Source organism: Peribacillus sp. NPDC101481, assembly GCF_044767165.1.
In the GTDB taxonomy this organism is placed as follows: Bacteria; Bacillota; Bacilli; order Bacillales; family DSM-1321; genus Peribacillus.
Window position 1 is genome coordinate 805,537 of the sequence record NZ_JBIWNJ010000002.1, and the last position, 461,373, is coordinate 1,266,909.

Below are 461,373 nucleotides of genomic sequence, written 5' to 3' on the forward strand. Positions count from 1 at the left end.
ATCCTTTCCAGGTTCTTCGGCACTTAATCTGAATTGTTGCAAAACATAAAGGCTGAACGGTTGATTATCACTTTTTTTTAAGAACGCTGTTTTTTCCTTTGCTTCCCCGTTAATTGAATATTGCAGGTTTTGCTCCATCAGTCTTATTTTGTTATTACGATTATCTCCTTGAGAGGTATTGCCTTCGTTCCCCTCTTTTACTGAACCTTCTTGTGGCTCATCTGCATTTTCGTCTGTGGTCGTACCGCAGCCAGTCAGCAGAATAGCGGCGAATGTGATACAGCCAATATAACGTGTCCAACGAGTCATTTGTTTCCCTCATCTTTCTGATAGAAATTCCAATCTGAATTTGGATATGTTGCACCACATACAAGTGTTTTGCCCTTTAATGAATTAGACGGAGTAAAATGGAAATGGTTACAAAAAACTGAAGAATCAATTCATACGCTTGCTAAAAAGTAAAAACGGAATGGTATAGAGAAACCATCCCGTTTTGTATTAACCTATGATTTTATAATTTTTATGGTTGACGACGGTTTTCTGTTCAAGTTCCAAATCACGATAATTTTCCATATACGTGACGTCCACGATTACTGAGTTCTCGTTCACTTTCTCGACGATTCCTTTTAAGCCTTCTCTAAATTCAATGATATTTCCAACTTCCGCTTTCTTCATGGTAATCATCCTTTCCCATTTTGTTTCCAATGATCAAAAAGTAACTATGGAGTAATTGGATTATTCGAACATCTTGCCGTTTAGATTTTGACGTGGGAAGTGCCAGTAAGAGAATTAGTTATCTCTCATGTCGGTACAGTAAGCTAAACTTTTAAAGGGAGGTGCGATTCTTGAAATGGACCAGCTGTAATGATGTGGCATAATTTGGTATATATTGCAAACGCAGTTATACGTACCAGTATGTAATTCTATGTACAAAATATGCCAATCATTTTACATTATGATATTTTACTATACAGTTTGCACTATTTTAAAGCATACGTAAAGAATAATGTAGCAAGAGGGCCTCAAAAAATTCTGATTTATATTTAGTGGCATGCTTATGTTAAAATGAAAACGGAATTTCTCCTGTCTGAATATGATGGAACATTTGATAATTAAGGAGGATAATATGATGAATGCAGATGAAGCAAAAGAAGTACTCGATAAACTGGCGAACCGGGAAATGGATGAATTCAGGATAACAAAAGAAGAATTTTTAGCTTTTCGTGAGATTCTTGTTAAAAGGGAAGACTTTAAACATTTTCGGGGGAATGCCCAACATAACGGTGTGATAATTTATACGTATTTAGAAGAAGCGAGAAGTTAATCGATGTAAATAATTTGGGGTGGCTCATGATTGAGCCACCCCAAATTATTTACAATAGAAAAATCACTTGTTCCTTAATTTATTTAAAGCGGACCTTCTCCATGATTTGACGGCTGCTGCAGTGACTTGATAGACCTCAGCGATTTCAGACACTGTTTTATTTTCGAGGTATGTCTGTAGAAGCCAGCGTTGCTGATTGAGTGTCAATCCTTCCGTGTAGGTTAAGATATTATCGATGGCAAAGGCCTCTTCATGCATCGTACAAGGATCCTTAATCTCTAATATGAAGGAATCAAAGGGCTCAGTGCGGATCTCATATTTATGATGATGCTTTAATTCGTTCAGAATTTTGCCTTTGATTACCGTATAGGCATAGTTGGAGAATTTTCCGTATTCCTCATTGAAATTCCCCAATGACTCCCATAAAGCAATCAAGCCTACTTGAAAATATTCTTCCTTATTTTTATAGATGGAAAGTGAGCGGATAATATGATGGATCATCGGGGTGAATTCCTTCGTTAGTGCTGAGAAATCTTCCATTAAGCAAGTCACCTTTAGAAAGTGCACTTTTCTGTATTCCCGGCTGCTTCTACCATAAATAAAACGATCATATATAGCCAAAATGCGTAACGGAAAAATGGAGGGGGAAAAAGTGGGTTTTAAGGGAGCTGAAAAGAACCTTATTGAAGGGAAAAACTAGATTCAGATAATCTTGAAAAAGGTGACCAAATGAAAAAAACACATCCTGATATTGGATGTGCCGAAACAATTCACTACTATTTCTTTTAGTTTTTCCTCTTCATTCAATGTAAAGCCATACACATGAATGCTCCGTTTGTCGAGAAAAGGGTGTTTGGAAAGGTCTCATTCCGAATTGTGAATATAAAACTTTTTTTGGGGGGGTGTAAAATTTGGTAGGGCACTCGCTTTTCCCGCAGGAGTCTCACGCCTTCCGGTCCAATCAAATATGTTTTAAAAGATAGAACACCTTTTGTCTACAAACTAGATAATAACGAAGGTTCGAAAGGCTCTCACCCCGACCATTATTTTAAAGGAAAATAGGTTCCTACTTGTTTTTTTGCTTATTATACATATGATGGAAACTATCTGGATGGAGGCAGGCAGACGGCGGAAAGGGAGCGGATTTCTGAAATCCGCTGGATCTTTTTAAAATAAAAAACTGCAGGCAAACGGATCTTCTTTTAATTTGCCTGCAGTCTGTACATTTAAAGATGTGTAATTTTCCAAATCATCATTTAGTTTTTAAAAATAATAAGGAAGCGGGGGAGAAAAGCAGTAACGAAATATTTTTGGTTGTATTTCATTTTGCATTACCCCTAAAAATTTCCAAATACGAGTTCGGAAGCGGGCATATTGATAAACCGTTGAATTTGTTAACTTTGCGATTTTCGGAAACCGGCATCCTGTGCGTCCTGTTCGGTACAAAACATTTCTTCTGGTTTAGTTATTTCGTAATATTGGCCCGAAGGAATGTGATATATTTTATTGCCTTTAGAGTTTATATTCCCTTTAATTTGCGGGTTACTGCAAGATCCAGTCGGATTTTCCACTGTTACTTCTTTTGACTGGGAATCATCAAACCCCTTTGAAGTTGCATAGTTTTCAATAGACCAAATACCGATTTCGTCTCTTTGGGCTTGTTTCTGAGTATCTTCCAATTCTTCAAGATATTTCGTGTTCGGTGCATAAACATAAGCTACCCTTGCCAGTCCTTTTTCCAGCAGGAGTTTATTCACCATTTTGCCATCAACATAAAAATAGGCCAGCAGCCGGCCGTATTTATCCCTTTCACCTATGCCGGTTTCTACTTCCACTTCAGAGCCCGCAGGCATGAGTTCCTTGGCGAACTTGCTTGCTTCAGGTCCAAAAGGCTGAACGGGCTTGGATGGGTGCACGGTTTCTGGAGTATCTACCAAAAGGAGCCTGACCGTTTCTTCATTTCCATTATCCATTTTGATTCTTACTGTATCTCCGTCAACAACTTTGATGATCTCGGCTGTGAATGTCTTGCCTTTTTCTTCATTTGAAATTGAATCTTCCTGTTTGGATTGATTAATCTGGTCATCTGATGCTGCCTGGCAGCCAGACAACGTAATCAGGCAAAGTGCAGTCATGAGAAAAACATTCAGATAAGAATGTAACAAGGAATTTCCGTTCATGATAAGTCCCCCCATTTATTAAGGTGTTTTCCACGTCCGTCATGGATATATTCGGCAGGACTAATACTAACCCATAAAAAAGCGAAAGAAAATGAAAAATTTTACATGCATCGCTACCCCGTATCATGATAGTTTCTTATAATGATATGGTGGAGTAAGGGAGGCAGGCGTGCAAAATGATATTTAGGCTTGAAAATATTAGGTATAAAGGGATTTTGAAAATTGATGATTTGAAAATACCCGCTTGTATGGTTACTTGCTTGACTGGGGAAAGCGGTGCAGGAAAAACCTCACTGCTCCGATTATTGAACAGGATGGATGACCCGGATAGCGGTTCGATCTATTATCAGGATCAGCTGCTGGATAAATTCAACCCGATAGAGCTCCGGCGTAAAGTCACAATGCTTTCCCAGGCACCGTTCACTTTACCTGGTACGATTGAAGAAAATCTTCAGATTGGCCTGGAATTGACAGAAAAGGAAAAAAAGGATAAAGCCGAATTGGTTAAAGCACTTGAAACCGTCCAGTTGCAGAAGTCTTTAGACGAGGGGGCGGAGAATCTTTCTGGCGGGGAGAAACAGAGGCTGGCACTGGCGAGGCTACTTTTATTGAAACCCGAGGTGTATTTACTGGATGAGCCGACCTCGGCTCTCGATGAGGAAGCCGAGCTGACGGTCATGAGCCGTTTTTTAGAAGAAGTAAAGCGGGAAAAAGGAACGGTCATCATGATAACCCATTCAAAACAGCTTGCGAGCATCTGTGCTGAAAAGAGGATCGTTCTGAAAAAGGCGAAGGAGGGTGACTATTAATGGAGGCGAATGGGATAATAGATATTGAGTTCTGGCGTCTTTGTGCGGCCTACGTGTTTGTAGTAATCCTGCTCATAATCGTGAAATGGCGCGGGATTTCACGGGAAAAGCAAATCGTGCTCGCTACGGTACGGATGACGGTCCAACTCGTTCTCGCCGGTTATGTTTTGACATATATCTTTGAAAATCCCCACCCTTTACTTTCTTTGGGATTTCTATGTGCGATGTCCCTGTTTTCCATCCATAATATTTTTAAGCAAGTGTCCCATACACTTAATAAGAAAATCAAAAGGATGGTTATCCTAAGTATGTTATCAGGTCCCATGGCTGCCTTGTTTTATTTTAATGTGGTCGTGATCCATTTCACCCCATGGTATGAGCCGAGGTATTTCATTCCAATTGCTGGAATGATCGTGGGAAATGCGATGACAGGAGTGACATTGGCGCTTAAAAACCTCCATGATGGGATTAGCAGTAATCGTGAAAAGGTAGAAGCGATGCTGATGCTTGGAGCGACTCCAGCGAGGGCTGTTAAGAAATATGTGGATGCTGCATTCGACTCGGCAGTGCTCCCGACTTTGAACAATATGCTCGGGATGGGGATTATCTTCCTCCCAGGAATGATGACAGGGCAAATCCTGTCGGGGATAAGCCCGCTAATCGCTATTGAGTACCAGATTGCGATACTAATCGGGATTCTCGGAAGTGTTTCATTAACGGTGGTCCTTTTCATTATGCTGAGTTTCAGGGCTTTTTTTACCAAAAATGCACAGCTGTCCATTTAAACATTGAAGAATCTGAAAAGTAATAGTTGCAGTTCCTTCTATATTTTTGTACTATTTTGTAGGTACCAATAGTTTTGGTTTGTTTGTTGGGAATGATAATGCTATCCTGATAAGGAAAAGGGCATTTCTTTTTTTCGTTTCTTTCCTGATGGATAGAGAAAACCCCTTACATAACCTATTTTTGTTAATTTATCTTAAAGGAGATTGATCTATATGGTAGAAAAAACGTTTACAGTAACTGCAGAAACAGGAATTCACGCTCGTCCGGCAACATTGCTTGTACAAGCTGCAGGAAAATTTGATTCAGAAATAAACCTTGCATATAAAGAGAAAAAAGTGAACCTTAAGTCCATTATGGGTGTAATGTCCCTAGGTATCGGCAAAGGGGCGGAAATTACGATTTCTGCTGAAGGAAGCGATGAAAACGATGCACTAAACACACTTGCTGAAACGTTGAACAGAGAAGGATTAGCAGAATAATGTCCACTTTGATTAGTGGAATAGCAGCTTCAAACGGAATAGCCATCGCTAAAGCCTATCGACTGACTGAGCCAGATTTATCGATTGTAAAAAGAAGCATAGAAGATGTCGGGGCTGAAATATCCCGTTTTAAGGAAGCTATTCAAAAGTCAACAAATGAATTGGAAATAATCAGGGATAAAGCCGAAAAGGATCTAGGGGCCGATAAAGCCGCAATCTTTGACGCGCACCTGCTTGTTTTGGCTGATCCGGAACTTATCACTCCAATTCAAGATAAAATACAATCAGAAAACGTCAACGCAGAGTTTTCTTTAAATGAAACCGCAAGCATGTTCATTACGATGTTTGAACAAATGGATAATGAATACATGAAGGAACGAGCAGCGGATATCCGTGACGTCACGAAACGGGTGCTGTCACATCTTTTAGGTGTTCATATTCCTAATCCGAGCATGATTGCTGAAGAAGTGATCATCATTGCGGAGGATTTGACTCCATCCGATACAGCACAGTTGAACCCGGCATATGTTAAAGGATTTACGACCGATATCGGTGGACGTACATCCCATTCAGCCATAATGGCCCGTTCATTGGAAATTCCAGCAGTCGTTGGAGCGAAGTCAGTGACATCTTCCATTGAAAATGGTGACTTGGTCATAATTGACGGGTTAAAGGGTGAAGTCCACATCAATCCCACTCCTGAACTCGTGAAACGCTACGAAGAGGAGCAGGAAGCCTATGCTAGGCAAAAAGCTGAGTGGGCGAAACTTGTTCATGAAAAAACCGTTACGAATGATGGCCATCATGTGGAATTGGCAGCCAATATTGGCACGCCGAAAGATCTGGAGGGCGTACATCAAAATGGCGGTGAAGGCATCGGGTTATATCGTACGGAATTTCTTTATATGGGCAGAAATGACTTTCCAAGTGAAGAAGAACAGTTCGAGGCATACAAAGCGGTGCTGGAAGGAATGTCAGGTAAGCCTGTAGTCGTCAGAACGCTTGATATTGGCGGGGACAAGGAGCTGCCATATTTAGAGCTTCCTAAGGAAATGAATCCTTTCCTTGGATACCGTGCTATACGCCTATGCTTAAATGAGCAGGAGATTTTCCGGACTCAGCTCCGTGCCCTGCTTCGGGCAAGCATTTACGGAGATTTGAAAATCATGTTCCCGATGATTGCCACGCTTGCTGAATTCCGCGAAGCTAAAGCCGTTTTGGCTGAAGTTAGGCAGGAATTGCTTGATAATGGTGTTCAAGTTGCCGAAAAAATTGAAGTCGGAATCATGGTTGAAATCCCTTCAACTGCAGTGATGGCGGATATTTTTGCTAAGGAAGTTGATTTCTTCAGCATTGGCACTAATGACTTGATTCAATATACGATGGCCGCTGACCGAATGAATGAGAGAGTATCCTATTTATATCAACCATACAATCCAGCGATTTTACGCCTGGTTAAAATGGTAATAGATGCAGCTCATAAAGAAGGGAAATGGGCCGGAATGTGCGGGGAAATGGCTGGAGATGAAATTGCCATACCGATATTGATCGGATTGGGCCTTGATGAATTCTCAATGAGTGCCACTTCGATTTTAAAAGCACGTTCTCTAATTAGCCAACTTTCACTTGAAGAGATGAAAAAACTATCTCAGGAAGTTTTAGGGCTAGATACGAATGATAATGTGAAAGAAGCGGTAGTTAACGCTTTGAAGAAATAAATATATCAGGAAAAACGCACCCCATCCACAGAACCTTCGGATGGGGTGCTGTCCTGTAATTCTTGCTTGATTATTTGAGAATAAATGTTTATTGCTTCAAAATGGGGGTAAATAAAAAGCAAGCACAGTTGTTTAGCTCTATTAGGGCAGCTGACATTCTCATTTCCCCCTTTGACGCCGGTTGGGTTATCCAACCGGCTATTTTTTGTAAATAAAAATCACAATAATGATTATTCAGATTTTTCACTTTACGGTTATGACGATATAATGGAATTATGATTTTAAGAAAATGGAGGTTAAATATTATATGGAATTACATTTGGAAAAGAAAAATGCATTGATTTTAGCTTCAAGTCAAGGTTTGGGGAAGGCTATGGCAGCTGAATTGGTTAAGGAAGGGGCAAATGTCATGCTGGCAAGCCGTGATGGAGAAAAGCTTGCCGCCGTACAAAGGGAATTATCGCAGCTTGGGACGGGTAAAGTTTCTTATAAGGTAACGGATATAACAAAAGCTGAAGATATTAAGAGCCTGGTTGGGCAAACTGCTGAGGAATTCGGCGGTATCGATATTCTTATTAATAACGCCGGAGGTCCTCCAGGGGGTTCATTTACGGATTTCAATGATGAAGAATGGCAACAATCCTTCGAACTTAATTTACTAAGTTTCATCAGGACGATCCGTGAAAGCTTGCCACATTTAAAAAAACAGGGCGGGAAAATCGTTAATATTGCTTCTTCATCCATTAAGGAACCGATTCCAGGATTGATATTATCGAATACATTCCGGACGGCAATCGTTGGATTGTCAAAGACGTTAGCTTCAGAATTAGCACCGGACCGGATTTTGATCAATACAGTCGGTCCAGGAAGAATCGCAACAGACCGCGTTCAGCACCTTGATGAAATGAATGCGGAGAAACAAGGCGTCACTCCTGAGGAGGTGACTGAACAATCGATTAACAAAATCCCTCTTGGCCGTTATGGGGAACCCGAGGAATTTGCAAGGTTCGTTACTTTCCTTGTTTCAGGCGCAAATACATATTTAACGGGCCAGTCATATTTAGTTGACGGAGGAATGATAAAGTCCATTTAAGACTTTTTGAAACAAAATGATTGGGAGGAATCTGCAATATGCAATCGAACAAAGTGATCGGCTTCATAGGTTTAGGAGTTATGGGAAAAAGCATGGCCGCAAATCTTCTTAAGGCGGGATTTGAGGTGTTTGTTTATACAAGGACGAAAGATAAGGCAAGTGAGCTGCTCTCACAGGGAGCGAAGTGGGCATCTGCACCAAAGGAAATTGCGCAGAGAGCCAATGTGATCATTTCCATGGTGGGATACCCTAGTGATGTGGAAGAAATCTATCTGGGGGAAAATGGGCTTATCGAGAACGGGAAACAAGGAACCCATTTAATCGATATGACGACATCCACTCCATCTTTGGCAGTGAAAATTGCAGAAGAAGCCAAGAAAAGGGGCATGGAATCATTGGATGCACCGGTTTCCGGAGGAGATATCGGTGCTCGTGATGCGAAGCTTACGATCATGGTCGGCGGGTCTAGTGAGGCATTTGAAGCTGTCCTGCCCATTTTTGATATCATTGGCAGCAATGTTGTCCATCAAGGCCCGGCTGGCTCAGGACAGCATACGAAAATGTGCAATCAAATCGCCATTGCATCCAATATGATCGGAGTGACTGAAGCGATTTCCTATGCCAAAAAGGCCGGGTTGGATCCGGACCGGGTTTTAAGGAGCATATCATCGGGTTCCGCCGGAAGCTGGTCACTGTCCAATCTGGTGCCGCGAATGGTTGAAGGGGATTTTGAACCTGGTTTTTATATCAAGCACTTTATCAAGGATATGAAGATTGCACTTGATGAAGCGGAAAGAATGGGAATGGACGCTCCTGGATTAAGCCTAAGCAAATCCCTATATGAGGGGCTGGCAGAAGCTGGCGAGGAAAATAGCGGTACACAAGCATTATATAAACATTATAATTAGTGCTAGCATTTCTATATCATGAATAAGCTGATAGCGACAGCCTTTACAAAAAGGAGTGAAAGCTATGGGCGAATTCGATGATATCAATATGAAATTCCAGGAATTAGAAGATGGTCGATATATTGTAAGGATTGAAGGTTTTAAGCGAGAAAAAACCATTCACCAAACAAAGCCCATTCGTTGGGATCTGAAATTAATGAATGAAAGTCCGCTGATACTGCCGGTGAAATTCAGTCATATCGAAACGAATGCCGGTTTTCAGATCCTGATGCGCGAATTGAAGAGTTTAGGTTTTTCAAAGCCGCGCTCCGCAAAGGAATTTGAAGAAGTGATGGCTGATTTACTTGGGTCAATCGTTGAAGTGAGCCTTACCACGACAAATAAGGAAGAGGGATATCGGGAAATTCGTTTCTTACGGAGGTTGTATTAATTGACTGACTTGGTGAAAAACCTTCGGTAGCATACAACTTTGAAAATAGGAAAACGGCCTTCAATTGTTCATTCAATTGAAGGCCGCTTTATTTTCGGTTACTTTATGGCTAAAAAAGCCTCAATACGATCCAAAGCCTTTTCAAGGGTTTCCATGGAATATGCATAAGATATCCTGAAGTACCCTTCACCAAGGGGAGAGAATGCATCTCCAGGGACCACTGCCACTTTTTCCTGTTGAACAAGCTTAAGGCAAAAATCAAGCGAAGAGGCATAGCCTTCAGGCAGCTTTATAAAAAAGTAAAAGGCACCATTTGGTTTGACTACTTCCAGATTCATCGCTTGTAAGCGGCTGAATACGTATTCCCGTCTCCGTGCATACTCAGTCTTCATGGGGATTGCATCATCTCTGCCTGCCGTCAATGCTGCCAAGGCAGCTCTCTGCGATATGGAGGTGGCACAGGTCACATTGTATTGGTGAACCTTCAGGAGATGCTGAGAGATGGCTGCAGGCGCAAACAGAAGGCCGATTCTCCACCCGGTCATGGAATGGGACTTGGACAGTCCGTTCAGGACGATGGTTTGTTCTTTTAAGAAAGTGCCAATCGAAACATGCTCCTGATCGAATACCAGTTCACTGTATATCTCGTCAGCCAATATGAAGATGTCCTTGCCCCTGACAAGTTCGGCAATGTCCAATAATTCTTCGGCAGATAATGTAACCCCGGTCGGATTAGATGGATAGGGCAGAACGATGCACCGGGTATGCTCAGTTATGTATTTTTCAAGTATATCAGCAGTCAAACGAAATCCATTTTTTGTTGTATCGGCATAAACAGGTGTTGCCCCGCACATCTTTATGATGGGTTCGTATCCCGGATATACCGGACCCGGTAATATTACTTCGTTCCCTGGGGTGAGGATCGTCCGGAACGTAATGTCTATGCCTTCGCTGGCACCAGAGGTCACTATCACTTCATTCTCCGGATCATAGTTAAGCTTGTATTTATCCTTTACATAATTTGAAGCGGCTTCCCGTAATTCCAAATAGCCCGCATTGTGTGTATAAACGGTATAGTCATTATCGATGGCATGTTTTGCAGCTTGTTTAATATGCATCGGAGTTGGAAAGTCAGGCTGTCCTATCGTTAAGGAAATGGTGCCTTCGATATCAGCTACCATATTGTAGAATTTACGGATTCCTGATATTTTAACGTCTTTTACTAGAGGGTTTATTAAATGTTCCATCTATGAATATCCTCCCTTTTCTTACTACATGAATTATGTACAATGTTTGACTCATTCATTCTATTTTATCATTTAGTTTGGAGGGGGAGAAAACTTTTTGAGATTAATGAATTAAAGGTATAATGTATGATAAGAAAATTTTGAGGGTTGATACATATGATAAGGACTTGCGCAATAACTTCTAATCATGAAGTCAGTTTTGGTTTACCGCTAACCGAAATGAATAATTCGGATATCGAGTGGTACTGGGTGGATTTTTCCAACCCCACAAACAAGGAAATCGAACTTTTAACCAAGCATTTTCACTTTCATCCGCTGGCAATCGAAGACTGCCTGGATGATTTTAACCAACGTCCCAAAATGGATTTTTATGAGGGCTACCAATTTCTTGTGATACATGCTCTAAGGGAGAAGGTATTTAAAGCAGTGGAATTGGATATGTTTGTTGGTGAAAAATGGATAGTCAGTTTTCATAAGGAAGACATGCTTGAACTGGAAAAAGTATGGGAAGAAATTGCTGGTAATAAAATGTTGAAGCAAAGTCCCTTTTTCTTGATGCATAGGATAATTGACAGGATCGTCGATGAATTTTTCCCGCCTGTTTATAAAATAGAAAGCGAATTGGGCAGCATTGAGGAAAATACTGAAAATGACACGATTAACGAATTGATGGATCAGCTTTTCGATTTACGTACAGATATGTCCAAGCTCCGTCGGACCATATTGCCGATGCGTGATTTATTGTACAGAATGATCTCATCAGAGCGTCTGAATTACTTGAAGGATCAGCACCTTTATTTTAATGATGTGTACGATCATCTTCTTAAATTGACTGAAATGCTTGAATCGTATCGAGATTTTTCGTCAGATATCCGAGATAGCTATTTGTCTGTGAACTCTAATAATATGAATTCAACGATGATGACATTGACTGTCATCACTACCATTTTCATGCCGCTGACCTTCATAGTGGGCGTATACGGGATGAATTTTGAATATATGCCGGAATTAAATTGGCATTATGGCTATTTCCTCATTCTTGGAATGATGGGCGGAATTGCCTTGATGATGTTTTTATTCTTTGTTAAAAAAGGATGGCTCAATCCAAAGAAAAGGTCGCGAAGGAGATGAAAAGACCCAACTGACCTGCTATTTTAAGTGGGTTTAGAAGGGCTGCAAGGAGTTATTGCTGATCCACCCAATATGGAGGTTTTTATCGAAGAGACAGCCTTACGATCGATATGATGGCCGGTATGGCAGTGGTGAATAATGAGAATGGAAAAAGGGACTCTGATGGGTCCCTTTTTAGTTTGGTATTAATAAATAATCACTTCTTGATTCTTTTTTTAGCTGTGCCCTAAACAAAAGAAATATTTAACCGAATTATTAGGTATGAGTTCATTGATGAAACCAAGGTATTTTTCCTAGCGGTTAAATGATTTATGGATTATGAAATGAATAAGTAGAAGGGCGGGATGAAACAATGGAAGCAAATAAAGGAATATTACTTGAAAGTGGAACGAATGAACTTGAGATAGTGGAATTCGGTCTCGGAAATAATAAATTCGGCATTAACGTAATTAAGGTGAAGGAAATCATCAATCCTGTCCCCATTACGCTAGTCCCGCATTCGCATCCAAATGTGGAGGGGATCATTGAGCTTCGCGGAGAAGTCCTTCCAGTTGTGAATGTGGCGGATGCTTTAGGATTTCCGCCATCTGAAACTCCTGAGCAGGATAAATTCATAGTGGCTGAATTCAATCAGCAAAAAGTGGTTTTCCATGTCCATACCGTAACACAGATCCACCGTATTTCCTGGTCACAAATCGAAAAGCCTTCAGATATGTATCAAGGCCTTGAAAGTCAGATTATCGGAGTAATAAAATTAAATAGTGACATGTTACTGTTACTCGATTTTGAAAAAATAATGGTCGAAATCAATCCCGAATCAGGAATAAACATCCAACAGGTTAAAAAGCTTGGTATCCGGCAAAATTCAGACAAGAGGATCCTGATTGCAGAAGATTCTCCATTACTGAGGAAGCTGCTGTTTGATACATTGTCAGAAGCTGGGTTCAAGTACTTGGAGTTTTATGAAAATGGACTTGATGCATTTAATTATCTGGAGAATTTAATTGATTCAGGAAAAGTGGTTGAAGAAGAAGTGCAACTGGTGATTACCGATATTGAGATGCCTCAAATGGATGGGCATCATTTGACTAGAAGAATAAAGGAAAACGGGGAACTCGCTGGATTGCCGGTGATTATTTTCTCTTCTTTGATTACGGACAGCCTGCGTCATAAAGGTCAGGTCGTAGGGGCTGACGCACAGATCAGCAAGCCAGAAATTGCAGAGCTAATAAAGTTGATAGACAGATTGGTATTATGAATGTGAAACGGGCCTGTGAGGCATTTCCTCACGGCCCGTTTGGTTTATCAATGATTAATACTTGGAACCTTTTCCTAAAAAGGAGGATGGAAATGGATTGTGGAAAGGTTGCTTGACCGACCCACGCCCGTGAGCCCTTTTCTCGGTGTTGGTAGGGTTAGGTTGTTTTTCACCTGCTTGTCCAACGTAAGATTGCAGGATCTGTTTTGCCTTGGATAATGACAATGCGGCTTTAGGGTTCCGTATGGAGGCTGCCCGGCTGCCGAGGTGGGGTAGTTTTTTCAAATCTTCCTTAGTTGGAGGTAAATGAAAAACATATGATCCGCATTCGACGATGACGTCGGATTGTTGTGCTGCAAAGCGAGGGTTATCAGAGAAATGAAGTCCAATCTTCTTCGCTTTTCCTTCTTGCATAAGCTTGCTTAATGCGAGCCGTTTTAAATTATATAAATTTTTGGGCTCCAATGCAGTCTTTGCATGTTTATTGACAATAAACACGGCTTGGGCAATGGAGTTAATCGAAAACTCATCCCTTTCAGAATGTCCTTTCGTTTGGTTCATCATGGAAACTCCTTTTCTTAATAAGGTTAGAAGGACGTTACAAACAGACGTCCTTCAATCAAAACCTGTTCTTATATATTGGTTGAAATAGAGACGTGTGCGCAACCAGGCAGAAATAGTGAAAAAACAATGCATGTACATCTCTAAGGTATGACCATCATTTCCTAACACTTTACCTTCTATTCATTTTCATATTATACCACTTCAAAATATATAGTGAAGTAAAATTCAATCTGACGGCTTTTGGTCCAAGAAAAAGAAGGCGTTCAATGTCGCCTTCTGTGCAATCCTTATTGAGTGTATATATTGATATTTTCGGATACCCCAGCCTGTGCGCCGAATTGTTGTTGCTGGTAACCCTGAAAGCCTTGATAAGCAGGATAAGCTGGATAAGCAGGGTAAGGAGGGTAAGCGGGCGGGTATGGAGGAGGATATGGAGGATAGACAGGTGGACGGTTATTGAATAGCAACGGTCCAATTGCCAATCCTGCAACAAAAGCTACAGGCGCCAATAGAGGAAAGAAAGGAAAGAAGCGCTCGTCATTCCAATATTCAGGTCCATATTCATTCCCATATGAATTTCTGTATTCGTTCTGTAGCATCATGGTCTGTGGATAGTGGTAGTAAGGAAAATACTGTGTTTGCATAATTAGCCTCCTTTTCTCAAATTCTTTACATAGTATGGTTTATTTTAAGAAAAGAGCCTGTTTCATCTTAATCTGTTATAATGAGTCTACTTATGAGAAAAAAATTCGGGGGGACCTAAATGGATCGATTAAAAAGCATCTTTGCAGTCGGTTTTGGAGGAGCGGCAGGAGCAATATTGCGTTATTGCGTAATCTTGAATGCTGGCCATTCCTTCTTCCCGTTTGGAACCCTATTGATAAATATAGTAGGCAGCTTTTTGCTTGGAATGATCAATGGCTATTTCGCCGCGAAAAAGAAGTCGCTTGTTTTTTTAGTGCTGGGCAGCGGGTTTTGCGGCGGCTTCACCACGATGTCCACATTTTCCCAAGAAGTGGTTAATCTACTGCAGACTTCTCTGCCATTGGCGGGACTGTATCTTGGAGCAACGCTTTTATTTGGTTTGGTCGCTGGTTTCCTCGGACTGGGCCTTTTTAATAGACAAAGAGGTGACTCGCTTTGATTGAGTTTCTTTCTGTTTTTATAGGAGGTTTTTTTGGGGCGGCCACTCGATATGCCTTGCAGATTATTTTTAATAGGCTTTTGCCAGCGGTCTCTATACCCATTAGCATTTTACTGATTAACCTTTTAGGTTCCTTTGGGCTGGGATTGGTGTTTCCGCAAAAAGAGAGCTGGGCTTTATCTTTGCAGGTTTTTCTGACGATAGGTTTTCTGGGTGCTTTTACGACCTTTTCGACATTCAGTATGGAAACGCTTGAACTTATTAGAAAACACCGTTATATAGATAGCCTTATCTATATAACGGTGTCTGTTTTAGGGTGTATCGGCACTTTCCTGTGTGGCTATTTAAGTATGGTATAACCTTTATGGCATTACCGTTGATTCTGGTAAAAAAGACCTGGTTTTCTCGATATACTTCTAATGCTATAATTCATAGGAGTCCATTATAAATGAAACATGGCAACAAGTTGTTTTATCCGCACAGGTTTTGTTAATAAGTCTGGCGGTTTTCCCCTGTTTTCGTTTTCTATCATTTTTCGGCTTGTAATTCGTAAACAGTCAACTCCGGACGTGAAAGAAAACGATAGGGGAGACGGGTAGTGCCAAGCCCTCTATTAACATGTAACGTTAATGAATCGATTTCATATGTGCCTTCCCGGTACTTTTCAGCGTATGGAGGAGTTACAAGGGCACCGGCAAACGGAATTTGTACTTGGCCTCCGTGACTGTGACCGCTTATTTGATATTGGATGTCGTAAGTCCTTGATATGTCGGCAAGATCAGGGGCATGTGAAAGCATAATGGTGAACACTTCTTCCGGGATGCCGGAAAGGGCTTTTTCAAAATCCGGCTTTCCTAGCATGGCATCATCAACCCCGGCAATGATTATTTCTTCAGCCGTTAATAAGGTTATCTTAGCTGAGGTATTCTGCAACATGGTAAAATGGGATTTTTCCATGATATCACTGTAAATTTCTGAGCCATATCCCCCATGATCATGGTTGCCATAGATGCTGAACTTTCCAAGCGGCGCTTTGAGCTGATTCAAAACGAGAGGGATTTTCTGGTGAGCCTTGTATTTATTAGGCTGGTCCATTAAATCTCCGGTAAAAAAAATAACATCAGGGTCCAGTTGATTTATCTTATTGACAATTGCTTGTAAATCTTTAAGCTGAAATTGAAAGCCTAAATGCGTATCACTGAATTGGACCATTTTCATGCCATGAAAACTTTTTGGGATAAGCGGGTGTCTGATGATTTTGTGCTTGATTTCTAACCATTTCGGCTCCAAATTATGGGCATAATAGTTTCCGCCAATACCTAAACCGGTTATGGTAGCCAATGTACCAAGACTTTTCTTTAAGAATGTTCTTCTTGATATGGGTTTATTCAAATTAATCAACCTATCTAATATAAAAATGTTACTTCCTCATACTAACAAACAATATACATAAATTGAAGAAAATATCTTCTATAAGCCTATGAAAAACATGTAAACTGGGGTTTGATGAAACCGTATCCGGTTTGAAATTGAACATCTATACGGAGGTAACATGATGACCGAACCAATGTTTATTACACTGATTATACTTCTATGCGCGATTGCGCTTTTTATACAAGGAAAATTTCGAGCTGATTTAATTGCACTTAGTGCACTTTCCATACTGGGTTTATTGGGGATTCTTACATTGGATGAACTGGTGGCCGGGTTTGCGAATCAAGTGGTCATCATGCTGGCTGGGCTATTTATCGTCGGTGCCGGCCTGTTAAATTCAGGAATCGTGGAAAAGGCAGGAAATAAGTTGTTGGGTTTATGTGGGGGCAGTGAATGGAAATCGCTGCTTATCGTCATGCTGACTGCAGGAATATTAAGTGCATTCCTAAGCGGAACAGGAATTGTTTCCATACTGCTTCCGCTCGTTATGAGCATGGCCTTACAACAAAAAACAAGTCCGACAAGGTATTTATTGCCCCTTGCCTATGCAAGCAGTATTGGGGGGCTATTAACACTTACCGGTACTCCCTCCAATATGATCGTCGCTGATGTATTACGGCAAAACGGAATAGGGACTTTAGAATTTTTCGACTTTACACCTGTTGGCTTAATCGCCTTTACAGCAGGGTTATTCTTCATGTTGACACTCGGGCGCCTGTTGCTTCCCGAGAAAACGATTGCCGCGAATAACAGTGTCAAGGGACTGTCTGCAGGGGAGCTTGCCGGCATGTACAAAGTGTATGACCGATTGCATTATCTGCACATACCCGCTACTTCCGATATTGTTGGAGAAAGGCTGTCAGACCTCCAGCTTCCTATTCAGTATGAATTGACTTTGATTGAAATCCAGCGGAAGCCAAAGGACAAACAATTGCCGCTGCTGCAAAGACAGCTGACGATTTCAGCCAGGGCGGATGAAGTTCTTCATCCTGAAGATGTCATTTTGGTGTTTGGAGAAGAAGAAGCAGTCGAGAGGTTGGCACTTAACTATGAACTGGAGTTTAAACATTTCAATACAGAACAAATAAAGAAACATTTTCTTAGCAGTAGATTTGGATTGACAGAAATATTGATCGTCCCGAATTCGGATTATGAAAATCAAACCTTGATAGATGTGCATTTTCGCGAGAAATACCAATGTAATGTGCTGGCAATCAATCGGAATGGCGAATATATTCAAGCGGATGTCGGAACGGAACGCTTGAAACCGGGAGATGCAATCCTGATACATGGAGAATGGGAGAACATTGAGAGGATTTCCTCGGATTTACAGGATGTCATCGTTATTGGAAGTACTTCAGAAGATGGCTCTCCGGTCAACTCCAGGGGGAAAGCATGGATCGCTTTGGGAATCACTGCATTGATGGTCATTCTTTTATCGATGGAGTCCGTCCCTGCTGTATTATCGGTACTGACTGCAGCATTGTTGATGGTGATCACTGGCTGTGTCCGTTCGATGGAGGATGCTTACCAAAAGATTAACTGGGAACCTGTTCTCTTGATTGCTGCCATGTTCGGAATAACGGCTGCTTTGGATAATACGGGTGGAGTGAGAATGATAAGTGATTGGCTGGCCGTTTTATTCAGTAATATCGGGGCACACGGCATATTGGCGGTCTTTTACCTCCTGACACTGATACTGAGCCAATTCATCCCATATGGAGCCGCGACGGTAATCATGACGCCCATTGCCCTGACATCTGCGGTGAATCAAGGAATCGATCCGCTTCCTGTGTTTCTATGCCTTGCCGTTGCTGGAAGTTTGGCGTTATCCACTCCAAGGGTTGCCACTACCAACGCGCTTGTCATGACTGCGGGTGATTACAAGCATAAAGATTTTATCATGATCGGGATATCCATACAGATCTTCATTGGTGTTATCATGGTGATCACAATTCCGTGGTTCTTCCCTTTTTGATCAGACTGAAGGCATTGTTCCATATATGGACAATGCCTTCGGTTTCTTTGAATTAATCGCAGCGAAAGTAAGCATCGCAGCAATCGACAATTTTTCAAGTCCCCTTAAAGTATTCAATGCATACCATGCTTTTCTTTTGCATCTGCGGATACAAGTTCAATTGTTTCTTTACGTTAGCATATATAGGTTTTATATCTTGATGATGACACAGATATGCATCCTCATCACATCAAGTTTTATTAATTCTATTTAAAACCATGAAGACTTTAGGCAAAGGGTTCTATCTAAAAGTTAAACAAAGTTGATTGGAACGGAAGGTACGAGACTCCTGCGGGAAAAGCGAGGCCAGGGGAGACCCCGCAGGCGCAAAGACGCCGAGGTGGCTCCCGGACCGCCCGCGGAAAGCGAGTGCCTGGAGAGGAAATCGGCTTTCATTGTACAAACCATAGAAACGGTAGGCATTGTTCCATTTATGGACAATGCCTTTTCAATGATTTCTTTTCAAAACGATAGGATGAACGGGTATTTTAATGTTCTGAAAAAAGAGTTGTTCAGTAGGAATTAAAATTATTTATTATCAATGCCGGAAACTAATGGTATAATTTTGGCATATTGGTGTTTTCGTAATTAGGGGGAAGATGCATCATGGATACAGAAAAGATATTAAAGAATTTAGACAAGGTGACACCATTCTTTCAACCGATTTTCAGTGCAGATCAACATCAGGTAATCGGGTATGAAATTCTAGGGCGCTATGAGGAACAGGCGGAATATAAAAGTCTTGGCCCTTTTTTTCACGATTCTGCAGTGCCGGAAGAGTATAGGGTGGAAGTGGATAATTACGTACTTGAAATTGCCTTGGAGAGAATAAAAGACTATGGTGAAGATTTTCTTATCTTTATCAACAGAGATCCTAATTTGCTTATGCTGGATCATGGCGAAGAATTCATGGAGATATTACATCGTCATTTTCAACCGGAGGAAATGCACCGGATCGTGCTGGAATTATCAGACACGATCAGTCCGGAAAACTTAGATCCTTTGCAGCATGTGCTTGCTTACTTTAAAACATATGGGATTAAGATAGCTTTAGATCATTTAGGGGAAGATACGCAATTGGACCGAATCGCACAGATTTCTCCGAATATTTTAAAAGTTAACCTGGACCAGCTTCGCATTTCAGGTGGAGATGCCTATCAGGTCATCCTGTTTTCTCTAAGCATGCTTGCACGAAAAATCGGCGCCAATTTACTATTTGAAAACATTGAGTCCGAATACCAGCTTCGCTTTGCATGGAAGAATGGGGGACGATATTATCAAGGGTATTTTTTGGCGAAACCGGAAGGCGAGTTCATTAATAAAGATTTACTTCGTGAAAAATTCCATCAAGAATGTCAGTCTTTCATTTCTTTAGAGACCAAGAAGCTTGAAGCCGTTTATCAAAAGACTTTGCAATTCAACGAGAATATGCAAAACTTCTTAAAGCAGCATAAACGGGCCGGCTCCCATGAAGAGTTTCTCGGAGTTTTGGCGAAAAAGTTGGATTCCGTATGTTTCCGGCTTTATATTTGTGATGAAGAAGGGTATCAAAAATCTCCCAATATCCTCCATAAGGACGGGCAATGGTTAGTCCAACCGAGCTATATGAATAAAAATTGGAGCTGGAGACCTTACTTTCTCGAAAATATCGTAAAGATGCGTAATCGGAAAACAGGAATACTATCCGATTTATACAGTGATATCGAAACGGGAGAAACCATTCGGACCTTTTCATATCCCCTGAATAATAAGGAATACATTTTCTGTGATCTTTCTTATAGTTATTTATATGAAAATGAAGCATTGTTATAAAAAACGATTCATGAATATAATCGCTTTAAATGTGTAACGATAAGCAGAAATGATGCGCTTGGAGGAGACATATTTTGAGCACGTACATCTGGATTCTAATCATAATCGTTACAGTCATGGCGTTATATCTGCTCTTTTATACTTATTCTGTGGCAAGGGCACAGAAAGTGAAAGCCAGATATGATTCGACTATCGATGATACAGTTAAAGAACATCCTTATTTAAAGAACCCGATATTAGTTTCTCTTTTAGTTGGGACGATTTTGGTTGCCGGTTTTATTTTTTACTATGCTTTTCGATAGGTGTAAGAAGAAGATTTCAATATCATGAAATCTTCTTTTTTATTGTGAAGAATGGGCAATGGTTTCAAGGTCTAACGGAGAAATTAATTTTTGTAGTTTGGCTTTGATCTTGACGGGTATTGAAAGACATGGGCAAAAATCCGAATCATTAGGAGAAATTCTATAATTAGGAGATGATTGTAATGAGTAAATATTTAGTTGCATGTCTTGCCAGCGTCCTTTTATTTTTAAGTGGAGGGTTCACTGCTTCAGCGGAGGGCTTACATAGAGAGGAAGTATTATCCTTAGTACAGGATGCCATGGAGAATCAAGGCTCGATCAGTGAGGAAGTACGTACTAAGGAAGCGATTGAAGGGAAGTTGGATAAACATTTCACAGATGACTTCATCGAGAAGTTCGTCCAAGCGAATGTAGTGAAAGTCGATGGCGGTTATACCGCATTTGGATCAGATTTCGCACCATATTATATCCCATTTTTCAGCTACGACAAAAATACGGAAATTATATATGGGAAAAACGGTGACTTCATTTATGTTCAAGAGGAATTCCAGGACACAGGGGACGGACCTGTATCGATGGAAAAACATGTTGAATCAGTTACTTTGAAAAAGGAAAATGGGGTTTGGAAGATAATGGACGTAAAGTATGGAAGTGAAAAAATGGAATAAGGGATTTAGAAGAAAGTCCTTCAAAGTGAAAGGTATAGAGGCTGAAATGAAAAAGTCCAGGGAAGGTTACAGCCTTCCCTGGACTTTTTGTTATATATTCAGTTCTTTCTTTATTTCGTCCAATTCAAAACCAATAATGGCTTTCCCATCGATGACGACCGTCGGTGTGGAATAGGCGCCATATTTATTCGTTAGTTCTTTTCGTGCATGCCCATCCGCTTTAATATCTTTTTCTTTGTATACGACATTATTATCATCAAAGAACATTTTCATGATTTTGCAGGGAGGGCAATCAGGTTGGGTATAGAGCGTAACGTCTTTCATTTCATTCCTCCATGTATGCTTTAGGTAAGGTTTACTTTTTCATTATAGAGAATACCAAGACATTTGAATAGGAAAAAACCTTAAGGACCATTCTACCGATCTTTATCCTGTTTTATCAGGTAGTCTATCAATCCCATGGAACAAACGTTAAGGTCCATGGCAATGATATCAAAAACAGGATGATCAGCGGTGATTCCCTTTTCGCTTAAATGAACAGCGACCTCCGTGAAAATATTTTTACTGGTAGCTGCCACTTGTTCCTCGAAGCCAGCATATTCCCTATATGCCGATTTGGCAGTCTCCACGAATTTAGGCAGCCAGTAATGAAGTTGTTTATAGACTTCCTTAGGATTTTCCGATACCCCGTAATGACCAAAATATATACGTTCGACGCCGATGCTTTCATACAATTCCGCTGCAGCAAGCATCGCATCGGGATTAAATTGGTTTGGCGATGTGGACGGTAAGTAAAATTCCAAACCTTCTTCATCGAGTTCACGATAATAGATGCCTACGGTGTCACCTGAAAACATCCCTTTTGAAACTGAATCGAAAATGCTTAAATGATGGTTAGCGTGTCCTGGCGTGTCATAAAAGGTCAACTTGGAATTTTCACTTGTTTTTAGCGATTCCCTATCATGTTTAGTCAGGATTCTATCTATTGGAATAGGTAATATCGGATTGAATAGCTTGTTGAATTCTTCACCATAGACCGCTTTAGCCCCAGCGATCAAACGTGTTGGATCTTCTAGATGCCGTGCGCCTTTTGGGTGGACGATCACTTTCGCATTCGGACAATGTTGTAAAAAAAGTCCAGCTCCGCCTGCATGGTCCAAATGAATATGGGTAAGAATGATATATGTAATATCTTCGAGGGCGATACCCAAATGTTCGAGCCCCTTCATTAAGTGGGGGATGGAAGGGCTGGCAGAAGTTTCGACTAAGGTGATGTCTTCATCGGCAATTACATATGTTCCTGTACGATTTCTTCTATCCAAATCAAAACCATCAATCAATGAAATGCGATATCCAAGCTCACTAATGTTTTGCAACAGAATCTACCCCCAGAAAATTTTTCATGTACAAAATCCATTCCTTATTTTATTCTGTTAATAGTGCCATGTAAAGAATGAAGTTTTAAATTATTCTGAATTTATTTCAGCGTGGCTACTGGATAGAAAAGTATGGTATAGTGAAACCTATCGAAAAGGTTTTATTCAGAAAGGAGAGGGAGTATGTCTCAATTACAGGGCATCCTTACCAGATTGAAAAGTCTTCAAGAGCAAGCGAAGGAATCTGAATCTGCTCAACGTTTTTTTGAAATAGATGGTGTGAAAAAGTGCCAGGTTACATATTTCAGCAAAACAGAAATGTTCGAGCTTGAAGTATACAGTGATAAAGGGAAATCATCTAAATATCAATTCGATAATATTGATATGATTACCATTGAAATCTTTGATCTTCTTCAATCTTAAAAAAATCACAAAAAGCCGCCTTCCATTGGAAGCGGCTTTTTTATTTTTAACCGGTCAATTTTTACTTGAATGAAGTAGTGATTTTTACGACATCTTATTAATTGGAGGGATGTAAATGAAAAATCCAATGGTAATATGCCCGGCATGCGGTGAGGAAAGGGAAATGGAAAATGTATTAACCGCACAATCCAACCAAAATGTGATTTACCAATGCCCGGAATGCGGTTTTAAACAGGTTAACATCAAAACTAGTAAGGGCTAAGGGTCTATTGCGGAAATCCCGCCGATTGGGATTTTATTGGTCTAGGAATGAGCCTTTTCCGCTTACATATGTTAAACTATAGAAAGAGCTGTATATAAAAACATATGGTAAGGGGTTTTAACATGATCGGTACTCATGATGGGGATTTATTGGAAACCAGCGTTAAAGACTTAATGATTTCTTCTGAACGCGTGGCCCACGTGCAGGTAACCAATAATTTAGAACATGCACTATTGGTATTAACAAAGAGCGGTTATACGGCCATTCCTGTGTTAGATCCGATGTATAAACTGCATGGTTTAATTAGCACACCAGTCATTCTTGATTCAATCTTGGGACTGGAGCGAATTGAATTTGATAATCTTGAGAATAAAAAAGTTTCCGAAATAATGAATATAGAAATACCTCGCCTGCATATTGAAGATACATTGACCAAGGGTGTGGAATTGTTGATTGATCATCCGTTTGTCTGTGTAGAGAATGACGAACATGTATTTGAAGGTATCTTAACGAGAAGGGCAATCATGAAAAAGGTATTTAAACAAAATACACCTGATAAATAAGCAAGGCATAAAATGATGGTTAACCTCAAGACTCGCCAGTTGGCGAGTTTTCTTGTTTTTTTACATATTCTAACCAGCTAGTGGTAAAGTCTATAAAAACAATTAAGGTCTAAGGGGAGGATGCGGGAATTGGGCCAAGCAGTGGATAGTGCAAAAGTGCAGAATAAAAAATTGAAACGTCCCTTCATACTAGCTGCCATCATGTTGGCTATGTTTATGAATGCTATTGAAGGAACGATCGTTTCGACGGCAATGCCAGCCATTGTAAGTGATTTAGGTGGTTTTTCACTTTACAGCTGGGTGTTTTCAAGTTATTTGCTAATGAACGCCGTAACAGTCTTGATTTATGGTAAGCTATCGGATATTCTCGGAAGAAAACCTGTCTTATTGTTTGGAATCGTTGTCTTTTTAATTGGCTCCATTCTTTGCGGCTTTGCCGATTCCATGACGGAACTCATCATTTATCGCTTTGTACAAGGATTCGGGGCGGGAGCTGTAGCTCCTGTAGCTTCGACGATTGTTGGTGATATTTATAAAAATGAAGAGAGGGCCCGCGTTCAAGGGTATCTATCGAGCGTTTGGGGCATTTCAGCGGTCATGGGACCCGCTTTGGGCGGCGTGCTCGTTGAATCCCTGACATGGAAGCTTGTCTTTTGGGTTAATGTTCCTTTGGGCTTATTATCTTTTATTGGGATTTGGATTTTCCTTCATGAAAAAATCGAAAAGAAAAAACGTGATATCGATTACCTGGGTGCAGCGCTATTGACGTTATCCATATCCACTCTCATGGTGATACTCGTAGAAGGAGGAGTGAAATGGTCATGGGCTTCAGCTCCGGTCATTTCCTTGGCATTAGTGGCCATCATCACCTTCATCTTATTCATCCTTCAGGAAAAGAAAGCGGCCGAACCGATGATGCCATTTGAAATTTGGCAGGAGCGTTCGATTCTGATTGCGAACCTTGTATCCCTGACGACAGGGGTGATGATGATTGGATTATCAAGTTTCCTCCCGACATTCGTTCAGGGCGTGATGGAGCGCTCACCCACGGTAGCTGGTTTTACATTGACAGCCATGTCGATTGGCTGGCCGATCGCATCAATGATCTCAGGCAGGTTATTGATGAAAATAGGATTCAAATCAACCTCCCTCCTTGGAGGGTGCTCATTGGTCCTTGGGAGTTTGATCCTAGTATGGATGAAGCCGGAGGCCGGGCCACTGATTGCTGCCATGGGATCATTCTTTGTCGGTGTAGGCATGGGGTTGACTTCTACCTCATTCATTGTCGTCATTCAAAAAACAGTTAGCTGGGAACGCAGGGGCATTGCGACAGCTTCCAATATGTTTATGCGTAATTTAGGTAATACGGTAGGTGCCGCATTGCTTGGAGGAATCATGAATATGAGACTTCAAGCCTATTTGAACGAGCATGCGCCTTCCGGCTCGGGAGTGACGATAAATACGGCTAACAAACTGTTGAACAGTGAAGAACGCATGTCGCTTCCTGAAAATGTGGTGAAGGTTTTACAGGAAGGACTTACATTGTCACTGCAGACGATTTATCTCATTGTTCTAGTCTTCTCTATAATCAGCTTCCTGTTACTTACGAGATTAAGAAAAAATAAGAAGGCATAGGAAAAAAAAGGCAGACTCTTTAAATGGAGTTTGCCTTTTTTTAAGGAAACGCGACTCTGATGATCAATTGAATCAATAATGCGATCGTGACCGAATGTAAAATGAATTTCAATTGTCGAGTGGAGATTTTTTGAGCCACCCGCAGGGCCAGCTGTGATCCGATCAGGGAACCTATCGTGTAATAAATGGCGATCTCCCAGGCAATGTTACCGGCAAGGAAATAGGTGATGAATGCAGCTGTACAGCTAATGAAAGTTTGGAATCTAGTAAAAGCCAGGGATTGAAGGTAGGTGGCCCCATTTCTTAAAAAGGTATACATGAGCATGGTTGCCTGTCCCGGTCCGAACATACCGTCATAAACACTGATTCCGAATAGGGATGGGTAAACCTTTTTTGGGAGATGCCAATCCGCTTCACCGGAAGGTTTCGGTTTTTTTATGAAATTCATGATCAAAGCGACAGTCAAAAGACAGATGGCCAATAGATTCATCGCCTTTTCAGAGAATGAATTAGCAAGCAGCCCGCCAAAGAAGCCACCGAAAAGGGCAAATGGGATTAACTGGAGGGCATCCTTCAGTTTTAACTGTTTCTGCTTGAATAAAATATAAAAACTGGAAAAAGAAGAAAACATATTGGAAAACTTGACTGAACCAATAACCTGGTGGATGGGTAAACCTATCAACAAAAGGGATGGCATGCCGATAAGACCGCCACTCCCGGCCAATGTGCCGACAAAGGATGCTGCAAAACTGATGACAAGCAATAAAATGATCGTCAAAGGATATCCACTCCGTTTCTTTTCACTTGTATTATAAGCCGACTTTGTTGATAATAAAATTTAAATAAATTAATTCATCATGATAAGATTTGATTATCAAGAGGTTGGTGTGTATGTCATTTTCAGAATTTCATTTATTATCCGTGCTTGCTCAGGAAATGAATATGAGAAAAGCGGCTGAGCGGCTGTTCGTTTCCCAGCCTGCTTTATCTCAGCGTTTACAATCAATAGAAAAGGATTGGGGCTCGAAACTGTTTTTGCGTTCACAAAAAGGGCTGTCACTGACGCCAGCAGGCGAAGCGGTAATTCGTTTGGCCAATGAAGTCATAGAAAAAGAAGAAAAGGTCAAGGAAAGTATCCAAGCTATGGACCATGAAGTATATGGGACCTTGAAGATAGCCTGCGCCTCGATTGTCGGTCAAAATTGGCTGCCGCAAGTATTGAAAAAGTTCGTCCAAAAATACCCGTATGCCAAAATTTCCTTGATCACTGGCTGGAGCAGTGAGATTTTAAAGTCTTTGTATGAAGGGCAAGTGCATATTGGCATCATAAGGGGAGCCCCGGATTGGAAAGGGGTAAAACAGCATTTATTCACGGATATGCTTTATTTGGTGGATACTGAAATGAAGGAACTGAATCAAGTGTTCGAAACGGACCGGCCATTCATTCAGTTTAAAAGCGATTCTAATTATTACCAGGAAATCCAGGACTGGTGGCATCGGCAATTTAAAACGACACCAAAAAACACCATAGTCGTGGATCAAATCGAAACATGCAAACAAATGGTGTTTAATGGTATAGGATATGCGATCCTGCCAGCCATCACTTTACATGATAAAGATACGAATGTTTTTAAAATCCCTCTACTGGATGGGCATAACCACTCAATCGAACGTGATACATGGCTTTGCGGCTATGAATCTGCCTTTCAGTTAAAGCAAGTCCAGGCATTCACGGAAGTGGTGAAAGAGCATATTCGTGACCAAGGAATGTTATAGGTCCGCCTACGAAAATGTCAATAGGGCAGAATAATATATAAGAGTGACATTCAACTTGTCTTGCCGGCTGTTGTCTGGTAAATTTAAAACGAGTAATGATACATATTTAGGAGGTTTACCCGGAATGAATAAAATGGATGCACACGAAATTATTTCTTTTATCTCAAATAGTAAAAAATCTACACCTGTAAAGGTATATGTGAAAGGCGATTTAGAAGGCATGGATTTTGGTCCAGCTTCTAAAACTTTCATTACAGGAAATACAGGGGTTGTATTCGGTGAGTGGTCTGAAGTCGAAGAAGCAATCAAGGCAGCAGGAACAAAAATCGAGGATTATGTAGTTGAAAATGATCGTCGTAACTCTGCCATTCCTTTATTGGACCTAAAAGGCATCAAAGCCCGTATCGAGCCTGGTGCAATAATCCGTGACCAAGTATCCATTGGAGACAACGCAGTCATCATGATGGGTGCATCAATCAATATTGGTTCTGTTATCGGTGAAGGTACAATGATCGACATGAACGCAATACTGGGCGGACGTGCAACAGTGGGCAAAAACTGTCACGTAGGTGCAGGTGCCGTTTTAGCAGGTGTGATCGAGCCGCCTTCCGCACAACCGGTCATTTTGGAAGATGATGTGTTAATCGGAGCCAATGCGGTCGTACTGGAAGGTGTCAAAATCGGTGAAGGTTCCGTTGTGGCTGCTGGTGCAGTTGTAACGAAAGACGTTCCTCCATATTCCGTGGCTGCTGGTATCCCGGCGAGGGTCATTAAACAAATTGACGAAAAAACAAAATCAAAAACAGAAATCATGCAAGAACTTCGTCAACTTTAATTTCTTTAGTGAATATTGCCTGAAGCGTGGATAACTATATCCACGCTTTCTGTATAGGGAGGGAATAACGTGAAAATAAATCCTTTTGCCGAGATCCGGCGTGATTTGCATCAAATACCGGAGATAGGATTCAAGGAATTCAAGACGCAGCAATACCTACTGAATTACATAACGAACCTTGCCCAGGAGCGAATGGAAATCGAAACTTGGCGGACTGGGATATTCGTGAAAGTGAAGGGAAGGAATCCGCGAAAAACTATTGGCTACCGGGCTGATATTGACGGTCTGCCGATAAAAGAGGAAACCGGGTTGCCGTTCACATCCAACCACGAGGAATATATGCATGCCTGCGGTCATGATTTTCATATGAGCATAGGTTTGGGGTTATTGACATATTTCACTGAAAATCCGATTGATGATGACTTGCTATTCATTTTCCAGCCTGCAGAAGAGGGGCCTGGAGGAGCTGAACCAATGCTTAAATCGGAAACGATGAAAAAATGGAAGCCGGACATGATCCTTGCTTTACATATTGCTCCAGAGTATCCAGTTGGTACGATTGCCGTAAAAGAAGGGCTTCTATTTGCCAATACATCTGAATTATTCATCGATTTGAGGGGGAAAGGGGGGCATGCAGCCTATCCGCATGAAACAAATGACATGGTCATTGCGGCCTGCTCGCTTGTAGGGCAGCTGCAAACAATCGTTTCAAGGAATGTCAATCCACTTGATTCAGCTGTCATTACAGTTGGGAAGATTACTGGAGGCACCGTTCAAAACATTATTGCGGAGACAGCACGGTTAGAAGGCACAATACGCACCCTTAACCCCGAATCAATGGTAAAGGTCAAGTCAAGAATAAAAGCGCTTGTGGATGGTATACAAGTGGGATATGAGTGCTTGGCTGATATCGACTATGGAGCGATGTATCACCAGGTATATAATGAAGAACGGTTGACCAGGGAATTCATGGAATTTACAGAGAAGTCAAACGCTGTCCATTTGCATTGTTGTACTGAAGCGATGACCGGTGAAGATTTTGGATATATGTTAAAGGAGATTCCAGGATTCATGTTCTGGCTGGGGGTTTCATCGGAATACGGATTGCACCACGCCAAGTTAAGTCCTGATGAAAAAGCGATTGAACTCGCGATCAATCACTTGACGGAATATATAACGTTTAAAGGAAGCGAAGCGTAAAAATGCTTTTCAGTACAGAACATGCTCTAAAGAGAGAACGAATCACGTTGGAGGGCTTATTGTGAAAAAAGAATTTGCGGTGATTGGACTTGGCCGTTTTGGAGGCAGCATAGTCAGGACATTAGCTGAAGAAGGATTAGGGGTTCTGGCCATCGATGCTGACGAAGATCGAGTGAATGAATTTGCCAGGATAGCTTCACATGCCGTTGTAGGGGATACTACGGATGAAAATGTGCTGAGAAACATAGGTATTCGTAATTTTGATCACGTCATTGTAGCGATTGGCGAGAATATTCAAGCTAGTATATTGACGACCCTCATGCTTAAGGAATTGGGTGTCGGAAATGTAACGGTTAAAGCGCAAAATGATTATCATGAGAAGGTTCTCCGGAAAATCGGGGCCGATTTTGTCGTGCATCCCGAACGAGATATGGGAAGAAGGATTGCCCATAATATCGTCTCCAATAATATTCTCGATTATTTGGAGCTTTCTGATGAACACTCCATCGTCGAAATTGTTGCCAGCCAAAAGATGAATGGAAACTCGATATTTGACCTTGATATCCGTGCTCACTATGGGCTGAATATCGTCGCGATCAAAAGAGGGAACGAAATAAATGTCTCCCCGCAGGCGAGCGATTTAATTCATAAGGGTGATATATTGATCGTCATCGGCGCGGATTCGGACATCAATCGCTTTGAAAAAAAAATTGTGGAATAAGCAAGCGTCCTGCTAAAATCGAGCAGCGCTTTTATCAAAGGAAAACAAAAAGGTTTCGGAATGGTCTCATTCCGAAACTTTTTTGTTTTTTAAATTGGATTTGAAGTAGTTATAGAGAAATAGCCTGCATGACAATTTTTTAATTCCCTTAAGTAGTCCTACGAAAACCATTCTTTTCTTTTACATCTGCAATTACACGCAATATTGTTTCTTTGCGTTTCGCATATATAGATTTTACATCGACATAATGATCTTTACTTTCTGTACACTGTGATAAAAGTGAACAAGTCGTACAAATGGGTTTGGATGATTTATACTCTCTATTTTGGTTTATTTCTTCTTGAAGGCGTACTGATAGGCTCGTGTTTCCGGCACTGGCTTTCCACAGTGTGGAATCAACAAATACATGCTTCTTATCAGTTTACTTTCGGAAGCTTTCCATTAAGATGGGATAGAAAATCTATTCAAGCATCCTTATCACCACAAGTTTTAATACTCCTTTTATAAAATAAAAAAGACTGTAGGCAAAAAGAGTTCTATCTACTGTTAAAACAAAGTTGATTGGTGCGAGTGTTCTCTAGACTCCTGCGGAGTACCGCGGCCAAGGTGAGACCCCACAGGCGCCGAGGAGGCTCCCGGAAGCCCGTGGAAAGCGAGTGCCTGGAGTGAATTCAACGTTCGAGATTTACAAACCCAAACAAAAAAAGCCCAGCCAAATGATGGCTGGGCTTCTTCTATTATTTATTGCACTTCCATGATGATTGGTAGGATCATCGGACGGCGTTTAGTTTTTTCATATAGGAATGGAGATAGAGTGTCTGTAATTTCATTTTTGATTTCAGACCATTGTGTAGTTTTGCGATCCATCACCTTATTTAGATGCTTGGTGATCAAGGATTGAGCATCGCTGATCAGGTCTCCAGATTCTCTCATATAAACAAATCCGCGTGAAATGATGTCAGGACCCGATGCGATTTTGAATTCCTTCATATTGATGCTGACAACGACGACGACAAGACCTTCCTCGGAAAGAATCCGACGATCTCGGAGAACGATATTACCGATATCCCCGATGCCGCTTCCATCGATATAAACCGAACCTGAAGGGATTTTACCAGCGATTTGTGCTGTGTTTTCACTTAAGGAAAGAACTTCACCATTATCCATGATAAAGCAATTTTCTTCCGGAACTCCGCAATCGACTGCATGGCGGGCATGAAGTTTTTGCATACGGTATTCACCATGGATTGGCATGAAGAATTTTGGTTTTATCAAGCGAAGCATTAGCTTTTGTTCCTGCTGTCCTCCATGCCCCGATGTATGAATGTCATTCAAAGGACCTGAAATGACGTCTGCTCCTGCACGATATAATTGATTGATCGTTCTGGAAACACTGATTGTGTTACCTGGGATAGGTGAAGAAGAAAATACGACAGTATCACCAGGGATGATTTGAATTTGGCGGTGAGTGCCATTCGCTATGCGCGACAGCGCTGCCATTGGTTCGCCTTGGCTGCCTGTACAAAGGATGGTTACTTTATTCGCAGGCATGCGATTCAATTGCTGTACATCAATAAATGTATCTTTAGGCGCTACGATATAACCAAGATCTTGTCCAATTGATATGGCTGAATCCATGCTCCGGCCAAAAACGGCTATTTTACGTCCGTTAGCCACGGCTGCTTCCACAACTTGCTGAAGGCGATGGATGTTCGATGCAAACGTTGCAAAAATGATCCGGCCGTCAACCTTACGGAAAATGTCTTGAATGGTATCGCCGACACGGCTTTCGGACATAGTAAAGTTCTGCACTTCACTATTTGTGCTATCCGAGAGTAAGCACAATACGCCTTCTTTACCGATTTCCGCCATCTTGGTCAGGTTAGCAGGCTCGCCCACTGGTGTGAAGTCGAATTTAAAATCACCAGTATGGACAATTTGTCCAGGTGGCGTTTTAACGACGATCCCATAAGAATCAGGGATACTGTGAGTTGTGCGGAAGAAAGAAACGGACGTCTTCCGGAACTTGATCACTTCATCTTCACTGATTTCAATCATGGTTGTCTGACGTAAAAGGCCGTGTTCTTCCAATTTATTACGAAGCAGTCCAAGTGCCAGCTTCCCGCCGTATACAGGGACATTCACTTTTCTAAGTAAATAAGGAATCCCGCCAATATGGTCTTCATGACCATGGGTAATGAAAACACCTTTAATTTTATCTACATTTTTCTCTAAATAGCTGTAATCTGGAATCACATAGTCAATACCGAGAAGTTCATCTTCAGGAAATTTAATTCCAGCATCAATGATGATGATTTCATCTTGAAACTGAACAGCATATGTGTTCTTACCGATTTCGCCTAAACCGCCCAGGGCGAATACAGCTGTTTGATCGTTTTTTACAAATTTCATAAATTATAGCTCCAATACTTTGTAATCTTCATTTTGTTTTTCATATTCTAAATATGCTCCGGTTACGGGTAGTACGATTTCTACGTTATAAGGTTCTTTTTTTAGTTTTAAACGGACGTCACGAACGGATTCACCTTCGACAAACATTGTTTTAGTATTCTCCCTGATGGGAACCTCTGATATGGTTACTTGATAGTATACCTTAAAAACCATTTTAATCTCTCCTCACTTGTTTGCATTGCTTTTTTCATTATATATAAAAACAACAATTTTTTCATGTTTTTCAACATCATGTAAAAATAAACCCAGCTCCGCCATAAAAACGGAAGGGGTTTGATGAATTAAATATACCAATGTCTAAAAGTATATAAAAAAATAGATGGCAGATTTGGTATCAACCCGATTGTAGCTTCCTCTATCTTATATCCTATCCGTTTTTGCCATGTGTAAAACTTAAATCATCTGATCTTTTTTTCGCAAACGATTTCTTTCTAAATTAATATAGTATCACTGTGTACAGCGTTTCATGAAAAGACAACGACTCATATTTTGATTGAAATATGTATTCACCTGACCATATAAAAGCCAAGAAAGAATGCTTAACAAGAACTTTACAACAAGGAAGAAGCCCTCCGCAAGTTTTTGAAGGGCTGTCCGAAAAAAATTCGCATATGGATGACGGCCAAGGCAGGAATGAGTGGCAAATCATGCGATAGATTTTTTTCTTAAAAGATCATTCCACTGTTTAACAAGCTTTTTACGAAGCTTTTTTAACATGGCGATCACGCTCCCTTAGTTATTATTGTATAGGATTATTCAATAATGTAAATACGTCTTTACAGGTACTTGGCCCATTTTTGAAAAAAAAGGCTCATTCAAACAAGCAACTGGGATTTTAGAGGCAAGAAGGGTGGGAGAAGTGTAATCTGGACAGCCTTAGCTGGTTTCTAATTAAGAATAGTATATGCCCATTCCTGAATAAAAAACGTAACTTTGAGTTGGATACGGTAGAGTTACTTGACTTATCTTGATGACAATTATTAAATGGGTACATATTAAAAAAGGAAAAAATGAATGAATTGGAAGTGAATCGTTAGTGAAAATCGTATTCTTTGATATTGACGGAACATTGCTTGATCATGAAAAAAAGTTACCTGCTTCAACAAAAAAAGCCATAAAGCAACTGCAGGATAGCGGGGTTTTTGTAGCGATTGCCACAGGAAGGGCTCCCTTCATGTTCGAGTCCTTAAGGGAAGAGCTTGGCATCGATACATTCGTAAGTTTCAATGGACAATATGTTGTTTTTGAAGGGAAAGTCGTTTATAAAAACCCTTTGAGCATACCTGAAATAAAACGGCTCCACGAACATGCTGAAAAAAATGAAATCCCGATCGTTTTCATGAATGAGGAGACAATGAAATCGAGTGTTCCTCATCATAGCCGAATTGAAGAGGCATTAAGCAGCCTGAAGTTTCCCCATCCTGAACATGTGGCAGATTTTTATGAGGACCATGATATATACCAAGCGTTATTATTCTGCTCGGAAGATGAAGAAGGGAACTTTGTTGGGAATTATGATGACTTTCACTTCATTAGATGGCATGAGTATTCGACGGATGTACTTCCATTCGGGGGTTCGAAAGCTGAAGGCATTAAAATATTAATGGAAAAAGTCGGGTTTGCTCTGGAGGATGTTTACGCTTTTGGAGATGGCTTAAATGATATAGAGATGTTAAAAGTAGCGGGATATGGCGTGGCAATGGGGAATGCCGGTCAACTTGTGAAGCAAGAGGCCGACTTTGTAACGAAGGATGTCGATGATGATGGCATACTTTTTGGTTTGAAGGAGCTTGAATTGATATAAAAAAACAAAACCCCCGTCCACCAACAGGCGGGGGTTTTGCTTATTACGTTACCTTTCCACCGCAATGGAATTTTCCGGAATGGCATAAGGGTCTTCCGGGTTGATATGATCATAGAACATGATTCCATTAAGGTGGTCGATTTCATGTTGAAAACAAATTGCTGCGATGCCTTTCAGGCGGAGTTGAACCGATTTTCCTTCCAGGTCCGTACCCACAACCGTTATTCGAGCATAACGTGGCACGTAGCCAGAAACGGGACGATTTACGGAAAGGCAGCCTTCTCCGGATGTCAAGTATGCTTTTTCCACTGAATGGCTAATGAGTTTAGGGTTGAAAAGTGCATAGCTATACAGTTGATCATCTTTTTCTTTCAAATGTACTGCAATCATCCTTTTTGAAACATTCACTTGAGGTGCAGCCAGGCCAATTCCTGCCCTTAACCCATATATAGCAGCAATATCGGGCTTCTGGCTGTTTTGGACATATTCCATCAGGCTGGCTAAAAGTTGTTTATCTTCAAATGATGCCGGAAGCGGAACCTCTACCGCTACTTGCCTTAAGATTGGGTCGTCTTCATTAACAAAATCATCCATGGTTAGCATAATCTCTCACCCCATAAAAATTCTAATAATATGTATAGGGTTATTTTAACAAAAAAAATGCTGAAAGTTAATGGATGGCCTAATTAAAGAAAAATGGAAGGAATGGAATCAAATCGATTAATTCCTATTCCAACCATTATTTTATTGCCTGTTGAGGTCTATTTAAAAAAATAAATCATTTTTTGTGAATCAGGGTAAATAGTTAACATTTTCGGGTAAAGGTAATAGTAATTACCTGCTTAGCATAAACACGCGCCGACAATGATTAGCAGAATGAACAGGACAATGATTATGGCGAAGCCGCTTCCAAAGCCGCAGCCTCCACCATCACCATAACCATAGCTGGGTGCAACGGAAACCGGATAACAACATTCCTGGTTGGAACCTCCATACATAATTTCATACCTCCGTTTTTGTATTATTAAAATGCTGACCACTCTGATTTGAAACGGTCCCTACAGCCTATGCAGTATGGTTTAAAGGGTGTAGGCTAGCGCCCAGTAATGAAAAAAACCTGTTCGGAATATTATTGTAACAAGTGTCAGCGGCTTATAAGGGAATTTAGGGAAATATGAATCTTCGAAGAATTATCAGAAGGAGCTGTCTATTTTGAATCGTTTTGGCCCATATGTTATTTTACTTCTTGCTTTAGTGGTCTTGACTGGTTGTTTCAATGGTTCGCCGGAAGAAAGAATCCACAAAATCCTTGAGAAAACTGCAGAAAAGGAAAGTGATTTCACCGAGAATCAAGAGCCTCTTAATGATTTGGAGAAAAAAGAAAAAGAAAAATATGAGAAAATCATTAAACTTGGATTGGATGATTATGAACAGATCGTCGAGCTATCAGATGAAGCAACCAAGAATATCGACCAAAGGGAAGAAATAATTGAAAAAGAACAAAGCAGTATGCAATCCTCAAAAGAACAATTCAATCAGATTGACGAACAAATCGGGAAAATAGATGATGAAAAGATAAAAAAAGAAGCGACTGAAATGAAAAAGGTCATGAGTGAGCGCTATAGCACCTACGATGATTTATATGATGCCTATCAACAAAGTCTGGCTTATGATCGTGAATTATATGAACTGTTTAAAAAAGAGGATTTGAAAATGGATGAATTACAAGTGCAAATCGAGAAAATCAATACTTCTTATACAAAAGTTTTGAAAGCGAATGAGGAATTTAATACATTAACGGAAAAATCAAATCAAAAAAAAGAAAGTTTTTATGATAGTTCCGGCATAGAAATGGCTGATTCAACAAAATAATATAAATAATGATGGGCTGTGATCCTCAATCACAGCCCATTTTTTATTCCATCCACTCCGATTATGGACTGAAAATTTCTAGAATGATCTTTTTTTGTGTAACCGGATTGATGTGAGCTTTTATACCTGTACTAAAAAAAATCGATATTTAAAAATCTAACAGCAGCGTTATATGAAAGCGTTTGAATATTTTTTTGGAATATTATTCCGATGCCTCAAATGCCTTTAGTTAAAGCGGTTTTGGAATCGATGGGATATGCGGGGGAATTGAAATGTTATCCTTCGCCAACCTTAAATCGATAAAGACGTGAATTTTAATAGTACAGTTGTAAAGTGAAAACTAATACAGAGAAGAAGTGTGAGTGCTGGAAATTGTATTAAATCAAAATTATAAGGAACTCCAAGTGATTGACTTGATGTTAATTCATCTTGTAAACTTAATCTATAAAAATTCTTGTATCATTTTCCTTGATTTTTTTTATGGTACAGAATAAGATTGAGACATATTAAGCATATCCACGTTTGAGGGATTGGTCTTAAGGGGAAAATAAAAGAATGCATTGTGGAAGAAACTAAAAAGCAAACTTTTTTTGCTTTATAGAATAATAATAGCAAACCTTTTTAATGAAAGGATGAGGTGCCAAATGGCTCAAAAAACTAAGCAAGCTAAAATTAATGTTCAAGATCAGCTTAAAAAAGTAGAAGAACAATTTGAAACTTTTCAAATTTTAAATGAAGAGGGAGAAGTCGTTAATGAAGCGGCTATGCCTGAATTAAGTGATGAACAATTGCAAGAATTAATGCGTCGTATGGTTTATACACGTATCTTGGATCAACGTTCCATATCACTGAACCGCCAAGGCAGATTAGGTTTCTATGCACCGACTGCCGGTCAAGAAGCTTCTCAAATCGCTTCCCAGTATGCTTTGGAAAAAGAAGATTTCATTCTGCCTGGTTACCGTGATGTTCCGCAAATCGTTTGGCATGGTCTGCCGCTTTGGCAAGCATTCTTATTCTCCCGGGGACACTTTAAAGGAAATCAAATTCCTGAAGACGTCAATGTCATTTCCCCTCAAATCATTATCGGCGCTCAATATATCCAAGCTGCCGGAGTGGCTCTTGGGTTGAAGAAACGCGGGAAAAAAGCTGTTGCCGTTACATATACGGGTGACGGTGGAACCTCACAAGGTGACTTCTATGAGGGAATTAACTTTGCAGGTGCATTTAAAGCGCCAGCTATCTTCATCGTGCAAAATAACCGTTTCGCAATCTCGACACCGGTTGATTTGCAATCAGCAGCTAAAACATTGGCTCAAAAGGGTGTGGCTGCAGGTATTCCTGGAATCCAGGTTGATGGTATGGATGCGTTGGCCGTTTATACAGCCGTTAAAGAAGCACGTGAACGTGCAATCAATGGTGAAGGCCCTACATTGATTGAAACATTAACTTACCGTTATGGTCCGCATACGATGGCTGGGGATGACCCGACACGTTACCGTACTTCCGAAATGGATAACGAGTGGGAACTGAAAGATCCATTGGTTCGTTTCCGCAAGTTCTTGGAAAACAAAAAGCTTTGGAATGAAGAATTAGAAAACGAAACGATAGAAAAAGCAAAAGACGATATTAAAGAAGCAATCAAATTGGCTGATGCAGAACCTAAACAAAAGGTTACAGACCTAATTGAAATCATGTATGAAGAAATGCCTTATAACTTAAAAGAACAATATGAAATTTATAAAGAGAAGGAGTCGAAGTAAGCCATGGCTCAATTGACGATGATTCAAGCAATTACAGAAGCATTACGTACAGAACTTAAAAATGACGAGAATGTACTCGTTTTTGGGGAAGATGTTGGTCTTAATGGAGGGGTTTTCCGTGCAACGGAAAATCTTCAAAAAGAATTCGGTGAAGATCGTGTATTCGATACACCTCTTGCTGAATCTGGAATCGGTGGATTAGCGGTCGGTCTTTCTTTACAAGGTTTCCGTCCTGTTCCTGAAATTCAATTCTTCGGATTTGTATATGAAGTAATGGATTCCGTAAGCGGTCAGCTTGCTCGTATGCGCTACCGTTCAGGCGGACGTTACAGTGCACCTGTTACAATTCGCTCACCTTTTGGAGGAGGAGTGCATACACCGGAAATGCATGCTGATAGCTTAGAAGGTTTAATGGCTCAGCAACCAGGGTTAAAAGTAGTTATCCCTTCCACTCCTTACGATGCAAAAGGCTTATTGATTTCTGCGATTCGTGATAATGACCCTGTCATTTTCCTTGAGCACATGAAATTGTACCGCTCTTTCCGTCAGGAAGTTCCTGAAGAAGAATATACAATTCCATTAGGAAAAGCGGATGTGAAAAGAGAAGGAACGGATTTATCCATTATTACGTATGGTGCGATGGTGCAGGAATCCATCAAGGCAGCTGAGGAATTGGCTAAGGATGGTCATTCCGTCGAAGTGGTCGACTTACGTACTGTATCTCCATTGGATATCGATACAATCATTGCTTCTGTAGAAAAAACAGGACGCGCTATCGTTGTTCAAGAAGCACAAAAGCAAGCTGGTATAGCAGCGAATGTTGTAGCGGAAATTAACGAACGTGCCATTTTGAGCTTGGATGCTCCAGTACTGCGAGTGGCGGCAGCTGATACGGTATTCCCGTTTTCACAAGCTGAAACAGTATGGCTCCCTAATTATAAAGACATTATTGAAACGGCGACTAAAGTCTTGAAGTTTTAACAATCTTAAGTAATGGAATGAATGTCCTGCTTGGGAAAGTAGTTTTGCATTAACGGTAATGCAAGATAAAGGACTTTATTCAAAGCACTAAGTATGATTTAATATAGGAGGTTGAACTCAGTGGCATTCCAATTTAGACTCCCTGATATCGGAGAAGGTATACACGAAGGTGAAATAGTGAAATGGTTTGTAAAACCAGGAGATAAGATTCAAGAGGATGACGTGCTTTGCGAGGTTCAAAACGATAAGGCCGTCGTTGAAATCCCATCACCGGTGGAAGGTACCGTTGAAGAAATCCTTGTACAAGAAGGAACGGTTGCCGTTGTTGGCGATGTACTTGTAACATTCGATGCTCCAGGTTATGAAAATCTTCAGTTTAAAGGGGATCATGGAGAAGAAGCGAAGGCAGAAGGCGAGAAGAATACGGAGGCCCAGGTGCAAGCAACTGCTGAAGCTGGACAGGAAGTCAAGAAAGAGGCTGCTCCGGTTCAAGAAAATAGCGGAGTAACGGGCGCAGGAGCACAACCACAGGTTGAGGCAGATCCTTCACGACGTATTATCGCCATGCCTTCTGTCAGGAAATATGCACGCGAACAAGGGGTAAACATTCGCGAGATCTCTGGTTCTGGGGATAACGGCCGCATCATGAAAGAAGACATAGATGCTTTCAAAAACGGCAAAACAGCTCCACAGCAACCAGCAGCTCAAAGTGAAGCTTCACAACAAAATGATACGGAAACAACCGAAAAACAAAAAGTTTCAATTCCAGAAGGGCAATATCCTGAAACTCGCGAGAAAATGAGCGGTATGAGAAAAGCGATCGCAAAAGCAATGGTTAAATCCAAGCAGACAGCTCCGCATGTAACATTAATGGATGAAGTCGATGTGACGCTATTGGTTGCTCACCGTAAGAAATTCAAGGAAATTGCTGCAGAAAAAGGAATCAAGCTTACATTCCTACCTTATGTTGTTAAAGCGTTAACAAGTGCATTACGTGAATTCCCTATGCTTAACACATCATTTGATGATGAAGCTAGTGAGATTATCCATAAACACTATTACAATATCGGAATTGCGGCAGACACAGATAAAGGACTGCTCGTTCCAGTTGTAAAAGATGCAGATCGTAAATCAACTTTTGCTATTTCACAAGAAATTAACGAATTAGCGACAAAAGCCCGTGACGGCAAATTGGCTCCTAACGAAATGAAAGGTGCTTCTTGCTCCATTACGAATATCGGTTCCGCAGGCGGTCAATGGTTCACACCTGTAATCAATCATCCAGAAGTTGCCATTCTAGGGATTGGACGCATTGCCGAAAAAGCAATTGTACGCGACGGGGAAATTATCGCCGCTCCAGTTCTGGCATTATCACTGAGCTTTGATCACCGCATGATTGATGGAGCAACAGCTCAACATGCATTGAATCATATCAAAAAGTTATTGAACGACCCAGAATTATTGTTAATGGAGGCGTAAACAATGGTAGTAGGAGATTTTCCAATCGAAACAGATACTTTAGTAATCGGTTCAGGCCCAGGGGGATATGTTGCCGCAATTCGCGCAGCGCAGCTTGGACAGAAAGTAACGGTCGTTGAAAAAGGAACAATCGGCGGAGTTTGTTTGAATGTAGGCTGTATCCCATCGAAAGCTTTGATTTCGGCTGGACACCGTTTCCATGAAGCTCAGCATTCAGAAGATATGGGTATCTTTGCAGAAAAGGTTACTGTTGATTTTTCTAAAGTACAAGCTTGGAAAGGTTCTGTTGTAAAAAAATTAACAGGCGGTGTAAGCAGCCTGTTAAAAGGTAATAATGTTGATGTTGTAACTGGCGAAGCTTATTTCGTTGATGAAAACAGCATCCGTGTTATGAATGAAGACTCAGCCCAAACATATACATTTAAAAACGCAATCATCGCCACTGGTTCATCGCCAATCGAGATTCCGTCATTTAAATATACGAAACGTGTACTTAATTCAACTGGCGCTCTTGCTTTGGAAGAAGTTCCAAGTTCGATCGTTGTAATCGGCGGAGGTTACATTGGAACTGAGCTAGGCGGAGCATTCGCTAGCTTTGGCACTAAAGTGACCATCCTTGAAGGTACGGAAGAAATCCTTTCTGCAGGTTTTGAAAAACAAATGGCAGCACTTGTTAAGCGTAACCTTAAAAACAAAGGTGCTGAAATTGTAACTAAAGCTAATGCTAAAGGCGTGGAAGAAACTGAAACAGGCGTAACAGTTACTTATGAAGTAAAAGGCGAAGAGAAAAAAGTTGAAGCCGATTACGTTTTAGTAACAGTTGGACGTCGTCCAAATACTGCAGAAATCGGCCTGGAACAAGTCGGAATCAAAATGACTGACCGCGGTTTGATCGAAACGGATAAACAATGCCGTACAAGCGTGAAAAACATTTACGCAATCGGTGATATCGTTTCTGGACCTCAGTTGGCTCATAAAGCTTCTTATGAAGGTAAAATTGCAGCTGAAGCCATTGCAGGACATTCATCTGAAATCGACTATCTTGCTATTCCGGCTGTTGTATTCTCTGAACCGGAACTTGCTTCTGTCGGTTACAATGAAAAAGAAGCGAAGGAAGCTGGAATCGAAGCGCTTGCTTCCAAATTCCCATTCGCTGCAAATGGACGTGCTCTTTCCTTAAATAATACGGACGGATTTGTGAAGCTTATCACTCGCAAAGAAGACGGATTGGTTATTGGAGCACAAATTGCAGGACCAAACGCTTCTGATATGATTGCAGAACTTGGTTTGGCTATCGAAGCAGGAATGACTGCCGAAGATATTGCAATGACAATCCATGCACATCCAACTTTAGGGGAAATCACAATGGAAGCTGCTGAAGTTGCCCTTGGAACTCCTATTCACATCATTAAATAATTGCTTTATAAAAGCGTACTGCTAATGCAGTACGCTTTTTTTTGTATTGATTTGATATACAAAAATGAAGGTTTACTGGCCATTCATGATTTTCTTCACACTTGTTAAATGAAAAGGACAAAAAGGGCATAAGCTATAAAAAGGACTTCTTACTTTTTTCCTTGAAAGGGTTTGAAAAAGTTAATAGAGGATAAAAAATAAGATGAGCGATTTGCTATACGAATATTTTTTGCCAATAAAAAGATCATGGCTGATATATTCATATTAAAATGAGGTGGATCACTTGAAAAACTATCTGGTAATCCTCTTTCAACTAATCGTTTGGAGCGGGTATACATTAGTTGAATGGCTGTCTGTTAACGATCGATTCGTTTTTAAAGTATTCATGTTTCTGGTCTTTTCCTATTTAGCCATCTATATTGGAAAGATGATTTTAAAATCCAATAGACGAACCATGCTTGTTACCGTGATAAGTCTATTATGTTACGGGATTTTACAAATCCTTTTAGAAACGCTGGTACCCGTTTATTGAATTTTTAAGTAAGCCGCAATGACACAAGCAACCACGGAGGAGTCATGATTAACAAAGTAGTAGCAATATTTACATTTGTATCATTTTTGTTGATGGCTTGTAATGATCCGAGTTCCGGTCAAACTGAAAATGAGAATCAAAAAAGTGTTGAAACGGCAACAACGATCCAAGATGAAAGCCATCAAGAGAAAGATTTGAAAAAAGAAACGTCAAAAACAATTGGCGAAAGGAATGTAAAGGCAAAATATCGGGTGGATAAAGAGAATTGGTCATTTAAACCCATTGGGGATCCAAATCCGAAAGTTGTGTTGTTAACATTTGATGATGCACCTGATAAATATTCCCTGGCAATCGCCCAAACCCTGAAGCGACTTAAAGTACCTGCAATATTTTTCGTGAACGGTCACTTTCTTGAAAATGATAAAAATAAAGCGATGTTAAAAGAAATTCATGAAATGGGTTTTTCTATCGGCAATCATACTTATTCCCATGTGAATTTAAAAGAGTTGACCGAAAAGGAACAGGAGCGGGAAATCATAAAATTGAACAATTTGGTTGAGGGCATTACAGGGGTACGCCCTAAGTACTTCAGGGCGCCATTTGGATCGAATACCGAGCATTCAAAAAAAGTCGCTGAGAAAGAAAAAATGTTGGTCATGAACTGGACATACGGATATGACTGGGAAAAAGAGTATCAGGATAAAAAAGCTTTAACGGAAATCATGTTGAACAGCCCTTATTTAGGAAATGGCACGAACTTACTGATGCATGACCGGAACTGGACGAGTGAAGCGATAGAGGATATCGTGAAAGGTTTTCAAAAGAAAGGTTATGAGATCCTTGATCCAAAATTAATTGAAACGCCTGCATGAGCCAATTTCGGCATCTGCAGGTTTTTTTTATTTCCTTGGATAATAATACATCACCCGTTTATTGAAGAGGTGAAGCTGTGCCCGTAATTTCTTTGCAAGGAACTTGCACAATTCATTTGCTTTTCCCTTATCACCGAAAGTGGCTGTTTCAGGGAGGGTGAATTGGATATAGGATTGAATCCGCTCAGATCCATCTTCATCCTTAACGACCTCTTGGTCGACGCCTATCAATATCATGTGATATCGATCTTCTTTGGATTGGAGGTATATTGCCTTATCTTTCATTCTTTCCGGTTCTTTCATTTCATAAGGAAATGCCTTCTTATCGTAGTCCCAATCCAACTGCTTTCCGGTTTTCGCTGTGATCATTCGATAATAGTTCAGTAATTCTTTCACGTCTTCGATGGTTACAGTCCCTTTCGCGGACTCAGGAACAAGTTTGATATAGGCATTTTCAGTCATGTGGATCCCCCTTAAATAGATAGAATGTAAGAATATATTAACATTTTATGGATGTATTATATACTTATCTATATGTAAATGAAAAGGCGAAATTCCTTTTTCACCTTGCTATGCTGAAGCAAGGCGTGTGATGAAATATGTAAAAGCAGCTACAGGGGGCCCTTCGTTTATAAAAAAATCTCGTGTATTAATAAAAAGAATATGTCTAACGAACGATTGAAATCGATTTAATCCAACATGAGGTTTCATTAAATGGGAAAAAGTATATATGTTATACTTTTTAGCTTGAAATAATAAATGTGTTATATTATAATTCATGTAAAGCGGTTACATTACGTCATTGATGCATACAATATAGGGGAAGGGGTTGTAAAAATGGGAACTATCGTATGTCAAACTTGCAATAGCACGATTGAACATTTTGAAGATGAAAAAGTAAGTGTACTATATACACATAATCACAACTGCCAAAGCTGTGATACAGCTGCCTCTGAAAAATAAATCGAAAAAAGGTTTTCAAGATTAATAGAATTTAAGGGTGTTTCAGGATTGTAACCTGGAGCACCCTTTTTATAGAAGCCAGTGCTTAATAATAAAAGGTTCAAAAAAACCAGAGCAGTACTCTGCCCTGGTTTGATGGAATCGATCAATTCTTAATAATGCGTAAATATTTTATTTCTGGGTCTTCTGGGCCTTGAACAGGAAGGCCGGCCTCGATGTTTTTCCGGATGTAATTGATATTATCTTCAGTAATCAATTCACCTGGAATGAAGATCGGGATTCCAGGCGGGTAAACCATGATGAATTCAGCGCTGATTTTGCCGACCGATTCCTCAATGGGCACCACTTCGGTTTCTGCATAAAATGCCTCCCTGGGTGATAAAGCCAGTGGTGGTGTATCAGGAAGCAGGACTTCAATTTTTTCATGTTCAGCAGCCATTTCCTTAAACTCATCCGATAAGTCTCTAAGTGCAGCGATCAGCAGATCCGCTTCTGTTTTTGAGTCTCCAGGTGTTATCAGGCAAAGGATATTGTACAAGTCAGAAAGTTCCACTTCGATATTATGCTTTTCACGAAGCCATTTCTCAACGTCGTATCCGGTGATATTCAATTCCTTAATGGATATGATCAATTTAGTCGGATCATAACTATATGCTGCCTTACTCTCAAGAATTTCGCTGCCAACACAGTATAGATAAGGAATCTCATTAACGGCCTCACGGATATACCCTGCGAGATTGATCGCTTCATCGACCATTTTCCTTCCTACCGTCGCAAGTTGTCTTCTAGCCGTATCCAGTGAAGCCAGAAGGATATAGGAGGTTGAGGTGGTTGTGAGCATGCTCAATATGGCTTGAACACGATTCGCGGAAACCAATCCAGTCTTAACATTTAATATGGAACTTCCCGTCAGTGAACCTCCCAGTTTATGAACACTGGTTGCAGCCATATCTGCTCCAGCTTGCATGGCTGACATCGGCAAGTCTTCGTGGAAGTGAATATGGACACCATGCGCTTCATCTACGAGTACTGGGATTTGGTGGGAATGAGCCACTTCCACTATTTTCTGCAAATCAGCCGAAATGCCGAAATAAGTGGGGTTGATGACAAGCAATCCTTTTGCATCGCTATGTTCGCTTAAAGTTTTTTCAACGGCCTCGACGGTGATACCGTGTGATATGCCCAAATCTTTGTCTATTTCAGGAGTGATGAAAATGGGAACGGCCCCAGAAAATACAATGGCAGACATTACGGATTTATGTACATTCCTTGGAACGATGATTTTGTCCCCAGGTCCGCATACTGTCATGACCATCGTCATGATTGCTCCACTTGTTCCTTGAACGGAAAAGAAGGTGTGATCTGCCCCAAAAGCTTCAGCGGCAAGATCCTGAGCTTGTTTAATGATCCCTTTTGGCTGATGGAGATCATCGAGTGGAGCGATATTGATTAAATCTATGGACAATGCATTTTCTCCAATGAAATTACGGAAATCAGCGTCCATTCCTTTTCCTTTTTTATGACCTGGAATATGAAATTGAACGGGATTTCTTTTTGCATGCTGCAATAAGGCAGTGTATAAGGGTGTTTCATTCTGTGACAATTCTTTGTGGCCCCTTTTCAATAAAATAGGTACGAAATATTTGGGAGCATATACTCCCTTTCTATTAACGATCGTATGTTTCTCCGATTCCATTTAAATGGTTTGTAGGCTTGTGGATAGACATAAAACATATGAATTATAGCACGTCTTATAATAAATGCCTAGAGTGACTTTAATGTCCTGACTTAATCAATTTATATATGACTTTGTTGTTAAGGGCTCAATAAAATTATCTGCAGTTTATAAATGTCCATTTTCCTAGTATTTACTGGATTTACTCAAGAATTCTTCTTTTATTAATTTGTATGTGTGAGTTTAAAAATTGAACGGGTAAACAATATTTGCCATAATGAAGCTAATGATCATTCAGCTAAATAAAAAAACGACCAGAATGAAAAGGGAGATGAGGAGTTTGAAGTGGAAAACGCGTGTGACCGATTTATTAGGCATTCAATACCCAATCGTACAAGGGGGATTGGCTCATTTGGCATATGCAGACCTGGCTGCGGCAGTATCGAATGCAGGGGGGCTAGGGCAGGTAACGGCCATGTCCTTGGACAACCCGGAGCAATTGGTAGATGAAATTAGAAAAACGAAATCATTGACGGATAAACCATTTGGTGTGAACTTTGCAATCGGTCAGCATGGAAGGCCTTATGAACACATGCTGGAAGCAGCCTTGAAAGAGGATATAGCAGCTGTTTCCGTAACCGGCGGCAATCCTGGCCCATTTCTTGATTACGTCAATGGCACCCAGGTTAAAAAACTCGTGCTTGTTGCTGCAAGAAGGCAGGCAATGAAGGCTGAACAGCTTGGGGCAGATGCAGTGATGGTGGTTGGTCAGGAGGGAGGAGGACATTTAGGTCGTGATGATATTGGAACTTCTGTGTTAATTCCTCAAGTTGTGGACTCCGTTAAAATTCCAGTCATCGCCTCGGGTGGTTTTGGAGATGGACGAGGTTTGATGGCAGCAATGGCACTTGGTGCAGAAGGAATCGAGATGGGGACAAGATTCATAGCAGTCAAGGAATGTGTTCATGCACATGAATTATATAAAAATGCCTTGGTTTCCGGCACGGAAAATGATACCGTTATCATCAAGCGGTCCATTGGTGCACCAGCAAGGGTAATTGCTAACAGCTGGACCGATAAGATCCTTGATATAGAAAAAGAAAACGGCGGATATGAACAATTGAAGGATTACATAAGTGGAAAAGCGAACCAGCGTTATATCCATGACGGTATTGAGGCTGAAGGCTTTGCCTGGGCTGGACAAGTAATGGGGCTGATACATGATGTACCATCGACTGCTGAACTATTCAGTCGGATTATCGACCAGGCGGAAGCAATTCGTTCAAAATGGGCAGACTGATATTAATGGTCTGCCGGACAACATGAAAAACTATCCAGAAGGAGCGTGTTTAGGGTATGGATTATCAATATCCAATGGATCTTGATTGGTCTACCGACGAAATCGTAGATGTGATTAAATTCTTTGAAGCGGTAGAAAAGGCTTATGAAAATAAAATACAAAAGGAAGAATTCATGAAGGCTTACCGCAGGTTCAAGGAAATAGTCCCCGGTAAGGCGGATGAAAAAAAGTATACGGATGAGTTCGAGTCAGTCAGCACCTATTCAGCCTATCTTGTTATAAAGAAGGCAAAAGGAATCGATGACGGAGAATGGATAAAAATGAAAAATTAAAAATATAATTTTTAGAAAACTCCATTGACTTACTGAAAAGATTGTTTTAACATAATAAACAAGAAAATGATAAAGGCAGTGACGAAGAAGAGTACCTTAATGATGTTCTGCAGAGAGCCAGTGGTTGCTGAAAACTGGTGAACGAATTTAAGCGAATGGACTTCCGAGCCCCAAACCGAAACGGATGAACGGAGTAGGCTTTGGCGATTATCTCATCGTTAATGGAGATAGGCATGTTAATGCCGTAAAGTGAGCTAATTTAGCTAATTAAGGTGGTACCACGGGTTCCTCGTCCTTTGGATGAGGGCCCTTTTTGCGTTTTTTTGGAAATGATAATTAAATCTATGAATGAGAGTAGTAATCTTTTTAGATGCGTCACAGAGAGCCGGAAAAGGTGGAAACCGGTACGATATAAGAAGATGAATGGACTTATGAGTGGTTTCTTGAAATAAGTAGGGAAACTCGGCTGCCACCGTTAAAGGGTAATCGCAAGAATTTTTCATTCTTGCTTGAGAGGGAAAAATGATGCATTTTTCCAACTTGAGGTGGCACCGCGGTATACCGTCCTCTGCAGACACATATTTGTGTTTGCGGGGGATTTTTTTATTGGAATTTCAATATATATACCTTTTAGAGAAGCATCAAAAAATATCCAGAGGAACTGAAAACTCCGGCACTTGGCCAAAAGGGTTTTCCCTTCGGAGGTTTACAAAAAACGTATAAGAATCGGGAGGGAATTGAGATGAATAATTTGGATGAAAAAAAAATACTCCGTTTTAAAATGGACACAATTGAAGGGGATATCCACACACCCATTGCCATATTTCAGAAATTGGATGGTGACCAGAAGTTTTTATTGGAAAGTTCAAATTCGCATCATGACAACGGCCGCTACTCTTATCTAGGTTCAAAACCGTACTTGGAGGTGACATCACTTGCTGACCAAGTATATGTGAAAGACACCGAAACAGGTGACCAAATCGTAAAGAACATCAATATCATCGAGTTTCTAAAAAACGAATTATTAGTCGAAATAGGAGAGGCTCCCATAAATCTTCCTCCTTTTAACGGCGGCGCAATCGGATATATGGGCTATGATATCATTCGTCTATATGAAAATATAGGTCCGGTACCTCCTGATTCTCTGCAAATGCCTGATGCTCATTTTCTTTTTTATAAAGAATTGTATATATTCGATCATGTTCTGCAGAAAATCCATCTATTGACTGCGGAAGAAGATAGTGAAAAAAGTTTATTGGAGATGAAGGGAAAAATCAATCAGGCAAGCAAGTCGTCAAAGGAAATATCGTCGGAATATTTGGAATTCGATTCGAATTTCAGTCAGGATGAATTCGAGAAAATGGTCCTTGAAGTCAAAGCGGCGATTGTAGCTGGTGAAGTGTTCCAAGTCGTTTTATCACAAAGGTTTAAAGCGGACTTCGATGGGGAGCCCTTCGATGCTTACCGACGTTTGCGATTAGCCAACCCGTCTCCGTATATGTTTTATATAGAATTTGGCGATTATACAATCATTGGGTCGTCTCCAGAAAGTTTAATCAGTGTTTCATCAGGAATGGTTCATGTTAATCCCATCGCCGGCACACGGCCGAGAGGGAAAACGGATGAAGAAGATAAGGGCTTCGAAAAAAGCCTGCTGATGGATGAAAAGGAACTTGCCGAGCATAAGATGCTTGTTGATTTAGGTAGAAATGATCTTGGCAGGGTTTGCGAAATCGGTTCAATCCACCTTACTGAGGAAATGGAAATTCAAAGATATCAGCACGTCATGCATATTGCTTCTAAGGTTAGCGGAAAGCTTAGGGAAGGGTACACGAGTTTAGATGCCCTTACGGTCTGCCTCCCTGCCGGAACAGTTTCAGGTGCTCCTAAAATCAGGGCAATGGAGCTGATCAATGAACTTGAAAATTGTAAACGGGGGATGTATTCGGGCTCGATAGGCTACATAGGTTTTGGAGGGGATCTTGATATGGCTTTAGCCATTCGGACGATGATCATTAAAGATGGCAAGGCCTATGTACAGGCAGGGGCTGGAATTGTATATGATTCAGATCCCAAAACGGAATATGAAGAAACACAAAATAAAGCACGCGCTTTAATGGAGGTTCACACTAAATGATTTTATTAATTGATAATTATGACTCGTTCACTTACAACCTTTATCAATATTTAGGGGAAGTGGAAAAAGAAATCGTAGTGAAAAGGAATGACGAAATCACCCTTGCGGAAATTGAGGAACTGAATCCAATGGCAATCGTCATTTCCCCGGGACCCGGCAGGCCGGAAGATGCTGGTATCAGTATGGAGATCATCCGCAATTTCTATGAGAAGGTTCCGCTTTTAGGCATTTGTCTGGGGCATCAGGCCATTGGTGCAGTTTTTGGTGCGAATGTGGTTGGAGCGAAACAAATCATGCATGGGAAAACATCGGTAATCGAACATGATGGAACAGGTGTATTTGCTAAACAGGACTTACAATTCCCGGTAATGCGTTACCATTCCCTTGTTGTTGAAAGGGCGAGTTTACCAGACGAACTGACTGTGACGGCAGTAGCACTGGATGATGGGGAAATCATGGCCCTGAAACATCAGGAATTCCCGCTCTACGGTTTACAGTTCCACCCTGAATCTATAGGGACGAAAATCGGCAAGGAATTATTACATCAATTTTATGAGATTGCCGGAACCTTTCAATCAGAGAAGCAACAATCCATTTTATAAAACAAAAAACGACTGGGGGAGTTAGCGGTGAAGGAATATTTAGCGAAGTTAGCAGAGCGTCAAACATTGACGGAAGAAGAGATGAGCAGAGCAGCCCAATCGTTATTTTCTAAAGATATCACCGAAAGCGAAATGGCAGCATTCATCATTGCCCTAAAATCCAAAGGGGAAACGGCAGGTGAAATAGCCAGCCTTGTCAGGGTCATGAGAAAAGAAGCAAGAAGTGTACAAACAAGCTCCCTTAATGTAATGGATAATTGCGGAACGGGAGGAGATGGATCACAAAGCTTCAATATAAGTACAGCATCGGCCTTCGTGCTGGCAGGTGCCGGTGTCAAGGTTGCAAAACATGGGAACCGTAGCATTTCAAGCAAAACGGGCAGTGCGGATGTATTGGAAGAGCTAGGTGTTAATTTGTACTTGGAGCCAGACATGTTAAAAGAACTGTTGGAGGTAAATGGGATCGCATTCTTATTTGCCCCATCGGTCCACCCTAATATTGCACGGATAATGAAAGTGAGAAAAGAACTGAAAATCCCGACGATATTTAATCTCATCGGACCTTTAACGAATCCAGTCCAACTCGATACGCAATTAATGGGAATCAATCGACGCGATATGCTCGAGCTTTTTGCGGAAGTCCTGCATAAATTAGGCAGGAAACGCGCGGTAGTGATAAATGGTGCCGGATTCATGGATGAAGCGAGCCTGCAGGGTGAAAATTCACTCGTGCTATTGGAGCAGGGGGATATTATCCCATTTACGCTGCATCCTGAAGAAGTGGATCTGCCGGTTTATGGAAATGATGCCATTCGCGGCGGTGACGCCAAACAAAATGCCGATATCATGCTCAGGCTTCTCAAGGGGGAAAAAGGGGCCTATCGTGATACCGTTTTATTGAATGCTGGATTGGGATTATTCGCACATGGAACGGCAGCAACGATCAAAAAAGGAATCTCCATGGCCGAGGAAAGCCTTGATAGCGGATCGGCTCTTGCAAAGTTAGAAAATCTGATTGCTTATGGCAATAGAAATAAGGTGGTCATGTAATGGAAAATATTTTAACGAAAATCATCGAACAGAAAAAGGTGGAAGTCGCAAATTTAAAAGAAAGGGGCTTAGGTGATTCGGTCATGGTCAACATAGTCAGACCATCTTTGGTGGATCATTTGAAAACGGCGAAATCGATGGCTGTTATCGCGGAAATAAAACGGGCTTCCCCTTCAAAAGGGGACATTAAAATCAATGTTAATCCGATCGAGCAGGCCCTTTCATATGAAAGCGGCGGAGCGGCAGCGATATCCGTATTGACGGATGAGGTTTTCTTTAAAGGATCAATTGCAGATTTGAGGAACGTAAGCGAGGCCATACGGATTCCCAGGCTGTGCAAAGATTTCATCATCGATGAAATCCAAATCGATCGTGCCCATCAAGCTGGTGCAACTATCATTCTATTGATTGTGGCAGCACTTTCTAAAGAACGACTTCATGAATTATATCAATATGCAAAAAAGAGTGGGCTTGAAGTATTGACGGAAGTCCATGATGAAGCCGAACTAAAACAGGCTCTCGAGCTGAATGCAGAGCTCATAGGAATCAATAATCGGAATTTAAAGACTTTCAAAGTGGACTTGGCTGTAACTGAACGACTGGCAAAGTTACTTGATCCAACACGCCATATCATTATCAGTGAAAGTGGGATCAAGACAAAAGAAGACGTGATGCGTGTGAAGGAAGCTGGTGCAAAAGCGATTTTAGTCGGGGAGACGCTGATGACTGCATCAAATCTTCCGCACACGATGGCTGAACTGCAAATGAGTATATAAGGAGATTAATATGTTAGTGAAAATCTGTGGGATAAAGACATTGGCTGCCGCTCAGACTGCTGTTGAATCAGGGGCAGACTTCATTGGTTTCATTTTTGCCGAGAGCAGCAGGAAGGTTGAGCCAGAGATAGTGGGAGAATTCGGAGCCAAACTAGCTGGACATGTAAAAAAAGTCGGAGTGTTTGCCAATCAAACTGAACAAGAAGTGATAAAAAATGCCGAAATTGCAGGATTGGATTATATTCAGCTTCATGGTAACGAGTCTGCCAGCTTCGCCCGCAGAATGCCCTTACCGGTGATCAAGGCCTTTGCCGTCAATTCAGAGAAAGACCTTGAAAACCTTCATGAATACCCAGCAGATTATCTATTAGTTGATCTTCCTAAGAGTTCATCTGGAAAGGGATTGACTTTGGATTGGGAAATGATACGAAAAGCGGAACTGCCACTGGGGAAGGTGATTCTAGCGGGTGGGCTGACTCCGGAAAATGTCGGAAAAGCGATTGATGCCGTATCACCGTTCGCAGTTGACGTAGCCAGTGGTGTTGAAACAAACGGATTAAAAGATGCTGCAAAAATAAAAGCATTTATTAATGAGGCAAAATATACAGCCGGAAAAGAGGAATGAATAGATGAACACTTATACACAGCCTGATAAAACTGGACATTTTGGAGCATATGGAGGCCGTTTCGTTCCGGAAACTTTAATGGCGGCGATTACGGAGCTTGAAGAAGTATATGAACAATCTAAAAATGATCCTGAATTCCAAAGTCAGCTAAGCTATTACCTGAAACAATATATCGGTCGGGAAACACCACTTTATTTTGCGGAGAACTTAACGAGACTGGCTGGTGGTGCAAATATTTACCTGAAGCGCGAAGACCTGAATCATACTGGGGCCCACAAAATAAATAATACGATCGGTCAAGCTTTGCTGACTCAGAAAATGGGCAAGAAAAAGGTGATTGCCGAAACGGGTGCAGGACAGCATGGGGTAGCAACGGCGACTGTGTGTGCATTGCTGAAGTTGGAATGCATCATCTTTATGGGAGAAGAAGATATCAGGAGACAGAAATTAAATGTATTCAGGATGGAGCTTTTGGGAGCCAAGGTCATATCTGTATCACAAGGAAGCGGGACACTGAAGGATGCTGTGAATGAGGCGTTACGATATTGGGTGGCGCATGTGGATGACACCCATTATATAATGGGATCGGTTCTTGGACCGCATCCATTCCCCGTTATAGTTCGTGATTTTCAAAGCGTGATAGGAAATGAAACAAAGCGTCAATATTCGGAGGCGGTACATTCCCTGCCGGATGCAGTAGTCGCTTGCATAGGCGGAGGAAGTAATGCAATGGGAATGTTTTATCCCTTCATTGAGGATGAAACGGTAAAATTATACGGAGTGGAAGCGGCAGGGCATGGACTTGAAACGCCATTGCATGCTTCAAGTTTGACGAAGGGGAAACCTGGGGTGCTCCACGGGGCATTCATGTATGTGTTGCAGAACGAGGACGGTCAGATCCAAGAGGCGCATTCAATTTCGGCAGGGCTGGATTATCCAGGGGTAGGGCCTGAACATAGTTACTTAAAAGATACAAATCGGGTGGAATATACTTCGGTAACCGATGCGGAAGCCTTAGAAGCTCTAACGTTGCTTTCAAGGGAGGAAGGGATCATCCCTGCTTTAGAAAGTTCACATGCGATTTCCTACGGTTTAAAGCTTGCTAAAGAAATGGAGAAAGGAACAGGACTGGTGATTTGCCTGTCCGGCCGTGGTGATAAGGATGTTGAAACGGTCCAATCGTTGATGGGAGGTAGTAAACATGAATAAATTAACAAACGCGCTTCAAGAATGTCAAACAAAACAGGAAAAAGCATTCATCCCATATATTATGGCAGGAGATGGAGGTCTTGAACGGTTAAAGAGCCAGCTTCTTTTCCTTGAAAACAGCGGGGCGACTGCTGTTGAACTAGGTATCCCATTCTCTGACCCTGTCGCAGATGGACCTGTTATCCAACAAGCTGGCATCCGTTCTTTGGAAAATGGAACAACTTTAAAAGATGTCCTGAAAAAAGTAATGGAAATCAAAAATGATGTGACCATCCCAATTATTTTAATGGGATATACGAATTCAATCCTTGCATATGGACTTAAAGAGTTTACCAATGATTGTCTACAAGCAGGGATTTCCGGGTGCATCATCCCCGATTTACCGATTGAAGAAGAAGCTATCTTTTCATCAATCAAAACTGCAGGAATCGTTCTTATCCGCCTTGTGACACTCACGTCATCGAAAGAGCGTATCACTGAGATTACCGCAGGGGCGGAGGGTTTTATCTACGCAGTTACAGTCAAAGGGATTACAGGTGCCCGTGACGCCTTTGGGGAAGAACTTGGAGGCTATTTAAAGAAGGTAAAAGAGATAAGTCCGGTTCCCGTTCTTGCTGGGTTCGGCATATCAACGCCAAATCATGTACGTGATGCTATACAATACTGCGATGGTGTCATAGTCGGCAGCAAGATCATCGATTGCTTCGAAACAGGTAAGGAAGATCAAATTAGTGACTTGATACAAGCAAGTAAAGGGGTAGTGCAAAAATAGGAATGGAGAGACTCCCAGGCTGCCCGCTGCTGAAAGAGAGTGTCTGGAGGCAACGGTCATATTTTAAAAACCTAAAAAAACTGTAGGCAAACTCTATAATGATCGAGTTTGCCTACAGTCTGAGGAGAGCCTTAAGGCTCTCCTTTTATCTTAACCGGTTTTTTGTTGGATCCGAATACAAATCAAATGTGTTTATTTTAATTTATATAAGGGTAAAAGATGTTCAAACGCATCTTGAATGGTTTTAATGAAATCATCATCTTTTAACTTTATGGCGTCATCACGGGAAATTTTTATACCGCATAGAATTTCGGCTTTCTTTACCGTTTGCAAACGAGTGAACATTGAATTCAAATCATCTACTCCAAGACCTTCATGATGGATGACATCAGGTTTTGTATGGTCCATTGACCAAACATAATGGGAGGGAATGCTATTCACCAATCGGTCTGCCTGCTGCTCCAGATGCTTTCCGATTTCCGTTTTATTAGGGGCTTCATAAATGACGGCATACCAGATGAACATATGCGTTTCCCATAACCCGATTTGGAAATGCGGCATCATTTTATATCCTCTGCTGTTGGCAGCGAAGGCAACCCATGTATCATTAGGTGGATTCACTGTCCGTCTAGCATGCTTTGCAACGTGAGGGTACATTTCATCGCCGGTCATAACTGACAGTTTTTGAGAAAAGTGCTCTCCTAGGGCTTGTAATTTGGGCTGGATCCGTTCTTTTAAAGCATCCATGCGGGATTCCAATCCATCAATTTTAAAAACATCAAAATCACTTGCTGTAAAACTTGCTATATTCATTTTCATCTCTCCTACCGTAATATCTGCACATATTGTAGCATAAGTAAAAGTAAAATTTAAAAAATACGATTTGGGTTGGCGATGTAAAATTACTTATAGGTTAAAGCACAAATTAGTTGCTATTTGTTGTAGGAAATCATATGATAATATAAATTCAGAAAATTACGTTAATTGATGAAGGGAGAATGTTAATTATGAAACAAGTCATGAACCAAGCATTAAAAGCTAAAGAAGTTGAAAGACATAGAGCTGCAGTGTTAAGAATGGAAATGGACTATGAATTAGCAACCCTTTTTGAAGCAATTGGTGAAGAGAATGACCAAAAGAGGTCACAATGCAAGCAAAGGCTTGAACGCATCCGCTTGGAATTGTTAAAACTGAAAGCCTTGTAAATGATTGGCTGCAGAGATCTTGAAGGAGAATGAATAAAGGAAATGAATCAATTTCAATACAAGGAATTTTATTATAGATGAACGGACACTTTATTTTATAAAAAATATTGTGTCCGTTTTTCATTAAATGTCCAAAATATATAAGGTGGGTATTTTATTTTGGTTCGGTCCCATTTAATAAGGAAGGGAGACGTTTAGGTAAAGTGGTTTGAAAAGTATTTCCGCGGGCTAACTCTTGATTGCAAAACCGATTAATGGATGGATGGTCAAGGAACCTTCTTTCCACAAATGTTTTTAAAAAATGGAAAATTTAAGATGTTAAAAACTTGAAGGCAAGCTATATTTGCTTTAATCTTTAGAAGTGGATCATTTTAATGTAGTTTCTGATCATAAAGGACGGGGATATTATAATGGCATCGGTCAAGGAAATGGATACATATGCGAAGTTATGGATGAAAGAAGCGGGTACTAGGCTTAGGGCGTCCTTTAAAACCAAGTTGAATATTGAAATGAAAACGAATCCGAATGATTTGGTCACTAATATGGATAAGGGGATAGAAAAGTTTTTTTGCGAAAAAATCGGCGAAGTCTTTCCTGAACACCGCATTTTTGGCGAAGAGGGAATGGGCCATGATATTAAAGACCTAAAAGGTACGGTGTGGATCATCGATCCAATTGATGGAACTTTGAATTTCATTCATCAACAGCGGAATTTTGCAATTTCTCTAGGGGTTTATGTGGATGGCATTGGAAAGATTGGCATGGTTTATGATGTCTTCAGTGATGAATTATATCATGCGGTCAAGGGGCAGGGAGCATTTCTGAATGATCAAAGGCTCCCATCACTTGAAGAGGCATCAGTAAGCAAAGCGATCATTTCCATTAATGCTAGCTGGGTAACGGAAAACCGGAGGATTGACCCGAGTCTTTTGGCACCGCTGGTTCGGGATGCAAGAGGGACACGTTCTTATGGCTCGGCAGCATTGGAGCTGGCATTCGTGGCAGCTGGAAGGATTGATGCATACATTACCATGAGACTCATGCCTTGGGACTTTGCCGGGGGAGTTTTGCTGGTTGAGGAAGTGGGCGGGGAAGTTAGTAATATTAAAGGTGACAAATTGAATTATTTAGAAGGCGACTCACTTTTCGTATCTAAACCCGGGCTTCACAAAGAAGTATTCGATAAATACTTGTCAGGAAACTCCAGCCGTTAGCATCAAGGGCCTTATTGCATACAGGATAAATATCTTGCACGGATGGAATCAAATACTCATTTTGAAATAATTAACAAAAAAACTCGCTGTATGTCAGCGAGTTTTTTTTATATTATAATTTCCCGGCTTCGCGTAATTTCTTCTTCTGAGTGAAACCGAACCCCATTATTCCGCAAAGAATAACGATTGCAGCCAATATTCCAATCAAGCTTTTTTCAGCAATGAAGATGCCAATGGAGCCAATACTGGATGTTGCCAATACCGCTAATATTAAGAAATTCCATTTAATGTTCATTAATATCACCCCTAATATATCTATTGTACATAATTTCTGTATTTGTTTCTAGTATGTTTGTGATATAATATGTAAGTTAATACTAGTGATACGTTATACACAAACTTTTTTAGGAGTGAATTTTTTGAAATTAAGAGAAAATATTCGTAATATAGCCATCATTGCCCACGTTGACCATGGTAAAACAACGTTAGTGGATCAGTTGCTTAAGCAATCTGGTACTTTCCGTGAAAATGAACATGTGGAAGAACGTGCGATGGATTCTAATGCGATTGAAAAAGAACGCGGAATTACGATTCTTGCGAAAAATACAGCAGTTCAATACCAAGATACAAGGATCAATATTTTGGATACACCTGGTCATGCCGACTTTGGTGGTGAAGTGGAACGGATCATGAAAATGGTTGATGGCGTTCTTCTTGTTGTTGATGCATATGAAGGCTGTATGCCGCAAACTCGCTTCGTGTTGAAAAAAGCATTGGAACAAAAGATCACGCCAATCGTTGTCGTGAACAAAATCGATAAAGATTCTGCTCGTCCAAATGAAGTGGTTGATGAAGTAATTGACTTATTCATCGAGCTAGGAGCTGAAGAAGAACAATTAGACTTCCCAGTTGTCTTCACTTCAGGTATTGCTGGTACTGCAAGCTTGGATTCAGATCCTGCTAAACAAGAAGAAGACATGACCCCACTTTTCGAAACAATCGTTGAAACGATCCCTGCACCAATCGATAACTCAGATGAACCGCTTCAATTCCAAGTGGCTTTACTTGACTATAATGATTATGTAGGACGTATTGGCGTTGGCCGTGTATTCCGCGGTAAAATGCATGTAGGTCAACAAGTTTCATTAATGAAACTTGATGGGAAGGTTAAACAATTCCGTGTAACGAAAATCTTTGGTTATATCGGCTTGAAGAAAGTTGAAATCCAAGAAGCCGTTGCCGGTGATTTGATTGCCGTTTCTGGTATGGAGGATATTAACGTAGGGGAAACAGTTTGTCCGACTGAACACCCTGAAGCTCTACCTATCCTGCGTATTGACGAGCCAACATTACAAATGACTTTCCTTGTAAATAACAGCCCATTCGCAGGCCGTGAAGGTAAATTCGTTACAGCTCGTAAAATTGAAGAGCGTTTGAGAAACCAATTGCAGACTGATGTCAGCTTAAGAGTCGAAAATACTGATTCTCCGGATGTCTGGATTGTTTCAGGTCGTGGGGAGCTTCACCTTTCCATCCTGATCGAAAACATGAGACGTGAAGGTTATGAACTGCAAGTTTCTAAACCGGAAGTTATCGTTCGTTTGATTGATGGTGTCCGTTGTGAGCCGGTTGAACGTGTACAAATCGACGTACCTGAGGAGCACACTGGTTCGATCATGGAATCAATGGGAGCCCGTAAAGGTGAATTATTGGATATGATCAACAGCGGAAGCGGTCAAGTTCGTTTACTGTTCACGATCCCAGCTCGCGGACTTATTGGCTATTCAACTGAGTTCTTAACGATTACACGCGGATATGGTATCATGAACCATTCATTTGACAGCTACCAACCAATGGCCCAAGGTCAAGTCGGCGGAAGACGTCAAGGTGTACTTGTATCCATGGAATCAGGAAAAACTACACAATATGGTATTATGCAAGTAGAAGACCGCGGTGTTATTTTCGTTGAGCCAGGTACGGATATTTACGAAGGCATGATCGTCGGGGAACATAACCGTGATAGCGATTTGACAGTTAATATCGTTAAAGCGAAACAAATGACAAATATGCGTTCAGCAAATAAAGACCAAACTTCTTCCATGAAAAAACCAAGAATCATGTCCCTTGAAGAAGCTCTGGAATATTTGAACGATGACGAGTACTGTGAAGTAACTCCGGATTCAATCCGTCTTCGTAAAAAAATTCTAGATAAAAACGAGCGTGAAAGAGCAGCTAAAAGAAAAAAAGTTGCTGTTGAAGAAAAATAAATAGCAAGAGGAGGAGAAAAGATTGGATATCCAAGAGCGATTATCATTTTTTGCAGCATTGTACAGAGTGGATGAAAATCCTGAAGCAGGAATGTGGTATTTATATTTGACGGTCTTTGGATTATGCATCCTTGTCTATCAGTTAGGTTTTGCCAAAAAGTTACCATTGCTAAAAAATGTGGTCATTTATGTGGTAATGGCACTTGGATGTACCCTTCTTTCTTTCTTTGCGGTGTTTCTTCCTATGGGGGAAGCATTAGTCATCGCTTCGCTTGTTCTGGGGATTTATAGGATCCGTCTTCATAATTCGAGAAAAGAAGAACAGGCTTAAGATGATGAAATCATTACAGGATGCTTTATACAATTGGTTGACGATCAAAGTTGTCTGTGATGCAAGGCCTGATGATACAGCTGCACGCGATACAGAAATGTTTTTCATGCAGATGCTGAAAGACGATCATCAGGTGATAATCGATTCGGTTATAAAGACAGAACCTTTTTATTTCGTCGAGTACCTTTTGGGAGACGAAATGAAAAAGCAACGTTATCCGATTGAATTGATTGATATCATGTTAGACCAAATTCAGTTAGAGCCAGAAAAGTATAAAAATATCGAGTAATGATAAAAAGAACCGTGCGATTTACGCACGGTTCTTTTTTTTATATGGCTTTAGGGAGGAAAAGTCCGTAAAAAAGATGTAAGATTGTCCACAAAAAGAAAGCTGTCAAATCAGATGGAAGGACAACTTCTGTTTTCGACAGCGCCGATAGTGGGAAGTAAAGCATGATGGCGGGAATGATCGTGATAAAAGCAAGTGCGTATTCGTTCCATCTCCTGAAAATTTTCAAAGGATGAAGAATATAAGCGTAAATAAACGTAATGGCAAGTGAAAAAAGGAGATGGAAAAAGAACAATGATGTCTCACTCCAGGAAACAGCTCCAATTAGAGGAAGGAAATCCACATTCAATAAAAGCTTATACACTTGCTTGCCGGAAAACATTTCTACCCACTTCATTATCAATCCAAGCAGAACTCCATTGATGAGACCAATCAGGCAAACTTTATAAAATATTCTACCATTCATCTTCATTTTTGATCGTCCGGTACAGACGGAAATTTCCGGTTGCAATCCGTTCGTTCGTACGCTCTTCTATGCGTTGGTTGCATGTATTGCACATATAGGTATGTATAGGACGGTTTCGAAGTTTCTTTGCTTCTGGGCTATCGTCAGGTATAGATTCAATTTGATCGCATATTACACATTTAACCTTCATATTAGTTGAACCTCACTTCAATTCGAATATGCTTTTAAGTATACCAATATTTTTATGGTAAAACGAGGATAAAGTGAAACTGACATTTGAAAGTTAATGTTACTTGGTGCATGGCGGGTATAGACAAAAAACCCGAAGATTCACTTCGGGTCAGGAAAATTCATTCTTTAAAGTGATTGGATTGATCATTTTGCTCTTTATCGAGTTCTTTTCTTTCCGTTTCATCATCAAGTTTATTTTTTTCATTTTCAATGTTCTTGGACGGCGTTGGGGTTAAAATATCACCAGGAACCTCAGGAATGACTCGACTTGTGATGTCAGCCAGTTCATTTAGTATCCCGGTTACCGGTTTACCGTCTTTAATGTCTCTGGCCACCTCCCTTATCCGCTCATTTATATCCGGGTCAGCGACGATGAGGGCATTTGCACCTTCAGGATCATGTTTTAAAGTTTCTCCAACAGAGTACTTTATCGTTCCGACCTGTGAACGCTCAATATCTTGGTCAATATCTATTCCGACGATGGCATATTTGCCAAGTACGACTGCGGTGGCATCGTTCACCTCCGGAATGGATTTAGCCAAACCGGTGAGTCTTTCCGCTGTTTGCTGGCCGGTATTTCTGTCTGCCTCCTTAATGGTCGTATTATTGACTTTCGTTATATTGTTTTTCGAGTTATTTTCAGACACTTCGTTATTATTATCCATTGTGCAACCTGACATCAACAGAACCGCAGCGAGCGGCAATATGATTTTTCGCAATGTAAAGCCTCCTTAATGCTCTTTTTTTGTTCCAGCCTGTCCATCACTACCAAGTCTGATGCATATAAGTATAAAATGCAGTGAAACATGGTGTTATCAATGTTGGGGATTGCATTCTTTGCTGGAAGTTTTCTTTATAGTCTGTAAATGTTCTTCTATCTTTATGCAAAGGAACATATATTTTATCAACAGTCTCGTCCGCTACATAAATGCTGAGTGTAGTAAATGGTAAGGCATATCCTATAGAGCAGGCAGGAGGCGTCATATTGGGGAAAAAAATCTATGTTTTAGATACGAATGTCCTGTTGCAGGATCCGTATTCGATTTATTCATTCGAAGATAATGAAGTTGTCATTCCAGCAGTCGTATTAGAAGAATTGGATTCGAAAAAAAGGTACATGGATGAAATCGGAAGGAATGCCAGGCAAGTATCGAAATTGATCGATGGCTTTCGGGAAAAAGGGAAGCTTCATCAGAGCATTCCGCTTCATAATGGAGGCAGCATAAGGATTGAACTCAACCACCGTTCATTTCATAAGCTTCAGGAAATTTTTGTGGAGAAAACGAATGATAACAGGATATTGGCAGTCGCGAAAAATTTATCATTGGAAGAAGAGACGAAGGAAGCTGGAAAAACGGTCATTTTGGTTAGTAAAGATACACTCGTCAGGGTCAAGGCTGATGCGATCGGTCTTGAGGCAGAAGACTTTTTAAATGACCGTGTCGTAGAACTGGACCATATTTACGCTGGGCACAAAGAAGTGTTTGTACCGATTGATAATCTGAATAAGTTTTATGAAAAAAGTTTTCTGGCACTGGAAGAACTGACAAAAGATTCATATTATCCAAATCAATTCCTGTTGATGAAGGACACGCTGGGCAGTTCAGCTTCTGCGATAGGGATTGTGGATGAGAATTGCAGGTTCGTTAAGAAATTGATGTATGAAGGGGAACATATTTGGGGAATTAAACCGAGAAATGTCCAGCAGACGATGGCCCTAGATTTGTTGCTCCGTTCGGACATCAAGCTTGTGACGCTCATTGGTAAGGCTGGGACAGGTAAGACTTTATTGGCATTGGCAACAGGATTGATGCAAACTGAAGATTTGTCACAATATAAGAAACTTTTGGTTGCCAGGCCCATTGTTCCGGTTGGTAAAGATATTGGTTATCTGCCAGGGGAAAAAGAAGAAAAATTAAGACCATGGATGCAGCCTATTTTTGATAATCTCGAATTTTTGTTCAATACGAAAAAACCTGGGGAATTGGATGCCATTTTAGCAGGCATGAGTTCGATCGAAGTGGAAGCCCTCACCTATATCAGGGGAAGGAGCATCCCGGATCAGTTCATCATCATCGATGAAGCGCAGAACTTAACGAAACATGAGGTCAAGACCATTTTGACGAGGGTCGGGGAGCGAAGCAAAATTGTGTTAATGGGAGATCCGGAACAAATAGATCATCCGTATTTAGATGAATATAATAATGGTTTGACATATGTGGTGGAAAAATTCAAGACCGAGCGTATTGCAGGCCATGTTAAATTGATAAAAGGGGAAAGATCTGGATTGGCCCAGCTGGCAGCTACGCTTTTATAATGCAATCGGCAAGGGATATCCCTTGCCGATTGCTCTAAAGTTTTTGGCGAGAATGGACTAATTCTTATTTAACAGTGAAAGACCGTACATTTTTTATCGGATCATTGATGTTGGAAGCGTCTCCGAAATAAATTTCCAAAGGACCGCCCTCGGATATTTTAAGCGGCTTTCCTTTCTTGGAAAAGCCCAGGAAAAATTCAAGTGCCGTTTCCAATGGGAATGTAAGCTCCTCATCATCGGTTGTAACGATGACTTCAGTTACCCCATTTTCAGGTTCGGCATTTTTTAAAAAAGGTTCAAAAGGGATGCCGAAAGTCCCTTCCAGCAATCTTTGCTTCTCGAACTTTCGTTCCGTTTTTAATGTGGGTGGCATTATTGCGCCTTCCTGTATTTCTTTTTGCCAATGTTTGGAGGCAGCAATCGTATATTCTTCTAATTCATTGACTTGGACTCTTTCTGCGTGGAAATATGTATTTATTTCAACTTTACGGTCATCAAAAATCCATACTCCGGGATCTAGTGTAATTTGATATTTCACTTTTCCATTTATAAATACGATGGGTTCCAAATATCTCATTCCTTTCTGTTGCTCTTTAATGATTATAATCAATTATAATTGAATTGTCACATCTTCACGATGGTGAACAATTTTCATGGCTGGGTATATTCATTTGAGAGGTGATTGTGTTATCTCAATGGCAAATTGTTTGTCAATGTCCTTGCTTTTTCACAAAACTAAAGGTAGAATTTAAAGATAAGATTTAATCGCTCTGAGCGGGGGGATTTCACATGGCATCTGATATGCTTGTCAATCATCGAGAAAAAGCTTATGCTTTATTAAAAGCAGATGCTGACAAGATTCTAAAACTGATAAAAGTTCAAATGGAAAATCTCACTATGCCTCAATGTCCTTTATATGAAGAGGTCCTTGATACACAAATGTTCGGTCTATCAAGAGAAATTGATTTTGCCGTACGCTTAGGTTTGGTAGAGGAAACCGAGGGTAAATCCCTTTTGGAAACCCTTGAACAGGAATTGTCAGTTTTGCATGAAGCATCATTAAAAAAATAATAGATAAAACATACTAACTCAAACAAATCTCGATGATTGTTTGAGTTTTTTATTTATGTACATAATTAATCAATAGTGTTATACTATATCCAATAGTGACATACTAATTGGTTCTCGGAATCTCAATTTGAGTTTTTTAATTATTTTGAATTTTTATTTTGATATTGGCAATTTATGGTCCTGTTCCTTTGCGGCGGCATTGGAGTCTTGGTGGGAAATCAGATTTAATTCCTTGTTTTTATATACGAATATATGCAATTTTTTATTTTTTTATTGTATTCAGTTAATTTTAGTATTATTGTTATATTAATTGAATGTTAAATTAAATTGATAATATATTATTATAGCTAAATTTTCATTTGTTAATGGTATAGGGCTCTTTTTAAACTTTATCGAATGTAAAAATTGAAAATATAAAATATATCGAAATAATTACATCAGCGATAAAATGAGCTTAATCAGATTGGACTCCTTATTTGGGAAATCAATTCATGAATAAAAAGTGGTGGAAATCTTTCACGCTTTTTTTCTATATATTCAATAAAAATACATATTGATTAGGGTGGTAGCAATGGCGAAACGTATAGAAAAAGTACTTGCGGCAAATCGTGGGGAAATAGCGATAAGGATTTTTCGTGCATGTACGGAATTAGACATTCACACAGTTGCAATCTATTCAAAGGAAGATTATGGTTCTTACCACAGATATAAAGCGGATGAGGCATATTTGGTCGGGGAAGGCAAAAAGCCGATTGATGCATATCTGGATATTGAAGGCATAATTGCGATTGCCAAAATGAGCGGAGTCGATGCGATTCATCCAGGTTATGGTTTTCTTTCAGAAAATATTGAATTTGCGAAACGTTGTGAGGAAGAGGGCATAATCTTCATCGGACCAGAATCAAGACACCTAGATATGTTTGGTGACAAAGTGAAAGCCAGAACACAAGCTGAACTGGCGGATATTCCGGTTATCCCTGGTAGCGATGGACCGGTGACCAGTGTTGAAGAAGTCAAGGAATTTGGTGAACAATATGGTTTTCCAATTATTATAAAAGCCTCTTTAGGCGGCGGCGGACGCGGAATGCGGATTGTCGAAAAAATCGAAGAAGTTGAAGAGGCTTATGATCGCGCAAAATCAGAAGCTAAAGCAGCTTTTGGTAATGATGAAGTCTATGTAGAGAGATTCATACAAAATCCGAAGCATATCGAAGTTCAGATTTTGGCTGATACTCATGGGAATATCGTCCATTTATATGAACGTGACTGTTCCGTTCAGAGACGGCATCAAAAAGTTGTGGAAGTGGCACCTTCCGTTTCCCTTTCCGAAGATTTAAGGGAAAGGATTTGTGAGGCAGCCGTCAAGTTGGCGAAAAATATTGATTATGTGAACGCTGGTACGGTCGAGTTCCTTGTCGCAAATGGCGAATTTTACTTTATTGAAGTCAATCCACGGGTACAGGTTGAGCATACCATTACTGAAATGATTACGGGTATTGACATCGTTCAATCTCAAATCATGGTAGCTGAAGGGCATGAACTCCATGGCAAAAAGATCGGGATTCCCGAACAAGCGGGAATTAAAACTCATGGATATGCGATTCAATCAAGGGTGACGACTGAGGACCCATTGAATAATTTCATGCCCGATACCGGGAAAATGATGGTTTACCGTTCCGGTGGGGGATTCGGTGTTCGTCTGGACGCAGGGAATGGGTTCCAAGGTGCGGTCATCACACCATATTATGATTCCCTTCTCGTTAAACTTTCGACTCATGCGCTTTCATTTGAGCAGGCAGCTTCCAAAATGGTTCGTAACCTTAAGGAATTCAGGATTCGTGGAATTAAAACTAATATCCCCTTCCTTGAAAATGTTGTTAAACATGAAAAATTCATAAATGGGGAATATGATACATCATTCATTGATACAACACCGGAATTATTTAGCTTCCCAATCAGGAAAGACCGTGGGACAAAAATGCTTTCATATATCGGAAATGTGACCGTGAATGGATTCCCGGGAGTCGAGAAAAAGAAAAAGCCGGTTTTTGATCCAGCTCCGATTCCGAATGTTGGTGGTCTGCCGCTTATCTCTGGTACAAAAAATATACTTGAAGAGCAAGGTGCAGAGGGACTGGTCAAATGGATTAAAGAACAGAAAGAGGTATTGATCACCGATACGACTTTCCGTGATGCACATCAATCTTTACTGGCGACGAGAATCAGGTCGAAAGATATCCTTGATATCGCTGAGCCTACAGCAAAACTCCTTCCTGATTTATTTTCAATGGAAATGTGGGGCGGGGCAACTTTTGATGTCGCATATCGCTTCTTGAAAGAAGATCCATGGGACAGGCTGTTAAGTTTCAGGAAAAAAGCTCCGAATGTCCTTTTGCAAATGCTATTAAGGGCTTCAAATGCGGTTGGTTACAAAAATTACCCTGATAATGTCATTCGTGAATTCGTAGAGAAATCAGCGGATGCAGGCATTGACGTTTTCCGTATCTTCGATAGTTTAAACTGGGTTAAAGGAATGGAATTGGCTATTGATGCAGTTCGTCAATCAGGCAAAATTGCGGAAGCTGCCATTTGTTATACAGGGGATTTGAATGACCCATCACGGAGCAAGTATAATATCCAATACTATAAAAATATGGCGGTGGAATTAGAACAAGCCGGTGCCCATATTTTAGCGATCAAGGATATGGCCGGCCTCTTGAAACCTGAAGCTGCTTACCGCCTTGTATCGGAATTGAAAGAATCGACATCCCTTCCGATCCATCTGCATACTCATGATACAAGCGGAAATGGAATTTACATGTATTCTAAAGCGATCGAAGCTGGTGTGGATATCGTTGATACGGCGATAGGTTCTTTGGCTGGACTGACTTCGCAGCCAAGTGTACAAACGCTTCATTATGCATTGGAGGGGTCAAGCAGACAGCCTAAATTGGAAGTCGATTCTCTAGAGCGTTTAGGAGAATACTGGGGAGAGGTCAGGAAATTCTATCATGACTTCGAAAGCGGCATGAATGCACCTCATACCGAGGTTTACAAACACGAGATGCCAGGCGGTCAATATAGTAATCTGCAGCAGCAAGCCAAAGCAGTGGGGCTGGGAGACCGCTGGCATGAAGTGAAAGAGATGTACCAGCGCGTCAATGTAATGTTCGGCGATATCGTTAAAGTAACTCCTTCATCCAAAGTTGTTGGGGATATGGCTTTATTCATGGTACAAAATAACCTGTCTGAAGAAGATGTTCTGACAAAAGGAAATTCCATCGATTTCCCTGATTCAGTCATAGAGTTATTCGAAGGCTATCTAGGTCAGCCAGTTGGGGGATTCCCTAAAGAGCTTCAGGAAGTTATCCTGAAAGGGAAGAAACCTATAACAGTAAGACCGGGTGAATTATTGGAAGAAGTGGACTTTGCAGCACTTAAAGAAGAATTATTCAAGGAATTGGGACGGGCAGTCACTGATTTCGATGTGCTTGCATATGCCCTATATCCAAAAGTATTCCTGGATTACAATAAAACGATTGAGCTGTTTGGAGATGTTTCCAACCTCGATACCGCTACTTTCTTATATGGCTTGAGGCTAGGGGAAGAAATCGAAGTTGAAATTGAAAAGGGTAAAACGCTCATCGTAAAATTGGTTTCAATCGGTCAGCCATTGGCTGATGGAACAAGGGTCGTTTATTTTGAGTTGAATGGTCAATCACGTGAAGTGATCATCAAGGATGAAAACATTAAATCTTCCGTTGTATCAAAAATGAAAGCAGACCCAAAAAATAAAGAACAACTCGGTGCGACAATGCCAGGTACGGTTATTCGCGTAGTGGTCGAGAAAGGCGATCAAGTCAAGCAGGGTGATCACCTAATCATTACGGAAGCGATGAAAATGGAAACTACCGTGCAAGCACCATTCTCCGGGACCATTAAAGATATTTATGTTAAAGATGGAGAAGCGATCAGTACTGGAGACTTATTGATTGAAATAACTAAGTAATCTAGCTGACTGTGACCTTGTAATGATTTGGGGTATATGGGGTATGCTTGAGAATTCAAGCTGCTCTGTACCCTCTTTTTAGGCAATGTACGGGCATCTTGAGACAAAACAAAAACCACCATTCCCGGGAATGGTGGTTTTTGTTTTGTCTTTTTGAATTATTGATTGAACAATCAGACATTAACGGGCGGGTACCGTTGGTGTTATATCCTGTTCATCCTGTCCTTTGACTGCGTGCGTGGAGTTCCCTTTTTGCTGAGCTAGGGCATTTTTTTTACTTCTTGATGTCAATAGCATCAAATAGCTCATTACACCAAAAAAGCAGGCAATGAACAATGCGTGTGTCAATGCGATATATAAGTTTTGCCTTGAGAAAATGATAAAGGCTCCAGCGGTGACCTGTAAAAATACGAGAATGAATGCAGCAATCCAACCGCCATATAAAACTTTTTGATTTTTGTAATGTTTTTTGGCGATATAAGCCACATATGATACCCAAATGAAAATAGCGCCTGCCATTGCACGGTGCCCCATTTGAATCCATTCATAAAGGTTGGAGGGGAATGCAGCGCTGTCATTTACACATAAAGGCCAATCCTTACAGATAAGACTGGATTCTGTATGCCTTACAAGAGCACCCGTATAGACGACTGCCAGACAAAAAATCAATACGCCAATAATATGGAATTTCATACGTTTGTCAACTATAAGTTTTTCGGCTTCGAACTTCTTGTCTACTTCAAAAATCAACAATGTCAGTAAAAAGACGGATGCAAAGGAAATGAGCGATATGCCAAAATGAAGGGCAAGGACGAAATCGGATTGTGACCAAATGACGGCAGCGGCTCCAATCAACCCTTGCAGTAACAGAAAACCAAAAGAAAGGACGGATAAGAAACGCGCTTCACGGATATGGCCGATTTTTTTCCAAGACATATAAGATAAAATTAAAACCAAGAATCCTCCAGCACCTGAAACGAGCCGATGGGAAAGCTCAATGACCAATTCAATCGTGATTTTGTCCGGGATCAATTGGCCATTGCACAATGGCCAGGACCTGCCGCAACCCATGCCGGAATCCGTCTTCGTGACTAAAGCTCCACCAAGTAAGATGAAAAGCATTACAATCGTTGTTAAAACAGCAAACCATTTAAGAGACGATTTCACTAGTAGTCCCACCTTTTTCTCTGTAGCAAATAGGATTGTTCTTAAAATTAATAATAGCATAAGGTTTTTCATAATATTTGTCGAACTTCCTCGATATTACACAAAATAGAATGATTTTACAAGTTCAGTTTATATTATAGCTATTAATTAAAATGCCTGTAATAGTTGAAAGTTGCAAAAGACTTTGATAGAAATAAAGGGAGTGTAAACCTTCAAGTAGGAGCAAAATAGGGATAGAGCCTAGGGGATGATGATAACAGCATACTATTCATGTTCTTGATGAACATCTAATTAACAGCAGTAAATTATTGAGACACAAATTGGTCAAAAATTATCCGAAAAATTTTCACAAAAGCTTCCAAAAATGTGTTTTAATATATTGAAGAAATGATTTTACTAAATTTTACTGTTATTAAGCATGATATTAAGAATGATAGCTCTCGATGGATTCCATTGACAACGGTCATTGGTAAATAATTTACTTTTTGTTTACGCTTCCTTGGTTACAAATATCGAAAAGTATGAAATAATGTTCTATAGCATATGTAAGTATTTTTTTGCATTTGCGTCTGTGCTGAATGATTTAAAGGAGGAAAACAAATGTCAGAAACAAGGGGTTTGTCAGAAGCTGTCATGGAGGACAGTAAAGCCGCCCTTCAATCGGATATACCTGAAACAACAGCTTGGAAGGATTTTCTCGCACTTATAAAAGTGGGGATTGTCAATTCAAATATAATTACAGCTTTTACCGGCGTGTGGTTAGCTCTTCATTTTTCGGGGCTTAGCTTCTTAAACAATCTAGATGTAGTGTTTTATACACTTGCAGGTTCGGCGCTCATTATGGCTGGATCTTGCAGTTTCAATAATTATTATGACCGAGATATCGATCATTTAATGGAAAGAACGAAAAACCGTCCAACGGTAACTGGAAAAGTACAGCCTTCAAAGGTATTGGCGTTAAGTTTCGGCTTAATTGCTGCAGGGCTGATTTTACTTGCATTGACTAATATGACAACTGCCATACTAGGTGCATTCGGCGTCTTCGCCTATGTTGTTTTATATACCATGGTTTTCAAGCGTAGATTTGTATCGAATACGATTATAGGCAGTATATCCGGAGCCGTGCCTCCACTTATCGGGTGGGCTGCAGTCGACCCGGGCCTTGATAAGGTCGCCTGGGTCCTGTTCGCGATCATGTTCTTGTGGCAGCCGCCTCATTTTTATGCACTAGCAATGAGGCGTGTCGAAGAATATCGTGCAGCCGGGGTACCTATGCTTCCGGTCGTAAAAGGCTTCAAGGCCGCAAAAAGGTCGATCATGCTATGGATCGTCTGTTTAATGTTCGTTCCTTTCTTTTTAACTCCATTAGGAACTCCGCTAGTTATTCTTGCTGCATTATTGAGCACGGGGTGGCTTATTTTGGGAATTAAGGGGTATAAAAAGAAAGATGATGTTAAATGGGCAACATCCATGTTTGTATATTCTTTAAATTATATGACCATTTTATTTGTAGCGATGGTTATTGTCACTCTCATCTAGTTTTGGTTAAAATAAGCTGGCGGCCTGTTCTTATACAGGCTCCAGCTTACTGATATATATTGCACTGACCGCCACTCATACATATTAACGGAACCAACGGGGTCATACATAAGAGCGGTTACATGGATCATCTTAATAATTCCTTAGTCTAGGGATTCTTTCTTTTTTAGAAATTGACATAGAGAGAATATTCGCAATTGCGCCCATTTTTATTTTTGTGAGAAAATTTTGACGAAAGAGGGGTTTCTGAAGCTATGAAAAAAAGGCTGCACAAATGGCGCCTAATTGCTCTGCTGGGTATTGTAGGACTTGTCCTTTCGGGCTGCGGCGAACCATTTCTATCCGCACTGAAGCCAGCTGGCGATGTTGCGCAATCTCAGTATGACTTACTGATATTGAGTACACTAATCATGGTACTGGTTATTATTGTTGTGATTATTTTGTTCGTTGTAGTTTTACTACGCTTCCGTCGGAAGGAAGGCGACGAAACAATACCGAAACAAATTGAAGGAAGTCATAAACTCGAAATTATCTGGACTGTTATTCCTATCCTTCTTTTAATTGTTCTGGCTGTTCCAACCGTCGTCACGACTTTCGACTTAGCCGACACAAAGGCAATGGATAAGAAAGATAAGGATGGAAAAACGAAGGATGCACTTGTCGTGAATGTCAGGGCGAATCTTTATTGGTGGGAGTTTGAATATCCGGACCTTGGCGTTGTAACTAGTCAGGATTTGGTTGTGCCAACCGATCAAAAAGTGTACTTCAATCTAACTGCTTCAGATGTTAAGCATTCATTCTGGGTACCGTCTGTCGGAGGAAAGATGGATACCAATACAGAAGGGGTCAACCAGTTTTTCTTAGAATTCGATAGTAAAAAGGCGGAAGATTCGAACAACTTGTTTTACGGAAAATGTGCTGAACTTTGCGGTCCTTCACATGCTTTGATGGATTTTAAGGTCGTACCGAAGTCCAAAAGCGATTTTGAAGCTTGGACTAAAGATATGAAAGCCGCGAAGGAACCTGTCGTTGAAGGTGATCTAGCCAAACAGGGTGAAGATGTCTTTAATCAAAGTTGTATAGGCTGCCATGCGGTGACACCAAATGACAGCAGGCCTGAAGCTGCTCGTCAGGCTCCGAACCTTGCTACATTCGGTGAACGTCAAAAAGTGGCTGGCGTATTGGATCATACGGAAGAGAATGTGAAAAAATGGATCAAGGATCCTGAGAAGTATAAACCGGGCAACACGATGACCGGTACTTACGGCGAACTTTCGGATTCAGATATTAATGCACTGGCAGCTTATTTATTAGAGCTTAAGGTGGAAGACAAATAGAGCATTGATTAAGGAGGTTAAATCGTGAGTACGTACGCTAATAAAAAAGGATTTGGCGCTACGCTTTGGGATTATCTTACGACGGTAGACCATAAGAAAATCGCCATTTTATATCTTATCTCTGGCGGGTTATTCTTTGTAATCGGCGGTTTGGAAGCGATGTTTATCCGTATCCAGCTTGCAATCCCAAATAATGACTTCGTAAGTGCCGGATTTTATAATGAAATATTGACCATGCACGGTACGACAATGATATTTCTGGCGGCCATGCCATTGGTATTTGCTGTTATGAATGCGGTTGTACCCTTACAGATAGGGGCTCGTGATGTTGCGTTCCCATTTTTGAACTCATTAGGTTTTTGGTTGTTTTTCTTTGGAGGAGTCTTTCTGAATCTTTCATGGTTTTTAGGGGGGGCTCCAGATGCAGGCTGGACATCGTATGCATCACTTTCCCTGCACTCCGAAGGCCATGGCATTGATTTTTACGTCCTCGGACTACAAATTTCAGGTTTTGGAACACTAATTGCAGGGATCAATTTCCTTGTAACCATTATTAATATGCGTACGCCTGGTATGACATATATGCGTATGCCGCTGTTTACCTGGTCAACTTTCGTTGTTTCTGCATTGATATTATTCGCTTTTCCTCCGCTTACCGTGGGATTGGTGTTAATGATGTTCGATCGGATGTTTGGAGCGAATTTCTTTGATGTAGCAGCAGGCGGGAATACGATCATTTGGGAGCATTTATTCTGGATATTCGGTCACCCGGAAGTTTATATCCTGATTCTTCCGGCGTTCGGTATTTTTTCCGAAATTTTCGCTACATTCTCCAGAAAAAGATTGTTTGGTTATTCATCGATGGTATTTGCAACCGTTTTAATCGGTTTCTTAGGTTTCATGGTTTGGGCGCATCATATGTTTACCACTGGTCTAGGTCCGATCGCAAATGCAATCTTTGCCGTGGCGACCATGGCTATCGCCGTACCGACGGGTATTAAGATATTCAACTGGATTTTTACGATGTGGGGAGGAAGCGTCAAGTTCACGGTTCCGATGCTTTATGCAGTTGCCTTTATTCCTACATTTACAATGGGTGGCGTGACAGGTATCATGCTCGCATCTGCACCTGCTGATTATCAATACCATGACAGTTATTTCGTTGTTGCTCATTTCCACTATGTAATCGTCGGTGGGGTTGTATTAGGTTTACTGGCTGGAATCAATTTCTATTGGCCGAAGATGTTTGGAACGATGTTAAGCGAAAAATTGGGGCAAATCACATTTTGGACGTTCTTGATTGGTTTCCATTTAACATTCTTCATTCAACATTTCTTAGGTTTGATGGGGATGCCTCGCCGCGTATTTACATTCTTGGACGATCAAGGGTTCAATACAGGTAATATGATTAGTACTGTTGGAGCCTTTTTGATGGCATTTGGAGTCTTGGTTATGGTCATCAATATCATCATTACATCTGTGAAGAATGAAAAAGTCGGCAATGATCCTTGGGGAGATGGCCGTACACTGGAATGGGCCATTCCATCACCACCGCCGTTTTATAATTTTAAACAACTGCCGCTTGTCCGCGGATTAGATCCTTACTGGGTTGAAAAAATGGAAGGGAAAAAGGAAATGACTCCTGCAGAACCACTTGGGGATATCCATATGCCCAATTCATCCATTCTTCCTTTAACGATTGCATCCGGTTTATTTATCGCCGCATTCGGTGCTTTATACCATATGGATGATAAGACATGGACCCTGCCTATAATGATTGTTGGACTTTTGGTAACATTTGGTTCAATGTTTATCCGTTCCGTTAAGGACGATCATGGATACCATATTCATAAAGAAGACCTTATGGACGATAAAGACAAGGGAGGTAAGGCATAATGCAAGCAGATGAAAGATTCACGGATGCTACTTGGCCTGCTTCTCCCGAGAAAGCGACTTTAGAAGGTAAAAATAAGTATTTGGGATTCTGGTTGTTTCTTGGTGGAGAGACGGTATTATTCGCCTCACTATTTGCAACTTACCTAGCATTGAAGGATAAAGTTCCAAATGGTGATGCAGCCCTAGCTAAAGATTTATTCGAATTACCGCTTACTTTTGTTGCAACCATGCTGTTATTGACCAGTTCATTGACTAGTGTGTATGCGATGTACCATATGAAAAATAACCATTTCAAACAAATGCAGGCTTGGCTTGTGATTACGGTTGCACTTGGATTTGGTTTTCTTGGACTCGAGATTTATGAATTTAATCACTATGTTCATGAATTCCATCATACATTTACGAGCAGTGCCTTCGGCTCCGCGTTTTATACGTTAGTTGGTTTTCACGGAGGACACGTTGCTTTCGGTTTGGTTTGGATCATATGTCTTATGGTGCGTAATGCAGGAAGGGGCTTGAATTTGTATAACGCTCCTAAATTTTTTGTTGCAAGTCTTTATTGGCATTTCATTGACGTAGTCTGGGTGTTTATCTTTACTGTCGTATACTTAATGGGAATGGTGGGATAACTGATGGCGAATGAACAATCAAATTCAGCGAACCCGAATGTCGATTTAAAATATCGCCGTAAGAAAAATGCTGAAGAGATGAAACACCAAGTGATATCATTTACACTTATGATTTTCTTTACATTACTTGCTTTTGCTGCTGTAGGAATCGAGGGTTTTTCACATTGGTTCATTAAACCAGTCATTTTGCTGCTGGCAGTTGTACAAGTGATTTTCCAATTGTATTATTTCATGCACATGAAACATAAAGGGCATGGCACCATTGCATTGTTCTTATTTTCGGGCCTTGCAGTCGGTTTGATAACTGTCCTTGTGTTCACAACGATTGTTTGGCTATAAACCATAAAGGAAATCGGCTATTGAATGATAGCCGGTTTTCTTTATGTGTTGATTAGCTAGAAAAAGAATCCAAGTTTATCTATATTTGTTACCATGTTTCATTTTAGGTATAATGAAAGTAAGAAAAAGTTTATGAACGAGGTGATTTTTTTGTCTATTGATATTTTCGGATTTCGCGCTTTGTGGAGTCCTTATTATTTTGCCGTCCTCGTACTTATAACCGTTGGCTATTTTTGGCTGGTAACAAAAAAAGGGGAGAAGTTTTCGGGCAGTTCAGTGCTATCCGTTAAACAGGCAACTTATTTTTTGATAGCCATGTTCCTTCTATATGCAGTAAAAGGATCACCACTGGATTTATTGAGCCATATCATGTTCAGTGCCCACATGTTTCAAATGGCACTGCTCTATCTCGTGATTCCGCCTTTATTTATCATAGCGATTCCAGATTGGCTTATGAGAACTTTCATAAACTCAAGGGGAGTGAAGCCGTTATTTCAATTTTTCACTAGACCTCTTGTCGCCCTTTTACTGTTTAATGTTCTTTTCTCGTTGTACCATATCCCGTTAGTGTTCGACTTTATCAAAACGGGGATGTGGTTTCATGCCGGATACACGGTCCTTTTATTTACCACTGCCGTTTTGATGTGGTTCCCGCTTGTCAATCAACTTCCGGAACGTGAAAGTCTGTCAGGTGTGAAAAAAGTAGCTTATATTTTCGGCAGTGGCATTCTAATGACCCCTGCTTGCGCTTTGATCATTTTTGCTAATGATCCGATGTATGATACATTTACCAATGCGGAATCTTGGGCGAGTGCCATGGAACTTTGCGTTCCGGCTTCAGCACTGTCAGGCTTAACGCTCAGTGGCCCGGAAATGTTCAATGGACTGCCATTGCTTGAGGATCAACAGCTTGGCGGGGTTCTGATGAAGGTGATCCAAGAAATCGTTTTAGGCTATGTATTAGGTGTCATTTTCTTTGCTTGGTTCAAAAAGGAGAATGGCGGCCAAAATGATATCGATCCGATACCTTCGGATTTTCAGACTGTAGAATAATTGTACGATAAAAGACTTGTCTTGGGACGGACAAGTCTTTTATCTGCCTTGCCTGTTTTTTGATTTAAAGAAAATAGCCAGTGATTCGACTTGGCTATTCTATAAAAGTGAGCATTCTGTTAATAATCCTTGATTTTATTGAATTTTATGATTGCCTCTTATAAAATGGTAGTTGATTAATAAATATAGAGAGGACTACAATACATATGTCTTTACCAATCCTTCCAACGATAAGTACAGCTTTCATTGTATTAAGTGCAATCACTGTTGCAATAGGCTGGTATCAAATTAAACAACGCAAAATCGAGACCCATAAAAAAACCATGATGGCGGCTGCGGTTTTTGCGGTAATCTTTTTCACTATATATCTTTCCCGGACGGTCTTCATTGGCAGTACGTCATTTGGCGGACCTGATGACATTAAAATTTATTATACAATTTTTTTGATCTTCCATATAACGCTTGCGACAACTGGAGCAGTTTTGGGAATCATCATGCTTACCACTGGTTTTAAAGGTAAATTCGCCATTCATAAAAAAATCGGACCTGCTACAAGCATCATTTGGTTTTTCACTGGGATTACTGGTGTAGCTGTTTACATCCTGCTTTATGTCATTTATCATGGCGGCGAAACAACATCTTTAATAAAGGCGATCCTGGGATTTTAAAATAACGAAAAAGCCTGGTGCAAAAAAGCATCAGGCTTTTGTAATGGATACGAAAAAAAGAGAGCATCACACATGATCCTCTCTCTTTTTACCTCACTTTTAACTTACGGCTTTTACAGGCCGTTGAATTGTGTAAGTTCTTCTTTGATTTGAGAGAGGATTTTTTCACTTTGTTTAACTAGTGATGCAGGGAAATCCTCTCCTTCACCATATTCAACTCCGTGTGGATAATAGTGTTTTCCTAATAGAGGGACCATAAGTTTAATGACGGCCCTGTGAGAGCCTACATCGCCCTCTGTAGCATAGCCAAGTATTCTCAGGTAAAACGTGCCTTCTTTTAATTCGAACTTACGATCGTAACTGACTCTTTCGTAATCCCATTGTTCTGCACGTATTAAACCATATTGCGGCATTAGGTCATCTAATCGGTTTAAGTCGGCTGTGATGTTTTCGATTCCAAAGCTTTCAAATTTCACGAGTAGTACCTCCTATGTTTACTATTGGGAATTAAAATGACATACCGGGAAAATATTATGTACATGAATATATTAAAAATCTCCAAGTATGTTTATAATATACCATTTTATCCTATATTTTATAATAGTACGAAATGGTGGAAGTTGCAATGAACTCAACCATGGTATTTCAATCATTCACAAAAGTTCCATTTTAAAAATAAATTTAATGAAGGGGCAGTCTATCGTAAATTAGAAAATTATGATTGAACAGTGATATAATCAGGAAAGAAAGGTTTTTTGCATTGGATACATAAATTAGATAGAGAGAGGGAGTGTTCCTCTGCGCAATTTAGGTAAGGTGTTGGTGTTGATCGTTATTTTTTTCGTAATCGGTATTTATCTTAATATCGGCGATGAAGATGAAGGGAACCCTCTTATTGATGGAAACAAAGGTGTTAACCCCAATGGACATATAAATGAAAAAAGCCCTACCTCTGAAAAGGATGGGGTTACTAAAGTGACAGAAGGTCTGGCAGTAACAATCGGGAAAAATGCAAAAGAGATAGAAAAGGAATACGGTAAGCCAGATCGAATTGATATGTCCGCATATGGATATGAATGGTGGGTATATAAAAAGAATTATAATAATTATTTTCAATTAGCCGTTGAAAATGAAAAAGTGGTATCTGCTTATGGGATCGGTGATGAGGTCAATGTCGCTCCTTTTAAAATTGGACAATCGATTGATGCCATCTATTCCAGCTTATATGTGGAACCTACTGTTGATATTGAAGTGGGTGACAGTTCCTATCGTTTCGAATTGTCGGAGGAAGACATGAACATGAGACCGTTGATTGATTTAGGGAATATCAATGTTCAGCTTTATTTGGATAAATTCACAGGGACTGTTTCAAGCATCCGATTTTTGAATGATTCGGCCCTATTGAAACAACAGCCGTATGAGTTGACCTATCATGGTGAACTTGTGACAATTAAGGATCTTTCTGAGGAAGACATGGCGAAAGTGGAAGATGGCAATGAGCAGCAAATATTCGATATTACGAATATAATGCGCAGCCGGTTTGATTTGGAGCCTTTAGAATGGGATGCTCCAACAGCAAGGGTTGCCTACCTTCATAGCCGTGAAATGACGGACACACCTGAAGGAACCCATGTTTCTGAAACAAATGGGGATTTGGAAAAGCGTCTCGATGCAGGTCATGTAAAATACAGGGCAGCAGGTGAAAATATAGCGGCTAATTATGTGGACGCAGCTGCAGTCATGGAAGGCTGGCTAAATAGCAAAGGTCATCGGGATGCGATGCTGAACGAGGAATTTACAGGTCTGGGCGTCGGGGTATATAAAAAGTATTACACTCAGAATTTCATAAAGAGATAAAAAAAACGGATCCGATTTGGGTCCGTTTTCTTGTTCTGGATATAGCGCAAAGTTCCCCATCCATCCTCGAGCTGGGCCTTCCCCTCTATGATAATATGTTTGCCTACGTCAATTTGTATTTGCACGCAAACGGCAATGGCAGGTATTACGTAACGAACTTGGATATCCGCAGTAACGGAAGGTGGCCATCATGCCTTCATGAGTCATGTTCAATCAAGAGGTGTGTCAGGCATGGACACATCGTGAGTGTCGTCCCCTGTTCGCTTACATCCTTATTTAATTGCAGCGGGATTGAAAAATAAGAGCGGTTCCCTTGCTCTACTTTGGCTTTTAACCCTGAAACAATTCCCGATGGATCAGATAACTCTATTTCATCTGCAGTTTCAGCTAGGTTCTGGATGTCATTGATTAAGTCACATTCAGGCGCATGAAAATACATCCTTTTTTGCTTTGGAACACATCCAATTGGATTTAAAATGGAATGTGATGCACTTTTTATTTACCTTTAGCATATGGTGCAATAGGCGATGTCTAAGTGTGAGGTGAGAGTAATGGCAAAAAGAAAACGGCCCTCCGTGGATCGATTTCGGGAGTTTGTAAAGGAGCATCCTCATTTAGTGAATGAAGTGAGAAGCAAACAAGCAACATGGCAGGAACTTTTTGAAGAGTGGTATTTACTCGGGGATGATCATCCACGCTGGCAGGCTGAAGGCAGTGTGGGTGAGACCAAAGTGAATACAGAATCCCCATCACCGCCGGACGAAAAGGGGGACCAAAGCACTGAGTTGATCGGTTCGTTAATGAGTGCAGTTAAAAATATGGATATGGGGCAGATTCAACAATATATTACGAATGCCAATCAGGCCATCGGTGCAATCCAAGGAGTGCTATCTGCTTTCCAAGGGAATAAATCAGGTGATACAAGTCCTCCCCCAAAAGAAAAAGAGCAGAGAGCTAACCCTTTTTTATTCACAAAAGATTAAGGAGGGTTTTTCATGCGTCAGAATATATATGAATTCATCCAAACAAACGAAGATATGCGAAATTACTTGAGGGTTCAGCCTGGATGGTACAGAAGGTTAATGCGTAATCCCCATGAAGTGGATGTGTTTGAAACCGAGGCGAAATATTATTTTGAAAAGTCGATTCCGCATCGGGTCTCTAAATTTTCGGAAAGCGTTCAGGTCGCCTCCATGATGCTTCATATGTTTCAAGCGATGAATGTTTCAGGTGAATGAAGAAAAAAAGAGTAAATTACTCCTTTTGGCGAACAATAAAGGCAAAAGGGGGACGATGGAATGAGAAAGTTGATATTGGCTCTAACAGTGTTGATGGCAGCGTCGGGTTGTGGGAAGAAAATACCGGAACCTGAGAATTCAGGAGTAGCCATACAGAGTGTTTCTACACTTAAAGCTGCCACCACTGTATCGGGCATCCGAAATTCAGATGAGGACTTTCGGGTAAAAACTTTTGTAAAAGGCAACTCTGTCTATGTAGAGTGCTACTTGAAAAACTATGGTTTTTCTGAATCAAATCCAGAACAGTTGGCAACTGTGTCCGTATTTATTGATAATCAAAAGAAAGTCGATATGAAAACGGCAGCATTTATCTTAAAGGAAGTCCCGAATGGCAAGCATAAAATCAAGCTGGAGATTTTGAATGGTTCAGGTGAAAAAACAGGGCTGCAAAAAGAGATTGAGGTACATATCACTTCCTCGATTTAATCAAACCATTAGCATCTAACAGGGAGAAATGGTAAAATGGTTGTGGAGGTGAGCTTGTTAATGCTTGCTACTATGGAAATCATCGACATTTTACAACAGGCTGATGGATTAGCTGAAATGATCCTTCATTCTGAAATAGGGGAAGAATACCTCCTTAGTTTATATAAATTACAAAGCGACAAAGAGGCCCAGCGGAAAATTTCCAAGTTTACTTCGCTAAAGGATCTATTTGAAGATGTTCAAAGGTTCGGTAAATATCATCCGGATTATAAACGCATCAATTTAGAAACCAGGCAAGCTAAACGAGACATGGATATGCATCCTGCCGTTGCTGAGTTTAAGCGGGCTGAGACCGAATTGCAATCCGTTCTTGATGAAATAAGCGGAAGGATTGGCCGAGCTGTTTCTGAACAGGTCAAAACTCCAGCGGGGAATCCATTTTTTGTTTCATCCGGTGGATGTTCAACGGGAAGCTGCGGAACCGGCGGAAGCTGCGGATGCTCTGCTTAAGGTAATGGCCATATTGTGAACAATAGGCCGGTATATTGAATGCAGCCATCGAAATTCGAAATTACTACGGAGTTCGGTGGCTGTGTCATGTAAGGAACCTTCGTCGAGACATTGTTCAATGAACCGATGAATGTATAAAGATTTTCTTGTTATTTATATTCCGGATACGTGACAAAGGGATTAACTGCGATATAAAATACAATCCGGACATAGGTTGCCGCAGCAAAACATCTTTTGCTGCGGCACATAAAAACGGTGCCGGAATACATATAAATGTTCTTCCTGCCGTACGAAAATGGTTTCACAATGAAGCTGCTTGCCACGCATTGAAAGGCTTGCGGCTTTTTTTATTAACAAAGAAAGCTTACTATTATTATTTTGAGCCGGATGATAATGGATATATAAAAATGGTATACCTGTGAACTTTTTTATCGAAGCTTGTGTAATTTCTTCATTATCTAATAGATGATCAATAAATTTATGCCAAATTTGGTTTAAATCCATCGTTTGTTAGGCTCCCTTCACAGTGTTTATATTCATAATAGTGAGAGAATTTCGTTTATAATCTTTTTTCTTGGTTGAAAGTAAAGATTCTGCTATGCTACACTTAGTTAAAACCTTTATAAAAGGGAGTTATTGATATGCTTGGAGCGAGACAGGGAATCATCGTCTATTTACATACATTAAAACAAGCCAAAATGCTTAGGAAATTTGGAAATATCCATTATGTTTCAAAAAAGTTGAAATATGTGGTGCTTTATACGAATATGGATGAAGTGGAGCCACTAGTGGAAAAGCTGAATAATTATTCGTTCGTTAAAAAAGTGGACCTTTCTTACAAGCCTTTTTTGAAGGTGGAGTTCGAAAACTCCAAACCGGATAAAGCGAAAGAATATGATTATAAAATGGGAATTTAAAAAAAGCTGACTCATGCGGAGTCAGCCTTTTTCATTTCAGGGCATCAACATTTCTCAACCTAATGGGGGCAGATATCTATTCATTCGCAAAATGCCGATTAAGTGTTGGTAGTACAACTCGATTTCTGCATAGAGCACCGAAGGTTTCACGTCGATTTCAATAATCGGTCTATCCAGTTCCTCCGCCAAGCTCTCAAAAAGCCCATAGCGTTTGTTTTTGGTGGCATGAGGGTTCGGTATACCTTCGCGGCAAATGTAAAGCGGCTGGAATTTCCCGGGATCCGTTGGGTGCATGACGATTACCAATGACGTTACCTTTTTATCATTTATAGTAGTATGCATGGCCAAAAGCCTTGCAACTCGATGTTTCTGATTGCGTCCTACTTCCAGCAACTCATATATATCGGAATATCCTTGTCCAATTTCAATAAAACGTTGAATCAATTAAACCTCTCCTAACTAACTTATTATTCATTACTTTATCATTATCCCTCATAAAAGAGAAGGACAACTTCATTGATGAAGCATGACAAAGACACTTAGATATCAGAGATTTAACAAAAAAAAGCCCTGCAAAAATATGCAGGGTCCTTCTATGTCTAACTAAGGACCAGAAGGCAAAGGGAGAGGAGAAACCGGAGGAAGAGCTTATGGGGAAACGTAAGCCTTCTCCGCGGTTGGCAACAACACCTAAAAAGGAATGTTGTTATTCACATTATTGCCAAAAACCACATTATTATTCAAAATGTCAAAGATTTATAAAAAGAATCCATGGTCCGAAATGATACTTTGATTTTCATCTTGGAAATGAAGCCAAATGGGTTTAAATATTGGCTAGCTTTTTCTAATATGTTAGGATAGGAAAGTAACAGAAATTTGTCATAAAATGTGGTGAGGATTATGAGGGTCGTTTCCGGAATTTGCAAAGGAAGACCACTTAAGGCTGTACCGGGTACAGGAACCCGGCCGACTACTGATAAAGTCAAGGAATCCATTTTCAATATGATTGGTCCTTATTTCGAAGGAGGGCTGGTCCTCGACTTGTTTGCCGGGAGCGGTGGACTGGGAATTGAAGCGTTAAGCAGAGGCATGGATAAAGCCATATTTGTCGACCGGGATTTTAAAGCAAATCAAACGGTTAAGGCCAATTTGGAACTATGCAAGTTTTCAGACCGTGCAGAAGTTTATAAAAATGATTCAGAGCGTGCACTGAAGGCTTTGGTGAAAAGGGAAATGACTTTTGAATTGATTTTTCTTGATCCACCTTATAAGAAACAAAAGCTAGTCGAGATTCTTGAAGAAATACATAAATACCGATTGCTGAACGATATGGGATACATTGTTTGTGAGCATGGCCATGATGTTACATTGCCAGAAAAAGTTGGTGACTTTACCGTTAAGAGAAAAGAAGTTTATGGCGTCATTGCCGTTACGATTTATCAATGGGGAAATGTACACGAACAGGGGGAACTATGAATGTCCAAAATAGCGATTTGTCCGGGGAGTTTTGATCCAATAACATTTGGTCATCTTGATATCATTCAAAGGGGAGCGAATGTTTTTGATGAGGTATATGTGGTCATCGTGAACAATTCAGCGAAAAATTCACTTTTTACAGTGGAGGAGAGACTGGAATTGATTACTGAGGCGACTGCCCATATGCCGAATGTTAAAGTGGATTTCTATCAGGGATTGACGGTCGACTATGCTGAAAGCGTTTCCGCGAATGCCATTATCAGGGGATTGAGGGCGACTTCCGACTTTGAATATGAAATGCAGGGAACTTCGATGAACCGATTCCTAAACAATAAAATAGAGTCATTCTTTATCATGACGAAAAATCAATATTCTTTCTTGAGTTCAAGTATCGTGAAAGAGGTAGCGAAGTATGGCGGAGATATCTCCGAACTAGTGCCAAACGTCGTCCAGAAAGCCCTGGCCAAAAAGTACGAGGAACTGAAAGGATAGAAAAAAGAGCATTGCCTACGCGCAATGCTCTTTTTTTCGGTTTAAGAAAGGCCTTTGAATAGCCTTTTGGTAAATATGATGATGTATAGGATCAAGAACAAGAGTGTTAAAATGGGGCCGAAATCAAGCATGTTCTGATATAGGGAATTCACGTGTTCACCGGATCCGCTGACTGGGAATGCGTTTAACGGGCTGCCGCTGTACATATTGCCTTTATAGAATGGCTCCCAAAGCAAGATGGTAATAATGGATGCCAAAAGGCCATGTGCTATCCTAGCAAGAAAAAAGGGAGTGAAACGAATGTCTGTTGCGGCTATAATGCTGGCAACCTGCGCTTGAATGCTGAAACCGTTGAAAGCTAAGATGAAACTAGTCATCACAGTTTGCTGAAAGAGTGTCGCATCTTCGACCGTACTGGTTAATTTTGAACCAAGAGTCATTTCAAACATGCCTGATATGAAGGGGAGGCTTAAGGAATCCGGGAAATTAAAAATATGTAAAATTCCTCCGACCCACGATGCTAGCAATCCGGTAATGTTCATGTGAAATAAAAGCTTGTTCACCACCGAAAAGAGAATGATGAATCCCCCGATCATTAATAGGGTTTGGATGGATGAGAGTACCGCATCTCCAAGTAAACTGCCAAATGGTCTTGTTTCTTTTATTCTGGTTCGATGCATTTGGCTAAAAGCTTGTCTTATGGAGGGGAGCTTGGTCATTACTTTAGTATGCGATTTTTCTTCTTTCCAACGGTAAAAACGCATGATGATGCCTACACAAAAATTTCCTAGGTAGTGGGAAAGTGCAAGGATGATCCCTAAATGAGGATTGTGGAAAAACCCTACGGCAACGGCAACGAACAAGAATAATGGATTAGATGAATTAGTAAAACAAACGAGTCTTTCGGCTTCAATGCGGGTCAATTGTTCTTCCTGACGAAGCCTCACGGTGTATTTCGCTCCAGCTGGAAATCCTGATGCAAGTCCCATCGCCCAAACGAAACCGCCCACTCCTGGTACACGGAATAAGGGACGCATAAATGGTTCTAGCATGACACCAATGAACCTGACAACCCCAAAACTGATTAATAACTCCGAGAAAATCAAGAAAGGTAGAAGCGAAGGAAACACAATTGTCCACCAAATATTGAGTCCGCCTTTGGAAGCTTCAAAGGATTCTTGGGGGAAGATGATCAAGCCAACTGCCATCATCGTGACGGAGGTAGCTAACAGTACTGTTTTAGATTTTGATTTTAGCAAAATTCAGCCTCCTCTTGAAGGTTACTAAATAAGGGCAGTTCGTTTCGTATATAATAAAATATGAACTTCCTTTTCTCGAAAAGTAAGCGCATGATGAAATGTGGATTGTTTCGACATGTATAAATGAGGATGTTCCTCACAATGGAATTTCAATGAAACCCTGCACTTTATTGGCTGGCATAGTTTATATCTGCCATGCTTGTTTCACTGTCAATATAAATAATATGCTTCTATAAATCCGTTTAAGACCATAACTTTGAATGAGTGTTATTTCAATATTTTGAACTAGTTATAGCGGGAGGGATATCTTTGTCGAAACCAAAAGTCGGGCTTGCACTTGGGTCAGGAGGAGCTAGGGGGTTTGCACATATTGGCGTGATAAAGGTATTACAGCAAGAAGGCATTCCGATAGATATGATTGCTGGAAGCAGCATGGGAGCTATGGTTGCAGCCTTTTATGGAGCGGGTTCGGATATCGAGAGGCTGTATAAGTTGTCCCGTGCATTTAAGCGAAAGTATTATTTAGACTTCACCATACCTAAAATGGGCTTCATTTCGGGTAAACGGACAAAGGATTTAATCAGGGTATTTACATATGGCAAGAAATTTGAAGAACTTGATATTCCTGTGGCGGTCGTCGCCACTGATATAAAAACTGGGGAAAAAGTCATTTTTCAGGAAGGCCCAATCGCACCGGCTGTAAGGGCAAGCATTTCCATTCCCGGCATTTTCATTCCCGAAAAAATCGGGAACAGACTGCTTGTTGATGGCGGCGTTGTTGACAGGGTTCCTGTTTCAGTCGTGAAGGATATGGGAGCAGACATCATAATTGGTGTGGATGTAGCCCACGTGAAACAGGATATGGAAATAAACTCCATCTATGATGTCATCATGCAAAGCCTCGATATCCTGCAAATGGAACTTGTTAAAAGCAGGGAGTTTGCTTCAGACGTCATGATACGCCCCAGGGTTGAGAAATACAGCTCTAAATCATTTACAAACGTTCAGGAAATAATTAGTATTGGAGAAGAAGCTGCAAGAGGTAAGATAGATCAAATTAAGCAGTGTATTGTTACTTGGAAGGAGTCCTTTGAAGATGAGCCGTAAAATATATGTACGCACTTTCCTGGTGGTGGCTATACTTCTCATAGCATCAGCCCTTTATTCCCTACCTTTTTATGTATCAAAACCAGGCATGGCTAAAGAATTGGAGCCAATCATTGAGGTGTCCGGAGGAGATGAAGCAAAAGGAAGCTTTATGTTAACCACTGTAAGGATGGGCCGGGCGAATATATATTCCTACATGCTGGCGAAATGGAGCAAATATCAGGAGCTTTATCCGGAAACCTCCATTCGAAGCGAAGATGAAACAGATGAAGAATATAATATCAGGCAGCTGCACTTAATGGATGGTTCTAAAAATAATGCCATTCAGATCGCATATGAAAAAGCAGGGAAAGAAGTCGATTACGAGTACCTGGGTGTATATGTTTTGGACGTGCTAAAAGGAATGCCGGCAGCTAAAGAACTGAAAGCGGGCGATCAAATCATACAGGTCGATGACGTTAAATTCAAGTCTGCACAGGAATTCATGGACTACATTAACGGAAAAAAGGCTGGAGATGAAGTGAAAATAGTGTATAAGCGGAAAGATACGGAGAAAACGGCCGTTCTTTCATTGCAGCCTTTTAAAAATGACCCAAATAGGGTCGGAATAGGCATTTCGCTGGATGACAATCGAAAAGTGATCACAAAACCGGCGATTGCCATAGATTCAGAACAAATAGGCGGTCCTTCGGCTGGTTTAATGTTTTCATTGGAGATTTATAATCAATTAACAAAAGGCGATCTTACAAGTGGCTATGACATAGCGGGTACGGGAACGATGTCTGATGATGGGACAGTTGGTCCAATTGGCGGAATTCAACAGAAAATAGTTGCAGCCGATAAATCTGGAGCGGAAATATTCTTTGCCCCAAATGAAAACGGAGCAGCAGGTTCGAATTATGAAGATGCACTCATTGCAGCAAAGGATATCGACACGGATATGAAGATCGTACCGGTTGACAACTTTGATGATGCAATAGCCTATTTAACGAAGCTGAAAGGAAAGGAAAAATGAAAAAAAGCGCAGGCAGTCAACTACTGTTTGCGCTTTTTTTTACTATTAAGGATGGAAGGGCCAAGCTTAAACCTTTCTTCATTTGAAAATGATGGGGGATTCATATTCCCGTTTCATCAAGGCAGCCTGATACGGTTCGGACAAGCCAAGTGCATACACCTGTGCCGCTCGCAAGTCCGTATCGATGTCCTGCTTCTGATAGGACGAAAGTTTAGAGATGAGCGGGAGGGGTAAGCCTTTTTTTACATTGCGAAGGTATTCTTGTCCCCGGCCATTCATGCCAAGAAGTCTGATATAGGCTGGTTGTTCATTGTGAATCATCTGTTCTTTTAATGTATGGGTCAGTATGTGGACGCACATCCGCTGTAGTCGTGTCCATGTGTAGCGTTTTGTCTTCAGATCTGCCATGAATCCAGAAAAGCTCGAAGATTGTTTGGCCATCTCCTTTATTCGGTGTTCTATGCCTTCCTCGATTTCGTATATCCCTGCCAATTCGATTAAAGAGGAAGAAAGGATTCGGTATTTCAAAAGGGGCCAATACATTTCCCAGTCATGCAAGGCTTGGTAGCGCGTTAAATATTGCTCAAGACCATTCATTGTCGGCTGAGGAATATAACTGGAAACAGGATTTAATTCCCTGTGTTCATGAATGGCTTTACGTATCCCCGTTGCGCTGGCAATAGGGTCTTTGGACAACTTTGTTTCATGGTATCCGGCAGCGACCCTTTGAATCGTATAAGGGCGGATGGAGTAGCCATTTGATAGGGCAGCACTTACATATTCCTTTCCAAGAATATTATTTGGCTTCGTCAAATCCAATGCCGCCTCATCATTGATGATCGAACGATAAGCCTGGGCAGCACTGGCCGGATAACTATTACCGGCATCCATAGCCGATTTAATTGCAGCATCGAATGCATCGGAATTATCCGAAAGAATTCTGTGTGCGGTGATGAATGGTTCAATTCGGCCATCCTCGCTTCCGAAGCAAAAGGATTCACAGCCAAGGGATTCCAAAAGGGAAATAGATCCTTTTGCAAATATCTCCGCCTTCTGTGTCGCGAAAGCATAGGGAAGTTCAATGACAAGATCTATGCCGCCATTCAAGGCCATTTCGGCACGGGTCCACTTGCTGACGATAGCGGGCTCGCCGCGCTGTAAAAAGGGCCCGCTCATGACAGCCACCACTACATCTGCCCCTGTTTTTTCTCTACTTTCTCTTGCATGTAAAACATGTCCATTATGAAAAGGGTTATATTCGACTACTAAACCGCAAGCTTTCATTTGATCACCTCAGAGAAAAACTTTGTATTTTATCAACTTAGTGCTAAAATAGTATTTCAAGTAAAATAACTATAAGTATTCGTCCGGATTTTTTTGTTTGTAATGATTCTTAAACCTAGACAATCAGTTAGGATGACTACATTATAGTGTAAAGAAAAAATATTGACAAACTTATAATTGAAAGCTATAATTATTTTTGTTGCCTTGAGGTGATTTCAATTGAAATGGACGATTAGTCAACTTCAAAAAATTCGGGACAAAGATTTACGGTTTGATGAACTGGTGGATGTCTTGGACATTAGAGAAAGAGACCCGCAAATTCGCGATGTTTCTCCGATCAGAGTAGCAGGAAGAGCTGATATCAGCTCGACCGAGATTACTTTTCACTTGCATCTTTCAGGTGAATTAACATTACCTTGCTCCCGTACACTGGTAGACGTTAAATATCCGATTGATATTGATACAAAGGAAACCTTTCTTTTAAAGGCAGATGGCGCCGATTTCTACGGAGACGATGTCACTGTTGTGGAAGGTGACGTTGTAGACTTAATACCGGTAATTAAAGAAAATTTATTGCTAGAAATTCCGATGCAGGTTTTTTGTGAGGATGTCGATTCGAATGAAGCTGCTCCTCAATCCGGAAAAGACTGGGCTGTTATTTCTGAAGAGGAAAATGAGCATAAGGTTGATCCGAGATTTGCAAAGCTTGCCGACTTTTTTGACAACAATAAAGAATCTTGATTGGAACGAAAAATCGTTAATCCGATTTTTCCAGCTTTTTTATATTTTTTAAGGAGGTGGGAATAATGGCTGTACCTTTTAGAAGAACGTCGAAAACTGTAAAAAGAAAACGTCGTACACACTTCAAGCTTCAAGTACCTGGTATGGTAGAATGCCCGAGCTGTGGTGGAATGACTCTTTCACATCACGTTTGTAAAGAATGTGGAACATATAAAGGAAAAGAAGTTGTCGCAAAATAATTTCTTGACCTACTTGAGAGCTTTGCTTTCTTGATGCAACACGCTAATCAAAGCGCAGGGATTTTTCTCTGTGCTTTTTTTACAAATATATTTGGCAGAATATTTTGAATCATCTATGTTTGCCGATGGTTTCGGAGATGGTGTTTACGTGGATCAAGTAATTAATGTTGAAAAGGATGAACGCGGTTTCATGAAGCTCCTGTTTAATAGACCGGAGAAAAGGAACGCCGTGAATTATCAATTGATGGACGAACTCGAGTCGATATTGTCAGAAGCTGCATGCGATGATGAAGTTAAGTTGCTGGTCCTGACAGGGGCGGGCTCCGAGGCATTCTGTTCAGGCGGGGATCTAAGGGAATTTCAGGATTTGCGTACAGAAGAAGAGGCCTTTGCTATGTTATCGAAAATGGGTGAAATTCTGTATAAACTAGCAGTTTTCCCAAAACCAACAATAGCGCTCATCAATGGAAGTGCTTTAGGCGGTGGATGCGAAATTGCGACAGCTTGTGATTTCAGATTAGCAAAGAGGGAAGTTAAGCTGGGGTTTGTACAAGGTACTCTGGGAATAACGACAGGCTGGGGCGGAGCTTCACTTTTACTTGAAAAAATATCAGGGCAAAAAGCGCTAAAGCTATTATTGGATGCGAAAATACATAAAGCCGAGGAAGCAAAGGAATTGGGTTTCGTAGATGAGATAGTCGGAGAAGGTGCGGATGGATGGGAAAGGTTCGCAGAAGATTTTCTTCGCCATGAGACAGGGGTATTGATGGCCTATAAGCGATTGCTGGTCCATAAATGGCAGGGTAGCGGGCTTAGAGGAAGAATGGATGCGGAAATCCGGGAATGTTCTAAACTGTGGGCGAGTGATGAGCATCACGCTGCAGTCGATCGTTTTTTAAATAAGAAAAAATAAATATTACACGCTCTATATATCTTCTATCTTCCCTAGCATGTGCATATTATGAATTAAAACTTGCTAAGGAGGTAGAGAGATGACGATTGCGAGACAAGATGCATGGACTCATGATGAGGATCTGTTGTTGGCTGAAGTGGTGCTAAGGCATATACGAGAAGGCAGTACACAATTAAAGGCGTTTGAAGAAGTGGGGAAACAGCTATCGAGAACATCTGCTGCTTGTGGGTTCCGTTGGAACTCATTTGTAAGGAAGCAATATAAATCAGGGATAGAGCTGGCGAAAAAACAAAGGAAAGAACAGGTGGTCAATAATCCTGAAATGGAAAGGGATTCGGTTGCGGCGGTGGAAAATGTCACGATTGAAGAAAAGCCCCCCCGGCATGAAGATAAAGAATCTATCACCCTTCAGGAAGTTATATTATATTTAACCAAAATGGATGAATTCTTTCAGGTTGATAATAAGGAAAAAGAACGGATTTCTGAGCGGTCCCTATTTCTTGAACAGGAAAATGTCCGATTGCTGGAAGAGAATGCTTTGCTTCAAGAAAACCTGAAAGCTGTTGAGGAAGATTATCGTGCGTTAATGCAGATCATGGAGCGTGCAAGAAAGCTTAGTGTACAAGAGGACGAAAAGACGAATCCGAAGGTAAGTTTCCAAATGGATAAGAATGGTAATTTGGAAAGGGTCAATAAATGAAAAATGCGGGTGGGAAAATCCGCCCGCATTTTTCTTGGTATTCCTATTCCTGCGTATCTATTTCTTTTTTATCTTGTATGTCAAATGGGCTCCAAATCAGCGGGTTTTCTCCAAGGTCCCTGTCCAAATCATAGGAAACAGCAGAAAAGCCCATCTTTTTCCAAAAGTCTTGTGAATGAACTCTTGGGTTGGTTTTGATAGGCATGTTCAGGCTTTTGGCGAATTCAACCAAAGCTCTTCCATAACCTTTTTTCTGATAGTTAGGCAGGACTTCAAGTTTCCAGAGAACAAGGAAGTCCCTAGAATTGTCAAAGTACCGGTCAAATTTAGCGCTTCTTTTATACAGGCTCATGCGGGCTACAAGTTTGTCGCCATAAAAGATTCCGTAAAAAGGTGATTGGCTGTCATTTTCAATGATGTTAGCCTCTAAATCATCGAGCATGGACAGTTCCTGTATCCCGTATTCTTTGAATTTTTTGAATTCCTCAAGCGTTTTAAAATTTACAAGTAATCGTTCAACCTTGTATTCCATAAAAAAGCTCCCCCTTAATTCTGATAAACCTCTTCCGATAGTACCCTTTGAAAGTCATCCCACTGACCTTTACCATGTGGAATTCCAGCTTAGGTTATATCTAGTATGACATCATCGATTTATCCTAGCTGATTAAATGCTTATAGCCTTTTATCCCCCGCCCTTTTCCCTTCAAAATTCGTGGGTAGAGATTGGAGTTATCTTTTGTTCCTATAAAGTCTTCAAAATGGCTAAGCTTTTCGTATCTAATATACCATTAAATTAACGCTTAAAGAAGAGAATATATCTTCAATGGCTTATTAATAATTCTTTCCATTGATATTTTATGGCGAGCCTTGTTGATGGCAGGTAAACTCCATGCAATCAGGTTGACGGCGTTTCCAAAGTTGTTGATGTGAAATTGATGCAGGATAAAAAAGATAATGTGATAAAATAGTTAATATATTTCAAAAAGTAAGGAAGGGTATTATGAGAATTGGAATCATTGGGGGAGGGGCCATCGGGCTGCTGTTTGCGTCTCATTTAAGTGAGAAACATAGTGTGACTCTCTATACTCATACTGCGGATCAGGCGTCCATCATCCAACGTGATGGAATCCGCCTTATTGCGGGTGGTGAAAGCCGGCTGCTGACAAGCATCATTTCTATGGGGCTGGATGAAGGGATATCGGATGTGGATTTTCTTATATTGGCCGTCAAGCAATATCACCTGCCGCAAATATTGCCTAGAATCAAAGGTATTCAGGTTCCATTGCTATTCTTGCAGAATGGTTATGGCCATATTTCTTATTTAAAGCAGCTTCAATCCCCGAGCATATATGTGGGGGTAGTGGAGCATGGGGCATTGAAACATGACGGGAATACCGTCGAGCATACAGGGCTCGGCATAACAAGGGTCGCTTCCTTTAAAGGGGAACTTGAGCAACTATCGTTAGTGGATGAAAGGATCGATCATTTTCCTTTTACGAAGAGTGAGGATTTTCACTCGATGCTGATGGATAAGCTTGTCGTCAATGCAGTGATAAATCCATTAACAGCGATACTTGGCGTGGAAAATGGAGGTTTGATCACCAATCCTTTTTATTACCAATTGTTTCAAGACCTTTTTGAAGAAGTCTCCGGTATTTTGGAAGTTCAAAATAAGGATGAGTCATTCGGAAATGTGAGGTCCGTTTGTATGGCAACAGCTGGAAATCGATCATCGATGCTAAAAGATTTGGAAAATGGCCGTCAAACGGAAATTGATGCCATTTTGGGTCATATCCTCTCGGAGGCAAAGAGCAAAGGGAAAAGTTATTGCCTGACGTCTTCTCTATATAAGATGGTCAAAGGAAAAGAGTCTCAGGGGGGATGAGGATGTGCCGTACGTAGTTTCAAATCTTGCCGCGATATTTATTACCTTGCCTTTCGCAGGGTATATACTTTTTTTTATTAGTGCCAAACAATTCACTGGGAACCATAGGCGCTCCGTTCAATTTGCAATGGACATGAGTACGCTGCTGTTCGTATTATCCGTCCATTATTTGATCATTACGATTTGGGATAAGCAAATTCTTTGGGTGATCATGCTCATCATGATCGTTAACGCATTCTTGGTGGTCCTTGTCCATTACAAGGTAAAAGAAGAAATCGTTTTCCATAAGGTATTAAAGGGTTTTTGGAGAGTGAACTTCGCCTTCTTTTTTGTGGCTTACCTTCTATTATTTTCCATTGGTATAATAACAAGTATTACGAAGATATTGACTACATAACATAGAACATCGCATCAATTTTCTGCTGCTGGGCAACTTCTTTTGTTTTCTTAAACCGGAATGTTATACTCTAAAAAGAATTGTAGTTGCAGAGAAAGGGAGAACAGAAATGGAGATGAAAGATCTCGCGTTACCATCTTTAAACCGTTTTGCATCGGACTATTTACAAAACCGTCTTGAAACGGAGGATTATTTTCACTATGACTTAGCAAAGCCTGACATTTATCACAATAGATATAGTGAATTGATGAACCGCTCTTTTTCACGTGATGAATTGTCGGATTACATACAACAATACATGTCTCGTCTTTCATTCAGTGAGGCAGTTAATGGGAATATTGAAAGGTTGCGCAGGGATGATTCCGTGGTTGTGATTGGAGGACAGCAGGCTGGGTTATTATCAGGGCCGCTGTATACCATTCATAAAGTGATTTCGATCATTAAGCTTGCTGAAGAACAGGAAAAAGAATTGGGGCAGCCAGTCATTCCAGTTTTTTGGATAGCTGGAGAAGATCATGATTTAGCTGAAGTCAATCATGTTTATGTCATGAAAAATGGTAAACCCGATAAAAAATCCTATCCTTCCTATCAACCGTATAAAACAATGGTTTCTGACGTGGAGCTGGAAACGGAAAAGGCAGAGAAATGGCTTGAGGAAATCATTGAAACATATGGAGAAACGGCCTTTACGAATAAACTCCTGATTGATATGAAGGAAACCATTAAGCAATCGAATACCTTCGTCGAATTCTTCGCCAGGCTGATTCATGAATGGTTCAAAGAATATGGACTTTTACTAGTCGATGCCGGAGATCCGGAATTAAGGCGAATTGAGAAGGCATATTTTGAATCGATGGTCAATGAAAGTGGACGGATTGCTGAAATGGTCGGGGAACAGCAATCATTCATGCATGCGAAAGGATATGCAAAAATGATTGAAATGGATAAACAGGCTGCTAATTTATTTTATTATGATCCAGAAAAAAAAGATCGATGTTTACTCGAGCGTGTAGAAGGCGGTTTCAGCGGAAAAAACGGTGAGGTATCATTTACCGAGCTGGAACTCTTGCAGATAGCCAAAAACCATCCGGAACGATTAAGCAACAATGTCATTACACGCCCGCTTATGCAGGAAATGCTTTTCCCTGTATTGGCTTTCGTTTCGGGGCCAGGGGAAATAGCTTATTGGGCCGAATTGAAAAAGGTATTTGAGTTGTTTTCCATGAAGATGCCGCCAATCATTCCTAGGTTAAACATCACGCTGGTGGAGCGCAGTATCCATAGCGATCTTGAAGAAATGGAACTCAGTTTGGAAACTGTTCTGACTGAAGGAACCGCTAATGCGGTGAAAAGTTACCTTGATTCCGTAAAGGATGAGACGATTGACAATCTGTTTGGGACGCTGAAATCGCAGCTTGAAGAGAACCATGAAAAGCTATTTGTCCATGCTGTCTCTTTAGATAGAGGACTTGAGCCGATGTTGAACAAAAACATCGAATTCATCCAAAAGCAATTGAATTTCATGTATGGCAAAATCGGTGACCGTACAAAGGAACGGCATTCGGTCATATTGAAGAAATATGAACGGATAGCAAATTCACTTTACCCTCTTGAATCACCCCAGGAGCGGATTTGGAATGTGTTTTATTACTTGAATCAATATGGACCAGAGTTCGTTCGGGATATGATGAAACTGGAATACCGGTTCAATAATCAGCATAAATTGATTTTCATTTAGAAAATCATCCGTTTTGGGGAAAAGTGGCGGACTAATCATTTTTTTAATGGGTTGCGACTTACCAATCCTGACGGAGGGATTAAAAAGTAAAAAAAAAAGACAGGTGCTAAAGCCTGTCTTTTTTTTGTTTCCTGGGCACTTGTCCGGTAGTCCTTCGACAGTAATAGAGGGTCTGCGTCTTAGTCTGAGTCCATTCGAGGGAAACGCGCGGTTCTTTGAATAATTTGCCTAAATAAACTTAAGAAGAAAAGAAGGGAATTTTTACTTGGAAGGAGAAAGTAAAAACAAGTGGAGAAAGGTGGGGGAATGTGGTACATTGAGATTAGAATGTGGGGGTAGTGGGTATGTTCATGGGAGAGTACCATCATAACATCGATATTAAGGGCCGTTTGATAGTCCCGGTGAAATTCAGGGAAAATCTCGGGGAGCAATTTGTTCTTACCCGCGGACTCGATCAATGTTTATTTGGTTATCCTATGGAAGAGTGGAAGCTGCTTGAAGAAAAGCTGAAAGCCCTGCCCTTAACAAAAAAAGATGCCCGAGCCTTTACCCGTTTTTTCTTTTCTGCAGCTACAGAATGCGAAATTGATAAACAAGGGCGAATTAATATCCCCACGCCGCTTACTTCATATGGCCAATTGGAAAAAGAATGTGTAATTCTTGGTGTTACCAATCGTATTGAGATTTGGAGCAAATCCCTTTGGGAAAACTATTTTTCAGCTTCGGAGGATTCTTTCGCTGAGATAGCAGAAAATATGATTGGCTTTGATATTTAAGGCTGCCCTCAGAAATAGAGTCACTCAATAACCGATTGGAAGGATGTCTAGCATGTTTCAACATACAACAGTGTTATTAAAAGAGACGGTTGATGGATTGAACATCAAACCTGATGGAATTTATGTGGATTGTACTTTAGGAGGAGCCGGTCACAGCGAATACTTGCTTTCACAGCTCTCTGATAAAGGCAGGCTTTATGCTTTTGATCAGGACGAAACGGCAATTCGGAATGCTAAGGAAAAATTGGAAAGCTATGGCGAACGTATTGTTCTTGTTCCTAATAATTTTAAATACTTAAAAGAAGAGTTGAATGCCCGGGGAATCGAGAAAGTGGACGGGATCCTTTATGATTTAGGCGTGTCATCCCCACAATTGGATACACCAGAGCGTGGTTTCAGCTATAACCATGATGCACCCTTGGATATGAGGATGGACCAAAGTGCTGCCATTTCTGCCTATGATGTCGTGAATACTTGGTCATTCCATGATTTGCTGAGAATTTTCTTCCAATATGGAGAAGAAAAGTTTTCGAAACAAATTGCCAGGAAAATTGAAGCGGCACGTGAAATAAAGCCGATTGAAACGACGTTCGAGCTTGTGGAGTTAATAAAGGATGGGATACCGGCACCGGCCAGACGTAAAGGCGGACACCCTGCGAAACGAGTGTTCCAAGCAATAAGGATCGCTGTGAATGACGAACTTGGTGTCTTTGAAGATTCCTTGGAGCAGGCCATATCGCTTTTGGATAAAGAGGGAAGAATATCTGTCATTACATTTCATTCTCTTGAAGATAGAATTTGTAAAACGGTATTTAAAAAGGCCAGTAGCATTCCTGACCTTCCGCCTGGACTTCCAGTTATCCCGGATGAATTCAAGCCAACCATGAAAATAATTACGAGAAAACCGATTTTACCTTCGGAAGAAGAATTGGAAGGGAATAATCGTTCCCGGTCGGCCAAGCTAAGAATCGCCGAAAAGCAATAATTACAGAAAAAAACAGTAAGGGGGAACATGAATGAGTTCCATAGCCAAAAAAATACAAGAACAGCAATATGAAGACCAACAGCAGCAACAGACACATCAAACGGTGGTCATCCGTAAAGCGAAGATATCCATTGGTGAAGTTTTCTTACTATGTGCCCTTGCTATAATGGTTACCTTCATGGGAGTGAAAATTGTCTCAAATCAAGCGGCCATCTATGAAACGAATAAAGAGATCCAGCTAGTGGAAACGTCGATTGAAGAACAGGGTAAAGTGAATGATGATTTGAAAGTGCAGGTTGCTGAACTTAGTACATACGAAAGAATTTGGAAAAAAGCTGCAGCGCTAGGGTTCAAGTTAAATGAGAATAATGTGAAGGGTGTGCAGTGATAATGCAGAAACAAAAAAATATGAAGCATGGGGCAGCCGGATTATTCTTCTTATTCGGCCTGCTCTTTTTTGTATTAGTCTGCCGCTTTTTGTATATTCAGGTGACGGGAACAGCAGGCGGGGAGGTACTGGCTTCGAAAATCGACAAGAAATATGAAAAAAAACAGGTCATAGAAGCCAAAAGGGGAAGCATACTCGATACAAAGGGGGAAGTCATCGCCGAGGATACTTCCTCCTATATCTTAAGGGCTGTACTCAGTGAAAAGGAGCCCGAGCATGTCAAGGATCCGGAGATGACCGCTAGTAAGCTTGCAAAATATATCGACATGGATGAACAGGACATTTATGAAAGACTTACGAAAAAAGGGGCATACCAAGTGGAATTTGGCAGTGCCGGCAAGGACTTGACTCAGGTCGTCAAGCAGAAAATAGAAAAATTGGAACTGCCGGGAATTACATTCGGAAGAACCAATAAACGTTTCTATCCTAATGGGATTTTCGCCTCCCATCTGATTGGCTATGTAGAAAAGGATGAAGAAACGGAAGAAATGGCTGGTAAGTTCGGCATTGAAAGATACCTCAATAAAGAATTGCAGGAAACGGATGGGAAGCTGACATATGACAGTGACTCATGGGGCTTCCTTTTACCAGATAAGGAGGAAAAGGTGGTTGCCCCGGATAATGGAAATGATGTCATGCTGACCATCGATAAGAAAATACAAACGTTCTTGGAAGATTCGATGAGCAAAGTGCAGGAAAAATACGATCCCGAACAAATCATAGCGATTGTCTCCAATCCAAAAACGGGGGAGATAGTGGCGATGGGGCAAAGGCCTACCTTCCATCCGACAACGAAAGTCGGGCTTACGGATACATGGCGTAACCTGGCTATTGAAGAAACATTCGAACCGGGTTCAACCATGAAAACATTCACCCTTGCCGCTGCTGTTGAGGAAGGGGTCTTTAATCCGAATGAAAGTTTTGTGGCAGGTACCTACAAAGCCGGATCGGGAAAAATCGGAGATCATAGCGGAATCGAAAGAGGGAAGAGCATGACCTTTCTTGAAGGGGTTCAGCGTTCCTCCAACGTAGCTTTCGCAACACTTGCAATGGATAAGATAGGAGCGGATACTTTTCGTGAGTATTTGACTAAGTTCGGATTTGATAAAAAAACGGGAATTGACCTGCCGAACGAGATAACCGGTAAAATTCAATACAAGTATAAGCTTGAAAAAGTGACTACTGCCTTTGGACAGGGTTCGACCGTTACACCGATTCAACAAATCCAAGCTGCATCCGCAATTGCCAATGACGGAAAAATGATGCGGCCATACGTAATAAAAAGCATCTCCGATCAAGATACCGGAAAAACTTTGAAAACGACAAAGCCGAAAGTGACAGGGCAACCGATTTCGGAAGAAACTGCAAAACAGGTACGTGATTATTTGGAAACGGTAATTTCCGCGAAAAAAGGAACTGGGAAAAAATATGCCATTGATGGTTATGAAGTAGCGGGAAAAACCGGTACCGCACAAATTCCAGGTCCGACAGGTAGATATTTAGAAGGGAAAAATAACTATGTATTCTCCTTTTTAGGCATGGCTCCAAAAGATGATCCACAGTTGGTCATGTATGTGGCGGTCAAGCAGCCGAAGTTAGGTGCATCTTATGTTGGGGCTGATCCATTGTCAGAGATATTTAATCCTGTCATGCAAAATAGCCTGCAATATCTAAACATCAAACCTTCTGATGTTAAAAAACAAAAAGCAAATAAAATCAAAGACTATACGAATCAAACCGAGAGTTCAGCTGTCAAAGAACTGAAGGAACTTGGCTATGATGCAAGTACGATCGGAAGTGGGCGTAAAGTACTCGATCAATCCCCAAAAGCCGGGAGTATACTCTTACAGGGTGAAAAGATAATACTTCGGACTGAAGGAGAAATGAATGTTCCTGACATGAAGGGATGGTCCCTGCGCGATGTTATGAAATTGGCTAAGGTTGCAAAACTGGATCTGAAAACTGAAGGTGCTGGATATGTGAGTAAACAAAGTCTTGAGGCCGGGAAAAAAGTAAAGGAAGGAGAAACCATCAATATTGAATTATCCCAGCCTGAAGGGGCTGGTGTAGATATACCGACTAAAGAGAAAACAGAGTGAAGATAAAGAGGGGATCCCAAATGGATTCCCTCTTTATTTCTTTCAAGGTTTCTAGTCTAGCATCGATTAGACAAGCATATATTGAAGCATGTATGAAATGGAGGTGCCTGTTTTTGCGTGTTTCGAATGTTACTGTCCGAAAACGGCTGGCAATCGCATTGGCGATCGGTATCGTTGTTTTTTTTATCATTGATATCCGATTGGGAATTGTACAGTTTTATCTTGGGGATAAGTTGACGGGGCTGGCTAAAGATTCCTGGAGCAGGAATATTCCTTTTGAAGCCAAACGAGGAGAAATCCTCGATCGGAATGGTGTCGAGCTGGCAACGAATATATCTGCGCCAACGGTCTATGTCATCCCAAGGCAGATTGAGAATCCAGGGGAGACGGCGGAACAGCTTGCTTCAATATTGGATATGACAAAGGAAAAGGCTTATCAATGGTTAACGAAACAGGCGATGAGCGTCAGGATTCCGGAAGGCAGAAAGATATCTCATGAAAAGGCGAAGGAAATTAAAGCATTAGGGATAAAGGGTGTTTATATCGCTGAAGATTCAAAGCGGCATTACCCATTTGGTGAATACCTTTCGCATGTTCTTGGCTTTACGGGCTCCGATAATCAAGGGTTGATGGGTATTGAATTGTCTTATGATAAGGAACTAAGCGGGGAAAAAGGATTCGTTAAATTTTACTCGGATGCGAAAGGGAAAAGGCTTGAGAATATGGCCGATGACTATAAGCCTCCTGTTGATGGCGATAACCTGAAGCTAACAATCGATAGCAAAATCCAGACAATCGTGGAGAGGGAGCTCGATAATGCGGAGGCGACATATGATCCCGATGGGATAATTGCCATTGCAATGAACCCGAATACCGGGGAAATATTGGCAATGTCCAGCAGGCCGACCTTCGACCCAGCCAATTTCCAAAATGTACCTTCAGAAGTGTATAATCGTAATTTACCTGTTTGGAGTATATATGAACCAGGTTCGACTTTTAAGATCATCACGCTTGCTGCGGCGCTTGAGGAAGGGAAGGTCGACTTAGAAAAGGAACATTTTTATGATTCCGGTCATGTGGAAGTGTCAGGGTCTACACTGCACTGCTGGAAAAGCGGAGGACATGGTGACCAAACTTTTCTTGAAGTCGTCGAGAATTCATGTAACCCGGGGTTTGTTGAATTAGGGAACCGGCTTGGTAAAGACAAGCTGTTTAAATATATAAATGATTTCGGGTTTGGGCAAAAGACGGGGATAGATTTAACCGGAGAAGGAAAAGGAATCATGTTCAACATGGATCAAGTGGGTCCGGTTGAGCAGGCAACGACTGCGTTTGGACAAGGTGTTGCCGTAACGCCCATTCAGCAGGTGACAGCGGTATCGGCTGCTGTGAATGGCGGAACTTTGTATACACCTTATATCGCGAAGGAACTAGTGAACCCCAAAAATGGGGAAGTGCTGATGCGAAAGACCCCACAGGCGAAGAAAAAGGTGATTTCAGAAGCAACCTCTAAGAAAGTCCGTCAAGCACTTGAATCCGTTGTCGCCCAAGGTAGCGGTAAAGGAGCTTTCGTGGAGTCGTACCGGGTCGGCGGGAAAACGGGTACTGCCCAAAAAGCTGAAAATGGCCGATACCTTGAAAATAATTATATTCTCTCATTCATAGGTGTCGCTCCAGCGGATGATCCGCAAATCGTCGTTTATATAGCTGTGGATAATCCGAAAGGGACGGTACAATTCGGCGGGGTAGTAGCCGCACCGATCGTTGGGAACATCATGGAGGATTCACTTAGGGCCATGGGCGTCAAGCCAAGGAAAAACCAGATTGAGAAGGAAACGGTCTGGACGGATCCCGTAATGGTCGAGGTACCTGACGTTGTGGGTCTCAGCAAAAAAGAGTTGCAAACCCAGCTCATCGACCTTAAGCTGGATATTGCCGGAAATGGGGATAAAGTCATAAATCAAGCCCCGGATCCAGGCGTTAAAGTAAAACAAGGCTCTACAATAAGAATTTATCTTGGCGAAAATACAGAATAAGTATAATATATATATGAATAGTTAAAGCGGCTGAAGAATCATCAGCCGCTTTGTTTACGGAGTCGGGATAACCCCGTATAATTGAAATTGGTTTTCTCGACAAGCCGAGGCTAATCACATATAATGAATCCTCAAATTAAGTTGAGAGGGATGGAAAAATGAAGCTTCACAAATTACTATCTTATTTACACTCCTTATTTCCGTATGAAGGAGAGAATCCTGAAATCACCTCCATTGAAAATGATAACCGTAAAGTCATAGACGGAAGTTTATTTGTTTGTATAAAAGGTTATACAGTCGATGGTCATGATTTTGCCCAACTTGCTGTAGAACATGGAGCTGCAGCAGTCATTGCCGAAAGGCCGCTTGACCTCGATGTTCCCGTGATCGTAGTCAGGGATTCGAGCAGGGCGATGGCGGTGCTTGCCGATGCATTTTATGGCCATCCGACTCAAAAGATGCGCTTGATCGGAATTACAGGTACGAATGGAAAGACGACGACCAGTCACTTATTGGAAAAGATTTTCGAGGATCGACAAGAAAAAACAGGCTTGATTGGCACGATGTATACAAAAATTGCCGATACGGTATATGAAACCAAGAATACGACGCCAGATAGCGTTACGCTGCAGAAGGCTTTTCATGAAATGACCGAAGCATCAGTTACAACGGCCATCATGGAAGTTTCATCTCATGCACTTGAGCTTGGACGTGTCCATGGCTGTGATTATGATATTGCCGTCTTTACGAATCTTACACAGGATCATTTGGATTTTCATAAGACCATGGACAGATACAGGCAAGCAAAATCCTTGTTTTTCTCACAGCTCGGCAATGCTTACATAGAAAATCGTCCTAAATATGCTGTGCTTAATGCTGATGATGAGGCAACAGCCGATTTCATTAAAGCGACTGCTGCGACAGTGGTAACATACGGCATAGACAAAGAAGCGGATATCAGGGCCACGGATATAAAAATTGATGCAAATGGCACATCTTTCACCTTGACAGCAGGTAAAGAAGAGCGTTACATTCAGCTGAAGCTAATTGGTAAATTCAGTGTTTATAATGTACTATCTGCCATCTCTGCCGCTCTGTGCGCCGGTAACGATCTGGATGAGACAATTAAATCCATCGAGGAAATAAAAGGTGTTGCAGGCCGTTTTGAGCTCATTACAGCGAATCAGGACTTCCCGGTCATTGTTGATTATGCTCATACTCCGGACAGCTTAGAAAATGTACTCAAGACTGTTGGTGAGTTTGCTAGAAAGAAAATCTTTGTGATAGTGGGCTGCGGCGGGGACCGAGACAAGACAAAGCGTCCCATCATGGCCGAAATTGCTTGCAGCTTGGCGACTGACCCGATCTTCACTTCGGATAATCCGCGAAGTGAAGATGCTGCCCAGATCCTCCGGGATATGGAAGCTGGTGTAGCAGGCAAAGAATATACGGTTATCGAAGACCGCAGGCAGGCGATAGCTTACGCTGTTTCCAAGGCGGAAGAGGGCGACGTTATATTAATAGCTGGAAAGGGTCATGAAACATATCAATTGGTCGGTGACGAAGTGCTTCACTTCGATGACCGTGAAGAAGCGGAAAAGGCGATTCAAAGTCGTTTAGGTTCAGTTTGAACCGGCGCTAAATTGCTCTGGAGCAAATAAGAAAAGACATCAAGCAGAATTTTATATTTGAATTGTGTTAGGAATGAGGGAGTAAGGAATGTTGGAACAAGTGATTTTTTATACGATTTTGGTGGCGTTTTTAGTAACCGTTCTTCTTTCGCCGATTTTCATCCCGTTTTTAAGAAGATTGAAATTCGGGCAAAGTATCAGGGAAGAAGGCCCACAATCGCATCTGAAGAAAACGGGAACACCCACCATGGGCGGTTTGGTCATATTATTATCTGTTACCATCGCTACACTGATCATGACTTTGAAATTCTCGGCACCTTCAACCGAAACGTATTTATTACTATTCGTTACTTTAGGTTTTGGTTTATTAGGTTTCTTGGATGATTTCATCAAAGTGGTCATGAAGCGAAACCTGGGACTGACCTCCAAGCAAAAACTGCTTGGACAAATTGTGATTTCGGTCATCTTTTACTTCGTCTTTAAGCAGACAGACCGTTTTAATCCTGAATTGACGATTCCAGGCACTGACTTTGCTTTTGATTTTGGCTGGTTTTATCTGTTTATCGTTATTTTCTGGCTTGTAGGTTTTTCGAATGCCGTCAATTTGACGGATGGGCTTGATGGACTTGTCTCAGGAACATCAGCCATTGCCTTTGGTGCTTTTGCCATTTTGGCCTGGAGTCAGTCACAATATGATGTCGCTATTTTTTCGGTGGCGGTTGTCGGTGCAGTACTTGGATTCTTGGTATTCAATGCACACCCAGCAAAGGTTTTCATGGGGGATACAGGTTCCTTGGCCCTTGGAGGAGCGATCGCAACCATCGCTTTGTTAACGAAGCTTGAAATCCTCCTGGTAATCATTGGCGGAGTCTTCGTCATAGAGACGCTCTCGGTCATCCTGCAGGTAGGATCTTTTAAAACGACTGGTAAACGTATTTTTAAAATGAGTCCGCTTCACCACCATTATGAGCTTTCCGGCTGGTCGGAATGGCGCGTCGTCGTGACTTTCTGGACAGTGGGGCTGCTGTGTGCGGTACTCGGAATCTATTTAGAGGTGTGGATATAATTGAAAGAGACTGCAAAGTATTCAGAGAAAAAGATATTAGTATTGGGTTTGGCAAAAAGCGGAGTGATGGCAGCTTCGCTTCTACATAAATTAGGTGCATTCGTGACAGTCAATGACATGAAGCCATTATCGGAAAATCCTGAGGCTCAAGGACTTCTTGAACAGGGAATCAAAGTCATCTGCGGCAGTCATCCGATCGAGCTCCTTGATGAAGGTTTCGAGCTGATCGTGAAAAACCCGGGAATCCCTTATCGGAACCCTATTATAAAAGGGGCATTGGAAAAAGGGATTCCAGTTATAACGGAAGTTGAACTGGCCTATCAGATAAGTGAGGCACCTTTCATAGGAATCACTGGTACAAATGGGAAAACGACCACGACAACATTGATATACGAAATGTTGAAAACCGGTGAAAAATCCCCGCTGATTGCCGGTAATATCGGGACAGTGGCTTCTGGTGTTGCCCAAAAAGCAAAACCCGATGACTCGATCGTCATTGAATTGTCGTCGTTTCAGCTAATGGGAATAGACGAATTTCGTCCTGAAATCTCAATCGTGACAAATTTGTATGATGCACATTTGGATTATCACAGTTCCAAACAGGAATATGTCGAAGCAAAAGCTGCCATTACAAAAAATCAAATAGCCTCAGATTTCATGATTTATAATGCAGATCAAGATCTTGTTTTATCCATGGCGAAAAAGACCAAGGCTGAACTTGTTCCTTTTTCAGCTGAAGTGAAACATGAAAATGGAGCCTATGTGGAAAATGGCGCCGCCTGTTTCCGAGGAGAAAAAATCATTGAAGTTTCAGAGATAGCCCTTCCCGGAAAGCATAATTTGGAAAATGTGCTCGCGGCCATCTCGGCGGCAAAACTGAAGGGTGTAGCTAACGAAGCCATTCAGACTGTACTGAAAACATTTTATGGTGTGGAGCACCGTCTGCAGTTTGTCGCAACGATAGATAACCGTAAATTTTATAATGATTCGAAAGCGACGAACATTCTTGCAGCTTCCAAAGCATTAACATCCTTTACGGAACCTGTCATCTTATTGGCAGGCGGTTTGGATCGCGGAAATGAATTCGATGAGTTGAAACCGGCGATGAAAAATGTCAAAGCCGTGATAACTTTTGGTGAAACTGCAGAAAAAATTGAACGGATAGCAAAAGAAATAGGAATAGCGAATATAAAACGTGTCGATAATGTAGAAAAGGCCGTGCCGGCTGCATTTGAATTATCAAATGAAGGCGACTGCATTCTTCTCTCCCCGGCTTGTGCAAGCTGGGATCAATATAAAACTTTTGAGCAAAGAGGAGACATGTTTATGGAGGCCGTGCATAAACTTAAGTAAGAGCTTACGCAAAAGAGAAGTGAACCTACTTCTACGTTGACACCTTGGAAAAAAGCGATAATGAGCCGTTATCGCTTTTTTTTTGACTAAAGTGCTGACAAGCAATCAGCATAGATGTTTATATTCGCAGGCTCGAAAAACTTCCTAGAGGTGGATGTCCGTGCCATTAAAAAAATCGAATCCTGATCTCATTCTCATTATCGTCACCTTAAGTCTTTTGACTGTTGGATTAATCATGGTTTACAGCGCGAGTGCCATATGGGCAACATATAAATTTGATGATTCGTTTTATTTTGCTAAAAGACAGTTGCTATTTGCGTGCGTTGGTGTCATAGCCATGTTTTTCATCATGAATGTGGATTACTGGACGTGGCGGACATGGGCCAAGATCCTTATCATCATTTGTTTCATTATGTTACTGGCTGTACTTGTACCGGGTATAGGGATGGCGAGAAATGGTTCGAGGAGCTGGATTGGTGTAGGTGCCTTTTCGGTCCAGCCTTCTGAGTTCATGAAGCTGGCAATGATCGCTTTTTTAGCTAAGTTTTTATCAGAACGGCAAAAGCTGATCACCTCCTTTAAAAAAGGGATGCTTCCATCCTTGGGTTTAGTGTTTTTGGCATTTGGTTTGATCATGTTACAGCCGGACCTTGGAACGGGAACGGTAATGGTTGGAACGTGCATCGTCATGATTTTTATTTCCGGGGCAAAGATCAGTCACTTTGTCGGGTTGGGGCTAATCGGGGTAGCAGGTTTTATCGGTTTGATTTTGTCGGCGCCCTACCGGATAAAGAGGATCACGTCTTTCCTGGATCCTTGGGAAGACCCTTTAGGCAGCGGGTTTCAAATGATTCAATCGTTTTATGCAATCGGGCCCGGTGGATTGTTCGGCCTGGGACTCGGGCAAAGTCGCCAAAAGTTTTTCTATTTACCAGAACCGCAGACTGATTTCATTTTTGCCATCCTTTCAGAGGAACTTGGCTTCATCGGGGGCTCTCTTGTCATTTTATTATTTGCGCTCATGCTTTGGCGGGGAATTCGGATCGCACTTGGTGCCCCTGATTTATATGGGAGCCTTGTAGCGGTGGGAATCATTGCGATGGTCGCCATACAAGTGATGATCAATATAGGGGTGGTAACGGGACTGATGCCAGTTACGGGGATCACCTTGCCCCTCTTAAGCTATGGCGGTTCATCACTGACGCTCATGTTGATGGCGATTGGGGTGCTCCTGAATATTAGCCGTTATTCAAGGTTCTGAAATAAGAAAAATATATGGTTGAGCAAAAGGGAAGTCCTGTTAAACGCAGGGCTTCCCTTTTTTTACATTGAAAACCCTTGCCGGAAAACGATTTTGGAGGGAGCCTTGCCGAAATTTAGAAATAAATGAAATGTCGCTTAAATATTACCATGTATGAATGTTGAGGAATCCACAATAAATATTGGCAATACGGCTTTGTTTAGACTATAGTATAAGAGGGTTAGGCCGTACTGGGGCTTGCTTCTGTTCATTTTTCTGCTAAAAGGCGTTATTAATCTTGTAATATAAGGGACCTCATGGAAGAGGAAATGAAAATTTATAACTTGGAATTTTTGGAACAACAAGGAGGTTTATCATGGATAATGTGATAAAGCAATTAACTGAAATGAAAATCGGCAAAGTTCTTGAACAGGAACCGCTTGCGAATCATACAACTATGAAAATTGGGGGGCCGGCTGATTTATTCATCGTGCCGTCATCCATTGAAAATATAGAAAAAACGATGCAGGTCATTAAAGATCATGGGATGCCATGGAGGGTAATCGGCAGGGGCTCGAACCTACTTGTCAGTGATGGCGGAATTGAAGGTGCCGTTCTTAAATTGGGTAAAGGACTTGATCATCTCGAGATAAATGGGACGGAGATAAAAGCAGGAGCTGGGGTATCACTTGTCAGCCTGTCCGTGCAAATCAGTAAAAAAGGGTATGCAGGATTGGAATTTGCCAGTGGAATTCCTGGTTCCGTCGGCGGAGCAGTCTATATGAACGCTGGTGCACACGGTTCCGATATGAGTGAAATTCTCAAGGAGGCACATGTTCTTTTCGAAGATGGAACTTTAGCATGGCTTTCGAAGGAAGAAATGGAGTTTTCTTATCGAACTTCTCTGCTTCAGAAGAAAAGACCGGGTATCGTACTGGAAGCAATATTTCAATTGACAGAGGGCGATAAAACCGAAATCGTCGAAAGAATGCAGAATAACAAGAATTACCGTAAAGATACCCAGCCGTATAATCTTCCATGTGCCGGGAGCATATTTAGGAATCCACTTCCACATCATGCGGGTAAATTGGTCGAGAATGCAGGCCTGAAGGGACATTCTATTGGAGGAGCCCAGATTTCACCGATGCACGGGAACTTTATCGTTAACACAGGTAATGGAAGTGCAGCGGATGTTCAAGCCTTGATACAGCATGTGAAGGATACTGTGTATGATAAATTTGAAATTGAAATGGAAACAGAAGTGGAAATTATCGGCAGAAAATAATGGATTCATTATATCCAGATATTGTGATATAATGTGTTACCTTTTAAAGTTTGTAAATAGCCAAATATTGAGTTTGTCTTTGATTTCACACTTTCAAGAACCATCCATTTTTTCAGGAAGAGGTGAAGGGGATGGAAAAGGGGAAAATCGTTTCCATTGAGGACCGCATCCCGAAATTAAAACAATTAAGAAAAAGCAAAGCAAACAGGCGGCTTGTTCTTTTGCTTTCCCTTTTCTTCATTCTGGTTGCTTGTGTGCTATATTTCTTATCCCCGTTGAGCTATGTGAAATCCGTGCAGGTAGAGGGGAATCGTTATATTACTTCCAAACAGATCATTAAATTGAGTAAGGTGAAGAAGGATCGAAGCATCTGGAAGGTTGATACAGGGGCAGCAGCAGCCAATATCAAAAAAAATCAAGAAATAAAAAGCGTTAAGGTGACTCCGGTATTTCCCAATTCCATTAAAATCACGGTTTCGGAACATAACAGGATGGCATATCTGTCCAATAATGGGAAGTTTGCACCCATTTTGGAAAACGGGTCCGTTTTAGAGGAGCTAGCAACAGGCGAAATTCCAGTATTTGCCCCTGTTTTAATTGGTTTCAAAGAGGGTAAAGCATTAAAGTTGCTTTTAGAAGAGCTGGACAAGCTTCCTGTCGAGATTCAGAATGCCATTTCAGAAATTCATTATTCTCCAACCAAAACCGATGACTATCATATCGTCATGTATATGAACGATGGGTTTGAAGTAAGTGCGACAAGCCGTACTTTATACGAGAAAATGATTCACTATCCATCGATAGTCAGCCAGTTGGATCCAGAGGTAAAGGGAGTCATCGATCTGGAAGTGGGTTCTTATTTTAAAGCATATGAAGACGCTGAACAAAAGGAAGACACCAATGAGGAAAATTAATGGCAAACGGGTGGTTTTGCCCCTGGTTTGCGTGGTTCTCGGATTCATGATTGCCTTCTCTTACAATTTGACCAAAGATGGTGAAGGTGCAGGGAAGGGCAAAGACTGGGACCAGGAATATGAGCTCAGGCAGCAGCTGATCGAACAAGAGAAACAGAATCGGGAACTTCAGAAGGAACTCCTTCAGAAGCAGGAAAATGTGTCCCAAATAGAAAAGGACCTAGCGCAGGAAAAACAGCTTTTTTTCAATTTGGCAAAGGATACGGAAAAATACCGAATGTTTCTCGGAAAAGTGAAGGTGAAAGGCTCAGGCCTTCAGGTGACGCTTGAAGATGGTACAGATATGGAGTCGGAAGCCAATGTTAATAACTACCTCGTTCATGAACAGCATGTCTTCAAGGTCGTCAATGAACTATACATATCAGGTGCAGAGGCTGTTGCGATTAACGGTCAAAGGTTAAATCATGATTCATACATAATCTGTAATGGGCCTGTGATTACAATCGATGGCCATCAGCATCCTGCTCCCTTCATCATATCTGCGATAGGGGACCCGGAAGTCCTGGGTGCTTCACTGGATTTACCGGGTGGCATCAAGGAACAGCTGGTTAATGAGAATATTATCTTTACAGTGGAAAAGCAAAAGAATATCATTTTTGATCCAATTATTGGAGGGTGATCGTGACCGCCGGATTCGATGAAAGATTGGTGAGAAACTGGAAATGAAAAAAAAGCTTTCTTTTAGTTTGGTTACGTTGATTGCTGGCTTCATGCTCGCTATTCAATTCAATTTGGTGAATCAGCCTGTCGTATCCGATACAAGGGATATGTGGGAACTGAAAAATGATTTATTGAAAGAACAGCAGACCCAGGCGGAATTAATAGAGGGTATCAGTAAGCTTGAGGGAAAAATAGCATCTTATGAAACAAAGAAAAATGAGAGTAAGGAAGAAGTCTTGCGTGACACCCTGATCGAATTGAAGACTGACGCAGGTTTGACGGAAATAAAAGGTAAAGGGGTCATCATTTCCATACAGCCTATCAAAGCCGATATCCTTCTTGGTGAGAAGGTCGAGTATATTTCACCAGTATTGATCATTCGGCTCATTAATGAAATGTATAGGTATGGCGCTGACGAAATTTCCATTTCAGGACAAAGGTATATATCAACATCGGTTATTCGTGATATTAATGGGCAGCCGAAAATGGACGGATATCCTCTTGTTCATTACCCGGTCGAACTGCAGGCAATAACCGTGAATCCAAAGAGACTGAAGCAGCGCATTGAAGGTTCCGAACTTATGGATGATTTCTTTATAGACAATTTTGAAGTGCAGATTAAGGTGCCTTCCGGCGAGTTGACATTGCCGGCTTACCAAAATGCTATTAACGTGGAACATATGGAACCCATTATGGATGGGGGGGAATCGTGATGTGGCTTTCAGTTTTTGGTCTGTTGATTGGAATCACCCTTGGTTTTTTGGTGGATTTTGATATTCCCCATGAATATTCAAATTATCTCTCCATAGCCGTGCTTGCTGCTTTTGATACCTTATTTGGGGGAATACGGGCTCATTTGCAAAATCTTTATGATGAAGTTGTATTTGTAACAGGATTCTTCTTTAATATTATTTTAGCCGCAGGTTTGGCTTTTCTAGGTGTACATCTTGGTGTAGACTTATATTTAGCCGCAATCTTTGTATTCGGTGTCAGGCTCTTTCAAAATATTGCCCTGATTAGAAGGATCCTGATTGAAAAATGGTCCATTTCCCGGAAAAAGCAGAAAAAAAATCTATAATTTTAAAGGGAATTAAGTTATAAATGACGAATAGTTTATGGCAGTATCTAGTTTTTTTAGTAAATCAGTCTCGTAGAGAAGCGAACAATATGCACCATAAAGTACGAGTTTTGTTCGGGAAATACAAAATGAAACGCTTATCTATGTAATTCGTCAGTTGTTGTAAACAGTTCTGTTATTCTATAATGTATAAGTCTTCGATATAAAAATGTTATTCTACTAATACATGTATAAAACTGAAGGAGGTGCCATGGAATGAACAGCAACGAAATATACGTAAGTCTTGACATCGGTACATCCAGTGTAAAAGTTATCATTGGGGAAATGGTCAATGACACATTAAATATAATCGGTGTAGGAAATGTTAAATCAGAAGGGCTCAAAAAGGGTTCGATCGTCGGTATAGATGAAACCGTCCAATCCATTCAAAAGGCTATAGAGCAAGCAGAACGGATGATAGGGATGGAGATAACAAAGGTAATCGTCGGCATAAGCGGAAATCATGTGACGCTTCAGCCGTGTCATGGGGTAGTAGCGGTATCCAGTGACAATAAAGAGATTACCGAGCATGACGTTTTCCGTGTCAGGGAAGCAGCGGAGTTAATAACGATACCATCCGACAGGGAAATCATCGACGTGGTGCCGATTCACTACAAAGTTGATGAACTTGATGAAATCAGTGATCCACGGGGCATGATAGGTGTCCGGTTGGAAATGAGAGGGATTTTAATCACAGGTCTTCGGACAATTTTACATAATACGCTGCGCTGTGTGGAAAGGGCAGGATTGGAAATAACCGATATCGCCCTTCAGCCTTTAGCCGCAGGTTCCCTTGTTTTATCCAAGGATGAAAAAGAACTTGGTGTGGCACTTGTCGATATTGGCGGAGGTTCCACGACTCTGGCAATTTTCGAACAAGGCTATTTACAATATACGTCTGTGATACCTATAGGCGGGGAAACACTTACGAAAGACCTTTCCATCGTTCTAAGGACGACGATGGAAGAAGCTGAGAAAATAAAAGTAAAGCATGGACATGCCTTTTATGATGACGCGTCTGAAGATGAAGTATTCCAAATACCGATCATCGGCAGCGATCAGCAACAGACCTGCAACCAGTTAATGCTTTCGGATATCATTGAAGCGCGGGTGACCGAAATATTCGAGTTGATTCAAGATGATTTGAAGAGACTTGGCTTCCAGGATATACCGGGTGGTTTCGTGTTGACCGGGGGCGTCGTCAAGATGCCGGGTGTCCTGGAGCTAGCTCAATATGTATTCCAAAACCGAGTAAGGACAGCTGAACCCAATTACATCGGTGTTAGGGAACCCCAATACACCACGGCTGTTGGTTTGATTAAACACGCATGCAAGAAAGAGAGAATGCAAAAAAACACCGCTAATAAAACTCCTGTAGCAGCTGGACAAGCACAAGAAGATAACGACCAGCGCAGCCAGAAGGTTTCTCAGAAAAACAAAGAGAACACGGCTAAAAAACAAGGTGAAAAAGGTGAATCTAAATTCAAAAAAATCCTAGGTTACTTTTTTGAATAACAATCATTAAGAATCGGGAATTTCGTCAAAATAGGAGGATTGTCATGTTGGAGTTTGATTCTAATCTAGAACAATTAGCAACGATAAAAGTAATAGGTGTTGGCGGCGGCGGAAACAATGCGGTAAACAGAATGATCGAGCATGGAGTACAGGGTGTTGAGTTTATTTCTGTCAATACTGATGCACAGGCTCTTAATCTATCAAAAGCAGAAATCAAAATGCAAATCGGTGGAAAGCTTACACGCGGTTTGGGTGCAGGTGCCAATCCCGAGGTAGGAAAAAAAGCTGCAGAAGAAAGCAAAGAGCAGATCGAAGAAGCGCTTAAAGGTGCCGATATGGTATTCGTAACGGCTGGAATGGGCGGCGGTACGGGAACGGGGGCTGCTCCTGTCATAGCGGGCATTGCTAAAGATCTAGGAGCACTTACAGTGGGCGTAGTTACGCGTCCATTTACCTTCGAAGGCCGAAAACGTGCAACACAGGCACAAGGCGGCATTTCATCCATGAAGGAATCGGTTGACACACTGATCGTCATTCCAAACGACCGCCTCCTTGAAATCGTCGATAAAAGCACGCCAATGCTTGAAGCATTCCGTGAAGCAGATAATGTGCTTCGTCAAGGTGTACAAGGGATTTCAGATCTAATTGCTGTTCCAGGTCTAATTAACTTGGACTTTGCCGATGTGAAGACCATCATGTCCAACAAAGGTTCCGCACTTATGGGAATCGGGATCTCATCAGGGGAAAACCGTGCGGCGGAAGCGGCGAAAAAAGCCATTTCCAGTCCGTTGCTTGAAACATCGATTGATGGTGCCCAAGGCGTACTGATGAATATTACCGGTGGTACGAACCTAAGTCTATTTGAAGTCCAGGAAGCGGCCGATATCGTGGCTACTGCATCCGATCAAGACGTAAACATGATCTTTGGTTCGGTTATCAATGAAAACTTAAAAGATGAAATCGTCGTTACGGTAATTGCAACAGGCTTTAACGAGGTTGAAGCTTCAATACGGCCTACTGGACGTCCAACACTCGGACAACAGCAGCAATCAAGACCTCAGACACAACAACAAACGCCACAGCAAAACGTGAAGCGGGAAGTGAAAAGGGAAGAAGTCAATGAACAGCCTGCACGTAATGCAAATCAAGGTGATGAGGCCTTGGATATTCCAACATTCCTCCGTAACCGTAATAGACGCCGTTAATATCGACGTCACATGCCGTCCCCATTTGGGGACGGTTTTTTGTCGTTTAAATGAATTCCTTAAAAGCAGTAGTGTCCAATCATAATGGGGGCATTCTTCAGCTTTATCACTCTGACCGAAGTGCAGGGCGCAATCTGCATAATAGTATCTTTGTTCCTGCCTGCATGTCACTCAGCGGTATCTGACGGATTGCCTTGGCAGAAGGAATCCAAAAAGATGAGAGCAATAAATTATTAAACTTTTATAACATAAATCGACAGAAGTAAAAGGGAGCAGGATAGTCTCCATGACTGTAATGAAAATATCAATAGCTGTTTTTCTACAAAAAGGGTAAAAATGACTGAAAAACTCTTAAGTTTTCAGTACAAAAAGTGACACACTTTCTAAGGGCAGGTACGCTATACTTTTTGCTAGTGGAAGGTTAGTTCATAAAAGGAGGGGAGGGTTTTTGACTTTATATTTAGATGTGATCTGGTTGTTGAATTGGTTATTTGACTGCCTCCTTTTATATTGGACCGCAATTATTCTCAAACGAAGGGTAGCTCTTTGGCGGGTATGCATCGGCGGGCTGATTGGTTCCTTCATTATCGTATTGGCATTCACTCCTTTTTATGCAATTGCCGACCGAGTGTATATGAAGATTTTAGTATCCCTGGTCATGGTGCTGGCAACCTTTGGGTTTAATAGGTTAAAACTTTTCATGAAATCGGTGGCCACTTTATATTTCGTGACGTTTTTATCGGGAGGAATCCTTCTGGGACTACATTACCTATTTGAATTCCAAATCGTGTCAAAGGACCCTGGTCAATATGCAGGAATCAACCGTTTTGGGGATCCTGTCAGCTGGATATTCGTAATGATCGGGTTCCCGCTCGCATGGCAATTTTCCAAGCGGACACTTGAAGGAATGGAGATGACAAAACTTACACATGAACAAATGGTTTCGGTCTCGGTTAAAATTTCTGACTTCGAAGGAAAATTTCATGGATTGGTGGATAGCGGCAATCAACTATATGACCCGATTACACGTTCCCCAGTAATGATCATCTCTCTTTCTGGCGGGGAAGCAGGAATTCCGGACGATATGCTGGAGCTTTTTAAAAACCCTGATAACCTGATTAGTCAGGAAGAGCAGCCCGAATATTCATGGACAGGAAGAATGCGTGTCATCCCTTATAAAGTCGTGGGTCATGAACATCAGCTGTTAACCGCAATCAAACCGGATTACATCAAAATCGTTCAAGGAGAAAAGGAATTTCACGTCAAGCAGGGTCTCGTTTCGTTTACCTTTCAGCAACTCTCTCCAGACAATAGCTATCAATCTATCGTTCACCCGAAAATGTTAACCGGGATACCGGTGCAAAATGCCTCCTGAACCATCGATTCACTCTTAAATTTGACCCATAATCCGTTTATTAGAAGGGAGAATTATTTTGAAGAAATTCATTCTTCGGCTCACTTATTTTTGGTACAAACTATTGTTCAAGCTCGGATTGAAAACGGACGAAATATTTTATATAGGAGGGAGTGAGGCACTGCCGCCTCCCCTTTCAAAGGAAGAAGAGGCAATACTGATCAATAAATTACCCAATGGCGATGAAGCTGCACGCTCGATCTTGATTGAACGTAATTTAAGGCTGGTGGTTTATATTGCCAGGAAATTCGAAAACACCGGCATCAATATTGAAGATTTAATCAGCATTGGTACCATAGGTTTAATCAAAGCTGTGAATACATTCAATCCTGAGAAGAAAATAAAACTGGCTACATATGCTTCGAGATGCATCGAGAATGAAATATTAATGTATTTACGCAGAAATAACAAAATCCGTTCTGAAGTTTCTTTTGATGAACCTTTGAATATTGATTGGGATGGGAATGAACTTCTGTTATCCGATGTACTTGGAACGGACGATGACATTATCACGAAAGATCTTGAGGCAAACGTTGACCGTAAGCTGCTGACAAAAGCACTTACACAGTTATCCGAACGTGAAAAACAGATAATGGAACTCCGTTTTGGACTTGCGGGCGGAGAAGAAAAAACCCAAAAGGACGTTGCCGACATGCTGGGGATTTCCCAATCTTACATTTCGCGTTTGGAAAAAAGGATTATTAAGAGGCTTCGTAAAGAATTTAATAAAATGGTGTAAAAAAATAATTTTGCTTAAATGTCAATCAAATCAATACTTTGGTAGCTATATTGAAAAATAATGGCGGATTTCTGTTCTAGCCATGTGCATATTTTTTCCTCCCGCGGAGATACTGTTTTTTGTACAGCGCTCCTGTGAGGAGGGAATAATTTTGTCTCGTAATAAGGTTGAAATCTGCGGTGTGGATACATCAAAATTACCGGTTTTAAAGAATGAAGAAATGAGAAAACTCTTTAAAGAACTGCAAGATGGCGATATTTCAGCAAGAGAGAAACTGGTAAACGGGAATCTTCGACTCGTTCTAAGCGTCATTCAACGCTTCAACAATCGGGGAGAGTATGTAGATGATCTATTTCAGGTAGGCTGTATAGGGTTGATGAAGTCGATAGATAACTTTGACCTAGGTCAAAATGTTAAGTTTTCAACGTATGCTGTACCGATGATTATTGGAGAAATCAGAAGATATCTTCGTGACAATAATCCAATTCGGGTATCCCGTTCTTTAAGAGACATCGCTTACAAAGCTTTGCAGGTAAAAGAGAAGCTCATAAGCCAGACCCTTCGTGAGCCGACAGCTGAAGAAATCGCCAAGGTGTTGGAAGTACCTCATGAAGAAATTGTTTTTGCACTAGATGCTATACAAGATCCAGTTTCACTTTTTGAACCGATTTATAATGATGGCGGGGATCCGATTTATGTACTCGACCAACTGAGTGATGAAAAAAATAAAGATAGTACCTGGATTGATGAAATAGCTATAAATGAAGGCATGAGACGGTTGAATGACCGGGAAAAAATGATCCTTCGTAAACGGTTTTTCCAAGGGAAGACGCAAATGGAGGTAGCCGAGGAAATCGGCATTTCACAAGCACAGGTCTCCCGATTGGAAAAAGCGGCAATCAAGCAAATGAATAAAAATATCCAACAGTAGAAGCTGAGCATGAGAAGTAGTTAGCTGAAGCGGGTAGGGCAAAAATGTCGATACCCGCTTATCAGCTACTTATCCATAGCGGCTTTTTTATTTTGTAGAAAAGCCCTTCCGTGAATCGAATGGACGTTTATTTATCGTATTCTTCATCCTTGAGCGCATCATGTCATATACATAGGAATAGGACCTTCATCTATGATGAAATTTTGAGGAGCTGAGTGATGTGACCAGGATTTCCGAATTTCAAATTAAGGATATCGTCAATATAGCGGATGGTAAGAAATTAGGTAATATGTCAGATCTTGAAATCAATACGGCCACGGGGAAAATAGAGGCCATCGTCGTTTCGAATGGAACCAGGTTGATGGGTTTTTTTGGCAGGGATCAGGATATTGTGATTCCGTGGCGCAAAATAAAAAAAATCGGTGCAGATGTCATACTTGTTGAACATCAGACGGTATTTCAAGCAGAACTGAAAGATGAACGGTTTTAAGGTGCATGGCGCAAATATATGATACACTAGACTAAAAATAAAGAGGTTTATAGCATGAAAGAGCCATTTGTTTTAATAAAAGATCAATATATGCTCATTGACAGCTGGAGACAAAAAAATCTCCAGCTCGTAGCGGGCTTCACCACAAAAAATGGGGGAGTCAGTACAGGTGATTTTCAAACATTGAATACCGGTTTTCATGTCGGTGATAAACTTGAAGATGTCCAGGGAAACCGCAGGATCATAGCTGATAAGCTGATGTTTCCGCTTAATGAATGGATAGGTGCCGAGCAGACACATGAAACGAAAATCCGTCAAGTTACCAGCCGTGATGGCGGGAGAGGTGCTATGGATTATGATTCTGCCTTTAAAGCGACTGACGGCTTCTATACGAAGGACCAAAACGCTCTCTTGACCCTATGCTATGCAGACTGCGTGCCCTTATACTTTCTTGCTCCGGCGCATGGTATGATTGGGGTGGCACATGCTGGCTGGAAGGGTACCGTTAATGGAATTGCACGAAAAATGGTTGAGGCTTGGCGTAGTGAGGGTATAAAAGCAAGTGAGATATTTGCTGTTATTGGACCGTCTATTTGTTCGAAATGCTATGTAGTTGATGATTATGTCATGGATTTAGTGCAGAATTTGCTGGTAGATATTGACGAAAAGCCCTATAATTTAATCAGTGAAGGACAATATCAGTTAGACCTTAAGCAACTTAATGCATTGATTCTTCAAAAATCAGGAATTCCAAAAAGTCAGATCGACGTTACATCATACTGTACAAGCTGTGATCATGAATTGTTTTTTTCACATCGCCGTGATAACGGGAAGACAGGCAGATTGATGAGCTTTATCGGTTGGAAGGAGGATTTAGAGTAATAGTGAAAGTAGTGGACAATTTAAAAAACATCGAAGAAAAAATAAATAGAGCATGTGAAAATAGTGGAAGGGACCGCGAAGCGATAAAGTTGATCGCAGTAACGAAATATGTTTCGGTCGAGAGAGCGAATGAAGCTTTGGAAGCGGGAATACTCGATTTGGGTGAAAACCGTGACGAAGGGCTTTTGACTAAATATGAAGTGCTCAAGGACAAGCCCACCTGGCATTATATTGGTTCCATGCAAACACGCAAAGTAAAGAATGTCATCGATAAAATTTCGTATATCCATTCATTGGATCGCATTTCTTTGGCAGAAGAAATTCAAAAGCGCGCAAAAGAGCCGATAAACTGTTTAGTGCAGGTGAATGTTTCTGGTGAGGAATCAAAACATGGTCTGGATCCTGACGCGACAATGGATTTCATAAAAGGGTTATCCGACTTAGATAAGGTGAATGTTGCAGGATTGATGACGATGGCTCCATTGACCGATGATGAACAGGTTTTGCGGGAATGCTTCCGGAAACTGAAGGGCATCCAGGTTGAAATACAAAATTTAGCGTTGAAGCATGCCCCCTGCACTGAATTGTCCATGGGAATGTCCAATGATTTCATGATTGCCATTGAAGAAGGCGCTACAATGATCAGGATTGGTACAGCACTTGTAGGCGAATAATTTTAAGGAGGTACGCAATAGATGTCGTTCGTATCAAAATTTAAATCTTATTTCGCGCTGGATGATGAGTATGAGTACAGGGAAGAAGTAGTGGAAGAAGAGGAGGCTGAACCAAAAGTCGTGAAGTCAGCTAAACAGCAGCAGTCAGCTTCTGCAGGGAATAATACAAATCAGAATATCGTAAGTTTGCAAAGCGTACAGAAATCTTCTAAAGTAGTATTATTGGAGCCTCGTGCTTATGCAGAAGCCCAGGAGGTAGCTGACCATTTAAAAAACAGGCGTGCTGTAGTCGTGAACCTTCAACGAATCCAGCATGACCAAGGAAAGCGAATCATCGATTTTCTAAGTGGGACTGTCTATGCAATCAGCGGGGATATCCAAAAAATCGGAACAGATATATTCTTATGTACCCCGGACAACGTCGATGTTTCCGGTAATATTACCGGCTTCGCCGCCGAAGAGGAGTACGAAGAAGCGAGGTGGTAATGGTTAATGGGTTTAGTGCTTCAGGGTTTATATTATTTAATTGAAATTTATTCAATGGCATTAATCGTTTACATATTGATGTCATGGTTCCCCAATGCAAGGGAGACGTCGATTGGTCAATTTCTGGAAAAGATTTGCGAACCATATTTAGAACCGTTCAGAAAGTTCATTCCGACGCTTGGCATGATCGATCTTTCACCACTTGTGGCCTTGCTGGTTCTTAATTTTGCCAGCGGTTATGGGATCTATTACTTACAGACTTTGATAGGATGATCGACAATTAACCTGACATGCATCTTACTACACAGTCGGAAAATCCTCCGCTGTGTAGTAGCAACGCAGAATGAATTTAATTCATTCCTTATGGTCGACCATTAATTTGATAACTAAGGAGCATTTATTCAATCATGAGTATTTATCAGCATTTCAGGCCGGAGGAAAAAGATTTTATTGACCAGGCTATGAATTGGATTGATCAGGTTAAAAATTCCTACGCTCCGAAACTATCTGATTTTCTTGATCCGCGTCAGCAGGAAATCCTTACTTCCTTAATTGGGAATGATCCGGATGTGAAACTGCAATTCAATGGCGGAAGCGATTTCGTAGAGCGAAAACGTGTGCTTATTTATCCTGATTATTACTCTCCTGATCCATCGGATTTCAATATCTCCTTATACGATATCTCCTATCCAAAAAAATTTGTAACGCTTGAACATAGGCAAATACTTGGAACCTTGATGTCACTTGGGGTAAAGCGTGAAAAATTTGGTGATATAATAGTGACGGAGGAGCATATTCAATTTATAGCTGCCGAAGAGATGGATTCATATCTCACTGGAAATCTTGAGAAAATAGGTAACGCTTCCGTTTCCATCAAACGGCTTCCAATCGAGAATATCGTTCAAGTTAAGGAAAAGTGGGAAGAGCAAGTAACCACCGTCAGTTCCCTTAGACTTGACAGTGTGCTATCGTCCGTCCTGAATATGTCCCGTCAAAAGACGCAGGCCTTGATAACGTCAGGAAAAGTAAAGGTGAATTTCAAGCAGACGGAAAACGTTTCGGAAGAATGCCGTGAAGGTGACACACTTTCCATCAGAGGTTTTGGCAGGTGTAAAATAGCTTCAATCGATGGGAAAACCAAGAAGGATAAGTGGAGAATCTCGTTAGGCAGACAAAAATAATTCAATAAAAAGCAGGATTTATAAATTTATTGTCGAATATAGAGTTTTAACATACTAGAGTAGAAACCGTTCTGGAGGTGCCGTAATGCCCTTAACCCCGATAGATATACATAACAAGGAATTTAACAAAGTATTTCGTGGGTATGATGAAGATGAAGTAAATGAATTTCTCGACCAGGTCATTAAAGATTATGAACTGATTTTGAGGGAGAAGAAAGAACTTGAAGATAAACTGAACGAGACTTTTGATCGTTTGGGACATTTTACGACAATTGAGGGTACACTTAACAAGTCGATTATTGTCGCTCAGGAAGCAGCCGAAGAATTAAGGCGCAATGCCCAAAAAGAAGCGAAACTGATCATAAAGGAAGCAGAGAAAAATGCTGACAGGATCGTCAATGAGTCACTAGTGAAAGCAAGGAAAATAGCGATGGATATTGAGGATTTGAAGAAGCAATCCAAAGTATTCCGGACACGTTTCAAAATGCTTGTCGGTGCACAGCTGGATTTGCTGGATAATGACGATTGGGATCATCTTCTGGATTATGAAGTGGATGCGACTGAAATAGAATTAAATGAGAGAGTGGAAGAGGAAATTTAAACGATTCCTTGACTTTGAACACTTTTTTCGCATATAATTTTTTAACAATACTATTCATTATGAAATTAGACGATGACAGGGAAAGTAAATTCTTCACACACTTATTTTTAGCGAACCGGGGATGGTGAAAGCCCGGAATAAGCGAAGATATTGAAGATCACCCTTGAGTTCTGAGTTGAAACTGCCTAGGCAGCAAGTAAATGAAGCGTTTCATTCACGTTACGAATGCTCGAGAGGTTGGATTCACTATGTGGATCTTTCTAGCCAGGGTGGTACCGCGGGAAGCAAAGCTTTCTCGTCCCTTTTTCAGGGATGAGAGGGCTTTTTATTTTGGCCGGATATCAAGTCATCGGTTCGAATGAATTTTTTTAAAAGACGGATGGAGGATTTTATGATGGAATACAAAGATACCTTATTGATGCCTAAAACTGAATTTCCAATGCGGGGGAATTTACCGAAACGTGAACCGGAAATCCAAGAAAAATGGAAAGAAATGAACATCTATAAAAAAGTGCAAGAACAAACGGAAGGACGTCCTTTATTCATTTTGCATGATGGACCTCCATATGCCAATGGCGATATCCATATGGGCCATGCAATGAATAAGGTTTTAAAGGATTTCATTGTCCGATTTAAATCGATGAGCGGTTTTCAAGCACCATATGTACCTGGCTGGGATACGCATGGTCTTCCAATCGAAACGGCATTGACAAAAAAAGGCGTGAAACGGAAAGAGATGAGCGTTGCCGAATTCAGAAAGCTTTGTGAAGAGTATGCTTATGGTCAGATTGACAATCAACGTGAGCAGTTTAAGAGAATAGGGGTCCGTGGTGATTGGGATAATCCTTATATCACATTAAAGCCTGAATATGAAGCGCAGCAAATCAAGGTATTCGGTGAAATGGCGAAAAAGGGCTACATTTATAAAGGGAAAAAACCTGTTTACTGGTCCCCTTCAAGTGAATCAGCGCTAGCCGAAGCTGAAATTGAATATCAAGACAAACGCTCTGCGTCGATCTATGTTGCTTTTGAAGTCACAGATGGCAAAGGTGTAATCGATGAAGGCGTCAAAATCATCATCTGGACGACAACTCCATGGACGATTCCTGCCAATCTTGGTATCTCATTGCATCCGCAATTAAATTACGTAGTAGTGGCTGTCGAAAATGAAAAATTCTTACTTGCTGAGGCACTGCTTGAATCGGTAACGGAAACATTAGGCTGGGAAAACCCGTCTATCGAAAAAACGGTAAAAGGTAGCGAGTTGGACCGCGCTGTTGCCAAACATCCTCTTTATGACCGCGAATCTTTAGTGATGTTAGGTGAGCACGTAACGACTGAAGCTGGAACGGGCTGTGTTCATACGGCGCCTGGCCATGGTGAAGATGACTTTATCATTGGGCAAAAATATGGCTTGGACGTACTTTGTCCTGTAGATGAAAAAGGAGTCATGACGGAAGAGGCAGGGGAATTTGCCGGATTATTTTATGATCAAGCGAATAAACCAATTACCGAAAAATTAACTGAAGCAGGCGCGTTATTGAACTTGACGTTCATTACGCACTCTTACCCACATGACTGGCGGACGAAGAAGCCGACGATCTTCCGTGCAACAGCACAATGGTTCGCTTCAATCAAAGACTTCCGCAGTGAGCTTCTGGAAGCGATTGAAGAAACCAAATGGGTACCGGCTTGGGGCGAAACGCGCCTATTCAATATGGTTCGTGACCGCGGGGATTGGTGTATTTCCCGCCAACGCGCTTGGGGCGTGCCAATTCCAGTGTTTTATGCAGAAAATGGCGAGCCGATCATTACGGATGAAACCATCGACCATATTTCAAACCTATTCCGCGAACACGGTTCAAACATCTGGTTTGAGCGTGAAGCGAAAGAACTTCTGCCTGAAGGCTATACACATGAAGGCAGCCCGAATGGTATTTTCACGAAAGAAACGGATATCATGGACGTATGGTTCGATTCCGGTTCTTCCCATCAAGCGGTACTTGAAGAAAGAGATGACTTGCAGCGTCCTGCTGACCTTTATTTAGAAGGTTCCGATCAATATCGCGGCTGGTTTAACTCATCACTTTCAACAAGTGTTGCGGTTACAGGCAAAGCGCCATATAAAGGTGTACTTAGCCACGGGTTCGCATTGGATGGAGAAGGCCGTAAAATGAGTAAGTCAATTGGGAACGTTGTGCTGCCATCAAAGGTCATGAACCAACTTGGAGCAGATATCTTACGCCTTTGGGTAGCTTCGGTGGATTACCAATCGGATGTCAGGGTTTCCGATCCTATTTTAAAACAAGTTTCGGAAGTTTATCGTAAAATCCGTAATACATTCCGCTTCCTGTTAGGGAACTTGGATGGATTCAATCCAAAAACCGATAAAGTGGCAGTTCAAGAATTGCCTGAAGTCGATCGATACATGCTGGTTAAATTGAATAAACTGATCAAACAGTCGAAGTTAAGTTATGAAAATTATGAGTTTGCTACAATTTATAATATGGTCAATAATTTCTGTACACAGGATTTAAGTTCATTCTACCTTGATTATGCAAAAGACATTCTTTATTGTGAAGCACCAAATGGTAAAGAGCGTTTGGCTATTCAAACGGTCCTTTACGAATCATTGGTCAGCTTAACGAAATTGGTGTCACCGATCCTTTCGCATACAGCTGATGAAGTATGGGCGTTCATTCCGGGTGTAACGGAAGAAAGTGTACAGCTGACATTGATGCCTGAAGAAATTTCAATTGATGATGCTGAAGTCATTGAAGAAAAATGGACGGCGTTCATGGATGTCCGTGATAATGTACTTAAAGCATTAGAAGAAGCCCGTAACCAGAAGGTCATCGGAAAATCACTGAACGCTAAAGTGATGGTCTATGTTAATGAAGAAACGAAGAATCTGCTTGATGGCATCAAGGAAAGCTTTGAACAGCTATTCATCGTATCCGAATTCGAAATCGCTGGTGATGTGGCAAGTGCCCCGGCAGAAGCGGTTAAACTTGAGGATATAGCGATCCTTGTTACAAAAGCAAAAGGTGAAACGTGTGAACGTTGCTGGAATGTTTCGAAGGAAGTAGGTCAAGTGGAAGAACATCCGACACTTTGCCCGCGTTGTGCTACAGTCGTGAAAGAGCATTTCGTGAATCAATAATTCAAAAAAGGAAAGCCGGTCCCTTCATGAAGGGACCGGCTTTTTTGTGTTTAACCTCAATAGGGAATTGCCTTTATTCAATCTGCCCTATATTCTTCAGGTACCGACAGCAGATTCTGCTTTTCGGATTAGTCATTATTTCTAGTTTATGCTACAATTCAAAAGTGAAGATTTGATTAGTTTGGGGGAAAAAATGTGTTTTATTATTTGATTGCCCTTTTGGTCATAGCTCTCGATCAGCTGACAAAATGGATGATTGTGAAAAAAATGGAGTACGGAGAAAGCATTGAAATTATTGAAAACCTTCTATATATCACCTCGCATCGTAATCGTGGGGCAGCATGGGGAATTCTACAAGGTCAAATGTGGTTTTTCTACATCATCACCATCGCTGTCATTATTGGACTTGTCTATTATATTCAGAAAATGGCGAAGGAAAGCGTTTTGCTTGGAGCTGCACTTGCTCTCATGCTAGGCGGTGCGATTGGTAATTTCATCGATCGTGTTGTTCGTCAGGAAGTGGTGGATTTCGTTCATACCTATATTTTCAGCTACAGTTTCCCGGTATTTAATGTTGCTGATGCTGCGCTTTCAATTGGTGTCGGACTGCTCGTGATTCATATGTTTTTAGAAGAAAAAAACGCTAAGGAGAAAGATAATGGATAAAAGGTTATACAGCATCGATGAAACACTAAAAGGAGTCAGGATTGATAAGGCTCTTTCCACTTTGAATGAGGAATGGTCACGTACTCAGGTCCAGCAATGGATTAAGGATGATCATGTTTTGGTAAATGGCACGGCGATAAAGACGAATTACAAAGCTGTTCCTGGCGATACAATCGAAGTGACGATTCCTGAACTTGAGGAATTGGATGCGGTAGCAGAGGAAATGGATTTGGATATCTATTATGAAGATGCAGATGTACTTGTGGTAAATAAACCGAGCGGTATGGTCGTCCATCCTGCACCTGGTCATGTATCCGGTACGCTTGTAAATGGATTGATGGCACACTGCAAGGACCTTTCTGGAATCAACGGTGTCATGCGGCCTGGAATCGTCCATCGAATCGATAAAGATACTTCAGGTCTATTGATGGTTGCCAAAAATGATATGGCACATGAAAAACTGGTACAGCAGCTTGTGGACAAAACGGTTACCCGTAAGTATCAAGCTGTAGTTCATGGTGTGATCCCACATGACTTCGGAACGATCGATGCTCCGATCGGCCGCGATAAAAAAGATCGCCAAAGCATGACTGTCACAGATTCGAATGCCAAAAATGCTGTCACGCATTTCCGGGTCATCGAACGCTTCAAGGATTTCACTTTAGTGGAATGCCAGCTTGAAACAGGAAGGACACATCAAATTCGTGTTCACATGAAATACATTGGCTTCCCGCTAGCGGGTGATCCTAAATATGGTCCGAAAAAGACCCTGAAATTAGATGGACAAGCATTGCACGCCGGACTTCTAGGTTTCATTCACCCTCGTACAAATGAGTATATGGAATTCGAAGCTCCGATTCCGGAAGAGTTAGAAAATCTAATTAATCAATTGCGTAGAAGTAAGGATTGACAAATTCGTTTTTCTGATATATTATAATAACAACTTAATAAGAACCTTTAACACAGTTCAGAGAGACTGAGAAGGAAACGGATACGCAAAATGGGATAATTATGCCCATGGCGATAAAATCCTCATGCCTTCTTGGCATGAGGATTTTTTGTTGAAATTGACCTATCAGAAAAATGGAATCGGGGTGGCCGACGTGTTGAATGAGAAAGCCATAGTACTTGATGAGAAGGCCATTAGCAGAGCCTTGACGAGAATTGCCCATGAAATTATTGAGAAAAATAAGGGTATAGAAGATTGCGTCTTAATCGGGATACGTACACGCGGGATTTTCCTCGCTGACCGACTTGCAAAGCGCATCAATCAAATAGAAGGCAAGGAAATAGAACTGGGTGAACTGGATATTACGCTTTATCGCGATGACCTTTCGAAAAAGACCAATGATGGGGAACCCATCGTAAAAGGTTCAGACATTCCGGTCAATATCACTGACAAGAAAGTGATTTTAGTGGATGATGTTCTTTTCACAGGCAGAACCGTTAGAGCGGCAATGGATGCTCTGGTGGATTTGGGAAGACCTTCGCAGATCCAGCTTGCCGTATTAGTGGATAGGGGACATAGGGAATTGCCGATTCGAGCGGATTTCGTCGGCAAAAACGTTCCGACTTCCCAATCTGAAAAAATTACCGTTACATTAACAGAAGTAGATGAAATAGATCAAGTTACTATATTAGAAAACTAAACAACATGAAAATTTCATATTACCCTTTTAAAGACAGTCCAGAGAGGCTGGCAAAGGGGAGTCAATCGGGAGAGCTATGCCTAAGCATAGGCATTCGCCTTCTGAGAAACCCTCTTTGTATACCTGCAAAGAGGGTTTTTGCAGTTTTGATGGGATTTTCATGAGGGGGATACGGAAATGGAAGAAACGAAAAGAGACATCGTACTGGATGTTGAGGACGTTCCAAAGGCTGGCCAATGGATTACGTTAAGCATCCAGCATTTGTTCGCCATGTTCGGTGCAACGGTGCTGGTGCCATTCTTGGTAGGGTTAAGCCCAGCGGTAGCGCTGGTTTCAAGCGGGTTGGGCACACTTTCATACTTATTGATAACCAAAGGTCAGATACCAGCTTATCTCGGGTCATCTTTCGCTTTCATTACGCCGATTATCGCGGCAAAGGCATTAGGTGGTCCGGAGGCGGCCATGATCGGCTGTTTTGCAGCAGGGTTCATATATGGGATAGTAGCATTGATTATCCAAAAAGTCGGATTGCGCTGGTTAATGAATATACTTCCTCCGGTTGTGGTGGGCCCGGTCATCATCGTAATCGGATTAAGCCTTGCCGGAACGGCCGTGGACATGGCAATGTATGATCCGCAAGATAAATACAGCGTCACATATATAGTTATAGCGCTGATCACTTTAGCGGTAACCATCATCTGTAACGTGTTCTTTAAAGGATTCATTAACTTGATCCCGATTTTAATGGGAATCATAGTGGGCTACGCCTGTTCGGCTGTTGCAGGAATAATAGATTATGAACCGATCAAGTCAGCACAATGGTGGGAAATGCCTGACTTCATGTTGCCATATGTAACCTATACACCAACCTTCTCATGGGAGGTCATTGCCATCATGGTACCCGTCGCCATCGTAACTTTATCAGAACATATTGGTCACCAAATGGTTCTGAGCAAAGTAGTCGGCAGAAACTTTTTGGAAAAGCCCGGCTTGCATCGCTCGATTTTAGGAGATGGAGCAGGAATCATGATTGGTTCCTTCATCGGTGGTCCTCCGCTGACATCATATGGTGAAAATATTGGGGTCCTGACGATGACAAAGGCGTACAGTGTGTATATCATCGGCGGGGCAGCATTAACAGCAATCATCTTTGGCTTTAACGGTAAGATTTCAGCAGTGATCAGCTCGATACCCAGCGCGGTGATGGGCGGCATTTCCATATTGCTCTTCGGTATCATCGCATCAAGCGGATTAAGGATGCTGATTGATAATAAGGTCGATTTTGACAAGAAAAGAAACCTGATGATAGCTTCAGTCATCCTGGTGTTAGGAATCGGAGGAGCGTTCGTACAACTATCGGAAACGGTATCGCTTTCCGGAATGGCACTTTCAGCCATCGTCGGAATCCTTCTTAACTTGATTCTTCCGGACCGTGAAAAAATATCCGGAGATATATTTGAAAAATAAGATACTGCACCAAAACAATAAATCACCTTTTAAAAGAAGTCCAGAGAGGCTTAAAAGGGTGTTGCTGTAAAGAATGAGAACGGGATAAAGTGTAAACCATTCCGTGACCTCACACTCTTTATGACCTACACCCTGTCCTTAATGGCGGGGTGTTTTTTATGCCCCGCATCACAAATGTGAAAGGAGCAGGATCGATGAAAAAATTATTGACCATGAATGAATTGACTTTAACCGATATTGAAAGAATTTTACATGAGGCAGAGTGTTTTGCCAACGGATCTAGCTGGAATCCAAAGCAGCAGACCACAGTTGCCAATCTCTTCTTTGAACCAAGTACACGTACGAAATCAAGCTTTGAAATGGCTGAAAGAAAATTGGGACTTGAGGTCATTCCTTTTGATGCGGGTACATCCTCCGTGTTAAAAGGTGAAACCTTATATGACACTGTTAAAACACTAGAAGCAATAGGTGTAAATGCCTTGATCATCCGTCATGAACAGGATAATTATTTTGACGAATTGAATGAGAAGATCGGGATTCCAATAATCAATGCAGGGGATGGCTGCGGAAATCATCCAACCCAATCATTACTGGACCTATTGACGATAAAACAAGAGTTTAAAAGTTTCAAAGGTCTGAAGATTGCCATAATTGGTGATGTGAGGCATAGTCGGGTTGCGAAATCGAATGCAGAAGCATTGACCCGCTTAGGAGCGAATGTCGTATTTTCGGGCCCGCCTGAATGGTTTGACAGAACAAACAGTTTAGGAAGGTATGAGGACATCGACCATGCGGTAGCTACCTCGGATGTGGTCATGCTGCTCAGAATACAGCATGAAAGGCATATTGAAAAATACGATCAGGCAAATGGAGATTATCTGGAAAGTTTCGGCCTGACCAAACAACGTGAAAAAAATATGAAACCGGGTGCGATCATCATGCATCCTGCACCAATAAACCGCGGTGTTGAAATAGACAGTGATTTAGTCGAATGCAGCCGCTCAAGAATTTTTAAACAAATGGAGAATGGCGTGTTCATTAGAATGGCCGTATTAAAAAATGTGCTTGAACAATCCGAAGGGGGAAACACTCATGAAAACAGTAATCAAAAATGGAGTATTGCTAGATAATCAAAACTCATTCAAAAAAGCGGACATTGAAATGGAAGGCAAGGTCATCACAAAAATCGGCGAAAACCTGGCAACGGAAAATTGTAAGGTAGTTGACGCTGAAGGGTTACTTATTACATCAGGATTCGTTGACCTGCATGTCCATTTACGCGAACCTGGCGGTGAACATAAAGAAACGATCGCAAGCGGGACGCTTGCAGCGGCAAGAGGCGGTTTCACTACGGTAGCGGCGATGCCGAATACAAGGCCAGTTCCTGATACAGTGGAGAACCTTGAGGCGCTTAACAGGAAGATTGAAGAAACGGCTCATGTCAGGGTACTCCCATATGCATCCATTACGATAAGGGAAGCAGGCAAGGAGCTGACCGACTTTGCTTCATTAAAACAAACGGGTGCTTTCGCCTTTACGGACGACGGCGTAGGAATTCAAGAAGCCGGGATGATGCTGGAAGCGATGAAACGGGCAGCCGCTCAAGATATGGCCATAGTAGCTCATTGTGAAGACAATAGCTTAATCAATAAAGGCTCCGTCCATGAAGGAAGATTCTCAAAAGAACAGGGAATCAATGGAATTCCGTCGGCATGTGAAGCGGTACATATCGCCCGGGATATCCTTCTTGCCGAAGCGGCTAACTGCCATTATCACGTGTGCCATATATCCACTAAGGAATCGGTAAGGACGGTAAGGGATGCAAAACGTGCAGGTATTCGAGTTACAGCCGAAGTTACACCGCATCACTTATTATTGTGTGAAGATGATATACCGGGACTTGATACGAATTATAAAATGAACCCGCCATTAAGGGGCCGTGAAGATCGGGACGCGTTGATTGAAGGACTGCTTGACGGAACCATCGATTTCATAGCAACAGACCATGCCCCGCATACGGCAGAGGAAAAGGCGCAGGGAATGCAGCTGGCTCCTTTCGGAATAGTAGGATTGGAAACCGCCTTCCCGCTGCTTTACACCGAATTGGTTAAAAAGGGCATCATAACATTAAAGCAATTGATCGATTTCATGACAATCAAACCATCTGAAAGTTTCTCCCTTCCTTATGGAGAGCTAAAAGAAGGTGCTACTGCGGATATCGTACTCATCGATTTGGAAACGGAAAAAGAAATCAATGCTGAAGAGTTTGCTTCAAAAGGGAAAAATACACCTTTTAATGAAAAGAAATGTTATGGCTGGCCAGTCATGACGATTGCACAAGGAAAAATAGCTTGGGAAAAAGGACGTGTTCAAGGATGAAAAGACAGCTAATTTTAGAAGATGGGACAGTATTCCTTGGGGAAGCATTCGGAGGGGACGTAGAAAAAATAGGTGAAGTCGTTTTTAACACAGGAATGACGGGATACCAAGAGATTCTATCCGATCCATCGTATTGCGGTCAAATCGTTACACTTACGTATCCATTAATCGGGAACTACGGGATAAACCGGGATGACTTTGAATCCATAAATCCAGCCATAGCAGGATTCGTCGTTAAGGAAACAGCAGAACATCCTTCCAACTGGCGAAACCAATTATCACTAGATGAATATTTGAAAATGAAGAACATACCTGGAATTAGCGGAATCGATACGAGAAAGCTGACAAGAATCATCAGGAAATCAGGTGCACTTAAAGGGGCACTTTGCAATATCAATAAAGATGCAAATGAAGTGGTTTCCCAATTGAAAGCAACGGTGATTCCTTCTAATCAGGTAAAACAGGTTTCAACAAAAGCACCTTATTCCAGCCCGGGCAGAGGCCCGCGGGTAGTTCTTGTAGATTACGGCATGAAGCATGGGATTTTACGTGAATTGACGAAGCGCGGCTGTGATGTCGTGGTTGTGCCTTATAACGTCACGGCCGAAGAAGTGATGCAATATCATCCGGATGGCGTGATGCTTTCAAACGGTCCTGGAGATCCGAAAAGTGTTCATGAGACGCTCGAAATGATCCGGACAATCCAAACGCAAGTGCCGTTATTCGGAATCTGTTTAGGACATCAATTATTCGCACTTGCAAACGGGGCGGATACAGCAAAATTAAAATTCGGCCATCGAGGTTCGAATCATCCGGTCAGGGACCTTCGTACCGGAAAAGTATCCATCACATCTCAAAATCATGGATATACAGTTGAAGAGCTTTCCATAGAAAGTACAGATCTTATTGTGACACATACAGCATTGAATGACGATACGATTGAAGGACTGCGCCATAAAAAGTATCCGGCTTTCACCGTGCAATATCACCCGGAAGCATCACCAGGTCCGGAAGATGCCAACTACTTATTCAATGAATTCTTACAAATGATTGAAGCTGCAACCAACAAGGGGGAAAAAACATGCCAAAACGCACTGATATAAAAAGCATCCTAGTAATTGGTTCCGGTCCGATCGTCATCGGACAGGCCGCCGAGTTCGATTATGCAGGAACCCAAGCGTGTATAGCCTTAAAAGAAGAAGGTTATCGAGTGATCCTGATTAACTCTAACCCTGCTACAATCATGACAGACACTGAAATGGCTGACGCGGTTTATATTGAACCGATCACATTGGAATTTGTCAGCAAAATCATTCGTAAAGAGCGCCCGGATGCACTGTTACCTACCTTGGGCGGACAGACTGGCTTGAACATGGCCGTTGAGCTTGCCGAATCAGGAATCCTGGAAGAATGCAATGTACAGATTCTTGGTACCAAACTTTCGGCTATCCAACAAGCGGAAGACCGTGACCTTTTCCGTACGCTAATGAACGATCTTGGGGAACCAGTGCCTGACAGCGACATTATTCATAACTTGGAAGAAGCCTATACATTCGTTGAACGAGTCGGCTATCCGGTCATTGTTCGTCCAGCCTTCACGCTTGGCGGAACAGGCGGTGGGATTTGTGATAACGAAGAGCAGCTTATCGAGATCGTTGAGGGTGGCCTGAAAAGCAGCCCGGTTCACCAATGTTTGCTTGAGAAGAGCATTGCCGGTTTCAAAGAAGTGGAATATGAAGTGATGCGTGATTCCAATGATAATGCAATAGTCGTTTGTAATATGGAAAACTTCGATCCTGTCGGTGTCCATACAGGAGATTCAATAGTTGCGGCACCAAGCCAAACATTAAGTGACAGAGAGTATCAAATGCTTCGGAATACTTCTTTGAAGATTATCCGCGCTTTGAAAATTGAAGGTGGATGTAATGTTCAGCTTGCGCTAGATCCAAACAGCTATCAATATTATGTCATTGAAGTGAACCCAAGGGTCAGCCGTTCTTCGGCACTTGCTTCAAAAGCGACTGGGTATCCAATTGCAAAGCTGGCAGCAAAGATAGCCGTTGGTTTGACACTTGATGAAATGATGAACCCTGTCACTGGCAAAACCTATGCCAGCTTTGAACCGGCACTGGACTATGTCGTTACGAAAATTCCGCGCTGGCCTTTCGATAAGTTCGAAAGCGCCAACCGTAGACTCGGGACCCAAATGAAAGCGACCGGAGAAGTCATGGCAATCGGCCGTACATTCGAGGAATCCATCTTAAAAGCTGTCCGTTCCCTTGAAGCGGGTATATACCATCTTAACTTGAATGACGAGTTTGAGGATGGAAAAATAGAGAAACGGATCCGAAAAGCCGGAGATGAACGGTTATTCTATATCGGTGAAGCTTTAAGAAGGGGCAAAACGATCGAAACCATCCACGAATGGAGCCAGATCGATTTATTCTTCTTGCATAAGTTGAAAAAGATAATCGACTTTGAAAAGCAGCTTAAAGAACATTCATTTGATTGTGAAGTATTGCAAAAGGCTAAAAAACTAGGATTTTCTGACAAAACGATCGCGGAAATATGGGAAGTTCCCGAAATTGACGTTTATGAGTACCGGAAACAGCAAGGAATCATCCCTGTTTACAAAATGGTTGATACATGTGCTGCCGAATTCGAATCGGAAACACCGTATTTTTATGGGACATATGAAGATGAGAATGAATCCATCGTGACCGACAAGAAAAGTGTCATTGTCCTGGGATCAGGTCCAATTCGGATCGGGCAAGGAGTAGAGTTTGATTATGCGACCGTACATTCGGTATGGGCCATTAAAGAAGCTGGATATGAAGCAATCATCATCAACAACAATCCAGAAACAGTTTCGACGGATTTCAGTATCTCCGACAAACTTTATTTCGAACCATTGACTATTGAAGATGTCATGCATGTCATCGATTTGGAAAAACCGGAAGGCGTCATCGTCCAGTTTGGCGGACAGACAGCAATCAACCTTGCAGATGGTCTTGTTGAAAGAGGAGTGAAAATCCTTGGTACTTCACTTGAAGACCTGGATAGGGCGGAAAATCGCAATAAATTTGAAAAAGCACTGAAGGATTTAGGCATTCCTCAGCCAAAGGGTAAAACCGCAACATCGGTTGATGAAGCGATCGTCATCGCTGAAGATATTGGTTACCCTGTTTTAGTAAGACCATCGTATGTTCTCGGAGGAAGAGCGATGGAAATCGTCTATAAACAAGAAGAATTGCTGCATTACATGAAAAATGCCGTGAAAATAAATCCGGATCATCCTGTCCTGATAGACCGCTACTTAACGGGTAAGGAAATAGAAGTCGATGGTATTTCCGATGGTGAAACGGTGGTTATCCCTGGGATCATGGAGCATATCGAACGTGCCGGCGTCCATTCAGGTGATTCGATTGCAGTTTATCCGCCGCAAAATTTAACGGAAAAACAAAAAGAAGTAATCATCGACTATACGACCCGATTGGCAAAAGGCTTGAATATAATTGGTCTCTTGAACATTCAATATGTCATCAGCAATGAAGAAGTGTATGTAATTGAAGTAAATCCACGTTCGAGCAGGACCGTTCCATTCTTAAGTAAAATTACGAATGTGCCGATGGCTAACTTAGCCACGAAGGTCATCTTGGGCCACACACTAGAAAGCCAAGGTTACAGATCTGGGTTAGTGCCAGAACAAACTGGGGTCTTTGTGAAAGTGCCGGTCTTCTCTTTTGCAAAATTAAGAGGCGTGGACATTTCTCTCGGACCTGAAATGAAATCGACTGGTGAAGTAATGGGGAAAGATAGCACCCTCGAAAAGGCTTTATATAAAGGGTTGGTCGCTTCCGGCTTCAAAATTAAGGGGCATGGTTCGGTGTTATTGACGATATCGGACAAAGATAAGCAAGAAGCGTTACTTTTAGCAAGACGTTTCCATAATATCGGATTCAAGCTGATAGCCACCAGCGGAACTGCGGCCCTATTGCAGCAATCGGGCATCCCGACTGCGATTGTCGGTAAAATTGGCGAAGAAGGTACAAACCTGCTGGATGTTATCCGGAACGGGGAAGCGCAATTTGTCATAAATACTTTGACAAAAGGCAAGCAGCCGGCCCGGGATGGTTTCAGAATCCGACGTGAATCGGTTGAAAATGGAGTGACATGCTTAACATCACTTGATACGGCAGAAGCTATTTTAAGAGTGATAGAATCCATGACCTTCTCGGCAGAAGCAATGGGAAAAACGGAAAAAAGTCGTGAGGTGAGCTATATATGATCAAGAAGGAAAGAATGAAGGTGTTAAATCATAAGGAGCTGGCCCCATCCATCTTTGAACTTACCTTGCAAGGTGAATTGGTTTCAGAGATGAAGCAACCAGGCCAGTTTGTCCAAGTCAAGACAACAGAAGGCACTGAGCCATTGTTAAGACGCCCGATTTCAATTTCTTCTTACAACAGCAGTGAAAAACAGTTCACGATGATATACCGGGCTGAAGGGAAAGGGACGACGCTGTTATCACAGCGTAAAGAGGCGGAAGCGGTCGATATTCTTGGACCGCTTGGCAACGGATTTCCCGTTCATGAGGCCAAAAAGGGAGAAACGGCATTATTGGTTGGCGGCGGGATTGGTGTCCCGCCCCTGTATCAACTATCACAGATGTTGGTTGCGAAAGGTGTAAATGTAATCCATGTATTGGGCTTCCAGACCAAGTCCGCCATCTTTTACGAAAAAGAATTCAGTGAATTAGGTGATACCCATATAGCCACGGTGGATGGTTCATATGGGACAAAAGGATTTGTTACGACTGTAATAGACAACCTTGAGCAAGAGTTTGCAACAATCTTTTCCTGCGGGCCTACACCAATGTTAAGAGCTTTGGAAGCGGGCTATCGTGAGAAAAAGCTTTACCTGTCCCTTGAGGAAAGGATGGGCTGCGGCATCGGTGCATGCTTTGCCTGCGTGTGTCATACAGGGGATGATCCAACTGGTTTCAGTTATAAAAAGGTATGCAGCGATGGACCCGTGTTCCGGGCAGGAGAGGTGGTACTATGAGCAGGCTTTCAGTTGAATTACCAGGATTACATTTGAAAAACCCAGTCATGCCAGCATCTGGATGCTTTGGATTTGGCCGTGAATACAGTCAATTTTTCGACTTGGATATTCTTGGGGCGATCATGATCAAAGCGACCACTCCTGAGCCGAGGTTCGGTAACCCTACTCCGCGTGTTGCGGAAACCTCTTCGGGAATGCTGAACGCCATCGGTCTGCAGAATCCAGGTTTAGAAAAGGTCATTAGTGAAGAACTGGCCTGGCTAGGTGGGTATGATGTTCCCATCATCGCCAACGTTGCAGGTTCTCAAATAGCTGACTATGTAAAGGTTGCCAGGGAAATAAGCAAGGTAGGGAATGTAAAAGCACTTGAATTGAATATCTCTTGTCCGAATGTAAAAGAAGGAGGCATAGCTTTCGGTACGGTACCGGAAGTTGCCAAAGAGGTAACAAAGGCGGTCAAGGAAGTATCTTCCGTTCCTGTATATGTGAAGCTTTCACCGAATGTCAGTGATATTGTGGAAATGGCCAAAGCTGTAGAAGAAGGCGGGGCCGACGGGCTGACAATGATAAATACATTAGTCGGCATGCGGTTGGATTTAAAGACTGGTAAACCGATTCTATCGAACAGAACGGGAGGTTTATCTGGTCCTGCAATAAAACCAGTTGCGCTCCGGATGATTTATGAGGTAAGCCAGCAAGTGTCGATTCCAATAATCGGAATGGGCGGCATCGCCACAGCGGAAGACGTCATTGAATTTTTCTATGCGGGTGCCAGTGCTGTTGCGGTAGGAACCGCGAACTTCGTGGATCCCTTTGTTTGCCCGACCATCATTGAAGAATTGCCGAAATTGTTGGATGAGCTGGGATTTGACCATATTTCAGAATGTACCGGAAGGAGCTGGAAGCAGAATGAAACAGTCACTAATTATCGCTCTTGATTTCCCTGACTTCATTCAAACGGAGAAATTCCTAAAACAGTTCCACTCGGAAAAACTGGCTGTAAAAGTGGGGATGGAATTATTTTATCAGAATGGACCATCAATAATCTCTTTCGTAAAAGAGCAAGGTCACGATGTGTTTTTGGACTTGAAGCTTCATGATATTCCAAATACGGTCAAAATGGCCATGACAGGATTGGCAACTTTAGGTGCCGACATGGTCAATGTACATGCGGCGGGTGGCCAAAAAATGATGGAAGCAGCCATCGAAGGCCTGGATAAGGGAACGTCCGCTGGTAAAAAGCGTCCATTATGCATAGGGGTTACCCAACTGACGAGCACGTCACAAGAACAAATGAATATTGAGCAAAACATTGCCGGATCTCTGGAGGATTCGGTCCTCCATTATGCAAAACTTACTAAACAGGCAGGGTTGGATGGAGTCGTCTGTTCCACCCATGAAGTAAAGACCATACATGAACGCATCGGTCATGAATTTTTAACGGTCACACCTGGAATCCGAAATGCAGGAGGACAGACGCATGATCAAAAGAGAATTGCCACGCCTGAACAGGCTAGGGAATTTGGAGCGGATGCCATCGTTGTAGGAAGAGCCATAACGGGAGCGGAAGATCCATTAAGGGCGTATTTGGATATGAAAGCAGCTTGGGAGGGAATATCATGTTAAATAATAAGATAGCTGAACATCTTTTGGAAATAAAAGCAGTGTACCTACAGCCGAATGACCCATTTACTTGGGCATCTGGAATTCAATCACCCATTTATTGTGACAACCGTTTAACCCTTTCGTACCCAGAGGTTCGTAATGAAATAGCGGAAGGATTGAAGGGATTGATTGAACAGCACTTCCCTGAGGCTGAACTAATTGCAGGAACAGCAACTGCCGGCATTCCGCATGCAGCTTGGGTAAGTGAAAAATTAAATGCACCGATGTGCTATGTTCGATCCAAAGCCAAGGAGCACGGAAAGGGCAATCAAATCGAAGGCCGTGCTGTTCCAGGACAAAAAGTGGTGGTTGTGGAAGACTTGATTTCAACCGGCGGAAGTGTAATAACTGCTGTTAACGCGCTGAAGGAAGCAGGCTGTGATGTTCTAGGAGTCGTTTCGATCTTTACTTATGAATTGGAAAAGGGAAAAGAAAAATTCGATGCTGAGGGCATTATTAACCATTCGTTGAGTGACTACTCGACTTTGATAAAAGTCGCTAATGAAAAAGGGTACATCACGGCAGATGAATTGGAAAAGCTAAAAAAATGGCGCGAGAATCCGGCTGATACAGCTTGGATTTCAGCATGAAAATAGAGTTGACCCAATCACGGAGGATTGGGCCAACTCTATTTTTTTACTCCTTTACCGCTTCCTTTAAGCGTATGACGGTATCGGCATCAGGTGTAATATATACGGTCTGCTGCTGCTCATAGATCACGAACCCGGGCTTGGAACCATTCGGTTTCTTAACATGGCGAACTTGTGTGAAGTCAACGGGCACTGAACTCGATTGCTTGGCTTTACTGAAGAAAGCTGCTAATACGGCTGCCTCTTTTATCGTTTCTTCACTTGGCGATTCATTTCGAATGACAACATGTGAGCCAGGTATATCTTTGGTATGAAGCCATATTTCATCACGGCGTGCAAACTTATTGGTTAGGTAATCATTTTGTTTATTATTCTTCCCGACAAAAATCAGATCTCCATCTGTAGCATAATATGTTTCAAGCTGCGGTTTTGCATTTGCAGGCTTTTTCATGCCTTTTTTCTTTTTTTGCCGAATGTATCCTTCTTCTTGAAGTTCTTCTCGAATTTCCTCTATATCTCTGGGTGACGCTGATTGAAGCTGCTGGTGCAAGGCTTCAAAATAGGCCAATTCCAATTTTGTTTTTTCGATTTGTTCTTGCACTACTCCGACTGCATTTTTGGACTTTTGGTATCTGGAGAAGTACTTTTGTGCATTATCTGATGGATTTTTTAAAGGGTCAAGCGGGATGGTGACCATATTTTGATCTTCATCATAATAATTGACGACTTCTATTTCCTTCATGCCTTTTTTCATTTGATATAAATTAGCTGTAAGCAGCTCACCGAACAACTGATACTGTTCCCCGCGTTCCGTATCTTTTAATGTACGTTCGAGCTTCCCGATTTTTTTTGTGTTCTTTTCGATTTCATTCGTAATGAAACGTTCTACATCCTGGCTCTTTTGCTTAACCCGATCTCTTTCTGCCTTTCCGAAATAATAGCGGTCGAGCATCTCGCTCAATGAAGGAAACGTACGTTGATTGCCATTCAGATGCTCTAGTGAAAGCATATAAAAAACTTCTTTATTTCCATCTTGTTTGATCGTGGCGGCATATTTTCCCTCCGAGATTTCCTGGATAATACTTAAAAATGCTGAAGGAAGGCTCGTGCTGTTGGCAAGCCCAGCCCGGTAGACGGCTTCCTTTGCAACTAATGGTGAAACTCCGGAAAAATGGGCAACAAGCTGTCGATCCAGCTTTCCTGCATTGAAGTCGATATTCTTCCTGATATCGTCCTCCGTAGCATCGAAGGGATTATTCTTTTCTTGTGCTGGTGGAGCCTTATATTCTTGGCCAGGCAGTATCGCCCGATAACTGTTAACTGCATGTGAAACATGCTTAATGCTGTCCAAAATCATATTCCGTTCTTTATCAACTAAAACAATGTTGCTGTGACGTCCCATGATTTCGATGATTAACTGCTTTTGGGAGACATCACCAAGCTCATTGCGGCCCTTCACTTCAAAAATGATCATTCTATCAAGTTCATATTGATAAATATTTTCTATCGTGTAGCCTTCGAGGTGCTTCCTAAGAAGCATGCAGAACATGGGTGCTTCCTTGGGGTTTTCATAGCTTTCTTCAGTCATTTGCACCCTCGAATAACTTGGGTGGGCTGACAATAAGAGCTTATGGTTCTTACCTCCAGCACGAACAACCAGTATTACTTCATTTTTATAAGGCTGATGTACCTTATTGATTCGTCCACCTTTTAATATAGAAGCGATTTCTTCCGTCATCGCTTTCGTAAATAATCCATCAAATGACATTCTATTTTTACTTCCTTTACATAAGATTTTCTAAGATACTCATTTTGCTAAGCGTTATCAGTGCATTGGACTGCCCATTTTAGCTAATCACAAATTTAAGCGAACTGGGTGGAAAGCTGTAGCTGCCGTTCGGGAATATTGAATGGATGCTATTTTTATAGGTTCCTGAGATAAATCCTAAATTAGACCATCCATCATGATTAGCTTTCGTTCATTCTTTAAATTATCCGCATCGTTCTTCTTTCCGCAATTCTGTTTAATTATAGCATTATTTTGGACGAGTCTGAATAATCATGGAAGAAGAGCAGGTTGTTTTATGTATCGGTAAGCAGGCAGGTGTTGGATGGGTAAAGCAAAAAGCGCCTGTTGAGATGTATACAGGAGCCTATTTCATTCTATTCAAAGGGATGTGTGATACTTGATGGAGTTCAAGGAAATGAATAATCAAGAAATGGAGAAAGCGCTTCAAACAAACGTTACACACGGTTTGGACGATGATGAAGTAAAGGACAGGCTGCGAAAGCATGGCTTTAACGAATTGAAGGAAGGGGAAAAACAGTCTGCCATTCTTTTATTCTTCGCCCAATTCAAAGATTTCATGGTCATCGTTTTACTTGCCGCGACATTGGTCTCCGGGATATTGGGTGAATATATCGATGCGATTGCCATCATGGCGATTGTTTTTTTGAATGGATTACTTGGTTTTTTTCAAGAACGGAAGGCAGAAAAATCCTTGGATGCCCTAAAGGAAATGGCAGCGCCGCAAGTTAACGTGCTTCGAGGTGGACAGTGGCTGAAGATCCCATCGAAGGAAGTCGTTGTGGGGGATATCCTGAAGTTTTCGAGCGGTGACCGAATTGGTGCCGATTTACGGATCGTCGACCATTCAAGCCTTGAAATAGAAGAGTCTGCACTTACCGGAGAGTCACTCCCGGCTGTTAAATGTTCCGATCCATTGATGAATGAAGTCGAAGGTATCGGTGATCAGGAAAATATGGCTTTTATGGGAACGATGGTGACAAGAGGAAATGGAGTCGGAATCGTAACCGCTACAGGTATGAATACGGCGATGGGCAAGATTGCGGATCTCCTGCAGACTGCAGAAACAAAAGAAACACCGCTTCAGCGGAGGTTGGAGCAGTTAGGCAAAATTTTGATCGTCACGGCTTTAATATTAACTGTAATTGTAGTCCTGACTGGTGTCATTCAAGGGCATGACCTCTATACGATGTTTTTGGCCGGGGTATCATTGGCTGTTGCAGCGATTCCCGAAGGCTTGCCAGCCATTGTGACCGTAGCCTTGTCTTTAGGCGTTCAGCGTATGATCAAACAAAAAGCAATTGTCCGCAAGCTTCCTGCTGTAGAAACGCTAGGCTGCGCAACGGTGATTTGCTCAGATAAGACAGGAACACTTACCCAAAACAAAATGACGGTGACGAAGGTTTGGAGTGGAGGGAAAACTTGGGATGTCAGCGGTACTGGTTATAAACCTGTCGGAGAGTTTTCTTTAGAGGGAGTTTCAGTTGCCCCGAGAAACCATAATGCATTGCTGCAAATAATTACATTCGGCATGCTCTGTAACAAAGCTGAGTTAAAGGAGAATGGTAAACAATATATTTTAGACGGTGATCCGACAGAAGGGGCGATGTTGGTCGCGGCAATGAAAGCAGGGTTGACAAGGGAACACCTGTCTAAGGGGTTTACGATAGTGAAGGAGTTTCCATTTGACTCGAGCCGCAAAATGATGAGTGTCATAGTGAAGGATGATAAGGATAATCATTTTGTAATTGCAAAAGGGGCCCCTGACGTATTGATCGCACAGTCCGATACGATTCTTTGGGAAGGCAGGTCGGAAATATTAAATCGGGAGAGTAAGGAAAGGGTACAGCAGGATATGAATGAGCTTGCCTCACAGGCACTTCGAATGATTGCCGTTGGATATAAACCCCTTCCGAAAGGAACGATTTTGCTTCATGAAACCGAAGCTGAGCGCAATTTGACCTTCATGGGGCTGCAGGGCATGATCGATCCCCCGCGTCCGGAGGTGAAGCAGGCTGTTAAGGAATGCAGGGATGCCGGGATCAAAACTGTCATGATTACTGGCGACCATGTAATAACCGCAAAGGCAATAGCTAAAGAACTTGGTATTTTAAAAGGAAAAGACCGTGTACTTGAAGGACGGCAATTGGCGGACATGGATGTCGGGGAACTTGAGGAAGTTGTTGAAAGTGTTTCGGTATTTGCCCGCGTTTCCCCGGAACATAAGTTGAAAATCGTAAAAGCCTTGCAAAATAAAGGACATGTCGTTGCAATGACAGGGGATGGAGTCAATGATGCCCCTGCAATAAAATCAGCGGATATTGGTATATCCATGGGCATCACGGGTACTGATGTCGCGAAGGAAGCTTCTTCCTTGATATTGGTTGATGATAATTTTGCCACAATTAAATCGGCCATCAAAGAAGGCAGGAATATTTATGAAAACATCAGGAAGTTCATCCGTTATCTGCTTGCTTCCAATGTGGGGGAGATCTTGGTCATGTTTTTTGCGATGCTATGTGCATTGCCTTTACCTTTGATACCAATCCAGATCTTATTCGTGAACCTTGTGACTGACGGACTGCCCGCAATGGCGTTGGGTCTGGATGCCGCCGAAGAAGATGTAATGAAAAGAAATCCAAGAAATGCCAATGAAGGTGTTTTTGGAAGAGGGCTTGGCTGGAAGATCATTTCACGCGGTTTTCTGATCGGGGTTTCTACATTGATCGCATTTTATGTTGTATATCGTGCAAATCCCGAAAACCTTGCATATGCACAAACGATTGCGTTCGCTACCTTGGTATTGGCTCAGCTTATACATGTATTCGATTGCCGAAGTGAACGTTCGATCTTCTCGAGAAATCCATTCGGTAACCTTTATCTAGTGGGGGCGGTATTATCCTCCCTATTATTGATGGTAGCCGTCATGTATGTGCAGCCTTTACAAACAATCTTTCATACGGTACCGATTTCGGGAAGGGATTGGCTATTAGTAATAGGAATGGCATCCATTCCAACTTTTTTACTGGCTGGAACCTTTTTAGCAAGAAAAGCACAATGATATATGATATAATCTTTAAGGTGGTAGAGTTTTGCTCTATTGCCTTTTTATTTTTGTAGTATTTTATTTGTGAGCTAAAGTTTTCGTGCTGTAGCTAATATATAATGAATATTAAAGGCTAAATTACTACATTATGTTTGATAGGATGTGGAACCATGGTTACCAGTATGACGGGCTATGGAAGAGAAGAAGCGGAAAACGAACAGGTCAAGGTTTTTGCTGAAATTAAGACCGTGAACCATCGTTTTTGTGAATATACGATTCGAATGCCGCGCCAGCTTTTGGTTTTGGAAGAAAAGGTGAAGAAGAAGGCGAACCAATACATAAGAAGGGGACGGGTGGAAATCTTCATTACAGTTGAAGGTGAGAGCCTGGTTTCCAAAAAGGTGAAGATCGATTGGGATCTTGCTGATCAGTATGTGGGGTTGATGGAAGAAGTCAAGGGAAAATATAATCTGGAAAGTTCCATTACATTACAGGATATGCTGCAACTTGAATCGATTTTCATAACGGAGGAAGTACCTGCGGTTCCTGCCGATTTGGAATCCCTGTTATTGAAGGCTGTCACGGGGGCATTGGAAAATCTGAAAACAATGCGGAATCTGGAAGGTCAGGAACTGGCTTTGGACATGAAACGCCAGCTTGAAAAGTTTGGTGAGATTGTAGCAGGGGTCAAAATGCATGCACCTTCAGTCGTCGAAAAATATAAAGCCCGCTTGGAAATCAAACTGGCAGAGTTGACTGAAGGATTGATCGAAGATAGCCGCATTGTGACAGAAGCGGCCATTTTTGCAGATAAATGTGATATAAATGAAGAACTGACCAGACTCGATAGCCATGTACAGCAATTTTCAAGGACGCTTACCCATAGTGAACCAATTGGAAGGAAACTAGACTTCCTTGTCCAGGAAATGAATAGGGAAGTCAATACGATTGGATCAAAGGCAAATGATTCGGCCATTACCAAAGAAGTGGTGGAAATGAAAAGTCTGCTTGAAAAATTAAAAGAACAGGTTCAAAATATCGAGTAGTCGGTTTATGATGAACCTAACAAGGTGACAATAGGTATGAATGGGGGACAAAAATGTCAATTAAGCTCATTAATATTGGTTTTGGGAATATCGTTTCCGCAAACCGGATCGTATCCATCGTGAGCCCTGAATCGGCTCCGATCAAAAGGATCATCCAAGATGCCCGAGACCGCGGATCCTTAATAGATGCTACATATGGTAGAAGGACTAGGGCCGTTATAATTACAGACAGCGACCATGTTATCTTATCTGCCGTTCAACCGGAAACGGTTGCCGCACGGCTTCAAGATAGAGATGACAGCGTAGAAGAGGGGTAACTGAAACAATATGAGAGAAAAAGGTTTATTAATCGTTTTGTCCGGTCCATCCGGTGTTGGTAAAGGAACTGTAAGAAAGGCGATTTTTTCTCAGCCAGGAACGGCATTCGAATATTCGATTTCGATGACCACACGGCTGCCTCGCCATGGTGAAGTGGACGGAGTGGATTATTTCTTCAAAAAACGCGAGGAATTCGAAGCACTGATCGAGGAAGGCAAATTGCTGGAATATGCTGAGTTCGTCGGTAATTATTATGGAACACCCGTGGATTATGTCCGTGAAACAATCGATTCCGGAAAAGATGTATTTCTGGAAATTGAAGTTCAAGGAGCTAAACAGGTCCGGGAGAAATTCCCTGAAGGACTTTTCATTTTCCTTGCTCCTCCGAGTTTGACCGAACTCGAAAGCCGCATCGTTACTCGCGGAACCGAGACGGAGGAAGCGATAAAAGGACGGATGAAAGTGGCCAAGGAAGAAATAGAACTTATGGATCTGTATGATTATGTTGTTGAAAATGATCATGTGGATGCCGCATGTGCTAGAATTAATGCAATTGTAATAGCCGAGCATTGCCGTCGGGAAAGAGTTGCTGTTTTATATAAAAAAATGCTGGAGGCGGAATAAATTATGTTATATCCATCAATTGATTCTCTATTACTTAAAATCGATTCAAAATACTCACTTGTATCAGTGGCAGCTAAGCGTGCCAGGGAAATGCAAATTAAAGATAATTGCCTCATAACGAAACCGGTTTCCCATAAATCAGTAGGTCGTGCCCTTGAAGAGATTCATTCCGGTAAATTGACTTACGATAATTCTTACGAGGAAAACTAAAAGAACACATAGCTTGACCTATCGGGCCTGACACCCTAAAGCAAACAGGAGCGTTACATTTGGAAAGTGCTTCCTTCCTGCGGCCAAGGTGTCAGGCCTGTTTGTTTTGGTTTTAATAAAGTCCGGAAGTCATTGATGAAGCAGGCAGAGGTATGGAATGTTTAGGAAGATCCATATGTTATTGCGCATTTCAAATGAAATTTCTTCGGTTTTCCGTCATAATTAGAAGAAAATAGAATGTATAGTTAGGGGAAATTTGCATGCTTATCGATAAAAAAGTACTTCTTTGTGTCACCGGCGGGATTGCTGTATATAAGGCTGCTGCCCTGACAAGTAAATTAACTCAGGAAGGTGCACATGTTAAAGTGATCATGAGTGAATCGGCACGTGAATTCGTGACGCCGCTCACCTTTCAAGCACTTTCAAGAAATGATGTGTATACAGATACTTTTGATGAGAAGGATTCATCAGTCATTGCCCACATCGACTTGGCTGATTGGGCTGATATCATCCTGTTGGCTCCAGCTACAGCCAATGTCATCGGAAAGGTAGCCAATGGAATCGCGGATGATATGATTACGACCACACTTCTGGCAACGGAAGCGCCTGTCTGGGTTGCGCCGGCAATGAACGTGCACATGTACGCCCACCCAGCGGTTCAGAAAAATATGGAGACACTTCGTTCGTTTGGATATCAATTCATTGAACCGGGTGAAGGGTATTTGGCCTGCGGCTATGTAGGGAAAGGGCGATTGGAGGAACCGGAAACAATCGTGGAACATCTTAATCGATATTTCGATGAACGTAAATCACACCAACAGCCTCTTAAAGGAAAGAAATATTTGATAACGGCAGGACCGACTCGCGAAGCAATCGATCCCGTGCGTTACGTAACGAATCATTCCAGCGGCAAAATGGGCTATGCCCTAGCCGAAAAGGCAATTGAAATGGGCGCTGAGGTGACATTGATCACTGGCCCAGTGAACTTGACACCGCCCTCCAAGGCCAAAGTGATACCAGTGGTATCAGCAGCAGATATGTATGATGCGGTATTCGATCAGTTCGATTCCAGTAACGTCGTAATCATGACCGCTGCAGTGGCTGACTATAAACCGAAGATTTATCATGATCAAAAGATGAAAAAGCAGCCAGGGGAAAATGTGATGGAATTTGAACGGACAAAGGATATCCTCATGGAACTCGGTGAAAATAAAACTCATCAGTTCTTGGTAGGCTTTGCGGCTGAAACGAACAATGTTGAAGAATACGCAAGAGGGAAATTAGCCAAAAAGAATGCAGATATGATCGTTGCCAATAATGTTACCGCCCCAGGGGCAGGATTTGGAACGGATACGAACATCGTGACTATTTACAATAAGGATGGAAATTCGACCGAACTTCCAAAAATGAGTAAAGCGGATATAGCTAAAAGCATCCTGGCAGAAGTATCTCGCATGCAAAAGGAATGATGTCATATGGATATAGCATCCGTCATCGTGGATGTACCTGCTAAACAAACGGATCGAGAATTCGACTATCGCATACCTGAAAAGTGGAGCCAAGTCATCAAACCCGGAATGCGGGTCATCGTCCCGTTCGGTCCAAGAATGGTTCAGGGATTCGTCACAGGTTTAAAAGCTAAAAGCGACTTTGCGAAATTACGCAATATAAAAGAACCAATGGATTTGGAGCCCATCCTTAATGATGAATTGCTTCAGCTGGGTGACTGGTTGACCAAAGAGGCGATGTGTTTTAAAATTTCAGCGCTACAGGCCATGCTTCCGGCAGCGATGAAAGCAAAGTATGAAAAAGTGATCAAAGTCGTTGAAGATAAAAAGGATCAGCTGCCCCCATTCATTCAAAACCTTTTCGGGAAAAATGATTCAATATCTTGGAAAGACGTGATTGAAGGGGAGAACGCTTCACTTTTCCAAAAGGAAATGCAAAATGGCAATCTTGAGCTCGTATATAATGTGAAAAACCGACTTAATAAGAAGACAGTCCGTGTCATAAAATCTTTACTTTCCCCTGAGGAACTGAAAGAAATGGCATCAGCCATGTCAAGCAATGCAAAAAAACAAATGGAACTCCTTCAATACTTTATTGAACATCAAGAACCCATTCCGTTAAAAGAATTGCTTGAATTGATGAACACATCAAGCGGTACCGTCAAATCCCTAGTGTCAAAAGGGGCCTTGGCGGAAATGGATCAAGAAATATACCGTGATCCTTATGAAAACCGTGTTTTCGAAAAATCCACTCCCTTTACACTTACAGCTGAACAAACAACTGCGTTGAAGCCTATCCAAGAGAAAATACATCATGATGAACATGATGTTTTCCTTTTATATGGTGTAACCGGAAGCGGGAAGACGGAAGTGTATCTACAGGCAATTGCATCTGTCATTGAAAAAGGGAAGGAAGCCATCATGCTTGTACCTGAAATCTCCTTAACTCCTCAGACGGTGAAGAGGTTTAAGGAAAGGTTTGGGGAGCAGGTAGCTGTCATGCATAGCGGTTTATCCGTAGGTGAAAAATATGATGAATGGCGGAAAATTCACCGTAAAGAAGTAAAAGTGGTGGTGGGCGCGCGCTCCGCCGTGTTTGCTCCTTTTGAAAACCTGGGGCTGGTCATCATTGATGAAGAGCATGAATCCAGCTATAAGCAAGAAGAAACGCCAAGGTACCACGCCAGGGACGTAGCCATTGAAAGAGCAAAATCATATAGGTGTCCGGTTATTCTTGGCAGCGCGACACCTACACTTGAATCTTTTGCGCGAGCCAAGAAAAATGTCTATAAATTATTGACACTTAGCCAGAGGATGAATAAAAGTGCGTTGCCAGCAGTGGATATTGTAGATATGCGAGAAGAACTAAGAACCGGAAATCGTTCCATGTTTTCGGAGCTGCTCTTTACCAAGCTGAAAGACCGGCTTGAGAAGGGGGAGCAAACAGTTCTGATGTTAAATAAAAGGGGACATTCTTCCTTTGTGATGTGCCGAAGCTGCGGATTGGTCATCAACTGCCCTAATTGTGACATTTCACTCACATATCATCGCTTTAATGATATAATGAAATGCCATTATTGCGGTTTTGAAGAGGGAATGCCTTCCGCATGCCCTGAATGTGAAAGTGAACATATAAGGTTCTTCGGTACAGGCACTCAAAAGGTTGAAGAAGAGCTTGCGAAAATTCTCCCTGAAGCACGGGTCATACGGATGGATGTTGACACGACGAGTAAGAAGGGTTCACATGAGCGGTTACTGAATGCCTTTGGTGAAGGGAAGGCCGATATATTGTTAGGCACCCAAATGATTGCCAAGGGCCTTGATTTTCCTAATATCACCCTTGTTGGAGTCCTTTCAGCTGATACGATGCTGCATCTGCCTGATTTCCGTTCTTCGGAAAAGACATTCCAGCTGCTGACACAGGTCAGCGGAAGGGCAGGACGTCATCAGCTTCCGGGAGAAGTGGTCATCCAAACCTATACACCTGAGCACTACAGCATCGAGCTTTCTGCCTTTCAGGATTATGATGCTTTTTATGAACGGGAGATGCATCTAAGGAGGCAAAGTCATTACCCTCCGTATTATTATGTTGTCCTTATTACCGTTTCACATGAAGATTTAATGAAGACAGTGAGTGTCACTGAGAAGATCACGAATTATTTAGGCTCACGATTGAATCGGGATTCTATCGTACTAGGTCCGGTTGCTTCCCCCATTAGTCGAATCAACAATAGATATCGCTACCAATGTCTGATAAAATACAAACGAGAGCCGGACCTGAATCAGCATTTACGCACACTTTTGGAGCATTACCAAAAAGAAACCGCTCAGAATCATTTGCAGATTTCAATAGATTTAAATCCACAGATCATGATGTAATTGTTTAAGAGATGGATGATTACCGCGAGCTGTCACAGCTTGCGTTTTTATATAATGAAGTGCTGTTTTTCATATCTAGGAGGTTACCATTAATTTTGGCTATTTTACCGATTGTCTTGTTTCCTGAAAAAATTTTACAACAAAAATGCGATAAAGTAACAAGTTTTGATAAAAAGTTGGCAAAGCTGTTAAATAACATGTATGAAACGATGGTGGAGGCGGATGGAGTTGGACTTGCAGCACCTCAGGTTGGCGTGAAAAAGCAAGTGGCCGTCGTTGAAATAGAGGAAGGATCAGGTGCAATCGAACTGATTAATCCGGAAGTGCTGGAAATGGAAGGCGAACAGACAGGTGTTGAAGGATGCTTGAGCTTCCCAAGTTTATATGGCGAAGTAACGCGTCCATACCGTGTCAAAGTCCGGGCACAAGACCGAAAAGGATCTTTTTTCGAGATAGAAGCGGAAGATTTCCTTGCAAGGGCCCTTCAGCACGAAATCGACCATCTGCAAGGAGTTTTATTTACAAGTAAGGTTTCCCGGTATATTTCGGAAGAAGAGTTAGAAAGGTATGGAGAAGAATGACGAAAATAATATTTATGGGTACACCGGACTTTTCAGTGCCGGTATTGAAAAGAATCATTGATGAAGGGTATGATGTGATCGCTGTTGTCACACAGCCCGATCGTCCAGTAGGCCGCAAAAAAGTGCTGACGCCGCCTCCAGTTAAGGTCGAAGCTGAAAAGCATGGGATTCCCGTTTATCAGCCCGAAAAAATCCGTGAAAAAGAAGAACTGGAAAAGATTATCTCCTTGAATGCTGACTTGGTGGTGACGGCGGCTTTCGGACAAATCCTTCCGAATGAATTGCTGGATGCCCCTAAGTACGGATGTATTAATGTACATGCCTCCCTGCTTCCAGAACTGCGTGGTGGGGCGCCCATTCATTATTCCATTTTACAGGGGAAAGAAAAGACTGGGATAACCATCATGTATATGGCGGAAAAATTGGATGCCGGTGATATATTGACTCAGGCGGAAGTTGCTATCGAAGAACAAGATAATGTCGGAACGCTGCATGATAAATTAAGCAAGATAGGGTCGGATTTACTTGCAGAGACACTTCCGAAACTTATTAATGAGGAGTTACAGCCGATCAAGCAGGATGAGGCTAGAGCGTCTTTTGCACCTAACATCAAGCGGTCAGAGGAAAGAATCGACTGGTCGAAATCAGGAGAAGACATCTTTAACCATGTACGCGGCCTGAATCCTTGGCCTGTTGCTTATACAACCTTAGAAGGGTCCATTTTGAAGATTTGGCAGGTAAAGAAACTGGAAGATGGCAATCAGGCTGCGCCGGGCACGGTCATTGATGTACAAAATGATGGTTTCATCGTTTCGACAGGCAATGAGACGGCAATACTGGTTACAGAACTGCAGCCTTCAGGAAAGAAAAAAATGCCGGCGAAAGATTACTTGCGCGGAGCCGGATCGTTCATTAAAGCAGGCATGAAGTTAGGAGAACAGAATGAAGCAAACTAAAAAGGGAGTACGTGAAATCGCTCTCGATATTTTGGAATCTGTAGAGAAAAACCAATCCTACAGTAACCTATTATTGAACAACTTGATTAAAAAGCACCAGTTATCCGTCGTGGACAGCGGTTTGCTTACAGAAATAAGCTACGGTACCATACAGCGTAAGATGACTTTGGATTATTATTTGAGCCCATATATTAAACAGCCTAAAAAAACGCAAAGCTGGGTCATTAATTTACTTAGGCTTTCCGTTTATCAAATGGTCTATTTAGATAAAGTGCCTGATCATGCAATCATTTTCGAGGCTGTCGAAATTTCTAAAAAACGCGGACACAAGGGTACATCTTCAATGGTCAATGGCGTCCTCCGTAACATCCAAAGGAATGGTGTTCCTTCTTTAGATGAAATTAAAGATGATCTGGAACGGCTTTCCATAGAAGTAAGTCATCCAATTTGGCTTGTAAAGCGTTGGGTAGAGCAATTTGGCTATGAAAAAACCAAGGAAATGTGTGAAATCAATTTAACTGCGCCATTACAGACGGGTCGGGTTAATTTAAAAAAGATTTCACGCCGTGAACTGATCAGCATATTAACGGAAGAAGGATATGATGTTGAAGCAAGTGAAGTCATTCCCGAAGCAATTGTCAGCTATAAAGGGAATCTTGCTCATTCGGAAAGCTATAAATTGGGTTATTTATCGATTCAGGACGAGAGTTCAATGCTTGTTGCCCATGCATTGGGTGCGAATGAAAATGATGCTGTACTCGATTGCTGTGCCGCACCTGGAGGGAAAACGACCCATATCGCAGAAGGCTTGACCACTGGACAAGTATATGCTCTCGACCTTCATGAGCATAAGGTCAAGCTCATTAAAGAGCAGGCGGAGCGCCTAAAGCTCAGAAACAATATTAAGACAATGGCCCTTGATAGCAGAAAAGTGCAAGAACACTTCAATAAGGAAGGTTTTGACAGGGTCCTGATCGATGCACCATGTTCCGGGTTGGGAGTCATGCGCCGGAAGCCTGATGTAAAGTACACTAAAACAAAAGATGATATAATGAAACTCTCAAGTATACAAAAACAATTATTGGAATCGGCTGCCCCGCTTGTAAAGCAAGGCGGACGGTTAGTATATAGTACCTGTACGGTGGATAAAGAAGAAAATGACAAAGTCGCTGCAGCATTTTTGGAAAGCCACCCGGATTTTGAAAGCGATGCAACCTTGTCCGCAAGAATGCCTGAAAGCGTTCAGCCATTCATCGAGGGTCATACGCTGCAAGTTTTTCCGCAATATTTTAGCAGTGACGGATTCTTTATTGCGAGTTTTAGAAAGAAGGTGCTGTAATGGCAGAAATCACTAAATCATCTAGAGTAAGAAAAGATACGACACCAGAAAAACCATCGATTTACTCATTGGAGCTACACCAAATTAAAGATTGGCTTGTTCAAAATGGAGAAAAGGCATTCCGGGCCGATCAAGTATATGACTGGCTTTATAAAAAACGTGTCTCCAGTTTTGAAGATATGTCCAACCTTTCGAAATCATTACGGGATAAGCTGGAAGCGCAATTCACCTTCACAACTTTGAAAACCTTGATTCAGCAAACGTCCAATGACGGAACGATGAAGTTTTTATTTGAACTCCAAGATGGTTATTCGATAGAAACGGTGCTGATGCGCCATGAATACGGAAACTCCATTTGCGTGACAACGCAGGTAGGATGTAGAATTGGCTGTACATTCTGTGCGTCGACATTAGGCGGTTTAAAGCGGAATCTTGAATCAGGGGAAATAGTTGCCCAAGTCGTAAAAGTTCAGCAAGCACTTGACGAATCGGAAGAACGTGTTAGTTCTGTCGTAATCATGGGTATAGGTGAACCGTTTGATAACTACGATAATATGATGTCATTCTTGAAGAATATAAACCATGAAAAGGGCTTAAACATCGGGGCACGTCATATTACCGTTTCCACAAGTGGGATCATTCCTAAGATCTATAAGTTTGCCGAAGAAAGCATGCAAATAAACTTTGCTGTTTCCCTTCATGCGCCGAATACGGAATTGAGAAGTAAATTGATGCCGATCAATAAGGCCTACAAACTTCCAGACTTGATCGAAGCAATCAAGTACTATACAGAAAAAACAGGTCGCCGTGTAAGTTTTGAATATGGTCTATTCGGTGGCGAGAATGATACAGTGGAGCACGCTGAAGAATTAGCAGCTTTAATAAAAGGGATAAAATGCCATGTCAACTTAATACCGGTTAACTATGTGCCTGAACGCAACTATGTACGAACACCTCGGGACCAAATTTTTGAGTTTGAAAAAACATTGAAGAAGCGCGGCATTAATGTAACGATCCGAAGGGAACAAGGCAGTGATATTGACGCAGCCTGCGGCCAGCTTCGGGCCAAGGAGCGCAAAGAAGAGACGAGGTGACCCTATGAGGGCAATATTTAAGACAGACCGTGGAAAAGTCCGCCAGCATAATGAAGATAATGGCGGAATCTTTAAGAACTCGGAAGGCGTACGCCTTGCCATCGTTGCAGATGGCATGGGCGGCCACCGCGCCGGGGATGTAGCCAGTGCAATGACGATAGACCTTCTGAAAAAGGGCTGGGAAGCATCAACCGGAATCGAAACGGCAAATGAGGCCGAGGATTGGCTGAAGCAGCAAATCTTCTCGGTCAATCAGTTGCTTTTTGAACATGCAGAAGCGAATACGGAATGTAAGGGCATGGGTACCACCATTGTTGCAGCCATTTGCACCGACAAGTTTGCTACGATTGCCAACATCGGGGACAGCCGGTGTTATTTGTATAATGAGAGCGGTTTTAAGCAGGTCACGGAAGATCATTCACTCGTTAACGAATTGGTCCGTTCCGGTCAGATTTCGAAGGAAGATGCCGAAAACCATCCACGGAAAAATGTTTTATTACGAGCCTTGGGGACAGAAATGCAAGTGGAAATGGACATTATGACGGTCATCTTCGAAGAAAATGATTTACTGTTGCTTTGCTCGGATGGATTGACGAATAAAGTGAGTGAACAGGAACTGGAAGAAACGGTAACCAATGGACAGTCACTTGAAGAAAAGGCGAATTCATTAATAGATAAGGCCAATCACTATGGTGGGGAAGATAATATCACACTTGTGCTTGTTCAATTTACTGAAGAAAGTGAAAGCAGGTGAATTGAATGTTGATTGGTAGAAGAATCAACGGCCGTTATAAGCTGCTCGAGATGGTTGGCGGCGGCGGTATGGCGAATGTTTACCTTGCAAGGGATATGATCTTAGATAGGGATGTCGCATTGAAAATCCTTCGCATGGATTTTAATAATGACGAAGAGTTCATCAAGCGCTTCAATCGGGAAGCCCAATCGGCAACCAGTTTGGCCCATCCCAATATCGTAAGCATTTATGATGTTGGTGAAGAAGATTCCATCTATTATATTGTAATGGAATACGTTGACGGATTTACACTTAAGCAATACATACAAAAATATTATCCAATTCCAGTTTATGAGGCCTTGGATATCATGAGGCAAATTACGGCAGCGATTTCCCATGCCCATCATAATGGGATCATTCATCGTGATATCAAGCCACAGAACATTTTGATTGATAAAGAAGGAACCGTCAAGATTACGGACTTCGGCATAGCATTGGCACTAAGTGCAACAAACATAACGCAGACCAACGCAGTCTTGGGGTCGGTTCATTATTTATCTCCTGAACAGGCCAGAGGCGGTATGGCAAATAAGAAGTCGGACATTTATTCACTTGGCATCGTCATGTTTGAATTGTTGACGGGAAGATTGCCATTTTCGGGTGAATCAGCCGTGTCGATTGCTCTTAAACATTTACAATCGGAAACTCCGTCGCCAAAACGCTGGAACTCTGAAATACCCCAGAGTGTGGAAAATATTATCTTGAAAGCGACAGCCAAAGATTCATATTACCGCTATGAAAGCGTAGACTCGATGGAAGATGATATACGGACGTCGCTTAATCCTGAGCGTTCAAATGAACTGCCTTTTGCCATTCCCGAAGATCATGATGCAACAAAAGCCATCCCCGTCATAACGGACGATCAGCTTTCCAGCGTCGATGAGACAATTATAAGGGGTCCTGAAAAAAACACTTTAGTTTATGTGGATGATGAGGAAACTGATTCTGAAGCAGAGAGTAAATCGAAAAAGAAACAGAAGAAACAAAAGAAACAGAAAAAACAAAAAAACAAGTCGGATCATAAAGGTAAAAAACGAAGAAACATGCCTGCAATCCTGGTGACCACCTTTTTAGTTCTCGCCCTGCTTGCTGTTTTATCTGTCTTTGTTGTACCCCCCCTCCTTGTCTCGAAGGAAGTGACGATCCCAGACCTTAAAGGGGAAGAATTGGATGATGCCATTACTGAATTGCTTGAATTGGATTTGAAAGTTGGAGATACGATCGAGATTGAAGATGAAGAGGTTGAAGCTGGTCTTGTGATCAAAACCAACCCTAAGGAAGGTAAGACGGTCAAGGAAGGTGCAGTCATCGATATTTATCAAAGCATTGGTAAAGAGACGATTTCATTGTCAAGCTATGAAGGTCGAGACTACTCTGATGTTAAATCCCTGCTTGAGAAAATGGGATTCAAAAACATAAGCGTGACCGAAAAATATGATGACAGTGCAGCCGGCACGATCATTGAACAAACGCCCTCGGGTGCCACTGAGGTCGTACCATCCGAAACGGAGCTTGAGCTAACGGTCAGTAAAGGGGCAGATCTCCTGAGCTTGAAGAACTTAACTGGGTTCAATAAAGCTGGTCTGGATGATTATTCCAGTGAAAGTGGTATAAAGATCGATGTCGAAGAAGAAATCTATGATGATTCCGTAGCGGAGGGGCTTGTCATTTCCCAGTCACCGGAACCTGCTACGAAGGTGGAAAAGGGCAGTACTGTGAAAGTGGTCATTTCAAAAGGGAAAGAGGAGATTCCTCCCAAGAGTGTAACGGAGGAAATCAAAATCGAGTATGATCCTGTTGAGCCAGGCAAATCACAAAAAATACAAATTTTCATCGAGGATATCGACAATAGCATGACGGAGCCACAAGAAACATTCTATATATTGCAAGATGCGAAGAGAACGATCGAATTAATGGTTACCCCAGATAAGAAAGCAGGATATAAAGTCATGCGGGACAATCAGGTCATCATTGACGAATCCGTCTCATATCCAGAATAATTTTATTAATTAGGAGTGTGGTTATGCCCGAAGGAAAAATTATCAAAGCATTAAGTGGATTTTATTATGTCCTTGATGGTGAAGAGGTCTATCAATGCCGTGGAAGAGGCCTGTTCAGGAAGAATAAGGTAACCCCGCTCGTGGGTGATTATGTTGTTTTTGAAGCGGAAAATAAAACGGACGGGACCGTGACCGAAATAAAACCGCGAAAGAATGAATTGATACGTCCGCAAATCTCGAATGTAGACCAGGCAATCCTTGTCTTTTCGGCAGTAGAACCTGATTTCAGTCCGGCATTGCTTGATCGATTCCTCGTACTGATTGAAGATAACGAAATTGAACCGATTATCGTGGTGACGAAACTGGACTTGGTTACAGCTGAAAACCAAAAGAAATTGTCTCAGTATATCAAAGACTATCAGAAACTTGGCTATACTGTCCTGGAAACATCTTCTGTTACCGCTGGAGGAATTGAAGAACTAGTGCCGTATTTAGAAGGAAAAACCAGTGTATTTGCCGGGCAGTCAGGTGTTGGGAAATCGTCTTTGCTGAATGCAATCAATCCTGAATTGGCTTTAAAGACGGATGATATTTCTTCACACCTGGGACGTGGGAAGCATACCACCCGCCACGTTGAATTGATTCATATCGGCTCTGGACTTGTCGCGGATACTCCAGGGTTCAGTTCACTTGAATTCATGGAAATGGAAGCTGAAAGGTTATCCTATTGCTTCCCGGAAATGCATAAGCATGGGGAAGACTGTAAATTCAGGGCCTGCCTGCACGATAAAGAACCAAAGTGTGCAGTGAAGGAAGCGGTTGATGCCGGGGAAATTCCACGTTATCGATATGAACATTATATGCAATTCCTAGAAGAAATCAGAGATAGAAAGCCGAGGTATTAAAATGGTTAAAATCGCACCATCCATTTTATCAGCTGACTTTGCAAAATTGGGAGAAGAAATTCTTGATGTGGAAAGGGGCGGAGCGGATTTAATCCATGTAGATGTCATGGATGGGCATTTCGTGCCGAATATAACGATAGGCTCACTAATTGTCGATGCTATCCGTCCCATAACAAAGCTTCCGCTTGATGTTCATTTAATGATCGAACAACCAGATCGTTATATCGAGGCCTTTGCGAAAGCAGGAGCCGATTATATAACTGTTCATGTAGAGGCATGCACACACTTGCATCGGACGATCCAATTGATTAAATCTTTTGGTGTAAAGGCAGGCGTGGTGCTTAATCCAGCCACTCCAGCTTCATTGATCCAACCTATAATCGGAGATATTGACATGGTATTGTTGATGACGGTCAATCCTGGTTTTGGCGGACAAAAGTTCATTAAATCCGTTCTTCCCAAAATTGCCGAAGTGAAGGCGATGGCGGAAATGTATAATCAAAATCTGGAAATAGAGATTGATGGTGGAGTAAATGAAGAAACGGCTAAACTATGTATTGAACAAGGGGCGACAATCCTTGTGGCTGGCTCGGCAATATATAATCAAGAAGATCGAAACGCAGCGATTCAAAAGATTCGGGGAAAGTGATATAAGCCGACACTATCATATTCGTATGATGGTGATCGGCTTTTTTTATCAATCAAACATAGGGATCTTTGATATGAATATGTAAAGAAAAGGATGATTTCGATGATTATTAGTATTATGGCTGGAGGTCCGGAATGTTTTTGGCCGGATCTGACATGGTATAAGGAGAAGACTGACCTTTGGGTCGGGGTTGACAGGGGAGTATGGTCTTTGCTTGAAAAAGGTATCGAACCTAGATTCGGTTTTGGGGATTTTGATTCAGTTTCGGAAGGTGAATACAGGAAAATTGAGCAAAGGCTGGAACAAATCAATATATATTCTTCGGAAAAGGATGAAACGGATTTAGAGATCGCATTTAAATGGGCAATAGGGCAAAAGCCAAGTGAAATTCACATTCTGGGCGCAACAGGGGGAAGAATGGACCATTTTCTTGGGAATATTCAGCTGCTCCAAAAAGAAAGTGTCCTCCCTCATCATGGCGATATGGATATATACATAGTCGATCGGCAAAATATATTCACGGTAAAAACAGCAGGTTCATATGGGGTCACTGCTTTAAAAGATAAGAAATACTTGTCATTGCTCCCCGTAACGGCTGAAGTCACCGGCATTACACTTTCGGGTTTCAAATACCCGCTGGATGATGCAAGCTTGGAAATAGGTTCGACGCTTTGCATCAGCAATGAACTAATTTCCGAATCTGGGAATGTTTCATTTGAGAAAGGCATATTAATGGTGATAAGAAGCAGTGATTAAAATTCATGCTTAGAGCAGATTCGGATATAATTACGATCATCCTATATCCGCTTAAAAGCTTATGTTGTAATAGAAAAATTCCACTTCATCTTTAATTGTGGGATGCAAAGAGGAGGGGCATGATGAAATTTTATACGATTAAATTGCCAAAAGTTCTGGGCAGTTTGGTAAGGGCTATGCTCGGAGCGTTTAAAAAAGGCTGATACTTATCTCCATGACACCTCTCAAATTAAGGGAGGTGTTATTTTTTCGGTAAAAAGGGGCGGCCATCCATTAATGGGTGAAGGCCCCCTCCTTGATGCAGGAAAGACCTGATCAACGAATTGAAACCATCCCCATTAAATACTGGCCATTACAAGTAAAAAGGCATCCTAAGAGGATGCCGTAACATTATACGCGTTCTACTTTGCCCGATTTAAGAGCTCTTGCAGAAACGTATACACGTTTAGGTTTACCGTCAACTAAAATACGTACTTTTTGAAGGTTAGCGCCCCATGTACGCTTGCTAGCGTTCATTGCGTGAGAGCGGCTGTTACCAGAACGAGTTCTTCTTCCAGTGATTACACATTTACGTGCCATGTCAAATTCCCTCCTAACTACAACAAGCTTAAGTTTTTCGCAGTCGTCTTAAGTCTTTGTAAAATACTTTAATAATTTATCATACCTACCGTTAGAATGCAATACTTCAGTTAATTACTTTCAAGAAAAAAACCTTGACATACATACTTCAAAATTGAATTATATATAGTACCGTAAGACATTTACTTTTAAAACCATAGACATTATAGTAAAATGTCTTTAGTTGATTTGATTTTTGGGAGGGAAAAGAAAATGTCTATCGAATTACAAACGAAGTATGGACAAATTGATATCTCTAATGAGGTTATCGCTACTGTAGCAGGCGGCGCAGCCGTGGATTGCTACGGAATTATAGGAATGTCTTCCAAAAAACAATTTAAAGACGGCATTGCCGAAATTTTAAGAAAAGAAAACTTTACTAAAGGTGTAATTGTCCGACAAGAAGAGGAAGAAGTTCATATCGATATGTATATTATCGTAAGTTATGGAACGAAAATCTCGGAAGTTGCACATAATGTGCAATCAAAGGTAAAGTACACCCTGGACAAAACTGTAGGATTAGCTGTTGATTCCGTCAACATTTTTGTACAGGGAGTTCGTGTGACGAACCCTTAAGTATAGGAGGAAAGTTTTGTGTCAATTACAAGTTTGAACGGAAAGCGCTTTGCAGAAATGATCATTCAAGGTGCCAACCATTTAGCGGCTAATGCCCAAATGGTTGATGCGTTGAATGTTTTCCCTGTTCCAGATGGGGATACAGGAACGAATATGAATTTATCGATGACTTCGGGTGCGAAGGAAGTGCAAAATAACGTCCAGGAACACATCGGGAAAGTGGGTGCCTCACTTTCAAGAGGACTGCTAATGGGAGCACGCGGAAATTCGGGAGTTATCCTTTCGCAACTGTTCCGCGGTTTTGCTAAAGCGATTGAACATAAATCGGAAATAAATAGTGAAGAATTTGCCCAAGCTTTTGAAGCGGGGGTTCAGACAGCTTATAAAGCCGTTATGAAACCTGTTGAAGGAACCATTTTAACGGTTGCAAAAGATGCAGCCAAGCAAGCGGTTTCATCAGCAGCAAAGCATATAGACCTTATTCAGGTGATGGAAGAAATCGTTACGGAGGCCAATGCTTCATTAAAACGCACACCGGATCTTCTTCCAGTCTTAAAAGAAGTGGGAGTCGTTGATAGCGGCGGGCAAGGGTTGGTATTCGTTTATGAAGGTTTTCTTGCTGAGCTGAAAGGTGAGGCACTTCCAGTCCGACCTGCAAATGGCCCAAGCATGGATGACATGATCAATGCCGAACATCACATGAATGTACAAGGGCATATGAACACGGAAGATATCGTGTATGGCTACTGCACGGAATTCATGGTCCGATTGGAAAATGAAAAACTTGTCAATAAATCATTTGATGAAGAAAAATTCAGAAATGATTTAAGTGAATACGGAGATTCTTTATTAGTCATCTCAGATGATGAAGTCGTCAAGGTACATATTCACTCTGAACAGCCTGGCACGTGCCTGAATTATGGACAGCAATATGGTAGCTTAATAAAAATGAAAATCGATAATATGCGTGAACAGCATACTGCGATTGTAGGTGAGACGAAAACACCGCTTCAAACTAAACCGTCGACCAAAGAGAAGTACGCTGTAGTGTCAGTGGCGATGGGTGCTGGCATCAGCGAATTATTCAAAAGCATCGGCGCTAAGTCCGTCATCGAAGGCGGCCAAACGATGAATCCTAGCACGGAGGATATCGTTAAAGCTGTCGAAGAGGCATATGCAGATCATGTGATCATCTTGCCTAACAATAAAAATATCATCATGGCGGCCAATCAGGCTGCAGATGTACTTGGGGATCATGTGACTGTCATCCCAACGAAAACAGTACCACAGGGAATGGCTGCATTGCTGGCTTTCAACCCTTCAATTGATGCTGAAGAGAATAAAAAAGCGATGATCGAAGCCCTTTCGCATGTGAAAACGGGCCAGATTACTTATGCTGTCCGGGATACCAACATTGACGGTCTTGCAATCGAGACCGGGGACTTCATGGGAATTGCTGAAGGCACCATCAAAGTGAAGGATAAAGACATGACCCAAGCGGCAAAAGATCTTCTTTCCGATATGATTGACGAAGATTCAGAAATCCTTACCATTTTATATGGAGAAGATGCCACTGCTGAAAATGTCGAAAGTCTTGTAGCGTTTTGTAATGAGAATTTCGAAGACGTTGAAGTTGAAGTGCATAATGGGAAACAACCTTTATATTCTTTCATTTTTTCAATTGAATAAGTAGAGATCAATGAAGATGAGGGAGACTTAATCGTCACAATGTTTGAGGGTCCTGAAATAAATAAAAGGCAATAAACTGCATATGTCATTAGGCTATGCAGTTTTATTTTTTATGAAAAGAAGGATTACGGACAGCTTAATTGTAATTACAATGTATCACGCTTTATTATTAAACTGACTCCCAGTGTATAGAAGGAGGAGCAAGTCATGAAATTTAGAAGTGTATTCGATATAATTGGTCCTGTTATGATCGGCCCCTCTAGTTCCCATACAGCAGGAGCTGCAAGGATTGGCAGGGTTGCCAGGAATTTATTCGACCGGGAACCAAAATGGGCCCACATTTCTTTTTACGGATCATTTGCCAAAACCTATAAAGGCCATGGAACGGATGTAGCCATTGTAGGAGGCTTACTTGATTTTGATACATTTGATGAGAGAATTAAAGAATCGCTGGAAATAGCCCGTAAAAAAAAGATGAAAATTACTTTTCGGGAAGAAGAAGCCGTACCGGAGCATCCCAATACAGCAAAAATAACGGTTGGTGATGATGATGGTGAACTGGAACTTGTCGGAATATCGATAGGCGGGGGAAAAATCGAAATCGTCGAACTGAACGGGTTTAAATTGAGGCTCTCCGGGCACAACCCTGCCATACTCGTCGTTCATGATGATCGGTTCGGTGCCATCGCAAATGTTTCAAACATATTAGCCAAGCATCAAATCAATATTGGCCAGATGGAAGTCTCCCGAAAAGAAAAAGGGAAGATGGCCTTGATGACGATTGAAGTGGACCAAAACTTGGAGGATCACGTCATCGCTGAAATTACAGCACTCCCCGACATCACTCAAGTAGCGAGGATTGTGGATTAATAGGGCAATCGTTTCCACTTAGGAAGGAGAAGAAATCATGTTTCGTAATGTAGCGGAATTAGTAGAATTAGCTGAATCAAAGCAAAAAAAAATTTCAACGCTGATGATAGAACAGGAAATGGAAGTAACGGGAAAAAGCCGTGAAGAAATCATCCGCCAGATGGGAGTCAACCTGGATGTAATGGAACAGGCAGTTGAAAAAGGACTTCAAGGTGTCCGGTCCGTTTCCGGCCTGACGGGAGGGGATGCAGTCCTTCTTCAGACATACATTAAATCAGGAAATTCATTATCCGGTGAACTGCTGCTGGATGCGGTAAGCAAAGCGGTGGCAACAAACGAAGTGAACGCAGCCATGGGAACGATTTGTGCGACACCTACTGCCGGATCTGCCGGTGTTGTGCCTGGGACCCTTTTTGCTTTGCAAAATAAGTTAAAGCCGAATCGGGAACAGAAAATTGAGTTTCTATTTACAGCAGGGGCGTTTGGTTTTGTTGTAGCGAATAATGCTTCTATCTCAGGAGCCGCAGGAGGCTGTCAGGCTGAAGTCGGTTCTGCTTCGGGCATGGCGGCGGCAGCCATCGTTGAAATGGCAGGAGGGACACCTGCACAAAGTGCAGAAGCGATGGCAATCACATTAAAGAACATGCTTGGCCTTGTGTGTGACCCTGTTGCTGGGCTTGTGGAGGTGCCTTGTGTGAAGCGTAATGCCATGGGGGCAGCCAATGCTATGGTTGCCGCAGATATGGCGCTAGCGGGGATCACAAGCCGCATACCGTGTGATGAAGTGATTGATGCGATGTACAAAATCGGGCAAACGATGCCATCGGCTCTTAGGGAAACTGCACAAGGAGGTTTAGCGGCTACACCGACTGGACGGGAGTTGGAAGCCAAAATCTTTGGCTTGCCGCTGAATAAGAAGTGAGTCCCGCTTTACAGGAACCCATAACAGCAGTAAAGGGCATTGGGGCCGAAACGGCGGCAACTTTGGGGGAAATGGAGATCCATACCGTCGCGGATCTCCTTGAACACCTCCCATATCGCTATGAAGATTACCGATTGAGGGATTTAGAAACGGTCGAGCATGATGAGCGGGTTACCATAGAAGGCAAAGTTCATACGGTGCCTACATTAGGGTACTTCGGAAAGAAAAAATCCAGGCTTACGATTAAAGTGTTAACTGGGAGATATTTAATAAATGTGATTTTTTTTAACCAGCCATATCTGAAGCCGAAGCTTGCGATAGGCGAAACCGTAACGGTAACAGGAAAGTGGGATCGTCATCGCCAAACCATTACAGGCTCGGAATGCCACGTTGGCGATCGTAGCCGGGAGAAAGAGTTCGAACCGGTATACTCTGTGAAGGGCAGCATTACTGTCAAAGGGCTCCGCCGTTTTATCTCCAATGCATTTTCTGAATATGGGGCAATGATAGAAGAAAATCTGCCTCCGCAATTATTGTCCGCATACAAGCTGATGCCGCGTAACGACGCTCTTCGTACCATGCATTTCCCTCAATCGGCCAATGAGGTGAAAAAGGCTCGCCGCCGTTTTGTATATGAAGAATTTTTATTGTTTCAACTTAAAATGCAGGCACTTCGTAAAGTGCAGCGGGAGCAGTCAAAAGGAATTGGCCAGGAGTTTGACATGGAGCAGCTGGAAGCCTTTGTTGGAACTCTCCCTTTTCCTTTGACGAACGCTCAGAATAGGGTCGTCGAGGAAATAATGAATGACATGAAATCTCCCTACAGGATGAATCGCCTGCTTCAAGGGGATGTCGGGTCTGGAAAAACGGTGGTTGCCGCGATATGCCTGAAGGCGACGATTACAGCAGGTTTCCAAGGTGCATTAATGGTCCCGACGGAAATCTTGGCTGAGCAGCATACTCAATCGCTAAAGGCGATGTTGGAACCAAGTGGAGTGAAGGTCGCATTGTTGACAAGTTCGGTAAAAGGCAAAAAGCGCAAGGAACTATTGCAAATGCTGGAATCCGGGGAGCTAGATCTTTTGATAGGAACACATGCATTGATACAGGATGAAGTGAATTTTCGGAATCTCGGACTTGTCATAACGGATGAACAACATCGTTTCGGTGTGGAGCAGCGCCGGATCCTTCGTGAAAAGGGTACAAATCCAGATGTACTTTTCATGACGGCTACCCCGATTCCGCGAACGCTTGCAATTACAGTGTTTGGGGAAATGGACGTCTCGACGATCGATGAAATGCCTGCCGGGCGTAAAGCAATAGAAACCTATTGGGCAAAACACCAAATGCTTGATCGGATCTTAACATTCGTCGAAAAGGAACTAAAGAAAGGGAGACAGGCTTACGTTATCTGTCCATTGATTGAGGAGTCGGAGAAACTCGATTCTTTACAGAATGTTCTCGATGTTCATGCAATGCTGACTCAATACTTTGCGAACAGGTACAAAGTTGGACTTATGCATGGCCGGCTGCCCGCGGATGAAAAAGACGAAGTGATGCAGCAGTTTAGTGCCAATGAAGCACAAATCCTTGTTTCCACGACGGTTGTCGAGGTTGGGGTGAATGTTCCAAATGCAACGGTAATGGTCATTTATGATGCGGAGCGCTTTGGGCTTTCACAGTTGCATCAGTTGCGCGGAAGGGTTGGACGGGGAAGCGATCAGTCCTTTTGCATCCTGCTGGCTGATCCGAAAACGGAAGTCGGCAAAGAACGGATGAAAATCATGACCGAGACAAACGATGGATTCGCCCTTTCCGAAAAAGATTTGGAACTACGCGGCCCCGGGGACTTCTTCGGTAAAAAACAAAGCGGCCTTCCCGAGTTCAAGGTAGCCGACATGGTCCATGATTACAGGACTTTGGAAGTGGCAAGGGAAGATGCTGCAAAATTGATTGCCTCCCAAAGCTTTTGGCATTCCCCTGAGTATGCACCGCTGCGGAACTATTTAGCGGGAACGGGAGTATTCACGGGAGAAAAGCTGGACTGAACTGAATCAAAAAACCAATAGCAGATTGTGAGATTTTACTCAATATCTTGCAATCTGTTTTTAAAATATATATACTACTATTAGTACCTAGTCATAATACTACGGATGGTGACCTTCAAATGCGAAGAAATAAGAAGGAACGCCAGCAATTATTAATCGAAACGATTAAACAGAATCCTTTTGTAACGGATGAGGAGCTGGCTGAAAAATATTCGGTGAGCGTCCAGACCATTAGGCTTGACCGTCTTGAATTATCGATACCGGAACTGCGTGAACGTATTAAAAGCGTGGCCGAGAAAAAATTCAGTGACGAAATCAGGGCATTGCCTTTGGATGAAATCATCGGGGAAGTAATTGATCTTAATTTAGATGACAATGCAATTTCGATTTTGGATATAAATAAGGAGCATGTCTTTAAGCGGAATGGAATTGCGAGGGGACATCACCTTTTTGCCCAAGCAAATTCATTGGCTGTAGCAGTCATAAATGATGAATTGGCATTAACTGCGAAAGCATCCATTTTATTTACTCGTTCTGTAAAGGAAAATGAAAGAGTGGTAGCTAAAGCTAGGGTTAGAAACGTGGACCACACCAACGATCGTTCCGTGGTGGAGGTTAGAAGCTACGTGGGTAATGAACTGGTTTTTAAAGGCGAGTTCGAAATGTATCGCTCTTAACTTGCTAGTAAAGGATGAAAGAAAATGAAGATAACGATAGATGCAATGGGTGGCGATAATGCTCCCAAGGCACAGGTTTTGGGAGCGATGAAAGCTGTCGAGGCTTTTTCCGATGTGGAAATCACCTTGATAGGCAATGAATCGGAGATTAACCAATACTTAGCGAAACATGGCCGTATAAAGGTTATACATACTGATGAAAAAATATTAAGCACCGATGAACCTGTTCGTGCGGTTCGCCGCAAGAAAAGCGCCTCGATGGTCTTGGCTGCACAGCAAGTGGCTGACGGAGAATCGGATGCATGCATTTCTTCAGGCAATACAGGGGCGCTAATGGCTGCAGGCTTGTTTGTGGTCGGAAGGATAGAAGGCATTGAACGTCCGGCGTTGGCTCCAACCCTTCCGACAATCGATGGCAAAGGTTTTGTACTACTGGATGTAGGCGCGAACTCCGATGCGAAACCGGAGCATCTCCTTCAATTCGCCATAATGGGGTCTGTTTATGCTCAAAAAGTTCGGGGAATCGAAAAGCCCCGTGTCGGATTACTTAATATCGGAACAGAAGAAAAAAAAGGGAATGAACTGACTAAGCATGCCTTTACATTACTGCAGCAATCATCGGAGATATCCTTTATAGGCAATGTAGAGGCAAGGGACCTCCTAAGCGGGCCGGCAGATGTTGTCGTGACCGACGGCTTCACGGGAAATATGGTGTTGAAGACGCTTGAAGGTACTGCTATGGGTGTATTTAAAATGGTGAAAGCGGCCTTGATGAGCAACCTAAAGAGTAAGCTGGCCGCAGCAATGGTAAAGCCTGAACTAAAAGGCATAAAAAATAAAATGGATTACTCGGAGTATGGCGGTGCCGGCCTCTTCGGTTTGAAGGCCCCTGTCATTAAGGCTCATGGTTCTTCAGATGCGAATGCAGTCTATAATGCAATACGCCAGACTCGCGATATGGTTGGAAATGACGTCATATCGACAATTGCGGAGACGATAGAAAAACAATAATAAATCATAGAGGCAGGGGAGTAACATATGGGTAAAATTGCTTTTGTCTTTCCAGGACAAGGATCACAATCAATAGGAATGGGGCATGGCTTATTTCAGGAAAACGAGCGTGCTCAGCAAATATTTCGATCAGCAGATGAAAAACTTGATTTCCCACTTTCTGAATTGATCTTTAATGGCACACAACAAGAATTAACGGTGACTTATAATGCACAGCCTGCTTTATTGACCACGAGTTATGCTTTTGTCAAGGAGCTGGAAGAAGCGGGGATCAAACCCGATTATACAGCCGGGCACAGCTTAGGTGAATATACGGCATTAGTGGCATCTGGCGCAATTTCTTTTGAAGATGCCGTATATACAGTGCGTAAACGTGGTGAATTCATGGAAGCTGCGGTACCGAATGGCCAAGGCTCAATGGCTGCGATATTGGGAATGGAACGTGAAGCTCTATCTGAAGTCACTTCTGAAATTACGGCCACTGGTGAATCCGTTCAATTGGCCAATATCAATTGTCCAGGGCAAATCGTCATTTCAGGCACCTCCGAAGGTGTTAAACTTGCAAGTGCAAAAGCCAAGGAAAATGGGGCTAAACGTGCTCTTCCTCTTGAAGTGAGTGGACCGTTCCATTCGGAATTAATGAAACCGGCAGCAGAAAAGTTACAGGGTGTCCTCGATGAAGTAAGCTTCAAACAGGCTGAAATTCCTGTCATTTCAAACGTAACGGCTAAGCCCATTACAGCACCTGCTGAAATTAAAGAAAAATTAATCGAACAGCTGTATTCACCGGTCCTTTGGGAAGACAGCGTGAAAAATCTGCTTGAATTGGGCGTGGATACGTTCATCGAGGTGGGCCCGGGGAAAGTATTGGGCGGATTGATAAAGAAAATCGATCGTTCCGTTCAAATTCATTCGGTTTCCGATATAGATACTCTAACTAAAACAATTGAAACATTGAAGGGGGTACAAGCATGATCCTCGAAGGTAAAAAAGCACTTGTAACTGGAGCTTCACGAGGTATTGGGAGGGAAGTTGCATTGGAACTTGCCCGTCAGGGAGCAGACGTTGCCATCAACTATTCCGGCAGTGAAGCTAAAGCGAATGAAGTGGTTGATGAAATCAAGGCATTGGGCCGTAAAGCATTTGCCATCCAATGCGATGTTGCAAATAGTGAATCGGTGACAAGCATGATCAAAGAGGTCATCGAACAGTTTGACAGAGTGGATATCCTGGTTAATAATGCAGGTATCACACGTGATAACCTATTGATGCGTATGAAAGAAGATGAATGGGATTCTGTGATCAATACGAATCTTAAAGGCGTGTTCCTATGCACAAAGGCGGTTACAAGGCAAATGATGAAGCAGCGCAGCGGCAGGATCATCAATATGGCATCGATCGTCGGCGTCAGTGGAAATGCAGGGCAGGCTAATTATGTAGCGGCTAAAGCTGGTGTGATCGGTTTGACTAAAACCACGGCAAAGGAACTTGCTTCAAGAGGCATTACGGTCAATGCGATTGCCCCAGGTTTCATCTCAACGGATATGACCGGGGAATTGCCTGAAGACGTCCAAAAAGCCATGCTGGACCAAATTCCGCTTGCACGGTTCGGTGACCCTAAAGATATTGCTGCAGTGGCGTCTTTCCTCGCTTCCGATGCCAGCAAATATATGACTGGGCAAACACTTCATGTAGATGGCGGAATGGTAATGTAAGTTTTCTTGATTTTTTTCGAAATTAATTTATAATGTCTTGAGGGGAGGTGAACACATTGGCAGATGTATTAGAAAGAGTAACCAAAATCGTTGTAGATCGTTTGAACGTAGAAGAATCAGAGGTAAAACTTGAAGCTTCTTTCAAAGAGGATCTTGGTGCCGATTCCCTGGATGTAGTTGAACTAGTCATGGAATTCGAAGACGAGTTTGATATGGAAATTTCGGACGATGACGCTGAAAAAATCGCCACAGTAGGTGATGCTGTGAATTACATACAAAGCACTATGTAATGAATTGTCATTTGACTAAAAGCTCCGTTTTTTAACGGGGCTTTCTCTTATTGCTAAAGAAGTTTGATGCCGCGTCAGATAAGGGAATGAGCATGTACGCGGGTAAGCACCGCCTGCATGGCAGTGGTCTTTTGCCATTGGTTTTCTTTAAGCGGATAATAATGTATGATGGTACATAGGAAAGCTTGACAGGAATTCCTGCCAGGTTTCTTTTTATATATTGGAAAAATATGCTTTTTGAACCGTTGTGGAGGGTTTTGTGTGATGCGTAGGAACGGAAATAATCGTAAACCATCAATCAAGGATAATAAATTTAAACAGTTGCAAGAAAATCTGGGTTTTTATTTTAAAGATGAAAATTTATTGAAACAAGCTTTTACACATTCATCTTATGTGAATGAGCATCGCCGTAAGCCTTATGAAGATAATGAAAGGCTTGAATTTTTGGGAGACGCTGTACTTGAACTGACCATCTCTAAATACTTATATCAAAAATATCCGATGATGAGCGAAGGTGAACTTACCAAACTGAGGGCAGCCATTGTATGTGAGCCTTCACTTGTTGCTTTTGCCAATAGTCTTTCTTACGGGGAATATGTATTGCTCGGAAAAGGGGAAGAAATGACAGGCGGAAGAGAACGCCCTGCCATGCTTGCGGATGTATTCGAAGCCTATATTGGTGCTTTGTACCTTGATCAAGGATTAGAGCCAGTTGTTCAGTTTTTGACGAATGTCGTGTTTCCGAAGATAGACGAGGGTGCTTTTTCTCATGTGATGGATTATAAGAGCCAGCTTCAGGAGCTGATCCAGCGTGATGCCATCGGTGTCCTGCAATATAAGATCTTGCAGGAAAAAGGACCGGCTCATAATCGGGAGTTTGTTTCGACCGTCTCCTTGAATGGGGAAGAGCTGGGCTCTGGAATAGGAAAGTCCAAAAAAGAAGCGGAGCAGCATGCTGCCGAGCATGCATTGATCGTTTTAAAAGAAAAAAAATCAACAAGATAGTTGAACAGTAGAGGGGGAAAGGTCATGTTCCTCAAACGTTTGGACGTTGTAGGATTTAAATCTTTCGCAGAGAAAATTTCGATTGATTTTGTACCTGGTGTCACGGCAGTGGTTGGACCAAACGGAAGCGGTAAAAGTAATGTGACCGATGCAGTCCGATGGGTACTTGGAGAGCAGTCTGCGAAATCACTGCGTGGAGCAAAAATGGAAGATATCATCTTTTCGGGAAGTGACACGAGGAAAGCGTTGAATTTTGCGGAAGTATCATTGACCCTTGATAACGAGACCAATTCCCTGCCGATTGACTTTCATGAAGTCAGTGTGACAAGACGTGTATATCGATCGGGAGAAAGTGAATTTTTCATTAATAATCAAGGTTGCCGTCTGAAAGACATCATAGACCTTTTCATGGATTCTGGTCTTGGGAGAGAAGCGTTTTCCATCATCAGCCAAGGGAAAGTGGAAGAAATCCTTAGCAGTAAGGCTGAAGAAAGACGAGTGATTTTTGAAGAAGCAGCCGGTGTCCTGAAGTATAAAACGAGAAAACGAAAAGCGGAATCGAAGCTGACGGAAACACAGGATAACTTAAACCGTGTCCATGATATCCTCCATGAATTGGAGGGGCAGGTGGAGCCATTAAAAATTCAGTCTTCCCTCGCCAAGGAATTTTTGGCGAAGAAAGACGAGCTTGAGCAAATAGAAGTGGCTTTAACCGTTTTTGAAATAGAAGAACTTTATGAAAAATGGGAAAAACTATCACAGGAACTTGAAAAACATAATGAAATGGAACAGCAAATGGCAGGACAGCTTCATGATAGGGAAGCGCATCTCAAAAAGCTAAGGGATAGTCTTGCGACGCTTGAGACATCGATCAATGGTCTTCAGGAAATTCTCCTGAATGCCAGTGAAGAACTTGAAAAGCTTGAAGGCCGTAAAGAAGTTTTGAAAGAACGGAAAAAGAATGCCGCCCAAAACAAGTCACAGCTGGAAAAAGCGATTGTGGAAGGTGAGGCTGCTGTCGAGCGTCTGTCTTTGCAAAAGGAAAGAGAAACGGAAATCCTGAATGCACTGAACTTGGAAGTGAAGGGGATTTCTGAAACCTTACATGAAAAACAAAAAAGCCTGGGCCTATTCAATAGTGATATCGAAGCGATGATCGAAGCGAAAAAGAGTGACTATATCGAGTGGTTGAACAAGCAGGCATCGGCTAAAAACGAAAAACAATACCTGCTCCAGCAGCTAACACAGCAGGAACATAAAAATGCTAAACTTGACATGGAAAATGAAAAGTTCTTAACCGAAAGAATGGATATCACTGCTAAAAAAGTGGAATATTCAAAGCTGATGGACAATATGACCAAGCAACTTGAAGAGCATGTCACTTATTTCCGAAATCAGCAGAATAAATTGAATGCGGCAAAAGATACGTATCAAAAACAAGAAACCACCCTTTATAAGGCCTATCAATTCCTTCAACAGGCAAAATCACGTAAGGAACTGCTTGAAGAAATGGAAGATGATTATGCAGGCTTCTTTCAGGGTGTAAAAGAGGTTTTGAAAGCGAAAGAAACCCTTCCAGGCATTGAAGGGGCAGTTGCGGAATTGATAAAGGTTCCAAAGGAATATGAAACGGCCATCGAAACGGCTCTGGGCGGAGCCATGCAGCATGTTGTCGTGGAACGCGAGGAGCATGCACGGGAAGCCATTTCCTTCTTGAAGAAAAATAGGTATGGGCGTGCGACGTTCTTGCCTTTATCAGTCATAAAGGCAAGAGAGATATCAGCTAACCAATTATCGATGCTGAAGAGCCATTCCGCTTTTGTAGGGACTGGTTCCTCATTGATCCAATATGATGATAGGCATGCAGCGATTGCTGAAAACCTATTGGGAACCGTGATCATCACCACTGATTTAAAAGGCGCAAATGACCTGGCGAAAATGATGCAGCACCGTTTCCGCTTCGTAACGCTTGAGGGGGATATCGTCAATCCAGGCGGTTCAATGACAGGCGGAGCCTTAAAGCAAAAAACGACCTCCCTGCTTTCAAGGAAAACGGAATTGGAAGAGCTCCAACAAAAACTTGCTGCCATGGAAGCTAAAACGAATCAGCTAGAAAAGCAAGTCAAACAGCTCAAAGTGGATGTGGGTCTTCAAGAGCAAACGCTTGAACAAACCAGAAAAACAGGAGAGAGACTTCGTTTACAAGAACAAACCCTTAAGGGTGAACTCCGTGAAGTGGAGCTGCAGGAAAGAAATGTGAATGAACGGCTGCATCTTTATGATTTGGATAAAAATTCATATTTAGAAGAACAGCAGCAAAAAACAGCAAGACTTGAAGAGCTGGAAGAACTTTTGGACTCATGTAAATCGGAAATTGAGGGGCTTGACAAGTTGATTTCCGAAATGACCGAACAAAAGCAATCCCAACAATCCTCAAAGGAGAACCTTGCTGAAGAAACGAATGAACTGAGGGTAATGCTTGCCTCCAAGCGTGGCCAGCTGCAAAACCAAAAAGAGAAGATGGAACGCATTGAATCGGATCTTTCAAAGGAAACAAGCAGGCTTGCCGAAAACAAAGATGATTTAGGCCTCCTTACCAATGAAATGACAGACAGCTCAAGCGGGGAAGAGTCACTGGAAGATATGGCTCAGCAGAAATTGCTTGACAAAAATGGGGCAATTGAAGGAATCACCATAAAAAAACAGGAAAAAAACGAGCTTCTAAAGGAAGTTGAATCGCTTGAACTGTCCTTAAAAGAAGAAAATCGACTTTATAGAGGCATTGTCGAAGTGATAAAGGATGAAGAAGTGAAATTAACTCGTCTGGATGTCGAACTGGAAAATCGTCTCGAGCACTTGAGAGAAGAATATACCCTTTCCTTTGAAGGTGCTAAAGAACAGTATCCATTGATGATGCCTGCAGAAGAAGCTCAAAAAAGGGTGAAGCTCATCAAGCTTGCAATCGAGGAACTGGGAACGGTGAATCTAGGTGCAATTGATGAATACGCACGTGTAGCTGAACGCTATGAATTCCTTCTAAGTCAAAAGGAAGACCTTCAACAGGCGAAGGATACATTATTCCAGGTCATAGATGAAATGGATGATGAAATGAAGCGGCGCTTTGCGGATACCTTCTATTCGATCCGTGAAGAATTCGAACAAGTCTTCAAAGCTTTATTTGGCGGAGGCAGAGCTGAGCTGAAACTGACAAATCCGGATGATTTACTAAATACAGGTGTGGATATCATTGCACAGCCTCCCGGGAAAAAACTGCAAAATTTGAGTCTCTTATCCGGGGGAGAAAGAGCATTGACAGCCATAGCCCTTTTATTCTCCATTCTAAAAGTGCGTCCGGTGCCTTTCTGTATCCTTGATGAAGTCGAGGCAGCGCTTGATGAGGCGAATGTTGTCCGGTTCAGTCAATTTTTAAGGAAGTTCAGCAGGGAAACGCAGTTCATCGTGATTACTCACCGCAAAGGCACGATGGAAGAAGCAGATGTCCTATATGGCATTACGATGCAAGAGTCAGGCGTCTCCAAACTTGTTTCCGTCCGGATGGAAGAATCAGAAAACTTTATTGAAGTTTAAAATTCATGAATTAGAGGAAGTGGGACAATGAGTTTTTTCAAAAAGCTAAAAGAGAAATTTACGACCCAGGAAGAAAAAGAAAAAGAAAAATCAGTCGAAGCAGAAGTATCCATAGGGGAAAAATTCAAGCAAGGTTTGACAAAGACGAGGAATTCCTTTACTGGAAGGGTTAATGAACTTGTTGCCCGTTATCGGAAAGTGGATGAGGACTTTTTTGAAGAACTTGAAGAAATCCTGATACAGGCAGATGTAGGCTTTGATACTGTGATGGAACTGATTGATCAATTGAAAAGGGAAGTAAAGCTTCGTAATATCTCTGATACGAGGGAAGTGCAGTCCGTTATTTCCGAAAAGCTAGTGGAAATCTACCAAGGTGATGATGAAGCGACTTCAAGCCTGAATATACAAGAAGAGGGTTTGACGGTCATTTTGTTTGTAGGGGTTAATGGGGTAGGTAAAACGACGACCATTGGTAAACTTGCCCATAAATTCAAAATGGAAGGTAAATCAGTCGTATTGGCTGCAGGGGATACCTTCCGTGCCGGTGCGATTGAACAGCTTGAGGTTTGGGGAGAGCGTGTCGGCGTCAGTGTAATCAAACAGGGTGAAGGCTCTGACCCTGCAGCGGTCATGTTCGACGCCATTCAGGCCGCCAAGGCACGAAAAGCGGATATCCTGATCTGTGATACTGCCGGTCGCTTACAGAATAAAGTGAACTTAATGAAGGAATTGGAAAAGGTGAAACGTGTAATTGAACGTGAAGTACCTGGTGCACCACATGAGGTGTTGCTTGCCCTTGACGCAACAACTGGACAAAATGCCCTCATTCAGGCAAAAACATTCAAGGAAGCGACCAATGTTTCCGGTATTGTTTTAACAAAGCTTGATGGCACCGCAAAAGGCGGAATTGTTTTGGCAATTCGCAATGAATTGGCCATACCCGTTAAATTTGTCGGGCTAGGTGAAAAAATGGACGATCTACAGGAATTCGATGCTGAGAAATACGTTTATGGCCTTTTTGCTGATATCATCGATAAAGAAGAGGTTTAAGAAAAATTGTAAGCCGGAAGAGATAATTCTCTTCTGGTTTTTCGTTCACTGTGCAAATTAGGGAAACAATTGCATAAAGGTCTAAAAAAGCGGAATAAAGAAAAAAATAATGCTTTGCAAACAAGTGGTAAGGAGTTTAACTTGACATCAAATAAACAAGGCTTTACAATATAAACTTGTAAAGGGTTTTCACTTAACAGCAGGGAGGCTTGCTAAGATGCTTGAAAAGACAACGCGGATTAATTATTTGTATGACTTTTACCAATCGTTGTTAACAGAGAAGCAGCAGAGCTATATGTCCCTCTACTATCTGGATGATTACTCTCTTGGCGAGATTGCCGATGAATACGAAGTCAGTAGGCAGGCAGTCTATGATAATATAAAAAGAACAGAAGCGATGCTTGAGGAATATGAAGCAAAGCTGTTGTTATTTCAAAAATTTCAAGAGCGTAACCAGTGGATTGCGAATATGAAGGGACTCATAGAAAAGGATTCCTTTTCAAAAGAGAAGCTGCTAGAAGCAATCACAACGCTTGAGAAGTTGGATTAGGAGGCGGCAATATGGCATTTGAAGGATTGGCCGACCGACTGCAGAGCACGATGCAAAAGATCCGTGGAAAAGGGAAAGTCAACGAAGCGGACGTTAAAGAAATGATGCGTGAAGTTCGATTGGCCCTGCTTGAAGCGGATGTTAACTTTAAAGTCGTGAAGGATTTTGTAAAACGTGTCAGTGAACGTTCGGTAGGTCAGGAAGTGCTGAAAAGCTTAACCCCCGGTCAACAGGTAATAAAGGTAGTCAAGGAAGAATTGACGGAGCTGATGGGCGGCGAACAAAGCAAGATTGCCGTTGCCTCGAAACCACCGACTGTCATCATGATGGTAGGTCTTCAAGGTGCAGGTAAAACGACGACCACCGGAAAGCTTGCCAATCTTCTAAGGAAAAAATACAACCGCAAGCCATTGCTCGTTGCGGCTGATATTTACCGTCCGGCGGCGATTAAGCAGCTTGAAACACTTGGCAAACAATTAAGCATGCCTGTTTTCTCCCTTGGGGACCAGGTCAGTCCTGTTGAAATTGCTAAACAGGCAATTGAAAAAGCTAAGGAAGAACATCATGATTATGTGTTGATTGATACCGCAGGTCGCCTTCATGTTGATGAAAACTTGATGGGCGAACTGAAGGATATCAAAGAGTTGACAAAACCAGATGAAATCTTCCTGGTTGTCGATGCGATGACCGGTCAGGATGCGGTCAATGTAGCCCAAAGTTTCAATGAACAGCTGGGCCTGACAGGAGCCGTATTAACGAAACTTGATGGGGATACACGTGGTGGTGCGGCACTTTCAATTCGTTCAGTCACCAACACGCCTATTAAATTCGTCGGTATGGGTGAAAAATTGGATGCACTTGAAGCGTTCCATCCAGAACGGATGGCGTCAAGGATCCTCGGCATGGGTGATGTGTTGACCCTTATCGAAAAAGCACAGGCCAATGTTGATGAAGAAAAAGCGAAAGAATTAGAGAAAAAGATGCGTACAGCCACTTTTACCTTTGATGATTTCCTTGATCAGCTCGGTCAGGTGCGGAATATGGGACCGCTTGATGATATTCTGAAAATGATTCCAGGTGCGAATAAAATGAAAGGGATGGACAACCTTCAGATCGATGAAAAACAAATCGGTCATGTTGAAGCTATCATCCGATCAATGACAACGCATGAAAAGGAACATCCGGAAACCATGAATGCATCCCGCAAGAAACGGATTGCCAAAGGAAGCGGCAGATCGATTCAAGAAGTGAACCGTCTACTGAAGCAATTCGAAGAAATGAAAAAGATGATGAAACAGGTTACGAACATGCAAAAAGGAAAGAAAAAGGGATTTAAATTCCCGTTCATGTAAGGTTTATTTCAGCTCGGAACTAAGGTGAAATACGGGTCGAAGCCATGTATTTCAACACTTTTTTTACCTGTTAAGAAAAAAACCTTTACAAACATGCAAGACATTTGATATTATACTATCTTGTGTGAAACTATTCGGAGGTGCTTATTTAAAATGGCAGTAAAAATTCGCTTAAAACGTATGGGAGCTAAAAAATCTCCTTTCTATCGTATTGTAGTTGCAGATTCTCGTTCACCACGTGACGGACGTTACATTGAAGTGGTAGGAACTTATAACCCGGTGGCTCAACCAGCAAAAGTTGATATCAACGAAGAGCTTGCTCTTAAATGGTTACAAGATGGAGCTAAACCATCTGATACAGTTCGTAACTTATTCTCAACACAAGGCATCATGGAAAAATTCCATGTTGCAAAAAACAGCAAGTAATCGACGGTAGTTGATGAAAGCACTGATTGAAACGATTGTTTCAGCACTTGTGGATTATCCGGAAGAGGTCATTGTGACCTCCAAGGAAGAATCCGACCGGATTGTTTATATCCTCTCCGTTCATAAAGAGGATATGGGCAAGGTGATCGGTAAACAAGGGCGTGTTGCTAAGGCGATTCGGACTGTGGTATATGCAGCAGGATCTTCACAGCAGAAGAAAATCTATTTGGAGATTTCCGAATAAGGAGGGTTAATTCCCCTCCTTTTTTTGTACTTCAAGAAAGCTTAGATCCCAATTGATCAAATTCGGGCTTTAAACTTTACGCCTTTTAAGACGCATCTTTTACCGATTTACGTTATACTTAAGAGAATGACCCCCATTTCAAAAAGATTACCCCATCATACATATTTTTAGAAGGAAATACGAAATCATAGATAATAGGAGGTGCTGGAATGAAAATTCTCCAAAATGTAATCGTTAACCAAGTATTAACGGAATCCAGCAAGAATCAGCTCCTCGAGAAATACAAGTCAAAACGCCTTCAGCTTCAAAAAGAGAGTGAACAGCTTCGCTTTGAACTGAAAAAACTTGAAAAAACAAGAACTCTCCAACCTGCTAGTCTCCGTGCTCATTTCGAAAAAGAAATAAACCAGAGGCAAGAAAAAATTAAACTGCTTGAATTTCAAATGGAGCAGTTGGAGATCCTTCCTGCCGGAAGTGAATTGAAGGAACGGGAAGTTCAAAGTATCATTGATGTGGAAATTGGGGCAGATTGGGACGAAATCATGGCAACGAAGACCATTGTCATTAAAGATGGAATCGTCTCGGAAATTCGTTAGAGGTGAAAGAATGGAAAAATGGTTTAATGTAGGTAAAATTGTCAACACACATGGTCTTTTAGGAGAAGTCCGTGTTATTTCTTCAACAGACTTTCCGGAAAAACGATACAAAATGGGAAATACTCTGTATTTGTTCAGGGACACTGAGAAAAAACCTTTGCCGCTTGTCATCAGGTCGCATCGCACCCATAAAAACTTTAACCTATTGACGTTCGAGAACTATTATAACGTCGGACAAGTCGAGGCTTTTAAGAACGGGGTCCTGAAAGTCAAGGAAGCACAGCTTGGTAAATTGGACGAAGGTGAGTTCTACTTCCATGAAATCATCGGCTGTTCGGTATTTACGGATGAAGGCATTGAAGTTGGGGAAATCATTGAGGTTCTTACGCCTGGTGCAAATGATGTTTGGGTCATTAAGAAAGCTGGCAGTAAGGACATTTTGATTCCGTATATTGAACAAATTGTTAAAGAAGTGGATATTTCCGCTAAAAAGGTCATCATTACACCGATGGAAGGACTTTTAGACTGATGAAAATCGATGTGCTTTCGCTTTTTCCAGAAATGTTCGAAGGGGTATTTGGTTCGTCAATCTTAAAAAAGGCTGCGGAAAAGCAGGCTGTCAGCTATAAGGTGACCAATTTCCGAGATTATGCAGATAATAAGCATTCGACGGTTGATGATTATCCGTATGGCGGCGGTGCCGGAATGGTATTGAAGGCACAACCGATCTTTGATGCCGTGGAAGCTCTTAAAGGGCAAGGTGAGCTAACCCCAAGGGTAGTCCTGCTTTGCCCCCAGGGAGAGCGTTACACGCAGAAAAAAGCCGAAGAGTTAGCTGAAGAGGAACATCTCATTTTCATTTGCGGGCATTATGAAGGGTATGATGAGCGGATCCGGGAGCATGTCGTCACTGATGAAATATCGATAGGCGACTTTGTGCTTACAGGCGGGGAATTGGGCGCAATGGTCATTATTGACAGCGTTGTGCGCTTGCTGCCTGGCGTTCTTGGAAATGTTGACTCCCCGATTCTTGATTCCTATTCTTCTGGTTTGTTAGAGCATCCACATTATACTAGACCTGCAGATTTCCGGGGGATGAAAGTTCCCGATCCGCTAATATCCGGGAATCATAAAAAAATCGATGAATGGCGGATGAAGGAATCCCTGCGCAGAACTTGGATTCGGCGTCCGGATTTGCTCGATAGTTATGAACTATCGGAAGTTGAAGAAAAATTATTGTCCGAGATTAAAAAAGAAGACTGATCTCTATTGCATCGACGTTTATAGTATGATAGGATATACCTTGTGACTTGGGCGAAATGCTCAGTCTTATAACGATGTTCCGCTGCAAACAATAAGTATTTGCAAGAGCGTCCAGGAGGAGTTGAAATCGATGCAAAATCTTATTAACGAAATCACAAAAGAACAACTTCGCTCAGATCTTCCATCATTCAGACCTGGTGACACAGTACGTGTACACGTAAAGGTTATTGAAGGAACTCGTGAACGTATCCAGTTGTTTGAAGGCGTTGTAATCAAACGTCGTGGCGGCGGAGTTAGTGAAACTTTCACAGTACGTAAGATCTCTTACGGCGTTGGAGTAGAACGTGCTTTCCCTGTTCACACACCAAAAATTGCGAAACTAGAAGTTATCCGTCACGGTAAAGTACGTCGTGCGAAACTTTATTACCTACGCGAACTTCGTGGTAAAAAAGCACGTATTAAAGAAATTCGTCGTTAATTCTTCGAATATCTTCATGCGGGTTTACCATGATCCACATAAGGTGAATAACCAAACAGTATCATGCAAAAAGGGAGCTTGTTTATCAGGCTCCCTTTTTGCACTTTAAGAAACGATGAATACACTTACGGTGAAAACTATATAGAATCCTGCTCGCTATAGCGTCCGCAACATGTTAAAATAATTGTTGATATGCTTCAAAAAGGGTGTGTAAGGATGGCGAAAAAGAAAAATGAATTGTGGGAATGGACAAAGGCGGTCATAATCGCGGTTATAGCGGCGACGCTGATTCGTTATTTCCTTCTGGCTCCTATTGTTGTGGACGGTAATTCCATGATGCCGACATTAAAGGATACGGACCGCATGATCGTTAATAAAATTTCCTATTCGATCGGTGAACCGAAAAGATTCGACATTATCGTTTTCGAAGCTCCAGAAGGCAAGGATTACATAAAGCGGGTCATTGGATTGCCTGGGGAAAAAGTCGAATATAAAAATGATACTCTTTACGTGAATGGAAAAGCTTATGATGAGCCATACTTGGATGAATATAAAGAACAATTGATTGATGGCGGGGACTTGACGGAACCTTTTACATTAAGTGATGTCATAGAACAAGAAACGGTGCCTGAAGGCCACCTATTTGTCCTGGGGGATAATCGCCGTTTTAGTAAGGATAGCCGCCATTTTGGCGTAGGTGTCGTTCCTTACGATAAAGTGTTAGGAAAAACTAAATTAGTTTATTGGCCGATCGAAGACTTTCGATTGGCGGAATAGTAGGAAGGTGCATTCCATTGACAATACAGTGGTTCCCTGGCCATATGGCCAAAGCAAGACGGGAAGTAACAGAGAAATTAAAACTGATCGACATCATCTTTGAACTTGTGGATGCCCGGATACCGGCATCTTCACGAAATCCGATGATCGATGAAATCATTCAGCATAAACCGAGGGTCATCCTTTTGAATAAAGCTGATATGGCCGATCCGGTAAAAACGAATATGTGGCTTGAACATTATAAATCGCAGGGGAAAACGGCGATTGCCATTAACTCACAGGCCGGAAACGGTTTAAACCAGATTACAGCTGCTTCCAAAAAACTTTTAAAAGAGAAGTATGAGCGGATGGAGTCAAGAGGAATAAAGCCGAGAGCGATCCGTGCCATGATAGTCGGCATTCCGAACGTGGGGAAATCGACTTTAATCAATCGGCTTGCCAAAAAGAACATTGCCAAAACAGGGAATACGCCTGGCGTCACGAAAGCGCAACAATGGATAAAAGTTGGCAAGGAATTGGAATTGCTCGACACGCCGGGGATTCTCTGGCCGAAATTCGAGGATCAAGAAGTAGGCTTGAAGCTTGCGTTGACAGGTGCGATCAAAGATACGATTTTAAACTTGCATGAAGTCTCATTATACGGCCTTCGCTTTTTGGAAAAAGAATATCCGGATAGATTGAAATCCCGTTATAATCTGGATGTAATTCCGCAGGAAACACTCGAATTGTTCGATGCGGTCGGAAAGTTCAGGGGCTGTTTAGCATCTGGAGGGTTCATCGATTATGACAAGACCGCAGAGTTGGTCGTACGTGAAATCCGTTCAGAAAAGATGGGTCCGCTTACGTTTGAGGTCCCTTTGGATTATGAAGAGAATGATATCCCGAATAACATTAACGATGACCTGATTGTTGAAGACAATCAGTGAAAAGGATTGATACGGAGCTGGAGCATTGGATGTCGAAAAGGCTTACTCTTTTTGATGTCTCTTTTCCGCTCCGTATTTTTGTTTGAACTGTAGAAAGGGAGCAAGGCTGCCGATAATTAATATGATGGGTGATAAAGATGATAACCGAAATGAGCATTAAGGAAATCTCCTCAAAGTTAAAGACAATAAGAGAGCCTGAAGATTTATTTTTACAGAAATGCCGGGAGGACGGACGAAAGGGAGTAACCGACTTAGTAAGCAAATGGCAAAGAGCTTATGAAAAAGAACAACAGGTAAGGGATGCTTTCACGGAAATGACGGAGTTTGAGCGTCAATTGAGAAAACAGGGGTTTTCCATTCTGGCTGGTATCGATGAAGTGGGAAGAGGACCTCTGGCAGGACCAGTTGTGACCAGTGCAGTCATCTTGCCTGAATCTTTTTATTTGCCTGGGCTTAATGATTCCAAAAAGATTCCAGAGGCAAAAAGGGAACTGTTTTATGAAATGATTTTTAAGGAAGCACTATCCATAGGTGTAGGTGTTGTACATAGCGAAGTAATTGATGAAATCAATATATATCAAGCCACGAAAAAGGCAATGGTGGCCGCATTGAACGATCTGTCGGAACTTCCTGATCATTTGTTGATCGATGCAATGGAATTGGATGTGCCGATTCCGCAGCTTTCGCTCATAAAGGGGGACGCAAGAAGCATTAGCATCTCTGCGGCCTCCATAATAGCGAAAGTGACCCGTGATAGAATGATGAAGGAATATGGTGAGAAATATCCGGAATATGGTTTTGAAAAGCACATGGGTTACGGGACAAGCCAACATTTAGAAGCGCTCGACACGCACGGGCTTACACCTTGGCATAGAAGAAGTTTTGCACCAGTTAAGGAAATAGCTGCAAGAACGAAGGATTAAGGGGGGGATGAGTGGTGCAATCCATAACAATCGGTCAACCGTTATCTTCACCTATTGAAATAAAAGGAATTGTTAGTTGGAAAAACGGGCAAATCCTTTTCGGGAAGGTGAATAAAGTTTTTCCTAACCAAACGGCCGAGGTACAGATTGGCCACCAAAAAATGATTGCCACTCTCGATATCCCGCTTCGGACAGGAGAAAGGCATTGGTTTCATGTGCAGCACCCAATTGAGGGGCGGCTCGTGTTAAAAGCTTTAAATTCCCCCGATTTGAACGATTCCGGCATAAAGGGAACGGCTGCAAAATTAATCGCTCATCTCGGCATAACGCCCGAACCGTCCGCATTGAAGCTTGCCGAATATCTCCTGACAAATCGCCTCCCGATAACCAAGGATACTTTTCAGCCCGCCATGCAATGGTTAAAAGCTGCTGATGCTGCAGAAGCCGGTCTGCCTGTAATAAAAACGATGTTCATTCAGCAACTGCCTTTTGTAAAAGATGTATTTGATGCTTTATTTACACAGTCCAAAAGTGAACCTTTCCATAAACTTCTCAGTTGCTTCAAGCAAAAGCTGGAGGATGGTGAAGCAGAAACGAGGACTGCCGGCAAGCTGAGGGAAGTATTGGACTCCTTACACGTTGCTAAACAGAACCAGTTTCAACAAATCGGTTTGCAAAAACTAGTTACCACTTGGCTGGATTCCGATTCAACACCAGAAATGAAATCCGGTGCATTTTCCCTGCTCCAAAAGACGGGTTTCATTCCAAAGGGAATGACGGAATCTGTCTTTCTGGAGAATTTAATTGATGGATCTGAGGCTAGGTCAGGTATTGCTAAGAATTCAGCGGTTGATAAATTACATCAAGGATTGCAGCTGCTTTCCGAGGCAAAAAGCGGAGCATTTGCAAAAGTTGAAGAGATCGATACTGCTATTAATCGCATATTGAACGGTCATGAACATGAGGGGGCAAAACTGCCACATGATATCCACTCGATGCCGAGAAAAAACATTACTGCAGAAAAACTTTCCTCTCATGCCTTTCATTTACTCCAGAGTTCTTTTACCGAAGCAACAGCTAAAAAGGCACTAGGAGGAAATATGGAAGTGAATGACCTTATAGGCTACTTGAATAAGGACACAGATCAAATAGCTGAGTCGAAGGGTAAGGCGGCTGAATTATTGTTCCAGTCGCTTAATAGGCTTCCTGAGGCCCAATACGCTAGGAATAATGAGAAGCTAGTCCTTTCACTTATATTGGAAGCTGAGTTTCAAACAATCGATTTCACCGATGGACCTTCTGTTGCACATCAGCTGAAAGAAATGACCAAGATCCTTGGTCTTCAGCTGGAACATGCACTCATTAACCTTTCTGGAGAAGATATGGCGGATTTCCCGAAGGATTTGGAGACACTTAAACCGCTGCTGCTTAAATTGCTGAATGAACAAATTCCGGCATCTATGAAGGAGATGGCCGAGCAAATCCTAAATCGGATTACTGCGCAACAGATCCTTTCACAGGAAAATGGACCGATTCAGAATTTACTTCTTACAGTTCCACTCAATCTGGGATCTGCTCAAACGGATCTGACTTTACAATGGAGCGGAAGAAAAACAAAAGATGGCAAAATTGACCCGGATTACTGCCGTGTCCTATTTTATTTAGAATTGGAACGCCTTAAAGAGACGGTCATCGACATGCAGGTTCAAAACCGAATCATCAAAGTGACGGTCATAAATGGGAATGGTGCGGTCCTTGAAGAGGCAGCCGGTCAATATCTTGACATCCTGAGAGAGAATCTCGAAAAAATGGATTACAGATTGTCAGGGGTTTCCTTTGTAAATCCCGTGAATGAAAAAGAGCGGGACCAAGGGGGGAAACCGATTCCTTTTTCAGAAACCGGTTCGTATAGTGGAGTGGATATTCGAATATGATGAATGATAAACGAAAAGAAGCGATTGCCTTAAAGTATGATCAAAAGACATCTAAAGCGCCCGTCATATTGGCGAAGGGAAAAGGTAAAACCGCTGATATTATTCTGGAAAAGGCGATGAAACTGGATATACCAATCCAAAGGGACGAATCGCTTGCTGCACTTTTAGGTCAATTGGATATAAATCAAACGATTCCAGAAGAATTGTATGGAGCTGTTGCAGAGGTATTCGCATTCATTTATAAAGTTGACAAGGACCTGAATCGGTAGTTTCCTAAATTATCCAGATGATATCGCTAAATGGATTACTGTTGGTTTATGTAGAATATTAGGGAAATCACTGATGAATTTTCATTATATTAAAAAAATACTAATGTATTTGTAAAAGGACAAGGCCATGGCTTTGTCCTTTTGCTTTTCCTTTGAATCAACACAAGGGTAATAGTAATTTATCAATGAATCGACCTTTGGGTTAATATAGTGAAAAGGCTTTCATGAAGGTGTTTTTAAAAGATTTATAACGGTAATGACTTTTTTGAAAATAGATTTTCAGATCCAAAATATATGAATTTAATAAGGAAAAAACACAACGGAGAAGAAGGTTTTCTCCATTTTAAACCTGGATATAGAAGTATATTATAATAATATTTTAAAAATTATGTGAAAGAAAATTATGCACGAAGGAGAATTTTGTTGTAATATGGTAGAGAAAACACGCATTAAATTTAAAAGTTGTTTTTTAGTAGATAAGGAGGATGGGAAATGAATATCCATGAGTATCAGGGGAAAGAGATATTGCGACAATACGGGGTATCCGTTCCAAATGGCCGGGTTGCCTTTACTGTTGAAGAAGCAGTGGAAGCAGCGAAGGAGTTAGGTACGGAAGTTGTTGTCGTCAAAGCTCAAATTCATGCGGGTGGCCGCGGGAAAGCCGGCGGAGTCAAGGTAGCGAAGAATCTTGATGAAGCGCGTACATATGCAGAAGAGATTCTTGGCAAGACATTGGTGACCCATCAAACAGGTCCTGCAGGCAAGGAAGTTAAGCGTTTACTTATCGAAGAAGGCTGCGACATTACAAAAGAATATTATATCGGGCTGGTCCTTGACCGTGCTACGGACAGTGTCGTATTGATGGCTTCTGAAGAAGGCGGAACGGAAATTGAGGAAGTGGCTGAAAAGACACCAGAGAAAATTTTCAAAGAAGTAATCGATCCGGTTGTCGGCCTGACTGGTTTCCAGGCACGGAGGATTGCATTCAATATCAATATTCCGGCTTCACTTATAAATAAAGCTTCCAAACTGATGGTTAACTTATATACAGCTTTCGTTGATAAAGATTGCTCAATCGCAGAAATCAACCCATTAGTGGTAACTGGCGACGGCGATGTAATGGCGCTTGATGCTAAATTGAACTTTGATGATAATGCGATTTACCGCCATAAAGACATCGCGGAGTACCGTGATTTGGATGAAGAGGATGCGAAAGAGATTGAAGCATCAAAACATGGCCTTAGTTACATATCGCTTGACGGAAATATCGGATGCATGGTTAATGGTGCCGGTCTTGCTATGGCGACGATGGACATCATTAAACATTATATGGGAGATCCGGCTAACTTCCTTGACGTTGGTGGCGGCGCCACTGAGGAAAAAGTGAAAGAGGCTTTCAAAATCATCCTTTCCGATCAAAATGTTAAAGGCATCTTCGTTAATATCTTCGGAGGAATCATGAAATGTGACATCATCGCTACAGGCGTCGTGGCTGCTGCTAAAGAGCTTGGCCTGGATGTCCCTCTTGTTGTTCGTCTTGAAGGAACGAATGTGGACCTTGGCAAAAAGATTCTAAAAGAGTCAGGTTTAAATATTACGTCTGCTGAATCAATGGCAGATGGAGCACAAAAAATAGTATCACTTGTAGGATAATAGGCAGGGGGGAACATAATGAGCGTTTATATTAATAAAGATACGAAAGTGATCGTTCAGGGAATCACTGGTGCAACAGCATTATTTCATACAAAACAAATGTTGGAATACGGCACGAAAATCGTTGGAGGAGTCACTCCGGGTAAAGGTGGAACAGAAGTGGAAGGGGTACCTGTATACAATACAGTTTCCGAAGCTGTCACTGAAACCGGAGCGAATGCATCTGTTATCTATGTACCGGCTCCATTTGCTGCCGATGCAATTCTAGAAGCAGTGGACGCAGAACTTGATCTTGTCATTTGTATCACGGAACATATTCCTGTCTTGGATATGGTCAAGGTTAAGCGCTACATGGAAGGCAAAAAAACTCGCTTGATCGGACCGAACTGCCCAGGTGTCATTACTCCTGAAGAGTGTAAGATTGGTATCATGCCAGGGTATATCCACAAAAAAGGCCATGTAGGTGTAGTTTCACGTTCTGGAACTTTGACGTACGAGGCCGTTCACCAATTATCGCAAGCAGGCATTGGGCAATCTTCGGCTGTCGGTATCGGTGGAGATCCGGTTAACGGAACAGATTTCATTGATGTTTTGAAAGCGTTCAACGAAGATCCGGAAACACATGCTGTAATCATGATCGGGGAAATCGGTGGAACGGCAGAGGAAGAAGCAGCAATCTGGGTGAAGGAAAATATGACTAAGCCAGTTGTTGGTTTCATTGGTGGCCGTACGGCTCCAGCCGGTAAACGCATGGGTCATGCTGGTGCCATTATCTCAGGAGGAAAAGGGACTGCTGACGAGAAAATCCGCGTTATGAACGAATGTGGAATTAAAGTTGCCGAAACTCCATCCGTAATGGGTGAAACATTGATCTCCGTCTTGAAAGAAAAGGATATTTACGAACCTTGTAAAACACATTGATTCAAGCTGGGCCGACCTTTTTTGGGTCGGCCTTTTTTCCCCTCCAATTTCCTCGGGAGACACCAAGTAGATAACTATTAACCTACTTAAAAAAATATCCGATTAGGGGCGTTTCCAATTGAATAAAAAAGAAAAGTTAATCCATCTCCATCATTGCCGCGGAGCAGGATGGAAAACAATCCAAATAATCATGTCCAATGACCCGTCATTATCTTCCCTGTTCACGACGAATCACGCTGAATGGGCAAAAATGCTCCCTATCCCTTCAAATAAGCTCAACCTCTTTCTCAAAGATTTACATTCACTCAATACCATCGATAAACTTAAAATATACAAAGATAGTCAAATTCATTGTTTGACGATCTTCGATGATGAATACCCTTTTTTGCTGAAGCAAATATTCGATCCTCCGTGGGTTCTTTATTTTAAAGGCGATAAGAGGCTTTTAACAAGGAAGAATACGCTAGGTGTAGTTGGAACACGTAAGCCAACCTCGTATGGTCTGGAGGCCTTAAAAACGATTCTATTACCGCTTGTAAAGAAAAAGTTCGTGATCATAAGTGGAGTGGCGGCTGGAATCGATGCAGAGTCACATAAGATCACATTAAGCGAATGCGGAGATACGATTGGGATTTTAGGAGGGGGGCTTATGCAAATATATCCAAAATCCAATGTACCCCTTGCTGAAGAAATCATCAAAAAAGGCTTGCTTATATCTGAGACTCCACCGGAAATGAGGGCGGAACCTTGGATGTTTCCGCTTCGGAATCGAATCATCAGTGGATTATCACAAGGAGTATTCGTGGTCGAAGCAAAAGAAAGAAGCGGATCCCTTATTACGGCACAAGCTGCTTTGGAACACGGCAGGGATGTGTTTGCGCTTCCTGGTAATGTTACGAGCCCTGAATCGCTGGGGACCAATCAATTGATTTCTGATGGTGCCAAACTTGTTTTGAGTGCCAGGCAGATCGAGGAAGAGTTTTGAACAATATAATATAGAAGATAGACGGAGAATCAAAAGGGAAAATAAAGAAAAAAAGGTGGTTTTTTTAAAGGATGGGTTGAATTATTAGACAAAAAGGTTGAAAATATTGTAAAACTGTTATAAGTTTTGCAAATGGCACCTCTTGTCAAAATACCTATAAATAAATGAATCAGCCTGCTTTGAAAAGTAAAGAGGTGTTGACAAATGAATTTTGAATGATTAATAATAGTGAAGATTTATATTACCTCTTTGAGGAGGATTTATTGGATGTCAGAATACTTAGTGATTGTGGAATCGCCGGCAAAGGCGAAAACAATAGAACGTTACTTGGGAAAAAAATATAAAGTAAAGGCTTCCATGGGGCATGTACGCGATTTGCCTAAAAGTCAAATGGGTGTCGATGTTGAACATGAATATGAACCTAAATATATAACTATCCGCGGCAAAGGCCCGGTTTTAAAAGAATTGAAAACCGCTGCAAAAAAAGCGAAAAAAATATATCTCGCGGCTGACCCCGACAGGGAAGGGGAAGCCATTGCCTGGCACTTGGCTCACAGTCTTGATGTTGACGTTAACTCAGATTGCCGCGTGGTTTTCAATGAGATCACGAAAGAGGCTATCAAAGAATCATTTAAATCACCGAGGCCAATAAATATGAAATTGGTTGATGCCCAGCAGGCAAGAAGGGTATTGGATCGTTTGGTCGGATACAATATAAGTCCGCTTTTGTGGAAAAAGGTGAAAAAAGGCTTAAGCGCGGGACGGGTCCAATCGGTTGCTGTACGGATGATCATTGACCGGGAGAAGGAGATCAAAGATTTTATCCCTGAAGAGTATTGGACAATCAAGGCTGATTTTGTAAAAGGAAAAGAACAATTTGAAGGTTCCTTCTTCAGCATTGGCGGTGAGAAGAAGGAGTTGAATAACGAAGAGGACGTCAAAAAAGTGCTGGCTTCTTTAAATGGCGGCGAATTTACGATAGGAGCTGTAGCTAAAAAAGAAAGAAGGCGCAATCCAGCCGCTCCTTTTACGACTTCTTCCCTGCAACAGGAAGCGGCACGTAAATTGAATTTCCGTGCAAAGAAAACCATGATGCTCGCTCAGCAGCTTTATGAAGGAATCGAGCTTGGCAAGGAAGGCACAGTCGGGTTAATCACTTATATGAGAACCGATTCGACCCGGATTTCCGATGTTGCGAAAGAGGAAGTCCATACCTTCATCCAAAATAATTATGGTAAAGAGTATGTTCAGGTTGAACAGCGCAAAGAGAAAAAACAGACCAATGCCCAGGACGCCCATGAAGCGGTCAGGCCAACAAGCACATTACGTGAACCGGGTGTAGTCAAGGAGTTCTTATCCAGAGATCAATTCCGTCTTTATAAATTGATTTGGGAACGATTCGTTTCTAGTCAAATGTCTTCGGCGGTCATGGATACGATGAGCATCGACCTGCATAACGGGGATGTCATCTTCAGGGCAAATGGTTCAAAAATTAAATTCCCGGGTTTCATGAAGGTATATGTTGAAGGGTCCGATGACTCGGTGGAAGAAAAGGAAAATGCACTTCCGGATGTGAAAACAGGGGATCAATTCTTTTCAAAAGATATCGAGCCAAAGCAGCATTTCACACAGCCTCCGCCCCGATATACTGAAGCCCGTCTTGTCAAAACCCTAGAGGAACTGGGAATAGGCCGTCCTTCTACATATGCTCCTACCTTGGATACGATTCAAAAACGGGGCTATGTTACCTTGGATAATAAACGGTTCATCCCGACAGAGCTAGGTGAGATCGTTCTTGAATTGATACGCGAATTCTTCCCGGATATTCTTGATGCAGAGTTCACTGCCAAGATGGAACAGGAATTCGACAGCGTCGAGGAAGGCAGTATCGAATGGATAAAGGTCATCGATGAATTTTATAAGGAATTTGCAGTTCATTTGGCTAAAGCCGAAGTCGAGATGGAGAAAATTGAAATCAAAGATGAACCTGCAGGTGAAGATTGCGTGGAATGCGGACATGGGATGGTCTTTAAGATGGGGCGTTATGGAAAGTTCATGGCATGCAGTAATTTCCCGGATTGCCGTAACACAAAGCCAATCGTTAAAGAAATCGGTGTTAAATGTCCAAAATGTAAAGAAGGAAACATCATTGAAAGGAAAAGTAAAAAACGCCGCATATTTTACGGGTGTGATACCTATCCTGGATGTGACTTCATATCTTGGGATAAACCGCTGCCGCGGAGTTGTCCAAAATGTGAAGGTACACTTGTTGAGAAAAAACTCAAAAAAGGCGTCCAGGTACAGTGCATGGATTGTGATTTCAAAGAATTGCCCCAAGCATAGAAAAGACGGTGAAATCGTTTACTGTTCTAAATATAAATTTACTCGGCATCTGCCGAGTTTCTTTATGTTCAGGAAAGTATGATATCATGATAGTATGTGGACTTACTTCCAAGAAGAAAATGGATAAAGCTTGAAACTTTTTTATTTAAGCCATGTGATGTAAAATTCAGTGGACAAGTACATTCTTTTAAAGATATAATTCCTATTTGTGTCCGCTATCCTTTTTAGAAGAAATGAATTGCAGGAAGAATGCCGCTATCTGGCATATTCTTTAAATTATCTTTAGCAGGAATGAGTATTTCGGGTATAAATACATAGATATCGTTAAAAATGAAACTTTTATGAAAGCAGTTTTAATGATAAATGATCCTGTCTTATCATATCTATACATGGAGGTTCGAAAAATGAAAGAAACAAAAGTAAGTGTAATCGGTGCTGGGCTTGCTGGAAGTGAAGCGGCGTGGCAGTTAGCAAAAAGAGGAATTAAAGTCGATCTATATGAAATGCGCCCTGTAAAACAAACGCCAGCCCATCATACCGATAAATTCGCTGAACTTGTTTGTTCCAATTCACTTCGGGCAAATACGTTAACAAATGCAGTTGGTGTATTAAAAGAAGAAATGCGTATTCTGGATTCGGTCATCATGTCCGCAGCAGATGCTTGTGCTGTACCGGCTGGCGGCGCTTTAGCTGTTGATCGTCATGAATTTGCCGGTCTTGTTACGGAAAGGGTCAAAAATCATCCAAATGTAACGGTCATCAATGAAGAAGTGACGGAAATTCCGGAAGGTCCTACCGTCATTGCAACCGGTCCGCTTACAAGTCAGTCACTATCTGACAGCTTAAAGCAAATCATGGATGAAGAATACTTGTACTTCTATGATGCTGCCGCACCAATTCTGGAAAAAGACAGCATCAACATGGATAAAGTATATTTGAAATCCCGCTATGATAAAGGTGAAGCAGCTTATCTGAACTGTCCGATGACGGAAGAAGAGTTTGACCGCTTTTATGAAGCCTTGATTGCTGCTGAAACAGTTCCACTTAAAGAATTCGAAAAAGAAATCTTTTTCGAAGGCTGCATGCCCATTGAAGTAATGGCATCACGCGGGAAGAAAACGATGTTATTTGGTCCATTGAAGCCAGTTGGCTTAGAAGATCCAAAAACGGGAAAACGTCCTTTTGCTGTAGTTCAATTGCGTCAAGATGATGCGGCAGGAACACTTTACAATATTGTTGGTTTTCAGACACATTTGAAATGGGGTCCGCAAAAAGAAGTATTGCAGCTCATACCTGGATTGGAAAATGCGGAAATTGTCCGTTATGGAGTTATGCATCGAAACACTTTCATAAACTCACCTAATGTTTTGAAGTCTACGTACCAATTCAAGAATCGGGATGATTTATTCTTTGCCGGTCAGATGACTGGCGTCGAAGGATATGTAGAATCGGCTGCATCGGGCTTGGTTGCAGGTATCAATGCTGCAAGGATCGTCCAAGGATTGGATCCTATCATTTTCCCTGCAGAGACGACGATGGGCAGCATGGCAAGGTACATAACTTCGACGAATGGTAAGAGCTTCCAGCCGATGAATGCCAACTTTGGATTGCTTCCAGACCTTGAAGTGAGAATCAAATCCAAAAAAGAGCGGAATGAAACGCATGCTAAACGCGCTTTAGACACAATTCAGAACTTTGTGAAAAATTTGTAAAATATTTGCCTGCTGTTTTAAAGTATGATACTATTTATTAGCCTTTGCGAGGTGTTTCCATGATTAATCAAAAAAAGGCATTATCATCCTTCATCGAATATTTACAAATTGAAAAGAACAGTTCACATTACACCATTGAAAATTATAAACGTGATATTCACGAATTTTTTCTGTTCCTTAATGAACAGGGCATTGAGGACATCACGTCCGTTGAATATCTTGATGTCCGGTTATATTTAACGAATTTATATGAGAAAAAACTTTCTAAGCGCACTGTAGCAAGAAAAACTTCTTGTTTGCGGAGCCTTTATAAATTTTTACTACGTGAAGGTGATGTGAAGGATAATCCTTTTTCCCTTGCTTCTTTACCTAAAAAGGATCAAAGACTGCCACGTTTTCTCTATGAGAAGGAAATGGATCAGTTGTTTTCTTCTTTAAAGAAAGATTCACCGATAGGAATAAGGAACAATGCCTTACTGGAATTATTGTATGCTACAGGCATTCGCGTAAGTGAATGTTGTGATATTAAACTGCAGGATATCGATCTTTCCTTAGGGACGGTACTGATCCATGGAAAAGGAAAAAAGGATCGCTACGTTCCGGTTGGTAGATATGCACAGGAAGCGATAGATTTATACATACGTACAGCCAGGATGGAATTGACTTCGTCTGACGCCAAGGCGCATGTTTATTTATTTGTTAATTTTCGTGGAGACCCTCTGACACCTAGGGGAGTTCGCTATATATTGAATGAATTGATTAAAAAGTCAGCCGCAGATGGAAGTCTTCATCCCCATATGCTAAGGCATTCGTTTGCTACACACCTATTGAATAATGGGGCGGACATTCGCACGGTTCAGGAATTGCTTGGTCATTCAAAAATTTCATCAACGCAAGTGTATACGCATGTTACAAAAGACCAATTGAAAAAAGTCTACAATGCATCACATCCGCGGCCTTAAATGTTGAAAGGGGACACTTTATGACAACGATATTTGCAGTGCATCATAAAGGTGAATGTGCCATGTCCGGTGATGGGCAGGTTACTTTAGGAAATTCAGTAGTGATGAAGCATACAGCGAGGAAAGTAAGAAAAATCTTTAATGGTAATGTCCTAGCAGGTTTTGCAGGTTCCGTTGCAGATGCTTTCACTTTATTTGAGATGTTCGAAGCTAAACTTGAAGAGTATAATGGCAATCTTCAGCGCGCTGCCGTTGAAATGGCAAAGCAATGGAGAAGTGACAATGTATTGAGAAAGCTTGAAGCCATGCTAGTCGTGATGGATAAGAACCATTTACTGCTCGTTTCTGGCACCGGGGAAGTAATTGAACCGGATGACGGGATTCTCGCCATAGGATCGGGAGGGAATTATGCATTGGCTGCCGGCAGGGCATTAATGCGGTTTTCCAGCGACCACTTATCGGCAAAGGAAATCGCTCAATCATCTTTACAAATTGCAGCGGAAATTTGTGTATTTACAAATACGAATATAATCGTGGAAGAGTTGTAAGGAGGAGCGCAAATGTCAAAAAAAGCTAATTTAACACCGAGGCAAATCGTTGAAAAACTGGATCAGTATATCGTAGGGCAGCGTGAGGCAAAACGGGCAGTGGCAGTGGCTCTTCGGAATCGCTACCGACGTTCCCTTCTCTCGGATCAACTTCGTGACGAAGTCGTTCCGAAGAATATATTAATGATTGGACCGACAGGTGTTGGGAAAACAGAAATAGCTCGGAGAATGGCTAAATTGGTAGGTGCTCCTTTTGTAAAAGTTGAAGCAACGAAATTTACGGAAGTCGGGTATGTCGGCCGGGATGTAGAGTCCATGGTCCGTGACTTGGTGGAGACTTCCGTCCGCCTCGTGAAGGAAGAAAAGATGGCCAGTGTAAAGGAACGGGCAGAAGAAAATGCAAATCGCCGTTTAATAGAGCTATTAGTGCCATCCACTAAAAAACAGAGTAATTTCAAGAATCCTCTTGAAGTCTTTTTTGGAGGCAATAACAATCAAGACGAACAGGACCCGGAAGAAAATTCCGAAGATTTAAGTTTGCAGGAAAAAAGAAAAATCGTCGCTGAAAAGCTGGCTAATGGTGAGTTGGAAAGTGAAATGATAACGGTCGAAGTGGAAGAACAGGCTGCTTCGATGTTTGATATGCTCCAAGGTTCGGGAATGGAACAAATGGGGATGAACATGCAGGACGCTTTAGGAAGCTTGATGCCGAAAAAAAGCAAGAAGCGCAAATTGAAAGTAAGTGAAGCGAGAACCGTTTTAACAAATGAAGAAGCGGCAAAATTGATTGATATGGATGAGGTCACTTCCGATGCAGTATACGGGGCTGAGCAAAATGGGATTATCTTTATTGATGAAATAGACAAAATTGCAAGTAAGCAATCTGGAAGTTCATCAGCGGATGTATCAAGAGAGGGTGTCCAAAGGGATATCCTGCCAATTGTTGAAGGTTCGACAGTAGTGACTAAATATGGGTCAGTTAAAACGGATCATGTCCTATTTATTGCTGCAGGGGCCTTTCATATGGCTAAGCCATCCGACCTTATCCCTGAATTACAAGGGAGATTCCCGATTCGTGTTGAATTGAACAAACTGACTGTAGACGACTTTGTACGGATTCTTCATGAACCGGATAACGCCTTGTTAAAACAATATGTCGCTTTATTAGAAACTGAAGGTATAGAAATTGAATTTTCTGACGATGCTGTTCGTAAGATAGCTGAAGTGGCCTTCGAAGTAAATCAAAACACTGACAATATTGGTGCAAGAAGACTTCATACCATTTTGGAACGGTTGCTTGAAGACTTATCGTTTGAAGCTCCGGAAATAACGATGGAGAAGATTACAATTACCCCCCAATATGTCGAAGGTAAGCTTGGTTCTATCGCCCGGAACAAAGATTTAAGCCAGTTTATCCTTTAATTAAGAAACAATTTGGCAATGATTTGCCTACGCAATGAACATAAAATTACGGAAATACAACTTCATAGTTATTGTGAACCATGGTATTTTTAGGAGGAACAAATCAAATGAACTTATTAGCAAAAACAAGAAAAATCAATGCAATGCTCCAAAAAGCAGCTGGTAAAGCAGTTAACTTCAAGGAAATGGCTGAAAGTTTAAGTGAAGTTATCGAAGCGAATGTATTCGTCGTCAGCCGCCGCGGGAAATTACTTGGCATAGCGGTGAGCCAGCAAATTGAAAACGAACGCATGTACAAAATGTTGGAAGATAAACAATTCCCTGAAGAGTACACAAAAAACCTTTTCAATATTCCTGAAACCTCTTCGAACCTTGATATCGAAAGCGAATATACTGCTTTCCCAGTCGAAAATAAAGAGCTTTTCGCAACTGGATTAACAACGATCGTACCGATTATGGGTGGTGGAGAGCGTTTAGGAACATTAGTACTTGCCCGATTACAAGAAAAATTTCACGATGATGATTTAATTTTGGCTGAATATGGTGCGACTGTAGTCGGCATGGAAATCCTGCGTGAAAAATCAGAAGAGATAGAAGAAGAAGCTCGTAGTAAAGCTGTCGTTCAAATGGCGATATCCTCGTTATCTTACAGCGAATTGGAAGCAATTGAGCACATCTTTGAGGAGCTTAAAGGTAATGAAGGTCTGCTTGTAGCATCCAAAATTGCAGACCGTGTCGGCATCACGCGTTCCGTTATCGTAAATGCACTAAGGAAACTGGAAAGTGCAGGAGTCATTGAATCACGCTCTCTTGGAATGAAAGGTACTTATATCAAAGTATTGAACGATAAATTCCTACTTGAATTAGAGAAGCTTAAAAATAATTAACATACTAAAAAGGCAGTCCTTAAAAAGGGCTGCCTTTTTTTGTGATATTTGGATCTGTTGCTGTTCTGGGACTAACAGGCAAACGCAGGTGAATGGCAGGTGTAGAAAGGAAAAAAGGTAATAAGGATTAAATGGAAATGTGAATATAGGCATGTTTTCTATTAAAAGTAGTAAAGATAGTTGAATATTTCTTGAAAGGGTAATTATATTATTATAACTGTCGATATGATGGAAATGAATGATGATGTACTTTTAGATTTTAAAAATACTATGGATAACGGGGTACAGTCAGTTGGGAATTTTGTCGAATGGATCGGTACGTTAAAAAAACCGCTTTTTTTCAAAAAAAGAAAAAATGAAGTAATCATTTATTTTTCTTAAGAACCCTTTATTTAAAAGGGTTAAATCAACTAAAATGAAAAAAATAATTTAAAGTAAAATCGAAAATTAGTTCTAAAGTATCAGGTATATAGATTTGTTTTTCGATATGATATATAAGCTAATAGAAGTAAAATTTGGTTAATATGTAGAATATCATAATAAAATGTAATATAACGTCATATTAACCCTGTAATTTTACTAATAAAAACGACAAATTTGAGCAATTTGTGACAATTTTCGACGATAATAGGTCTAAAGTCTATATATTGTTTATGGACATAGTTATAATGTTTCTTTAAAATTAAAACGTAAATGCGCTGGGTTAATTTATTGATAAAGTAATTATTTGTTAATTATAGAAAGAGGTGATCGATGTGGAATTATTTTCGAATACTTTTCAATCGCTTGAAAATGCCCTTGATTATTCTAATGCCAAACAAAAAGTCATTTCACAGAACATAGCCAATTCGGATACGCCTAATTATAAAGCTAAAGAAGTCGACAAAACACAATCCTTTAAGGGAGAACTGGAATCTTCCCTGGAGTCATATCGTACCGATGAACGACATTTCACCTTCAAATCAGAGGGGAGTAATGCTTCTAACATCGTGACGCAGAAAAATGTCCGATATAACAATAATGGCAATAGCGTGGACGTTGATAAGGAAATGACTGATCTTGCTGCCAACCAGATTTATTATAATGCAGTAACCGACAGGCTTTCAGGTAAGTTTCAATCATTGCAGAATGTAATTAGAGGAGGTAAGTGATGGGAATCTTCCAAAGTATAAACATGACCGGATCTAGCCTGACGAGTCAAAGGGTAAGGATGGACGTAATCTCAGCTAATATGGCTAATGCCGATACTACCAGGGCGGTATATGACGCCGAATCAAAAACATGGAAGCCATATACAAGAAAATCGGTTGTGCTGCAAAGTAAGGAAAACGGTTTTTCAAGTTTCTTAAACGCAGCATCAGGAAAAACGAGCGAGGTAGGGAATGGAGTGAAGGTGACTGGAATAGTAAAAGATAAAACACCTTTTGAACTGGATTACAATCCTGAACATCCTGATTCCAATGAAGATGGTTATGTTGAAATGCCAAATGTCGACCCACTTCGGGAAATGGTTGATTTAATGAGTGTCACACGCTCATACGAAGCAAATGTGACAGTATTAAATGCATCAAAGGGAATGATGATGAAAGCTTTGGAAATCGGGAAATGAAAGTTTGAAAGGGGATTGTTGATATGGAGGGGATTTCTCTTTCAGCAGTGAACAATGCAAGTAATGTTCTGAAAAAAGAGCAAAACAATACTAATACACCATACGAATCGCAGCAAGATTTTGCGTCGGTATTAAAAGAATCAATGAATAAAGTTAACGAAGCACAAGTGGCATCTGATGATCTTACAACCAAATTGGTTAATGGGGAGAATGTTGAGCTTCATTCGGTGATGATAGCTTCACAAAAAGCCAGTGTTACCATGCAGGCTACATTAGAGGTTCGGAATAAGGTTGTGGAAGCCTACCAGGAAATGATGAGAATGAGTATATAGCATTCATTTTTTAACCTCATTATATAGAGAAAAATGACCAGGGGGAAAAGAAGTCCCCCAATCATAAATTCATAGACTGACCGGGGGATTTAAATGAATGAAGTACTAGTGAACTATAAAAACAAAATAACTGCTTACTGGACGAGCCGCAGTAAAAAACAAAAATTCATGATGATTGGTTCAGCGGCATTAATTATCATCATCATTACGGCAGTTTCAATTTTAACCACGCGTACGACGCTGGTGCCCTTATATTCCAACTTAACTCCTTCGGAAACGGGGAGCATTAAAGAAAATTTAGACAGTCAAGGGATTATGAATGAAGTTTCTGAAAATGGGACGACCATAAAAGTTCCAGAAGAAAAACTGGATTCACTTAAAGTGGAACTGGCAGCTGAAGGAATTCCGGAATCAGGCAGTATCGACTATTCCTTTTTTAGTCAAAGTGCCGGTATCGGAATGACTGAAAATGAATTCAATGTCATTAAACTGGACTCGATGCAAACGGAATTGGCAAGTTTAATAAAAAAGATTGATGGGGTAGAAGATGCCAGTGTTATGATCACCCTTCCTGATAAAGGAGTTTTTGTCAGTGATTCAGCTGGGGAAGCGTCAGCATCCATTGTATTGAATACGAAACCCGGTTATAAATTTGAAGAAAGTCAAATCAATTCCCTTTATCATCTGGTCTCAAAAAGTGTTCCGAATCTCCCTACAGATAATATCGTCATTATGAACCAAGAGTTTGAGTACTTCGATTATGAAAATGAAAATTCTTCTTTCGCATCCTCATTTGCTACCCAAAACGAAATAAAAAAAGAAATAGAACGCGATATTCAAAGACAGGTACAAAATATGCTTGGAACGATAATGGGGAGAGACAAGGTGGTTGTTTCAGTCACGACAGACATTGATTTCACTCAAGAAAATCGGGAAGAGAATTTAGTGGAACCGGTCGATGAAGAAAATATGGCTGGAATTGAGATTTCTGCGCAAAGGATCAACGAATCGTATAGCGGGGACGCAGCAGGTGCAGGAGGCGTTCCGCAAAGTGAGGATTCCTCGGATTCATTGGGATCGAGTTACGTTGAAGGCACAAACGGATCCGGTGATTATGAAAAAGTGGATGAAACGATAAATAGTGAAGTGAATCGAATCAAGAAAGAAATAGTCGAAAGCCCATATAAAGTCAAAGATTTAGGTATTCAGGTCATGGTCGAACCGCCCACAGCTGACGATCCAAATTCTTTATCTCAACAGAGTATGGATGATATTACACAAATCCTAGGTACGATAATCCGCACGACAATCGAGAAAAAAGCTGAAGGGGAAGAGCTGACGGACGAGGAGCTTAATAATAAAATTGCGATTTCCGTTCAGCAGTTTAATGGAAAAATGAAGTTGCAAAAAGATGAAACGAAACCTTCGTTACCAATATGGGCATACATAGTCGGCGGAGTGCTAATACTTGCCATTATCATTCTCTTAATCTTATTCCTCCGTTCCCGAAAGCAAGCTGAAATGGAAGAGGAGTACGTGGTTGAAGAGGAAGAAGTCGTATTCGATGTTCCGGATCTGAACAAAGAGAAGGAAACAGAAGCATCTTTAAAAAGAAAACAACTGGAGAAGCTGGCAAAAGAAAAGCCGGATGAATTTGCAAAATTATTAAGAAGCTGGATAGCAGAAGACTAGGAGGCTTAAGAAAATGACAGATAGAAAAAAAAAAGCCGGATTGACTGGCAAACAGAAAGCTGCCATCCTCCTTATTTCCTTAGGCCCGGATGTTTCTGCGTCCGTTTATAAGCATCTTTCCGAAGAGGAAATTGAGAGATTGACACTTGAAATTTCGGGAGTGAGGAAAGTGGACTCCCAAGATAAAGAGGAAATTCTGGAAGAATTCCATAATATTGCTTTAGCACAGGATTACATCTCCCAGGGAGGGATAGGATATGCCAAACAGGTACTTGAAAAGGCATTAGGGACTGATCAGGCAACCGCCATCATTAACCGTTTAACATCTTCCTTGCAGGTTCGTCCATTCGACTTTGCTCGAAAGGCAGATCCTGGACAGATCTTGAATTTCATTCAGAACGAGCATCCGCAGACCATTGCATTGATCTTGTCCTATCTTGATCCCACACAGGCTGGACAAATATTGTCTGAGCTTCCGCAAGAGGTGCAGGCCGATATTGCAAGAAGGATTGCTTTAATGGATAGCACTTCTCCGGAAATCATCAATGAAGTGGAGCAAATACTCGAAAGAAAACTTTCAGCGACTGTAACCCAAGATTATACACAGACTGGTGGAGTGGAAGCCGTTGTAGATGTGTTGAATGGTGTTGATCGCTCAACGGAAAGAACGATCTTGGATGCACTTGAAATCCAAGATCCGGAGCTTGCTGAGGAAATAAAGAAACGAATGTTTGTTTTTGAGGATATCGTGACCCTTGATGGCAGAGCGATTCAGCGTGTTGTCAGGGAATCCGATAACGAAGATCTTAAGCTATCGCTTAAAGTGGCTAGTGATGAAGTGAAGGAAATCGTTTTCCGAAACATGTCAAAACGTATGGTTGAAACGTTCCAGGAAGAAATGGAATATATGGGGCCGGTACGTTTGCGTGATGTAGAAGAAGCGCAATCAAGAATTGTTGCCGTCATTCGCCGACTGGAGGAAACTGGAGACATCGTGATTGCCCGCGGCGGAGGGGATGATATCATTGTCTAGGATTATCAAATCCCAGCAGGCTAACCAGGAGAAAAGCAAAAAGATAGCGATAAAAGTTCGCCCTTTTGACTTTCTTCAAAATGATGATGCAGATGAGCGAAAAAAACTTCATTATATTCAATCTGATGAATTTCTCAAAGATGCCAAACAGGAAGCGGAAACGTTATTGCTCGATGCTAAGCAAAAAGCCCAAGCGATTGCTGCTGAAATCCAGCAAGACCGAGAACAATGGGAGAATCAAGAAAAAGCAATGTTTATCGAACAAGCTCAAAAAGAAGGGTATCAGCAGGGAGTCGAAGATGGGATCCAAAAGGGTTATAGCGAGATTGCCGCGGAAATAGCTTTCGCAAAAGAAGTGGTGGAGTCCTCTAAAAAAGATTATCGGCACCATATCGAATCATCTGAAACCGTTATTTTAAATCTTGCCCTGAAGGTGGCAGAGAAAATTATCGGGCAACAGCTTGAAAGAGATGAAGAGTCTTTTTTATCCATAGTCAAAAGAGCCATCAAAGAAGTGAGGGATTGCCGTGAAGTGCAATTGCATATCCATCCGATCCGATATCAATCGATTCTTTCTCATAAAGATGAGTTGATGGCAATCTTTCCGAAAGATACTGAGCTGTATATCTTTCCGGATGATGAGCTTGAAGAAAGCAGCTGTATCATCGAATCCGATAACGGAAGGATGGATGCGAGTGTCGACAGTCAGCTGCAGGAAATAAAAGTGAAACTAACTGAATTGCTGGAAGGGGAATAAAGATGAAAACTAGAGACCTATTGCCCTTGGTTGATGAAGTTGATCCATTCAAACATTATGGACGGGTCAAACGTGTCGTGGGGTTAATGATAGAATCTCAAGGCCCTGAAAGCTCTGTAGGTGATGTTTGTTATATCCATACAGGCATACAAAAAAAGAAAAATCCAATCTTAGCCGAAGTGGTCGGTTTCCGTGATGAAATGGTTATTTTAATGCCATTTACAGCAGTTAGTGATATTGCTCCGGGCTGTATCGTGGAAGGGAGCGGACGGAGCCTTGAGATAAAGGCGGGAAGCGGGCTCATTGGCAAAGTAGTCGATCCATTGGGACATCCCATTGATGACTCACTCCTTCCAAAAGGTCTGGCGACAATTTCTGTGGATCAAGATCCGCCGAATCCGATGAAACGACCTCCCATTAATGAACCGATAGATGTAGGAGTCCGGGTGATTGATAGTTTATTAACAGTTGGTAAAGGACAGCGTGTGGGTATCTTTGCAGGAAGCGGCGTCGGGAAAAGCACGTTGCTTGGTATGGTAGCAAGGAATACGACGGCTGACTTAAACGTAATCGGTCTTATTGGAGAACGTGGCCGTGAAGTTCGTGAATTCATTGAGAAAGATCTTGGACCGGAAGGACTGGCACGATCAATCGTTGTAGTGGCGACATCTGATCAGCCAGCGTTGATGAGGATAAAGGGTGCTTTGACGGCAACTGCCATCGCGGAATATTTTCGTGATAAGGGATTGAATGTGATGCTGATGATGGATTCGGTCACGAGGGTTGCGATGGCCCAGAGGGAAATTGGACTTGCCATCGGGGAACCGCCGACGACAAAAGGGTATACCCCCTCCGTTTTCGCCATCCTGCCAAGGTTACTCGAAAGAACGGGTACAAATCAGCTCGGTACCATTACAGCTTTTTATACGGTACTCGTCGACGGTGATGATATGAATGAACCGATTGCTGATGCTGTCAGGGGAATTTTGGATGGTCACTTCATACTGGACCGGAACTTAGCCAATAAAGGACAGTTTCCAGCGCTCAATGTATTAAAGAGCATTAGTCGTGTAATGAATAATATAGTTGGTGACAAGCATAAAAACGCCGCGGAAAAATTACGGGCAAGTTTATCAACCTATATGGAGTCGGAAGATTTGATTAATATAGGAGCTTATAAGAAGGGTTCTTCCAAACAAATTGATAACTCGATTACACGCTATCCGGAAATCATTTCATTTTTGAAGCAAGGAACCCATGAAAAAGCTACCAAAGATAATAGTATCAATGCCCTTGTCGAATTGATGGAGAAAGGTGATTAATAATGATTTATCAATATAAATTCGAGAAGATCCTGACCATCAAAGAAAAAGAAAAAAACGATGCACTAGCTAAATATAATGCTGCTTTAAAAAAATTTGAAGAAGTGGCAGAAAAGTTATATAAGCTTTTAAAGAAAAAAGAAGAGTTGCTTGAGTTTCAACAGGAAAAGCTGCGAAATGGATTATCCATACAGGAAATTCGTCATCATCAGTTATTTATGGACAACTTGGAAAAACTCTTAAACCACTGTCAACAGGAAGTCATTGAAGCGCGATACAAGATGAATATTCAACGGGATATATTAATGGAAAGAAATATCGAGGTTAAAAAGTACGAGAAAATGAAAGAAAATGATTTTCTTAAATTCCTCGATGTCATTAAGGAAGCTGAGAACAAACAAATGGATGAAATATCAATCCGGCAATTCTTAAGCAAAGGCGTAAGGTGATGGAATGCGTAAAAAAAGTGAGTCTAATGGATTGGAAGAATTGGAAGAAAGCAAGATAAGTAAGTTTCAATGGTTTCTTGTCATCTTCATTCCATTAATCTTTGCGGTAACTGTAGCGTTGATCGTTTTTACAGTTGCAGGGGTGAATGTAATGGAAAAGGCAAAGGATATGTCTGCGAAAATACCCTTCATTGAATCGGATCAAAAGGATGAAGAGAAAGATAAACCAGCCAAGAGTGATGAGAAAGTTTCCATGAAGCTCGAAAAATTAGAAACCGAGATTGAAAACAAGGAAAAAGAGATGGACAAGCTTGAGAGCATCATCGATACACGCGACAAGGCCATTGAAAAGGCAGAAGCAGAAAAACAGCAGCTTCAAACAGAAATGAATCAACTTAAAGATAGTCAGAATAATAGTAAACAAGCGTTCAAGGATATAATTCGTACTTATGAAACCATGGCTCCGAAGAAGGCTGCACCTATCATTACCGAAATGAATGATGAAGATGCATTGGAGATTCTCTCAAGTATGAAAGCAGCCACTTTAGCTAAGGTTTTGGAGCAAATGACAACGGCTGATGCTGCAAGGTTAACGAAGAAACTAACGGAACAAAGTCCTTAAGTGGAAGGAGTTAGGAGGTGAATATATGAATTCTCCCATTAATTCTTTACTTCCCTTGGCATCATTAAGTCTAAAGGTACCAATTAAGCCAAATCAGCAAACTAATTCAGGGTTTGGATCAGTCCTTCAATCAGCGATAGGGGCAGAACCTCCCATTCCATCGGATATAGGCGGCAACCCTGAAGGACGAATGTCTGAAATAAACGATTTGCTTGGTTTTTTGAAGCTTGAAAGGTTAAGTGATACAGGGGAAGAGAGTCCAGCCGTTGACCCTTCAGTGAACAAACAAGACAGCAACCTTATTTTACAGGCCCTAAAAAATATAGTTGGAAATGATGAGGGTGCGCTGGATGATTTCTTTGCGAGCATCGAGGAACTGGATTTAGAACAAGAAGGTGATGACTTCAGCCTGAATCCACAAAGTTTGTTATCAGCCAATGTGATGGAACTGTATACCACCCTGAAAAAAATTACTTTATTGAGCGAAGAAGAATGGCATGACCTACCATTATCTGGTGTGGTGAATCTCTTGAAATTGGTGAAAGTTCAAGATCTTCTCTCGGAGAATAAGCACATGACACAAGATGAAGCGGCCATGCAGAAACAAATGAAACACCTGCTTGAAGGGATAACGGGGAAGCTGGAGAAATGGCTGTCCATTCAACCAAAATCAAAAACAGAACCTGACCAATCCAACACTTTGGAGACAGGGCAAACTAAAGCAATAGAAACATTTAAAAGCGCATTCCCTCATTCATCTGGGAGTGACAAGGTAAATAAAGACGGAGCAGTCGCTAGCAGTGTGACTTTGCAGAGCCTGGATAGCGGTAAACATCAAGGGTCTGGTATGCCTTTTTTCATGACAAAGCTGGAGCAATTCGTCTTGGCAGCTCCCAAAGTTGAGCAAACTGCCAGTCAAGGAGAGTTCGTTAAGCAATTTGAAAATATTCTAAGTAAGGCGAACTTTAGCGTAATTAACGGTGTAAATAAACTGTTGATCAGATTGAATCCTGAACATTTAGGGTCCCTAAGAATCGAGCTGATTCAAAAGGATGGTATGCTTTCAGCCAAGATTCTAGCTACTACTGCACAGGCCAAAGATATGCTGGAGAATCAGATTCATGGTTTAAAACAAGCGTTTAGCGGACAAAACATTCAAATTGAAAGAATTGAAATATCACAGACCTTCAATGCTTTTTCTGAGAAATTCAGCCAGAAAGATGCGGATGAACATAATGAACAACAGGAGAGTAAGGAAGAAAGTAATGATGAGACGGAAAGCGAATTTACGGGATCCCTTGCCGATGCTTTGTTAAATCTGGAAGTGTAGGTGAAAAAATGACGACCATCGATACGTCACTATTATTATCAAAATCTCAAACTGAAAACAGAAAAAACGGGGATGCATTGGGAAAAGATGATTTCTTGAAATTGCTGCTTACCCAGCTTCAAAACCAAGATCCGTCAAGCCCGATGGACAATACGGAATTCATCGCCCAAATGGCCACTTTTTCTTCTCTGGAACAGATGATGAATATGGGAGCCCAAATGGAAGAAATAATCGGGATCAATCAACAAAATAGTTTAATGAACTATAACTCTTTTGTCGGAAAGGAAGTCACTTGGCATAAACTGGATGAAGGCGATGATGACCTTGCGATAGAAGAAGGAACAGGCATGGTTAAATCGATCCAATATAAGGGTGATGGCGTTTATTTTCTTTTAGAAGATGGCACAAAGCTTGAACCCGCAAATATCTCGGCAATGAAACAAACAAGTTCCACGTCGAATAGCTTGACGGCGGCAAGTGAATTAATAGGCAAGCGCGTTTCCTGGATGGATGAAAAAAATGGAGAGACATCAGCTGTAGTAATCTCGGTATCCATGAGTAATGGCAAACTGCAAATTGAAGTGGATGATGAAAACAAAACCAAGTTATCATCAGAGCAATTGATAAAAATCGCTGAAGCTTAAGGGGCGGGAATATGAATAAACTTGGTTTTTCAAGCAAATTCCTCTCAGCTGATGCCACAAGAAAATTGCCGTTAAGGCAAAGGCGGATGATCCAGCAAGGCTTCCAACAGCATTTTCAAGCTGCTGTCTGCACAAAATCAAAAATTTGCCATCAGTAAACATGCTCAATTTCGGATGAGTCAAAGGAGAAATAGCGTCATAAACCTGGGACAAATTGCTCTTAAAGCCAATGAGGCCAAAAAAATGGGTGTAAACGAATTTCTTATCATTACAAAGAATTCGGCACTGATAGTAAGCCCGAAAAACAATATGGTCATCACAAGTCTAACAGGGAAGAAGCGACGTTCAAATTTTCACGAACATCAACGGAACCATAATTTTAGATAAATAGGCTGGACCTGAAAGAGGAGCCTGGACTGTGGAATGACGGAAGCAGTCTATATATGAAAGGGGAGCTTTATCATGCTTCGTTCAATGTATTCGGGAATAAGCGGATTAAAAAACTTACAAACAAAATTGGATGTTATTGGTAATAACGTCGCCAATGTCAATACATATGGTTTCAAAAAAAGCCGTGTGACATTCAGCGATGCAATGAACCAAACGGTATCTGGTGCAAGTGCAGCAACAGCCAATAAAGGAGGAACCAATTCTAAACAAATTGGATTGGGGTCCACGATTGCTACAATCGATACCATCCATACACAGTCAAGCCTGCAAACCACCGGCCGCGATCTTGATTTAGGAATATCCGGTGATGGCTATTTCGTCGTCAAGCAAGGCGATTCTCTTTCATATACACGCGCAGGAAACTTTTACCTGGATGATAATGGTACCCTTGTCAACGCGAATGGTTTGAAAGTGCAGGCTTACAAGGTTGATGAAAACGGGAAACGATCAAAAACGATTGGCGATGTTGCTGTTAACGTCAATGCGATTTTACCTGCCATTACCACCACTAAAATATCAGTAAGTGGAAATCTAGCTGCTGACGCAATTGATGGTACCGTATTTAGCCAGCAAATGAAAGTTGTGGATGACAAGGGTAAAGAACAAACGGCAACTATCTTTTTCCAAAAAAACGGTGATGATAAATGGGAGGTTTTTGATGAAGAACCTGGTCCTTTGGGGGATACATCAGCTACTAAACCAAAACCGTTCACTACGATAAATTTCGACGCTAATGGTCAGATAGTGGCAGCTGATAAAACCCAGGCTGGTCAAACCATAAACATTTCAAGCGGCAAAGAGGATGACTCGGATACTGCAGTCGATGAAAGCGTACAAAAAGTTAATTTGGATTTTGATTTCTCGAATCTTACTCAAGTTAAAGGTTCCACCACTGCTCTTGTAAATCCGAATGGTAATAAAGAAGGTAAACTGGAAAGTTTTAATATTGGTTCATCAGGGGAAATAAATGGCGTTTATTCCAACGGTCTGATCACTACCTTAGGCCAACTTGCCGTCGCCAAGTTTTCCAATGCATCTGGCTTGACGAAAACCGGTGGCAATACTTTTCAGGAATCAATAAATTCAGGTACTGCAAATATCAATATCGCAGGTGAGGGGCGCGGTGTGATTGCATCAGGTTCTTTGGAAATGTCCAATGTGGATTTATCCGAAGAGTTTACTGAAATGATCGTTGCTCAACGTGGTTTCCAGTCAAATTCGAGGATCATCACGACGTCGGATGAAATTCTACAGGAATTGGTTAACTTAAAACGATAGGTTAAGGGAGGGAGGAGCCAGGTGCTTTTTGCCCTAGCTCCTAAATATCATTATCAAAGTCACAAGGCTAAATGGAAAATGCTTTTATATCAATGCATTGTACATAGACACAGTCGAGTCATTGCCAGATACGACCATTACCTTTACAAATGGTAAGAAAATCGTTGTGCTAGAGAAGGAAGAGGAACTGGTTGAAGGTATTATACAATTTTATCGTACTGTTAATATTCTCGGTTTTCGTAAGGATGTGGAGGAAAGTTCATGAAAAAAAATCTATTGACCATTATGTTGATTATACTCGTGGCTATAACGCTTGTTGGTGTCATAGCGGTCGTAGTTGTGACAAAGTTATCTGAGCCCACATCTGCCGAAGATAAACCTAGCATTGACGAAATTATCAAATCATCAGTTGAGATTCCTGAAATTACTACGAATCTTGCCGGCAATGATTATATCAAAATCTCATTTACGGTCCAAACAGAAAATAAAAAAGCAAAAGAAGAGTTGGAAAAAAGAAATTTTCAAGTGAAAAATATCATCATTACCGAACTATCAGAAATGAAAGCGGAAGAGTTAACCGGTAAAAAAGGCAAGGAAAAGCTTCAAGAAGCGTTAAAGACTAGAATGAATGAATTAATGGAAGAAGGAAAAGTTGAAAAGGTTTATATAACCTCCTCGATTCTGCAATAAGAACATCCTTGCTTCATTAAATTAAGAAGGAGAAGCTTTGGAGGTGAGTGTTAATGTCCGGGGAAATATTATCGCAAAATGAAATCGATGCTTTGTTATCGGCCATTTCCACAGGTGAAATGGATGCAGATGATTTAAAAAAAGAAGAAGTAGAAAAAAGAGTGAAAGTATACGACTTTAAAAGGGCGCTTCGGTTTTCTAAGGATCAAATCCGGAGTTTGACCAGGATACACGAGAACTTTGCAAGGCTGCTGACCACATACTTTTCTGCTCAGCTTAGAACATATGTCCAAATATCCGTTGCTTCGGCAGATCAAATACCTTACGAAGAGTTTATCCGATCGATTCCTAAAATGACCATCATGAATGTTTTTGAGGTGCCGCCCTTGGATGGCCGGATCATTCTTGAGGTCAACCCGAATATCGCTTATTCCATGATGGATCGCGTTTTGGGCGGGCGGGGCATAAGCGAGAATAAGGTGGATAGTTTAACGGAAATAGAAACGAAGATCATGTCGAATTTATTCGAGAAAGCTTTTGAAAATTTACAGGAGGCTTGGGGAACGATTGTTGAAATCGAGCCGGTGATGACAGAGTTCGAGGTGAATCCACAATTTTTACAACTGGTTTCACCCAACGATACTGTTGTGGTCATTTCCTTGAATACACAAATCGGCGAAACGAGTGGAATGATTAATGTTTGCATTCCTCACGTCGTATTGGAACCGATCATACCAAAGTTATCCGCTCATTATTGGATGGAAAATTCCCAAAAGGAAAAAATCCCGGAGGAAATCATGATTTTGGAAAAGCGTATCCGAAACGCAGATCTTCCCATTATTTCCGAACTTGGTTCCAAGGACATCACCATCGAGGATTTTTTGCTGCTTGATGTTGGCGATGTCATCGATTTAAATAAGGCAATCGATGAACCTTTGACGATTACCATTGGAGGGATTCCAAAATACAGCGGGCAGCCAGGAAAAGTAGGAAAAAAACATGCTATCCAGATTCTTGATATTTTGAAAGGGGGAGACGAGGATGGTAAGTGATGGAATGCTTTCGCAAGACGAGATAGATGCCCTTTTAAAAGGTACAAGTGATATAGAAGATGAGGTGTTCCCTCTCTCGATTGACGATTATTTATCCATGATGGAACTCGACGCCCTCGGTGAAATCGGTAATATCTCCTTCGGAAGTTCGGCCACTGCCCTATCCACTTTGTTGAACCAGAAAGTGGATATCACCACTCCGACGGTTACATTGATTGAAAGGGGACAGATCGCGGAAGAATTCCCGCATCCGTATGTAGCGATACAAGTGCAATATACAGAAGGTTTTTCAGGTATAAATATGCTGGTCATCAAGCAGAGCGATGCTGCTATCATTGCGGATTTGATGCTTGGGGGAGATGGAGAGAATCCTTCTGACCTGCTTGGGGAAATTCAATTGAGTGCTGTTCAGGAAGCCATGAACCAAATGATGGGTTCTGCTGCGACTTCCATGTCGACCATTTTCAGTAAAAAAGTGGATATTTCTCCACCTAGCATAGATTTACTTAACTTTTTAAATGGTGAAGGTGAAAATGCGATACCGGACGAGGATTTATTTGCAAAAATCTCATTCCGTCTCCGTGTCGGCAGCTTAATTGATTCCAGTATCATGCAATTGCTGCCGTTAGAGTTTGCTAAAGGGTTAGTTTCCGAATTATTAAATGGAACGGGCGAAAGCGATCCTGCCGAGATGAAAACGCAAAAAGTACTAAGTGAACCAGTAACAAACATTCCAACTCAGGAGCGGGCACCATTACAGGACAGCCGGTCTGATCGATCGGCAAATGAAACTTATGGACAAGTCGATCACCAAACCCAACCTATGAACCAAATACCGAATGTACCACAACATTTTGGTGTTTCATCCGTACCAACAGGACAGCCGGTAAATGTTCAGCCTGCCAGTTTCACCAGTTTTCAGCCTTATCAGCTTCAGGAGTCTGAAACGAAAAATCTCAGCATGCTGATGGATATCCCTTTGCAGGTAACTGTGGAGCTTGGAAGAACGAAACGCTCCGTCAAGGATATTTTGGAGCTGTCCTCCGGATCGATCATCGAATTGGATAAATTAGCGGGAGAGCCAGTGGATATCCTGGTAAACAGCCGCTTGATAGCAAAAGGCGAGGTAGTGGTTATTGATGAAAACTTTGGAGTGCGTGTTACGGATATCATGAGTCAGAGTGACCGATTAAATAAAATAAGATAATTTGGGGGACGAAAATTATGGCTAATAGAATTTTAATTGTGGACGATGCAGCATTTATGAGAATGATGATTAAGGATATCCTTTCAAAAAATGGCTTTGAAATAGTCGGGGAAGCAGCAGATGGCGCCCAAGCGGTGGAAAAATATAAAGAAACTCACCCGGATCTTGTAACGATGGATATTACCATGCCTGAAATGGATGGAATTACAGCATTAAAGGAAATTAAAAAGGTAAATCCTCAAGCTAAGGTCATCATGTGTTCAGCGATGGGACAGCAAGCAATGGTCATTGATGCAATCCAGGCGGGTGCAAAGGACTTTATCGTGAAGCCATTCCAGGCAGACCGTGTTTTGGAAGCCATAAATAAAGCATTAAGTTAAGAGGGTGTCTTCATATTGTTTTTAATTAAAAAATGGCTTCAGGTCTCACTGATGATAGCAGTATTCTTCTCTGGGGCGATACAGGCCCATGCGGAAGATCTTGAAAAAACAGTGAAGGATGTTTATGAACAGCCAGATGATTTAAAGGTGGATAAAGGTGAATCAAAAGGCTCGAAATCTACCAAACAGACAACGAATCCTGACAAAGTGGGGATAACCGTTTGGGAGTTTCTGAGGATGATATTTGCTACTATTTTTGTAGTGGCCCTTCTATATATCCTATTAAAGTTCATCAATAAAAAAAGTAAATCATATCAAAAGGCAAATTCAGTGGAGAATTTAGGCGGTACGAGCCTTGGCGCAAATCGTTCTGTCCAGCTTGTTAAAGTCGGCGGGAGAATATTGGTGATCGGGGTCGGTGAAAATATTCAGCTCTTGAAAGAAATAGATGATCCAGAGGAATATGAACAGCTTTTGAAAGATCACAACGATAAGATCGATCAAATGATCCAGCCAGGGGAACTTGCAATGAAGTTAAAAAATAATTGGTTGAAGAAAAGCGGATCCGAAGCCTCCAGTTTCTCTGCAGAGTTCAAAAATCAACTTGATCAATTGTCTGCTAGCAGGAAAAAGCTGTTAAAGGAGCTTGATAGGAAAGGAAGAGACAATGAATGAATGAGTTCATGGAGTTTTTTAATAACAGTGATCCCACTAATGTCTCTACTTCCGTCAAACTTGTTCTACTGATGACTGTCTTATCGCTGGCTCCAAGCATATTGATCCTGATGACCTGTTTTACTAGAATCATCATTGTCCTGAGCTTTGTGAGAACATCGCTAGCTACACAGCAGATGCCGCCGAATCAGGTGTTGATCGGCCTGGCACTTTTCATGACATTTTTCATAATGGCTCCGACTTTTCAGGAAGTGAATGAAAAGGCATTAACCCCGTTATTTAATGAAGAGATAGATTTAGAAGAAGCATATGTACAGGCCTCGATACCATTTAAGGAATTCATGAGTGCCCATACAAGACAGAAGGACCTTGAGCTATTCTTGGAATATGCCAAGGTGGATAAGCCTGAAACGATACAGGACATTCCCTTGACGGCCTTTGTACCTGCTTTTGCAATCAGTGAAATCAAAACAGCTTTTCAAATAGGTTTCATGATTTTCATTCCCTTTTTGGTTATTGATATGGTGATTGCAAGTGTCCTGATGTCGATGGGGATGATGATGTTGCCGCCAGTCATGATTTCCCTGCCATTTAAAATCCTCCTTTTCATTCTTGTAGACGGATGGTATTTAGTGGTGAAGTCTTTATTACAGAGTTTTTAAGCAGGTGAGAAAAAATGAGTGCAGATTTTGTTATTGATATAGCAGAAAAAGGAATTTATATGGTATTGATTATCGCTGGCCCATTGATGGTAATCGCTCTTATTGTAGGACTATTAGTAAGCATCTTTCAGGCAACTACACAGATTCAGGAACAAACCTTGGCATTTGTTCCGAAAATCGTCGCAGTCTTATTGGGACTCATTTTATTGGCTCCATGGATGTTGAGCCACCTATTATCATATGCAAATGAAATATTCGGTAATCTGAATCGATTTGTAGGGTAGGGCATGGAGGAATTATTTCCGCACTTTCCCGCCTTTTTATTAATTGTGGTAAGGGTCACTACGTTTTTCGTGGCCATGCCGATTTTTTCGTACCGTTCTATACCGGTACAACATCGGGTCGGGCTTGGAATCTTCCTTGCCTGGATCATGTACTACACCATTGATGCTCCGGTTCTGGAATTGGATGTCACATTTTATTTATTGATCATGAAGGAAGCGCTTGTTGGCCTTTTCATTGGGTTTGCAGCGTATATGATTTTATCGGCCGTTCAAATGGCTGGCGGATTGATTGATTTTCAAATGGGTTTTTCAATAGCGAATGTCATCGATCCCCAAACGGGGGCACAAAGCCCGTTGATGGGACAATATCTTTATACAATCGCTCTATTATTCCTATTGAGTACTAATGGCCATCATTTGCTTTTGGATGGAATTTTTTATAGTTATCAGTTCATCCCGATTGACCAATTATTTGTACCATTCGGAGATCATGCGCTGATAGAATACTTGGCCAAAGCTTTCAGCAAAGCTTTCATGATTGCTTTTCAAATGTCCATACCTGTGGTGGGAAGTATTTTCTTAGTGGATGTCACGTTAGGGATACTTGCCAGGACAGTTCCTCAATTAAATGTATTCGTTGTTGGGATTCCAGTGAAAATCATTGCCGGCTTAGCGGTTATCATACTGGTAATGGGGATGATGATGACGGTTGTCACCCAACTCTTCAATTTCTTGCTTTTGACGATGCGTAACCTAATGCAGTTGATTGGAGGCGCATGATATGGTGAGGTTTCAGCTGGATTTGCAGTTTTTCGCTGGTGAAAAGACCGAAAAGGCGACTCCCAAAAAACGTCAGGATTCGAAGAAAAAAGGTCAGGTGGCAAAGAGTCAGGATGTAAATACCTCTGTGAATTTAATTGCCGTGTTTTCTGTGTTATTGCTTATGGGACCGTACATGTATAATCATTTGCTCGGTCTTACGAAAGAATATCTGCAACATTTTACCTTGGCTGGATTCAGTGAGGAGAATATGCAAATTATCATGATAGAGGTTTTAAAGGAGATGGGCCTTATCCTAGGACCCGTTTTTGCAGCAGCGATAGTCGCTGGGATATTGGCTAATGTCATGCAAGTCGGGTTTCTGTTTTCGACTGAATCCATACAGTTCAAACTTGATAAATTGGATCCCATTAAAGGATTCAAACGTATTTTTTCAATGAGGGCCATTGTTGAGTTATTGAAATCCATTCTTAAAATATCATTTGTTGGTTTTGTTGCCTTTTATGTACTATGGCAGCGCATGGACGAGATTATGATTTTATCACAGATTTCTGTGGAAGAAGCGATGGCAACATTGGCGGATATTACGATTAAAGTAGGATTTTATGCTGCCGTGGCTTTATTGTTCATTGCTCTATTAGACTATTTGTATCAAAAATATGACTTTGAAAAAAACATCCGGATGTCCAAACAGGATATTAAGGATGAATATAAAAATTCCGAAGGGGACCCGCTCATCAAATCCAAGATAAAGCAAAAGCAGAGGCAGATGGCCGCTCAAAGAATGATGCAGGAAATTCCCAATGCGGATGTCGTCATCACTAACCCGACGCATTTTGCTATTGCTTTAAAATATGATGAAGAAAAAGCTGAGGCTCCGTATGTAGTGGCAAAGGGCGTTGATTTTGTTGCCCAGAAAATTAAATTCATTGCCAAAGAAAATGATGTGATCATGGTGGAAAATCGGCCTTTGGCGAGGTCTATATATGATCAAGCTGAATTAGGCCAAGCGATACCTGAAGAGTTCTTTAAGGCGGTCGCTGAAATACTGGCCTTTGTATATAAAACCAAAGGTAAACTGTAAAGAAGTAATAGGGTAACCCGCTAGTTAGGAGAGAAAAAACATGCGAGCAAGAGATTTAGTTGTTATTTCGAGCGTCATCATGATCGTTGCCATGTTGGTCATTCCATTGCCAACATGGTTGTTAAGTATTTTACTCCTTTTAAATATCTCTCTTGCGCTGCTGGTTCTATTGACTACGATGAATATGAAAGAACCTCTCGAATTTTCAATCTTTCCTTCCTTGCTCCTTTTACTGACATTGTTCAGGCTGGGGTTGAATGTTTCGACGACTCGTGCCATTTTGACCTATGGTGATGCTGGGGGAGTTGTAGAAACCTTTGGGTCGTTTGTAGTCGGCGGTAACGTGCTTGTAGGATTAGTTGTATTCATCATTTTGGTCATCATCAATTTCATCGTCATCACGAAAGGTTCCGAACGGGTCTCGGAGGTAGCGGCAAGGTTTACGCTGGATGCGATGCCAGGGAAACAGATGGCCATCGATGCAGATTTAAATGCTGGGATGATCTCCGAAAACGAAGCACGTGCCAGAAGGGAAAAAATTAGTAACGAAGCAGACTTTTATGGATCCATGGATGGGGCTAGTAAGTTTGTTAAAGGGGACGCCATTGCGGGCATCATCATTGTCATCATTAACTTGATTTTCGGTATGATCATTGGCGTCATGCAATTGGACATGAGCTTTGGAGAAGCAGCCGTCCATTTTTCCATGTTATCGGTTGGTGACGGAATCGTGAGTCAGGTACCAGCTTTATTGATTTCTACAGCTACGGGAATTGTCGTAACCCGGGCAGCCTCGAATGGAAACCTCGGAGCGGATATTGTTGAACAGTTATTTCAATTTCCCAAAATGCTTTACCTAACAGCAGCAACCATTTTCCTTTTAGGGTTATTCACTCCCATTTCCGACTTGTTCACCATTCCGATCGCTGCTTTATTAGTCGTTGGAGGGTATACAATTTCAAGGATACCGAAGCAGGACGAAAGTGAAATACAAGAAATGGAGGAAGTGCTGGAAACCGATGAAATGAAAAGTCCAGAAAGCGTCGTTAACCTTTTAAGTGTCGACCCGATCGAATTTGAGTTTGGATATGGATTGATTCCGCTTGCGGATGCCAATCAAGGGGGAGACCTACTGGACCGGGTCGTCATGATCCGCCGGCAGCTTGCAATTGAGTTGGGGCTCGTGATCCCTGTCGTCAGAATACGTGATAATATTCAGTTGAATCCTAATGAGTATCGGCTGAAGATTAAGGGAAGTGTCATGGCAAAGGGGGAATTGCTCCTAAATCATTTCTTGGCCATGAGTCCAGGGATGGAAGATGATTCAATAGAAGGAATCGATACGATAGAACCGTCTTTCGGTTTACCGGCCAAGTGGATTATGGATGATATGAAAGAACATGCCGAGATGCTGGGTTATACAGTTGTGGACCCGCCAAGTGTTGTATCCACCCACTTGACGGAAGTCATAAAGTCCAATGCGCAGGAATTATTGGGCAGGCAGGAAACGAAACAATTGATCGATCATCTTCACGAATCGGCACCTATACTAGTAGAGGAGGTCACTCCGAATCCCTTGTCTATAGGAGATGTACAAAAGGTATTGGCAAAATTATTGAAGGAAAAGGTTTCGATAAGGAATTTACCGATCATTTTCGAAACGCTTGCTGATTATGGCAAGTTATCGACTGACACAGATTTGCTTACCGAATATGTAAGGCAGAACTTAGCGAGACAAATAACAAATTCTTTTATTGCGGATGAAAATAGAATTAAAGTCATAACATTATCGGGGAAAGTTGAAAAGACCATCGCTGATGGTGTACAGCAAACTGAACATGGTAATTTTTTATCATTGGATCCAACTCTATCGCAATCCATATTGGAGGCAGTTGCAGCCAAATTGGAAGAGCTGACCCTAATGGATCACCAACCGATCCTACTCTGCTCTCCAGCAGTAAGGATGTATGCCCGGCAATTAACTGAACGTTATTTTCCTAATGTACCGATTCTTTCATACAATGAACTAGAATCGAATGTGGAAGTACAAAGTGTAGGGGTGGTGAATATCGATTGAAGGTAAAGAAATATTTGGCGCCATCAATGAACGAGGCAATGAAGCGAATAAGGACGGAACTAGGCAGTGATGCAGTAATCTTAAGTTCGAAGGCTGTATATAATGGTGGTTTTTTAGGATTATTCAAAAAGAGGAATATTGAAGTCATTGCAGCCATAGACCCTGTGTCCCAGCCTATCCAAGCCGTAACCAAGCAAAAATCGAAGAAGTTGCCATCAAAGCTGGAAATGGCAAGTCATGCCCCTGAACCCAATGAAGGGAATGGGGAAAGTGCTGACTTATTAAAAGAAATCGAAGGTTTGAAAGATATGATAAAGAGTTTGCAAATCTATTCAACTGATAAAAAATATCCGGGGAAGCTGGAGAAAATCCACAAATACCTAACCGAGCAGGAAGTGGATATATCACTTCGATCCCAAATCATGGATGAATTGCTTGAAAAATGGTTCGTTTTTAAACAGCAATCCACTGATGAAGAGGTTCAAGTTTGGTTGGAAGAAGCCATGCTCGGGATTTTAGAAGAAGTTGGAAACGGAAAACCCGGGCTGCAAAAAAAATATATTAATATTGTTGGCCCAACAGGTGTGGGAAAGACAACGACCTTAGCAAAAGTAGCTGCGGAAACCATGTTAAAGCATGATAAAAAGGTGGCCTTCATTACGACGGATACGTACAGGATTGCTGCAATAGATCAACTTAAGACATATGCCAAGATTTTAAACGTTCCAATTGAAGTCGCTTATAATTTGGAAGACTTCAAAAGGGCTGCTGAACGCTTCTCCCATTATGATTTTGTTTTTATTGATACGGCCGGAAGGAATTTCCGTAACCCGCAATATGTCAAGGATCTTAATGAAATCATCCATTTTACAGATGAGATGGAAACCTATTTAGTATTGTCATTGACCTCTAAACAAAAGGATATGGAAGATATTTATCGACAGTTTGCTGCCATACCTATTAAACAGGTCATTTTTACAAAAGCGGACGAAACCTCCACTTTCGGGCAAATATTCAATTTTATACATACTCATAAATTAGGAGCCGCCTATATAACAGATGGACAAAATGTGCCAGACGATATTGAAATAGCTACATCTTCACAGCTATTGAAAATGGCTATTGGGGCTAATAAATATGAAAGATCAAGCTGAGAATTTACGAAGAAGATTGGAAGCCCGCCAAAATCGATCAATGGCCAAAACGATTGCCGTTTTAAGCGGGAAAGGTGGAGTGGGAAAATCAAACTTTTCCTTGAATTTTTCGATTGCCTTATCCCAAAGAGGCAAAAAAGTACTGTTGTTCGACATGGATATCGGTATGGGGAATATTGATATTTTGATCGGGGAACAATCTCCCTGCAGCATAATTGATTTTTTTGAAAACGATTGTAGTTTGAAGGATATCATCATGGCAGGACCGGGAAACATTTCAATCATTACAGGTGGAACGGGGTTGACGGCTCTCTTTTCACTTGATGAGGAAAAATATACCCGGTTTAATGAGGAGTTCGGTTTATTGTTGGCGAATTACGATTATATCTTATTTGATATGGGTGCTGGCATCACTCAGGATTCCATGAAATTCCTGTTATGTGTGGATGAATTAGTCGTTATAACGACACCTGAACCCACTTCTATCATGGATGCATATTCCGCAATGAAATATATCCATTCAGTAAATAAAGAGATATCATTGTTCCTGGTTTGCAATCGGGTTTTCACGAGTAAGGACGGCAGAGATACGATTAAGCGGCTCCAAAATGCATTAGTGGAATTTTTGGGATTGGAAACTGTAGCTCTTGGGTACTTGCCAGATGATAGAACCGTACCCAATTCTGTTAACAAACAAATGCCCTTTCTTCTTTTCGATTCTGAAGCCGATGTATCCAAAGCCATTATGGACATTGCTTCGAGATATGCAAATCATTCATTTGGGGAAGAATTGACTTTGCAAAAAAGCCATTTCCTCCAAAATATGAAGAGATATTTTTTTGGAAAGTAGGTCTCCTTATATGAGTAAAGTAAAAGTGCTGATAGTGGACGATTCTGCGTTTATGAGAAAGTTAATTTCAGAGTTTTTTGCAGAAGATAGCAGGATGGAAGTCATCGGGACTGCGAGGAATGGTAGAGATGCCATAGACAAAATAAAGGCTTTAAAACCCGATGTCGTGACTTTGGATGTGGAAATGCCGATTATGGACGGATTGGAAGCATTAAGCCGGATCATGAATGAATGTCCAACTGCTGTTGTCATGTTATCAAGCACAACGAAAAAGGGAACGGAAAATACATTTTCCGCCATGAACAGTGGAGCCTTTGACTTTGTGGCTAAACCCTCTGGTGCCATTTCATTGGATTTACATAAAATCAAGAAAGAACTCCATGAAAAAGTTATGGCTGCCAGCAGGGCAAATGTTCACAAACTAGAAAAAAATGCGATGAATATTGAAAGAAGCCCATCCGTTTGGGAAAAATATAGTAAAATAGATTCAAAAGAATCGTCAAAAATTAAAAAAAATCAAAAAAAGTGGTCCTATGGGTACAAAAAAATAATAGTCATTGGTACATCAACAGGAGGCCCGAGAGCTCTGCAGACCGTCTTGGCAGGACTCCCGGAAGAAGTTGATGCTCCCATACTCATTGTCCAGCATATGCCCCCCGGTTTCACAAAATCCTTGGCAACACGCCTGGATTCATTGTGCAAGATTAAAGTGAAGGAAGCTGAAGAGGGGGAACTGATTCAAAAAGGTGTCGCCTATATCGCACCGGGAGGTTTTCACTTGAAAGTGAGGAAAGTCGGAATGAGCTGGGCAATCCTTTTGGATCAATCCGAATTGCGTAATGGACATCGCCCGTCGGTTGATGTGCTATTTGAATCGGTAAGTGAAATGAATGATTCTGCGAAAATAGCCGTTATCATGACCGGGATGGGAATGGACGGGGCGATGGGACTCATGAAGCTTAAACAGGAGGGTCCTTTAAAAGCGATAGCCGAATCACAGGAGACATCAATCGTTTTTGGTATGCCTAAGGCGGCAATCAATACCAAGTTAATAGATAGCATAGAGGATGTAGAAAAAATAGCTAAAACGATAATGAGCTATTGTTAACACGTGGAGGTGTGAGATTGTATGGATATGAATCAGTATTTAGAGGTTTTTATAGAAGAAAGTAAAGAACATCTTCAAACGTGCAGCGAACAGTTGCTGGTACTCGAAAAGAACCCGGAAGACCTCTCGATCGTAAACGAAATCTTTCGTTCCGCCCATACCTTAAAAGGGATGTCGGCGACTATGGGGTATGAGGATTTAACCAATTTAACCCATAAAATGGAGAATGTGTTGGATGCAATCCGAAATAGTCAAATCGCCCTCTCTCCAGAATTATTTGATGTGATATTTTTAGCGGTTGATGATTTAGAAGCGATGGTCATGTCCATTGCAGAAGGTGGAGATGGAAAAAGAAATGTGGAAGAGGTTGTCCATCAGCTGGAAGTGATTGAAAAAGGGGAGTCGCCCGTTTCTTCCACCATTGCAGAGATTGCAGCAGCTTCTGCCGTCTTTGGTAAAGAGGAAATGACTGTGGGAGAGTACGATGAATTTGAATGGACAGTGCTTAAGCAGTCCAAAGATCAAGGCTTCAACAGCTTCGAAATCTCGATAGGGTTGCGAGAGAACTGTCTTTTAAAAGCTGCCCGGGTGTTTATGGTTTTCGAGGTGCTTGAAAAGTCAGGTGAAGTAATCAAGTCACACCCACCGGTCGAACTTTTGGAAGAAGAACAATTCGATCAGCAATTTACGGTCACGATGGTAACAACAGAATCGAGTGATGAGATAAAGGAAAAAATCATGAAGGTTTCCGAAGTGGATCAAGTTGTGGTAAATGCCCTTGATCTTGAGGGCTTGAGGCATGCAGCCAATTCTATAGAGGATCAAGTTGCTGAAGTACCGGAACAAGCGACAATTAAAGCCGTGCTTCCAACTGATAATGATGATAAGAAAAAACAGGCACTCGTTAAGCCTGCATCAAGCAAGACCATTCGGGTGAACATTGAGCGGCTTGATATATTAATGAACCTATTCGAGGAACTAGTAATCGATAGAGGCAGACTTGACCAAATTTCCAGTGATTTGAATAATCAAGAATTGCATGAAACAGTAGAAAGAATGTCCCGTATAACAAGTGATTTACAAACAATCGTTTTGAATATGCGGATGGTGCCCGTTGAAACTGTATTCAATCGTTTTCCTAAAATGGTTCGTCAATTAGCAAGGGATTTAAACAAGAAAGTCAATTTGGAAATCAACGGTGCAGAAACGGAACTTGACCGTACAGTCATTGATGAAATCGGTGATCCTCTCGTCCATTTATTAAGAAACGCCATGGATCATGGAATTGAAACACCTGAAGAACGTTTGGCGAAAGGAAAGAAAGAAGAAGGTAAAATCCTGTTAAAAGCCTACCACGGCGGCAATCATGTTTTCATTGAAATTGAGGATGACGGTGCAGGAATCAATAAAGATCGAGTCTTGAACAAGGCGCTCTCCAATGGGATATTAACCAAGGAAGCTGCCGACACCCTAACGGATAAGCAAATCTATGAATTGATATTCGCTTCTGGTTTCTCAACAGCGGAAACCATTTCAGATGTATCGGGGCGCGGTGTTGGACTGGATGTGGTTAAAAATACTATTGAGTCTCTCGGTGGATCTGTCACGATCGATTCCAAAGAGAATGATGGATCCATCTTCCTTATTCAGCTTCCGCTTACATTGTCCATTATCTCTGTCATGCTGGTTGCAATCCAAAACGAAAAATATGCCATACCTCTTTCTTCGATAATAGAAACAGCGATCATAAAAAAAGCAGATATCTTGAATGCCCATAATCAACAGGTTATTGACTTCAGGGGAAAGATCCTGCCGCTTCTGTTCTTGAAAGATATATTTGAAGTGCCAATCAGTCTGGAAGAAGAAGAGTCCCTCTCTGTGGTCATTGTAAGAAAAGGTGATAAATTAGCCGGATTAGTCGTTGATTCATTCATCGGGCAGCTGGAAATCGTTCTGAAATCACTAGGTAATTATTTAAATAGCGCTTTTGCAATATCGGGGGCAACGATCCTTGGTGATGGTCAAGTTGCTTTAATTATAGATTGCAACACATTGATTCATTGAATGATAGATAAGCGGGACAGGGGAATGGGACGTTGGTTCAACCGTTTCGATTCAAGTTTTCGTTAAGACTGCACAACAATCAGGAGTTTATTAAAAGGAGGGGAATAGATGTCGGAGGATATGAAAGTAATCGTATTTCAAATTAAAGATAAAGAATATGCAATACCAGTGGATAAAGTCAGCGGTATCGAAAAGATTCTGCATATTACCAGAGTTCCAAAGGCTGTAAAGTTTGTTAAGGGAGTCATAAATCTAAGGGGTGTAATCACTCCAATTATTGATTTGCGGGTGCGTTTTGGTTTCGAAGAGATGGAATACAATGAATCAACAAGGATTATCATCGTCATTCTGGATGATATGGAAGTTGGGTTAATAGTGGACTCTGCCAATGATGTTTTGGATATTCCAGTGGAGAGTATCGAACCTCAGCCTGAAGTTGTGGGACATTTGGCTTCAGAATACATTAGCGGAGTGGCTAAAATTGACAAGCGACTGCTCGTCCTAATCAATTTGGAGAAGGCTCTAAGTCTGGAAATGACTGAAAATATGTTAAGAGAAGGATAATCATATGTCGTTCATTGAGAAAATCAACCCTTTTCAACTCGATATTTTGAAGGAAATCGGCAATATAGGTGCAGGGAACGCAGCAACTGCGTTTTCTGCCATCCTTAATAGGAAAATTGATATGAATGTTCCTAATGTCAGAATCGTTTCCTTTGATGAAATGATGGAAATGGCTGGCGGGGCCGATCAAGTCGTTGCCAGCGTTTTCCTTAGAATAGAAGGTGATGCTTCAGGGAGTATGTTTTTTATCCTTTCGCTTCCTGTAGCCCAATACTTGATTCGTAAGATGACTGGTGATGAGACCTTTTTGATGGAATCCGCACCCCATACTGAATTGGCGCTTTCTTGCCTTCAGGAATTAGGGAATATCTTATCGGGATCCTACCTCTCTTCTCTTTCTGATTTCACCCGATTGAATATCTATCCATCCGTTCCATCCTTGAGCATCGATATGGTAGGGGCAACGATCAGTTACGGATTATTGGAATTATCAAAAGTAAGTGACGCGGCCATCGTCATTGATACTGTGCTTGAAAAAGACCAGCTTTTCGCTGAATCCATTAATGGTCATTTCTTTTTATTACCTGATCCCGAATTTTTTGATATCATTTTTTCCGCTTTAGGAGTGTCCACCTAATGACTGAATTGTTAAAGGTCCAGGTTGTTAAGGTTGGAATAGCGGATATGAATATTATAAAACCTCCCTATACGATTCGCACTTCCGGGCTGGGGTCGTGTGTTGGTGTTGTGATTTATGATGAGAAAAAAGAGATTGCGGGTTTGGCACATATTATGCTGCCTGACTCTTCATTAGCTAAATCGGGGCCGATCAACGTTGCCAAATTTGCAGATACGGCGATAAAGGAATTGGTGCAGCTCTTAGTCAAAGAAGGCGCAAGAATGCCATTCCTAAAAGCGAAGTTGGCTGGCGGAGCACAAATGTTCCAATTTGCCTCCGGAGGGGATTTAATGAGAATAGGACCACGGAATGTGGAAGCTGTCCGAAAGGTGTTATCTGACTTGCGCATTAGAGTCGTCGCTGAAGATGTTGGCGGGAATAGCGGAAGAACGATTGATTTCAATTTAAGTGATTGTTTGCTAAATATACGGACCGTTACAAAAGGGACTAAAAACATATAGGATCGGATTTGGCTTTTGAAAAGCCAAAAATATGACAGGTACACTTGCAATCGAATTATTATTGCATTTATGGCTTTAGGGGCCGTATCGATCACAAATCGTATAACAATGTTAGGAGGATGTCCAATGTCTCATCTGACCATCGAAGAAGAGCAGTTATGTTGGAAGAATTGGGTGGATCGCAGAGATCCGCTAGCCGGGGACATTTTGGTGAAGAAATACATACCTCTCGTATCGTATCATGTTCAACGTATTTCAGTAAGTCTTCCTAAAAATGTGAGCCGGGATGATATAAGGAGTTTAGGAATGATGGGGTTATTCGATGCCCTGGAACGTTTTGACACGAAGCGTGACCTGAAGTTTGACACATATGCATCATTTAGAATACGTGGTGCTATTTTAGATGGATTAAGAAAAGAGGATTGGCTTCCGCGGAGCGCAAGAGATAAAGCCAAGAAAATTGAAGCTGCAATAGAAAAGCTGGAGCAGCAATACATGAGGAACCTTTCGCCAAACGAGATTGCCGCTGAATTGAATATTCCGGAAGATGAAGTATATGCTGCATTAAATGAGAACTTCTTTGCCAATGTACTATCAATGGATGAAAATCCCCAAGAAGACGATAAAGAAAGCGCGAATTTTCATATTAAAGATGAAAAGGCGGATTTACCCGAGGAACATGTGTTAAGGGATGAATTGTATGTTGAATTAGCCAAAGTCATAGAAACCCTTAATGAAAAAGAACAGTTGGTTTTACAGCTTTTTTATAAAGAAGAACTAACATTGACCGAAATCGGGCAAGTGATGAGCCTATCTACGTCCCGGATATCCCAAATTCATTCAAAAGCGATATATAAATTAAGAAACACGATGCAAGATCAAAAAAATTAATCATGATAGTTTAATGAAGAGGGCTACGGAGTTTGGGAAGCATAAAATCCCAATTGAACGAAGAAGCCCCCTGCAAGCTTGAAAGAATTGATAAGGTACCCGCATCAATAAATGCTTCGAAATCACAGAATGTACGAACTGTACTTAGTCAATAAGAGCAAAGCAACAGATAGACTATTTCGGTTAATTAGGAGGCAACATGACAGCATTTTTTATATTTCTGTTGTTTGTATTAAACATATTCACCATTTTCGCCATCATCGTTTTATATCTTCGGCAAAATCGTTTAAGTAAGTTGGAAAAAGACCAAAAAGCCATCATTGGAGAAATGGAACAACTTTTGTCTGGTTATTTAATGGAGATGAAAGAGGATAATGAGGCATTGGTAAAGGCATTCACCAATTCGGTGGCAATGAATCACGAGCATGGTCAAAAAGGTCAAGTACATGGCTCGATCAAAGAAACAAAGGAAGATAAAGAAGAAAAACAGGAACAAAACATGCTGCTAGAGTATAAAGAGGGAAGCCGTGCCGGTGCTAGAAAGCAGGCAATCAACGCCTATAAAATTATGCCTGGAAAAAATGAAACCAATGCTTTACCAGTAAAAGTCGAGGACAAATTGGAGCTTTCATCGGCAGTCGCTTCTCCAAAAAACGAAGGGAAGCCGGCTGGCATGGAATTTTCGGACATGCTGCAGGCTTCGTTAAATGAACGATCATTAAATGCAAAAGTGGATATGTTAGCGGATCAAGGACATTCAGTAGAGGAAATCGCAAAAAAGTTAGGTTGCGGTCAAACCGAGATAGAGCTTTTACTAAAGTTTCGCATGAATAGATAAAGTTATCTCTTGATTGTGCAGTGCCATTATGATATATTATGAAATGGTGTTAATACACACGCCCCGTGATTCTTGCAGATGGTGCTGTTATGACAGTTTCTGTATGAAAATGATCGGTGCGGAGGAAAAACAAAACCATTTAGGAGGAACTAAAATGTCAGTCATTTCTATGAAACAATTGCTTGAAGCTGGTGTACATTTCGGACACCAAACACGTCGCTGGAACCCAAAAATGAAGAAATATATCTTCACTGAGCGTAACGGCATCTACATCATCGACCTTCAAAAAACAGTTAAAAAGGTTGAAGAAGCTTATAACTTCGTGAAAGAACTAGCTGCTAACGGTGGTACTGTTCTTTTCGTTGGAACTAAAAAACAAGCTCAAGAATCTGTTAAAGAAGAAGCTATCCGTTCTGGTATGTACTATGTAAACCAACGTTGGTTAGGTGGAACTTTAACAAACTTTGAAACAATCCAAAAACGTATCACTCGTCTTAAAGATATCGAAAAAATGGAAGAAAACGGAACTTTCGAAGTACTTCCTAAAAAAGAAGTTATCCAACTTAAAAAAGAATGGGATCGCTTAGAGAAATTCTTAGGCGGTATTAAAGATATGAAGACTCTTCCAGATGCGATCTTCGTTATCGACCCTCGCAAAGAGCGTATCGCTGTTGCGGAAGCACACAAATTACACATTCCACTTGTTGGTATCGTTGATACAAACTGTGATCCGGATGAAATCGATGTAGTTATTCCTGCGAATGACGATGCAATCCGTGCTGTTAAATTATTAACAGGTAAAATGGCAGATGCTATCTTAGAAGCTAAACAAGGCGAAGAAACAGCAACTGAAACAACTACTGCTTAATAAGTAAAAAAGGTTGCTTATTCAGTAAGAAAAAAGGTGATAAGAGGATAATGCCTTTTATCCCTTTTTTTTGCACTAAATAAGCATACATAAAATCACTGTACGTAATGACTTTTTAAAAAGGTATGGGCGATTTTTCAGGGATGAAAATGTTCCGTCATATTGACTGAGTAAGTGGATGTTTTTTCAGAAGTATTGTCAAGACTCGTTATTTTGTTTGATGATAACAAGTATTTTTTGGCAATAATGGGTAAAGATTGAATAAACTGCATTTAATTTGAGGAGGATATATATTATGGCAATCACTGCACAATTAGTTAAAGAATTGCGTGAAAAAACTGGTGCCGGTATGATGGACTGTAAAAAGGCACTTGTACAAACAGAAGGCGATATGGAAAAGGCAATCGATTTCCTACGTGAAAAAGGAATTGCAAAAGCTGCTAATAAAGGCGACCGTATTGCTGCTGAAGGTCTAACTTCAATCGTTGTGGAAGGAAACCAAGCGGTAATCCTTGAAGTGAATTCAGAAACTGATTTCGTTGCTAAAAACGAAGGATTCCAAACTCTTGTTAAAGAATTGGCTGGATTCCTTCTTGCTAACAAACCTGAAAGCGTTGAAGCTGCTCTTGAGCAAACAATGGAAAATGGAGTAAAAGTAGCAGATCATATCAATGCTGCAGTTGCTAAAATTGGGGAGAAATTAACTCTACGCCGTTTCCAAGTTGTTTCTAAAACAGATAACGACGCATTTGGTGCATACCTTCACATGGGTGGACGTATCAGCGTGCTATCAGTTCTTGAAGGTACAACTGACGAAGAGGCAGCTAAAGGCGTTTCAATGCATATCGCTGCAATCAACCCTAAATATATCTCTCGCGACCAAGTAGATGCTAGCGAATTAGAACGCGAACGCGAAGTTCTTACTCAACAAGCGCTTAATGAAGGCAAACCTGAAAAAATCGTTGCAAAAATGGTTGAAGGACGTATCAATAAATTCTACGAAGAAATCTGCGTAAACGAACAAGCTTTCGTTAAGAACCCAGATCAAAAAGTGGGACAATTCGTTGAATCAAAAGGCGGAAAAATCCTATCATTCGTTCGTTATGAAGTAGGGGAAGGTCTTGAAAAACGTCAAGAAAACTTTGCTGAAGAAGTAATGAACCAAGTTAAAAAAGACTAATTGTCAGATAATTAATAATGGGGAACACTCTGGTGTTCCCTATTTTTTGAAATGTCATGAATTTTTGGTAGTATTGCAAGAAAGCATGATGAACGAATGAAAAGATTACATAGTTGGAGGTTCTCATGAGTAACGCTAAATATAAACGTGTCGTTTTAAAACTAAGTGGCGAAGCATTAGCCGGTGAAGAAGGATTTGGAATTAACCCTGCAGTAATTAAATCTATTGCTGAACAAGTCAAGGAAGTGGCTGAGCTTGATGTAGAAGTGGCTGTTGTTGTCGGCGGCGGAAACATTTGGCGCGGGAAAATAGGCAGTGAAATGGGCATGGATCGTGCTAATGCCGATTATATGGGGATGCTGGCTACAGTCATGAACTCATTGGCATTACAAGACAGCCTTGATCAGCTTGGAATTGAAACGCGCGTGCAAACTTCCATTGAGATGAGGCAAGTCGCTGAGCCATACATTAGACGCCGTGCTATCAGGCATCTAGAGAAAAAGAGAGTGGTGATTTTTGCAGCTGGTACAGGTAATCCATACTTCTCAACGGATACCACTGCCGCCCTGCGTGCTGCTGAAATTGAAGCTGATGTCATCTTGATGGCGAAGAATAATGTGGATGGCGTATACAATGCAGATCCGGTTAAGGACAAAAATGCGGTGAAGTATGATAAACTTTCCTACCTTGATGTGATTAAAGAAGGGTTAGAAGTAATGGATTCAACTGCGTCCTCACTATGCATGGACAATGATATTCCATTGATCGTCTTCTCGATCATGGAAAAAGGTAATATTAAACGGGCCGTATTAGGCGAAACGCTTGGTACTATTGTAAGGGGGAAATAAAAGATGCCGAAACAAGTTATTTCGAATGCGAAAACGAAAATGGAAAAAGCCATTGGAGCATACACACGTGAATTAGCAAGCATCCGTGCCGGAAGGGCAAATGCCTCATTGCTTGATAGAATCTCGATCGATTATTATGGATCGCCGACACCAGTCAATCAGGTGGCAGGAATTTCTGTCCCGGAAGCTAGACTATTAGTCATTCAACCATATGATAAAACGGTTTTGGGTGAAATCGAAAAGGCGATTTTGAAATCAGACTTGGGATTAAATCCTTCAAATGATGGTTCGGTCATCAGGATTGCCATCCCAGCTCTAACGGAAGAGCGCAGAAAAGAGCTTGTGAAAGTCGTTAAAAAAGAAGCGGAAGAAGCGAAAATAGCTGTCCGTAATGTTCGTCGCGATGCTAATGATGATTTGAAAAAGCTTGAAAAAAGTGGTGAAATCACTGAAGATGATTTACGTGGCTATGCAGATGACATCCAAAAGATGACAGATGGCAACATCACGAAAATTGATGAAATTACAAAAGATAAAGAAAAAGAAATTATGGAAGTATAATTCCCACTGAAGAATTGATTAAATAAAGAGGGCCGAATCCATACTGGGTCATGTCTTGGTTCTAACATATAGGTGTGCTTAAAGGAGAAAACTGTTATAATAAGGTTTCTCCGATAATGATTACTCCTTGAGTTAGTATGTTGCATGCAAACGTTGGAGGTGGTCCTTTTTTTGCATTTTTCATGGTAATCATAACCGGTTTTAGAAAAAAAGAAGTAATGATTTCTCCCTTTCTAGCTTCTAATGAAGAAATAATTTTCATATAAATAATATGAGAACCAGTTTTTTTTTGATATTATAATATAGATTCTTTTTAAGCGGCAGAAAGCTTGATATACATAGTGCACGAAAACTTTGCCTTTGTAGAGAGATAAGTACAACCTGATGGGGGACTAACATATGTATTCACTTTGGAAGCGTTTCGTTAAAAAAGATGCTTCTTCCGATGTAACAAATAGGATTCAGCATATTAAACAGTTTGATGTTCCTCAGCATATCGCCATCATTATGGATGGAAACGGCCGTTGGGCCAAAAAGCGTGCATTGCCACGTGTGGCGGGGCATCATGAAGGAATGAAAACCGTTCGTAGAATTACGAAAGTTGCCAATAAATTAGGGGTCAAAACTTTGACAGTCTATGCGTTTTCCACTGAAAATTGGAAACGTCCGAAAAGTGAAGTCGACTTTTTGATGAAGCTTCCCCAGGAATTTCTGGGGACATTTTTACCAGAGCTCATTTCAGAAAATGTAAGAGTTGAAACGATAGGGGACTTGTCACTCATTCCGTCACATACTCAAGGTGCCGTTAAACGGGCCATGGAGGACACGAAAGACAATGATGGGATGATTCTGAATTTTGCCCTGAACTATGGAAGCCGTGGGGAGATTGTATCTGCAGTGAATAGCATCATTGAAGATGCTAAGAATGGTATAATAAAGGAAAATGTAACTGAGGAAATGCTATCCAGTTACCTGATGACCAAACATTTGTCGGATCCTGATTTACTGATCCGTACAAGCGGTGAAATCCGTTTAAGTAATTTCATGCTTTGGCAGTCGGCTTATACTGAGCTGTGGTTTACTGAGGTGCTATGGCCGGATTTTAGTGAAGAGCATTTATTACAGGCAGTTGAGGAGTATCAAAAGCGTTCACGAAGATTCGGTGGCGTTTAATGTAGAAGGCGAGGAAAATGGAATAATGAAACAACGAATTATTACGGCGGTCGTAGTTGCCGCTATCTTCATTCCACTAGTCATTTTAGGGGGCACTCCCTTTTTACTGACGGTATATCTGTTAGGGTCAATTGGTTTGTATGAACTGATGAAAATGAAAAAGTTACGTGTACTGTCTTTTGAAGCATTTCTTTCCTACATATTATTGTGGGTGCTTTTATTGCCTAATGAGCATACTGCTTTTTTAGCAGAAATAAATTACGATAAAGTTCAAGTCTTTTTAATCGGGGTTTTGCTGCTATTGCTTTATACAGTCGTTTCAAAAAACCGTTTTACTTTTGATGACGCAGGCTTTCTAGTGATTTCAATCCTATACTTGGGGATAGGCTTCTATTACCTATTTGAAACACGTGACTCATTGGGGTTGGGGCTGATCTATATCCTGCTTACCCTATTTACGATCTGGGCAACCGATTCCGGGGCATACTTCATAGGTAAATCACTTGGTAAAAGAAAGCTATGGCCAGAAATAAGTCCAAACAAGACGGTGGAAGGGTTTATCGGCGGGTTATTTTCCGCGATGGTAGTGGGGGTTCTATTTTACGCCTTCTCCAGCCTGGATTACACGTTATTACAATTATTATTGATTTCATTAATCATTGGGGTATTCGGCCAATTGGGCGATCTCGTCCAATCGGCGTATAAACGTCATTATGGCGTCAAGGATTCAGGAACGCTTCTCCCGGGACATGGTGGGATTTTGGACAGGCTTGATAGCGTGATATTCATTTTACCGATTCTGCATTTATTGCACGTTTTATAATATAAATATAGGCAAGTGTTATCTGAATTAGGAGATGAACAATTTGAAAAATATCAGCCTTTTGGGCGCGACAGGATCGATTGGTCAACAAACAGCGGATGTAGTAAGGTCCCATCCAGATCAATTCAAGATCGTGGCGCTTTCTGCTGGAAAGAATATAGAATTGGTCAGGACTTATATAAAAGAGTTTGAACCGAAACTGGTTTCAGTCCAGACGGAAGAAGATTATCATGTTTTGAAAAGTGAATTCTCCAGCCGCAAAGATATCGAGTTCATGTATGGTGATGAGGGTTTGACTGCTGTTGCCGTTTATGGTCAAGCGACGATATTGGTCAATGCTGTAATCGGAAGCGTGGGTCTATATCCTACACTTCAAGCAATAAAGGCTAAAAAGGATATTGCGATCGCCAACAAGGAGACTTTGGTGACGGCAGGTCATTTGGTCATAAGTGAAGCAAAAAAAGCGGGGGTTAGACTGCTGCCGGTTGACAGTGAGCATTCCGCTATTTTTCAGGCATTGCAAGGTGAAAAGGAAAAAAATATAGAACGACTTGTCATTACTGCTTCAGGAGGCAGTTTTCGAGATCGAACCAGGGAAGAATTGAAGGATGTAACGGTGGAAGAGGCATTGAACCATCCGAACTGGTCAATGGGAGCCAAAATCACGATCGATTCGGCATCAATGATGAATAAAGGATTGGAAGTAATTGAGGCCCACTGGCTATTCGATCTCCCCTACGATAAAATTGATGTATTGCTACATAAGGAGAGCATCATCCATTCCATGGTTGAGTTTCATGACTCCAGCGTGATAGCACAACTGGGGACACCGGATATGAGGGTGCCTATACAATATGCGCTTACTTATCCAGACCGTATTCCGCTGGCAGGGCGCAAACGGCTTAACCTTGCTGAAGCAGGCAAACTGCATTTTAGCGATATGGATTTCACCAGATATCCTTGTTTGCAATTCGCTTATAAAGCGGGTAAAATGGGCGGAACGATGACTACTGTGCTGAATGCCGCCAATGAAGCCGCAGTATCTGCATTCTTATCTGGAAAGGTAACCTTCCTTGATATTGAAACATTGATTGAAAAAGCGCTGAATCAGCATTCCGTCATAGCCCTTCCAGATTTAGAAACGATTCAGGAAGTCGATTATATGACAAGGCAGTATATAGAATCTTTAGTGAAAGATAGGTGACCGGAACATGCAGACTTTAGAAACGATTATAGCGTTCATCATCATTTTTGGAGCTCTAGTATTTTTCCATGAGCTTGGGCACTTAGTGTTTGCTAAGCGAGCAGGAATTTTATGCCGTGAGTTCGCAATCGGTTTCGGGCCAAAAGTATTCACATATAAAAAGAAGGAAACCGTTTATACCATTCGATTGCTTCCTCTTGGCGGGTACGTCCGTATGGCTGGTGAAGATGCAGAGAATATAGAATTGAAGCCCGGCTATCGAGTGGGATTAATGTTTGATAATGAAGAGAATGTTACAAAAATCATTTTGAACAATAAAGATAAATATCCTGATATTCGTCTTGTGGAAGTTGAAGTGATCGACCTTGATCATAAACTGATCCTTACTGGTTATGAAGAGGGCGAGGAAGAAACATTAAAAACGTTTGCCATTCATAAAGAAGCGGTGATTGTTGAAAATGGTGTAGAGAACCAGATAGCTCCTTTTGACCGGCAATTTGCCTCAAAGTCGCTTGGGCACCGTTTTCTAACGATTGTGGCTGGACCGGCAATGAATTTCGTTTTGGCTTTTGTCATTTTTGTATTGATCGGCCTGTTTCAAGGAGTCGTGGTGGATGAAGCGAAACTTGGTGAATTGACACCGGACGGCTCGGCAGTAAATGCCGGTTTAAAATCGGGGGATGTCATTCAATCCATAGAAGGGACGGAAGTCTCCACTTGGGGAGATGTTCAGGAAAGCATTCAAAAGAACCCTGGGCAAGAGATCGAGTTCGTCGTTGATAGGGACGGGAAAACATTAGAAGTTCCGGTTGTTCCGCAAGAAGTGGAGAGGGAAGGGAAGAAAATCGGGATTATCGGTGTCTACCCTCCAGTTGAAAAAGCACCGATTAAAGCTATACAATATGGTTTTACAGAAACGTATTTTTGGACAAAACAAATCTTCATCATCCTTGGTGACCTCGTAACGGGTGGGTTTACGATCGACAGTTTATCTGGTCCTGTAGGAATATATAAATCAACTGAGGAAGTGGCGAAACAAGGTTTATTCACGTTAATGAAATGGGCAGGGCTGCTCAGCATTAACCTGGGAATCATGAACCTGCTTCCGCTACCGGCATTGGATGGAGGAAGACTGTTATTCTTTGTGGTCGAATTCTTGAGAGGGAAACCGATCGATCGTCAAAAAGAAGGAATGGTCCACTTCATCGGCTTTGCTTTGTTGATGTTATTGATGATTGTCGTTACCTGGAATGACATCCAGCGCTTCTTCCTGTAAGACATGTTTGGATAACGCAAAACAGGCCAGCAGAATTATCTGTTGGCCGTTTTCTTATCTGAAGGATTTCCTAGTTTTTTAACCGTTTTGGGGAAATTGTTTGTTTTCTAGGGAAATCGTAAGTATAATCGAGAATGAGTATATTAAATTAGCTTTTCTGAATAACGCGGAAAGTCTTTTTTGTATGAAATGACCGTATTAATGTTGCGGTATTAAAATTACCGTAGCTGCAAGTAATTTATAGGAAATATTGAAGAGGTGCAGATATGAAACAAAGTATGACGTTGATCCCTACATTGAGGGAAGTGCCTGCAGATGCTGAAATCAAAAGCCATCAGCTGCTATTACGTGCAGGATTTATGAGACAAAACTCCAGCGGTGTTTATAGTTTTATGCCGCTTGGAAAAAAGGTGCTTCAAAAGGTTGAGGCGATCGTTCGGGAAGAGCTGGAGAATGCTGGTGCAGTAGAATTGTTGATGCCGGCTTTACAACAAGCCGAATTCTGGCAGGAATCTGGACGCTGGTATACCTATGGTCCAGAGTTGATGCGTCTTAAGGATCGTAACAACCGTGAATTTGCGCTTGGTGCCACACATGAAGAAGTGATAACCAGCTTAGTTCGTGATGAGGTGAAGTCCTACAAGCGTCTTCCATTAACGGTTTACCAAATCCAAACCAAATTCCGTGATGAAAAAAGACCGCGTTTCGGATTGCTGCGTGGACGTGAGTTCATCATGAAGGATGCTTATTCTTTCCATGCTAATCAAGAAAGCCTGGATGCTGTTTATAAAAATTTATATGCGGCATATTCCAATATATTTAGCCGTTGTGGGTTGAACTTCCGTGCCGTCATTGCCGATTCTGGGGCGATGGGTGGTAAAGATACACATGAATTCATGGTCCTGTCTGACATAGGGGAGGATACCATCGCATATTCGGATACTTCCGATTATGCAGCTAATATTGAAATGGCACCTGTGAGTGTAAACTATGAAAAAAGCTCCGAAGAACAAATTGCACTTGAAAAAATTCATACACCTGGCCAAAAATCGATTGAAGAAGTTGCATCATTCTTGAATACCGATGCAGAGAAACTAATAAAATCGTTATTGTTTAAAGTGGATGAAAAGTATGTGCTTGTTTTGGTACGAGGAGATCATGAGGTCAATGATATTAAGCTGAAGAATTTCTATAACGCTTCAATCGTTGATTTGGTCGATCCAAATGAGACGAAGGAAGTCTTAGGATGTACAATTGGATCTCTCGGACCAATCAATGTCACTTCCGAGGTTGAAGTGATTGCGGATTTTGCCGTCGAAGCCATGGTTAATGGAGTTTGTGGTGCAAATGAGGAAGACCACCATTATGTGAACGTAAATCCCGCTCGTGATTTTAACGTGGCTAATTATATAGATCTACGTTTCATCCAAGAGGGTGACCCATCACCGGACGGAAACGGAAAAATTAAATTTGCCAAAGGGATTGAGGTAGGCCACGTATTCAAACTAGGAACTAAATATTCCGAAGCTATGAATGCGACATTCCTAGATGAAAATGGACGGTCGCAGCCAATGATCATGGGATGTTATGGTATTGGGGTTTCCCGTACACTTGCAGCTGTTGCTGAACAATTCAACGATGAAAAAGGATTGGTCTGGCCAGCGAATTTAGCGCCATACCAAGTCCATTTGATACCAATCAATATGAAGGATGAGTCTCAGGCTGCCCTGGGAGAAGATTTATATAATGAGTTAAAGGCACAAGGCATGGAAGTTCTAATGGATGATCGTCAAGAACGTGCGGGCGTGAAATTCGCAGACTCCGACTTGATCGGTCTTCCTGTCAGGGTGACTGTAGGTAAAAAGGCATCCGACGGAATCGTCGAAGTGAAAATCCGTAAAACGGGTGAGGTTCTTGAAATTGAAAGAGCTGAATTAACTCAAAAGCTTCACGAAATACTGGGGTAATTTAAAAATAGGGGTATTAGGCATCATTCAATTGGATGATGCCTTTCCTTTTCATGGATTTGGATACTAGTGAAACATTCATGATATGTTATAATAGCCTCTGATATCAAAACGAAAATGATAGTGAATAATATCTAAAGAGATAGAAGATAGGGGAGAGAGGGAATGGATCAAAATCCAAATAGCGGTAGAGAGAGATTTCAACTCTTGCTCCAGCAAATGGACTTGACTGAGGATGCCTTTGTGAATTATTTCATAGGTGCCGAAATTGATAAACTCTCGATCGAGAGGGAGTCCAAAACATGGCATTTTGCCTTTAATATACCTGCATTAATTCCTTGCAGTGTTCATACAAGACTTGCTACTCATCTAGCAAGTACGTTTTCCCATATTGCAAAGGTCACATTCAACTTGAATGTGGCCAATCCGCAGGTGACGGAACAATTGGTGATAGAGTATTGGAAAAACTGCATTGGCGAGCTTGAAGGCATGTCTCCAGCACTTTTATCACTTCTGAATGAACAAGTGCCAACGGTGAATGGATATAAGCTTATCGTAAGCGCCCGAAATGATACGGAGGCTGGTCAGTTAAAACGCAAATACTCCGGCATCATTTCGAATATCTACCAAACATTCGGTTTTCCTCCGTTGACACTTGAAGCGGAAGTGAAGGAAACGGTTTCGAATCCTGATTACCAGAAGTTTTTAGAAGAGAAACAAAAGGAAGACGCGGAAAAGGGACTTGCCGCCCTAGTGGAAATGCAGAAGAAAGAATCGGAAAAAGGCGGCGACGATGGCGTCTACGAAGGACCGGTTAAAATTGGCTATACGATTAAAGAAGATGCGGATTTCCGCAGAATCGAACAGATTATCGATGAAGAGCGCAGGATTGCCATCGAAGGCTTCGTATTTGATGCAGAAGTGCGTGAGTTACGCAGCGGACGAAGCCTGCTGACCTTTAAAGTCACCGATTATACGAGCTCGATATTGGTCAAAATGTTTTCGCGTGATAAAGAAGATGCCGCCATACTTGCCCGAGTGAAAAAAGGGATGTGGGTACGTGCCCAAGGCAGCATTCAAAATGATACATTCGTACGTGACCTTGTAATGATCGCAAATGATATAAATGAAATTTCTAAACAAGGACGGCAGGATAAGGCTCCAGAAGAGGAAAAGCGTGTCGAACTGCATATGCATACCCCAATGAGCTCGATGGATGCAGTGACACCTACTTCTGCGCTTGTTGCCCAGGCTGCAAAGTGGGGACATAAGGCTGTGGCCATTACAGATCATGCGGGAGCACAATCATTTCCTGAAGCTTATAGTGCCGGGAAAAAGAATGGTATCAAAATCCTTTATGGCGTAGAAGTGAATCTTGTAAATGATGGTGTACCAATTGTTTATAATGAGGCGCATATCGCTTTGGCAGATGCCACCTATGTTGTGTTTGACGTAGAGACGACAGGCCTGTCAGCTGTTTATGATACGATCATTGAATTTGCTGCAGTGAAAATTCGTGGCGGTGACATCATTGATCGATTCGAGTCATTTGCGAATCCGCATCACCCACTATCAAATACGACGATAGAATTGACTGGAATAACTGATGATCTTGTACAAAATGCTCCAGAAGTCTCGGAAGTACTGGAAAAGTTCAAGGACTGGGCAGGCGATGCAATCCTGGTTGCCCACAACGCAGCCTTCGATATGGGCTTTTTGAATATAGGTTATAAAAACTTGGGTTATCCTAAAGCTTCCAATCCAGTTCTTGATACATTGGAACTTGCCCGTTTCCTATATCCAGAGTTTAAAAATCACCGGTTAAATACATTATGTAAAAAGTTCGATATTGATTTGACCCAGCATCATAGGGCCATTTATGACGCCGAAGCTACTGGTTACCTTATGCTGAAGATGCTGAAGGATGCAATGGAAAAGGAGATTACCCATCATGATCAACTTAATGACAATATGGGTAAAGGAAATGCTTATCAGCGTTCCCGGCCGTCACATTGTACACTGATCGCGCAAACACAGGCTGGGTTAAAAAACCTATTCAAATTAATTTCAATATCACACATCGATTATTTCTATCGTGTGCCCCGGTTACCGCGCTCACAACTTAAAAAGTATCGTGAAGGAATCTTGGTGGGATCGGGTTGCGATAAAGGGGAAGTTTTTGAAGGGATGATGCAGAAGGGTTTTGAGGAAGTCGTCGATATCGCCGAATTCTACGATTATCTTGAAATTCATCCGAAGGAAGTGTATCAGCATTTGATTGAGCTTGAATATGTACGGGATGATAAATCATTAGAAACGATCATCTCCAATATCGTCAAGCTTGGTGAAAAATTGGATAAGCCAGTCGTAGCCACGGGAAATGTGCATTATTTGGAGCCGAATGATAAAATTTACCGCAAAATCCTTGTGAATTCACAAGGCGGCGCCAATCCGCTGAATCGTCATAAGCTGCCTGACGTACATTTTCGGACAACAGATGAAATGCTGCGGGAATTCTCCTTCCTCGGTTCCGAGAAAGCCAAAGAGGTCGTGGTGACCAACACGAATAAAATCGCTGATATGATTGAAGAAATCAAGCCAATCAAGGATGAGCTATACACACCTAAAATTGAAGGTGCAGATGAAGAAATGCGTGAAATGAGTTATGGCATGGCAAGGAAGATTTATGGAGAGAACCTGCCTGAAATCGTGGAAGCCCGTCTTGAAAAAGAATTGAAAAGCATCATTGGCCACGGTTTTGCCGTTATTTATTTAATTTCTCACAAACTTGTTAAAAAATCATTGAATGATGGTTATCTAGTTGGTTCAAGGGGATCGGTTGGATCATCTTTCGTTGCCACCATGACTGAAATTACAGAGGTAAATCCGCTTCCGCCGCATTATGTATGTCCGGAGTGCAAGAAATCCGAATTCTTCAATGACGGTTCTGTAGGTTCCGGGTTTGACCTGCCCGATAAAGACTGTCCCGATTGTGGCATTGCTTATACAAAAGACGGGCATGATATCCCGTTTGAAACTTTCCTTGGGTTTAAAGGGGATAAGGTTCCCGATATCGACTTGAACTTCTCCGGTGAATATCAGCCGAAGGCCCATAACTATACGAAGGTCTTATTCGGTGAAGAATATGTATATCGTGCAGGGACGATTGGTACGGTCGCCGAAAAAACGGCTTATGGATATGTAAAGGGGTATTCCTCCGATAATAACATCCATATGCGTGGAGCCGAGACTGATCGCCTTGTTGCCGGCTGTACTGGTGTGAAACGGACGACAGGACAGCATCCGGGCGGAATCATCGTTGTTCCGGATTATATGGATATCTATGATTTCACACCTATTCAGTTCCCTGCGGATGACAGGAATTCCGAGTGGAAAACTACTCACTTTGATTTCCATTCCATTCACGATAATATTTTGAAACTTGATATACTTGGACACGATGATCCGACTGTAATCCGGATGCTTCAAGATTTAAGCGGCATCGATCCAAAGACCGTTCCTACCGATGATCCGGAAGTAATGAAAATATTCAGCAGCACTGAATCTTTAGGAGTTACCGAGGAACAGATCATGTGTAAAACGGGTACGCTTGGCATCCCGGAATTTGGTACGCGTTTTGTCCGGCAAATGCTTGAAGATACGAAACCTACGACATTTTCCGAACTTGTTCAGATTTCGGGGCTTTCCCACGGTACGGATGTATGGCTGAGCAATGCACAGGAACTGATTCACAACCGGATATGTACACTAAGTGAGGTTATAGGCTGCCGGGATGATATTATGGTCTATTTGATTTATCAAGGTCTTGATCCTTCCCTGGCGTTTAAAATCATGGAATCTGTTCGTAAAGGGAAAGGGCTCTCTGAGGAATTCGAAGAGGAAATGAGGAAAAATGAGGTACCGGAATGGTATATCGATTCATGTAAGAAGATTAAATACATGTTCCCGAAAGCCCATGCTGCAGCTTACGTCTTGATGGCTGTCCGGATTGCCTATTTTAAAGTCCATCTGCCTTTATTGTATTATGCAGCCTATTTCACAGTGCGTGCCGATGATTTTGAAATCGACGCCATGACACGGGGATCGCAGGCCATCAAAGCAAAAATGGAAGAAATCATGGTAAAGGGATTGGATGCATCCACCAAGGAAAAGAATACATTGACGGTTCTCGAACTTGCTTTGGAAATGTGTGAACGCGGATATTCCTTCGCTAAAGTTGACTTGTACAAATCCAGTGCAGATCAATTCTTAATTGAAGGAAATACTTTGATACCGCCTTTCAATTCGATACCGGGTCTTGGGACGAATGCGGCGATCAATATTGTCAATGCACGGAAAAATGGTGAATTCCTCTCCAAAGAAGATCTTCAGCAACGTGGGAAGGTTTCGAAGACCATCCTTGAATACCTTGATAAACAAGGCTGTCTGGAATCATTGCCTGAACAAAATCAGTTATCATTATTTTAAAGGGGAAACTGATTTCAAAAAGGAAGAAACAGACATGATATTTGCATAAATATCTTGATTATGGTATATTTTTATTGGAAATACTAAGAGGAACCAATGGAAAGAGTGGGGAAACCCACTCTTTCGTGTTGTATTGACCATTTAATTTTGAATCCGAAACCAAGCGCATACAACGCACGTATGGAGGAAACAAATGAGTAAAAAGGTAACGGAAGTCGTAGAGGAATTAGCATTACCAGTTCTTGAAGAATTGCAGCTTGAATTAGTCGAAGTGGAGTATGTGAAGGAAGGTAAAAGCTGGTTCCTTCGAGTGTACATTGATAAAGAAACAGGCGTAGATATTGATGATTGCGGAAATGTGAGTGAAAAACTCAGTGAAAAGCTTGATGAGGTTGATCCGATTCCACAAAATTATTTTCTCGAAGTTTCATCACCCGGAGCTGAAAGGCCTCTGAAAAAAGAGAAGGATTTCCTTAATGCTATCGGTAAAAATGTTTACATAAAAACATACGAGCCCATTTTAGATGAAAAAGAATTCGAAGGAATCTTAACCAGTTTCGATGGTGAAGAAGTGACACTCGAAGTCAGAATCAAGACAAGAAAGAAAACGATCGTCATACCATTCGAAAAGGTAGCGAAAGCAAGATTGGCGATTACCTTCGCTTAAGTCAAGCAAATCATTAATTTAAATATCCGTAAGGGGGATCACCATGGGCAATGAGTTATTGGATGCTCTCTATATTTTAGAAAACGAAAAAGGAATTTCCAGGGAGGTTTTGATCGACGCGATTGAATCTGCCCTTATATCGGCATATCGCCGTAACTTTAACCAAGCACAAAATGTTCGTATCGACTTGAATCTTGGTAAAGGGACTATGCGTGTATTTGCCAGAAAAGACGTTGTTGACGAAGTGTTCGATTCACGTCTGGAAATTTCTGTTGAAGAAGCAAGAGCAATTGATCCCAACTATCAGTTAGAGGATATTGTCGAAATGGAAGTAACACCTAAGGATTTCGGCCGTATTGCTGCACAAACAGCAAAACAAGTCGTCACTCAAAGGGTGCGTGAAGCGGAACGGGGCATCATTTATGCCGAATTCATCGATCGTGAAGAGGATATCATGACTGGTATCGTTCAACGCCAGGATTCCCGATTCATTTATGTGAGCCTAGGTAAAATCGAAGCTTTGCTCCCGGTGAATGAGCAAATGCCGAATGAACAGTATAAGCCACATGATCGCATTAAAGTTTTCATCACTAAAGTTGAAAAGACTTCCAAGGGCCCGCAAATTTTTGTATCCCGTTCACATCCTGGCCTTTTAAAACGTTTATTCGAAATCGAAGTGCCTGAAATTTTTGATGGAACAGTAGAAATTAAGTCAGTTGCCCGCGAAGCAGGCGACCGTTCAAAAATCTCCGTGCACTCCGATAACGAAGAAGTAGATCCAGTCGGTTCTTGTGTAGGCCAAAAAGGACAGCGTGTCCAGGCCATCGTCAATGAATTGAAAGGTGAAAAAATCGATATCGTTAAATGGTCGGAGAATCCGGTCATTTTCGTTGCGAATGCTTTAAGCCCTTCAAAAGTACTTGAAGTTATTGTTAAAGAAGAGGAAAAGGCGACGACTGTAATCGTTCCGGATTATCAACTTTCCCTGGCAATTGGTAAGCGTGGACAGAATGCCCGTTTAGCTGCCAAGCTTACAGGCTGGAAAATTGATATCAAGAGTGAAACGGAAGCCCGCGAAGCAGGTATTTATCCTGTGGAAGAACAGGAATTCCTTTTGAGCAGAGATAGTTATGTTACTGAAGAGGAAACAGATTTCGAAGAGGATAACGAGTAATTCGAGGTGAAAAAAGATGAATAGCCGAAAAAAAATCCCGATGCGTAAATGTGTGGCTACAGGCGAAATGAAGCCGAAGAAAGAACTCATTCGCATCGTTCGATCTAAAGAAGGGGAAGTCAGCCTTGATCCTACCGGAAAGAAATCTGGAAGGGGAGCTTATTTGACTCTTGATCGGGATGTTATCGAGCTGGCCAAAAAGAAAAATGTGCTGGCTAATCACCTTAGTACCCAAATCGATTCTTCCCTTTATGAACAATTGCTTGAATTAGTGAATAAGGAGAAAAACTAACACCATGACCCAACAACAACAATGGATGTCTCTATTAGGTTTGGCCAATCGAGCACGCAAGCTAATTTCGGGTGAAGAATTAGTGGTTAAAGAGATTAGAAGCGGTAATGCCAAAGTTGTTATTTTATCCGCGGACGCTTCAAAAAACACTGAAAAAAAAATATCTGATAAGTGCGCATTTTATCAGGTTCCTTTAAAAAGAGTCGAAAGCAGGTCATTGCTCGGCCATGCGATAGGCAAGGATGCTAGAGTTGCCGTCGCAGTTCTGGATGAAGGTTTTGCACAAAAACTCCGAACGCTGCTCGATTAAATTTTACGGGGGTGAACGTATGACAAAATTGCGTGTATATGAATATGCAAAACAAAAGAACGTTTCAAGCAAGGATGTAATAAATAAACTTAAAGAAATGAATATAGAGGTAACAAACCATATGACAGCATTAGACGATTCAACTGTAAATAAATTAAACGATTCAATCAAACCTAAAAACGAAGATAAAAGCCAAGAACCAAAAGCTAACGCTACGGTTGCGAAGTACGAAGCTGAGGCGGATGAAAAGAGCACAGTCAATAAAGAAAAACTGAAGAAGAAACCACCAGTTAAACCTGTAGGGACGAAAAAACCAACAGGTCAGTTCAACAAAGGTCGCAATAACAAGAATAAAAATAATAAACAAAGACAACAAGCGCCTCAGGCACCTGTAACAAAACGTAAAGAAAGGGAACTTCCGGAGAAAATTACGTTTTATGAGTCTTTGACGGTTATGGAACTTGGAAAAAAACTTCACCGTGAACCTTCTGAAATCATTAAAAAACTCTTTATGCTTGGTGTTATGGCAACAATCAACCAGACTTTGGATAAAGATGCAATTGAATTGATTTGTGCGGAATACGGTGTAGTGGCCGAAGAAGAGATTCGTATCGACCTAACAGACCTGGAATCACTTGTAACTGAGGACGCTTCTGAAGATTTGATTGAACGTCCGGCTGTCGTGACGATCATGGGTCACGTCGACCATGGTAAAACGACATTGCTTGATTCTATACGCCATACAAAAGTGACTGAAGGCGAAGCAGGCGGAATCACTCAGCATATCGGTGCTTATCAAGTTAAAGTTAACGATAAGAAAATAACATTCCTGGATACACCAGGCCATGCTGCGTTTACAACAATGCGTGCCCGCGGTGCACAAGTTACCGATATCACCATCCTTGTCGTCGCTGCGGATGATGGCGTTATGCCTCAAACGATTGAAGCGATCAATCATGCTAAAGCGGCAGAAGTTCCAATCATCGTCGCTGTCAATAAGATGGATAAAGAAGCTGCCAATCCGGACCGTGTCATGCAAGAATTGACAGAGCACGGTTTAGTTTCTGAAGCATGGGGAGGAGATACGATCTTCGTACCAATTTCAGCTAAAAACGGTGAAGGCATCGACAGCTTGCTTGAAATGATTCTTCTTGTCAGTGAAGTGGAAGAGTATAAAGCTAATCCATCTCGTAAAGCAAATGGAACTGTCATCGAAGCACGTCTGGATAAAGGGCGCGGATCGGTTGCCACTTTGCTAGTTCAAAACGGAACGTTGAAAATCGGCGATCCGATTGTTATCGGTAATACATTCGGACGTGTCCGTGCTATGGTTAACGATCTTGGACGCCGTGTTAAGGATGCAGGTCCATCAACACCGGTTGAAATCACAGGATTGAACGAAGTGCCACAGGCCGGCGATCGTTTCATCGTCTTTGAAGATGAGAAAACAGCCCGTCAAGTTGGGGAAGTGCGTGCACAAAGGCAACTTGCTTCACAACGTAATGAAAAATCCCGTGTAACCCTGGATACATTGTTCGAACAAATGAAAGAAGGGGAAATTAAAGAATTGAACATCATTTTAAAGGCTGATGTTCAAGGTTCTGCGGAAGCAGTAGCCGCTTCCCTGAATAAAATAGAAGTGGAAGGCGCTAAAGTAAAAATCATACACACTGGCGTCGGTGCTATCACAGAGTCTGACATCATCCTTGCTACAGCTTCGAATGCAATCGTCATCGGATTCAACGTCCGTCCTGACGTGAATGCGAAGCGTGCAGCTGAATCAGAAAATGTTGATGTCCGCCTTCACCGCATCATCTATAAAGCGATCGAAGAGATCGAGTCAGCTATGAAAGGGATGCTTGACCCTGAATTCGAAGAAAAAATTATCGGTCAGGCTGAAGTACGTACGACTTTCAAAGTATCCAAGGTTGGTACGATTGCCGGTTCTTACGTTACAGAAGGAAAAATCACTCGTGACAGCGGAATTCGCTTAATTCGTCAAGGTGTCGTCATTTTCGAAGGTGAAATTGATGCATTGAAACGCTTTAAAGATGATGTAAAAGAAGTGGCAACGAACTATGAGTGCGGTATTACGATTAAAAATTACAACGACCTTAAAGAAGGCGATGTAATTGAAGCGTATGTTATGGAAGAGATTGAACGTAAATGATCGTTGGCTCTGTCCAATGTGAATGCATCATCCATGACACCCATTCTTTGAAAGAAAAACGGGCCGTGCTTCAGCGTGTCATGACACGGCTTAAGCAGAAGTTCAATATTTCTGTAGCAGAAACCGATTTTCAGGATTTATGGCAGCGGACAACGATTACTATCGTTACCGTAACATCCTCACGGAAGGCTACTGAACGGGAACTTCAAAATGCCCTTAAATTTCTAGATTCTTTTCCGGAACTAGAGCGAACAATAACAGATATAGACTGGCTTTAGGCTATCGAGGTGATATTATGAGCCTTCGTTCAAATCGTGTTGGCGAACAAATGAAAAAAGAGCTGAGTGAAATTATCGGCCGAAAAATTAAAGATCCAAGAATCGGATTTGTTACTGTGACGGATGTCGCGGTTACAGGCGATTTACAACAGGCAACAGTTTATATTTCCGTTTTGGGTGACCAGGAACAAAGGGAGAAAACCCTGCAAGGTCTAGCTAAGGCGAAAGGATTCATGCGTTCAGAAATTGGGCAGCGGATCCGCCTTCGCAAAACCCCTGAGCTGTTTTTTGAATTTGATGAATCGGTCGATTATGGTAATCGTATCGAGTCGTTGATTTCCCAAATCAATAAACCGGCTGAAAAAGACGAGGAATAAGCAAGCAGTAAAAGGAGGCCGACTCAATAAGTGCTTTGCACTTCTTGAAGTCGGTCTCTTTTTTTTGAAAAATGGATATGTAAAAAAGCGAAAAACACCTATCGAAATTGGAATTCATTTTGCTTTATGATAGTAATTTAGGGTGTTTTATAAATGATGAGGTGAAAGCGTGAACGGTATTCTTCCATTATGGAAACCCAAGGGATTGACATCCCATGATTGTGTTTTTAAATTAAGAAAGATCCTAAAGACTAAAAAAGTTGGGCACACAGGTACTTTAGATCCTGATGTAACAGGGGTTTTACCTATTTGTATTGGCAGGGCAACCAAAATAGCCGAATATTTGACAGAAGCCGGTAAAGCGTATGAAGGGGAAGTGACCCTTGGTTTTTCCACGACAACTGAAGACGCAAGCGGTGAAAAAGTGGAAGAGAAAAAGGTTGATCAAGTGATTCAGCGTAAACGGATTCTGGAAGTGCTGGAATCACTGACTGGAAAGATTGAACAGACGCCGCCCATGTATTCAGCAGTAAAGGTAAACGGGAAGAAGTTATATGAATATGCCCGTGCAGGGGTGGAAGTGGAGAGGCCGACAAGGGAGGTCACCATTTATGATATTAGTCTTCTCGATGATCGTTCTGAATTTAAAGGGGAAACCATCTCTTTTCGGTTTCGCGTCAAATGCAGCAAAGGAACGTATATTCGGACGCTTGCAGTCATGATGGGGGAAGAATTGGGTTTTCCTGCCCATATGTCAGACTTGACACGTATTGAATCAGCAGGTTTTAAGCAGGAGGATTGTTTCACATTTGCTGAAGTGGAAGACTTCATGGAAAGTGGACAAACGGATAAATTTCTGCTGCCTTTGGAACGGGGATTATTTCATTTGCCCAAATTTCAGATTAGTGATAAAGTAGCAAAGAAAGTACTTAACGGTGCGGTATTGGAACAAACAAAGGATGTTGTTGTTGATAAAGGGATGCCTTTTGTTATGGTCGACCCAGCAGATAAGGCCATTGCCATTTATCAAATACATCCGACAAAAGAGGGATTAATTAAACCTGTAAAAGTATTGGCACAAGAATTATAGACCGTTTTACCGTCGGAAAGAGGAGATTGAAAGGTGAAAGTGATCGCAATAGAGCATCCTCATCAATTTAATTCGGATGATTTTCCCGAGCTTGTAATGGCGCTTGGATTTTTTGATGGTATACATAAAGGTCATCAGATTGTTATTCAGACCGCCAAGCAAAAAGCCGATGAAATGAATCTTAAGTCAGCAGTAATGACATTTGACCCGCATCCTTCTGCAGTACTGGGTAGGAAAACGGAAAATATCCGCTATATCACTCCACTTGAAGATAAGGTGGATATCATAGAGTCGATGGAGATAGATTATTTATTCATTGTCCATTTCAGCAAGGAATTTGCTTCGGTTCTGCCGCAGCGGTTCGTGGACGAATACATTGCCGGGCTGAATGTCCGTCACGTAGTTGCAGGCTTTGATTATTCCTACGGTCGCTATGGTCAAGGATCGATGGAAGATTTGCCTGTTTATGCACAGGGCAGATTTTCACAGACAGTCGTCGCAAAACAGACAATTGAAGATGAAAAGGTTAGCTCGACGAGAATCAGGGAAACTCTCGGTAACGGCAGCTTTACCGACTTTTATCATTTGGCTGGCCGCCGCTATTTAACGAAAGGTCATGTCGTTCACGGTGAAAAGCGGGGCAGGAAATTGGGTTTCCCCACCGCTAATATTGATGTGGGTGATGATTATATTTTTCCTGCTGCCGGCGTATATGCTGTCAGGATCAAAATAAGCGGTAAATGGTATAAAGGGGTTTGCAATGTCGGTTACAAACCTACATTCCACGAAGAAAAACCTAAATATCCGACTGTAGAGGTTCATGCCTTGGAGTTCTCGGGAGATATTTATGGCAATCAAGTCTCGGTTGAGTGGCATATAAGACTTCGGAGTGAGCAGAAATTTTCCGGGCTTGAAGCATTGGTCGCTCAGATCGAAACGGATAAGCAAAATGCCATAGCCTATTTTGCAAAGCTTGAAGGATAAAAGACAAGACTTGCAATTTTAATGAAAAACATGTATTCTATTGTATGTATGAAAATAACCATTGCTTGGCTAGTCGAGACTCCGACGCTGGCTCGGTAATAGGTGATTTTACAGAATTTTAGGAGGAATAATAACATGGCAATTACACAAGTACGCAAAAACGAACTTATCGCTGAGTTCAGAACTCACGATACTGACACTGGGTCTCCAGAAGTTCAAATCGCAGTATTAACAGAAGAAATCAACAACTTGAACGGTCACTTACGCACACACAAAAAAGACCACCATTCACGTCGCGGTCTTCTAAAAATGGTAGGTAAACGTCGTAATCTTTTAACTTACCTACGTAACAAAGACGTTACTCGTTACCGTACACTAATTAACAAATTAGGTCTACGTAGATAATTTTTTCAGGAAGGCGGGAAATTTCCCGCTTTTTTGATGTTAATCAAATGATTTGGACGTATTCTACTTAAGGCTGGGCCTTCGTCCTTGGGACTCGGCAGGAGCCGGGTCCTTTTCCATTTATAAATGATCGGGATATACATAATCAAATGAATGAAATTTTTATTCATTTTACTGTTAATGCTTGTTTTTTTCGTGCATAATAGGAATAGTTTGGTTTTAACTCGAGTTCAGTTACTTTTCACATATAAATGATTTATCCAATACAGGTTTAGGTAAACTAAGCCTCTAAGTGAAGATTCAGAGAGGGGTTTAATAAATGGGACAGGAAAAACATACGTATTCATTTGACTGGGCCGGCCGTAATGTAACGGTAGAGATAGGGCAATTGGCCAAACAAGCGAACGGGGCAGTTTTAGTCCGTTATGGAGAAACTGCTGTATTAAGTACAGCGACGGCTTCAAAGGAACCTAGAAATGTCGACTTTTTCCCTTTAACAGTCAACTACGAAGAAAGACTATATGCAGTCGGTAAAATTCCGGGAGGCTTCATTAAACGTGAAGGACGACCGAGTGAAAGGGCAATTCTTGCAAGCCGCTTGATTGACCGTCCAATCCGTCCGCTTTTCGCCGATGGCTTCAGGAATGATGTTCAGATCATCAGCATGGTCATGAGTGTCGATCAGGATTGTTCTACGGAAATGGCAGCTATGCTAGGTTCTTCACTTGCACTTTCAGTTTCCGATATTCCGTTTGAAGGTCCAATTGCCGGAGTTGTAGTGGGGAGGATCAATAATGAATTCATTATTAACCCTACTGTCGACCAACTAGCTAAAAGTGACATCAATCTGACGGTTGCCGGCACTAAAGATGCTATCAACATGGTTGAAGCCGGAGCAAATGAAGTACCAGAGGAAACGATGCTTGAAGCAATCATGTTTGGACATGATGAAATCAAGAAGATCATTGCATTCCAAGAGAAAATCGTTGCTGAAATCGGCAAGGTAAAAATGCAGGTCACTTTATATCAAGTGGATGCAGAACTGGAAGCAGAAGTGAAAGGCCTATGTGAAGCAGACTTGAACAAAGCTGTACAAGTTCAGGAAAAGCATGCTCGTGAAGACGCGATCAAAGATGTAAAAGATCGTGTATTGGGTCATTATGAGGAAGAAACTGATGAAGAAAAATTAAAGCAAATCAAAGAAATCCTGAATAAATTGGTCAAATCCGAAGTCCGCCGTTTAATCACGGAAGAAAAAGTGCGTCCGGATGGCCGTAATCCTGACGAAATCAGACCATTATCATCAGAAGTTACGATTCTGCCTCGTACACATGGTTCCGGATTGTTCACACGCGGACAAACCCAAGCTCTATCCATCTGTACATTAGGTGCGCTTGGTGATGTGCAGATTCTGGACGGACTTGGAACCGAAGAGTCAAAACGTTTTATGCACCACTATAACTTCCCGCATTTCAGTGTCGGTGAAACTGGCCCTATCCGTGGGGCAGGACGCCGTGAAATCGGTCATGGTGCACTTGGTGAAAGGGCATTGGAGCCTGTTATTCCAAACGATAAAGACTTCCCTTATACAATCAGACTTGTTTCTGAAGTGCTTGAATCAAACGGTTCAACATCACAAGCAAGTATTTGTGCAAGCACGTTGGCAATGATGGATGCAGGCGTTCCATTGAAGGCTCCAGTTGCCGGTATTGCCATGGGTCTTGTCAAATCAGGTGAGCACTATACAATCTTAACGGATATTCAAGGCATGGAAGACCATCTGGGAGACATGGACTTTAAAGTCGCAGGTACTTCAAAAGGTGTTACTGCCCTGCAAATGGATATTAAGATTGAGGGTCTTTCAAGAGAGATCCTTGAAGAAGCTTTACTTCAAGCCAAACATGGCCGGATGCATATTTTGGAATCAATGATGTCAACAATCAATCAACCGCGTGAGCAGTTATCCAAATATGCTCCAAAAATCGTTACGATGTCCATAAATCCGGATAAGATCCGTGATGTGATTGGACCGAGCGGAAAACATATCAACAAAATCATTGAAGAAACTGGCGTGAAAATCGACATCGAACAAGATGGAACGGTATTCATATCTTCTACTGATGAACCAATGATTCAAAAAGCTAAGAAAATCATTGAGGATATCGTACGTGAAGTCGTAGTGGGCGAACTATACTTAGGTAAAGTTAAACGTATCGAAAAGTTCGGTGCCTTCGTTGAAATCTTCAACGGTAAAGACGGTTTGGTACATATTTCTGAACTGGCTGAAGAAAGAGTCGGAAAAGTGGAAGATGTCGTTTCACTTGGTGATGAATTATTGGTCAAAGTTACTGAGATCGATAAGCAAGGAAGGGTAAACCTTTCCCGTAAAGCGGTCTTGAAAGAGCAAAAAGAGGCAGCCAACCCGTCTCAATCGTAATGAAAAATGAAATCCGGCATGCGGTTCCTTGTGAATCTGCATGCTTTTTTTGTTTAATGTATGGGAATATCCATAGTGTGAATGGCGTTAAAAGGATGTCAAGTTCTACCTTGTCCGTTTTCTTCATACATTTTGGTATGAAGGGGGCGTAAAAAATGAATAATAAATGGAAGCAGATAGTTGCGATAAGTGCCATTGCAGGTATATCATGGTTATTAGTGCAAAATCCATATACACAAATTTATTTGACCCAATTAACCGATGATTCAGTTGCTTCAATGAAGCAAGAAGACGAGCTTCTTTTACAAATAAAAGAATCAACAAAAAAATATGAGATTGCACCACAGGATGCACGAATAGATTCTGTCTGGAAAACCGTTCCTGCATATAACGGCCTGAAGGTAAATATTGATGATTCGTATAAAGCCATGAAGAAGGAGGGCGTGTTCGATAAGGATAAGCTGGTGTTTCAGCAGGTTCCTGCGAAGATACATATGGAGGATCTGGATCCGGCTCCGATCTACCGGGCCCATCCCGAAAAGCTAGTCGTTTCATTTTTGATCAATGTAGCCTGGGGGAATGAATACTTACAAGATATGTTGGCCGTGTTAAAAAAGCATAATGTCAAGGCCACTTTTTTCCTGGAAGGCAATTGGACCAAGAAAAACCCAGATTTAGCCAAAATGATCAAGGGTGGCGGACATGAAATTGGAAATCATTCTTATTCACATCCCGATATGAAAAACATCTCCGCACAAGCTACACGTGAGGAAATTCGAAAAACGAACGAAGTCATTGAAGCGGTGACGGGTTTGAAAATGAAATGGTTCGCACCACCAAGTGGAAGCTACCGGGACGAAACGGTGAAAATCGCGGATTCTTTCGGTATGGAGACCGTCATGTGGAGTGTGGATACGATCGACTGGCAAAAGCCAAGCCCTGAAGTCCTTCAACAAAGAGTGCTTTCTAAGGTACACCCCGGAGCATTTATATTGATGCATCCGACGGAATCTACTGCAAAATCATTGGAAACGTTAATAATTGAAATGAAAAAGAAAAACTTAGATGTTGTTACCGTTTCGGAAGCAGTAGATGAAGAGCGATCGAATCCATAAAGTATTGGTTACGATAGCAGCATAGAATGATTGGGAGGAATGTTAGTTGATTAAGAAATACACGTGTCAAAATGGAGTTAGAATTGTATTGGAAAATATTCCAACTGTACGCTCTGCAGCAATTGGAGTATGGATCAAAACAGGTTCAAGAAATGAAACACCGGAATTGAATGGGGTATCACATTTCTTGGAGCATATGTTCTTCAAAGGGACAGCTACGAGAAATGCGCGTGAAATTGCCGAGTCATTCGATAGTATTGGCGGACAGGTGAATGCATTCACTTCAAAAGAGTATACATGCTATTATGCTAAAGTAATGGATAACCATGCAAGCTATGCGCTTGAAATCCTTGCTGATATGTTCTTCAACTCAACATTTGATGGTGAAGAATTGAAAAAAGAAAAAAATGTCGTCTACGAAGAAATCAAAATGTACGAAGACACACCAGATGACATTGTCCATGACCTCTTAAGCAAGGCGGTATATGAAAATCATCCCCTTGGCTATCCGATACTTGGCACGGAAAATACGCTTGAAACGTTCAATAGTGATACATTAAAAAAATACGTCCATGACATGTATACACCAGATAAAGTAGTTGTATCCATTGCTGGGAATGTAGATGAAAAAATGATTAAGGAAGTCGAAAGCTACTTTGGCTCGTATCAAGGAGGGGAAGATCGTCTTGAATTGGTCAAGCCTACCTTCCATGAAAATAGGATCACCCGTAAAAAAGATACGGAACAAGCCCATTTATGCCTTGGCTACAAAGGGTTGGAAATTGGCAATGATAAAACATACAGCCTGATTACTTTGAATAATATTCTTGGAGGAAGCATGAGCAGCCGCTTATTCCAGGACGTCAGGGAGCAACGAGGCCTTGCCTATTCCGTATATTCCTATCATTCCAGCTATCAAGATAGCGGTATGGTGACGGTATATGGGGGGACAGGCACAAATCAGCTTGACAGCCTGTATGAAACCATTCAGGAAACACTGGATACTCTAAAAAGGGATGGCATTACGGAAAAGGAATTACGGAATAGTAAAGAGCAACTTAAAGGCAGCTTGATGCTTAGCCTTGAAAGCACGAATAGCCGCATGAGCCGGAACGGAAAAAATGAGCTGATGTTAGGTGAGCACCGTTCCCTTGATGATATCATCATCAAGATTGACGAGGTGACGGAGGATACCGTCAATGAATTGGCAAACCAGATCTTTACGGAACATTCATTGTCATTAGTGAGCCCGTTGGAAAACTGGGATAAATAATGACGGACAAGTCTGCACCTTCCTTTAATTAATGGGGGGGGCAGGCTTTTTTTCTTTGAATGCGGGAGGGTCCAATGTTATGGACAATATTTGGATAAATGCCTTCTAAGTTTACCTTTTTCGGATATAGATTGAATAGAAGGCCAAAAAGGGGGAACCAAATTTGAGGTTGAGCGAATTGAGCGGTAAGGAAATAGTCGATGTGAATAGGGCGGAAAGATTAGGGATCCTTGGTCAGACCGATTTGGAAATAGATGAAACTGGACAAATTACCTCATTGATCATCCCATCTGTCAAATGGTTCGGCTTTTTAAGGAATGGCAGTGAAATAAGAGTTCCTTGGGAACATATAAAAAAAATCGGTGCGGATATGGTCATCATTGACTTTCAGGAAGGACTTTCACTTAAAGACGGAGAGCATATGGACGGATGATCACACTCGCGCCAGGCTCCTTGAACTTCACGGAATACAAGCTCGAAAACGCCTTAGCTGGCAATAGCTATGGCGTTTTTTCTTTTCTTATCACCGTTTTTTAAGTGAAAACATAAGATGGCAGGGTAACTAGAGAATGTAGCAAAAACCGAATTGCTTCCTGAAGGAATTGTATATCATGAGGCAAGGAATGTTTAGGATCTTTTATATAAAGAAGGTGACGGTTTTAATGCTCACAGGCATGCAAATCGCTGTAATTGGTGGAGATGCGCGTCAGCTTGAAGTTGTCCGTAAACTGACGGAGCTGGATGCAAAGCTATTATTGGTAGGTTTTGAACAGCTCGACCATGCTTTTACCGGAGCGGTTAAGGAAAAAATGGAAGATATAAACTTCAAGGAATTAGATTCAGTTATTTTACCTGTCCGGGGCACGGATTCAGATGGGAAAGTAGAAACGATCTTTTCCAGTGAAGAGGTTGTTTTGACTGAAGAAATGATAAAAAATACCCCGGCTCATTGCATTTTTTATGCAGGAATCAGTAACGACTACCTTAATGAGATATTCAAGAAAGTGGATCGCAAACTCGTTCTATTGTTCGAACGTGATGATGTGGCTATTTATAATTCGATTCCCACTGTTGAGGGTACAATCATGATGGCCATTCAACATACGGATTTTACTATCCATGGATCGAATGTAGCCGTTCTCGGTCTGGGAAGGGTCGGAATGAGTGTAGCCCGGTCATTCCATGCACTTGGAGCAAAAGTGAAGGTGGGGGCAAGAAAAAGCGAAGATATTGCGAGGATCAGTGAAATGGCATTAGCCCCTTTTCATTTAAATGAACTCGCTGCAGAAATGAAAGATGTTGATATATGTATCAATACGATTCCTTTTCCGATAATTACCGCAAAAGTTATAGCCAATATGCCCGTTCATACATTAATCATCGACCTTGCTTCAAAACCGGGGGGAACGGATTTTCGTTACGCTGAAAAAAGGGGAATTAAGGCGCTGTTGGCACCGAGCCTACCGGGTATAGTTGCCCCGAAAACAGCTGGTCAGATATTAGCGAATGCACTGGGACTATTGATTCAAGGCGAGTTCTTGAAAAGGAAGGGGAAAATGATATGAGTCTCAAAGGGAAACGTATTGGTTTCGGATTAACAGGATCACATTGCACATATGATGAAGTGTTTCCGGAAATAGAAAAACTTGTAAACGAAGGTGCGGAAGTCATTCCAATCGTAACATCGACTGTCCAAAACACGGAAACCCGTTTTGGAAAGGGAGAGGACTGGGTCGAAAGAATAGAAAAATTGACGGGAAACCATGTCGTTGATACAATCGTCAAAGCAGAGCCTTTAGGACCTAAATTGCCACTTGATTGCATGGTGATCGCTCCTTTAACGGGTAACTCAATGAGTAAAATGGCAAATGCACTTACTGATTCGCCAGTACTTATGGCTGCAAAAGCGACGATGAGAAATCACCGTCCAGTCGTGGTCGCGATATCAACTAATGATGCACTTGGGTTAAATGGTGTCAATCTAATGAGGCTGATGGCAGCTAAAGACATTTATTTCGTTCCATATGGCCAGGATAATCCCAAAGGAAAACCAAGTTCCATGGTTGCGAGGATGAGCATGATAAGGGATACGATCATAGCGGCATTGGAAAGGGAACAGATTCAACCTGTCATCGTCGAAAGGTTCAAGGATGATTTAGTCTGAACAAGTATTACTGGCTCAAACCAGCTTTCTAACGACTGACATATATGCATAAATTTGTAGGTTGAAGTTATGAAAAACCACTCCACTACCAGAATATTTTGTTGAAGTGCGACCCTTTGGAATGTTAATGTGTTAAAATAAATGATATTCTGAAAAAGAAGCAGTAAATCCAATAAATAACTAATTTAAGAGATAGAAAAGGAGTATGTATAAATGACTGAGACACAGGGATTGCGTATTGCAGTTGTGGGAGCAACTGGGGCAGTAGGACAACAAATGATTTCAACACTCGAACAAAGGGACTTACCGATTAAGAAAATCATCTTTTTATCATCGGCTCGTTCCGCAGGAATCAAACTTACGTTTAAGGGCGAAGAAATCGAAGTGCAGGAAGCAAAACCTGAAAGCTTTGAAGGCATCGATATCGCTTTATTCAGTGCTGGTGGAAGCGTGTCTAAGGAATTGGCTCCAGAAGCAGTTAAACGCGGTGCGATAGTAGTGGATAATACAAGCGCATTCCGCATGGATGAAAATGTGCCGTTAGTCGTTCCTGAAGTAAATGAAGAAGACTTGAAACAGCATAATGGGATCATTGCAAATCCGAATTGTTCAACTATCCAAATGGTTGTGGCATTGGAACCTATTCGCAAGACATACGGCTTATCAAAAATTGTTGTTTCTACCTATCAGGCTGTTTCGGGTGCAGGTGCAGCTGCGATAAATGAATTAAAGGAACAAGCTCGCGACTTGCTTGATGAAAAAGAAATAGATCCGAAAATTTTACCGGTAAAAGGGGACGAAAAGCATTATCAAATCGCTTTTAACGTCATTCCCCAAATCGATAAATTCCAAGATAACGGGTACACATTCGAAGAGATGAAAATGATTAATGAAACAAAGAAAATCATGCATATGCAAAACCTTCCAGTGGCTGCAACTTGCGTGAGGCTTCCTGTTGTAACAGGTCATTCGGAATCTGTATACATTGAAGTTGAAAAAGAAGGCATAGCGGCTTCTCAGATCAAAGAGCTAATGAAAACGGCACCTGGAATAGTGTTAGAAGATGAACCGGAACAACAAGTTTACCCTACGCCTGCTTCATCCGTCGGCAAGAATGATGTATTCGTCGGTCGGATTCGCAAAGATTTGGATGAAGATAAAGGCTTCCATTTATGGGTGGTTTCCGATAATCTATTAAAAGGAGCAGCTTGGAATTCCGTTCAAATTGCTGAGAGCCTTTTGAAATTAGGTTTGGTTACCGTTAAGTAAAAATTTTATTCTTAATGAACTCGACAGAAAATTAAATTCCAATAGGATAGAGAGTTTTTGTCAGCTTCCCGGATTGGGAAGCTGGCTTATATTTGGGGTGCATATTATGAAAATTATCGTCCAGAAATACGGTGGGACATCCGTTCGTGATGAGGAAAGCCGTTCATTCGCCAAGGGGCATATTGAAAATGCGATTAAAGAAGGCTATAAAGTGGTGGTTGTGGTTTCAGCAATGGGAAGAAAAGGCGATCCTTATGCAACGGATACCTTACTTTCCCTGGTAAATGGAGCGAAAGCCTGCCTTTCAAAACGAGAACAGGATTTACTTATGTCAGTAGGGGAAACGATATCATCTGTCGTATTTACGAACATGCTCTTGGAGCATGGTATTGATGCGGTCGCATATACTGGAGCTCAAGCGGGATTCTTGACGAATACCGACTATTCAAGTGCGAAAATTATCGAAATGAAATGCGACCGTCTCATGAAAGAACTTGAGGTGAAGGATGTCGTCGTTGTAGCGGGTTTCCAGGGAGCGGCTAAAAACGGGGACATCACGACCATAGGCCGTGGTGGAAGTGATACTTCAGCCGCAGCATTAGGTGCGGCATTGCAAGCTGAACGTGTCGATATATTTACGGATGTGGAAGGAATCATGACGGCAGATCCACGTATTGCCGATCAAGCTCGTCCATTATCAATCGTTTCATATACGGAAGTTTGCAATATGGCATATCAAGGGGCGAAGGTCATTCATCCGAGAGCTGTTGAAATTGCGATGCAGGCGAAAGTCCCGATTCGGATAAGGTCAACGTACAGCGAAGGTTTGGGAACACTTGTTACTAGCATGAACAAGGGAAGTCAGGGCAGTGACATACGTGAAAGGCTCGTGACCGGGATTGCCCATGTACCAAAGATCACTCAAATCAAGGTCCGTGCGAAAAAAGATCAATATAATCTGCAGGCAGAAGTTTTCAAAGCAATGGCCAATGCCTCCATTTCAGTGGACTTTATAAATATATATCCAAGTGGCGTTGTTTATACCGTTTCCGAGGAGATGACTGAACTTGCCCTCACGATTTTGGCCGAGCTTGGTCATGAACCGGTCATTGAACGGAATTGTGCCAAGGTTTCAGTAGTCGGTGCAGGCATCAATGGAGTGCCAGGCGTTGCAGCGAAGATTGTCACAGCACTATCCGAAAAGGAAATTGCCATTCTCCAGTCAGCGGACAGCCATACGACAATTTGGGTACTCGTAAAAGAGGAAGATTTAATAGAAGCTGTTAATTCCCTGCACTATGCGTTTCAATTGCATGAAAGGGAAGTCCAATAATCAGGTTTTTTAATAAATAAAGGTTTTAAAAATTAAAGAGGTGTTAGAAATGATATTTGGTAGAGTATCAACCGCAATGGTCACCCCTTTCGATAGCAAGGGAAATGTTGATTTTCAAAAGACGACTTCATTGGTTAATTACTTATTAGCGAATGGAACCGATTCGCTTGTGCTTTCGGGAACGACAGGCGAATCCCCAACTTTATCTTCGGAGGAGAAAATTGCATTATTGCGTCATGTTTCAAAGGTTGTTGAAAAACGTGTTCCCATCATCATGGGTACAGGAAGCAACAATACGTATGCGTCTATCGAGTTGACAAAAAAAGCGGAACAAAATGGCGCCGATGCGATAATGCTGGTTGCCCCGTATTATAGTAAATCTAATCAAGAAGGTCTGTACCAGCATTTTAAGGCTATTGCAGCTAGTACGACTCTCCCTGTCATGGTATATAATATCCCTGGGCGCGCTTCGGTTAACATTGAACCGGAAACGATCATTCGCCTTTCAAAAATTCCTAATATCGTTGCCGTTAAGGAAGCGAGCGGGGATTTAAACGCTATGACCCAAATCATAGCCGGCACGGATGAAGATTTTGCATTATATAGTGGGGACGACGCTTTAACACTCCCAGTATTGGCTATTGGTGGTGTGGGTGTAGTTTCGGTTGCTTCACATATTGCAGGTAATGAGTTGCAGAAAATAGTTGAGGCCTTCATCAGCGGGGACTTGAAAGAGGCAGCCAGGCTGCATCAGGAACTGTTACCGCTTATAAAAGGTTTGTTTGCAGCGCCAAGCCCTGCACCTGTCAAAACAGCGCTTCAGTTATATGGAATTGACGTTGGATCGGTGAGACTTCCAATCGTGCCATTGACTGAGCAGGAGCGCCTTGCATTAACCAAGGTATTAAAAAAATAAAAAGACACGGAACAAGCTGATCGTTGAAGATTGGCTTGTTTTTACATAAAGATGTATATGAATGGGATATACTTTCCGATTTCGGATAAAAAATATTTGAATTTTTTTATAATCAATCGAAACTGGATAAAAGTACTAAGGAATCTCTTACATAATAGGTTGTTTTATGTTTTATTTGATTAAATGAAAAGTCCCTCTGAAAATGGTAAGTGTTGTCATGTTTTTTGAACATCGGTTATAATGAATTCATTGGGAAATTATGAACGGGATTTTTTAAGGAGGATATTCGATTGGGTAAAGATAAAAATAATGGAATAAAAGTGATTTCTCTTGGAGGACAAGGGGAACTTGGTAAAAATATGTACGTCATTGAGGTGAACGAGGATATCTATCTTCTTGATGCAGGGTTAATGCTGCCAGAAGACGAAATGCTCGGAATCGATGCGGTTATCCCAGATATTTCGTATTTGATGGATAATAAGGAACGGGTGCAGGGAATATTCATTTCCCATGGTCATGAAGACCATATGGGAGCGCTTGCTTATGTCTTGAAATATTTGCCGGTCCCTGTTTATGGAACAAAGCTTACTCTTGCTTTAATCAAAACGAAATTAAAGGAAGATGGCTTTAACGGCCGGGCGACATTCACTGAAATCGATTCGGATTCTCTTTTAAGTTTCCCTCAAGCAGCTGTGTCTTTTTTCCGGACAAATCATAGTATTCCTGATTCCGTCGGAGTCGTGATCCACACTCGTGAAGGTGCAATCGTTTATACAGGGGATTTCAAATTCGATCAAGCAGCAACAGATCTATATAAACCGGAAATCGGTAAAATGGCCGGTATCGGTGAAGAAGGTGTCTTATGCTTGCTTTCGGATAGTACCGGAGCCGAGAGGCCAGGTTATACGACATCAGAAGCAGTTGTGGCCAAAGATATTACAGAGGTATTTCATGCTGCCTCCGGAAGGATCATCGTTGCGTGCTTCGCTTCGAATATCAACCGGATTCAACATGTTTTCAATGCAGCGGCAGCAAGTCGCAGAAAAGTGGCAGTCGTAGGGAAAAGCCTGCAGCGCGTTTATGAAACAGCCTTGAACCTTGGCTACTTAAAGGTCGAAGAAGAGCTGATAATCCCAATTAATGAAATTAGCCAGTATGACGACCGTGAAATCGTCGTGTTATCGACTGGTCATCAGGGGGAACCTATCGCGGCACTTCAAAAAATGGCAAAACAGACCCATAAGCAGGTGACCATCAAAAAGGGAGACACAGTTTTGATCAGTGCATCACCCTTACAGGGCGGGGAACTTATTTTATCCAAAACCGTCGATTTGCTATACAGGGTAGGTGCGGAAGTGGTATCTGCTAATAAATATAAAGTGCACGTAACGGGTCATGGCAGCCAGGAAGAACTGAAAATGATGATCAATTTGATGAATCCTAAATTCCTCATCCCTGTACATGGGGAATACCGCCATTTATATGCCCATCAAAAAGTTGGGATTGCAGCGGGGATTAAGCGTGAAAACATCATCATTGCCGAAAAAGGTGATGTCATCGAACTTAAGGGCAATAAAATGGGCCTTTCCGGCAAAGTCTCTGCAGGAAATATCTTGATAGATGGCAGCGGTGTTGGAGATGTGGGTAATATCGTTCTTCGTGATCGGCGCTTGTTATCCCAGGATGGTATTTTGATTGTAGTGGTCACGTTGAACCGTCAGGATAAAAGCATTGCAGCTGGCCCTGAAATCATTTCAAGGGGCTTCGTATATGTTCGTGAATCAGAGAAAATGATCGGCGAAGCAACTGAAATAGTAAGTGAAATCGTAAAGAAAAATGGGTCGCGCCAACCATTTGATTGGTCCACGCTGAAGCAGGAAATGCGTGATGCGTTAAACCAATTCTTCTATGAAAAAACGAAACGCCGTCCAATGATTTTACCGATCATCATGGAATATTAAGTAAGGAACCCCTGATTTAACAGTCAGGGGTTCTTTTTCTGTTTCAAACCTCTAATATCTTGAAGAATGAAGTCCGAGTCTCGAGACATAATAAAGCTATAGGCTATAAGAGAAAGGGGTTGGCATAGTGGATAATGCACCATTACCAAATGAAAATGAAGGCAAGCAGGAAGGTAAGAATTCAACTTTAATCGAGAAAATTCAGCAGCTGGGAGCTACCAATGTTCCACAACTATCTCAGGACTCAAAAATCCATTGTTTGACGATCATTGGACAAATTGAAGGACATATGCAGCTGCCGCCTCAAAATAAAACGACCAAATATGAACATGTTATTCCGCAAATTGTGGCAATTGAACAAAATCCCAATATAGAGGGGCTACTAGTCATTTTAAATACAGTCGGAGGAGATGTCGAAGCGGGACTAGCCATCGCAGAAATGCTGGCTTCGCTTTCAAAGCCATCCGTTTCGATTGTGCTTGGGGGAGGTCACTCGATCGGTGTGCCGATTGCGGTTTCGTGTGACCATAGCTATATTGCTGAAACAGCAACGATGACGATTCATCCCATTCGTTTGACAGGTCTGGTCATTGGCGTGCCTCAAACCTTTGAATACTTGGATAAAATGCAGGAAAGAGTCATCAAGTTTGTTACGCGGCACTCCAATGTTACGGAAGAAAGTTTTAAGGATTTAATGTTTGCTAAAGGAAATTTAACTCGAGATATCGGTACGAATGTCATTGGGGCCGAGGCAGTTGAAATCGGAATGATCGATGATGTTGGAGGAGTAGGCCAGGCCATGAGAAAACTGAATAGCTTCATGGAAGAAAGAAGGCCCAAAATTGCCGGGGAAGAGGAGGGGCTTCTGCAATGACGCTTTATACGATCGTTCCTGAAGAAATAATTTTTCCTCATCATCATGAGAAGACGGCAAATTTAATAGAAATGATCTATAATGGTGTACATGTTATGGTTGAGCATGACGGGGGCCGCACATTTCGCATTGATCGAATTGTGAGCACGGATCCTGAAGATTATATGAATGTACACATTCAGCCAGGAGCTGTCATAAATGTGTTCGAACAGATGAATCCTTAGTAAAAAAGACTAACTGAGGTAAATTATGATATACTGGAATGAAAATCAGCAGCCGCTTGGCTGCTTTATTCATTATGTGGCAAATTGTCCGCTAAGAATAAATGGTACATATATCAAGGACAGGCTCAAATTTATTTGGTATAATCAGTGAGCGAACGTTTGTTTCCTGAAGGGAAATCATGTAGTGATGTTGAATAGGAAAGTTAGAATAGTTTCATGAAGAATCAGGTGATATTATGGCAAAGAAGAAACGCAGAAAAAAGAATAGTACAGAGAAGTTAAAACTAACGCTTAAATATGAATTGATCGGCCTCACTTTAATAGGCTTGGCCATCATTGCCATTGCCAAGCTTGGAGCAGTTGGAAATGGGACGGTCTTTTTAATCCGCTTCTTCATGGGGGAATGGTATATCCTCTTTTTGTTGGGAGCAATCGCATCTGGGTTCTATTTGATGATAAAGAGGGAGGTCCCTTACCTGTTAAAACGGCAATTCGTCGGGATGTATTTCCTTGTTGCGAGCATGCTCCTACTAAGTCATGTGACGCTGTTCAACATGCTTGCAGATGGAGGACCGTTCACAAAGCCCAGCGTCATTTCGAATACATGGGAGCTATTCTGGATGGAAGTGACCGGCAAGGCCAGCACAAAGGACCTTGGGGGCGGTATGATTGGAGCGATATTATTTTCGGCCTCATACTTTTTATTCGACGAAGCTGGATCGAAAATCGTTTCATTCCTTTTTATCATTGTAGGTGCCGTCCTATTGACTGGGAAAACGTTAGGCGAAACCCTCGGGAAGTTTTTCATGGGTCTTGGCGGCTTTTTCAAAAAGCAATGGTCTGCATTCATTGATGATATGAGAACGTGGAATGAAGACAAAAAAGAAAAGAAAAAGAATCCGGTTAAAAAGAAGAAACGGGAAAAAGAACCGGTTGAAGAAACGGATCAGCCCCTTCTGCAAGAAGAGGATACACAGCAAATGGCGACGGAGCGGATCATTTCCAGCTTTGCTGATAAAGCCTATACCGACGAAGACGAAATAATTCCGGTCGTTACGGAACCTGCCGCTGATAATAAAGAGGACCAGGATGATGCCGTTCCGCCTATGAATTTTACGGAAGTGGAGAATAAAGAATATCTTTTACCGCCTCTTTCTTTATTATTGCAGCCCAAAAAAACGGACCAAAGCGGAGAATACCAATTGATCCATGAAAATGCGGCTAAGCTTGAGCGCACCTTTCATAGCTTTGGAGTGAAAGCTAGGGTCACTCAAGTTCATTTAGGCCCAGCCGTAACCAAATACGAAGTTCATCCGGACGTAGGGGTGAAGGTAAGTAAAATTGTCAGCCTATCCGATGACTTGGCCCTTGCACTGGCCGCAAAGGATATTAGAATCGAAGCTCCGATTCCCGGAAAATCGGCTATCGGAATAGAAGTGCCCAACTCCGAAGTGGCGATGGTGTCATTAAGGGAAGTTTTAGAGGCCAAGGAAGTTGACAAGCCTGACGCAAAACTGCAAATAGGCCTAGGTCGGAACATTTCCGGTGAAGCGGTTAAGGCGGAGCTCAATAAAATGCCGCATTTACTAGTGGCTGGTGCTACTGGCAGCGGGAAATCCGTTTGTATCAACGGGATTATCACGAGCATCCTGATGCGGGCAAAACCGCATGAAGTGAAAATGATGATGATCGATCCAAAAATGGTGGAGCTGAATGTCTATAATGGAATTCCCCACTTACTCGCACCTGTAGTGACAAATCCAAAGAAAGCTGCACAGGCTTTGCAAAAAGTGGTCAGTGAAATGGAAAGGCGCTATGAGCTATTTTCTCATTCCGGTACGCGTAATATTGAAGGCTACAATGATTATATTAACCGATATAACATCGAAGAAGATGCCAAACAACCGCTCTTGCCTTATATCGTAGTCATTGTCGATGAGCTGGCGGATTTAATGATGGTCGCCTCAAATGATGTAGAGGATGCCATCACACGGCTTGCGCAAATGGCACGTGCCGCGGGCATCCACTTGATAATTGCCACTCAGCGGCCATCCGTAGATGTAATTACAGGGGTCATTAAAGCGAACATCCCATCTCGGATTGCTTTTAGTGTCTCATCAATGACTGATTCGAGAACGATCCTCGACATGGGCGGAGCTGAAAAACTGTTAGGCCGGGGTGACATGCTCTTCCTGCCTGCAGGAGCTTCAAAACCGGTTCGCGTCCAAGGTGCCTTTTTATCCGACAATGAAGTCGAGGAAGTTGTCACATATGTCATTTCACAGCAAAAAGCACAATACAACGAAGAGATGATACCCGATGAAATTGCAGAAACTTCAAATGGTGAAGTTGAAGATGATTTATATGGGGATGCCGTGTCCTTGATCGTAGAAATGCAGACTGCATCGGTTTCCATGCTGCAGCGCCGTTTCCGGATTGGCTATACGCGGGCAGCGAGATTGATTGATGAAATGGAAGCGAGGGGAATTGTCGGTCCATATGAAGGCAGTAAACCACGAAATGTATTGGTCACTAAAGATGAACAGGATGAAGCGCATTCATCATAATTAAAAAACCGGGCAGCAGCCCGGTTTTTTAATTATTCATCGCCTCGTCTAAATGTTTAAGGCAGAAGTCGGTAATCATCGCTTCTTCATCTTCTTCTAAATCGAATTCGAGCGCGCCCTCATTACCTTTTTCAAAAATATCATATTTAATCAATTTTCCTACTTGCTCTTCCGCTGCAAAAAGCACCCGGATATATAAACCATTTTCTGAAAAGAGCTCATCCTCTTCAGGCACTTCAATATCCAAGAACAACTCGTAACGTTCCCCGGACAAAATACCAAATGGATCATTCAATTTTTCGATCGTGTATTCTGTAATCTTTAACATCTTGTGTACATCCCTTCAAAGAAGATAAATCCTATTATACAGGAAAACAGCATCTTGAACAGAGCTGCATTCATTTTGCATTTTCAAAAAAAATTTATCTGATTTAGGAGAATAATCGTACAAATTCCGGGGCCTTTTCTAGATTAAAAGACACAGGGAAGGGTAATTTCTCCTAAATTCTTTTAAAGTAAATAGTAAAACACTATTTATTTATGTCAAAAAAAATGTTATATTATTTTCGATTAGTAGGAATGATTCAACATCAGAGGTCTGATGTCTTAAGAAATTAGCTGGGGGAAACTGTATGTCAATAAAATCAGATAGTCGACATTTATATTTGCAGGTCATTGATTACCTGAAGCAGGATATTGAAGCTGGAGTCTATCAGGAAAATGAAAAATTCCCTTCTGAATTCGATCTTGCAAAAAAATTGGGAGTTAGTAGGGCGACACTTCGAGAAGCGCTGCGAATTTTAGAAGAAGAAAACATCATCATTCGCCGCCATGGAGTTGGGACTTTCGTCAATCCGAAACCTCGGTTCACTTCAGGTATCGAGCAATTAAAAAGTGTCACGAACATGATTGAAGAGGCAGGAATGAAACCGGGTACGATTTTCTTAAGCTCGACGGCCCAAGAACCTACAGAAGAGGATATACGCAGGTTTTCGTGTTCGACAGATGAACGCATCGTCATCATCGAACGAGTAAGGACTGCGAATGGGGAGCCAGTTGTCTACTGTATTGACAAAATTCCTGAATCTATACTATCAGAAAATTTTGACCGTAATGATGAGTCTCTTTTAGATATTTTGGAAAGAGATGCGCATCGAAAAATTACGCATGCCGTAGCAGAGATTGAGCCTATTGGATATCATGAGAAAGTTTCTCCTATCCTTAAATGCTCGCCAGAAGCCGCACTACTCGTTCTAAAGCAGATGCATCTGGATGATTGGGACCAGCCTATCCTGTATTCTGTAAACTACTTTAAAGCCAATATGTTCAGCTTTCATGTTCTTCGTAAACGTGTGTAGGTCTTGACTCTGCATACGGGTGAATGCAAGCGTTTGTTTCGATTCCGAAAAAGTCGATCAAGCGGATGCAAAAAAAATTAACGAGAAGTGAAAACGCAAACATGAATGACTTTTCAGAACATTCCTGCTCAAAAAACTATGTAAAACTAGGGGGATAAAAATTGAAAAAGCGCAAATTAGGACTAGCTCTTTCACTTGTTCTTGCAGCCGGTACGCTACTGGGAGCATGTGGTAATTCAGAGAATGATGATAAAGAATCTTCAAATGGGAAAAACAAAGATAACTTCACTGTTGCAATGGTAACTGATACTGGCGGCGTGGATGACGAGTCGTTCAACCAATCCGCTTGGAAGGGCATTCAGGAATTCGGTAAGGATAATGGTCTGGAAAAAGGTAAGGATGGCTACAACTACCTGCAATCTAAATCTGATGCAGATTACGCTAAAAACCTGAATACGCTTGTACGTGAAGATTACCAACTAATCTATGGTATCGGTTTTCTTTTAGCCGAAGCTGTTGGTGAAGTGGCCGACCAACGTCCGGATTCAAACTTTGCTATCGTGGATACAGTTGTAGATAAAAAGAATGTAGCCAGCATCAATTTTAAAGAGCAGCAAGGTTCATTCCTTGTAGGTGTAATTGCCGGTCTGCAAACGAAAACAAACAAGGTCGGTTTTATCGGCGGTGTTGAATCTGAATTAATCAAGAAATTCGAAGTTGGCTTTAAGGCTGGGGTTTTATCTGTAAATCCGGATGCGAAAGTTGAAGTTAAATATGCCGGAGATTTCAATAAAGCTGATATCGGTAAATCCACAGCAGGCTCCATGTATTCTTCAGGCATCGATATCATTTATCATGCTGCTGGCGGAACTGGAAAAGGTGTATTCACTGAAGCAGTCGAGCAAAAGCAAAAAGATCCTAAGAGGGAAATCTATGTTATCGGTGTAGATAGCGACCAAGCTAAATTAGGGGCAGTTCCTGGAACTGACGAAAACATCACACTTACTTCCATGCTAAAACGTGTTGACGTGGCAGTTAAAGACCTTTCCGAGAAAGCGAAAGAAGGAAACTTCCCAGGCGGAAAAGTAATTGAATACGGTATCGAAGAAAATGGTGTAGGCATTTCCGATACAAAAGATAACGTAACAGAAGAATCTTTAAAAGCGGTCGAAGAGTGGACAGAAAAAATTAAATCAGGTGAATTCGTAGTTCCGGGAACGGATGAAGAATTCAAAAAACTTGATTTATAATCTCTAATGCCAGAAAGAATAGGGAGGCGAATTGCCCTCTATTCTTTCTTTTCCCAATTGGTCTTTGCAACTGAAAAATATCGAATGAAAAACTATGATAGAATCGTAGTTTTTCATTTGGTTTTTTTAAAAAAATCAATAAGCTAGTAGATGCAATTAAATGATTTTAAGAATATTTACACTCATTTTAGGAGTTGATAATACGTGGAATATGTAATTGAGATGCTTAATATCCGTAAGGAATTCCCCGGCATCGTCGCAAATGATAACGTTACCCTTCAGGTTAAAAAAGGGGAGATTCACGCATTATTAGGTGAAAATGGCGCGGGCAAATCCACATTGATGAATGTTTTATTCGGCTTATACCAGCCTGAACAGGGAGAAATCCGTGTGAACGGCAAGCCAGTCAAGATTACCAGTCCTAACATTGCCAATGATTTAGGGATTGGGATGGTCCATCAGCATTTTATGCTCGTAGACCCCTTTACAGTAACAGAAAATATCATTTTAGGAAAAGAACCATCAAAAGCGGGTAAAATCGATTTAAAAGAAGCTAGCGAGGAAGTTAGGAAACTATCGGAACAATATCAGCTTCGTGTTGACCCCTATGCGAAAATTGCCGATATTTCAATAGGGATGCAGCAGCGTGTCGAGATTCTTAAAACGCTATACCGTGGTGCAGAGATATTGATTTTTGATGAGCCGACAGCTGTATTGACTCCTCAAGAAATCAAGGAATTGATTTATATTATGAAAGCCCTTATCAAAGAGGGGAAATCCATCATTTTAATTACACACAAACTTAAGGAAATCATGGAGGTTTGTGACCGGGTAACGGTAATACGCAAAGGCCAAGGAATTGGTACAGTGAATGTCAACGAAACGAATCCTAACGAATTGGCCAGCTTAATGGTCGGTAGGGAAGTTCTGTTCAAGACGGAAAAAACGGCAGCTATTCCTTCGGATGTAGTTCTCGAGGTCCGGGAACTGGAAGTCAAGGATTCCCGGGGCGTTTCAGCTGTTCGGAACTTGGATTTAACTGTCCGTGCAGGAGAAATTGTCGGTATCGCCGGTGTTGATGGAAATGGACAATCCGAACTAATTGAAGCATTGGCTGGCCTAAGGAAGACAACCGCAGGTTCGATAAAGCTAAATGGAAAAGAAATCAGGAATTTGAAGCCGCGTAAAATCACTGAAGCAGGTGTCGGACATATTCCAGAAGACAGACATAAGCATGGTTTGGTTCTCGATTACAGCATTGGGGAAAATATTGTCTTGCAAACCTATTATCAAAAGCCTTTTTCAAAAGCTGGTATCTTGAACTCAAAGAAAATATTTGAAAAGGCCCGTTCACTGATCAAAAGTTACGATGTTCGCACTCCGAGTGAATATACCCCGGCAAGGGCGCTTTCTGGAGGGAATCAGCAAAAAGCGATCATCGGCCGGGAAGTTGATAGGAACCCGGATTTATTGATTGCCGCACAGCCGACACGCGGCCTTGATGTAGGGGCGATCGAGTTTATCCATAAACGTCTGATAGAACAGCGAGATGCAGGAAAAGCGGTACTCCTCATATCATTTGAATTGGAAGAAATCATGAATGTGAGCGATAGAATTGCCGTTATATACGAAGGGGAAATCGTCGCAATAGTCGATCCGAAAGAAACGACTGAACAGGAGCTTGGCCTTCTTATGGCTGGCAGTAAACGGACGGAAGCAGGGGGAAAACAAAATGTCTAAGTATTTATCTAAATTAACGAGTCCGTTAATAGCAGTTATCCTCGGCTTAGTCGTTGGGGCCATAATCATGTTAGTAAGCGGCTATGACCCTGTTGCCGGCTATGGCTCCATGATAAATGGAATTATTGGGGATTCTTATTATGTAGGGGAATCCGTCAGGACAATCATTCCTTATATCCTTGCTGGTTTGGCAGTGGCTTTTGCTTTCCGTACGGGCCTATTCAATATCGGTGTAGAGGGGCAATTAATTGTAGGCTGGCTGGCGGCAGTTTGGGTCGGAATAGCTTTTGACCTACCAAGGATCATCCATTTGCCGTTTGCCATATTAGCTGGTGCAGCTGCTGGTGCCCTGTGGGCATTTATCCCTGGTTATCTAAAAGCTAAGTTCCGTGTACATGAAGTAATCGTTTCGATCATGTTGAATTATACAGCATTATATGTGACGAATTATTTAATTCGGAATGTAATGACTGACAAGCTGGATAAAACAGAAAGAGTTGCTGATACAGCATCATTGCGGTCTCCTTTTTTTGAAAGCATTACGGATTTTTCCCGGATGCATTGGGGAATAGTGGTAGCGATTATTTGCGTGATCATCATGTGGTTCCTTCTTGAAAGGACAAAAACCGGCTTTGAACTGAAAGCGGTAGGTTTCAATCAGCACGCGTCCGAATATGCAGGAATGAGTGTAAATAAGAACATCATACTTTCGATGGTTATTTCAGGTGCGTTTGCAGGGCTTGCGGGTGCGATGGAAGGCCTTGGAACTTTCGGTTATGCCGCAGTCAAAGGCGGGTTCACAGGTATGGGCTTTGATGGGATTGCAGTAGCCTTACTAGGAGCGAATACGGCTATTGGTGTAGTGCTGGCAGCCTTATTATTTGGGGGACTGAAAGCAGGGGCGTTAAATATGCCGCTAGAAACCGGCATACCTAGTGAAATTGTAGATATTGTCATAGCATTGATCATTTTCTTCGTCGCATCCAGTTATTTTATTCGTTGGATTGCCGCTCGATTTAAGAAAGGGGTGAAATAAGTGGATTTTTACCAAGTATTACAAATTATTATTCCATCTATGATTGCTCTAGCTGCACCACTTATTTTTACTTCACTCGGAGGAGTGTTTTCTGAACGGGCAGGTGTCATAAACATCGGTTTAGAAGGATTGATGGTCATCGGTGCCTTTACAGGGATCGTTTTTAACTTAATGTTTGCTGATGTTTTTGGGGAATGGACTCCTTGGCTTGCTGTGCTAGCGGCAATGATTGCCGGCTTGCTGTTTTCCATTCTGCACGCTGTGGCATGCATTACCTTCAGGGCGGACCAAACGGTTAGTGGGGTAGCCATCAACTTGTTGGCAGTTGGTCTGACCATGTTTTTGGTGAAGCTGATTTTTGACAAAGGTCAAACTGATAGAATCACGGAAACATTCCCAAGGATTGATGTTCCTTTACTAAGTGATATCCCATTTATAGGACCCATCTTTTTCGCAAATGGATATTATATCGTATATATAGCGATTCTTATTTCCTTTGTCGTCTGGTATGTACTGTATAAAACACCATTCGGGTTAAGGATCCGTGCAGTGGGTGAGCATCCGATGGCAGCTGATACGATGGGTGTCAATGTTACGAAAATCCGATATGCCGCCGTTTTATTATCAGGTGCTTTTGGAGGTATCGGCGGAGCGATATATGCTACCATCTTTTCGAATGAATTCAATCATGCGACAATTAATGGTCAAGGTTTCATGGCCATTGCCGCAATGATTTTTGGTAAATGGCACCCGATCGGGGCAATGGGTGCAGCGTTATTCTTTGGTTTGGCTCAAAGTTTAAGTATCGTTGGCTCGAGCCTTCCCTTCTTCAAGGATATTCCTTCGGTTTACCTATTGATCGCTCCTTATGTTCTGACTATCATTGCATTAACTGGTTTCATTGGTCGTGCAGATGCTCCTAAAGCATCCGGACAGCCATACATCAAAGGAAAAAGATAAGGTTATAACCGGTCAGCAAACTATGCTGGCCGGTTTTTTTCCTTCGAGATTTAGCCGTAAGTGATGGTGAGCTGGTGAAAAACCAAAAAAAGTAGCTGTAACTTGCATGATTTTTCCTTTCACATGTATATTTTAAGTAGATGTTTAAAAGGATTCCAATCTACAAACAATAAGCTAATAAAGGTGATTTATATAATGAGGAGGATTATTCATGTCTATTGCTTCCGATACAATTACGGAAAAAAGCGGCTACAAGCTTCATGTGGTCCGGACGGATAAATATAAAACGAATACTCTCGTGCTGAAGATGAAAGCCCCGTTGACAAAAGAGGACGTTACATATCGTGCATTGCTGCCATATGTGTTACAAAGCAATACAAGTAAATATCCTACAACACCCGAGCTTCGATCTTATCTTGATGATTTATATGGAGCAGGGTTTTATGTCGATGTAGCTAAAAAAGGCGAATATCAAATCATAAGTTTTACTATCGATATCGTCAATGAAAAATTCCTTAGTGATTCAACCCCGCTTCTCGAAAAGGCTTTTGGGTTATTATCAGAGGTGATCTTTAATCCGAAGAAGAATGGCGAGGCCTTTGACTCTAAAACGGTTTCCAATGAAATCCGTTCTTTAAAACAGCGGATTCAATCCATTTCCGATGACAAAATGCGATATTCAGCTATACGCCTTGTAGAGGAAATGTGCAAAAACGAACCATATGCTTTAGAAGCGAGCGGTAATCTACAAGACTTGGAAACGATAACTCCTGAGTCCCTTTTCTCTTATTACAAAAAAGTGCTGGCGGAGGATGAAATCGATTTATATGTAATCGGTGACATCGATGAATCGGAAGTGCAGGCTCTGGCTGACAAGTATGTTTCATTGCAAGAACGAGTGCCTGTGAGACTGCCCGGGAAGACGGGCAAGGTAGTGGAGAAGGAAAAAGAAATCATTGAGAATTCGGATGTGAAGCAAGGGAAATTGAATATCGGTTATCGAACCCAAGTTGCCTACGGTGATCCGGATTATTATGCACTTCAGCTTTTCAATGGGATTTTTGGTGGCTTTTCACATTCAAAACTTTTCATCAATGTCCGGGAGAAAGCCAGCCTTGCTTATTATGCAGCTTCGAGGCTCGAAAGTCATAAAGGTCTATTAATGGTCATGGCCGGCATTGAAAATGCCAACTACAAGCAGGCATTGGATATCATTCATGCACAAATGAAGGAAATGAAGCAAGGGAATTTTTCCGAAGAAGAGCTCGCACAGACAAAGGCGGTCGTTAAGAATCAACTACTTGAAACCATTGACGTTTCGAGAGGGCTTGTGGAAATTTTATATCATAATGTGGTTTCCGGGCAGGATATATCACTCGACGAGTGGTTTGCAAACACAGAGCGGACGACAAAGGAAGAAATCATTGCAGTTGGTCAAAAGATTCAGCTTGATACGATTTATTTCCTAACGGAAGAGGAGGTGCAAGGGTAATGGAAAAAATAGCATTCACTCAATTGAAAGAAGAACTTTTCCATGAAAAAATGGATAATGGCCTAGAAGTGTATATTCTTCCGAAAAGTGGCTTCAATAAATCATTTGCCACTTTCACGACGAATTATGGTTCGATCGACAACCATTTCAAACCTTTGAATGAAACGGAATTCACTAAAGTACCTGATGGAATTGCCCATTTTCTTGAACATAAGCTTTTTGAAAAGGAAGATGGAGATGTTTTTCAGCAATTTTCAAAGCAGGGAGCATCTGCAAATGCCTTTACTTCTTTCACTCGTACAGCTTATTTATTTTCCAGTACGTCCGACTTCGATAGGAATCTTACTACCTTAATCGACTTTGTCCAGGATCCTTATTTTTCGGAAAAGACGGTAGAGAAGGAAAAAGGAATCATTGGGCAGGAAATCAATATGTATGATGATAATTCGGACTGGCGATTATATTTCGGAACGATAGCCAATATGTATCATCAGCATCCCGTGAAAATCGATATTGCCGGTACTGTGGAATCCATTGCAGATATTACGAAGGATATGCTTTATGAATGTTATAATACGTTTTATCATCCTAGCAACATGCTCCTATTCGTTGTAGGACCGGTTGATGTCGAAAGCACCATGAAGCTGATCCGGGATAATCAAAATAATAAAGGGTACAACGAACAACCTGAGGTGGAACGTAAGTTTGACCAAGAGCCTGAAATTGTTGCCAAGGACAAGGAAGTCTTAAGAATGAATGTCCAGACACCAAAAGTTATGCTGGGAATCAAGGCGACCAATGTCCATCAATCCGGTTCACAGCTTTTGAAAAGGGAATTGGCAACCAATATTTATCTGGAAATGCTGTTCGGCAAAAGTTCACCTTTGCATGAGGAGCTATATGAGGAAGGGTTGATCGATCAAAGCTTCTCATATGATTATACACAGGAACAAGGTTTTGGATTTGCGTTAATTGGCGGGGATAGTGCCAAACCTGATGAGTTGACGGAGTCTTTATTTGGTATCCTGCAAAAATCAAAAGCCGGAACCGGCCTGAATGAAGAAAGCCTGCAAAGGACAATCAAGAAAAAAATCGGTTCTTTCCTTCGTTCTCTGAATTCGCCGGAATATATAGCGAATCAATTCACCAGATATGCATTCAATGATATGAACTTGTTCGATGTTGTATCAGTATTGGAAAAACTAACGATCGAAGATATCAGGGAGGTCGCCAAGGACTTAATATCCGATGAACGGATGACAGTCTGTCAGGTACTTCCTAAATAATATAAAGGGGGCTCGAATGTGGGGAAACGTTTTGCCCTTATTACTGGAGCCAGTGGAGGAATCGGCCGGGAAATAGCTATAAAGCTCGCCGAGGAAAATTATTCACTTTATTTACATTATAACAGCAATGAAGAAGCGATACTTGAATTGATTGAAGAACTGAAGCCCCATCAAGTCGAACTTATTCCGATTCAAGCGGATTTGGCTGCACCGGATGGATACAGGAAATTGGCGGAAAATATCTTTGCCCTCCATGCAATCGTCCTCAATAGTGGCAATAGCTATTATGGGCTAATATCTGACATGGATGAGAAAATCGTTAATGAAATGGTGCAGCTGCATGTAACGAGCCCTTTCCAATTAACAAAGGAACTGCTTCCAAAGCTTATGTACCAAGAACAGGCTGCCATCGTTGCGGTCACATCGATTTGGGGGCAGACAGGTGCATCCTGTGAAGTATTATATTCAATGGTCAAGGGCAGTCAAAATGCTTTTATCAAGGCGCTTAGCAAAGAAGTCTCACTTAATGGAATCCGGGTGAATGCCGTTGCCCCCGGAGCGATTTCCACTTCCATGCTCGAATCTTTCAGTGCAGAAGATCTGGAGATCATCAAAGGAGATATCCCGATGGGCAGGATGGGGCATTCCAAAGAAGTCGCGGAGGCCGTATACTATTTGCTTTCCGACAAGTCATCCTATATAACCGGGCAAATTTTAGGCGTAAATGGCGGATGGTACACATGATTTTTTTAAAGACATGTATAATTTCCTCGGTTCCTTCACAAAATATCTATGTACTATTTTGAAGGAAAGGGTGACCATTCATGTCTGTACTGGACAATTGGGATCAATGGAAAAACTTTTTAGGCGACAGATTACATCAAGGTGAACAACAAGGCTTGTCAGAAGGCGCTGTTAACAACTTGGCTTTCGAAATCGGTGATTACCTGGCTAATCAGGTTGAGCCCCAGAATGATCAAGAGAAAGTGCTTGCTGATCTTTGGTCAGTTGCAAGCGATCAAGAAAAACACGCTATGGCAAGTGTCATGGTCAAGTTAGTCGAGAACAATGGAACGAAGTAAAATATCCCTCCAAAGGCCCTGTTATTAAATAACAGGGCCTTTTGGATTTAAGTGGATGATTATTTATCCTCTTATATAAAAATGAATATTTTTCTAGGGTTTTTCCTTTTAACTTATCAAGAAATGCTATATTATAGAAGCTAGACAATTAATATAAAGTGTTCAGACCTTGAAATTTACGATGGATAAGTTTTTTGCCCCTGAGTAGGGTAAAAGCTTTTAGGCTTAAGGAGTGTTATCGTGGATAATAAAGAATGGTATTTTGAATATGAAATCCAAGTCAACCGTCCTGGTTTATTAGGGGATATTTCATCCCTTCTGGGGATGCTTTCCATTAATATCATCACCATTAACGGGGTCGATGAAGGCAGGCGTGGTTTACTTTTGTTGGCGAAAGACAGCCGTAATATAGAAAGATTCGAGTCAATTCTCCGTACGATGGATACGATAAAGGTCATTAAGCTGAGGGAACCTAAATTGCGTGATCGCCTCGCAGTCAGGCATGGACGTTATATTCAGCGCGATGCCGATGAGAAAAACACCTTTAGGTTTGTCCGTGATGAACTGGGCTTGCTTGTCGATTTCCTGGCCGAGCTGTTTAAACAGGAAGGACATAAATTGATCGGGATACGAGGGATGCCTCGTGTCGGGAAAACTGAATCCATCGTAGCCTCGAGTGTATGTGCTAATAAGAGATGGTTGTTTGTGTCATCGACCCTTTTAAAGCAGACTATCCGCAGTCAGCTTATTGAGGATGAATATAATAATGATAATTTGTTCATTTTAGATGGAATTGTTTCCACTCGCCGTGCAAATGAGCGTCATTGGCAGTTGATTCGCGAAATAATGAGGCTTGATGCTGTCAAAGTAATCGAACATCCGGATGTTTTTGTCCAAAATACAGAGTATACCCTCGAAGACTTTGATTATATTATTGAATTGCGAAACAATCCTGAAGAAGAAATAACATATGAAGTTGTCGACCAAAAAGACCAGTTTTCAGGGTCCGATTTTGGTTCCTTTGACTTTTAAAATGGCAGGTGTTTTATTTGACTGAGTTAGGTAATCGATTAAAGGAAGCTAGGGAAGCCAAAGGCCTTAGCTTAGAAGATTTGCAGGAATTAACGAAGATCCAAAAGCGTTACCTTATAGGCATTGAAGAGGGAAATTACAGTATGATGCCTGGAAAGTTCTATGTACGGGCATTCATAAAGCAATATTGTGAAGCGGTCGGACTGGATTCAGAAGAGATTTTCGAACAATATAAAAGTGAAGTGCCATCAGTCTATAGCGAGGAATTGCCAGAACAGCTTTCAAGGGTCCAATCCCGGAAAACTATACCGGCAGGAGATTCAAAGGTTGTTGAAATGTTACCGAAGATCCTGGCTGTCGTTTTAGTAATTGGTGCGGCCGTTTTGATATGGGTACTGGTATCGAATTATATGAGTAACCCTGATAATGATGATAAAAAGAACGCTAAAGAGAATGAAGCTGTGGGCTACAATAAAAGTGATGGGTTTAACGAAGAAAAAGAGAATGCAGACAAAAAACAGGAAGAAAAATCTGAGTCATCTGATGAGAAGAATGAAGATGATGCAGTTGTCAAAGATGAAAAGAAAGAGCAAAAACTTGCCGTCACAAGTTCCAGCGGTAAAAATAGTACGTATGAGTTAAAAAATACCGATACCTTTAAATTAAAGGTGACCTCAAAAGGCTCGCCATGGGTCGGCATAAAAAATGGTGAAGGTAAATTACTATTCCAGGGCACTATCGACAAGGACAAAAGCCAGGAAATTGATTTCACCAATGAAAAAGAAGCTGTCATCAATATAGGCAGAGCATATGAAACTGAGATTTATGTGAATGATGAGAAGCTGGAGTATTCCATTTCACCGACTGAAGTGAATACGCAATTGGTTACGATACAATTTACGAAAGCCGAATAGTCATCTTATAGATGACTATTTTTGCTCTATTTAATGGTAAGGCGACGGGGAAATGGAATACCCGGCATATAAGATTGGATTTTGAGTTAAATTATACATAAAAGCGTATTTTAGATCTAAGACGCAGGCCCGAATGGCAGGCGTAAATTTTGGAGGTAAAAGTTTTGAATCTGCCTAATAAGATTACAGTAGCAAGAATCTGTTTAATACCAGTATTTTTAATCATCATGCTCGTTCCTTTTTCATGGGGGACGCTGACTTGGGGAGAATACAGTTTGCCAGTGGCACACTTAGCTGGAGCCATCCTCTTTATTATCGCTTCCACTACGGATTGGATCGATGGCCATTTTGCCAGAAAATATAATATGATTACTGATTTAGGGAAATTTTTAGATCCACTGGCTGATAAGCTTCTGGTTTCGGCTGCCTTAATCGTTTTGGTTGATCTAGATTTAATGTACGGTCAATCATGGATCGCCATCGTGATTATAAGTCGCGAGTTTGCAGTCACCGGATTGCGTTTGGTGCTAGCGGGTACAGGGGAAGTGGTTGCAGCGAACCAGCTTGGTAAAATAAAAACATGGGCACAAATTGTTTCTATTTCGGCTTTATTGCTGCATAACCTCCCATTTGCCCTAATTTCACTTCCATTTGCCAATATCGCATTGTGGATTGCATTAATCTTTACAATCTGGTCAGGCTTGGATTATTTTATAAAAAACAAAGAAGTATTTGTTAATTCAAAGTAAAAACGAATGGTGGTTTTGAAAAGATGGATGCAGAAATCATTGCAGTGGGCTCAGAGCTTCTTTTAGGACAAATCAATAACACTAATGGAAGGTTCTTATCGCAGCAGTTTGCGGAAATGGGGATCAACGTTTTTTACCATACTGTGGTCGGGGATAACGATCGCCGTTTACAACAGGCTATAGAAATCGCTGAATCTAGGGCGAACTTGATTGTCTTTACCGGTGGACTCGGTCCTACCAAAGATGATTTAACGAAAGAAACGATTGCTCGCCATATAGGGAAAAAGCTCGTTTTTAATGATGAAGCTTTGCATTCCATTGAAGCTTACTTCCAAAAACGGGAACGGCCGATGACGGAAAACAACAAAAAACAGGCCCTTGTCTTAGAAGGCAGTGAAGTGTTGGCAAACGATCATGGCATGGCACCGGGAATGGTCTTGTCCAAATCTGGGATTACATATATGCTTCTCCCTGGTCCGCCAAGTGAAATGGAGCCGATGTTTTTAAGTTATGGTTATGAAAAGATCATGAATAAACTGGAAAAGCATGAACGGATCGATTCCAAGGTTCTTCGGTTCTACGGTATAGGTGAAGCCGAACTGGAAACGGTGATTGAAGATCTTCTTGTCAATCAAACGAATCCGACAATTGCTCCGCTGGCAGCCGAAGGGGAAGTGACGTTAAGGATCACCGCTAAAGACTCTTCTAAAGAAAAATGCGAAGAGCTTATTTTAGAAGCGGAAAAAGAAATTCTTAGCAGGGTCGGTAAGTTCCACTATGGAAGTGATAATACTTCACTAATAAAGGAACTTGTAAAAGAATTAACGGTCCGCAAGCTTTCAATTGCGGCAGCTGAAAGCTTGACCGGTGGGATGTTCCAAGAACAGCTGACAACCATACCTGGCGCCGGTAAAGTCTTCAAAGGCGGAATTGTCTGCTATACGAATGATGCGAAGTCGAACGTCCTTGGCGTCAGCGATGATACCATATCTAAGCATGGGGTGGTCAGCGGTGAGTGTGCAATGGAAATGGCCTCTAATGTCCGGAGCAAGCTCGATGCGGATGTAGGCATAAGCTTTACGGGTGTTGCAGGTCCGGATGAACAAGAAGGCAAGCCTGTAGGCACAGTATTCATTGGCATTTCCTATCGGGATGGAAACACTCATTTCAAGGAGTTGAATCTTTCCGGAAGCAGGGCGCAAAACCGGATTCGGAGTGTGAAGTACGGCTGTCATTACCTATTAAGGGATTTATAAGCGCTAAAAGCAGAGCTATTTACAGCTCTGCTTTTTATTTGGTTTTAGCAAGTTTGTTTCTTGAAAAATAGGGAAAAAAAGAAAAAAGTTAATTCAATGAAAATGGTTTTTTTACGGAGAAAGTGAAAGGAAATGGAGATTTCCTTAAGATAAAACGCTTTTTTACAGAGAATACCCCGAAAGAAAAAAACGAATGAATGTTCGACTTTTTGCTTGGCAAAATTGTAAAAAGAGTATATAGTAAAGATAGGTTTTGAGACAGGATGCAAACCTTAATCTCGAATAATTGCTAACGTAAGTACACCTTTAATCGGACAGCCGATTATTTGAATATAGAGGAGGAAATTGAGTGAGTGATCGTCAAGCGGCTTTAGATATGGCATTAAAACAAATTGAAAAACAATTTGGTAAAGGTTCTATTATGAAACTTGGGGAACAGTCTGATCGTAGGATTTCAACGATTTCAAGCGGTTCTTTAGCATTGGACGTAGCATTGGGAGTGGGCGGATATCCAAGAGGCCGGGTCATTGAGATATATGGACCTGAAAGCTCCGGTAAAACGACTGTTGCATTACATGCTATTGCAGAAGTACAAAAGACTGGCGGCACGGCTGCATTCATTGATGCAGAGCATGCTTTAGATCCAGCATATTCAGAAAAACTTGGTGTGAATATAGATGATTTACTGCTTTCACAGCCTGATACGGGTGAACAGGCCTTGGAGATCGCTGAAGCATTAGTTCGAAGTGGAGCTGTAGATATCATTGTCATTGATTCGGTGGCAGCACTTGTTCCTAAAGCTGAAATCGAAGGCGAAATGGGAGATTCCCATATGGGTCTTCAAGCGCGGATGATGTCCCAGGCGCTTAGAAAACTGTCTGGTGCCATTAATAAATCAAATACCATTGCCATTTTCATTAACCAAGTCCGTGAAAAAATCGGTGTTATGTTTGGGAATCCAGAAACGACTCCAGGAGGCCGGGCATTGAAGTTCTATTCAACTGTTCGTCTGGAAGTGCGCCGTGCGGAACAATTAAAACAGGGTAATGAAATCGTCGGTAATAAAACGAAAATCAAAGTTGTAAAAAACAAGGTTGCTCCACCATTCCGTCAAGCAGAAGTTGACATCATGTATGGTCAAGGGATTTCCCAGGAAGGTGAAATCATCGATATGGGTGCAGATCTTGATATCGTCCTTAAAAGCGGCTCGTGGTATTCATACAATGAAGAGCGTGTCGGACAAGGCCGCGAAAATGCGAAGCTGTTCTTGAAAGAAAATCAGGATATCGCTCAGGAAATTTCTCAGAAAATCAGAGATCACTATAATCTCGATGGAGAGCATGAATTACCGCCAGAAGAAAATGAACCAGAAGAGCATTTTGAATTGCTTGATTAATGGTATTTGGAAAAGGCCTAAGCTTGTTCGCTTAGGCTTTTTCTATATATTTTGAGAAAAGTGTGAAATTTTCAGCTGAATAAATGGCATTGAAATAACTTTTCCATAAAGAATGCTGTACATTATGATGGTTGATATTGAGAAAACTTGAATAATCATTGATACATAAGGGACAAACGCTTGACAATAAAAATTCTCAACTATACAATTAATATGTATATTTTACAATTTTTCAAACTAAAATTTTGAAAATTAAGTGCTGTATATTGAATTTATGTGCAATGTACTTGCCGACAGTTCAACATTTTATGTAAAAAGTTCATAGCAAGGGGAGGTGAAACGATGGAACCCATGACAATCATCTTCACTTTGCTTGGCCTAATCGTCGGTGCAGTTGTTGGTTATTTTATTCACAAATCAAAATTTGAGAGTAAAATAGCAGGGGCAAAGGGCTCTGCTGAACACATCCTTGAGGATGCAAAACGTGAAGCGGAAGCACTTAAGAAAGAAGCCTTGTTGGAAGCAAAAGATGAAATTCATAAAGTTCGTGCCGATTCGGATCGGGAAGCCCGTGAAAGAAGGAACGAATTACAAAAACAAGAAAATCGGTTATTGCAAAGAGAAGAGAATCTGGACCGCAAGGATGAAACGTTAGACAAACGTGAAAGCCTTTTGGAGAAAAAAGAAGATTCTCTAAACCAAAGACAACAGCATATTGAAGAGATGGAAAGCAAAGTGGACGAGACGGTTCGTAAGCAGCAAACAGAGCTTGAACGTGTTTCCGGTTTAACTCGTGAAGAAGCTAAAGCAATCATTATAGACCGAATGGAAAACGAGCTTGCTCACGATGTAGCGCTTATGATTAAAGAAAGTGATACCCGTGCCAAAGAAGAAGCTGATAAAAAAGCAAAAGAAGTTCTTTCTCTTGCCATTCAGCGTTGTGCGGCTGATCATGTTGCAGAAACCACCGTTTCTGTAGTAAATCTTCCAAACGATGAAATGAAAGGACGGATAATCGGACGTGAAGGACGAAATATCCGGACGTTAGAAACGCTAACAGGTATTGACCTTATTATCGATGATACTCCTGAAGCTGTCATTTTATCTGGATTCGATCCAATTAGACGGGAAACGGCACGCTTGGCTCTTGAGAAACTTGTTCAGGACGGAAGGATCCATCCGGCCCGCATTGAAGAAATGGTTGACAAAGCAAGACGTGAGGTAGATGAACATATTCGTGAAATTGGTGAACAAACGACTTTTGAAGTTGGAGTTCACGGTCTCCATCCAGATCTCATCAAAATTTTAGGACGTTTGAAGTTCCGTACTAGTTATGGGCAAAACGTACTTAAACATTCAATTGAAGTGGCCCAGCTTTCAGGTTTACTGGCCGCTGAGCTTGGAGAGGATGAAGTTCTTGCCCGCCGTGCAGGTTTACTGCATGATATTGGGAAAGCGATTGATCATGAAGTGGAAGGCAGTCACGTTGAAATTGGCGTTGAATTAGCAACCAAATATAAAGAGCATCCAACTGTCATTAACAGCATCGCTTCACATCATGGCGATACTGAACCAACTTCCATCATTTCAGTGCTTGTGGCTGCCGCTGATGCATTATCAGCTGCAAGACCGGGAGCTAGAAGTGAAACGCTTGAAAATTACATTAGAAGACTTGAAAAACTTGAGGAAATTTCCGAATCCTATGATGGAGTGGAAAAATCATTTGCGATTCAAGCCGGACGAGAAGTGCGGATTCTAGTGAAACCAGAACAAATTGATGATCTTTCGGCCCATCGACTCGCACGTGATATCCGGAAAAGGATTGAAGAAGAGCTCGATTACCCTGGTCATATAAAAGTCACGGTCATCCGTGAAACAAGAGCAGTCGAATACGCTAAATAATCGTTAATGAAAAACGAAGTGGTGCAAACCACTTCGTTTTTTCTTTTTCGGATATTAATCGTTAAGCGTAATTCCTATAATTACCCCAAATTATGTTACAATACATACTTGAATAATTCATATAATTAGGTGAATCTAGAAAGGGTTTTACAATGAAATTGCTATTTATTGGAGATGTGGTGGGGTCTCCTGGTCGTGACATGATCCAAGAATACCTTCCTAAGTTAAAAGAAAAGTATCGTCCGCACATCACGGTCATCAATGGCGAGAATGCAGCAAGTGGTCGGGGGATTACAGAAAAGATTTACCGCAGTTTTTTAGAGTGGGGAGCACAGGCGGTGACCATGGGAAACCATACATGGGATAATCGTGAAATCTTCAATTTTATTGATGAAGCGAAATATCTCGTCCGTCCAGCGAACTTTCCAGACGGGGCACCTGGAGAAGGAATGAAATTTATAAAATTGAACCAGTATGAAATAGCGGTCATCAATTTGCAAGCGAGAACATTCATGCCGGATTTGGATTGTCCGTTCAAAAAAGCTGAAGAACTCGTGGCGGAGGCTCAAAAAAGGACACCAATCATCTTTGTCGATTTTCATGGAGAAGCTACAAGTGAGAAGCAGGCTATGGGGTGGTTCCTGGATGGGAAGGTTACAGCCGTTGTCGGTACACACACACACGTCCAGACAGCAGATAACCGTATATTGCCTGGAGGCACCGCTTACATATCAGATGTAGGCATGACAGGACCCTATGATGGCATCCTTGGTATGGGAAGAGATGCAGTCATTCATCGGTTCCTAACTAGCCTTCCTGCTCGTTTTGAAGTGCCAAAAGAGGGGCGGACCCTATTAAGTGGGATACTCCTTGAAATTGATGATAAAACTGGCAAGGCTAAAAAAATAGAAAGGATACTGATTAACGAAGATCACCCCTTTTATCATTGATTGGAAAGGATGGACAGTCAAACTGGCCATCCTTTTTTCCATTCATTAATAAATGGTGGACAATCCCGGTTTTCTTTGTCATACAAGTTTTACTTGATGAATATAGTAGCAGTGGAAAGTGTTATAACTATTGAGCCAAGTTAGAATCGGCAGGGAAAACAAGGAGGACTAGGAATGGAAATATTAAAAGTTTCAGCAAAATCTAATCCTAATTCTGTAGCAGGCGCACTAGCGGGAGTGCTCAGGGAAAGAGGAGCAGCCGAAATTCAAGCAATCGGTGCAGGTGCGTTAAATCAAGCCGTCAAGGCAGTAGCAATCGCAAGAGGGTTTGTCGCACCTAGTGGAGTTGACTTGATTTGTATTCCTGCCTTTACAGATATACTTATTGATGGCGAAGAACGAACGGCAATAAAACTAATCATTGAACCAAGATAACTCCATGTTTGGATGCCCTGTTTGTCGGAAGGCGAGCAGGCTCTTTTTTGTCGTGAAATCCAAATGACGAAAAATCCATATCCCTTTATAATGGAATATAGAATCATTAAAAGACACAGGAAGGGGGATTACATTGACAATTTTTGATGCCCATTGTGATGTACTGATGAAGATGTTCATCGATCCGGATATTTCATTTGCAAATAGTGATAAATTACATATAACAAAGCGGGGATTATTGGATGAAGGGGGAAAGGTCCAATGTTTTGCAATATATATTCCTGAAAAAGTCCACCCTGATATGAGATTTCAAGCGGCTTTGGCGATGGTGGATATTTTTCATGAAAAGATTTTATCAGAGCCGGAAATGAAATTTATAAAGACCAAGGCAGACATCGAATCTTTAAAAGAAAAGGAAATAGGTGCAATGCTTACTTTGGAGGGGTGTGATTGCATCGGGAATGATTTGTTGAAACTGAAAATCCTCATTCATCTTGGCGTGTCCTCCGTAGGCCTAACTTGGAATTACGCCAACTTGGTAGCGGATGGGGCATTAGAAACAAGAGGGGGCGGCTTGACGGGGTTTGGAACCGAGGTGGTCGCGCAATTGAATGAGAAGTCGATTTGGTGCGATTTATCCCATTTATCCGAAGCGGGATTTTGGGACACCTTAAATTTGGCTAAATTCCCAATTGCCTCCCATTCGAATGCTTATCATCTTTGTCCGCATCCGCGAAATTTAAAAGACGGGCAGATAAAAGCCCTTTTACAGAAAAATGGGGTGATCGGCGTAACCTTTGTCCCGCAATTTCTGGCAAATGGTGAATCGGCTACGATAAAGGATATCCTGAAACATATTGAGCATATATGCAGTTTGGGAGGGGAAAGACAAATTGGATTAGGGTCTGACTTCGATGGAATCGATCATATGGTAGAAAATTTATTGTCATATAATGATTATCATAACTTAATAAATGAACTGAACAGGCTTTATTCCAGTGAGATTGTAAAAGGTCTCCTTTTTGATAATTTCACTCGTAATTTTCCGCTTGGAAAGGAAATATCTTAAGTGATTTTCAATTCTTACTATAAAGATATGAATAAATATTCTGAAAATATAAAAAATAAAAGCAAAAAGGTTGCAATTTGATGATTTAACCGATAGAATTGAAAGCGTTTAGTACACCTTTCCTAAATTAGAACGATAATTTTACATAGTTGAATGTTCTGAAGAGAGGTGCGGTTAAATGCATTTATATACGAACGTCCTAAAGGAGTGTAAGACATGATCAATCAACTTTCATGGAAAGTTGGCGGACAACAAGGTGAAGGTATTGAAAGTACAGGAGAAATATTCTGTATTGCCCTCAATCGCTTAGGTTATTACTTGTATGGCTACCGTCATTTCTCATCCCGAATCAAGGGTGGACACACGAATAACAAAATTCGTGTAAGTACTACGGAAACTCGTGCTATCTCTGATGATTTAGACATCTTAGTTGCTTTTGACCAAGAAACAATTGACGTCAATTATAAAGAATTACATGAGGGTGGCATCATAATTGCAGATGCAAAATTCAAACCTGTCTGCCCAGAAGATACAAAGGCAGAATTATATATTGTTCCCTTTACGGAAATAGCAGCCGAATTAGGAACATCATTAATGAAAAATATGGTCGCCATCGGTGCGACATGTGCTGTTCTAGGCATGGAAATTTCCGTATTCAACGATGTGGTTGATGAAATATTCGGCCGTAAGGGTGAAGAAATCGTCAAGAAGAATATGGATGCCATTACTGCTGGCTATAAGGCAATGGAAGTGTTGCTTGGAGAAAAACTGGGCGCAATGGAGCTGGAAAAGGCAGACGGCCAAAAACGCATGTTCATGATTGGAAACGATGCTATCGCTTTAGGAGCAGTTGCAGGCGGTTGCCGCTTTATGGCAGCTTATCCGATTACTCCTGCCTCGGAAATTATGGAATACTTAATTAAAAAACTTCCTCAATTTGGAGGAACGGTCATCCAGACTGAAGATGAAATCGCGGCGGCTACAATGGCAATCGGTGCAAACTATGGCGGTGTACGTGCCATCACAGCTTCAGCTGGACCTGGACTTTCCTTGAAAATGGAAGCGATTGGTTTAGCGGGCATTACCGAAACGCCAATTGTCATCGTCGATACTCAACGTGGCGGTCCATCTACGGGTCTTCCTACAAAACAGGAGCAATCCGATTTAATGGCCATGATTTATGGTACACATGGTGAAATACCTAAAATCGTCATGGCTCCGAGTACTGTTGAGGAAGCTTTTTATGATACGGCGGAAGCATTCAACCTTGCAGAGGAATATCAATGTCCAGTTATCGTTCTATCCGACTTACAGCTATCATTAGGTAAACAAACGGTTCAGCCGCTTGATTACGGCAAAGTGGAGATAAGACGCGGGAAATTGGTGGACTTTGAAATTGAAGAGGCTGAAGACAAATCTTACTTCAAGCGTTATGAAGTAACGGAAGACGGAGTCTCACCACGTGTAGTGCCTGGTATGAAAAATGGGATTCACCATGTTACAGGTGTTGAACATGATGAAACGGGCAGACCTTCCGAGACGGCTTTGAATCGTAAATTGCAAATGGATAAACGGATGCGTAAGCTGAATAATTTAACTAACACATTCCAAACACCAGTATACAAAAACACACCGCATGAAGAAGCGGATTTATTAATTCTTGGCTTTAACTCAACACGCGGGACGATTGATGAAGCGATCGGCCGGTTAGAAACGGATGGAATGAAAGTGAATCATGCGCAGATCCGTTTGATTCATCCTTTCCCAGCTGATGAAGTCCTATCATTGGTGCAAAGTGCTAAGAAAGTAGTAGTTATTGAAAATAATGCGACTGGACAATTGGCTAATATCATCAAGATGAATGTCGGACATGTTAATAAAATTAAAAGCATCCTAAAATATGATGGCAACCCATTCCTCCCGCATGAAATTCACACACAATGCAAGGAGATGTTCGAATATGGCAACGTTTAAAGAGTTTCGGAATGATGTAAAACCTAACTGGTGTCCTGGCTGTGGAGATTTCTCCGTTCAGGCTGCCATGCAGCGTGCGGCAGCCAATGTAGGATTGGAGCCGGAAAATTTGGCCGTTGTTTCCGGTATCGGCTGTTCAGGTCGTATATCAGGTTACATCAAGTCCTATGGTTTCCATGGTATCCATGGCCGCTCACTGCCAATTGCCCAAGGAGTAAAAATGGCCAACCGTGAATTGACCGTTATAGCTTCAGGCGGTGACGGAGATGGTTTTGCAATCGGGATGGGTCACACCATCCATGCGATCCGCCGTAATATCGACATTACGTATATTGTCATGGATAACCAAATTTATGGATTGACAAAAGGCCAGACTTCTCCTAGGTCCGCTGCTGGATTTAAAACAAAATCCACTCCAGAAGGATCAATAGAACAGGCTGTTTCACCTATGGAATTAGCATTATCAGCTGGCGCTACGTTTGTTGCCCAAAGCTTTTCCACAGACTTGAAAGACCTGACGGCGATCATTGAAGCAGGGATAAATCATAAAGGGTTCTCCTTTATCAATGTTTTCTCTCCTTGCGTAACATACAATAAAATCAATACGTATGATTGGTTTAAACAAAACTTGACTAAATTGAACACGATTGAAGGCTATGATTCATCAAATAAAGAACAGGCCATGCAGACTTTGATGCAGCATGACAGCCTTGTAACAGGGATTATTTATCAAGACTCTTCACGCCCTTCGTACCAGGAATTAGTGCCAGGGTATGCTGAAAAAGCGTTAAATAAATCAGATCTGACACTGGATCAAGCGCACTTTGATAAGCTTGTTGCTGAATTTATGTAAAAAGTTAAAAGGTTCACCCCTAAAGATGGGGTGAACCTTTTTGTGTGACTAATTGGAAAGCTTCAAGTATAGAGAATCACTATACTCTCTAAATTAGCTTACCACCAACCGTTATTGCATCCACCGCCGAAGATATTGCAACGGTTCCTTCTGTGACAATGGCGGTCCCGATCACGGTCCCGATCACGGTCGCGGTCGTGGTCGCGCCTATTACAGCCTCTCACAGCACGACAAAAATCGTCTGCGATTCTATCGTTGTCCCGATCCCGATCCCGATCCCGATCCCGATCCCGATCCCGATCCCGATCGTGGTGGTGATCGCAATCGTGATGGTGATCGCGGTCACGCCTATTACAGCCCCTCACAGCACGACAAAAATTGTTTGCGATTCTATCGTTATCTCTGTCCCGATCTCTGTCCCGATCGCGGTCCCGATCATGATGATCGTGATTATTGCATCCACATGACATATAAGTCACTCCTTCATAATTTTGTCTTACAAGATATCTTATTCGAGAGCGGACAAGATGCTATAGAAACATGACCCATTTAACAAAAATGTACGAATGCCCTAAAAATCATCATTATTAATGTGAAAAGGTCGGTACAAAAGCGATTATGGTATTTTTTTATTTAGTTTTTCATATCTTTACATATTAAGGAAGATAAAAGTAGCAGCCCTAGTTCAGGGGGAGTGTACATGTTGAGAGGGAAAATGAAAGCCGTTGTCAAACACCACCGAGGTTATGGGGCTCAATTACAAAATGTCGATATTCCGGATATCCGTGATGACGAAGTATTGATTCGAGTGAAGATGACCTCGATATGTGGAACGGATATTCATATTTTCACCTGGGATGAATGGTCGCAGGGAAGAGTGAATCCACCATACGTATTTGGGCACGAATTTGCTGGGGAAGTAATGGAGATAGGAGCAAGTGTAAGCAATGTTTCGGTTGGTGATTGCGTATCTGCAGAAACACATATAGTTTGCGGCACTTGCAGGCAGTGCTTAACCGGGCAATTCCATATTTGTAAAAAAACAAACATTATCGGTGTCGATAAACAAGGATGCTTTGCAGAGTATATAGCTCTGCCCGCCAAAAATTTATGGAAAAATCCAAGTGATATGCCACTTGATATGGCTACCATACAAGAACCGATGGGCAATGCAGTCCATTCCGTGCTAGCTGGCGAGGTGCTGGGTAAAACGGTGGCAATAATCGGCTGTGGTCCAATCGGGCTGATGGCGATTGCTGTAGCAAAGGCCGCAGGTGCTGATAAAGTAATCGCTCTTGATATTAATGATTATCGACTTCAGCTGGCCAAAAAGATGGGTGCGACAGACCTCATTCATTCAATTAAACAGGATCCATTGAAAATCACGAAAAGCCTCACAAATGCCGATGGGGTGGATGTCGTTTGCGAAATGAGCGGTAATCCCGCTGCTATCCAACAAGGGTTTAAGATGGCGACAAATGGTGGTAGAATTTCAATTCTAAGTCTGCCTTCTAAGCCCGTCACCCTTAATATAACGGAGGATATAGTATTCAAGGGCCTTACTGTCCAAGGAATAACAGGAAGGAAGATGTTTTCAACCTGGCAACAGGTTTCAAGCCTGCTTGAAAGTGGCAAGGTTGATGTAAAACCAATGATTACCCACCGTTTTCCACTAAGCGATTTTGAAAAGGGATTTGAACTGATGATCAAAGGTCAATGCGGTAAGGTACTCCTGATACCTTAAACATCATCTTAAAAAGTGAAATTACAATGTCAGCAATTGAAAAATTTTGAAGGGGAAGGCGTCATCCACAAAATGATAAGAAGAGGCTAAGACGAAATTAGCCTCTTCTTTCCTGTTCTTATTTTCCGAATTTGTGAAAAATTTCTTACAATTCAAGAAGCCATGACAGAATGATTGTTTCTTGCTGTTAAAAGCTTTATACTATAATAATGTGGATATATCACACTTAAAAGCAAATATTTACTGGTAATTCCTAAAAAGGAATCCGTATAAAACCATTAGAAGATAGGTCTTGAAATAGTTGGTGAAAGAAATAAACTAACTATTTTGAAAGGAGATTAACTATGAACGAGAAACAACGATTAGAATCACAACAAGTACAGGCTGAGAATCCAGCGGACAAAAAATCCGAAAAGGACTTCAGTAAATACTTTCAAGCCGTTTATATTCCGCCTTCCTTAAAAGATGCGAAAAAGCGAGGAAAAGAAGAAGTAGAATATCATGATGACTTTGCCATTCCTGAAGGTTTCCGTGGAATGGGAGAAGGTAAAAAGTTTTACATTCGTACTTATGGCTGTCAAATGAACGAACATGATACAGAAGTCATGGCGGGCATCTTTATGGCACTTGGTTATCGGCCGACAGACACCGTGGATGATGCTAACGTCATTTTACTTAACACTTGTGCGATTCGGGAAGGCGCAGAGAATAAAGTGTTCGGTGAATTGGGGCATTTAAAATCATTGAAATTGGAAAAGCCGGATCTATTGCTTGGGGTTTGCGGTTGTATGTCACAAGAGGAGTCAGTTGTAAAGCGGATCCTAGAGAAGCACCATTTTGTAGATATGATTTTCGGAACGCATAATATCCACCGCCTGCCGCAAATTCTTAATGAAGCTTATCTTTCAAAGGAAATGGTCATTGAGGTTTGGTCTAAAGAAGGTGATGTAATCGAGAACCTTCCGAAAGTGCGTAAAGGAAAAACGAAGGCATGGGTCAATATCATGTATGGCTGCGATAAGTTTTGTACATACTGCATCGTACCGTACACAAGAGGAAAAGAAAGAAGCCGCAGGCCTGGAGATATTATACAGGAGGTCCGTCATTTAGCTGCACAGGGTTACAAGGAAATAACTCTGCTTGGACAGAATGTGAATGCTTATGGTAAAGATTTTACGGATATCGAATACCGTTTCGGTGATTTGATGGATGAAATCCGCAAAATCGATATTCCGCGTATTCGTTTTACGACAAGTCATCCCCGTGATTTTGATGATCACTTGATTGAAGTATTGGCTAAGGGGGGTAATCTCGTTGACCATATTCATCTTCCAGTTCAATCGGGTAGTACGGACACACTTAAAATCATGGCCCGTAAATATACACGTGAACAATATCTAGAGCTAGTAAAAAAAATCAAGGAAGCTATCCCAAGTGTATCGCTAACCACTGACATCATTGTAGGTTATCCGAATGAAACGGAAGAGCACTTTGAAGAAACGATGTCCTTATACCGTGAAGTTGGTTTCGATGCAGCATATACTTACATCTATTCACCACGTGAGGGAACACCGGCTGCGAAAATGCAGGATAATGTACCGATGGAAGTGAAAAAGGAACGTCTGCAACGCTTGAACGCCCTTGTCAATGAAACGTGTGCATTGAAAATGAAGGAGTATGATGGACAGATTGTTGAAGTGCTCGTTGAAGGCGAAAGCAAGAAGAATGCGGAAGTATTAGCAGGTTATACAACGAAAAATAAGCTCGTGAACTTCAAAGGACCAAAATCCGCTATTGGCCAAATCGTAAAAGTGAAAATCACCGGAACGAAAACATGGTCACTGAATGGGGATATGGTTGAAGAAGCAACGGCGATTGAGGTGGAGTAATATGACGAAATATACTAAAGATGACATTCTGAACAAAGCTGCCGAGCTTGCTGAAATGATCGCAAGCACGGAAGAAGTCGATTTCTTTAAACGGGCTGAAGCACACATCAATGAAAACCAAAAAATCCGTGAAATGATCGCCAGTATCAAGAGCTTACAAAAACAGGCAGTAAACTTCCAGCATTACGGCAAAGAAAAAGCATACAGTCAAGTTCAGGCCAAGATTGATGCACTGGAAAAACAATTGGATGAACTTCCGATCGTGCAAGAATTCAAACAATCCCAGGTGGATGTAAATGACCTTTTACAAATGGTTTCATCACAGGTATCGAATAAGGTGACGGACCTGATTATTGAATCGACTGAGGGAGACGTCCTTCGCGGTGAGACAGGTTCAAAGGTACAAGCAGGCGGCGGAAGCTGTTCATAAATATTAAAAAAGCCCTTCTGATTTCAGAAGGGCTTTTTTAGATGCGGAAATCCTTATACAGTGCCCATTCGTGACACATATCCCAAAACATGCGCATAAAATAACCTAGGTTTAAAACATTACAGCAGTTTTCAAACAATTAAAATTCTACGCACACTAGACTTTTACCACGCATAGGATGAATGGAAACTGTATGAGGAGGGTTCGCTAGCATGTCACAATATAGAGAGATAATTACTAAAGCGGTGGTGGCAAAAGGACGCAAATTCACAAAGTCCTCTCACACCATTTGCCCGGCTCATCATCCTTCTAGCATTCTAGGTTGTTGGATCATCAACCATAAATACGATGCAAAGAAAGTCGGCAAAAAGGTAGAAATTCACGGCAGCTACGAAATCAACGTCTGGTATTCCTATAACCAAAATTCAAAAACGGAAGTTGTAACTGAAAAAGTGCAATATACCGACGTTATTTCGCTGAAATACCGTGATCCCGATTGTCTTGATGACCATGAAATCGTTGCAAAAGCTGTCCAACAGCCGAATTGTTTAGAAGCTTGCATCTCCCCATGTGGACAAAAAATCATTGTCCATGTGGAAAGGGAATTCTTTGTGGAAGTCGTCGGCGAAACGAAAATTTGTGTCGCTGTAAGTCCAGATGGCCGCTGTGAGGATGACTGGGGCTCTGATTTCGATGATGAGGATTTCGAAGATTTAGATCCGGATTTCCTTGATGAATTCGAAGATGAATAGAATATAGAAATTAATACCGGATGACATTCCCTTCATCCGGTCTTATTTAATTTGAAGCGGGACAAGTCCTTGCAGGGCTGGGAATGAGAAAAAAATAGGAATGCAATGTTACTATATCCGTGCGTAAGGCTTTGCAGATACAGCTAGCTCACAATTTAAAGGATAATTGATTTACCATGCAATTTCGAATACAGGCAATGTTGCTTTCCCGTATGTTATAATGAAGGACATAAATGTGTAATAGATTATAGTTTGGAAAGGTTTTGAAGGAATGGCTGGATATACTCCAATGATACAGCAATATTTAAAAATTAAGGCAGAGTATCAGGATGCCTTTTTATTTTTTCGTTTAGGCGATTTTTATGAAATGTTTTTTGACGATGCTCTGAATGCATCTCAAGAGCTCGAAATCACATTAACAAGCCGAGAAGGCGGTAGTGAAGAGCGAATTCCGATGTGCGGCATTCCGTATCACTCGGCTGCTAATTATATTGATATATTGATAGAAAAAGGTTTTAAAGTAGCTATTTGTGAACAAACCGAAGATCCGAAGCAAGCCAAAGGCGTGGTACGCAGGGAAGTTGTCCAGCTGATTACTCCGGGAACGAAAATGGATAGTAAGGGTCTTCGTGAAAAGGAAAATAATTATATTGCCACGATCACTTATTTCACGGATGGTCAGTTTGGCTTTGGATACAATGATTTATCGACAGGGGAAAATAAGGTCACATTGATTGAGAGTTTCGAGGAAGTTCTGAATGAATTTGCCATCCTCGGTGCGAGTGAAGTGGTCATTGCCGAGGATTTCAATGAAGAATGGAAAAAAAAGCTGCAAGAACGGGGCGCTGCCGCTCTATCCCTAGAGAATAATTCGGATCAAAGCGAGTCATTCGTTGCACTGCTTCATTTGTTAAAAGACCAGAAACTGGCGACAACGACTTCACGCTTATTGAATTATCTATACCGTACCCAAAAACGCAGCCTGGATCATTTACAGCCAGTGCTTGCATATGAAACATCTCAATATATGAAAATTGATTATTATAGCAAACGTAATTTGGAATTAACTGAAACCATTCGTTCCAAAGGTAAAAAAGGCTCATTATTATGGCTGCTTGATGAAACGAAAACAGCCATGGGCGGAAGAATGTTGAAACAATGGATTGATAGACCGCTCATTAATAAAAAACAGATCGAGCGGAGACAAAGCCTTGTTGAAACCCTAAAAAATCAATACTTCGAACGGCAGGACTTACGTGAACGCCTGAAGGAAGTGTACGATTTGGAGCGGCTTGCCGGAAGGGTGGCCTTCGGTAATGTAAATGCTCGGGACTTGATTCAACTGAAACGTTCATTGCAACAGGTGCCGATCATTCGTGAAATAGTGAAGTCAATGGCTTCAAATCAGGATATTTCAATTCTGGCCGATAAATTGGATCCTTGCGAAGAAGTGACAGATTTGCTTGAAACGGCGCTTGTAGAAAACCCGCCATTGTCCGTGAAGGAAGGAAATATCATTCAGGACGGTTTCCATAAGGAGCTGGATACATACAGGGATGCCAGCAGAAACGGGAAAACATGGATTGCACAGCTTGAACGGGAAGAGCGGGAACGCACAGGGATCAAATCTTTGAAAATCGGATATAATCGTGTTTTTGGCTATTATATTGAAGTCACACGAGCCAATTTGCATCTGCTTGAAGAAGGCCGTTATGAACGGAAGCAAACTTTAACGAATGCCGAACGTTATATCACACCTGAGTTGAAAGAGAAGGAAGCTTTGATTTTACAAGCAGAGGAAAAAAGCATCAGTTTGGAATATGACCTATTCCTCAATCTTCGTGAAGAAGTCAAAAGCTATATCCCGCGCTTACAGGATTTAGCGAAAGGTGTCAGTGAACTGGATGTCTTGCAGTGCTTTGCGACGATTAGCGAAGAACGCCATTATGTGAAGCCTGTCTTTTCTGATGATCGAAGAATCGTACTGAAGGAAGGCCGACATCCAGTGGTCGAGAAAGTCCTTCAATCACAGGAGTATGTCCCCAATGACTGCTTCATGGATGGAGACCGGGAGTTACTCTTGATCACAGGGCCCAATATGTCGGGTAAAAGTACGTATATGCGTCAGATAGCGCTAACATCGATTCTAGCGCAAATTGGATGCTTCGTATCCGCAAGTATAGCTGAATTGCCTATTTTTGATAAGGTATTTACTAGGATAGGCGCGGCAGATGATTTGATTTCCGGTCAAAGTACATTCATGGTCGAGATGCTTGAAGCAAGAAATGCCATAATGAATGCAACAGAAAACAGTTTGATATTATTTGATGAGATCGGGCGGGGAACATCAACTTACGATGGGATGGCGCTTGCCCAGGCCATAATTGAATATATTCATGAGGAAATTGGGGCAAAGACTCTCTTTTCGACTCATTATCACGAATTGACAGTGCTGGCAGCGGAACTGCCAAAATTGAACAATATCCATGTCAGTGCCATTGAGCAAAATGGAAATGTCGTTTTCCTTCATAAAATTAAAGAAGGTCCAGCAGATAAAAGCTATGGAATTCACGTGGCAAAGCTAGCTGAATTACCGGAGCAGTTAATAGATCGGGCGGCCGCCATTTTAGCGCAGCTGGAAAATGAAAATGGACAGGCAAAGGCGATGCCTGAACAGGCTGCTGCTGTAAAAGCACCTATTGCCGGAGTAGCCCCTGTGACATCCGTCAATGAGGCACAGCTTTCCTTCTTTGGGGAAGAGGCTCCTAAAGGAAAAGTGAATTCCTCGCCTAAGGAAAAAAAGGTGCTCGATGACATAAAATCACTGGATATCCTTGAAATGACGCCGCTTGAGGCGATGAATACCCTTTATAAATTACAAAAGAAACTTAAATGAGATAATAAAGCGAGGCGATAAAAATGGGGAAAATCAAACAGCTCGACGAGGCTTTATCTAATAAAATCGCAGCTGGCGAAGTTGTTGAACGCCCAGCCTCAGTCGTTAAGGAACTTGTGGAAAACGCAATAGATGCAAACAGTACCATTATAGAGATTGAATTGGTGGAGGCTGGACTTGGTTCCATCAGGATCGTGGATAATGGCGATGGGATTTTGGCTGATGACATAGAGGCGGCATTTAAACGTCACGCCACAAGTAAAATAAAAGATGAAAATGATCTCTTCCGAATCCGAACACTCGGCTTCCGCGGTGAAGCAATGCCCAGTATTGCTTCAGTTTCCCGTTTTGAAATGAAAAGCAGCACTGGCGAAGGTGTAGGAACGCGCATACTTCTTGAAGGCGGCATGGTTAAGGAACTCGAGGCTTCATCCAGCCGTAAAGGAACGGATATCCTTGTTTCCGATTTGTTTTACAATACTCCTGCAAGGTTGAAATATATGAAAACCATTCATACCGAGTTAGGAAATATTACGGATGTCGCTAACAGGCTCGCACTTTCGCACCCGGATGTTTCAATACGGTTAACACACAATGAGAAGCGTATCCTGCACACGAATGGTAACGGCGATGTCAGGCAGGTGCTAGCCGCTATCTATGGGACGAATATTGCCAAAAAGATGATTCCGGTTCAGGCAAGCTCCCTGGACTTCAAATTATCCGGATATATCGTCATGCCCGAAGTCACCCGGGCTTCAAGGAATTATATTTCGACCATGATAAACGGCCGCTTCATTAAAAACTATGCGCTCGTGAAAGCAATCCTGGATGGTTACCATACACTTCTACCAATTGGGCGTTTTCCAATTGCTTTGTTGAATATTGAAATGGACCCGATTCTTGTCGATGTCAATGTACATCCGTCCAAAATGGAGGTAAGACTAAGCAAGGAACAGGAATTGTTCAGTCTTGTATCGGAAACGATTAAATCTTCGTTTAAAAAGATGTCTCTAATTCCAAGTGGATATACACCTACACCAAAGCCGGAACAGGCGAAAAGTGAGCAAACTACGCTGGAATTGGACCATGTTGTGGAAAGCGGCAAGCGGGTCCTTGAAGAAGCCAAGAAAGAAGCTTCACTCTTGAAGGATACCTTGATTCGGGAAAAGCAGGAACAAAAGAGTTATGTGGAGCATGAAGATTTCAATTTTGAACCAATAAAGGAAATAATCTATAGCAATGAACAGCAGCAAATGGAAGATGTCTATGTACCGGTCTTACAAGATGCTGAAAGCAAACCATATTTCGAGTCAGCTGAAAAGTATACAACCTACACTGTCGAACAAGAGGAAGAAATCGAGGCGAATGAACAGGCTAACCGCATCCCTCCCATGTACCCGATTGGGCAAATGCATGGAACATATATTTTCGCTCAAAACGAAAAAGGTTTATATATCATAGACCAGCATGCTGCCCAGGAACGGATCAAATACGAATATTTTAAAGAGAAGGTCGGACGTGTTGAAAACGAGCTGCAGGACATGCTGGTTCCCATCACCCTTGAATTTTCAACAGACCAATGTATTCGGATAAATGAATATCGGCATGAGTTGGAAAAAGTCGGCGTCTATTTAGAGGAGTTTGGCTACAACGCCTATATTGTCCGATCGCATCCACAATGGTTCCCTAAAGGAATTGAACAGGAAATCCTTGAAGAAATGATTGAACAATTGCTCTCGATGAAAAAGGTCGACATCAAGAAATTGCGTGAAGAAGCAGCTATCATGATGAGCTGTAAAGCCTCCATAAAGGCAAACCGTCATCTGCGCAATGATGAAATCCAAGCACTTTTGGATGAACTAAGGCGCACAACCGATCCCTTCACATGCCCTCATGGAAGGCCTATCATCATCTCTTATTCCATTTATGAAATGGAGAAAATGTTCAAGCGGATCATGTAATTAAAAGCAATGGAGAACCCTTATGTAATGGGATTCTCCATTGCTTTTTTAGTTAAATGACCACATTTATTGGTCCATGCTCTTTTTTCTAGTGCTTTTGAAACGTTTTCAGCATAAGAGACCTGTATATTCTAAGTAACTGAGTTAGTTCCTGTTTATAAAGTCAAGTAATAACTTGTGTGAATACTTTATATCACTATTGATTTCACTATCTTCTACAGAGCCTAAAATATGCAACGCTTTTTTTATTATGATTTCATCAGTTACAAACTCATCGCTGATTAATTCAACTAAATTTTGAGATGCGCTTTCTTGAATATATATATCTGAGTTAGTTTTAAGGAACATAATCAGTGTAGATGCGAGTTCTGTTAAATCTTTATAACTACATGCCCATATGCTTATACCATCTAAAATGTCCTCAGTATCTATACTTTTACACAACTCTTTTGCACGTTCAACGGATAACTCATATCCACCAATGTAATCGGACAAATCTTCTGTTGGCGGTTCATATAAACTTTCAATCATTTCTTTAAAAGTCTTAAAGATAACAGAAGTTCTATTCTCTTCAGTGTCTATAAAAGTTATTTCTGGTTCATCTTTATTTTTTCTATAATCTAATACAATCCACGTGTGTCCATCTCCGGAGATTGTTACAAAATCTTTTTCTTTAATTCCCCATTCATTTAGAAGGTATTTTGATTTGTAAATTCCTTCATTCTCTTTAATTCCAAACAGAAAGTCTACAGCAATATGATTATCAGCATAGGAATTTTTAAAACTCACTGGTAATGCGTTGTATTTTAAATATCCCCCATTTTGAATTTTTAATAGTTCAATATATTCTTTTGGGAGTTTAATGTTTAAATTTGTTTCAGCATCAAGGATATCTCCTTCTGTTAATTCATTTAGGTTATATTCATCAAAATCCATATCTTCGAATTCTTCAAAAATAGACTCCAAGTATCACACTCTCCATATTACTTAGTTTCATTCTTCTCAAATAAATCATCCAACAGTAAAATCTCAACTATTTATAGGCTTTTTCAATTGTAAGGGGATTTCTCATATTTATCCAAAAAAATGTTTTAATTTATTTGCATTTATAAAATTTCAATAATTCCTTTTTAGATAGAACCTGTGATGCACTATTAAGCCACAGATGATTAAATTTTATAGAACTAGATTGAGCATTTTGATAGGGGGACGTTCTTTTAAAGATAGGAGTAGTTCTGAGCCAACCGCAAACTGAATAATCTGTTGCTGTATTAGGGTGAGCAATTTGAGAATTTCTTATATTATAAGAAGAAACTCGGTAGAATATATTTAGATTATATAACGGATAATTGTATCCAAGCGTGTTATGGATTTTTAAATACCCATAAACCACATTGGGTGGACACCAAATGTAAGGATGTGGCGAAGTAAAAAACGGATCATGTAATTAAAAGCAATAGATAAACATTAAAGTAATAGGGTTCTCCTTGCTTTTTTCGTTAAATGATTACATTTATGGGTCATAATCTTTAAAACAAAGCGTTTGAAAAGCTTTCTGCTGAAGAGTCCTGTATTCAAGATATAATCTCCGTGATAGACCACTAATTATTACAACAACGCAATTATCAAGTCAGAATCTTATATGGGCTATTTAGTAAATGAAGCTTGTCTATACCATTTTTTGAAATATGCATAACATAATATAGATTTTTTAATATGAAAAAATTTTATAAGAATGGAGAACGATAATGGCAAATGGATGTAACCAAAATCCGATAGGGACTTGTTCGGAAGCGGAAGGAATCAATACAACTGCTAATGGGACAGCCTCTCATGCTGAAGGAATGAATACAATTGTTAACGGGACTGCTTCTCATGCGGAAGGAAGTACCACAACTTCAGGTGGTAATGCTGCACACACAGAAGGGTATGATACCGAAACAACAGCTGATACGGCACACGCAGAGGGAACTACTACGACAGCAAGCGGGGTAGCTTCCCACGCGGAGGGATATCTGACTACCGCTAGTGCAAATACTTCCCATGCGGAAGGAAGTGAAACAATTGCGACGGGAAACTCCTCCCATTCGGAAGGGTTTCGGACAACGGCCACAGCTAATACGGCACACGCAGAGGGAACTACTACGACAGCAAGCGGAGTTGCCTCACATTCGGAAGGTTTTGCAACGAATGCAAGTGGAGATAATTCACATGCAGAAGGTAACAATACAACAGCAGCCGGAGCTAATTCACATACAGAAGGTTTGAATACGCAAACAACAATCAGCGGTGTTAACGCACATGCGGAAGGAGAAGGAAATACAGCAAGTGGCAGGGCCTCCCATGCGGAAGGAGGCGGAGTAGATCAAATGGGTAATCCAGTTCCCACCTTAGCAAGCGGGGATGGTGCTCACGCAGAAGGCATAGGGACAACAGCTAGTGGACCTGCTGCACACGCAGAAGGCTTCCAAACCTCTGCCAGTAATCCTGCTGCCCATGCTGAAGGAATTAGTACAATTTCCAGTGGAATTGGTTCTCATGCAGAAAGCGTCAATACAACTGCGAGTGGATTTGCTTCCCACGCGGAAGGGTTAAGTACAACGGCCAGTGGAAATGCTTCCCATGCCGAAGGGGAGGGTTCAGTAGCCAGTGGAAATCGTTCTCACACGGAAGGGCAAAGTACATCTGCCAGTGGAGAAGCTTCTCATTCCGAGGGGGTTGCTACAAACGCAAGTGGAATAGCTTCCCATGCAGAAGGGAGAGAAACAAGGGCATTTGGGGAAAATTCGCATGCAGAAGGATTCCTGACCACTACGGGAAATGCAAATGATTCGACACTGGGGTTGAATGCCCATGCCGAAGGGGAAGGTACAACGGCTAGTGGAAGGGCCTCACACGCTGAGGGTGGAGCAATTGATCAAGTAGGTAATCCAGCCCCGACGTTGGCCAGTGGGAATAGTGCTCACGCGGAAGGAGTTGGTACAACAGCAAGTGGATTTGCGTCTCATGCGGAAGGGGGAACTCCAGACATAACCTTTTTACCAGGACCGGTAGCAAGCGGAAACTTTTCCCACGCAGAAGGCGTTGCAACATTCTCCAGCGGCCTTACTTCACATGCAGAGGGAGTAGGAACAATCGCCAGTGGTGATACCTCCCATGCTGAAGGTAACTTTACCTCAACAAATGGTTTTGAAGGAGCCCATATTATGGGAAGAAACGGAGCTGTTAACGATTTAGATGGTGACCCAACTTTTTCGTGGAATGTAGCTTTCGGAGCAGAGCCGTATGACACTACAGGACTAGTTGGAAAACTTCTGAATAACGGTAATATGTTCATTGATGGGGCATATGGCACTCCGGCGGGTGATTACGCAGAGATGTTTGAAACTGCTGATGGAAACCCAATTGATGTTGGCTACTTTGTTGTAGCATCAAATGAAGACAAAATTCAGAAAGCCACTTCAACCGCCCCTTTTATTTTGGGCATTACTAGTGCAACACCTGGTGTATTGGGGAATAGTGGAGGTTTGCGCTGGCAAGGGAAATATCAAATCGATGAATGGGGAAGAAAAAAATACCATGATGTCACTCTTCCACCCCAAAAAGACAAAAAAGGGAATGTGATTATTCCAGAAAGTACAGTAAAGCAACCCATCCTTAATCCGGATTGGAACCCTAACCAAGAATACGTTTCTCGTGTAAACCGACAAGAATGGGTGGCTGTAGGGCTAATTGGTCAAATACGGGTTCGAGATGATGGAACATGTGAAACTCATGGATATTGCTGGCCAAATGATGATGGAGTCGCAACAAAAGCGGAGAAAGGATATTTTGTATTAAAGCGTACCGGACCGAATCAAGTATTGGTCTTGGTCACTCCACTTCAAAAAAACTAAATAGTTAATACCATTGCAAATCGGTCAGTTGATGAAGTTTAAAGGACTTATGAAAATATAAAAAACCAAATTCCAGAAAGATACAAAGAATTAGGATTGAACACTTTGATATGGGGAGGTTCCTTTAAAAGTTCTGGGCAACCGCAAAATTGAAGTGAATGCTTTGTTGTTATAGAGGGGATTCAATATGAATCCCTTATATTATAAGAAGAAACTCGGTAGAATATATTTAGATTATATAACGGATAATTGTATCCAAGCGTGTTATGGATTTTTAAATACCCATTTGGGTGGACACCATAATATAAGATGTTGCTCAGTAAAATGAATTCGACATTTTAAACGGGTCATGTAATAAAAAGCAATGGAGAACCCTTATGTAATGAGAGGTTCTCCCTTAGACGTCATCCATGAAGGGTGTATAGGCCTTGAACTGCGTTAATCATGTTCCCAACATCTATCTTCAATAATAATATGGGGGATTGGGCTGGTATTGATAGTTGTATGCCGGGGCAGTATATAGTTGGTTATCATAGTGATTAATATATTGAGGATATTGCTGCATCTCTTCATCGGCTCGATGGCAGTTGACTGGCGGACCGATGAATGTTGATGGCTGAACCGGTGCAATTGCTTTTTTCCATTGGTTTTCATCCATGCAATAAGTATGTGCCATAATATTTGCCGGCGTCAATTTCAAGATATCTGAACCGAGGATCACCTCAGGTGTTGGTGCATTAAAAATGGCAAGCAAATGAGTATTATCCGTATTAGCCACTTCATAATGCCACCAACCTTGTGGGACATTGGCTACTTGACCGGGTTTAATGGGATAATTTTGTATTTGTTTTGTAAAAGGATTCAGTAATGAAACGGTTGCCGCTCCAGAAATGCAATACACGAGCTCTGCTGCATTTTGGTGATAATGCGGTTCTACGACATTGTCTGTACTAAGGTAAATATCTAATAATGAAACATTTTCGAGTGTGTTCAATTGTTTGATACCTAATACATTGATATAGTTTTGATTGTCTTTTTTCATTAAATTGCTTTTATTAATATCGAAAAAGTATTGTGTGGATGGTGAGGTATAGTCCATATAGGAGACCATGAATTTATCATTCCTTTTTTTAAGACTTGATTTTTCAGGATATGTAAAATCTCATTTTAATGTGCAATAACCCAGTGGGTTTATTGCCTATGGAACTGATAAGGGTTGCTGATGATGCTGTGATAGGCAGTGACTTAGAGTAACGAATAGTTATGGTTATTATATCAATATTATTTTATATATTTTAAAACTGAAACTACTAAACTGAATTTTTGATATAATCAAACTTTTGATTAGCGTAATTTTCCCATTGCATGACTTTAAATTACAGTGATATAATGTTCTCTGTGATTTTAAAGTTTAACATAGGAAGTGGCTAAATTGTCGAACAATTCAAAAGAGAGTAAATTCGTCCCGTACGTCTCTGCATCTAAATCTTTACCGGAATTGACTGCAACTGCAATCATTCTAGGGATCATTCTTGCAATCGTATTCGGGGCGGCAAATGCATACTTAGGCCTACTTATTGGTTTAACTGTCTCTGCTTCAATACCCGCGGCGGTAATTTCAATGGCTATATTAAGAGGGGTTTTTCGCAGGGATTCAATATTAGAAAACAATATTGTGCAAACGATGACCACAGCAGGTGAGGCTATTGGTGCCGGTGCTGTATTTACCATTCCAGCATTATTCATGTGGGACATGGACGTGAGTCAAGCATTCATCATTTTCGTTGTATTAACTGGGGGATTTTTAGGGGTCTTCATGATGGTTCCACTTCGCCAGCTTTTGATTGTAAGGGAACATGAAACATTACCTTATCCTGAAGGTACGGCATGTGCCGAGGTCCTGAAATCAGGAGAAAAGGGTGGTACAAGCGCCAAGCTGATCGGAGCCGGCTTGGTTATCGGCGGTGTGGTTAAAGGGCTTGGTGATGGGTTTAAGCTTTTCAAGACTGAGGTTGAAACAGGAATCACGAATTTTAAAAATGCAGTGGTTGGTCTTGATGCCTTTCCTTCCCTTTTGGGTGTAGGTTATATTATTGGACCGCGTGTTGCAGGACAAATGCTAGGTGGGGGTTTATTAGCCTGGGTCGTTCTAATACCGGCCATCAGCTTTTTTGGCGGAAGCAATGGAACAGCCATTTTCCCTTCTGAGGTACCGATCGGTGAATTGGATGCATGGGGAATTTGGGATAATTATATACGCTACATTGGTGCTGGTGCCGTTGCAACTGGCGGATTGATCACATTGATCAAAACATTACCAATACTTTTCAGTTCAGTTTTCGATACTCTTAAAGGTGTTAAAGCCAATAAAGGACAACTAAAATCAGGTTCGATCCGTACAGAACAAGACATACCGGCTAAATACGTTTGGCTGGGAACGATCATCGTTATTTTAATCATTGCTTTCACACCTATCACGGATGTAGGAATCATCGGTGCGATTGCAATTGCGATTTTTGGGTTTTTATTCGTGACAGTGGCTTCAAGGGTTGTTGGGATCGTCGGAAGTTCTTCTTCCCCAGTTTCAGGAATGACGATAGCCACACTATTGATTGTAGCGATTGTCTATAAAGCTACTGGTTTTACTGGTACGACGGGAATGGTAGCCGCTTTAACCGTCGCTGCGATCATTTGTACTGCACTTGCGGTTTCAGGTGATGTTTCTCAAGATCTAAAAACAGGATATATCGTCGGCGGAACACCATGGAAACAACAAGTTGCCATGATGATCGGTGTTGTTGCGTCAGCTTCTGTCATTGGTTTTATCCTGGTTCTGATGGATAACGCATATACGATGGGATCTGCAGAACTGCCTGCACCTAAAGCGGCACTAATGAAAATACTGGCTGAAGGTGTTCTTGGGGGAGATTTACCTTGGACACTCATCTTTATCGGTGCGGCTATTTCGATCACATTAGAATTTTTCGGTCTAAATTCACTTGTTGTTGCTGTCGGCATTTACTTGCCGGTTCATACGAGTGCCCCAATCATGATCGGTGGATTTATTCGTTTCTTCGTTGAGTTTTTCTCGAAAACAAAAGAAGCGCTTAAAGCACGGGTTGATAGAGGTGTATTATTTGCATCTGGTTTAATAGCGGGTGAATCATTGATTGGTGTTCTTATTGCCATATTGATCGCAGCAGGTGTCCAAGTTCCGGCTGCGGCTAAATTAGCCAGCAATTTGCTACCTTTCCTATTATTCCTTGCTCTAGCTGGATTGCTATGGTTCGTATCCAGCAAAGGGAAAAAAGAAGATGCTTCGTAAAAGCCAATCAAAAAAGAGGAACCTGTTAACCATGGTTCCCCTTTTGGAAAAACGCGTCACTATGGTACAAGAATCTTCGGAAGCAACTTTTTTAGTCATTCAAAGGACCAATTTTGTGGAACGAATTACAATTCGTTTCTTTAAACAACCATCAGTCCGCAAAATCAAGCTTGATAAGTTTGGGGCATATGCCATTAAACAGATGGAGTTCCAAAGAAATGTAAATCAGATTTCTGAAGCGATGAGTGAACATTTTGGAGAGGAAGCAGAACCAGCTTTACCGAGGTTGATGAAATTCCTGGAAATTCTAGAGGTACATGATTGGATCATATGGAATGATGAAGAAAAAAATGAAAAAAGCTGAAGCTCTTTTGATGCTTCAGCTTTTTTCTGTTTTAAATTTGATGGAAATCAAAAATTTTCACAGGCTTACGACATTCTAATAATCTACATTTTTACAAAAATGAACTTTGAGTATAATTATTTGTAACTGATTTATATATGTTGTATTCTTGTACTGTCAGTCAGGATAAAATATTCATATTTTGAAGAGCAGGTGGATTATTATGGGAAGAGTACAAGGAAAAGTAGCATTAGTTACAGGTGGAGCTTCAGGTATAGGGTTATCCATATCCACACTATTGGCTAAAGAAGGCGCAAAAGTCGTGATTGCTGATTTTAACGAAAAAGGAGCGAAAGAAGCGGCTGAAAACATTAAAAAACAAGGTGGGGAAGCGTCTGGAGTGTTCTTGGATGCCGGACAAGCAGATTCCATCCAGGCAGCAGTCGACTTTACCATTGAACAATATGGAACGGTTACGGTACTTGTTAATAATGTGGGGTCAACTAACCTGCATAAAGATCTGGATGTCGTGAATTTAGATTTGGAAGAATGGGACCGACTTATGGATGTGAATTTAAAAAGTGTGCTATTGGGCAGCAGGTTTGCGATTCCTCACATGATTAAAGCGGGAGGAGGTTCGATAATCAATACGGCCTCCATGGCTGGATTTACAGGTGACTCCGTACGATCTGCATATGGCGCGTCCAAAGCGGGGGTAGTGAATTTGACCCGTTATATCGCTGCACAGTATGGTAAAGATCATATTCGTTGTAATGGAGTGGCACCAGGTCTTATTTTAACTCCTGCAGCGAAAAATAATATGCCTCAGGCCGTACTCGATATTTTTGCTAAATTCAATGCATTGCCATATCATGGTGAAGCGGATGATATCGGTTATACCGTACTATTCCTTGCATCTGACGAGTCCAAATTCATTACAGGTCAGACGATCCAAGTCGAAGGCGGCCATTATATGGCCAACCCAAGCATCTCTGATTTTAATGATTATGTAACGAAAGCAAAATCCAATTAATTGTCTGGACATTCATATAACAAAACCTTACCCTGGAAAAGATCAACCTTATCCGGGGTTTTTAGTTAGGAAGCCCTTTATTTAAAAAACATGAAGCAGGTGCATTAACAATGGAAGCAACGAATTATGACGAAATGCTGAACATCAAAACGGAAGGTGAACAAAAAAAATTCAATGATTCTTTGCATTACCACCGATATGAACCTACGCCTTATAGCGCATTAGAACATTTATTCAAAAAATATGCACTGAAAAGAAATGATCGCATTGTTGATTTTGGATGCGGTAAAGGACGCTTGAATTTTTTCATCCATCATTTATATCAATCATCTGTGGTTGGCGTGGAGATGAATGAAAGTTTCTATAAAGAAGCGATCGAGAATCTGAATGGCTACATGAAGAAAAGGAACAACAACTATGGCAATATAGAATTCCACAACTGTTTGGCGGAAGAATATGATATTGATACGAATGACAATCGCTTTTATTTCTTTAACCCGTTCTCGGTACAGATCTTCATGAAAATCATCAATAACATATTGCTTTCCTTTGAAAAAGAACCGCGCCAAATCGAACTGATTTTATTTTATGCTTCACAGGATTATATTTTTTTCCTCGAAAACCAAACCGCCTTCGAACTGAAAGACGAGGTGATGTTACCTGGCTTGACAGAATCTAATCCTTTTGAAAAATTCATCATATACCAATTGTTAATTTGAATGGATATTCGTTTTTTGGTGATAATCAAGCAAATATTAAATGCACTCAAGCGATATTTCATTGATGCTTGGGTGCAATGAGTAACGAACCGTGGTGGGTACTTAATTTACAGTGTATTGTAAAATCCTTACTTTTTTTGCATGCTCCTATTCCATTTTTTATCTTTTAGTTTTATGCTCTTCTATTTCTAAGGATGAATCACTTTGTTTGTGGGCGAGGTTCTAGTTTATAGTTTGTAAGCCATAGTAAACATAAAAAAATTAATTCAAATGCATTGGTAACAGCCGAACTTTCTATGGGAATAGGGATGGCACTTCCAACTATCATGACTATAACTCCTAAAAGCATCCAAATCCAACGTGTTCTTATAAATATGCAGATGCTAATCACCAATAATATAAAGGTAACAATAAGCACCATTAAAGGTGGGCCTGAAGATTCCTCACTAACATATCTTAAAACACCATACTCGTAGATTGGTACAAATGTCTTATGCATATTTTCAATAAATTCATAGATGATAAGCCCAGCTGTAAGGAAAAGGAAAAAGTAGGGTGTTATCATTTTTTTTGTAAAGGGAATATGTATCCTTTTCGCCATTCCCCATCCAAACAAAATCAATGTGGGAGTGATAAATCCATGACTCCAGAAACGTAATGCATTTAATGACTCCAACAAAGGGCCATCACCAATGAACTTTCCAGAGGCAATAATTAAGTTATCCACGATAAGCCCGAAAGTAACTAGAAGAAGAAAGCTTGAATACGAAAAGAGTTTACGGTCCTGTCGAAGTAACATCATTCCCATGATAAAAAGAATAATATAAATGATTGAATAACAAAAATATAAAATAGTATCCAACTAATTCACCCCCTATATTGTTTTTTTCCATACTATAATAGAACAAAACATATCACAAAAAATAACATTAAATATAATTTTAATTTAATGTGAAATTCATATTCAGGAAAGATTGTAAATACCTATACGGAGAATATAATGGGTAGGCTTTATATATGGTTTTTATAAGTATCAAAGGTCTACATAAGAAACTTTATATTTAAACATGGATGGAAGCATTGCATGAAAAATTCCCATAAATAGCGATATTACTGATAAGCAGCCACTGAAATACGTGCACAGATTGTGTAATAACTCTCAATGTTGACTCAGACGAACTACGTTTCCGAAAAACATGTGGCAATGTTCAATAGCTGGCATCCAAACAAAGAGAGAGGATTCGTACAGGGTGGGTACACCTAATAAGGTGAGATATAGCACAGCAAGTAAATAAACTTGAAAATGATGGAGATAATCCCCCTTTGTCATAAAAATATTCAAAAGAGAAGGAAGTTAGATGTAAAGTTCAAGGACAGGGTGAATGAAAAGCAATACTAGTAGCTGTGTGTGTCCATAACATCACCTAGAAATAAATTTTAGGAATAGTGAGGTATAAAATGAAAAAAGTTATTAAATATATTCTCGTTAGTATAATTGCATTAATGATTATCGCTTTCGGCAGCTTTTACATATGGTCAGAACAAACATACAAGCCATCAGATGAATTGTATGCGTTAGTTGGAAAGGGGAATATAAAAAAGGAAAATGGGTTTGTCACATTCGAACCAACAAAAACTAAGAAAGTGGGCATTGTCCTGTATCCAGGTGCCAAGGTTGAGCCGGAAGCATACGGATATTATGCAAAAGAATTATCGAAAGAGGGATATACAGTCGTTATCCCAGATGTGAGGTTCAATTTCGCTTTGTTTGATAAAAATAAAGCAGTGGAAGCTAAAGATGCATATCCAGATGTGGAGAAATGGTACGTTGCTGGACACTCGTTAGGAGGAGTAGCCGCCTCCGCATATGCTTATGAAAATCCAAAAGAGGTGGAAGGAATTATCCTCCTCGGTTCATATCCCAGTAACTCGAATGACTTTTCAAAAATGAAGGTTCCTATGCTATCGTTATATGCAGAACATGATGGGCTATCTACAGTGAAGAAGATTGTGAAGACAAAGCACTTACTATCTAAACAGGCTAACATGCATAAGATAGCGGGTGGAAACCACGGTCAATTTGGTGTATACGGAAAGCAAAAGGGAGATAATGAAGCGACTATCTCAGCTAAGAAACAACAAGAAGAAATGATAGTTGTCACAAAAAAATGGCTTAATCAGAATGGGGAGTAAGTAAAATTCAGCTTGAGCCATGAGAAAAAGGACCCGTTATTCTAAGATGATGTAGAGAGGCCCTCAATGAATTAATTGGGGGCATTTTCATACCGAGATATATTTGGACTTGGAAACAATGATGCAAAGGGATCCGGTATGCGGAAAAAAGGGGGGGATGTAGACTAAACGACAAGCACCACACCTCCCCGGTCCGGATTATTGCTTTCGCGTTATTTGTTTAATATTATGCTATATTTGTAAATTCACTCATTTAATGAGTGTATTTGTAAGTATGTAAATAATTATCCGGACACACAACGAAAAGAGGCAATCGTTATGATTGCCTCTCTCAAGAAGAAAAACGAGTGTGCATGAAGTTTGTTTCAGTTGATTTCAGAAATCCGTTCCCTTTTTCTGTAAAGCCTCATCAATGCCAGCGGCTGTGGGGTCTCGGCTAGCCAGTTATTCGGAGGAGTGGCGCAAATTTCTTCAATCCAATGACGTTTCACCCATTAAAAAAGTAAAAAACATGAAGGGTAACAAAGTCTTCCGAGCCTCCTGCGGAAGGCGAGTGCCTGGAGTGGAATTCAACGTTCCAATCTTACAAAACCCTAAAAAAATCGAGTATGTTTACAGTCCGGGCTGCCTTAATTAATAAGGCAGCCGTCTTATTTTATATAATAATATTCAATAGTTACGCTCGATGACAAAGTGCGCGCGATCGCCTCTAAAGAGAGTTTTAGAGAATTCAATGACCGATCCGTCATTCTCATATGTGTAAGTTTCCAATGAAAAACAAGGTGAGCCGTTCGGTACGTCCAATTTGTCAGAAATGGAATCGTCGGCAAGTGAAAACTCCAAGTGTTCGACCGTTTTTTTTACTTTTAAATTGAATTGTGTCTCAAGTACTTTAAAGAGTGATTTTTCGCAGGCTTCGATATTAAGCCCGGGTGTTTTATACCAAGGGAGATAGGCAATTTCATATTGAAGGGGGATATCGTTTACGTAACGTATCCGTTCCAGTTTATTTACGGGGTCTCCAATATTTTGTTTAAAAAGCTTGGCAAGGGTAGCGTTTGCTTCGATCACCTTTAAGCTAATGACCTTTGTAGAAGGGTTTTTTCCTTGCATCGTGACTTGCTCAGAGAACTTTTCAACCGTGCTTGAAAGAAATTGCTTCACTTTATTTTCCGAAACGAAAGTACCTTTGCCCTGAACACGGTAGATGTAGCCTTCGACGTTCAATTGCTGTAAGGCCGTGCGAACTGTTGTCCTGCTTACTCCGTATATTTTACAAAATTCTGCCTCAGTCGGTAATTTTGTATTTGTTTGATATTCGCCATTTTTTATGAGATCGATAATTGATTCCTTAACTATGGAATGCAATGCCGCTTCTTTATTCATGGTCTCCACAGTGATTCCTCCTATGCTCATTCCCAATATATACATATAGATTATCTCGGATAAGTTCAATAATCAACTTTAATTCAAAAATTTGTAGTAACAAATTAAAAATTGTGTTGATATTTTTTTGATTTGTAACTACAATGTATGTATGGAGGCAATAATACCCATTTCATATTCAAGGGAAGTGATAAAAGTAACATCGATTATAAAAAATGCGGTTTAGACTTACTTGAAAATACTGAATAATCAATCATTAAAAAGGGGGGTAATTTCAATGAATATCTTATTATGTTGTTCTGCAGGGATGTCTACTAGTTTATTAGTTACCAAGATGGAGGAAAGTGCTAAAAAACAAGGGGTAGAGTGTCATATATGGGCAGTTGGTTCTACAGAAGTTAACAATGAAATAGATAAGGCCGATGTTATTTTATTAGGGCCGCAGGTTAGATATCTTCTTTCCAAGCTACAGGAAGCGGGGAAAGAAAAGGGAATTCCAGTCGCAACCATCAATCCGATGTTCTATGGACTATGTAATGGTGAAGAAGTGCTAAAACAAGCCACTACTTTAATAAAAGGAGAATAAGGATATGATGACTTTTATTGATAAGTATATTATGCCTGGGGCGGTAAAGGTAGGGAATAACCGGCATTTGCTTGCAATTCGTGACGCATTGATTGGAATGATAGCGATTACAATGATCGGGTCATTCGCCGTCCTGTTTAATAATCTAGGGCAAGTCATCAAGCCTTACGGAAGAATGATGGAGGCCATCTTCGGTCCTGCATGGAATACGCTCGGCGGTGATATTTGGTTTGGAACCTTTGCATTCATGACGGTATTCGCTGTATTCGGCATTTCTTATAAATTGGCACGATCATACGGTGACGATGGTTTTGAAGCGATGCTGGTATCCGCAGCCTGTTTCTTCTTACTATTGCCTCAAATCGGAAATGTCACTTTAACCATCGATGATAAGGATGTTACTGGCGGGGCCTGGGGTTTTGTAAGCGTAAACTATTTTAATGCTACAGCCCTCTTTACAGGAATTGTCGTTGCCTTGATAGCCACTGAAATATTTGTGAGACTTTCCCGAGTGAAGTATTTAGTCATCAAGCTTCCTGATGGAGTACCTCCTGCGGTTGCCCGTTCATTTGCAAAGTTAGTGCCGGGTATGGCAACGATCTTTATCGCTGGTATATTCGGACTGCTGTTCCGTAAAGCTACGGATGGGCAGGTATTGAATGACTGGTTGAGTAAAGTGATCGTATCTCCATTACAAAGTGCAGTAGATTCATTGCCATTCGCTATTTTACTAGTATTTCTTGTTCATTTATTATGGATGATCGGTTTGCATGGACCCAATATCCTTGGTGGGATAACGACACCGCTTTTTGAAAGTTCAGGAGTGAAAAATATCGATTTATATGCAAAAGGCGTCAAAGACATGGACCAATACGGGGTATTGGCGGGTTCTTTCCTGGATGCATTTGTTTATTTAGGCGGATCTGGTGCAACATTGGGCCTAATCATTGCAATGATCATTGCCGGCCGGAAACGGTATAAACAGATGATTGCACTCGGAGGGGCACCAGGAGTGTTCCAGATTAACGAACCCATTCTTTTCGGATTGCCTATCGTTCTGAATCCAATGTGGTTCATCCCATTTGTTCTCGGCCCGGTAATTACAACGGTGATCTCTTATATCGCGGTAAGCAGCGGAATGGTTTTCCCGATCGTCGCTAAGATTCCATGGGTTACCCCGCCGATTGTGGGTGGATTCCTGGCCACAGGCGGACATGTATCTGGAGCGGTTTTGGCTGCAATCAATCTAGTCATTTCAACAGCTATTTATTTACCATTCGTTTATGCTCAAGTGAAGATAGACACCAAAAATGAAACAAAGCTTACAAAAGATTCAGAAACGCTAAGCCTTTAAGAAAGTAGTGATGAAAAATGGAAAAAGAAGAATTATACCAGCTATCCTTTCAATTGATTTTATATAGTGGGAATGCGAGAAGCTTTGCAATGGAAGCGTTGCAGGAAGCAAAGAAAAAGGATTTTGATTCTGCACGATTGAAAATCGCCGAGGCGGAAACGGAATTACTGCAGGCCCATAAATACCAAACTCAATTAATTCATGCCGAGGCGGGCGGGGACCATTTTGATCTTCCCATCATCCTAGTGCATGCACAAGATCATTTAATGACGGCGATGACAGTAAAGGATCTTGCACTGGAAATGATCGATCTACGCGAAGAATTCTTACATGCAAATGTTGTGAAGGAGAGGGCTGCCGAATGAGCAAGGGGCTGAAAATTGTCACGATTGGTGGAGGATCGAGCTATACGCCAGAACTGATCGAAGGATTCATTAAATATCATGAAGAACTTCCCGTGAGTGAAATTTGGCTCGTTGACATCGAAGCGGGAAAGGAAAAGCTTGAAATTGTCGGGAATCTGGCAAGAAGGATGATTGAAAAGGCTGGTGTGAATATTGATGTCCACCTCACGCTAGATAGAAAGAAAGCGCTTAAAGGCGCAGATTATGTAACAACCCAGCTGCGGGTTGGCCAGCTCGCAGCAAGGGCACTTGATGAAAAGATTCCATTGAAACACGGAGTGATCGGACAGGAGACGAATGGGCCTGGTGGGCTTTTCAAGGCTTTTAGAACGATTCCCGTCATTCTGGATATTGCTCATGAAATGGAGGAATTATGTCCGGAAGCATGGCTGATTAACTTCACGAATCCTGCTGGAATGGTAACTGAAGCAGTTCTGCGTCACAGTAATATTTCCAAAATCATCGGACTTTGCAATGTGCCGATTGGTATGGAACGAGGTGTTGCGGATTTAATGGATGTAGAGCCATCAAGAGTCCGGATCGACTTTGCCGGCTTGAACCATATGGTTTACGGATTGGATGTATTCGTTGATGGGGAGAGTGTCAAAGATCAAATCATCAATTTGATTACTGATCCAGCTAAAGCTGTCACGATGAAGAATATCCATGCAATGGGCTGGGAGCCGGAATTCCTTAGAGCGTTAAATTTGTTTCCGTGTCCATACCACAACTACTATTACAAAACGGGGGATGTGCTGGCCCAAGAATTGAAGGATGCAGAAAAAGGGGAAACACGTGCAGAGGTCGTTCAAAGACTTGAAGCAGGTTTATTCGAGCTATACAAAGACCAGGATCTGGCTATCAAGCCGCCGCAGCTTGAAGAGCGCGGAGGTGCGTACTACAGCGATGCGGCTGTACGGTTGATTTGCTCGATGCATACGGATAAGCGAGATATTCAAGCGGTAAATACGGTCAACCATGGTGCGATAGAAGGCATCCCTTACGGCTCGGCGATTGAAACCAGTTGCGTGATAACTAAGGATGGACCTAAGCCAATCAACGTAGGAGAGCTTCCTGTCGCTGTCCGCGGATTAATTCAGCAAATCAAATCCTTTGAAAGGGTAGCCATCGAAGCTGCAATTTCGGGGGACTATGATACTGCGTTGCTTGCCATGACGATCAATCCACTCGTTCCAAGTGACCGGGTTGCAAAACTTATCTTAGACGAAATGCTGGAGGCACATAAAGATTATCTGCCGCAGTTTTTTGAAAAAAAGGAGTTGCAGGATAATTTATCATGATTGAAGTCCTTGTAAATGCAGATGATTTCGGGTTAACTAAAGCGGTGAATTATGGGATTTTGGATAGCCACAAATATGGAATTGTCAATTCGGCAACGATCATGATGAATGCGCAAGCAACGGAGCATGCGATCGAAATCGCAAAGAAGACACCATCGTTGAAGGTAGGTATACACTTAGTGCTGACATGGGGGAAACCTTTGTTGAGTGATGTTCCGAGTTTGGTTGATGAAGCTGGTTTCTTTAAGAAGCAAGGGTTGGTATATGGGGATCCTGCCGGTATTTCCTTGAGCGAATTGGAGAGGGAGTGGTCAGCACAAATCGAAAGATTCTTGGAATTTGGTCTATTCCCGACTCATTTTGACAGCCATCATCATGTACATGGGATCACAGCATTTCTACCGGTTATTAAAAAGCTGTCAGATAAATATGGATTGCCAGTGCGTAATGCCGGAAGGCACCTTGCTGGGATTCAAACCGTTACAGATGTATTCCTGGATGATTTTTATGGAGAAATGGTGGTTGAAGATTACTTTCAAAACTTGAAGGGGAGGGTAATGGATGGGGCGAGCGTGGAGATAATGACTCACCCTGCTTATATGGATGAAGAATTAATGGAAGTCTCCTCATATAATGATAAACGTTTAAAAGAAACACGGATCCTGACAAATGCAAAATTACCTGAGGGATTTTTCCTTAGATTCAGCATCAACCAGGTTAACATTTGAATTTTGATAAATACAGCCCTTTAATTGCAAAAGAGGACCATTCATCCAAATGATGAATGGTCCTTTTAAATTCAATGAGTGCTTTATCTTAAAAATTAATAAGCCAAGCTGAATAGGGCTTTGATGTGTGATAGATAGCGAACATTACTTGCTTCTTTCATCAATGTAGCCGGAAGTCCTTTAAGGGACGTGTTATTGGCCCCAACCGTTGCCACCGCATCCTTACGGCCAAGGCTCGCAAGCGTACCTGAGTTTACAGGCGAAAATGCTTCAAGTTTCTTGCCTTCAAAGGCTGCAAATAGGTTGTAACCAACAAGCTCACCCATTTGCCAAGCATTTTGAGCAGTAGGAGCGTATGGACGGCCGCCTTCTGGAGGGAAAGCAACGGCACTGTCCCCGACAACGAATACGTCTTTATGGGATTTGGATTGCAAATACTCATTAACGGTTGCTTTGCCGCGATCCACTTCAAGGCCTGATTCGCCTACGATAGGAAGAGCCGCAACTCCGCCTGTCCAAACAAGCGTATTGGCCGTTATCGTTTGTCCATCTTTCAATTCGATTTGATTGCCTTTAACACCCGTTACAGGCAGACCTGTCAAGAATTCAACGCCGCGTGCTTCCAAGCTTGTCATCGCACGTTCGATTAAGTGGTCAGGCAGGACCGGAAGGATTTTTGGACCTGCTTCCACAAGCTTGATTTTCAAGTCCTTGAAGTCCACTCCGAACTTTTTGGCAATTTTAGGGAAATGATCCACGATTTCACCGATTAATTCGACGCCCGTCAAGCCGCCGCCGCCGATCACGATGGTTGCGTCCGCTTCATTATTCGTTTGTGCATATTCGCGAATGCGATCTTCGATATGTTTGTAAATCTTGTTTGCATCATTTACGGATTTCAAGACCATGCTGTTTTCCTCAAGTCCCGGAATGCCGAAGAATCCTGTTTGGCTTCCCAAAGCAACAACTAGGGCATCATAAGATAAAGTGGAACCATTGGCAAGTTTCACTTCTTTGTTATCGACTGAGAAAGACTCCACTTTGGAAATGACAAGGTCGATATCTTTTCCTTTTAAAAGCTTTTCCAACGGAATGGAAACGGCTTGTTCGGAAATGGATCCGCCTGCAAGACGGTGCAATTCGGTGATGATTTGGTGCGTTGGAAATTGGTTCACCACTGTAACCTGCACTTCATCTCTTTTGTAATATTCACGTACGGATAAGGCAGTTAGCAATCCAGCGTAACCTGCACCTAAGATGACGATTTGTTTTGACATAGTTAATCCCCCGTCCTTACTGATTGAAAGTTAATCAAATTATTTTTGGTTTTTACGTTCTGAAGAGACTTCAAGAAAAGCTTGGGCGAAACGGAAAAGCTTTTGTGCTTGCGGGTCTTTCATCATTTTTAACAGACCAAAAAGACCGATCACATCAGTATTCGCTTCTGCACGATCCTTAGCTTCGATGGCATTAGCCGCAAGACCTTTCACTGAACCCACAACAGGTGTAGCAATCTCCGAAATGGCGCTGACCGTATCATTTTTCAAGACATCATCAGTCGCAACCGATTGAGCGAAATCATAAGACTTTGTTAAAATATTCACTAACTCAGTCAGTTTTGGTAACTGCTCAACTAAAGTGTTCAATGATTCCTGAACCTCAGGCTTTAAAAGCTGATCTAGGATATCCAATTGTTCTTGGTTTGCAGAAATATTAAGTGTTTCATGTTCAGGTTTTGTGACTACATCTACCATATCTAATTCCCCTTTAAACTTATTTATTTTGATTTATGTGTTTTCCGCCGATACTACTAATCATACGACTCTAATCTCTTAATTTCAAATATTTCTTTTGTGATACGAATATAATTTTAATAGATATAAATAAGAGTTATTAGGTGGGTTTGAAGATTTATCTTAATATTCCGAGAAAATATTAAGATTATTCTGATGATAATACCTTTTTTCTCATTTCCTATAATATAGAACACTATAATGTCTAAAATTTTTGAATATGCCATGCTTGAATGAGACCCAAGAATATTTTATCTGATTTTGGGTAAATAATATTATCGGAATTGGAGATGATGCCTTTGGTAGAACGCAGGATGTTAAAAATCCGTGGTGAGAATATTGAAATATCCTCTAGGTACAATGAAAAATATAGTAAATGGAATTGTACAGCTAAAATTCCCAATAGTTCCATCATTGCTTATTGTCGTGATAAGAATAAGCTACGTGCTGAGACAGTTTCTATGAGCAGGTTATTAATTACTTATGATGACTATAAAATTATCTGAGTCGTAAAAGGCGCCAACCTTGAAGAGGAAGTGGGCGCCTTTTTTATAGAATAATATTTTTATCTGCGATATCGAGAATATATCTTCGGAAATGGAGATATATCATCGAAAACTCCTGATTTATCTACGAATTATACGATTTATCGATTTTTCGACATAAATAAGCTAACTTTTTATGAAAAGAAACGAAATTGTCAAAAAAAATATCAGATAATACTGAAAAGAATAGTAAAATTATGTTAATATATTTAAAAAAAGTATTATTTTCTAATAAAAATGAATAATCTATTTTTAAAGGATCTCCATAAATGGAGTGTAGGAGCTGGCCATTTTATAAGCAGCGATTAGCAAGTGAAATAGCCTTATAGAATAAAATTATCAATTAAATGAAATGGAGTCGATACAATGGTTAATATTACCGGATATGGCAAAGCAACACAAGAAGCAGTGAATAATTTTCAGGAATTTGTGGGTTTTGAAATCCCTGCAGATTATCAACAATTTCTCCTTAAGCATAATGGCGGAACAACAGCGGTCCAAAACTGTAAGTTTTATGTAGATGGATTAGACACACTCGTTTGCTTAAATGTACTTTATGGATTAGAACTTCAAGATAAAGAACTGAATTTACAAAAATGGCATGAAGAAAACAGAGATGACTTACATAAGAATTGCATTATAATAGGTAATGATACATGTGCAGGTAAAATCTTGCTGATAAATAACGAAGAGGAAAAGGGAGTTTACTTCTGGGATCAGGGTTGGTACTCGGATCCATCAAGCCAGGATGAAAATATTTATAAAGTTGCATCGAGTTTTAAATCCTTCATTGAGGGATTGAAAATCCCGGAAGAAATCTAATTTTATTGTAATCCCCTTGATTGGCTCATACCATTCAAGGTTTTTTATTGTCATGTTAATGAGGAGAAAAAGATGTATAAAATATTATTGGTTGAAGACGATTCCAAAATAGCTGGTATCTTGGTCAATTACTTAAAAAGGTATGGGTATGAGGTTTTTGAAGTGAAGCAACTGAACCAAGTCTTTGCGGAGTTCCAAGAGATAAAGCCGGATTTAGTTTTATTGGATATTAATCTGCCCTATTATGATGGTTTCCATTGGTGCCGGCTAATAAGGACGGTTTCAAAGATTCCCATCATTTTCATCTCTGCAAGGACAGATGAAATGAACCAAGTCATGGCCATTGAATATGGGGGAGATGATTATTTAACGAAACCGTTTCATTTGGAAGTGGTACTGGCGAAAATAAAGAGTGTCCTACGTAGGGTTTACGGTGAATATGCGGAAATATCTTCATTCCACCAACAAATAAAGGAAATAGATGGATTAACGCTTTATACGGAAAAAGCGATGATCGAATACCAAGACAATCAGGTAACGTTAACCCAAAATGAGTTGAAATTATTGAGTTGTTTACTACGACAGTATGACACCATTGTCTCGCGTGAAGATTTGCTTGAAGCATTATGGAATGATGATTCATTTGTAGATGACAATACATTGACCGTCAATGTTACAAGGGTTAGGAAAAAACTTGAGGATATCGGCGTCAAGCATGCCATAACAACCAGCAGGGGAAAAGGATATCGACTAAAAGTAATGCAAGGTGAAGAAAAGTGAATCTAAAATCCTTTTTCAAAGACCGTCTTTACTTTATATTTTATACCGTTCTATTGGTAAGCCTGCTTATTATTGCTTATGCACTAGCCGTTCTGGAAGCGGGGAATCACATATCGGTTTCAAATATCATCTATTTAATTATTCTGGCGTTGTTTATGCTGCTTTTATTTTTAGCGGGCGATTATATAAGGCATTACCGTTTTCTTAGTCAATTAACAAGGATGAAGCAAGAACCGAGCTTATCATTTGAGTATGTCGAAGCTTTTAGGGACCCCCTGTCAAATGAACAAAAGTTGTGGATGGATCTTTTTCAACAAATGAACCAGGTAACAATTGGGCAATTACAAGAACAAATCAAACAGAAGGAGCAATATGAACTGTTGATTCATCAATGGGTTCATCAAATGAAGACTCCTGTTTCAGTCATTTCCTTACTGGTTCAAGAAGGCAACAGGACATTTTCGGATGAGCCGATGAAGGCTTATCTAAAAGAGATAGAAGAAGAAAATGATCGATTTCGCAGAGGGCTGGAAATTATATTGCATGGAGCAAGGCTTCAGCGTTTTTCGGAGGATGTAAAATCGGAGCGGGTTGACTTAATTAATTTAGTCAAGCAAGTGATTAACGAGGAAAAGAAACAGTTCATCAAACGGTTCATTTATCCCAGGCTTGAAACGGAGCTTGAGAATGTATATGTGCATTCGGATCGTAAGTGGCTCCACTTCGCCATTAGTCAGGTGGTCTTTAATGCGCTGAAGTATTCAAGGCAGGAAAAGCATGACAGCATAACGTTCAACATTGTTGAAAAAGAGTCGGAGATATTCCTAAGGATAACAGATCAGGGAATTGGAATTGTCCCGCATGATGTAAAGAGAGTGTTTGATCCATTTTTTACTGGAGAGAACGGGCGAGTCCAACAAGAGTCAACTGGAATGGGACTATATCTAGTGAAGCAAATCGTTAACAGACTTGGGCATGGCGTTACGGTTCAATCGACTGTATCCGAAGGGACTACAGTGGAATTTTTCTTTAAGACAAATACCTTACATGAAAGGTGACAGAATTGTAAGGGTGTTAAACGAATATGTAATAAACTTCGATGGGAGCCTCCCTCTTTATTCATTATACTTACGGTAAGAAAGGGAGGTATTTTCGGATGTCAATTTTAAAAGCGGAACAATTATCCAAAACTTATTTTCAAAAGCAGGGGAATTTATTTCATAAAGCACTACATAATTTCACCATGAATGTACAGAAAGGGGAATTTGTCGGCGTGATGGGTCCATCAGGCAGCGGGAAAACCACTTTGCTTAACTTAATGGCCACGATTGATAAGCCCACAACAGGTAAAGTCATTCTAAATGATCAAAATCCTAATGAATTAAAAAATCAGGAACTTGCATTATTTCGCAGGAGGGAAATTGGATTTGTTTTTCAGGACTTCAACCTTCTTGATACACTTACCGTTCGTGAAAATATCCTCCTTCCTTTAGCGTTAGATCATTATAAACTGCAGGAAATGGAAAATAGGGTAAATCAGTTGGCGAACCTTCTTGGTATTGAAGGAATTTTAGAAAAGCGGACTTTTGAAATTTCCGGAGGTCAGCAGCAACGAACGGCTTGTGCAAGAGCGATGATTCATGAGCCTTCCATTATTTTAGCGGATGAACCTACTGGTAATTTGGATTCCAAATCTGCCAAGCAGGTAATGGATACCCTCACTACTCTTCAGGAGAAAAAGGGGGCAACCATCCTCATGGTCACACATGACCCGACCGCCGCCAGCTTCTGTGACCGGATTCTATTCATAAAGGATGGTAAGTTCTTTTCGGAGGTTCACAGCGGAGGGGAAAGACAGAGCTTCCATCAAAGGATTTTAGATACGTTAAGCGTTTTGGGAGGAGTCTATCATGAACATCCGACTTCTCGCTAAGAGAAATATCCAAGGAAATGCCCAACGTTATCTAGCTTATTTTTTCAGTATTGTCCTTTCGGTCTCAATCTTTTTTATTTACGCATCATTTATCTTTCATCCAGATGTGGTCCATGCGAATATCCCTGGGGGCCAGTTAATTAGTAAAGGACTCATTGCAGCTGAGATAGTGATCATCATATTTTCAGTTTTCTTTATCGCTTATTCGAATGCCGCATTTATACAGCCGCGAAAAAAAGAGTTTGGGCTGCTGACACTGCTTGGAATGTCCAAATCCCAATTAAGAAAACTGATTTACCTCGAGCAAACGATGGTTTCCCTCATATCTATCCTTATAGGAGTGGGGGTGGGGTTTTTGTTCTCAAAGTTATTTTTAATGGCAGTTTCTTGGTTATTGGCTGTAGAGCAACCAATATCCTTTGTCTTTGTCCCTGAGGCCTTTGTTTATACGATTGTCGGTTTCATCTTGCTATTTCAGCTATTATCGCTTCTTTCATTATTCCAGATTGGAAATGCGGAGGTAGTCGATTTATTAAAAGATAAACAAAAACCAAAAAAGGCGCCCCTCGTTTCAAAGTGGTTAATTGCAATATCAGCCGTTTGCTTAAGCATTTCTTATTACTTGGCAGCCACGATGTCGTTGAACAATTCTTATATTCGAGTGATGCCCATTTTATTCTTCGTACTGATCGGCACCTATTTTTTATTCAGCCAAAGCATTGTCGCTCTATGCAGCAGGCTTTATCGGAAGAAGAAAAGCTTATATGGTGGAACGAATTTAATTACGCAAACAAACCTGATATTTAATATTAAGGACTATTCCAGGTTATTCTTTTTGACCTCGATCATTACAGCTGTGATTTTGACAGCTGCAGGAACACTTTTCATGTTCAGTGCAGATTTAAAAAAGCAAGGGATCGATAACATTCCGCAATCAATTGGCTGGGTTGAAAAGGACGCTTCCATTTATTCCGTTATTGAACCATCCGCAGTGGAGAAAACATTAAAGGAAGATGGATTCAAGATCCTTTACGAAGTTAATATGACAGGTGTGCCCATTTCACACATGTTACCCCATATGAGAACGGGAGAATCCAATAAAAATTGGTCATTATTAATCTCGGAAAGTGATTATAACAATGCGGCTGCATTGCGAAAAATTGATCCAGCAAAGCTATCTGGAAAAGAAGCGTTATACATTTTTCCTTATGGAGGACTCGACTATCAATTTGTCCAAAAGGGTGAACAAAAGGAGCTTCAATATGGTAAACAAATCATACAGGTAACAATGATTGGTCAGCGCAATCAATCGATAGTCGCTCCAATAAAATCAGCAACGACCCTGATGGTGGTCGATGATCAGCTGTATCATGAAATCACTGCTGATGTGCCTTTAAAAGATAAGGTAAGAGTACGAGGGTATGAAGTTAAAGACTGGGAAGAATCAATGGAAACAGCTGCTAAAATCGAAAAAATGTCTAATAATCCTGACCATAATCAATTGCAAACAAGAGCTCCGATTTATCAAGAAATGAAACAGGGAAGCATGTTGATTCTTTTTATCGGCTTGTTTGTCAGTTTATTATTCTTTATCGTCCAAGGGAGCATGATGTATCTGCGAGTTTTTACGAATTTAGAAGATAAAAAAATCCAAATTCATGCCCTACATCGATTGGGACTGACAAAAAAAGAAATACGGCAAATTTTAAGTGCGGAAATACGTATCCTCTTTTTCGCTCCTTTTCTGATAGGAATGCTTCATGCCATAATCGCCTACGTGGCATTAAGCAATTTATTGGGATCCAACTTGTTCGTCTATTCTGCTATGGTCATCGGAACGTATTTTCTTTTTCAACTGCTATATTATCAAGCAACAAAAAAGATTTATGAGCGGGCAGTCATCAATTCGATTAAATAAAAGCTATCATTCGTAAATGGAATCAGGGGGTCAGGTCCTGATTCCATTTTTGTTTTCCTTAATGATAAATTAGTTATTATGTACTATTGAAAGGGGAGTGATTAAACTATTGCCTCGAATAATTAATGTAAAAAGTGTGAATTATGGTGTAATTTTACACATTTAGCCTTTAGATTCTTGTAATATTTTCATATAAAGGGTAAAATTATTTATTTGAAAGAGAAAGTGCCAAACCAAACATCATCAATCCCCCCCTTTTCCTTACAAAAAATTATATTAATATAATTATTTTTTGGAAATTAAATGATTTATTAGAAAAAATTATTAATTGGTTCAGTACAGATAAAATATGAAAAAGTTATATGATCGAAAGTTAGTGGATAATATGTTAATTACTTGATTTATTATAGTATTATATGCCTGGAATTATAGAGATTATTAGATTTTTCTCTATTTCTTTGTCCCTTTATATAGTAAACTCAGAATAGGTTCGTTAACTTTTAGCTGCTAGAGATGAGGTAAGTTTAATCCTATGAAAAATAAAAAGTTAAGGGCACTTCTTTATTTGACCATTCTTTTATTGATTGTTTTCATTCTTCTAAATATGTTTTCAACATATTTAAGCATTAAAAATTCTGTGCAAAAATCCGTTGCTAATCAAAACTTGGTAGCTGCTAGATCTATTGCCGACTCGATGGATATAGAGGCCTATCAGCGATTTCTCAATAACCAAGTAAAGAACCGGGATTACGTGGATATAAAAGCTTACTTAGAGGATGCACGTGAAAAAATAGGAGCATTATATGTTTATACGATCATGATTGATAATCCGGAAGTCTCTAAGGCTATGATTACTGGATTTTCTAAAGATCATAAAGGGGATTTTCCTATCGGTGGTGCATGTACTGTTCCGCCGGAGCAGGTCAAACAGGGGTATGAAGGCAAAAGCTTCATTACCGGGATTCTAGAAGATCCGGAATATGGTGAGTATTTGACTGTGGGAGTGCCAATGAAAAATCAAGATGGAGACATTATTGGTTTTTTGGGCATTGATGTGAGCGCAGAAGATATTAATGCCATTAACGGCAAGGTATTGAAAAGCAGCATTGCCATTCTTGTTTATAATGGTGGATTTGTTATCATGCTGCTGGTAACCTTTTTTGTCATTCAAAAATGGTATCAAAAGGAACTGACACGTGAAGTGGGGGATACGGAAGATACGTATCAATCGGAATTTCAATCGCTCATTGCTTCAGTCCGCTCATTAAGGCATGATTTCTCCAATCATATACAGGTGATACATGGACTGCTTAAATTGGAGGAAAACGCAAAAGCACTCGAATACTTAACAGGTCTTTCAAAAGAAGTGCATTCGATTGAATCGATGAAATTGGATGTGAGTCATCCGGGCTTATCTGTCCTGTTAGAGACGAAAAGGCTCTCGGCCCAGAATTATAACATCGATATTGAAATCGATGTTTCACCCGAATCCTTCAATCGGGTCAAAACAACCGATTTGATAAAATTATTATCAAATGTCATCGACAATGCCATTGAGGCAACAATTGAATTGCCAGAGCAAGAACGCCGAATGAATATTGCATGCAAAGCTGATGATGAAAAGTATACGTTTATGGTAACGAACTCCGGACCAATGATTTCGGAATTAGATTTGGAGAAAATATTCGCCAGCGGATTTTCAACCAAAAAGGCACAAAAGGGCAAAGTTCGCGGACAAGGATTATTCATCGTTAAAGACTTAGTGAACAGATATGATGGAGAGATTCATGTACAATCTTCGGAAAAAGAAACGGCCGTTACGATGATCATACCCGTAAATGGAAAATTGGGCTAAATTGAAAATTGATAAAAAGGCATGATTCCTCAAATACAGAAGTAATCATGCCTTTTTTATGATTCTATTATCGGAATTAGAATCCCTTGCTATCAGGAGAAGGGGATTCATTTTCCCCAAGTGCCGCAAATGGAGCTATGCGCTTCAAGTGCATTTTCGGTATTTTACACTCTGACTATCTAAGAGTTATAAAGATGAAAAGTTGAATAAAAGTACCTGAATTGGACATAATGGGTAGATGTTTAGCTGCTTTCTTCGAGATTATGATAAGATAGGGAAAAAATCAATTAAGGCAGTGAGATTGTGAAACAACAAAAAGGAAAACTTCTCGTGATCATTGGACCGACTGCTGTTGGGAAGACAAAGATGAGCATTGAGATGGCAAAGTTATTTAATGGTGAAATTATTAGCGGAGACTCCATGCAGGTTTATAAAGGGATGGATATTGGGACTGCAAAAATCAAGAGGGAAGAAACAGAAGGAATTCCTCATTATTTACTTGATATTAAAGACCCGGATGAACCATTTAGTGCGGCAGAGTTCCAAGAGCGAGCTAATGCTTGTATTGAGGATATCCAAAGCAGAGGTAAACTCCCCATTATCGTAGGTGGAACAGGATTATACATACAATCGGTCATTTATGATTATCAATTTTCGGAGGCGCCATCCGACCCTGTTTATAGGGAGGGACTCGAAAAACAGGTAAGGGAGTCAGGAATTGATCCCGTTTTTGAACAATTACGCAGCGTTGACCCGGAAAGCGCGAATCGGATTCATCCTAATAATGTAAGAAGGGTGATCAGGGCACTTGAGATTTTTCATTGTACCGGTAAAACGATGAGTGAACAGCTGAATGAACAGCCTACAGAATTAAAATATGATACGTGCATCATTGGGTTGACAATGGAACGTGAAAAGTTATATCAACGCATCGATCAACGTGTTGATGTCATGGTGGAAGAAGGGCTGATTCAAGAAGTTGAGTCATTTCATGAAAAAGGTTTGAGGGATTGTCAATCGATCCAGGCTATAGGCTATAAAGAAATCTATGATTATTTTGATGGAATGGCTTCATTGGATGAAGCGGTTGAGACATTGAAGCAAAACTCCCGTCGTTATGCAAAAAGGCAATTGACCTGGTTTCGGAATAAAATGGATGTAAATTGGTTTGATATGACCGATCTCAAGGGTTTTCCAAAAAAAATACATGAAATATCTGGATTTATAGCAGGAAAGCTTTTCAGTGAAGGCGAATACATAAATTTAGAGAGAAAAGAGGAGGACTAGTTCATGAAACAATCAGTAAATATTCAAGATCAGTTTCTTAATCAATTACGGAAAGATGGTACGTATGTGACGGTATTTTTATTAAACGGGTTCCAGATTAGAGGACAAGTGAAAGGGTTCGATAATTTTACCGTTTTATTTGAGTCCGAGGGCAAACAGCAATTAGTTTATAAACATGCGATTTCTACATTTGCTCCACAACGTAATGTTCAGATTGATTACGAAGTGAAGGAATAATCATATATATGTATGTAAAAAACAGGTTTAGCTTATAGCGACCTGTTTTTTTTTGCATGCAATTCGCTGTTCTTTTTCAAAGAATCGATAATTTTACGTACCTGTTTTGAATATATATTAAGGGACGGATTATTTTCCGGGAAACCGCAGGAAATGACATTCCCCCATATAAATTGGTGGATGGGAATGGAGATTGTCGTAACATATCCTCAAAGGAAAAAATTCTGTCAAAATAAGTCGCTTTTCAGGAAGGGAATACGGCTTAAAAAATCGAATTTTCCGATGGGGTAGTTGTAACCATCATAAATCGAATGAAAATTTGTGGAATTAGAGTAAGGGTCCAAGATGGAGAGGTGAATGCATTGGAACAACCGATCCGTATGAAAAATAACGGGCAAATCAATATTGTGTTTAATGCGGAAAACAGAAAAGCGCTACAAAAGGAACTGCCGATAAAAGAAATTTTGGTGCAGGAAATCCCCCAACAGCATGTGGCATTGAAAGAGATTGAAGATGAGCTGAAATCGCTGGTCGGGATGGAAGAAATGAAAAAGATGATAAAAGAGATATATGCCTGGATTTACATCAATAAACAACGTGAGGCAAAAGGGCTGAAGACTGGCAGGCAAGCACTGCATATGATGTTTAAAGGAAATCCTGGAACTGGGAAAACGACAGTTGCACGTTTAATCGGTAAGTTGTTTCAAAAAATGAATGTACTATCGAAAGGGCATTTAATTGAAGCGGAGAGGGCAGATTTGGTCGGGGAATACATTGGTCATACTGCCCAAAAAACAAGGGATTTAATTAAAAAGGCCATTGGCGGAATCTTATTTATTGATGAAGCCTATTCCTTGGGGAGAGGCGGCGAAAAGGATTTTGGCAAAGAAGCCATAGATACCCTTGTCAAGCATATGGAGGATCGGCAGCACGAATTCATTTTGATCCTTGCTGGATATTCGAGGGAAATGGATTATTTCCTCAGTCTTAATCCCGGACTTCATTCCAGATTCCCGCTTGTTATTGATTTTCCGGATTATACAATTGAACAATTAATGGAAATAGCCGATCGGATGCTTCAGGAAAAAGAATATCTAATGAATCGGGATGCGGAAAGGAAATTAAAAGAACATTTAATCATATTGCGTTCATTTCGGGGACCTATTTCATTTTCTAACGGACGTTATATCCGCAATGTACTTGAAAAGTCAATTAGGGCCCAGGCAATGCGGCTTTTATTGGAGGATACATTTGAAAAATCCGATTTACTGACGCTAACCAGCCAAGATTTGGTTTTCGAGGATGATGAAAAAGAATGACATGGAAAAGCCCACCAAGATGGCGGGCTTTTCAAATTTATGTTTTAGGCACCCATTTTTTATTAGGAAGATGCCAATTGTTGGTGTAAGAAAGGACGCGCAATATCGTGATGACGGCAAAGAGCGAATAAAGCTGCCATGACTGGGATAATACACCACTGCCTAAAGCCAAGCCTGCAATGATGGCCCATACTGCGTAGATTTCTTTTCTGAAGACCAATGGCTTTCTTCCGGCCAGTACGTCACGGAGTATCCCGCCGCCGCATCCGGTTAATGCAGCTGATACAATGACGGCGCTTATTGGATGATTAAGTTCCACGGCATACATCGCCCCTTGGATTGCAAAGGCTGAAAGGCCAATGGCATCACTGAAGTTTCCCCATCTATCCCAGTGCTTTGAAAGGTTTGTAGGAAAAACGAAAACGATGGTGATGGATACTAAAGCGATGACAAAATAGAAACTTTGATCCCATAATGCTGAAACGGGGACACCGATCAGCAGATTGCGGATTGCCCCTCCGCCAAAGGCAGTTATTATTCCTAAAATATAAACTCCTAAAATATCATACTCTTCTTCCATGGCGATGATGGTCCCGCTAATAGCGAATGCAATCGTACCTATGAAACTTAATACTTCCCATGTCATATGAATGTCCCTCTATGTCTTTTTGATTTTGATGGTAAAGCCAAATTTGATTTTAGCATGTTATCGGAATTTTTAAAACGGCTAAAAGCTACGTTTTCAGGAAATTTTTATATATTCAATTTTTTTGTTATGATTAACAGAAATCTACCCGAAGGTGGTGCATGTGATTTGGAAGAAGCAATAAAGGAAACGGCCGTTTTGGTTGGGTGTCAAACAACTGAGACTATTGAACGTTTTGAGTATTCACTTGATGAACTGGCTTCATTGGCGAAGACGGCGAATGGTGAGGTATTAATGACCATCACCCAGAAAAGGGAAAGCGTCGATCCGGCTACATATATAGGAAAAGGAAAAGTGGAGGAACTTCGGAATCTGGAAGAGGAGCTTGAGCCGGATTTATTTATCTTTAATGATGAACTTTCCCCGAGCCAGATTCGGAACCTTTCGAAGCAATTGCAGGCAAGGATCATTGACCGGACACAGCTAATATTGGATATATTCGCCCAGCGGGCGAGATCCAGGGAAGGGAAGCTGCAGGTCGAACTTGCTCAGCTCCAATATTTATTGCCGCGTTTGGTCGGACAGGGGACGGAAATGTCCAGGCTGGGCGGCGGAATCGGCACCAGGGGACCAGGTGAAACGAAGCTGGAAAGCGACCGCCGCCACATTCGTGGGAAAATAGATGAAATCAAGCAACAATTAAGTGGCATAGTGAAGCATCGCGAACGCTATCGTGACAGAAGGAAGCGTAATAAGACCTTTCAAATAGCCCTTGTGGGATACACGAATGCAGGTAAATCAACACTGTTCAACCGTTTGACTGAGGCGGATTCTTACGAAGAGAACCAGTTATTCGCTACACTTGATCCCATGACACGAAAGGCGATACTTCCTAGCGGATTTACCGTGCTGCTGACGGATACGGTTGGCTTCATTCAAGATTTGCCGACGTCTTTAATAGCCGCATTCCGCTCGACCCTGGAAGAAGTGAAAGAAGCGGATCTATTGCTCCATGTGGTGGATTCGTCAAGTACAGATTACTTTAATCATCAGAAAACGGTGCAGGATTTGCTAAATGACTTAGATGTCCCTTCCATTCCACAGCTAACGTTGTATAATAAGAAAGATAAGGTTCACGCTGATTTTGTCAGGTCAGCCAGTCGTGCTTCATTAATGATCAGTGCCTATGAACAATCGGATTTGAATGAAATCATGGAAGAAATTGAAAAGTACGTGATTGAAGAAATGATCCCGTATCATGTTTTCCTGCCGTCGAGTGAGGGTAAACTATTATCACAGCTGAAAAATGAAACCATATTGCGCACTCTCTCCTTTAATGAAGAATCGGAAAGATATGAATGCAAAGGTTTTTGTCTAGCTGATCATCCAATAACCGGGCAGCTGGAGAAATATTCATAATAAAGGGGAATTTTGATGTATCAGCAGTTAACAAATGGAGAAGTGTTGAAAAACATTGCCCAGGAAGTGGAAGCAATGATTTCTCCATTACATAAGCAAGTGGACGAACGAATTGAAGAAAATCAATTTCGTGTATTACAAAGTTATCAAGCACATAAAGTGAGTGATTCCCATTTCATCCCGACTACAGGGTATGGATACGATGATATGGGCCGCGATACGCTCGAATTGATATATGCAGATGTTTTTGGTGCGGAAGCTGGATTGGTGCGCCCCCAAATTATATCAGGCACACACGCCATCTCCACCGCTCTTTTCGGCATATTGCGCCCAGGAGATGAATTGTTATACATAACTGGAAAGCCGTATGATACTTTGGAAGAAATCGTCGGTATCCGGGGAACGGGTATCGGATCTTTACGTGATTTTCAGATCAGCTATAAAGCCGTTCCGTTAGCGGAAACTGGAACCGTTGATTTCGAAGCCGTCAAACAAGCAATTCAACCAAACACGAAGATGGTCGGTATACAACGGTCAAAAGGGTATGCTACACGTCCGTCCTTTACGATCGATGAAATAAAGGAAATGATTTCCTTTATCAAAGACATTAACCCGGAAATCGTCGTGTTCGTGGATAATTGTTATGGAGAGTTTGTTGAGACACAAGAACCATGTCATGTCGGAGCGGATTTAATGGCTGGTTCACTCATTAAAAATCCGGGCGGCGGGATAGTGAAAACCGGTGGATACATTGTTGGTAAAAAGGACCTGGTTGAAGCTTGCTCTTATCGGTTAACATCACCTGGAATAGGGGCTGAAGCAGGTGCGTCGCTTTATAGTCTGCAGGAAATGTACCAAGGATTCTTCCTTGCACCGCATGTCGTGGGACAAGCTGTTAAGGGAGCCATGTTCACAGCTGCCTTTTTAGAAAAGCTCGGTATGAATACATCCCCAAAATGGGATGCGAAGCGAACTGACTTGATTCAATCCGTCCAATTCGATGACCGGGATAAGATGGTTGCCTTCTGTCAGGCCATCCAATATGCATCACCAATCAATTCACATGTGACACCATATCCTGCCTATATGCCGGGATATGAGGACGATGTAATCATGGCTGCAGGCACCTTTATACAGGGGGCCAGCATTGAACTGACGGCAGATGGTCCGACAAGGGCTCCATATGTTGCCTACGTTCAAGGCGGATTGACATATGCCCATGTTAAAATAGCTGTATTGACTGCTGTGAATGCGCTAATGGACAAAAAACTGATTCAATTGATGAATTTAAATTAAGTATGTAATGGGAATCCAGATACAATTGGATTCCAGTAAAAACAATAGTCAAAATATTTGTGTAGTAACAAATCATTTAATTTTTCTGAAAAAATTCACGTTATAAAATGTAACATCATATTGACAAGTTTAATAACATGATATAAGATTACTTTAAGATAAACAAAAGGAGGATGCTAAGAATGAGCGGCAACAACATTCGGCGTTCGATGCCTCTTTTTTCCATCGGAATCGTCATGCAGTTAACTGAGTTGTCTGCACGCCAAATTCGGTATTACGAAGAGCATCAACTTATTACTCCTATGAGAACAGATGGAAATCGTCGGGTTTTTTCATTAAATGATATAGATCGGCTGCTTGAGATTAAAGATTTAATCGAACAAGGAGTCAATCTGGCCGGCATTAAAAAGATTTTCACTGTAAAGGAACAGAATTTACCTAAAACTCAAGAATTAGAACAAGCGGAAAAAATAAGGCATGACCTTAGTGACGAGGAGCTTCGCAAGCTTCTGCGTTCCGAGCTTTTACAAGGAAGCAAGCATCGAACATCTCTTAGACAAGGGGATATGTCCCGTTTTTTCCAATAAAAATATGATTTATGAATTATTAGGGGGAATAGAAATTGGCAAAGTTCACACGTGAAGACATCACTCGTTTAGCGAAAGAAGAAAATGTTAAGTACATCCGTTTACAGTTTACTGACATTTTAGGGACAATTAAAAACGTTGAAATCCCAGTCAGTCAATTAGAAAAAGCACTTGATAATAAAATGATGTTTGACGGATCTTCCATTGAAGGCTTCGTTCGTATTGAAGAGTCTGATATGTACCTATATCCTGATTTAAACACATGGGTTATCTTCCCTTGGACTTCCGAAAAAGGTAAAGTGGCACGTTTGATCTGTGATATTTACAATACGGATGGAACACCTTTTGATGGAGATCCACGTGCTAACCTAAAACGTGTTCTTGCAGAAGCAAGAGAAATGGGCTTCACAGATTTCAATCTTGGACCTGAACCTGAATTCTTCCTATTCAAACTGGATGCAGCAGGCGAGCCGACGCTGGAATTGAACGATAAAGGCGGATACTTTGACCTTGCACCTACTGACCTAGGAGAAAACTGCCGTCGTGATATCGTTCTTGAGCTTGAAGAAATGGGATTTGAAATCGAAGCATCCCACCATGAAGTAGCTCCAGGACAACATGAAATTGACTTTAAATATGCAGATGCAATCTCAGCTTGTGATAACATCCAAACATTTAAATTGGTTGTTAAGACGATTGCCCGCAAACATGGTTTACACGCGACATTCATGCCAAAACCATTGTTCGGTGTTAACGGATCTGGTATGCACTGTAACGTTTCTTTATTCAAAGGCAACGAAAACGCATTTTATGATAAAGAAGGTAAATTGGAATTAAGCAAAACAGCTGAGCAATTTATCGCAGGTATCATTAAGCATGCTCCAAGCTTCACTGCGGTAACAAACCCAACTGTTAACTCATACAAACGTCTAGTTCCTGGTTACGAAGCTCCTTGTTATGTTGCATGGTCCGCTAAAAACCGTAGCCCATTAATCCGTATCCCAGCATCACGCGGAGTGAGTACTCGCGTAGAGGTACGTAGTGTCGATCCAGCAGCAAACCCATATTTGGCACTTGCAGTTCTACTAAAAGCTGGTCTTGACGGTATCAAGAACGACTTGACTCCACCAGCTCCAGTTGACCGCAACATCTATGTTATGAATAAAGAAGAACGTGAAGAAGTAGGTATCGTTGATCTACCAGCTACTTTATATGCTGCATTGGAAACATTAAAATCTGATGAAGTCATCAAAGAAGCATTAGGTGAACATTTACTTGAACACTTCGTTGAAGCAAAAGAAATCGAGTGGGATATGTTCCGTACACAAGTCCACCCATGGGAACGCGAACAATATATGTCAATGTATTAATATCTCAAACCCTTGGCACCTTTGGTGTCAGGGGTTTTTTATTTGGTGGGCAAATCTAAGTTGAATAAATGAAATAGATATTTGCCCACCATTTGCCCACCAAATTCAGCAAAAAAATTTAATCGATTATTCCCTTGGTGTATTCCTCAAACTTGTCTATGTTTTTCTTTTCGAGTTTTTTGCTTATATGTGCGTATACATCAGAAGTTATAGCAACGCTGCCATGACCTAATCTTTTCTGAACATATTTCATATCCGCTCCAGCTTCTAGCTGGAGCACTGCATGTGTATGACGGAGAGAATGGATGGGAAAAGAAGACAACTCAGCCCTTTTTAAGATGCGGCTGAATGCGTTAAATAAGGTAGACTTTGGCATGAAGCTGCCATCATCCCTGCAAAGAACTAGATTTAGATCATGATGATATAAATCATTCAAGGCTAGTTTGTGTTGGTTTTGATGCCGTAGGTGATGTTGAAGTACTTGAGTGAGTGTCTGGCTAATGGAAATACCCCGCTTGGAAATACCCCTTCTCTTTAACTAATATCCACCCGAGAACAGGGGATGTAATAGCGGCAACAAGCGCATATGGCGCGTATACATGCTCGATGGTATTAGTAAGGACATTTTCCTTCTCTTTTTTCATTATTTTCCCTCCAATAGAAAAAGTAGTGCATCTAAACATTTACTCTTGATTTTTATTGTAATAAATATAGATTATAAAAAAAGCCCTTCTCATTGAGAGTGGCTTGTTTTTTGAATCTATTCTTTTACGTTTAATCTAGTTTAATAAAAAATGGTAAACTCATTCATCTTATTAAATTGGAATGAACTAATCTATCACATTTTGTGTTATCCTACACAAAATTGATAATAGTTGTTATGAGTACTAGTACTATAAGAACTGATAGGAAACCTGATATAATTTTCCCTGCTTTTGCACCTTTATTATCATGGTGAATATTACCAATAATAAAGGAAGGGATGAAAAATATAATTGAATAGAACACTGTATAATGAATACCTGAATCACCATTTGACCAAGCGCTTAACCCAATATTATTTAAAATAATATCTCCAATGCAAAATTTATCACCAAATCGAAAATTAAACAATATTCCGATTAAACAAAGGGCGAAAGAAAGTGAACCTACTCCAATATGTTTTTTTTCTTAACTGTAATTGTTGTCATGTCTTTTTCCCTTACTGTTAGGAATTTTCCTATTTTTAAAAATAATCCTAATTACTTAATTTTATGAGTTTTAAAGATAAAACCCACTAATTTTATGTACAGCCATAGCGGCTTACCTAAATTATGGTTTTTTTTTATTTTAACATATTGAATATATATCATAACCGTCTATCCATCGGGTAGGCGTTTTTTATCTTCCTTGTAAACTAGGGCATACAGAAATACATGATCTACAACATATAAAGTGATTGTAATATCTTGTGCCTAGTTTAGAGCGAATAAACAATTAGGAATCCTTGCCTTTTAATTGAATATAAATAGTATAAAAATTAAGGGGGAGAAAAGGTGGATATATTTGATGAACATGCGAAAGTGCTAAAAAAGTTGTTTGACAATAAAAAAGCCCAAAAAGAAATTATAGAGAAAATGGGAAACGGCATAAATTCAGAGTTGGAGAATCAGTTGCAAACATTAAAAAAGGAATACTGCGTTTTGAGCAAATTAGAAAGAACATATGATGATCGCTATGAATTTAATTAAAATAGAGCACTTATACATTAAGGTGCTTATTATTTGCAGGAAAACGTCTCATTTTTGTCGTATTGGTTAAACGAAGGGGATGACAAAAAATGAATGATGATTATGAGAAAATCGGTATTTTATTGTCCAATATGACGAACGAATTAGTGTCGAATAGAGTAAGGGTTAAAGCTATAGTAGAATTACTGATTGAAAAAGGTCAGATAACCTACGAAGAGTATGAAAAAAGTTTTGAAAAAGTGTTTGAAAGAGATGCAAAGTCATTTAGAGATGATTTAATAAAAGACGTCAAGAGTAGTGAATAAAAGCAGAGGGCATCCATTAATTTGGGTGCTTTTTTTACCTGCCGATTGCGAGTGGTATTTCTCATACGGCTTACCGCCTATTTTTAGATACTCAAAGGAGCATATTCGGGAGGTTTCACTCCATGCCGATTTCGCGTTCCACCGTGCTGTGGGGGCATGTGCTAACCTCGCTGGTATCCAAAGCCTTTTCCGTTGCCGTAATCATTCTCGTTGCCTCAATATGGACTTTCGATTATCGACGGGGGTGCTGTCATGGCTCGCCGTATCCGGTATTCTTGCGCTGTTTACGCTGGCCCTGACTTTGGATCGCGGCGACTGCCGGACTGTCCGCTAAATCAGTGGACGGTGCAAGCGCCCTTTCCTATCCGTTAATCTTCCTGCCGTTTATCAGCTCAGCGTTTGTACCAACCGATTCGATGCCGTCGGTAGATCGCGCCTTTGCCGAAAATCAACCGGTAACCTCGATAGTGGAATCCATTCGTGCGTTGTTGTCAAGTCAGCCAGTGGGTAATGATATATGGATTGCTCTTGGGTGGGGCATTGGGATTCTGATAGTGGGTTATACCTTTTGCAATAAGGGTGTATAAAAAGCGGGTATGATGAATGTGAGGGAAAAGATAAAATTAGCAGAGGTCAGCTACAGAGATTAAAAAAAAATCGGTTCCTAAACATAAAAAAGAATTGCATGGGCATGACGTATACAATGCATTGAAATTTTCGGAATAACGAAGCGTTTTAGTATCCGAGAATAGACATTAAATAATGATGATTATGGTATGAAATTACCGTCATTTCTTTTAAAGTACTAAATTAAATCATGATGATACAGTTCTGCCAGGGCAAATTTATTTTGATTCTGGTATTTTTTAAGGAAATGTAAATCATTCGAGGTATATAAACTGCCTTCAAGGGGATAAACCGTGGCATTTGGTTACTGTATGATAGTTGAACTCTTACTCTTCCTAATTTAATTATAGCATATAAGAAATGGTAAATATAGACTATTTATTCTTAATTGCTACTGCTAAAATACAATAGACCTTTATTGAGATTTGTGGGAGGGATATAGAATGGGTTCATTGGTTCTCGGTTTTCAGGAGATGGAAAAAACACAGCTATTGCTCGTTGGCGGAAAAGGATTAAATTTAGGGGAATTATCAAAAATTGAAGGAATACAAGTACCAGAAGGATTTTGTGTTACAACCGTGGGATATCAAAAAGCCATCGAACAAAACGAAACGTACCAAGCTTTGTTGGATCGACTGACAATTCTAAAAGTAGAAGATCGTGAACAAATTGGTGAAATCAGCAGGAAGATTCGACAAATCATTAAGGATGTAGAAATTCCTTCCGATGTTGTGAAAGCAGTTACTCACTTTCTCTCCCAGTTTGGTGATGAACATGCATATGCAGTCCGTTCTAGTGCGACGGCGGAAGATTTACCACATGCCTCTTTTGCTGGTCAACATGACACTTATTTAAATATTATCGGCGTCGATGCCATCTTGCGGCATATCAGGAAATGTTGGGCTTCCCTATTTACGGATCGCGCGGTAATCTACCGTATGCAAAATGGATTTGACCACAGTCAAGTTTATTTATCCGTTATTGTCCAAAGGATGGTTTTCCCACAGGCTTCAGGGATTTTATTTACAGCTGATCCGATTACTTCTAACCGAAAGCTGCTATCAATCGATGCAAGTTTTGGACTTGGAGAAGCACTCGTTTCTGGCTTGGTTTCTGCCGATTGTTATAAAGTACAGGAAGAGGAAATCGTCGATAAGATGATAGCAACCAAGAAATTGGCTATCTATGGACGAAAAGAAGGCGGAACAGTGAAACAACAGATCGATCCGGATCAGCAAAAGACACAAACACTTACTGATCAACAGATTTTACAACTGGCACGCATCGGAAGACAGATCGAAGCTTATTTTGGTCGCCCACAAGATATCGAATGGTGTTTGGTTGATGATACATTTTATATAGTCCAGAGTCGGCCAATCACTACTTTATACCCGATCCCTGAAGTGAATGATCAACTAAATCACGTTTATGTATCTGTCGGTCATCAACAAATGATGACCGACCCCATGAAACCATTGGGATTGTCTTTTTTCCTGTTAACGACTCCTGCACCTATGCGTAAAGCTGGCGGAAGGCTGTTTGTTGATGTCACACATATGCTGGCTTCACTTGACAGCAGAAAAATGTTATTAGATGCAATGGGACAACATGATCCGCTCATGAAAGACGCACTCATTACCATAATAGAGCGAGGAGATTTCATAAAATCTTTACCAAATGATAAGCAAGAACAGAGTTCCGGTAAAAGCAATAAAAGTGTGTCGTCTGCGAATTCTAGGGCGCAAATCGAAAACGACCCGACAATCGTTTCTGATTTGATTAAGAACAGTCAAACATCGATAGAAGAGTTAAAACAAAACATCCAAACGAAATCGGGGTCGGATTTATTTGATTTTATTCTGGAAGATATCCAGATATTAAAGAAGATTTTATTTGACCCACAAAGTTCAGCTGTGTTTATGGCTGCTATGGATGCTTCATCATGGATCAATGAAAATATGAATGAGTGGTTAGGAGAAAAAAACGCAGCAGATACGCTTTCTCAATCTGTACCAAACAATATTACCTCGGAAATGGGTCTGGCGCTACTGGAGGTCGCAGATGTGATTCGTCCTTATCCGGAAGTCATTAATTATTTACAACATGTAAAAAATGATAACTTTTTGGATGAACTGGTTAAGTTCGAAGGTGGACAAAAAACGCAAGAAGCTATCTATGATTATCTCGGCAAATACGGCATGCGAGGTGCCGGGGAAATCGATATTACTAGAACTCGTTGGAGTGAAAAACCAATTACACTTATCCCGTTGATTCTGGGTAACATCAAAAACTTTGAGCCTAATGCTAGTAAACGGAAATTTGAGCAAGGGCGACAGGCAGCTTTGAAAAAAGAACAAGAGTTATTAGATCGATTGAAGCAATTACCGGATGGTGATCAAAAAGCCAAGGAAACAAAACGAATGATCGACCTAATTCGGAATTTCATCGGTTATCGTGAATATCCCAAATACGGCATGGTTAGTCGCTATTTCGTTTATAAGCAGGCTTTACTGAAAGAAGCCGACCAACTCGTACAAATAGGCGTCATTCATGAAAAAGAAGATATATACTATCTCACTTTTGAAGAACTTGGCGAAGTAGTACGCACAAACAAACTGGATTACCAGATCATCGGCAAACGAAAAGACGAGTACAAATTATATGAAAAACTAACTCCCCCACGTGTAATCACGTCTGATGGCGAAATCATTGTAGGTGAGTACAAAAGAGAAAATCTCCCAGCCGAAGCTATTGTAGGTCTGCCTGTTTCTTCCGGTGTTATTGAGGGAAGAGCACGTGTCATCTTAAACATGGAAGAAGCTAATCTAGAGGATGGAGATATATTAGTCACTTCCTTTACTGACCCTAGCTGGACACCATTGTTTGTTTCCATAAAAGGCTTAGTCACCGAAGTTGGTGGACTGATGACCCATGGAGCAGTTATCGCACGTGAATATGGCTTACCAGCAGTTGTTGGGGTGGAACATGCGACTGAACTGATAAAAGATGGGCAACGAATTCGAGTGCATGGGACAGAGGGGTATATCGAAATATTGTAATTGCTGAATACCTTACAGTATAAAGGATTTTATATTGAAATTATTATCGAATAATCATTTTTGTGTTCTCTAAGTCCATTAAAATGCCAAAAATCCCTGCTTTTTGATCAGGGATTTTTTTCTATGTTAAATGATTGTAATCGATTTTAAACACTACAATGGAGTAACACTTCATATGAGATGCTAGTGTGTTACTTTTTTGTTGAAAAACAGTTTGAATTTCTATAATGATTCAAACTACAATTATGTCACTTTAACTTGATAAGATTGCATGATACGGTTCCTTTGTCATGCAACTCTACAGTTGCCTATGATTGACAAGCAACCGTAGAGTTGCTTATAATCGATATATGAATTGGGACAAAGACGCTATATTCAAAGCACTAGGCGATTCGACTCGTCGACTTATATTAGACGAACTATCCGAACGCAATGAGTTGACGTTGTATGAACTTACGGTACGTCTCATTATGAAGCATGACCTTTCCATTTCGAGACAGGCGATAGCTAAACATCTTTCTGCATTGGAAGATGCAGGGCTCGTAAAATCTAAACGAAAGGGAAAATATCGTGTACTTATGTTCAACAACGAACCACTTAAGAACTTGTTGAAAGGATGGATAGAGTAATCTTATCGGAACAGGACTTCTGACGAATATGGGTTGTTTTGCTTGCAGCCAGATTGTCAGCAGATCACCATACGTTGCAAATATCTAAGGAGGCAAAACATTATGAAAATCATTGTTACCAGTATATTCGTACAAGACCAAGACAAGGCACTGGAATTTTATTCAGAAAAGCTGGGATTTGAAAAAAAGCATGACGTTCCCATGGGGAAATTCAGGTGGATTACGCTTGTTTCTCCCGAGGATCATGACGGTACCGAGCTTTTACTTGAACCGAATGAGCATCCTGCCGCAAAGGAGTATCAAAATAAGATATTTTCCGAAGGAATCCCAGCAACAATGTTTGGCGTTACAGATATTCGTAAAGAGTACGAACGATTATTGGAAAACGGTGTGAAGTTTACTATGGAGCCGACAAAAATGGGCGAAGTCACAATAGCTGTCTTCGACGATACATGCGGCAACCTCATTCAAATAATGCAGTAGTAATTCATGACGAAATAGAAGTAATTGTTATATGAGAGTAAAGCTTTTCTTGTATAAAATTAAAGGTGCGATTGTGGAAGAAGTAGAAGGGTGGTACAAATATGTACCACCCTTTCTATCTATCATATTGGTCAAAAGGTAACACAAAAGATACTTGATGGATGTACGGGAATAGCCCAGCTTATTTTGATTTAGTGAAACAATAAGGGCTTGAAGGAATGGTTCAGATGAAGGTTTAATTAAAAGGACGTTGAAGAAGTAATCAAACATACTGAAAAGTTATAGAGAAGGGGAACAAAAACTAATGAAATACGAATGGAGAAAACAAGAGAAGAATTTATATATCCCAAAACAAAAATCTGAACTTGTAACAATTCCTGAACAGAAATTCTTTTCGATAAAGGGAAAAGGAAATCCAAATGAGCACGAATTCGCTGAAAGGATAGGTGTTCTTTATTCATTGGCTTATGCGGTCAGAATGATGCCGAAGCAGGGATACACTCCAGATGGATATTTTGAATATACCGTATATCCATTGGAAGGAATATGGGATTTAACAGAAGAGGGAAGAAAAAAAGATTCTTTAAATAAAGATGAATTATTATATACGATCATGATTAGACAACCAGATTTTGTAACAAAAGAAGTGGTGGAGAGAGCATTTGAACATGTACGAAAAAAGAAACCACATCCATTTCTAAATGATGTAAAGTTCGGTACATTTCATGATGGATTATCTGTCCAAATGCTTCATGTAGGTCCATATGATGATGAACCTCAAAGTTTTAAATTAATGAATGAATTCATAAAAAATAATAATCTTGAAAGAACTTCATTACAACACAGAGAAATATATCTTTCAGATTTTAGAAAAGTCGAACCTGCAAAATTAAAAACTGTTTTGAGATATAAGGTTAAGCCAATAGACTAGGATAAACTCTTCAGTTTGTAGACAAAAGGCTTCTATCAAAAGTTAAAAAAGTTGATTGGAACAGGTGTGTGTGACTCCTGCGGATTTGCCTATGACCATCGTTAAAAAGCGAAATCCAGATAATAGTATTTTCCAATAGATCACGCATATTGATTTTAGTTGTAAAATAATAAGAAATAAATTGTACTCATGGGACACCACAAATCCGGGGTGACCCAATTGGAAACGGGGAATAGCTGAAGATCGGGAGCTGCCTTAAAGGCAACCTTTTTATTATGCAGCTATCCGGGGCAATTTTGTGGAAGAAGGATTCACACTTGCTCACGAACAACTATTAGAAAAAGCATGTAAAGGTGAAACTTAAGAACTATAATAGTGATCTTACATATAGTTAAGAGTGAAATTTCATAAAGTGGCAAAAGGTAAAAGAAGCACCTCCATTTTTCGTGGCGCATGGTGACCAGGACAGGTTAGTGTCCGTGGAAAATTCCCGACGCTTCACGGAGCATCTGCGTGATTCCTCATCCAATCCGGTTGTTTATGTCGAACTTCCTGGTGCGGGGCACAATTTTGATTTGTATCACTCCATACGGACCAAAGCAGTCGTGAATGGCATTGAAGCCTTTGTGGATTGGGTTCAAGCCAATAACAAACGTATATGATAGCAAATACTTAAACTATAGGATGCATTAGCTTAAAAAAATTATAGAATTTCAACACACCACTTAATGAAGGAAAAGAGTGTTAATCCTTTTTTGATCAACACTCCCGTTAGGTCAGTAGCATTCACTTTGTGTTTTTAGGTTTGATTTCATTAATAATGAAATCTGTTGCTCATTAGTATTTGAGATTTTTTCCAGTTTCTAAACAATTAACTTTTGTCTTTGCGATGGATGATTTTTACTTATCTTTGCTTTCGCTTCAAATGTTCATGTTTAATATTTACGCTAAATGAGTCCCGTAAGCCATCCATTATGTTTAAGAAAAAAGGTTCGCAATACTATGTTCCCTCATAATGTCGAAGGCAAGGTTGAGTCTTTACTGATAAATTGTGCAGGAATTTACATTTTTTATTTGATTATACAAAAATCTCAATTGAACATGCAGTTAGGTTTTCCCCGATACAGCTCTGTTTTTTGATACAGGAGCATTTTTGCCTAATATAACAGAAAAGACAACAATCACTGCTATTATAAGAGTGAAAATTGTGATGGATTCATTTAGAAATACTGTTGCAAATAGAATCATCAAAAATGGTTGTAAGTATTGAATCTGGCTAACTCTTGCTATCCCGCCCATAGCCATTCCGCTATACCAAGCAACATATGCTAGAAATTGACTAACGACTGCGAGATAAATGAAACTGATCCAAGCTTGTAAAGGGGCATGAAGCATTTCATTCGTGAGGTTTAGCCCAACTGGAATAACGAAAAATGGAGCACCGATCATAATTGCCCAAGCAATCACTTGCCAGCTGCCTATTTCTTTCGCTAATTCCCCCCCTTCTGCGTAACTAAGTCCCAGTATGATTACTGCTGCCAGTAAAGCTAAATCGGCAAATTGCAATTGGCCGAATCCAAGATGAAGTGCATACATAACTACCGCTAAAGAGCTGATTATACTTGAAATCCAGAATTTGAGAGATGGGTTTTCACCTGCCCTAAATATAGCAAATCCGGCTGTTGCTAACGGCAACAGAGCTAATTCCACAGCTCCATGAGAAACAGGCAAGGTTTCCATTGCCCAAGAAGTGAGGAGAGGAAATCCTAAAACTGCACCAAAAGCAACTATAAGTAGACGTTTGAATTGGCGAAGAGATGGTAGCTTTTCTTTTCGAACAATTAGTACCACGGCTACTAAAATAGCGGCAACAACCGTTCTTCCTAAACCAACGATCGTAGTCCCAAAATATTCTACTGCAATACTTGTAGAAGGGAGCGTTAAACTAAAACAAATGACCCCCACTAATCCCAAAAATAATCCGAACTTTTCTCTTTTTTCTCCCCGCATCTGTTCCAACCCCAATCTTTATACTTTGTACCACATCTGTACCATTTTTTATTTAACTTAAAAACAGTTTTGATATAATTAACATACTATGAGTATGCTCAATAAAAATAAACCATTTTTTTACCTATCTGTCCTGGTACAGATGAAGGGGGATCAATATATGAACTCAAAATATATAAAGATAATGGAAGACATTAAGCTTCGCCTTGAAGATGGTTCGCTAATTGCAGGCAGTAAGCTTCCTTCGATTCGTCAGTTATCTGAGTATTTTTCATGTAGCAAAAATACGGTCATTAAAGCATACGTAGAACTTGAAAAAGAGCATTTAATTTATTCTGTTCCTAAAAGCGGCTACTATGTTGTGAATGAATATCAAAAAGAGACGGTAGAAAATGAGGTGATTGATTTTTTGTCTGCCGGTCCAGATAAAAATGTTATGCCTTATGTGGAATTTCAACATTGTATGAATCAAGCAATCGACCATTATAAAGAAGAGCTTTTTACATACTCTGATCAACAAGGGCTTTACTCACTGCGAGTACAGTTGGTGAAATATTTGCAAAACTTACAGGTGTTCACTCAACCGGAGAGATTAGTGGTTGTTTCTGGCTCGCAGCAAGCCCTTAATTTATTAGTTTCTATGCCATTCCCGAATGGAAAAAATAATATTCTAATTGAACAGCCGACTTATTTCGGATTCATTGAGTCGATCAATCTGCATCAAGCTACTACTTTTGGTATTGAATTATCAATGGAAGGGATTGATCTTGATCGACTGGAATACATTTTTCGAAATAATGATATAAAATTTTTTTATATTATCCCGAGATTTCACAATCCACTTGGACATAGTTACACGAATAGCGAAAAGAAAAAAATCGTTGAGTTAGCTGAAAAATACGATGTATATATAGTGGAGGATGATATTTTAGGAGACCTTGATCCAAATCCAAAATCTGATCCTTTATTTTCTTTTGATCCTTCTGGGAGAGTGATCTATATTAAAAGCCTATCGAAAATCTTTCTCCCAGGATTAAGGATTGGTACTGTCGTTCTTCCTGCATTAATGATTAACAATTTTTTGCGATATAAATTCAGTTCTGATTTTAATAGTTCAGCACTTTCTCAAGGTGCGCTAGAAATCTATTTGAAAAGCGGTATGTTTTATAGTCATCTCAAAAAAGTAAAAGAGGTATACCGTACTAAAATGCAAATCCTTCAAGAAGCATGTGAATTATTGCTGCCGGCTAATACATCTTTTTCTAAACCGAATTCCGGATTCTATCTTTCCATCAGTTTGCCCGAGAATTTGAAAGCAAAACAGGTGGTTCATATGCTAAACGAGCAGCATATATATGTTGATGATGCCTCCAGAATGTTTTTAGCAGAATATAAAAAGGAAAATCTCGTTCGATTATGCATCTCTCAAGTGAACGAGAATCAAATTAAACTAGGGGTAGAACGATTGGCTCACTGTATTGCTTTAATTGATAGTAGAAAAAACCATATTACTCCAAATAACTTTTTACTCATTTAGAAAGTGTCGGGTTTTTCCCGTCACAACCTATATATAACCACAATAGTTATTTAAAATAATGTAAATTTCCTTAAATGTTTTTACTTGTCCCTCCCTTAATTCCTTAATATAAAGCTGTAAAATAAGAGCTTGTTTATAAGGGTAGGTTCTGATATGATTGTTTAATGAATTTTTTAAAGGGTTTAGAGAGGGTGAGTCAATTGACTAAAAACCTTAGACAATTGAAAAACGTTTCGGTGTTCCAAACGCTTCTAACTTAGAAAAATAATTTAGAAGCGAGGAATAATTATATGAAAAATCAAAGAATCTTTAATAAATCATTTCTTTTTTTATTTATAAGCAACTTTTTAGTTTTTATTGGGTTTGAAATGTTGCTTCCTATTTTGCCCGCCTATTTATTAAGCATGGATGCATCTTCCATTCAGGTTGGTCTAGTAACATCATTATTTACGATAGGTGCTGTTTTCATCAGGCCTTTTGTAGGTTACTATTTAATTGATAACCAGAGGAAAAGTCTAGCCATTTGTGCAAGTGCAGCTTTAATGATCATTACGATACTATATCCGTTTCTTAATATTATATGGCTTATTCTATTGTTACGACTTTTCCATGGTGCAGCGTGGGGGGTATCAACTACAGCTAATAGTACAATAGTAGTGGATTTGATTCCTAAGACACGCTTAGGAGAGGGAATAGGGTATTTTTCTATATCCACGACAGTCGGGGCTATCGTTGCACCAAGTATAGGTATCCTAATCTATGACTCTTTTTCCTTCAATATTTTGATATGGTCATCAGTAATACTGAGCTTATTGGCAGTAATTGCGCTTCAATTTGTATATTCACCTACTATTGTAAAGCGTGAGAAGAAGCCATTTCGTTTTTTGAATATGATTTTTGAAAAAGACGTTTGGTTCCCAGCATTACTTACAGTTATTACAACACTTGGTTTTGGGGCTATTATTACATTTTTGGTTCTTTTTGGTGAACAAAGGGAAGTAGATCATATTTTTCTATTCTTCCTTATCAATGCAACTGTCTCAACTTTACTACGTCCGTTTACCGGAAAATGGTATGACAAAAAAGGACCTTGGTCTATTATCATTATGTCAGCTGTGTTAGGATTTTTTTCACTTGTTATCCTATCGTATACGACAAATGATTCTCAACTTATCATTGCGGCGATTTTATTTGGGGCAGGTTATGGAACTGTTATGCCATGTTTACAAACATGGACTGTTCAAAAGGTAAGTGAAGAAAAAAGAGGAGCAGCCAACGCAACCTTTTTTTCCAGTTTTGACGTTGGTGTTGGAGTTAGCGCATTTGTATTAGGTATTTTAGCTAAATGGATCAGTTTAGAGATGATCTTCAGGTTTGTTAGTCTAAGTTTTATTGTTGTTGCTGTTTTAGTCTATAAGGATTATATAAATGAAAAGATAAGGCATAAGAAATCGATCTAAAACAAGTCCACCTCTATTTTAATAGAGGTGGACTTGTTTATTTGGCTGATTCTACAGTAATTTTCTTGCCAGTAGAAGTGCTTTGATTTACGAATCTCACGCTCCAAAACTCATATCAAATTTCCCAGGTTCGAAGTTTGAGTTATAATAGTAAAAAACACCCGACTATACTAGGATGGATGTTAGTAAGCTTCTTGATTAATACATAAAAAGGATTGGTGAATAAAAATGGCAATTGTTGATGTAACGGTTATTCCTGTCGGTACACAAACTCCAAGTGTTAGCAGCTATGTGGCAGATATTCAAAGAGTATTAAAGCAATATGAAGAGAAGGGAGAAATCCGTTTTCAACTGACACCCATGAATACAATCATTGAAGGCGATCTGCCTAAATTATTTGAAGTGATCCAAGCGATGCACGAAGTACCTTTTGAAAAAGGTCTTGCTAGAGTCTGTACGAATATCCGAATCGATGACCGTCGTGATAAAGAACGCAGGATGGAAGACAAAGTAAAGCGAATTAAGGGCATGCTTGAGGAATAACAGGTTTTGTAAGTGATGGGGTTTTGAGGTTAAATATGTTAAATATTTGAATTATTAAGAGACATGGAATTCGAGCCGTTGGACTTGATAGCCTAGTGGTGCGATGGGGGGAAGATCTCCGATAGCAACAAACTTCTAGGGATTTTGTATTGTTCCCGTATATATGTGGAAACTGTCTCGTTATTTTGTAGTAAGCAATTATAGAAGCAAACAGTCCATGCGGCAAATTCTAGAGCGCATGGACTTTTCTTTTTTCTTATACCTATTACACGAATAGATATTGACGTGTAGAAGTGGTAACATTGGTATATTATTTCTGCAAACCACACATTGATTTTAACGCTCCTCATTAGTCCTCTAACATAAAGTTACGTAGGATTTTTATTTTATCTCGATCTTTTTAAGATAAAATTCCCCTTCAAAGTAAACATTTCCATTAGTAACAAAAGGAGCGGTGCCTTAAAGAAGACTGGGGTAGCGACTACAAAGCCGCTGTAGTAAAAGGTATTACGAAGGCAAAAGAATTACCGTAAATCCCTAATTTATTGCCTTACAATCCTAAATAACCAACTGTTGTGGTATATAAGCCATTGAGGTCGATATTATATTTAAGGGGATAGTGAAGATCTTTGATGCAATCGATGAGGGGAAAGCCTCTTTTTTTATTTAGGATTTGATGAATAATGTGATTTTATTATGAACTAACGATGAAGTTTTAAGTCTAACTGCTTATTTATAAATTTAAATTTCTTGGGGGTTTTTTTGATAATAATGAATTAGAAATACACCCCAATTTTCTCCTTTTGATTTTTACCATGTAGCCGTTCCGCTCTACACTCCAGGGCAATATACATGTTAAAAAGAAAGGAGGCATGGTTTGTGTGGAGGGAAAAAATGAAGAAGGAAATCTCAGGAAGCAAAAAAAAGTTATCAGAATTAAAAGACGGTGCAAAAGTTGCGAAAAGATACATTGTAAATGCGAAAAAAATCATGAATCTTCCTGTGGTGACAAGAATAAAGTGAGTTGCCTACGATGTGGAAAGAGAGATTGTAAATGCGAAAAAAATCATGAATCTTCCTGTAACGACAAGAATAAAAAAATTTGTTGTCGTTGTGAAAAGGAACATTGTAAGTGTGGGCATAAAGAAGGACCCCGTGGACCTCAGGGGCCCAAGGGACCTAGAGGACCAAAAGGATCAAAAGGAAAACAGGGACCGGTAGGACCAAGGGGACCGGCAGGACTAAGGGGACCGATAGGACAAAGAGGAGCAACCGGAGCAACGGGAATCCCAGGAGCAGCGGGAATCCCAGGACCGGCGGGAGCAACCGGAGCAACGGGAGCAGCGGGAGCAGTCGGACCAGCGGGGCCAACGGGAGCAGCGGGAGCAGTCGGACCAGCGGGACCAACGGGAGCAGTCGGACCAGCGGGGTCAACCGGAGCAGCGGGAGCAGTTGGACCAGTCGGACCAGCGGGGCCAACCGGAGCAGCGGGAGCAATCGGACCGGCGGGGCCAACCGGAGCAACGGGAGCAGTCGGACCAGCGGGGCCAACCGGAGCAGCGGGAGCAGTCGGACCAACGGGAGCAGTCGGAGCAGCGGGAGCAGCGGGGCCAACCGGAGCAACCGGAGCAGCGGGAATCCCAGGACCGGCGGGAGCAACCGGAGCAACGGGAGCAGCGGGAGCAGTCGGACCAGCGGGACCAACGGGAGCAGCGGGAGCAGTCGGACCAGCGGGACCAACGGGAGCAGCGGGAGCAGCGGGAGCAGTCGGACCAGCGGGACCAACGGGAGCAGCGGGAGCAACGGGAGCAGCGGGAGCAGTCGGACCAGTCGGACCAGCGGGGCCAACCGGAGCAACCGGAGCAGCAGGAGCAGTTGGACCAGCGGGGCCAACGGGAGCAGCGGGAGCAGTCGGACCAGCGGGGCCAACCGGAGCAGTCGGACCGGCGGGACCAACCGGAGCAACCGGTGCTGGGTTAGCGGAATTTGCGTATATTTACAATTTACTTGCTCAAACTGTTGCAATTGAGGCAGATGTTACATTCGATACAAATGGGATAACTACACCAGGAATTACTCATGCTCCAGGATCACCTTCAATACTGATTACCACTGCTGGCATTTACGAAGTCACTTTCTCCGTATCGGGTACAGAACCAAATCAATTTGCACTATTTTTAAATGGAACTTTGGTTCCTGGAACCATATATGGGTCTGGTGCAGGGACGCAGCAAAACGAAGGTCAAGCAATATTTACGATAGGAGCAGGAGGCGTTCTTACTCTTCGAAATCATTCTTCAGCCGCTGCGGTGGGGCTTACAACTCCCATTGGCGGAACACAAGCAAGTGTAAATGCTTCTATTGTCATTAAAAAATTAGATTAGTTGGATAGACGCCAGAAGCCACAAATAATCTTGGAAGCCATTGAAATTTAGAAATAGTCAGTTGCATTCTGAGCAAATCTAAATAACTAACATTTATTAATAGGGCTGGTAACGGCCCTTATTAAATAAAAACAGTTAACTAGCCTAATTAAAATAATAACAAGTAGTCAGTTCATATATATAATTGATGTGATTCAGTAAGAATATGGGAAATATTTAGTGACAGAACTGAAAAAAGAGGGGGAAATGTTTCACCCCTCTACATACCCCATTGTTACCTCGCGCTATATCCAGTGATATGATATGATTTGAAATTGTCTAAAAAATTGAACTATATCAACACATTAAAAGTAAAAGAGTAAATATTAATTCCGCATATAAGTTAACCATGGGGAGAATAAGTAGTGATAATTACAAATGAAGCTCCAAAAAAGATAAAAATGAACAGTTAGGTAGATAAGAATTCTATCTCTATAAAGGACAATTGTTTGAAAAGTGGATTCAGTAATTACTCTAGATTTACAGGAACCTATAAACGTTCGCCATAAAGTTCTTTTTCTTCATTTGGATGAAAAAGAGTGAATCCTTTTGAGCAAATCACAAATCTTCTATCTATCTCGAATCCAGCCTTATTCAAAATTTCAACAGTTCCATGTGAACCAGTGCCTGCATACCCGCAGCTACAACCAGATAGGTGTAGCTCATTTCCTTTTTTGTCTATAAGGATGAGGTCGCTATCGACCAAAAAATTTTCGTTATTAATTTCTTTAACAATTTTTGCAATTTTAAAACGGTCAAATTGGTCTTTAACTGCTTCGAATAACGCAATACTTTTATTGGTAACACCACGGTCTTTACCGTAATCTTTTATGACCAATACTTCCCGCTCATATGATTTCTTATATAGATGGTACTTTTGGTAAGTGACGTCATTTATTTTACAAATAATTGGAGTAGTACTATTCAGTTTTTTATTCGTAGATTTATTAAACATTTGACCCCTCCTAAATAGTTTTTTTATTAAGTTTATTAGGAGAAAAAGAGATTAGTACTAAGAAGCTGTTAATAGGCAAAATTTTTTCATTTCTGATTCTCTTTTAATTGATAGGGATGAATCGTGATATCGAACAGTTAGGGGGAAGTGGAAAAATTAAAAAAGCACCTAAAGTGTGCTTTTTAATAATATATCTTTATAAAATAAAGGATAAACATAATGTTCATGACAAACTCGATTATAGCAGTAATACTGACATCGAATAATATTAGTTTTCTTCGAATGATAAGGGGCAAACAAGACGGTATAAATAGAACCAATGATAGTTAAAATTAAGCAAAAAAAAAGACTAAATCTTTTCCTCTTCAAGCGTTGATTACAACTGAAAGGGGGAGATGAATGGCGGTTGGCATAAACAAAGTAATCTTTTGACAATTAACATGTCAATTCGTAGGCTATATCGTAAACGTCTATCCATGGGTAGGCAGTTTTTTATGTTATTAGGCAAATGCATTTAATAAGTGTGTGCCTAAACACCTTCTGTATGTTTTATAAATCATCGAAAGGCACTCATTGTCTGGGGGCTTTTTCACTGTATATAAAATATGTAATTTAATTATTGGGGACAAGCACAAGCGTAATTTAATAATTTCTATAATATAAAGATAAAAATAATAGTAAGAAAGACAATAAGTCTAAAGAAGAAAAATGCTGTTTTAAATTGGAATATAGTTTTAAGCTAGAGAAATGCAGTAATAGAGGATAAAGAATGATGTTGTGATTGCAGTAAAACCAAGAAACAATTGCTAAAACCATTAAGGGTTAAACCGATTTCCTTGGAGCATCCATTCATTGGGTGCTCTTTGCTTTGGGAAATAATGTGACTCGAATGTATCATACAAGGGTATGAGAGTTCCTTATATGTATTCAGCTAAAAACATAATTTCGGAAAAATTTAAGTGAATCTATATGTTTTAGAAGAAGAGGGTTACCTCTTGAAACACATTTTGTTCCAGTTGGCGGAAATCAGTTTTATTAAATAGGAAAGACATGATGCCGAAGAATATGACAACCCCTCTTTGTCATACCCTTTAAAAAAAGATAAGGGTGTGACAATGCTGAGTATGAAGAAAAACGACCAAATCGTTATTTATATAATAAAAGGCTCAACAATTAAAAGGTTTTTAATCCTAGATCTAATTATTGGATCAGGAATTTTTTATGTGGTCAAATTCATTTCTTCAAGCATATTAATAGCGAGTGCGAGCAGTTTTGTTGGAACGGAAGGAATAAAAAAGGCACCGAAAGTTCTGAAAAATGCAATGGGATTAATATCCTAAAGGATTATGCATTCCACAAAATGGAGCGTTGTTTAACAAGAAGAGAATACATATTATAAACGTCTGATATGTATTCTCCATTTTATAAAGATACAACATTGGCGTTCTCTACGTATTTTTCCATACAGTTGCATACTTCTTTTGATATTTTGCATCCTCTTCTTTTTCAACTAAATTCAGTGCGATTTGCTTTATTTCTTCATCTTTTATTTCATTAAACAAGTTCCTAAGTCCTTGAATAATATCAAAACGAATTAACGTGTAGTTTTTTTCATGAACGCAATTTAAATACCGATCAACAAGACTTCTTATTACCATTTCTTTTTGATCAGTGCCAGCTAGACCTATTTTCCATATAGATTGTAGGCTATGTCTTGCGGTGACGAATTTTTTATCTTTTGTCACTTCCCAAACCAATGGGAAATCCTTTAGCATTCTTTTCTCAGGATCACTTTTCGCCAAACTGCTAAGAAATTGTGCCGCCCTTGATCTTCGGTGGTTATCAGAATGAGTCAAATCCTCCTTCAATTGGTCCCATACATCATAAGCCCAGTCCACCTCTTCTTTGGTAGAAGCAAGGATATGATTGTAGGCTTCGTATTGTAAGTCCTTATCTTGAGAAAGTAAATTTTCAAAAGAAGTTTGTATAGTACTATCCATTAGAAACACTCCTTCTTAAATTATGATGGGCAGCCTCTCATCACTGTTGTTCTGTCCCGAATAGCCAGTTAGTCCAATTATAATTATTTTAAATAAAAAAAATACTCAATAACTTTCTCGAGAAGCGGCTATTTTTAGCCGGCATAAAGCTCGCCTGAATTTGAAGTTAAAATTCAATAACCTAATTAGGCTATACCGAACGTATACATCTATAATGATTCATTATAATTAGGGGGGAATTATGACAAATCCACATAAAGTGAAACCCTATTTATTGACACGTAGTTTGCAGCCGGAAAATCAGGAGACACCGATTCATTTCATCAATAATGATAGCATGGAAAACCAATTATTTTATAGAAGGAACCACTTTGCTTATCCGACTCTTTCCTATTCAAACTATTGGCTCCCTATAAATGGGTTAGTATCCGCTCCTTTACTGCTGTCCATGCAAGACATTCTTCAATACCCATCAAAAACAGTGGAAGTTGTCCTTGAATGCTCGGGTGACAAGCGTAATCTCTTCGAACCTAAAATATTTGGAGAACAATGGGGAAAGGGAGCTATTAGCCAAGGTAGGTGGAAAGGTGTACCATTACGAAGATTACTTGAATTATCTGGAATAGGGGAAGGGGCAAAAGAAGTTGTTGTGGAGGGTTATGATTATGGAAATAGGAAAGATCTAGATGAGATTTATACCTATACAAGGAGTTTGCCCATCGAGAAAGCACTGCATCCAGATACCATTATTGCATATGAATATAATAACCAGCCAATTCCTTTTAAACATGGTTATCCATTGAGGTTAATAGTTCCGCAGTGGTATGCAATGGCATCCGTTAAGTGGATAAAGCAGATAAGTGTTATTGATTCTACATTCAATGGGCCGTTTCAAACAATTGATTATGTGTATTATCCAAATAAAGACAATGATCAAGGCGCATTTCCAGTTACTAGAATAAATATCAATTCGACTATCCAAAAACCGCTGGATATGGAAATTGTAAATACTGGTAAGCATTTAATAAAAGGAATTGCATGGACAGGAAAAGGAGTAATTACAAAGATGGAAATTAGTCTTGATGGTGGCTATACATGGAGAAACGCCGATATATTACGTCGTCAGAATATTGATTATGGATGGGTTAGTTGGTCATTTGAATGGACTATACTTGAAGAAGGTGAGTATACGATTAAATCCAGAGCAACAGATTCATTTGGTCAAATTCAACCGAATTTTCCTTTTTGGAATAAAAAAGGTTATGGGTATAATGCCATTGATCAAATTAAAGTTAAGGTAGAATGACTATTAATTTATTTTAAGGAAAGAAACGGGAGAAAAAATTATTTAAGAAAAATATAAGTGATCCAATCGATTATAGGAAAAAAATCAGCCGTGATTATCTTTGAAATTGGTTAAATCAATTTAGTTAATCGTTGAAAATTACCAGGAACATCGGACAAAGAGTCGCTCGCTTCCGTAGCAAGAAACTCCTTCAGTGGTAAAAGGCGTTAATGATAATGAGAAAAGCCGTTCCTGGATTTGGCCAAATAACGGTTTTGTTTTACAGGGAAACACCCTACCAAAAGAGTTTTGGAGGGTTATTTGGCATGGTCAATTAAGTACTGAATAAGGGAATTGACAGCCTATTTAGCTGGTTAGTTGAGAAGTTGAGATGTGCGTGAAAAGCAGTATAGAATTCTCATGTCTCCAAATATTAAATTATAGGAGGGCTGCGATATCGACATTTCGTAATTCATTTTAAATGTGAAATTATTTTGGGACCAAAAAGCATTGTTGAAAATACAGCAATAGTTAGTTATTTTAATAGGAGTGACCCAATGAAGTTAACAAGAATATTTTTTATAGCAGTTTTTCTTTTTACTTATTTACACCTTCAAACTTACTCCTATGCAACAGAAATTAATATTTCTGAAAAAAGTAGAGTTTTGTTTAAAGTTAAAGATACTAAAGGGATTAGTTATAATGTTTATTTTTTTGCTCCTAAAGAAACTAAGACAGACTATTACCTTTGCAGCACAGGCGATGAAGTATTTGTGGGTAATTATAGTTTTCTAATTCAAAAACAAGGTGAAAAAGATATAAAAACGACGTCCGTTATATTAAAGGATTATCCTTATAACCAAACCCAAAGAACGGTTTTTCCTATAATATCCAAATCTTATCCTGATATCGTGATGGTTTCAGATCAATTGGACTGTAACACAAAGGTAGGCTATCTGTATTATGTAGGATAATGAAAAAATAGTATCGGTAAAGAGTGCTTTGTCTTATACTTTACCACCAAGGTTTAATGATAAAAAATGAGTTAGAAACAATGAATTATTACAATATGGAAGATTAATTTGGGTATTAAATACTTATGAATTGGATTTAAAGAGTAATTCATTGAAAATGATAGATAAATGTCTTTTGAGGAAGGTCAGAAGTTGAAAAATAAATGGCAATGAATTAATTCTTTGAACTATTGCCTGAAACGCCCAAAAAGGCGTTTTTTTAATGTGAGGGCTTATATGGATAAAAGTGAATGAATTAAAAAATCATACTCTTGTATATAACCGTTGATTTTTGGTCCAGTTTAGGAAATTTAGAGTTCTCATCATAGTATAAAAAGTCGCAGACTTGCTGAAGAACCATTATGACAACAAAGCGCCGGAGCTAGATTCATGCTCCGGCTTTATTTCATGAATGATATTGTGATGAACTGATCTGCCTAGGGGAGTAGATCGTTCATGGTTTGTTATCAAAAGTACAAAAATGGTAAAGAAACCTTAGCTCTTATTTTGGCAGCCAGCTGCTCATATACGCATCATCTTCTATAGCGTGTGCTTCTTTTACGATATACAGCGGACGGAATGTATCGACCATGACTGCCAATTCACGCGTTTCTTTTTTACCGATACTCGCTTCAATTTTGCCAGGATGTGGCCCATGTGGTAAACCGCTTGGATGAAGGGTAATCGATCCTGTTTCAATGCCGCGGCGGCTCATAAAGTCACCATCCACATAATATAGGACTTCATCACTTTCCACATTGCTGTGGACATATGGAGCAGGGATGGCTTCTGGATGATAGTCATACATACGTGGTACAAATGAACATACGACATAATTATGTGCTTCAAACGTCTGATGTACTGGCGGTGGCTGATGAACGCGTCCGGTTATTGGTTCAAAATCATGAATGCTGAACGCATAAGGGAAGAGATAACCATCCCATCCAACCGCATCAAGCGGATGAAAATCATACGTATAGGAAGTGATCATGCCTTGTGCCCGCACTCTGATTTCATATTCTCCTTTTTCATCTTTAGGCTCCAGTTTTTCTGGTGTCCGGAAATCACGTTCGCAATAAGGTGAGTGCTCAAGAAGTTGTCCAAACTCATTGCGATAGCGCTTTGGCGGTACGATTGATGAATTAGATTCAAGGATGAAAAAGCGAGCTTCTTCTGTTTCCAAGACGACGCGGTACGTTGTGCCAATCGGAATGATGAGGTAGTCACCTGGCCCAAAGCTTAATTCACCGAAAATACTTTCGATTTTGCCTTTTCCTTCATGGACAAACAACATTTCATCACCTTCACCGTTTCGATAAAAGTAATTCATTTGCTGGTTAGGGCGTGCAACGCCAAGTGCTACATCATCGTTTGCCATGAAAATTTTGCGAGATTCAAGAAAATCGCCGCCAACTTCCGTATTCCATGTCCGGAAATGACGATGTTTTAATGCATCTTTTTCTTCATATTCATAACGGACATCGCGGATTTTTTGAGCTTTTTTTACTTGTGTTGGTTGATTGATATGATAAATGAGTGACTGAATACTAGAGAAACCTTTCGTACCCATCAATTGTTCATAATACAGGCTTCCGTCCTCCTGACGAAACTGAGTATGACGTTTATGAGGAATGCGACCCATTTTAACATAATGTGTCATTGCCAAAACTCCTTCCATGTAACTATCTTTTATATTTAGTAGATTAGTTGCTACATCTTCACTTTATGGGTACCTAAAATCTTTGCCTCCGAAAGGGCTGGCAAAACTTGACCGCTTACTTCACCAAATCCAATTCGATACCCATCTCCTTGACACCAGCCACTGATGGTCAACTTGTCCCCATCCTCAATCCAGCTTCGTTCGCCCCCGCCTTTAAGTTGAAGCGGTTCTGTGCCGCGCCATGAAAGTTCAAGGAGGCTGCCTCGTTCTTCACGGCTTGGACCGCTGATAGTTCCAGATCCATGCATGTCACCGGGACGCATATTACAGCCTGTAATGGTGTGGTGAGCCACTTGCTGAGCGATTGACCAATACATATAGCTAAAGTTTGTATTCGTAATCCTAGTTGCTTGTTCTGTATTTTCTGGTGTCAAATGAACTTCGAGGTTAATATTAAATGCCCCATCTTTTTTTTGCTGCAAGTAGGGAAACGGCTCTGGATCCTGTTGCGGTCCTGCAGTACGAAAAGGTTCCAGTGCTTCTAGCGGCACAACCCAAGGCGAAATGGATGTAGCAAAGTTTTTAGAAAGAAATGGACCAAGAGGCTGGTACTCCCATGCTTGTATATCACGTGCACTCCAGTCATTTACTAGAACGAGCCCGAAAACATGATCTTCAGCCTGATTAACTGGAATTGGTTCCCCAAGAGTATTGCCGGGTCCAATAAACCAGCCCATCTCTAGTTCGAAATCAAGCTGTATCGAAGGTCCAAATACTGGATAATCTGCATCCTTTGGTTTGCGCTGTCCCGAAGGACGCCGCACCTGGGTACCACTTGGAACGATCGAACTTGCCCTTCCATGATATCCAATCGGCAAATGTGTCCAGTTTGACATGAGGGCATTGTCTTTTCCTCTAAAAATTGTCCCCACATTGGTTGCATGCTCTCTGGAGGCATAGAAATCTGTATAGTCTCCAATATCTGCTGGCAGAAGCATCTCTATATCTGCCAATGGGTGAAACGCTTTAAAACGAAGCTCTTCATTATCTCGTAGTACAGACGTTTTCGAATCCAAAAGGTATTGAAGTTTGTTACGTACAGCAGTCCAAACCGGACGGCCAAGTGACATAAATTGATTAAGTGAGGAAGAGGAAAAGACATTTTTTCCTTCTGCACCTGTCCCACTTAGCAAGCCAACCTCATCTATTACAGATAAATCAAGAACATAATCACCGATGGCTGTACCGGCACGGGGGCTTTGCCCGTTTTTTTGGAAAATGCCGTATGGCAAGTTTTGAATTGGAAAATGTGATTCTGGTGTTGTCTCAATAAAGGAATGTTTCATCTTACTGCCTCCCCATGAAAAATAGTAAGCTCCCCTAGTTCCTCCCGAGGCTCATTAAAGCTGCAGCTTCCATAGGAAGCTGCAAAGAAACTGCGTGCTTTGATGATTTCGGCCGAACTGACTGTCAAATCGCGCCAGGAAAGCGAGTCTGTTGTAAATGAAAAATTAGTTGGGTCTTCATCATGCAAAATGGCTTGAATGGTTGCTGTATTAACCGAACGGCTATATGCCATAATAGAAGCGGTAAATACGTTAACAAAACCATGCATGCGTGTTTTAACTTCCGTTCGGTACTGGCGTATCGGATGGTGCAGACCAGCTGTGAATTTAAGTGGCAGTTCTCGTTTCTGGCATTCGTGAATAACGAATGCTGCTTGATTGACTGTAGGAAACAAATTAGCCGTGATTCCACCCATGCGCATTTTGATACCTATACGTTTTAGGGATTTTTGGTTAATCGAATGGATAGTATCCAATGTGTTTAGAAATTGATCATTCGTTCCTTTCATTTCGCAATAAATGGGATAACTCCCAGTTTGTTTTTCAAGATTCTCCAAGAATGAATAATTAACCTGTGTTGGAAGCGGAAATTCTATTGCTTGTATGGTTCCAGCTGTTTTATATGTTTCTAAAAAATGACGAATAGCTTCCATTTCGGTTTCGATTTCTTCGAATTTCGTAAAAATAACAGATAACCGAAGTGGATATTTGTCATTAAATAGAGCTTTATATGGTTTAAGTTCACTCAATCTTGAAGCAGGAATAACAAACGGGCCGAGCATCCAGCTGTCCGAATCATGGATGTATGCATGAAAATTTGAAATAGCTTCTGGAAGCGGAAGTGCAGCCGGTGGAAATAGACCTGCATAATCAATGAGTTCTGTCATAAAATGACTGACCGCTTCTTCTCTCCACTTTACATTTACTTTTGTTAACAACAACCTCAACACCTCCTATTAAAGGAGGCCATACCGCGAGAGACAACGGTATGACCGTTCCAAATCAAATATTTCCGCGAAGTTCTTGTTCGCGTTCAATCGATTCAAACAATGCTTTAAAGTTTCCGTCGCCGAATCCAAGTGCACCTTTACGCTGTATGATTTCGATAAACAGTGTTGGACGATCAACAAGTGGTTTAGTAAAGATTTGAAGCAAGTATCCTTCATCATCACGATCGACCAGAATATTAAGTTCTTGAAGTCGTTTCACATCTTCATCAATATCTCCTACACGATTGGCAAGTTCTTTATAATAAGTCTCAGGGGTGTTTAAAAATTCCACACCATTTTCTTTGAGGGCAGCCACCGTGCCGATGATATCGTTTGTCAAAAGGGCTAGATGCTGAACGCCCGGTCCATTATAGTAATCTAGGTATTCTTGAATTTGAGACTTTCGCTTTCCTTCCGCAGGCTCATTAATTGGGAACTTAATGCGTCCTGTTCCATTCATCATGACTTTTGACATTAGAGCAGAGTATTCTGTCGAAATGTCTTCATCATCAAAATGCTTCAGAACAGTAAAACCGAATGCACTTTCATAATAGTTTGTCCATTCTTCCATAACTTCCACATTACCAACGAGGTGGTCAACACCAATTAATCCGGTTGGTTGAGATTCAAGGGTCTCGCGAGCTTCAAACCCTGGCATAAATACGCCTTTATAATCGACTGATTCTACAAGCGTATGAATTGTATCCCCATATGTACCTAATATCGCTTTTTTTACCTTGCCGTTTTCATCTTCTTCCACCCATGGTTCCCGAAGAGCGATGCCACCTCGTTCGATCGCACCAGCATATGTTTTTTCTAGATCCTTTACTAGGAGGGCGATATCTTTTACACCCTCGCCATGAAGTTTTATAAACTCGGCAACGTCTGTATTGTCTGATAGGGTACCTGTTAAAATCAATCGGATAGCGCCCTGTTCCATTACGTAAGATACACGGTCACGGGAACCTGTTTCTAATCCTTTATATGCTACAAGTTTGAAGCCGAAAGATTTCGCATAGTAATAAGCAGCCTGCTTTGCGTTTCCTGTATAGATTTCTACGTAATGAACACTCTTTACCGGGAACAATTCTTCTTTTTTAGTTTTAGGTGACGCTACCATTTTTTCAGCCATTTTAACCTCTCCTTTATCATTTTTAACTTTAAGAAACAGAATTTTCAAAATTTAGATTCTGTAATGTTTCACATCTTAATCTATAAAAATTCATCGCGCAAATATGTGTTTTAACGCGTTTAGTATTTATGGCATAAGTCTTTTAAACCGTTAAAGCGAATATGCGTTTGAGTGTACTCTTGCAAACTTTTGATTAATCCAATTAAAATGTTGGCAACAAAAACCGAAGGGGAGTTAGCCATGAAAATTAACGTAAAGTTCTGTCCATGTAATTTCGAAGACGAGTTGGAAACTATGAAGGGAAAATTAATTGAGCGAACCGATTTGGAGGTTATTGAAGAAAGGTGCTTGTTATACTGCGGCCAATGTTTGATGGAGCCATTCGCACTTATAAATGGTGAAAACATTGTCGCAGACGATCCGGATGAACTTTATAAAAAAATAGATCAATATGTGGCTAACATTAAACTAGGGGAAATCGTGTAAAACCGAAAGAAAATATATTTGATAGATGTTTTGATCGAGAATTATATATTTAGAGTTGTTACTGTCCGGAAACTTGAGACCTTCAGAAGGAATCTATATATGATAAAATATAAGTAAGCCCTACTCCAAAATGCATGATAGTGGGCCTTATTTTTATTCTGAAGGGAATTTCATTATGACTGCATTAATTGGTAAAAAGTTTGAAAATGGTGTATTTATTATGGCTGATAAAAGAATAACCTATAGAGGAACCGAAAACTTCAGTGATGATGAAAAAAAAGTAATAGCATTAAATCAAAATGTGATTTTTGCATTTGCGGGTGTTAAAAATATCATCGATATATGCATGGAGGAACTAAAAATGTTTTCTCTTGGAACAAATTCAATTGAAGAAATCGAGGCACAATCTCAAAAATTATTTAGAAATTCATTGGAGATGTTCCAAAAATTATATCCTGAACAGGATTATGCAACTGTTTATTTATTGGCGGGGTTCACAGCTGATGGTATACCTCGTGTCACTTACTTCTCATCAGATGATGCTTTTCAAAAAAGCCATCCTCTCGATTTTTTTTATAAAACATTTCCGAATACAGAAATGATGTATCTTCGGAATTATTTAATAAATGAAGTGGATGCCACCAGAACAGATCTATATTATTTTATCATTCAATTTTCTTCTGCCATCCGACAGATAAACAATGAAAAGGTTAGTAAGACTGCGTATTCTATATTCTTAACCAAAAATGGCTTATTTGAGATAGACATTGATGAAGATGGAATCATTAAGATTGTACAAATGAATCTTGATAGTTAAAACAAAGGTGATAATGCTGACAGCAGATTCATTTATTTTTGATTAAAGAAAGCTATTTAACTTTAACGCGGTGAAAGCTAGCCGTTTTACAGAATGTATGCTTTAATGTATAGGCTTGCAGTGGTGGGAAACTTATAATAACATTTAGAAAAATTGTGGAAATTAGTGACTAAATGATTTTAATTCACTAATTGCACAGTGAAGGGAAGGTGCAACTTAAAAAAATCGAGTCTTCAGTTTTGAAGCTGCAGAAAAAAATATCCACTATAGTCAAAAACAACAAATTGATTTATGATGAGGTAGACATATATTTTTTTGTATACATTATCTGAAAATTATGACTATGGGTGTGATAAAAATGAAGTTAAAAACAATACAGTCGCAAACTCTTCAAAATCAAGTATATGAATATTTACATGAACAAATTGTAAGCGGCAACATACCACCTGGACAACGAATCGTGGAAGGAAAGATTTCTCAGGAAACAGGTGTCAGTAGAAGTCCAATCCGAGAAGCGATCCGCAGGTTAAACAGTGAAGGATTAGTATCCGTCAGTCCAAGAGGCGGAGTAAGAGTATACCGCGCAACCTTTTCAGATTTTAAATATCTTTATGAATGCAGGTTAAGCCTGGAACCTACTGCTGCTTTTTATGCCGCTTCACGTATGAATGAAAAACAGCGTAAACAATTGTCAGATTCAGTTGATAAAATGAATCTCATGGTTGATAAGAATGAGCTTGAAAAATTAAAGGTCCTAAGCAGCCAATTTCACTACCTGATTGTGGAGGCTAGTGGTAATCCTTATTTGATGAAAATGATGAATCAGTTAAATTCCTTAATTTCTTTTTATCGAAATGCCGTATTGAATATCCCAAAGAGAATAGAAGAGGGTGCCGATGAACATAAAGCGATATGGAATGCTATTAAAAATGAGGATGGGAAAGCTGCAGAGGAGTTAATGAAGGCACATATTCAACGTGATTATCAATTTTATGTTTCCATGTACTCGGGTGTTAAGGATGACGAATATTAATAAAAGGAGAGTGAAAAAAATGATTTTTCCAGAAAAACTTAAAATTCGTGATGTTACATTGAGAGATGGCCTGCAAAATGAACCTGTTTTTGTCGAAACCGATCAAAAGATAAATAAAATTAAAAATTTAATTGAAGCAGGATTTGACCGCTTGGAAGTCACTTCCTTTGTTCATCCAAAGTGGGTTCCTGCTATGAAAGATGCGGATGAATTAGGACAGAATCTGCCAATGGCTCGTGGAGTAGAATATGAAGCTTTGGTCCCAAATAAAAGAGGATTAGACAGGTTCCTAAATTCAAAGATTCACAATGCGCTTTTTTTCCTCTCTGCGAGCACACAGCATAACCAGGCAAATTTAAATAAGAGTTCTAATGAATCTTTAATTGAAATAAAAGATTTAATTGAAGAAACGACTAAGGAGGGTAGAAAAACAATTGGTGCAATTTCAACGGCATTTGTTTGTCCGTTTGCCGGGATCATACCATACTCAGAGGTGGAAAGGATTGCAGAGTACCTCGTTAATAATGGGGTTTGCGAATTAGGCCTGGGTGATACAATCGGCAAAGCAACGCCGAGACAGGTATATGAATACTGTAGCCGTTTGGTAGAGAAGTTTCCGGATATTCCTATTGGGCTTCATCTGCATGATACCTATGGATACGGATTGGCAAATGTTATGGCTGGGATACAGGCTGGTGTTCAATTAATTGATGTAGCCCAAGCTGGACTAGGAGGATGTCCATATGCTCCTGGATCTCCTGGGAACATTCAGGCAAGTCGTGTAGTAAAATTTTTAGAAAAACAGAATATCAAAACAGGTTTGGATTTGGAACATTTAACGACATTAGATACCGAATTTCCCCAACTGTTAGGAGACAGTAAAGGATTAACAAAAACAGTATAAAGTTAATTCAAAATTAGGAAAAACCACACAGTTGATTGTATACGTTATTGGAATATTCAGAAAATTATAAAAGGTAATCGGAAACAGGTAGGATATGTTATTAATTGAAGGGCGGGAATACAATGAGAAAACCTTTAGAGGGTATTAAAGTCTTAGAATTAGGTAACTTTGTAGCAGCTCCGTTTGCCGGGAAGATTTTTGGTGAATTTGGTGCTGAAGTGATCAAGGTTGAGGATCCCAATAAAGGGGATTCTTTACGAAATTGGCGAGTGATGCATAACGGAACGTCCCTGTGGTGGTACGTGCATGCAAGAAATAAAAAATCCATAACTCTTAACCTTCGTGAAGAAGAGGGACAGGAGATGGTTCGGGAGTTAGCAAAAGATGCGGATGTAATTATTGAAAATTTCCGGCCAGGAACGTTGGAGAAATGGGGAATTGGCTATGAAGATATTAAGAAAATTAATCCAAGCATCATTATGACAAGGATTTCTGGTTATGGCCAAACAGGCCCTTACCGAAACAAAGTAGGATTTGGCAGCGTTGCGGAATCGATGGGTGGCCTTCGGTACCTGACAGGATTTCCTGATCGTCCCCCAGTTCGAGTTGGTTTAGCAGTTGGTGATTCTATAGCAGGTTTATATGCAGTGAATGGTACGTTAATGGCATTAAGAGCGAGAGATAACGATCCATTAAAAAGAGGACAATATGTGGATGTCGCTCTAACTGAAGCGGTATTTTCTTTGCTGGAAGGCGTGCTGCCAGAATACGATTTAAAAGGAATAATAAAAGAAAGAACAGGTGCTACCTTGGAAGGAATTGCTCCTTCAAATACCTATATATGTGCAGATGGTAAATATATCGTCATTGCGGCAAATAGCGATAGTATTTTCAAAAGATTTGCGCATGCGATAGGACGGCCAGAATTTGCGGAAAATCCGACTTATTTAACCAATAATGGCAGAGCTGAAAATGCAGAATATCTAGATCAAGTAATTGAAGAGTGGACTAGGAAACACTCACAAAAAGAAGTGCAAAAAATATTAGATGAGGCTGGTGTGCCGGTTGGGCCTATTTATAATATTGAAGATATTGTAAGGGATGAACATTATCAAGCACGTGATATGCTTCAGACGGTCACTTTGCCGGATGGGGAGCAGGTACTAGTTCCAGGAATTGTACCAAAACTATCTGAAACTCCAGGCAGCATTGAATGGATTGGTCCTGAACTAGGACAACATAACGAAGAAGTCCTTGGGGGAAAAAAATTGAATCAACAAAAATAGTTTACTTTATTCTTGCTAGCTAAACCTTATAACATGTCATGCCTGTCTGTCGGCTTACACAGGTAAACAGGGAATGAAAATCTTTAAGATAAAAGGGGGTTATAATGCTTCTTTTCTGACCTGAGAAAAAAAGAGAGGGTTACAGTAAATTTCCAGGCATATTTGAAAGCGGTACCAATAACGAACCTTGGGGAGGAACTAAGTTTATGTTATCTATTTTAGGATTTGCTATGATTTGTACCTTCTTATTTTTGATTATGTCAAAACGTATATCTCCGTTTATTGGCCTAACGATTGTACCTATCATATTTGGTTTAATCGGAGGATTTGGACCAGAATTAGGGACATTGATAATGGAAGGTATTCAAAATGTAGCGCCTACCGCAATTCTTTTGTTATTTGCCATTTTGTATTTTGGTGTCATGGTAGATACAGGGTTATTCGATCCATTAACCTCAAAGATTATAAAGTTAGCTAACGGAGATCCACTAAAGATTATCGTAGGAACTGCTGTGTTAGCGGGAATAATAGGATTTGATGGTGATGGATCCACGACGATGATGATTGTTGTAACGGCTTTTCTTCCTCTATATAAAAAAATGGGGATTAGTCCTATCATATTGGCCTCCATTACAATCATGCAAATTGGTATCACAACACTTGTTCCGTGGGGGGGACCTGCTGGCCGCGTAGCGAGTGTGTTAAACCTTAATCCAACGGAATTATATCTTCAAATGTTGCCTGGAATGCTTGTAAGTTTGCTATATGTTATTACCGTTGCTTATTTTATCGGTTTGAAAGAAAGAGCTAGATATAAAAAGGAAAATACCGAATCTTATTCTATACCTGAGGCTAGAATAATAGATGCTGCAATTGAAAGCGCTACAATAGAAAATATCCCACCAAAAAACACAAACATTAAGCGTCCCAAATTAATTTGGATCAATTTCCTTGTATCAATAGTTATCATGGTTGCCATTGTACTTGAATGGTTACCTGCTGCCGTACTCTTTATCATTGGTACAGCACTAGGACTACTCATTAATTATCCAGTCTTAAATGATCAACGAGATCGGGTCGCCGCTCATGCACCTAATGCAATAGCAGTGGTTGCGATGGTTTTTGCTGCTGGGATTTTCTCAGGGATTTTCAAAGGTACTCCAATTTCTGAATCTATGGCACATTCGATTGTTTCAATTATCCCTACAGACCTTGGTCCATATCTGGCTTTAATAACAGCGGTTGTTAGTGCACCTGCCATCTTTTTAATTGGTCCTGATGGATTTTACTTTGGGATTCTGCCAGTCCTGGCTGAAACTGCTTCTACTTACGGCATTGATACTTTATCAATGGGGACAGCTGCATTGTACGGCACTCCTTTTGGTATCATGGGTCCGCTCGTAGCATCTGTTTATTTATTGATTCACATAACGGGTATCAGCCTAGGTGATCTTCATAAATATGCAGCAAAGTGGTCTTTAGGGATATTGCTTATTTATATCATCGTAGGAGTGATTTCAGGGACAATCTCTTTCTAAAAAATGAATTCTAAACAAAATCATTGGAGAGAAGGAGGACAATCCAAAGGTAGCTGTAAATGTGGAGACATATAAGGGAAGGAACCGTGGCAGTTGTATGCAGGGGCCAGATTTAAGATTCTTAAACTATATTAATGGTGTTAAAGAAAGGCTCCGAATAGAGGTACCTCTGGTTTTATTATGGAATTATGAACATAACGCAAAAGGAGGAATGAAGAATGATTCATAAATTTAAAGGACACTTCCCCAATGTACATTCAAGCTCATATATAGCCCCAGGAGCACAGTTGATTGGAAACATAGAACTTAAGGAAGATACGTCCGTTTGGTTCAATGCCGTTTTAAGAGGGGATAATGAGAAAATAACGATAGGAAAAGGATCAAATATTCAAGACGGTGCAATAGTTCACGTGGATCCAGGTTTTCCAATTAAAGTCGGTGAAAATGTTACTGTCGGACATAACGTGGTTCTACATGGCTGTACTGTAGAAGATGGCGCGTTAATTGGTATGGGAGCAACAATTCTAAATGGAGCAGTAATCGGAGAAGGCTCTCTAATCGCTGCTGGGGCTCTAGTTCCAGAAGGAAAGATAATTGAACCGGGTGTTTTAGTAGCCGGTGTTCCCGCTAAGGTCATCAGAAAACTTACACCAGAAAACATAGAACAGGCAAAAGAGGGAGCATCACAGTATATCAAAAATGGCGCTCTATATAAGAAAGAGAACATAAGCGTAATAGAGAAAGCATTCAAATAATTAGAATGCACTTGTACGTTAAAAGTGAGAAGGCAGGCTGTCCGCAAGATTGGACGAGTCTGCTAAATTATTAATAAAACGGTAGAAGCAAAAGAACCTTTTTTTATGTAAGGCCATTTGCATGGGAGTTGCAAGGTATATATTGCATTTCATACCTCCTTCCGAGTGTGATTAAAGTGTCAGTCTGTTGAAATTGGTTCCCGTTTTAGCATGGGTAGGCAATAGGAGCGCATCCTCAATGTGAAGATAAATATTATTTTGAAAACTTTATTGGAGGTCAATTATGTACAAAAGTAAATTGTCTGAAAAAAACATACAACAATTATTTAAGGCTATCCTTTCTTTACGGACACAAGAAGAGTGTATGGCTTTTTTTGATGATTTGTGCACAATGAATGAAATAAAAGCTTTTACCCAAAGACTAGAAGTTGCCAGAATGCTTCGGGATGGCTTTACATATGAAGGAATCGAGGCAGAAACCGGTGCCGCTTCAGCTACAATTTCAAGAGTTAATAAACTTTTGAATTATGGGAGTAATGGTGGGTATCAGATGTCGTTAGATCGCATGGATACTACTAAAAAATTTTAAGAGTTTCGGCAGATGGGTTTGACTTTTAGGTCTAGGTTCATCTTTGGATTTTTGGTAAAAAATATCAATATATATAGAAGAAACACGTCAATAAATAGCTTTTCATTTTCTTTTAAACATACATCACTTGAGATTGTCATTTACAGTCTCTTTTTTTGTTTGAAAAAGTGTAATCGAAGATAACTTTTATAAGTTAGAAGGATACACTTACAGGAAATGGGGAGTTGCATCATGTTGTAGAAGAGGGAGCATGAAGATGGATTATCTCTTTTTTTCGCTATGTCTAAGTGCATATTTATAGGATATGAATTCCGATACTTTTAGACTGATTACTTTACTTGATTTGGCAAAATTGATGGCTGAATAGATGGATAGTCCGGAGGTCAATTTGTTGTTAATTTTTCGCTTTAGTTAAATTTAGTAGGAATACAATATTTATAATTTTTTATCCGGAGACACAAGGGGAGGGGTTGTTGTAATCGATATATTAATAGGAAGAAATACGTCTTTATATGAAATAAATGCTGCAAAAGCTAGTTTACAAAGTAAGTAAAATAGCTATTTTCCGTTAGTGGAAAAAATAACTTCATTGTTAAATTATTGTTATTACCTTATAATTTTCTAGAAACATATGAAATGTTATGAATAGGAGAAAAGTATGAAAAAACTGTGGACGATTTTAGTTTCATTTACGTTGTTAATTAGCTTATTCCCGCAATTAGCATCGGCAGCACCAAGCAAAAATTTTGAGCAGGACCTTACAAAGTATTTAAAAGAGGTAAGCCTTGTCAGGGGGTTTCAAGTGACAAAGGATGATATTGAAACATCTCTTTCTTTTTACGACGAAAGTATTAAAAACTTTGAATCTATTGGTGATCTTAAAGAAGCCTTGGGCGAAGTCATTAAGGCAGATTTAAGTAATTTAGATGCCATCTATGATGATTATAATCTAACCAATGAGAGCCTGATTAATCTATTACACGAAAATGGTGAAGAACTAGACGATTATATCTTTATCTGGGACCTCGATGAAGCTGTTTATTTCTATACAGAAGAGGGCGATTTTGAACGCGATCCGAACTTTGACAAAGAATTAGTCAATTATTTAGCCAAGGTTAGCAAGGAAAGAGGCTTCCAAGTAACAAAGGAAGATATCGAAGCGTCATTGGAACTCTATGATTTTAGCCTGGAAGAATTTGAATCTGTCGAAGAGCTTAGCGAATTCCTAGGTAACGTCATAAAGGCAGATCTAAGCAACTTAGACTATTTTAATGAGAATTATGGATTGGATAAACAAGCCTTGCTTCAAATGTTAGAAGAAAATGGTGAAAATATTAACGATTATATATACATAGATAATCTTGAAGAAACTGTTTGGAACCTTACTGGTCGCGGGATTGATGGCGAAGTTGCTGAAGATCTTCTTCCTATTTTCGAGCAGGAACTCGGTCTAACGGAAGAGGAATTACAGCGGCTTGAAGATCACTTGATGTCTTTGGAAGACCATCTTTCCAACCCGGAAACAGTCAAGCAACTTGAAGAATTGGGCAACCGCATGATGGCTTTCGAGGAATTTGATGTAGCAACCGAGCTTACAGCTGAACAGATAGCTGAAATGGCCTCAATCTATGAAGAGTTACTTTCCATCTTTAAGCTTAATGTTTCCTATTCCCTTGTGAAAAGTGGCTCGGAATCGCCTGTATCCCTTTTAGATTTAATGAAATTGGAAGAATTGAAGGGTGCTAACCTGAAAATAATGATATATAATACTGACGGGAAGTTCTTGGCTGATCTTTTAATAACAGGTGAAATGGTCGATTCTGATACTCTTACCAATGCAGGCGGGCAAATAAAGGAATCTGCAAAAGAGGTGCAAAAAACCATTGAAAAGGCACCAATTGCTAAACCAGTAAAACAAAAGATCAGTACCAATACTACTTCAGAACAACAAACCGTAAAAGGGGCTAAACTGCCAAATACCGCTTCCGATTATTTACCTAGCGCCCTTTTAGGACTATTTCTTGTCTTGTTCGGAAGCTTGATGTATCGAAAAATTAGGAAAGCTTAATATGAAACAATTAAAGAAAAAGCGGTTCCTGCTGCTTTCTTGTACAATTGCCATCATTTTATTTGGGATTTGGTTTTCCACATCCAATATGTATAAGTTTGCAAAAGGCTACTTTCTTTACAAGACTCATGCTCCAAGTAGTCAAGTAAATGAAACAGTACAGAAAACACCAAGTGATAAACCAGCAAGTAATAAAACAAAGAAAGAGCTATATCCTGTCCGCCCTGAAACGGGTGAAGAAATCGGGGAATTATATATACCCAAACTAAAAACAAAACTCCCTATTTTCCATGGCACAAACGAGGATGAATTGGAAAAAGGCGTTGGTCACTTTGCAGGAAGTGTGCTACCTGGTGAAAATGACAATTCCGTTCTTTCCGGTCATAGAGATACGGTATTCCGTAAACTCGGGAAAGTTGGCGAAGGAGATTTGTTGATAGTAACAACATCGGCAGGAGAGTTCACATACAAAATCAAAAAAGTTCGAATTGTGGATGAGGATGATCGAACCGTAATCGTACCAAAGCCACGGGCAACGCTAACCGTCAGTACCTGTTACCCCTTTGATTATATCGGGTCAGCACCTGAACGCTATATACTTGTCGCTTATTTGACTTCAAAAACAGTAAGTTAATCATCTAATTTCTAAAAACAAGAGTCCCAATAAGGAAACCTATTGGGACTCTTTTAATTTCTATTTTGAAAAGAAAACGAAGGTGAAAGTCACTATAACCAAATGAAAAAACACCGATATCGATGTTTTTTCATTGCTAATTTATTTATATTGTTAGGTTATCCTTATTACTCACTGAAGCGGATTTTAATATTTTATGATGATAAATATAAGAGCCGGCTATCAAAATATATCCGATAATGAAAAGCAGCCATCCACTGGCAGGGTCGCCCACTGATATGCTTGAATACATAGCACCCGTCAAATCAAATACAAAACCTGCATAAGCCCATTCCTTGATTCTCGGAAAGCCAGGAATAAGTATTGCCACGACACCTAATAATTTGGCAATTCCAATAAAGGGTAGGAGGTAGGTAGGATAACCTAAATGATTAAATAAGTCGACTGCATCGGGAACAGACATTATATCCGGAATAGAACCCAAAACCATTAGTGCCACTAAAAGCCCTGTGAAAATCCAATATATAATTTTTGTTTTTTTCATCTATTCTCATTCCCTCCCTTAGATTGACATTCTAATCATATTCCACATTCCTTTTATTAATGCTTTCTGTAACAAATTATTAACATCAACGGTAATATCACGAATGAACATGCTGAAATTACGAGTAAAACAGCAAAATTCACGAGTAAACGGCGCGAAATCACGAGTAAATATGCTGAAATTACGAGTAAATAGCCAAAACTCACGAGTAAACGTACGAAATTATGGATGCAGCACGAAATCACGAGTGAATATGCTGAATTCACGAGTAAACCAGCAAAACTCACGAATAAATAGCCAAAACTCACGAGTAAAACAGCAAAACTCACGAGTAAACGGCGGGAAATCATGGATGCAGCACGAAACCACGAGTGAACATGCTGAAATTACGAGTAAAACAGCAAAATTCACGAGTAAACGGCGCGAAATCACAAGTGTAGCACGAAATCCGAGTAAACGTGCGATTGTCTGCCAAGCCGCATCAAAGCAAGCGTCCTACGTACTCGGCTAGCCAGTTTTACGGCAGGAGTGCCGCAAATTTCTTAAAATTAGAGAGGATTTCCTCCGTTTGATCTTTTACATCCTTAAGAAAGAGTTGATCACAAAATCATGATTATCGTTTGCCCAATTGTTCTATTCCAAAAGTCTACTGCTTGAAGGTGATTTTGGAGTTTTCTTTAATGTAAAAGGCAGTGGCTGCTTTAACCACTGCCTTTTGATAAAAAATTTCAAGAATATTCCATGATTAGCTTTGCTGCTTTTATTCCTGAGGTTTTGGTCGATATGTTTAGTGAACATTGCCAACACTGTATTTGACACATGCAGGTATGGCTTTATCTTGTAAAAAAGTTTATTGATTTAAAAGAATTGATTAAAATGACGCAAAACCCAACACAGGAAATCGTGATGAGGGAATACATTAACTTTAAGTCTTTCAATATAATAATTCCGGCAATTACTATGAGAGAATCAATGATAAAAATAATAATTCCAGGATTAGTTGCTGTAGCTTTAGAGATTAATAGTGCTAGTAAATCCACTCCACCGGGGCTAATATGTTGTCTCAGCATAAAACCAACACCAATCCCAATCGTCATTCCACCGATAATGGCACTTGTTATGATCGGTAGATGAATCAAACCGTTTAGTGGTGTTAACCAATCGATAATGGTTGATGTAAAAGCTAACCCAAGGATGGCATTAAAGAAATAAGATTTATCGTATAGAAGAGATAGAAGGTATATGGGAATATTGAACATAATCATGGTATGTCCAACCTGGATTCCCCACACATATTTGATTAACAAACTTATTCCAAATATCCCGCCATTTATTAGATGAATGGGAACTATAAACAGGTTAATACCAATTCCAATGCAAAAACTTGAAAAAAGCAGAGTAACTAACTTTTTCATTAATACATTCCCCTTGTCCAAATCATTATCTTAAAATATATGAGAGGAATGTAAATATATACTCAGCATATTTAAAGTACCGGTGCAATTTGTGAATTGTTGGCTTTGTTCTTCAGAAGATATTCTGAAGAGACATAATAAAGGCCGTCTCCTGGAGGCCAGGAAGTAATTTGGGCAAAAAAAGAGACACTCATAAAACGTGTCTCTTTTTTTTGCATTTATATGTCTTCATGGGGCAAGTCAGTATATTAATATAAGAATTTTTTTACCTTGGAAAATAGGTTGATTTAGCCTTGATTATTAAAAGCTTTTTTTTGATAGGCGATTTGTAATGGTATCTTCTTGTGGTGATGTTTGCCGAATATAAAAGGCAAGTATGAATGCAACTATGGTCAAACCTGTTGCGATCATGAATGCATCATCCACTCCCATTACGCTGCCTTGTTTAATGGCCATCGCCATTTGTGATGTATTATCTGGTGATATATTCCTTTGAGATAAGATTTCCTGTACATGTTTCGTTCCCTGGTTTGTCATGATGGACACAAAGAATGCCATGCCAACAGCGCCTGCTACCATTCTCAATGTATTGACCATTGCTGTTCCATATTTGTTTAGGCTAAGTGCCAATTCATTTAATCCAGCTGTGAAGATAGGCATCATCAGTATCGACATTCCGAACATTCTAATCGTATATACCCATACCACATAAGAATAGGACGTATCTGTTTCAAGCCGAGTTAAAAGGTACGTTGTAATGATAGTGATGGCAAGTCCGCTCACCGCAAGCCATCTTGCACCAAATCGGTCAAACAGCTTTCCGGTGATAGGAGACATGATCCCCATTAAAATTCCGCCAGGCAATAGCATGAGACCGGATTCCATCGGAGTAAACCCACGGATATTCTGCATATAGATTGGCATGATGATCATTCCGGAGAACATACCCATAGTTGCGATGATGTTGATGATTGTCGTTAAAGTGAACATCCGATACCGGAAAATTCTAAACTCCAAAATGGGATGAGATACAGTGAATTGCCTCCAGACAAATAAAGCTAAACTGATTCCTCCAACAAGGAACATCATCAGTACTTCAGGGCTGCCCCAGCCCTTGGTGCCGCCTGTAGCAAATCCATATAGAACTCCGCCGAATCCGATAGTGGATAGAATTACACCCAGTTTATCGAGTTTAGGCCGGCTGGTTTTCCCTACTTTTTTAATGATGAAAATGGCAAAGATGAAGTCAAGCAGGGCGAATGGGAAAATGATAAAAAACAGAACCCGCCATGAATAGTTTTGGATAATCCATCCTGATAATGTCGGTCCTACAGCTGGGGCAAAATTCATCGCAATACCAAATATGCCCATTGCAAAACCGCGTCTGTTAGGTGGAAATAAAGTGAAAATTACATTTGTAATCAACGGGAACAAAATCCCCGCACCTGCAGCTTGAACCACACGTCCGATCAATAAGACGGAGAAGCTGGGGGCAATCCCACATAAAAATGTTCCTAATGCAAAGAGTCCCATCGAAGCAAGATATAATTGTCTTGTATTGAATCGTTCCATTAAGAAAGCGGTAATCGGGATGACAATCCCATTGACCAATAAGAAGATTGTAGTAAGCCAATTAGCTGTTGCAGCTGATATGTCAAAATGAGTCATTAATTGAGGCAATGCGATATTGATTAAGGTCTGATTTAAGAAAGCGACTAGAGCACCAGCCAGCATCACCGCAAACATGGGGCCTGTACGAATTTTAGTGATGGCTGTTTTTTCGTGATTCATTATTATGGCACGTCCTTTCCGCTAGGATAGTATAAATTGTACTGTCTGCTATTTTTAAAGAAACTAATTCGTCTCACGAAGTATTAGTGTAAACTAACCTTTATTTTCCAATAAAATACACCATTTAAGGAGATTCATCTCAATTTACGCTTTTTTTGAGGTGTTTATTCTTTATTAACCACTAACTTGACAATATTTCAGGATACATTCTCATGGAAATCCCCCAGGCTAACATCCATTCTACAGGTATATCATATTTCAAACAATAATCACCAACATAATACTTACAATGTACCAGAGAAATTTTTGCACTAGGTATAAATACTTTAACATTCTATCATTCGTAGTCACTAAAAAATAGTTAATTTTTAAAAAGGTGTGATGAACAATAAAATCACGACTTTTCCGCATTTTCCGAATGATTATTTTTTAAATATTCAAAATAATTATTGCAAACAATGTATTGGTTAATTATAATACAAAACATAACAAATAAAAAATTGTTTTGAGGGGGTGAAAGAATTGAATATTGCAGGGATGAATATCACTTTTAGGCATTTCCCTTTTCATTATTTTTTGGAATGCATGGACAAACTTGAGATTAAAAGCATTGAATTATGGGGTGGGGAGCCGCATTTGTATGTTTATCGCAACATACTAGGAAATATAAGGAGTTTGAGAAGGGAACTTAAATCTAGAAATATGAAAATCATCTGCTATACTCCAGAACAATGTATTTATCCTTATAACATTGCATCCTCGGATGCTCATTGGCGAAAAAAAAGCATTGAATATTTTATGGAGAATCTTTACGCCGCGCTGGAGTTAGACACAAACATGATGCTTATCACTTCTGGAATAGGGGACTTTTCTGTTTCACAAGAGGAATCATGGAAGTATGCAAGTGACTCAATCTTTCAATTAACCAAAGTAGCTGAGAAGGAAGGTTTGATTCTTGCTTTAGAGCCATTGACAAAATATGAATCCAATCTGGTAATTGACTCTAAGGGGTTAAAGAAAATGTTAGAGGAAATCCAATCTCCTTCGCTAAAAGGAATGATAGATACAGTTTCCATGCAACTGGCAGGTGAAACACCTGATGAGTACTTTTCCTTCCTTCCCGAATTAAGCCATTTTCACCTAATCGATGGAGATGGTCAATCAGATACGCATTTGGCACTAGATGATGGTGTTTTAAATTGGAGAGAATATTTAACGAGTCTTAAAAGCCATGGTTACAAAGGAAGTTGTACTCTAGAGATTATGGGATCAAATTATTATCAAAATCCAAGCGATGCAATTATGAAATCTATTGAAAAAGTAAGGGAATTGGGAATTTAATCATCTAATTTGGAGGAACTCTTTATGAGTAATGGCACACTTACACGAAAACTGGGTTTTTGGTCTGCTCTAGCTATTGCTGTTGGAACTACTATAGGATCGGGTATTTTTGTCTCATCTGGTGATGTTGCAAGGGCTGCGGGTACTCCTTCCATTTCTATTCTAGCCTGGATAATAGGCGGGGTGATTGCCATACCTCAAGTAATGGTGCTGGCCGAGTTATCGACCGCATACCCCCAAAATGGAAGCGGTTACGTTTATTTAAATAAAGCTGGGTGGAGGCCTATGGCATTTTTATATGGATGGGCCACTTTCTGGGCGTTGGATCCTCCATCCATATCGATAATGGCTTTAGCGATTGTTTCTTATTTAGCAACCTTTTTCCCATTTTTCTCGGGAGTTGCCGGAAAATTATTGGGTATTGCAATCATCCTGCTAATCACATCGATTCATTATCGAAGTGTAAAAGAAGGAGGTCTTTTCCAGGTCATTATCACGGCTATCAAGATCATACCTTTCCTGATCGTCATTGTGCTGGGAATAATGTATATGAACCCTGAAAACTTTGCTTATACTCCACCTCCTGGTGCTCAGAAATCAAGTTTAATAGGCGGTGTATCTGCAACCACATGGGCATATACGGGAATGGCTGCGATTTGTTTCATGGCTGGGGAGTTCAAAAATCCAGGGAAAATACTTCCCCGAGCTCTTATTAGTTCAGTATTCATCGTGTTGGCTTTATATACGCTGCTAGCCATTTGTGTCATCGGCTTGATGCCATTTGAAGAATTAATCAACTCCAATGCGGCTGTTTCCGAAGCTGTAAAATATATTCCGGGATTATCGGATATTGCATCATCATTTGTGGCCATTACAGCGATTATTGTTATCTTGGGTTCGTTGAGCTCTTGCATAATGTTTCAGCCCCGACTTGAGTATGCAATGGCAAAGGACGGACTATTCTTTCAACGCTTTGCGAAGGTCCATCCTAAATATGAAACTCCAAGCTTCTCCATCATCGTTCAGGTTACGTATGCATGTATTCTTGTGTGCTTCAGTAATTTAACGGTGTTACTTGGCTATTTCACACTGATTCAATTGGTTATTAACATTATGGACTTTGCCGCTGTTTATAAATGTCGTAAAAGGGATGATTATAACCCAATCTATCGTATGCCAATGTGGAGATTAACGACGGTGTTAGCTATTCTTGGAGCATCATGGCTGGCTTGGGGAACTTTTACTTGGGCGCCTATTCAAGGAGTGATTGCAGCATTGATCGTCATCGCAACAGGTTTGCCGGTTTACTATTATTGGGAAAGGAAATATGGATCCAAGAAAAATAACGACAGCGATATCGTGGCTTAGCAGAATGTGTTAAGGGAAGTTGGGCCTTCTTTTGTCAAACGCACTAAAATTTAAAATAAAACAATTGTACAAATTATTATGTTTAGATATAATACAAGACATAACAAATATACAGGGATATGGGAGGAAACTGTTGATGCTAAAGTTTGATGAAGAGTTATTTCTAAATCTTGTAGAAAAAGAGGGCCTTGCTTTTAGAGGCCAGATTGAAGAAATCGTAGATGGAATCACCAAAAGGGGCTACAGCAATATTTTTCTGATCGGCGCTGGTGGCACCATAGCCATGATGTATCCGTATGAATATATTTTAAAGTCAAATTCTACCATCGATGTCCATGCAGAAATTGCTGCTGAGTTCATGGTGATGAATCATAAGCATTTCAGCAAAGATTCAGTCTGTATTTTTACATCTGTATCCGGGACTACTCAAGAAACAGTTGCAGCGGCTGAATATTGTAAAGAAAAAGGCGCCACTACAATCGCTTTAGTTGCAGAGCCAAATACTCCGTTAACACAAATTGCGGATTACTGTATAACGACAGGTTCTGAAACGCACTCTTTTGATACTTTCTTTATGCTTTTGTACATGGTCGTCTTCCGTTTCATGCATAACAACAATGAATTCCCGCAATATGAACAGTTCACGAATGAGGTTTCTCTACTTCCGCGTGCAATTCTAGATGCCGTTAAATCTTTTGACAAAAAAGCAGAGGAATTTGCCATTGCACATAAAGACACGGATTACCACATGATGGTCGGTTCCGGTAACCTTTGGGGAAACACTTATTCATATGCCATGTGCATTTTAGAGGAGATGCAATGGATCCAGGCGAAATCCATCCACGCGGCAGAGTTTTTCCATGGTACGCTTGAACTTGTTGTAGAAGATACAAGTGTTATTTTACTAAAAGGAGAAGATGAAACTAGACCGCTGATGGACCGTGTAGAGAGATTTGTAGAAAATATCTCTAAAAATTTAACGGTTATTGATACCAAAAGCTTTGAAATGGACGGTATCAGCGAAGAATTCAGAAAGCACTTTTCTGTTAGTATTAACTGGTCGGTATTAAGTCGAATCAGCGTTTACCTTGAGCGTGAAAGAAATCATCCATTAACACTTAGAAGATACTATCGCCAAATGGAATATTAAGATATGTGGAGCACTACTTAGTAGTGCTCTTAATTTTAAAGAAAGCGGGGGAAAATGATGAGAACGGTTACAGTCGGAGATAACTGTATGGATGTCTATCAAAAGAGCGGGGAGGTCTATCCTGGCGGTAATCCTTTAAATGTGGCTGTCTATTTAAAAGGGTTAGGTGCTGAATCTGCTTATATTGGCTGGGTGGGATTCGATCAATACAGTGAAAAGATGGTTAAAGCGATTCAGGAAAAAGGTGTTGATATTTCCCATCTTTCGCGGAAAGAAGGAAAAACAGCTGTTACTTTTGTTGAAATGGTAGGAAATGACCGCAGGTTTGGAGAATACGACGAAGGTGTCATGGAACATTTCTGTTTAACGACGGAAGAACTCCATTACATTCAAACATATCAGCTTATACATTCAGGGATTTGGGGACATGCGGATAAGTACTATTCCTTTTTTAAAGAAAAAGGAATGCTCACTTCTTTTGATTTCTCAGATCAGCTAGATCACGATTTAGTGAAGACTTTACCGCAGTTTGTTGATTATCCTTTTTTCTCTTATACGAAGGACGATTCTTTTATCCGCCAATTTTTAAAGGATGTAAAAAATCAAGGACCTAAAATTGCGGTCGCCACTTTAGGTGAAAATGGTTCACTTGCCTATGACGGCATTCAATTTTATCAATGCGGTGTCGTTGAAGCGAATGTGGTGGATACGATGGGGGCGGGGGACTCCTTCATTTCCGGTTTTATTTATGGAATATTGAAAGGCCATTCCATCGGCAATTGTTTAGAATTGGGCACAGAGTCTGCTGCGAAAACAATTAGCTATTTCGGTGCGTGGTGACTGGGACTGTAAATCATGTATAATAGGTAATAAATAATAAAATTTGACGGATAAGGATGAATCTAATATGAATTTAAATCCTTCAACCCCCCAGCCACTATATATGCAAATAAGGCAAATGTTGAAGAATGATATTCAGAACGGTAAATACAAACCAGATGAACAGATCCCAACCGAAGCAGAGCTTTGTGAAACTTATAACGTTAGCCGCATTACCATACGAAAAGCAATAGAGGAATTGGTGAAGGATGGAACACTGACACGTATTCCGCGCAGGGGTACCTTTGTTGCATCTAATAAGTTTCATAATGAGTTGTTATCCATAAGTGGATTCTCAGAGTTTAGTCATCAGCTTGGGAAGATACCGAATTCCCGGATTTTACGAAGTGAGGTCATAGCCGCACCAAAAGATGTTGCAGGTCATCTCCTCATTGAAGAAGGAAGCCCCGTTCTCGAACTTGAGCGACTCATGTATGTAGATGAGCGTCCGCTTTTCTACGATACCGCTCATTATTCGTTACTTCGTTTTCCGGATTTAGAAAAGAAGATTGCAAGGGATGAATCAACTTATAAGATCCTTTTGGAAGATTACCATACAGAAATAGTCAGTAACGATAAAATTATCGACGTGATTGGTGCTACAAAAATCTATGCTAAATATTTAGAATGCGATATTGGCGCAAATTTATTTAGAATAGTGAAGATTGCTTTCGATGCAAACGACCAACCTGTGCATCTCTCAACATTCATGTGTGAAACCAACAAGGTCAATCTGACCGTTCATCGGGCAAAATAGGTCATGCCAATAATTTGGCATGACCTATTTAAATATCTAGTTTTGATTTTCCTCCTCCAATCTTTCTTCTTCGGTCATCGCATTTAAAATATCCTTACAATTAAAACATAAGATTTTCTTGTTATCTAACAGAATGCCGTTCAGGAAACCTGCCGTACAATATACATCACGTGCACAGCGAACACAAGAGCCAACTAGTTCATCCATCTATTAATCTCCTTAATCAGGAATCGGGTATAGTTTGGTGTTTTATTTTGCATAAAGATAAAGGCCAAAATCTTGCATAACGGAAGTGTGCCCCATTTGCCGTAACATGGTAGCTATATTGCCACGATGATATGATCCGTGAGTGACAATGTGTAATACCGATTCGGAAATGGTAGTTTCAAGCAATCCGGCATAGGGGTTATCCACGACAATTACCTTTTCCATATCCTCTGTACTCAGAAGTACTTTGTTTCTTTCGTATAAGTCTATAAATATTTTTTTCATTTCCTCAATACTTTTCTTTTCCACCGCTTCTTTTAATTGATTAGAAGATGCCATTGCTTCATTCATACTTTTACCTGAGATAATGTCAAACCACGTAAAATCTGTGAGATAAATATGAGACAACACTTTTGATACCGACGAAAAACCAGTCTGAATTTCCTTATGGTAAATGTGCTGTGGAAGTTCATTTAACCGATCGATGATGACTCCATTTGCCCACGCGTGATAGTTATACATTTCTTGCTCGGGGTGATTCATTTAAAAAACCTCCATATACACTAGTTTTTTCGTTTTGAACAATTTATGCAGTGAGAACAAAAGTATACAGGTGAATTCAATCCAGTATATTCATTAATATGTTGTTCTCTAATATATATAACAATTCCTCCTGAAGATTCTCCCGATATATGTGCTCAACATAAATGTAAAATGTATAAAAATAAGAGATAATACGAACTACGGACATTGATTATTATATGAATAGCTAATGGAGCATCACATATAGGCATTTTTTCTTGCAGGAAAATAGCTCCCTATATCGAACTGATAGTAAAGGAGATGGTAATATGAATCTGAGGATTAAATATAGGCTTTATATCCATGTAGACGGAAAACTTATTCCAGAACAGTATGACCGATACGAGATACTAAACGTCAGAGAAGGTATTGATCCAAATGATACTAAGGATTACCAAGAGCTTATTAAAAAATTGAGTAAGTCGATTAATCGGCCCTTAAATGAATTTGAAATAAAAGACTATGAATCAATGTAATTGAGAATTGGTCAAAAACCACTGATAGAATAAGATAAAGCCACTCTCTTAATCGAGAGTGGCTAGTTAAAAGCGTTGGTTATTAAAGACCATGAGTTGAATATAATTATGAACTTATGATGTTTCGTCCTGCCGTGCATTTTTTTGTAAAAGATCACGGATTTCCTTTAAATATTGCTCGGATGCCGGTACCACTTCCAATTCCTCTTCCTCGTTACTTTGTTTTTTTCTAATAAGCGAATTCGCTATCTTCATAAACATGAAAATTGCAAACGAAATGATCAAGAAATCAATCACAGCTTGGACAAATTCACCGTATTGAACTACTGCGTTTCCAACTGTAATCTTTAACGAAGAAAGATTGATCCCCCCTAATAAAATTCCTACTAGCGGTGTGATAATATTATTGACTAGTGATGAAACGATCTTCCCAAAAGCAGCACCCATCACTACGGCTATTGCAAGATCGAGAACGTTTCCTTTAGTTATAAACTCCCTGAATTCCTTTATCATCGTAACTACACCTTTCTTTTTTATTGATAAAAGCATATCAGAAACATGGTGAAAATTGAATAGAGAAAGAGGCATCTATTATTTCCAAAGATAGGACCACACATCATCCGTTAAATCATTTGAATACTTTAATATGTCGCAATGACGGCAGTTCGATCAAAGGGGAAAGAACTCCAGTTTTTATTCAAAAAACGTTAAAGAGCCCTTATAATAGCAGGTCTTTTTGTAAAAGGATTTAATGTAATGGTCAGAGAACAAAGCTTAAAAATTTTTTTAAAAAACCATTCAATAAAAAATTAGTAATGGAAGGCAGATGGAGAATGACTAAGGCGTCAACCTTCAATGTCTAGAAGGAGGATAAAGCAGCTTTCACTAACTTGCCAAAGAGGGTGAATATAAATGTATTCGTTTGGCGATAATTATATTATTGTACTACCCCCTAAGTGGTACTCCTCCATTGTTAAAAGCCCTTCTCTTAATGAGAGGGCTTTTTTGTTTAGCGCCTTGTTAAATATTTTTTGTTTATAGGAGCTTTTTGGACAGCAACTAGATCGATTTCGATTTTTTATACTTCTGTCCAACCAAAAATATCAGAGGGGAACCTATAATGCTTGGAAGAAACCAAAAAATTAATGGGTTCCATTGATTCAAGATAGTTATATTGGATACATTTACTACAAGAATTGCTGTACAAATAGCGATATAGGAACCGAGCATTCCGCTAATATGAGATACAGTCCAGTTTTTCCATTTCTTCTTACCAGCAAGATAGCCTATAAATGCGAAAGAATATGAAAATATCCCAATGAAAAATAAATATGCGCTGCTTTCCCAATTCATTATTGCCATTGTCAGGGATGTGACAAAGACTACAACATATGCACTGTGATAAATTTCACCACAAATTGTATGCATACCTCTTTTTTTCTTTGAAGACATAGCACCTATTCCACTAATAAGACATGTTGCTCCAGCGAAAACATGAATGAACAGAATGATCTTAAAGATAAGCAACTTTCCCTTCGTTAAATAATCATTATCATAACGTAACAGATTAAATATTTATTTTATTATAATACAAATATTTACCAAAAAATATGAATGTTAATTTGCAAAGAACATTAAAGGGTCAGTGCGGTACACAAAAGGGAATTGTGTATCGTCCTTTTTAGGGAAAAAGGAGGATTTTACGTTTCATTTGGAGAATGTTTTGACAAATGGGGGTGGATTATTTGAGACAACATTTTGAACAGGATTTATCTAGAGAGGATATTTTTAGAATGATTGTTAAGCACCTTGATGTATTTCCGTTGACTAGTCTAGAGGCTATCAGAGAAGTGATCAGGAGTTCATTAAATCAAAGAGGCTTGATAGGGGGGATGACCACACAAACAGGAGCCGCTACATATAACCGGAAAATATCAGACGAGGATATCCAATTAATAAATGATTGTATTTGTGACCTCTTAAATAGCCGCGTTATCCAACCTGGTATTAATGAAGTCAATCAGGATTTACCATGGATTTCTGTATCTGATAAAGAGAAACTTGAAACATTGGTGAGTTCCCTGTCTTAACTTTTTACATATAAAAGCCCTTCTCTAAATCGAGAGGGGCCTATTTTCTTTATCCGATAATTGCAATTTTCCATATCCTTCATACTCAATTAATTGTATTTTTTAACCTGTAAGATGGGATTCAAACATATCGATGATTTCAAGGAAACGTTCGGCCTCACGGAAAACGTGATCAGCCAATAGTGGATGAATGATGCTCTTGATTTTACATTCTTCGATTAAATCCCTGGCGGTTTTCTTAAAGTCTCGAAGTGATACGACGGACACACGGTTCTGATCTAGAAATTGATCCAGAAGAGGGGCCGTTTGAGATTGCGGTTTCATGGACTCTAAGTCTACGGCTTGAAAGACTAATTGATCAAAATCATTACTAAAGTTTCGCGCCATATCCACCAGCTTTCTTTCCGATGGATCAAGGAGATGTCCAATGAATTTTGCATGATCCGCCATTATTCTTAAAAAGAAAACATTTTCCTTGATGATGGCATCTGCAAGTGGTTTCAATTTACCTTCATTTAATTCTATTAATCGTTTTCTAAAATAATTGGCTTCTCTGCTTGTATGGTCGACTAGAAGTGGGAAGTTGTTTGCACCAGGCAGTTTACAGGTGAGTATTAATCCTAATACCTTCCTTTTAAACAAAAATATGCCTGTGGCAGCTTGTTGCACCTCCGCGTTAAATCTTCTGATTTGTTCTGGATCAGCTTGATTTGTAAATGAATGGGATTGCTGTTCTATCCGTTCAAATAAAAGATAAAACTGATTAGCTTCCTCAATTAACTGTGTATCTTCACATCTAAAACCTAGTCTTAGAAATAAAGAGTGTTCCTTCATTATTCTTGACCAAAAACGAATCTCATCTAAGGAGCGTTCAACAAACATTCCAGAGTTATTCCTCATAGCTTCCTGTGCGTTCTCACTCATAACTAAGGCCCCCTCTTAAAACATAACCATCATTCAATCTTATTAACAAGGGGACAATAGTATTCTGCTCAATTTGCAAATTGTATCATTACGGATATCCTTATAGCACCTCAAATCAATTGGTTCTTGATGTTCAAGGTGTGTAAAAATTCCTGAACGATCGGAGACTGTACTTTGTTCGGCAGTACTTCAGGGTAATATCTAAAAAACCCTTAGAACTAATTCATTTCTAAGGGTTAACATCCAGTACATTAAGTTACAGTGATAGTCATTTGTCACCAAGTTCATTTATTTTTTTCGTAAGCTCATTAAACCTCTTATCGAGTTCTGTGTACGCTTTATCATTTGGCGTCATAAAGCTAAGCTTTCCCAAAACTTCCTGTCTTTCTGTTTCAAGTGTTAATCGCAGTTCTTCCAAATCATCTCTTTTGGAGGATGATGATTCATACAATTGCTTTTGTATGCGATTATTCGAAATGACAAGTTTGCTGCTTGTCGTTTTTTCGAGAAAATATCTATCATGCGAAACGACGATAAGCGTTCCAGTATACTGTGCTAAGGTTTCTTCAAGTTGTTCCCGTGAAGCTAAGTCCAGATGATTTGTCGGCTCATCCAAAATAAGCACATCTTTTTCTTTCAATATATATTCCATTAACTTACATTTCACGCGTTCACCCATACTCATATTCTTAATGGGTTCTGTCCAATGAGACGCCGTGAAGCCTAAATGCTTCATTAAAGTTTGAACGTTCCCTCTCGACTCGAAAGTATCTTTATGAAAAAGCTGGGCGGGTGTAAGTTCAAGTGGTAAATCAAACACTTCTTGCGTCAAATAGCCTATTTTTGCAGATGGTGAAATCCATACATCGCCCGCAAAAGTTTCATGTCCAAGAATTATTTTTAATAATGTCGTCTTTCCGCTGCCGTTTGGGCCTATAATGGAAATCTGCTCACCATGCTGAATCGTGAAATTGACGTTTTTAAACAGTGTTCGCCCGCTAAAAGTCTTAGTTAAATTCTTAACTTCCAAAAAACGTTTTCCCGTCTTGTTTTTTGTTTTAATTGAAAAGCGTACAGTATATTCTGATTCAACAGGTTCAGCTTTTGCTTTTTCAAGCTCTTTTTCAAGACGCTTTTGTTTAGATTTTACCTGTGCATCCATTCGCTTCGCTTTCACACGATAGTATTCCTTAACTCCTTCCTTTTTCGTCGATTGTGAATGGGCTTTTTTTGACCAGGAAGTGATTTCATTCATTTGTCCCTCGATCCGTTCAACCATTTTTTGCTGTTTTTCATATTCACGTTGTTGTGTAAGTCTTTTCTGTTTGCGAACCTCCATATAACTAGAATAATTCCCTTTGTGCTCAATTAGCTTTTTATCTTCAATCGACCAAATTTTCGTTGCAACAGCATCCAAAAAATAACGATCGTGCGAAACAAAAATAATGGTACCTCTATAATTCTTAATTTGTTCATTGAGGAATCCTAAACTAGCCTCATCAAGATGGTTCGTAGGTTCATCTAATAGTAAAAGGTCTGCACCTTTAGAAAGCCCTTTTGCTAGCCGGGCCTTGATTTTTTCTCCTCCGCTTAATTGTAGGAAGCCATGGCTTGGTACATGCATTTTATCCAGTAATTTAACTTCGGTAGGCGTTTTATCTTCTGAAGAATGCGACTCGACTTCTTGTTCAACCATAAAAACTTTCAAGTCTTGCTGCAGCCATTGGATTTTTCCATGTGCTGGCTCTAAACCATTGTTAATTAATTGCAGCAACGTAGATTTACCGGCACCATTTTTGCCAATGATACCGATGATTTCCCCTTGTTGAACACTAGCATTAACATTTTCAAAAATGTTATGGTCCAATACTTCAAAGCTGATATTGGTTAACTTTAATAGTTCTTTCATATAATTATCCCTCTCCTTAAAGGGAGAATAAAAAAAATCCTCCCAGTTCTATGGAAGGATTAGCCGTACCTGTGCATTATCAAATAAGAGCTATTTTCATGATAGCTCTACAATTTATAGAAAATGGGCAGACTAATCCTATTTCGTATGATTTGAAATATGTGATTTCAAATTTTGAAAATAAGATTAGTTAATCATCGGCCACCCATCATCCCTTCTGATATTAATAAAATCAGTATAGCATAAAATAATCTTTGAAACCAAAAGGAAGCAGCATTATACTTTTACATCATTTATATTTGTTTTAACTCAATCAAATATTTTATTATAAGGTGGGCAGTAGGACTGAATATTTCCTATAAAACTCATAAATATTTACCACCATAGGATTGTTTCCTTGAGGAGGTCATTAATATGGAATATATAAAGGGAATCGATGTTTCACATTGGCAAGGTGCTATTGATTGGGAGGAAGTTGCAAAGGAAGGCGTGAAGTTCGTGTTCATTAAAGCAACAGAGGGAACGAGTTATTCCAAGCTATCCTATTTCAAAGAAAATGCACCACAAGCATTGTCAGCGGGATTGAAAGTCGGGGCCTATCACTATGCGAAGTTTGCAACTATTGCACAAGCAAAGGCTGAGGCTGCTTATTTTTTAGATTCTATCAGCTCTTTTGCTTTAAATTATCCTGTTGTTCTTGATCTTGAAGAAAATAAAAAAAAGGCAAAGAAAAAAACGCTGACAGATGCAGCAATCGCGTTTTTGGAGGCTATTGAAGAAGCTGGATACACGGCTATGTTGTATACTGGTAAATACTTTCTCGAAAATACTTTAGATGAATCAAGGTTGACGAAATACGCTTTGTGGATTGCCAGATACAACAGCACGTTGGGACGTAGCACAGATATATGGCAGCATTCTGATTCAGGTAAGGTAAGTGGGATCAGCACAAAGGTGGATTTGAATATAGCCTATAGGGATTTTACAAATACAATAAATACTTTTAGGACGCACAACTCCCGTGCATTGAAAACTGAAACAACCACAACTTATACTGTAACAAAAGGCGACACACTTAGCTTCATTGCAAAAAAATATAAAACAACAGTAAAATCTCTTGTTAGTCTTAACGGAATTAAAGACCCCGACAAAATTAATATCGGTCAAAAATTAAGGTTGAAATAAGTAAAGGCTCTTCTCATTACGAGAGGAGCTCAGTTTTTAATGAATATTATATTTCTTTAAGTTCGTCAATTGCTACGTCTGATCTTTCCTCTAATGGGCCTCTTAGATGTACTGTAGCCGTTCTTCCATCTTCATTTAAATTATCAATCCATACTGAAGTGCCATTATATCTCACCTCAATGTCAGATGAAGAAGAAAGAATCTGTTTTACACGCTTAGCATCCATATAAATCCCTCCCTTAATTAGTCTACCTATTATTTGGGAAAAGCCATAATTTTATTCATTTGATTAATATTGCAACTAAATCATAAAAAGCGCAATGATGTTTAACTTTCATATTTATCTGCCGTGACTTTTTTTAAAAATTAAGCATGTAAAGATGAGAATTCTTAATCTTAAAAATATTGAGTTTATCTGATAGAATGGATAGGATTGTAAATAATTTTTTGAGGTGATGAATTTGAAAAAACGCAGGCTTCTGGAAGCCTTTTTAATACTTATTGGCGCCTCCGTTATATTTACATGCGTTCAGCAGCCAAGTGGAGCCAACGCCGCCAAAGACAAACTCAATATTAAGAAGCTCGACGTCGATGAATTTTTTGCTGAACGTGAAGGTACTTTTATATTACGTGAAGTGAAAAAAGGTAAGACTTTTATCTATAATAATGAACGGGCCGAACAAAGATTTGCGCCGCAATCGACTTTTAAGGTGCCTAATGCACTTATCGGATTGCAGGTCGGTGCCGTCGAGGATGAATATGACATTAAATATTGGGATGGCGTGAAAAGGGAAATTGAGATATGGAACAAGGATCATACGCTTGGGTCTGGTTTAAGGAACTCCGTTGTTTGGTATTATCAAGCAATGGCCCGTGACATTGGAGAGGGTCGAATGGAGGAATGGATTCATAAGATTTCTTATGGCAACCAAGATATTAGTGGAGGGATAGATCAGTTTTGGCTAAGCAGCTCACTCAAAATTTCTCCTATTGAACAAGTGGATTTCATGGCAAATTTATATGGAGAGAATCTTCCTTTTGATAAGGATGTCATGAAAACCGTTAAAAGGATGATGATCCAGACTGAAGGGGACAGCTATACACTTTACGGAAAAACAGGGCAGGGGACAAACATTGGCTGGTATGTTGGTTTTATTGAAACAAAGGGAAGTGACTATGTTTTTGTAACGAATATCTCCGGTACATCGGCAGAAGCTAGGGAAATCACAAGGGACATTTTACAGAAATATCATTTAATGGCTGAATAGGTTTTGATTTGGTGATTGCCGAAGTGAGAAGATAAAAATGCCAATGTAACTTTGGCTAAGCAAAAAAGAATATAATATAGAGCTAATGGATGCTTACTATCAATAGGTGAGTTGCTTCGTTCAAACAGGGCTAACGGGACGGAAGGTTTGAATAAGGAAGTAGATAAGATGGGACAATATTGGAGGAGAAAGTGTTGTTGGGTTTGAAGTCATATACGCATTCTTATACATGCTTTTAGGGGGGTATCATGGAACTATCGTTATTATTGGAATATGGCTGGGTATTAATCATTCTAATTTTTTTAGAAGGTTTATTATCTGCTGATAATGCATTGGTTTTAGCCATCATGTCAAAGCATTTACCACAAGAACAGCAAAAAAAAGCGATTAATATTGGGTTGCTTTTGGCTTTTATATTTAGGATTGGTGCAATCTTCATCATTTCGTACCTTTTCCATGTTTGGCAAGTTCAAGCAATTGGGGCTGCATATTTGATTTTCATTGCATTAAAGCATTTACTAAAAAGGGACCACGGTGACAAAGAAAAAAAAGGGAAAAGCTACCGTATGACCGTTGCGCAAATTGCATTAGCTGATATTGCTTTTGCTATTGATTCCATTTTAGCTGCAGTCGCTCTTGTCATTGCCTTGCCAGATACACCGATGGGTGATATAGGAGGTATGGATGGGGCTAAATTCATTGTTATTTTATTAGGAGCAATTGCAGGTTTAATCGTCATAAGGTTTGCTGCAGGATACTTCGTTAAGATACTGACGGAGCGGCCTAGCCTCGAAACGGCAGCCATGTTGATCGTTGGTTGGGTAGGGGTAAAGTTATTGATGCACACCCTTGCGCATCCAGCCGTGCACATTATTTCTCATGATTTTGTTGAAGGACCGATTTGGAATATAATCTTTTGGTCAGTCATGCTTCTTATTGCAATAGGCGGATGGTTTTTATCTGGAAAAACAGTGAAAAACGATAAGCAAAATGACTAATGTTATAAGAATCAATAAGAGTTTAAATAGTTCATTAATTCCCTTATTTTAATAAATGAGCTCCTTGGGGTTATTTTTTGTTAACGTTATGTTTGCCAAATAAGAATTTTAGATCGACTTCAAATTTGAACTGCACCTCCAATTGTTAGACATCATTCTAACAATTGGAGGTGCTTTTTTGCCATTGTTGCCATTTACCAGGGCCTTCCCGGCGGCAGTATTGCCTTGTTTGCCATAATCATTATCACCCTTATTTTTCTTTCAGCTACTCTAGACTCTTCGTCATTCACAGTAGCAAGCACAGCATCAAAAAAGGTTGTCATTAGATCAAGAGCCAGCCGGATGGCACAAAATATTTTGGGCTTTGGTCATAGAACTTTAGCGTTTTCATGATGTTTGGTGAAGGACTGCATGCTCTTCAATCAGTAGTAGTCATTACCTCCGTTCCACTCATCTTAATTATGGCGATGGCATCGATATCTCTCATTAAATGGATTAAAGAGGATCAAGCAGAAAGCAGCAGTATAGAAAAAACTATCAATGAAAACCTATAAAGCCGCTTAAAGTATCATTCATACTCGGAGGATACAGTATAAGGGATAAACGCCAACAGGCACCAGCTTAAAAACAGCTGGTGCCTGTAGTGCGTTCGATGAGACCGTACAAAACTTTTCTGATTTGTAAACAAAAAATGCTTCTCTAAATTATTTATCGCAAAGCCGATGATAAATGGCAGTTGATTCAGCGGAGCTTATTGACGGGAGGGGACGTTCAAATACCTATCTGTCCATTAAAGAATTGATGCACCGTATGAATAAAAACAAAAATGCCTCCTCATATTAAAAGAGAGGGGATGTGTCACATGATAAAAAGTATATCTACTTTTCAAGCAACAATGGTACTGATTCTATCTATTGGGTTGATGAACCATGTTATCGTTTTGCCTTCACTGCTTGGTGCATCCGGAAGAGATTCATGGATAAGTACTTTAGTCACCGGGATGCTTTTTTTATTATGGCTTCCCATGGTTTATTGGATAATAAATAAAACAAAACAGCAGCATATCATTGGCTGGCTTCATACTCACAGTCACCCGCTCGCCGCCTGGACCATAAAAATCCTTCTTTTCTTCTATATTTCATTAAACTTGTTTGTCACTTTATATAGCACATTTTCCTGGGTAAACAGTACTTATATGATTCAAACGCCAGAATATATATTATTTATACCTTTCATTATCCTATGTTTTATTGCTGCAGAGGCTGGAATCAAAACAATAGCCATTGCCGGAGGATTGGTTTTACCCCTTGTTGTGGCACTTGGATTTATGATAATGACGGCAAATATACAGTATAAGGATTACTCCTTGCTTTTCCCTATTTTTGAAAATGGAATTACACCTGTTTGGGACGGGGTCGTAATACTAGGTGGAGGTTTTACAGAGATATTTCTTCTCGTTTTGATTCAACAGTTTGTAAAGACAGAAATAAAGTTCAGGAGTTTACTTTTTTTAGGTTTATTTCTTTTGTTTATCAGTATGGGACCCATAATAGGGTCCATTACAGAGTTTGGTCCGGTACAGGCTGCAAAAATAAGCAATCCTGCATACGCTCAATGGCGGTTACTAACCATGGGTAAGTATTTGAACCGGCTGGATTTTTTATCAATATACCAATGGCTTTCAGGTGCATTTATCCGTGTATCGTTATCGATATTCCTAATGGGGGAACTGTTTCAAATTAAATCAAAGAAAATAAAAAATATTGTATTGCTTGCTATATCAGTCTCCTTAATCATTGCGCTTTGTATACCAATCGATATTCCAGCATACAGGGATTTTACGGAACGATATTATTTTAAATTGAGCGTGATTAGCATTTTGGTTATAACCTTTTTTATTAACATGGTCATTTTTTTGAAAGAAAGGGTGAAAAAGAATGGAGCCTCTATTGAACAAGTCAAATAAGGGGAGTTCTTCGGAGATCCAACTAAAGACGGAGTATTTCAATGAATTATTCGGAATGAGCTCGGATGTAAAATTCAAAAAGCATACCATTACATCTGAAGGGAAAACCGATCCGCCCCTTATTTGCACTTTGATTTATTCAGAGGTGTTGGTCGATGTCAAAAAGTTGTGGGAATCAGTAGCACGGCTTGAAGGTAGTGTATTCATAAATTCTAAACTGAAGGAAGAAGAGGTTATAGAGGATCCTCAAGACGAATTTAAAATCAATAGGGTTTTCCCTTCCTCCACTATAAAAGAAGATGTGGAGGAAAACGTATTTTCCGGGATGGTCCTGATGCTATTTGAAGAATTGGAAGTATTATTTATGTTTTCCCTACCAAGCATCCCGAATCGAAGTCCCGAGGAAACAAGTAGTGAAATTTCCATCCGAGGTCCACGTGATGGATTTATTGAAGATATCTCTGTTAATTTAGGGTTGATCAGAAAAAGATATAAAACTGCATCACTCGAAAATCAAGCATTTACCATTGGCAAAAGGAGCAAGACAAAAATCAATTTATTATATGTGAAGGATGTTGTAAATCCAGAAACCATTGAAAAAGTAAAAAGGAAAATTTCCTCAATAAATACAGATATCTTGTTGGGAACTACTGAACTTGAAGAATTTTTATCAGGCAGTAAGTTCAACCTGATCCCGTTTTTTGATTATACAGGGAGGCCGGATTATGCTGTAGCCAGTTTAAATAATGGGCGCTTTGCCATTTTAGTGGATGGGTCACCAACTGCCTTAATTGGACCAGGTAATATTACATTATTGTTAAGGGCGGCGGAAGATCGTCATACTCCATCTTACTATACAAATTTCGAATATTTCTTTCGCATTATCGGACTGGTGATATCAATATTCCTGCCAGGCTTTTATATAGCACTAATATCATTTCAATTAGACCAGCTCCCCTTCCCATTTTTGGCGACGATAACCGTATCTAGATTTGGGTTGCCTATATCACCTCAACAAGAGGCCTTCTTGATTTTGGGTTTATTTGAGTTGTTTCGAGAGGCAGGGATCACACTCCCCAAAGCAATCGGTCAATCACTGGCCGTTGTGGGTGGATTAATTATAGGGGATGCAGCAATTAGAGGAGGGATTACATCCCCGACGATGTTGGTGGTGGCAGGTACCACTGCGGTAGCCACCTATACATTAATCAATCAATCTTTAGGTGGAATTGTAAGCATGGCCAGGTTTTTTGTATTATTCCTCTCTTCTGTTTTAGGTTTATTCGGATTCTTTCTCGGTGTTTTCTCCATTGTCCTTTATTTATCAAGGCTGCAGATTTATGGTTTACCTTACTTAGCGCCTATATCACCACTATCCTTGAAAGATCTTCTAGGGGGCGGTGTCTTTGTGAAGCCATATCTCTTTAGAAAGAAACGAGCCGAAATGCTGAAAACTAAGGACAGAACAAAAGGAAATCGCTAATGAAAATGATCCTTAGATTTATACTATTCGTAATGAGCCTTGCTCTTTTAAGTGGCTGCTGGGATGCCAAGGATATTCAAGATATTCAATATATAAGTGCAATGGGAATAGATTATCAGAATGGGCAGTATGTCATTTATGTGCAGGTGACGTCTTTTGCCGGTGTGGCTAAACAAGAAGGATTGGAACCAAAACCAACACCTGTTTGGGTCGCCAAAGGGCGAGGGAAAACAATGAACGAGGCCATGAATGACATTTATAAAAGGTCAAACCAGTATATTTATTGGGCTCATGTTAAATTGATCATTTTCTCTGAAAGTTTACTAAAACATGGATTGGTCAACGTAAACGACCCCATTTTAAGATTTCAGCAAATTAGGGAAACAACTTGGTTATATGGAACCGATGATTCCTTAGAAAAGATCCTCTTTGTCAATAGTTTATTCGGCTCTTCAGTGCAAACAAGCATTTTCAATCCGAAGGATATTTATAAATTAAGATCCTTTGTCGAACCCATCCGGATCCAAAGATTTTATACGCAAAATTATGAAACAGGAATGACAATAAAACTACCGAAGATTTCGTTAAAAAATGAGGTATGGAAAGCAAAAGAAAAAACACAGAACACCGTAAAACTATCAGGGACCTATTTTATTAAAAATAATCAGCTAAAGGGGGAGATAGCAAATAAACATCTTGGGGGGATGAGATGGTTAACAAAATCAACGGTAAGGTCCCCAATTGGAATAAAAATCAATAAAAACAAAAATGTTCAAATATCTCTAATGAGGCCAAAATTCAATATAAAGCCTATCTATGTAAAGGATACAGTCGAATTCGATATTTCAATTGAAGTAGAAGGTGCCGTAACGGATATGGAAGAAAACATCTCCTTACACCATCTTAAAGAAAAAATACAGGGGGCATTAGAGAAAGAAATTAGGGATACGTACAAATATGCTCTTGAAAAAAATATAGACATCTATAATTTAGAAGCAGTTATCTACAGAAAGGATTTGAAAAAATGGAAAGAAGTTTCTAAAGAGGATTTTAGCCTTAATGAAGGATCCATCCGTAATATTCAGGTGGATAGTGCTATTAATATAACAGGCGATTATAAATATGAGTACATGAATTGATACCTTCAGAAGTGGATCGCAGGCTGCCATGACAGAATCTTTCTTCAAAGTCGTTTCCAATGATTATGATATGGCAGCTAATGTAAATGATATATTCAACAACTAACTATGTAAGGATTTATTTTGACTTTACATAACGATTAAAGGAAATCAGATTTTACTTTAATAGACCAAAACGAAATCCATAGACTACGACTTGTGTACGGTTCTTGGCTTTAAACTTTGTCATTAAACTGCTTACATAATCCCTTATAGTATGCTCGCTTAATTGCAATAATTCGGCCATCTTTTTATTGTTATACCCCTCCGCCAGCAAATTTAAAATCACGGATTCCCGTTCCGTCAATTGTTGATTGGTATAAATGGATACCTCATCATCCTTTCTTGATAAATATAAGCCTAACCGTTTTCCGACCTGTTCAAGTAATGTCAGTTCATCTTTTGAATAATCGAATTCCTCGCCTAATTGATCAAAGGTCAGCCAGCCGAAAACTTGCTGGTCATGAACAATCGGCACAAATATGACAGTTGAAAGATTAAACAACGTTATATGTTCCTTTTTAATATAATGATTGGGATTCTTTAAAAATACAGGCTTTTTTGAATTGAAAACAAAGGATTGCTTCAAGCTGAGTTGTCCTCTCATGCTTTGAACCTTAGGCAGCTCCAATCCAATGGTGCCGTAAAATTGATTGGACCAAGGAATATAAGCATAAAAAACACATCTTTTATAGTGAAAGAACTCTTCACATTTTTTTAGGATATGAGCAAAATCCTTAATTCCTGATGAGTTAATTAGAAGCTCATCTAATTGGTCCAATAGTTGCAGTCTTTTAAGTTCAGCATTTTCTTCGTGGGATTTTGAAAGTTGCATGGGTTCGACATCCATCCATTTGTTATAGCTATGGATGAGGTGAGAGAAAATGGATAATAAAAACATTAGAATGGAAATGGTATTGGCATGTTTCAGGTTGGCCATTAAGGTAACGATGGACTTTTCAAAGATCAATCGGAACATGCTGAAATGGTTCACATTTAAAATGGGCAACTGTGATTGAAGCCATGTTTCCAAATACTTATCGTATGTTTCATTTATGTCTTCGATGTTTGGAGCGGATAAAAATAGTAGAAATGATTCCAGTAATGTTTGAATCATCTTACGTTCATTTTCTAATATAAGGGGCTCTAGATTCAAATAAATATTGATATTGTCTTCAATCTGTTTGTTATGACTTTTTATGAATAATATGAATTGCTGAAACGATATCTCTTCATAAGCATTAGCGGGCTGGGTCATACGAGTCTCTTCTCCTTAAACAAAATACCCCTATATAAGGGGGATACTTACCCTATTATTATACGGCATATTATAGGATAGTATTTCATATTGCGAGGAGTAAAATAAAGGCATAGACAGACAATGAAGCTTTTTTTAGCGGCATTCCATTTAAAGTGGTGGACAATTGTTAAAGTTAGCTTTATTTACTTGCCTAGGGAGAACCTCTATGGATGGAGATTTCCGGTGCTCAAGGAATCTGTTGCGTAGAAAATAAGAAAAGGGGTAATATGATGAGACTTGAAAACAAAGTGGCCATCATTACAGGCGGGGTACAGGAATAGGGAAAGAAACAGCTTTGTTATTTGCTAGGGAGGGAGCAAAAATCGTCATCACTGATATAAATCAGGAATCCGGTGACCAAGCTGTGAAAGACATTCAGGCAATTGGCGGAGAGGCCCTATTCATCCGTCATGATGTCAGCAATGAAGAAGATTGGGAAAGGGTTGCAAAGGAAACGATTAATACTTTTGATAAGGTGGATGTTCTGTTCAACAATGCGGGTATTTATATCATTAAACCGGTTACGGAGATTGAACTGGAGGAATGGAATCGTCTCATGTCGATTAACGTGACCGGCGTATTCTTGGGAATGAAGCATATTATGCCACTGATGGCGAAACAAAATATAGGTTCAGTCATTAACGCTTCTTCCATTGCAGGCTTGATTGGCGCCCCTGGTCATGTTTTATACGGTGCAAGCAAGGGAGCGGTTCGGACAATGACTAAAGATGCTGCCATCGAGTATGCTTCAAAAGGGGTCCGTGTAAACTCGATTCATCCAGGATATATCGATACCGGGATGGCGGACTATGCATCTGAACAAACTGGCAGTACAAAAGATGAATTGGGTAAAGAATTCCCGTTGGGACATCTGGGCAGCGTCAAGAATGTGGCGAATACAGTGCTTTTCATTGCCTCGGACGAATCTTCCTATACGACGGGTACTGAATTTGTGATAGATGGCGGAGCGACTGCACGCTAAAAAAACTACTTTTCTAACGGATATTAGAAACTAAAAACTAAGGAGTGTTTAGAGATGAGATTAGAAAATAAAGTGGCAATCGTAACAGGGGGAGCAAGCGGGATTGGAGCAAGCACGGCTCAATTATTTGCAGAAGAAGGAGCAAAGGTGGTCATTGCCGATTTTGCTGATCATGGACAGGCTGTGTCAGAAGAGTTAAATGGAAAAGGGTATGATACTCTTTTTGTTAAAACTGACGTGACGAATGAAAATGACGTAAAGAATATGATCGAAGAGACGGTTAACAAATATGGAAAACTGGATATCATGTTCGCAAACGCAGGAATTGCAAGAGACGGAAACATTCATGAGTTAAGCTACGAGCAATGGCAAAAAACGATTGATATTAATTTATCCGGTGTCTTCCTATCAGATAAATATGCGATAGAGCAAATGCAAAAACAATCTACTGGCGGCGCCATTGTCAATACAGGCTCCATCCATAGCCATGCTGGGAAACCGGGGGTAACAGCCTATTCTGCTGCGAAAGGCGGGGTCAAACTGTTAACACAAACGTTAGGTTCGACTTATGCGAAAGATGGCATTCGTGTCAATGCAGTTTGCCCTGGATATATAGATACACCACTTATTGCCGAAGCACAAGGTGAAATAAGACAAGGTTTGATCGATTTACATCCAATCGGCCGTTTAGGCAGGGCGGAAGAAGTGGCGAAAGCCGTTCTCTTCCTCGCAAGTGACGATGCATCATTTGTTACAGGCACAAGTCTTATTGTGGACGGCGGATATACCGCAGTATAAATTTTAAGGATTATTCGCTAGGTCTCTCAATCAGTCAAATTAGGTTTGAGGTTCCAATTAATAGAGCTTCTTCTGTAAGATGAGTGGTGTTCATACACCCAAATCATAACTGGAGGGCTTTTTTTTACATATAAATGTATAAGGATTTAAAATGTAGATATAGTGATATATTCCGAAACCCTACCTTTTAGTTACATAATAATCTATCGACTTATATTTATTGTTATTTTTAGAAAATATTGAAAATTATAAATTTAAATGTTTTAATGTAACTATGCCTTTTATACTGGTTCGGACGACGTGATGTTAACACCACTAGTAAAATGGGGTAAATCTATTGTTTCATTCTAGAAAGGATGTGTCATTTTACTCCTGATTGACTTGTAAGTATTTGCCCTATCTATTCAGTATTTCCATCTGTCAGTTTGCCAAGTTAGTACTATGACGAAATGAAGTGGATTTAAAACCAAAAAAAGGGAGGGACTTTATTTTATGATAAAAATCGATCTTTTATTTAAAAATGCAAATGTGCTGACTCTAGATAACAGGAATCGCCGGGCTAGGTCAATTGCTGTAGCAGATGGGAAAATTGTCGGGATTTGGGATGAGTGTGAGCCACCTAAAAGTGCAGTGGAGTTTACAGCAAGCACTGATGTTGTAGATTTAAAGGGAACCACCCTAATTCCAGGCTTTATCGATACTCATAACCATATTTTAATGTATGGATTAACGATGGGACAGGTGAACTGCGGTACACCGCCCAATCAATCCATAAAAGATATTTTAGAGGTGATTGGTGCAAAAGCAAAAGACACTCCCGATGGCGAATGGGTAAAGGGATATGGCTATGATGATACGCTTTTGTATGAAAAGCGCCATGTTACACGGAGTGATTTAGATAAGGTTTCGCCAAATAATCCTGTAGTCATCACACACACTTCAGGGCACTTATCCGCAGTAAATTCGCTTGCCTTGCAATTCGCAGGTTTAACTGATGATGTTTCTGATCCCCAGGGCGGACATTATGGACGGGATGAGAACGGAAGACTTAATGGGGTAATTTATGAACCAGCGGCAATGGCACCAATAAATAATCACATACCGCAAATGACAATTGGGCAACAGGTTGACATGATAGGAAAGGCTTCAAAAGATTATGTCGCTCAAGGAATTACCACAAATACAGATGCTGCAGTTGGATTTAATAATTTGGAAGATTTAGAGGCTCATCTTAAAGCGGCTGAACAAAAAATTAATCCGATGCGAACGAGATTGATGATCATGCATCAGCAGCTTCGTGAAGGAGCGCCATTCGGGGGTTATTCTCCAGCTCAACTGGATCTGGAACTCAGGGAAAGGTCTGGGGGACGGGTTAAATTAGATAGCGCAAAAATGTTTCAGGACGGCTCCATACAAGGATTAACAGGAGCTTTACGTCTTCCATATTATCAAAATCAAGATGTATATGGAGATCTCATTCATCAGCAGGAAGCATTTAATGAAGAAGTCTTAGACCTGCACAGACGAGGATTTAGGATCACAACGCATGGAAACGGGGATCGTGCGATCGGCTCGATATTAGCGGCATATGAATTTGCTTTATCCAATAGCCCTCGTACAGGGCATCGCCATAGAATCGAACATGTCCAAACCGCGACCACCGAGGACATCATGAAGATGAGGGAACTTGATGTAGCCGGATCCTTCTTCATCAATCATGTATATTATTGGGGAGACAGGCATAAACAAATTTTCCTGGGTCCGGAGCGTGGAAGGCGTATAAGTCCGTTAGCTGAAGCTGTTGCACACAATTTATTGTTCACCCTGCATTCCGATTGTCCAATTACCCCAATCTCACCCCTATTTTCAGTATGGGCTGCAGTTAATAGAATAACGAGAGAAGGTCATGTTTTAGGCCCAGAACAGCGTATTGATGTAGAAACAGCTTTAAAGTCGATGACTATTTTTGGCGCAAAACTAAATTTTGATGAGTCACGATCAGGCAGCATAGAAATTGGAAAACAAGCAGACTTTACCATTCTCGAGACTGACCCTACAGCTGTTCATCCAGAAGAAATTAAGGACATAGCAATTCTGGCCACCTTCATAGATGGAAACCCAGTATATGGACAAGAAAAGGTAAAGACTACTTAATTTCTTACCGGAAATTTACTGCGTATAATCAAAAAAGGAAATCCTATATGTTTGACTTAAGAGAACCGATTATCTTTGAACCCGCATCCTCGACATTAGATACTCCATGATCCTGTTTCCTTAGAGTTTAAAGAATCGCGATGAAAATTAAAGCTAAACTAGGGGGCTATGCTAGTGAACAAATTAGCATTCGGTCAAAATCCAAAAATGATTTTGTTATTACTTTTTGCAGGTAATTTGTTCTCGGCACTGGATCGCTTCGTCATTAATTATGGGATTGTCCATATATCCGATGACCTCCAATTGAGCGCATCCTCCACAGGTCTGATATTAAGCGTCTTCTTTTTAGGATATGCGATAATGCAGATCCCCGGCGGCTGGATGGCCGATCGTTTCGGCGCTAGAATCGTTCTGATTGTCTCTGTCTTTAGTTTTACCATTTTTACCAGTCTGACAGGATTGGCATGGTCTTTTGTTTCGTTGCTGGTCATTCGTTTTATGTTCGGATTGGGGGAAGGAAGTTTCTTTCCTGCTGGGGCCAAAATGATAGCAGTGTCCATTGCGGAAGAAAAGCGATCCCGGGCAATGTCTTTGTTTCTTTCCGCACTCACTGTTGCAGGTGTCATTTCACCCATTCTAGCAGCCACTCTGCTTGTTAGTATCGGATGGAGGATGATGTTTGGCATTATTGGGATTTTCGGGTTTACGATTGGGTTGCTATATTTGTTCTTTTTAAAACCAAGAGTAGGGAGTCAGGGCCCGCGAGAAGTAGATTCCTTAACGGAAGTTCCTGTCAAAGGTTCTTTTATTAAGCTGTTTAAAACCCCCTTGGTCCTTAGTTTGATGGCTGCCTCGTTTGCATATGGTTTCATCAGCTGGGGAGTGATGTCATGGATGCCGACTTACTTAGTGCAGGAACGTGGCCTGAATTTAATTTCTATGGGTCTTTTACAGATGATCCCTGCAATAGCGTCGGTGGCTTTCTATATTATCGCCGGTTATGTACTGGATAAAGTGAAAGTTGGTCGGGAAAAATGGATAGGGGGCTTTAGTGGATTAGGTCTAGCATTATTCGTGTATCTCATGTTTCATGCAGAAACGGTAACGGGAGTTATCATCTATCAATCCATTATACCTATATTTTCCGCAGCCTTATCCACTATCATTTTTAGTCTGCCGCTAAAGTATTTACCAGAAGCAATCGGAGGTTCTGCAGTGGGAGTGGTCAATTTAGGGATGCAAGTGGCTGGCTTCATCGCTCCTTTAACGATCGGTTTTGTCATAGACGCTTTCGATGGATCGTTTAATGGAGCTGTTTGGTTATTGGTTTCATTCGGAGTCGTTTGTTTTATCGCTTTTATGACCTTGAAATCGGGTAAGGAAAATTCCATATCAGAAAATCCACAAACAATTCCTGCTGTAAAATAGATTGCTATAAATGAAGGCAAAAGTGGGCGTTAGAATTTATAAAAGTTCGTTCGAAATGGTATATAGAGAGTGAAATAAGTCTGCCAGCTACTATCTTGAAAAGCCTGATGTTACTGAATTCAGTTAACAGGGCTTTTTATTTTTTATACGATATTATCAATATATTCATACAGTAAGGCCAGGGTATTTTTCATGATTAAAATATACAATTTTTCCATGTGCTGCAATTAATCTATTTGGAGTAGTGTTAAGACCTATATCCGGTGAAAGGAAAATGGATGTACTAGTGGAGTCCGAAGGAGGCACTGAAATCTAAGTTTTTATTAATGTATAACTTTGGTAAAATTAGTTTATAAAAATAATCAATGTTCTTAGGGAGGACACAAATGAAGGTAAAAAAAATACATCATGTAGCAATAATTTGTTCCGATTATGAAAAGTCAAAGAACTTCTATGTAAATATTTTAGGGTGTGATATCGAGAAGGAAACATATCGGTCAGAAAGGAAATCGTATAAATTGGATCTTATCGTCGGAGGGGAATATCAGCTGGAATTATTCTCATTTCCTGATAGCCCCCATCGTCCTAGTTATCCTGAAGCTAGAGGGCTTAGACATCTTGCTTTTGAAGTGGAAGATATTAATCAAGCGATTGAAGATTTAGAAAACGAAAACATTCCAGTCGAACCTATCCGTGTTGATGAGTTAACAGGAAAAAGGTTCACTTTTTTTTGTGATCCGGATGATTTGCCTCTAGAAATATATGAAAAGTAGGAATTACAAGACTAGATAGGTTGTTGATGAGAGAGCTTTAAGGCATGAAGTTTGATAGAAGAGGTAAAACTTGAGGTTACCTCTATTTTTTAAGTTGATTTCAAAGATGAATACGATGATTTAAAGAGGTTACTTATATCAATTAAACTATGAAGATTCCCTATGATATGTCGATACCATTAAGTTTGATCCACTTGTATTCCATATTTCGATGAGAGCTGAAATAATCACCGGCTATACTATCTGTAGATTGGTCATTTAAATATGTCAGGAGATAAAAAAATGAATGTTTACAAATTTACAGTGTTGATACTTTTAACGACATTTTTGATGGGTTCTTCTTTTGCAGTAGTTAAAATTGGTCTACCTTATTCATCTCCATTATTATTAGCAGCATTACGCTTCACACTTGCCGGACTCATAATGGCGATGATCGTAATCTTTTTAAAAAGACCGCATCCAAACTCTAAAGGGGATTGGATAAAAATGCTCATTATCGGCACTTTTCAAACAGCCGGAGTAATGGGGTGCATTTTCCTGAGTTTACGCACGATTACAGCAAGTGAATCCTCCATTCTTACATTCACGAACCCGTTGCTTGTTGTTGTTTTCGGTACGATCTTTTCACAAACACGCTATAAACTATATCAATGGATTGGTGTTTTATTAGGATTAGTCGGAGTAATTATAACGATGGGAGCGCAACTTGAATTTAAGGTTGGTATTCTTTTCGGCATTCTTTCTTCTGTTTTCTGGGCGATTTCCACATTATTGGCGAAAAAATGGGGGGCGATTTCCGATACATGGGTATTATCTGCCTATCAGATGCTTTTTGGCGGTTTACTGCTTTTACTTAGCAGCTTTATTCTTGAAAAACCATTTTTCATACTGAATGGTAATTCGTTGTTCATTTTATTATGGTTAAGTATCATGTCATCGATCGTGCAATTTGCTGTTTGGTATTACCTTTTACAAAAGAGTGATCCCGGAAAAACAAGTGCCTTTTTATTTTTGGCACCTTTCTTCGGTGTATTATCAGGGTGGGCACTATTAGGTGAACAGATATACACTTCACTCCTAATTGGCGGACTGTTTATCATCATTGGCATCTATCTTGTAAATAGCAATTTCCAAAAGGAAAATAAATTAGTTAAAAGAGCTTTATAGTAATCACATGGATTTAAGCCGCTAAAGACAGAAAATCCTTCATGATGAAAAAGAAAAGAGCCTTTTTCTTTTTCATCATGAAGGATTATTAAATTATACCTCTATACAAAAAACTTCTTTAAATCCTTCTTTCCCTTTAGGTGTTACTTTTACTGCGCGAATAGATGGAACACGGACTATCCAGCCTAAATCAAATAAATGTGTAAGGAGCCCATTCCCTAAAGCTCCGCCAAGATGATGGTGACGTTCACTCCAATCTAAACATGAGTGGGAAAATGAACGGCGTTTTCTTCTTAAAACAAGTAAATCGATGCCGAATTCAGAAAAAAAATGATCTCCTTTGGGTGTAACTGTAAACTCTCTCACTTCTTTTTTCAAATATCCGGCCTTCAACATCGATTCAGTTAATTGGACTCCCAGTTTTCCTGCCAAGTGATCATAGCAAGTTCTGGCTTCCTGAAGCATTTTAACTTGGCTTGATTGTTTTAACGACCGAACTTGAGGAGGTGGGGAAATGGCAAGAAACGATTCTAAAATATGCGCAATTTCTCCATTTGCTAGCTGATAGTAACGATGTCGTCCGTGTTTTTCAACTTTAACAAGGTTACCTTCCACTAATTTAGAAAGGTGAAAGCTGGCGGTTTGAGGTGTTATTACAGCCATCAATGCTAATTCACCTGCAGTATGAAAACGCCCATCCAGTAAACTTGCAAGTATTGTTGCACGTGACGTTTCTCCTAGGAGGGAGGCTATCTCCACCATATTTGGATTTATACTCACAATAATTACCAACCTTTCTAACGATATGTAGCTAATTTTTAGTTTAAATAAGCTGAATGCTATGTAATTAGCATTTAAAACATGTAAACTTCTTTTTCTATTATACAGTACCCTGCCTTAATGAAATTCGGTAATTCACGATTCCTGCTTTAATTAAATTTGAAAAAGAACCCTACAATAAAAGTGGATAGTGTTTATTTCGTATTTTTTCGAGGCATATATATGCAGAAATGATAACGTGGCATTAAAGCAATGCATATGAAACAAGGATAACTTCACCAACATGTGAAGACTGCCCAAAATCAAAAAATTCATCTATAAATTATTTAGATGCTAGTTAATCCTCATTCGAAAGAAATTAATGGTCTTTGCTTTTAGTGAACGTTTTTTAACATAACTTTTAAACGGTTAACCGTGGTTTTAATTTGGAAGCAGGAGAAGTGTTACTGGGCTAACTAGAAATAATAATGAAATGGGAAAGGGTAAAGCCCAGGTGTCAAGAACATTACATTTTGAGTCGTTTCTACAAGGATTTTATTGATGAAATGAACGAGATAAATTGGGGGCATCCGTTAAATTGGGTGCTTTTTTTATTGGGGAGAGATTATGAAATCAGGAGAGGTTAAAAAGAAGACTGTATATGTATAGAAGAAAGACTGTCTATCCTTTGGATAAGCGTTTTTTAATGAAGTATATTCTTTGTAAACTAGGCATACATTCTTACATGTTCACTAACAGTAAACGTTCCTTAATAGTCCCTTTTGTCGAATTTAGTAGTCAAATAGGAGGGAATGAAGAGTATGAAAATATCAGACGTTGGATTTAAAGGTCAAGTTTTTGGATTTATAAAGTTCACACCTTTTGTGGAAAGTTTTTTGTCAGGCGATTTATATATGAATAATTTCAAAAAGTATATTGATATAGAAAGTGCTTCAGGAGAAAAAGGTGTAGGAGACAAATTTGAAGCAACAAATGTTTTTACGGAATTAACAATGAATTTCTTTACTCAAGATACCAATGAATTAATAATGTCGGGGCGGACTAAAAAAATGAATTTCAGAAAAAATATAAATAAAAAAAGACCATTATATTGTATGTTTGCAATTGTCGGCGATATGTTAAAAGTGGTTAAGGAGGATGAAAAATATTACTATACCAAATTTGATTTACCTAATGAACAAATCGATAAAATGATCAGGGAGTTCGGAGATAGCTTAATTTTTGTTACCCCATCGCAATTTATTGACAGAATTACTAGAACACTCAATAAAAAAGGTTATGCTTACAGAGGGGGTTTGGTAAAATATGATGATTATAACATCAATTCCTCAGCTAGGATGAGCTCTTATAAAAATCAAGGGACTGATATTTATTTTTGGAAAGATAAATACTTTGAAAATCAATATGAATATCGCATAGTTCTCACAGATCAAGAAGTTGATGAAGCCTTAATTGTGAACATAGGTGATATTTCAGACATTAGTACTATTTTTAATGCAAACGAATTTTTCAGTGATAAATTTGAAATAAGGTTACGAAAGAAAGGAAATCTAAGCATCCATTAAATTGGGTGCTTTTTATTTGTAGGAGGGAAAAAGATTTGAACTTTTTAAAGAATGAAATAGTAGAGTTAAAATAACCGCGAAGACTAGGATTAGCACTTATTATATTCAAAAGCCCAGCATGATTTTGCTACGTATCTCCATCTTTATATTTATAAAACCTACCCGTGGTAAAGACCTAATTATCTTCTGAATCTGGAATATTTATAAACCATACATTCAAACCAATACTAGTGAATGTAAATGAGTTTGTTATAATTCTTGTTTTAGTAATTATAAAAAAGAGAGAGCCGTTCAATAGAGTACAAAATTCAGCAAAACCAATCTGAATATGACGACTTTCTTCTATTTATTTGTAGAGAAAGTAATTATTTAATGTCGACTTTATTGCTGTTATTTTTAACAGCAAATTACTGGAAATTTGATGTAAATTCGTGTAATCTACAAAAGTATGTTTTTTTCCAAATCATAAAGGGGGACCATAATTGAGTTCAACAAATCGTAAACAGACAACAATTGTTGCTCTTTTGCTTGCGGGTACATTCATTGCGATCTTGAATCAAACATTAATGATTACCGCCATTCCTCCTGTAATGGAGGAGATGAATGTTACGGCAAATAGTGCACAGTGGCTAACAACCGTTTTTATGCTGGTTAATGGGATCATGATCCCTGTTAGCGCGTTTTTACTGGAGCGCTTTACCACCAGACAGCTTTTTCTTTCCGCGATGGGGATTTTTGCTATTGGTACATTGGTAGCTGGGCTAGCTCCAAATTTTGGAATGCTGTTGCTAGGACGGATGATTCAGTCGAGCGGAGCAGGAATTATGCTCCCGTTAATGCAAACAGTCTTCCTAATGATTTTCCCTGTTCATAAACGGGGTGCAGCCATGGGACTGGTCGGGCTGGTCATTTCCTTTGCGCCGGCTATTGGGCCCGCTTTGTCGGGCTGGGTTACGGAGACTTACTCATGGAGGGTGTTATTCTTTATCATTCTACCAATTGCTATTATTGATATCATTGTTGCGTTCTTCGCTTTAAAAAATGTAACAGAAGTTACACGGCCAAAAGTGGATGTGCTTTCGATTGTTTTATCTTCCGTAGGTTTCGGTGGATTATTGTATGGATTTACAGCTGCTGGTAATTATGGCTGGACAGACGAGAGTACCATCATATCCCTAGGAATTGGAACAATTTCACTTGTTTGGTTTATAAAAAGGCAATTGCGACTGAAACATCCAATGCTGGAGTTCCGTGTGTTCACGTATTCATTATTCCCTATTGCTATTATTATAGGAGCCATTACCTTTATGGGTCTGATTGGTGCCGAAACGCTCATCCCGCTATTTATGCAAAACATGCGAGGATTTACTGCGTTTGAAGCTGGATTAGCGATACTCCCTGGAGCACTTATTACCGGAATAATGTCACCGTTCATTGGACGTATTTTTGACCGGATTGGGGCCAGGTGGCTGGTTATTGGCGGATTACTCCTCATAACCGCTTCCTCCTTTACTTTTATAGATGTTGGTCCTTCGACAAGTTTTACATTTATAATGGTAATGTACAGTATACGGATGTTCGGATTAGCCATGGTTATGATGCCAGTTTCAACGGCCGCCTTAAACCAGCTGCCTAAACGCTTAATCGCCCATGGTGCAGCAATGGATAATACGATGAAAATGATTGCTGCATCTGTAGGCACTGCAATACTTGTTACTGTGATGACATCAGCTACCGAAAATGCTCAGCAGCGTCCCGAGATAGTCCATCCTGATATGTATGGCGCGCAAATCTCATTTATTGTCATCGCTGTACTTTCATTAATTAGCTTCCTCATTTCTTTTAAAATAAAGGATAAAAAATCAGCAGGAAAAGAGTTCGGAGAGAAGAATTAAATATTTGATCCGAGTTTTTTTAAGCTAAATATTAGAACTCCATTTTTTAACTTGTTATGAACATTTTCCAACGCCGCCCCTAGCGGCTTTCGCTCCCATGTCCTATCATTCCTACGTCAAGCCTATCTAAGGGATTCTAAAAAAGAGGGAGAACAAGTCATCCAGATGATTTGTTCTCCCTCTTTTATTTTTTTCTTTCTTATAAAAAGAAGTAAACCTACATCAATTAGATGTAGGTGTGGAAGTATCTTTTATTAACCTGGACTTTTTTTCATATTCTTCAATCTTTAAACATTTTCGAAACTGGATCTTTTAAGAGCGCGCCAAAAATCACAAAAACCCCTCTGAATATGAAGATCTTCTTCTATATATACTCCCCAAACCACAAATGAATAGCATGGCGTTCTTTTTCAAAAACTTTCTCCAAATATATCTCTGAAGTGGAAAGCTGCTCATGGCCCAGACTCTTCATAATCTGATAGACATCCACTCCATTTAAGTGAGAAATGATGGCAAAAGCATCCCTAAAGGTATGAGGTCCTAAATAAATCCCTCCATTTATTTATATGAGATATAATTAGTATAAAATTAGATTCTGAAATAACAATATTGTATAATTTAAATCCTTAAATCTTAATGATTATATAAGAGAAATTTATAATTATACTTATTTAAGACAACAGTATATATGATATAGGAATTAAATAGTTAGTCATGAAATAGAAAGACATATAACAATAAAAGATAAAAGGTGAAGAAACAAATAATGAATAAACTAAACCATTAAAAACCACGCAGACTGCATCTTATGAAATGGGGGAAACGGTTTTTGTTCTCTTAACATGTACTGAAGAGGATGACCCGGAGAGTTTTTACTATTTTAAACAATTTGAGGAAAAAGAAGGCGTGATTTTGGAAGTGATTGAACACCCACGTCTCCAATATCGTGTGAAATTTGGCCAGGCAGAAGCAGTCTTGTATCATGAGGAATTGACGAATGGAAACAACGGGATGTTCCAATAACCGGAACGGATAATCAAGAAGGATGGGAGGGGGGGATAAAGTGGAATGGTATACACAAAAAGAAGTAGCTGATTTATTAGGCGTATCCAAGGCAACGGTCTACCATTATGGAAAGCAGAAGAAAATCATTAAAATCCTGGATCCACATCGTTTATATAAAGAGGCCCGTTATGAAAAAGCGGAAGTGGATCGATTAGTCTATGAAAAGCAATCTTTACCTACTGGTATGAGTCCCAATGAGGTTGCAAAGAAATTGGGGTTATCTGTTCAAAGTGTTTATAAGTATATACAAGATGGTTCCATAAAAGCTGAGGCTGTCCCGTATGGTGATGAGAGAATCACTTATGTAATTTCGGGAACAGCCTTTCAGAAAGCGGAGAAATCACTCAAACAATCTGAAACACAACGACCAAAAAAATATGAATATTATGATTCAAAAAATGATATTGTTTTGTATCAAAAGTTCCATTCCAATAGAATACCTGAAGCACGTGTGATTCGTAATGAAGAAAAAGCATGGGGTTTTTACTTATCCAACATCCAACAATGGCTGCCGTATGAAGAAGGAATTAGAAATTATGCCTTAAAGCCAGCATATTCGATCCATCAATCCACTCTGGATTATAAAGGATTTTTGGAAATAGAAATGCCAAAAAAAGTAGTCGTATTCTATCCTTTCCTCGACTATTTATATGAAATTTGGGGAGTGGAAAATATTCGACTTAGAGAACAAAATGAAACAGTGTTACTCTACGTAAGGGTAGGCGAAAAACCGTTTATATCTGAGGTGTTTGGTATTGTTGATATCTTGCCGTATCTAATTAATGGAGAAATGCATCATGAAGATGATACTTTGATATTACGTAGTCCAAATAGAAAAACTAGTTTTGAATTACCTATCGAATTGTTAGAAACAATTTCAGATTTAGCTGAACAAGAAGGGATTAGTATCAGTAAATGGGTTGAGCAAAAATTATCATTGATAATAAAATAACTATATAAAATTTATTTATGGCGAAAAAGGTGCAAAGGCAATCTCACCTGGATCCTAAGGCTATGCTTTACGTATTTAACCCTGAATGATTTGATTTCGTCTTCAGAAAAGGTACAGAGTCGGCATTATTTAAATCCCGTAAAGCAAAAATGATATGTACAAGAAGGCAGGTAACCAAACTTTCAGGAAATTATTTGCTTTATAAATTGAAGGGGCAAACATTATTAAAAATGGAAATGGCCATGGCTGCGAGTAGGTTCCTTTGCGGCAGCTATTGCGGTTAAGGATTATTTGATAGAAAATAAGCTTGTTGGAACAGTACAATATTTCGGCTGTCCAGCATAAGAAAGTGGATACGGGAAAAATTTTAAACGGTCTTTTTAAAGATGTTGATGCTGCCTTCTCATGGCATTTTGCAACAATGAATGCTGTCATGAACTCCACTACCAATGCGGTCCATCCATGCATACTTTAAATTAAAAGGGAGAAGTGCCCATGCCGCTGCAGCACCACATTTAGGAAGAAGTGCCTTGGATGCAGTCGAGCTTATGAACGTTGGAGTCAATTATTTGAGAGAACACATGATTGATGAAGCTCGGATTCATTATGCTGTAACCAATACAGGAGGATTGGCTCCAAATGTCGTTCAGGCTGAGGCGGAAGTAACCTACTTAATCCGTGCAACGAAACCAGATCAAGTAAAAGAGCTTTATGACAGGGGTGTAAACTGTTCCCGCGGTGCGGCACTTATGACACAAACGATGGTTGATTTCGACATTCAAGATTCCTTCCATAATTTAATTCCTAATAAGACCCTTGAAAAAGTGATGCACCAATATATGCAGGAAATAGGAGCTCCTCTTGCTACTGAACAGGATATAAACTATGCAAAAACAATCTATGAAACGTTCACTGACGAGGAAAAGCGTGCGGCAGCTTTACAAGTTGGGATAAAGGAGATTCTCAATTAGCAGAACAACCTATTGCCGACTTTATCGTTCCTTTTTCTGAAAAAGAATCATTTATGGGAGGTTCTACAGATGTTACCGATGTTAGCTGGAATGTTCCAACCGCACAATGTGTTACTTCCACCTGGGCGTTTGGAACACCATTTCATACTTGGTAGGCTGTCGCGCAAGGTAAAGAAAGCTACACCCATGATGCCATGTTATTAGTTAGAAAAGCAATGGCATGTACCGCTATTTCGGCTCTTGAAAACCCAGAATTACTTGATAATGCTAATAAAGAGTTAGCTGAAAGACTCGACGGGGAAACTTATACATCCCTAATTACACTTCCGAAAAATAAACAAAATGGTAAACAAAAAACTGTTCAATTGGTAGTTTGATATATGAAAAATAAAAACATCATTTAGATGCATTACGGTGAACCATACCACAAGTGATGGTAAACCAAAAGGAAGAATTTACACTTTCATTAAACAAAACCATGAAATATAAAGAAAAGTAATAAGAAATATAAGCTAGGAAATAAAGGTAGGTTTTCTATACGAGAAGCCTACCTTTTATTGAATTTTATTTATCTATGAAATAAAATTTGCGTTGAAGTGATAGAATTTGTAAACGAGGAAATTATTAAAGTAATATTATAATTTCATATAATAAATGGAATTCCAATGATAAAATGATTAAATGTACTAATTGAAACAAAAAGAGGTATGTGTATGAAAATATATATAGAAAAGTTTAATCGATTTGCAGGATTATTATTAGCTGATTTTATAGTTTCAGATGATTTTTTGAAGTTTTGCAAAAGTATTGATCAGGCCTTTAATCCTAGCGATGATAGAACCATGTTATACATAGAAGGTTTAAGGTTTATATCTGGAATATATCCAAAAGAAGGGTGTGTTTATAATCTTCCCAATGAACTTATTTCTGAGATTAATTGGGTTAGAGAACCTAAGGGTGAATTAGAAGGATCTGACATCATTGCTTTTAGATCAAAAAGTAATATAGAACTACCTAGTTTTTTTTCGAATGCATTAAAGAGAGTAGATTGGACCACTGCTCAATCTAGTTGGAAGGGAGACCCCTGTGGGGGTTCCGAATTATTTGGGGACATAAATGTAGTAGTGAAAAATGTAGGACAGGGAAATTGGAATGAAATTTACTCCAATAATAAATGTAGAATAATATATGATTTAGGTGCTTCCATTCATTTTAGTAAGCTAGAAGTAAAGAAAGTTATACAAAGTACAAATGCATTTTTTGATAGACCATCGTTAATTATTAGTCACTGGGATGTAGATCATTATAAAGCTATTTTTCAAATTGAAGATACCCTGCTTAAGCAGCTTTGCTGTGTATTTTGCCCTTCTAAACTTCCCAATCTGACTAGCAAAAGAGCGTTTAAAATTCTTCAAAATAGTTGTTGGTGTATAAATGCGATTAGCCCGTCTAATTTAAGAATAGTAAAAAGAAGAGTGAGCTTAGAATTAATGATTAGAAACTCAAATTTTTCTCTATTTAGAGGGGAGAAGTCATCTGATCGAAACAAATCTGGTCTTTCAATTGCTATATGGAGTAAAAAGGAAGCAGTAATAATGGCAGGCGACCACTACTATTCTCAAATATTTGATGACATTTATAAGAGTATTCCGGTTGGAATGAAATTAAATATTGTAACTCCTCATCATGGGGGAGAAGCTGGAAAGTTGGACAGTTATGTAGGTAGAATTCCAAGGGTAAACAAGGCAGTTACTTCTACTGGAAAAAATAGTTATGGGCATCCTAGAGAGAAAAATAGAAAAACTCTTGCTAAAATGGGTTTTACATACTTCCGTACAGACTATGCAGGTAAGGACATCGTAATTCCCTTATCATGATTAAATGCAGTTGTTATTAATGATTTATATTTATTAGCAAATAAATATAAATCATTAGAGTCATATATAGGCGGATAGTGGACAAGAAAACAGAGTTTGTTTGAACATAAAAAATTAAAAGGAATTAAAATTGAAAAAGTTGAAGAAAAGAAGGGGGAATGTACCCCAAAAAGTAAGAAAGTACTAATGAAAATAATTAAGAAGGAGCATAAGGAATTTCGTGAAACTCTTTCGCAATATCCATTATAATTTACTTACGTTCCAGGTAATATCTTGAATTGAAGATTAATGTCATTAAAATTATTTTGATAGTTGTTATAGTGTTTTCATTTATAGTTAATTAGATACGGGGGTATAAGAATGAATGTTATATATCACTACCCACCTGAATTATTTAATCTCTTGGTGGATACGATTCCTTTATTATGTCGTTCAAAAAGGGATGTTCTTCTTTTTTTTAGAGGTTCGGGTGTGGATAGTAGATTAATGGTAGATGTCCAAGATAGAGTCGTTAAGAATCCACAACAGATAAATAAGTATGAAATTGTTCGTTCAGTACTTACCAAACTCAATGAAAATGGAGAAAATACCCTGCGACAAAGAAGAGAAGTTCTCAAACGAGTTGTAGAATTTGAGACCTTTGAATCTTGTTGGGAAAATGATCGTTTGAAGGCTAAAGGTTTAGTTGCTGAAATTCGCCATGTTGTTAAAGTAAAAGATTCGTTTACTCGAATGAAAATAGAAAAAGAGAAGGAAGAAAGTAAAATACGAAATGAATATCTTCTAAAGGCAGAAAAGAAAAAACAATTTGAGCAAGAAATAGAGTCTATTCGGTTGGAACTATCAAATCTGTTTCATATGTCAAATCCTCAAAAACGTGGAAAATTACTAGAATCTTTACTGAATCGTCTTTTTTTGGTAAATGGAATACTTATAAGGGAAGACTTTACATTAAAAGGCGATGAAAAAGAAGGAATTGTAGAACAATTAGATGGTGTAATTGAATTGGATAATAATATATATCTAGTTGAAATGAAATGGTGGGAAAAACCAATTGGCAATGCCGAGGTATCGCAGCATCTAGTTCGTCTTTTTAATCGTGGACAATCTAGAGGTATTTTTATATCTGTATCAGGATATACAGAACCCGCAATTCGAATTTGTCGTGATTCTCTTTCACAATGCGTTATTGTCTTGTGTAATTTGTATGAAATAATTCACGTATTAGAAAATAAAGAGGATTTAAAGCCTTTATTAAAAGAAAAAATTCAATCTGCTATTATTGATAAGAATCCTTATTTCACCAGATAAATAACTGGGTTTTTTCAGTAACTCATTTTTAAAAATTGGAAATATTATCATCATTGAACTGATGCTACAGTATTAATAATCAATCTATTTGAATTTATTCCATTAAGATGACAAAATTCAATGGCAATTCATAAATACTTACTTCAGCATAAGGTTTGTGAATCAAAATATATTCAACTCTAGAAGTAAATATTCACCGCTACATAAAGCTTCTAAGTCTATTTGGTATATTCATTCAATTATCTTATAAAGCGACTAACAAGCAAAGGTAAAAATCTCATACGACATCAAGAATTAAACCAACATATCACTGAATGTATGACTTTTTGTACTACTTGTGAGCCACACTTTTTTGGTCCAGACCTTTAAAATTACCTATGCCAAAAAAAGATCGTAAACCTCTTGCGAAGTTGAATGCTGTCACAGAAAAATTTAATTGCAAATCAAAAGCTAGTTGAGTTTTAAAATATAATCTTAAACAAATACTAAGTGAGAAACAGGAAGAAAGTCCGTTCAGTTAGAAGAAGTTCCTACTTCTAAACAGTGAGATATTTAATAAAGAACGTGAATAATCTTATTCACGTTCTTTATTAAAAGTCATATTACCCACTAAATAAAATACATTTATATAACTTGTTATTATTTCCGTCTTCTCTTCTTATCTATTAACCTTTATACATTAAATATAACTTTGGAGCCTTAATAAATTGGGACCTGTTTTTTCGAAAACTTGTATTCTATACACTAAGGTTAAATAATTTTGAGGAAAAGTGCTATCATGCAAGAAAGGGCAAGAAGTCAAAAGAAGGCGGAGAAGATTGCTAATCTGTACATTCAAATTAGATTTAAAATTTATGGCGATTATAAATGAGGTGAAGTATGGAGTTATTATATGCATATATAAAATCATATAAAAATATTAATGAGCAAGAAATCTATTTTAGTAATAAATATGATATACACTACAATCAAAATAGAGGGAATCTCAAAATTGAAAAGAATGAAGAATATATAAATTTCTTTAAATATGAAGAAAAAGTAATAAATATTTCTGCGATTGTTGGTAGAAATGGTGTAGGAAAAACTAATATTTTAAATATGATATCATCAATTCGTGGAAATTTAGAGCAAGCACAAGATGAAGGCTTTTCATTTTTTTTAATTTACCATTGTAATAATAATATGTTCTTTGCTGAGGGGGTTAATACAGAGTTATTTAGCAATTTTTTCGGTCAAACAAAGTTAAATTCTTTTTGTTGTGAACTTGAAGTTATAGATAAAAAAATCGAAAAGGTAAATTTTTTAAAAAATGATGAAGGTAGAGATAAATATAAGGATTTTTCTTTAGTTGAAATTGTGACTGAAAATTTAAATACGAATAGACGTAGTAGTTTATATAAACAGAAAATTGATTTTCAGAACCTGAAAATTAGTAGAGCATTTCAAGATTACCATTATTTAAATAGACTTTATTTAAATAATGGTTTTGATAATTTTTTGAAAATTTATAGAACTCTTATTGAAGCGGATGGAGGAGGATATTTTAAAGCGCAACTTTTTCCAGAACTGGAACTTATAGTTGAAGAAACTACGGAAAAAGAAATAACTACAATTTTTGGAGCATCCTCATTAATTCCTATAACACAAGAAGATATTAAAAAATTAACTCATAAACAGCAGTTTATAATAAATATACTATACTCAATAAATATCTCATTACTGTATGAATTCATAGATAATACTGAAGAAGAATGGGAAGAAATAGTTGTAAAAACAAATCAAAGTATAAAACTTGATAACAATAAAGACATATTTTCTATGTATACAGAATATTACTTAAAAATCTACAGTAGTCTAATTCCTCAGATTGTAAAATTAATTAAAGAAGAAAATAAAAATCATCAACATTTTAGTCCACATAGAATTGATTACTTTGAATACTATGAAAGATTAAATAGTTATATGCCTGAATTTTTAAGTAGTAATAAGCAGCATTTAAATGTTCTATATAGTTCATTGTTGGATCTTCCAGATACTTACTTTAGTGATGGTCAAAAATTACGTTTAATAGGTAAAAATTCAAATGCTGATTTTCATATAAAAAGTAGTATTTTCAACTTATTGGATATTTTAGATAAAATACAATTAGTTCCTTTTTGGGGCCTCTTGGAGAAAGTACACTATGATTTAAAACATCTAAGTGCTGGTGAAATAAAATTATTAAAACTTATAAGCTGTATTTATGAGGTTCCCAATAAAGAAATCAATAATTTAATTTTATTATTAGATGAACCAGATAATTCATTACATCCAGAATGGTGTAGACGATTTATAAACGATCTTATTCGATTACTAGGTTCAATAAATAGCATAAAAAATTTTCAAGCAATTATAACGACTCATTCTCCTTTTATTCTCTCTGATTTACCAAAAAGCAATGTCATTGCATTAAAGAAAGATGAAAACGGTAAGAGTATTTTAGAAAATGTGAAAAATAAAACATTTGCAAATCATATTCATTCATTGCTGTCACAAGATTTTTTCATGGATAGCACAATTGGTGAATATGCAAGAACAAAAATAAACTCTATAATTAGCTTTCCAAAAAATGATTTAGTCGGAATTGAAGATAGATATTTATACAATCTGCAGTTCATTAACTTGATTGGAGATGATTTGTTAAGGAATAAGTTACATCAAGTCTATAACAGTAGTGAATACTTGTTTTATACGAAGGAATTAAAAAGGAAATCCATTGAAAATACGATAAGAAAATTACTGTACGAGTTAGAAGTAATGGATAGAGATGAGGAATAAAATGGTAACAATCGAAAATAGAGACTTAACTAAACTGGCAGATAATCACTGGGAACACGTAAAATATCATTTTAAGAATAACACAAACATAATCAGATATAATGATATAGAAAATTTTTGCAGAAATATTCAAATTGATTTTACCTTTGAAAAGCTTATTAAGGCGGACTACAAAACATTAAAATATATAAAAGAATACTTATATACAAAAGTGAAAAAAATTAGTCAATATAAAGATTGTAGCAACAAAATACTATCAGTATATAATAATAACTTTTCGCAATCTAATAAAAGTATGGGAGAAAATAAATATAATGCGATTGAATTGGTTGAAAGTTTAGAAATTAAGGTTTGTCCTTATTGTAATAGAAACTATATAGATACGAGGGCATATAAAAATGTAAAAAAATCTGGATGTCAAATTGATCATTTTTTTGATAAATACAATTATCCTTTATTCGCGCTATCTTTTTATAACTTAATTCCTGTATGTCCCTCTTGTAATCATACAAAATCGACAGATGAATTTTATATTTCCCCTTATGATGAAACAAAAACTACAAACGAGTTAATCACTTTTGACTGGGATTTAAAGGATGCTGACTATTTACAAAAATGTAGTAATATTGAAATATCATATAGCTGTTCTACTGAAATGGCAGAACAATTTAATAAACTAAAGCTTGAAAAACCATATAAAATGCATAATGACATTGTATATGAAATTGTAAAAAAAGTGGAGTTATATGATTCTGATAAAGTAAAAGAATTAATTAATGATTTTCCCGGAATTACATTTAATGATGATGAAAAAACTAAAATTTTATTTGGTACTTTTTTAGATAATGCTGATTTTTTAAATAGACCTTTATCGAAATTAACATATGATATTTTAAAGAAAGAGAAAGTAATAGAATAGGGCTTTTTAATAATATTTAGTTACTCCAATGTCTTTGGAGGAAAGTTTTAATATTACTTTAATTAAAATCGATAGGGAGTAGATATTTAATTTTCTTAAGATGAAATTGGATTTCTATTATTTTAGGATAGTCTTAACTTGACTGTTAGAAACCTTCTATCGGCTAATAACTCAGAGGATTTTTGTGTTCTGGCAACATTAGAACAGTTTGAATAATAATTCCCATTCGGTGGGATAGTATTCGTACACCTAAATGTTGTCCATCCTGTTATCAGTTGCCTGGTGCAGGGATAGTTTTATTGTCCTGGTAAGTTATACAATGTGAGAAACACATTCAGGTGGGCTTAGTGCAGCTTCCCAGTGCCCTTGTATCAGCCTAAAAAGTTGGGACGGGGTCATTTGCGTTATAGCTGCTTGCTACTAATATCATATATCTTCATGGAACCAGTAAAAAAAGGAGAAACCCAAGCAGTTCTAATACCGATAAACTAAGAGTTACTCTCTTAGTTTATCGGACTTTTTAAAAAAGGCACATCCCGTTAGCAGTTACACCTAAATAAACCCCTTGGGAGCCAATTCTGCAAAAACTTCTCTAATTAGGACGACTTTCTTATAGCAATCTGAGTTATTTAACTGGGTAAACAATTTAAAAAACCCTTCTCTTAGTGAGAGGGGATTTTTTTTGTTTTAAAAAGATAAATCATCCTGATTTATCGGGTTAACCTTCTTAACTAACTCCGTAATATCAATGTCTCCGTTATAAACTACTTTATCTATCCGAAAATCCCTACTTGAACCGAATTCATTTTGAATTTGCTGTATCCATTCGTACGCGGAAAAGTAATTGCCCAGTCAGGATCTTTCTTGAAGTCTGAATCAACTTGGAAACTTCCACACTGTAAAATTTCGTTCCTTTTGCATGTAAGTAAACCTTGATATTTATGTTCATACTTCTTCCTCATATAGATCATCTACTTTACATTCAAGTAATCTGGCTAAGCTTTATCTATTGGGATAAGGCTTTCTCCGGTTTCATATTTTCTCAACTGCCTCACTGTAATTTTTCAGCCCATCTGCAATGAACCCTTTCCTTAGTCCACTCTTTTTAATAAATTGTTCAATATTTGAATTCAGGATAATTATCATCCAATAAAGTTATTCACCGATTAGCTTCTCAAGCACTTTACTTGTAAATTCAAAAAACAAGAAATTAAAGTTCCAGAAAAGGAATATGAGTGTGTAGTCGGTATACTCTTTCCTAAAAACCACTTATGGAGAGGGCTTATATTATTTAATACTTGCCAAATTATTTTAGTGTTTTATTTAAGCATAGCAAAATGACTATTGAAATTAGTAAAATAAAGGGAAGAAAAGCTTTAAACAAATCCATTTTTTTAATGGTTTTATCCAACAAAGTAAATTTATCTTTGACAATATCTCCAGTGATTTTCTTAATCTCATCTTTATTTATTACATCAATAAGACTAAGAAAATGATTATAGGAAGCTAACAATAGATTTTTCTCTTCCTTCGCCATCCATATGGAGTGTCTAAGGGTAACATATGAAAGGATTCCAAATGCAGCAACGAAGAAAATTAATAGTAACGAATTCCCGCGGGTTGTATAAGTAATTATGCCCGCAAGTACAGCTCCAGCTAATGTTAACCAACTCTTGTTTAAATTATCTGAGGCAGAGGCTATTTGTTTGCTAATAGCTTCAGAGGTGTCCCTAACATATTTTTCTAGATCTTTCTTTTTATCAAAGAAAGACTTAATTTTATCCTTAATATAGCTATCGAAGTTCGACGTAACTGAAGAGAATAGCTCAGGTAATAGCAAAATAAATTCATTTAACTTGCTCTCATTCGGTAAATGAATTGATATCACATTTCTGGTTATTAGTAATTTATCTTGTGTTTGAACCTCATAAATGGAATCGTAAAGTTGATATGCCAACTCTGCATCTTCATTATTTATTTGACCATCGAATTCTTTAGCATCTATATGTACATTTTTATATCCATGTATATTAAAGCTCTCTTTATTGGAAAGATTAGCGATGTAATGAATACATAATAAAACTAATAAGTGGTTTATTGAATTAAAGATTCCATGTGTATCCACCGTTGGTTGATTTTTAAAATAGAAATAGTCCGGTATTATGTCCTCAAACAAATTTCCCATATTACAATATAATTTTTGTTTTTGTGTTTTATCTTTTATTTCAATTTCGATTTCTAAATTATTCTCATTAATATTTTGGATTAATGGATCTCCGTCAAAACCGAGAATTGTTAGAAATTTGTTATTTACTTGCTCGAACTCATAAAAAGGTAAAATGACCACTGTATGTTTTGTATTTATTAACAAGTCAGTTTTAATTTTATCGTAGGTTAGGTTTAGCTTGAATGTATTGAGCTGAAAGTAAATGTATGCATTTAGGTTATTGTAGGATTTGAATTCTTCAGCAAGAAAATCATTTTTCGCTAATTTAATACTTAAAACAATGTTGCTTCCGATATTCTCGCCAATCCAAGTTTCAAATTCTGTTAATTCCTCATATGAGGAATCTCCCTTTATATTCACAGTATCTAGATTACGCATTGTTATTCGGATTGATCCTTTAAAATAAGAGCAGGATTCTAATAACTTTGTTGTGTCTAATTTTTTTAATACACAATGTTTCGAAATATAGAAATTATCTTTGTCTTCGCTGAATTCTTCTAAAGAGAGTTGAAATAAATGCAATATTGTACTGATTTTACTTTTAATATCTTTAATCATCATTTCAACTCCTTTAAATTCATCTTAGCCAAAAAAATAACGGTTTAGTATTGAAAGTAGCAAAATTACTTGTGAATTTTTTTAGTTCTTGATTTTGACATCTTTAATAAAAATATCACTTCCATCCCCGTATTGGGAAGGTTTAATTGTAACTTTTGTATCCATATATTCACTTGGTATACTAAGTTGAATATTTTCTAATGTTTTTATTTTATGAATCCCGAGAACTTTCTCTATCCTAGGAGTAACAACACCCTTAAGACTTGTGTCTCCAATACCTTGTTCTAAAACAATAGTTTCCAACTGTTCTACTGCTCTGTCCATTTCTTCTGGCGATGAAATATACGGAGAAAAGATTTGTCTTGCGGCTTCATCCAAAGTAAACTCTTCTCCATTAATAATTTTACTTCCAAAACTTTGAAGAACGACATGTCTCTGGTTATGCTCTAGTGGAGTTATCTTTAGATACTTAATTACACCATCCATTAATTTTTCCGATTTATGAGAATCCGTTAGCAAAAATTGCGCCTTCAGGAAATCTTGATAAAAAAATAATGAAAAATTACTTACTTGCTTATCTAGGACTATTAGGCCTGGCTTAGTTTCCCATTCCTGTTCTGAAATTGTATCAGTGTCTCTAATAATAGCGCATTTCTGCAATTTATTACTTTTAGATGGAAGTGGTAAAGCAGTTCCTTTTAAAACTAATTCATATGTCCCACTAGAGTTGGTTTCATATGAAATTGCATCATTATTATCAAGTTTAATAATAGCAACAAGAGTTTCAATAGAATTAGTATAGTAAGTAATGACAATACATCCAGGCGCGGCAGATGCTGGTGTCACAGAATATAGGATATCAGCGATATCTTTTGAATTACTTACAAAATTTGAATCTGGGTCCTGAATTATGCCGTTGATTGCCTTTTGTGTAAATGTTTTGCGTGACTCAAACTTAGCCAGTTTACTTTCATTATTTTTTATTGATGCTCGAATATGATCAGTAATAAATGTTTTCACCTTACTGTCCATGTTACTAACATTAATTTCACTTTGGCTTTTTTCTGCTTGAGTATGTTGCTGGTGATCTATTACATGTACAATTACTCTTAAAATATCTATTGAACCAGATTCTCTAATATTCATTGAAATTCCTCCAATAATAATTAAATTCTTCTATTTATATGGGATTAGAGTCACAGATATGAATCAAACCTACGACCTACAGCTTAGGTTGTGTAGGTTAAGAGTACTAAAAATACACAAAAAAATCACGAAATATTTGAATGAAAATGAAATTTTATGAAATATAAACAATATTTTGGAATAAGTTTCTTCTATAAGATAGGGGTTTTGAAGAGGATCTTAGGCACAAGATTTGAGTGCAGCTAGGATGGCTTATGCAGTTAATAAACTGTATAACATAATCAATAAGTTGAAAATATACTTGCAAAGAAGGGAAGTAGTTAAAACTTAAATAGAGCTAGTTCTATGTGAATTATTAATCCTGGAAGGGAAACCTTGTTAGTTGTCGAATATAAAAATAGATATTAATAGGAAGGGCTCGTGAAAAAAATGATATTCGTAGATAGAAGTCGGGTGGCAGAGCCAGATATATTTAAGAAGAGTTTTCTTAGAGATTTTCATAACCGATTAGCTAATTTTTATCGGATAAATTCCAAGGTATTGAAGCAACAAAAGATTCAGTCTATTCCGGATTATGAACTGGTACGTAGGAAGGTTTATAATCCAGAAGTTAAGGATGCTTTAAATGCTTTATTTACCAACAAATGCGCCTTTTGTGAAAGTAAAATCAATTATAATTCTATCGGTGAAATTTGTAAGTTTCGTCCTGTAAGTGGTGCGCTCTCCAACGGGCAGTTCGATCATCTTCACTATGGTTGGTTATCGTTCCATTGGGAAAATCTATACTTTTCCTGTTCGGAATGTAATAGCGCGAAGTCAAATTATTTTCCTGTGGACGGAAAGAGGGCAAATTATAACGTTGCAATTCATGAGGTGAGAAAAACAGAGCACTACTTACTGGTGGATCCTTGCTATGATAATCCTCAGGAACATATTTCTTTCACTAACAAAGGGGAAGCTATTGCTCTTACGATTAGGGGAAAAGAGACGATTAGCACCTTGCAACTGAACCGACCTGCATTAATTGATCAAAGAAAACAAATGATTAATTATTTGGAAAAACATTTTATTAATTTAAGAGAGATGATTAACAACTTTAATGCTGACAAGTTCTCGTTGAAAGAGATAAAAGATCAATTAAATGTTATTTTCAAGTTATTGAAGTCTCCAGAAACGGAGTATCGAGGCTGTTTGTTAGCAATTGCAAGGGAAACATTGTTAGAGGACAAGACCATTCTAGAGTTTGTAGATAATCACAATATCCCTTGGGATGATTTTATTAATCGGAATCATCCAAATACTACGAATGTTATTGAAGTTAAACATGAGAATAAGTATCGTACGATTAAACATATAAAAGTGCAAGGACTGAGAGGCATCGAAGATTTTGAATTGAATCTAAACGATGATGAGAATAACAATTGGTTGATGATCTTGGGAGAGAATGCTACGGGAAAAAGTACTCTTCTAAAGCTAATTGCTCTCAATCTCGCCGGCAAAGATGAGCGAAATAAGCTTTATTCCCGTCAATCCAAAGAATTTGTTGAAAAGGGAAAAGAATACGGATTTATACGCCTTGTTTTTACAGGTGAACCCTATTATCAAAGGGAATTGCTTTTTGATCGTAGAGGTTTTTTGAGCGTGGGTGAAGTCGATGAGCCCTTCGAGTTGCCTGTATTGGGTTACGGGCCGATAAGGCTCCCGTCTCGTTTTCGACGAAAACGTAGCGCTGGAGGTGTAAGTAATCTTTTTGATCCGTTATCGCATTTACTTAATACGAAACTTTGGTTACTAGATGCATATAAAGAGAATCCAGAATTATTCTCTGGAGCTGTACGTTGCATACGAACGGTTATGCCTCTGGAAAATAGAGATGACAGAGAATTTATATTGACACCTGCAAGGGGTTCTCTCGTTTTTAAGCATCTTCACCGAACTGATAGTAACATTTTGTTCGACTCTTTGAGCGCGGGATATCGTAATATTATTACACTGGTAAGTGATATTTTTCATCGCATGGGGAAGGAGGATAGCAACTTGGCAAGGGGCATCGTGTTGCTTGATGAAATTGATCTTCACCTTCATCCACGCTGGAAGATGAGTATCGTAGGTCAACTAAAAAATCTATTCCCGAAAGTGCAATTTATTACTACATCACATGATCCTTTATGCCTAAGAGGGTTGTATGAAGGAGAGATTATGGTACTTGATCGATTGGAGCAACAAGTAGTTGTTCATTTCGACGAGCTGCCGTCTCCGCTAGGTCTTAGAGCTGATCAACTTCTTACATCAAATTATTTTGGCTTGCATAGCACAATAGATCAAGAAACAGAAGAAGTATTTAGAGAATATTATGATTTGTTGGCTAAAAGGGGACTAACTGAATCAGAGAAAAAGCGGGTAAGCGAACTGAAAATAAGTTTGGATGAGCTAAACTATATGGGTTCGGGAAGACGGGAGCAATTAATGTATACCGCTATTGACCAATATCTAGCTAACAGCAAAAGACTTTCACCAGCCGAACTACGGGAAAGGGCTATGGAGAAGGGGCTGTTTGATGAGATATCAAAATTGTGGAAAGAAGCTAGTCCGGAGGATTCTGTATGATTAGAGTAGAACGAATTGGACCGGTGCCCGAATCTTTAGTGAATCAGCAGGGAGCGGGCGGGAAACTAGAAGGTGCTATTGCTGCATATACTAATTATTTTAAGAGAGGAAGAGGTCTACCACAGGTCAAAAAGGTCTTCGAATTTACAAGATACAATGAAAAGGACGTCAAAGAAGCACTACATAAAATGTTTCATGGAAAATGCGCTTATTGTGAATCAAAGATTAGTTATGCCACGAATCTGGACGTGGAACATTATCGCCCAAAGAGTCGAGTCCAGCAGGATCGTGAAGATGCAAGGGGGCTTCACGGGTACTACTGGCTTGCTTGGGATTGGGACAACTTACTTCCCGCCTGCCCCCAGTGCAACCGGTGGTTCACGCACGATATGCCCGACATTGGCGAGATTGCTCTTGGTAAAAAAAACCTATTTCCGCTTGCGGACGACTCTAAGAGAGTAACGCACCACGACGATCGTGATAAGCTTGAAAGGGAAACACCCCTGCTGTTGCATCCCTGTGACGACGAACCTGCGGTGCATATAGAGTTTACAAATGAGGGTGTAATTCGATCTGCTCTTTTACCTGGTGGTATGCCAAGTAAAATTGGTGAAACGTCAATCGAAGTTTATGCACTTCATCGACCGAATCTAACAATTGAACGTGGTGAAAACGCCAGGGAGATCGAAAGACAAATTGAACGTGTCAAATCACAATACGAGTATGTGATTAAATATCCTGACGATCCAAAGTTCAGGAGTGAATTGAAGGAAGAGATGAAGATCTTAAAAAGCTTTATGTTGCCAGAAAAACGTTATTCTCAAATGGCTAGACAAATTATTGCACGATATGCTCGTGAATTTGGATTTCCTCAAGTTTAACTTGGCCACATTCTGACCACGGAACAAATTTGCCCATATTTTTCTTGTTTTCACCAAATCAAAAAAAAGCCTGATAATCAGGCTTCTAGTAAATCATTTTATACCATTTTTCTTCAAATTAAATTTATAAATAAAAGAAGGTAAGAAACATGGAGTAAAAGCTTATTTTTAGTGGAAAAGGGTAGGGGGAAGTCCCCCTTTCCTACCAATAATTATAAAAAATCGCTTTAATTTTGCTCGTAGCCTTTGTTCTTTCTGTTTTGAATTTATTACGTGAAAGATGAAAATCTTATAATCTCCCTCCAAGCAATTCAAAAAGACGTCGCAGGTTTCACAAAAAACTCAGTTAAATCTAATTTTTACCAAAGTTATTGATAAAGGCTGATTCTAGTGTTTCTATAACAGTACGGGCATTAGGTCGAACATGTGGGTCAGAGTTGAGTAATGTTGATATGATTTTTCTAACACTAGGTGGAATATTACGTCTTAATTTACCTATTGGTGGCAAGTTTGAAGTTGAAGGGACTTGACCACTAAACAGGTGGTGTAAAGTTGCACCAAGTGCATATAGATCTTCAAATAATCTAGATTGAACAGTAAAGTTATGTGACATTTCAGGAGGGGTATATCCTGGAGTAACCCATGGCATATTATCAGGTTGTTCAATTAAAAAAGCCCCTTCAAAATCTATTGGGCGTAAAATCCCTTGGTTGGAAACAATCAAGTTAAGTGGTTTGCAATCTCGCCATACCCAACCAGCAGAATGAATTTTATCTAACAACCTTGCTAATTGTATACCATATATAAGAGCATCTTTAATTGGGATGTTTTTATTAAGAATTGATTGAAGACTTTGTCCTTCTATAAACTCCAGAGCAACATAAAAATTGGATTCCGCTTTAAAGGTAGAATAAATTTTAGGGATTTCCTCCACACCGGATTTTCTTAATGTAGATATTACATTTGCCTCATTTTGAACCCTCCAGTATCCATCTCTTCCATCCCAGTCCATTTCTCCATACATCCGTCCCTCTTTTAAAATACATAGACGTCCTGGAGATAATGAGAGGTCAATAGCACGGTAAACACCACCCTTTCCTCGATGTAACAAAGCTTCGAATGCCCGAATTGTTGTATTTAGTTCACTAGTCTTATTTATTTTTTTACTCTCATGCTCTTTAGTTTCCTCTATAAAGGGATTTTTTAGCCAATTAGGTGCAGCTGTTCCAGGTTCTCTTAAATCTGGAACCAGGGTTCCTTTTTGTTCGCGAATAGCAGATATACGTGTCCCGTCCGTTTGTTCAATTTCCAAGGAATGAAAAGAACCATAACGATAGTAAACACAAGTTTTTTCTCGAAATGGTAAGTCATAAGGGACTGCCGGGCTATTAAATTTACAAGTAATATTATGTAATTTTTTAGCTATATATAAAGCTTCCTCACTATTACGTGGGTATATACAGTAATGAATTTACCAATTTGACTAAATCCATAATAAAGTCCGCAGTTGAGCTTTTGTAGGGAAAAATACTTTTTTGACGCTAATAATCAGTCATTCTTTTCAATTGTTTTGGAAAATATTAAACATTTAGAGTATGAAGACAGTTATAATAAGGTTGAAGTTGATGGAAAATTGTTGTCGAAAGATAGATATGATGACGTTGCTTTGAAATTTAAATTTGATAGCTAAGAGAATGGGATCAACAAGTGGGACTTGTGGTTGAAATCGATGAAAGTCATTAAAATAAGAAGTTTGATTACAATAGCGAAAGCTAACTACTGAAAGATTCTAAAGCCAAAAGGAATTTAATCAAACAGAGAAGTAATGTTTAAACATAGCTTTTAATAGCTGAGAAGAGTATTAAAAGAATTCAAGTAGAATAGACCCCTCATTCAGAAAAAAAGATATTAGATTAATTCATATGTATTCAACTAGCACCAATTTAAAATGTGGTCAAATTGGTTAAGGTGCTAATATAAGAGTTAGATGTTAATTCATCATATAAATTGATAATGATATAATCAGATTTTTATAGATTGGTACTTGTTTAGCGTTAGTACAAAATTTTTCGAGCTGAAAGAAGGTTTATTATGAGTTATTTGTCTGCATTGAATTACAAATATAAGCAAGAAGATTCAGAGGAGACTTTATTTGTCTTTGATACTAATTATTTCTTATATGCTTATCAAAGTTACTCTAATGGAGATAGTTATATAAAAGCATTAGAGAATAAAAAGAAGGATATATATATTCCTTTTATGACGTATATAGAGTTCCTATCCAATATAAATTCTGTAACCAGTTCCTTGAAAAGTGATATTAAGATTTTAGAAAACTATGTTAATTCAGTTGTTGAAGAAGTAAAGATATTTGATATTCCAGCAATTAAGCAAAAACTAAAATCTGAGAGTTTTAGAAACAAATCGAAGAATTATGACCAATTAAATAATTTACTCAAAAAGGATATAGAAGAAATTATAAATGAATATGTTGAAAGTTCTGTAATGGAAGTTGAAAATAAGTGTATTGAGATAGAGAATATACTTAATGAAAAATTAAAAGGATTTTCTGATTCAGAAAAGAATTTACCTAAGATAGCAGAGTATGAAAAAAAAATAGGAGACCTTACAGATCGAATTGATAAATTGTTTGAAAGTACAAGTGTTCTTGGAGAAATGTATACTCAAGAAAAAATAGATGAATATATATCAGATATGGATGATAGGTATGCAAAGAATATCCCCCCAGGATTTTGTGATGAAAGTAAAGATGATAAAGAAAAGATATTTGGAGACCTAGTTATTCCTGATAAATCAGGAGATCTTATCTTATGGAAAGATTTAATAAATTTGTTACAAGTTGATGAAGAAAAAAAAGAGAAATTCTCTAAAGTTGTAATTGTAACAAATGATGGTTTGTCAGATGAAAAATCAGATTGGAGAATAAAGTTAGGAAAAGAAAGAGTAGTACATGATCAATTAAAGATAGAGTTCTACAAAAAAACGGGTAAACTATTAGATTTAATGAAGGTTGAAGATTTTATTGAATACTTTAGTCTGGAAGATGAAGTTACTAAAGAACACATAGCAAATGAGATTAAAACATTTAAAGAAGTGTATTTTTCAAAAGAAGAAAAAATTGCATTTACTTTGTTTGGTGATGTGCATGCTTTAAATAATCAGAAAGAAATGATGGAAAAAGTATTTATTACAGTTATTAATATGAAAGATTTAAGATACAAGGATTTAAGAGACTTACCGTGTATATCAACTAAACATGAAGAATTAAACACAACTTTTGATTCATATACAGAATTGTTCTTAGATGAAGAAACTGAAATATTATTGGGAACTAGATTAAATAGGACTGATAAATTAAGGTATATTTATAAATTATTTAAAATTGCAGGGTTTGATCCAAGAGACTTAATATTTGATAGTAGAGAGTTACAAAAAATATGGCAAAAATTTTTCCAAAGTAAAGAAAAACTATTGCATTCAGATGAGATCATAGTCTCATTAGAGAGACCTGAAAATCTATTAGGAATATCTGTTATTGGCGATGTAAAATTTTTAAATTCAGGAGAAGAAATCGAAAATAATCTAACTAGTCAAATACGAGATAAGTTAATAAATTGTGAATTTCATGATGAGTCAAGAGAGCCAAAAGAAATTGAATTTAAAGATATTATGTGGAACTTAGGATATAATATTGAGAATCATTTTGTTGATTTTGATGATTTTTAATGTAGATTGTATTCAACTATCATCTACCATGGTTCAACTTGGTTCAAATGCTATCTACAAGAGTCCATTTTTATCCGTTTTAGTCCATAGTGAAAGCCTTCAGAATGTTGATATAAAATGATTCTTATAGATTAGCGTTCTTAAAAAACAATGACTCTAGTTCTCAAAACGTTAATCTATACGTTTTCAAGCCCTTTCTCGGATTACCGAGGAAGGGTTTTTCATTTGTAAAAGACCCATTGAATACCTCTCTAAAAAGTCCATATAAATTTGAAATAAGTTTTCTGTTTTTCTTTTGCTGTGTTTGTCACGTGAGTAATGTAAATGGGGGTACAGCCTCGAATGAAGCAATGGATTGGCAGTTTTAAAAGTGAGGCTACAAAATACTTAGACATTTCCCTCGCTTGGTTTTTGTTTATGTTGATAGTATGAAACCTTAATATTATTGATTGAAAATCGATGTAAAATGAGTAAAAGAGGAGGGTTTCAAATGAATCATTTTTTTATTATAGAAGGTTGTAGAGAAACGGGTAATTATGTTGTTTATGAAGGTAAAAAGGGAGTACAAGAAAACTTGATAATTCAAACTGTAAACAATAAAAAGAAGGGGGGATTAAAGGAATGTAGACAGTATATAGGTAATCACCTGAAAAATAAATGTGGGTATGCATTAAATCAGGTAGTACCGCATCAGTGTGTAAAACCAAATAGGGAAGAGTTCAAAAATCCTTGGCACCTTAATTGTACAGTACAAGATTATATAGATGGTATTGATCCGGCAAAAAAACAGAAGTAAGAACCGTTATTAAGGTTCCTTTTTTGTCCAAAACAAACACAAATATCGGAGGTGGCAGGTGATATAATGGCTGAAAACCATATCAATGCAAAAAATGATTACGAAAAAGGCATGAAGTACAAAGATATTTCAAATTATTTGGGTTTTTCTGGGGATACCATTAGAAAAGTCAAAGGTGACATAATCGGCAATATCGCCAATAAAGTCAAAAGAGACTCCTTTCTACAAAAGTTGAAATCTATTAAAATGGCAGTGTAGAATGGAAGGCAGGACGGGGAGTAGGCTATTCTCTGGGGTATATGGAATTTGATTAAAGCGTCATCTTGATAGCAAAGAGTTCTCTTGTTTAATGAGAGAACTCTTTTTTTCTTTGATTACGTATTTCTGAGTCTTTAATTATCCCTGAAAGAACATCTAATCTGGCATACTCTTCTTCTGGCTTGTTTTCGTTAAGTTCTTCAAGTCTCTTAGTGGATTCGTCAATCCCCACTTCGAAGAATTTTTGTTTGATTGGTCAACCAAATTCCAATTCCTTGTTGGCGGTTATGGTTCATCGAAAAGTTATCACGTTGCTGTTAAATTGATTCTTATGCTTTTGGAAGGGAAATGGACTGCCTTGATTGTTCGTGAGGTATACGATACACACCGGGATTCAACGTATTCTTTATTCGAAGAAATCATTTCTCATTTAGAATTAGATAATAAAATTCGATGTGTTTCGTCTCCTATGAAAATTAGGTTTCCAAATGGATTTAAAATCATTTTCAAAGGGATGGGTAAACCAGCGAAATTGAAATCCATAAGCAATGTATCCATCCCCCGGGAAGTATCTATCTAGTAAAACATCCACTTCTTCCTCTGCAACCATTCCGGTTAAGCAGTTAGGGTAAGGGCTCAGGTTCTGTTTATGTAACAATGGCACGCCCTGGAATGAATGAAAGCGAAAAAGTGAAGAAAACATTCAGAGCAGATAATGCATATTAGAGTTTGCACAGTATAATTAAAGAAAAGGGGGCGGCACTCAAATTGAGAGCAGTCTTTTTAGTATAAAGAAGGGAATTAGTCATCCCTAAATAGGACGGCAAATTTGTATTGGAATTATGGATTATCTCATTTTTTCCGTCTCATAAGTTAAGATCACTCTTTGCAATGAGATACTAATAAAAAAAGCCTCTAAGATATACCTAGAGGTTTTTTCTGTCTACGGAGTCCTGGAAAAACCGTAAATGGAGTTTCCCTAATTATACATTACAATAAAAGAAATTCATTCAAGAAAATGTAAATGTATTTTTATTTTTTATTCCGTCTCACTATAAAAAGATTACTTGTCATTTTGAGACGGTATTTTTTATGCGTTATCAACTTCCTATAATTTATCTTATGAAAACTAAAAAACTTAAAATATAAAAAGTGTAATCTATTGACTACCCTCCCCCTATTTACGGATCAGTCTTCAGAACTATCAGCTATTACAGAACAGCCCTTATACTTATCTTAATGATATAGAGGATATGTTGCCATTTACTAAGTTTCAATTAACTAAAAAATATTATGAGTACGGTCTTACAATCAAGGATAATTTTTTCGAACACCTACTACTCTCTCTCTTATATGGCGTTTCTTGTCAAAATAAAGCTAAAGAAATTTATGGTAATTCCGGTACTTATGTATTAGTATGTAAAAGTATTACATAGTTCTTAATAACGAATTTAGGGGGGAGAAATGTGCGTAATAAAGGTATTTTATCTTTGGTTGCTGTAGGTCTATTTACTTCATCATTGTCGGTAGGTGCTGTGAAGGCTGAGGAAAACGAGAAAGGATTGGCAAGGAAGTCTATTGAGCGTCAAGTGGAAAAGCCACTTGAAAAGGGTTTCGTTGATTCTAAAACTTTTAAACAACTTGAAAAAGAAGTAAATGATTCTCAACCGCAATCAATTAAAGGTCCTAACAAAATGGGTAGAATGAGTAGTTCTTCCAGCGATGAGTATATTTTTGAAACTGAGTACAATGATGACTTTGACTCAGCAGACAACGCATCATACGAAAAAGGAACAATCGGTCAATTGCTTCCTTTGTATGATGTGGATTTTCATAAAATAGATGTTCCTAGTAGTGGAGTTTTATTAGTGGCTGGATTAACTGACTCATATGTTATTGATCTAGAATTTGCGGCAGTGCAAAAAGATTTTGTTACAAATAGTAGCTTAGAGTATTTAGGTAGTGAATATGAGGACGGTGTTGAAGTACAAGCGTATCAAGCTAAAAAAGGCACCTACTATGTAGGTGTTATAGACCAAGATAACGAGTACATTGACGATAATACTGAATATGACATTTATGCTACCGCAACAGCATTTGTAGACAATGTTAACCCATCTAAGCCAACTGTTTATAAGGTTGACAATAATGACAAAGTTGTTACGGGTAAGGCAGAAGCTAACTCTACGGTTACTGTTAAAAGTGGAAATAAAGTGTTAGGCTCTGCAAAAGCAACATCTAAAGGAACATTCTCTGTTAAAATTGCAGCTCAAAAAGCAGGTACTAAATTGACTATCACGGCTATAGATAGTGCAGGGAATGTGAGTTCAAGTGCAACGGTAACTGTTGTAGACGTTATTGCACCAAGTAAGCCAACTGTTTATAAGGTTGACAATAATGACAAAGTTGTTACGGGTAAAGCAGAAGCTAATTCAACTGTAACTGTTAAAAGTGGAAGTAAAGTGTTAGGCTCTGCAAAAGCAACATCTAAAGGAACGTTCTCTGTTAAAATTGCAGTTCAAAAAGCAGGTACTAAATTGACAAGCACAGCTAAAGATAGTGCAGGGAATGTGAGTTCAAGTGCAACGGTAACTGTTGTGGACGTTATTGCACCAAGTAAGCCAACAGTAAATAAAGTAGATGACAATGATAAAGTTGTTACTGGTAAAGCAGAAGCTAATTCAACTGTAACTGTTAAAAGTGGAAGTAAAATGTTAGGTTCTGCAAAAGCAAGTTCTAAGGGGAGCTACTCAGTCAAGATTAAAACACAGAAAAAAGGAACTACACTTTCAATAACTACAAAGGATAAAGCAGGGAATACTAGTTCAAAGGCAACTACTAAAGTTGTAAAACATTAAGTTCAATATAACAAAAAGGGAGCCTGGTGGTTCCCTTTTTTCATTTGGAAGACCTTAGTGAGTCATAATAATACTAGTTAGCACATCTTAATTTATGCCAATATGTAGAATGGTAGGTGTCTCTATAAGGGATAAGGGAGTACTATACCTAAAGAGAGTTACATGTTTTATATGATTGTCTGTCAAAATCAGAACCCATTCGTATTGAGCAAGAGGTACGAAAAGTGATTGAGAATGCTTAGTGACCATTATATAGAGAAAATATAGATATGATTTTTATAAAAAAGTTTGAAAACAATTTATAGAAATCAAAATTTTCACGGGCGGTCCGACCTCAGCGCCTTTGTGCCTGCTGGCCACGCTTTCCCCGCAAGAGTCTCGCACAGCCTCTCAATCAACTTTGTTTTAACTTTTTATATAGAACCCTAGTGTTTAGCATGCTTTTCTAACCTGATCAATCTTTAAATGAAGATTTCCTATCCAATGCCATATGGAATAGATTTTCTTAACCGATGATTACATCTCCGTATGTACTCTTATTCGTATTTTACTGTTCCACTTCACAGCGAGATAGAAATTTTATTGAAGTTCTCCCGTATCCATGATACCTTCAGTTTATAGGGAATGGTTGGGAGGAATAGGTTTTGAACACTAAGGCATTTATATTGGCATCAATTACAGTTATTATTTGGGGATCTACATTCGCCGCTATTCGTGCAAGCTTACATGGCGGGTATTCAGCTGGTCATTTGGTACTTGTTCGTTATCTAATAGCATCAGGGATTTTTGTCCTTTATGCTCTATGGCCTGGGGTGAAATTTCGACTCCCGAAAAAAGCGGATTTGTTGAGGATATCGATCCTTGCATTTATTGGAATTAGTATTTACCATATTGGGGTGACATTCGGGGAACAAACTGTTTCGGCGGGAACGGCTGGAATGCTGATTGGTTCAGCACCTGTCTTCATAGCGATCATTGCTGCTTTCGTCTTAAAAGAACGCCTCGGCCTATTCGGATGGATCGGTTTAGGAATAGGGTTCACAGGAATCACCTTAATAACTTTAGGTACTGCAGGCCCTTCCCTGAATATTTCTGAAGGAGCCTTTTTAGTGCTGATGTCGGCTATTGCTTCTGCAGTGTTTTTTGTTTTCCAAAAGCCACTGTTCAGCCGTTATAATCCGATTGAATTGACAGCATATTTCACATGGATTGGTACAATACCCTTTTTTATATTTTTTCCTGGGCTATTTCAAGAAATTCAACATGCAACGATGGAAGGTCATTTATCAGCGGTTTTTGTTGGTGTTTTCCCTGCGGCCATCGGTTACGTAACTTGGGCAGTTGCACTATCATTAGGAAAAGCCAGTTCCGTATCCAGTCTGTTATACATTGAGCCTGTAATTGCCATTTTTGTCGCTTGGGTTTGGCTGCAGGAGGTCCCTAGTACCCTTTCAGTCATTGGCGGCGCTATTGCTATATTTGGGGTTCTTGTCGTTAATGGGTTCGGAAAGTATAAATCGGTGATGAAAAAAGCAGCATGAAAGATGCTTAAACAGACTAGTATAATCGCAGCATTCTTGAATCATCATGGAGGATGTATGACTAAACACAAAGGGGAGGCACCCAAAAAAGGAATTCACCCAGGTTGATGAGGTCAATCAGATACACCTGGGGAATTGGATTTTTCCGCCTTTCTGAAATTAAATCTTTTTTTAAAGTCCCAATCTAATTTAAATGAATTATTTTCACCTGTTAAAAATTTATAATCGATATAGGATTTTTCTTTTTTGGACATTTCGTCGACAAATGGCGAATAGGTCCGGAATAACAATACATTTTTCTTTTCATCAAATTCTACAAGTCTTAGCCAGCCATTACCCCCTCGATAATTCGTTTGGTAATTGACCAGCATTTGAATGACATCATTTCCTGCTGTGTTTTGTTTTACCCGATGTGCTATCCCATAATAATGCCCATTAACCGTCATGAATACTTGATTATGGTCCTTTACGAGTTCATCCCAAATCACCCGGCCATTAGAAGATTCGACGGCAATGGTTTTATCATTCTTAATCTTCGGGAATATAATATCATGCGAGACGAGGATTGTCGGTTTATCTTTATGCTGGTCTAGAACGTTTTTTGACCATTCCAGATCCTTATGCAAATTTTTCATATCCACTATCAAGATTAGATATTCATAACTTCCTGCCTTAGCGATTGCATATGAACTATACCCAGAGTGAGACGACCCCTTATAGTATTTTTTATTCAAAAAACGCTGCGGCCCATAATGCGTTAAGAAAGGATCGCCGTCCGCATAGTCATGATTCCCAGCTGCCATCAAATATGGAATTTCCTTTTTATCCAAATGGGAAATGGCTCCGAGGGAATTCTGCCATTGGTTTTCTGAATCACTATCGACAATGTCCCCAACAAATGTATTCATGATGATATTGTTCTTCTTGGTGTTATTGGAAATCCAGTTCATTTGGCTATTGAAAATCTCTGGATTTTGGCTCGAATATTTCTGGGTATCCGGGACAAATAGAAAATTATAATTCCTTTTATTCGTTAGAAAGGGTAAAGCTTTGTTTGATCCTTCGAATGGTTCATCGTCACGGGCATCCTGTACAAGCCATTCTTTTTCAGTTAAAGCCTTATTCGCAATTCGTATTTGCTGGATATTCCCTTTGAATAGTGCATTAAACTTATTTCCCCACTCAGATGCTCCGATGTTCCAGCCTTTCCCTTTAACTGCTGCAATACCGATTACTTTTTCCGATTTTCCGTAATCGCTGACGCCATTCAAAGTCAGAGTCGTCGTGTCACCATCATTAACAACCGCCAAATGGTACCATTCATCAGCATTTAATGATCGAGACCAATTGCTTACATTATAATTTAAATTAGATGGATGGCTTGTCCAGTGGATTTTTTGATCACTGGATACAGTTAAAGCAGAAAGGATTTTCTTCTCGCCTTCCATTTTATTAAGATCTGCTGCCTGTCCTTGTCTAGAAAAAAGCCCCATGGCATTCTTGGAATCGCTTGGTAACTTGAACACCGCTTCGATGGTAAACCCCTTATCGAATTCCTCCGAATTGATAGGGGAACCCTTTTTGGTTTTAAAATATCTTCCTGAAGGGGCGTTTTCGTAATTAGCGAACTCCAAGCTATCCACTTTTTCTTGATCATGATAATCTTCTTCGGACCATTGAATCATATTTTTTAATTCAGGCGAGGCAGGATCCCCTATCGTCACTAACTCTAAATCATTTCCATGTTTGCTTGTATCTTCTATAATTAAATTACCTTTATCGATTGAACCGCTTTTAACATGTTGTTTTGTGAATTTCCAATTTGCCACGATATTGCTTCGATTATTTTCAGCAACGGAATCAGCCGATTTGGCAATACCAGGAACAATCATACATAAGAGTGAGAGACCTATTAAAGCTTTTTTCATTCTCATAAAACTTCACCCCATTACATTTTGATTAAGCGATATACATTTATCCTTTTTACTACCTGGATTAATTTGTAGCTTACTAAGCCAAGGTAGATTCCGTACAGCTGCAATATGGTATAGTTTGCTTATCTTCTCGATAACTTATTAAGGATGAGTAAAAAAGTCTTATTTCCACAAAACCCATTAGGGAATAAGTCCTAATGGATTGTTTAACTTTTAAATCAAGGTTTTCAATCGATAGAAATCAATAATATGAAGAGATGTAGTTTGAAGGAATTTGAACATCAGATGGGGAGTAGGAAAACAAGCCTACTGGTAATTGGAATTAATGGACAAAACGAAGAAAAAGCAAAAAAAGAGACAGCCATAAGCTGTCTTTTTTTCACCATCTACAAATCCAAGTCCAACCAAATCCGGGAACCCATACTCTCCTACAGCGTGGAATCCATTGTCCGTGTTCCCAATGACCGCCACCGTGTCCGTCCCATTGACCGCCGCCATGACCGCCACCGTGTCCGTCCCATTGACCGCCGCCATGACCGCCACCGTGTCCGTCCCATTGACCACCGCCATGACCACCGCCATGACCGCCGCCATGACCACCGCCATGACCGCCACCGTGTCCGTCCCATTGACCGCCGCCCGGGCCAGGTATTCGTTCACCATCTATATAATAATACACATTATTAGGGTAATAAGCGCCGTAATTATAATTATACATTCAAGAAATCCTCCTTTTTTTGTTTACCCTTTCAGACTATGTACAAAGGGTGGGAAGGGTCCTATATGGACAATGATGGACAACAAAACAGGGCTGCCTATTTATTGCTGTCAAAATAAAAGACAACAATATTAATGGCTGTTTTTTTTTTGCCACATATTGAATTTAAAACACGAATAGTGCTTTAGTTGTTTTGTTCAGCATTAAAGCAGTAAAGGGGAACCGATCCTTCTAATGAAATGTTAAAAAGTGTTCCTGAAATGAAAGATGAAAATCGAAGACCCATGTTTTTAATCATTTCAGCAGTAAAGGAAACAAAAAATTCATTTAATGAAGGAATTAAATAAAACGGGAAAAAGGCGTTTCTACGAAAGTAGGGACTCCTTTTAGTTATTAACATTAATTTTTAAGCAATAATGCGTTGATTATCTTCTTTAATTAGGTAATGATTAAAATAGTTAAATATGGAAAAGGGGATTTGAGGAGGGAAATTGGATGGAGAAGGTATTTCCGCTTATTGAAACAAAACGATTGATATTAAGGGAAGTAACACTAGAAGATGCGGGTGACATGTTCAAATATCTATCTGATACAGATGTGGTGAAGCCAATGGGGTTAGACCCATTCGAGACAGTAAATGATGTATGGGATGAAATTAAGTGGTACGAATCTATATTTGAAGTAGGTTCGGGAATCAGATGGGGAATTACATTAAAGAATTCCTGTAAGGTTATAGGAAGTTGTGGTTTTCTGAATATGGTCTCCAAACATCATCGAGCTGAAATTGGATATGAATTAACTAAAGAACAATGGGGAAAAGGCATTGCGAGTGAAGCGTTGGAAGCCGTGGTTATGTATGGTTATCGTCACTTTCACCTGGAAAGGATTGAAGCCTTGATTGAACCGGATAATCTCCCATCCCAAAAGCTAGTGGGAAAGCAAGGGTTTAGAAGAGAAGGATTGCTAAGGCATTATGAATATACCTGTGGCAAATTCGATGATTTATATATGTACTCACTCATAAAAGAAGATCTTAACGGCATTTCCTTTTAATTAACCCGAAGCTCTTTTGCGATTTTTCTGAGGGAATTATTACCGATTTTAAGGGGATTTTAGCGGTTTCATGTTGAAGACAAACTCAATGTATCACTAGAAATAAAATTTATGAATTTTTACCCATAAAAAAACCGCTTTTACTTTTTAAGGGTTTGTAAATTTGAACGTTGATTTCCATTCCAGGCACTCGCTTTCCGCGGGCGGTCCGGGAGCCTCCTCGGCGCTCTTTGCGCCTGTGGGGTCTCCCTTGGACTCGCTTTTCCCGCAGGAGTCTCGTACCTTCCATTTCAATCAACTGGAATTTTTTTACACTTTAGTCTGTTCATCACAAACCATGTTTAAGACTAAGTTTCCATTATGGGTTTTTACTCTTTTATGAAACACTTATTAGATTGAAGAAATTTACCATACTCCTGGAGAGTAACTGGCAGATACCAAAGAAGCTTGCGGTTAGAACGTTTTTTAAACTGAAGTCATTATTTGCTTGTATAATCTCTTTCAACCTTACAAATTCGGGTAGTGTATGACGAGTACCAATCTTTCATACCTTTTTCTTGTGCCTTTTTGTGAGCGGCATTTTCCTTCCAAAGTCTAATGGCATCCAGGGACTTCCAATAGGATACGGTAATTCCTAACCCGTTTTGATCTCTTACGCTTTCGACTCCTAAATAGCCATCTTGTTGAGCGGCAAGTTCATCCATGAATTCTGCGGTTGAATTATAGCTTTCGGCATCTTTATCGCTTCTTTGCGAAGTGAAAATACAAGCGTAATAGGGCGGTTCGGGAGTATTTGCAAATAACATGAAATGATGCCTCCTTTTAACTTAATATTCAAAATAATACCACATAGGCGAGAATGAGGATAGTTGCCCGGTAAAGAGGTACTCAGCAAAGAAAACAAGGAGGTAAAAAGAAGTATATATCTCTGACACGGCAATTCTGCTAAAGGGATTTTATTCTGATTCACGAATATATATTACTTTGACGGTTTTACAAAAAAAGGAGATGGTCTTGTGTGCGGGATTCGTTAGCAAACATATAGAAAGAGATGCATTTTTACCGGAACAACGCGATATTCTTTTGAAAAATGCATTAAAAGATTTATCGGCAGATCCTGATGTTTTGGCTATTTACATTGCTGGTTCATTAGCAAAAGGAAACGATGATCAATACTCCGATATAGATTTGCACACCATTGTTATTCCAAAGCGTAAAGCAGAATTTTTAAAGGGAAAAAGGGATAGAGCCAATAATTGGGGAGATGTTTCATTTCACGAAGACTGCAATCCTTATTCACCGTATGTCGTCACTCATTATAATAACTTTGTGAAAGTTGATAGCTGGTATCATGCACCAGGAGAAATTGTTCCCTCCATTTGGTTAAAAGAGGTTGAAGTCATCTATGATCCTTTTAATATTATGAGTCCTGTTATAAAAGAATCGGCAGAGAAAGTGTATAAACCTACACCTGATGAAGTTGAGCATTGGAGAGGAAAGCTGCTTGCTTTTGTCCATGAAACCTACAGGGCCGTTATGAGAAGAGAAATGTTATATGCTTTAACCAATCTTGATAGGATACGGTGGCTGATTGTGTCTGGTTGGTATATGGAAATGGAAGAGCATATAGATGTCCCCTATGGAGTATGGGCAAAAATCGAGGGCAATAGAAGTAAATTAGCTGGAAAGCAGTTATCCCTGTTGGAAAGTTGGGATTGTGGCCGCAATTCAAATGAAATTATTAAAACATTGAGACGTATGATCCCAGAATTCCTCAGACTAAATGAATACCTATGTACTCAAGTGGGTGTCGAAACAAATGAAGACCATATCAAAAGAATAATCGATATGGCTATCTGATACCATATGAGGCTAATGAAATAAAGTACGTGTAAAATGTGTAATCTCTATTGGAGGGATGCTGAGTGGCACAATTGGTATATCATGTAGCCGTTTCACTTGATAATTTCATTGCCGACCAAGCAATGTTGGAAGGGGATATCAATCATTCCTTTTTCTTATTTGAAGGAGATCATGTCCCGGACTTTTTATCCGATATCCAGCAATATGAAGCGGTGTTGATGGGAAGTAAAACATATGAATTTGGATTTCAATTCGGAGCTAAACCGGGTGAACCAGGGTATAAGGGTTTGAAACATTATATATTCTCGAGCTCCCTTCAGTTTGAATCGAATGAAGAGGTAGAACTTATCGAAGGAGACGCCGTTGCGTTTATAGAAAACCTCAAACAGCAAGGTGACGGAAAGCTATGGCTTTGCGGGGGCGGAGAACTGGCTGGAACGTTATTAAAACATAAACTCATTGATCAATTGGTGCTTAAAGTGAATCCAGTCATAATCGGAGAAGGCATCCCTCTTTTCGGCAGTGTTAAGCCAAGTCTAAAATTAGATTTAGTTGAAATGAAACAATTCCCAAACGGTGTGATTAAACCGACATATAATATTCTTTATCCTTAGGGCTGCGCTGGCGCAGCTTTTTTAATGCAAATCAATGGACAATAAAAGGTGAATTTTTCTTTATTGAAAATATACAATGAAAATTAATTAGAAATTTATTTTTAACATATATCCTTTCAATATAACTTGAAAGGAGTTTTCTATATGAGAAAAATGTTGAAAGTATTAAAGAATATATTTTTTACCTTCATTGCTTCCTTCTTATTTGTAGTATTAGCTGTTTTTATTTACCATAATTATCAAAAGGGCAAGGAATCATCATTAATTAATGTAGGAACATCCATTGATTTTAATAACAAAGAAATTAATGTATATACGGAAGGCAACGGGGAGGATACATACGTTTTTATGTCCGGTTCCGGGATTGCTGCTCCTGTTTATGAATTTAAGGGATTATATAGTAAGTTTGCAAAAGAAAATAAGATTGCAGTCATTGAAAGAGCGGGATATGGATACAGTGATGTTTTTCATGATGATAGGGATATTGATGCAATTTTGGAACAAAGCAGGAAATCTTTAATGGAAAGTGGTAATAAACCTCCTTATATTTTGGTACCACACTCATTATCAGGTATTGAAGCTATTTACTGGGCACAAAAATACCCAAGTGAAGTAAAGGGAATTATTGCTTTGGATATTGGTTTACCGCACCAATATGTAACTCATAAAATGGGCATGGTTGATTCATTGACAGTAAGAGGAGTGAATATTTTAACAAAAATGGGTTTGCACCGTCTTATCCCTTCAGCTGTTTATAATCCCGAAGTGATCCGGCAATCATTCTTGACTGACCATGAAAAAGAAATGTATAAAGCACTATCATATAAACAGTTTTTTAATGATGATATGGAGCAAGAGCTTATACAAAGTTACAATAATGGTAAAAAATCTTTTAACCTGCCGCTTCCAAAAGAAACACCCATTTTATTTTTAGATGCGGTTGCCGATGAAAATAAAAATTCGAAATATACAATACAAAAAAATGAAGATTATGAGGAGTTTGCAGGGAAACTATTAAAAGCGGATGTAATAAAACTGAAAGGGACGCACAGCATTTATCTATACGCGCCAGATGAAATATATGATCTTGCCATGGAATTTATCAAATGAATATAGAAAGGTCCTGTGATGAAAAGATATAATATTTTAATTGTTGAAGATGATTTGATGATTGGTGATTTATTGAAAAAGATTTTGCAGCGCGAAGAGTACAATGTATGTTGGATGAAAGAAGGAAAAGGAATTATAGATATAATCCATGAGATGGATTTAGTCATTATGGATATTATGCTGCCAGGAGATGATGGCTATCAAATTACCAAGAAAGTAAAAAGTCTAGGATTAAATATTCCAGTTATTTTTCTATCCGCCCGAAATGATATGGATAGCAAACTTCAAGGTTTGACATTTGGTGAGGATTATATGACTAAGCCTTTTGATCCCAGGGAGCTATTACTAAGAATGCAGAAATTGCTGGAAAATCAATATGGTACTTTTACACAAATTAAACATTTATATATTGATGCCGAACATAAAAAGGTATTCAATAATGACTTGCATAATGAAGTGGTTTTTACTGCGATAGAGCGTAAAATATTTTTCTATTTATATGAAAATAGGAATAAGATTTTAACGAAGGAACATTTTTTTGAATATTTATGGCAGCTCGAAGATAGGAATCAAAATATCATAAATGTACATATAAAAAAAGTTAGAACAAAAATCAATGATAACACCGGAGAAATCATCCAAAATATATATGGAGAAGGGTATAGATTGAATACCTATATAAAGAAATGAAGTTAAAGAAAAAATACCAGCTATTGTTATTCAGTGCCGTTATTAGCGTGCCATGTATATTACTGATGATCAGTATCCTTATGTCACTAATTTATGATTGGGCCTTTAAAACTAAAAATGGTGACATTCCTTTTCATGAATCTTTTGCATATCCTACAATGCTGGGAGTATTCATTTTATCATTATTATTGTTAGCCTTCTTATTTTCCAAATCTATTAACTCACTATTAAATAAAATAAATATATTGAATGAAACTATCAGGAATTTAGCTAGTGATGAGGAGATTCCGAATAAATTAGAGGTTAATAACAATGATGAAATCGGGAAATTAACTAAATCGGTAAACTTACTAATTGAAAGAACGACCTATCGGGAATTGGAATTAAAGCAACAAGAGGAAATGAAAAAGGAACTCTTAAATAAATTAAGGCATGACATCAATACACCTTTAACAGCAGTAAGGTTACAATTATTTTATTTAGAAGGCCAATATAAGGAACAAGCTCCACTATTACAATCACTATATCAACAAATAAATTATATTTCCGAATTAACAAATGAATATAATATTCAATCCACAGCTGAATTAGATAATTCTTATATCTTGAATGATAAAGTGAATATGCACGCCTTATTAGAAATGATGGTTAAAAAATGGGGCTATTTGTATAACATGCATGGTATTGAATTAATATATCATCCTTTAAATGGAGAGCTGGAATGGATGAGTAATGGCTTGTGGCTGCAAAGGTTATTCGATAACGTCTTTCAAAATGTATTAAACCATTCGAAGGCTGATAAACTTGTGATAACCATTGAAAATAACGAGGTCAGTATCAAGGATAATGGAATTGGTTTTAATATCGAAAGTAAAAGTAAGGGACTTGGCTTAAAAATAATTGAGGATATAGCTAAGACACTATATATAAAATATAATTTGGAATCTAATGAAAGCGGAACTTTATTTAGTTTTACAGTCGAAAATACATATGAATCTCAGTTGAATTAGGATATTTTGCGGGGATGACATCCGGGGATTTCGTCAGGGACTCATCAATATCATTCTATTCAGATAGTTTGCCATATGCAACATAGTTATCTATCACTTACTTATATAAAGCGATACAAAAAGGTTGCTATAGACCCACCCATTTTTAAGTTGATATGATATTCAGGTACTTAATTGTGGGGGGAAGTTGAATGGAAGAACAAAAATATAATGATCTCAAATTAGGCGAACGTGGAGCAATCATCAGTATAATTGCTTATATTTGTCTATCGATCATGAAGCTGGCTATCGGATACATAAGCGACTCAGCGGCCTTGAAAGCGGATGGTTTGAATAATACGACTGATATTATTGCGTCCATTGCCGTACTGATCGGTTTAAGGCTAGCTCAAAGACCCCCCGATAAAGATCATGGTTATGGTCATTGGAAAAGTGAAACGATTGCATCGATGGTAGCTTCATTTATTATGTTTGCTGTTGGTGTACAAGTTTTAATAGATGCAGTTGCTTCCATGCTTAAAGGTGGAAAGGAATCTCCTGACATTATTGCCGGGTATGTAGGTGTTTTATCAGCGATAGCCATGTATTTTGTATACCGATATAATAAAAAGCTTGCTATGAAAATTAACAGTAAAGCCGTTATGGCAGCTTCGAAAGATAATATTTCCGATGCTTGGGTAAGTATTGGAACAGCTATAGGGATTTTTGGCTCCCAATTAAACATGCCTTGGCTGGATCCCCTTACTGCAGTCATTGTTGGTTTATTAATATGCAAAACAGCCTGGGATATTTTCATTCAAGCCTCACATGAACTTTCTGACGGATTTGATGAAAATAAAATTCATCTATATAAGGATGTAATTACAAATGTCGATGGGGTCAAGGGGATAAAAGAGATTAAAGGGAGAAATTACGGTAACAACGAAGTGATTGATGTTGTGATCCTTGTCAATTCTACCTTGGATATTAAAGAAGCACATGATATAGCGACACATGTAGAAAAAGTGATGATGACAGATCATGGAGTGTATGATGTTCATGTCCATGTAGAGCCCAATTAAATCTCACTTTTTTAAATGAATTAAGAAAAAAAGGGTACAAATCTGCTTTACAAACATATAAATAATATGCAATCATTAATTCATTACATTGGAAGGAAAAGGTACCTTATACAATGAAGCAGTAATCTTATCAAATAAACAGTAAATCTAAATCAATTTCAATGGGTGTAATCGGTTAGATATGTTCAATGCAAATACGCGTCACTTTGTTTGCTTACCGGTAAGTAAAGTGAATTCACTTTTTCATTTGAACAAGAATCTTTTTAGATACCCATGTGAGATTTTTAATGATTATGTTTAGAGATGGGATACGTCTGTTCGTTTATAGGTACTAATTCATATACAACTACTTTTTCTGATTATCAAGTCAGATGAGGTATATTTGGTTTATGTATATTAATTTAGTAGCAGGCGATCTCTCTCTAGAAAAATGGAGGGGGATTTTTTTATGTTATTTTTAAAAGCGAATGATTTAAAGAAAAGCTACGGGAGCCGTGAAGTTCTTTCTGTAGATACACTTCATCTTTATAGTCATGACCGTGTTGGTTTGGTTGGTAGGAATGGAGAAGGTAAAACGACCCTGCTTTCTATACTAGCGGGCGTGAGGGAACCCGATTCAGGTAATATAGAGAGCTATGGAACAGTCAGCTATATCCCGCAGATGGAAGAAACTGAACAAGAAATAAGCGGTGTATTAACGAGCATATGGAAATTGCCCAATGAGGATCAAGAAAACATAAGCGGCGGCGAACGTACTCGAAGAAAAATCGCCGCAGCCCTTTCTTCCAATGCGGATGTATTGATTGCGGATGAACCTACCAGCCATTTGGATATATCCGGAATTGAACAATTGGAAAAGGATTTAAAATCTTTTAATGGCGCTATTTTGCTTACTTCACATGATATAGCATTCTTGAATCATCTGTGTACAACAATATGGGAAGTTGAGCAAGGCAAGGTAACGGTATATGAAGGGAATTACGATGCGTATATCAAACAAAAGCAAGCAAAAACAGAAAAGGAAAATAAGCAATATGAAGAGTATACCCGCGAAAAGAACCGGTTGAAACAGGCTGCACAAAACCTCCAAGCCAAATCTGATTCGATTAGGAAAGCCCCTAAACGAATGGGTAATTCAGAAGCAAGGCTCCATAAACGCAGCGCCGGGAAACAGAAGGCGAAATTGAACCGTTCTGCTGAAGCGATTGAAACTAGGATTGAAAAATTAGCAAAAAAAGAAAAACCGAGGGAGGATCCCCCTATCATCTTTGATATTTCAGAATTTCCATCTTTGCATAGCAAAAGGGTCATTCGATTTAATGGCTGTTCCCTGAAGGTTGGATCAAGGATGCTGAAGCAACATATTTTTGGAGATGTCCAACTAGCTTGCAGACTCGCCATCAATGGTCAAAATGGTTCAGGAAAATCGACATTACTGAAAAAGATAGTGGAAAGGCACCCAGATTTATATGTCGCAAAGCCGGCAAAGATTGGATTTTTTGCACAACAACAAGAAAATTTGAATGAAAGTAAAACGGTTCTTGAAAATATATTGGAGGATAGTCCCTACAATCAGTCTTTTATTCGTACGCTATTATCACGATTAGCTTTTAAAGGAAATGACGTTCACAAACAAGTATCACTTTTAAGCGGTGGGGAAAGAGTCAGGGCTTCCCTAGCAAAAGTTTTTTTGGGAAATTATAATGTACTGGTTTTGGATGAACCTACAAATTACCTGGATATTCATACTAAAGAGGCTTTAACCGAAGTGTTAAAAGCATATCCAGGAACCATCGTTTTTGTGACTCATGATCGTTCATTGATCCAATCGCTTGCAACGCATTCACTTTCATTTGAAGATGAACCTTCGAGAGTAAGTGCTATCAATCAGGAAGCAACAAAAACGGCCACACGCAAGGATGATCATCAAGATAAACAGGCTGAACTTCTTATGATTGAAGTGCAAATCATCGAGACACTTGGGAAACTATCCAGTGTTGTGAAGGAAGAGGAAAAAGAGGAAAAAGAGGAATTGGATAGGGAATATCTCCAACTCTTGAAGAAGAAAAAGGAGCTTGAAGATTAAGTGCAACCCATAAAAGGCCCTTCTCAATCGAGAGGGGCCTTTATGATTTAGTTATTTTACATTTATTAAAAGACCATTAAAAAGGATTAAGGCGAAAAATGGTAAAATTAAACAAGTTATGAAGGAGGGACTCATCCTGATTGGAGATCAAATGAAAATTTGATCATTAAATGGCAATGGGGAGCTAAGATTAAGGCAGCCATCGTTACTGTTGATAAAGGTGTGTACTAAATGTGGAAAGAGTACAGAGTCAGCTTAATATAAGTTCCAGAAGGCCAGAAATTTTTCTGTTGATAAGAATGCTGGCAAAGCCACTATTACTGTCTTGTTCCTGCAAAATCTAAGCCCCTTACTTTTATGAGTAGGGGCTTTTTTATGTTTCAAGTACATTCACTTAACAAGTGCATATGATAATTTTATAAACTGTGAAGGGTTGAGAAAAATGTACTATGCTCCTTATATCCATCCCCATCCCCATCCCTATCAATATCAAAATTCTTATTATGTTAATGAACCAATGTATAACCATTTAAGAAATCCTGATTATTGGAGTGTAAATAATGTTAACCATTTGGGCTATTTACAATCATCAAATGGAAGAAATAATATTGAGGTAAAAGATTATGGACCAAAGCCATTTGTATTGAATATCAATGAGGGTACGAAACAAAACACTACCTACCGTACCGCCTTATGGACAGGAAAACATTTGCAAGTTACATTGATGAGTCTTAAAGTTGGTGAAGATATTGGTTTAGAAATTCACCCAAACGTTGACCAATTTTTACGTATTGAACAAGGTCAAGGGGTTGTTCAAATGGGCAATAGAAAGGATAATTTAAACTTTGTAAGAAACGTCTATGATGATTATGCAATAATGATACCTGCTGGCACATGGCATAATGTAGCCAATACAGGTAATATTCCTCTAAAGCTTTACTCGATATATGCTCCTCCTAATCATCCATTTGGTACTGTTCATGTTACCAAAGCAGATGCAGTGACTGCAGAAGAAGTGCAACGATTATGGCAATAGATCGTATATGCTTCAGCAAGAAAATGTATATATAGAGCAAAAGTATACAGATAGGGTTTTGACAGATTGGTTGACCCTTTTTATTTTGTAAGGTGAACAATTAGAAATCGAATGGAGATAATAAAACTACGTTATTATCTCCACAAGGTACCTCCATCTTTCAAAGCCCACTCTTATAGAGGGTCTTTTTTGGTTTTTATGATCATTACAAAAGAATAACGTGGATACCCTACACCTATTTTTGACTGCGAAACATTGAAAAGCCCCTACTTGCTTTGAGTAGGGACATTTTTTTGATTCCATAAAGATAATGTAGGTCAACAGCTCAAGAATTTTTAAAATTTACGGGCACCGCATGATATTTGAGCTACCCGCCATTTTTAATCTTCAGCATCAATATAGTCTCTTGGAAAATTATTATTGAATTCTTTTTGATTGTTTCTTAGTACTTTATTTATGAAAAAAATTATTATTTTTAATAAAATATATATTGCTCACCTCGAATGCCGTCTCACTAACATCCTATGTTAATGAAAGTTCGACGGTCCCCAATATAAAGGGGGATTTGTGCCCCTACGTAAACAACTGTTATTCGGCAGAGAACCTGCACTTGTTGTAGTGAAGGGTGATTGTATTACGATAAAAAAGGAATGCCAAGTATTTTAAGCATTCCTATGCATTCAGATTTTGCTGCTGTTGCTCTCGTTTTCCGGTTTCTTTATGATTGCGTATGCCAGGTATCCTATTAAGCCGATAAATAATCCGGTGCCGCCTACAATATAAATCATTGTAAACACTTTTCCTAATGTTGTCTGCGGTTCAAAACTGGGATGCCCAACCGTGCTAAGAGTAACAATGCAGAAGTAAAGGGATTCAATCACAGATAGACCTTCCTGCTTAACATAGAAAATCGTGCCGGAAAATAACATAACGAGGACCAATACGAAAAGAACCTGGAAGTTCTTCAGTTTAAAAGCGGACCAGAGCGCTTTTAGAAAACGTTTCAAGGTGAGGATAAATGAAATCATTGGTAATCGAATTTCCTTTCGGTTCATTACATTTTAAGTAAAGTGAATGAGTAAATCCTGATATTCGAGCTTGATCAGTTAATCATTCTACTATACAGGAATTCAGCTTGGATTGACAAAAAAACCTGTTTATTCTGATCTGATTTGGACTAGAAGCGTTGGTAAACAATAGAAGGAGAAAGTAAGTAAAAAGGGGGACAATCATGAAACCACGTATTACTGTCATAACATTAGGTGTGGATGATTTGGAAATATCGCTGGAATTCTATCGGGATGGCCTGGGATTTCAAACAGAAGGAATAGTGGGCAAAGAATTTGAGCATGGAGCCGTTGCCTTTTTCGACCTGCAAGAAGGCCTAAAGCTTGCCATATGGAATCGCAGGGATATAGCTCATGAGGCCAAGGTTCCTTTGTCTCCGGCAAGCCCTTCTGAATTTACCCTTGGTCACAATGTAGGCAGTAAAGAGGAAGTGGATATTGTGTTGGAAAAAGCAAAAAAAGCTGGCGCAATCATAACCGATCAGGCACATGACACTTTCTGGGGAGGATACTCTGCACACTTTCAAGACCCTGATGGACACCTTTGGGAGGTCGTTTGGAACCCGCAGTGGGATATCAAAGAATAATGAATAGAAAGCATCCTCATACTCAAGTTTAGTCCTGCTATTTTAATACAAAAAAGACTGTAGCAATAGGAGTTCTATCCAAATGTTAAAACAAAGTCAATTGGAGCGGGTGTTCGAGACTCCTGCGGGAAAAGCGGGTCTAGGGGAGACCAGCAGGCGTAAGCCATGGAGCTACCGGACCGCACGCGGAAAGCGAGTGCCAGGAGTGATTTAACGTTTAAATTGTAAAAATCATAAAAAACTGTAGGCAAAATTGATTTTCATCGAGTTTGTATGAAACAAGCACTTTACCTAGGGGGTAAGTGCTTATTTTTTATTGATGAATTCTCTACTTCTTGCAATCATTTCTTTATTCTTTTCAATCGCTTCGTTGTTACTGAATTTCACCTGATTAACCGTCTCATTGTCTTCCATGTATTCAAGCAGCAAGTCTACCGCTTTATCCATCAGTCTTTCGATGGGGATACCTCTTTCTTCAGCCAAATTAGCGAGTCTATTAGTCAAGTGCGGATTGAGGGTAATGTTTATAGGTTTTTTCGTTTCAGAATTGATAGGTCGTTCCACCTTCAGACTTTTAATCTATCATATACCTTTAATTGATGTTAAACAAATATAGTGTAAGGAAATGTAAGTATGCTTGTGTTCATTTTGGCCCTCCTTCTTTCCAATTCTGTTAACAAAAGAAATATGCCATAGGGCCACTCAAAATTAGGATTCTCCGAAAAATTAAATTATACTAATGTTCAAGGCAGCAGCGAATGATACTGACACAAATTAACGTAGGATAATCTTGATAGAAATACAAACAATTAATTAGCAAGATCAAAGGGGAGAAAAACATGCAAAGAGTCAATCTAACTGATGAGCTTAGTCTTTCACGAATTGTACACGGTATGTGGAGATTAGCGGATTGGAGATTTTCTACCGAGGAAATCCTATCTCTTATTGAACACGGAATGGATCGTGGCGTCACTACATATGATCACGCCGATATATATGGCAGTTATACGTGTGAGGAGATTTTTGGGAACGCACTTTCATTAAAGCCATCTTTACGCGATAAAATGGAGATCGTTACGAAATGTGGCATAGTTCTTCAATCAAAAAACCGTCCTTCCCATAAAAGTCACCATTATGACACTAGTAAAACCCATATCATAAGGTCTGTTGATCAATCTCTTATGAATCTTAAAACGGATTATATTGATTTATTACTTATCCATCGTCCTGATCCCCTGATGGACCCTGCGGAAATGGCTGAGGCGTTTAATCAATTAAAGGAATCAGGAAAGGTCCGTAACTTTGGAGTATCGAACTTCAAAAAACCGCAATGGGATATGCTTCAATCTTATCTAGAATATCCGCTTGTGACGAATCAGCTGGAGCTTTCTGCATATAATCTTGAAAACTTCGAAGACGGAACCATGAACTTATGTCAGGAAATGGGCGTGGCGCCGATGGCATGGTCACCGCTTGCAGGAGGAAGCATTTTTGAGGAGTCGAATGAAAAGGCTGCCCGCTTAAGAAAAACGTTAGAAATCGTAAAAGAAGAAATCGGGGCCAATGGAATAGATGAAGTGATGTATGCATGGCTGTTGAGACATCCTGCAAAAATCATTCCGATCGTTGGATCAGGTAAGAAAGAACGATTGGACAGCGCCATTGATTCACTAAACCTAAGCATGGAAAAAGAACAATGGTTTAACATTTTAACAAGCTCGATGGGACATGATATTCCCTAATGAATTGTACCGTTGAACAAGAATCCTTGCCTTCATTAATGGGGACCTCCGTAAAGAGGTCCCCATTCTTAAATTTCAAAAAATGACGAGATGGACTTTCAATTTTCAAAGCATGATTTTTGGTGAATTTTTTTAGTACTTATTTATCACATATATTATTGGCAATCGGGCGCGATTGTGAACAATGAGAAGTAGCTTTTATACTAGCCGGATCCGAATAGTTCTATAAATAAGTAGATGTAAATAATTAAGAAACCCAGCTAATCTTCTCATGTGAAGGTAGCTGGGTTTTAAAGTTGTATGTGCAAATATTGGGGAAATATATAACCAGGAACGAAAAGGAGGGGAAACATGGAAGTGAATATGAGTGTTGAAGAACTCGTAAATCTAATTTCTGAATTAGTAGAAAAAGAAGGGAAGCCACCACTGAAGAAAGAGGTGAAGAAGTCAAATCCTGAGTTAATGAAAAACGCATTGCATTACTTTCCTAGTTGGGATGATGCAGTAGAACATAGCATTGGATCTTAAACATAAACGATATAAACAAGCAAGTACTCATGCCAACAGGTATTGAATATTGAATTTTTACTCTCTTTATTCGCCATTTTCCTTATATACTCTTAGTTTTTTCATGGTATCCATCAACTCCCTACACACTTTTTAGAATATTTTTTCTACATAAGATGAAGGTTATCCCAGTCGCAAGCTTCTGACTCGTTATTCAAAAAATTCAACATCGCATTTGTCTTCGATGGCCCATCTGAGATCGTCAATAAAGCTAGATAAGGTAGCTACTAAGCACCGTACTGGATCCATTCTTATCCGCGTTATACGCTACGCCCAGAATCGACCTGTTGCTTGAATTTTCAAAATTTTTAAATATATCATTTCGAAAATAGTCAGAATATGCTAATATTTGTCTTGTTATATAGTTATAAGGGGGAGAAAAGAATGAAGAAAAAAGCATTAAAGTACATTCTCACTAGTGGGATTTTGGCTTCCACTCTTGTAGGGACCACAGCTTTTGCTGAGCCTGTTACCACTCCAAATGGTCCTTGGGTACAGGATGGACAGAACCTTTCCTTATCAGGTCTGATGTCAAATGAGCAATTGGAAAGCAAATTAAAGCAGATCGAAAAGGTAGCGAAAGGGAAGATGGTTCTTGAGCAATTTGGAACATCCAACGATGGGTACCCACTATATGTAGCGAAATTTGGTGACAATGATCCAGAGAAGAAGAGGGTCCTTGTTTATACTCAAATTCACGGAAATGAGCCGCTCGGCACAGAAGCAATTGGTGAGTTAATGCAGCAGCTATCATCGGGCAGTAAAGAAGTAAATGATATTTTGGATGAGGTGAGTGTCTGGTTTGTGCCACGTTTAAATCCTGATGGAACAGCGAACCAATACGAGGGCAAACCATTTCCAACCAGGTATTCCCATCAAACATGGAATCCGAAAGAACTAGGCCTTCCGGCTGATACAAAAGCACCTTGGTATTACAATGCAGAAGGTAGCGAGAGAGCCCAAAACAATGATGGAAGCGTGGTTTACGGGATCCCTGGTTTCGACTTAAATCGTGATTTCCATCCGAATTATGATTTTGACATAAAGGAAGAGATTAAAAAGGACCCACAGAAAGTGGCAGAAGTGTTAAACAATAGTGCCACAAATAATGGAGCAAACGCATCACTTGTCTTTTCACCGGAAACACGTGCACTTACAGAATTGACCCAAGAACTAAGTCCGGACGTTGCCATTGACATTCATCACCGAGGCTTTAACCGCTTGTCAGAAGAGGACAGCCGTTCAGTTTCCATCCAGCTGCTTGCTCAATTTACAACCAAGCCTTATGTGGACCCGTTCAGCGGGAAGAACTATGTGTTAGACGAGGATGTCCTTACCTTGAGCAAAAAAGTCAATGCCGTCGCTTATGAGTCGTTGCAGCTTGGAAACTCCTCTTTCGGCGCGATTCAAAAATATCCGATCGTGAACTACCCAGGCTCTGGGCTTGGGGCCATCCAGTTAAATGGCACAGCCACGATGCTAATTGAAATAAAGGGGCAAACCCAAACGCTTGGTCAAAAGCAAAACGGAATGCTTAAAGAAACAGCAAAGGTTCCAGTCATAGCGGTTCTTAACGGATTAGCAGACGGTTCCCTTGAAAACGCCGATCCTGCTGTCTATGATGCCATCCCAAGCACTGCCTTAGGAGTAAGCCCTGGGGATAAACATTAATTTTATCGGTTGCTGTGAAGCGGTTGATTTTTAAAGGATGTACCGTAATAGGAGAGTTATCCATAGTGATTAACTCTCCTATTTGATGTTTTATATAGATTGTAGGGCTCTAGAGATTTGGGGGATACAGGGGGCTTATTAAATCTTTACATCTAAAATTCTATTAATTGTGGGTATTGAGTCGTTGCCTGTCACGCCTTGGATATGTATATGACACAAGAAGTGGAGAAGATTTATGCCGATTCCATGTCCGTCGAGATCACCCGCCAAAATAAGGATATTGGTTTCACTTTCATTTTAAAACTTTTTCTGCTTGTTTTTGAGGCGGCATGAAAATTTCTACTGTATTGGTTTTTCCATGTACCTCTTCTTCTCTAGTTCAAGGTCATCTAAATCTATTATTTTCATCATATGGATTAATGATGTGCTCCGCACCACTGTCATCGATTGGACCGTCATTAAAAAACATTTTTTCTTCCGTACCATGCGTTTCATAATTACGAAAATATTCATTGTTAATCTCTACGAAAAATTATTTAAACCTCATTTAGGTGCGTTACGCTGAAGCGTACCATAAGTAATATAATGAGGCTTTTACGCATATAAAGAAAAAGACACAATCCAGTTTCTTTAATTAAAATTCAAAGCATAAACAATCAATGTCCATACAGCAAATCCTTCCTCCGCTTGTGATTTTATTGTGAGATTTAAGAAAAATGATAGGTAGAAGGTGACAAATATGGAAGCGATCATACTAGCTGCTGGATATTCCAGCCGGGCGAATGCATTTAAAATGACTTTGCCGATGGGGCAAATGAGCGTGTTGGAGCAAACGATCTCTAAATTTGAAGGATTATGCAGCAGGGTCATCGTCGTAGCTGGATTTCAAGCGGAAATCATCCAAGAGGAAATTTCCAAAATCATCAGTGAAAATGCCTATTCATTTCAGATCAAGTTTGTTTATAATGAAAACTTTAACCAGGGAATGTTTCATTCCATTCAAAAGGGCTGCAACGAAGTAAATGCCCCAACCTTCTTTATAACACCCGGCGATTGTCCGCTTGTAAAAAAAGAGACTGTTCAGCTACTAGCAAAACACAAAGGAAACGTGGTTATTCCCAGCTTTGACTATAAAGGCGGCCATCCCATTAAATTATCAAGCGAAGTGAAACAGAAAATTCTCGAAACCAATCCAGAAAGTAATTTGCGTGCGGTCCTGGGCGGTTACGAAAAGCAATACATGAATGTAGATGATGCGGGAGTATTAATGGATGTTGATACACCGGAGGATTACCAAAAAGCCATTGATTATGATCATGCTTTAAATTTCTCGAAGTGAAAATAATTATTAAAAACTACGAAAATCTTAAATAGAAATGAATCATAAAAGATCATTCTCATTGATAAAATCATAGGAAGAGGTTTCTATTCAGAATATGTCCCATTAAAAAAACGAGTCGAAGGGTGTTGTTGCAATGAATCTCAAAGACATAAGCACCTCAGTGCCCAAAAAGGACCATAAAGGTAAAGTATCGGGCCAGTTGCCCTATATTAGTGACGTAAAAGTGGAAAATATGGTTTATGGTGTTTTGTATCGATCGCCAATTGCTTATGGAAAAATCATATCCATTCAATTACCTAATCTGCCAGAAGGGTATGAAGCTGTTGGAGCAGAGCATATCCCCGGACCGAATTATGTCAAAATTATCAAAGAAGATCAGCCCATTTTTGCCAATGAGTGGGTCAATTATATTGGTGAGCCGATTCTCATGCTCACGGGCAAAGACCTGGATATCCTGTACAGTTTGTTAAATGAAGTGAGGGTTGAATTTGAAGAACATCAGGCTATCTATACATTGGACGAAGCGATCAAGCAAAAATCAGTATCTTTAGTTTTGGCAAGCTATGAATTTGGGGAAAGCTTAGAAAACATTTCAGCTATCGAGCAGGGAGCCCATCAAATCATAGAAGAAGAATATGATACGGGTTATCAGGAGCATGTCTATCTTGAGCCGCAAGGAATGCTCGCCGTTTATAAGGATGATGAAATTGTCGTCCAGGGATCGATGCAATGTCTTTATTATATAAAAAATGCATTGCTAAGCGCATTAGCCTGTGGTGACGATGAAGTCAGGGTTGTTCAAAGTCCTACCGGCGGAGGTTTTGGCGGCAAAGAAGATTATCCTTCTATGATGGCTTGTCACGTAGCCGTTGCCGCAAGAGCAGTAAAAAAATCGGTAATGCTCGTGTTCGACCGTTCTGAGGATATGCTGGTAACGACGAAAAGGCATCCGGCCAAACTCAAATATCGGACGGCCCTTGATAAGGAAGGAAATATTTTGAGCATGTGTGTTGACATCTATCTCGATGGAGGGGCAAATGTTGGATTGAGCTCTGTCGTGCTGCAGCGCGCATTATTAAACAGTGCCGGTGTTTATAAAATTCCGCATTTTCATGCAAAAGGCTATGTCTTAAAAACCAATACCGTTCCGAACGGCGCCTTCAGAGGCTTTGGTGCTCCTCAAAGCTTTGCCGGAATCGAAAGTCATATTGGACATCTTAGTAAACTGGCAAAAATCGACCCACTTGAATATAAACGAAAATACCTCGTCAAACAAGGAGACCCCACCATCACCAAAGGTAAATTCCTCGACCCGATATTAGTGGAAGATATGATTGAGGACGTACTCAACGTGTCAGACTACAACAAGAAAAAAGAAGACTTTCAGCGCTTAAATCAACAAAATCAGCGCTATAAAAAAGGCATAGGAACTTCGCTGTTCCTCCACGGCTGTGGATTTACTGGCAGTGGCGAAAGAGATCATATTAAAGCAAAGGTGAAACTGGTTAAATCAAAGGACGACCAGGTGTCACTAAAAATCTCAAACTCTGATATGGGACAAGGTATTTTGACGACGTTGTGTAAAATTGTCGCCAAAGAACTTAACCTCCCGTTCGAAGATATTTTGTACCCTTATCCCGACACAAAAGAGGTTCCCGACTCGGGTCCGACCGTAGCTTCCAGGACGACGATGATTGTCGGAAAATTGCTTGAGCGGGCCGCAAAAAAACTTAAGAATCAGTGGCAAACAGGGGTGGAACAGGAAGTGGTTGAGCACTATGTTCACCGTGAAATGATTCCTTGGGACGAGAAAACCTTCACTGGAGATGCCTACCCGGCTTATTCATGGGGCGTTAATATCGTTGAAGTAGAAGTTGATACGTTAACAGGTAATTTAAAGTTAGAAAAAGTATACGGCAATTATGAAGTTGGAAAGGTCATCGATGAACGGATTATGAAAGGCCAAATTGACGGTGGTTTGGCTCAAGGGTTAGCATACGGTTATCTAGAAAAGATGACGTCAAAACAAGGTAGAATCCAACAAAAAAGCATATCGGATTATGGACCGCCGACTTCATTGGATATTGTTTCAATTGAAAGCAAGGTCTTTGATAACCCCTATGCTGATGGTCCATACGGGGCGAAGGGTGCAGGTGAATTGACTTTAATCGGAGGCGCTCCAGCAGTCCAAGCTGCGATTGAGGATGCCCTGCACACTTCTTTTCAGCAAATTCCGATTACACCGGAAGTCATTATTGAAAGTCTTTGGATGAAAGAAGGTGAAGAGGGTTGATTAAATTCACACTAAATGGAAGAACGGTAGAAACTGACGCCCCTGCTACAGCAAGATTACTAGATTTATTAAGAGATGAGTTTGAGTTAATCGGAACAAAGGAAGGCTGTGGTGAAGGGGAGTGCGGAGCCTGCAGTGTTTTTGTGAATAACCTCCTGCAAAACAGCTGCCTTATTCCAATTGGCTCGATTGCTGGTGCCGATATTCAAACGATCGAAGGCATCATTGAAACGGAACAATTTAAAATTTTAGATGAAAGCTATTCCATAGCCGGGGGAGTGCAATGCGGCTATTGCATACCGGGAATGATTATGGCAAGTGCAGCTTTGTTATCTGAAAATCCTCATCCTTCAGAGGCTGAAATTCGTGAGGGCATCTCCGGAAATCTGTGCCGATGTACGGGCTACAATATGATTGTTGAGGCGATTAACCTAGCAGCTAAAAAAGGTGATGGCTTATGATAGAGAAAATAACAGCGTATCGCTTCGAGCGTTTAGACGAAACTTTGAGCCAATTGAATAGAGAAGATTGTGCAATCATAGCCGGGGGCACCGATGTTATGGTTCTTCACAAAAGTAGAAGGGGAGTACCTCCAAAAATCCCTAAACCCATTGTTTTTATTAATCATCTTTCCGAATTAAAGCAGGTGTATCAACATCACAAGGATCTCCACATCGGGGCCTGCTGTACCTATAGTGAATTACTTGAAAATCCGTTGATTCCTTTTGCTTTAAAGAATGCAATTAAAACAATTGCTGCCCCGGCAATTAGAAACCGGGGAACATTAGGCGGTAATATTTGCAACGCCTCTCCAGCCGGTGACATGCTTCCTTTATTATATGTATACAATGCAAAGCTTCTGTTGCGCTCCGTAAATGGTGATCGCATGGTTGCGATTAGCGATTTCATTCAAGGTCCACGACAGGTTCAACGATTTCACAATGAAATAGTAACGGAGATTATTCTGCCGTTCGTATTAGGAGATTCACATGTCGTTTTCGAGAAAGTCGGCAACCGCAACGCAGATGCCATTGCCAAAGTATCGTTTGCGGGTTTCGTCCGGATAAGCAAAGATCGAATCGATGACATTCGATTTGCCTTCGGGGCGGTCGGACCTACGATGGTTCGTTCCATTGATATTGAGAAGAAGCTGGTTGGAAAAACGATACCATTAGCCGATGCAGACATTGCTGAAATTGTGGCAGCCTTCGATAAGATCATTAGACCAATCGACGATCAACGCTCCACTGCAGCATACAGAAAAACCGTTGCTTTACATCTTTTACGTTATTTTCTTAGCATGAAGCAATATCAACCGAATTAATGTTTAAAGATAGGGGGGAGCTTTTCATGCAGCTGATGGAAAAAGTGGCCATGCTGACGCGGCAAAACGAAACCTTTGCTTTAGCCATGATTATTGAATCAAAGGGCTCGACTCCCAGGCATGTTGGAAAAATGATTGTCTACCGGGATGGTACCATTGAAGGGACTGTCGGAGGGGGCTTGGCTGAACACTATGTGATCGAAGATAGTGTAAAGGCGATCCAAGATGGCCAATCGAAAATCGTTGAATATAAATTGAATAAACATGCAAAAGACGGAATTCAGATGAATTGTGGCGGCACGTTACGGGTCTTTATTGAAGTCTATACAAGCAGGCCTGAACTCATTCTGGCTGGGGCCGGTCATTTAGGCCATGCGTTGGCAAAGCTCGCTGATTTCCTTGAATATCCTTATTGCATTGTCGATGATCGCGTTGGTTATTGTACAAAGGAACGCTTTCCGAATGCGACAAACCTTTTTGTGAACGAGGATATTGGAAAGGCTTTGCTCGCAGCCAACCTAAATGAAAAATCATATGTGGTAATTGTTACAAAAGATTGTGATGATATTGTATTAAAAACGGCACTGCAATTTCCGATTGCATATGTTGGAATGGTAGCCAGTAAACGCAAGGTCATAAGCATATTTGAAAAGTTAAAAAGTGAAGGGGTCACGCAAGGACAGTTGGAGCAGGTCCATTCTCCAATCGGATTGGAAATTGACTCGGAAACATCAGAAGAAATTGCCATCAGTATTATCGGTCAAATCATCAAATTAAGCAAGGAAAAAAAGCCTGTAAAAGTGAAACAATTAAATAGATAAGTAGTAAGGTCAGATTAAGCTAAAATCAAAATATCTAATAGACAATGAGTTCAGTCCCCACTGTGTTAAAGTGTTAACTCAGTGGGACTGACCCTTTTTCTTTGATAAAAGCTAGAAGCAGGCCCTTGCTCTTCAGAGTGGGCTTTTTGTCGTTTTGATTAATTCATTAATATGGTAGGAATATTTTACTTTATATGCTACTACTATCATACTATACACAAAGGAAAACTCCGGGAGGGATTTTGTATGGGGATATTAGATGGACTTATGGGAAACGGGTTCTGGTGCAAAGATTACATCCATTGGAAAGAGGTATATAGATCCCTATAGAATCAGCTATTATGCAGCCATTCCAAATAGTGATGAATGAACTTCACTTGATTTTGGACAGACTTGTTCTGTAAAGTAAGCTGTCCTTTTTTAATGATATGTATCGCTCTATGGATGAGAGTGCATAACATAGTTTGAAATGATAGCTGATAGGTAGTGCAAGTATCGAAAAAGAAAATTTACCCTGAAGAAAAGAAGTGAATTAAATGGCTGAGCCTTTAAAGGATTTATATAATGAAACGTTCATTCGTGAATTCGGTGAAAAAGTAAAGGGTGTCCATCCGTCCTTCTCTACTGAATCGTTTATAGGGGAAGTGATTGATGAGCATTGGGACGAGAGGAAGTTAAAAGAACGAATAAGGCACATTTCCATTACTCTTGGAAAGCATCTTCCAAGTGATTATCAAGAGGCTTTGGATATTTTGTATCGGCTTGATAAGGATTGTGAAGGGTTTAGATATTTATTTTTCCCGGATTTTGTAGAGGTGCATGGATTGAATAAGAAAGATTGGCCGTTATCGCTAGATGCGTTGGAGCGTTTTACAGCAAGGTCATCCTCTGAGTTTGCAATCCGTGCTTTTATCTTGCTTGATCCCGTTTTAATGATCGAGAAGATGAAGGAATGGACCAATCATGATGATGAGCATGTCCGCAGGCTGGCTAGTGAGGGATGCAGGCCCAGGTTACCTTGGGGGCAAGCTTTACCGATGTTCAAATCCGATCCGGCACCAGTTTTGGGATTACTTGAGAACCTGAAAAACGACCCGTCCCTATATGTTCGCAAAAGTGTGGCCAATAACTTGAATGATATTGCCAGAGATAATCCGAATGTCGTCATAGAAACTGCCAAGCGTTGGCATGAAAGCGGAGAACCTAACACGATTTGGATTGTCCGACGGGGATGCAGGACCCTAGTTCGCCAAGCAGATCCTGAGGTCCTTTCATTATTTGGATACATGGATGTATTAAATAATCCGAGTATCATTACAAACGCATTTATTAGAAATGAACCAGACTCTATTTTTATCGGGGAAACCAGTGAACTTCATTTCGGGTTACAAGTGCATGTGAAGAATATAGCGAAGCTTCGTATTGAGTACGCCATCGATTTTGTAAAAGCGAATCAGAAAACGTCTCGCAAAATATTCCTACTGGCAGATAGGAATTTCTCAGATGGTGAAGAAGTTGAAAGAGTGAGGATTCACAATTGGAAAGACCTGACGACACGGCGACATTACATGGGAATCCATCGAATATCACTTCTTGTAAATGGTGTGGAAGTTGCAGAAACGCAAGTGAAACTAAATGATGGATGATAAAGGTTATTGAAAAGTGTGGGAGATCTTAATAACAATACCAGCACTTATAGCTGACAAAAACGAGGAACCTGAGAGTTCCTCGTTTTTAATTATTTCCTGATAGTGAAACGTAGTTACTTTTCATTCTTTCTCTCATAACACATTAAAAAGCAATCAAATCCAAAAAGTTGGATAGCTCCGATTGCTGCGCAAATTATTAATTAACAACGCCAGTAAAACGATTATCACAGCACCAGTTAAAACAGGCGTAAATAAATAACTCCAGCTATACTGGCCAAGCATGACTACAAGTGGGTCTGCCCCAGCAGGTGGGTGCGTCGTTTTTGTTAGCATCATTACCGCAATTGCTAATCCGACAGCCAAGCCGATTGCCCAAGGTTCATCGCCAAAAAAATGATAGGAAGCTAAACCTACGAATGTTGAAACAAAATGACCGCCTATAATATTACGCGGTTGTGATAATGGTGCGTTCCACAGACCGAACGCCAGCACACAGCTGGCACCAAATGGAGCCATTAACCACACTGCTGATGTTATTTTTGTTAAGAGAATTAAGGCGAATATAGTTAAAAATCCCCCAATCAACCCCGTTATTGCGTCCTTTACATTTATTTGTAAAGGGCTTCTTCCTTTTCCCTTCATCTTCGATAAATAATGAATATGAAAATAGCGTTTTTCTTTATGCCTCGCGGCTGAAATACGGTCCAAAGTGAACCCTCCTTTTTTATATAATTAGACTTTACATGAAATAAACTAACCTGTCAAAATTAATTTAATGGTTAGTTTAAAAATCCAAAAAAAAAGCCAACTCAATGTGTCAATAAGAGGAGGTTCAGAATAGTTTCATCCCGAATCATTTTACGGTTTTATGAAATCCTAAATGGATTTGAAGAAATTTACGACACTCCTGCCGAATGACTGGCTAGCCAAGACCCCACAGTTGCTCGCTTTGGGGAGGCTTGGCAGACAGTCGGCGGAAAGGGAGCGGATTTCTTAAATCAACTGGAACCATTTTGTAATGAAAAAAATGCAGGCAACCAGCTTACTTCAAATTTGTTTACATTCTGACAAACTTATTTAATAAGGTAGATCTTCATTAATCATCAGATTTCCGGTGTTGAAATCGGGCTACCTTTTTCCTATTCCCGCATATTTTCATTGAACACCATTTGCGTCTTCCGCTTTCATCGATAAATAACAGGACGCAATCATCATTCGAGCATCGCTTTAATGATGACAGCTTATTTTTTTCAATTAAAGTTAATGAGTCGAAGGCAATATAGGATTGCAGGATATCTTCCGCTTCTCCAACAGGTATGGGAACCAGTTTTTGATCACTTAATTTATATGTGAAAGGCGATTTTTCGATTTTTTTTTCTAAATAGGCGATAAACTCATCAGGAATCGGATTCCCATCTGCTATTAATTCAAATTGTTTTCTTAAAATAGTACGCATTTCTAGAATGCCTGCAAATACTCGTTGAATTCTCTCTTTAATTTTTGATGATAATTGATTATCCAAATATGAGTTATTCCCTTTTATTACAGTAAGCCAGTCCAGCACATCACGTTCTGATAGTAATAAGTCTTGCCGTTGGCCACGACTGACCAGTTCCGTATTCACTAAATCCAGAGAAATATTACCTGATATAAGTGGAAATTTATTAGTTTCAGACATAAGTTCATCTCCCATTCCTTGCTAAATTCTAACCATTAAAATATTAATTGAGGGGTTATATCTTCATTATACCTTATTTCTGAATTTTTCAGCTACTCGTCTTAAATTACGGGTTAATATGGATGTTATCAAACATCCATATTAGCAATAACAGAATTGCAATTGAAAGTACATGATAATCAATCCTTTTAAAGTGAGGAAAAAAGTTATTGACAAATCCTGTACGTACAGGATAATATGAAAGCGTATACAGAACCTATACGTACAGGTTATAAAAACAACTATATTTTGCTTTCTAGGGAAAGGAAGTAGTGAAATGGGTAAATACACAGAACCAGCAACGGATTTGCTCCAACATGTCGGAGGGAAAGAAAATATTGCGACGGTTACGCATTGTGCGACAAGAATGCGTTTTGCGTTGAAAGATCCCGCCAAGGCGGATGTAACGAATATCGAATCGATTAAGCTTGTGAAAGGAACATTTACACAAGCTGGCCAGTTCCAGGTCATAATCGGGAACGAAGTATCATCGTTTTATAATGAATTCGTTTCCATAGCTGGACTTCAGGAAGCGTCAAAAGAAGATGTGAAAAATGCAGCAAAACAGAATATGAGCTGGCTGCAGCGTATGATTGCACATCTTGCGGATATTTTCACCCCGCTAATTCCTGCCATAGTCGTTGGCGGACTCATTCTTGGTTTCCGCAATATTATTGGGGATATAAAAATGTTCGATGACAGCACAAAGACCCTTGTGGATATTTCACAATTTTGGGCAGGGGTACACGCCTTCCTTTGGCTGATAGGTGAAGCTATTTTTCATTTTCTTCCTGTTGGGATTACATGGTCGATCTCGAAGAAAATGGGCACGACTCAAATTCTCGGCATCGTCCTTGGTTTGACCCTGGTTTCCCCACAGCTTCTTAATGCATATGCAGTGGCAAACACAAAGGCAAGTGACATACCTTTTTGGGATTTCGGTTTTGCCCAAGTCGATATGATCGGCTACCAGGCACAAGTCATCCCAGCGATACTTGCAGGGTTCGTCTTGGCATATTTAGAACGGTTCTTGAGAGATAAAGTGCACAATTCCATTTCCATGATCGTCGTTCCATTTTTCGCTTTACTTCCAACTGTAATCATTGCCCATACCATTCTGGGGCCAATAGGCTGGAAAATCGGTTCTGTCATTTCTACGGTTGTATATTCCGGATTGACTTCATCAGTTGGCTGGCTGTTTGCTGCCGTTTTCGGCTTTGCCTATGCACCGCTTGTCATCACAGGCCTGCATCATATGACCAACGCAATCGATCTTCAGCTTATGAGTGAACTTGGCGGTACGAACCTATGGCCAATGATCGCATTATCCAATATTGCACAAGGTACGGCAGTGCTAGCAATGATTTACATCAACAGAAAAGACCAGGAGGAAAGACAGGTTTCCATACCTGCCACGATTTCATGTTATCTCGGTGTAACCGAGCCAGCCATGTTCGGAATTAACTTGAAATACGGCTTTCCGTTCTTAGCGGGTATGATCGGTTCACTTTTTGCAGGCATCGTTTCAGTGGGGTCTGGAGTAATGGCAAACTCAATCGGTGTTGGAGGGATTCCAGGTATCCTATCCATCCAGCCGCAGCATATGGGAATGTTTGCACTCGCGATGCTGGTTGCATTCGTTGTGCCATTCATTTTGACCATAGCATTCTCCAAGCGTCCTAATATGAACTTGAAAACAAGAACGAAAACAACGAAATTAAATGCTTAATAACGCGGAGGGAGAGCATTCTCCCTCTTTTTTTACCATACTGGCAAAAGATACATCAGGGATAGCAGGAGGAATTACAATGAAGGATTTTAAAAATAGTACGATCTATCAAATTTATCCGAAGTCATTTAAGGACTCGAACGGTGACGGCATCGGGGACATAAATGGTGTGATAGAAAAACTTGATTATTTGAGTATACTGGGAGTGGATTATATTTGGCTGACCCCTTTTTATCGTTCACCTCAAAATGATAATGGATATGATGTAGCGGATTATACATCCATTGATCCTGTTTTTGGGACGATGGATGATTTCGAAAGATTGGTGAAGGAGGCTAATTCGCGGGGTATCCAAATCATGTTGGATATGGTATTCAACCATACATCAACAGAGCATGAATGGTTCCAAAAAGCATTGGCTGGAGAGAAAGAATATAAGGACTATTATATTTTCAAGAAATCGAAAAATGGTGAGCCCCCTACGAATTGGATTTCGAAATTCGGAGGCCCTGCATGGGAATATGTAGCGGAACATGATGAATACTACCTCCATTTGTTCGATCGGACACAAGCTGACCTTAATTGGGAAAATCCCAGAGTGAGGCAGGAAATCTTCAATGTAGTAAACTTCTGGCTGGATAAAGGTGTCAAAGGATTCCGTTTGGATGTCATCAATCTTATTTCGAAACCTGACATCTATGAAAATGACAAAGATGGAGATGGACGATGCTTTTATACAGACGGTCCCAAGATTCATCAATTCCTAAAAGAGATGAATGAAGAAACTTTCGGGAAGGATGAAGAGGTGATGACTGTAGGGGAAATGTCATCGACGACCATTGACCATTGCATCAAATATTCATCTCCAGTTGAAAAGGAGCTGTCAATGGTATTCAGTTTTCATCATCTAAAGGTGGATTATAAGGATGGGGAAAAGTGGTCACTTGCAGATTTTGACTTCAGTCAGTTAAAGGAAATCCTAAGCAGCTGGCAATATGGGATGCAAGAAGGAAATGGATGGAATGCCCTGTTCTGGTGTAACCATGACCAGCCGAGGATCGTATCCAGGTTTGGAAATGATCAAGAGTATCACAAGGAATCGGCCAAGATGCTGGCAACAGCCATTCATATGCTTAGGGGAACCCCTTATATTTATCAAGGGGAGGAAATAGGTATGACCAACCCGAAATTCAATGAAATTGAACAATATCGGGACGTGGAATCAATTAATTATTACAATATTTTAAAAGAGGCAGGCAAGGATGAAAAGGAAATAATCGAAATCCTTCAAGCTAAATCCCGTGATAACTCGAGAACTCCCATGCAGTGGGAAAATGCGGAACATGCAGGCTTTACAAAAGGGACTCCATGGATTGCAGTGCCTGATAATGCCAAAATCATCAATGCTGAACACGCACTGATGGATCAGGATTCCATTTTTCATCATTACCAAAAACTTATATTCTTACGCAAGAAACATGATATCATTGCATATGGGGACTATCAGGAAATTCTTGGCGACCATGACCAATTGTACGCTTATGTACGCAGTTATGAAGACGAGAAACTTTTGGTCGTCAATAACTTTTATGCAAAAGAAACGGTCTTCGAAATTCCAAAGGATATAGACCTATCCGGATACAACTCAGAGCTCCTTCTCTCAAACTATATCGATTCGAAAGAACTTGCAGGTGATTTTATCCTTCGTCCCTATGAATCGGTGGTCTATTTGTTGAAAAAGGACGAGTAGCAGACTAAGAAAAATATATTGTGGTGATGAAATGAACAGCAAATACCTATCGCTATATGGTGATATCGTTTCAAAAATTGAAGAAGGAACCTTTCCGACAAATTCAAAGCTTCCTTCCGAAAGCAGCTTCATGGAAGAGTATGACATATCCAGGGATACTGTGAGAAAATCCTTACAGTTGCTTGAACAAAATGGATATATCCATAAAATCAAAGGCAAGGGTTCCTTTGTCTTGGATTTCAGCAAATTTAATTTTCCTGTAGCAGGGTTGATTTCGTATAAAGAAATGGTGGAAAAGTTGAATTTGCATTCCAAAACGATCATCCACAAGTTGGAGCTTGAGACCCCCGACTCAAAAATGGCCAAGCTTCTAGACTTAACTGATGATGGTGAAATATGGAAGGTGTTCCGGGTACGCCAAATCAATGGGAAGAAAATCATATTGGACAAAGACTATTTCAAAAGCGAATTCGTAACAAACCTGACCAAGGAAATTTGTGAGGATTCTATTTATGGATATATCGAAAAGGATCTCGGGCTCCAGATTGGTTTTTCCAACAAGGAAATTACCGTGGAGCCATGCAGTGAGGAAGATAAACAATTATTGGACATTGAAGACTTCGATATGGTGGCAGTTGTGAAAAGTACGGTCCATTTAATCGATGGAAGCTTGTTTCAATATAGCGAATCCAGGCATAGACCCGATAAATTCAAGTTCACTGACTTTGCACGAAGGACTTGGTGAAGGTAAAGGAAGAAATGAAGGACTGACTCTTGAAAGTTCAGTCCCATTCAAAATGAGAACCCCGCCGTTGAAGATATTTTTATTTTTGAACGAGCGGGGAGATGAGGAGAGTCAAACTTAATTTGACTCTCCTTCCGCTTGTTTAGTGGTATGGGAAGCATTTAGTAAAATCACTCCGCCAATGATTAATACTAAACCGCCTAATGTAGTGATACTAAATGGCTCATTCCATAATAGTACGCCAATCATTGCCGTTAAAGCTGTGCCTATTCCTGACCAAATGGCATATGCTAAGCTTAACGGAATTGTTTTAAGACATAAAGATAAGCTATAAAATGCAATGCTAAACCCAATTATAACTCCAAATGAAGCGAATAAATGTGTAAAGCCTTCAGACAACTTAAGCATGGTCGTACCAAATACTTCACTAATGATTGATATTCCTAAGGCTATGTATCCCTTCATATTATTACCTCCATTACTAAATTGTTAAGAAGTGCCTCCACTAGAGAGTTTCAAAACAACAACTCCTCCAATGATCAGGACTAAACCTAAAAATTTTTTCACGTTAAAGCTTTCTTTATAAACGATAACTCCCACTAAAGCAGTTAAAGCAGTGCCTATTCCCGACCAAATG

General features: G+C 40.1%; 440 protein-coding genes, 8 pseudogenes and 2 other annotated features (2 of these 450 cut by a window edge). Of the genes and pseudogenes, 370 read left to right on the plus strand and 78 right to left on the minus strand.

Going from position 1 to position 461,373, the window contains the following annotated elements:
* Together ACIROD_RS13890 and ACIROD_RS13895 are read right to left on the minus strand one after the other, a co-directional pair.
* On the minus strand, nt 1-309 hold the 5' portion of the coding sequence (locus ACIROD_RS13890; protein WP_402941639.1) for a hypothetical protein. It extends 306 nt beyond the left edge of the window; only the first 309 of its 615 coding nucleotides appear in the window; the start codon lies at nt 307-309; the stop codon falls past the left edge of the window.
* Between the two features lie 189 nt (nt 310-498).
* On the minus strand, nt 499-675 hold the full coding sequence (locus ACIROD_RS13895; RefSeq protein ID WP_064505160.1) for a YkvS family protein: 177 nt from the start codon (nt 673-675) through the stop codon (nt 499-501).
* Between the two features lie 454 nt (nt 676-1,129).
* Between ACIROD_RS13895 and ACIROD_RS13900 the strand changes: the two genes are divergently transcribed.
* Entirely contained in the window at nt 1,130-1,324 is a 195-nt protein-coding gene (locus ACIROD_RS13900) for a hypothetical protein (RefSeq protein ID WP_101224508.1), read from the plus strand.
* 63 nt (nt 1,325-1,387) lie between these two features.
* On the opposite strand, the gene ACIROD_RS13905 is transcribed toward ACIROD_RS13900, so the two are convergent.
* Complete coding sequence (locus ACIROD_RS13905) at nt 1,388-1,864, minus strand: sigma-70 family RNA polymerase sigma factor (RefSeq protein ID WP_402941641.1); 477 nt, start codon at nt 1,862-1,864, stop codon at nt 1,388-1,390.
* 854 nt (nt 1,865-2,718) lie between these two features.
* Nucleotides 2,719-3,504 carry a thermonuclease family protein gene (locus ACIROD_RS13910; RefSeq protein WP_402941643.1) on the minus strand — a complete coding sequence of 262 codons (786 nt, stop codon included), beginning with the start codon at nt 3,502-3,504 and terminating at the stop codon, nt 2,719-2,721.
* 179 nt (nt 3,505-3,683) lie between these two features.
* Here ACIROD_RS13910 and ACIROD_RS13915 point away from each other — a divergent pair, with 179 nt between their 5' ends.
* The 7 genes from ACIROD_RS13915 (at nt 3,684) to ACIROD_RS13945 (ending at nt 9,727) form a co-directional block, all read left to right on the plus strand.
* A complete protein-coding gene (locus tag ACIROD_RS13915) occupies nt 3,684-4,313 on the plus strand; it encodes an ABC transporter ATP-binding protein (RefSeq protein WP_402942934.1) in 630 nt (209 codons plus the stop codon).
* Nucleotides 4,313-5,098 (plus strand): ABC transporter permease, encoded by a 786-nt coding sequence (locus tag ACIROD_RS13920; RefSeq protein WP_230177609.1) that lies wholly within the window; start codon nt 4,313-4,315, stop codon nt 5,096-5,098. Before ACIROD_RS13915 ends, ACIROD_RS13920 begins: the two co-directional genes overlap by 1 nt.
* 213 nt (nt 5,099-5,311) lie before the next feature.
* Nucleotides 5,312-5,578 carry a phosphocarrier protein HPr gene (locus ACIROD_RS13925; RefSeq protein ID WP_034314127.1) on the plus strand — a complete coding sequence of 89 codons (267 nt, stop codon included), beginning with the start codon at nt 5,312-5,314 and terminating at the stop codon, nt 5,576-5,578.
* On the plus strand, nt 5,578-7,296 hold the full coding sequence (gene ptsP / locus ACIROD_RS13930) for a phosphoenolpyruvate--protein phosphotransferase (RefSeq protein WP_402941646.1): 1,719 nt from the start codon (nt 5,578-5,580) through the stop codon (nt 7,294-7,296). Before ACIROD_RS13925 ends, ptsP begins: the two co-directional genes overlap by 1 nt.
* A gap of 307 nt (nt 7,297-7,603) precedes the next feature.
* The gene (locus ACIROD_RS13935) at nt 7,604-8,389 is read left to right on the plus strand and encodes an SDR family oxidoreductase (protein WP_101224513.1); all 786 of its coding nucleotides are present in this window, start codon (nt 7,604-7,606) and stop codon (nt 8,387-8,389) included.
* A gap of 38 nt (nt 8,390-8,427) precedes the next feature.
* Nucleotides 8,428-9,297 (plus strand): NAD(P)-dependent oxidoreductase, encoded by an 870-nt coding sequence (locus tag ACIROD_RS13940; protein ID WP_402941648.1) that lies wholly within the window; start codon nt 8,428-8,430, stop codon nt 9,295-9,297.
* 64 nt (nt 9,298-9,361) lie between these two features.
* Entirely contained in the window at nt 9,362-9,727 is a 366-nt protein-coding gene (locus ACIROD_RS13945; RefSeq protein ID WP_034314117.1) for a hypothetical protein, read from the plus strand.
* Nucleotides 9,728-9,825: 98 nt separating this feature from the next.
* On the opposite strand, the gene ACIROD_RS13950 is transcribed toward ACIROD_RS13945, so the two are convergent.
* Entirely contained in the window at nt 9,826-10,974 is a 1,149-nt protein-coding gene (locus tag ACIROD_RS13950; RefSeq protein WP_402941649.1) for an aminotransferase A, read from the minus strand.
* Nucleotides 10,975-11,130: 156 nt separating this feature from the next.
* Here ACIROD_RS13950 and corA point away from each other — a divergent pair, with 156 nt between their 5' ends.
* Together corA and ACIROD_RS13960 are read left to right on the plus strand one after the other, a co-directional pair.
* Complete coding sequence (gene corA / locus ACIROD_RS13955; RefSeq protein WP_402941651.1) at nt 11,131-12,105, plus strand: magnesium/cobalt transporter CorA; 975 nt, start codon at nt 11,131-11,133, stop codon at nt 12,103-12,105.
* 352 nt (nt 12,106-12,457) lie between these two features.
* Entirely contained in the window at nt 12,458-13,363 is a 906-nt protein-coding gene (locus ACIROD_RS13960) for a chemotaxis protein (RefSeq protein WP_402941653.1), read from the plus strand.
* Between the two features lie 54 nt (nt 13,364-13,417).
* Here the strand turns inward: ACIROD_RS13960 and ACIROD_RS13965 are convergent, their stop codons facing one another.
* Both ACIROD_RS13965 and ACIROD_RS13970 read right to left on the minus strand, forming a co-directional pair.
* Entirely contained in the window at nt 13,418-13,924 is a 507-nt protein-coding gene (locus ACIROD_RS13965) for a YkyB family protein (protein ID WP_101224517.1), read from the minus strand.
* Nucleotides 13,925-14,214: 290 nt separating this feature from the next.
* Nucleotides 14,215-14,526: a hypothetical protein gene (locus ACIROD_RS13970; protein WP_397315031.1), complete on the minus strand. Its 312-nt coding sequence runs from the start codon at nt 14,524-14,526 to the stop codon at nt 14,215-14,217.
* A gap of 164 nt (nt 14,527-14,690) precedes the next feature.
* On the opposite strand from ACIROD_RS13970, the gene ACIROD_RS13975 reads away from it, so the two are divergent.
* Both ACIROD_RS13975 and crcB read left to right on the plus strand, forming a co-directional pair.
* Nucleotides 14,691-15,071: a fluoride efflux transporter FluC gene (locus tag ACIROD_RS13975; protein ID WP_402941655.1), complete on the plus strand. Its 381-nt coding sequence runs from the start codon at nt 14,691-14,693 to the stop codon at nt 15,069-15,071.
* Nucleotides 15,068-15,430, plus strand: a complete 363-nt coding sequence (gene crcB, locus ACIROD_RS13980) for a fluoride efflux transporter CrcB (RefSeq protein WP_402941657.1) — start codon at nt 15,068-15,070, stop codon at nt 15,428-15,430. The genes ACIROD_RS13975 and crcB overlap by 4 nt, the downstream gene beginning before the upstream one ends.
* 169 nt (nt 15,431-15,599) lie before the next feature.
* Here crcB and ACIROD_RS13985 read toward each other — a convergent pair whose 3' ends face one another.
* A complete protein-coding gene (locus ACIROD_RS13985; protein WP_101224520.1) occupies nt 15,600-16,463 on the minus strand; it encodes a metallophosphoesterase in 864 nt (287 codons plus the stop codon).
* Nucleotides 16,464-16,626: 163 nt separating this feature from the next.
* On the opposite strand from ACIROD_RS13985, the gene ACIROD_RS13990 reads away from it, so the two are divergent.
* Nucleotides 16,627-18,483, plus strand: coding sequence for an SLC13 family permease (locus ACIROD_RS13990; protein ID WP_402941659.1), 1,857 nt, complete (start codon nt 16,627-16,629; stop codon nt 18,481-18,483).
* On the opposite strand, the pseudogene ACIROD_RS13995 reads toward ACIROD_RS13990, so the two are convergent.
* A pseudogene (locus ACIROD_RS13995) lies at nt 18,484-18,688 on the minus strand (transposase); the annotation flags it as partial. It lies immediately after the preceding gene.
* A 440-nt stretch (nt 18,689-19,128) separates the two neighbouring features.
* Here ACIROD_RS13995 and ACIROD_RS14000 point away from each other — a divergent pair.
* The 3 genes from ACIROD_RS14000 to ACIROD_RS14010 all read left to right on the plus strand — a co-directional run bounded on the left by ACIROD_RS14000 (nt 19,129) and on the right by ACIROD_RS14010 (nt 21,304).
* Nucleotides 19,129-20,334, plus strand: a complete 1,206-nt coding sequence (locus tag ACIROD_RS14000) for an EAL domain-containing protein (protein ID WP_241590442.1) — start codon at nt 19,129-19,131, stop codon at nt 20,332-20,334.
* 74 nt (nt 20,335-20,408) lie between these two features.
* Nucleotides 20,409-20,636, plus strand: coding sequence for a hypothetical protein (locus tag ACIROD_RS14005; RefSeq protein ID WP_101224523.1), 228 nt, complete (start codon nt 20,409-20,411; stop codon nt 20,634-20,636).
* 182 nt (nt 20,637-20,818) lie between these two features.
* Nucleotides 20,819-21,304, plus strand: coding sequence for a DUF3993 domain-containing protein (locus ACIROD_RS14010; protein ID WP_157831112.1), 486 nt, complete (start codon nt 20,819-20,821; stop codon nt 21,302-21,304).
* Nucleotides 21,305-21,394: 90 nt separating this feature from the next.
* Here ACIROD_RS14010 and ACIROD_RS14015 read toward each other — a convergent pair whose 3' ends face one another.
* Nucleotides 21,395-21,628 (minus strand): glutaredoxin family protein, encoded by a 234-nt coding sequence (locus tag ACIROD_RS14015; RefSeq protein WP_061462251.1) that lies wholly within the window; start codon nt 21,626-21,628, stop codon nt 21,395-21,397.
* A gap of 92 nt (nt 21,629-21,720) precedes the next feature.
* Nucleotides 21,721-22,680 (minus strand): MBL fold metallo-hydrolase, encoded by a 960-nt coding sequence (locus ACIROD_RS14020; RefSeq protein ID WP_402941662.1) that lies wholly within the window; start codon nt 22,678-22,680, stop codon nt 21,721-21,723.
* Nucleotides 22,681-22,863: 183 nt separating this feature from the next.
* Here ACIROD_RS14020 and ACIROD_RS14025 point away from each other — a divergent pair, with 183 nt between their 5' ends.
* From ACIROD_RS14025 to ACIROD_RS14040, 4 genes are all read left to right on the plus strand, one after another.
* On the plus strand, nt 22,864-23,103 hold the full coding sequence (locus ACIROD_RS14025; RefSeq protein WP_034314086.1) for a YkuJ family protein: 240 nt from the start codon (nt 22,864-22,866) through the stop codon (nt 23,101-23,103).
* Between the two features lie 115 nt (nt 23,104-23,218).
* Nucleotides 23,219-23,365: a hypothetical protein gene (locus ACIROD_RS14030; RefSeq protein ID WP_202190634.1), complete on the plus strand. Its 147-nt coding sequence runs from the start codon at nt 23,219-23,221 to the stop codon at nt 23,363-23,365.
* Nucleotides 23,366-23,487: 122 nt separating this feature from the next.
* Nucleotides 23,488-23,928, plus strand: a complete 441-nt coding sequence (cbpB, locus tag ACIROD_RS14035; protein ID WP_402941664.1) for a cyclic-di-AMP-binding protein CbpB — start codon at nt 23,488-23,490, stop codon at nt 23,926-23,928.
* 129 nt (nt 23,929-24,057) lie between these two features.
* Nucleotides 24,058-25,563: an MDR family MFS transporter gene (locus ACIROD_RS14040; protein ID WP_402941666.1), complete on the plus strand. Its 1,506-nt coding sequence runs from the start codon at nt 24,058-24,060 to the stop codon at nt 25,561-25,563.
* Nucleotides 25,564-25,603: 40 nt separating this feature from the next.
* On the opposite strand, the gene ACIROD_RS14045 is transcribed toward ACIROD_RS14040, so the two are convergent.
* Complete coding sequence (locus tag ACIROD_RS14045; RefSeq protein WP_402941668.1) at nt 25,604-26,341, minus strand: sulfite exporter TauE/SafE family protein; 738 nt, start codon at nt 26,339-26,341, stop codon at nt 25,604-25,606.
* Between the two features lie 113 nt (nt 26,342-26,454).
* On the opposite strand from ACIROD_RS14045, the gene ACIROD_RS14050 reads away from it, so the two are divergent.
* The 4 genes from ACIROD_RS14050 to ACIROD_RS14065 all read left to right on the plus strand — a co-directional run bounded on the left by ACIROD_RS14050 (nt 26,455) and on the right by ACIROD_RS14065 (nt 30,095).
* Nucleotides 26,455-27,339, plus strand: coding sequence for a transcriptional regulator CcpC (locus ACIROD_RS14050; protein ID WP_402941669.1), 885 nt, complete (start codon nt 26,455-26,457; stop codon nt 27,337-27,339).
* 124 nt (nt 27,340-27,463) lie between these two features.
* Nucleotides 27,464-28,174, plus strand: coding sequence for a 2,3,4,5-tetrahydropyridine-2,6-dicarboxylate N-acetyltransferase (gene dapD / locus ACIROD_RS14055; protein ID WP_230177595.1), 711 nt, complete (start codon nt 27,464-27,466; stop codon nt 28,172-28,174).
* Nucleotides 28,175-28,249: 75 nt separating this feature from the next.
* Nucleotides 28,250-29,374, plus strand: a complete 1,125-nt coding sequence (locus tag ACIROD_RS14060) for an N-acetyldiaminopimelate deacetylase (RefSeq protein WP_101224731.1) — start codon at nt 28,250-28,252, stop codon at nt 29,372-29,374.
* A gap of 58 nt (nt 29,375-29,432) precedes the next feature.
* Nucleotides 29,433-30,095, plus strand: a complete 663-nt coding sequence (locus tag ACIROD_RS14065) for a potassium channel family protein (RefSeq protein WP_284702805.1) — start codon at nt 29,433-29,435, stop codon at nt 30,093-30,095.
* Nucleotides 30,096-30,836: 741 nt separating this feature from the next.
* Here the strand turns inward: ACIROD_RS14065 and rnjA are convergent.
* Complete coding sequence (rnjA, locus tag ACIROD_RS14070; RefSeq protein ID WP_034314071.1) at nt 30,837-32,507, minus strand: ribonuclease J1; 1,671 nt, start codon at nt 32,505-32,507, stop codon at nt 30,837-30,839.
* Between the two features lie 3 nt (nt 32,508-32,510).
* Nucleotides 32,511-32,720: a DNA-dependent RNA polymerase subunit epsilon gene (locus ACIROD_RS14075; protein WP_034314070.1), complete on the minus strand. Its 210-nt coding sequence runs from the start codon at nt 32,718-32,720 to the stop codon at nt 32,511-32,513.
* 883 nt (nt 32,721-33,603) lie between these two features.
* Here ACIROD_RS14075 and ACIROD_RS14080 point away from each other — a divergent pair.
* A complete protein-coding gene (locus ACIROD_RS14080; protein WP_232782991.1) occupies nt 33,604-34,371 on the plus strand; it encodes a Cof-type HAD-IIB family hydrolase in 768 nt (255 codons plus the stop codon).
* Between the two features lie 48 nt (nt 34,372-34,419).
* On the opposite strand, the gene def (ACIROD_RS14085) is transcribed toward ACIROD_RS14080, so the two are convergent.
* Both def (ACIROD_RS14085) and ACIROD_RS14090 read right to left on the minus strand, forming a co-directional pair.
* Nucleotides 34,420-34,974: a peptide deformylase gene (gene def, locus ACIROD_RS14085; RefSeq protein WP_101224532.1), complete on the minus strand. Its 555-nt coding sequence runs from the start codon at nt 34,972-34,974 to the stop codon at nt 34,420-34,422.
* A gap of 239 nt (nt 34,975-35,213) precedes the next feature.
* Nucleotides 35,214-35,369, minus strand: a complete 156-nt coding sequence (locus tag ACIROD_RS14090; RefSeq protein WP_063231991.1) for a YjcZ family sporulation protein — start codon at nt 35,367-35,369, stop codon at nt 35,214-35,216.
* 214 nt (nt 35,370-35,583) lie between these two features.
* On the opposite strand from ACIROD_RS14090, the gene ACIROD_RS14095 reads away from it, so the two are divergent.
* The 7 genes from ACIROD_RS14095 to ACIROD_RS14125 all read left to right on the plus strand — a co-directional run bounded on the left by ACIROD_RS14095 (nt 35,584) and on the right by ACIROD_RS14125 (nt 43,283).
* Nucleotides 35,584-36,243 (plus strand): YkyA family protein, encoded by a 660-nt coding sequence (locus ACIROD_RS14095; RefSeq protein ID WP_402941674.1) that lies wholly within the window; start codon nt 35,584-35,586, stop codon nt 36,241-36,243.
* A 644-nt stretch (nt 36,244-36,887) separates the two neighbouring features.
* Nucleotides 36,888-38,003 carry a pyruvate dehydrogenase (acetyl-transferring) E1 component subunit alpha gene (gene pdhA / locus ACIROD_RS14100; RefSeq protein WP_402941676.1) on the plus strand — a complete coding sequence of 372 codons (1,116 nt, stop codon included), beginning with the start codon at nt 36,888-36,890 and terminating at the stop codon, nt 38,001-38,003.
* Nucleotides 38,004-38,006: 3 nt separating this feature from the next.
* The gene (locus tag ACIROD_RS14105) at nt 38,007-38,984 is read left to right on the plus strand and encodes an alpha-ketoacid dehydrogenase subunit beta (RefSeq protein ID WP_034314063.1); all 978 of its coding nucleotides are present in this window, start codon (nt 38,007-38,009) and stop codon (nt 38,982-38,984) included.
* A 120-nt stretch (nt 38,985-39,104) separates the two neighbouring features.
* Nucleotides 39,105-40,463: a dihydrolipoamide acetyltransferase family protein gene (locus ACIROD_RS14110; RefSeq protein ID WP_101224535.1), complete on the plus strand. Its 1,359-nt coding sequence runs from the start codon at nt 39,105-39,107 to the stop codon at nt 40,461-40,463.
* Between the two features lie 3 nt (nt 40,464-40,466).
* Complete coding sequence (lpdA, locus tag ACIROD_RS14115; RefSeq protein WP_101224536.1) at nt 40,467-41,879, plus strand: dihydrolipoyl dehydrogenase; 1,413 nt, start codon at nt 40,467-40,469, stop codon at nt 41,877-41,879.
* A 274-nt stretch (nt 41,880-42,153) separates the two neighbouring features.
* On the plus strand, nt 42,154-42,411 hold the full coding sequence (locus tag ACIROD_RS14120; protein WP_306804763.1) for a hypothetical protein: 258 nt from the start codon (nt 42,154-42,156) through the stop codon (nt 42,409-42,411).
* A 44-nt stretch (nt 42,412-42,455) separates the two neighbouring features.
* Nucleotides 42,456-43,283 carry a polysaccharide deacetylase family protein gene (locus ACIROD_RS14125; protein WP_402941679.1) on the plus strand — a complete coding sequence of 276 codons (828 nt, stop codon included), beginning with the start codon at nt 42,456-42,458 and terminating at the stop codon, nt 43,281-43,283.
* A 27-nt stretch (nt 43,284-43,310) separates the two neighbouring features.
* Here ACIROD_RS14125 and ACIROD_RS14130 read toward each other — a convergent pair whose 3' ends face one another.
* Nucleotides 43,311-43,745 carry a DUF1885 family protein gene (locus ACIROD_RS14130; protein WP_230177589.1) on the minus strand — a complete coding sequence of 145 codons (435 nt, stop codon included), beginning with the start codon at nt 43,743-43,745 and terminating at the stop codon, nt 43,311-43,313.
* Nucleotides 43,746-44,120: 375 nt separating this feature from the next.
* Between ACIROD_RS14130 and ACIROD_RS14135 the strand changes: the two genes are divergently transcribed.
* Complete coding sequence (locus tag ACIROD_RS14135) at nt 44,121-44,246, plus strand: GapA-binding peptide SR1P (protein WP_072272684.1); 126 nt, start codon at nt 44,121-44,123, stop codon at nt 44,244-44,246.
* Nucleotides 44,247-44,391: 145 nt separating this feature from the next.
* Here the strand turns inward: ACIROD_RS14135 and ACIROD_RS14140 are convergent, their stop codons facing one another.
* On the minus strand, nt 44,392-45,849 hold the full coding sequence (locus ACIROD_RS14140; protein WP_101224539.1) for an aminotransferase class I/II-fold pyridoxal phosphate-dependent enzyme: 1,458 nt from the start codon (nt 45,847-45,849) through the stop codon (nt 44,392-44,394).
* A gap of 412 nt (nt 45,850-46,261) precedes the next feature.
* On the opposite strand from ACIROD_RS14140, the gene ACIROD_RS14145 reads away from it, so the two are divergent.
* The 9 genes from ACIROD_RS14145 to trpA all read left to right on the plus strand — a co-directional run bounded on the left by ACIROD_RS14145 (nt 46,262) and on the right by trpA (nt 54,725).
* Nucleotides 46,262-47,221, plus strand: a complete 960-nt coding sequence (locus ACIROD_RS14145) for an NAD(P)H-dependent flavin oxidoreductase (protein ID WP_101224540.1) — start codon at nt 46,262-46,264, stop codon at nt 47,219-47,221.
* Between the two features lie 56 nt (nt 47,222-47,277).
* Nucleotides 47,278-47,553 (plus strand): UPF0223 family protein, encoded by a 276-nt coding sequence (locus ACIROD_RS14150; RefSeq protein ID WP_063596342.1) that lies wholly within the window; start codon nt 47,278-47,280, stop codon nt 47,551-47,553.
* 69 nt (nt 47,554-47,622) lie between these two features.
* Nucleotides 47,623-47,853 (plus strand) — a binding site (T-box leader).
* Nucleotides 47,854-47,888: 35 nt separating this feature from the next.
* Nucleotides 47,889-48,125, plus strand: a binding site (T-box leader).
* 170 nt (nt 48,126-48,295) lie between these two features.
* Nucleotides 48,296-49,690, plus strand: a complete 1,395-nt coding sequence (trpE, locus tag ACIROD_RS14155) for an anthranilate synthase component I (protein ID WP_402941682.1) — start codon at nt 48,296-48,298, stop codon at nt 49,688-49,690.
* The gene (locus ACIROD_RS14160) at nt 49,687-50,292 is read left to right on the plus strand and encodes an anthranilate synthase component II (protein ID WP_230177587.1); all 606 of its coding nucleotides are present in this window, start codon (nt 49,687-49,689) and stop codon (nt 50,290-50,292) included. Before trpE ends, ACIROD_RS14160 begins: the two co-directional genes overlap by 4 nt.
* Nucleotides 50,293-50,319: 27 nt before the next feature.
* On the plus strand, nt 50,320-51,342 hold the full coding sequence (gene trpD / locus ACIROD_RS14165; protein ID WP_402941684.1) for an anthranilate phosphoribosyltransferase: 1,023 nt from the start codon (nt 50,320-50,322) through the stop codon (nt 51,340-51,342).
* Nucleotides 51,342-52,118, plus strand: a complete 777-nt coding sequence (gene trpC / locus ACIROD_RS14170) for an indole-3-glycerol phosphate synthase TrpC (RefSeq protein WP_202190635.1) — start codon at nt 51,342-51,344, stop codon at nt 52,116-52,118. The genes trpD and trpC overlap by 1 nt, the downstream gene beginning before the upstream one ends.
* 10 nt (nt 52,119-52,128) lie before the next feature.
* A complete protein-coding gene (locus tag ACIROD_RS14175; protein WP_202190636.1) occupies nt 52,129-52,743 on the plus strand; it encodes a phosphoribosylanthranilate isomerase in 615 nt (204 codons plus the stop codon).
* A 4-nt stretch (nt 52,744-52,747) separates the two neighbouring features.
* A complete protein-coding gene (gene trpB / locus ACIROD_RS14180) occupies nt 52,748-53,953 on the plus strand; it encodes a tryptophan synthase subunit beta (RefSeq protein ID WP_402941687.1) in 1,206 nt (401 codons plus the stop codon).
* Complete coding sequence (trpA, locus tag ACIROD_RS14185; RefSeq protein ID WP_230177581.1) at nt 53,946-54,725, plus strand: tryptophan synthase subunit alpha; 780 nt, start codon at nt 53,946-53,948, stop codon at nt 54,723-54,725. The genes trpB and trpA overlap by 8 nt, the downstream gene beginning before the upstream one ends.
* 192 nt (nt 54,726-54,917) lie before the next feature.
* Here trpA and ACIROD_RS14190 read toward each other — a convergent pair whose 3' ends face one another.
* Nucleotides 54,918-55,538 (minus strand): YktB family protein, encoded by a 621-nt coding sequence (locus ACIROD_RS14190; protein ID WP_402941690.1) that lies wholly within the window; start codon nt 55,536-55,538, stop codon nt 54,918-54,920.
* Nucleotides 55,539-55,732: 194 nt separating this feature from the next.
* Between ACIROD_RS14190 and ACIROD_RS14195 the strand changes: the two genes are divergently transcribed.
* Both ACIROD_RS14195 and ACIROD_RS14200 read left to right on the plus strand, forming a co-directional pair.
* Entirely contained in the window at nt 55,733-55,930 is a 198-nt protein-coding gene (locus tag ACIROD_RS14195) for a hypothetical protein (RefSeq protein WP_034314018.1), read from the plus strand.
* A 410-nt stretch (nt 55,931-56,340) separates the two neighbouring features.
* Entirely contained in the window at nt 56,341-57,144 is an 804-nt protein-coding gene (locus ACIROD_RS14200) for an inositol monophosphatase family protein (protein WP_402941692.1), read from the plus strand.
* 112 nt (nt 57,145-57,256) lie between these two features.
* On the opposite strand, the gene ACIROD_RS14205 is transcribed toward ACIROD_RS14200, so the two are convergent.
* Nucleotides 57,257-57,439 carry a YlaF family protein gene (locus ACIROD_RS14205; protein ID WP_034314013.1) on the minus strand — a complete coding sequence of 61 codons (183 nt, stop codon included), beginning with the start codon at nt 57,437-57,439 and terminating at the stop codon, nt 57,257-57,259.
* Nucleotides 57,440-57,563: 124 nt separating this feature from the next.
* Here ACIROD_RS14205 and typA point away from each other — a divergent pair, with 124 nt between their 5' ends.
* Genes typA through ACIROD_RS14220 form a run of 3 tightly spaced genes read left to right on the plus strand, consistent with a single transcriptional unit; the run spans nt 57,564 to nt 60,031 of the window.
* Nucleotides 57,564-59,411, plus strand: a complete 1,848-nt coding sequence (gene typA / locus ACIROD_RS14210) for a translational GTPase TypA (protein WP_048684521.1) — start codon at nt 57,564-57,566, stop codon at nt 59,409-59,411.
* A gap of 22 nt (nt 59,412-59,433) precedes the next feature.
* Complete coding sequence (locus ACIROD_RS14215; protein WP_034314008.1) at nt 59,434-59,742, plus strand: YlaH-like family protein; 309 nt, start codon at nt 59,434-59,436, stop codon at nt 59,740-59,742.
* 4 nt (nt 59,743-59,746) lie between these two features.
* Nucleotides 59,747-60,031: a hypothetical protein gene (locus ACIROD_RS14220; protein WP_402942939.1), complete on the plus strand. Its 285-nt coding sequence runs from the start codon at nt 59,747-59,749 to the stop codon at nt 60,029-60,031.
* A gap of 40 nt (nt 60,032-60,071) precedes the next feature.
* Here the strand turns inward: ACIROD_RS14220 and ACIROD_RS14225 are convergent, their stop codons facing one another.
* From ACIROD_RS14225 to ACIROD_RS14235, 3 genes are all read right to left on the minus strand, one after another.
* A complete protein-coding gene (locus ACIROD_RS14225) occupies nt 60,072-60,503 on the minus strand; it encodes a hypothetical protein (protein ID WP_101224548.1) in 432 nt (143 codons plus the stop codon).
* Entirely contained in the window at nt 60,487-60,687 is a 201-nt protein-coding gene (locus tag ACIROD_RS14230) for a YlaI family protein (protein ID WP_072272690.1), read from the minus strand. Before ACIROD_RS14230 ends, ACIROD_RS14225 begins: the two co-directional genes overlap by 17 nt.
* 160 nt (nt 60,688-60,847) lie before the next feature.
* A complete protein-coding gene (locus ACIROD_RS14235) occupies nt 60,848-61,447 on the minus strand; it encodes a YhcN/YlaJ family sporulation lipoprotein (protein ID WP_230177577.1) in 600 nt (199 codons plus the stop codon).
* A gap of 266 nt (nt 61,448-61,713) precedes the next feature.
* On the opposite strand from ACIROD_RS14235, the gene ACIROD_RS14240 reads away from it, so the two are divergent.
* Nucleotides 61,714-63,045, plus strand: a complete 1,332-nt coding sequence (locus tag ACIROD_RS14240) for a PhoH family protein (RefSeq protein ID WP_402941695.1) — start codon at nt 61,714-61,716, stop codon at nt 63,043-63,045.
* 64 nt (nt 63,046-63,109) lie between these two features.
* On the opposite strand, the gene ACIROD_RS14245 is transcribed toward ACIROD_RS14240, so the two are convergent.
* Nucleotides 63,110-63,613 carry a peptidyl-prolyl cis-trans isomerase gene (locus tag ACIROD_RS14245; RefSeq protein WP_402941697.1) on the minus strand — a complete coding sequence of 168 codons (504 nt, stop codon included), beginning with the start codon at nt 63,611-63,613 and terminating at the stop codon, nt 63,110-63,112.
* Nucleotides 63,614-63,834: 221 nt separating this feature from the next.
* Between ACIROD_RS14245 and ACIROD_RS14250 the strand changes: the two genes are divergently transcribed.
* Nucleotides 63,835-64,116: an Fpa/YlaN family protein gene (locus ACIROD_RS14250; RefSeq protein ID WP_034313996.1), complete on the plus strand. Its 282-nt coding sequence runs from the start codon at nt 63,835-63,837 to the stop codon at nt 64,114-64,116.
* Between the two features lie 571 nt (nt 64,117-64,687).
* Nucleotides 64,688-68,125 carry a pyruvate carboxylase gene (gene pyc, locus ACIROD_RS14255; protein WP_402941699.1) on the plus strand — a complete coding sequence of 1,146 codons (3,438 nt, stop codon included), beginning with the start codon at nt 64,688-64,690 and terminating at the stop codon, nt 68,123-68,125.
* 180 nt (nt 68,126-68,305) lie between these two features.
* On the opposite strand, the gene ACIROD_RS14260 is transcribed toward pyc, so the two are convergent.
* On the minus strand, nt 68,306-69,292 hold the full coding sequence (locus ACIROD_RS14260; protein ID WP_402941701.1) for a COX15/CtaA family protein: 987 nt from the start codon (nt 69,290-69,292) through the stop codon (nt 68,306-68,308).
* A gap of 600 nt (nt 69,293-69,892) precedes the next feature.
* Between ACIROD_RS14260 and cyoE the strand changes: the two genes are divergently transcribed.
* From cyoE to ACIROD_RS14295, 7 genes are all read left to right on the plus strand, one after another.
* Nucleotides 69,893-70,831, plus strand: a complete 939-nt coding sequence (gene cyoE, locus ACIROD_RS14265) for a heme o synthase (RefSeq protein WP_402941703.1) — start codon at nt 69,893-69,895, stop codon at nt 70,829-70,831.
* Nucleotides 70,832-71,085: 254 nt separating this feature from the next.
* Entirely contained in the window at nt 71,086-72,168 is a 1,083-nt protein-coding gene (gene coxB, locus ACIROD_RS14270; RefSeq protein ID WP_402941705.1) for a cytochrome c oxidase subunit II, read from the plus strand.
* Nucleotides 72,169-72,192: 24 nt separating this feature from the next.
* A complete protein-coding gene (ctaD, locus tag ACIROD_RS14275; protein WP_402941707.1) occupies nt 72,193-74,064 on the plus strand; it encodes a cytochrome c oxidase subunit I in 1,872 nt (623 codons plus the stop codon).
* Nucleotides 74,064-74,693: a cytochrome (ubi)quinol oxidase subunit III gene (locus ACIROD_RS14280; protein WP_402941709.1), complete on the plus strand. Its 630-nt coding sequence runs from the start codon at nt 74,064-74,066 to the stop codon at nt 74,691-74,693. Before ctaD ends, ACIROD_RS14280 begins: the two co-directional genes overlap by 1 nt.
* Before the next feature lie 3 nt (nt 74,694-74,696).
* A complete protein-coding gene (ctaF, locus tag ACIROD_RS14285; protein WP_048684534.1) occupies nt 74,697-75,032 on the plus strand; it encodes a cytochrome c oxidase subunit IVB in 336 nt (111 codons plus the stop codon).
* Between the two features lie 141 nt (nt 75,033-75,173).
* Nucleotides 75,174-76,085, plus strand: a complete 912-nt coding sequence (gene ctaG, locus ACIROD_RS14290; protein ID WP_402942942.1) for a cytochrome c oxidase assembly factor CtaG — start codon at nt 75,174-75,176, stop codon at nt 76,083-76,085.
* Nucleotides 76,086-76,291: 206 nt separating this feature from the next.
* The gene (locus ACIROD_RS14295) at nt 76,292-76,753 is read left to right on the plus strand and encodes a DUF420 domain-containing protein (protein WP_057278459.1); all 462 of its coding nucleotides are present in this window, start codon (nt 76,292-76,294) and stop codon (nt 76,751-76,753) included.
* Nucleotides 76,754-76,866: 113 nt separating this feature from the next.
* Here the strand turns inward: ACIROD_RS14295 and ACIROD_RS14300 are convergent, their stop codons facing one another.
* Nucleotides 76,867-77,229, minus strand: a complete 363-nt coding sequence (locus tag ACIROD_RS14300) for a YugN family protein (RefSeq protein WP_101224559.1) — start codon at nt 77,227-77,229, stop codon at nt 76,867-76,869.
* Between the two features lie 346 nt (nt 77,230-77,575).
* On the opposite strand from ACIROD_RS14300, the gene ACIROD_RS14305 reads away from it, so the two are divergent.
* A complete protein-coding gene (locus ACIROD_RS14305) occupies nt 77,576-78,610 on the plus strand; it encodes a CAP domain-containing protein (protein ID WP_402941711.1) in 1,035 nt (344 codons plus the stop codon).
* A 196-nt stretch (nt 78,611-78,806) separates the two neighbouring features.
* On the opposite strand, the gene ACIROD_RS14310 is transcribed toward ACIROD_RS14305, so the two are convergent.
* Entirely contained in the window at nt 78,807-79,049 is a 243-nt protein-coding gene (locus ACIROD_RS14310) for a hypothetical protein (RefSeq protein ID WP_402941713.1), read from the minus strand.
* A gap of 112 nt (nt 79,050-79,161) precedes the next feature.
* Here ACIROD_RS14310 and ACIROD_RS14315 point away from each other — a divergent pair, with 112 nt between their 5' ends.
* From ACIROD_RS14315 to ACIROD_RS14330, 4 genes are read left to right on the plus strand one after another with little or no spacing between them, the layout of a single operon-like run.
* Nucleotides 79,162-79,593: a YlbD family protein gene (locus ACIROD_RS14315; protein ID WP_230177569.1), complete on the plus strand. Its 432-nt coding sequence runs from the start codon at nt 79,162-79,164 to the stop codon at nt 79,591-79,593.
* A gap of 12 nt (nt 79,594-79,605) precedes the next feature.
* Nucleotides 79,606-79,848 (plus strand): YlbE-like family protein, encoded by a 243-nt coding sequence (locus ACIROD_RS14320; protein WP_101224562.1) that lies wholly within the window; start codon nt 79,606-79,608, stop codon nt 79,846-79,848.
* Between the two features lie 60 nt (nt 79,849-79,908).
* Nucleotides 79,909-80,334, plus strand: coding sequence for a hypothetical protein (locus ACIROD_RS14325; RefSeq protein WP_101224563.1), 426 nt, complete (start codon nt 79,909-79,911; stop codon nt 80,332-80,334).
* A 60-nt stretch (nt 80,335-80,394) separates the two neighbouring features.
* Complete coding sequence (locus ACIROD_RS14330) at nt 80,395-80,844, plus strand: YlbF/YmcA family competence regulator (protein ID WP_063232132.1); 450 nt, start codon at nt 80,395-80,397, stop codon at nt 80,842-80,844.
* A gap of 180 nt (nt 80,845-81,024) precedes the next feature.
* Here ACIROD_RS14330 and ACIROD_RS14335 read toward each other — a convergent pair whose 3' ends face one another.
* Nucleotides 81,025-81,348, minus strand: a complete 324-nt coding sequence (locus ACIROD_RS14335) for a hypothetical protein (RefSeq protein WP_402941716.1) — start codon at nt 81,346-81,348, stop codon at nt 81,025-81,027.
* Between the two features lie 137 nt (nt 81,349-81,485).
* Between ACIROD_RS14335 and ACIROD_RS14340 the strand changes: the two genes are divergently transcribed.
* Complete coding sequence (locus ACIROD_RS14340) at nt 81,486-81,761, plus strand: YlbG family protein (protein ID WP_048684554.1); 276 nt, start codon at nt 81,486-81,488, stop codon at nt 81,759-81,761.
* Between the two features lie 54 nt (nt 81,762-81,815).
* Here ACIROD_RS14340 and ACIROD_RS14345 read toward each other — a convergent pair whose 3' ends face one another.
* A complete protein-coding gene (locus ACIROD_RS14345) occupies nt 81,816-82,205 on the minus strand; it encodes a DUF7147 family protein (protein WP_402941718.1) in 390 nt (129 codons plus the stop codon).
* A gap of 456 nt (nt 82,206-82,661) precedes the next feature.
* Between ACIROD_RS14345 and rsmD the strand changes: the two genes are divergently transcribed.
* Nucleotides 82,662-83,237, plus strand: a complete 576-nt coding sequence (gene rsmD, locus ACIROD_RS14350) for a 16S rRNA (guanine(966)-N(2))-methyltransferase RsmD (protein ID WP_034313946.1) — start codon at nt 82,662-82,664, stop codon at nt 83,235-83,237.
* Nucleotides 83,238-83,729, plus strand: coding sequence for a pantetheine-phosphate adenylyltransferase (gene coaD / locus ACIROD_RS14355; RefSeq protein WP_098865200.1), 492 nt, complete (start codon nt 83,238-83,240; stop codon nt 83,727-83,729).
* Between the two features lie 41 nt (nt 83,730-83,770).
* Here the strand turns inward: coaD and ylbJ are convergent, their stop codons facing one another.
* Nucleotides 83,771-84,988 (minus strand): sporulation integral membrane protein YlbJ, encoded by a 1,218-nt coding sequence (gene ylbJ / locus ACIROD_RS14360; RefSeq protein WP_101224566.1) that lies wholly within the window; start codon nt 84,986-84,988, stop codon nt 83,771-83,773.
* A 309-nt stretch (nt 84,989-85,297) separates the two neighbouring features.
* Between ylbJ and ACIROD_RS14365 the strand changes: the two genes are divergently transcribed.
* Nucleotides 85,298-86,095: a patatin-like phospholipase family protein gene (locus ACIROD_RS14365; RefSeq protein WP_101224567.1), complete on the plus strand. Its 798-nt coding sequence runs from the start codon at nt 85,298-85,300 to the stop codon at nt 86,093-86,095.
* Nucleotides 86,085-87,110 carry a SepM family pheromone-processing serine protease gene (locus tag ACIROD_RS14370; protein ID WP_402941721.1) on the plus strand — a complete coding sequence of 342 codons (1,026 nt, stop codon included), beginning with the start codon at nt 86,085-86,087 and terminating at the stop codon, nt 87,108-87,110. Before ACIROD_RS14365 ends, ACIROD_RS14370 begins: the two co-directional genes overlap by 11 nt.
* Nucleotides 87,111-87,188: 78 nt before the next feature.
* Here ACIROD_RS14370 and ACIROD_RS14375 read toward each other — a convergent pair whose 3' ends face one another.
* Nucleotides 87,189-88,394 carry a nucleotidyltransferase gene (locus ACIROD_RS14375; RefSeq protein ID WP_402941723.1) on the minus strand — a complete coding sequence of 402 codons (1,206 nt, stop codon included), beginning with the start codon at nt 88,392-88,394 and terminating at the stop codon, nt 87,189-87,191.
* A 219-nt stretch (nt 88,395-88,613) separates the two neighbouring features.
* Here ACIROD_RS14375 and ACIROD_RS14380 point away from each other — a divergent pair, with 219 nt between their 5' ends.
* From ACIROD_RS14380 to ACIROD_RS14395, 4 genes are all read left to right on the plus strand, one after another.
* Nucleotides 88,614-89,135 carry a YceD family protein gene (locus ACIROD_RS14380; RefSeq protein ID WP_098371093.1) on the plus strand — a complete coding sequence of 174 codons (522 nt, stop codon included), beginning with the start codon at nt 88,614-88,616 and terminating at the stop codon, nt 89,133-89,135.
* A gap of 65 nt (nt 89,136-89,200) precedes the next feature.
* Nucleotides 89,201-89,374 carry a 50S ribosomal protein L32 gene (gene rpmF / locus ACIROD_RS14385; protein WP_034313929.1) on the plus strand — a complete coding sequence of 58 codons (174 nt, stop codon included), beginning with the start codon at nt 89,201-89,203 and terminating at the stop codon, nt 89,372-89,374.
* Nucleotides 89,375-89,444: 70 nt separating this feature from the next.
* Nucleotides 89,445-90,287 carry an enoyl-CoA hydratase/isomerase family protein gene (locus ACIROD_RS14390; RefSeq protein ID WP_230177560.1) on the plus strand — a complete coding sequence of 281 codons (843 nt, stop codon included), beginning with the start codon at nt 89,445-89,447 and terminating at the stop codon, nt 90,285-90,287.
* Between the two features lie 79 nt (nt 90,288-90,366).
* Nucleotides 90,367-90,987, plus strand: coding sequence for an RsfA family transcriptional regulator (locus ACIROD_RS14395; protein ID WP_230177558.1), 621 nt, complete (start codon nt 90,367-90,369; stop codon nt 90,985-90,987).
* 43 nt (nt 90,988-91,030) lie between these two features.
* Here ACIROD_RS14395 and ACIROD_RS14400 read toward each other — a convergent pair whose 3' ends face one another.
* Entirely contained in the window at nt 91,031-91,519 is a 489-nt protein-coding gene (locus ACIROD_RS14400) for an N-acetyltransferase (RefSeq protein WP_101224571.1), read from the minus strand.
* Nucleotides 91,520-91,987: 468 nt separating this feature from the next.
* Here ACIROD_RS14400 and ACIROD_RS14405 point away from each other — a divergent pair, with 468 nt between their 5' ends.
* The 42 genes from ACIROD_RS14405 (at nt 91,988) to pyrE (ending at nt 137,438) form a co-directional block, all read left to right on the plus strand.
* Nucleotides 91,988-92,872 carry a 2-dehydropantoate 2-reductase gene (locus ACIROD_RS14405; RefSeq protein WP_402941726.1) on the plus strand — a complete coding sequence of 295 codons (885 nt, stop codon included), beginning with the start codon at nt 91,988-91,990 and terminating at the stop codon, nt 92,870-92,872.
* 4 nt (nt 92,873-92,876) lie between these two features.
* A complete protein-coding gene (locus tag ACIROD_RS14410; protein WP_402941728.1) occupies nt 92,877-93,269 on the plus strand; it encodes a DUF3397 domain-containing protein in 393 nt (130 codons plus the stop codon).
* 109 nt (nt 93,270-93,378) lie between these two features.
* A complete protein-coding gene (gene bshC, locus ACIROD_RS14415; protein WP_402941730.1) occupies nt 93,379-95,007 on the plus strand; it encodes a bacillithiol biosynthesis cysteine-adding enzyme BshC in 1,629 nt (542 codons plus the stop codon).
* Between the two features lie 344 nt (nt 95,008-95,351).
* A complete protein-coding gene (mraZ, locus tag ACIROD_RS14420) occupies nt 95,352-95,783 on the plus strand; it encodes a division/cell wall cluster transcriptional repressor MraZ (protein ID WP_034313914.1) in 432 nt (143 codons plus the stop codon).
* A gap of 52 nt (nt 95,784-95,835) precedes the next feature.
* Nucleotides 95,836-96,768, plus strand: coding sequence for a 16S rRNA (cytosine(1402)-N(4))-methyltransferase RsmH (rsmH, locus tag ACIROD_RS14425; protein ID WP_101224575.1), 933 nt, complete (start codon nt 95,836-95,838; stop codon nt 96,766-96,768).
* A gap of 31 nt (nt 96,769-96,799) precedes the next feature.
* On the plus strand, nt 96,800-97,156 hold the full coding sequence (gene ftsL, locus ACIROD_RS14430) for a cell division protein FtsL (protein ID WP_101224576.1): 357 nt from the start codon (nt 96,800-96,802) through the stop codon (nt 97,154-97,156).
* A 2-nt stretch (nt 97,157-97,158) separates the two neighbouring features.
* Nucleotides 97,159-99,315, plus strand: a complete 2,157-nt coding sequence (locus ACIROD_RS14435) for a penicillin-binding protein (RefSeq protein WP_402941733.1) — start codon at nt 97,159-97,161, stop codon at nt 99,313-99,315.
* Between the two features lie 113 nt (nt 99,316-99,428).
* Nucleotides 99,429-101,351 (plus strand): stage V sporulation protein D, encoded by a 1,923-nt coding sequence (locus tag ACIROD_RS14440; RefSeq protein ID WP_230177554.1) that lies wholly within the window; start codon nt 99,429-99,431, stop codon nt 101,349-101,351.
* Between the two features lie 158 nt (nt 101,352-101,509).
* Nucleotides 101,510-102,982 carry a UDP-N-acetylmuramoyl-L-alanyl-D-glutamate--2,6-diaminopimelate ligase gene (locus tag ACIROD_RS14445; RefSeq protein WP_101224578.1) on the plus strand — a complete coding sequence of 491 codons (1,473 nt, stop codon included), beginning with the start codon at nt 101,510-101,512 and terminating at the stop codon, nt 102,980-102,982.
* 88 nt (nt 102,983-103,070) lie between these two features.
* The gene (gene mraY, locus ACIROD_RS14450) at nt 103,071-104,048 is read left to right on the plus strand and encodes a phospho-N-acetylmuramoyl-pentapeptide-transferase (protein WP_101224579.1); all 978 of its coding nucleotides are present in this window, start codon (nt 103,071-103,073) and stop codon (nt 104,046-104,048) included.
* On the plus strand, nt 104,049-105,401 hold the full coding sequence (gene murD, locus ACIROD_RS14455; RefSeq protein WP_230177553.1) for a UDP-N-acetylmuramoyl-L-alanine--D-glutamate ligase: 1,353 nt from the start codon (nt 104,049-104,051) through the stop codon (nt 105,399-105,401).
* Nucleotides 105,402-105,555: 154 nt separating this feature from the next.
* Nucleotides 105,556-106,662: a stage V sporulation protein E gene (gene spoVE, locus ACIROD_RS14460; RefSeq protein WP_245406448.1), complete on the plus strand. Its 1,107-nt coding sequence runs from the start codon at nt 105,556-105,558 to the stop codon at nt 106,660-106,662.
* Between the two features lie 355 nt (nt 106,663-107,017).
* Nucleotides 107,018-107,926 (plus strand): UDP-N-acetylmuramate dehydrogenase, encoded by a 909-nt coding sequence (gene murB / locus ACIROD_RS14465; RefSeq protein ID WP_260357038.1) that lies wholly within the window; start codon nt 107,018-107,020, stop codon nt 107,924-107,926.
* 131 nt (nt 107,927-108,057) lie between these two features.
* Nucleotides 108,058-108,840, plus strand: a complete 783-nt coding sequence (locus ACIROD_RS14470; RefSeq protein WP_402941737.1) for a cell division protein FtsQ/DivIB — start codon at nt 108,058-108,060, stop codon at nt 108,838-108,840.
* Nucleotides 108,827-109,519, plus strand: coding sequence for a DUF881 domain-containing protein (locus tag ACIROD_RS14475; protein ID WP_402941738.1), 693 nt, complete (start codon nt 108,827-108,829; stop codon nt 109,517-109,519). Before ACIROD_RS14470 ends, ACIROD_RS14475 begins: the two co-directional genes overlap by 14 nt.
* A 43-nt stretch (nt 109,520-109,562) precedes the next feature.
* Nucleotides 109,563-110,273, plus strand: a complete 711-nt coding sequence (locus ACIROD_RS14480; RefSeq protein ID WP_402941740.1) for a DUF881 domain-containing protein — start codon at nt 109,563-109,565, stop codon at nt 110,271-110,273.
* Nucleotides 110,273-110,638 carry a small basic family protein gene (locus tag ACIROD_RS14485; protein WP_034313884.1) on the plus strand — a complete coding sequence of 122 codons (366 nt, stop codon included), beginning with the start codon at nt 110,273-110,275 and terminating at the stop codon, nt 110,636-110,638. Before ACIROD_RS14480 ends, ACIROD_RS14485 begins: the two co-directional genes overlap by 1 nt.
* A gap of 255 nt (nt 110,639-110,893) precedes the next feature.
* Nucleotides 110,894-112,192 carry a cell division protein FtsA gene (ftsA, locus tag ACIROD_RS14490; RefSeq protein WP_034313882.1) on the plus strand — a complete coding sequence of 433 codons (1,299 nt, stop codon included), beginning with the start codon at nt 110,894-110,896 and terminating at the stop codon, nt 112,190-112,192.
* Between the two features lie 44 nt (nt 112,193-112,236).
* Complete coding sequence (gene ftsZ / locus ACIROD_RS14495) at nt 112,237-113,397, plus strand: cell division protein FtsZ (protein WP_230177549.1); 1,161 nt, start codon at nt 112,237-112,239, stop codon at nt 113,395-113,397.
* Nucleotides 113,398-113,845: 448 nt separating this feature from the next.
* A complete protein-coding gene (gene spoIIGA / locus ACIROD_RS14500; RefSeq protein ID WP_101224587.1) occupies nt 113,846-114,772 on the plus strand; it encodes a sigma-E processing peptidase SpoIIGA in 927 nt (308 codons plus the stop codon).
* Between the two features lie 58 nt (nt 114,773-114,830).
* On the plus strand, nt 114,831-115,550 hold the full coding sequence (sigE, locus tag ACIROD_RS14505; protein WP_034313874.1) for an RNA polymerase sporulation sigma factor SigE: 720 nt from the start codon (nt 114,831-114,833) through the stop codon (nt 115,548-115,550).
* A 151-nt stretch (nt 115,551-115,701) separates the two neighbouring features.
* On the plus strand, nt 115,702-116,481 hold the full coding sequence (gene sigG / locus ACIROD_RS14510; protein WP_034313871.1) for an RNA polymerase sporulation sigma factor SigG: 780 nt from the start codon (nt 115,702-115,704) through the stop codon (nt 116,479-116,481).
* Nucleotides 116,482-116,701: 220 nt separating this feature from the next.
* Entirely contained in the window at nt 116,702-116,971 is a 270-nt protein-coding gene (locus ACIROD_RS14515; protein WP_101224588.1) for a YlmC/YmxH family sporulation protein, read from the plus strand.
* A 54-nt stretch (nt 116,972-117,025) separates the two neighbouring features.
* On the plus strand, nt 117,026-117,853 hold the full coding sequence (gene pgeF / locus ACIROD_RS14520; RefSeq protein WP_402941744.1) for a peptidoglycan editing factor PgeF: 828 nt from the start codon (nt 117,026-117,028) through the stop codon (nt 117,851-117,853).
* A 2-nt stretch (nt 117,854-117,855) separates the two neighbouring features.
* Nucleotides 117,856-118,527, plus strand: a complete 672-nt coding sequence (locus tag ACIROD_RS14525; RefSeq protein ID WP_402941746.1) for a YggS family pyridoxal phosphate-dependent enzyme — start codon at nt 117,856-117,858, stop codon at nt 118,525-118,527.
* Between the two features lie 21 nt (nt 118,528-118,548).
* Nucleotides 118,549-119,013, plus strand: a complete 465-nt coding sequence (locus ACIROD_RS14530; protein ID WP_057278438.1) for a cell division protein SepF — start codon at nt 118,549-118,551, stop codon at nt 119,011-119,013.
* Between the two features lie 6 nt (nt 119,014-119,019).
* Nucleotides 119,020-119,286: a YggT family protein gene (locus tag ACIROD_RS14535; RefSeq protein ID WP_101224591.1), complete on the plus strand. Its 267-nt coding sequence runs from the start codon at nt 119,020-119,022 to the stop codon at nt 119,284-119,286.
* Nucleotides 119,287-119,420: 134 nt separating this feature from the next.
* Nucleotides 119,421-120,194: a YlmH family RNA-binding protein gene (locus ACIROD_RS14540; RefSeq protein ID WP_101224592.1), complete on the plus strand. Its 774-nt coding sequence runs from the start codon at nt 119,421-119,423 to the stop codon at nt 120,192-120,194.
* 85 nt (nt 120,195-120,279) lie between these two features.
* Nucleotides 120,280-120,795, plus strand: a complete 516-nt coding sequence (locus tag ACIROD_RS14545; protein ID WP_034313857.1) for a DivIVA domain-containing protein — start codon at nt 120,280-120,282, stop codon at nt 120,793-120,795.
* Between the two features lie 394 nt (nt 120,796-121,189).
* A complete protein-coding gene (ileS, locus tag ACIROD_RS14550) occupies nt 121,190-123,958 on the plus strand; it encodes an isoleucine--tRNA ligase (protein ID WP_402941749.1) in 2,769 nt (922 codons plus the stop codon).
* A gap of 195 nt (nt 123,959-124,153) precedes the next feature.
* A complete protein-coding gene (gene lspA, locus ACIROD_RS14555) occupies nt 124,154-124,624 on the plus strand; it encodes a signal peptidase II (protein ID WP_101224594.1) in 471 nt (156 codons plus the stop codon).
* Entirely contained in the window at nt 124,617-125,534 is a 918-nt protein-coding gene (locus ACIROD_RS14560) for an RluA family pseudouridine synthase (protein ID WP_402941751.1), read from the plus strand. The genes lspA and ACIROD_RS14560 overlap by 8 nt, the downstream gene beginning before the upstream one ends.
* A gap of 196 nt (nt 125,535-125,730) precedes the next feature.
* Complete coding sequence (pyrR, locus tag ACIROD_RS14565; RefSeq protein ID WP_230177693.1) at nt 125,731-126,273, plus strand: bifunctional pyr operon transcriptional regulator/uracil phosphoribosyltransferase PyrR; 543 nt, start codon at nt 125,731-125,733, stop codon at nt 126,271-126,273.
* Nucleotides 126,274-126,450: 177 nt separating this feature from the next.
* On the plus strand, nt 126,451-127,740 hold the full coding sequence (locus ACIROD_RS14570; RefSeq protein WP_101224597.1) for a solute carrier family 23 protein: 1,290 nt from the start codon (nt 126,451-126,453) through the stop codon (nt 127,738-127,740).
* 194 nt (nt 127,741-127,934) lie between these two features.
* Nucleotides 127,935-128,870, plus strand: coding sequence for an aspartate carbamoyltransferase catalytic subunit (locus ACIROD_RS14575; protein ID WP_402941753.1), 936 nt, complete (start codon nt 127,935-127,937; stop codon nt 128,868-128,870).
* Nucleotides 128,833-130,119, plus strand: a complete 1,287-nt coding sequence (locus ACIROD_RS14580) for a dihydroorotase (protein WP_260357044.1) — start codon at nt 128,833-128,835, stop codon at nt 130,117-130,119. The genes ACIROD_RS14575 and ACIROD_RS14580 overlap by 38 nt, the downstream gene beginning before the upstream one ends.
* Nucleotides 130,116-131,222: a carbamoyl phosphate synthase small subunit gene (locus tag ACIROD_RS14585; RefSeq protein WP_101224599.1), complete on the plus strand. Its 1,107-nt coding sequence runs from the start codon at nt 130,116-130,118 to the stop codon at nt 131,220-131,222. Before ACIROD_RS14580 ends, ACIROD_RS14585 begins: the two co-directional genes overlap by 4 nt.
* Nucleotides 131,201-134,407 (plus strand): carbamoyl-phosphate synthase large subunit, encoded by a 3,207-nt coding sequence (carB, locus tag ACIROD_RS14590; RefSeq protein ID WP_402941756.1) that lies wholly within the window; start codon nt 131,201-131,203, stop codon nt 134,405-134,407. The genes ACIROD_RS14585 and carB overlap by 22 nt, the downstream gene beginning before the upstream one ends.
* On the plus strand, nt 134,404-135,183 hold the full coding sequence (locus tag ACIROD_RS14595; RefSeq protein ID WP_101224601.1) for a dihydroorotate dehydrogenase electron transfer subunit: 780 nt from the start codon (nt 134,404-134,406) through the stop codon (nt 135,181-135,183). The genes carB and ACIROD_RS14595 overlap by 4 nt, the downstream gene beginning before the upstream one ends.
* Entirely contained in the window at nt 135,180-136,121 is a 942-nt protein-coding gene (locus tag ACIROD_RS14600) for a dihydroorotate dehydrogenase (RefSeq protein WP_101224602.1), read from the plus strand. Before ACIROD_RS14595 ends, ACIROD_RS14600 begins: the two co-directional genes overlap by 4 nt.
* On the plus strand, nt 136,093-136,809 hold the full coding sequence (pyrF, locus tag ACIROD_RS14605) for an orotidine-5'-phosphate decarboxylase (RefSeq protein ID WP_402941759.1): 717 nt from the start codon (nt 136,093-136,095) through the stop codon (nt 136,807-136,809). Before ACIROD_RS14600 ends, pyrF begins: the two co-directional genes overlap by 29 nt.
* Nucleotides 136,803-137,438: an orotate phosphoribosyltransferase gene (gene pyrE, locus ACIROD_RS14610; protein ID WP_101224604.1), complete on the plus strand. Its 636-nt coding sequence runs from the start codon at nt 136,803-136,805 to the stop codon at nt 137,436-137,438. The genes pyrF and pyrE overlap by 7 nt, the downstream gene beginning before the upstream one ends.
* A 46-nt stretch (nt 137,439-137,484) precedes the next feature.
* On the opposite strand, the gene ACIROD_RS14615 is transcribed toward pyrE, so the two are convergent.
* Nucleotides 137,485-139,206: an Rqc2 family fibronectin-binding protein gene (locus ACIROD_RS14615; protein WP_402941761.1), complete on the minus strand. Its 1,722-nt coding sequence runs from the start codon at nt 139,204-139,206 to the stop codon at nt 137,485-137,487.
* Nucleotides 139,207-139,499: 293 nt separating this feature from the next.
* Between ACIROD_RS14615 and ACIROD_RS14620 the strand changes: the two genes are divergently transcribed.
* The 18 genes from ACIROD_RS14620 (at nt 139,500) to spoVM (ending at nt 157,652) form a co-directional block, all read left to right on the plus strand.
* The gene (locus ACIROD_RS14620; protein ID WP_260357047.1) at nt 139,500-139,628 is read left to right on the plus strand and encodes a hypothetical protein; all 129 of its coding nucleotides are present in this window, start codon (nt 139,500-139,502) and stop codon (nt 139,626-139,628) included.
* Complete coding sequence (locus tag ACIROD_RS14625) at nt 139,628-142,306, plus strand: calcium-translocating P-type ATPase, SERCA-type (protein ID WP_402942945.1); 2,679 nt, start codon at nt 139,628-139,630, stop codon at nt 142,304-142,306. Before ACIROD_RS14620 ends, ACIROD_RS14625 begins: the two co-directional genes overlap by 1 nt.
* Before the next feature lie 155 nt (nt 142,307-142,461).
* Nucleotides 142,462-143,337: a YicC/YloC family endoribonuclease gene (locus tag ACIROD_RS14630; RefSeq protein WP_101224606.1), complete on the plus strand. Its 876-nt coding sequence runs from the start codon at nt 142,462-142,464 to the stop codon at nt 143,335-143,337.
* A gap of 53 nt (nt 143,338-143,390) precedes the next feature.
* Entirely contained in the window at nt 143,391-143,654 is a 264-nt protein-coding gene (gene remA, locus ACIROD_RS14635; protein WP_034313813.1) for an extracellular matrix/biofilm regulator RemA, read from the plus strand.
* Between the two features lie 10 nt (nt 143,655-143,664).
* The gene (gene gmk / locus ACIROD_RS14640; protein WP_034313809.1) at nt 143,665-144,279 is read left to right on the plus strand and encodes a guanylate kinase; all 615 of its coding nucleotides are present in this window, start codon (nt 143,665-143,667) and stop codon (nt 144,277-144,279) included.
* A 3-nt stretch (nt 144,280-144,282) separates the two neighbouring features.
* Nucleotides 144,283-144,489: a DNA-directed RNA polymerase subunit omega gene (gene rpoZ / locus ACIROD_RS14645; protein ID WP_101224607.1), complete on the plus strand. Its 207-nt coding sequence runs from the start codon at nt 144,283-144,285 to the stop codon at nt 144,487-144,489.
* Between the two features lie 260 nt (nt 144,490-144,749).
* Complete coding sequence (gene coaBC, locus ACIROD_RS14650; protein ID WP_402941764.1) at nt 144,750-145,958, plus strand: bifunctional phosphopantothenoylcysteine decarboxylase/phosphopantothenate--cysteine ligase CoaBC; 1,209 nt, start codon at nt 144,750-144,752, stop codon at nt 145,956-145,958.
* 6 nt (nt 145,959-145,964) lie between these two features.
* Entirely contained in the window at nt 145,965-148,376 is a 2,412-nt protein-coding gene (gene priA, locus ACIROD_RS14655) for a primosomal protein N' (protein ID WP_402941766.1), read from the plus strand.
* A 95-nt stretch (nt 148,377-148,471) separates the two neighbouring features.
* Nucleotides 148,472-148,957, plus strand: coding sequence for a peptide deformylase (gene def / locus ACIROD_RS14660; RefSeq protein WP_101224610.1), 486 nt, complete (start codon nt 148,472-148,474; stop codon nt 148,955-148,957).
* Entirely contained in the window at nt 148,954-149,913 is a 960-nt protein-coding gene (fmt, locus tag ACIROD_RS14665; RefSeq protein ID WP_402941768.1) for a methionyl-tRNA formyltransferase, read from the plus strand. The genes def (ACIROD_RS14660) and fmt overlap by 4 nt, the downstream gene beginning before the upstream one ends.
* Entirely contained in the window at nt 149,900-151,252 is a 1,353-nt protein-coding gene (gene rsmB / locus ACIROD_RS14670) for a 16S rRNA (cytosine(967)-C(5))-methyltransferase RsmB (RefSeq protein WP_101224612.1), read from the plus strand. The genes fmt and rsmB overlap by 14 nt, the downstream gene beginning before the upstream one ends.
* Nucleotides 151,252-152,346: a dual-specificity RNA methyltransferase RlmN gene (rlmN, locus tag ACIROD_RS14675; RefSeq protein ID WP_101224613.1), complete on the plus strand. Its 1,095-nt coding sequence runs from the start codon at nt 151,252-151,254 to the stop codon at nt 152,344-152,346. Before rsmB ends, rlmN begins: the two co-directional genes overlap by 1 nt.
* A gap of 4 nt (nt 152,347-152,350) precedes the next feature.
* Nucleotides 152,351-153,100, plus strand: a complete 750-nt coding sequence (locus ACIROD_RS14680) for a Stp1/IreP family PP2C-type Ser/Thr phosphatase (protein WP_402941771.1) — start codon at nt 152,351-152,353, stop codon at nt 153,098-153,100.
* 5 nt (nt 153,101-153,105) lie between these two features.
* Nucleotides 153,106-155,139, plus strand: coding sequence for a Stk1 family PASTA domain-containing Ser/Thr kinase (pknB, locus tag ACIROD_RS14685; RefSeq protein ID WP_402941773.1), 2,034 nt, complete (start codon nt 153,106-153,108; stop codon nt 155,137-155,139).
* Nucleotides 155,140-155,162: 23 nt separating this feature from the next.
* Complete coding sequence (gene rsgA / locus ACIROD_RS14690) at nt 155,163-156,044, plus strand: ribosome small subunit-dependent GTPase A (protein WP_230177534.1); 882 nt, start codon at nt 155,163-155,165, stop codon at nt 156,042-156,044.
* A 1-nt stretch (nt 156,045) separates the two neighbouring features.
* Nucleotides 156,046-156,693, plus strand: a complete 648-nt coding sequence (gene rpe / locus ACIROD_RS14695; protein ID WP_402941776.1) for a ribulose-phosphate 3-epimerase — start codon at nt 156,046-156,048, stop codon at nt 156,691-156,693.
* Nucleotides 156,694-156,795: 102 nt separating this feature from the next.
* Nucleotides 156,796-157,449: a thiamine diphosphokinase gene (locus tag ACIROD_RS14700; protein ID WP_402941778.1), complete on the plus strand. Its 654-nt coding sequence runs from the start codon at nt 156,796-156,798 to the stop codon at nt 157,447-157,449.
* Between the two features lie 122 nt (nt 157,450-157,571).
* Entirely contained in the window at nt 157,572-157,652 is an 81-nt protein-coding gene (gene spoVM, locus ACIROD_RS14705; RefSeq protein ID WP_034313769.1) for a stage V sporulation protein SpoVM, read from the plus strand.
* A gap of 187 nt (nt 157,653-157,839) precedes the next feature.
* Here spoVM and rpmB read toward each other — a convergent pair whose 3' ends face one another.
* Entirely contained in the window at nt 157,840-158,028 is a 189-nt protein-coding gene (gene rpmB / locus ACIROD_RS14710; protein WP_034313767.1) for a 50S ribosomal protein L28, read from the minus strand.
* Between the two features lie 252 nt (nt 158,029-158,280).
* On the opposite strand from rpmB, the gene ACIROD_RS14715 reads away from it, so the two are divergent.
* The 101 genes from ACIROD_RS14715 to ACIROD_RS15215 all read left to right on the plus strand — a co-directional run bounded on the left by ACIROD_RS14715 (nt 158,281) and on the right by ACIROD_RS15215 (nt 261,965).
* Nucleotides 158,281-158,643, plus strand: a complete 363-nt coding sequence (locus ACIROD_RS14715) for an Asp23/Gls24 family envelope stress response protein (RefSeq protein WP_034313762.1) — start codon at nt 158,281-158,283, stop codon at nt 158,641-158,643.
* A gap of 18 nt (nt 158,644-158,661) precedes the next feature.
* Nucleotides 158,662-160,332, plus strand: a complete 1,671-nt coding sequence (locus ACIROD_RS14720) for a DAK2 domain-containing protein (protein WP_402941780.1) — start codon at nt 158,662-158,664, stop codon at nt 160,330-160,332.
* A gap of 207 nt (nt 160,333-160,539) precedes the next feature.
* On the plus strand, nt 160,540-161,202 hold the full coding sequence (gene sdaAB, locus ACIROD_RS14725) for an L-serine ammonia-lyase, iron-sulfur-dependent subunit beta (protein ID WP_101224620.1): 663 nt from the start codon (nt 160,540-160,542) through the stop codon (nt 161,200-161,202).
* Nucleotides 161,203-161,239: 37 nt separating this feature from the next.
* Nucleotides 161,240-162,124, plus strand: coding sequence for an L-serine ammonia-lyase, iron-sulfur-dependent, subunit alpha (sdaAA, locus tag ACIROD_RS14730; RefSeq protein WP_101224621.1), 885 nt, complete (start codon nt 161,240-161,242; stop codon nt 162,122-162,124).
* Entirely contained in the window at nt 162,121-164,172 is a 2,052-nt protein-coding gene (recG, locus tag ACIROD_RS14735) for an ATP-dependent DNA helicase RecG (protein ID WP_101224622.1), read from the plus strand. Before sdaAA ends, recG begins: the two co-directional genes overlap by 4 nt.
* A 119-nt stretch (nt 164,173-164,291) precedes the next feature.
* Nucleotides 164,292-164,849: a transcription factor FapR gene (gene fapR, locus ACIROD_RS14740; RefSeq protein ID WP_402941783.1), complete on the plus strand. Its 558-nt coding sequence runs from the start codon at nt 164,292-164,294 to the stop codon at nt 164,847-164,849.
* A gap of 24 nt (nt 164,850-164,873) precedes the next feature.
* Complete coding sequence (gene plsX / locus ACIROD_RS14745) at nt 164,874-165,860, plus strand: phosphate acyltransferase PlsX (RefSeq protein WP_402941785.1); 987 nt, start codon at nt 164,874-164,876, stop codon at nt 165,858-165,860.
* Between the two features lie 27 nt (nt 165,861-165,887).
* Nucleotides 165,888-166,835: an ACP S-malonyltransferase gene (gene fabD, locus ACIROD_RS14750; RefSeq protein ID WP_402941787.1), complete on the plus strand. Its 948-nt coding sequence runs from the start codon at nt 165,888-165,890 to the stop codon at nt 166,833-166,835.
* Nucleotides 166,832-167,575 (plus strand): 3-oxoacyl-[acyl-carrier-protein] reductase, encoded by a 744-nt coding sequence (gene fabG, locus ACIROD_RS14755; RefSeq protein ID WP_101224625.1) that lies wholly within the window; start codon nt 166,832-166,834, stop codon nt 167,573-167,575. The genes fabD and fabG overlap by 4 nt, the downstream gene beginning before the upstream one ends.
* Nucleotides 167,576-167,631: 56 nt before the next feature.
* The gene (locus ACIROD_RS14760; protein WP_034313729.1) at nt 167,632-167,865 is read left to right on the plus strand and encodes an acyl carrier protein; all 234 of its coding nucleotides are present in this window, start codon (nt 167,632-167,634) and stop codon (nt 167,863-167,865) included.
* A gap of 264 nt (nt 167,866-168,129) precedes the next feature.
* Nucleotides 168,130-168,870, plus strand: a complete 741-nt coding sequence (gene rnc / locus ACIROD_RS14765; protein WP_402942948.1) for a ribonuclease III — start codon at nt 168,130-168,132, stop codon at nt 168,868-168,870.
* A 24-nt stretch (nt 168,871-168,894) separates the two neighbouring features.
* Complete coding sequence (smc, locus tag ACIROD_RS14770; RefSeq protein WP_402941790.1) at nt 168,895-172,458, plus strand: chromosome segregation protein SMC; 3,564 nt, start codon at nt 168,895-168,897, stop codon at nt 172,456-172,458.
* 27 nt (nt 172,459-172,485) lie between these two features.
* Complete coding sequence (gene ftsY, locus ACIROD_RS14775; protein WP_101224628.1) at nt 172,486-173,508, plus strand: signal recognition particle-docking protein FtsY; 1,023 nt, start codon at nt 172,486-172,488, stop codon at nt 173,506-173,508.
* A gap of 217 nt (nt 173,509-173,725) precedes the next feature.
* On the plus strand, nt 173,726-174,058 hold the full coding sequence (locus ACIROD_RS14780) for a putative DNA-binding protein (RefSeq protein WP_101224629.1): 333 nt from the start codon (nt 173,726-173,728) through the stop codon (nt 174,056-174,058).
* A gap of 11 nt (nt 174,059-174,069) precedes the next feature.
* Complete coding sequence (gene ffh / locus ACIROD_RS14785) at nt 174,070-175,410, plus strand: signal recognition particle protein (RefSeq protein WP_101224630.1); 1,341 nt, start codon at nt 174,070-174,072, stop codon at nt 175,408-175,410.
* A 153-nt stretch (nt 175,411-175,563) separates the two neighbouring features.
* A complete protein-coding gene (rpsP, locus tag ACIROD_RS14790) occupies nt 175,564-175,836 on the plus strand; it encodes a 30S ribosomal protein S16 (RefSeq protein ID WP_057913437.1) in 273 nt (90 codons plus the stop codon).
* Nucleotides 175,837-175,849: 13 nt separating this feature from the next.
* Entirely contained in the window at nt 175,850-176,080 is a 231-nt protein-coding gene (locus tag ACIROD_RS14795; RefSeq protein ID WP_048684915.1) for a KH domain-containing protein, read from the plus strand.
* Between the two features lie 209 nt (nt 176,081-176,289).
* Nucleotides 176,290-176,676, plus strand: a complete 387-nt coding sequence (locus ACIROD_RS14800) for a YlqD family protein (RefSeq protein WP_034313711.1) — start codon at nt 176,290-176,292, stop codon at nt 176,674-176,676.
* A 10-nt stretch (nt 176,677-176,686) separates the two neighbouring features.
* On the plus strand, nt 176,687-177,205 hold the full coding sequence (rimM, locus tag ACIROD_RS14805; RefSeq protein WP_402941793.1) for a ribosome maturation factor RimM: 519 nt from the start codon (nt 176,687-176,689) through the stop codon (nt 177,203-177,205).
* A complete protein-coding gene (gene trmD / locus ACIROD_RS14810; RefSeq protein WP_402941795.1) occupies nt 177,205-177,939 on the plus strand; it encodes a tRNA (guanosine(37)-N1)-methyltransferase TrmD in 735 nt (244 codons plus the stop codon). The genes rimM and trmD overlap by 1 nt, the downstream gene beginning before the upstream one ends.
* 130 nt (nt 177,940-178,069) lie before the next feature.
* Nucleotides 178,070-178,417 (plus strand): 50S ribosomal protein L19, encoded by a 348-nt coding sequence (gene rplS, locus ACIROD_RS14815; protein ID WP_034313702.1) that lies wholly within the window; start codon nt 178,070-178,072, stop codon nt 178,415-178,417.
* Between the two features lie 216 nt (nt 178,418-178,633).
* Entirely contained in the window at nt 178,634-179,194 is a 561-nt protein-coding gene (lepB, locus tag ACIROD_RS14820; RefSeq protein ID WP_101224633.1) for a signal peptidase I, read from the plus strand.
* 17 nt (nt 179,195-179,211) lie between these two features.
* On the plus strand, nt 179,212-180,120 hold the full coding sequence (ylqF, locus tag ACIROD_RS14825; RefSeq protein ID WP_402941798.1) for a ribosome biogenesis GTPase YlqF: 909 nt from the start codon (nt 179,212-179,214) through the stop codon (nt 180,118-180,120).
* A 140-nt stretch (nt 180,121-180,260) separates the two neighbouring features.
* On the plus strand, nt 180,261-181,043 hold the full coding sequence (locus ACIROD_RS14830; RefSeq protein WP_230177691.1) for a ribonuclease HII: 783 nt from the start codon (nt 180,261-180,263) through the stop codon (nt 181,041-181,043).
* A gap of 14 nt (nt 181,044-181,057) precedes the next feature.
* A complete protein-coding gene (locus ACIROD_RS14835; RefSeq protein WP_402941800.1) occupies nt 181,058-182,977 on the plus strand; it encodes a hypothetical protein in 1,920 nt (639 codons plus the stop codon).
* The gene (locus ACIROD_RS14840; RefSeq protein ID WP_402941802.1) at nt 182,974-183,246 is read left to right on the plus strand and encodes an EscU/YscU/HrcU family type III secretion system export apparatus switch protein; all 273 of its coding nucleotides are present in this window, start codon (nt 182,974-182,976) and stop codon (nt 183,244-183,246) included. The genes ACIROD_RS14835 and ACIROD_RS14840 overlap by 4 nt, the downstream gene beginning before the upstream one ends.
* A 492-nt stretch (nt 183,247-183,738) precedes the next feature.
* Nucleotides 183,739-184,899: an ADP-forming succinate--CoA ligase subunit beta gene (sucC, locus tag ACIROD_RS14845; protein WP_230177519.1), complete on the plus strand. Its 1,161-nt coding sequence runs from the start codon at nt 183,739-183,741 to the stop codon at nt 184,897-184,899.
* Between the two features lie 18 nt (nt 184,900-184,917).
* Entirely contained in the window at nt 184,918-185,820 is a 903-nt protein-coding gene (gene sucD / locus ACIROD_RS14850) for a succinate--CoA ligase subunit alpha (protein WP_101224637.1), read from the plus strand.
* Nucleotides 185,821-185,938: 118 nt separating this feature from the next.
* A complete protein-coding gene (gene dprA, locus ACIROD_RS14855; RefSeq protein ID WP_230177517.1) occupies nt 185,939-186,805 on the plus strand; it encodes a DNA-processing protein DprA in 867 nt (288 codons plus the stop codon).
* A 267-nt stretch (nt 186,806-187,072) separates the two neighbouring features.
* The gene (gene topA, locus ACIROD_RS14860) at nt 187,073-189,148 is read left to right on the plus strand and encodes a type I DNA topoisomerase (protein ID WP_230177515.1); all 2,076 of its coding nucleotides are present in this window, start codon (nt 187,073-187,075) and stop codon (nt 189,146-189,148) included.
* Between the two features lie 404 nt (nt 189,149-189,552).
* Complete coding sequence (trmFO, locus tag ACIROD_RS14865; RefSeq protein WP_402941805.1) at nt 189,553-190,860, plus strand: FADH(2)-oxidizing methylenetetrahydrofolate--tRNA-(uracil(54)-C(5))-methyltransferase TrmFO; 1,308 nt, start codon at nt 189,553-189,555, stop codon at nt 190,858-190,860.
* Between the two features lie 59 nt (nt 190,861-190,919).
* A complete protein-coding gene (xerC, locus tag ACIROD_RS14870) occupies nt 190,920-191,822 on the plus strand; it encodes a tyrosine recombinase XerC (protein ID WP_048684877.1) in 903 nt (300 codons plus the stop codon).
* A gap of 20 nt (nt 191,823-191,842) precedes the next feature.
* Nucleotides 191,843-192,370, plus strand: coding sequence for an HslVU peptidase proteolytic subunit (gene hslV / locus ACIROD_RS14875; RefSeq protein WP_048684874.1), 528 nt, complete (start codon nt 191,843-191,845; stop codon nt 192,368-192,370).
* 12 nt (nt 192,371-192,382) lie between these two features.
* Complete coding sequence (hslU, locus tag ACIROD_RS14880) at nt 192,383-193,792, plus strand: ATP-dependent protease ATPase subunit HslU (RefSeq protein WP_048684871.1); 1,410 nt, start codon at nt 192,383-192,385, stop codon at nt 193,790-193,792.
* Nucleotides 193,793-193,899: 107 nt separating this feature from the next.
* A complete protein-coding gene (codY, locus tag ACIROD_RS14885; RefSeq protein WP_057278408.1) occupies nt 193,900-194,679 on the plus strand; it encodes a GTP-sensing pleiotropic transcriptional regulator CodY in 780 nt (259 codons plus the stop codon).
* 755 nt (nt 194,680-195,434) lie between these two features.
* The gene (gene flgB / locus ACIROD_RS14890) at nt 195,435-195,830 is read left to right on the plus strand and encodes a flagellar basal body rod protein FlgB (RefSeq protein WP_101224640.1); all 396 of its coding nucleotides are present in this window, start codon (nt 195,435-195,437) and stop codon (nt 195,828-195,830) included.
* Nucleotides 195,830-196,288 carry a flagellar basal body rod protein FlgC gene (gene flgC, locus ACIROD_RS14895; protein WP_402941808.1) on the plus strand — a complete coding sequence of 153 codons (459 nt, stop codon included), beginning with the start codon at nt 195,830-195,832 and terminating at the stop codon, nt 196,286-196,288. The genes flgB and flgC overlap by 1 nt, the downstream gene beginning before the upstream one ends.
* Nucleotides 196,289-196,311: 23 nt before the next feature.
* Nucleotides 196,312-196,620, plus strand: a complete 309-nt coding sequence (gene fliE, locus ACIROD_RS14900; RefSeq protein ID WP_101224642.1) for a flagellar hook-basal body complex protein FliE — start codon at nt 196,312-196,314, stop codon at nt 196,618-196,620.
* 93 nt (nt 196,621-196,713) lie between these two features.
* Nucleotides 196,714-198,312 carry a flagellar basal-body MS-ring/collar protein FliF gene (gene fliF, locus ACIROD_RS14905; RefSeq protein WP_402941810.1) on the plus strand — a complete coding sequence of 533 codons (1,599 nt, stop codon included), beginning with the start codon at nt 196,714-196,716 and terminating at the stop codon, nt 198,310-198,312.
* A 13-nt stretch (nt 198,313-198,325) separates the two neighbouring features.
* Nucleotides 198,326-199,345 (plus strand): flagellar motor switch protein FliG, encoded by a 1,020-nt coding sequence (fliG, locus tag ACIROD_RS14910; RefSeq protein WP_101224644.1) that lies wholly within the window; start codon nt 198,326-198,328, stop codon nt 199,343-199,345.
* A complete protein-coding gene (gene fliH, locus ACIROD_RS14915; protein ID WP_402941812.1) occupies nt 199,338-200,102 on the plus strand; it encodes a flagellar assembly protein FliH in 765 nt (254 codons plus the stop codon). The genes fliG and fliH overlap by 8 nt, the downstream gene beginning before the upstream one ends.
* A 2-nt stretch (nt 200,103-200,104) precedes the next feature.
* Nucleotides 200,105-201,424 (plus strand): flagellar protein export ATPase FliI, encoded by a 1,320-nt coding sequence (gene fliI / locus ACIROD_RS14920; protein ID WP_101224646.1) that lies wholly within the window; start codon nt 200,105-200,107, stop codon nt 201,422-201,424.
* Nucleotides 201,425-201,426: 2 nt separating this feature from the next.
* Nucleotides 201,427-201,873, plus strand: a complete 447-nt coding sequence (gene fliJ / locus ACIROD_RS14925; RefSeq protein ID WP_230177503.1) for a flagellar export protein FliJ — start codon at nt 201,427-201,429, stop codon at nt 201,871-201,873.
* Between the two features lie 4 nt (nt 201,874-201,877).
* Complete coding sequence (locus ACIROD_RS14930) at nt 201,878-202,495, plus strand: MotE family protein (protein WP_402941815.1); 618 nt, start codon at nt 201,878-201,880, stop codon at nt 202,493-202,495.
* 25 nt (nt 202,496-202,520) lie between these two features.
* Complete coding sequence (locus ACIROD_RS14935; protein ID WP_402941817.1) at nt 202,521-203,825, plus strand: flagellar hook-length control protein FliK; 1,305 nt, start codon at nt 202,521-202,523, stop codon at nt 203,823-203,825.
* A gap of 8 nt (nt 203,826-203,833) precedes the next feature.
* Nucleotides 203,834-204,469, plus strand: a complete 636-nt coding sequence (flgD, locus tag ACIROD_RS14940) for a flagellar hook assembly protein FlgD (protein WP_402941819.1) — start codon at nt 203,834-203,836, stop codon at nt 204,467-204,469.
* A gap of 11 nt (nt 204,470-204,480) precedes the next feature.
* On the plus strand, nt 204,481-204,627 hold the full coding sequence (locus tag ACIROD_RS14945; RefSeq protein WP_402941821.1) for a hypothetical protein: 147 nt from the start codon (nt 204,481-204,483) through the stop codon (nt 204,625-204,627).
* Between the two features lie 304 nt (nt 204,628-204,931).
* Entirely contained in the window at nt 204,932-206,197 is a 1,266-nt protein-coding gene (locus ACIROD_RS14950; protein WP_402941823.1) for a flagellar hook protein FlgE, read from the plus strand.
* Nucleotides 206,198-206,249: 52 nt separating this feature from the next.
* The gene (locus ACIROD_RS14955; RefSeq protein WP_397315036.1) at nt 206,250-206,462 is read left to right on the plus strand and encodes a flagellar FlbD family protein; all 213 of its coding nucleotides are present in this window, start codon (nt 206,250-206,252) and stop codon (nt 206,460-206,462) included.
* Entirely contained in the window at nt 206,459-206,887 is a 429-nt protein-coding gene (fliL, locus tag ACIROD_RS14960) for a flagellar basal body-associated protein FliL (protein WP_101224653.1), read from the plus strand. The genes ACIROD_RS14955 and fliL overlap by 4 nt, the downstream gene beginning before the upstream one ends.
* Before the next feature lie 53 nt (nt 206,888-206,940).
* The gene (gene fliM, locus ACIROD_RS14965) at nt 206,941-207,939 is read left to right on the plus strand and encodes a flagellar motor switch protein FliM (protein ID WP_402941825.1); all 999 of its coding nucleotides are present in this window, start codon (nt 206,941-206,943) and stop codon (nt 207,937-207,939) included.
* Complete coding sequence (gene fliY / locus ACIROD_RS14970) at nt 207,929-209,146, plus strand: flagellar motor switch phosphatase FliY (RefSeq protein ID WP_402941827.1); 1,218 nt, start codon at nt 207,929-207,931, stop codon at nt 209,144-209,146. The genes fliM and fliY overlap by 11 nt, the downstream gene beginning before the upstream one ends.
* Nucleotides 209,147-209,163: 17 nt before the next feature.
* On the plus strand, nt 209,164-209,526 hold the full coding sequence (cheY, locus tag ACIROD_RS14975) for a chemotaxis protein CheY (protein ID WP_063231856.1): 363 nt from the start codon (nt 209,164-209,166) through the stop codon (nt 209,524-209,526).
* 15 nt (nt 209,527-209,541) lie between these two features.
* Complete coding sequence (locus ACIROD_RS14980; protein WP_402941829.1) at nt 209,542-210,201, plus strand: flagellar biosynthetic protein FliO; 660 nt, start codon at nt 209,542-209,544, stop codon at nt 210,199-210,201.
* On the plus strand, nt 210,198-210,863 hold the full coding sequence (gene fliP / locus ACIROD_RS14985; protein ID WP_101224657.1) for a flagellar type III secretion system pore protein FliP: 666 nt from the start codon (nt 210,198-210,200) through the stop codon (nt 210,861-210,863). The genes ACIROD_RS14980 and fliP overlap by 4 nt, the downstream gene beginning before the upstream one ends.
* Nucleotides 210,864-210,877: 14 nt before the next feature.
* Nucleotides 210,878-211,147, plus strand: coding sequence for a flagellar biosynthesis protein FliQ (gene fliQ / locus ACIROD_RS14990; protein ID WP_101224658.1), 270 nt, complete (start codon nt 210,878-210,880; stop codon nt 211,145-211,147).
* A gap of 3 nt (nt 211,148-211,150) precedes the next feature.
* Nucleotides 211,151-211,927 carry a flagellar biosynthetic protein FliR gene (fliR, locus tag ACIROD_RS14995; protein WP_402941832.1) on the plus strand — a complete coding sequence of 259 codons (777 nt, stop codon included), beginning with the start codon at nt 211,151-211,153 and terminating at the stop codon, nt 211,925-211,927.
* A 1-nt stretch (nt 211,928) separates the two neighbouring features.
* Nucleotides 211,929-213,011, plus strand: coding sequence for a flagellar biosynthesis protein FlhB (gene flhB, locus ACIROD_RS15000; RefSeq protein ID WP_402941834.1), 1,083 nt, complete (start codon nt 211,929-211,931; stop codon nt 213,009-213,011).
* Nucleotides 213,012-213,051: 40 nt separating this feature from the next.
* Entirely contained in the window at nt 213,052-215,088 is a 2,037-nt protein-coding gene (gene flhA / locus ACIROD_RS15005) for a flagellar biosynthesis protein FlhA (protein ID WP_260357091.1), read from the plus strand.
* A complete protein-coding gene (flhF, locus tag ACIROD_RS15010) occupies nt 215,085-216,242 on the plus strand; it encodes a flagellar biosynthesis GTPase FlhF (protein WP_402941836.1) in 1,158 nt (385 codons plus the stop codon). Before flhA ends, flhF begins: the two co-directional genes overlap by 4 nt.
* The gene (locus ACIROD_RS15015) at nt 216,226-217,092 is read left to right on the plus strand and encodes a MinD/ParA family protein (RefSeq protein ID WP_402941838.1); all 867 of its coding nucleotides are present in this window, start codon (nt 216,226-216,228) and stop codon (nt 217,090-217,092) included. Before flhF ends, ACIROD_RS15015 begins: the two co-directional genes overlap by 17 nt.
* Nucleotides 217,093-217,102: 10 nt before the next feature.
* Nucleotides 217,103-218,200: a protein-glutamate methylesterase/protein-glutamine glutaminase gene (locus ACIROD_RS15020; RefSeq protein WP_402941840.1), complete on the plus strand. Its 1,098-nt coding sequence runs from the start codon at nt 217,103-217,105 to the stop codon at nt 218,198-218,200.
* Nucleotides 218,201-218,221: 21 nt separating this feature from the next.
* The gene (locus ACIROD_RS15025; protein WP_402941842.1) at nt 218,222-220,264 is read left to right on the plus strand and encodes a chemotaxis protein CheW; all 2,043 of its coding nucleotides are present in this window, start codon (nt 218,222-218,224) and stop codon (nt 220,262-220,264) included.
* Nucleotides 220,265-220,372: 108 nt separating this feature from the next.
* Nucleotides 220,373-220,828, plus strand: coding sequence for a chemotaxis protein CheW (locus ACIROD_RS15030; RefSeq protein WP_402941844.1), 456 nt, complete (start codon nt 220,373-220,375; stop codon nt 220,826-220,828).
* A 4-nt stretch (nt 220,829-220,832) separates the two neighbouring features.
* A complete protein-coding gene (locus ACIROD_RS15035) occupies nt 220,833-221,465 on the plus strand; it encodes a chemotaxis protein CheC (RefSeq protein WP_402941846.1) in 633 nt (210 codons plus the stop codon).
* The gene (locus ACIROD_RS15040) at nt 221,465-221,968 is read left to right on the plus strand and encodes a chemotaxis protein CheD (protein ID WP_101224667.1); all 504 of its coding nucleotides are present in this window, start codon (nt 221,465-221,467) and stop codon (nt 221,966-221,968) included. The genes ACIROD_RS15035 and ACIROD_RS15040 overlap by 1 nt, the downstream gene beginning before the upstream one ends.
* A 126-nt stretch (nt 221,969-222,094) precedes the next feature.
* Nucleotides 222,095-222,859, plus strand: coding sequence for a FliA/WhiG family RNA polymerase sigma factor (locus ACIROD_RS15045; protein ID WP_101224668.1), 765 nt, complete (start codon nt 222,095-222,097; stop codon nt 222,857-222,859).
* Between the two features lie 199 nt (nt 222,860-223,058).
* A complete protein-coding gene (locus ACIROD_RS15050; RefSeq protein ID WP_402941848.1) occupies nt 223,059-223,697 on the plus strand; it encodes a hypothetical protein in 639 nt (212 codons plus the stop codon).
* Nucleotides 223,698-223,851: 154 nt separating this feature from the next.
* Nucleotides 223,852-224,565 (plus strand): 30S ribosomal protein S2, encoded by a 714-nt coding sequence (gene rpsB / locus ACIROD_RS15055; protein WP_053345349.1) that lies wholly within the window; start codon nt 223,852-223,854, stop codon nt 224,563-224,565.
* Nucleotides 224,566-224,860: 295 nt separating this feature from the next.
* A complete protein-coding gene (gene tsf / locus ACIROD_RS15060) occupies nt 224,861-225,745 on the plus strand; it encodes a translation elongation factor Ts (RefSeq protein ID WP_101224670.1) in 885 nt (294 codons plus the stop codon).
* A 125-nt stretch (nt 225,746-225,870) separates the two neighbouring features.
* Nucleotides 225,871-226,593 (plus strand): UMP kinase, encoded by a 723-nt coding sequence (gene pyrH, locus ACIROD_RS15065; protein WP_034313639.1) that lies wholly within the window; start codon nt 225,871-225,873, stop codon nt 226,591-226,593.
* Nucleotides 226,594-226,596: 3 nt separating this feature from the next.
* On the plus strand, nt 226,597-227,154 hold the full coding sequence (gene frr, locus ACIROD_RS15070) for a ribosome recycling factor (RefSeq protein WP_101224671.1): 558 nt from the start codon (nt 226,597-226,599) through the stop codon (nt 227,152-227,154).
* A gap of 399 nt (nt 227,155-227,553) precedes the next feature.
* Complete coding sequence (locus ACIROD_RS15075; RefSeq protein ID WP_101224672.1) at nt 227,554-228,327, plus strand: undecaprenyl pyrophosphate synthase; 774 nt, start codon at nt 227,554-227,556, stop codon at nt 228,325-228,327.
* Nucleotides 228,328-228,352: 25 nt separating this feature from the next.
* Nucleotides 228,353-229,150: a phosphatidate cytidylyltransferase gene (locus ACIROD_RS15080; RefSeq protein ID WP_260357096.1), complete on the plus strand. Its 798-nt coding sequence runs from the start codon at nt 228,353-228,355 to the stop codon at nt 229,148-229,150.
* A gap of 43 nt (nt 229,151-229,193) precedes the next feature.
* Entirely contained in the window at nt 229,194-230,354 is a 1,161-nt protein-coding gene (gene dxr, locus ACIROD_RS15085) for a 1-deoxy-D-xylulose-5-phosphate reductoisomerase (RefSeq protein ID WP_402941851.1), read from the plus strand.
* Nucleotides 230,355-230,361: 7 nt separating this feature from the next.
* On the plus strand, nt 230,362-231,630 hold the full coding sequence (gene rseP, locus ACIROD_RS15090) for an RIP metalloprotease RseP (RefSeq protein WP_101224674.1): 1,269 nt from the start codon (nt 230,362-230,364) through the stop codon (nt 231,628-231,630).
* Between the two features lie 266 nt (nt 231,631-231,896).
* Nucleotides 231,897-233,597 carry a proline--tRNA ligase gene (locus ACIROD_RS15095; protein ID WP_101224675.1) on the plus strand — a complete coding sequence of 567 codons (1,701 nt, stop codon included), beginning with the start codon at nt 231,897-231,899 and terminating at the stop codon, nt 233,595-233,597.
* Nucleotides 233,598-233,762: 165 nt separating this feature from the next.
* Nucleotides 233,763-238,085, plus strand: a complete 4,323-nt coding sequence (locus tag ACIROD_RS15100) for a PolC-type DNA polymerase III (RefSeq protein WP_402941853.1) — start codon at nt 233,763-233,765, stop codon at nt 238,083-238,085.
* A 193-nt stretch (nt 238,086-238,278) separates the two neighbouring features.
* Nucleotides 238,279-238,752 carry a ribosome maturation factor RimP gene (gene rimP / locus ACIROD_RS15105; RefSeq protein ID WP_101224677.1) on the plus strand — a complete coding sequence of 158 codons (474 nt, stop codon included), beginning with the start codon at nt 238,279-238,281 and terminating at the stop codon, nt 238,750-238,752.
* 43 nt (nt 238,753-238,795) lie between these two features.
* Complete coding sequence (gene nusA, locus ACIROD_RS15110; RefSeq protein ID WP_076366463.1) at nt 238,796-239,926, plus strand: transcription termination factor NusA; 1,131 nt, start codon at nt 238,796-238,798, stop codon at nt 239,924-239,926.
* Between the two features lie 16 nt (nt 239,927-239,942).
* On the plus strand, nt 239,943-240,218 hold the full coding sequence (gene rnpM / locus ACIROD_RS15115; protein ID WP_061462443.1) for an RNase P modulator RnpM: 276 nt from the start codon (nt 239,943-239,945) through the stop codon (nt 240,216-240,218).
* A gap of 4 nt (nt 240,219-240,222) precedes the next feature.
* Nucleotides 240,223-240,528: a YlxQ family RNA-binding protein gene (locus ACIROD_RS15120; RefSeq protein WP_034313614.1), complete on the plus strand. Its 306-nt coding sequence runs from the start codon at nt 240,223-240,225 to the stop codon at nt 240,526-240,528.
* Nucleotides 240,529-240,547: 19 nt separating this feature from the next.
* Nucleotides 240,548-242,698, plus strand: coding sequence for a translation initiation factor IF-2 (infB, locus tag ACIROD_RS15125; protein ID WP_101224678.1), 2,151 nt, complete (start codon nt 240,548-240,550; stop codon nt 242,696-242,698).
* A complete protein-coding gene (locus tag ACIROD_RS15130) occupies nt 242,695-242,976 on the plus strand; it encodes a DUF503 domain-containing protein (RefSeq protein WP_101224679.1) in 282 nt (93 codons plus the stop codon). The genes infB and ACIROD_RS15130 overlap by 4 nt, the downstream gene beginning before the upstream one ends.
* 17 nt (nt 242,977-242,993) lie before the next feature.
* Nucleotides 242,994-243,353 (plus strand): 30S ribosome-binding factor RbfA, encoded by a 360-nt coding sequence (rbfA, locus tag ACIROD_RS15135; protein ID WP_101224680.1) that lies wholly within the window; start codon nt 242,994-242,996, stop codon nt 243,351-243,353.
* 169 nt (nt 243,354-243,522) lie between these two features.
* Nucleotides 243,523-244,443 carry a tRNA pseudouridine(55) synthase TruB gene (truB, locus tag ACIROD_RS15140; protein ID WP_101224681.1) on the plus strand — a complete coding sequence of 307 codons (921 nt, stop codon included), beginning with the start codon at nt 243,523-243,525 and terminating at the stop codon, nt 244,441-244,443.
* Between the two features lie 33 nt (nt 244,444-244,476).
* Nucleotides 244,477-245,427 (plus strand): bifunctional riboflavin kinase/FAD synthetase, encoded by a 951-nt coding sequence (ribF, locus tag ACIROD_RS15145; RefSeq protein WP_101224682.1) that lies wholly within the window; start codon nt 244,477-244,479, stop codon nt 245,425-245,427.
* Nucleotides 245,428-245,562: 135 nt separating this feature from the next.
* The gene (rpsO, locus tag ACIROD_RS15150) at nt 245,563-245,832 is read left to right on the plus strand and encodes a 30S ribosomal protein S15 (protein WP_053345367.1); all 270 of its coding nucleotides are present in this window, start codon (nt 245,563-245,565) and stop codon (nt 245,830-245,832) included.
* A 319-nt stretch (nt 245,833-246,151) separates the two neighbouring features.
* Entirely contained in the window at nt 246,152-248,269 is a 2,118-nt protein-coding gene (gene pnp, locus ACIROD_RS15155) for a polyribonucleotide nucleotidyltransferase (protein ID WP_402941857.1), read from the plus strand.
* A gap of 155 nt (nt 248,270-248,424) precedes the next feature.
* Complete coding sequence (locus tag ACIROD_RS15160; RefSeq protein WP_402941859.1) at nt 248,425-249,384, plus strand: polysaccharide deacetylase family protein; 960 nt, start codon at nt 248,425-248,427, stop codon at nt 249,382-249,384.
* A gap of 46 nt (nt 249,385-249,430) precedes the next feature.
* On the plus strand, nt 249,431-250,657 hold the full coding sequence (locus tag ACIROD_RS15165; protein WP_230177475.1) for a M16 family metallopeptidase: 1,227 nt from the start codon (nt 249,431-249,433) through the stop codon (nt 250,655-250,657).
* 163 nt (nt 250,658-250,820) lie between these two features.
* Nucleotides 250,821-251,090: a YlmC/YmxH family sporulation protein gene (locus ACIROD_RS15170; protein ID WP_402941861.1), complete on the plus strand. Its 270-nt coding sequence runs from the start codon at nt 250,821-250,823 to the stop codon at nt 251,088-251,090.
* A 229-nt stretch (nt 251,091-251,319) separates the two neighbouring features.
* Entirely contained in the window at nt 251,320-252,222 is a 903-nt protein-coding gene (gene dpaA, locus ACIROD_RS15175) for a dipicolinic acid synthetase subunit A (protein WP_101224744.1), read from the plus strand.
* Nucleotides 252,219-252,821: a dipicolinate synthase subunit B gene (locus tag ACIROD_RS15180; RefSeq protein ID WP_101224686.1), complete on the plus strand. Its 603-nt coding sequence runs from the start codon at nt 252,219-252,221 to the stop codon at nt 252,819-252,821. The genes dpaA and ACIROD_RS15180 overlap by 4 nt, the downstream gene beginning before the upstream one ends.
* A gap of 213 nt (nt 252,822-253,034) precedes the next feature.
* Entirely contained in the window at nt 253,035-254,090 is a 1,056-nt protein-coding gene (gene asd, locus ACIROD_RS15185; protein WP_101224687.1) for an aspartate-semialdehyde dehydrogenase, read from the plus strand.
* 106 nt (nt 254,091-254,196) lie between these two features.
* On the plus strand, nt 254,197-255,423 hold the full coding sequence (gene dapG / locus ACIROD_RS15190) for an aspartate kinase (RefSeq protein WP_230177473.1): 1,227 nt from the start codon (nt 254,197-254,199) through the stop codon (nt 255,421-255,423).
* Between the two features lie 49 nt (nt 255,424-255,472).
* Nucleotides 255,473-256,339, plus strand: coding sequence for a 4-hydroxy-tetrahydrodipicolinate synthase (dapA, locus tag ACIROD_RS15195; RefSeq protein ID WP_260357106.1), 867 nt, complete (start codon nt 255,473-255,475; stop codon nt 256,337-256,339).
* A 290-nt stretch (nt 256,340-256,629) separates the two neighbouring features.
* Nucleotides 256,630-258,300, plus strand: coding sequence for a ribonuclease J (locus ACIROD_RS15200; protein ID WP_101224690.1), 1,671 nt, complete (start codon nt 256,630-256,632; stop codon nt 258,298-258,300).
* Nucleotides 258,301-258,427: 127 nt separating this feature from the next.
* Nucleotides 258,428-259,174: a ClpP family protease gene (locus tag ACIROD_RS15205; RefSeq protein WP_034313566.1), complete on the plus strand. Its 747-nt coding sequence runs from the start codon at nt 258,428-258,430 to the stop codon at nt 259,172-259,174.
* The gene (locus tag ACIROD_RS15210; protein ID WP_063231821.1) at nt 259,171-259,398 is read left to right on the plus strand and encodes a YlzJ-like family protein; all 228 of its coding nucleotides are present in this window, start codon (nt 259,171-259,173) and stop codon (nt 259,396-259,398) included. The genes ACIROD_RS15205 and ACIROD_RS15210 overlap by 4 nt, the downstream gene beginning before the upstream one ends.
* A 236-nt stretch (nt 259,399-259,634) precedes the next feature.
* Nucleotides 259,635-261,965: a DNA translocase FtsK gene (locus ACIROD_RS15215; RefSeq protein WP_402941865.1), complete on the plus strand. Its 2,331-nt coding sequence runs from the start codon at nt 259,635-259,637 to the stop codon at nt 261,963-261,965.
* Nucleotides 261,966-261,993: 28 nt separating this feature from the next.
* Here ACIROD_RS15215 and ACIROD_RS15220 read toward each other — a convergent pair whose 3' ends face one another.
* The gene (locus ACIROD_RS15220; protein ID WP_101224692.1) at nt 261,994-262,293 is read right to left on the minus strand and encodes a DUF6509 family protein; all 300 of its coding nucleotides are present in this window, start codon (nt 262,291-262,293) and stop codon (nt 261,994-261,996) included.
* Between the two features lie 304 nt (nt 262,294-262,597).
* On the opposite strand from ACIROD_RS15220, the gene ACIROD_RS15225 reads away from it, so the two are divergent.
* From ACIROD_RS15225 to ACIROD_RS15320, 20 genes are all read left to right on the plus strand, one after another.
* Nucleotides 262,598-263,323, plus strand: coding sequence for a GntR family transcriptional regulator (locus ACIROD_RS15225; RefSeq protein ID WP_101224693.1), 726 nt, complete (start codon nt 262,598-262,600; stop codon nt 263,321-263,323).
* 161 nt (nt 263,324-263,484) lie between these two features.
* Nucleotides 263,485-264,573 carry a BMP family lipoprotein gene (locus ACIROD_RS15230; RefSeq protein WP_402941867.1) on the plus strand — a complete coding sequence of 363 codons (1,089 nt, stop codon included), beginning with the start codon at nt 263,485-263,487 and terminating at the stop codon, nt 264,571-264,573.
* A gap of 204 nt (nt 264,574-264,777) precedes the next feature.
* Entirely contained in the window at nt 264,778-266,313 is a 1,536-nt protein-coding gene (locus ACIROD_RS15235; RefSeq protein WP_101224695.1) for an ABC transporter ATP-binding protein, read from the plus strand.
* A complete protein-coding gene (locus ACIROD_RS15240; protein ID WP_101224696.1) occupies nt 266,306-267,349 on the plus strand; it encodes an ABC transporter permease in 1,044 nt (347 codons plus the stop codon). The genes ACIROD_RS15235 and ACIROD_RS15240 overlap by 8 nt, the downstream gene beginning before the upstream one ends.
* The gene (locus ACIROD_RS15245; protein ID WP_094246576.1) at nt 267,350-268,309 is read left to right on the plus strand and encodes an ABC transporter permease; all 960 of its coding nucleotides are present in this window, start codon (nt 267,350-267,352) and stop codon (nt 268,307-268,309) included.
* Nucleotides 268,310-268,520: 211 nt separating this feature from the next.
* Nucleotides 268,521-269,801: an EF-P 5-aminopentanol modification-associated protein YfmF gene (gene yfmF, locus ACIROD_RS15250; protein WP_101224698.1), complete on the plus strand. Its 1,281-nt coding sequence runs from the start codon at nt 268,521-268,523 to the stop codon at nt 269,799-269,801.
* Nucleotides 269,801-271,087: an EF-P 5-aminopentanol modification-associated protein YfmH gene (yfmH, locus tag ACIROD_RS15255; RefSeq protein ID WP_101224699.1), complete on the plus strand. Its 1,287-nt coding sequence runs from the start codon at nt 269,801-269,803 to the stop codon at nt 271,085-271,087. Before yfmF ends, yfmH begins: the two co-directional genes overlap by 1 nt.
* Before the next feature lie 18 nt (nt 271,088-271,105).
* The gene (gene ymfI / locus ACIROD_RS15260) at nt 271,106-271,831 is read left to right on the plus strand and encodes an elongation factor P 5-aminopentanone reductase (RefSeq protein WP_137019699.1); all 726 of its coding nucleotides are present in this window, start codon (nt 271,106-271,108) and stop codon (nt 271,829-271,831) included.
* A gap of 80 nt (nt 271,832-271,911) precedes the next feature.
* Nucleotides 271,912-272,169, plus strand: a complete 258-nt coding sequence (locus tag ACIROD_RS15265) for a DUF3243 domain-containing protein (protein WP_101224701.1) — start codon at nt 271,912-271,914, stop codon at nt 272,167-272,169.
* Nucleotides 272,170-272,409: 240 nt separating this feature from the next.
* The gene (locus tag ACIROD_RS15270; RefSeq protein ID WP_034313530.1) at nt 272,410-273,201 is read left to right on the plus strand and encodes a DUF3388 domain-containing protein; all 792 of its coding nucleotides are present in this window, start codon (nt 272,410-272,412) and stop codon (nt 273,199-273,201) included.
* A gap of 8 nt (nt 273,202-273,209) precedes the next feature.
* The gene (locus ACIROD_RS15275; protein ID WP_232782996.1) at nt 273,210-274,115 is read left to right on the plus strand and encodes a helix-turn-helix domain-containing protein; all 906 of its coding nucleotides are present in this window, start codon (nt 273,210-273,212) and stop codon (nt 274,113-274,115) included.
* Nucleotides 274,116-274,279: 164 nt separating this feature from the next.
* Nucleotides 274,280-274,864 carry a CDP-diacylglycerol--glycerol-3-phosphate 3-phosphatidyltransferase gene (gene pgsA / locus ACIROD_RS15280; protein ID WP_034313524.1) on the plus strand — a complete coding sequence of 195 codons (585 nt, stop codon included), beginning with the start codon at nt 274,280-274,282 and terminating at the stop codon, nt 274,862-274,864.
* A gap of 23 nt (nt 274,865-274,887) precedes the next feature.
* Nucleotides 274,888-276,120 (plus strand): competence/damage-inducible protein A, encoded by a 1,233-nt coding sequence (locus ACIROD_RS15285; RefSeq protein WP_402941873.1) that lies wholly within the window; start codon nt 274,888-274,890, stop codon nt 276,118-276,120.
* A gap of 349 nt (nt 276,121-276,469) precedes the next feature.
* Entirely contained in the window at nt 276,470-277,516 is a 1,047-nt protein-coding gene (gene recA, locus ACIROD_RS15290) for a recombinase RecA (RefSeq protein WP_101224704.1), read from the plus strand.
* Nucleotides 277,517-277,858: 342 nt separating this feature from the next.
* A complete protein-coding gene (gene rny, locus ACIROD_RS15295) occupies nt 277,859-279,418 on the plus strand; it encodes a ribonuclease Y (RefSeq protein WP_063231807.1) in 1,560 nt (519 codons plus the stop codon).
* A gap of 152 nt (nt 279,419-279,570) precedes the next feature.
* The gene (locus tag ACIROD_RS15300; RefSeq protein ID WP_402941875.1) at nt 279,571-280,368 is read left to right on the plus strand and encodes a TIGR00282 family metallophosphoesterase; all 798 of its coding nucleotides are present in this window, start codon (nt 279,571-279,573) and stop codon (nt 280,366-280,368) included.
* Nucleotides 280,369-280,542: 174 nt separating this feature from the next.
* Nucleotides 280,543-280,803, plus strand: a complete 261-nt coding sequence (spoVS, locus tag ACIROD_RS15305; protein WP_029281188.1) for a stage V sporulation protein SpoVS — start codon at nt 280,543-280,545, stop codon at nt 280,801-280,803.
* Between the two features lie 133 nt (nt 280,804-280,936).
* Nucleotides 280,937-281,872 carry a dipeptidase gene (locus tag ACIROD_RS15310; RefSeq protein WP_402941876.1) on the plus strand — a complete coding sequence of 312 codons (936 nt, stop codon included), beginning with the start codon at nt 280,937-280,939 and terminating at the stop codon, nt 281,870-281,872.
* A gap of 216 nt (nt 281,873-282,088) precedes the next feature.
* A complete protein-coding gene (locus ACIROD_RS15315; RefSeq protein ID WP_101224707.1) occupies nt 282,089-283,846 on the plus strand; it encodes a 2-oxoacid:acceptor oxidoreductase subunit alpha in 1,758 nt (585 codons plus the stop codon).
* A complete protein-coding gene (locus tag ACIROD_RS15320; RefSeq protein ID WP_057278380.1) occupies nt 283,833-284,699 on the plus strand; it encodes a 2-oxoacid:ferredoxin oxidoreductase subunit beta in 867 nt (288 codons plus the stop codon). The genes ACIROD_RS15315 and ACIROD_RS15320 overlap by 14 nt, the downstream gene beginning before the upstream one ends.
* 220 nt (nt 284,700-284,919) lie before the next feature.
* Here the strand turns inward: ACIROD_RS15320 and ACIROD_RS15325 are convergent, their stop codons facing one another.
* On the minus strand, nt 284,920-285,045 hold the full coding sequence (locus ACIROD_RS15325) for a hypothetical protein (RefSeq protein WP_402941878.1): 126 nt from the start codon (nt 285,043-285,045) through the stop codon (nt 284,920-284,922).
* A gap of 357 nt (nt 285,046-285,402) precedes the next feature.
* On the opposite strand from ACIROD_RS15325, the gene tdh reads away from it, so the two are divergent.
* From tdh to mutL, 6 genes are all read left to right on the plus strand, one after another.
* Nucleotides 285,403-286,443: an L-threonine 3-dehydrogenase gene (gene tdh / locus ACIROD_RS15330; protein WP_230177684.1), complete on the plus strand. Its 1,041-nt coding sequence runs from the start codon at nt 285,403-285,405 to the stop codon at nt 286,441-286,443.
* 344 nt (nt 286,444-286,787) lie between these two features.
* Nucleotides 286,788-288,332: a tRNA (N6-isopentenyl adenosine(37)-C2)-methylthiotransferase MiaB gene (gene miaB, locus ACIROD_RS15335; protein WP_101224708.1), complete on the plus strand. Its 1,545-nt coding sequence runs from the start codon at nt 286,788-286,790 to the stop codon at nt 288,330-288,332.
* 1 nt (nt 288,333) lies between these two features.
* Nucleotides 288,334-288,762, plus strand: a complete 429-nt coding sequence (locus tag ACIROD_RS15340; protein ID WP_101224709.1) for a YlbF/YmcA family competence regulator — start codon at nt 288,334-288,336, stop codon at nt 288,760-288,762.
* 212 nt (nt 288,763-288,974) lie between these two features.
* A complete protein-coding gene (locus ACIROD_RS15345; protein ID WP_034313495.1) occupies nt 288,975-289,514 on the plus strand; it encodes an outer spore coat protein CotE in 540 nt (179 codons plus the stop codon).
* A gap of 271 nt (nt 289,515-289,785) precedes the next feature.
* A complete protein-coding gene (gene mutS / locus ACIROD_RS15350; RefSeq protein ID WP_402941881.1) occupies nt 289,786-292,410 on the plus strand; it encodes a DNA mismatch repair protein MutS in 2,625 nt (874 codons plus the stop codon).
* A 23-nt stretch (nt 292,411-292,433) separates the two neighbouring features.
* Nucleotides 292,434-294,371 (plus strand): DNA mismatch repair endonuclease MutL, encoded by a 1,938-nt coding sequence (gene mutL, locus ACIROD_RS15355; RefSeq protein WP_402941883.1) that lies wholly within the window; start codon nt 292,434-292,436, stop codon nt 294,369-294,371.
* 144 nt (nt 294,372-294,515) lie between these two features.
* On the opposite strand, the gene ACIROD_RS15360 is transcribed toward mutL, so the two are convergent.
* Nucleotides 294,516-295,337 (minus strand): SMI1/KNR4 family protein, encoded by an 822-nt coding sequence (locus ACIROD_RS15360; protein ID WP_402941885.1) that lies wholly within the window; start codon nt 295,335-295,337, stop codon nt 294,516-294,518.
* 782 nt (nt 295,338-296,119) lie between these two features.
* On the opposite strand from ACIROD_RS15360, the gene ACIROD_RS15365 reads away from it, so the two are divergent.
* The gene (locus ACIROD_RS15365; protein ID WP_402941887.1) at nt 296,120-298,267 is read left to right on the plus strand and encodes a peptidase G2 autoproteolytic cleavage domain-containing protein; all 2,148 of its coding nucleotides are present in this window, start codon (nt 296,120-296,122) and stop codon (nt 298,265-298,267) included.
* A gap of 463 nt (nt 298,268-298,730) precedes the next feature.
* Here ACIROD_RS15365 and ACIROD_RS15370 read toward each other — a convergent pair whose 3' ends face one another.
* On the minus strand, nt 298,731-299,378 hold the full coding sequence (locus ACIROD_RS15370; RefSeq protein WP_101224714.1) for a cupin domain-containing protein: 648 nt from the start codon (nt 299,376-299,378) through the stop codon (nt 298,731-298,733).
* A 321-nt stretch (nt 299,379-299,699) separates the two neighbouring features.
* On the opposite strand from ACIROD_RS15370, the gene ACIROD_RS15375 reads away from it, so the two are divergent.
* The 4 genes from ACIROD_RS15375 (at nt 299,700) to ACIROD_RS15390 (ending at nt 303,687) form a co-directional block, all read left to right on the plus strand.
* On the plus strand, nt 299,700-301,592 hold the full coding sequence (locus ACIROD_RS15375) for an OPT family oligopeptide transporter (RefSeq protein ID WP_230177458.1): 1,893 nt from the start codon (nt 299,700-299,702) through the stop codon (nt 301,590-301,592).
* Entirely contained in the window at nt 301,582-301,956 is a 375-nt protein-coding gene (locus tag ACIROD_RS15380) for a PqqD family protein (RefSeq protein WP_402941889.1), read from the plus strand. The genes ACIROD_RS15375 and ACIROD_RS15380 overlap by 11 nt, the downstream gene beginning before the upstream one ends.
* 202 nt (nt 301,957-302,158) lie before the next feature.
* Nucleotides 302,159-302,968 (plus strand): SDR family NAD(P)-dependent oxidoreductase, encoded by an 810-nt coding sequence (locus tag ACIROD_RS15385; protein WP_402941891.1) that lies wholly within the window; start codon nt 302,159-302,161, stop codon nt 302,966-302,968.
* A gap of 110 nt (nt 302,969-303,078) precedes the next feature.
* Nucleotides 303,079-303,687 (plus strand): methyltransferase domain-containing protein, encoded by a 609-nt coding sequence (locus ACIROD_RS15390; protein ID WP_402941893.1) that lies wholly within the window; start codon nt 303,079-303,081, stop codon nt 303,685-303,687.
* A 199-nt stretch (nt 303,688-303,886) separates the two neighbouring features.
* Here ACIROD_RS15390 and ACIROD_RS15395 read toward each other — a convergent pair whose 3' ends face one another.
* A complete protein-coding gene (locus tag ACIROD_RS15395; protein WP_402941895.1) occupies nt 303,887-304,549 on the minus strand; it encodes a hypothetical protein in 663 nt (220 codons plus the stop codon).
* A 596-nt stretch (nt 304,550-305,145) separates the two neighbouring features.
* Between ACIROD_RS15395 and ACIROD_RS15400 the strand changes: the two genes are divergently transcribed.
* On the plus strand, nt 305,146-305,880 hold the full coding sequence (locus tag ACIROD_RS15400; RefSeq protein ID WP_402941897.1) for an alpha/beta fold hydrolase: 735 nt from the start codon (nt 305,146-305,148) through the stop codon (nt 305,878-305,880).
* A 669-nt stretch (nt 305,881-306,549) separates the two neighbouring features.
* Here the strand turns inward: ACIROD_RS15400 and ACIROD_RS15405 are convergent.
* Nucleotides 306,550-307,266 carry a GntR family transcriptional regulator gene (locus ACIROD_RS15405; RefSeq protein ID WP_101224747.1) on the minus strand — a complete coding sequence of 239 codons (717 nt, stop codon included), beginning with the start codon at nt 307,264-307,266 and terminating at the stop codon, nt 306,550-306,552.
* A gap of 277 nt (nt 307,267-307,543) precedes the next feature.
* Between ACIROD_RS15405 and ACIROD_RS15410 the strand changes: the two genes are divergently transcribed.
* Genes ACIROD_RS15410 through chbG form a run of 5 tightly spaced genes read left to right on the plus strand, consistent with a single transcriptional unit; the run spans nt 307,544 to nt 311,639 of the window.
* Entirely contained in the window at nt 307,544-307,852 is a 309-nt protein-coding gene (locus ACIROD_RS15410; RefSeq protein ID WP_048684685.1) for a PTS sugar transporter subunit IIB, read from the plus strand.
* A 4-nt stretch (nt 307,853-307,856) separates the two neighbouring features.
* The gene (locus ACIROD_RS15415; RefSeq protein WP_034313464.1) at nt 307,857-309,206 is read left to right on the plus strand and encodes a PTS sugar transporter subunit IIC; all 1,350 of its coding nucleotides are present in this window, start codon (nt 307,857-307,859) and stop codon (nt 309,204-309,206) included.
* A 17-nt stretch (nt 309,207-309,223) separates the two neighbouring features.
* Nucleotides 309,224-309,571 carry a PTS sugar transporter subunit IIA gene (locus ACIROD_RS15420; protein WP_230177452.1) on the plus strand — a complete coding sequence of 116 codons (348 nt, stop codon included), beginning with the start codon at nt 309,224-309,226 and terminating at the stop codon, nt 309,569-309,571.
* On the plus strand, nt 309,568-310,911 hold the full coding sequence (locus tag ACIROD_RS15425; protein WP_101224721.1) for a 6-phospho-beta-glucosidase: 1,344 nt from the start codon (nt 309,568-309,570) through the stop codon (nt 310,909-310,911). Before ACIROD_RS15420 ends, ACIROD_RS15425 begins: the two co-directional genes overlap by 4 nt.
* Nucleotides 310,908-311,639, plus strand: a complete 732-nt coding sequence (gene chbG, locus ACIROD_RS15430; RefSeq protein WP_101224722.1) for a chitin disaccharide deacetylase — start codon at nt 310,908-310,910, stop codon at nt 311,637-311,639. Before ACIROD_RS15425 ends, chbG begins: the two co-directional genes overlap by 4 nt.
* Before the next feature lie 95 nt (nt 311,640-311,734).
* Here the strand turns inward: chbG and ACIROD_RS15435 are convergent, their stop codons facing one another.
* On the minus strand, nt 311,735-312,916 hold the full coding sequence (locus ACIROD_RS15435) for an NAD(P)/FAD-dependent oxidoreductase (protein ID WP_402941900.1): 1,182 nt from the start codon (nt 312,914-312,916) through the stop codon (nt 311,735-311,737).
* Nucleotides 312,917-312,955: 39 nt separating this feature from the next.
* Entirely contained in the window at nt 312,956-313,393 is a 438-nt protein-coding gene (locus tag ACIROD_RS15440; protein ID WP_101226037.1) for a helical membrane plugin domain-containing protein, read from the minus strand.
* Nucleotides 313,394-314,343: 950 nt separating this feature from the next.
* On the opposite strand from ACIROD_RS15440, the gene ACIROD_RS15445 reads away from it, so the two are divergent.
* The 9 genes from ACIROD_RS15445 (at nt 314,344) to spoVK (ending at nt 324,128) form a co-directional block, all read left to right on the plus strand.
* Nucleotides 314,344-314,799, plus strand: coding sequence for an SMI1/KNR4 family protein (locus tag ACIROD_RS15445; RefSeq protein WP_101226038.1), 456 nt, complete (start codon nt 314,344-314,346; stop codon nt 314,797-314,799).
* A gap of 72 nt (nt 314,800-314,871) precedes the next feature.
* On the plus strand, nt 314,872-315,579 hold the full coding sequence (locus tag ACIROD_RS15450; protein WP_402941903.1) for a response regulator transcription factor: 708 nt from the start codon (nt 314,872-314,874) through the stop codon (nt 315,577-315,579).
* Nucleotides 315,576-316,637: a sensor histidine kinase gene (locus tag ACIROD_RS15455; RefSeq protein WP_101226040.1), complete on the plus strand. Its 1,062-nt coding sequence runs from the start codon at nt 315,576-315,578 to the stop codon at nt 316,635-316,637. The genes ACIROD_RS15450 and ACIROD_RS15455 overlap by 4 nt, the downstream gene beginning before the upstream one ends.
* A 98-nt stretch (nt 316,638-316,735) precedes the next feature.
* Complete coding sequence (locus tag ACIROD_RS15460; protein ID WP_402941905.1) at nt 316,736-317,512, plus strand: ABC transporter ATP-binding protein; 777 nt, start codon at nt 316,736-316,738, stop codon at nt 317,510-317,512.
* A complete protein-coding gene (locus ACIROD_RS15465) occupies nt 317,490-319,430 on the plus strand; it encodes an FtsX-like permease family protein (RefSeq protein WP_402941907.1) in 1,941 nt (646 codons plus the stop codon). The genes ACIROD_RS15460 and ACIROD_RS15465 overlap by 23 nt, the downstream gene beginning before the upstream one ends.
* Before the next feature lie 532 nt (nt 319,431-319,962).
* On the plus strand, nt 319,963-321,285 hold the full coding sequence (locus ACIROD_RS15470) for a sensor histidine kinase (RefSeq protein ID WP_230178245.1): 1,323 nt from the start codon (nt 319,963-319,965) through the stop codon (nt 321,283-321,285).
* Between the two features lie 366 nt (nt 321,286-321,651).
* Nucleotides 321,652-322,572 (plus strand): tRNA (adenosine(37)-N6)-dimethylallyltransferase MiaA, encoded by a 921-nt coding sequence (gene miaA, locus ACIROD_RS15475; RefSeq protein ID WP_397315040.1) that lies wholly within the window; start codon nt 321,652-321,654, stop codon nt 322,570-322,572.
* Nucleotides 322,573-322,575: 3 nt separating this feature from the next.
* Nucleotides 322,576-322,809, plus strand: a complete 234-nt coding sequence (gene hfq, locus ACIROD_RS15480; RefSeq protein ID WP_034313436.1) for an RNA chaperone Hfq — start codon at nt 322,576-322,578, stop codon at nt 322,807-322,809.
* A gap of 362 nt (nt 322,810-323,171) precedes the next feature.
* The gene (gene spoVK / locus ACIROD_RS15485; RefSeq protein ID WP_101226045.1) at nt 323,172-324,128 is read left to right on the plus strand and encodes a stage V sporulation protein K; all 957 of its coding nucleotides are present in this window, start codon (nt 323,172-323,174) and stop codon (nt 324,126-324,128) included.
* A 37-nt stretch (nt 324,129-324,165) separates the two neighbouring features.
* On the opposite strand, the gene ACIROD_RS15490 is transcribed toward spoVK, so the two are convergent.
* Nucleotides 324,166-324,774: a trimeric intracellular cation channel family protein gene (locus ACIROD_RS15490; RefSeq protein ID WP_101226046.1), complete on the minus strand. Its 609-nt coding sequence runs from the start codon at nt 324,772-324,774 to the stop codon at nt 324,166-324,168.
* 168 nt (nt 324,775-324,942) lie between these two features.
* Here ACIROD_RS15490 and hflX point away from each other — a divergent pair, with 168 nt between their 5' ends.
* From hflX to glnA, 4 genes are all read left to right on the plus strand, one after another.
* Nucleotides 324,943-326,193 (plus strand): GTPase HflX, encoded by a 1,251-nt coding sequence (gene hflX / locus ACIROD_RS15495; RefSeq protein ID WP_402941910.1) that lies wholly within the window; start codon nt 324,943-324,945, stop codon nt 326,191-326,193.
* 15 nt (nt 326,194-326,208) lie between these two features.
* Nucleotides 326,209-327,489, plus strand: a complete 1,281-nt coding sequence (locus ACIROD_RS15500; RefSeq protein ID WP_402941912.1) for a methionine gamma-lyase family protein — start codon at nt 326,209-326,211, stop codon at nt 327,487-327,489.
* Nucleotides 327,490-327,671: 182 nt separating this feature from the next.
* Complete coding sequence (locus tag ACIROD_RS15505) at nt 327,672-328,076, plus strand: MerR family transcriptional regulator (RefSeq protein WP_101226049.1); 405 nt, start codon at nt 327,672-327,674, stop codon at nt 328,074-328,076.
* Nucleotides 328,077-328,111: 35 nt separating this feature from the next.
* A complete protein-coding gene (gene glnA / locus ACIROD_RS15510) occupies nt 328,112-329,446 on the plus strand; it encodes a type I glutamate--ammonia ligase (protein WP_034313424.1) in 1,335 nt (444 codons plus the stop codon).
* Between the two features lie 118 nt (nt 329,447-329,564).
* Here the strand turns inward: glnA and ACIROD_RS15515 are convergent.
* Nucleotides 329,565-329,966: pseudogene (locus ACIROD_RS15515) on the minus strand (tyrosine-type recombinase/integrase); the annotation flags it as partial.
* On the minus strand, nt 329,944-330,090 hold the full coding sequence (locus tag ACIROD_RS15520; RefSeq protein WP_402941914.1) for a hypothetical protein: 147 nt from the start codon (nt 330,088-330,090) through the stop codon (nt 329,944-329,946). The gene ACIROD_RS15520 and the pseudogene ACIROD_RS15515, both read right to left, overlap by 23 nt.
* An 891-nt stretch (nt 330,091-330,981) precedes the next feature.
* Between ACIROD_RS15520 and ACIROD_RS15525 the strand changes: the two genes are divergently transcribed.
* The 8 genes and pseudogenes from ACIROD_RS15525 (at nt 330,982) to ACIROD_RS15560 (ending at nt 337,872) form a co-directional block, all read left to right on the plus strand.
* Nucleotides 330,982-331,176, plus strand: coding sequence for a hypothetical protein (locus ACIROD_RS15525; protein WP_101221495.1), 195 nt, complete (start codon nt 330,982-330,984; stop codon nt 331,174-331,176).
* A gap of 89 nt (nt 331,177-331,265) precedes the next feature.
* Entirely contained in the window at nt 331,266-331,481 is a 216-nt protein-coding gene (locus ACIROD_RS15530) for a hypothetical protein (RefSeq protein ID WP_137019808.1), read from the plus strand.
* Between the two features lie 38 nt (nt 331,482-331,519).
* A pseudogene (locus ACIROD_RS15535) lies at nt 331,520-332,081 on the plus strand (ABC transporter permease); the annotation flags it as partial.
* Nucleotides 332,082-332,551: 470 nt separating this feature from the next.
* Nucleotides 332,552-335,167, plus strand: a complete 2,616-nt coding sequence (gene ppsA / locus ACIROD_RS15540; protein WP_402941916.1) for a phosphoenolpyruvate synthase — start codon at nt 332,552-332,554, stop codon at nt 335,165-335,167.
* Nucleotides 335,168-335,517: 350 nt separating this feature from the next.
* On the plus strand, nt 335,518-335,796 hold the full coding sequence (locus ACIROD_RS15545; protein ID WP_101221498.1) for an ArsR/SmtB family transcription factor: 279 nt from the start codon (nt 335,518-335,520) through the stop codon (nt 335,794-335,796).
* A 102-nt stretch (nt 335,797-335,898) separates the two neighbouring features.
* A complete protein-coding gene (locus ACIROD_RS15550) occupies nt 335,899-336,279 on the plus strand; it encodes a VOC family protein (RefSeq protein WP_402941918.1) in 381 nt (126 codons plus the stop codon).
* Nucleotides 336,280-336,583: 304 nt separating this feature from the next.
* Nucleotides 336,584-337,210: a GyrI-like domain-containing protein gene (locus ACIROD_RS15555; RefSeq protein WP_402941920.1), complete on the plus strand. Its 627-nt coding sequence runs from the start codon at nt 336,584-336,586 to the stop codon at nt 337,208-337,210.
* A gap of 407 nt (nt 337,211-337,617) precedes the next feature.
* Nucleotides 337,618-337,872: an alpha/beta hydrolase gene (locus tag ACIROD_RS15560; RefSeq protein WP_402942954.1), complete on the plus strand. Its 255-nt coding sequence runs from the start codon at nt 337,618-337,620 to the stop codon at nt 337,870-337,872.
* A gap of 445 nt (nt 337,873-338,317) precedes the next feature.
* Here the strand turns inward: ACIROD_RS15560 and ACIROD_RS15565 are convergent, their stop codons facing one another.
* Nucleotides 338,318-339,220: a DMT family transporter gene (locus ACIROD_RS15565; RefSeq protein ID WP_101221502.1), complete on the minus strand. Its 903-nt coding sequence runs from the start codon at nt 339,218-339,220 to the stop codon at nt 338,318-338,320.
* Nucleotides 339,221-339,380: 160 nt separating this feature from the next.
* On the opposite strand from ACIROD_RS15565, the gene ACIROD_RS15570 reads away from it, so the two are divergent.
* The 5 genes from ACIROD_RS15570 (at nt 339,381) to ACIROD_RS15590 (ending at nt 345,144) form a co-directional block, all read left to right on the plus strand.
* Nucleotides 339,381-340,757, plus strand: a complete 1,377-nt coding sequence (locus ACIROD_RS15570; RefSeq protein WP_402941923.1) for an aminotransferase-like domain-containing protein — start codon at nt 339,381-339,383, stop codon at nt 340,755-340,757.
* Nucleotides 340,758-341,047: 290 nt separating this feature from the next.
* The gene (locus ACIROD_RS15575) at nt 341,048-342,217 is read left to right on the plus strand and encodes an MFS transporter (RefSeq protein ID WP_402941925.1); all 1,170 of its coding nucleotides are present in this window, start codon (nt 341,048-341,050) and stop codon (nt 342,215-342,217) included.
* A 228-nt stretch (nt 342,218-342,445) separates the two neighbouring features.
* Nucleotides 342,446-342,760 (plus strand): MTH1187 family thiamine-binding protein, encoded by a 315-nt coding sequence (locus ACIROD_RS15580; protein ID WP_230178269.1) that lies wholly within the window; start codon nt 342,446-342,448, stop codon nt 342,758-342,760.
* A gap of 894 nt (nt 342,761-343,654) precedes the next feature.
* A complete protein-coding gene (locus tag ACIROD_RS15585; RefSeq protein WP_402941928.1) occupies nt 343,655-343,783 on the plus strand; it encodes a hypothetical protein in 129 nt (42 codons plus the stop codon).
* The gene (locus ACIROD_RS15590) at nt 343,780-345,144 is read left to right on the plus strand and encodes a BclA C-terminal domain-containing protein (RefSeq protein WP_402941930.1); all 1,365 of its coding nucleotides are present in this window, start codon (nt 343,780-343,782) and stop codon (nt 345,142-345,144) included. Before ACIROD_RS15585 ends, ACIROD_RS15590 begins: the two co-directional genes overlap by 4 nt.
* 529 nt (nt 345,145-345,673) lie before the next feature.
* Here ACIROD_RS15590 and ACIROD_RS15595 read toward each other — a convergent pair.
* Nucleotides 345,674-346,138 carry a hypothetical protein gene (locus tag ACIROD_RS15595; RefSeq protein WP_230178272.1) on the minus strand — a complete coding sequence of 155 codons (465 nt, stop codon included), beginning with the start codon at nt 346,136-346,138 and terminating at the stop codon, nt 345,674-345,676.
* Between the two features lie 1,448 nt (nt 346,139-347,586).
* The gene (locus tag ACIROD_RS15600; protein ID WP_402941932.1) at nt 347,587-348,138 is read right to left on the minus strand and encodes a hypothetical protein; all 552 of its coding nucleotides are present in this window, start codon (nt 348,136-348,138) and stop codon (nt 347,587-347,589) included.
* 241 nt (nt 348,139-348,379) lie between these two features.
* Here ACIROD_RS15600 and ACIROD_RS15605 point away from each other — a divergent pair, with 241 nt between their 5' ends.
* Nucleotides 348,380-349,444: a sulfite oxidase gene (locus tag ACIROD_RS15605; RefSeq protein WP_402941934.1), complete on the plus strand. Its 1,065-nt coding sequence runs from the start codon at nt 348,380-348,382 to the stop codon at nt 349,442-349,444.
* Between the two features lie 536 nt (nt 349,445-349,980).
* A complete protein-coding gene (locus ACIROD_RS15610; protein ID WP_402941936.1) occupies nt 349,981-350,397 on the plus strand; it encodes a hypothetical protein in 417 nt (138 codons plus the stop codon).
* 541 nt (nt 350,398-350,938) lie between these two features.
* Here ACIROD_RS15610 and ACIROD_RS15615 read toward each other — a convergent pair.
* From ACIROD_RS15615 to hppD, 4 genes are all read right to left on the minus strand, one after another.
* Entirely contained in the window at nt 350,939-352,096 is a 1,158-nt protein-coding gene (locus ACIROD_RS15615; protein ID WP_230178300.1) for a homogentisate 1,2-dioxygenase, read from the minus strand.
* A 50-nt stretch (nt 352,097-352,146) separates the two neighbouring features.
* Nucleotides 352,147-353,442 (minus strand): fumarylacetoacetase, encoded by a 1,296-nt coding sequence (fahA, locus tag ACIROD_RS15620; protein WP_402941939.1) that lies wholly within the window; start codon nt 353,440-353,442, stop codon nt 352,147-352,149.
* Complete coding sequence (locus tag ACIROD_RS15625) at nt 353,439-354,383, minus strand: hypothetical protein (RefSeq protein WP_101221513.1); 945 nt, start codon at nt 354,381-354,383, stop codon at nt 353,439-353,441. Before ACIROD_RS15625 ends, fahA begins: the two co-directional genes overlap by 4 nt.
* A 61-nt stretch (nt 354,384-354,444) precedes the next feature.
* On the minus strand, nt 354,445-355,563 hold the full coding sequence (gene hppD, locus ACIROD_RS15630) for a 4-hydroxyphenylpyruvate dioxygenase (protein WP_402941941.1): 1,119 nt from the start codon (nt 355,561-355,563) through the stop codon (nt 354,445-354,447).
* Nucleotides 355,564-355,803: 240 nt separating this feature from the next.
* Between hppD and ACIROD_RS15635 the strand changes: the two genes are divergently transcribed.
* The 10 genes from ACIROD_RS15635 to ACIROD_RS15680 all read left to right on the plus strand — a co-directional run bounded on the left by ACIROD_RS15635 (nt 355,804) and on the right by ACIROD_RS15680 (nt 365,673).
* Nucleotides 355,804-356,049 (plus strand): DUF1450 domain-containing protein, encoded by a 246-nt coding sequence (locus tag ACIROD_RS15635; protein ID WP_157830942.1) that lies wholly within the window; start codon nt 355,804-355,806, stop codon nt 356,047-356,049.
* A gap of 175 nt (nt 356,050-356,224) precedes the next feature.
* Complete coding sequence (locus ACIROD_RS15640) at nt 356,225-356,866, plus strand: hypothetical protein (protein ID WP_402941944.1); 642 nt, start codon at nt 356,225-356,227, stop codon at nt 356,864-356,866.
* Nucleotides 356,867-357,224: 358 nt separating this feature from the next.
* Nucleotides 357,225-357,899, plus strand: a complete 675-nt coding sequence (locus ACIROD_RS15645; RefSeq protein ID WP_402941946.1) for a GntR family transcriptional regulator — start codon at nt 357,225-357,227, stop codon at nt 357,897-357,899.
* A gap of 19 nt (nt 357,900-357,918) precedes the next feature.
* A complete protein-coding gene (locus ACIROD_RS15650; RefSeq protein ID WP_402941948.1) occupies nt 357,919-358,803 on the plus strand; it encodes a hydroxymethylglutaryl-CoA lyase in 885 nt (294 codons plus the stop codon).
* A gap of 122 nt (nt 358,804-358,925) precedes the next feature.
* Entirely contained in the window at nt 358,926-360,089 is a 1,164-nt protein-coding gene (locus ACIROD_RS15655; RefSeq protein WP_402941950.1) for a CaiB/BaiF CoA transferase family protein, read from the plus strand.
* Nucleotides 360,090-360,295: 206 nt separating this feature from the next.
* Nucleotides 360,296-361,627, plus strand: a complete 1,332-nt coding sequence (locus ACIROD_RS15660; protein ID WP_402941952.1) for a CitMHS family transporter — start codon at nt 360,296-360,298, stop codon at nt 361,625-361,627.
* 218 nt (nt 361,628-361,845) lie between these two features.
* A complete protein-coding gene (locus ACIROD_RS15665; protein ID WP_101221520.1) occupies nt 361,846-362,382 on the plus strand; it encodes a gamma carbonic anhydrase family protein in 537 nt (178 codons plus the stop codon).
* 283 nt (nt 362,383-362,665) lie between these two features.
* Nucleotides 362,666-362,971, plus strand: a complete 306-nt coding sequence (locus ACIROD_RS15670) for a YerC/YecD family TrpR-related protein (protein WP_101221521.1) — start codon at nt 362,666-362,668, stop codon at nt 362,969-362,971.
* A gap of 658 nt (nt 362,972-363,629) precedes the next feature.
* Nucleotides 363,630-365,039 carry a processed acidic surface protein gene (locus ACIROD_RS15675; RefSeq protein WP_402941955.1) on the plus strand — a complete coding sequence of 470 codons (1,410 nt, stop codon included), beginning with the start codon at nt 363,630-363,632 and terminating at the stop codon, nt 365,037-365,039.
* Nucleotide 365,040: 1 nt separating this feature from the next.
* Nucleotides 365,041-365,673, plus strand: a complete 633-nt coding sequence (locus ACIROD_RS15680; RefSeq protein WP_402941957.1) for a class D sortase — start codon at nt 365,041-365,043, stop codon at nt 365,671-365,673.
* 145 nt (nt 365,674-365,818) lie between these two features.
* On the opposite strand, the gene ACIROD_RS15685 is transcribed toward ACIROD_RS15680, so the two are convergent.
* The gene (locus ACIROD_RS15685) at nt 365,819-366,217 is read right to left on the minus strand and encodes a DoxX family protein (RefSeq protein ID WP_101221524.1); all 399 of its coding nucleotides are present in this window, start codon (nt 366,215-366,217) and stop codon (nt 365,819-365,821) included.
* A 352-nt stretch (nt 366,218-366,569) separates the two neighbouring features.
* Here ACIROD_RS15685 and ACIROD_RS15690 point away from each other — a divergent pair, with 352 nt between their 5' ends.
* The gene (locus ACIROD_RS15690; protein ID WP_402941958.1) at nt 366,570-366,728 is read left to right on the plus strand and encodes a hypothetical protein; all 159 of its coding nucleotides are present in this window, start codon (nt 366,570-366,572) and stop codon (nt 366,726-366,728) included.
* A gap of 322 nt (nt 366,729-367,050) precedes the next feature.
* Here ACIROD_RS15690 and ACIROD_RS15695 read toward each other — a convergent pair whose 3' ends face one another.
* Both ACIROD_RS15695 and ACIROD_RS15700 read right to left on the minus strand, forming a co-directional pair.
* Complete coding sequence (locus ACIROD_RS15695; RefSeq protein WP_402941960.1) at nt 367,051-367,632, minus strand: YitT family protein; 582 nt, start codon at nt 367,630-367,632, stop codon at nt 367,051-367,053.
* Nucleotides 367,633-367,932: 300 nt separating this feature from the next.
* Entirely contained in the window at nt 367,933-369,423 is a 1,491-nt protein-coding gene (locus ACIROD_RS15700) for a DHA2 family efflux MFS transporter permease subunit (RefSeq protein ID WP_230178311.1), read from the minus strand.
* A gap of 522 nt (nt 369,424-369,945) precedes the next feature.
* Between ACIROD_RS15700 and ACIROD_RS15705 the strand changes: the two genes are divergently transcribed.
* The 5 genes from ACIROD_RS15705 to ACIROD_RS15725 all read left to right on the plus strand — a co-directional run bounded on the left by ACIROD_RS15705 (nt 369,946) and on the right by ACIROD_RS15725 (nt 374,918).
* Nucleotides 369,946-370,764 (plus strand): TIM barrel protein, encoded by an 819-nt coding sequence (locus ACIROD_RS15705; protein WP_402941963.1) that lies wholly within the window; start codon nt 369,946-369,948, stop codon nt 370,762-370,764.
* 24 nt (nt 370,765-370,788) lie between these two features.
* Nucleotides 370,789-372,132 carry an amino acid permease gene (locus ACIROD_RS15710; RefSeq protein WP_402941965.1) on the plus strand — a complete coding sequence of 448 codons (1,344 nt, stop codon included), beginning with the start codon at nt 370,789-370,791 and terminating at the stop codon, nt 372,130-372,132.
* A 136-nt stretch (nt 372,133-372,268) separates the two neighbouring features.
* The gene (locus ACIROD_RS15715) at nt 372,269-373,282 is read left to right on the plus strand and encodes an SIS domain-containing protein (protein ID WP_402941967.1); all 1,014 of its coding nucleotides are present in this window, start codon (nt 372,269-372,271) and stop codon (nt 373,280-373,282) included.
* A 57-nt stretch (nt 373,283-373,339) separates the two neighbouring features.
* On the plus strand, nt 373,340-374,122 hold the full coding sequence (frlD, locus tag ACIROD_RS15720) for a fructoselysine 6-kinase (protein ID WP_402941969.1): 783 nt from the start codon (nt 373,340-373,342) through the stop codon (nt 374,120-374,122).
* A 67-nt stretch (nt 374,123-374,189) separates the two neighbouring features.
* Nucleotides 374,190-374,918 (plus strand): GntR family transcriptional regulator, encoded by a 729-nt coding sequence (locus ACIROD_RS15725; RefSeq protein ID WP_402941971.1) that lies wholly within the window; start codon nt 374,190-374,192, stop codon nt 374,916-374,918.
* A 36-nt stretch (nt 374,919-374,954) separates the two neighbouring features.
* Here ACIROD_RS15725 and ACIROD_RS15730 read toward each other — a convergent pair whose 3' ends face one another.
* Nucleotides 374,955-375,125: a hypothetical protein gene (locus ACIROD_RS15730; protein WP_402941973.1), complete on the minus strand. Its 171-nt coding sequence runs from the start codon at nt 375,123-375,125 to the stop codon at nt 374,955-374,957.
* Between the two features lie 42 nt (nt 375,126-375,167).
* Nucleotides 375,168-375,668: a DinB family protein gene (locus tag ACIROD_RS15735; RefSeq protein ID WP_402941975.1), complete on the minus strand. Its 501-nt coding sequence runs from the start codon at nt 375,666-375,668 to the stop codon at nt 375,168-375,170.
* A 308-nt stretch (nt 375,669-375,976) separates the two neighbouring features.
* Between ACIROD_RS15735 and ACIROD_RS15740 the strand changes: the two genes are divergently transcribed.
* Nucleotides 375,977-376,183 carry a hypothetical protein gene (locus ACIROD_RS15740; RefSeq protein WP_101221533.1) on the plus strand — a complete coding sequence of 69 codons (207 nt, stop codon included), beginning with the start codon at nt 375,977-375,979 and terminating at the stop codon, nt 376,181-376,183.
* Nucleotides 376,184-376,297: 114 nt separating this feature from the next.
* On the opposite strand, the gene mscL is transcribed toward ACIROD_RS15740, so the two are convergent.
* A complete protein-coding gene (mscL, locus tag ACIROD_RS15745; RefSeq protein WP_402941977.1) occupies nt 376,298-376,696 on the minus strand; it encodes a large conductance mechanosensitive channel protein MscL in 399 nt (132 codons plus the stop codon).
* Between the two features lie 546 nt (nt 376,697-377,242).
* Nucleotides 377,243-377,710: a fatty acid desaturase family protein gene (locus ACIROD_RS15750; protein WP_402941979.1), complete on the minus strand. Its 468-nt coding sequence runs from the start codon at nt 377,708-377,710 to the stop codon at nt 377,243-377,245.
* 218 nt (nt 377,711-377,928) lie between these two features.
* Here ACIROD_RS15750 and ACIROD_RS15755 point away from each other — a divergent pair, with 218 nt between their 5' ends.
* Nucleotides 377,929-378,273, plus strand: a complete 345-nt coding sequence (locus tag ACIROD_RS15755) for a hypothetical protein (protein ID WP_402941981.1) — start codon at nt 377,929-377,931, stop codon at nt 378,271-378,273.
* 102 nt (nt 378,274-378,375) lie between these two features.
* Here the strand turns inward: ACIROD_RS15755 and ACIROD_RS15760 are convergent, their stop codons facing one another.
* Both ACIROD_RS15760 and abc-f (ACIROD_RS15765) read right to left on the minus strand, forming a co-directional pair.
* A complete protein-coding gene (locus tag ACIROD_RS15760; protein WP_101221560.1) occupies nt 378,376-379,197 on the minus strand; it encodes a DUF2935 domain-containing protein in 822 nt (273 codons plus the stop codon).
* A gap of 268 nt (nt 379,198-379,465) precedes the next feature.
* Nucleotides 379,466-381,106 carry a ribosomal protection-like ABC-F family protein gene (gene abc-f / locus ACIROD_RS15765; protein WP_402941983.1) on the minus strand — a complete coding sequence of 547 codons (1,641 nt, stop codon included), beginning with the start codon at nt 381,104-381,106 and terminating at the stop codon, nt 379,466-379,468.
* Between the two features lie 414 nt (nt 381,107-381,520).
* On the opposite strand from abc-f (ACIROD_RS15765), the gene ACIROD_RS15770 reads away from it, so the two are divergent.
* Nucleotides 381,521-382,291: a GH25 family lysozyme gene (locus ACIROD_RS15770; protein WP_402941985.1), complete on the plus strand. Its 771-nt coding sequence runs from the start codon at nt 381,521-381,523 to the stop codon at nt 382,289-382,291.
* A gap of 46 nt (nt 382,292-382,337) precedes the next feature.
* On the opposite strand, the gene ACIROD_RS15775 is transcribed toward ACIROD_RS15770, so the two are convergent.
* Nucleotides 382,338-382,517 carry an H-type small acid-soluble spore protein gene (locus ACIROD_RS15775; protein WP_034313120.1) on the minus strand — a complete coding sequence of 60 codons (180 nt, stop codon included), beginning with the start codon at nt 382,515-382,517 and terminating at the stop codon, nt 382,338-382,340.
* A gap of 229 nt (nt 382,518-382,746) precedes the next feature.
* Between ACIROD_RS15775 and blaOXA the strand changes: the two genes are divergently transcribed.
* The 6 genes from blaOXA to ACIROD_RS15805 all read left to right on the plus strand — a co-directional run bounded on the left by blaOXA (nt 382,747) and on the right by ACIROD_RS15805 (nt 389,145).
* Nucleotides 382,747-383,559: a class D beta-lactamase gene (gene blaOXA, locus ACIROD_RS15780; RefSeq protein WP_402941987.1), complete on the plus strand. Its 813-nt coding sequence runs from the start codon at nt 382,747-382,749 to the stop codon at nt 383,557-383,559.
* Nucleotides 383,560-383,807: 248 nt separating this feature from the next.
* On the plus strand, nt 383,808-384,557 hold the full coding sequence (locus ACIROD_RS15785; RefSeq protein WP_402941989.1) for a TerC family protein: 750 nt from the start codon (nt 383,808-383,810) through the stop codon (nt 384,555-384,557).
* Nucleotides 384,558-384,949: 392 nt separating this feature from the next.
* Nucleotides 384,950-385,111 (plus strand): hypothetical protein, encoded by a 162-nt coding sequence (locus ACIROD_RS15790; protein ID WP_402941991.1) that lies wholly within the window; start codon nt 384,950-384,952, stop codon nt 385,109-385,111.
* Nucleotides 385,112-385,419: 308 nt separating this feature from the next.
* Nucleotides 385,420-386,523 carry an endospore germination permease gene (locus ACIROD_RS15795; protein WP_402941993.1) on the plus strand — a complete coding sequence of 368 codons (1,104 nt, stop codon included), beginning with the start codon at nt 385,420-385,422 and terminating at the stop codon, nt 386,521-386,523.
* On the plus strand, nt 386,495-388,006 hold the full coding sequence (locus ACIROD_RS15800; protein ID WP_402941995.1) for a spore germination protein: 1,512 nt from the start codon (nt 386,495-386,497) through the stop codon (nt 388,004-388,006). The genes ACIROD_RS15795 and ACIROD_RS15800 overlap by 29 nt, the downstream gene beginning before the upstream one ends.
* The gene (locus ACIROD_RS15805) at nt 388,006-389,145 is read left to right on the plus strand and encodes a Ger(x)C family spore germination protein (RefSeq protein WP_402941997.1); all 1,140 of its coding nucleotides are present in this window, start codon (nt 388,006-388,008) and stop codon (nt 389,143-389,145) included. The genes ACIROD_RS15800 and ACIROD_RS15805 overlap by 1 nt, the downstream gene beginning before the upstream one ends.
* Before the next feature lie 157 nt (nt 389,146-389,302).
* Here the strand turns inward: ACIROD_RS15805 and ACIROD_RS15810 are convergent, their stop codons facing one another.
* Nucleotides 389,303-390,442: a LuxR C-terminal-related transcriptional regulator gene (locus tag ACIROD_RS15810; RefSeq protein ID WP_402941999.1), complete on the minus strand. Its 1,140-nt coding sequence runs from the start codon at nt 390,440-390,442 to the stop codon at nt 389,303-389,305.
* 272 nt (nt 390,443-390,714) lie between these two features.
* On the opposite strand from ACIROD_RS15810, the pseudogene ACIROD_RS15815 reads away from it, so the two are divergent.
* The 6 genes and pseudogenes from ACIROD_RS15815 to ACIROD_RS15840 all read left to right on the plus strand — a co-directional run bounded on the left by ACIROD_RS15815 (nt 390,715) and on the right by ACIROD_RS15840 (nt 397,786).
* Nucleotides 390,715-391,466 (plus strand): annotated as a pseudogene (locus tag ACIROD_RS15815) (SDR family NAD(P)-dependent oxidoreductase).
* Nucleotides 391,467-391,520: 54 nt separating this feature from the next.
* Nucleotides 391,521-392,264: an SDR family NAD(P)-dependent oxidoreductase gene (locus ACIROD_RS15820; protein WP_076368734.1), complete on the plus strand. Its 744-nt coding sequence runs from the start codon at nt 391,521-391,523 to the stop codon at nt 392,262-392,264.
* Nucleotides 392,265-392,756: 492 nt separating this feature from the next.
* The gene (locus ACIROD_RS15825; protein ID WP_402942001.1) at nt 392,757-394,418 is read left to right on the plus strand and encodes an amidohydrolase; all 1,662 of its coding nucleotides are present in this window, start codon (nt 392,757-392,759) and stop codon (nt 394,416-394,418) included.
* Between the two features lie 174 nt (nt 394,419-394,592).
* Nucleotides 394,593-395,846, plus strand: a complete 1,254-nt coding sequence (locus ACIROD_RS15830; RefSeq protein ID WP_402942003.1) for an MFS transporter — start codon at nt 394,593-394,595, stop codon at nt 395,844-395,846.
* Between the two features lie 386 nt (nt 395,847-396,232).
* On the plus strand, nt 396,233-396,619 hold the full coding sequence (gene gloA2 / locus ACIROD_RS15835) for an SMU1112c/YaeR family gloxylase I-like metalloprotein (RefSeq protein ID WP_063592929.1): 387 nt from the start codon (nt 396,233-396,235) through the stop codon (nt 396,617-396,619).
* 282 nt (nt 396,620-396,901) lie between these two features.
* A complete protein-coding gene (locus ACIROD_RS15840) occupies nt 396,902-397,786 on the plus strand; it encodes a DMT family transporter (RefSeq protein ID WP_402942006.1) in 885 nt (294 codons plus the stop codon).
* A 93-nt stretch (nt 397,787-397,879) separates the two neighbouring features.
* On the opposite strand, the gene ACIROD_RS15845 is transcribed toward ACIROD_RS15840, so the two are convergent.
* Complete coding sequence (locus tag ACIROD_RS15845) at nt 397,880-398,566, minus strand: ArsR/SmtB family transcription factor (protein WP_402942008.1); 687 nt, start codon at nt 398,564-398,566, stop codon at nt 397,880-397,882.
* 800 nt (nt 398,567-399,366) lie between these two features.
* On the opposite strand from ACIROD_RS15845, the gene ACIROD_RS15850 reads away from it, so the two are divergent.
* From ACIROD_RS15850 to ACIROD_RS15890, 9 genes are all read left to right on the plus strand, one after another.
* Nucleotides 399,367-400,131, plus strand: a complete 765-nt coding sequence (locus tag ACIROD_RS15850) for a hypothetical protein (protein ID WP_402942010.1) — start codon at nt 399,367-399,369, stop codon at nt 400,129-400,131.
* A 482-nt stretch (nt 400,132-400,613) separates the two neighbouring features.
* Nucleotides 400,614-402,026, plus strand: coding sequence for a DHA2 family efflux MFS transporter permease subunit (locus ACIROD_RS15855; RefSeq protein ID WP_402942012.1), 1,413 nt, complete (start codon nt 400,614-400,616; stop codon nt 402,024-402,026).
* A gap of 813 nt (nt 402,027-402,839) precedes the next feature.
* Nucleotides 402,840-403,049: a hypothetical protein gene (locus ACIROD_RS15860; RefSeq protein WP_402942014.1), complete on the plus strand. Its 210-nt coding sequence runs from the start codon at nt 402,840-402,842 to the stop codon at nt 403,047-403,049.
* A 40-nt stretch (nt 403,050-403,089) separates the two neighbouring features.
* Entirely contained in the window at nt 403,090-404,043 is a 954-nt protein-coding gene (locus ACIROD_RS15865) for a helix-turn-helix domain-containing protein (protein WP_402942016.1), read from the plus strand.
* A 449-nt stretch (nt 404,044-404,492) separates the two neighbouring features.
* A complete protein-coding gene (locus ACIROD_RS15870; protein ID WP_402942018.1) occupies nt 404,493-405,014 on the plus strand; it encodes a peptidase dimerization domain-containing protein in 522 nt (173 codons plus the stop codon).
* A gap of 713 nt (nt 405,015-405,727) precedes the next feature.
* Nucleotides 405,728-406,891: a ComEC/Rec2 family competence protein gene (locus tag ACIROD_RS15875; RefSeq protein WP_402942020.1), complete on the plus strand. Its 1,164-nt coding sequence runs from the start codon at nt 405,728-405,730 to the stop codon at nt 406,889-406,891.
* 360 nt (nt 406,892-407,251) lie between these two features.
* A complete protein-coding gene (locus ACIROD_RS15880; protein WP_402942022.1) occupies nt 407,252-408,202 on the plus strand; it encodes a restriction endonuclease in 951 nt (316 codons plus the stop codon).
* Between the two features lie 879 nt (nt 408,203-409,081).
* Nucleotides 409,082-411,019 (plus strand): AAA family ATPase, encoded by a 1,938-nt coding sequence (locus ACIROD_RS15885; protein ID WP_402942024.1) that lies wholly within the window; start codon nt 409,082-409,084, stop codon nt 411,017-411,019.
* A 1-nt stretch (nt 411,020) separates the two neighbouring features.
* The gene (locus ACIROD_RS15890) at nt 411,021-411,938 is read left to right on the plus strand and encodes a hypothetical protein (protein ID WP_402942026.1); all 918 of its coding nucleotides are present in this window, start codon (nt 411,021-411,023) and stop codon (nt 411,936-411,938) included.
* Between the two features lie 802 nt (nt 411,939-412,740).
* On the opposite strand, the gene ACIROD_RS15895 is transcribed toward ACIROD_RS15890, so the two are convergent.
* The 3 genes from ACIROD_RS15895 to ACIROD_RS15905 form a co-directional block, all read right to left on the minus strand.
* Entirely contained in the window at nt 412,741-412,887 is a 147-nt protein-coding gene (locus tag ACIROD_RS15895) for a hypothetical protein (RefSeq protein ID WP_402942028.1), read from the minus strand.
* A gap of 357 nt (nt 412,888-413,244) precedes the next feature.
* Nucleotides 413,245-414,723, minus strand: coding sequence for a hypothetical protein (locus ACIROD_RS15900; RefSeq protein WP_402942030.1), 1,479 nt, complete (start codon nt 414,721-414,723; stop codon nt 413,245-413,247).
* Nucleotides 414,724-414,804: 81 nt separating this feature from the next.
* The gene (locus ACIROD_RS15905; RefSeq protein ID WP_402942032.1) at nt 414,805-415,869 is read right to left on the minus strand and encodes a nucleoid-associated protein; all 1,065 of its coding nucleotides are present in this window, start codon (nt 415,867-415,869) and stop codon (nt 414,805-414,807) included.
* Between the two features lie 429 nt (nt 415,870-416,298).
* Between ACIROD_RS15905 and ACIROD_RS15910 the strand changes: the two genes are divergently transcribed.
* Both ACIROD_RS15910 and ACIROD_RS15915 read left to right on the plus strand, forming a co-directional pair.
* Nucleotides 416,299-418,476, plus strand: a complete 2,178-nt coding sequence (locus tag ACIROD_RS15910) for an AAA family ATPase (RefSeq protein ID WP_402942957.1) — start codon at nt 416,299-416,301, stop codon at nt 418,474-418,476.
* Nucleotides 418,473-419,357 carry a hypothetical protein gene (locus ACIROD_RS15915; RefSeq protein WP_402942034.1) on the plus strand — a complete coding sequence of 295 codons (885 nt, stop codon included), beginning with the start codon at nt 418,473-418,475 and terminating at the stop codon, nt 419,355-419,357. Before ACIROD_RS15910 ends, ACIROD_RS15915 begins: the two co-directional genes overlap by 4 nt.
* Nucleotides 419,358-419,709: 352 nt before the next feature.
* Here the strand turns inward: ACIROD_RS15915 and ACIROD_RS15920 are convergent, their stop codons facing one another.
* Entirely contained in the window at nt 419,710-420,828 is a 1,119-nt protein-coding gene (locus ACIROD_RS15920; protein ID WP_483878377.1) for a protein kinase domain-containing protein, read from the minus strand.
* A gap of 620 nt (nt 420,829-421,448) precedes the next feature.
* Here ACIROD_RS15920 and ACIROD_RS15925 point away from each other — a divergent pair.
* The 7 genes and pseudogenes from ACIROD_RS15925 to ACIROD_RS15955 all read left to right on the plus strand — a co-directional run bounded on the left by ACIROD_RS15925 (nt 421,449) and on the right by ACIROD_RS15955 (nt 428,557).
* A complete protein-coding gene (locus ACIROD_RS15925) occupies nt 421,449-423,104 on the plus strand; it encodes a PIN-like domain-containing protein (RefSeq protein WP_402942038.1) in 1,656 nt (551 codons plus the stop codon).
* 308 nt (nt 423,105-423,412) lie between these two features.
* Nucleotides 423,413-423,524: pseudogene (locus ACIROD_RS15930) on the plus strand (IS1595 family transposase); the annotation flags it as partial.
* Nucleotides 423,525-423,594: 70 nt separating this feature from the next.
* Complete coding sequence (locus ACIROD_RS15935) at nt 423,595-423,900, plus strand: hypothetical protein (RefSeq protein WP_402942040.1); 306 nt, start codon at nt 423,595-423,597, stop codon at nt 423,898-423,900.
* A gap of 66 nt (nt 423,901-423,966) precedes the next feature.
* Nucleotides 423,967-424,158, plus strand: coding sequence for a hypothetical protein (locus ACIROD_RS15940; protein ID WP_402942042.1), 192 nt, complete (start codon nt 423,967-423,969; stop codon nt 424,156-424,158).
* Nucleotides 424,159-424,324: 166 nt separating this feature from the next.
* Nucleotides 424,325-424,717 (plus strand): annotated as a pseudogene (locus ACIROD_RS15945) (phage terminase large subunit); the annotation flags it as partial.
* Nucleotides 424,718-425,624: 907 nt separating this feature from the next.
* Entirely contained in the window at nt 425,625-427,016 is a 1,392-nt protein-coding gene (locus tag ACIROD_RS15950) for an Ig-like domain-containing protein (RefSeq protein ID WP_402942044.1), read from the plus strand.
* A 644-nt stretch (nt 427,017-427,660) separates the two neighbouring features.
* On the plus strand, nt 427,661-428,557 hold the full coding sequence (locus tag ACIROD_RS15955; RefSeq protein WP_101221607.1) for a DMT family transporter: 897 nt from the start codon (nt 427,661-427,663) through the stop codon (nt 428,555-428,557).
* Nucleotides 428,558-428,670: 113 nt separating this feature from the next.
* On the opposite strand, the gene ACIROD_RS15960 is transcribed toward ACIROD_RS15955, so the two are convergent.
* Nucleotides 428,671-430,491 (minus strand): laminin G domain-containing metallophosphoesterase family protein, encoded by a 1,821-nt coding sequence (locus ACIROD_RS15960; RefSeq protein ID WP_402942046.1) that lies wholly within the window; start codon nt 430,489-430,491, stop codon nt 428,671-428,673.
* A 379-nt stretch (nt 430,492-430,870) separates the two neighbouring features.
* Nucleotides 430,871-431,209, minus strand: coding sequence for a hypothetical protein (locus ACIROD_RS15965; protein WP_402942048.1), 339 nt, complete (start codon nt 431,207-431,209; stop codon nt 430,871-430,873).
* A 495-nt stretch (nt 431,210-431,704) separates the two neighbouring features.
* On the opposite strand from ACIROD_RS15965, the gene ACIROD_RS15970 reads away from it, so the two are divergent.
* Nucleotides 431,705-432,262 (plus strand): GNAT family N-acetyltransferase, encoded by a 558-nt coding sequence (locus ACIROD_RS15970; RefSeq protein WP_402942050.1) that lies wholly within the window; start codon nt 431,705-431,707, stop codon nt 432,260-432,262.
* Between the two features lie 479 nt (nt 432,263-432,741).
* Here the strand turns inward: ACIROD_RS15970 and ACIROD_RS15975 are convergent, their stop codons facing one another.
* Nucleotides 432,742-433,068 carry an antibiotic biosynthesis monooxygenase family protein gene (locus tag ACIROD_RS15975; RefSeq protein WP_402942052.1) on the minus strand — a complete coding sequence of 109 codons (327 nt, stop codon included), beginning with the start codon at nt 433,066-433,068 and terminating at the stop codon, nt 432,742-432,744.
* 208 nt (nt 433,069-433,276) lie between these two features.
* On the opposite strand from ACIROD_RS15975, the gene ACIROD_RS15980 reads away from it, so the two are divergent.
* The 8 genes from ACIROD_RS15980 (at nt 433,277) to ACIROD_RS16015 (ending at nt 441,732) form a co-directional block, all read left to right on the plus strand.
* Entirely contained in the window at nt 433,277-434,122 is an 846-nt protein-coding gene (locus tag ACIROD_RS15980; protein ID WP_402942054.1) for a hypothetical protein, read from the plus strand.
* 65 nt (nt 434,123-434,187) lie between these two features.
* Nucleotides 434,188-434,739, plus strand: a complete 552-nt coding sequence (locus ACIROD_RS15985; RefSeq protein WP_402942056.1) for a dihydrofolate reductase family protein — start codon at nt 434,188-434,190, stop codon at nt 434,737-434,739.
* A 144-nt stretch (nt 434,740-434,883) separates the two neighbouring features.
* Nucleotides 434,884-435,849: an alpha/beta fold hydrolase gene (locus ACIROD_RS15990; protein WP_402942058.1), complete on the plus strand. Its 966-nt coding sequence runs from the start codon at nt 434,884-434,886 to the stop codon at nt 435,847-435,849.
* Nucleotides 435,850-435,867: 18 nt separating this feature from the next.
* A complete protein-coding gene (locus tag ACIROD_RS15995) occupies nt 435,868-436,539 on the plus strand; it encodes a response regulator transcription factor (protein ID WP_402942060.1) in 672 nt (223 codons plus the stop codon).
* On the plus strand, nt 436,536-437,549 hold the full coding sequence (locus ACIROD_RS16000) for a sensor histidine kinase (RefSeq protein ID WP_402942062.1): 1,014 nt from the start codon (nt 436,536-436,538) through the stop codon (nt 437,547-437,549). The genes ACIROD_RS15995 and ACIROD_RS16000 overlap by 4 nt, the downstream gene beginning before the upstream one ends.
* A gap of 191 nt (nt 437,550-437,740) precedes the next feature.
* Nucleotides 437,741-438,610, plus strand: a complete 870-nt coding sequence (locus ACIROD_RS16005) for a cation diffusion facilitator family transporter (RefSeq protein ID WP_101221616.1) — start codon at nt 437,741-437,743, stop codon at nt 438,608-438,610.
* Nucleotides 438,611-439,058: 448 nt separating this feature from the next.
* Nucleotides 439,059-440,696 (plus strand): ribosomal protection-like ABC-F family protein, encoded by a 1,638-nt coding sequence (abc-f, locus tag ACIROD_RS16010; RefSeq protein WP_402942065.1) that lies wholly within the window; start codon nt 439,059-439,061, stop codon nt 440,694-440,696.
* Between the two features lie 442 nt (nt 440,697-441,138).
* Nucleotides 441,139-441,732, plus strand: a complete 594-nt coding sequence (locus ACIROD_RS16015; protein ID WP_402942067.1) for a cupin domain-containing protein — start codon at nt 441,139-441,141, stop codon at nt 441,730-441,732.
* Nucleotides 441,733-442,412: 680 nt separating this feature from the next.
* Here ACIROD_RS16015 and ACIROD_RS16020 read toward each other — a convergent pair.
* Nucleotides 442,413-442,760 carry a potassium channel family protein gene (locus tag ACIROD_RS16020; protein WP_402942069.1) on the minus strand — a complete coding sequence of 116 codons (348 nt, stop codon included), beginning with the start codon at nt 442,758-442,760 and terminating at the stop codon, nt 442,413-442,415.
* A gap of 203 nt (nt 442,761-442,963) precedes the next feature.
* Between ACIROD_RS16020 and ACIROD_RS16025 the strand changes: the two genes are divergently transcribed.
* On the plus strand, nt 442,964-443,386 hold the full coding sequence (locus tag ACIROD_RS16025; RefSeq protein WP_402942071.1) for a VOC family protein: 423 nt from the start codon (nt 442,964-442,966) through the stop codon (nt 443,384-443,386).
* Between the two features lie 82 nt (nt 443,387-443,468).
* Nucleotides 443,469-443,600, plus strand: coding sequence for a hypothetical protein (locus ACIROD_RS16030; protein WP_402942073.1), 132 nt, complete (start codon nt 443,469-443,471; stop codon nt 443,598-443,600).
* A gap of 92 nt (nt 443,601-443,692) precedes the next feature.
* On the opposite strand, the gene ACIROD_RS16035 is transcribed toward ACIROD_RS16030, so the two are convergent.
* The gene (locus ACIROD_RS16035; RefSeq protein WP_402942075.1) at nt 443,693-443,950 is read right to left on the minus strand and encodes a ribbon-helix-helix domain-containing protein; all 258 of its coding nucleotides are present in this window, start codon (nt 443,948-443,950) and stop codon (nt 443,693-443,695) included.
* Nucleotides 443,951-444,225: 275 nt separating this feature from the next.
* On the opposite strand from ACIROD_RS16035, the gene ACIROD_RS16040 reads away from it, so the two are divergent.
* From ACIROD_RS16040 to ACIROD_RS16080, 9 genes and pseudogenes are all read left to right on the plus strand, one after another.
* A complete protein-coding gene (locus ACIROD_RS16040; RefSeq protein ID WP_402942077.1) occupies nt 444,226-445,128 on the plus strand; it encodes an aldo/keto reductase in 903 nt (300 codons plus the stop codon).
* Between the two features lie 351 nt (nt 445,129-445,479).
* Nucleotides 445,480-445,656 (plus strand): homing endonuclease associated repeat-containing protein, encoded by a 177-nt coding sequence (locus tag ACIROD_RS16045; protein WP_402942079.1) that lies wholly within the window; start codon nt 445,480-445,482, stop codon nt 445,654-445,656.
* Between the two features lie 423 nt (nt 445,657-446,079).
* Nucleotides 446,080-447,366 (plus strand): M14 family zinc carboxypeptidase, encoded by a 1,287-nt coding sequence (locus tag ACIROD_RS16050; protein ID WP_402942081.1) that lies wholly within the window; start codon nt 446,080-446,082, stop codon nt 447,364-447,366.
* A gap of 194 nt (nt 447,367-447,560) precedes the next feature.
* Nucleotides 447,561-447,638 (plus strand): annotated as a pseudogene (locus tag ACIROD_RS16055) (YpjP family protein); the annotation flags it as partial.
* A 467-nt stretch (nt 447,639-448,105) separates the two neighbouring features.
* Entirely contained in the window at nt 448,106-448,705 is a 600-nt protein-coding gene (locus ACIROD_RS16060) for a nucleotidyltransferase family protein (protein ID WP_402942083.1), read from the plus strand.
* Nucleotides 448,706-448,841: 136 nt separating this feature from the next.
* Nucleotides 448,842-451,001, plus strand: a complete 2,160-nt coding sequence (locus ACIROD_RS16065; protein WP_402942085.1) for a xanthine dehydrogenase family protein molybdopterin-binding subunit — start codon at nt 448,842-448,844, stop codon at nt 450,999-451,001.
* The gene (locus ACIROD_RS16070; protein ID WP_034312987.1) at nt 450,998-451,462 is read left to right on the plus strand and encodes a (2Fe-2S)-binding protein; all 465 of its coding nucleotides are present in this window, start codon (nt 450,998-451,000) and stop codon (nt 451,460-451,462) included. Before ACIROD_RS16065 ends, ACIROD_RS16070 begins: the two co-directional genes overlap by 4 nt.
* A complete protein-coding gene (locus ACIROD_RS16075) occupies nt 451,459-452,325 on the plus strand; it encodes an FAD binding domain-containing protein (protein ID WP_101221628.1) in 867 nt (288 codons plus the stop codon). Before ACIROD_RS16070 ends, ACIROD_RS16075 begins: the two co-directional genes overlap by 4 nt.
* A gap of 26 nt (nt 452,326-452,351) precedes the next feature.
* Entirely contained in the window at nt 452,352-453,146 is a 795-nt protein-coding gene (locus ACIROD_RS16080) for an XdhC family protein (RefSeq protein WP_402942087.1), read from the plus strand.
* 339 nt (nt 453,147-453,485) lie between these two features.
* Here ACIROD_RS16080 and ACIROD_RS16085 read toward each other — a convergent pair.
* Nucleotides 453,486-453,583, minus strand: a pseudogene (locus ACIROD_RS16085) (IS6 family transposase); the annotation flags it as partial.
* 99 nt (nt 453,584-453,682) lie between these two features.
* Here ACIROD_RS16085 and ACIROD_RS16090 point away from each other — a divergent pair.
* Nucleotides 453,683-454,792, plus strand: coding sequence for a DNA alkylation repair protein (locus tag ACIROD_RS16090; RefSeq protein ID WP_402942089.1), 1,110 nt, complete (start codon nt 453,683-453,685; stop codon nt 454,790-454,792).
* Between the two features lie 156 nt (nt 454,793-454,948).
* Here the strand turns inward: ACIROD_RS16090 and ACIROD_RS16095 are convergent, their stop codons facing one another.
* Both ACIROD_RS16095 and ACIROD_RS16100 read right to left on the minus strand, forming a co-directional pair.
* Complete coding sequence (locus ACIROD_RS16095) at nt 454,949-455,503, minus strand: HPP family protein (protein ID WP_063234631.1); 555 nt, start codon at nt 455,501-455,503, stop codon at nt 454,949-454,951.
* 388 nt (nt 455,504-455,891) lie between these two features.
* Complete coding sequence (locus tag ACIROD_RS16100) at nt 455,892-456,473, minus strand: CGNR zinc finger domain-containing protein (protein ID WP_402942091.1); 582 nt, start codon at nt 456,471-456,473, stop codon at nt 455,892-455,894.
* Between the two features lie 316 nt (nt 456,474-456,789).
* Here ACIROD_RS16100 and treP point away from each other — a divergent pair, with 316 nt between their 5' ends.
* The 3 genes from treP (at nt 456,790) to treR (ending at nt 460,736) form a co-directional block, all read left to right on the plus strand.
* Nucleotides 456,790-458,241, plus strand: coding sequence for a PTS system trehalose-specific EIIBC component (gene treP / locus ACIROD_RS16105; RefSeq protein WP_101221630.1), 1,452 nt, complete (start codon nt 456,790-456,792; stop codon nt 458,239-458,241).
* 79 nt (nt 458,242-458,320) lie between these two features.
* Nucleotides 458,321-459,991, plus strand: coding sequence for an alpha,alpha-phosphotrehalase (treC, locus tag ACIROD_RS16110; protein WP_402942094.1), 1,671 nt, complete (start codon nt 458,321-458,323; stop codon nt 459,989-459,991).
* Between the two features lie 31 nt (nt 459,992-460,022).
* Entirely contained in the window at nt 460,023-460,736 is a 714-nt protein-coding gene (gene treR / locus ACIROD_RS16115; protein ID WP_402942096.1) for a trehalose operon repressor, read from the plus strand.
* Nucleotides 460,737-460,853: 117 nt separating this feature from the next.
* Here treR and ACIROD_RS16120 read toward each other — a convergent pair whose 3' ends face one another.
* On the minus strand, nt 460,854-461,201 hold the full coding sequence (locus ACIROD_RS16120; RefSeq protein WP_101221633.1) for a DMT family transporter: 348 nt from the start codon (nt 461,199-461,201) through the stop codon (nt 460,854-460,856).
* A 24-nt stretch (nt 461,202-461,225) separates the two neighbouring features.
* On the minus strand, nt 461,226-461,373 hold the end of the coding sequence (locus ACIROD_RS16125; protein ID WP_101221634.1) for a DMT family transporter. The gene runs 182 nt beyond the window's last position; only the last 148 of its 330 coding nucleotides appear in the window; its start codon lies beyond the right edge, outside the window; it ends in the stop codon at nt 461,226-461,228.

Excerpts from the sequence above, each read along its gene's own strand:
- ACIROD_RS13895 (WP_064505160.1), bottom strand. The coding sequence starts at position 675 with ATGAAGAAAGCGGAAGTTGGAAATATCATTGAATTTAGAGAAGGCTTA.
- ACIROD_RS13900 (WP_101224508.1), top strand. The coding sequence starts at position 1,130 with ATGAATGCAGATGAAGCAAAAGAAGTACTCGATAAACTGGCGAACCGG.
- ACIROD_RS13905 (WP_402941641.1), bottom strand. The coding sequence starts at position 1,864 with ATGGAAGATTTCTCAGCACTAACGAAGGAATTCACCCCGATGATCCAT.
- ACIROD_RS13910 (WP_402941643.1), bottom strand. The coding sequence starts at position 3,504 with ATGAACGGAAATTCCTTGTTACATTCTTATCTGAATGTTTTTCTCATG.
- ACIROD_RS13920 (WP_230177609.1), top strand. The coding sequence starts at position 4,313 with ATGGAGGCGAATGGGATAATAGATATTGAGTTCTGGCGTCTTTGTGCG.
- ACIROD_RS13925 (WP_034314127.1), top strand. The coding sequence starts at position 5,312 with ATGGTAGAAAAAACGTTTACAGTAACTGCAGAAACAGGAATTCACGCT.
- ptsP (WP_402941646.1), top strand. The coding sequence starts at position 5,578 with ATGTCCACTTTGATTAGTGGAATAGCAGCTTCAAACGGAATAGCCATC.
- ACIROD_RS13935 (WP_101224513.1), top strand. The coding sequence starts at position 7,604 with ATGGAATTACATTTGGAAAAGAAAAATGCATTGATTTTAGCTTCAAGT.
- ACIROD_RS13940 (WP_402941648.1), top strand. The coding sequence starts at position 8,428 with ATGCAATCGAACAAAGTGATCGGCTTCATAGGTTTAGGAGTTATGGGA.
- ACIROD_RS13945 (WP_034314117.1), top strand. The coding sequence starts at position 9,362 with ATGGGCGAATTCGATGATATCAATATGAAATTCCAGGAATTAGAAGAT.
- ACIROD_RS13950 (WP_402941649.1), bottom strand. The coding sequence starts at position 10,974 with ATGGAACATTTAATAAACCCTCTAGTAAAAGACGTTAAAATATCAGGA.
- corA (WP_402941651.1), top strand. The coding sequence starts at position 11,131 with ATGATAAGGACTTGCGCAATAACTTCTAATCATGAAGTCAGTTTTGGT.
- ACIROD_RS13960 (WP_402941653.1), top strand. The coding sequence starts at position 12,458 with ATGGAAGCAAATAAAGGAATATTACTTGAAAGTGGAACGAATGAACTT.
- ACIROD_RS13965 (WP_101224517.1), bottom strand. The coding sequence starts at position 13,924 with ATGAACCAAACGAAAGGACATTCTGAAAGGGATGAGTTTTCGATTAAC.
- ACIROD_RS13970 (WP_397315031.1), bottom strand. The coding sequence starts at position 14,526 with ATGCTACAGAACGAATACAGAAATTCATATGGGAATGAATATGGACCT.
- ACIROD_RS13975 (WP_402941655.1), top strand. The coding sequence starts at position 14,691 with ATGGATCGATTAAAAAGCATCTTTGCAGTCGGTTTTGGAGGAGCGGCA.
- ACIROD_RS13990 (WP_402941659.1), top strand. The coding sequence starts at position 16,627 with ATGACCGAACCAATGTTTATTACACTGATTATACTTCTATGCGCGATT.
- ACIROD_RS14000 (WP_241590442.1), top strand. The coding sequence starts at position 19,129 with ATGGATACAGAAAAGATATTAAAGAATTTAGACAAGGTGACACCATTC.
- ACIROD_RS14010 (WP_157831112.1), top strand. The coding sequence starts at position 20,819 with ATGAGTAAATATTTAGTTGCATGTCTTGCCAGCGTCCTTTTATTTTTA.
- ACIROD_RS14015 (WP_061462251.1), bottom strand. The coding sequence starts at position 21,628 with ATGAAAGACGTTACGCTCTATACCCAACCTGATTGCCCTCCCTGCAAA.
- ACIROD_RS14025 (WP_034314086.1), top strand. The coding sequence starts at position 22,864 with ATGTCTCAATTACAGGGCATCCTTACCAGATTGAAAAGTCTTCAAGAG.
- ACIROD_RS14030 (WP_202190634.1), top strand. The coding sequence starts at position 23,219 with ATGAAAAATCCAATGGTAATATGCCCGGCATGCGGTGAGGAAAGGGAA.
- cbpB (WP_402941664.1), top strand. The coding sequence starts at position 23,488 with ATGATCGGTACTCATGATGGGGATTTATTGGAAACCAGCGTTAAAGAC.
- ACIROD_RS14050 (WP_402941669.1), top strand. The coding sequence starts at position 26,455 with ATGTCATTTTCAGAATTTCATTTATTATCCGTGCTTGCTCAGGAAATG.
- dapD (WP_230177595.1), top strand. The coding sequence starts at position 27,464 with ATGAATAAAATGGATGCACACGAAATTATTTCTTTTATCTCAAATAGT.
- rnjA (WP_034314071.1), bottom strand. The coding sequence starts at position 32,507 with ATGAAATTTGTAAAAAACGATCAAACAGCTGTATTCGCCCTGGGCGGT.
- ACIROD_RS14075 (WP_034314070.1), bottom strand. The coding sequence starts at position 32,720 with ATGGTTTTTAAGGTATACTATCAAGTAACCATATCAGAGGTTCCCATC.
- def (WP_101224532.1), bottom strand. The coding sequence starts at position 34,974 with ATGCTAACCATGGATGATTTTGTTAATGAAGACGACCCAATCTTAAGG.
- ACIROD_RS14090 (WP_063231991.1), bottom strand. The coding sequence starts at position 35,369 with ATGTATGGAGGTTCCAACCAGGAATGTTGTTATCCGGTTTCCGTTGCA.
- pdhA (WP_402941676.1), top strand. The coding sequence starts at position 36,888 with ATGGCTCAAAAAACTAAGCAAGCTAAAATTAATGTTCAAGATCAGCTT.
- ACIROD_RS14105 (WP_034314063.1), top strand. The coding sequence starts at position 38,007 with ATGGCTCAATTGACGATGATTCAAGCAATTACAGAAGCATTACGTACA.
- lpdA (WP_101224536.1), top strand. The coding sequence starts at position 40,467 with ATGGTAGTAGGAGATTTTCCAATCGAAACAGATACTTTAGTAATCGGT.
- ACIROD_RS14125 (WP_402941679.1), top strand. The coding sequence starts at position 42,456 with ATGATTAACAAAGTAGTAGCAATATTTACATTTGTATCATTTTTGTTG.
- ACIROD_RS14130 (WP_230177589.1), bottom strand. The coding sequence starts at position 43,745 with ATGACTGAAAATGCCTATATCAAACTTGTTCCTGAGTCCGCGAAAGGG.
- ACIROD_RS14135 (WP_072272684.1), top strand. The coding sequence starts at position 44,121 with ATGGGAACTATCGTATGTCAAACTTGCAATAGCACGATTGAACATTTT.
- ACIROD_RS14150 (WP_063596342.1), top strand. The coding sequence starts at position 47,278 with ATGGATTATCAATATCCAATGGATCTTGATTGGTCTACCGACGAAATC.
- trpE (WP_402941682.1), top strand. The coding sequence starts at position 48,296 with ATGAATAATTTGGATGAAAAAAAAATACTCCGTTTTAAAATGGACACA.
- ACIROD_RS14160 (WP_230177587.1), top strand. The coding sequence starts at position 49,687 with ATGATTTTATTAATTGATAATTATGACTCGTTCACTTACAACCTTTAT.
- trpC (WP_202190635.1), top strand. The coding sequence starts at position 51,342 with ATGGAAAATATTTTAACGAAAATCATCGAACAGAAAAAGGTGGAAGTC.
- ACIROD_RS14175 (WP_202190636.1), top strand. The coding sequence starts at position 52,129 with ATGTTAGTGAAAATCTGTGGGATAAAGACATTGGCTGCCGCTCAGACT.
- trpB (WP_402941687.1), top strand. The coding sequence starts at position 52,748 with ATGAACACTTATACACAGCCTGATAAAACTGGACATTTTGGAGCATAT.
- trpA (WP_230177581.1), top strand. The coding sequence starts at position 53,946 with ATGAATAAATTAACAAACGCGCTTCAAGAATGTCAAACAAAACAGGAA.
- ACIROD_RS14190 (WP_402941690.1), bottom strand. The coding sequence starts at position 55,538 with ATGAATATAGCAAGTTTTACAGCAAGTGATTTTGATGTTTTTAAAATT.
- ACIROD_RS14195 (WP_034314018.1), top strand. The coding sequence starts at position 55,733 with ATGAAACAAGTCATGAACCAAGCATTAAAAGCTAAAGAAGTTGAAAGA.
- ACIROD_RS14200 (WP_402941692.1), top strand. The coding sequence starts at position 56,341 with ATGGCATCGGTCAAGGAAATGGATACATATGCGAAGTTATGGATGAAA.
- ACIROD_RS14205 (WP_034314013.1), bottom strand. The coding sequence starts at position 57,439 with ATGAACATTAAATGGAATTTCTTAATATTAGCGGTATTGGCAACATCC.
- ACIROD_RS14220 (WP_402942939.1), top strand. The coding sequence starts at position 59,747 with ATGAAATCATTACAGGATGCTTTATACAATTGGTTGACGATCAAAGTT.
- ACIROD_RS14225 (WP_101224548.1), bottom strand. The coding sequence starts at position 60,503 with ATGAAGATGAATGGTAGAATATTTTATAAAGTTTGCCTGATTGGTCTC.
- ACIROD_RS14230 (WP_072272690.1), bottom strand. The coding sequence starts at position 60,687 with ATGAAGGTTAAATGTGTAATATGCGATCAAATTGAATCTATACCTGAC.
- ACIROD_RS14250 (WP_034313996.1), top strand. The coding sequence starts at position 63,835 with ATGGCATCTGATATGCTTGTCAATCATCGAGAAAAAGCTTATGCTTTA.
- pyc (WP_402941699.1), top strand. The coding sequence starts at position 64,688 with ATGGCGAAACGTATAGAAAAAGTACTTGCGGCAAATCGTGGGGAAATA.
- cyoE (WP_402941703.1), top strand. The coding sequence starts at position 69,893 with ATGTCAGAAACAAGGGGTTTGTCAGAAGCTGTCATGGAGGACAGTAAA.
- coxB (WP_402941705.1), top strand. The coding sequence starts at position 71,086 with ATGAAAAAAAGGCTGCACAAATGGCGCCTAATTGCTCTGCTGGGTATT.
- ACIROD_RS14280 (WP_402941709.1), top strand. The coding sequence starts at position 74,064 with ATGCAAGCAGATGAAAGATTCACGGATGCTACTTGGCCTGCTTCTCCC.
- ctaF (WP_048684534.1), top strand. The coding sequence starts at position 74,697 with ATGGCGAATGAACAATCAAATTCAGCGAACCCGAATGTCGATTTAAAA.
- ACIROD_RS14295 (WP_057278459.1), top strand. The coding sequence starts at position 76,292 with ATGTCTTTACCAATCCTTCCAACGATAAGTACAGCTTTCATTGTATTA.
- ACIROD_RS14310 (WP_402941713.1), bottom strand. The coding sequence starts at position 79,049 with ATGTATTTTCATGCGCCTGAATGTGACTTAATCAATGACATCCAGAAC.
- ACIROD_RS14315 (WP_230177569.1), top strand. The coding sequence starts at position 79,162 with ATGGCAAAAAGAAAACGGCCCTCCGTGGATCGATTTCGGGAGTTTGTA.
- ACIROD_RS14320 (WP_101224562.1), top strand. The coding sequence starts at position 79,606 with ATGCGTCAGAATATATATGAATTCATCCAAACAAACGAAGATATGCGA.
- ACIROD_RS14325 (WP_101224563.1), top strand. The coding sequence starts at position 79,909 with ATGAGAAAGTTGATATTGGCTCTAACAGTGTTGATGGCAGCGTCGGGT.
- ACIROD_RS14330 (WP_063232132.1), top strand. The coding sequence starts at position 80,395 with ATGCTTGCTACTATGGAAATCATCGACATTTTACAACAGGCTGATGGA.
- ACIROD_RS14335 (WP_402941716.1), bottom strand. The coding sequence starts at position 81,348 with ATGGATTTAAACCAAATTTGGCATAAATTTATTGATCATCTATTAGAT.
- ACIROD_RS14340 (WP_048684554.1), top strand. The coding sequence starts at position 81,486 with ATGCTTGGAGCGAGACAGGGAATCATCGTCTATTTACATACATTAAAA.
- rsmD (WP_034313946.1), top strand. The coding sequence starts at position 82,662 with ATGAGGGTCGTTTCCGGAATTTGCAAAGGAAGACCACTTAAGGCTGTA.
- coaD (WP_098865200.1), top strand. The coding sequence starts at position 83,238 with ATGTCCAAAATAGCGATTTGTCCGGGGAGTTTTGATCCAATAACATTT.
- ACIROD_RS14370 (WP_402941721.1), top strand. The coding sequence starts at position 86,085 with ATGAGCCGTAAAATATATGTACGCACTTTCCTGGTGGTGGCTATACTT.
- ACIROD_RS14375 (WP_402941723.1), bottom strand. The coding sequence starts at position 88,394 with ATGAAAGCTTGCGGTTTAGTAGTCGAATATAACCCTTTTCATAATGGA.
- rpmF (WP_034313929.1), top strand. The coding sequence starts at position 89,201 with ATGGCTGTACCTTTTAGAAGAACGTCGAAAACTGTAAAAAGAAAACGT.
- ACIROD_RS14395 (WP_230177558.1), top strand. The coding sequence starts at position 90,367 with ATGACGATTGCGAGACAAGATGCATGGACTCATGATGAGGATCTGTTG.
- ACIROD_RS14400 (WP_101224571.1), bottom strand. The coding sequence starts at position 91,519 with ATGGAATACAAGGTTGAACGATTACTTGTAAATTTTAAAACGCTTGAG.
- ACIROD_RS14405 (WP_402941726.1), top strand. The coding sequence starts at position 91,988 with ATGAGAATTGGAATCATTGGGGGAGGGGCCATCGGGCTGCTGTTTGCG.
- bshC (WP_402941730.1), top strand. The coding sequence starts at position 93,379 with ATGGAGATGAAAGATCTCGCGTTACCATCTTTAAACCGTTTTGCATCG.
- mraZ (WP_034313914.1), top strand. The coding sequence starts at position 95,352 with ATGTTCATGGGAGAGTACCATCATAACATCGATATTAAGGGCCGTTTG.
- rsmH (WP_101224575.1), top strand. The coding sequence starts at position 95,836 with ATGTTTCAACATACAACAGTGTTATTAAAAGAGACGGTTGATGGATTG.
- ftsL (WP_101224576.1), top strand. The coding sequence starts at position 96,800 with ATGAGTTCCATAGCCAAAAAAATACAAGAACAGCAATATGAAGACCAA.
- ACIROD_RS14435 (WP_402941733.1), top strand. The coding sequence starts at position 97,159 with ATGCAGAAACAAAAAAATATGAAGCATGGGGCAGCCGGATTATTCTTC.
- ACIROD_RS14445 (WP_101224578.1), top strand. The coding sequence starts at position 101,510 with ATGAAGCTTCACAAATTACTATCTTATTTACACTCCTTATTTCCGTAT.
- mraY (WP_101224579.1), top strand. The coding sequence starts at position 103,071 with ATGTTGGAACAAGTGATTTTTTATACGATTTTGGTGGCGTTTTTAGTA.
- spoVE (WP_245406448.1), top strand. The coding sequence starts at position 105,556 with ATGTCCGTGCCATTAAAAAAATCGAATCCTGATCTCATTCTCATTATC.
- murB (WP_260357038.1), top strand. The coding sequence starts at position 107,018 with ATGGATAATGTGATAAAGCAATTAACTGAAATGAAAATCGGCAAAGTT.
- ACIROD_RS14470 (WP_402941737.1), top strand. The coding sequence starts at position 108,058 with ATGGAAAAGGGGAAAATCGTTTCCATTGAGGACCGCATCCCGAAATTA.
- ACIROD_RS14475 (WP_402941738.1), top strand. The coding sequence starts at position 108,827 with ATGAGGAAAATTAATGGCAAACGGGTGGTTTTGCCCCTGGTTTGCGTG.
- ACIROD_RS14480 (WP_402941740.1), top strand. The coding sequence starts at position 109,563 with ATGAAAAAAAAGCTTTCTTTTAGTTTGGTTACGTTGATTGCTGGCTTC.
- ACIROD_RS14485 (WP_034313884.1), top strand. The coding sequence starts at position 110,273 with ATGTGGCTTTCAGTTTTTGGTCTGTTGATTGGAATCACCCTTGGTTTT.
- ftsA (WP_034313882.1), top strand. The coding sequence starts at position 110,894 with ATGAACAGCAACGAAATATACGTAAGTCTTGACATCGGTACATCCAGT.
- ftsZ (WP_230177549.1), top strand. The coding sequence starts at position 112,237 with ATGTTGGAGTTTGATTCTAATCTAGAACAATTAGCAACGATAAAAGTA.
- pgeF (WP_402941744.1), top strand. The coding sequence starts at position 117,026 with ATGAAAGAGCCATTTGTTTTAATAAAAGATCAATATATGCTCATTGAC.
- ACIROD_RS14530 (WP_057278438.1), top strand. The coding sequence starts at position 118,549 with ATGTCGTTCGTATCAAAATTTAAATCTTATTTCGCGCTGGATGATGAG.
- ACIROD_RS14535 (WP_101224591.1), top strand. The coding sequence starts at position 119,020 with ATGGGTTTAGTGCTTCAGGGTTTATATTATTTAATTGAAATTTATTCA.
- ACIROD_RS14540 (WP_101224592.1), top strand. The coding sequence starts at position 119,421 with ATGAGTATTTATCAGCATTTCAGGCCGGAGGAAAAAGATTTTATTGAC.
- ACIROD_RS14545 (WP_034313857.1), top strand. The coding sequence starts at position 120,280 with ATGCCCTTAACCCCGATAGATATACATAACAAGGAATTTAACAAAGTA.
- ileS (WP_402941749.1), top strand. The coding sequence starts at position 121,190 with ATGGAATACAAAGATACCTTATTGATGCCTAAAACTGAATTTCCAATG.
- ACIROD_RS14560 (WP_402941751.1), top strand. The coding sequence starts at position 124,617 with ATGGATAAAAGGTTATACAGCATCGATGAAACACTAAAAGGAGTCAGG.
- ACIROD_RS14570 (WP_101224597.1), top strand. The coding sequence starts at position 126,451 with ATGGAAGAAACGAAAAGAGACATCGTACTGGATGTTGAGGACGTTCCA.
- ACIROD_RS14575 (WP_402941753.1), top strand. The coding sequence starts at position 127,935 with ATGAAAAAATTATTGACCATGAATGAATTGACTTTAACCGATATTGAA.
- ACIROD_RS14580 (WP_260357044.1), top strand. The coding sequence starts at position 128,833 with ATGAAAACAGTAATCAAAAATGGAGTATTGCTAGATAATCAAAACTCA.
- ACIROD_RS14585 (WP_101224599.1), top strand. The coding sequence starts at position 130,116 with ATGAAAAGACAGCTAATTTTAGAAGATGGGACAGTATTCCTTGGGGAA.
- carB (WP_402941756.1), top strand. The coding sequence starts at position 131,201 with ATGCCAAAACGCACTGATATAAAAAGCATCCTAGTAATTGGTTCCGGT.
- ACIROD_RS14595 (WP_101224601.1), top strand. The coding sequence starts at position 134,404 with ATGATCAAGAAGGAAAGAATGAAGGTGTTAAATCATAAGGAGCTGGCC.
- ACIROD_RS14600 (WP_101224602.1), top strand. The coding sequence starts at position 135,180 with ATGAGCAGGCTTTCAGTTGAATTACCAGGATTACATTTGAAAAACCCA.
- pyrF (WP_402941759.1), top strand. The coding sequence starts at position 136,093 with ATGAAACAGTCACTAATTATCGCTCTTGATTTCCCTGACTTCATTCAA.
- pyrE (WP_101224604.1), top strand. The coding sequence starts at position 136,803 with ATGTTAAATAATAAGATAGCTGAACATCTTTTGGAAATAAAAGCAGTG.
- ACIROD_RS14615 (WP_402941761.1), bottom strand. The coding sequence starts at position 139,206 with ATGTCATTTGATGGATTATTTACGAAAGCGATGACGGAAGAAATCGCT.
- ACIROD_RS14620 (WP_260357047.1), top strand. The coding sequence starts at position 139,500 with ATGGAAGAAGAGCAGGTTGTTTTATGTATCGGTAAGCAGGCAGGTGTT.
- ACIROD_RS14625 (WP_402942945.1), top strand. The coding sequence starts at position 139,628 with ATGGAGTTCAAGGAAATGAATAATCAAGAAATGGAGAAAGCGCTTCAA.
- ACIROD_RS14630 (WP_101224606.1), top strand. The coding sequence starts at position 142,462 with ATGGTTACCAGTATGACGGGCTATGGAAGAGAAGAAGCGGAAAACGAA.
- remA (WP_034313813.1), top strand. The coding sequence starts at position 143,391 with ATGTCAATTAAGCTCATTAATATTGGTTTTGGGAATATCGTTTCCGCA.
- gmk (WP_034313809.1), top strand. The coding sequence starts at position 143,665 with ATGAGAGAAAAAGGTTTATTAATCGTTTTGTCCGGTCCATCCGGTGTT.
- rpoZ (WP_101224607.1), top strand. The coding sequence starts at position 144,283 with ATGTTATATCCATCAATTGATTCTCTATTACTTAAAATCGATTCAAAA.
- coaBC (WP_402941764.1), top strand. The coding sequence starts at position 144,750 with ATGCTTATCGATAAAAAAGTACTTCTTTGTGTCACCGGCGGGATTGCT.
- priA (WP_402941766.1), top strand. The coding sequence starts at position 145,965 with ATGGATATAGCATCCGTCATCGTGGATGTACCTGCTAAACAAACGGAT.
- fmt (WP_402941768.1), top strand. The coding sequence starts at position 148,954 with ATGACGAAAATAATATTTATGGGTACACCGGACTTTTCAGTGCCGGTA.
- rsmB (WP_101224612.1), top strand. The coding sequence starts at position 149,900 with ATGAAGCAAACTAAAAAGGGAGTACGTGAAATCGCTCTCGATATTTTG.
- rlmN (WP_101224613.1), top strand. The coding sequence starts at position 151,252 with ATGGCAGAAATCACTAAATCATCTAGAGTAAGAAAAGATACGACACCA.
- ACIROD_RS14680 (WP_402941771.1), top strand. The coding sequence starts at position 152,351 with ATGAGGGCAATATTTAAGACAGACCGTGGAAAAGTCCGCCAGCATAAT.
- pknB (WP_402941773.1), top strand. The coding sequence starts at position 153,106 with ATGTTGATTGGTAGAAGAATCAACGGCCGTTATAAGCTGCTCGAGATG.
- rsgA (WP_230177534.1), top strand. The coding sequence starts at position 155,163 with ATGCCCGAAGGAAAAATTATCAAAGCATTAAGTGGATTTTATTATGTC.
- rpe (WP_402941776.1), top strand. The coding sequence starts at position 156,046 with ATGGTTAAAATCGCACCATCCATTTTATCAGCTGACTTTGCAAAATTG.
- ACIROD_RS14700 (WP_402941778.1), top strand. The coding sequence starts at position 156,796 with ATGATTATTAGTATTATGGCTGGAGGTCCGGAATGTTTTTGGCCGGAT.
- spoVM (WP_034313769.1), top strand. The coding sequence starts at position 157,572 with ATGAAATTTTATACGATTAAATTGCCAAAAGTTCTGGGCAGTTTGGTA.
- rpmB (WP_034313767.1), bottom strand. The coding sequence starts at position 158,028 with ATGGCACGTAAATGTGTAATCACTGGAAGAAGAACTCGTTCTGGTAAC.
- ACIROD_RS14715 (WP_034313762.1), top strand. The coding sequence starts at position 158,281 with ATGTCTATCGAATTACAAACGAAGTATGGACAAATTGATATCTCTAAT.
- sdaAB (WP_101224620.1), top strand. The coding sequence starts at position 160,540 with ATGAAATTTAGAAGTGTATTCGATATAATTGGTCCTGTTATGATCGGC.
- sdaAA (WP_101224621.1), top strand. The coding sequence starts at position 161,240 with ATGTTTCGTAATGTAGCGGAATTAGTAGAATTAGCTGAATCAAAGCAA.
- fapR (WP_402941783.1), top strand. The coding sequence starts at position 164,292 with ATGCGAAGAAATAAGAAGGAACGCCAGCAATTATTAATCGAAACGATT.
- plsX (WP_402941785.1), top strand. The coding sequence starts at position 164,874 with ATGAAGATAACGATAGATGCAATGGGTGGCGATAATGCTCCCAAGGCA.
- fabD (WP_402941787.1), top strand. The coding sequence starts at position 165,888 with ATGGGTAAAATTGCTTTTGTCTTTCCAGGACAAGGATCACAATCAATA.
- fabG (WP_101224625.1), top strand. The coding sequence starts at position 166,832 with ATGATCCTCGAAGGTAAAAAAGCACTTGTAACTGGAGCTTCACGAGGT.
- rnc (WP_402942948.1), top strand. The coding sequence starts at position 168,130 with ATGCGTAGGAACGGAAATAATCGTAAACCATCAATCAAGGATAATAAA.
- smc (WP_402941790.1), top strand. The coding sequence starts at position 168,895 with ATGTTCCTCAAACGTTTGGACGTTGTAGGATTTAAATCTTTCGCAGAG.
- ftsY (WP_101224628.1), top strand. The coding sequence starts at position 172,486 with ATGAGTTTTTTCAAAAAGCTAAAAGAGAAATTTACGACCCAGGAAGAA.
- ACIROD_RS14780 (WP_101224629.1), top strand. The coding sequence starts at position 173,726 with ATGCTTGAAAAGACAACGCGGATTAATTATTTGTATGACTTTTACCAA.
- ffh (WP_101224630.1), top strand. The coding sequence starts at position 174,070 with ATGGCATTTGAAGGATTGGCCGACCGACTGCAGAGCACGATGCAAAAG.
- rpsP (WP_057913437.1), top strand. The coding sequence starts at position 175,564 with ATGGCAGTAAAAATTCGCTTAAAACGTATGGGAGCTAAAAAATCTCCT.
- ACIROD_RS14795 (WP_048684915.1), top strand. The coding sequence starts at position 175,850 with ATGAAAGCACTGATTGAAACGATTGTTTCAGCACTTGTGGATTATCCG.
- ACIROD_RS14800 (WP_034313711.1), top strand. The coding sequence starts at position 176,290 with ATGAAAATTCTCCAAAATGTAATCGTTAACCAAGTATTAACGGAATCC.
- rimM (WP_402941793.1), top strand. The coding sequence starts at position 176,687 with ATGGAAAAATGGTTTAATGTAGGTAAAATTGTCAACACACATGGTCTT.
- trmD (WP_402941795.1), top strand. The coding sequence starts at position 177,205 with ATGAAAATCGATGTGCTTTCGCTTTTTCCAGAAATGTTCGAAGGGGTA.
- rplS (WP_034313702.1), top strand. The coding sequence starts at position 178,070 with ATGCAAAATCTTATTAACGAAATCACAAAAGAACAACTTCGCTCAGAT.
- lepB (WP_101224633.1), top strand. The coding sequence starts at position 178,634 with ATGGCGAAAAAGAAAAATGAATTGTGGGAATGGACAAAGGCGGTCATA.
- ACIROD_RS14840 (WP_402941802.1), top strand. The coding sequence starts at position 182,974 with ATGATGAATGATAAACGAAAAGAAGCGATTGCCTTAAAGTATGATCAA.
- sucC (WP_230177519.1), top strand. The coding sequence starts at position 183,739 with ATGAATATCCATGAGTATCAGGGGAAAGAGATATTGCGACAATACGGG.
- sucD (WP_101224637.1), top strand. The coding sequence starts at position 184,918 with ATGAGCGTTTATATTAATAAAGATACGAAAGTGATCGTTCAGGGAATC.
- topA (WP_230177515.1), top strand. The coding sequence starts at position 187,073 with ATGTCAGAATACTTAGTGATTGTGGAATCGCCGGCAAAGGCGAAAACA.
- trmFO (WP_402941805.1), top strand. The coding sequence starts at position 189,553 with ATGAAAGAAACAAAAGTAAGTGTAATCGGTGCTGGGCTTGCTGGAAGT.
- xerC (WP_048684877.1), top strand. The coding sequence starts at position 190,920 with ATGATTAATCAAAAAAAGGCATTATCATCCTTCATCGAATATTTACAA.
- hslV (WP_048684874.1), top strand. The coding sequence starts at position 191,843 with ATGACAACGATATTTGCAGTGCATCATAAAGGTGAATGTGCCATGTCC.
- hslU (WP_048684871.1), top strand. The coding sequence starts at position 192,383 with ATGTCAAAAAAAGCTAATTTAACACCGAGGCAAATCGTTGAAAAACTG.
- codY (WP_057278408.1), top strand. The coding sequence starts at position 193,900 with ATGAACTTATTAGCAAAAACAAGAAAAATCAATGCAATGCTCCAAAAA.
- flgC (WP_402941808.1), top strand. The coding sequence starts at position 195,830 with ATGGGAATCTTCCAAAGTATAAACATGACCGGATCTAGCCTGACGAGT.
- fliE (WP_101224642.1), top strand. The coding sequence starts at position 196,312 with ATGGAGGGGATTTCTCTTTCAGCAGTGAACAATGCAAGTAATGTTCTG.
- fliF (WP_402941810.1), top strand. The coding sequence starts at position 196,714 with ATGAATGAAGTACTAGTGAACTATAAAAACAAAATAACTGCTTACTGG.
- fliG (WP_101224644.1), top strand. The coding sequence starts at position 198,326 with ATGACAGATAGAAAAAAAAAAGCCGGATTGACTGGCAAACAGAAAGCT.
- fliI (WP_101224646.1), top strand. The coding sequence starts at position 200,105 with ATGAAAACTAGAGACCTATTGCCCTTGGTTGATGAAGTTGATCCATTC.
- fliJ (WP_230177503.1), top strand. The coding sequence starts at position 201,427 with ATGATTTATCAATATAAATTCGAGAAGATCCTGACCATCAAAGAAAAA.
- ACIROD_RS14930 (WP_402941815.1), top strand. The coding sequence starts at position 201,878 with ATGCGTAAAAAAAGTGAGTCTAATGGATTGGAAGAATTGGAAGAAAGC.
- ACIROD_RS14935 (WP_402941817.1), top strand. The coding sequence starts at position 202,521 with ATGAATTCTCCCATTAATTCTTTACTTCCCTTGGCATCATTAAGTCTA.
- flgD (WP_402941819.1), top strand. The coding sequence starts at position 203,834 with ATGACGACCATCGATACGTCACTATTATTATCAAAATCTCAAACTGAA.
- ACIROD_RS14945 (WP_402941821.1), top strand. The coding sequence starts at position 204,481 with ATGAATAAACTTGGTTTTTCAAGCAAATTCCTCTCAGCTGATGCCACA.
- ACIROD_RS14950 (WP_402941823.1), top strand. The coding sequence starts at position 204,932 with ATGCTTCGTTCAATGTATTCGGGAATAAGCGGATTAAAAAACTTACAA.
- fliL (WP_101224653.1), top strand. The coding sequence starts at position 206,459 with ATGAAAAAAAATCTATTGACCATTATGTTGATTATACTCGTGGCTATA.
- fliM (WP_402941825.1), top strand. The coding sequence starts at position 206,941 with ATGTCCGGGGAAATATTATCGCAAAATGAAATCGATGCTTTGTTATCG.
- fliY (WP_402941827.1), top strand. The coding sequence starts at position 207,929 with ATGGTAAGTGATGGAATGCTTTCGCAAGACGAGATAGATGCCCTTTTA.
- cheY (WP_063231856.1), top strand. The coding sequence starts at position 209,164 with ATGGCTAATAGAATTTTAATTGTGGACGATGCAGCATTTATGAGAATG.
- fliP (WP_101224657.1), top strand. The coding sequence starts at position 210,198 with ATGAATGAGTTCATGGAGTTTTTTAATAACAGTGATCCCACTAATGTC.
- fliQ (WP_101224658.1), top strand. The coding sequence starts at position 210,878 with ATGAGTGCAGATTTTGTTATTGATATAGCAGAAAAAGGAATTTATATG.
- fliR (WP_402941832.1), top strand. The coding sequence starts at position 211,151 with ATGGAGGAATTATTTCCGCACTTTCCCGCCTTTTTATTAATTGTGGTA.
- flhB (WP_402941834.1), top strand. The coding sequence starts at position 211,929 with ATGGTGAGGTTTCAGCTGGATTTGCAGTTTTTCGCTGGTGAAAAGACC.
- flhA (WP_260357091.1), top strand. The coding sequence starts at position 213,052 with ATGCGAGCAAGAGATTTAGTTGTTATTTCGAGCGTCATCATGATCGTT.
- ACIROD_RS15015 (WP_402941838.1), top strand. The coding sequence starts at position 216,226 with ATGAAAGATCAAGCTGAGAATTTACGAAGAAGATTGGAAGCCCGCCAA.
- ACIROD_RS15020 (WP_402941840.1), top strand. The coding sequence starts at position 217,103 with ATGAGTAAAGTAAAAGTGCTGATAGTGGACGATTCTGCGTTTATGAGA.
- ACIROD_RS15025 (WP_402941842.1), top strand. The coding sequence starts at position 218,222 with ATGGATATGAATCAGTATTTAGAGGTTTTTATAGAAGAAAGTAAAGAA.
- ACIROD_RS15030 (WP_402941844.1), top strand. The coding sequence starts at position 220,373 with ATGTCGGAGGATATGAAAGTAATCGTATTTCAAATTAAAGATAAAGAA.
- ACIROD_RS15035 (WP_402941846.1), top strand. The coding sequence starts at position 220,833 with ATGTCGTTCATTGAGAAAATCAACCCTTTTCAACTCGATATTTTGAAG.
- ACIROD_RS15040 (WP_101224667.1), top strand. The coding sequence starts at position 221,465 with ATGACTGAATTGTTAAAGGTCCAGGTTGTTAAGGTTGGAATAGCGGAT.
- ACIROD_RS15045 (WP_101224668.1), top strand. The coding sequence starts at position 222,095 with ATGTCTCATCTGACCATCGAAGAAGAGCAGTTATGTTGGAAGAATTGG.
- ACIROD_RS15050 (WP_402941848.1), top strand. The coding sequence starts at position 223,059 with ATGACAGCATTTTTTATATTTCTGTTGTTTGTATTAAACATATTCACC.
- rpsB (WP_053345349.1), top strand. The coding sequence starts at position 223,852 with ATGTCAGTCATTTCTATGAAACAATTGCTTGAAGCTGGTGTACATTTC.
- tsf (WP_101224670.1), top strand. The coding sequence starts at position 224,861 with ATGGCAATCACTGCACAATTAGTTAAAGAATTGCGTGAAAAAACTGGT.
- pyrH (WP_034313639.1), top strand. The coding sequence starts at position 225,871 with ATGAGTAACGCTAAATATAAACGTGTCGTTTTAAAACTAAGTGGCGAA.
- frr (WP_101224671.1), top strand. The coding sequence starts at position 226,597 with ATGCCGAAACAAGTTATTTCGAATGCGAAAACGAAAATGGAAAAAGCC.
- ACIROD_RS15075 (WP_101224672.1), top strand. The coding sequence starts at position 227,554 with ATGTATTCACTTTGGAAGCGTTTCGTTAAAAAAGATGCTTCTTCCGAT.
- ACIROD_RS15080 (WP_260357096.1), top strand. The coding sequence starts at position 228,353 with ATGAAACAACGAATTATTACGGCGGTCGTAGTTGCCGCTATCTTCATT.
- rseP (WP_101224674.1), top strand. The coding sequence starts at position 230,362 with ATGCAGACTTTAGAAACGATTATAGCGTTCATCATCATTTTTGGAGCT.
- ACIROD_RS15095 (WP_101224675.1), top strand. The coding sequence starts at position 231,897 with ATGAAACAAAGTATGACGTTGATCCCTACATTGAGGGAAGTGCCTGCA.
- ACIROD_RS15100 (WP_402941853.1), top strand. The coding sequence starts at position 233,763 with ATGGATCAAAATCCAAATAGCGGTAGAGAGAGATTTCAACTCTTGCTC.
- rimP (WP_101224677.1), top strand. The coding sequence starts at position 238,279 with ATGAGTAAAAAGGTAACGGAAGTCGTAGAGGAATTAGCATTACCAGTT.
- nusA (WP_076366463.1), top strand. The coding sequence starts at position 238,796 with ATGGGCAATGAGTTATTGGATGCTCTCTATATTTTAGAAAACGAAAAA.
- rnpM (WP_061462443.1), top strand. The coding sequence starts at position 239,943 with ATGAATAGCCGAAAAAAAATCCCGATGCGTAAATGTGTGGCTACAGGC.
- ACIROD_RS15120 (WP_034313614.1), top strand. The coding sequence starts at position 240,223 with ATGACCCAACAACAACAATGGATGTCTCTATTAGGTTTGGCCAATCGA.
- infB (WP_101224678.1), top strand. The coding sequence starts at position 240,548 with ATGACAAAATTGCGTGTATATGAATATGCAAAACAAAAGAACGTTTCA.
- ACIROD_RS15130 (WP_101224679.1), top strand. The coding sequence starts at position 242,695 with ATGATCGTTGGCTCTGTCCAATGTGAATGCATCATCCATGACACCCAT.
- rbfA (WP_101224680.1), top strand. The coding sequence starts at position 242,994 with ATGAGCCTTCGTTCAAATCGTGTTGGCGAACAAATGAAAAAAGAGCTG.
- rpsO (WP_053345367.1), top strand. The coding sequence starts at position 245,563 with ATGGCAATTACACAAGTACGCAAAAACGAACTTATCGCTGAGTTCAGA.
- pnp (WP_402941857.1), top strand. The coding sequence starts at position 246,152 with ATGGGACAGGAAAAACATACGTATTCATTTGACTGGGCCGGCCGTAAT.
- ACIROD_RS15160 (WP_402941859.1), top strand. The coding sequence starts at position 248,425 with ATGAATAATAAATGGAAGCAGATAGTTGCGATAAGTGCCATTGCAGGT.
- dpaA (WP_101224744.1), top strand. The coding sequence starts at position 251,320 with ATGCTCACAGGCATGCAAATCGCTGTAATTGGTGGAGATGCGCGTCAG.
- ACIROD_RS15180 (WP_101224686.1), top strand. The coding sequence starts at position 252,219 with ATGAGTCTCAAAGGGAAACGTATTGGTTTCGGATTAACAGGATCACAT.
- asd (WP_101224687.1), top strand. The coding sequence starts at position 253,035 with ATGACTGAGACACAGGGATTGCGTATTGCAGTTGTGGGAGCAACTGGG.
- dapG (WP_230177473.1), top strand. The coding sequence starts at position 254,197 with ATGAAAATTATCGTCCAGAAATACGGTGGGACATCCGTTCGTGATGAG.
- dapA (WP_260357106.1), top strand. The coding sequence starts at position 255,473 with ATGATATTTGGTAGAGTATCAACCGCAATGGTCACCCCTTTCGATAGC.
- ACIROD_RS15210 (WP_063231821.1), top strand. The coding sequence starts at position 259,171 with ATGACGCTTTATACGATCGTTCCTGAAGAAATAATTTTTCCTCATCAT.
- ACIROD_RS15215 (WP_402941865.1), top strand. The coding sequence starts at position 259,635 with ATGGCAAAGAAGAAACGCAGAAAAAAGAATAGTACAGAGAAGTTAAAA.
- ACIROD_RS15220 (WP_101224692.1), bottom strand. The coding sequence starts at position 262,293 with ATGTTAAAGATTACAGAATACACGATCGAAAAATTGAATGATCCATTT.
- ACIROD_RS15225 (WP_101224693.1), top strand. The coding sequence starts at position 262,598 with ATGTCAATAAAATCAGATAGTCGACATTTATATTTGCAGGTCATTGAT.
- ACIROD_RS15240 (WP_101224696.1), top strand. The coding sequence starts at position 266,306 with ATGTCTAAGTATTTATCTAAATTAACGAGTCCGTTAATAGCAGTTATC.
- yfmF (WP_101224698.1), top strand. The coding sequence starts at position 268,521 with ATGTCTATTGCTTCCGATACAATTACGGAAAAAAGCGGCTACAAGCTT.
- yfmH (WP_101224699.1), top strand. The coding sequence starts at position 269,801 with ATGGAAAAAATAGCATTCACTCAATTGAAAGAAGAACTTTTCCATGAA.
- ACIROD_RS15265 (WP_101224701.1), top strand. The coding sequence starts at position 271,912 with ATGTCTGTACTGGACAATTGGGATCAATGGAAAAACTTTTTAGGCGAC.
- ACIROD_RS15285 (WP_402941873.1), top strand. The coding sequence starts at position 274,888 with ATGGATGCAGAAATCATTGCAGTGGGCTCAGAGCTTCTTTTAGGACAA.
- rny (WP_063231807.1), top strand. The coding sequence starts at position 277,859 with ATGGAACCCATGACAATCATCTTCACTTTGCTTGGCCTAATCGTCGGT.
- ACIROD_RS15300 (WP_402941875.1), top strand. The coding sequence starts at position 279,571 with ATGAAATTGCTATTTATTGGAGATGTGGTGGGGTCTCCTGGTCGTGAC.
- spoVS (WP_029281188.1), top strand. The coding sequence starts at position 280,543 with ATGGAAATATTAAAAGTTTCAGCAAAATCTAATCCTAATTCTGTAGCA.
- ACIROD_RS15315 (WP_101224707.1), top strand. The coding sequence starts at position 282,089 with ATGATCAATCAACTTTCATGGAAAGTTGGCGGACAACAAGGTGAAGGT.
- ACIROD_RS15320 (WP_057278380.1), top strand. The coding sequence starts at position 283,833 with ATGGCAACGTTTAAAGAGTTTCGGAATGATGTAAAACCTAACTGGTGT.
- miaB (WP_101224708.1), top strand. The coding sequence starts at position 286,788 with ATGAACGAGAAACAACGATTAGAATCACAACAAGTACAGGCTGAGAAT.
- ACIROD_RS15340 (WP_101224709.1), top strand. The coding sequence starts at position 288,334 with ATGACGAAATATACTAAAGATGACATTCTGAACAAAGCTGCCGAGCTT.
- ACIROD_RS15345 (WP_034313495.1), top strand. The coding sequence starts at position 288,975 with ATGTCACAATATAGAGAGATAATTACTAAAGCGGTGGTGGCAAAAGGA.
- mutS (WP_402941881.1), top strand. The coding sequence starts at position 289,786 with ATGGCTGGATATACTCCAATGATACAGCAATATTTAAAAATTAAGGCA.
- mutL (WP_402941883.1), top strand. The coding sequence starts at position 292,434 with ATGGGGAAAATCAAACAGCTCGACGAGGCTTTATCTAATAAAATCGCA.
- ACIROD_RS15365 (WP_402941887.1), top strand. The coding sequence starts at position 296,120 with ATGGCAAATGGATGTAACCAAAATCCGATAGGGACTTGTTCGGAAGCG.
- ACIROD_RS15370 (WP_101224714.1), bottom strand. The coding sequence starts at position 299,378 with ATGGTCTCCTATATGGACTATACCTCACCATCCACACAATACTTTTTC.
- ACIROD_RS15380 (WP_402941889.1), top strand. The coding sequence starts at position 301,582 with ATGCTTCGTAAAAGCCAATCAAAAAAGAGGAACCTGTTAACCATGGTT.
- ACIROD_RS15385 (WP_402941891.1), top strand. The coding sequence starts at position 302,159 with ATGGGAAGAGTACAAGGAAAAGTAGCATTAGTTACAGGTGGAGCTTCA.
- ACIROD_RS15390 (WP_402941893.1), top strand. The coding sequence starts at position 303,079 with ATGGAAGCAACGAATTATGACGAAATGCTGAACATCAAAACGGAAGGT.
- ACIROD_RS15400 (WP_402941897.1), top strand. The coding sequence starts at position 305,146 with ATGAAAAAAGTTATTAAATATATTCTCGTTAGTATAATTGCATTAATG.
- ACIROD_RS15405 (WP_101224747.1), bottom strand. The coding sequence starts at position 307,266 with ATGAATAAAGAAGCGGCATTGCATTCCATAGTTAAGGAATCAATTATC.
- ACIROD_RS15410 (WP_048684685.1), top strand. The coding sequence starts at position 307,544 with ATGAATATCTTATTATGTTGTTCTGCAGGGATGTCTACTAGTTTATTA.
- ACIROD_RS15415 (WP_034313464.1), top strand. The coding sequence starts at position 307,857 with ATGATGACTTTTATTGATAAGTATATTATGCCTGGGGCGGTAAAGGTA.
- ACIROD_RS15420 (WP_230177452.1), top strand. The coding sequence starts at position 309,224 with ATGGAAAAAGAAGAATTATACCAGCTATCCTTTCAATTGATTTTATAT.
- ACIROD_RS15425 (WP_101224721.1), top strand. The coding sequence starts at position 309,568 with ATGAGCAAGGGGCTGAAAATTGTCACGATTGGTGGAGGATCGAGCTAT.
- chbG (WP_101224722.1), top strand. The coding sequence starts at position 310,908 with ATGATTGAAGTCCTTGTAAATGCAGATGATTTCGGGTTAACTAAAGCG.
- ACIROD_RS15435 (WP_402941900.1), bottom strand. The coding sequence starts at position 312,916 with ATGTCAAAACAAATCGTCATCTTAGGTGCAGGTTACGCTGGATTGCTA.
- ACIROD_RS15440 (WP_101226037.1), bottom strand. The coding sequence starts at position 313,393 with ATGGTAGATGTAGTCACAAAACCTGAACATGAAACACTTAATATTTCT.
- ACIROD_RS15445 (WP_101226038.1), top strand. The coding sequence starts at position 314,344 with ATGGTTAATATTACCGGATATGGCAAAGCAACACAAGAAGCAGTGAAT.
- ACIROD_RS15450 (WP_402941903.1), top strand. The coding sequence starts at position 314,872 with ATGTATAAAATATTATTGGTTGAAGACGATTCCAAAATAGCTGGTATC.
- ACIROD_RS15460 (WP_402941905.1), top strand. The coding sequence starts at position 316,736 with ATGTCAATTTTAAAAGCGGAACAATTATCCAAAACTTATTTTCAAAAG.
- ACIROD_RS15465 (WP_402941907.1), top strand. The coding sequence starts at position 317,490 with ATGAACATCCGACTTCTCGCTAAGAGAAATATCCAAGGAAATGCCCAA.
- ACIROD_RS15470 (WP_230178245.1), top strand. The coding sequence starts at position 319,963 with ATGAAAAATAAAAAGTTAAGGGCACTTCTTTATTTGACCATTCTTTTA.
- miaA (WP_397315040.1), top strand. The coding sequence starts at position 321,652 with ATGAGCATTGAGATGGCAAAGTTATTTAATGGTGAAATTATTAGCGGA.
- hfq (WP_034313436.1), top strand. The coding sequence starts at position 322,576 with ATGAAACAATCAGTAAATATTCAAGATCAGTTTCTTAATCAATTACGG.
- ACIROD_RS15490 (WP_101226046.1), bottom strand. The coding sequence starts at position 324,774 with ATGACATGGGAAGTATTAAGTTTCATAGGTACGATTGCATTCGCTATT.
- ACIROD_RS15500 (WP_402941912.1), top strand. The coding sequence starts at position 326,209 with ATGTATCAGCAGTTAACAAATGGAGAAGTGTTGAAAAACATTGCCCAG.
- ACIROD_RS15505 (WP_101226049.1), top strand. The coding sequence starts at position 327,672 with ATGAGCGGCAACAACATTCGGCGTTCGATGCCTCTTTTTTCCATCGGA.
- ACIROD_RS15520 (WP_402941914.1), bottom strand. The coding sequence starts at position 330,090 with ATGAAAAAAGAGAAGGAAAATGTCCTTACTAATACCATCGAGCATGTA.
- ACIROD_RS15530 (WP_137019808.1), top strand. The coding sequence starts at position 331,266 with ATGAATGATGATTATGAGAAAATCGGTATTTTATTGTCCAATATGACG.
- ppsA (WP_402941916.1), top strand. The coding sequence starts at position 332,552 with ATGGGTTCATTGGTTCTCGGTTTTCAGGAGATGGAAAAAACACAGCTA.
- ACIROD_RS15545 (WP_101221498.1), top strand. The coding sequence starts at position 335,518 with ATGAATTGGGACAAAGACGCTATATTCAAAGCACTAGGCGATTCGACT.
- ACIROD_RS15550 (WP_402941918.1), top strand. The coding sequence starts at position 335,899 with ATGAAAATCATTGTTACCAGTATATTCGTACAAGACCAAGACAAGGCA.
- ACIROD_RS15555 (WP_402941920.1), top strand. The coding sequence starts at position 336,584 with ATGAAATACGAATGGAGAAAACAAGAGAAGAATTTATATATCCCAAAA.
- ACIROD_RS15565 (WP_101221502.1), bottom strand. The coding sequence starts at position 339,220 with ATGCGGGGAGAAAAAAGAGAAAAGTTCGGATTATTTTTGGGATTAGTG.
- ACIROD_RS15570 (WP_402941923.1), top strand. The coding sequence starts at position 339,381 with ATGAACTCAAAATATATAAAGATAATGGAAGACATTAAGCTTCGCCTT.
- ACIROD_RS15575 (WP_402941925.1), top strand. The coding sequence starts at position 341,048 with ATGAAAAATCAAAGAATCTTTAATAAATCATTTCTTTTTTTATTTATA.
- ACIROD_RS15580 (WP_230178269.1), top strand. The coding sequence starts at position 342,446 with ATGGCAATTGTTGATGTAACGGTTATTCCTGTCGGTACACAAACTCCA.
- ACIROD_RS15585 (WP_402941928.1), top strand. The coding sequence starts at position 343,655 with ATGAAGAAGGAAATCTCAGGAAGCAAAAAAAAGTTATCAGAATTAAAA.
- ACIROD_RS15595 (WP_230178272.1), bottom strand. The coding sequence starts at position 346,138 with ATGTTTAATAAATCTACGAATAAAAAACTGAATAGTACTACTCCAATT.
- ACIROD_RS15600 (WP_402941932.1), bottom strand. The coding sequence starts at position 348,138 with ATGGATAGTACTATACAAACTTCTTTTGAAAATTTACTTTCTCAAGAT.
- ACIROD_RS15605 (WP_402941934.1), top strand. The coding sequence starts at position 348,380 with ATGACAAATCCACATAAAGTGAAACCCTATTTATTGACACGTAGTTTG.
- ACIROD_RS15610 (WP_402941936.1), top strand. The coding sequence starts at position 349,981 with ATGAAGTTAACAAGAATATTTTTTATAGCAGTTTTTCTTTTTACTTAT.
- ACIROD_RS15615 (WP_230178300.1), bottom strand. The coding sequence starts at position 352,096 with ATGACACATTATGTTAAAATGGGTCGCATTCCTCATAAACGTCATACT.
- fahA (WP_402941939.1), bottom strand. The coding sequence starts at position 353,442 with ATGAAACATTCCTTTATTGAGACAACACCAGAATCACATTTTCCAATT.
- hppD (WP_402941941.1), bottom strand. The coding sequence starts at position 355,563 with ATGGCTGAAAAAATGGTAGCGTCACCTAAAACTAAAAAAGAAGAATTG.
- ACIROD_RS15635 (WP_157830942.1), top strand. The coding sequence starts at position 355,804 with ATGAAAATTAACGTAAAGTTCTGTCCATGTAATTTCGAAGACGAGTTG.
- ACIROD_RS15640 (WP_402941944.1), top strand. The coding sequence starts at position 356,225 with ATGACTGCATTAATTGGTAAAAAGTTTGAAAATGGTGTATTTATTATG.
- ACIROD_RS15645 (WP_402941946.1), top strand. The coding sequence starts at position 357,225 with ATGAAGTTAAAAACAATACAGTCGCAAACTCTTCAAAATCAAGTATAT.
- ACIROD_RS15650 (WP_402941948.1), top strand. The coding sequence starts at position 357,919 with ATGATTTTTCCAGAAAAACTTAAAATTCGTGATGTTACATTGAGAGAT.
- ACIROD_RS15655 (WP_402941950.1), top strand. The coding sequence starts at position 358,926 with ATGAGAAAACCTTTAGAGGGTATTAAAGTCTTAGAATTAGGTAACTTT.
- ACIROD_RS15660 (WP_402941952.1), top strand. The coding sequence starts at position 360,296 with ATGTTATCTATTTTAGGATTTGCTATGATTTGTACCTTCTTATTTTTG.
- ACIROD_RS15665 (WP_101221520.1), top strand. The coding sequence starts at position 361,846 with ATGATTCATAAATTTAAAGGACACTTCCCCAATGTACATTCAAGCTCA.
- ACIROD_RS15670 (WP_101221521.1), top strand. The coding sequence starts at position 362,666 with ATGTACAAAAGTAAATTGTCTGAAAAAAACATACAACAATTATTTAAG.
- ACIROD_RS15675 (WP_402941955.1), top strand. The coding sequence starts at position 363,630 with ATGAAAAAACTGTGGACGATTTTAGTTTCATTTACGTTGTTAATTAGC.
- ACIROD_RS15680 (WP_402941957.1), top strand. The coding sequence starts at position 365,041 with ATGAAACAATTAAAGAAAAAGCGGTTCCTGCTGCTTTCTTGTACAATT.
- ACIROD_RS15685 (WP_101221524.1), bottom strand. The coding sequence starts at position 366,217 with ATGAAAAAAACAAAAATTATATATTGGATTTTCACAGGGCTTTTAGTG.
- ACIROD_RS15690 (WP_402941958.1), top strand. The coding sequence starts at position 366,570 with ATGCAGCACGAAACCACGAGTGAACATGCTGAAATTACGAGTAAAACA.
- ACIROD_RS15695 (WP_402941960.1), bottom strand. The coding sequence starts at position 367,632 with ATGAAAAAGTTAGTTACTCTGCTTTTTTCAAGTTTTTGCATTGGAATT.
- ACIROD_RS15700 (WP_230178311.1), bottom strand. The coding sequence starts at position 369,423 with ATGAATCACGAAAAAACAGCCATCACTAAAATTCGTACAGGCCCCATG.
- ACIROD_RS15710 (WP_402941965.1), top strand. The coding sequence starts at position 370,789 with ATGAGTAATGGCACACTTACACGAAAACTGGGTTTTTGGTCTGCTCTA.
- ACIROD_RS15715 (WP_402941967.1), top strand. The coding sequence starts at position 372,269 with ATGCTAAAGTTTGATGAAGAGTTATTTCTAAATCTTGTAGAAAAAGAG.
- frlD (WP_402941969.1), top strand. The coding sequence starts at position 373,340 with ATGAGAACGGTTACAGTCGGAGATAACTGTATGGATGTCTATCAAAAG.
- ACIROD_RS15725 (WP_402941971.1), top strand. The coding sequence starts at position 374,190 with ATGAATTTAAATCCTTCAACCCCCCAGCCACTATATATGCAAATAAGG.
- ACIROD_RS15730 (WP_402941973.1), bottom strand. The coding sequence starts at position 375,125 with ATGGATGAACTAGTTGGCTCTTGTGTTCGCTGTGCACGTGATGTATAT.
- ACIROD_RS15735 (WP_402941975.1), bottom strand. The coding sequence starts at position 375,668 with ATGAATCACCCCGAGCAAGAAATGTATAACTATCACGCGTGGGCAAAT.
- ACIROD_RS15740 (WP_101221533.1), top strand. The coding sequence starts at position 375,977 with ATGAATCTGAGGATTAAATATAGGCTTTATATCCATGTAGACGGAAAA.
- mscL (WP_402941977.1), bottom strand. The coding sequence starts at position 376,696 with ATGATAAAGGAATTCAGGGAGTTTATAACTAAAGGAAACGTTCTCGAT.
- ACIROD_RS15760 (WP_101221560.1), bottom strand. The coding sequence starts at position 379,197 with ATGAGTGAGAACGCACAGGAAGCTATGAGGAATAACTCTGGAATGTTT.
- abc-f (WP_402941983.1), bottom strand. The coding sequence starts at position 381,106 with ATGAAAGAACTATTAAAGTTAACCAATATCAGCTTTGAAGTATTGGAC.
- ACIROD_RS15770 (WP_402941985.1), top strand. The coding sequence starts at position 381,521 with ATGGAATATATAAAGGGAATCGATGTTTCACATTGGCAAGGTGCTATT.
- ACIROD_RS15775 (WP_034313120.1), bottom strand. The coding sequence starts at position 382,517 with ATGGATGCTAAGCGTGTAAAACAGATTCTTTCTTCTTCATCTGACATT.
- blaOXA (WP_402941987.1), top strand. The coding sequence starts at position 382,747 with ATGAATTTGAAAAAACGCAGGCTTCTGGAAGCCTTTTTAATACTTATT.
- ACIROD_RS15785 (WP_402941989.1), top strand. The coding sequence starts at position 383,808 with ATGGAACTATCGTTATTATTGGAATATGGCTGGGTATTAATCATTCTA.
- ACIROD_RS15790 (WP_402941991.1), top strand. The coding sequence starts at position 384,950 with ATGTTTGGTGAAGGACTGCATGCTCTTCAATCAGTAGTAGTCATTACC.
- ACIROD_RS15795 (WP_402941993.1), top strand. The coding sequence starts at position 385,420 with ATGATAAAAAGTATATCTACTTTTCAAGCAACAATGGTACTGATTCTA.
- ACIROD_RS15800 (WP_402941995.1), top strand. The coding sequence starts at position 386,495 with ATGGAGCCTCTATTGAACAAGTCAAATAAGGGGAGTTCTTCGGAGATC.
- ACIROD_RS15805 (WP_402941997.1), top strand. The coding sequence starts at position 388,006 with ATGAAAATGATCCTTAGATTTATACTATTCGTAATGAGCCTTGCTCTT.
- ACIROD_RS15810 (WP_402941999.1), bottom strand. The coding sequence starts at position 390,442 with ATGACCCAGCCCGCTAATGCTTATGAAGAGATATCGTTTCAGCAATTC.
- ACIROD_RS15820 (WP_076368734.1), top strand. The coding sequence starts at position 391,521 with ATGAGATTAGAAAATAAAGTGGCAATCGTAACAGGGGGAGCAAGCGGG.
- ACIROD_RS15825 (WP_402942001.1), top strand. The coding sequence starts at position 392,757 with ATGATAAAAATCGATCTTTTATTTAAAAATGCAAATGTGCTGACTCTA.
- gloA2 (WP_063592929.1), top strand. The coding sequence starts at position 396,233 with ATGAAGGTAAAAAAAATACATCATGTAGCAATAATTTGTTCCGATTAT.
- ACIROD_RS15840 (WP_402942006.1), top strand. The coding sequence starts at position 396,902 with ATGAATGTTTACAAATTTACAGTGTTGATACTTTTAACGACATTTTTG.
- ACIROD_RS15850 (WP_402942010.1), top strand. The coding sequence starts at position 399,367 with ATGAAAATATCAGACGTTGGATTTAAAGGTCAAGTTTTTGGATTTATA.
- ACIROD_RS15860 (WP_402942014.1), top strand. The coding sequence starts at position 402,840 with ATGGGGGAAACGGTTTTTGTTCTCTTAACATGTACTGAAGAGGATGAC.
- ACIROD_RS15870 (WP_402942018.1), top strand. The coding sequence starts at position 404,493 with ATGCGGTCCATCCATGCATACTTTAAATTAAAAGGGAGAAGTGCCCAT.
- ACIROD_RS15875 (WP_402942020.1), top strand. The coding sequence starts at position 405,728 with ATGAAAATATATATAGAAAAGTTTAATCGATTTGCAGGATTATTATTA.
- ACIROD_RS15880 (WP_402942022.1), top strand. The coding sequence starts at position 407,252 with ATGAATGTTATATATCACTACCCACCTGAATTATTTAATCTCTTGGTG.
- ACIROD_RS15885 (WP_402942024.1), top strand. The coding sequence starts at position 409,082 with ATGGAGTTATTATATGCATATATAAAATCATATAAAAATATTAATGAG.
- ACIROD_RS15890 (WP_402942026.1), top strand. The coding sequence starts at position 411,021 with ATGGTAACAATCGAAAATAGAGACTTAACTAAACTGGCAGATAATCAC.
- ACIROD_RS15895 (WP_402942028.1), bottom strand. The coding sequence starts at position 412,887 with ATGAACATAAATATCAAGGTTTACTTACATGCAAAAGGAACGAAATTT.
- ACIROD_RS15900 (WP_402942030.1), bottom strand. The coding sequence starts at position 414,723 with ATGATTAAAGATATTAAAAGTAAAATCAGTACAATATTGCATTTATTT.
- ACIROD_RS15905 (WP_402942032.1), bottom strand. The coding sequence starts at position 415,869 with ATGAATATTAGAGAATCTGGTTCAATAGATATTTTAAGAGTAATTGTA.
- ACIROD_RS15910 (WP_402942957.1), top strand. The coding sequence starts at position 416,299 with ATGATATTCGTAGATAGAAGTCGGGTGGCAGAGCCAGATATATTTAAG.
- ACIROD_RS15915 (WP_402942034.1), top strand. The coding sequence starts at position 418,473 with ATGATTAGAGTAGAACGAATTGGACCGGTGCCCGAATCTTTAGTGAAT.
- ACIROD_RS15925 (WP_402942038.1), top strand. The coding sequence starts at position 421,449 with ATGAGTTATTTGTCTGCATTGAATTACAAATATAAGCAAGAAGATTCA.
- ACIROD_RS15935 (WP_402942040.1), top strand. The coding sequence starts at position 423,595 with ATGAATCATTTTTTTATTATAGAAGGTTGTAGAGAAACGGGTAATTAT.
- ACIROD_RS15940 (WP_402942042.1), top strand. The coding sequence starts at position 423,967 with ATGGCTGAAAACCATATCAATGCAAAAAATGATTACGAAAAAGGCATG.
- ACIROD_RS15960 (WP_402942046.1), bottom strand. The coding sequence starts at position 430,491 with ATGAGAATGAAAAAAGCTTTAATAGGTCTCTCACTCTTATGTATGATT.
- ACIROD_RS15965 (WP_402942048.1), bottom strand. The coding sequence starts at position 431,209 with ATGTATAATTATAATTACGGCGCTTATTACCCTAATAATGTGTATTAT.
- ACIROD_RS15970 (WP_402942050.1), top strand. The coding sequence starts at position 431,705 with ATGGAGAAGGTATTTCCGCTTATTGAAACAAAACGATTGATATTAAGG.
- ACIROD_RS15975 (WP_402942052.1), bottom strand. The coding sequence starts at position 433,068 with ATGTTATTTGCAAATACTCCCGAACCGCCCTATTACGCTTGTATTTTC.
- ACIROD_RS15990 (WP_402942058.1), top strand. The coding sequence starts at position 434,884 with ATGAGAAAAATGTTGAAAGTATTAAAGAATATATTTTTTACCTTCATT.
- ACIROD_RS15995 (WP_402942060.1), top strand. The coding sequence starts at position 435,868 with ATGAAAAGATATAATATTTTAATTGTTGAAGATGATTTGATGATTGGT.
- ACIROD_RS16000 (WP_402942062.1), top strand. The coding sequence starts at position 436,536 with ATGAAGTTAAAGAAAAAATACCAGCTATTGTTATTCAGTGCCGTTATT.
- ACIROD_RS16005 (WP_101221616.1), top strand. The coding sequence starts at position 437,741 with ATGGAAGAACAAAAATATAATGATCTCAAATTAGGCGAACGTGGAGCA.
- abc-f (WP_402942065.1), top strand. The coding sequence starts at position 439,059 with ATGTTATTTTTAAAAGCGAATGATTTAAAGAAAAGCTACGGGAGCCGT.
- ACIROD_RS16015 (WP_402942067.1), top strand. The coding sequence starts at position 441,139 with ATGTACTATGCTCCTTATATCCATCCCCATCCCCATCCCTATCAATAT.
- ACIROD_RS16020 (WP_402942069.1), bottom strand. The coding sequence starts at position 442,760 with ATGATTTCATTTATCCTCACCTTGAAACGTTTTCTAAAAGCGCTCTGG.
- ACIROD_RS16025 (WP_402942071.1), top strand. The coding sequence starts at position 442,964 with ATGAAACCACGTATTACTGTCATAACATTAGGTGTGGATGATTTGGAA.
- ACIROD_RS16030 (WP_402942073.1), top strand. The coding sequence starts at position 443,469 with ATGTTAAAACAAAGTCAATTGGAGCGGGTGTTCGAGACTCCTGCGGGA.
- ACIROD_RS16040 (WP_402942077.1), top strand. The coding sequence starts at position 444,226 with ATGCAAAGAGTCAATCTAACTGATGAGCTTAGTCTTTCACGAATTGTA.
- ACIROD_RS16045 (WP_402942079.1), top strand. The coding sequence starts at position 445,480 with ATGGAAGTGAATATGAGTGTTGAAGAACTCGTAAATCTAATTTCTGAA.
- ACIROD_RS16050 (WP_402942081.1), top strand. The coding sequence starts at position 446,080 with ATGAAGAAAAAAGCATTAAAGTACATTCTCACTAGTGGGATTTTGGCT.
- ACIROD_RS16060 (WP_402942083.1), top strand. The coding sequence starts at position 448,106 with ATGGAAGCGATCATACTAGCTGCTGGATATTCCAGCCGGGCGAATGCA.
- ACIROD_RS16065 (WP_402942085.1), top strand. The coding sequence starts at position 448,842 with ATGAATCTCAAAGACATAAGCACCTCAGTGCCCAAAAAGGACCATAAA.
- ACIROD_RS16075 (WP_101221628.1), top strand. The coding sequence starts at position 451,459 with ATGATAGAGAAAATAACAGCGTATCGCTTCGAGCGTTTAGACGAAACT.
- ACIROD_RS16080 (WP_402942087.1), top strand. The coding sequence starts at position 452,352 with ATGCAGCTGATGGAAAAAGTGGCCATGCTGACGCGGCAAAACGAAACC.
- ACIROD_RS16090 (WP_402942089.1), top strand. The coding sequence starts at position 453,683 with ATGGCTGAGCCTTTAAAGGATTTATATAATGAAACGTTCATTCGTGAA.
- ACIROD_RS16100 (WP_402942091.1), bottom strand. The coding sequence starts at position 456,473 with ATGTCTGAAACTAATAAATTTCCACTTATATCAGGTAATATTTCTCTG.
- treP (WP_101221630.1), top strand. The coding sequence starts at position 456,790 with ATGGGTAAATACACAGAACCAGCAACGGATTTGCTCCAACATGTCGGA.
- treC (WP_402942094.1), top strand. The coding sequence starts at position 458,321 with ATGAAGGATTTTAAAAATAGTACGATCTATCAAATTTATCCGAAGTCA.
- treR (WP_402942096.1), top strand. The coding sequence starts at position 460,023 with ATGAACAGCAAATACCTATCGCTATATGGTGATATCGTTTCAAAAATT.
- ACIROD_RS16120 (WP_101221633.1), bottom strand. The coding sequence starts at position 461,201 with ATGAAGGGATACATAGCCTTAGGAATATCAATCATTAGTGAAGTATTT.